The sequence below is a fragment of the Pontibacillus sp. ALD_SL1 genome (assembly GCF_017355605.1).
Genome location: NZ_CP062975.1, coordinates 1 through 444,700, shown reverse-complemented (window position 1 = coordinate 444,700; position 444,700 = coordinate 1). Strand labels below are relative to the sequence as shown.

Sequence of the window (444,700 nt, the reverse complement as noted above, 5' to 3'; positions counted from 1 at the left end):
TTTGCTTCCTTCACTTTGTTCATAAATCCGTCGCTGATTCCGACTGAAATGTTTGCGCCGCTCAAGTATCCCTTTTTTGTTTTTCTCGTTATGAACTTTGAAACCTCGCTGTTGTCGTCGTTACATACGAGCATTAAAGCGCCGCGTCTTGATCCCCCTTGGATGATCAGGTGAACAATAAATGAAAAAATCTCAGCAAACTCAACATTATCAATTGTTTTTTGTTGCAACAGACTTGCAATCAAAACAAATAACTCCATCCAGCTTACCGCTCCGCTTGAACGTCCATTCACCCCTTTAACGATGGCATTGCGGTGACGAACCTTTGAAAAATCCAGAAGCACGTAGTCAACAGACTCATCATATGCTTTCTCAACCATTTCAACCATGCTGTCAAACAGTTCTTCCACACTGTCTCCCACAATAATACGGGCAGCGCGCTTAGAATCCTCAATTTGATCCGCAAGCGTAACAGATTCAAATTTACCAAGCCCCTCTCGGTCTTTCAGCTCGCCGTGGTCACGATGATCGGATGGGAGGTGAAATTGGAAAAAGCCCTTTGTTCTGCCAGATCCATCCGTGGTTAAGATGTCACTGATATTGATTCCCACACCGCCTCCACGACGCATAATATTCCCTTCATAACGCGCCACTTCGAGAACTTCCAGGAATTGTTTCACTGGGGAGCGCTTCGCCCTTGGACTCTTGATTACATAGCAATTGTAAGCCGTTAAATTCGCTTTTTCACCCGTCAAATATTCCTGGCCTAACATCAATTGAATACGCCCTCCCAGGGAATACCGATACCCATCAAACAACCATCGGAATTCATTTTCCCAGTAAGCCTTTAGCTCGTCTGTTTTTTCAACGCTGGATCCCCCTTTTGCCCAGCGTGTCCAGAAGTGATGCGGTTTGGTCTCCAGTGGTTTTTGGAGCAGTTCCTTCCGAACGTTATGGAATTCACCTAACCGATCGCGAACCCGATAACTGTCCTCTCCCAAAATACCATCAATGGTTCCGACCTTTTTCGTTCCCATAACTTCATCCGTAATCACAACGACCGTATCTCCAACACGGAAATCATCGTAAGTTTGAACAGCATACCGATCAAGCGCAATCAACTCATCTAATTGTCCGTCCTTTGAAAATTCCATCTTCTCATAGTGAAAAGGCACTAACGTTTTACTCATATCTCCCATCCCCCCTGTTTTGTAAAGTCATTATAAAAACATTCAGCCGACAAAAGAATATGTAAATTCAGTATCATACGTTCCCCTCCCCTTTTTTCCAATAATAGCGCGGATTCCGAGAGATATATTTTTTTTGAAGCGTTTTTTCTCCTGTCCCGCTTCTCTATCTGACGGGGGGCAAGCGGATAGGAAACCCTGCGTATTGATTAACCAATCTTTCGTTGACATTTTTCCGCCAAAAGGATATACATAGTAGGTCAAAGGAGGGGTTGTATGCACTTATTAAATTGTTTAAGAATCGGAGGGCTGTTTGTGGCATGTCTTTTTATCATCTCTGCTTGTCAGCCAAAATCGGATCCTCCATTAAAAGAAGAGCCAATTGAATCAACAGAAGAGGAAAAGGAGGTTCCGCTGAGTGAAATGAAAGATTTCGAATCAGTTGAAAGTCTTATAGAGGCGATCCCTTACGGAGACTCTGTCGTAATCCCGAAAGAGCTTCCTGTATTCGTGAGCGACACCATTCCCGTATACACATCAGACGGCGAGATCGAACAAGCTCAAATTCTTTATATTGACGAAGCAAATCAACACTCCCTCTCTCTTCACATTTCCCCCACTCCGCTTCTAAGCACAGAGGGGTTCGAACAAGTCTCTCTAAAAGCATCCTACACAGGGTATTATGAGAGCGATATTCACAACTCCCTTGTTACGTGGAATATAAATGGAATTCACTATACTCTGTTTTACAGCTTCAATGATGAGTCCGATGCCACACCTCTTACACGATCGGAACTCTTAGATTTTGTGAACAGTTTTTAAACAAAAAAACCCATCCCCATTTTTCAGGGGACGGGTTTTTTAGCCGCCAGTATTCCTGGTCATTCCAGATTAATGAACGCTCTTTAATTGCATAATAGGTATCCAGTTTTCATCTGCTATCACAGCCATTTGAACCAGTCCGTATTCTCTGTGATAGTAGTATCGAACATCTCCACTGCTCCCTCTTTCCACGACAATCACATGTTGCAACTTTCCAATTGGAACTTCGATAGATGCATTTACATCAACAACGGTATAAAGAATGCGAGCCTTTTCCCAAGTCTGACCGACTGTAAGAGGGTAGGAAAGAACCATCTCTTTATCCTGAAACGTATCCATTGTTCTATCGTCTGTGATAACCTCACTGCTGCTCGAGAAATAAAGTCCATCCTCTTCTGAGATCAAAAACTCCGTGCCTCCCTCGCTTACAGACTGCGCTACTCCTTGTTTTACATACAAAAATTCTTTTGTTGTTTCATCCCCCTGATAATCCACATACGTATAAGCGGTAGATTGAGCAGGTATGAAATCATATTGATCTGCCTCATTTTGAACACCCGAGTCCGCATCGGCCTCCGATTGTTTTATTTCAGTCGCCACAACAGTTTTATAAGTAAACACTTCGTCACCCTCTGGCACTTTAACGAGTGTTTCTACTTCAATGTCATATTTTCCAGTCTCCCATTTCGCCATATCCAGTTTTACCTCTAAGGAATGTTCCCCCTTATCCGTAAGATGAATAGATTCCTTTGAATAAACCTGTTGCATGATGGTGTTTCCTCCGCTTTTCACCCATACATTCTGGGTTACAGCCAAATGAAGGTCCATTTTGCTTGCCACCAGGCTTTTTATGGTTCCGATGGTTTCACCATGTTCAAACTCCACTTCCACCCAAATATCGCTTTTCTGAATAGGGGTTTCTTCCTCCTCTGGAACAGCCTTGACGGATGTCTGTACGCCCTTTTCTGGAGCATCTTTCACAGTCAACACTTTTTGTTCCGAACACCCGACAGACAACAAAAGTAAACCTACTATTACCCCTAACGTTTTCATCATTCTCACCCTCTATCACCTCATCCCATGATTAAGGACGGAACAAAAAAAACCTTTATTGTTGTCTGTATTATTGACTTATGCGCTCAATTCTCTATCATTTTAAAAATCAGGGGGGGATGCCATGCGCACGTTTTATAAATTCGAAGAGATCTACTCTTTCCTGAGTAAAACATTCATATACCGCTACGCTGAATACAACCAAGCTGGTTTTTGCTATTACACGGCAATCGAATGTGTTCCGTTTTTGGGGTTTGACGACCATGAAAAACCTACCCACCTCTTCCTGCGAGACGGACGGACGTTTGAACTTAAAGCGTTGCTCAGAGAAGACGCAAGCTTTTTATACGGGGAACATACCAAGGAACACGACAACCAAACCCTGACTGTCTATTATTCAGACGGATATTCAACCGTGTTTAATTACAGAAAGCTTTTTAACACAACTTGACTTTTTTTTCTTTTAAGATTATAAAAACGCAGACGACAAGCAGGGAGGCGAACCTTTATGGACCAGAAGAACAAATGGGGAAGAAAATGGAGAATAAAACTAGAAAAAATAAAGAATGGCGTCTTTATTGATGTAACAACGGAACAATTAAAAAAAGACGTAGAATTCATTTTATACAACCTTCCTAAATCTTATATCAAGGGAATTGAAATTATCGAGAAATTATACGACGTGGAATCCGAGACGCATCAGATCATCGTAAAACAAACTATGAACGCTATTGATATCAAAAGACAGATCGGTCGTTTTGTGTTCAGAGAAGGAAGGTGGGATGAGCAGGAAGCCATCTCAACAAAACTTTTAGCAGAACAAATGATTGATGAACAAAAATTTTATGATATTTACAATGTTTCGAACTACCTGGAATTCTACGAGATCGTTAATGCTGATGTGTTCGCTGTAAGTTTTGGGAACGAGACGATGTCTGTTGAAGAAATCGGAATCGCTATAAACAGTCTTTACATAAAAGAATACACGGATAAGTCTCATGCCAAAAAATACAACGTGAGCACCTTTGTGGAAGACTTGTTTGCGGAAAATAAATGATTTTCCGCTTTTTTTTATTTGCATTCACTGTGCATCAGGCAAGTCGGAAACATCCATTAAAAGAATAATACTCCAAAAATCTTTACATTTACCTTCTTTCCGAGTATCTATGCTTCATGAAAGTGAGGGATGCATATGAGAATACATATAACGAACAACAGAGAGCCCCTACTAAACCTGGTAGAGGTTTATACAAGACAGCTTCTTGTCGGTAAGAAAGTTCATATTATTATTAACGGAAGTCAGATCGACGGAATTGTTTCATCCGTAGAGCTATTTGAGGATAAAGAGCGAATCAGCCTGAAGGCGAAAACAAACGAAAACGAAATTGCCATTCCACTAACGGACGACACCAAAATCACATTTGGGAAAGAAGAACTGATTATATTCGAAACCAAAAACCATTCAACTGTGATTGAATTGTTACAATAAGTTTTCACCCTTCCTTTATGGAAGGGTTTTTTTAATCCCCTGCCAATACATATAAGAACAATGGAGGGGGTGCCATTATGAAAAGCAGCTTAAAACTCTTATTATCATCGTTTCTGTCGACATCTTTGCTATTCTCCACGGTATCAGCGGAAGATATAGGGAAATTACAGTCCGATATTGAAGCTAAAGAATCGACAATAAACTCTTTAGAGGAAAAGAAAAAAGCAGCCGAAGCTGAGATTCAAGCAATAGAAAAAGAAATCAACAGACTGACTACTCTCATCAAAGGGTTAGACGCAGATATAGCCAAAACCACAAATGAAATACAAGCATTGAAGGTTAAAATCGAAGAGTTAGAAAAGCAGATAAAATCCAAAAAAGAAGAATTGGAACAAAAGAAAAAAATACTGGCTGAAAACGTAAAGGTCTTGTATTCCAAAGGAGATGTATCTTTTATGGAATACTTGTTTCGATCTGACAGCGTGTGGGACTTTTTGGATCGTTTTGAAACGATCAAAGACATCGCGAAAGCCAATCGGGAACTCTATGATGAAGTGAAAAGAATAGCTGATGAATTAGAAGCACAAAAAGAAGAACTCAAAAAGAAAAAACTTGAACAAGAGAAAAAACAACAATCCTTACTTGATATGAAAAAGGAACAGGAAGGACACAAAAAAGAACAACTCTCCCTTCTCAAGAAAGCCGAAGCGAACAGAAGCTCCATAGTGAAAGAAATAGAGAGTGAGAAAAATGCCATTCAATATATTCATAATCAAATCAGTGCAATCATCAAAAAACGGGAAGAAGAACGTCGCAAGAGAGAGCAACAAAATATACCGTCCACGGACCTTGTAGGTTCAGGTCAGATGATGATTCCTGTACCAAAAGGGAGCTACTACATCTCATCTGGATTCGGGATGCGCACTCACCCTATTACAGGTGTACAAGCAGGTCATAACGGAGTGGATTTCGCAGCGAGTTTTAACACACCCATTCTCGCAGCTGACAGCGGGACGGTGATATATGCTGGTCCAGCCAGGGGGTACGGGAACTGGGTTGTAATCGACCACAACACAGGATACTTTTCGATATATGGCCACATGTTCTCGAATCAGATCTATGTTTCTGTTGGACAAAACGTAACAAAGGGACAAAAAATCGCAGCCATCGGTACGGCTGGGACGAGCACAGGGTATCATCTCCATTTCGCAGTGAGCAAACTCCCGTTTAACCAAAACTTCGTGAACCCTATGACGCTGTTTTAGTGTATTCCACCTATTATTGCGGACATGATTGCGACGGAATTGAATCAATCAAACAGTACATAAATGATGCAATCCTGTTTGCATACAAAAACCTCGATTGGTTAAGATCGAGGTTTTTTCATTACAGTCTATTATCGAAAATTTGATACTCCATGTCTGATAGAATATAAGCGATAAAATCAACGGTAGAAGGGTTATCGAACTTCATTTTTATGCCTTTCAATTGATCATAATAATCGATTTTCTGTTCTATCGAATTGCTCCGCAGTCGCTCTAAATTCGTTTTTACTAACGCATCCAACTTATCACTTACACTTACCAGGTATCCTTCGTAATCCGAACTTTTCGCATTTACCATATACTCGTGAAATTCCCCCCTCAACTCCTGAGGGAGCCAGTGGACCATTTTCTCAGAGATATACTTCTCGTATCGCTCAAATGCTGCTTTTCTTTCTGGTGTAGAGTGCTTAACGGGGCCGAGCACATCTCCAGTAATGCCCTCAACCAAATCATGTCCAAGCATTTTGGCAGCCACCTGGAATACATCTACATCTATTCCGTATACCTCTTTCTCTAAATACGCGTTATAAATGGCGATTGAAGTGGATCTGATACCGTGAATGGCATCGTCGTCATGAATCATATTAAACTTTCCTTTCCACCGCCTGACCGTGTCCATGTTCATCACATTCATTAAAAACTGATAGCATTCCGTTTTTTCTTCTACTTGTCGCACAAGCCACCGTACGCTTTCAAATTCGCTGTTTAACAATTCCTCTTTCAATCTCTTGTACGTCCGAAGGAAGTAGGTGGCATGATGATGATCCTGTTGAAACTGATTCATCCGTTCTTCGAATGCCTTTTCTGCCTTGCTTGCAACATCTTCTGGAAGATACTCCTTGATAATGTCCATATACGCTTCCATTACGCCGACAGAACTATATAAATTCTCTCTGTGGCAGTACATATAGGAATCAAACGTATCTATGGCATCAATCAATCGCCCTTCAGTCGTATCATCTTCGGCAGATACGACAAAGTCTCGGAATATGGCTTGCAGACTTTCTGGCAAATAGGAAACTATCTCCTCTGCTGATTCTGTTTCAAGATCTTTAATGATATCTGCCACTTCAGGGTCTTTCTTAGTATTGTAATTAATCGGACCCGTCTTCGTCTTCTTAATGTCATGAAAGACTGCTCGGCATACTGCTTTAGTCGCATCAATTTCCTCCCCAAACATTTTGTTCTCAAGCAAGGAGGCTATTAATGTGTATACCGCAACTCGAAATGAGTGGCTTGCGACATTATCCTCGATTTTAGAAGGGAACTCGTCCCACCTAGGGTGATTTTGTAATTCGATAACTGTGTTAATAAATTTCCCATTCCTCATCGCCCTTCCCCCGTTTCCACATTTTTCTTATTGTAGCATGAAAGAAAAGAAAGATTCCCTTTTCTTGTGTTTTCCCTCAATTTCCTTACGTTAGAGCCTGAGGTGATGAACATGATAATAGAGCCACGTTATCTCCACATTTTAAACAAGCTTCAAACAGCTGGCCCCTCTTTTATTGTTGGGGGATACCTTCGGGACAAGTTAGCTGGATTAAAACCGAATGACGTTGACTTTGCTACGTGTGCATCTATGGAAGCGATCAAAACCCTTTTCCCTAGTTTTCACGGAACTGAAGAAGGGCTTCGCTTTGGTGTAGGTCGAATTCGCCACAATAATGAAACATATGAAATCTCATTCTATGACAACCTCTCAGCCTTTGAGTCTTCTATGTTCACCAGAGACCTTACCCTGAACAGCCTGTATCATGATGGGGAGCACCTCTATGACCCCTGTCAAGGCGCGGAAGATATAAAAGAAAACACCTTACGTGCTCATCCTTTAAGTTTTGAACTATACCCTGAGAAACCCCAGCAATTTCTTCGGGTCATTCGGTTACAAGGTGTATTAGGATTCTCTCTAGACCCTTCTCTTCAAGAATTCCTTCAAGAACATACGCATTTGTTCTACCTCAATACAACGAACCGAATGGTATCAGAGGGATACAATATATTGCTCTCCTCTTATCCGTTAGCTTCGCTGCAATCCTTATCTTCCTTTTCCCTCATCCCCTCGCTCCCTCCTACCCCCGAATTCTTTCCGATTCGGCCAAAAGCCATGAAAATGGAGATTACACTTGGCGTACTGGCATCTATGTTAGGTGAGGAAGCCGTATTGTCTTTCTTACGCCTTTTCCAGCTGTCGAATAAATATGAGGAAAAATTATTTAGCTATCTCCCATATCTCAATGAAAAGAGCATTCCAGAAAAAAGTCACCTCATAAACGAAATGATGCTTATCCATAAAACCCTTTATCAAAACGAACCCGACCGCTTCAAAAAGTATCTTCGAGCCTACAAAAAAAGCTGATCATATCAGCTTTTAGAAACTCAATAGAGACAAAATATTATAGTTCAGAGCATCCCGTTGTTGAATCATTTGCAAATTGGATTGCTCCAATATTTGGAATTTTGTGAACTCAGACATCGCTTTGGCCAGGTCCGCATCCTCTATCCTTGAACGGGACTCCTGAAGAGCAATATTCTGCTGAACGAGTGCATCTTTTCTGTAACTGAGTGCATTTACTTTTCCGCCGTAATACGACCGCGCATCCAGCAACGTTTCAACTGAAGCTTCGATTTGCACCTGAGCTGTCTGTCCTCCTGCGGTCGTCGAGACATCAATCCCTGTTAAGTTAACACCCTCAGCACCTCCGTCTGTCACATCTTTACCAGAAAAGGTAAAACTCCCGCTTCCAGTCTGCATTGTCACAACGGTAGTATTATCAAGAAAATTACTCCCATTAAACGAAAAAGTGGAAATACTATCATCATAAACCGCTTTTAAATCATCGATCTGTTGTTGAATATTCGTGCGGTCTGCCGCTGATAACGTATCGTTCTGAGCCTGTATGGTTAGGTCTTTCATTTCGTTTAACACATCAATCGCCCCGCTTAATGCTCCATCAATGGTCATTAGGGCTGATGTGGTTTGGTCAATGCTTCGGATACCTCCCTGGTTTCCTGCGATCTGACTGCCAAACCGTACCGCAACGGACATTCCTGCCGCATCATCACGTGCGCTGTTAATCCGCTTCCCTGTTGATAATTGCCGCGTGTACATGTCCATCTGATTTCGGTACTGATCGATCTTGTATGAATAAAAGGAATTTCCAAATAAGTTCATGTATACCCCTCCCTTGATTGAGAGGAATATACTCTATTTTTCGAGTTAATCAAGCACTTTTTTAGTAGTAACGAGAAATCAAGTTTCCAGATGGTTGTTGGATAAGGTATGATTCCGTCTTTTGATCCATCGAACTAGCATACTGAAGCATCACATCCGTGAGCTTCCTATTTCCGTCATAAAGGAGGCGTGTTAAATCCGTTAAATTCTCGTTCACTTTAAGAAATTCTCCTTCATCGAACAAGGTCATGCTTTCATTGTTTGTGAGAATCCCTTTTCTTTCGAGGTCCATTTGGTAGGATGACACAAACGTTTCTACGGGTTGAATGGCGCGCGTACTAATGACATCGTTATACGTTTGTTTCACTTGGATCGTTTGATTATAAGCCTGAATCATCTCCTGAAGCCTCTCGTAAAGTCCTATTGCTTCTGCATTGGAATCTGATCCTGAACGTTCCACTTCAAACACGCCCCCCTCGACAAGGTCATTGAACCGAATACTCACCCCGTCATGCCATACGCGATTGGAACGGGCGGCATACAGATCGCCATTATAGGTGTACGCTGCCTCCTGCCCATGCTGAAGAACGTTTTCAAACGCCCCGTTTTCATCGAGTAAGCCGAGTTCTTGACCAATGACCCCTCCAATTGTGTTGGTGATATCCGTTTCCCCCAATCCATTTAACGAAACTCTCACGTTCCCGTCTACCATTATAGTGTTCAAAGAGGATGTGTATGAGACACCGTCGATTTCGTAGGTCGCTTCTTTGTACCCGCCATCTTTGATGGAGTTCAAACGAATATTATCTATATCAATGTGGGCGTTTGTAGCTGGGGTCCGTCCTTCAAAAACGACATCACCCCTTGTTGAGACCGCATCATACCAATGAGTTACCTCAAAATCCACGGAATAAGGCTTTAAAAATCCCCCGCCACTTATATTTAACAAAAAGGTTCCCTCTTCCGTTTCCTCCAGCATGAAGTTCTGCTTCTCGTTCCTGAAAGAATAAGAAAAGCTTTCCTGTTTGACTACGCCATCGACACTCTTTTCAAATGTAATAGTATCTCCTAGCCCGTCAAGGTTTACTTTGGTATATCCTCTTGCATCTTGTGCCAATATGACTTCTAAAGATCCCTCTGTAATTTTTCCTTGGAATGACAAACCCCTTCTGTCTCCTCCATTAATGGCCTCGTGACTGTCCAACAAACCATTCCGAAGAGATCCGAATACAGAAAACGTTGCATCGTCATCTGAAGTTAGCACGTTTGACATTTCCCAGCTATCATCATGACGACCGTTGTAAAAGGTTTCAGTAAGGATCGTTTCTCTTGATTCTTGTTGCTCTCCTGCCAAATTGAGCACGTTTAGGTGGTAATGAAAAGCTTCGTTCCTAAACACTCTTTCAATAGAAGCCACCCCTTCATTGGTAGAAGAGTATCCACCGCCGCCAAAATCTTCTAAAACAATAGAACTTTCCACACCAAGCAGCGTGCTTTCTAACCGAAAAGCACCTTCCTCGTACAACGCCCTTACATTTGTAGAAGCGGTTCCACTATTAATCAAATTCACAATGGCTTCGATGTCCATTTCCCTCGTAACAGAAAACGTCGTTCCGTTGATTTTGAAATCCCCTTCTAAACCAAGTGCCACCCCTTCTTGGAATGCATTCACACTTTGCACGTTCATCGCTTCAGCTAGCGCCATCACATCAAACGTATAGGTTCCTGGATTCGCCTTTGAAGAAGCACTAACATCAAAATCGCCACTAAGAACCGTTGCGTTTAAACCCCCACCTCTTTCATTTCTTGTTACATCCGCTAATCCAGAAGACAATAACTCTCTTTGAACCTGGAACGTTTTGTCATATAAAGCCACAGCAGACTCCTTCAATGATTGCTTGGCCTTTGCCCACCTCATCAATTGGCTGGGATCTATCCTTTCTGCCTCCCCTCCTTTTGCTACAACAGAACGTTTCGAACCAAGAAGCGAATACATGTTTTGGTTCGTTTCTTTTTGATACAAATATATTGGTCTATTCTGTATTGGGTTGAACACAGAATCACCCCCCTCGACTTTCTGTATACCGCCTAAATGTCCAAAGTCAACGAGTTTTTTTCCAAAAAAAAGCATCAATGATGCTTCAAAAAGACGCCACTCAGCACTCCCTATCATCATTTTCGGAGGGATGCTCACTGAAACTCTTCTTCAAGATCTACATGACGCTCTTTTTTTTCTTCCTTCAACCGTTGAAGCAAATATTCCAATCGCTCATCCACGTCATATTGCTCGATCCCTTTTTGATCAGATTCATTTCCTGAATATTTGTATGGTTCGTATTGGCTTAATTCAATTGTCTCATCTGTAAAGCTATCTGTTGCATCGGCAGAGTCGCCACCTTCATTCTTTTCATCTAACAGTCTACTTGTATAAAAAACCTCTCTTCTATGTTTGGGCATAACGGGCTCTGGTTCCGATTCTGGCACCAGGTCTTCCGTGACTTCCTCGTATTGTTCAAACGAACCGTGCTCGTCACCCTCGTTAACCTCCAAAGGAAAGGTTTTGTCATCATCCTTTCGCTCCACGTCTTCCTGCTCTGATATTTCTTCCTTCCTCTCAACAGTTCGGCGTCCTTTGGATACAAACCCCACAAATAAGAAACCCAAGGCATTTAGCGCGAGCGCCCCTATAATGACATATCCTAACGGTTCCATAAGAATCCCCCCCCTGTAATTAGCTTTCTACAAGCATGACCCCTTTCATTTTTTTACAATTGTAAAGTTAATAACACAGTACGAACTGAAAAGCAACATCTTTACAAGGATTCATTTGGCTTTCTTTCAATAAATACAAATGAAGGAAGGTGATGAACTTGACAAAACAAATTCCGCTTACCCAAGAACAATACAATAAATTAGTTGAGCGCTTGGATCACATCCAAAAGGTATTAAAACCCGAAAACATCCAGGATATCCAAAACGCCAGAGAACTGGGGGATTTATCAGAGAATGCGGAGTACGATGATGCGAAAGAACAGCAAGGAAAACTGAACCAAGAGGAAACGATGATCAAAGCTAAGTTAGAAAACGCTACGATTATTCAGAAAAAAGACAGAAAAGATACGATTGACGTCGGACATACCGTTACCTTAAAATCTCGTGAAAACGATGAGATCAAACATTTCACACTTTTAGGCCAATGGGACACGGAACCAACAACCACATCTGTCGAATCCCCAATGGGGAAAGCCATGTTAGATAAAAAAGTAGGGGACGAAATCATCGTGGACGCTCCTTTTGGAGAAACAACATACACCATCCTATCCATCGATTGAACTACCCCCACCTAAACGCTTCGCGTTTTGAGGAGAGGGATTCTTAGGCAAAAGCACCCCCTGGTGCTTAGTTACTAAGCTACCCCCGTCGTGCCGACGGTTGATTCCTTTAGAAGGCGCAGGCCTTCTTTTTGTACGTTCTTGCTGGCATTAATATCCCGATCATGGGTCGCTCCGCAATGCTTACATGTCCACTCCCGTACGTTTAGCCCTTTCACTTCAGGATTTTGAACCCCACAGGAAGAGCAGAGCTGGCTTGACGGGAAATGTGCTGGCACTGGAACAAAGGCACGTCCGTGCCACTCTGCTTTGTATTTTAATTTAGCTACGAATGAACCCCAGCTCGCATCACTAATGCTTTTAGCCAGTTTCTTGTTTTGAGTCATGTTCTGGACTTTTAAGCTCTCGACAGCGATCCCTTGGTTTTCGAGAATCAGCCGAGTGCTTAGCTTGTTTTCAAAATCGAGTCTTCTGTTCGTGATTTTCTCATGGATACGAGCGATGGCTCGCTTGTTTTTAAGATAGTTTCTGCTTCCTTTTTCTTTTCGTTCCAGGGCACGCTGGAGAAACGCTAAACGCTTCTCATGTTGGCGTAAAAACCTTGGATTCCCCACTTTCTCGCCATTCGACAGAATGACAAAATGATTCAACCCTAAATCTAATCCGATCATGTCGTTTGAAACGGGACGAGTCAGAAGGGATTGATTGATTTCACAACAGATCGACACATAGTACTTTCCTGTTGCACTTCGTCTGACCGTCGCGTTTAAAATACGCCCTTCAATCTCACGGGACTTTGAAAAACGCGTCGCCTGAAGGGCGATCGAATCCACCTCTTTAAGCCATGAATACTGTTTTTTTAAGAGGGGAAGGGTTTTAATCGTGTCTGTTTTTGATCGAAACTTCCCCGTGGTTTTACGGTTTTCAATCTGGAGGTCCAACACATGATTATACACAAAGCGAACACAACCGAACGTTTTGTGGAACAACGCCTGTTGGGTTTGATTTGGGTATAGACGGAATTTGTACGCTTTATGGTTTAGCGATGGTTTCATGCCATGACCTCCTCATTCTTATTATAGGAAGAAAAGATCAAAATATACCAGACCCCAGCCATTCATCTCCCCCTTAAATGTTGATTTTGAAGAGGGAGTCTTCTGGCCAAAGATGATAAAAAAGTAACGCTTCTTGTTCAGGAAGCGTTACTTTTCTTCTTTTATATGAACCTTAATCACAATTTCCGCAATCTTGTTTGTTACATCAAGCCGAACGCACTCTTGATGAAATTGACGAACCTGATCAGAATCAATAAAGCGGGGTGTCGATATGAAACATTTTATATCCTCCTGATCGTATACCTTCATTACCCAGGCTGCCAGCTCGTTCCCGAATTCCAAAAGAGCGGACTGAGACAAATCGCCCCACTCTTCATCGTCTTCCCATCCCTTATCTTTCAAAACATGCTGTGCTAACTTGATCGCTTCCCTCTTGCTAACACCAATCAACACCAACCCTTTTATTGCCCCTTGAACACCAATACCGATCACAACTTCTTTATTAATGGCTAACGTCTTCTCAAGCTTTTTGTGCGTTCGTTCTATCTCCATTTTAAAATACTCGTTTGATACATATTGAGCGGCCTCTAAAATCGGCTCTAAGTATCGTTCTTTCATACTCTAACGACCCCCCTTTATTTAGGCGTACCGTTCCATCTATTCAAGTATTGATATAAACACAATCGTTTCTAATGTCAATTTAATTCCCTTTTTTTCTACGCGCTTCATATGTAAGATAAAACAACAGCGGGATGACTAATCCAGCCCACGTCACCCACTCCCGATTCTCTTTTTCGTATATGACTTGTTCCGAGATCGCAAGGGGCAACACCTGAATAAACTCACCGTCATTATAAACAAGCGCTTCTCCGATCACGTCACCTTCACCCAAATCTTTGCCTTTCGGATAACGAAGTTCGATTTCCGTATGGATGGACGCCTTTTCCTCTTTCCTGAGCGTCAAAACGAGGTCTTCGGTAGAGTGTAATTCGACCGTTTTCCCATAAACCTCTTCCTTCCCCAATACATCCCCTTTTTGAATCACTTTTTTTTCCTTTAAAAGCGAGAAACCGTATTGAGCCATTGTGTTTACATCTTGATACTCCTGATCTCTGCTTGTTTTTAGTACGACCGTAACGATTTGGTTATGCCCTTTTTGAAAAATCTCAAGTAACGTATTTTGTGCCATAGATGTATATCCCGTCTTCCCAGCAAGAGCGTCAGGCTGATCCATCACCTTGTGAATAGCGTAAATGGGGATGGTTTGCTTACTTGTGTGGACTGTATATTCAGTCGTGCCCATGGCTTGGATGACAGAGGGGTAGTTCAATGCTTCTTTCCCTAATAAAGCCAAATCATAAGCCGTGGTGTAATGATCCTCATGGTGAAGCCCATTCGGGGTAACGAAATGACTATTCGTCATTCCGATTTCCTGAGCTTTTTGATTCATGAGATCCGAAAATGATTCTTCACTTCCCGCAATATGCTCAGCAATTACCGTCGCAACATCATTGGCACTTTTAATTAATAAGGCATGCATGGCATCTCTTTTTGTCAACACTTCCCCTGGCTCAAGAACAAGGCAACTGCATTCTTGTATACTCGCATACTCACTAACAACAAGATCTTCATCCGCCTTCACGTATTCATCAAGCAGAATGGCGGTTAAAACTTTCGTAACAGAAGCTGGATAACTCTTTTCGTGAGCCTTCTTGTCATAGAGCACATCTCCAGATTTCACTTCTAACGCTACCCCTCGAACCCCATAGATCCCTGGGAGAGAATAGGCGTAAGAAGGCACTAGCATCAAGACAAGAATGGTTAAGATGCTTATAGCCACTCTTCTCATAATTAACCTCCACCTTTATGTTCTATATCCCCCTTATTTCCATAACACCCTCTTTTTCCTGCTTAAATCTTGAAGAACCTCCACTTCTTTGATAGGAGAAGAGAAGGAAGGTGATCGATAATGGGAAATGTAGTGAATTTAAGAGAACGTTTAAAACAAAAATCTCTCCACGAATCAATCTTTCCATTTATAGAAAATATTAATGGGACCTACCACCTTATTGAGGAAGAAGACGAACTCGTCGTGGTCATTCGGAGTCTTTCTATTGTTTTCGTATTTATGAGCTTTTCCGATCTGGGTACCCTTACTTCAAAGTCCCCTATCACAAAATGCTTGGAGAAAAATTCAAGCTTCCCACGTTATTCGAAAGGGGAATGGGTCGTGGATACGCTATTTCAACTGGAAGAGAGGTTTGCTGACTATCTGTTGGAACAAGCAGAAAACGAAAGGAACAAAATCCCGTTTTTAATTCAGGAGATTTCCAAACAAAAATAGGACCCAAATTCGGGTCCTATTATGGCTTATGATTTAATTCAAAGCCCAGGCTTTCCATCTTTGCCACAACTTCTTCTACTGATTTTCTGCCCATTTGCGGAATGTGATACAAATCTTCAACGGTGTATTCCAATATTTTTCGGACCGTTTGAATCTTAGCTTTCTTCAAACAGTTATAGGATCGCTGTGATAGTTCCAAATCTTCGATAGGTGCATCGAGCACAAGATTCTCTTCTTCTTGCTTTTCTTTAAACACCTTCGTTTTCTCAACCATATCCTTAATATCATTAAACATAGTAAAGTGTTCGATATTAATTTTTGCCGCTAATTGCACAGCATCTTTTGCTGTGATTGATCCATCCGTTGTAATATGCATAATTAACCGTTCGTGATCCACGGAATGCCCCATTCGCACCTCTTCTGTTTCGTACCCGACCTGAATAACTGGAGAATAAAGAGCATCAATTTCGATAATATCAGGTCGATTCTGAAATAACGTCTGGTGATCTGCATATACAGTCCCTCTGCCTTTGTTGACATATGCTTCAAACGAAACCTCTTGGTCTCCTGTCAAACTAATCAACGGTTGATCGGGGTTTGTTACTTCTATGCCGCTTGGCACTTCCAAATCCCTGGCATAATAGTGACCCGCTTTTTTCTTGTTAAAACGCACGGTTTGCATGTCATCATGAACATTCTTAAATCGCACCTCTTTCAGGCGCAGCACTAATCCCAATGCATCAGTAGAGGCTCCTTTAATGACATCTAACGTATGCGATACCCCATCAATTTTAACCCCAATTACAGAGCTTCCAAGAATGGATGAATACAGGATTCTTCTTAAGGAGTTTCCAATTGTCACACCAAACCCTTTAGCGACAGGTTCAATCTCCACCCGAACAGGGCAAAAGGGCTTCTCTTCTTCATTACAATATACAGACGGTTTCTCGAAATCCAAATTCATAATACTTCCCCCTTGATTGTTTCCTTCTTTACTGTTTAAAAAAAAAGAAAAACCTCCTCGTTTTACATACGAGGAGATTTTTCTATTTCATATTTTGGGAGTGATAAATACCAGTTCCCGCTGGTATAACCTTACCAGCTATAAGCGACTCTTTTAATCCAATTAGATAATCCTTTTTCCCTTCAATAGCAGCCACTGTTAACGCTTTTGATGTTTCTTGGAAAGATGCAGCTGACAAGAATGATTCAGAAGACATCGATGCTTCGCTTATACCTTGTATCTTTGGCAAAAAGGCGATTGGTTCTTGTTTATTCTTTTCTAATTCCTGATTCATACGCATAACGTTTCGGAGGCTCATCAGTTTTCCGATCGCAACTTTCGCATCTCCTGGATTTGTAACGATAACCCGTTTACACATTTGGCGAACGATGCATTCGATATGCTTGTCCCCTATGTCTACCCCTTGGCTCTTATAGACCAGTTGTATCTCCCTGATCAGATACTCCTGGACCGCATCCATCCCTTTTAACTTCAATAATTCGTGAGGATTGACTGGTGCCAATGTTAAAGCCTGGCCAATTTCCACCCGCTCTCCGTCAGACACAATGACTTTTTTGCCAAAAGGAATTCGAAACACCTTAGCCTCTTCGCCATTGTCGGGATAAATCAGCACTTCTTTTAATCGTCCTTTTTCTTTGATCTCTGCAACCCCGCTTACATCGGATAATATCGCTTTTTTAGACTTTTGTGGATTGCTGTCTTCCAATTTTCGCGCCTCAAAAATCTCTTCAACACGAGGCAACCCCTGGGTAATGTCGTCTCCTGCCACCCCGCCAGAATGGAATGTTCTCATTGTAAGCTGTGTACCAGGTTCTCCGATGGATTGAGCCGCGACAATTCCCACTGCCTCACCAATCTCAACGACATCTCGAGTGGCGTAATTCATCCCGTAACACGAAGCGCAAACCCCCTGTTCAGCTTCACAGGAAAGCACATTTCGAATCGGGATCTCTTCATGATGAGAAGCCAGTTCACGCGCCAAATCACTTGTAATGAGTGTTCCTTTTTCCGCTATAACGGTCCCGTTTGATTCGTGCATCGTTTTAGCCAGATGGCGTCCCGTGATCCGCTCTTCAAGCGTCATCACGTCACCAATTTTAGTGATCAATTTATAAAGCTCTGTACCACAGTCTTCTTCGGTCACTACAACATCCTGCGCAACATCGACCATCCGCCTTGTCAGATACCCTGAATCTGCTACTCGGAGCGACGTATCCGCCAGCCCTTTACGAGCCCCGTGAGTACTGATGAAGAACTCGAACACCGTTAAGCCTTCTGTGAAATTTGCTTTGATCGGTTTTTCAATCGTCTTTCCGTCAGGGTTTGCCATTAGCCCACGCATTCCAGCTAACTGGCGGTACTGCCCAGCATTTCCCCTTGCTCCCGAATCAAGCATCATACAAATCGGATTAAACGGATCTTCATAGAGCGACTTAACGGACTCTTCGGCCACTTTTTCGCTTGTCTTCGTCCACAGGCTGATAACCGCTTCATATCGTTCTTCATCAGTGATTTGCCCTATTCCATAATAGTATTCTACCGCTTTTATTTTTTCTTCCGTTTGATCAATCATAAGAGGTTTTGAGTCTGGTATTTTGATATCAAACAAAGAGATGGTCAACCCGCCAATTGTGGCGTATTTAAACCCTATATCTTTCATACCATCTAACATCACGATGGTTTCGTCGTGGGTGGCATAATCAAATACATGTCCTATAATTTTTTTCAGCAGGCCTTTCTTTAAAGGTTTAGCTGAAAAGGCGGTCACATACCCTTGTGCTTCTCCGATGGAATCAAACACACGATCAGGCTCTGTTCCGACATTCTCCCCGTTAATATAAGGAATATGTAACGGCATAATGCCATTTAATAAGATTTTCCCTACGGTCGTAACGATATAGTTCCCCTTTTTGAATTTAGGGTCATCGCTAATAAATAAGATGATTTTAGAATGAAGTTCAATTTCTTTCTCTTCGTACGCACGAATCGCTTTGAACTGGGAACCGTAAACCATCCCTTCCCCTCGGCCCCCATCTTTTTCGACTGACAAGTACGCACACCCGAGAACCATATCTTGAGAAGGTGTTACGGCGCTCTCGCCGTTTTGAGGATGCAACAGGTTCTCTGGCGCCAAAAGCAACACGCGGGCTTCTACTTGAGCCTCAATGGACATCGGAACATGGACAGCCATTTGATCGCCATCAAAGTCCGCATTGTATCCGTCGCACACGAGGGGATGAAGTGTAATGGCTTCCCCTTCAATGATCACCACTTCAAAAGCCCTTATAGAAAGTTTATGTAAGGTTGGAGCGCGGTTCAAAAGGACTGGATGATGTTTGACCACATCTTCTAATACATCCCATATTACATCTTCTTTTCTCCTGATCATCCGAGTGGCTTGTTCTGGTTTTTCAACATGTTCTCTACGGATAAGTTCATGAATGACAAAAGGCTTAAATAATTCAATGGCCATTTGCCTCGGCAAACCACACTGATTTAAGCGAAGAGTAGGACCAACCGTAATAACAGATCGTCCCGAAAAATCAACACGCTTCCCTAACAAGTTTTGGCGGAAAAGCCCCTGTTTCCCCTCGAGCGTTTCGGAAAGGGATTTCAATACACGATTTCCAGGTCCCTTGTAGGAATGTTGACCACGTCGGTGATTCGCAATAAGGGAGTCTACCCCTTCTTGAAGAAGCCGCTTCTCATTTTTAATGATGACATCTGGTGCACCGCCGTCAATGAGCTTTTTGAGACGTATGTTTCGATTAATGATCCTTCTGTAAAAATCATTGAGATCGCTCGTCGCAAACCGACCTCCATCAAGCAGAACCATCGGTCGCATATCGGGAGGGATGACAGGAAGATAATCCATAATCATCCATTCGGGTTTGTTTCCTGAATGAAGAAAACTATCCACAACTTTAAGTCTCTTAATCAGCTTTCTTCTTTTTAAAGTTTTGGTTTGATCGATTTCTTCTTTTAAAGATTGTTGGAGCTTTTCTAAATCCAACTCTTCCAGCAATTCTTTAATGACTTCCGCCCCGATTCCGACCTTAAATTGGCCGTGATGCTCTTTCAACGCCTCTGTATATTCACGCCCGTTCAAAAGTTGCAATCGTTCAAGAGGGGTGTCGCCAGGGTCTACAACCATATATGTTTTACAATAAATAACGCTGTCCAATTCCTTGGGCTGAATATCAAGGAGGGAAGCTATATAATTATTAGTTGTTTTAGGGAAATACCAAAAATGTGCGACAGGGGCAGCCAAATCAATATGCCCCATACGCTCACGTCGTACCATAGAACTTTGAATTTCTACCCCGCAATTTTCGCACACAATACCTTTGTGATTCTTCTTATCATATTTCCCGCAATACTGAGCGCACATATAGTCCTTTGAAGGGCCAAATATCCTTTCACAAAACAACCCATCTTTTTCTGGCCGATGTGTTTTATAGTTGATCGTTTCAGGTTTTGTAACTTCTCCATAAGACCATTTCAAAACAGTCTCAGGAGAAGCTATCCTTATATGAACATGATCCAACTCATTTAAAGAACTCATATGATCCCCCCTATCTATCCTTCCTTTTATGTTTGGAATACAACACTGAATTCCCTTCCTTATCGACAGCATCGAAATCCATACCTAACCCGCGTATATATTGACCGAGAGCTTTAAAGGATTCCGTTGCGCTTGGTTCTGGGAACTCCATGCCCTTAACAATAGATTTGTACATTCGTGCCCGTCCCATCAGATCATCGGACTTCAATGTAAGCAATTCACGAAGGGTATAAGCGGCTCCGTGTGCTTTCAAGGCCCACACTTCCATTTCCCCAAAGCGTTGCCCACCCATTTGCGCTTTTCCACCTAACGGTTGTTTCGTGACCAGGCTGTAAGGCCCCGTGCTTCTGGCATGAAGCTTATCCTTTACCTGATGATGAAGCTTCAAAACATACATAACGCCAACAGTCACTGGGTTTTCAAATGGTTCCCCTGTTCTTCCGTCATACAGGGTTACTTTTCCGCTTTCAGGAATTCCTGCTACCTTTAACTGATCTTGAATTTCTCCAATAGAAGGGCCATCAAATACAGGAACCTGGAACTTTAAGCCTTGCTTTTTAGCAGCAAACCCGAGATGGGTCTCCATGATTTGGCCAATATTCATTCGAGAAGGAACGCCAAGTGGATTCAGCACCAGATCAACAGGGGTTCCATCTGCCATATGAGGCATATCCTCCTCTTTAAGAATACGGGAGATAACCCCCTTATTCCCATGGCGCCCCGCAATTTTATCCCCTTCTCGTATCTTTCTGATTTCCGCTACGAAAACCGTTATTTGTTCGTTAACACCACTAGGTAAATCAGAGTCATCTTTGGTGTTTCGAACAACATCAAAAACGATCCCCTCTTTGTCATGCCCCATACGCAGCGAGTTGTCTTTCACATCGTTCGAACTTTCCTTGAACACCGCTTCTAACAATTTTTCCTCAGCTGACGCTTCGCGGCGAGACTTTGGTGTAACCTTCCCAACCAATACATCGTTTTCGTGAACCTTCGAACCCACTCGTATAATGCCTTCTTCGTCAAGATTTTTTAAATGCTTCTCATTTGTATAAGGAACATCTCTTGTAATCTCTTCTGGACCGTTTTTAGTATCCCGTACATCAATAGGGTATTCCTTTATTGATATCGACGTGTAAACATCTTTTTTAACAAGACGTTCATTAATGAGCACCGCGTCCTCGTAGTTGTACCCTTCCCAAGGCATAAAGGCTACAAGCATATTCTTCCCAATAGCCAACTCCCCGTCATTGGTTGAAGAGCTATCCGCCAAGACGTCTCCTTTTTTTACCTTTTGGCCAGGAACAACCAATACCCTGTGATTAAAACACGTGTCGTTATTTGTTCGAACGAATTTTCTTATTTTATATGTAACCTTTCCTTTATTCTTATATTGAACAACCAGCGCATGGTCGTTCACCGTTTCCACAACCCCGTCTTCTTCCGCCTCGTAACTTGATAATGTATCAAGAGCTATGCGCGATTCTACACCCGTACCGATAAGCGGTTCTTCAGGATTTAAAACAGGGAGAGCCTGACGTTGCATGTTCGCACCCATTACGGTTCGGTTAGCATCATCGTTTTCTAAAAACGGAATGAGCGCCGCACCAACACCTACTAATTGACGCGGAGATACATCAACATAATCCACCTGTTCAGGAGGAACCAACAAATAGTCTCCGCAGGATCGAACTGTAACAGGATTTTGAAGAAAAACCCCATTTTCATCAACAGAGGAAGCCTGCGCAATGTAGTATTTATCCTCATCATCTGCGGTGAAATAAACGATTTCATCCGTTGCGACCCCTTTTTCTTGATTGACCTGTCTGTATGGCGTTTCAATGATGCCGTACTCGTTTACTTTCGCATAGGAAGCAAGAGCCCCGATCAGCCCAACTCCAAATCCTTCTGGTGTTTCAATCGGACAAATCTTTCCGTAGTGAGAATAATGAACATCCCGAACATCGATGCTAGCCCGTTCTTTCGTTAATCCTCTGGGGCCAAGAGCAGAGGTTCTTCTTTTATTAGATAATTCAGCTAATGGATTGGCTTGATCCACAAATTGGGACAACTGGCTGCTTCCCAGAAACTCTCTCATGGCTGCTACAAGCGGACGCGTGTGGATAAGTTTTTGAGGGGTAATGGCTTCTTTGGAGGAATCAATGGAGTTTTGACTTGTGTTCATTCGTTCGCGTATGATTTTTTCAATACGTTTAATGCCAACCTGAAATTGAGCTTCGAGCAACTCCCCGACTAAACGAAGCCTTCGGTTAGAGAGGTGGTCAATGTTGTCAACTTCCCCGATACCGTTATCCATCTGGATCAAGTAATTTAATATGGCTACAATATCATCCAGTATCAGGTGCCGTTCTTCAGGAGAACCGTTTCCGATGATTTTTACTTTTTCCCCTTTTTTGTCAGTAACATAAAGGTCCGCCCCTTTAAGGGCTTCTAAGTGTTCTTTTTTGATGATTGTGCCAGCTTTCAGGTTACCAACGTCTTCGGCTAATTCTTTACGAAGGACCCTTGATTTTATATCCAATTTCTTATTCAAATTAAATCGACCCGCAAGCCCCATGTCATACCGTTTCTGATCAAAAAACATTGTGTCAATATAAGACTTTGCGCGTTCATAAACAGGAGGGTCGTTTGGTTTCACCCCTTTATAAAATTGAATCAGGGCATCTTCCTCATCAACCGCATTTTCTTTTTCGAGGGTATTTTGTATAAATTCATTGTGATTAAAAAGCTCCAAAATGTCGTCATTCGAACCAAAACCAAGCGCTTTTAACAGGAGGGTAACGGGCACTTTTTTTCCCTTATCCACACTCACGTTCACAACCCGCTTCGCATCAACATCGAATGTAGCCCATAAACCGCGGTCTGGCATTAGTTTTGCTTTATAATTGTAAAGAGCCTTTGCATTCATCTCTTTGCTGAAATAGACACCAGGTGATCGCGTTAACTGAGGCACAACAACATACTCAACGCCGTTGAATATAAACGACCCCACATCCGTCATATGCGGTTGTTCACCGAGAAATACCTCTGATTCTGTTACATGATCTACATCTTTATGGACCAACCGAAAAGTAGCTTTTAGAGGTGCGCTGTAAGTGCGTTTTTTTCTCTTAGCCTCTTCAACACTAATCGAAGGCTCTCCAAAGTGACTGGAGACATACTGAAGTTCATACGTTCCGTAATGATCCTCAACAGGGAAGAAATTTTTCATGACATCATGAACTCTCTTAGATTTGAACTCCTCGAAGGAAGCCAGTTGATTTTCAATTAAATTTGGCATTTCAATTGCATCTTTTACCTTACCAAAGTTAACACGTTTCATGCCCTCACCTCTTTTAGATATTGCAAATAGACGAAAACAAAAGCTTAAAGGCCTCCCTTTAAGCTTTATTGGTCTGCTGCATCGTTTTTCGTTCTTATTCCATCCAGGATTCATTATTGCCAGGCACCTATTTGCGAACCCTTTCTCACTCTATAACGTAAATATAACAAAAGGACTCTCAATCCTTCTTTTCTATCCTCTTTTTTTGTTGTATCCGTCAAGGTACAACGAAACAAGCGGCCTTCTTTTAACATATTGGTGTATAAGATCCCCTATTTCGCTGTATAGCGTATTTTTCAATGCATTCATATCTTCCGCATCACGCGATAATCGTTCGATCATTTTGCCTGCTTCTTTTTGCAATGAAGCATGATCATAATCGGCAACAATTCCAAAAAGACGAAGGTTCACCCATACTTTCATGTTTTTGTTCTGATAATCGAACTTTGCATTGATTACAGCCATACCATGAAGAGCCATTCGATGCCGATCTCTCATAATGGACTTTTTGACATCTCCCATGCCTGAATCATCCACCATAACATTTCCAGCTTTCACTTTAGCCTTACAAGAGGCCCCTTCTTCTGTGATTTCAATAACACTGCCATTCTCACATATAAAGATGTTCTCATCCTTAATCCCGACCTGCTTGGCTAATTCTTTATGCTGGATAAGCATTTTATATTCACCGTGAACGGGGATAAAGTACTTCGGACGCATGATACTAAGCATGAGTTGTTGTTCTTTCTCATGTCCGTGTCCTGATGTATGGATGTGCGACCCCTGTATAACGCCGACACCCTTCTTCAATAAACCATTGACCAAAGTTCCTACTTGTTTTTCATTCCCAACTATGACCGAAGAGGAGAAAACGACAGTATCTCCTTCTGTTAATTCAACGAATCTGTGTTTGCCGTTTGCCATCTTAGCCAAACCAGCTAAAGACTCCCCTTGAGCCCCTGTTGTAATCACCATCAATTCCTTACCATCGTAACGATCCATCTCTTTTTGAGGAATCAGAATATCCTGAAAGTCTTCAAAATATCCAAGTTTGCTTGCTATTTTAATGTTTTCTTCCATGCTTTTACCAAACACAACCACTTTTTTTCCGAGTTTCTTAGCTACATGAAACAAAGAAGGGATCCGATGCAAACTTGAAGCGAACGTGGCTACGATAACGCGCCCCTCACACGCCCCTATTTCTCGTTCCAGGTTTCTTCTTACTTCATCTTCAGAAATCGACATTCCCTTTTTGATCGTATTGGTACTATCGGACAACAAAGCTACAACACCATTCCCTGCTATCTCTCCCAATCGTTTGAAATCTATGTATTGTCCATTAGTAGGTGTTAAATCAAATTTAAAATCCCCTGTATGAACCACTAAGCCGAGGGGTGTTTCAATTACAACGCCAACAGAATCAGGTATACTGTGATGCGTCCTGAAAAAACTAATGGTACATTGATCCTCTTCTAGTCGATCATCTTCTTTGATTACGTGAATTCGTTCTTTATGACGCTTTAGTTTTTTTTCAATCAGTTTAGCTGTGAGATTCGTTGCAAAAACAGGCGCATCGATCTCATCAAGTAAATACGGAAGCCCTCCAATATGGTCTTCATGAGCGTGAGTAATAACGATTTTTCTGATCTTTTCCTTGTTTCTCCTTACATAATCGAAATCTGGAATAACAACATTAACCCCGTACATATCTTCATCAGGAAAGGCAATCCCTGCGTCGATAATGAACCACTCGTCATCATATTGGACGATCGTCATGTTTTTTCCGATTTCCTCTAGTCCACCTAGTGGCACTATGTTTATTCTGTTTGACATGTTATGTTTTGGCACCTTTGCACGTGCCTTCCCCCTTCCTAACTAACCGCAAATCTTATATGATTCTATTTAGTTTTTTTTAAATGAATCCTTTTCCGTATCGCGAGATGGGGCTCCCCTTATTCGGTTCTAGATAAAACCGAGGAAGCCAGTTGTATTCATTCTGAGCTGTTTCATAAGTCTTTCAGCGTATTTATGACATTAATATTGGTTTCAACCAATTCTTTTTCATTTGGGCAATGCTCTAATAGAGCGCTTAATATACGAATGGCTTCGTCATGACGACCTTGCTTTAATAGTGTTTTTGATAAATAGTAGTATGCAACAGCATAAGTAGGTTGAATGGAGATCGTTTGTTGAAACAGATCATGAGCTTCATTGTAATGGTGTTGATTGAGATGAATGCACCCCTTTTCAAATAAGGAATCATAATGATCGGAATCCATACCCAATATATGATCAAAGCATGCGAGGGCTTGATTTTGGGTCGCGGGTTCCAAAGCTTTGATTTTCCCCAAGTAAAACAAACTATTAAGATGGTTTGGGTTGTTCTCCCGATTCGTTTCGAAAACAGAAGCTGCCTCTTCATACCTCTTCAATTGGTAGAGGGCCATCCCGTAAATGTGTGTGTAATCAGCATGAACAGGCTCACGCTGATAAGCGCTCTTGAGATAAGGGAGCGATTCTTTTGCTTGATTGTTCATAAAATAAGTAACCCCTATATAAAACCTGTATTCGTTATTATCAGGATGAAACCGAAGCGCCTCAGTGAAATAAAATCTCGCTTTTTCAAAATTATTGCTTGCTGTTACCGATTGGATGCCGCTTAAATAAAATTGCCTTCCGCGGCGCTTGTAATAGTCCTCAGAATGCAGATGAATAATGTCTCCCATATGCCCCCCTCCTTAATGAGACAGGAACATAGCAAAGCTTTTGGGATTTGTAAAGAAAACACAAAAAAAACTCGGAATTAACCGAGTTTAACAAGATCAATAGGCCGAATATCTGGTTTGCCTATTTCTATAAAATATTGCTTGATAATGTAATATGCCCCTTGTGAAGTTAATGGTTTTCTGTGTTGATTTAAAAATATGTAATCTGTAATCCCCTCTTGTTCGATATGCTTCACCATATCTCTTTTCGTACATTCGCTTAATGGGTAAGCTTTATTATCCAAGTATATGATCCCTTGTTTCGGCTCGAAATGATCCAATCGAATCCGAATCATGTCATTAAGTCGAATGCGTTCATACGTAAGCATCGAAAACATAACTCGGTCGCGAGAATTTCTGAGCCTTTGACGAATCTCATCCAATTCCTGTTCGCTGACAGTCACTTCTCTTTTAGTTGTTTTGGGTTGCTTAATGTTGTCCATGGGATTGTGTATCATAACGCCTTCGTTTCTCAAATGTTTGAAAAACGAACGTATTGAGCTGCTAGTCTTAGCGACAGAATGCGAGGAATACCCTTTTGATTTACACAGATCAAGGAATCGCTGGACATGAACTTCTTTGACTTCGGCCAATAATATGCCCTCTTCTCTTAGAAAACTCAATAATTTATCGGCTTCTTTGGTGTAAAATCTGATCGTCGCACCGTTTTTTTGCTCACGTTTCAACCATTCTGCAAACGTTTGGATCATGTCATTCTCTCCTTATTTGTAAACTGATACTGATACAGATGATATAAAGCACCATGGGAATATAAACAAATTGGAATGTGTTCCATATTAGCGATAACAACAAAATGACCCCTTGACCCGCAATAAAGACTGCCCATACACCAATCGGTCTGTCCCTTCGCACAAACATAGAAAATACGGTCATATTTAAAATGACAAATAAAGCATCCGCAATCATACCAGATGTAACAAGAGGCAAGGTCGCATAGACACCAATAGGCGTGAGGGCGTATATCAAATACGATTCCGCGAGAGATACGCTTCCCTCATGTTTGAAAAGACCCTTCCATCTGTGATAAAAATACATTCCGAAGAACAACAGGAAAACCCAAGTCGTTTCAAACCAAACCGTTCCTTTCGCGATCTCCATAAACAAAACAGCAAAAAGGGTCACCTTATATCCAAAAGCATATCGTTCATTATCCTCCTGCGTTCCTTTCAAATAAACCCATCCATGTAAGACGGACAACAAGAATACCGCATACAAGGAGTGTGAAGCAGCGAAGAAATAAACCAACACGATAACGAAATAAGGAATCAGGAACAGAGAATGTCTCATACCCTCCCCCTCCTGTCTTTTAAAAACTCCAGACTTCGATCGTAGAGATCAGGAAGTTTAACAGGGTGATGTTCAAGCATCCATGGCAACGCTTGAAGAACGGGGTGCTCCAATATACATTCATAACCAGAGAAATGGATAAATCCTTCTCCTAATATTGTTGGCGATTCTTTCTGAGCCCCTCTTCCCCGTTTTGAGTCATTAATGTAAACCATTTTGATATGGTCGAAACCTACAACGTCATCCAATTCCTTAATGAAAGCCGCTGTTTCCTTCTCATCAAAAAATGAATGTCCATATGCATAAGCCCTCCCTAAATCAAGCGCCCCTTTTACCCTTGGGTTCCATGAAACAAGCCTACTCCATTCTTCCAAATCCGCTGCCAATTCGGTTCCCGCTCCAGCCGCATTTCTAATCAGGACATTCCCCTCAAAATCACTTTTCCCAAGCGCCTCTTCAATATGCATCCTTATGTTTTGGATCGCTTCATCCCGCTCCAGCGTTTTAGAATGACCAGCATTTAGGACGTAATAATCACAACCGAGACGCTGGCAGAACGCCAACTCTTCGATTAAACATTCAACCTGCGACCACTGCTCCCCTTGCTTATTCTTCCGCTCTTTCTGCGCTAAATTGTGGGAAAGAGGGGCGTGAACAATAGCGGGATAAATGGAGTTTGTAAGGGATTTAAACATGTTGACGTTTTTGTCTGACAGCTCATGAAGCGGATAAGGATTTCCTTCGCCGTCGATCCCCCGTTTACTTCGTGCATAAACTTGAAACGCATTCCCCCTTGAAACGCGGATTCTGGTTTCTAATTTTTTTAAGTTTCCTGAGTAAGGCAACTGAAAACCAATTCTCATCCTTCCCCCTCCTCTGCTTAAATGTTTGAGGATACTACACGAATTTGGAACACGTGTCAAAAAAGCGCCCCACAAGATTCAGAGAAGAGGGATGACAGCATAAAAAAAGAAGGGAAGTCCCTTCTCACTCTTTTTCCTCTACTTCTTCCCACTCAACAACCTGATTTTTTCCTCTCTCTTTAGCCAGATAGAGGGCCCTGTCAGCCTTCTTGGATAAAACATTCCAGTCAGTTCCGTCCTTACCGAAATGAGCCATGCCAATGGACAAGCCGATTCTGTCATAACCAGTCGGAACCAAGTTAACGTTTTTCCGAATCCTTTCCGCTGCCACCGCAGGGTCTTTGGAGTTATATAAAATAACACCAAATTCTTCCCCGCCCAGGCGCCCCACAATATCAACTTTTCCTGGTTTACGAACAGAATTCGAGATCGTTTCTGCGACAATTTTTAATACCTGATCCCCCACGTGATGACCGTGCCGATCGTTAAACAGCTTAAAATCATCGACATCAAGGATTAAAAGAGTAAACGCATCACCCCGCATAGCTTTTTCTGCATATAATTGAAACTGTTCGATAAAATGTCTTCTTAACGGGACGCCTGTTAGAAAATCATAATTTGCCAAATACTTGTTTTTTTGGGCAAGCTTAACATGACTGAGACGTTTATGAGCTTGCTGAGCATAGGTAGCCAGGATTTCAAGATCAATGTCTGTGAAAGGAGCGATCATCAGCTGCCCATCCTTGAATACGCTGGCCCGTTTTCCGTAAACCCTGAGCACTCCCCATACATCTCGGTTTCGCTCTTTATCGTCATCATATATCCCAACTTGTAAGCGTTCATTTCCAAATGGGCTTTCGTTCAAATCCTGTTGCGTAAGCGTACGAGGAGCTGTATATCTCTCTTCTTTTCCTACTTGCTTAAAGACTTCAAATCCATCTCCTTTTGGCAAATACAAAACTGCCAAATCAGCTTGAAAGAAATCCCTGGCCGAATGAACGATTTGCTCAATAATAATCTCTTTATCATCCGCTTCGTTTAACTCTCTGATTTTATTAAACATATCTGCCACGATGTTCAACTCTTCATTTAAGCCTGTCACCTGTTTTTTGGATTCCTGAATGGCATTCTTAGCCTGAAATAATTCCGTTTCCAAATGTTCTATGTAGTAAAACTTAGCGTGAAGGGTGAACAAAACGACTTCCAACCCAGCATAAGCCATAAAAGCATGAAATAGGGTGAGGTTGTATTGGAATGCTATATAAGCAGTAACGAGAAATCCATAAAGAATAAGATCGAACTTGTTAGCCATAGATGCAATAATGACACCGAACGGAATTAACAATAGGAAATAAAGCAAAATAACTGGATTCATTTGCATGAAAATGAAAATAAGGATCGTTTCCAAAAAGGCAGCAAACTTATTTCGTTTGAATACTGAAAACAAACATCCGTAAAGGACAAAGCTTGAGTAAAGCATGAGGTGTTCCTTTTCATAATTGAACGAAACGGCCTCTATATGCTCTTTAATCACCACCGCAATTATGAGAAAACGGTATATAGATGTGAAGTAGTTCAGCGCTTTCCCCATCTTATCCCCCCCTCAATCTGGTATACCTTGATATTCCGTTTATTGAAAGATTTCATATTGTTTTTTTATCAGCATAAATTGTAATGGGGGTGCAGTTTATGCTGATTGCGTTATATCAAGGTTCGTTAATATCCATTCACTCTCATAAAGCGGAAACGTTGAAAAAACTCTCCAAAGAGAGATGTCTCCTATGCCCAGATTGCAAAGGGGAACTACTTTACCGCCACGGCCATACGATTCAAAGTCATTTCAGTCACGTCAGAAAGGAGTGCAGTTCTCCTTTTAGCGAACCAGAAAGCATTGAACATGACACTGGCAAACAACACTTATACGAATGGCTTTCAGAAACAAACAATCTGACGCGTGTCGAACTGGAATATCACATCTCAAAGACCAACCAAAGGGCAGATATATTTCTACCCTCTCAAAAACATGCCGTGGAATTTCAATGTTCACCTATACAAGGGGATACATGGAAAAAAAGGCGCGCATTGTACCATGAAGCTGATGTTGAGAGCTTTTGGGTTTTAGGGTACTCCATGCATACTTACGCCAACCCGAAACATCAACGGGCGCACAAATTAAACAACTTAGAAAGGGCTGTCTTAGAGGTCGAGGGGAAAATCATTTATTACGACACGCTGACAAAACAATTTGTCGTTCTGATCGTAGAAGAAAGTTTGAAGCGGTTTGTGATAGGAACAGAATATTTTTTTTCTCCCAAAGAATGCACTTTTAAAAACGGTTCCTTTTCTTCGAAATATGACTTTTTTATTGCTATGCAAAACAGGCGCAGGGATTATACCTTACAAAAAACCACACAAGCCAAAGAAACGACGAAGTTCATTAATGAGACAAGAGGAAACAAACCAAAAGAAAAAGTGTTGGCAACACCAAAGCAGATCAATTACCTGAAAGGGCTGCTTGTAAAAAACGGCAAACAAATCCCTTATAAACTGGGAGGACTCACCAAAAAAGAAGCCACCATTATCATTCGTTCGCTAGAAAACGAAACAAAAAAAACTAAGATATAAATGTATATCTTAGTTTTTATTGTTTTTGTAACAGTTGCTTCGTTGACGTAACACTTCCTAACACACCAATTAACAGAGACAAGCCAGCCAGTAAGTATACTAAAGTTTCTGTCACAGTTCCTAGTTCTATTAATTGAATATAAGGGATGAAATCTCCTAATAGCTTAACTGCGTATTCATAAGCGAAAACAAAGAAGTAATACGACAACACACTCGCAACCCCTGTAATGATGAGCGCCTCCAATACAAACGGAAAACGGACGGTAAACATTCCTGAACCAGTCAATTTCTTAATTGAAATTTCACCCTTCCGCTGCGTAATGTTCATTTTAATAACGCTGCCCACAATATATAAAGCCAGCAGGGTGAATGCAGCCGTAAAATAGTATCCGATTTGGCTTAACACTTTCGTTCCAGTTAACATTTTCTCTACATACCCTTCGCCGTATTGGACCGTTTCAGCAACGCCAAGACCCTCCACGTAATTCGCAAACACAGCCACCTCTTCAGGATTATGAAGTCGTATGATAAATCGGGCTGGAAATGGATTGGTATCAAGTACATCAAGCACGCTTGCGTCTTCTCCCATTTGATCCCTAACCTTATTGTAAGCCTCGTCTTTACTTACGTACGTTACACTTTTCACTTTCGAATTAGCCTCTAACTCCTTTTGGATTTTCGCATGTTCCCCGTCAGAAATATCTGTCAGTAAATCAACCCGAATCTCCACTTTTTCTCCAAGCTCTTTAGAAAAATGACTGGCATTCTCTCCAGCGACATAGGAAGACAGAAAAAATATCATGCATACAGAAGAAATCATAATGGCCGAAACATTCCACCCTAAGTTCCGAAAGAAACCTATGAACGCTTCTTTTACCCACAATCGCATTAACCAAATGAGTGTCATTGAGTTCCCTCCTGCCCCGATCCCATTACGCTCTTTTGCAATAAGGAAGTTATATCGATTTTTTTGTTTTTGACATCCTCCACAATATAATCCGAAACCTTTCCGTCACTTACCCAGAGGATTCGTTTTCTTTCCTCGTTCAGTATGTTCACATTGTGTGTTGTCATTAAAATCGTAGCCCCTTCTTGATTTAACTCATTTAAATAATGCATCACAATTTTTTCGTTCTCAGCATCCAAATTCCCCGTCGGTTCGTCACATAAGATGATCTCTGGTTTATTCACGATAGCCCGAGCTATGGCTACTCTTTGTTTCTCACCGCCTGATAATTCACTCGGATATTGTTTTGCTTTATCCAATATCCCGAGACGATCCAAAGCTTCTTCGGTTTGTTTCCGAATGCGGAAAGGGCTCATCCCAAGAGATTCCAACACATAAGCGACATTTTCGTAGGCTGTTTTATTCTTCAAAAGCGTTGCTTCAAAGTCCTGAAACACCACTCCTAACATGCGTCTTAACTTTTTTGTTCTGATTTTTCTAATGTTTCGGTTATACACAATGATATTTCCGCTGTTTGGCTTTTCTTCTTTATAAAGCATTTTCAAAAGTGTGCTTTTCCCTGCTCCTGATGGACCCGCAAGCAGAACGAATTCTCCTTTCGATACCGAAAAACTAGCGCTTTTTATAGGTATTTTGCGATTGTAGATTTTTTGAACAGCTTGATATTCGATCATTTTATTCACCTCGCCCTTTTATTAACGTTATCGCCGCTAAACCCTTGTTTCGATTGACAAGAATCAGCACAAATTATGAGGAATCTTTGTTTTCGGAAAAAGACTGCATAGGCATTCAAGATCTTACATTCTTTTTTTATAAGGGCAGACGAAAAACGCTTATACTTAAGGTGGAGAATAGATCTGGTGGAATAATAACGGAAGAGGTGGGACACTATGAGTTTCTCTGAGCACCCTAGCATTAGGAAAATAACCTCTCAATTGAATTGGGGTGAGGTTAAGCATCATATGAATGAACATCTTCAAGATATATGCACAGCGGAAGATCATAACAAAAAAGCCTTATACTTGAGTAATTTGTTGGGGTTCCCTTTAATCGGAAACGGCAAATTCCGATTTGTCATTGAGGTAGACGGGGCTGCTGCGAAACTCCCGTTATATAGTGCGGGTTACAGAGACAACATTGAAGAAAGAGATTTTTGGGGAGGCCTTCCTGGATCATTAAAACCCCATTTCGCTCCAATTCTCGGGTTTGATAATGGGATTCTTTTGTTCAAAAAAGCCGCTCATGTAAGCGAGCGAGATTTCCACCAGGTTTACAAACAGAAAAGGATAACACTCATAAAGAAAATACAAGAAGTGACGGGCTTTATAATGGAGGATTTGGAAAGTCATGTGCAATGGGGGGAGCTTAAAGGAAAACTTGTCATCCTTGATTTCTCCGAATGGACAGTCTAACAAAGACGCGGTTCTGTTAATCCAAAAAACCAAAAAACAACCCTTAACAGTAAGTAGTTCGGTTCAGAGGTAGAAAAATGAAAATAGCAAGGCTTTTAACATGCGAATTCACACTTGAATTCGCATGTTTCTTTCTATTGATATAACAAGGATTACTGTGGTTTGGTGATTAAAATAACAAAGGTTTTAGCATAGGAATTAGCAACTGGACAACAGCTATTGTCCACAAGTTAAAATGATGCTAAAACCATGGTCAAAACCGAAGTTATTTAGTATAGTTAATTGTAAGATTTTGTAGGATCGAAAGGCTTAATGATTAACTACATATGCAGACTTTGTGAAACATTGTACTTAAACTAACGGGGCAGGTTTGTTTAACAAGCGGTAGTTTATAGGGAGGGATTTGTGTGAGTAAATGGTGGGGACTGTGGTGGATTTGCATACCTATTTTTACCGTGTCCTATATTTATTCGATGGTTATATCAAGTAAAATCGCTTATTTACCGCAATCAGAATGCAAACCAAAGTTTATTTTTACACCTCAAGATGTTCAGTATTGTAGTGATATTTATGCGATTGATGTATTTTTAATTGCCTTAAAGACTAACCCAATTATTTATATCTCAATATTGACTGGAATTTATATGATGGGATTTTTGGTTTTTGTTTTAGTCAATAAAATACGGAGAAGGAAATTATCGAACTAACGGGTGCTTTAGTTGAAGAGCAAGTCAATAAAACATTAAAAACGCAGAGGGACATGAACCTCTGCGTTTTCTTGTGCGATTTTGCTGTCCAAAGTTATGCGATTTACCTTGTTATTTCGCTTGTGAATTGGTGTTTTCTACTTCACAACTGAACTACTTACCTTAACAGGTTGCTTTTTTCATATAGTTAACCGACATCGACAAGCGCTTGTTTCATCTCGCTTATCGCCTCTTGGAAAGAACCGTAGTGTGCCTGAATCGCAAAATGCATGGCAGGGTCCTTATCTTTTATAGATAAATCTGATAATTGTTTATCTTGGATCTTCGCTTCAGCCATCTGCTGGAACAAGTAAGTGATGACTTGTTCTTTCGTGATTTGATTAGCTTGAACAATGTATTGAACGTCTTTTTCATCCTCAATGTAAGAAAGCTTCATCATCATGCTTAAAAGGTCATCATTGATTTTTTGAGGCTTTTCATTAGAAGGTGCAGGCTTTTGTTCGCGACCACCTGAAGAAATGAGGTCTGGGTCTATGGTTGGCATTCCGAACAGTGCATCGTATCTTTCGATGGCTGTTTTATAGTCGCCAAACTCTCTCATCATTCGTTTATACAAATCTGGCTCTTCTTGAGAGAAGGAACGAACGGTAGTTCCTGATAAAAAAGAGGCGTGCATTTCATATAACACACGATCTGGATTCCATTTTTCCACAATATCCAAAACATCCTGAAGGGATTTAAACGCTTTTAAAACCCTTTTCTTAAATTCTTCAGGTTGTACATTTTTCTTCCTCAAAGCTTCTTCCCCGTGTTTTTCATAGCGCTGTTTCAGTATCATATAGATCATAAACTTTTCGCGTTCTCTTCGTTTTTTCTTTGTAATCTGATTATTCCGAAGCACTTTACTCCAACTCGAATAATATGTTGTGGCTTCTTTATAAAAATCACTGTACGCCTCAGCAACATGATCCTCATCTAAGTTCCCATCGTAAACAAAGATTTCTTTAAGTTTTTCGTTGATTGCTGCTTTCTTCGTCATTACGCTTCTCTCCTTCTTTTTCAATAAGGTCACTATGAGTACTAGTGACATTGAAAATTAAGCCAATCCCAACCATTAATACGACAAGTGAGGTTCCGCCATAACTTATAAAGGGCAACGGCATTCCCGTAACAGGCATAATTCCACCGACAACGAACAAATTGATCATAAATTGATAAAAAACCAAAAAAACAATTCCAGACACTAATGTCAATTCAAATATATTTTTCCCTTTAGAAGCAATAATTAACCCTGCTAATAAGAAAAGAATAAATAATATGATCACTACTAGCGTTCCAAACAAAAAACCCATTTCTTCGCCAATAATAGCGATGATAAAATCGGTGTGGTTTTCAGGTATATAACCAAATTTTTGCCTACTCATACCAAGCCCGAGACCGAACCACTCTCCAGATCCTAGTGCGTACCAGCTTTGAATAATCTGATACCCAGAGCCTAGCTCATCTTTAAAGGGATCAGTAAAACTCATTATTCGCCTTACTCGAAAAGGTTCTATAATGATTCCTATTATACCAAAAAGAATTCCGCTTGTCGCCATAATAAGTAAAAACCTTTTTTTAACACCGCCAATAAACAACATTGTTATGGAAATTAATCCAATTAACATCGCTGCGCTTAAATGTTTTTGCATTAAGACAATCAAAAGATAAAAACCTATGTAACCCAAAATAGGTATGATCCCTTGTTTTGGATCCCTGAATTGATTGAGAGTTCCTTTTTTTCTAGCTTCATCAATTAAATGGGCGAGCGTGAAGACAACGGTAATTTTCGCAATTTCAGAGGGCTGAAACGAAATCCCGAACAAGTTTACCCACCGAGAAGCGTCGTTTACGGTCATTTGAAAGGCTGGAATGTAGGTTAAAAATAACAAAACGATGGTGATTCCGTTTAGCACCCACACGATTTTTCGAGCTATCGAATACTTAATTTTGGCGATCATAATCATGACAAAAAAACCAACAAGGGCAAACAGCACATGTTTAGAAAGAAACGCATTTAAGGTTCCTGTTGTTCTTAATGAGAGCGCTGAACTCGCGCTATAATTCATCGAGATTCCGTATCCAATTAATCCGAGTATAATAAAAAGCATCGGGATATCAAACTTGAGCTTTTGCATTCTGCTCCCCTCCTACTAATCAGCGTCACACCTGATTACAACAAAAAAGCCCCTTTCGGAGCTCTTTCGTTAAGATATAGCTTCTTCCACATTGTGAAGAATGGTTTTGAGTTCTTCTTTCAGTTGAGCAGATGTTACATTTAATTGATTAACATCTGTTTGCTTTTCATTATAAAACCGCTTAGCCTCTGCAATAAGCTCATCCGCTGCATTCTTCGCATTTAATATAATCTGTTTGGCTTCTTTTTCAGCTTCTTGGATCGTCTCTTCTTTCGATTGTTCAGCTAGAATAACCATCTTTTCATATGATCGTTTTAACGTTTCCACTTGCTTTAATTCCGCCACCAGTTCTGCCTGTTTTTCGCTTTGTTCAGGAGGAGCCATTTGAGGAACTACCTCCTGAGTTGTTCTCCCCTTCAGAGATTCCAGTTCATTTTCAAGCATTTCCACTTCTCTGCTCACAATTCTCAAGAAATTTTTCACATCTTCAGGGTCGTATCCTACCTTCCCGTATCCCATGACATTCGCTTTGACTTTCACAAAGGACTCTTTGTTCATAATTTTCTTGCTAAGCTTTTGCATCATTAATCCCTCTCCCCCTGAATGTAATCTTACTTCCCGATCCCACGACTTCTTAGAAACATAGGAATATCAATCAAATCATCATTTAGGGTTTCGAGTTCTTTGGCCCTTGGCTCCGATACCTCTTTTGATGGTTTGGTTTCTCGTTTTAAAATCGTCTCTGATTGAGGGTCATTCAGTTGGCTGATAACGTCTTCATCAAACCCTGTTGCAATGATCGTTACCTGAACACGACCTTCCCATTCTTCATCTTCCATAACTGCTGTTCCAACGATCATGTTAGCAGTTGGGGATACTGTACTTTTGACAAGAGAACTTGCCGCATCGAGATCTTCGTATGTAAAATCAGGACCTCCTGTCACATTCAAGATGACACCATTAGCCCCGTCTATCCCATAACCAAGCATTGGGTTATGCATAGCTTCTAACGTCGCTTTCTCAGCGCGATCACTACCACCTTGAGCGGTTCCGATTCCCATTAGGGCCGAACCCTTAGACGATTGCATGATGGTTTTAACATCAGCAAAGTCTAAATTCACATAACCGTGTTGCATAATGACTTCAACAATACCGACCACAGCATTAAACAAAACGTTATCCACTTCCTGGAACGCTTGTCTAAATAATGGTTGCTTGTCCTGTTGTTTTAAATATTCACTCAACCGATTGTTCGGAATCGTAATCAATGTATCTACTTGATCAAGCAACTCTTTACGACCTTTTTTAGCTAATTCTGCTCGGTGATCCCCTTCCCAGCCAAACGGCATGGTGACGACACCAACTGTCAGAATTCCCATCTCTCTTGCCAATTGCGCGATAACAGGAGCGGCACCCGTACCTGAACCTCCACCCATACCAGCTGCAATGAAGACCATATCTGTTTCGTCACCAATGGCTTTTCTGATCAAATCTTCACTTTCTTCAGCTGCCTTGCGTCCTTTTTCAGGATTAGCACCCGCTCCAAGTCCGCCAGTAACCTTTTCGCCTAGTTGAAGACGATTTTCCGCTTTAACTCGAGAGAGACCCAAAGCTTGATGATCTGTATTCATAGCCAAAAATTCTACATTGTTCACTGAGCGTTCAATCATAGTATTGATGGCATTATTACCACCACCACCGACACCAATCACTTTAATCCGTGCGTTTTGAATTCCATTTTCCATTTCTTTGACCCCCTAAGTGTCTTTGTCTACCTATGTATTTACAAAAAAACCATCATATCCTAGTTGCTCTTTTTATTTTTCTCAACAATACTTGCTAGGGGAAAAGAAGAATTCCTTCTTTTTTTTTGCGTTTTTTCACGGAATCAAAAAGTGTGATGTTTAAGGCTTTTTTCTCTAAAGAAAGCGCGAAATTGTTCTGGTTCTGAAATACGCGTAAAACCATCGGATGTCGCGACCGATATCGTACCCGTTTCTTCCGAAACCACAATGACGGTCACGCCGTATGCTTCAGCATTTTCAATAGCCACAAGATGGCGTGTTCCCAAATGACCGAATCCTTCCCTTTTACGCCCGCTTAAAGGTAACTTGCAACCTGCGTAAGCGATGCGGTCATGATGAATTAAGACGGCCCCGTCATGAAGAGCGGTAAGCGGATAAAAGATCGTCTCCAGCAAGTCACTCGTGCATAAAGCGTCAACAGAAGTCATATTTTCAGATTGATACGCCAATGTTTTGTCATGATCCAATACAATAAGCGCCCCTATTCTTCTTTTGGACAAACCGAAAACACACGTTTCAATTTCCGTTATGACTTCAACCTCTTCACGGAACCGCATCTTAGTGATGCCGCCCAGTTTTTTCAACGTCATGCGAAGTTCTGGGTGAAAGATCACGACCAACCCGACGATTAACATCTCTGTTGACGTTTGCAAAATAGCAGCCGTCTTACTTAAACCTGCTAACGAAGCGAGGAAAGAAATGACAAAGATAATGACGATACCGATTGTAATTCTGAGAGCTTCAGTCCTTCTCATCAGGCGAAACAACAATAGAATGGCAACGCCAATTAATCCATAATCTATCAGATCCACTATATTCACGTTTGCCCCCCCTTTCTTATACATCTTATGTGATCCCGTCCCGAATGCTTTTTTTAAAGAAAAAAAAGCAAGCCCGTTTGCTCGGCTTACTTCAGAAATTCCTTTTTTACCGTTTTAGCATCGGTATTTAAAACATAATAAGCGGCATATTTCCCTTTCTTTCCCTTCATGTCATCAATCAGATCCGTTTGCCCTGTTTGTATGATTTTTTCAACCTGTTTAACGTTTAACTTTTTGCTGTCGTTTTTCCATAGAGTAAAACTACACTTTTTCTTTTCCTTCCATGCCGTGCAACCAAAAGCTTTTGCGTTCTCCTCTACTCCTCTTCCGCAAAACGGGCAAGAAATCTTAGGAAGAGGAGCCGCCTTTGGTTTCGATTGATCGAATACAGGAATCATTCTGACCTGGTCTATGTCAAATTTTATCTTGGCATCATAGTTCGTTTTTTTAGCCTGGCTTTTTAACCCCTTAACCACGGACTTTGTTTCCCCATTTGTAAGAATTTCTTTCATCTGATTTTTAGTTAGCTTTTTCCCGAGCGTTCGTTGATAGAGTCGGAAGCAAGGCTCTTCCTTTTTATGATTCTTACAAATGTAATATTCCATTCCTTTGTAGATCACCATTTGAATCGGTGATTGACACTTAGGACAGGCATACTCCGTTTGTTTGGCATCACTGGGAGATTCAAAGGAAACGGTCATCGTAGTGGATTTTAAGTAGTCAATATTTCTTTGAATATAAGCTTTTAAGTCCTTTTCAAATGCTTTCCTGTCTCCTTTGCCTTCTTCAATAAAACTGAGCCTTTGCTCCCATTCTGCTGTTATAATCGGCGACTTTAGTTCATCAGGAGCAACGGTGATAAACTGCACGGCATGTTTTGTGGCTACAATGTTTTTCCCAACCTCCTTCGCATACCCGCGCATTTTAATTTTTTTCAAGGTTTCGGTTCGTGTGGCATCCGTCCCAAGCCCCGCCCCTTTTCCGTCCTGTGCTTCACTCAGGGCCTTTTTCATTTCCTTATCTTCAAGGAATTTTTTAGGGTTAATCATGACTTCAACAAGCGACCCTTCTGTATAGTGCTTCGGGGGTTGTGTTTCCTTCGACAAGACCTTCGCTTCTGTTACGGGGTTCTTTTCATGCAATTCGATTGGGGGGAGTGTCGTTTCTTTATCCTTCCCGTTTTCATCCTCCTGGGAAGCCTCTGCCCCGTACACTTCTTTCCAACCTGGTTTCACAAGAATATTCCCATTCGTCTTAAATGTTTCTCCTTCCACATCTGTTACAATGGACGTCTTTTCATAAATCGCATCAGGATAAAATACACAAAGAAACCGCTTCACAATGAAATCATAAACTTTCTTGATGTCTTCCCCTTTTACATGCACACCCTTTACTTTTTCGTCTTCAAAGGCTTCAAGATTCGCCTTTTTCTCAGTCGGTACAATAGCATGGTGATCACCGACTTCCTTGTTGTTTACAAAACTTTTTTTAGTTTTTATACCATCATCTATAACGGTTTGAGCAAATGGGGCATAAGGACCGTGGTTAACAGCCTGAACGGAGTCTTCTAGAAGGAATTCATCTGTGAGGTATTGTGAACTGGTACGAGGATAGGTCGTGAGTTTGTATTTTTCATAAAGAACCTGGGCAATGGCATCTGTTTTTTCAGTAGAAAATCCAAGTTTGCTGTTCAGTTCTTTTTGAAGCAGACCCAAACTGTATAGCGGAGGATGCTGTTTCGGTTTTTTGGTGACGTCCTTTTTAACTACAACCCCAACTTTCCCTTCCACTTTAGAACGTACGGATTCCGCTTCTTCTTTGTTTTTAAAACGAGTGTTGCTTGGTTTTTCCTTGAACCATTGTCCTTTATACTTATCTCCGAAAGTGGCTTGAAGTTCGAAGTAAGCTTCAGGCACGAAATTTTCAATTTCTAAAAGGCGTTGAACAAGGATTGATATAACGGGTGTTTGAACACGGCCTACATGCAAACTCACCTTCCCTTCAGATACTTCCCTTGCTTTAATAGAGTAAGCTCTTGTTAAAATCAAACCAAGTGACCAATCGGCGAATTGTCTCGCGTAGGCAGCTTCTGCTCTTGGCTTATAGAATTCTGGTCCTCTGAGATCGTTCATGGCTTTTAAAATCGCTTTTTTATTTAAATCATTGACCCATAATCGTTTGACTGGTTTTTTGCATCCAACATAATCATACACTGTTGAAAAGATCAATTCCCCTTCGCGCCCCGCATCACATGCGTTGATAACGGTGTCCACATCAGCTCGTTTCAGCAACGTTTTGACAGCGCTGAATTGTTCCTTTGTTTTTGGATTTACAGCATATTCTAATGTATCGCCAGGAGGATAAAACGGAATGGCATCCCAATCCCACCCTTTGCGGGGATGCTTTGCAATCTCAGGGTACTCATCTGGCATCTTAGCCGTTAATAGATGACCAATTCCCCACGTTACAATATAGGTGTCATTTTCCCAATAAGAACGCCCTTTTTTAAACCGACCTGTTCCCGCTTCTATCGCTGAAGCAATCGCTTTACCCATATCGGGCTTTTCACTATAAATCAATATTTTTCCCACGAGTCATCACCCTCTCTCTTTTAAGTTTACTCATTATAGCATATGCTCCTTTCATCTTTATTTTTCCTCCATCAAAAAACATACAAGACGGACCCATCTTGTATGGAGGTGTTCCATTCTTTCAGCTTCATCACTTTGACTATACTCATCAGGAAAAGAGACGACCAACCCCGAGTACAAACGAAATACCAATGACTAATAAAGAGGAAACCCCGACCGTGATTACGCTCCTGGCTAGCGACTTCCCATCCTGAATTTCCATGAACCCTATGATGCCAGTTACGAAAGTAACCAGCCCTCCCGCGAGCACAACAGTGAACGGGTGGACAGAAAACAGATCATCCAAGAAGTGAAACATCTTCGCGGATCCCACAAATACGGCCAAAAGAACAAAAATTAGCGCGAGATAAAATGATAAAAGATTCATACACTTCCTCCTCTCCCCTCTCGCAAAACGCGTCCATGAGGACGCGCGAAACCATTTTAATAGGAAGCGTTTATCCGCAAAATACGAAGTCCTTGGTGCTGAGATAAATCGATTAATTCGATTCGCTCCCCTGTTTTTTCACACACCGTTTCCACAAGGGGGAGCATCTTCTTCCCCTCTCTTACTTTGACAACAACGGCGTGATGACCGTTATTTAATTCCACCTTTGTTCCAACTGGATAAGGCATGAAACGATCGAGAAAAAAGGCGATGTAAGATTCTCCGAACATTTTATTTTTTTCCCCTTCTATAATCTGCACAATATCATAAGGGGCGTATATCCCGCGGTACGGTCGATAACTGGACAGGGCGTTATAAACATCAGCAATGAATATCAACTGAGCCAGCTCGGATATTTCCTCTTTCTCCAATTTGGCTGGGTACCCTGAGCCGTCCCAATTTTCATGGGTTTCGACAACAAATTTCAACTCATGCTTCGAAAACCCCAGTCCTTTTAACATGTTGTAAGAAAGAATGGGATGTTTTTTCAATTGTTCAAACTCATCACCATTCAGTTTCCCGTCCTTATTAAAAATATTATCAAGCTTGATCCGTCCGATATCATGAAGCAAAGCCAGGAGAACAAGGTCACTCAAATGTTCATCCACTTGATAATGGACGTGCAGTAAAGACGCCACAACCATACTTACATTAATACAATGGGCATAGGAATACGAATCAATGGTGCGGAGCTTATTGATATACTTTTGCAATTTCTTCTTTTTTAATATCTTTCGGGATATGTTTTCATACAACTTGTCTCCAAAGGCTTCATCCCATAAGGAACATTTTTTGTAAGCTGATTCCAATATATTGAGAGACGTATTCAAGTCATTTTCTTTAGTTCCGTATCGATCGTTTTCTTCCAAAATCAACACAAACTCCAACTGATGGAAGCGAAGCGTATCGCGTTCCCTCTTATGAATAACAGCTCCTTTTGGGAGCGCTAATAAACCATCGTTTCGGTAAATATTTTGTCCCAACCTCATGCCGAGCGATATGGAATCCAAAGGCACCACTTTCATATTAACCCCTCCTCCCATTTTCCCTAATTTACTTTAGTGTTTTTGTTTGTCAAGCAAAGCTTCACACTCTCTTCGTGCATCCTGACCAATGAAGCTGTTTGTATAAACGTTGCATCATCGGTCAAAACTAGATACAAAAGGAGAAGATTCTATGCCTCTTTGGAGACAAAAAAAGATCCCCCTATCATCTGGGGCGATTCATTTATACGCAAAACAATTAAACATCCATCCATTTGTCATCCAATATCTATCACAAGAAGGGTACACAACCATGTCTTCCATGTATCATCACTTATATCCTTCAACAAACACATTTCACGATCCATTCTTGCTTCAAGACATGAAAAAAAGTGTTTTCAGGATATTAAAAGCCATAAAAAACAAAGAAACTATCCTCATCTTCGGAGATTATGATGTAGACGGGATCACTTCCACATCCTTGATGGTAAAAGCATTGCGCCATTTCGGGGCAGACCCTTACTATAAAATCCCTTTAAGAGAAGAAGGATACGGCATCAGTGCAGCATCGATTGAACGGATTAAAGAAGAATGGAACCCATCTCTTATAATCACGGTGGACAACGGGAGTTCATCCCATGAAGCGATGAAACGTGCAAAAGATTACGGCATAGACGTGATCGTTACGGACCACCACGAAATCCTCGAAGGAAACCCTGATGCTTATTCCTTCATTAATCCAAAAAGGAAGGACAACAGCTATCCACACGACCATCTCTCAGGCGTGGGTGTTGCTTTTAAGCTGGTTCAGGCTATGTATGAAACACTAGGACTCCACTGGAAACATCATATGGGACGTTATATAGAATTGGTAGCTGTTGGGACTGTTGCCGACTTAGTTCCCCTTTTAGACGAAAACCGAACGCTTGTGCAATTAGGTTTAGAGCGATTAAACAAAAAGCCATCCTTGTTTTTTAGTGCGTTGATGAAGAGGATACAAACTCATCACGTAACAAGCACCGTGTTAGCATTCAATATTGCACCAATACTGAATTCATCGGGCCGAATCAGTGATCCAAATGAATGTGTAAGCCTTATCACGTCTAGTGAATTAAAATTAGAAGCCATCGACCATTTGCTTCAGCTCAACAAAATCAGAAAAGAGATGACAAAGGAACAAACAGAGCTCGCTATTCGCATAATCGATGAACAACAACTTCTCCATTACGACGTGTTACTTGTGCAAGGGGATTTCCATGATGGAATTATCGGGATTATCGCCTCCCGAATCGCAGAGAAATATTCAAAGCCAGCTATAATTATGGATCGAAACGGAAAGGCCTCATGCAGATCCATTCCAAATTCAGATGTGTCCATAATAGAGATCATAGAGAGCGGAAAAGACTGGCTTACGAAATACGGAGGACACCCAGCAGCTGCTGGTTTGTCTGTCTCGCCAGAACATGTAAATGCATTCCGAGAAGTCGTCCAATCTTATCAGATACCAAAGCATATCATGGAAGGCGTAGTTGAGTATCATCATGTCCTTCCTGTTCAAGAACTTTGTTCTGACCTGTTAGATGATCTGGTATTATTAGAGCCATTTGGCATGAACAACCCTGCTCCTCTTTTCTTAACCTCCGAGGTTAAGCTGAACGGGGTTGAGCGCTTTGGAAAAAACGAAGAATTTATGAAATGTTCCCTTGGGACTCACCGAGCCCTTTGTTTTCGCCCGCCAGAAACAATCTCGAATACGGCCGATTGCCTCTATAAATTAAACGGAAACAATGAGCTTCTTTTAGAGTTCATTCGCCCAGCTTCAAAAAAAGCACTTGCTGACGTCATTTGAGAGACCCTTCAGTAAGTGCTTTTGTCTTTATATTTCATTAACCTTACGAGCGCAACTGCTGCAAACATACTTGGTTTTGATTTTTAATAACCCTTTTTGACTATCACATATGATGCATGAATCCCATTGTTTTGTAAGGATAATGGAACCATCTCTCACTGAAATGATGAGACTGTCCTGCTTTTCTATCCCCAGGCTTTCGCGAATTTCAGCAGGGATTAAAACCCTGCCTAAATCATCAATCTTCTTCCCGATCCCAATTTTTTTCATCCTTTCTCCTCCTTAAACCATGCTATTAACCCTTTATACCATTCATCCATATATATATTCATTTTTCGCTCAGGCGCGAGAGCCTCTTCTTCCATCTTATAAGGTTTCTCTTCGATGACCTGTATGGGGGTTTCGTTTGTTTTGACCATCCCCAATCGCTCTCTTGCTGTTTCTTCTATGTATTGATTTGTTTGAATTTTTTCTATATCTTGCTTCAATATTTCATTCGTGTTTCTGAGTTCGACCAATTCTTCATTTAACTGAGAATTTTGATATCGGAGCTGGATAAATGAAAGAGTCTGATATACAAAAAAATAGATAAATAAACACACGAGTACGATAGCTATAAACACTTTAATGGTGTTGCTATCTTTTAATCGCTTCCACTTCGATATCGTTTCTTCCTTGTTCGTTTCCATGTTCAAAACCTCGCTTAATAATAGTTTTATAGGTTCAATAACGTCTGTCGCCATCGGGTTTCACCATGAGAAACCTCTACAATGTCTTTTTGGAGCTTTTATGTAAATCCTCTAAAAAAAGTTCAACACCTTAATGGTATTGAACTTTTCGTACGCGAACACATGTCTTATCTTTTATTAGTTGATTTAATTTATCGAGAAACACTGTATTTACGGTAACTTCGTATTCAACCCGACCTTCTGGAAACGAAAATACGAGTATTTCATGTCCATTATGCTGCTTAATTAAAGAAATCAGTCTTTTGGTCCACTGTTTTTTTTCATCCACCCCCATCTCAGAAACATAGGCAGGCAAGTTCACCCAAACTTTGGAAGGCTCGTTGGCTAAATGAATGTCTGAGATTACGTTATTTCCATGGTTGCTTTTTTTGAAGTACACCATCCCGTTATTTCCTTTCAAGTGTTGATGGCGTCCCCAACTAGAAGAAAAAATAACAAACTTTTTCGGTTGATTCCCTACCAATACTTTCAGATGTGCCATCTTGTTCTTCCGTTTATCGACGGTTTCTTCAAGGGATAACAGGTATCCATAATCCCAATCATTTCCTGGCTTGTTAGATTCTAAATACAAACGGTGTGATTCCATGGACGGGGCGGACAAAGCGACACCCGTCAACGCCGTTTCCATGTTTATCTTTTCTTCAACCGAGAAATCCTCATCATCCATATACTCCTGGTCCAAGAAACCTGGGATATCAGAGAATACATACTGTTGTTCAAAGACCACATTACCCTGATTGATATTTTTGTATTGGTCCAGTTGATTTTTTCGGGATCCGAAGCAATCAAAAGCCCCTACTTTAATGAGAGCCTTAATCGCACCGTCATTAACTCCTTTGGTAAGAGAACTGTGTTTCATTCGGTGCACGAAATCTTGAAGTGAGGAATAGGGCCCGTTATTTTCGCGTTCGGATACAACCTGGGATGCTGCTTTCTCGCCAACATTTTTTACAAAAGCAAGACCAAATGATAGCGAAGAAGAACTCATCTTTTCGAACATCACAGTCGAGCGATTAATATTTGGCCTTGCTACATCAAGACCCATTCGTTTGGCTTCATATATATAGAGAGAAGCCTTATCCACTTCCTCTGAATGAAGAGAAATGAGATGTGCCATGTAGCTGGCTGGATAATGGGTCTTTAAATAAGCACATTCATACCCCAATAACCCATAAGCGGTCGCGTGTGGCATGTTGTACCCATAATTACCAAATTTTTTAATCAATTCGAAAATTTTTCGGGAAACATCTTCAGGCCTGCCATTTTTTACTGATCGGGATACAAAGGCCTTCTCCTGAAGATTCATCTCTCTTTGGTTTTTCTTAGATATGATTCTTCTTAACACATCTGCTTCTCCAAGCGCATAGCCCGCCCAGACTTGCACGATTTTCATGATCTGTTCCTGGTATACAATCGTTCCGTATGTTGGAGCGAGGATCGGATAAATCTCTTGTTCTCTTTCAAGTCCTTCCATCGTTCGATTATTGTTTTGCTTATTTTTTATATAAAGAGGGATTTGTTCTGCACTACCAGGGCGATACAACGCTATAAGAGGAAACAACTCTTCGACTGTTGACGGAGCTAAATCTCGAGAGATTTCCTGCATAGGTTTTGAATCCATTTGGAAAACGCCAACGGTATGTCCTTCTTTATATAATTGAAAGGTCGATGGATCATCTAGCGGTATTTCCTTTACACCTTCTTCTGCCTTTGTTCCTTCGATTATATCCAACACAACCAGAGCAAGAAAATCAATTTTAGGATAGCCTAAATTTTCAATTTGACTTCGGTTATTGGCCATTTGAATCCCGTACATCCCCTGCTCAATATTGTCCTCCTTAATAGGATAAAGGGGCAACTGCTCAGTTAAACGCTGTTTGGAAATAATCAAGCCTGCCGCGTGAGTCGAGCGGTTTTTGGGAAGCGTTTGTATGATGCACCCCACTTTAACTAAATCGCTCAGTCGCTCGTCCTTTTCTAACAAACGGGGCCACACATGAGCGTGCTTAACGTCTTCGATTCGTTTGATCCCTAACTGCTTGACGGTTTTTGAGAGTTCTTTTAAAACATTCGCCTCTATCCCGAGGACCTCTCCCGCATCTCGAACCGTTTGAATAACCCCGAAATTATTAAATGTGCATATTTTGGCAACATGGTCTTTCCCATATCGATCAATGGCATACTGAAATACTTCGAAACGCCTCTGTTGGCTAACGTCCAAATCAATGTCTGGATCATCTTTTCGTTCTAAATTTTGAAATCTTTCAAATAAAAGACCATAGTGAAGTGGATCTAAATCGTTGACGCCAAGGCACCTGAGCAGAAGGGAAGAAGGAGACGAGCCTCTTCCTTTCGCGGATGGGATGTTGTGTTGCTTGATATAGTTCATAAAGTCCGCAACGATTAACGCATAATCTGTGGATTTTTTATAAATCATGACACCAATTTCGTAACGCAATCGATCAATGGCTTCCTTGTTGTTGCTGCCGTAGATTCTGTACATATTTTTCCAAGCGGTTTCGCACATATAGCTGATGCGCCTAACTTCCTCCTTATCATGGGGCAACGAATACCCATCAACAGGTGTAAACATCTTCTTTAGGTTTGAGTGTGTTTGGTAGTCTGAAGGAATAGGGAAAGCAGGCAATTTGCTCCCGAAATGTTCTGTTCCGTCCACCAAATTTACCTCACACATATCTGCAATGATGCCAGCATTTTCAATAGCCTCTGGAATACGTGCGAATTGCTCGGACATTTCTTCGGGTGTTTTGAGGTGAGAACCGTTTAAAAGGTCCGCATTTTGTTTTGTCTTTATGGCAGCAAGAATGCGTTGGGCTTCCTTTTCTTCTTTTTCTACATAATGAACATCATTATGCGCAACGAGTCTAATGCCGAGTTCGTTTTTCATATCGGCTAAAAATGTGTTCATTTCTTTTTGATAAGCGTGACCATGATCACTGATACCAAAATACAAATGAGGGCTTTTATCTCTGCTCAAATGGATGATTGCCTGTTGGGCTTCTTTCTTTTGCCCTTTTTCAAAAAATGAATCCATCAGCACAATCGTCACAACATCTTCACTCTGCCAAAAATCTTTTTCTTGTAACACACCTTGAGATTGAGCGTCCGTACTTCTTCGAATAATGGTTTTGTATCCTGAGTCATTTTTGGCGAGCTGAACAACATCGAACTCCCACTCATCCTGGAAACGGAAAACAGAGCCAATAATAGGTTTGATGCCGTTTTTCGTGGCTTCTACATAAAAATCATACATCCCATACATCGTCGTTTCATCCGTCATTGCAACAGCCTTCATACCCATTTGCTTGACGCTCTTCATCAATTGAGGAATCCGAACCGTACTATTAAAATTAAAGGCGGTTTTTACATTTAAATGCACAAATGATGAGGTCATCGTGATGGCCCCTTTCTTTTTTCCTTATTTTAGCACATTTTTCCCCTTATCTTAGAAGATGTTCAAAAAGGTGGAATCCTACGAAATAAGAGATTATAAGAATTGCATTTTCCGATTCTTATAATCTCTTTCCACTTACATACTCTGCCCTTTCATTCCGTTACGATGTTCAGCTATGTACAAATCAGCATGCTTATTAACTGCGTATTTTGTTGTCTCGTATTTCTCCGTTAGTATGCGGAGTGAACTCAGAAGATGTTCATAGTTGGAAATCTGTTTTTCAAGATCTAAAATTTCGGTGGCCTTAGATTGAGTTCGAACAAATGCAAAGTCATCTAATACACTCTGGGTTGGTTTTTCAGGGCGATTCGCCTTAATGAAATCATTGATGAAAGGTTGAGATAATTTCTTTTTCCCCGAGCTCAGCTCTCCTTTTAATTCTTCCAGTTGTTCAAGATATAGTTTGTTTTTTTGATTATATTTTTTCAAAAGTTCCATACGGGTATTACTCATAGCGGTTTCTCGCTCTATTTTTTTACGCTTAATGGTATGTTTAAGATCACTGATCTTCTTTTCAACCTCTAAACCGCGTTGAGATAAATAATAGACCTGACTTGGAATTTCACCCAATCTTTTTTTTATCTCTTCTATTTCAGGATTCACTTCAATTTCAGGCTCCAATTCAGTCAGAGCTCGTTTTATTTCTTCAATATTAAATGTCTCTTCCATGTCATTCCCCCCTTAACGTACTTAAGATATAGCATAAAAAGGCACGAAAGACTATCAAACATAACCCAGAGTACCCCTTCAAAATCTTTGATTTAGTGGGGGTGAATGGGTCTTTTTTATTCCCAGTCTTAATATTTTGCTTCATTTGAACATATACTAGATGTATAGGGAGGTGAAAATATGATTTACGAAACTCAACAGATTTGGATTAAGAAAGGCCATGAATTGTACGGCTATTGCCAGTCTTCCTGCCAAAACGCGAAAAACATGTACAATACAACCAATTTTTATATACGGCAGGTATTCACGGCTTTTAAAAGCGAAAAACCGTTACAGCCTCTTCAAGAGGAGGTTTTAAACGAGATCAAAACGAACCTTGATGGGATGAATGAGAATCAGCTCCTTGCGTACAAACGAAAGCTAGAAAAAGAGAATAAGAAACCAAAAGAGGAACGCAAAGAGATTAAAGCGAATCTGTTCCAGCTGCCGTCAAAAGAAAAACCGTTTCTTTCGTACGGCTTTTTAGATGCCCTGTTTAAGCGTACAGGTCAGGCTGATTATCGTTCCCTTCCCACCCAATCCAGTCAGTGGATCATGAAGAGTGCCTTCGAGGACTGGAAAAGTTTCTTTAAGTCCCTTCGGGACTATAAAAAACATCCTCATAAATATAAAGGCAGGCCCAATATCCCAGGCTACTCCAAAGCCAGTCAAAAAGAACTCCTCCTAACCAATCAGGATTGTACAATCAAACAGGATAAATATCTGAAATTCCCAAAAACCAAAACCAAGCTCAACATCGGGAAACTCGGTAATAGCGGGAAGAAGCTGAAACAAGTTCGCATCATCCTGAAATACAATCACTACGTCATTGAGGTTGTATTTCAGGGAGAGGAAAAAGATCTTTTAGAGGACAATGGACGGTATATGGGGATTGATTTAGGCGTAAACAACCTTGCAACCATCATTACAAACACAGGGATGACCCCTGTTTTGTATAAGGGCAAGCGCGTAAAAAGTGATAATCACTTCTACAATAAAAAACGTGCTCACTACGTGGGGATTCTTCGGCATGGACAAAACGAGAAAAGTGGCGCGTTTTCATCCGCGCGTTTAGAACGACTCCACCGTAAGCGTTTTTTAAAACTGAAGGATCAGTTTCATAAGGTGAGCCATGGAATCATCAGGATCGCCTTAGAGGAAAACGTAAACACGATCGTCATCGGGAAAAACCTTGGATGGAAGCAAAGCGTCAAAACAGGCAAAAGAAACAACCAAGCGTTTTGTCACATTCCCCATGCCCTGCTCATTAACATGATCCGTTACAAGGCGGAACGCCTGGGAATTACCGTTAAATGTACAGAGGAAAGTTATACGTCCAAAGCGAGCTTCCTGGACGGGGATGACCTCCCTCTGTATAAAGAAGGAGAAACTCATGTGTTTGGCGGGAAACGAGTCAAGCGAGGGTTGTACCGTACGAAAAACGGCATTCTGTTGAATGCCGATGTAAATGGAGCCTGTAATATCTTAAGAAAAGTAGTTCCAGATGCCTTTAAAGGGCTGGACGGAATAGAGGGGTTGTTTGTGTCAACCCCACGGGTGTTAAGCGTCCGTTAGGACGATACATCTGAAACCCTTTCAAAATGCATAGCATTTAGTGGGGGAGTATTCATATGATAAACCTCAACCAAAGCCTCTCCCTATCTCACATTCATCGGGTTTACACGAACACCGTGAACCTCTCGGCCAAAGCTTTTCGCTTGTCTGCCTAAAATGTACTATTGTTTTGTTGACAATAAAAACGCTCCCCTTTAGGGTATAGGCGAGGTGATGCCACATGGGTAAGCACGTTATTTTTAGATTGAATAAAGAAGTGTACGCAATCCACGCTAAAGACGTTCTTCGCATCGAAAGCGATAAAAAAGTAAGACCTATCCCGAACACTCCGCCAGAATTCAAAGGGGTGATCACCGTAGAAGAAGATACGGTGGAACTTTTTGACCTTAGAATCAAATTCAACATCTCGTCTAATCAAGATAAAGACATCCCCTATATTATTGTGTGTCGAGAACCCAAGAAGGGAACCGCTATCGGTTTTGTCGTAGACAGTGTGGAAGAGGTGCGCGATATCCCAGATGACGTAGAATTAAGCACCATTTCGGACACAATTTCAGGGACGTCCACCGAATACATCCATGGCATCTATCGGCCATCCAGAGACCAGGGTGATGATAACGGAAACTCCATATCGAAAAACGAAGATGAACTTATCATCATTCTTAACTTAGAAAAACTGCTCCCACAACGAGCTGAATAAAAGGAGGTGTTTAAATGGACAAGGATATGATTGTTCAAATTTTCCTAGAAGAAATCTTTGAGAATCTCCATGACTTCTCGGACATTCTGCTTCAATTAGAACAGGATCCAACCAATGTAGAACACATCCAAAGTTTGTTTCGCTGTGTCCACACTATGAAAGGATCCTCCTCCACCACATACAATATGATCATCGACCAATCACCAGAGGATCCTTCTCTCCCCACTTTACATGATATGAGTGATTTGACTCATAACTTAGAGAACCTGATATCTGATGCCCGAGATGAAAAGATCTCATTGCATAAATATCACATTGACCTATTTTTTGAATGCGAATACACGCTAGGCCAACTGGCAAAACTCATAAGAGGCGACCATGATGATTTGGTTTCAACGGATCCTCTTTTACAAAAACTTTCTAACTCACAACTAGCTAAAACTCCCGCTTCCTCACCCTCGAAAGATCCTACTCCGCTCGAATCCTTCCTTATTACAATGGAAGAATCCGACTTTAAACATGCTTACTTATCGCTCCTATACAGGGAACTTGAGGATCAATACAACGTAATAAGCATGAAACCAACTTACGAGGAAATTATAAATGGAGAAAATTTCGCGCATGCCATTGTCTCAATAGGTGAGGTTGAAAACGTAGATGACATGGTAGCTTTCATTTCTTCAAGGGACAATGTCCTTCGCGTGGAACATAAGCCTAATGAAAAAGGCGCTGATACTCAAACGGAGATCAAAGAGGAGCCAAGTGTTTCAACAAATTCAACAATCAAAGTTGCTGTTTCTAGAATCGATGATGTTCTAAAACATGTCTCAAATATCGTGATATTAAAAAACAAATTATTGAACAGCGTATCTGATTCTGATGACACAACCTCTAAACTCATCCGCGATGCCGCACATGAAATTTCTCAAACAGTCGAGTATTTAAAAGATAGTGTAATGAGCATAAGAATGACAAAGTTAGACCACCTATTTGGACGATTCCCTTCCGATGTAAGAAGAACGGCTAACGAATTGAACAAAAAAATTGCATTTACTTATGACGGAGGCGAAACAGAAATTGATAAATCCTTGTTAGACGAACTGGGCAATCCCTTAACCCATCTTATTCGAAATTCGGTTAGCCATGGCATAGAAGACAGGGAGACTCGACTGGCAAACGGTAAAAGCGAAACAGGTAACATAACGTTATCGGCCCGCCACGAACAAAATCGGGTCATGATTACAGTTAAAGATGACGGAGGAGGGATCGACTTAGAAGCTGTCACCCAAAAGGCCATAAAGAACGGTGTAATCACAGCAGATGAAGCTTCTAAAATGTCTGCAAAAGAACAAACTGAACTCATCTTCCATCAGGGCGTTTCCACTGCTAAAAATGTAACGGGCATTTCTGGAAGAGGTGTTGGAATGGATGCTGTGCGTACAGCAATAGAGGAAATGAATGGCCACTTAGAAATTAACACCAAAAAAGGAGAGGGGACAAAAATCGTCATTGTCCTTCCTTTAACACTCGCTATCGTCAAAGCACTTCTCGTTCGGCTAGACAACGAAATTTATGCGATTCCGTCCTCTCAAATTGATTTGAATATAGAAATTCATTCTGAGGAAATTAAATACGTGGCAAACAAAGAAGTCGTTGTGCAAAAAGAACGGGAGATGCCGATCGTTAGACTGCGAAACTTTTTTAACCTCCCGCCCGATCCCATTGATGAAAAGAAGATGAAACTCGTTATAGTAAGATCAGGGAATCGATCAGTAGCTGTAAAAGTAGATGAATTTATGCATTATGAAGACATCGTAGTCAAACATATCGGCGAAACGTTTGGTCACATCCCTGGGATAAGCGGCTGTAACCTCCTTGGAACAGGAGATATTAGCTTGATTATAGATGTTAATGGAATTCTCACCCAAACGGAAAAACGAGGGTAACAGCCCCCCCTCGTTTTTTTCTGTCGATACCGATCAATTCCCTAATTTATTTGCTTCCATCTCCAAAATCTCCTGCGCTATGGTGAGCGTTTTTGAGCTCGCATTCACTTGTTTTTGGGTCTGTAATAACGCAACCATTTCAGAAGAAACATTCACATTACTGGTCTCTATAAACCCTTGTTTCAGCTCTCCTGTAAACGGTTGAATGATGGCAACCTCTTGGTTTTCTTGAATGCTTTCCACCATCTCAATAGATCCGAAGATCCTTTGTAACGTCGGATTCTCTGGGAGAGACCTTTTCACTTCTTCGAGGGATTGAAACTGATTCAATATCTTCTCGTACGTTAGAACGGAATACTCCCCGTTAGTCCCCCGCTGAAGCAATCCACTGTGCTCTTTGTCTACACTCACGACAGATATCTTCCCTACACGCTCATTGCTTGCTACATCCACGATGGTTCCATCCGCGGAAACACTAAAATTTAAACCCGTAGAAACCTTAATGGGAACTCCATCTTCCCCAAGAAGAAGACTCCCGCCACCATTTGTCAAATTCCCTTGTTCATCTCTGACAAAATGGCCATTCCGCGAAAGATAAACGTCATCCCCTCTTTTCATCTGAAAAAACGATATGTAAGTCCCTCCACTTTTGTCCAGTAACGCAACATCCCATATGGCTTCCGATAACAAAATATTCCCCGTATCGTAGTTCGTATGAATATCATCCATATAGACCTGATTTTGATAACCCCCGATATTCTTTACACCTTGACTGTCAATACGCATCACATCCGTTTCCTGAAAAACCTTAAAAGTAGATTGCTGTGCTTTGAACCCATTTGTCTCGGCATTGGCGATATTATTACTGTGAACATTCAATTTCTGCATATGGGAAATCATCCCCATTGCACCCGTATATAAACCGCTCATCGTATCCCTCCTTCAAAATGGACGATCGGATGACTTTTGATATAAACAAACCACTTATCCCCTGTTGCTTTCCAACAGTTGATGGCGGAGCTTAAACATGGTTGTCGTGTGAATTTGCGATATCCGTCCCTCGGTTAAATCTAATATTCTGCCTATTTCTTTTAGAGTCAACTCTTCATAATAGTAAAGAGAAATGATTAACCTTTCTTTTTCTGGAAGCTCGTCGATTGCTTTCGCTAACAGGTTGTTTCGTTCACTTTGTTTCAAAAGTTCTTCTGGTGTAGCAGTCTCTCGATCGGTAATCACCTCCATAGCAGGCAGATTCTCCTCCATCCCAACCATCTTATCAAGGGACAACGGAACCGTCATAGCGATCGTTGCCTGCCATTTTTCATATTCTTGAACACCTAACCCCAGAGCCTCAGCCAATTCTTGATTCGTGGGGTGCCTGCCTAGCAATTGTTCTAGCTCGTGCGTGACTCGATCGATTTTTTTTCGTTTAGCCAATGAACTTCTCGAGTTTCCGTTAAGCTTAGCGTTATAACGAAACTGGTCCATAATTTCTCCCATAATGCGTTTGTAGGCATAACTTTCGAATTTATGACCACTCGTCGGATCAAAGATTTCAATTGCTTTTATAAGCCCCCACAACCCGCATTGTTTAACATCTTCTCGGTCCATCCCTTGCGGAATCACCATAACTCTCCCTACCAAATAATTCACAAAATCCATGTAGTGTTCGATTAAAACGTTTCTAAGTTTGACGGTTCTAGTCTTAAGGTAATTGCTCCACAAAGCATCCAATTCTTCTGTGTTGGTTTTTTTAATCGACACCCAACTCCCCCCCTTCTGCTACCCTTTCAATCCAACAACCTCTTCACTTTCATTGAGAATGGTTCGCGTATTTTTTTTCGGGCACTAAGCGGATTTTTCTCAGAAGGAACTAGATTTAAATCACCTTGTTCCAATTTGCCAAATCCAATTGAATTTATGGAGTAGTTGTATTCTTTTAACACCTTATCCTGTAATTTAGAAAACACTTCCTCGTAAACAGATTGATTGGAGGTATCAATAAAAACAGTAACAGCAACGTCTATTTTTAAATTATTAAATACATGTAGCATATTTAGCACATCATTAATGGATTGCCTGGTTGGTTTTATAACCACGATTAAGTCGTCCGCCACTTTCGCGAAGTTTATGGTTTTAGAATTTAAACCCCTGCCTGCAAAATAAAATAAATGGGAGTATGTTTGTTCAATATGATTTACAAAAGAAGCGATAGAATTAACCGCTTCTCCCTTCTTTCGGTATTGAGCCATACCACTTATATCAGACGCGAGATGGTCATAGGGTTGATGATTGTCTTCCGCACTATTTTTTACGAAGGTCCCATCAGCAATATCTTTCAATAAGTGTTCACCCACACCTTCTTCTTCTCCCCAAACAAACACTTTACTCCCACTTTCCCTGCCATATAAATACGCAATGGAAGTTAAACACAACAACCCATATGCTTCGTCAGAAGCTGCCAATACACCGATCGCTCTGGCGCTCGATGACTTAGTCTTACTCATTAATGTTCGTAGAGACGATGCTTGATCCAAAATCATCCACCCCATTCAAAATTTTTCTCGCTACCCCGTCCTGCGACGCTTTGAAAATGTCATTTGGAACATTTTGACCATTCGTTACATAGGAAATTGGAATATCGTTCCCGTGAACGGCATTGAGCATTGACCCATGTTGAAGCGTTTCATCAAGCTTCGTGAAAAACAGACTAGAGAGAGGGATGTGTTGGAAGTTGTTTAATATTTTTTCTATATCTCGATTTTTTTGCGTAGAGGACAACACAAGACCGATGTGATCAGGGTCGGTTGCATCTAAATATTCCTGCAAATCATATATTGATTGGGTGTCCATGGGGCTCCTGCCCACCGTATCAATTAAAACACGATCCAAATTATATTCTTCGATCATTTTCAGTGTCACTTCTTTCAATTCTTCAGGCTCCCGAACGGAACGGAAAGGTGCTTCCAATATCTCAGCATAAATTCTTAACTGATCAACGGCAGCGATCCGATATACATCCGTTGTAATGAGACCAACCTTCTCTTCTTTTGTTTGAAAATACCCTGCCAACTTTGCGATCGTTGTGGTTTTCCCGACCCCCGTCGGACCAATTAAAGCAATGATGTTCGAGCGCAGCAAATCTCCCTCATCTGTTACCTTCACTTTGCTGGCGATGGACTTCAGGACCTCTTTTTCCACATCCTGATGAGATGACATCTGACTTTCAGAGAGCCGCATTCGACTCTCTGAAATGATCTTTTTGGCCAATGTTTCGTTAACGTCGCTATGTATAAGTTTTTCATAGTATTCTTTCAACACTCTTTCGTGTTCTTCACCCAGGTAAGAGGCTGTTTTTTGTTGTCCAACTTGGATCGTTTTCATCGTTTCAAGCATATTGTTCATGGTCTGCTCAATATTTTTAACCTGAACATAATCTTCTTTCCCATCCCTAGACTGATAATCTTGTTGGTTTAACAAGTCGAGCAACTTTTGCTTTTTTGAGGCCTTTTCAAACGGTTCTTCTATAATTTTTACCTTCACCTGATGTTCTTTCATCCATATCCACGGTTTCTTTCGAACTTCTTTTTCTTCAATTAAAGTGAAGTTGTCTCCGAAATCCTTCTTGATGTCTTCCATTAAAACATTAAACTTTCTCCCTCTGTATTCCTTTATCATTTCCACCCCGCCCTTCCTTTTTCTTTAATCCGCTTTGGCTTGGACCATTCCTCTTCGTTTCACCTCATAACTAGGAGCCAATGCCAGCTCTTCACTGGACAATGCGTGTATTTGAAATTTGTAACGTTGAAGCATTCTGGATAAAGCAAACCGTGCTCTTGAATCACTCACAAGAAGCACAGGATTAAAGCTGGCTCGCTGAACCCTCTGCACTTGATCAATAACCGCTTCAATCAGATTTTTTTCCTCCTGTAACCCCAGCTTGAATTGATACCCTTCATGGTTGGTGAACATCTGCATGGTCTGTTCCAGGCTTGGATCTAATAAAATGATGTTAAGATGTTCATCTTCTCCTTTGGCCTTTTCACAGAGGTAGCTCGCCATTTTTTGACGAACGTAAATGCTAATTTCATCAACCAAATGAAAGCTGTTAGGGTCTTTTGTGATAGCACTCGACTGATCATAGGCATCTATAATACTTTCTAAAATAAGCGGGAGATCACGTATCGAAATGGTTTCCCGAAGCATATTTTTCACAACCCCCTGCACCACGGACAACTTGATCTCATTCTTTTCTATTTCTTTCTTTAAAACAGGGTGTTTGGACGTAACCTGTTCAACTAAATCCTGTATTTCTTGTCTTGTCATCAGTTCGCTCAAATGCGCTTGAATAACCTCTTTTAAATGGTGCGTCATAATTTGAGTCGCATCATAAACCATATACCCATTGTCCTTAGCCTGATCCGCCTGATGTTCTTGAATCCAAAGCGCGTCTTCGCCGAAAATAGGGTCTTTTGTAGGTTCACCGCTGATTTTTTCAATGACATATGGTAGTTCTATGGCCAACAAACGATCTTTCTTAAACTCCCCTTCTGCAACCACGGTTTCCTTAATGCGTATTCGGTAATGAGTCATAGGGATCGATACATTATCAATAATATGTACTTTCGGAATCTTAACACCTAATTCTTTGGCTATACTGGCCCTCATTCGGATAACCTTATCCCCTATACTTGCTCCTACGATCGGCACAAGAGAAACGCCGAATTCTAGTCGAATCGGTTCGACACCTGTTTCCACTTCAATCCGATTCTCTTCTTGCTTTTGCATTTCTTCCTGCTCTTCAAGGTTTAACTTCTGTTCCTTTTCCTGTTCTTGCTTCATTTTTTTACTCCGCGCATAGCCTATATAAATAAATATAATACCGAATATAAAGAACGGAAGGATCGGCATACTTGTAAAGACGCCAAGGAAAAGAAGCATCCCACCTACGACATACATCACAAGAGGCGTTCGGGTTAATTCCTTAAAGATACTTTCTGTTACATTTTCTTTTTCCCCGCTATACACTCTTGTCATGACAATAGCAGAAGCTACGGCCAAAACGAGCGAAGCCAATTGATTTAATATCCCGTCTCCAATCGTTAATAGCGTATATCGATAAGCTGCATCAGCAACGGGCATTCCCTCTACCGCAACTCCAACAATAAAGCCGAAGATGATATTCACAAGAAACAAGACAATTCCAGCAATAACATCTCCTTTAATAAACTTAGCTGCACCATCCATATTCCCATAAAAATCCACTTCCATATCCAGCTTTTGTCTTCTTTCCTTCGCTTCTTCTGTGGTAATGGCTCCATTGTTCACATCATTATCAATAGACAATTGTTTAAAAGGCAATCCATCAAGCGTAAATCGCGCATTGACTTCAGAAGCCCTTGAGGCACCATTTGCTACAATGAATTGCACCACAATTAAAACAATGAAAACCACAAAACCTACCCATATGCTAGAACCGACAATAAGTCCGCCAGCCGCTTCTATAACAGCACCTGGTTCACCGTCTGTTAATATTTTTCTTGTGGTAGATACATTAAGAGCGATTCTGAATATAGCAGCCAATAAAAGAATGGTGGGAAACGATTTTAATTCGTGCCACTCTTGAATGGTGGTTCCAGTCATGAACACCGTGACGGCTAATGCAAGGGAAAAAACAACGGCTAAGTTAATAATGGCAGGAGGAAGGGGAACGATAATCGCTACGAGGAAGGAAATCATAATCATTAAAGATAAGGGGGCTTTTGCATTACCAGTCAATTGAGAAAGAAACGGTTTCACATCATCACCTCTTTATTCGTTTAAATCAATCCTTTTCGATATCATTAAACTTTGAATAATCTCTGCAATGGCTTCCCAGAGATCTTCAGGAATTTCTTCTTCTTCTACAACCCTGTTGTATAACTCCCTTGCAAGGATCGGGTTTTCAACAACAGGTATCTCATGCGTTTTAGCAATCTCTTTCATAAAAATAGCCAAATGATCAATCCCTTTCACCAACACCCTTGGATTTCCTTCATTTGGTTTATATCGAACGGCCACTGCGTAGTGGGTGGGGTTTGTGGCAATAAATGTACTGTCGGGTATTTTTTTGACCACTTCTGTTTTCAAAACCTGAACCATTTCATCTCGCTGCTTCTGTTTGACTTGAGGATTTCCATTTTGCTCTTTATTGTCTCGTTTTACATCTTGCAATTTCATTTTCAAATCTTCTTCGTGTTCCCAGCGCTGATACACGTAATCAATAATCCCAATGACTAAAAGCGCACATAAAACTTTAATCAGAATGCTTTGAAAAACCCCCCACAGCACCACGATGGATTGTTCCCAAGGAATGACCATGGAATTAGTGATAGAACTTACTTCACCTCTAAAAACGAAATAAACCACATACCCCAAAACCAGTAAAATCAAAAACGATTTAGCAATATTCACAAGCGACTTTCGGCTGAACATATTTTGAAAATACTTCTTGGGGTTCAGGTTTTTTAAATCAGGAACAACCTTCTTCCACGCCCATAAAAAACGAACTTGGATGACATAATTGACAACCATAAATCCTAAACCTAATAAACAGATGGGAATGATAATTTTAAGGACTTCGATCCCGAGAATTTTAAGATATCCAAGGGGGTCCATTTCAAGTATCATCAATTCAAAAGCATATTCCATAAACTGTTTAATTTCCTCGACAAACCAACCCCCAAAAGCCAGCAAGAACAAAGAGAAGGAAAACAGAGAAAAAAACATCTCCAATTCTTTGCTTTTCGCAATATTCCCCTTTTCCCTGGCCTCTTTCCTCCTTTGGGGGGTGGCCCTTTCTGTACGCCCGTCCTTAGCCATAGTCCCCTCCTATTTTTTGAGAAGCAATTCAATCGCATCATAATGAAAAGCTCGTAATTCGTCAGTCATCCCTGCAAAAAGCTCCCCTAACAGAGGAACGCTCAAAAACAGGAAACAAAGTCCAACTGCTATTTTGATAGCAAACATATTCATGAGTATATTCATTTGAGGAGCCATCCTTCCTATGATTAAAATCATAAAATTCACGATGAACATGCTTGCCATTAAAGGAATGGCAATTTGAATCGCCATCGACAACGAGTACCCAAATACTTCTACAATAAGCGAAAACCACAAATCTTTATCTCCTACAACATCCATGTTCAAGAAATCAAAGGAATACATGACGGTATACATCAAAGCTTGAAATCCCCCGAGCGCCAAAAAGACGATCATAAAAAGGATGGAAAACAAGTTGGATACGACTGTTATGCGAGCCCCTCCGCTTGGGTCAAGCAACGATGACTGTGAAAACCCCATGTCCAGGTCAATGATCCCCCCTGCCATTTGCGCACCCGAAAAAACAAGTTCCGTAATATAGGCGAGCAAAAGCCCGATCATGATTTGCATCATAATCATCGCTGCAAAAGGAATAATCCCGCTTACGTCCACATCCTCCATGTTGCGAGCTGCGTACACGGATAACGCAACACTGATCACCAATTTCGCCATATTCGGAACCGTCCTCCCCTTAAGGAAAGGCGTCATAAAGACGAACGTCGTTATCCTTGACATTGCCAACAAGAGATTCATTACAAATGGAATTTCTATCATTTACATCATCCCTGGAATGGAAATTAAAAAATCTTGTATAAGCACTACGGTTTTTTCTAACATCCATGAGCCAAGCCAATAAATTACACCGAACAGAACAAGCATTTTAGGGAAAAAAGATAATGTTTGCTCCTGTATTTGCATGACGGCCTGCACGACCCCGACAACAATGGCCACAAATAAACTAGCCACAAGCGGAAGCGCAATAATTTGCAACCCATTCAAAACCATATAACGAAACATTTCTATAACAGAACTTACATCCACCGAGACTCACCCCTCTTCTCCTCACATAACCTTCTATTGCTGTGTTTTAGCAAAAGCCCTTCGCATAAGAAAAAACGCCCTTATGGACGCTATACGGTGATCGAGTGGAATAACACTTCTATGATTTTGTTGAATCCCCCTATAAAGACAAAAACTAATAATTTAAGAGGAAGGCTGACCATTTGAGGAGGTAACATAAACATCCCCATGAACATCAAAATGGACCCGACTAAAATATCTATAAAAGCGAAAGCTCCATAAATCATGAGTCCAGTGAAAAAACCTTTCGATATTTGAGAAACAGTGTAAGCAGGAATAGCCGTCCATATCGAGACATCTTCTATTTTTTCAGGTTCTTCCTCATTCCCCATCCAAATAAATGCTTTTAAATCATCTGTATATGTATTTTTAACCATAAACCGTTTGATCGTTCCTTCTGATGTTGTAATCGCTTCTTTTAACGTTATTTCTTCATTCTCATAAGGGACATACGCTTCTGTTTTTATTTCATCCAAAACAGGCATCATAATAAATATGGTTAAGAACAAAGCAAAGCCTGTTAATACAGGATTAGGGGGCAGGGTCATGGTTCCGAGAGCTTGGCGTGTCAAGCTGAGCACGATAATAATATGAGTAAAACATGTGAACATAATAAGAATAGAAGGGGATATGGCAAGGACAGTCATAAGAATAAAAATTTTGATTGGTTCTGAGTAATCTTCACTTCCGAGGTTCATTTGAAGGTCTATTCCAGTAGTGGCGTGAATCGTAGAGGGGAGTAGCATACACATGAACAAGAGCGGTAAAAACGCTTTTCTGATCATCCGCGCGCCACCTTCTTTTTAAGCCGTTGTACAAACGTTGAAGACAGTGGAGACGAACCATCTTTTTGCAACAGCTTATGAAAATCATCTTCAATTGGCAAGATCTCTTTCTGACGGAGTCCTATCATCTGACCATTATTGGTACTCATAACGATATATTCGCTACCAATTTTTAATAACATGACTTCATCTTTCATTCCAATCTGCACTCCATCTATAACCTGAATCATTCGATTAGAGCTCAATCTCCTAAATTGCTTGTTTTTCAATTTTTTCATCAAAAGATAGGTTCCGAGTGTGAAAACACCGAGAACAAGGAAGATTTGCAACATATTTACCAGATATTCCATTCGAGTTCCCCCTATAATAATTTTTTACGCAAGCGTTGCAATCGCTCTTTCGGAGGAAGAACTTCAGATATAATCACACCGAAATGCTCTTCATTCACAACCACCTTCCCTTTAGCGATTAACACCCCTCCTGCAAGAACATCAACGGGTTCCCCAGCTAATTTATCAAGAGGGATAACATCCTTTTCTTTCAGATTTGTTATTTCTTCAATGTAGAGTTCAACAGAGCCAAACAAAACACGTATTTCAACAGGCAGGTCATAGAGCAGTTCCAAAGAAGCAGCGTCCCCTCTTTCTTGGGTCTCTTCGAACTCTTGAAACTCTACCTCCTGCACCTCCACCCCTTCTTCACCTGTTCCGAACACCTGTTGCAAATCTTCATCTTCTATCCAGTCTTTACTCAACTTCAACATCCCCCTTTTTAGCAAATTCTACGATTCTGACACCTTTCCATATCCCAGATTTGCCAGGTCTGCAACTAAATTTTGGCTTATTATCAATGGTTGCAACTAACGGCTTGTTTATTTTTTGCGACAGCTCAATATAGTCATCAACTTCAATTTTCATAAGATCACGCACCGTCATAGCGCTTTTACCCAATTCAATTTCTAGCTCTCTTTTTACCATTTTGATATGGTCTTCTATGTACAATCTGTCATTGGAATCTTGATTATCGACCGTAAACTCTCGGATATTATCAGTGGTGAACTCATGTATAATTGGTTCTATTGATTGATGAGGGATACACAAACGAATAACCGATTCCTTCACGACTCTTTCGCCATCGCGTTCATGCTCCAAATCAAACGACAAAATCGCGAGCATATCTGAATCTCTGGTTACCCTAAGCAAATGCTGTGGGTCCGTTTCAATTTTTTCAATCTGAAACTGAAACGTAATGACTTGTTTGAAGGCTTCTGTTAATTGTTCTAAAACGATCTTTTTTACCCAACCTTCCATTATCCGCATCTCTGGAGGAGACAAAGCTCGTCGCTTGTCCTCAAATTTCAAACTATCCCCACCTCCCAAATAATTGGTTTGAATAGCCAAAACGAGGTCTAAATCAAATTCCAAAATAACGGCACCGAGCCCTTCTACCCCCAGTTCTGTGATGCAAAAAGCAAAGTAGTTTTCGACAAGCTCCTTCACATATTCAGATGCAAAAGGGACTTGCTCTACCGCTCCTTTGCTTTTTAACTTAAATTCAACATTAGTCCGCAGGGAAGCGGACAAGAACTGAGACAACCCTCTCGCAAAGTTCGATGAAATACTTCTAAGACTGTTAAGATGGTCTCTGTTAAACATATCGGGTCGGTTGAAATCATATTGTTCGTAACTACCTAAACCACTGTCTTTTTGAGCCATTTCACTCAGCTTTTCTTCGCCGCCTTTGAATATAGCATCAATTTGTTTTTGGGATAATTCATCAGCCACTTTTATCACCAGCCTGGTTTATTATTTGAAGCAATTGTTTACCTTCTCCAAAACGATCTGAGCGTTAAATGGTTTGACGATGAAATCTTTAGCGCCCATCTTTGCCGACAAAACAACCTTATCCTGCATGTTTAAAGCTGTGCACATAACGACTTTCGCATTACGGTCAAACTCCATGATTTTCTTTAAGGCCGTAATCCCGTCCATTTCAGGCATCGTGATGTCCATCAAGACGAGGTCGATTTTCTTGTTTTCATCCCCAAAAAACTCCTTATACGTTTGAACGCCTTTGACCCCGTTGTCCACTTGGGCTACAACCTCGTATCCGCCTTTTTTTAAAATCTCTTTTAACACTTTCCGCATGAAAAACGCATCATCTACCACCATAATGTTTTTAGTCATAAAAACCCCCCCTTTTTTTACCGATTACGTTCTGTTATTTGGACATACATGAACCCATCTTTTCGAAGAATAACGCCTTTCCCGAAAGGCGAACGGTTCAACGTAATAGGGATCACGCCCGCTTTATTATCTAAGGTGATACTAGCCCCTTTTTCTAGTGACAGAACATCCTCGATTGTTTTGATGCACCTTCCCGTTTCAAATTCCATCTTCATCGTAACGCCTCTTAAAGCCTTTGGATTGATTTCACTCATAGGTGGTGATCCTCCTTTATTTTGTTAACCATATAGTGTGCCTGTTCACTGTTTAGAAGTTTGACCACCTTTAACTTAAATGCATTCTCTATCCTTACTTCGAACCAAACTGATACCAGTTTTTCATCGTTTGGGAATACATCCAATCGGTGTAATTCATCGTATGTCGTTGGCACTTTGACTTTTATGGACTGGTGAAACATTTCACCCATCACACTCGACATGTGGCCAACCATTATATTAAAGACTTCAGCTAATACATTCTCAGCATAAGCGTTCCATCCTTCAATCTCCTCACCTAACTTTTCCTTTACAATAATCTTTGAGAGTTCTAAAGCTTCTTCTTTATGCATCAACAAAAGATTGGAGCCTTCCATCCCGTTATCATAATCGATTTTGGCGTAAACGACAGTGGACGGAAACCTCTTTTTCAATTCCTCAAATGTCATAATCTTTGTATCTGGCACCGATATGTTCACCATTTTATGGACGAAGTTACTTAATGAAGAGGCAGCTCCTCCTACGCTAATATTTCCAATTTCTCCAATGATACCTAAATCCATTTGAGACAAGTTCATATTCGTTCACCCCCCTTTGCTGTTCTTGTTTTCGTACTCAATGATTCTCTCCCGAACTTGCTCTGGGGTTTCTGAGACCATATAACATTTCCCGCTTGTCAACATAATGACAGTATCCTCGCGGCATTCAATCCGTTCGATTAACCGATGATTCAAATAAAACCTTTCGTTTGTCATTTTCTTCGAGAGAAGAATCATATACACCCCTCCATTTAAGCGGATATATGCCTACGCATAGTACTAAAAACAGGACGTTTGTCAAAAGATAGTCTCTTTATTTTTCTTCTATTTCTGCAAGAACCCTTTCTAACAAAAAAAGAGAAGCTGATCGCTCCTCTACCGAATAAGATTAATCACAGTGGACAAAATTTCTTCCCCGATTGTAATGACTTTCGAATTCCCCTGAAATAACTTTTGGATGGTAACCATTTCAGTGAACTCATCAGCAATATCTACATTGGATGATTCTAACGCCTGCGCTTTCACTTGACCTCGAGGTCCTGTTGACGGAAGACCAACATCAGCTATACCTGAATTGGGCGTAGGCAAGAAAGAACCGTCACCAACACGTGTTAGGCCAGATTGATTGGAGAATGTTGCTGTTGCGACTTGTGCGATCGTTTTAATGGATCCATCCGAATAATACCCGTCAACCTTCCCTCCATCTGTAATGGTGAAATTGGTCAGCGTGGAAGCTGGCATTCCATCTGTATCCGTTACACTGATGCCATTGTCCGCTGCAAGCCCTGTGAACGAAAGCATATCCACATCAATATTAACCAACTGCCCCGTTGAATCAGGGGTGTAACTGACAAGCGGCCCACCTGAAGCGCCTGAACCTGTGATGGATTGAACCTGACCTAGAGCATCAAATGTAATATCCCCCACTTCTCCGATTGTGAAAGAGGCTGCACTAGGCGCATTCCCGCTTGCATATTGAATGCTGAACCACGAATTCGTTCCATCTCCAAGTGTTACTGGTTGGTCTACATCCGTTATGGTTTGGGTAAAAACGGTAGAACCACCAGGATCCACGACAGATATATCCACCATACCAGGAGTGGCGCTCGGATTAGCCTGCAACTGGTAGTCACCTTTTTGAAGCATGGAAGCAACCGCTTCAGAAGATCGGAAGACCGCAGCCGTGATGCTGGCGGAAGGTTTGAATTGGTCCGTTGGAACAGCTGTATATCGGAACGTGTTTCCAGACGTTTTAATGAAGTTGAAGTCTATGTCATGCCTCACACCCAGCCGATCCCAAGTTGCCGCTTGAAGACCGTACATTTGTCCCTGAGGCATTTCCATATCAAGATTCCCTTTCAGATTCATAAATGTAGATTCTTTTGGCTGGCTGATTTGTCCCAATGCCAACTGAATCGGTTCAAGTGTCGCACCTGTATTGATATCTCCTGTTAAAGGATCCATATTCCACCCTAAAACATACTTTCCTGTCTTCGACGTTAATTGGTTTTCCTTAGAAATTTGGAAGTTACCTGCTTTGGTATATAATCGATCCCTCGCATTGTTGTCCCCCAAAATAAAGAAGCCATCTCCTTGTATAGCCATATCGGTTTTATTTCCAGTGTATGTAATATTCCCGTTCGAAAAATCATTTTCAATGGCTGTTACCTGCACACCATTTCCTATATCGATAGGATTTGTCCCTGCTAGATTTTGCCCAGGCGCGCTAGGTGACTTTAATTGTTGAAAAAACACTTCACCAAATTGAGTCCGCTGTTGCTTAAACCCAACTGTATTGGAGTTAGCAATATCATTTGATATGGTAGACAACGCTTTCTGTGCGGCACCCATCCCAGACGTTCCATTATACATCGCTCTTAACATTCATATCCCCCCTTGATAGAGACACTTCTTTGATTTGCCCTAATTGAACCGTGTCATTTTCAAGCAAAAATTCAATCAGGTTCTCTGCGTCATTTTTTCTGACCCCTTGCACCACACCTACAATAGGGTTTTCATTATTTCCATCGAATGCAGTTATCGTTTTTCCGATGAATGCGGAACCCTGCTGTAACTGATTCCCTGTAACGGATTCCTGAAGGGCCTCTACGCTCTTAGACATTTTCGTTACTTGTTCCATGAAACCTAATTGCGCAATCTGACTCATCATTTCATCATTCTTCATCGGATTCAGAGGATCTTGATGCTTCAATCCTTCCATAAAGAGTTTCAGAAAATCATCTTTCCCTAAGTTAAATGAATTATCTTGTGACGATTCGGTCTTTAATTGTTGGTTTAATGGAGTTACACTAGAAATCTCCATGTTCTTCGCCTCCCAGAGATAATAAAAATTCCTTAAAATCATGTTCAGCACCGTTCGTCTGATTATTCTTCAAGGTATTGTGTTGTTCCTTTCTTTTTTCTTGCCGTTCTTCGTGATCACGTTTTTCTTCCACTCGGAACTGAAAGTCAATATTACGTTCGCGCATTTCATCCCGAACTTGTTCCATCGCTCGTTCAACTTGCCCTTTCGCTGATTCTTCCGTCACTTTAATGTGAGCTTGCACAACATCACCTGTTTTTTCAACTACAACCTGAACAGAGCCCAAATGATTCGGATTTAAAGAAAGGGATATTTTCTTCGGTCCTATGAATTTATAATCTGCATACACCTTTACAGTCTCAGCAACGGAGGCTTTTAATTCTCCAATCGTCGCTCCCCCTTTTTCTTCTGATCCCCCAATCAAGGAAGGAGTCGATTTATCCGCCATGAGGAACGGGGGTAGAACAGCATCTGCACCACTCTCTGAATGAGTTGCTAATGTAGTATGATCTTTTGAAAACAGAACTCCTGTTGTGGGTTTTAAAGGCGAAGGAGCGGGGGGTACTGGATTTGCATTTGTCGTTAAGTGACCGATCTCTTTTTCTACATTTCTTAAAAACTGCACTTGCTTCACGAAATCATGTGTGTCGACCATTTTTTGATTCATATGGATAAGTTGTGTGGCCCCTTCTTTTCTTCCGCCATCAGGTACAGGAACAGGAACAGGCTGTTGTTGATTTGTTGTTTCTTGTCTTATGCTCTTTGTGAGCAAATCGCCTATATTTCGGGGAGCATAATAAACCGCTACACCCTCGCTCTCTGCATTCTTATCAAGGTTCGAGATGCCTGTCTTCTCTTGAGTCACTTCAGATATGACCTCTTCCTTCCTTGTAAAAGAATGGAGGTTTGTTTCATGTGAAACATTGTCAGTTTTCTTCTTTATTTGAGGAAAGCTGTCCTTTTGTAATGTTTCATGTGAAACATTGTCGTCCATCCCTTCCGTTGGTCGTGTTCCAAAAGGGACAGCCGCCTCCACCACTTTCCGAAGCACACTCAACTGTTCATTTTCTTGGTTAGGATCAGCAGAGAGGACAGCCTTCCATTTGTTCAGCACTTCTTCAGGAACAAGGACCAGGCTCCCCACCTCCTCTTGCAGCATATACAGAGGCTCACCTTTTGTTTCTTCCAAAAAGAATGAAACGGCTTCCTTTCCCTGGATTTTCATGAACGGGATAGCTTCTTCAGATAGTTTCGTTTCCATTTCTCCTTGCGGAAGTGCACCCGCCCTGGATTGCCATGCATTTTCTGGCAACCTTAACGATAATGGCGCTTTATTTACTGCCGTTTTTCCTGCTGAGGCCGCTTCCTCTTTAATCCCTGACAACGAAAACACGCTTTCACTTTGCTTTTCTGTGTTCAAACCTTTCAAACCGCTGCCCCCAAGGGCAACCATTGAATATAAATCCATTACCGACAGACTTATCATCACATCCCCTCCTTTTTTCGAAGAAAGGCTATTTCATTGTTGGTTCGTTCTTCCTCCTTCTCCACTTCTCTCTCTACCTCTCTTTTCCTTTTCTTATCCAATTCTAATAAACGCTCTCGTTTATTACAGAGCTGCCTGTGTTGTGTGTTCAGTTTCAATAGGTCGTTTCGACATTGCTCGATTTCATGAATAATTCTTGTTTTTTCTTCACTCCCCACAAAACTTCGAAAAAAAGAAGAAGGCATCGTTTCTCCTTCTTCCCAAGACTGGAGCAACCCCGCCTTTCGTTCCTCCTCATCATGAATGACTTTTTCTCCCTTCGTTATGCGATTGAATAAATCAGCTCGTTTCCGTTCCACTTCTTCGATATCCTCGTTCACCATCCGAATAGGTACGTTTAGCTTGCTTTTGTATTTCTTCATTTCAACACCTCTTCCAATTGCTCTAACGAATCTTTGAAAGCATACGTTTCCGTTACATCCTGTTGTAGAAACTTACTTAATTTCGGGTACAAAAGATAAGCCATATCTAATTCCTGATTTCTTCCCTGCTGATAAGCACCAAACATAAAACTATCCTCATTTTGTTTATATAACGCGTAGTATTTACGGAACACACGGTTCATCGCCCAATGCTTTTCATCTGAGACGTCTTCCATTACACGGCTGATGGAATCGAGTACATTGATGGCTGGGAAATGATTGTGAGCAGCGAGTTTTCGGTCTAACACGATATGCCCATCTAATATCCCTCTTGCTGTATCAGGGATAACTCCTTCGAAATCATCTCCTTCAACTAACACCGTGAAAATGCCAGTAATCACACCACGATCGCTCGTTCCCGCTCTCTCCAGAAGTCTTTGCATGGCAGGTTCCATCGAAGGGGTTTTCCCTCCGAGCGGCATCTCCCCTCTCGCAATATCCACTTCTCGTTTAGCCATAGCAAAGCGGGATATGGAATCCATCATAAACAAAACATTTTGTCCTTGATCACGAAAATACTCAGCAATCGACATGGCCAGCTGTGAAGCGCGTATGTGCATCAAAGCTCCTTCGTCTGAGGTGGATACGACTAAAATGCTTCTTTTCATGCCTTCTTCACCTAGGTTCTTTTCGATAAATTCTCTCACTTCTCGGCCCCTTTCTCCGATTAAAGCAATTACATTGATATCGGAAGCGGCATTTCGTGCAATCATGCTCAGCAAAGTTGTTTTACCGACCCCTGTTCCTGCGAATATTCCTATCCGTTGCCCTTCCCCCATGGTTAATGTCGCATCGATCGCTTTCACTCCTGTTTCGAACGGGGTTTGTATGCGTCTTCTGTGAAGAGCATTCGGGATTGCACCATATAACGACAATTCCACTTTTTCTTCGTAAGGAATGTCGTAGTCTCCTTCTAGCGACTCCCCGAATCCGTTAATCACTTTTCCTACGAATGCAGAAGGATGCTTCATTCTTAACCCGCGCTCCTTTTTGACGACCCGATCACCAACTTCTATACTTCGGGTAAAAGAATAAGGAGTCATGGTAATGAGGTTGCTTGAGACCGAAATCACCTCACACAAGCTTTTTCCCTTCCCAACTTCTACAACATCACCGACACGGGATCGGGGCCCTTTTGAGCAAATTGTCGTTCCATTGTTTGAGATTACTTCTCCAAAAGACAAAAAAGGAGCTCTTCCATGTCCAGTATACTTGGATAAATCAAACACGAAGACCCTCTCCTTTTATGTACATTTTTAATTGTTCCAACCGCGAGGTTAACGTTCCGTCCAGATATTCACTTTCTGTTTCAACAACAAAGTCACACTGATTAAGTGAAAGATCGGCATAGAACCTAAAACCTCCCGATTCTTTCTCTTTCACTCGTTCATATACGTCTGGATGCACCCGAATGGAAACAGATGCAGAATCATTCGGCATCTCTTTCACCATTTTTCGGAGTGATTTCAGCACAACATCCCGCTCTGTTTCTACTTCTTCCAACAAAAGCCTCAACAAATCGAATACAAGTGTGACGATCGAATCCTCTTGCTCTTTTAAATACGCTTCTTTCAGCGATTCGGTTTCCTCGTATAAATTTTTCTTGTAAAGATTAGCCTGTTCAAGTATTTTTTGAGCCTTATTGAAATCTGCCTCGTATTCAGACCGTAGCTCTTCTTTGGCCTTATCAATCGCTTCTCTTGTTATTTGCTCTTGATAAGAAGTGAACCATTCTTGCTTTTTTATATCTAACTCTTTCATCGCTTCATTATACGCATTCTCAATCTGTTTCTTGTTTTGGTCGACATAATGTTCTATCGTTTCTCTTTTATATTCCTCTTCATTGGCGATGACAGAATCATTCGCTATAATCCTGTTCGGCGATATTCTCACCTTACCCTTGGGGATATGATTATAAGATGACATCATCAGCCCCCCTTGGAATAACGAAATTCGGGTCGTTTTGTTCTAAATCCTTAACAATATTTGCGATCTTTTGCTGCGCTTCTTCTGAATCCTGCTGCCGTATACGAAGTCCTTCTGACACATCGTCTACAACTCGTTTTCTCGCATTCGGCATCGCCTGATAGAAACGCTCTTGCAGTTCGACTGGCGCTGATTTCAGAGCGGTTGCAATAATTTCATCACTAGGGATTTTCTCAATGACTTTTTGCATCGCTAACATATCGAGCACCACCAGGTCTTCAAACAGGAACATGTTGTCCTTGATCTCCTGAGTGAGTTTTGGATTAATCTTTTCCAGCCGTTCGAACAACTTTTTCTCCGTCGATCGGTTAATATTGTTTAAGATGTTGGTCAGCTTTTTAATGCCACCCTCTGATTTTTTCGTGTCATCGACAGTAAATGAGTTCATCCTCTCTCGGATATACTCATCAACCTCTTTCACCGCATCGGGATTGGCTTGCCCCATCTGCGCTAAAGAGATTACGATGTCATCTTGCTTTTTATCAGGCAATCGTTGCATCAACTCAGCTGCTTTGGGCGGTTTCATATACGACATGATCAGGGAAATCATTTGAGGATCTTCATTTTGGAGAAATGTTGCCAGCGGACCCACATCCCCAACTCTTAGCAGATGCTCAAAGAAATGATGTTGACCATCATATAATCTTGCCATGTAGTCATTGTAATCTTGTTCCGACATGTTCCCCTCTAACATTTTCAGTGCCTCTTCAACACCACCTGGCACAACGCCGTACGTGTTGCCTTTGATAAAACGTATGTATTCCAAAAGAATCTGTTCAATGATGTCAGCCCCAAATGGCGGCAGGTCTGTCACTTCTTTTACCATAATGGCCGTTTCTTCATCTGTAAGGAACCCAACAATCTTCTGGCGAACAGGAACAGGCAAAAAGGCGAGCAAGAGGGCAGCTCTGGTCCGCCCCTCGATCTCTTTTAAAAGCTCATTTTCCAACGCAATCACTCCTCGAATATTTGTTTTTTAATAAACTCGGCTGTGCGTTGAGGGTTATCCTCTGCAATTTCTTTTGCCTTTTCAGCCAGTTGGGTTTGTTCCTCGCTAAAATCTTCAACTTCGTACATACGTCCCTTTTGCTTGTTCACGAAATTCGGAACTTCATGTAAAAGAGCTTCCTCTTCGGAATCCGTTCGAGCAGACTCTTCTTGAATAGCCCCCTTTTCTTTTTTGGTTGAAGGAGAACTCTCAGTTGTTTTATGACGCGGGATCATAAACAGACTCATGAGAACAACCATCAGAATTCCTAATCCGCCAAGAACAGACCACTTCACGATCCTTTGCTGATCTTCATTAGAACGCTCAGACCCTTCATAAGCATCCTGTTCCACATTATTGTCAGGAGCTTCCGCGTATTCCTGGACGGATATTAATACGTTTCCGTTGATCATTTCATCCTCTTCTACAACAATACCAGCTGCAAGTGCGATAATGTTTTCCCACTCATCAATATAAGCATCCAAATCTTCTATGTATCGTTTGTCCACTTCATCTTTACTGATGGTTACGCTAACATTCATATTGATCAGTTCTGGGTGCTCTTTTATGGTGGACATGGTTTTTTCTACTTCGAAATTTTCAATGATTTCTTCTTTCGTATGGGTCGATAAACTCACTTTCGTTTCCTCATTCATTTCGTAATCTGGAACCGTACCATTTGATTCGACACCTGGTTCTTGAAGCGGCTCCCCTTCGCTCGTTTCGCTGTTATCATTTAAGCTTCGTTTACTAACAAGAACACTATCACCATACTCCTCTATATTGCGGACGATCTCATCGAACTTAATCTTCGGTCGCACATTAATGGTATAGTTCCCTTCCTCAAAAACCCGAGACAACGTTGGCCTTAAATCCTGTATAATTTGCTCCTTCACCGCGTTCTCAATTTCAAGTTGCTTGTTATAGGCGGCTGAAGACGATAGCTCCGTTCCAGACTGACTCAATGTGACCATGGTGCGTTTGTCCATGATCTCCACATCATCCGCACTTAAATTTTGAACAGCACCTGCCACGAAAATCTGCAATGAACGAATTTGTTCAGGGGACAATTGAACCCCCCTTTTTAACTGTATGCTAACACTGGCCGACCCCGCCTTTTCTTCTTCGAAGAAATGCTCTTTTTCTGTAAAATCAAGCTGAACATAGGCTTTTTCGATAGAATCGAATCCCTGGACGAGACCTCTTGTGATTTCCCCGATGATGGCTTGTTTATTTTTGTTTTCTTTATCATATTTCGTGGCCCCGAGCGTTCCGCCATCTAATATCTCAAACCCTGGACCTCCTGAATAAGGCAACCCTTGTTGAGCTAGTTTCATTTTGACGTCGCTGACATAGAGATTATCGACCAAAATAGTAGACCCATCATTTTGAACTTGAAACGGGATGTTCATCTTTGCTATTTCATTTTGGATCTCAAGAGATTCTTCCGCAGTCAGGTTAGGAAACAAGACTTCATAGGTGTCAGGCTTCATTTGGTAGACTCCAAATCCGATTACGCTCACGAACAGAGCAACAAGCAAGATTTGTTGCCAAATGGCTAATCTTTTCCATATTTGCATGACGCTTGTCATCATTTAACACATCCCATTATATTTGCATGTTAATTATTTGTTTGTAACCATCTAAAACATTGGTACGGATTGAATCATACAAACGAAACTGTTGTTCCACCTTCTCAACAGCAATTAAAGCGTTGTGATAATTGTCTATATCGCCCTCTATCACACTCTTCATAATCTCTTTAGAAGCAGTATCCTTTTCATTTAATTGGTCGATGGGTTTTAAGAGGGAAGCGAAACTATCTGAGGAACCGTCTTTGCCAAAAGAAGTTGTCGGAGGCGACATGACATTGGGGTTAAATTGGATGTTCATTTGATCCTCTCCTTTTTTTAATTTTGTCCGATGGTACTTGTTTTCTCGATCACTTTTTTCTCAGCATTTAAAGCCGTTACACTGGCTTGATATCCTTTCTGAGACTGCATAAGGTTTGTGATTTCAGCTGTTAAATCAATGGCTGGCATATTTACATACCCTTCTTTGTTGGCGTCAGGGTGATTTGGATTAAATACCGTTTTAACACTGTCGTTTACGGTAATTTTTTTGACCTGAACCCCGTCTAACACATCCTTAAAAAGGACGGTCTGCCTTTTGTAAGGCCCCCCATTCTCCGTTCTTGTTGTGTTCATATTGGTTATGTTGTTCGTAATGGTCTCCATCCACATTTTATTACCCGTTAAGGATGAACCGATATTCGACAAAAGATCTCCCATATGCTCCCCCCCTATTTACCTATCGCGATTTTATTCAACATAAATTCCTTATTTATCGCTTGTATTGTTTGATTAAAGCGTGTGTTGTTCTTAATCATCTCTATCATTTCAATACTTAAATCAACATTGTTCCCGTCGGGTCTTGCTATCCCTTTTGTCTCTTCATACACACCACTGCCGCCCTGCATGTCCATATCGATCTGAATATGCTGATCATTGGAGGTAATCATGGGGAACGTTCGTTCAAAACTCTTTTCGTCCAACCGCTTTGTTTTGTAGTCAGGCGTGTTGTAATTCCCTATATTGTCTGATATTAAAGATCGGTTTTTGGCTGCAAAATTCATGTTTGTTTCAATAAAATTTATATACTCACCAAACATAGAAAATCCTAGTTTCAGCTCACCTGAAACTAGTCTCCCCCCCTTCTTATCTGTATTTTGTTTTCTATCTATACTCTTTTATTCCAACCTTGCGACTCCTCTCTTTAATAAAAAAAAACCACCTGGTACGTGGTTATCTCAAAATTGATTGTACGTCTGATGAAGATGCTTTTTACTGTGAATGTGGTCGAGATCCTCTCCAATATGTCGTTGCTTTTGGTTGAGGAGTTGCATGAGGGCTCGATCCTTTTCCATACAAAACGCCATTTGGTCCCGATTTTCTTCCAGCCATTTCTTCCTCTTTTCAAGCAGACATTGAAACTGTTGTGTATCTTCATCTTTTATAGCTGTTAACAAAGCTTCATAATAGGATTCAACGCGTTTATTGTCCACGACGCTTTACCTCCCGATAAGCCTCGAGCAGATTTGAAATCGTTAGAATGGCAATGTCTAATTTTTCAAGGTTTCCATTATGGACAGCCTCTTCAATACAAAGAGCAGCCGTTAAGTAGTCCTGTTCCATGCTTTGGATCACATCTTTAACACTCGCTGGAAGGGCTTCGTCCTTGTTTAACTGCATGGACAGTTCGTTAACAATCCGATATGCCTTGTCCAAGGCGTTCAAAACACTCTCTTTGTGATCTTCACTATGAAAATCTTTTTGAGCCTTTTTCATAAACAACAGGCAACGTTCATAAAGAAGAATGGTGAGGCTGTCAGGATCACTTGTCACAAACTCATTCTGGTCAAACCGTTTCCAATTACTCATTTACTGATCCCCCTCCATTCCCCCTAATGCTGCTTCCATGTAATCCATTTGTGATTGGAGACTCGTCATCATCATTTCAAATTTTGCATATTTCTCAATTAATTTTTCCTTTCGTAATTCAAATTGCTCCGCGTTCCTAAATAATGTATCGTTTATATCTTCTATGCTCTTCCCGATCCCATCGATCTTTCCATCAATCAAACCCCCTGCTTTCGTGACTTCATTCATCTTGCTGTACAAAATCTGTCCAATCCCGTTTTCTCCCCCGAAAAGCTTAAGAAGTTCATCGGGATTTTCACTTAATTTTTCCTGAAGAATCGCTTCATCCAAAACGAGTGTGCCGTCATTTACATTTCCGTTTGTTTGTACCCCTCCCTGAAATAAATAATACGATGAATCCGTGGGTCTCATGAGCCTTGAACTTAATTCCATTTGTAGCGTGTTGAGAAGAGACTCCCCTTGAAGCACAGCTCCTTCTCCTGTGTAGGTGTTTAATTGCATGATGGCTTTATTGTAGGCTTCAACAAAAGCGCTAACCTTTTCTTGAATGGTTTCATTGTTTCGCTCTATCGTCAGATATACAGGGGTTTCCGTTATTTCTTTCAGGGTAATGGTTACGCCCGTCATCGGATTTGAAACGGTGTTGTTGGAAGAATCGATCGAGATTCCGTCTATGGTTAATGATGCATTTTGCGCTTTTCTGATCTCATTTTTCACAGCGCCAGTTGAATCCAAGAACCCCAGATCTGTTAAGATTCCCTCTGGATCGTTCAAAACGACGGCCCCTTCTTCTCCTGAAGCTTCAGATGTAAACACCATCGTCCCTCCTATCACAACAGCTTTGGCCCCGAAACTGTTATCGTTAATAAGACTGGCAAGATCATTCAGACTCATCGTGTCATCCACCACAACGTCATTCCCATTTATCTGGAACACACCAGCTACCCCCATGGGAATTGAGGAATCTCCCAGGCTGTCGCTCGATATTTTATGACGCTGCGCCAATTGATGCACCTGTATCTCATATCGCCCTTCAATGGATTCACTAGTAGCGGAGACAGCCAAAACCTCCTCGTCAGATGAAACAGCTTTCCGATCAATCGATGACAAGGATTTTAGATTTTCCAAGGATTCCGTTAACGATGTTAACCCCTTTTTTACCTCTCCCCAGACTTTCTTTTCTTGCTCATATATACTCTTTTGGTTGTTGTAAGGCACATCTTTCATTTGCAACATCTGCAACTCAGCTTCTAACAGACTCTTTGTGTCTACTCCACCTGAACTTCCCATCCCCCACAATTGAAGACGGTCACCAAAATAGGACATTTGTGTATTGCCAAACAATTCGCTCATGCTACTCCCCCCCTTACACGAAGCAAATCACTTACATGAAATTCAATATGCTAAGCTGATTCATACGTTGGCTGGACATGATAACCGCTTGATACATTTGTTGAGTTTGACTGTGTTCCATGACGATCTTAGTGAAATCAACTTCTTCGATTGTTGCCTTCTTTTCCTCTAGTTGAAGTTGCTCGAATTGGAAAGCTCCTCGTATCGATTCAAGACTCTGCATTCGGACGCCAGCCTCAGCCTGCTTATTTCCGACTTCATCCAGAGCCGCATCAACACTTGCCAGAGCCGTGCTAATCGTCGCCGCACTCCCTGATTGCACTTGATCTCTCAGGTCAATAAGTGCATCGAACGCCATTTGAAACGCGTCGTCCCCAGTAAAACTTGTCTTTGTGCTTTGGTAAGCGCTTGTCTGAATTTCAGGAACATTCCCGTTTCCTTGATAGGTTGCTGTGATCCCGTCATAGGCATAAGAAGGAGATTGAGTTACCTCTCCGCTAAAAATGTACTTCCCTAAATATTTCTGATTCGCAAGGTTCACCAGTTGTTGTATGCCTTGCTCAATGGTTTTAGCAACCGTGTTCCGATCGCTTGCACTATACGTTCCATTTGAAGCGCGAAGCCCTTCTTCCTTTAGGGATTGGATAAGATTAATGGCCTGACCTAAGGTCTGTTCAACCTTTGAAACGATCGTATCAGCATCATCGATATTTTTTATGTACTGACCAATCCTGCCCATAGACTCCTGCACCAACATAGCCTGATTGGCTCTTATCGGATCATCGCTGATTGTTTTATACTGTTTCCCCGTAGCGATTTGAATTTGTTCATTTACAGCCTTTTGTTGCAACTGATTCATGTAATATTTATTTGCCTGAAACTGATTAAACGTCGTAATACGCATCGTTATCCCCCCTTGTTTAAATCATTCTCATCAGAGCATCAAGAGACTCTTTGATGATACTGATGGCCTTCGCATTAGCCTGATAATATTGTTGGAACATCATAAGATTTGTCATTTCCTCGTCCGTGTTAACACCCTGAACCGCTTCTTTTTGTTCATTCACATTCAACAAAATAGCTTCATGCACTTTTTCATTATCTTTAGCGATATGCAAATCGGATGCCATTTGAATACTAAACCCGTCATAAAACGCAACAGGTGATGTTGTTCCTCCGTTCAAAGTCGGGGACGTTCGAAGCGAAGCAATTTGTCTGGCGATATCATTATTCCCTTCTGCACCAGCGACGGAAGAGGTGGCCACTTTTTCAGGCGCTTGTTTTAACACAGTATTGACGGCAATGCTTCCTGCGTTACCTCCGAGAAAGAACGGTTCCCCTGTCGTATTGTCGAGCCCGTAACCTGTTGCGTGAATGCCGTTTACGTTTGCGATTACGTCTCCGACAAGCAGGTTCAACGTATCATTGTACTGTGGAAGGGAACGATTTCGGAAATCAAGATCAGCAGCCAGAGAACCCCCTTCAACTCTAGCTGTTACGCTACCTGTGTGCAGTACAATCTCCCCGTCATTCATCTCCATCATTTCCAAACGATTCCCTCTTGTGCCAGACACGAGCAGCGCTTCACCGAAACGAACATTCACAATTCCTTTCCCTTCGGCACTCTGCTCAACAACAACACCTCCATAAACAGATAACTCGTTTATATACCGATCCCGTTCATCCATTAAAGCGTTGGCGTTCCCGCCCCCAGTTTTCCCAATCCGATCATTGACGTTCGCTATCTTGTCTACTAATTCGTTGATTTTGTTTCTCTTCACTTCAATAGTTTGATCCACTTCACTCCTCATTTGAGACATTTTCTCCTGAATGGAATTAAATTTCTCGGCTAATCGTTCTGCTTGTCCCACTAACGAAAGACGGTAGGAATGCTGCTCAGGATATTTGGCTAATTCTTCATACGCATAGTAAAACTGAGAGAGTAATGCTGAAACGGACCCTTCTTTTGTCTCTGAGAAGACACTCTCAAGGTTCGACAGATGCTGACGCATGGAACTGAAATAATCTGTCTGACCCATTTCATGACGGGACTGTTGAAGCATTAGTTCATCAACTAAACGGACAACTTCCTTGGTCACAACTCCTGATCCGATTTGACCATCGATTGTTGCTCCTGAATTTGTGGTATTCGGAGCCAGCTCTAACCGCTCCCGCGCATAGCCATCCGTGTTGGCATTTGCGATATTGTTTTGCGCCACATTGATTCCTCGCCTGGCTGCCAATAAGCCTGATTGTGATATATCAAAGCTAAACCCCATAAAAACCCCTCCTTAATATTTGTGATTGAATAAGCTGACCTGCCCTTCCTGTTGTTGAGCAACCTTTTGAAAGGCCTCTAATTTAATGCGTTCTGTTGTGGCATACCCTTCCATTAGACGTTCGCATTGTGTTGTTATATTTTTTAACTCACGATCAAAATGAATGGCGCGTCGCTGACACGCCATAAATAGTTCCCTTTCCCCGAGGTCCTCTGTATTTTCATAATCCGAAAGAGAATGATTGCCTAACATGGTTTTCATGGTTTTTATAGCCTGTTCGAGATCATACATGAGCAGTTGCTCTTCTTTTTGTAAAGCAGACCACCTTTTCCAGTCCTTTCGTTGGAGACTCCCGTACTTCTCCTTTTGAGCAAGGTAAAGGGATTCCGTTCTATCTACAACTTCTTTAAATTGGTTCATTACATCCATCATCCACGACCTGCCTTTAATTTTGATACAATATCCATTCCTTTAACCTCATAGGTTCCGTCTGTTATTTCCTGCTGCAAGCGTTTGATTTTTTGAATGTTTAGGTTTTCTAAACGGTCAGCCTTCTTCTGCAACTCATAGAGTTCACTTGTTTCTACCTTCAAGCTCACGTCTTCCGCATTTTCTTTCAAAGGGCGCACGTCCGCCCCGACCTTTGAATGTTGAACATCTCTCTTATACAAACTACCAAAACCACTCGCGTCAATCCTCATAGGATAACCTCCTTGGTTATTAGTTACTAGTCGGCTTATTTGGCGAAATCTTTAAGCATCTTTACACTTCTTTACCTTACTTTACGTTACATATACAAATTGACGAGAAGCCCCTGTATTTCCCCGATCTCTTTTAAAGCATTTAAATGTCCTTCATTTGTCTCCAATAATTCTTCTGCAAGATCATTCACTTTCCGATCAATCTCTCGTATAATCACTAATTTCTTTCCATCATTCATCCGAAATTCCCCTGCCTGAAGGTTTTCCTTCACATAATGACGCAGAAACTGCTGAACGGCTGCCCTGTACTCCCTTAAGTTTTCAAGGTTTAAATCAAAATCAAGCTGTTTCCTTAACACTTCCACGCTTCGAACCATTTCCTCCATCTTTCCTTCTAATACATGGGCTGGTTCAGGCTTAGACTGTTTTTGCAAGATGTTGGTGAAAAGGTTTTCCTGGGTCTGTGCACCCTTATTGGTAAAGGGTTGTTCAGGCACTCCGCTTTGACGAATCCCTTCGATTTTCATTGCTTCACCCCTTTTTAAGTGGTTCCATCCTTCAACATTTCGTTGTTTAAAGGGGGATCCCTCATTCTTATCCCATTTTCTCCTCCTGTTTTTGAAACAAAAAAAACTACGGTTAACCCGTAGTTACAATCCCTTCACATAGTCAGCAAGCCTCGAAAAGAATGATACGATCGCTGCCCACACCTTTTCTAAACTTCCTTTCACATCATCCATTGTAATATCAAACAGTCCTCCTAATTGATCCTTCCAATAACCAAGATCCCACATCCCCCTTGCTTCTAAATAGTCTTTAAACAAGAAAACGTCTGAAAGACTATGTACCCTAAGGGTGTAAAGAATCATGACCACACAAAAAACGTACTGGAGGATCGGAGTGTGACGAGCAGAGAGCATGACAAGGCCGTAGGTGACAATTGTAATGATGATAAGTATCAGATAATAATCTTTCTTCATTTCAAATGATATGTAAGATGACAAAAACTCGTAGGTCAAAACCAGCTCCCAAAATCGGTAGACAAAAAAGAAAAATACAATCCAAAGTATCCGAGGCGTAATCACGATCGCCATAATGCTGATGGCCAAAAACAACCCAATCTCCAGTAAAAACATACGATCCCCCCTCTATTTTCAAGCATTCTACCATAGAATAGATAAGGGGGAAGTTTTTTTGTAACAAATGATGAAATGAACGGAAACTGGTGTAGTATTGTATAAACCTTTAGGAGGTGGACACATGAGTAAGATTACAAAGAAAGGCTGGATCTTTTTTGGCTTGTTGATTGCTCTGAGTCTGTTACTGCTGCTTATTCCCCTGTTTAAAAATCAAGAGAGCAAATCTTCAGACCCTGATACAAAAGAAACAATTTCGGAAAATCATGACCATCCAGATAGCGCCCAGGATCCATTTAGCGACGGAACGAAAGCTTCTTACACCACGGAATCGGTCACTTTTGAAAAACCAGAAGTAGAAGCGTTGTTTACGGTTCCAGGAACAGCACCTGTTCTGATTGATTCTACGGACCGTTACCTGCTTTTCAAATCATTCGGAGGCTATCTCTACTACTACGATTTAGAAAAACAGGAAGGGAAGAAAATAGCGGAATATGTAAATGCTGCCTCTATATCAGATAATGAGACCTACATCGTTTATACGGTTCGGGTTGAGACGGCCGAAGAAGAATCCGTCCATTTTTTCAACCTGAACGACTTCTTTGATCACAGCGTGCTCGATATTGCTTCAAGATCGCTTCCTGTATCAGGCATTGTTTATCACGAGGGGGGAGTCTTTTATACCCATGGTTACCGCGAGGAGACCTCAGATTCCACTCAGTATAAAATTGTCCCAAAAAAAAGGGATGAATACCTCCCAGAAGAGCAATCGTATGCCTACTTTGATACAAGCGGCGCGTTCGATATTCACGACAACCGTTTGCTTGTTGTGTCACCAGAAACAAGCACGATCAGTCAAATCCAAATCGGTGCAAAAAATTTAATCCCTTACAAAGACATCGATCAATCTATCTCATCTCCTGTTTCCCTGGAATTTAATAAAAAGGGTGACTGGTTCATTCACGACCGTGCTTCTGATACATCTGCATTGTATGTGAACAATGAACGGGCAGATGGGTACACCACTATTACAGATGTTCATTGGCTGACAGACACTCTCTTACTCGTTTCGCAAGAAGGGATATTAACCATTTACAACACGGAAACAAAAAAGAGTTCCGTGCTTCGTTCAGATGTACACGAATTCGAAGTAAATAACAAGGCGATTTACTATGTGAACCCTTCTCAACAAGCGGAAAAAATGGTTTGGGAAAAGTAAAAAACACCTGGAAACAGGTGTTTTTTAGTTGTTCTGAGCGGGTGTATCACTTTCAAAAGGCAGATCATCAGCTGATTCCAATATTTCTAAATATTCATCATATCCACTCCATTCCGTAACAGGAACACCCTTTGGAGGCATAGGAAGGAACGTTGTAGGCTTGAGGGCGCCACGACAGTCTGAACCTACCAGAGTAGCACAAAATTCAAAGTGCAAATGAGCACCATCACTATCCCCTGTATTCCCAAGGAACCCAAGTGCTTCTCCCTGGTAAACGGAGTCACCCGTATTTACCAATCGGGTCGTCATATGAGCGTAACTTGTGTACATCGATTCGCCAGTGTCCGTTTCATGCCTCAAAAACACAAGGTTCCCATATGAACTGTTGTCTTCCGATACAACCACAAGCCCATCTTTCATAGCTCGTATTGGTGTTTTTCCTTCTATTCCAGTTACATCAGTGCCTTCATGTAGTTTCGAAACCCCGTTTCGGGTTCTCATTCCGTATGTGGATGTGATCTGCCAATTGTAGTCATTTGGATCAATTGAGTACAAGAACCCATCAATTTGAGGCGTATTGATCGGGATTGAATAATCCTCTGTTCCAAGCATTTCATCAATGTAGTATTTGATCAGACTCATGTAATTGTCATCGACTTCTTCATCCACCGTTACCCCTTCCTCTATAAGAGAAAATTGTTCATACTCATACAATATTCCTCCAACCCCAGTTAAATCCGCTTCCCCGTCTCTTAAATCATGAAAGGTGGTGACCTTAAACTTATCTGGATTTACAGACACAGCTTTTTCTTCAACAATATCCGATCGAGACGAGGTGCAATCAGGTTTAGCTCTCTCTTGTTCAACGACATCGATTCGGTACCCTTTGTGGTGTCCAGGTTGCAATGGATTCCCTTTTTCATCTTTTATAACCGTGGATATAATCTCTGTATAAGGTGTCTCCAGATCAACACTTCTTTTTTTCTTTACTTGTTCGATCACTTCGTTCCCATTATCATCCAATGTAATACGATCCTCATAATAGATCTCTTTCCCAACGCATTTCCATTTGGTGATTTCTCTGTCATGCTTTTGAGTCAGTGTTCCATTGTAATAATTGTGCTTATTCATCTTTTTATTCGAAAAATCTGAGGAAGTTAATAAATGATAATCATTTACTTTTTTACAAGGATTGTCTCCCCAAACCGCTACCCACCCTGCCGTGTACCAATTTCTTCCACCCGTATTATCACCAATTAAATAACAGGCCAACACTTGCATTCTTGCTTCCATGATCCAATCTTCCACTTCCCATTCTTTAAAATCTTCTTCAGATTTCCAGAATGTCACAATATGTTTCGTTTTGCTTAAGAATCCTGAAACCCCGAACATATAATCTTCTCGCAACTCTTTTGCGAGCTTCCATGTTTTCCCTATCTTTGTATCTTTGTATTCTTCCTCTAATTCCTTCACATAGATGTCTTCTTTATCCTCATTCTTTACCGTGAAATCCATTCCTAAAGCGGCGTAATAATCCGTTTGTAACATCGCCATAATATGAACTTCAGCCATATCATACCCTTCACCTGCCAACCCATAACCATCAGGAGCGGTACCTGGGTCTGTAACGCGAATTCCCGCAATAAATTGAACAGAAGTATAATTTGACAAAGATGTTTTACTGATTGTTCCAGGCGATCCTCCATGCAGGTGAACAAATTCTCCTCCCCCGACATAAATGCCTATATGACTGATGTATTGTGGTCCTTTGGGAGAGTTCCAGATGTGCCCTCTATACGCACCCGACGGACCGAACACAACCAAGTCCCCAGGAAGCAAGTCACTTTTGTTCCAAATCGGAGCTCCATCCGTCGCCTGCGTTGCAGCCGTCCATTTAATATTGATATCAGCGTACTGTTTAAACACATAAGCTGTAAATGCGGAGCAGTCTCCTTGACGCTGAGTTATAATCGTATGTGCATCCCCGTTTGTCGGACGACCCGCTCCCATCTGATAGGTAATCGGGTTGCTTACACCTAAATCGTTGCTATAACTCTTCCACATTTCCATCGCCCCTAACGCAATGGCGTCTCCCTTAGTTTGCGCCGTGTCTTCTACATTTCCTTCGTCTTTTCCTTCCTCATCAGATTCGTTATCCTTACCGTCTTGTTCGTTTTCAGCAGGCTCTTCTTCCGTATCTTCGTCCCCTTGATCTTCAGCCTCAGTGACCACCATTTTATTACAAAAATCATGAACCGTATTTCTCCTTGTTTTATACTCTGATAAAGCGGTCATGGTTAACGTTCTTGCGTGCAAAACCTCGAGCGTCACTTCACCGCTGATGGAATTCAAAATGGTTTTTGTTGATGCTGGACTTTGGTGGACAATATCTGAGTAATAGCACAACGCTTTATCCTGTTGAATCCCTGCCGCTCGCCCATTTTTTATGTAACTTTGAACATCTTGCTTCATTTGCAGTTCCTGCATTCGTATGCCTACTTCGGTAGCGATTACACGCTCGACAGCATTGACCTCATAACTTTCCAACGCTCTGTTTTTCCAGTAATCCCAGCCCGTATGATTTTCGATGTCATTGGCTAACGGTGTCCCCTTTGGAATATACTGATAAAACGTCAATTCATCCTCTTGCCAAATCATGTAAAGCATTTTTGCGGCACGATCTGCGGTCATTTGATATTTCCCGATCGTCATACCTGCAACTTTCCCGCCAATATCGGATCCATGCACCAACCCATAATCTTTTCCACTCTCCACTTGAGAGATCACATTAGCAATCTCACCCGCCAAAGTTCCGTCAGACGCCAGAACAAAGGCATTTCCGCTGCCTACCATACCAGGAAATATCATCGTGTAATCTTCTCCTGGTATCGTTACATCTTCATTAATGCGCTCTCGTGCATTCTTGATTTTATCTGCCATATCCATAATTTCTTTGTTTGTAATAGAGCTTGCGATTACGTTATAATATTCCTCTTCTCCATCATCGCAAAAACTCCCAAGTGGCCCCCAACATAAAAAAGTACTCCATATGGCTATGGGACCAGCTACAACAATCATCAAATATAGCGGAACAAACAAAGCAATCATGAACTTCCCTATTTTAGATTTCAAAAAAGCCAGAAGCACTTTTTTCAATAAGGCACCTAATAAAGGCATACTCACCACCTCACAATTTTCCAAATTATAACAGCGGGCATCTTAAAGTCCATAAAAAAAGACCAGAACCTTATGGGTATCTGGTCTTACAGCTCACCGTTTTCAATCATCGCTTTCAATTCCTCGAACTGAGCAATATCATTTGGATCTGTGCTGCATATAATATGTTCAAACTCATGACTTACCACCTGAACAGCCGTATGATTATCCCCTGCGAATATAAGAGCTTCTCCTCGGTCTGCTGTTGTGAGCATTCCAATTTCATTACCTGATAATCCAAGCATCTCCCCTACATACTTCACATCATTCGAGTGTTGTTGAAGAAGAATCTGCATGGAGGTGTTCCCGACAATCCCCTCTCCACCGTTCTCGAAGAAGTCCCTTGCCTGCTGGCTTAAAATGCTAAGGCCACAGTTAAATTTTCGGGCAGTCTTCGCAACTCGGATTACATAGGAAGCACTTTGCTCGTTCTGCATGAGCATCCAGGCTTCATCGACCACAAGCAAGCGTCGCCTGTTGTCGCCACTTTTTACCTTATTCCATATAAATTCGAGCACGATAAACATGGAAAGGTCAGAGAGTTCTCTTTCCATATCTTTAATATCGAAGACCAGGAAGTTCGAATCTGTGTTCACGTTCGTTTCTCCGTTGAACAAACTAAGAAATCCGTTTATGTAAGGGTGCAGCTCTTCACAGATTTCAACACCGATTTCATCCTTACGCAACTTTTTATCAAGGTCTGTGAGCGTTGGCATTCGTTTCTTCTTACCAGAAAGGGTGAACCGCTCCCCGTCTACAAACTCATCGGTTTTTAAGCTGGTTTTGTCTCTTGTGATATTATAATCCGCATAGGTTTCTTCCAGTGCGTGTAACACAACTTTCCTTTCTTTTGCATTAAACTCTCGCCCAATCATAACTTCTAAAATGGCATATACATCCAGGATTTTTTGAGTTAGAAAGTTTTGCCCATTCTCTTCTTCACCGACAAACTGAAGATCAAGCGGATTGATCCGATGTGGTGAGTTCGATGATAGTTTAATATTCTGACCACCAATCGCATCTGCAATTCTTCCATATTCTCCCTGGGGGTCCAAGATAAGTATGTCTGTCCCGAGGGCCATGCTTCGTATGGCTTCAAGTTTGACAAAATAACTTTTCCCGCTTCCGCTTGTCCCAAGGGTGAGAGAATTGTAGTTTTTGAGTTTAAAACGATCAAACAGAACAAGTGATTGATTAATCATATTCAATCCATACAGGATTGGTGTTCCGTCTGTATCCGTTAACTCGGCCGAAACGATCGGAAAGCAGGTGGCCAAAGAAGATGTATCAAAATTCCTGCGGTAACGAAGACGATCATCCGATACAGGCAAAACCGAATGAAACCCCTGTGTTTGCTGATACATGGCGTGACGAGTTGTCATACCGATCCCGCCACAAAGGGTCTCGATCTCATCCGTTAATGAATCAAGCTCATCTTCTGATTTTCCAGCAATACTGATATAAATCGTTTGGTAATACAGCTTCTCCATTCCCTTTTGGATGGAGTCCCTTAATGTCATCGCATCCTCCAAAGCTGTTTCGATCGCAACATCAGAAAGCTTCCCGCGTTCCTGATCCATTCGTTGAGTGGATATGTATTGACCGATTTTCCGATTCAGGGTCTTAATAACACGTGTTGTCGGAAGGGGCTCTATGTGGGAAGAGATATCAATGTTAGCTGTATAAGAGTACAGCCGATTGAGCCAGCCGATATGAACGGTTCTCGGATACCCTGTCACAATTAACGTCCTGAGAAAACGATTTCCAACTTTAATGTGGTTCACATCATTTTCAATCGCATCTGGTGCAATCAAATCACTTACTCGCAGTTGCCCGCGATCTAAAATATCTCGTTTCCGCGTATCAAACTCATGGCTTCCTCCCTCATTGACTTTTGATAAATCAAATTTCATTGTTCACCCCTCCCTTTGCACGTTGACCGCTTTTAACACGTATAGTGGTGTAATCTTCTAGCTTTTTATTTTTGAATGATTGGATGACAGATCGGTCTTTGTTGTAAGACGTATAAAACAACTCCAGTACTTCTTGGTCGTTTAAAATAACAGGATTTATTTGAAACCTTCGGAACGCTCGTTCAATCATGGTACCTCTTAAGAACAGCTGTTTTTTCGCTCGTTCAAACCGTTTCTCTTCATCGTAGACACTGTTTGACTGAGCCGTTTCTTTTTTTCCTTTTTTGTTCTTTTCTTTGGCATATGTACGGTTCGCCATCTCTTTTTCCTCATCATAGGGAATGACTAGGTAAAACTTCTTGGTTAAAACAGAACGCTCACGAATCAGGTCAACCAGAAATTCAGAGTAGTATTCCAACTGTTTTTCAAGCAACGGATTTTTGGCATTCGATTTATGGGTGTCCAACGTGTCCAGGTACTCAGACACGTCCACCACTCGGGACTGTTGCAAATACTGAAAAGGAAATTCGATAGCATTCAACACCTGTCGATACCTTTCCAGGATCCCCTCTTTTTCTTCGGGTTCCATTAGATCAATATTCAATGAAGGCAATTCTACAATAAGACGGTACCCGCCATTTTTGAGCTTCACCACACCACTTCTGATGTAATCAATGGCCAGGTGATCCTGAGTTGTTGGAATAAGCTGATTGGGACTTGTCGAATCATGATCCCGCCCTTTCCACCATTTATATGCTATGAAACCTGCTCCCCCAACGATGGCGAGCAGAATTCCGATTAAGATATCACTCATCTCCCTCCTCCTCCTCCTCATCGATTAAAATTTGGATGTCTCCTGTCTCATCATCTAGCATGTTTTCTTTTCGATAGACTAATAATCTCGGTGTTGCAATAAACATCAAATAAACCAGACCAAATTCATAAATTGGAATGTTATATTTCTTTTTATACATTAAATAAGCACATCCAGCAGCAATGAATACATCCAACACCAATGCCAATATAATGTTCATGCCGCTTGCAAGGAGGAGCATCCCGATCAGGGTGCCCGCTCCTAAAATAGCAGCTTGAGACATTGTGAAATTTCCAATTCGGTCTTGCTGGTTCATTTCTTGCGGAACCGTATACTCATACATGTTTTTCACCCCTCTTTTTTAAGTGCTTACGCTATTTCTGGCGGTCGTTTGTTGATTTTCTTTTTGTGTCGTTCAATCGATTTCTTAACAGCCACGTCTTGTTGTTCCTGAGACATTTGTTTAGGTTTTTCTTGTGGCTTGTAGCCTTCTTTCTTCGCATTTTGGTCGACCTTTTCATTGATCGCCTGTTGCCTCATGTCTGATCGGCCCTCAAATTCTCCTGTTACTCTCGATTTCGGCAACCCTCTTTCAGAGAATGTTGGCGTTTGCATATTTTGTCGTTGTTTCTTGCGGAGCAAATGCGATTGCTTTTTATTTTTATAGGCAACGGTACGCTGACTTGGCGTATAATTTGTGTTTCCAAAATGCTTGTTCTCAAGGCCTTTGGAACGAGTTTGATTGTCCTCTTTCCGCTGTTCTGATGCTTCTTGTTTTTTGTTTTGTCGATTTGTATTCCCGCCCTGTTTGTGAAGCTGGTCGTATACAGGCCCGTCCTGGTTTACTCGTTCTCGGTTGTTGAGGAAGTCCTGGATGTTTGTATGTTGCATCGGACCTTCGTCTCCTCCGCCACTAGACGCGCCGCCTCCTGGCGGGTCTGGAGGACCACTAGGCCCGCCCCCTCCACCTGGTGGTGGTCCATCAGGCGGACCGCCAGACCCAGATTTATTGCGATTTTTCAGCTCATCATTGGACTCAAGGTTCGGCCCGACGAACTTATTGAGCTCTCGTTCCTGATTTCGTCCTGAAGCTTCTGCAAATTTATTATTGGTAGCAGCGTCTCCTCTTGCTTTTTGCCTCATGGAGGTAGACGTGGCCTTCCCTTTTGTGTGGTAAGAGACGAATGTATCCAACTTGTGCTGACCTTGTTTGCTGTACTCTGCTTTGCGCGCCTCTCCCTTCGCTTTACGGGCAGCGTTCATTTCTTTTGCCGTGTTCTTCGCATGTCTCATTGCATGAACTTGTGGAGACTTACTTCCGACTTTTCGAACTCCTCCGCCGACTTTTTGACCGATTTTAGCACCAATTTGATTGGCACCTTTACCTCCCATCTCCTTACCTCTCATGCCAGCATAAGTTGCTTTTCCAGAGTTTGTTGCTTGGCCACCTACAAATTTCGCATTTTTACCCAATTGCTTAACCGCACCGCCTGCGTCACCCGCGTTAATCCCGCCGATAAACTCTTTGCTCACATCAGCTGCTGATGCGAGGAAATATATACAGGCGTAAACGAGCACAATCTGGCCCAGCCAACCAAGATCCACCATCTCGGCAAATGGTTTCATGTTTACAAGGATATACGAAACCATCACCGTTCCGAGCACCATGAACAATTGAGAGAAGATTTCACCAACCATATTTCTTACCCATTTAACAGCCATACTTGCGGTTTGCGGAAGTGCCATAAAAACAACAATGATTGGGCCAATAATAGAATAGAAGAATATGCGCAGCAATCGCATATACCACCACATGATAATTTTTAATAGTGGTGCAATAGAGAAGTACAGCATCGCAATAACAATCACTAACATAAGCAAGTTCTTGAGGAAATCTTCTCCTGTCAAGGCCGTTGCAAAGTCATGGATCGCTTTAGCGAACGTACTAGATGCGCTGCCATTACTACCGTCAAAGGTCATCGTGATATTATTTAAGTTATGTACAATGATGTTGTTGATATTGAGTACATCCTGGATCAGATACGGGAGATAATACACAAACATGAGGGAGAAAAAGACCCGAATCCCAAATGAAACAGGATTTAAATTTTGGTACCCTGTTGTATACATCACGCCATAAAATACAATAAGACCAATCGCAACAACATACGCCAGGCTTTGCATAATGGACGTCAGCTTCATCACAACAGCGTTATTTGTCAGGTTCAGCGGTTTGGTGATATTTGTGATCTGAGATACGACACTGAAATTCGCACTTTTATTTCCGTATGAAGCACACTCTGTTGAAAATAATATATCAGCGATCAATTTGATCGGAGCAGCAATGATGCTTGTCACAATTCCGAGCACTTTCCCCGATAACGATTTGCCTGCTTCCTCACTTGGTTTGGCATCCTCAATAATTTTCGGCCCATTATCACTGATCGTACAAGCGTTCTCTTCGATAAATGTTTTAGTCAAAAGCCCTTCATAAGCAATAATAGCCGAACCTTCTGGAATGCCTTGTGGGATGTTCGTCCCTTTTTGACCCACCGCATTTAATACTTCCTGACTGACCGATCTATCATCATCTCCATTTACATTAATGGCATCCTCTACGTTTCTGGCCATAGCCAAAGAAGGTGCCATGATGGGAATGAGAAGTACAATCAATAAAAGAATATGTAAACCTTTTTGAATCCTTTTCACATCATCCACCTCCTTATAAAATAAACCCTGATGACGTTGTAACGATGTTCAGGATGATAAATGCGGAACTTGCAACCAGAATTCCGATACCAGCCTGCATAATCTTTGTCTTGGCCTCTTCTATCTGATCGCTGTTTCCTCTTGAAAAGATGTAATTATACCCCGCCATGACAATCCTTAATGTTGCAAAAGCCGTCGTTGTCACAATGATCATTTTCAGGAAATAAAGTACATATTGCTTGATGTTATTGATTTTTTCGTTCGAGTTGTCTTCTGTTACAGGGAACTTACATTTCACAACAACATCCCCGCCGTTATAGTCGGATACCCAGGGAAACTGACCAATCGGACATGTTTTCGCTTCTACCTCACCCTCTCCACCGTAAGCGATGAAAAAGGTGGAGGCCAAAGCGATGACAGCTACAATGAGAAGCCGTTTCACTTTATTCATATCCTCCACCCCCTTGTCATTACATGCCACCTGCTGCATTTAAGAAGAGTTGCATGATTGTGAACGCGGCCATAACGATGAACAATCCAACGCCTGCATGCCACATTTGTGTCTTTGCTTCTTCTGATTTCTTTGGATCACCCTGTGACGTTATGTACTTAAATCCGCTATAAATAATCATACCTACGGCAAATACAATGACTAAGGTAGAAATAATTTTCACGAAACGCAGGATTTTCCCAGATAAACTGTCAGCGGCTGCCGTACATTCTGTAATGACCGTATCGGTTGCTGCTGTTTTCTCTCCTTCATCCCAGGATCCATTACCATTTCCGTCTGTTACCCATTCTCCTGTATTTTCATTTACTACGGCCGTACATGCAGCAGATACATTTGTTGCTGTTAAACTGAATACACTTACCATAAGGGCCAACGCCATGATAACCATCATAAATTTTTGCATTACATAGTTCATATGTAATCAACCTCCTTTTAAATTCTCCCAGATTTTACCACACGAATGCTAATGTCAATCAAAAATGTTTCGTTTTTTACTCGTCCCCTCTTTCTTTTTCTAAGGACTTGATCTCTTTTTGTAGTTCGTTCAATTCCAGTTTGGCGTTCAAGTCCTCTGGGAACTCTCGTAAATGCTCTTCAAAAATACTCCGTTTTTCATACAAATCGTTAAGCGCCTCTTCTATTTCTTTCAGCTCTTTCGGGCTCACAATCCGCTCATTCGCAGATTGGAGTGCAAATAAGTAAAAACCAAGAAACAAAACGGCGGCAGCAAAGTATCCAAAACCGATAAAGAACCCCATCAGAAACAATCCAACAAAAACGACGATCCCTATATAAACGGGCAACGTATGAATTTTTTCCTGATTGGAACGAACCCACTCTTTCACTGTTTTCATTGGCAACACCTCACGGGGCAATATATAGGCGGAATAGAAGTTGTCAACTTTGGGTGGTGTTTTTTTTATAAAAAAAACACAGGTCACGAGGACTTGTGTTTAACGGGTTAGCTTTATAATGATTTCTTTTATTTTTCGTTTTAATTTCTTCGGGACAGGATTCCTGAAGAAATTTTCGTTATTTCGCTTTTCTTCTATTTCTTTTTGCTGTTTCGGATTTTCTTTTCTTTCTTTTCTTGTTATTGGTTTCTTGGTCGTGTTCTTTTCTTGTTTCTTTCCTTCCTTTACTTCTGGTTGTGAAGCTGTTTTTGATTCCTCTTTAGGTTCTTCTGATTTCTGTTTGGACTCTCTTATTTTTTTGGCAACTTCCGTGACTGGATTTACATAGCCTTTTAAATGGCTGTAATCCCTTTTCGGTCGGCGTTTCTCTTCCTCTTTTTCAGGCACAGTTTCCGTTCGTTCGGAATTGCCCACATCTTGTTGTCGTTTTTCGAATTCAAAGCGATCAACAAAGGCATTTAACGCATACGTGATAGCCCCGCATGCGACAATGAACCAAATGTATTCCCAGACAAACGTATAAGCAACAGGTGAGAAAATGGCGATTAAACGATCTCCATCTTCAATACGTGACGTTCCCATGGCTCCCCAAAAGCTTACGGCCCAAAAACCGAACAGAACTCCCGTTAATGGATAAGTATTTGCAGTCTTCCACTGACGCACCCCGAAAAACAAACCGAGAGCCAAAAGAACGGAAAACGATAACCCAGCTGTCGGTTGCAACAGCACGTACAGGGCAAGAGCATAAGCGAGTGGAGCCTTTGTTCGACTGTCGTCTCCCTTATCTATGAGAACACAGGTAGACAAAATGGCATAAACAATCCCCCAAACGATCATTTGTTGCGAGAAATCTCCATATTTAACCCATGCAGGCAAAGCTAACAGGAATATCCCACCCGTTAACAATACATGCCAAACATCAACTAAGAGGATCAACAATCTTCTGTTTTCAAAAACTTTTTCCATCTCAATCGCTCCTTTAATGTGTAGTGTGTTCGCACGCATTATACTTGAATTTTCGGAGTGTCCAGCAAAAACATTCCGTTTCTTTCTTCTTCCCCTTTAAAAAAACCGTTCTAAAAGATTGAACATTCATGAATTTTGCTTACATTGTGTGAGCGAGGTGATTATTATGGATATTGTACTAGCAACAGGAGTGCCAGAACTTGATGAGGCGATAGAGGAACGGGTAAGCGGAGCCAACTTTGTCGGGTCGGCTCTATATAAGGAAGCGGTTGTTGATGTGGTCAGCCGCAGGAAACCCAATGTCCTCATTTTGTCCGAACTGTTAGACGGTGTAACACCAATGAGGGAATTAATCTTAAAAATCAGAACCCGTCATCCTGAAGTGAGGATTATATATGTGCTAAAGGATGAGAACCCGAGAGAAAAGGCGTTTTTATACCAATGGATGATCTTCGACGTATTCACGGGCTCATTCAGTGTGCCTGAATTGAAAGAATGTCTCCAAAACCCGAAAGGATTTGAGGATGTTCATTTAGAAATGGAACAGTTAAAAAAGTACCAAAAAGAAATTCCATCTTCGTCGGATGAGTCCATTGACACAATGGGCATAAAGGGAGATGGCTACGAAGCACTTTCTTCACCTGAAGCTGCAACAGATTCATTCTATCAGCAAATCGTTTCCTTTTGGTCTGTCTTAGATCAGTCTGGAAAAACATTCTCCATCACGAATACAGCCCTTGCATTAGCAGGGCGCAAAGAGCTCAAAATTTTGCTGCTTGATTTTAATATCATGAACGCAAACGTCAATCTATATTTTGACTTTATTGATCCAGACCGTAATCTTGGAGCCATTATAGAAGATGTTGAAGGAGGAAAAGAGCTGACACCTGAAACATTTGAAGATTATATTATCACCCACCCGACTTACGACAACCTGAATATCCTGCCTGGATGTATATTAAAAATGAAAAAACGGGATGATGATTTCCTCATACCCCTGTTTGACCAACTGATCACCCTCGCCGAACAAAGCAACTACTCAACGATCCTTATAGACACAGGAAGCGGATTAACAGACCTTAATACATTTATTTTGAAACGTTCTACGAAAATATTTTTACATATTTCTGAAAACCCAGGAACCTTAAATGCTCTTTACCGATTTTTCGATACAGAAGTAGGACCGTTTGTTGAGAAGAAAATCGACCCGAGTAAAATCCTCCCTATCGTTACGCAATCAAAGGAGGAATCACGAGCGAGTTTCAAACGAGGCGTCGAAACCTTATTAGAAAGAGGCGTTGGATCCATACATGAACACTTCGAAGAAGCTCTGCCTAGTGTCTACAAGGGTACCCCTCTGCTGTCCAAAAAACCAGCCGAACACATTTACGAAACGTTCATTATCATGTCTAACCTGGTCCATAAAAACATCTTTACCAATCCCATTCGTCCAGGAAACAAAAACAAACCTAAAAAAGACAACCGTAATCAAAAAGGGTACCGCAATCCTCTTTCTCACCTATTAAAAGAGAAAAAATAACAACAGCAACGCCTGTTGTTATTTTTTTGTCGCAAATTGAGAGCCTCCGCTATTGAAGGTGCCTGATCAACTCATGCATTTGAAGCAATTCCTTCATAAGATAAGAATCCTCTTCACCCCGAGCCCGTACGTTATAAATCACCATATTTAAGGTTTTAAGGCGTGTCTGTTCAATCAACCAATCCCGTCCCGATAACGAAACACCCTGAATAACAAGTCCCTGTTCCAATGAGCTTAAATCAATTCCGTAAACAGAGTCGAAAACATCTGTCAGGGACTTATGTAAAAAGGCATCTGGATTTAACACTCTTACTCCTTCCGACGGAACAACACCACATACATAACGAGGAGCACTAACAGGGGGTTCGTCGATGCATTCTTCATCCACGCTGATCACATCAAGAACGGCTTCTGTTAAAAACCCATATTTTACCCCCTCCCGCTCCACGATCACCACTCTTGAATGTACAGTTGGTTCATGTGTTCTGTCCGAGAGAATGCGATTAGGATCAATAACAGGAATGGATCCTGCTCCCCAGCTGATCACATGCAATTCCTCTCGTTTTGTTTGCACCATCGTATCAAGTTCGACCACTTCTAAAATGTCACAGGCTCGCAAAGCGCAATGTTCGTGATTGATTTGTAAGACCATATACGTCGCTTTCATTTCTACGCCTCCCTTTATTTCATCAGATTCCTCACACTGGTACCCCTTCTTTCTTTTAGCGATCACGTCCCCTCCTCCTTCTTTTCTTATTGCATCCGTTACTGATAAAGGATTGACGCATTTACTGATGCAATGAAGGTTCAGTGATAGAAGCAATAAAGAAAAAACACGAGAAGATCTCGTGTTTTATAAGTCACATTTCAATTGGGCCTGACAGTTTGAGCAAGAATTACACCCTCCCCGTTTTTCGATCACACCTTCCAAACAGGTCGGACATGTTTGTCCCACTTCAGTCCCCACATTCTTTTCTTTTGGTTGTTGATTTTCTTTTGGTCCCCCGTCTTCCTTTGTTAAGGTGAGCACCTGAGCTTCTCGGCTTCCATCTACATAAACCGTACCGCCCTTTGCTCCTCCTTCGTACAAACGTTCATACACTTTTTGTACATCCTGAACGGTATACCCTTTAGGCGCGTTTACAGTTTTAGATAAACTGGAGTCCACCCACCTCTGAATGACACACTGCGTGTCAGCATGTTCCTCAGCCGATAATTCCATCGCTGAAACAAACCAATGAGGCAATTTGTTTCGGTCCACCTCAGGATGCTTCGCCAAATACTCGTCCACGATAGGTGCGTTGACTTCGATAAACTTCCCTAAGCGGCCGCTTCTGAAATAACTGAAGCTAAAGTACGGCTCAAGACCTGTGGATACGTTCATCATTGTTCCTGTCGATCCTGTTGGTGCCACTGTTAGTAAATGAGAGTTGCGGATTCCGTGCTCCAGAATTTGTCCGCGGATTGAGGCAGGCATTTTTTTCATAAAGCCTGTTTCGGTAAAACGTCTGCGGAGTTCCACTGTTTGTTCTTTTGTCTCGCCGACCAGGAATCCAAAACTCCCCCGCTCTTTGGCAAGATCTACGGAAGCCTGATAAGCCGTCGTGGCGATTCGTTCAAACACCTGATCGACGAGCTGGTTTCCTTCTTCTGATCCGTATCGTATTTCATTGTAAATCAGCATGTCGTGAAGCCCCATGACACCAAGCCCGATCCGTCGCTCTCCTAGAGCTTGTTTTTTGTTCTCCTCAAGGAAGTACGGGGTCGAGTCAATGACATTATCCTGCATCCTAACGCCGATTTTCACGACTTTCTCCAGCAATTTCCAATTAATCTTTTTATGCTTTTTATCAACGACGGCACATAAATTTACCGCTGCCAAATTACATACACTGTATGGTGCTAAAGGTTGTTCCGCCTATTGTTAACCACAAGGGCTTTTTATCCCCTGCTTCTGGAGGTTGCCCCCATTCCCTTTTGCATGCACCTTGCTTCAGGGTACGGCTGGTTACTTCCAGCCCAGTTCAGCATAGCTTTTCGCTGTTATTTTATAAGACCGTTGCGCGAGCGTCGCAGCCTCGTGGATGGGTTATATTCTGCCTTTGCAGGTTCACCATCTATGCGTTGCCCCTGACATCCGTTTTACGGAATGCCTTCGGTTCGGATTACCTCTGTAAGGCTCCCCGCTTTATTCTGCGATGTTTAACGTGAGGCAAACTCCTTACCACACGGATTGGTCGCAACGACCTTATGCCCGTAAGCACTGGCATTCGTCATATCATTGGCATTGTCGATATAGAAAATGCCTGGTTCCGCGCTATATGTGGCACATGTGTTAATTAAATTCCACAACTCTTTAGCGGGAAGTGTCTGATATGTTTTAATACCGTACCCCATTCGCTCCCATTCGCGCACGTCGCCAACTTCAGACCACATTTCGTTGTAATCTTTCATCTCTTGTTTTGAATAGTTTTCGATATCAGGAAAACGCAAATGAAAGTCCTCGTCGTTTTTTACAGCATCCATAAAATCGTTTGTAATCGTTACGCTGATATTGGCTCCAGACAGAAATTCCTTGTTGATGACATCGTAGGTGCCCCCGTCCTCCAGAATTTGTTCTGAAGACCGAACCTGTTCCTCATCGAATCGACCATTCAAAGCCACGATTTGTTCGTGCATCCTCTTCTCGCTGTCCGTGAGGGGATTGAAGGTAAGTTTTCGTTGGATGTGCTCTTTGATAAATTCATTTTTGATGGTTCGGAGCAAATAACGCAAAATATCTGGATTTTGCATCTTGGAAACGATAAATTCTACAATATCTGGTGCCCAATCCGCCATCATAAGCATTTGGGCCCCTCTCCTTGATCCTCCCTGCTCAACAAGGTGAGTGAGCGTGGCAATATCATTTAACCAGGAGACAGAACCACTTGACCTTCCATTTACACCTCTTGCTCTGGCATGCTTCGGTCGGAGTGTTGAACCGTTTGTTCCGACACCCCCGCCTCGGCTCATGATCTCCATCACCATTTTACGGTGATCGCTGATACCTTCTCTTGAATCTTTAATAAAAGGCATAACGTAGCAATTGAAATACGTTACCTGCGTTCCAGAACCTGCTCCGTATAAGACGCGACCAGCTGGTACGAAGGCATTGGAAGCTAGAGCCTCGTAAAACAGACGTTCATCTTCTTTTCGTTTAGCCTCATTTTGCTCTGGCTCTGCCAATCCCCTTGCTACACGATGACAGATTTGTTCATAGTAGATTTCTAATGGTTTCTCAAAATCATTCATCCCTCTTTCGATAATCCCTTTCTCTGCCTCTTCATCTTTTAAAGGACCTCTGAATTCCTCTTCTACTAGAATCATAGCCTTATTTCTGGCTCTGTCGATTTGAAGAATTTTACCGAGCCCCTTTGAAGGATACTTTTCATCATCTTTGACGGTAACCACAACAAAATCCCCGTCTTTTAGCGTCATTTTCATAGAATCTTTAAAACTGTAACGGTCAAGCATAACCAAACGGGATATTCCCTCTCTTGTTTGGTGCATGTCCGCTGTGATCGGATGAACCTGAGGAAATCTTTTGATGTCGTCATTCAGACGAAATAAGTTAACGTTCATGGAGTTTGCAATCTGAAGCATGTTGAGTCCTCCTTAGAGTGGTTTTGTGTTTTCCAGATTATAGCAAACAAATGAACAAGCTTGAGTAAATTCCCTCTTTTTTTCTCTATTCTTCTTCAAGTCTCTGCTCCTGCACTTTCCTCCCCTATAACATTGACTTTCCTTTTTGCTGACCTATAATCTCACCACGAAAAAAAAGAGGTGAAGCCTATGGATTTATATGTCCTGATACCGTTAGGGGTCCTTGTCCTGACGATTATCAGTTATGTTATTTGGTACATCTACATGATGAGCCAAATGCGAGAATACAGCCAGGACGCTGTATTGTTAGAAGTCATTCTAGAAAAAGATACCGAAACCAATCATTTAAGCGTTGAACAAATGTGGTCCAGTTTTTACAGCGGGCTCTATATTCCCTGGCACAAGCGTCCGTTTAAACCACAACCTCATATCACATTTGAGATTAAATCAGAGCATACTGCATCGGACGCCAAAAAAGAAATCACGTTTAACTTCTGGGTGCCAGCTCAATACGAATCTCTCATTAAACAACGCATATTAGGCCTTTACTCAAAAGCTCAGATCAGGTCTCTCGATCCTCATACAGAAGATTACATACCAGGGCCAGAAGATCAGCTTCGAGTCATCGAAACAGCAGAACTCGGATTACGGGATGATAGCGCATTTGCCATCAAACTGTTTAAAGATTTCGAAGCCGATCCCCTTTCTTCCATCACATCAGCCATGACCCAACAAGATAATAAAGAAATTGCTGTCATTCAAATGGTTATGCGCCCCATAGCTCCTTCGTGGCTTCGTAAAGCCGAACGCACGTTGATCAAATATGAGAAAAGCGGACGCAAACCAGGGAAAGTTCCAGAATGGCTGAATTTCGTTTCCTTCTTCTTTATTGGGATCTTCAAAATTCTCCAAGGGATCCTTGATACCATGTTTGGCTCCAAAGTACCTGAATCAAAGCTTGATGTTTCAAACTCGAGCCTTGATAAAAACAAACAAAAAGAAATGCTTGAGAAAGTAACCCGTAACCCTTTTGCTTTTCAGGTTCGCATCCTTGTCGGTTCTCCTCTTGGAAGCGAAGTCGCAAAAGAAAAGGTGCGTAACATCATCGCTTCATTCAAGGAACTGGATGGACCAAACAACGGGTTTGAGAAAGAATTCATTCTTAATAAGAAAAAAACCTACCACCGTATGAAACATCGCCACTTCAGCATCACCAATCACGATGATGTGTTAACAGCTGTTGAGTTAGCTGGTTTCGCCCACCTTCCGAATAAAACAAACACGACGCCAGGCCTTAAGAAAATCCAAAGTAAACGAACCGAGGTACCGCCTGATATGGCAGAAGAAAACGCATTTGCCTACGCCATGGACATGCACGGGAACGAACGCCGTGTTGGGCTTGATCTAAATGGTAGAATGCGCCATGTCTATGTATCAGGTATGACAGGGGTTGGTAAATAAATAGATTTGCCGTCTTTGATGGAAACATCAAAGAGCACGAGTGGGGAAAATCGGTGAACCCTGAGACGGGAATACCGAGAGGGCTTCCATCAGAAGTCTTTGTAACGCGTAGAGGTTGAGCGCTAAGAGAGCAAAAATACCTCCAAGAGTCTCCGCTGCCTAAGTCTAGTTACTAGATAGGGCAAAAATGTACGCTGAACTTATTCAAATACAAGAATAAGATCTATCAGATAAAAAACTGATAGGATAACAGATTGAAATCTACCCTGTTAGAAAACATGATCGCCAATGATATTAACACAGGTAAAGGTGTGGTCGTGGTGGATCCTCACGGGGAATTGGTAGACGAAATACTAGAGAAGATAGAGGTTGATAGAGAAGATATTTTTGTGCTAGATCCTGCCGATATTCTGAACCCCTTCGGGATGAATTTGCTGGAATTATCTTCCAATGACCCGATCCAGAAAGAGATGGAAAAGATCCTCGTTGTGGATGCCTATATCACAGCCATGAAGCGTGTATTTGGCGAGGGTGCTATCGGACCGAATACGGATGATATCTTCCGAATGGGATGTTCTGCCATCCTTGACACACCAGAAGGCGGAGGCCTTCTTGAACTCCTGTTGATCCTCGTAAATGAACCGTACCGTCACCGCGTTATCCAACACATTAAAGATCCTGTTGTTCGAAACTACTGGGAAGTTGTATTCCCAACCCTTGCTGGGCAAGGGAAATTCCTTGTGCAAAACCTAAGTATGACACGTTATGAAGGGAAAAGCTTCATCCGTTATCGAGCGTTAAGTTCTTAGTGGAAAAGTCATAGCTCGGTAATGAGAACTGTTTTTCGGAGTGATTAAATGAGAGGGTAACGCCTCGAAGGATCACAGCACTAGCGACATGCGCTTTCTTGCTATGAGAGAAAGGGTGTGAAGTTCGCGATGTGTTTCTATAACCTGCCTATGGTGAGGATCGTGTATGCGGGACGAACCATTGACAGACCTATCGTTAGCACAGGCGCATCTATGCGTTTCTTGTGAGGGAGCAGTACGGTGTTAGGTTAGGAACCTCCTTCGTTCCTTACAGGGGAGCGAGTTCACAAGCGGTAGATAAATGGCACCTAAGGGCAGAAGCGAGAGATACGAAAAACGGAACGTGTGACCCCTTGACGATGGAGAGCATAGCCCTCGTTGACATCGTTTGCTGGTGACAGCAATTTATCAAGGGTTCGGTAGAGTCATAGTACCTGGGAACTGTCTAACCAACAGGGAGGGAAGGACTCAAGTCATAAGCGTAGTCTTATGATGGAACGCCGTGTGCGGTGAAAGTCGCACGCACGGTGTGGGGCGGGGGAAAACACATGTTACCTATCGCCACATGCTCCACTAAACAAAATCCGTCGTTTTATTGCAAACGGCCTGGTTTCAAACATTATCTGTCAGAAAAAATCAACGTTAAATATCGCCGACACCATCAACAATGGCGGTGTCATACTGGCACGGTTCAGCCGTGGTGACATGGGATTTGAGAACTCAGCACTACTTGGAACCATGCTGATCTCAAAAATCCAAATCGCGGCCATGCAACGCGTTAACATACCGCAAGACCAACGAGTTCCGACGTTCTTATACGTCGATGAGTTAAAGGTAGCTCCTTTACGTGGTGACACGTATCGAAAAACTCCTCTAATTCAGGGAAACTCTCAAATCCTTTGAGACAATCCTGAGCCAAGCCTGAGCAATCAGGAAGGTGCAACGACTAGAGCGAAAGCTCGTAGGCTGCAAGCGTAGCCGAAACGGGGAGCATCTCGGAAACGAGATGAAGATATAGTCTTTTCTGTCTGGCGACAGGCAGCAGTTCATAAGCGAACGCGTATATGGCAAATAGCTCCATATATGGAAAACTTGTCCAAAACTTCGTTGGTGATGAAGGGGGAGCCCGCTCCTTCGCTGAAATTTTATCGGAAGCGCGAAAATATCGACTTGGGTTACCGTTAGCCCCTTATCGTGGCGACATGATAAGCAAACGTCTTAAATTGCTGGAAACCCGTAAAACATGTTGTACCACAGCGGGAGTTGAAAAACTGAACGCGACGGTTTGAAAAACAATGTGATAAACAGGTAACAATCTGTTGAATCGGCAATCAGCAGCGAAACCTCTAAGTCTTTTAGATAAGAGGGACGTTCAACGACTATAATAGGCGGTACTCGGTTGCGAGTACATGGTATAGTCTGACCTTGTATGAGAATACAAGAGTGAGGAATCCCCTCACCCTTCGCTATTACAGTGAAGTGTAACAAACGTGTAATTATCGCGCACCAGTTCTTGGATCAATTGAAACAAACAGGAAGTAACTTCCTTATGTCGGCCATTCTCAATAACTGTGGTACGACGATTACCTTCCGTATGGGAACAACGGACTCCAAATTCTATGAGGACGTCTACTATGACAAAGATACGGATAAAGGATACAAAGCGAACGATATATCAAACCTGGGTCGAGGGGAAGTTGTGATGCGGGTTATGACAAAATCAGGGATACAGTCTCAACCGATTATCGCCAGAACCTTCATGCCTCTTCAATCAAGCGGAAATTCAAATGCCGAACTGATTCGCAATCGCTCCCGTTCTTTGATCGGTGTGCCTCGAGATATGGTGAGAAAATCGATAGAAGATCGGATGAAAGACGACCACATGACGGATGCTCAGAATTAAGAGGGATCTCCCCTCTTTTTTCTTTTTTTAAAGGAGAGGCACGGGGATAAGGTGTACTGTATAAAAGAAAAATACAGCTTTTGAGGAGGGTTTACTATGTATCATATGCAACCAACGAGTCGAGTGGAGCGTGAAGATATCGGGCTCATCGATTCAACATACAACTTCAAAGACCTTAAAGAACTATCGTTAAATATCATAACCATACCAGGTGGTTCTGCGAGCATCAAAGCATCCAAACAAGAACGCCTGATTATTGGTCGTAAGGGCCTTGGTGTTGCAATTATTGATGGAAAGTATCATCAGTTGCGAGAGGATGTCGTCCTAGAAGTTCGAAGAGGAACCGATGTTACGTTTACGGAAGATTCACAGGTAGAATTTTATCTGGTTGAATCACGCTAACAAGAGAAAACGTTCTGTTTTCTCTTTTTTAAAGGGAAACAGTGCTTTTGAGATAATGTAAGAAAAGATCTTAATAAAAGGAGGTCTTTTGATTGAAAGAGTACAAAAAAGTTCCTTTATTCTCCTACTACCAGGATGAAAAACTTCCTATGGCCGAACTGATCGCACTCGCAAAAGAAGAAGATCAGACTGCGATACGCGTTATCATTGATCAATACGAAGGGTTTGTTCATGCAACCATTAACCACCGAAACTACTTTCTAAAAGGCGGAGAACCTGAAGATTTAGTTCAGGAGGGTTTGTACGCGATTTATAAAGCGATTAAAGATTTTAAAGAGAGCATGATGAATAAACGCGTAAAACCGTCAAAAGAAACGGAACGCCCTTGCATGATCTGTTCAGAAATCTTCAGTGAAGAAGACCACACCGTCCAGACGTGCAGTCAGGATTGCGAGGAGGAACTCGCACTTATCCGAGTGCAAAAAGGTTTTGAGTCTTTCATCAAACTCTGCATTAACCGAAACCTGATATCAGCAATCAAATATAGCACCAGGAAGAAAAACATCCCATTAAACGAAGGAATCCCCCTTGATCGCCCCCTCCCTGAAAACGATAATATGACTTTCTCCGATATTTTTGGCGGTAAAAAAGAAGTGTTGTATGGCATGCCGTTTGACTTTCTGACACCTGAAGAGCAATTGCTGTTAGAAGAAAAAGAAGAAAGCAGAAAAGAAAAGCTCCTCCCGAAGCTCAGCCCCGTTGAACGGGAGATTTTTGCCTTACATACAGAAGATAAATCCTACAAAGAAATCCAGGAAACACTAGGAATTGAAAAAGCCAAAAGAGTCGATAACGCCCTTCAACGCGTTAAGCGAAAAATGGAAATGATAAAATTGCAAGAAAATATGTTCTACAAAGAGTATTAAGCGCTGAAAATTCTTCCACTCCTGACATATACTATATATAAGGAGTGGTAAAACATGAAAACACACATAAAAGAAATTTGGAATGTGTTCAAACCCCTCCGTCACGAGAAACAGATGCTGTTCTCTATGGAATCAGACGGACTTCATCCCTACCCTATATCAAAAAACGAAGATAAAATAAGCGGGACGCTCGACCGCCAAGCCCTTATCAGAGCAACCTCAGAAATGAGATCCTCTAAAGTAATGGTGGTTCACAATCACCCTTATCATCAACCCGATCCCAGCATGCAGGATCGGATTCAGGCAACTTATATCAGTTCGTTGTTGAATCTGTTAGGTGTTGAAGTTTATGATTACGGCATTGTTTCTCCGTACGGATTCTTTTCATTCGCATCAAATGACATCCTTCCCCCTCAACACGTTCAAACCGTCGCCGAAGCCAAACCCTTAACAGAGCAATGGCCCACCTTTGTGTACGGGGAAGATGTTTTAGAACATGGTTCGTTTCTTGGACAAAAAGTAAAAGAATGTACAGAGGTGATTTACACTCCGTCCGCCGCCTATATCGGTCAACCGCTCAGCACGTCGTTTCTTGCAGAGCGCCACAAGGATTTCAGCAGAAAATGTTTGCTCTTCATAGGTGATAATCATTGCGAGAACCGTTATTCATTGCTCTCTTCTCTAATCGAACCGATTGAAACCTACCGCATTTCTGATCAACAATGTCTGGCTCTTAAAAAGTAGCGGAAAAGCCGCTACTTTTTTGCGTGGGGAAAAAGGGTTTTCTCTTAATCCATTCAAAGTACGGTTATAAAAGGATAAACAAAGCGAGGGAAAATCATGTCCAAAACAAAAACAGAACAGGTGCTCGAAAAAATGAAAGCTTCCTTAGACGCTGAAAGAAGTTTCGGTATGTATATTAAAGCAAAACGTTTTAAAGAACTCCTGATGGAATTAGAGACGGAATTCAAGTCCGATTTTAAAGATTTGGCCGACGTTTACGAACTGAGAGATCAGATCGTCAAAGAACGAGATCGCATCTTGAGGGAAGCCGAAGAGGAAGCAGAACTCATTCGCTCTCGTGCTGAAAATGCCGTTCAGGAAGCGGATATTGCCAAAGAAGCCGAGCGCTATGCGCATGATATTGTCATTGAGGCAGAAAAAGAAGTTGCGGAAAAACAAGAAGAAGTGGATGCATACAGCAAAAATGTGATCGTAAGAACGCATCGTTATCTGGATCAGATGCTTGATACCATCAACAAAGAATTCGGAGAGTATCAGGATAAACTCCACGAGAACCGCGAAACCCTTCGTAAAAATCTGGTTGAAGAAATAAGGGAAGAAGCCACGAATCAAGCATAGCGAAGCGCTATGCTTGATTTTATTAAACAAAAAAAGGAAAACAGTTGCTATATCCCCACCTCCCCCCTATAATATTTGAAATTTTAAGGGAGGTGTACACATATGGATTACACAAAACACTTGTTAAACAAAGAAGGCGTAACGCTCAAGAAATATGAAGTGTTCTCGAAAATCTTTGAAATGCTAAGCAACCAGCAATCCATACATAATATTTGTTCGAAAGCATTCAGCACGATTAAACCATTAGAAGGGGACGTTGTCTTAGTTCAAGCTCTAGGGAACCGCTCATTTGACATGGTGGCCTACTTCGGAAATGAAGCGGAACTTGAAACAAAAGTACGCGAGCAAACACAACTCTATAAACAGCTTCGAAAAGAAGATAAACCCCTTTTTGGAAATCCTGAGGAGGACGGATATTTTCTTGCTTTGCCGATTACATCCAAGGATCGCTTCCTTGGCACACTTATTATTTATGAAGAACAAACGATCACATGCTGGGAAGAAATTTACACGCTTCTCCACCTGATGAGCTTTGTGTTTAAGTATTATCTGATGGCTGAAGAAAACAAAAACCACGTCATCCAGGACAGTCTTACAGGGTTGTTTAATTACCGTCATTTTCAGGATCAGCTTCAGCTGGAACTTGAGAAATCCGTTCGGTATTATGTTCCGCTCACCCTTGTTGTCATTGACATCCAGGATTTTCATATGATTAACGAAAAACTCGGATTCGAAGTTGGCGACCGCGTGTTGCAGGATGTGGCTAAAATTATTTCAAAAAGCAGTCGTAAAATTGACATGCCATCCCGTATCAAAGGGGACACATTCGCCATTCTGTTAAGCAACACACCCGAAAAAGGAGCATATGTCCTGTTAAGACGTTTACTCCTTTCCTTCACAAGGCTTCGCTTCCAGGCCAATAAGAAAGAATTTAAAGTGAAAATCAAATCGAGCGTAACCCCGTTTGACGTTCAATTGAACGGAAATGAATTCCTTGAGAAGGGAATCGACTCCCTGAAAGTCCAAACGCTTGATGATATAGAGGATGTATTCAAAAAATAAAGGATGCCTGGTGGCATCCTTTTAATTCGTGTCAGTCGTTTTCGACTTATTCAATTTAAACTCTTGTTCTAACGCTTTGTGCTCCACGTACTTATCAAGACCCTTTCCATACACCATACGATGAACGCGGTATTTTAACCACATTCTTACTAATTGTATCCCTATCGCCACTAGCAATAACGCTAATACAAAAAATTGTACCAATTGTATTGTTTCAACCTGACTCATATTAGAACACCCCTATCTGTTTTATACACTTTATATATATGAAGCAGAAAAAGGGGATATGACAAATCCTCAGGGTCCAGCAGAAATCATCCATGTCAACGTGCTCGTATACTCAGAAGGTGATCCTTTAACGGTTACATGATACCCGCCCCCTGGTGATCATGCATATTCAATCAAGAGGTTACCAAGCGAAACGGTCATTGAGATACTCTCTTGTGGCACATATCTGTTACAGATACATTGCACCTGGATTCCATAAACCCTCCTCCTTTCTCTCACAAAAGCCCCTATAAATCTTGCATTTTCCCGTCCTTAGGATATGCTACGGGTTCTAAAAGGAGGGGAATCTATGAACATCGGAGCACGTACATTTAAAACAGGGATCGCCGTAGGATTGGCTGTATTCATCGTCCACATGCTCGGACTTCCGTATCCCGCATATGCAGGAGTGGCTGCGTTTTTAGCCGTTCAGCCTACCGTCTATCGTTCTTATAAAACGCTTCTCGAACAATTCCTGTTAAACTTGCTCGGCGCTTCCATCGCTCTCATCGCGCTCCTCCTTTTTGGATACAATGCGCTAACCGTCGGAGTTGTGGTTATGCTTCTCATTGCCGTGAACCTGCGCCTTGGCGTTTCTAATATGGGGATATCCGTTCTGACGGCCATCATTGTGTTAGAAATTCAGCATGAAGAACTCCTTCTGTTTACAGGGGAACGGGTGGCCCTCATTATGATCGGAATCCTCTCTTCTCTTGTGATCAACACGCTTCTCTTCCCGCCCCGTTATGAAAAACGATTGTTTCAGCATCTGAAAACAACGAGCGATCACCTCTCTCTCTTACTCCGAACCGAAACCTATCACACCTTAACCCATGCTTCTTACAAAAAAGCTGTAAAAACTGCTTCTGAAAATATAGAGGAAGCCGAAACCCTGCTTGAATTGTACGGTGATGAATTCCTTCACAAACGGAAATACACGAGAGCTTTCCTTAAAAAACAAATCACACTTCTTCGTTTTCTCGCGCTTGTTAAAAGCGAATTAGAACTTGTTAAGACCCTTGAAACCTTCCGATCTAGCATTCACCAACTAACCGACGAGGAGAAACGGTGTCTCCAGCAATCGCTGTACAGCTTAACTTCACTAGATGAACAATTATTCCTGTGTTATGAGGGGGACATCCCGCCTTCATCCCTTGAGGCACTTGAGAAAGAAGGGGAAGAAGCGCACAAAGTGATTAGAACACTGTTGTTAGATAAAGAAAAGGATGCTTATATTCTTCTCTACGCGTCTCTCGCCCATTTAGGAAAACATCTCAGGAAAACGAAAGGGGCTCTTTCTTCCTTACATCGCTCCACATGAAAAACCGCACAAGAGATATTCTTGTGCGGTTTATCTTATTTTGTTTTCTTGTAATAAAGTGTTTTGAAGAAATTATTTGTCATCGTCTCCGTATGGTTCATAATCGTTTTGACCGCCACGAACTGCCCTTCCTGTATGCGATCGAAGTTGCTGAGTCGTATGAGACACATCCCCCTTGGCTTCATCGAGAGCCATTTAACGAGGTCAACGTCCAAACGATTCGGATCGCGTCCACCCGCTGACACAATTTTAGACTTAGCCGTTTCACTTGAGAGCTGAAAAACAACCCGTATCGGCATGTTATCAAAAATAAGGGGCGGAAGGGTTTCAGGACTCTGGCAAACATAACCAATAAAGAGGTTGTAATTTCGGGCCTCTCTACTCATGGTTTCAAAAATAGTTTCATTGATGTTTAACGGTTCATTGCCCGTCGGTTCCTGAAGCACAGCCTGCGCTTCCTCGAAGATCAGGTAGGTCGGCTTTTTTAACTTCTCATCCCGAGCGGCGCAGTATTCAAAAATTCCAGCAGCTAATCCGTTAATGACAAATGGTCGGATTTCCTTTGGAATCTCAGCCCCCTCTATAAGGTGAACGAAGTCTCCTCGAACCAAATCCTCAATCGGCATGAACGGTCCCTTACACATCGTCATGAAAGCGGGATGTTCTTCGTCCATCCACTCCTCCATTCGTTCAATAAGAGAACCAAAACTTTGTTGTTCATTACTCGGCATAAACCGCATCTGATTACGAATCTGAGCGGAAATGGAACGATCCCCTCGGTCGCCAGCATGCTGAGACATACGACTCAGGAACAATACCGCAATTTCTTCAATAAAATGCTTCATCGTCGGTTCATAGTTCCCCTCGCGCGCTTTTTCTTTCGTCAGTTTCATGACCTTCGTAATAATGCGAAGCGATCGGTCCCCAAGCCCCATCGAGAAACACAGAAGTTCTGCAAACACAGAGTTCCACTTGTAATCACTCACCCCCTGAGGCGTTCGGACAAGATTCACATGAAGGGGCATGAGGTTCGGATCAAACGAGTTAAATCGAAACTTTTTCGGATTTTTTACCTGGTTGATTAATGCTCTGTGGTTTTTCGTCCAATCCATGAGAAGAAAATTCATATCGAACTTGTTGTGAAGCTCTGAGATAAACCGCTGGGTGAAAACCGTTTTACCTGTTCCTGTTCCACCAAATATGCCAATATGCCCTCGTAACTGGTCCTTTGTGAGTGTGAAATTGTGTTTCCCTTGCAGGTTCAGGTTTCGGTCCCATTGTTTTCCAAGAATAGCCCCCTCTTGCATCTTACCAACATAGGCCATGGTAGGCGGTATGGGATCAAACGAAGAGATATACCCGTGCAAGTTATCCTGCGGCAGATTAAAGGCTGTTGCTTCAAAAGGTGTCACATACGTGGAGAACCGATAGCGTTCTGGAACAACATTTCGTCCGTCAAGGGCTTTTGGTTTGACCAGCCCCTTCACATAACGCTTCATCAGTCGTTCCTCTTCTTTTGACTTGAACGTGCATATGCGAATCGGAAGAGGTGCTTCTTTGTCCATATACGCCTGTTTAATCAGCTCTTCTGCGGCTAGCTTTGCTTCTTCATCTTCTGTCAGCACCATCATACGGCAATCAAACATTCCGTCTCGAAGGGAAGACTGATACCGTACTTCATTGATTTTTAAGATTTCTGCCAAAAAGGCTTGATAGTGGTCCTTAATCTGACGGGAAATCCCAGCCCCGTCTCCCATATTGACCCCGCCAGCTGCGCTTTGATTGTTGCCTTGAGACTGGCTCTCTCCGACCGCCTGAGAGGTAGTCGTTCCTTGAGCGGAAGATTGAGACGTTGTAACGCCTGTGGCATTGCTCTCAGATCGGCCTTCAGAATTCGTTTCCGTCATCCCTTGTGAGATGGAATTGCTTTGGCCTTCTGCGATGGACTGACCTTCTGTGTTTCCTTCTGTCCAGTTCCACGTATCCTGAACAATAAGACTGGCACCTACATTTCCTCCGTTCCCTTCGGATTTAGAGGAAGAATCGGTATTCGTTAAAGACGTTCCCTGGCTCGTTTGCTGACTCATGCCTTCTGAATTCATTTCACTCGTTCCGACGGTTCTCGTTTGGGACTCTCCTTGAGAGACGGTCTCTGTTTCGCTTGCTCCGATCGTGTCTACTTCGCTTTGGCCGAACATTTCACCAAATCCGTATCCAAATAAAAGCGGGAAGCTAAAGTTTTCATTCTCACTCTCTCCCATTTGAGAGGAAGAATCCGCTTTACCGAGTTCGTTTTGAAGAAGGGAAATCCCGCGTCTGATTTCTTCTTTCGGCAGCGGATCAAATACCGTTAAAAAGAGGAATCCATATCCCTCAATTTGACCGTTGACGGTTTTCGCCGTCATCCCCTTCAAAAGAATCTCACTTACCTGTCGCCCGATTTTAGGAGCGTTCGAGTAATTCGTTCCAACTCTTGATCCAAGAGACGAATCCGCTTTAGGAATTCCGCGCGCCATCGTCATATGCTCATAGTATATGCTGTCAATCACCCAGGACTCGTCGTAGGTTAACGGCACGATCTCAATATTGTTGTAAGCCGACCGAAATTGAGTCTCAAGAACGTTGACGCTTCTGCGCCCTTCTTTTACCATCTGTTCCCGCTTGTTCAGGGGTCCCTCCTGCAAAATCCCATATCCTATGATGATGTTCTCTCCTGGTTTATACGCATACAACACGACAAGAGAACTTCCGTCCCGTCGGAAATCATTTAATATGTTTTTAAAAGCTTCCTCATTACTCGTTTTATCTCGCACTTCATTCGAAACACTCGCAACACGAAACAAATGAAGCGTGCGAATCCATTCTCTACGGTTTTGTTTATGTTTAAAAAGAATGTAATCAAGCGTTCCATTCTTTTTGTATACGGGTTCAATTTCCTGATTTTCAATATGGTCTAAATCACCACTTACAATCGTTTTCTTATGTGTTGTTCCCTTATCCACGACCCGAAACGGGTTGCTGAATTTTTTAAGCATATCAATCACCCTCCTTCTATCACTATATGCTGAAGAAAGGAAAAGATGACCGCTCAACCCCTGTCCCCATAAGGTTTTTCATTGAATCCATTATGCGTATGGCACGGATTACATCATGGAAGCATTGCCGACTCCTTTACCGATTCAATCATTGCATCAATAAACCCCCGAGGGATTCCACTCGGGGGTTTTGATTTTTTATTCAAAAAACTGCCGAACCAAATTTCTCGGATCTCTTGTTTCCACAGCTTTGACTTTATTGAACAACGTTTTCACATAGTTAAACGGAATCATAAAGGCACTCATGCAATAGAGCATAATCATAATGGATAACATCAGCGGATGAAGACTTGCTGAACCAACGAGTGAGGATGTGACGTTGACAAGAAAATAAGCCAGAACCTGAAACAACCCAAGTACAGAAATATATTTCATGAGATGGACTTGAGCATCTCGCAGAATCCGATGACGTCTCGATGGCAAATAGAAACTGAGTAAAGATGAAAACAGACACATAATCGTGACCCCGAACTCGATAATCACCCGAGACACGTGCCCGAATGTCTCTCCGAGCAAAGCCCCCATCCCCCCGTGAACGAGAGTTTGTAACAAGGCAAATAACATCACAAGCTGCAAGACTAAAATCAACACGCGTTTAAAATGTTTCATATATTCTCCCCTATTCTTTGTGATAAACTTCTTCAAAAATACGCAAAACACCAAGGCCGATAACAGAAGAAAAGGCAATCACGGTTAACATTTCATCCCTCCTATAACGTATCTAAGTCATCTAATCCACTTACTTTTAAATCATCGAGCGTTGTGAAACTGAATGAAATGTGTTTCTTTCGTTCTTTCGCTTTTTTCAAGAGCCAGGACGTGAAGTTGGTGTTTCCTTTATCCTTATGTTGTTTGGAATCAAACAGTAAATAGATCTGATCGGTCTTGCCCATAATCTTGTCAAAATCCGTGTAATCCGCTATATCATAATCGATATAACTGAGCGGGACTTTCTGATCTCCAGACCACACATAAGCGTCGATATTTTTTTGATCAGCAGGCGTCGGTTTATACCCCTTCTCTTCTAGAAGCATCCAGTACTTTGCTTTTGGTTGTTCCACTTTCTGTTGAAACGCTTTCTCGCTGTCTGAATTTTGGGCGGCAGGTTGGGATGCAGGTGCCCCATTTTGGGCCTGTTCCTTAAGTTTTTGTTCTTTTAACGTCTTAAACAAATCGAGGATTTCATCTCTTGAGAATTGCGAGAGGAATATATCTTTCAATTCCTGCGGAGAAAGCGAATGGAGCATTTTTTTATGAGCCACGACCCGTGTGCCTTTTTGAGAAGCAGGTGCTTTTACGTCACGGGGGTTCTTTTTTAATTCCCTGAGCGCCTGATCCGTTTCCTCAAGCGCCCTCTTTAGTTTTTGAATCTCCGCTACATAATCGTTTTCGCTCGGCATAAAGCAACTTTCTATCCAACGTATGGCGCCTGCCAACTTTTCGATGTTTTCAAAGTTCTCCTGATAGTCGGAATCATCAGGATGAACCTCAAACTGGCATACGATGGGTTCTGTAACCTCCGTATGAAGAAGCACGCATTTCCTGATTTTCTCCTGCAAAATAGAGCGAACTTCTTTTACTTCGTCATTTAATCCCAAAATCTGTTCGCTCATTTGGTCTCTGACACGTCGCAATTGCCTGTTTTCAAACACGATATCCTCAACGGATTTCCCTTTGTAATATTCAAGGGACATGTCTTTAGGTTTTTCTTGCTTCGGTTGCGCTGGTTTTTCAGATGACTTGTCGTTTTTGCGACTCTTCTTTGGTGGTACGGTTTCCTTAATGTTTTCCTGTTTTGTTTCCAGCTGAGGTGTATCAATCACTTTTTGTGACGTTTGTTTTTGTTTATACGAGAACGCTCGCGTCTTAGCTGGTTGATTCACAATAACTACCTCCCCACCATCTCTTTAATGCCGATAACGATGTTAGGCGTCACGATGTCCTTCCGTCGTTTCCTGGTCATCATCTTGCCATCCACAATGACCGTTGATCCCTTCTTCAGCCCCCCTTGAATCTTAGCTTTGTCAGTGGCGACAAGAGTAATGAAATCGGCGAGGTTTTCATTGGGTTTAACCTCTTTTGTCGGATACAAGCGATCGACGGCTACCACAAACCCTTCTTCACTATCTGTTGGTTCTGAGACGAGATTCCCGATCAATTTCACGTCGTTAATGCCGTATTGAAGGGCTTCGTTTTTGAGTTTTTTCGAAACAAATTCTATCGTATTCGTTTTTAAGGTTGTGAAAATCTTCTCCATGATAATTTCGTCATTCTCATCCCGTTGAATCTTTCCGTATTCATCCCGAAGCGGTATATGTTTGTAACGAACCTCGCCTTGAACCAGGACGAGATCCCCTTTTTTCATATGTTCTTCGCACTGTTCGACTTCATCGACGCCCCATACGGCTACTGGCAAACGATAGGTTCGTTTATCTTCTTCGTCGAAATATTCTATTAAGAAATTCAGCACCGCGTTTGGTTTGATGCCGTCCGTTTGATGTTTGCCGATAATTTTTGGTTCCAACTTTTCATTTACAACTTTCCCAAGCAATGTTGCGCTATTAAAACGTGCCATTATATCCTCATCCTTTCTGTTTTCGGAGCTCCATGCCCCTCACGCTCTATCCTATTCACGAGAAGTTAAATTGATTCCAAAATAATCCTTATTCCCGCTAAAAAAAGAAACATGAGACGATTCTCATGTTTCTTTGTTGTTTTTTGTCTTTCTGCTTACAAGCAAAATGATGACAATCCCAAGAAGTATACTTATAAGCAGGCGTTCAAAATGAAACGCTTTTCCCGTTTCACTTTCTAATGCCTTGGAGGTGTGACTTCGTTTTCGAAACTGGAGTCACGAAAGGAAGAAGGTGACGAAAGGGATAAATAACGAGCAGGATTGGGGTTTGTTTCCTGGTAATGGCTTGGGAGGGTGTGGAAATCGTGAAAAAACGTCTTTTATCATACTCCTGAACATACGTTATGAATGGAGGTGTTTTTATGTTAAATTTCGGTTTTATTGGATTCGGTCAAGTAGGAGGCATTTTTGCAGATAACGCTAAAAGCCTAGGGTACAAAGCCCTTGCATTTAATACCGCGAAAGTGGATTTGCAGGGATTATCAGAATTAGACAGCGAAGAAAAAACACACCTGGCAGGTTTTGAAGGGGCAGGCAAAGACCGCGGTATCGGAGAAGAAGCGTTTTTAGAGCATCAGGATCTGATCAGGGGCGGAATCGAAGAACAGTTTAAACATGCGCACGTGTTGTTTCCTGTATTTGCAATAGGCGGCGGAACAGGAAGCGGCATGGCAGGAAACGTTGTTCGAATGCTGACGGATACATTTCAAACGAAAGTCGTTTCCCCCATTTTATTCCTTCCTGACGAAGAAGAAAGCCTTCGCGCTAAGATGAATGCACTGGAAGCCTTTACGGATATCAGCTCAATTGAAGAAATCGGAACGACATTTATGATTGATAATCAACAAGTGATGAATTTATACGAATCCCACCCCTTGCATGAGAAATACGAGCGATCACGAATCGACTTTTTAACAGGCCTGCACGCATTTAATCAAACAACAGACAAAAAAAGCCCTATCTCGAATCTGGATTCAATGGATTTGTTAACGGTGTTATCGGAACGAGGGCAAGGCATGATCACAGAAGCACCATTATCCAAAGAAGAAGCTAAAGATCCTGAACAACTTGCTAAACGGATGAATCACGCTTCCTCATTCGGCATTCACGCCAAAAACAACCTTCAACATATATCAAAAAGCGCCACCCTGTACAACATCCCAACAGCCTGGACCGCATCACTAAAACCAGAAGCCTACCTTCATAATTTGGGGCTTCCTCTTGAAACCTTTACAGGGATCTATGAATCAGAACGCTCTGACATCGCTGCTTTGTTTACAGGATTACCTTTCCCAAGCTCAATCTTAAAACGCTACGAAGAAACCATCAAAGAGAATGAGAAACAAGTGATCAGCAGTTTAAATCACGTCCGTTCCCAAACGTATGACGCCAAGCAAAACTGGACAAAAGACTTAAAACGAAAAAGACGGATTAAAATGTAAAGCACCGCACATAGCGGTGCTTTTTTTATGGGTAAAAAGTAGATTGTTTAGACGGGAATTGCTAAAGTCTCAAAAAAAGGAGCGATGCTTATGTCTGTTTTTTCCTACAACCTTATCCCCCTTTTCATCCTTTGCCCTTCCCTATTTCTTCTGTTCCGACTCGCCATTGTAAGGGTGAGCTACCACAGAGGAAAGGGGTACGTAGCCTTAGCTCTTTCGGGATTTTCAGGTTTCTTCTTAACCTTCATTCTGGCTGCTTATCCCCCTTATTATCCTTCGTACGGACTGCTTCCTTACGTATTTTTCTGCATGTTCGTTGCAGGGTGGATGGGGTGCCTGAAAAACCGAGTGAATCCTTTGTCACCTGGCGTTACCTGGAATGATCCGCCAACCGTTTCCTCCTCATCATTCCCCTTGCCTGTGGATCAGCCCTCCCTCGACGCATCCAAAAAAGCAATTAATCGAAAACTCGTTCATCTTCCATCTCCTTATCGGTATCTAAAGGAGATCACGCTGCTGCACGGGGATCGAAAAAGCACGCATGACTTTATCGTAATCGGTCCAACGGGCGTATTTCATGTGTATCCCTGCAACTGGACGGGAACCGTTTCGTTTACATCCACAAGTGTTCAGCGAACAGCCGCAACCAAGAATGACACCAAAAACTACGCCACTACCACAGAATTTGACAACCATTTCCTAAAACGAATATTGAAACAAGAAGGATTTGGTGACATTGAAGTAACACCTGTGATTTGCATGACCCACGAGGACGTGAAGTTAAAAGGATTCCCAAGCTCCTACGAAGCCGTACACGTTGAACAAGTTCAGCGCTTTATACAAAGCGCCAATAAGAAAAAATACTCATTAGAAGAGATAGAAGATATCGAGCGGATATTTATGAATCGAAGTTACTAAAAAAACTCCCCAAGGGGAGTTTTTTTATGCAGATTGTTGATCATCTGTCCATGTTTTCACTAAATCGTCAGGGTTTTTGCTTAGAACAAAAGCCTTTGTGACGCGAACGTAGTTCACGTTTTTGTTAGACGGCAGTTCAAACCGAAGATCCATGAGTAAATCCTCAGCAATTCCATGCAGGCCTCTGGCGCCTGTATTTCGCTCCATGGCCAAATTAGCAATTTCTTCAAGCGCATCTTCATCGAATGCAATGCGTTTGCCATCTAATGAGAAACGTTTTTCATACTGCTTCACAAGCGCGTTCGTTGGCTCTGTTAAAATACGAACCAATGCGTTTTTATCGAGTTTTTCAAGAGGCGCTATAACAGGAAGACGCCCAAGGAGTTCTGGAATAATACCGTATTTAAGCATATCTTCTGTTTGGATAAAGGTTAACAATTCCTCGTCCTCAGCCCCATCTTTCTCCTCATCTGACGCAAAACCAATGACATGTTCACCCAAGCGTCGTTTAATAATGTCATCAATCCCATCAAACGCTCCGCCGCAGATAAACAAAATGTTGCGCGTGTCGATCTGTATGTGTTCTTGGTGTGGGTGCTTCCGTCCGCCTTGCGGAGGAACATTAGCAACGGTTCCCTCAATAATCTTAAGAAGAGCCTGCTGAACCCCTTCACCTGATACATCTCGTGTGATGGAGGCGTTTTCGCCTTTTCGTGCTATTTTATCAATCTCATCAACATAAATAATCCCTTTTTGAGCTTTCTCAATATCAAAATCGGCCGCCTGGATCAACTTCAATAAAATGTTTTCGACATCCTCACCCACATAACCTGCTTCCGTTAATGTGGTAGCATCCGCAATAGCAAACGGCACATGAAGCACTTCTGCTAACGTCTGAGCCAGCAGGGTTTTCCCTGAACCCGTAGGACCAGGTAATAAAACATTGGCTTTTTGCAATTTCACACCTGAATCCATATGAGATCGAATTTCTTTATAGTGCTCGTATACCGCCACGCATAAAGCTTTTTTAGCTAAGTCTTGACCGATAACATGTTCATCCAAGATTTTTTTGATTTCTAAAGGTTTCGGAACATCTTCAAACGTCTCATCCTGTTTAGGATTCATGATGAGGTCTTCTTCCTTAATTTCATAACACAAATCAATGCATTCGTCACAAATATAAACGCCAGGTCCTGCAACTAATTTCAACACTTCATGCTGTTTTTTTCCACAAAAACTACACTGCAAGATTTTTTCTTGGTTATTCGTCATATAGACTCCCCTTTTCTTTTACCATTTTCGATATCGTTTTTTGGTTTCTTTGATATGAAGGTCTTTCCAAGACTTAATTCGATTGTTATATTCTATTTGGATTTCATCCAGTCCATCCATAAGTGTTTGAATTTCTTTTATAAATTCATTTTTTGTTACAGAACGATACATTCGTTTGTTTGTTTTCATACTGCCACCCCTTTTACGTATTTAGAGGCAGCGAGAGCGTTTCCTTTTGGTGAAGAACAACTGCTTGAAGCCCCTCACCAAAATCAAAGCGGGTATAATACGGTTGGTAGACAAAAAGATCCACTTTAGCATTCACCCCATTGGCGTAAGTGAAAACATCTTTTATAAGGCCGTAATACCAATCGATGGAACATTCACTAGTCCCATCGCTTTTCATAGGAACAGACCTTTCCAGAATCACATCGCCTTGTTTCATTAGCGCTAGACTCTCTTTTTTCGTGTTCATTCGAACAGTAAAGAGATTGTGGTTCTCATATCCATTGTTTAACTTTCGGTGACACATAAGGAAAAATTTAACTAACTCTTTCCCTTTTATAGTTATAGCTATTGTTGGCACTTTATCACTATTCAATACTTCGATGATAGGCGGGATCTCAATTCCTTTTTTAGGCTTTAAGATCACCGTGTTTTCTTGTTGAAACAAGAGGATATCGCCGTTTTCTTTCTGGTCATATCCTGTGATTTCCTCCGCGTTTTGAAAATCGTTGATCGAATAGTGATAAGCATGTTCGTTGTGTTGATCCCATTTCACCGCAAACAATCTCATGGGGTCGCTTTTCCATAAATATCCGTGCGAAGAGGTCACATAATTTGCTGCATCGTCTTTTGTTACATTAGGGCTCTGCACCATTTGAACAAACGTATCGAACGAATTTTTGAGCTCCATTTATAAGACCCCTTTCATTTTTTCCTTATTATAACACATAAAAATTTGAAAATTAGGAAAAATAAAAAACGCGTTGATCGCGTTTTTTTATGGCTGTATTTAATCGAACCAAATTAAGAGGTTTTGCCCTTCTTTATAAAGACCAGATGGGACACTTTGCTCAACGACCCGTCCGTTTCCCTTCATCATGACTTCTAAAGGGAGATCTGAAATGAAGGCCTCAACATCTTCTCTTTTCATCCCATAAAGATCAGGAATATACACATTTCCTTCTTCATTTAATGGCCTCGTTTCAAAGTCGATTATAAGGTGGTGATTGACATACGTATATCTCTGATCGACTACCACTGTCTGAGATGAAACCCCATTAATCGTAACGGAAGGATAATGCTTTAAAATCACAGCCTCACCTTCAGTGCTCAGTTTGCCTATTACATTTGGAATCTCAGCTTTCACTTTCACATCTTCTTCATTCTTTACAGAAAGGTATCGAAGCGTTTCTTCCATTACATCTTTATAAATAGGTCCTGCCGACAAACTGCCAAACTCCACTCCTTGAGGTTGATCAACTACGATAAGCATGGCTACTTGAGGATCTTCATAAGGAGCAAATCCGATAAAGGAACCAACAATTTCACCTTTTTTATAGGCCCCGTTTTCCTCCACCCAGGCTGATCCCGTTTTTCCTCCCATTTCTATTCCCTCAATCTGGGCATCTACCCCTGACCCTATCTCCATATTCGTTTTTAAATAAGATCTAATGGTATCAGACGTTTCTTTTGAATAGCGTTCTTCAAGCGTGGGCTCATCATTTTGATACAACACATTACCAAACTGATCTTTTACATGGGAAACAAGCCTCGGGTCTATGTCTCTTCCTCCGTTAATCACTTCACTAAAAGCTGTGAGAAGTTGAAGAGGTGTCATTTGAATGCCTTGGCCAAACGAAATGGTTGCTTTTTGGACCGCATTAATGGGTGCTTCTCTTGGGAACATACCCGTTGGTTCGCCTGGAAGCGGAATTCCTGTTTTCTCCCCAAAACCCGCTTTTTCCAGACGGTCTATGACCGTTTCATCATCCATCTGTTGAATGATATTGATCATGCCAACGTTCGAGGAATGAACGATGATGTCCTCAAGTCCCACAACACCCCAACCCATTTTGTTCCAATCATACAACAGACTTCCCTTTACATTTTTATAGCCTGGGTCATCCCATTGATCCTCCGTACTGATTGCCCCTTCGTCCAATGCCATTGCCATGATGATAGGCTTAATGGTACTCCCAGGCTCATAGGCGTAGCTTGATGGCTGGCGGTTCCACAATTCAGGGGAGGCGCTGTTGTAGTCATTTGGGTTAAAGCCTGGGACACTTGCCATAGCCAATATGTCTCCGTTTTTAGGGTCCATGATGATGCCATGAATCCCGACAGGGCTCATATCTTCCATCCCCTGCATCATCCTCTTTTCGAGCACATATTGAAGATAGCTATCCAGGGTCAAATGAACATTTTGACCATTGATCGGATTTGAGGCGGTTTCAAGGCCAACGGGTATGATGTTTCCAACTGGGTCTGTTTCCGCTATGGTATACCCTGGTATCCCAGCTAAATAGTTATTCATACTGACCTCTAAACCAGCACCAGGCTGGTAAGCATGGTTAACAAAACCAAGCACACCAGAAGCTAACGTCTGGTTTGGGTAGTACCGTTTCGGGGTTTTGATAAATCCGATCCCCCCTACATCCTCTTCTTTTATCTTATCAACGACATGCGGTTCCACACGTTTTTGTATACTCATCCATTTTTCATCAGACTGCGCTTTCCGTAACATCTCATCATAAGAAAGATCTAAATGAAGCGCCAAAACTTCAGCCACACGTTCCTGATGCTCTTTCGATGTGATGAGGTTTGGATAGATATCAATGTTATAAGCCATTAAACTCATAGCGAGTTCCTGCCCGTTTCGATCTACGATTTTTCCTCGTTCAGCTCTTTTCTCAATTTCTCTTACTCGGTTCTCGACAACCTCTTTTTGATAGTCACTGGCCTTCCATATCTGTATATAAGCGTAACGTCCTCCAATGACAAACAAAGAGAGGACCAACATTATCCAAAATAAAACGACCATCCGCTTCTTCGATTGATTCACAAGAGGCACCTCCATTCTTAGTTGTATAGAGGTTTTATAACAAAAAACCTTTCTTGACATCCGTTTTTTTCTAAAGTTCTTCATCATTGGTTTCGTTAATAAAAACGGTTACGAAGAAAAGTAGGTGATGAGGATGACAAAGCGCGTAAGAGGAAAAAAAAGAAGCAAAGCCGTGGAAGACAAGCGAAAGCGTCTGTTAAGCGAATTATTGAATAAATGGGTGTACGTCAAGAGCAACTACGGCGATGAGGAAAATTACATCTTTTTGTACCACCGTTTAGTTGAACCTGGGAAGACCTCAAAAATCGAACAGCTCCTGCTGAGTCATGATGAAATTCAGGACGGCGTGTATCTGATAACAGATTACACCATCAATATGGTTTATGATCACAACCACAAGAAAGAGATTGTGGAATTGAAACCCAAAAAATTTGATAAAAAAATCGGGTTTGATGCGGATGAATTTCTCGTTAAAAACTTTGATGAATTAAAACAAAAATTGATCGGTGCCAAATATTTGACAGAAGAAGAATTCCTTTTATATTGCCAAAGCGAGAAAAAGTTACCTGGACTTAACGAAATCTTTTTAAACTTTGACGATTTCAGCTAAGACAAGAAGGAGGGAGAAATATGAAAGAAATTGAGTACAAGAGAGATGAGAATTTTGTGGATATTACAGGAACAATCCAAAACCTGCCTGATTATTGCAAGTACATACCGAGACCACTTATTGCATTCGATCTGGTATCCTACCGCAAGCGAAAGTCAGAAGAGGACGAATGGAAGACGGACGAGAATCGTATTGTATTGTTCGATGAAGAAACGTTCCACGAAGAATACGAAAACGGGGACCGCATTCGCGTAAAAGGGGAACTGCAAAGTCGCAATTACACGAGAGACAATCATGAAGTTGAAAACCTGATTGTGATGGCAGTACAGAACTATATTGAAATCAGAGAAGAGGTTCCAGCCCTTAAGCAACCCACAGGACGGAAACGCCAGCCCATTGATTGGAGTAAACTGCTAGACATCGGATTTATCCCATCGGTACCTGAGGACTCTATGTACAAAGAAGACGGACGAAAAGAAAAAACTCAGGAATCCCCTTACGTATATCGGGTGGACGCAAACGGAGATGTCTTCAAAGAAACCGAACACGTAGCCTATGAAGTTATAGCCAAGAGTATTGAGCGTTTAGATGAAGAAAAAGACCCCCTATACGGAGACAGAAACAAAGTGGTTCTATGCGGGAAAGTTATGAGATCTCCTTACTACGATTACCTTGGACAAGAGAATAAAGTGGCATTTTTAAGCTTCAACTTAAAGACAAAAAGTTCCTTTTTTGAAGATCGCGTATTCTATAATAACATCATTGCTTGGGGAGACTTAGCGGTCACATCGTTTGAATCGATGGCGAAGCATGACATTGTACGAGTATCTGGTCGTCTTCAGAGCCGTGAGTATAACAAAACTGTCACAAAACGCTGGGTAACGGAACACAACAACAAAAAGAAAAAGAAAATCGACTTAACGCTTATGACACGAGAAGTTTCTGCTTCTAAAATTGAAAAATGCATCATTCACAAAAAATAAATGCAGGGCATAAACCTTGCATTTGTTTTTTTGTTTTACTAATTTCAGAAAAATGAATGTTTTTTTCGTTATGTAACAAAATTATAGATATCATAGACGAAATTTTTAGGAGGCGTTTTATGAAATTGATCTCAATTGATTCCTACGTGTTTCGAAGTAAAACGGATGTGCGATTCTATGACACGTTGAAAAGTAAAAAAGAACAGGGCTTCATTCACTCCTTTTTCATCGAACAATGCAAAGAAGAAGGCAAAACTCACTTAAAACCTCTATCCTACACCATTGATAACTACACATTTACATCTAAAGCCGATGTTGATTATTATTTATCGCTTCAACAACACAAACAAAACGGCATCATCCACTCATTCGAATTGTGCATTCATCAAAAAGACCTTAAATACAGATCCAAAAAAGTAATTATCAACGACCAGCTCTTCGATTCCAGAGAGGAAGCAAATTATTATCTCTACCTGTTGAGTCAAAGAGATGAGCAGGAGATTCTAGATATTAAGTTCCAGCCCAGTTTTGAGCTTCAGCCTGCATTCAAGAAAAATGGTAAGAATTTTCAAAAGATACAGTACGTTGCGGATTTTGAAGTTACATTCAAAAACGGAAAAATTGAATACGTAGATGTAAAAGGAATGATGACACCTGACTTCCTATTAAAACGAAAATTATTTGAATACAAATACCCTGACAAAGAATTAAAATTAGTCAAATACGTGCAAAAATACGGTGGTTGGATAACATTAGAACAATGGAAGAAAAAGAAAGGCCAATCGAAAAAGAAGGAGGGATAAGAATGGCTGATATTTTTAGGTTAATTACAGGATCGTCGAATATGGAGCGCAGTAAAAAACAACCTGACAAAGAAGCTCCTTCATCCAAAAGACTTGATCTTGATAATTTCATTATCGGAGAAGAGGAGAAGCGGTTTCAAGAGAAAACCAAACGTACGTCTGTTGAAGATTTGTTTGAACAGGAAATCGGTGTTGAAAAGGAAACAAAGGATTACACGAAAGATATCGAAAAATTAAACTTCATTGAACTTGATAAACTTAATGAGAAAAAACAAAATCGTAAGCTGAAAAATGAGTACCTCAATCTTATAGATAAAATAGAAGAAATTTCAAAAGAGTTCCAAAGCCTTTCTCAGAATTCATCCAAAATTTCCATATCCAACGAAAGATTAAAAAAAGAGAATCATACCTTGAAAGAACTGGTTCGCCTTGTATCTACTCTTCTTCCTTCGGGGACGGATTTAAAACGCCGCCTGGATACGACGTCTTGGAACGTAAATGACATATCAGAAGACTTACTTGATCATATAAAGAAACTGGTGGATCGGGGACAAAATATGGATGACATAATCGCCTCAGAAGTCCAAACCATACAAGAAGAAAACAAAGCGTTAAAAAGAAAACTTGTGTCCATGGAATCAAAAACGGCTGAACAAACCCTGTCAAATTCGCCCCCTTCTGAAACACCTGCCTCTGAAGAAATTCCCGCAGAGGAAACGTCTGTTTCTCCTGCTCCGTCCAAGGAACCAATCATTGAAAAAAATTCCCATAAAGAACTCCATGAACCAGATGAGGACAAAGAAGAACCAGTGGAGATTGAAACACACCTTCTGCTGGATATGGAGCGTCACATTGAAACCATGCCAGAAGAACGTCAGTACGTTATAGAAGTTATAGGAAAGACTGGAATATCACGAAACCAGGAGCTCAAAAATTATTTAGCGGAAGATGACAAAGGGAAACAATACTTCCAAAAAGGGAATAAGTTCAGTCTTAGCGATCTGAGCGCTGTGACAAAAGGTTTGAAGGACAGCGGGTATTTATTTAGCGAAAAGATTGATCTAGGCTCAAAGGGAGGATTCAACTTTCAGTTGTTTGAATTAAGCGACACAGGCAAAGCCATATACAGCATTCTTACAAAAAAGAATCCTGTTGTTCCAGAAAAGAAACGGGTAAAAGAACAGCATACCACCTATGAACATGGTTATTTAATATATGATTCAGCCCGTGCTTTTGAAGAAATGGGATACAAAGTGTATACAGAACGAGATGATCTTCGCTTTGATTTACCAGGCGGAAGACGGAAGGATTTTGATCTTATTGTTGAACAGGATGGCATCAAGCAATACATAGAAGTGGAACGAGGCACTCATACAGATGAAGGATTTTTTGAGGCCATGGATAAAATTTATGACGTTATGCAAAATCTTTATCCTGGAGAGCCTGCTACATTTTACTTCATATCTCCAAACCGAGACCTCTTGTTCACCAAAACCAAAAGACAGTTTTATTTGTGGATCAACAAAAGATTCCAAAAGGTTACCAATGCAAAAGGGAAGATCATAGCCAATTTCTCAACATTTGCGAATATAAAAGATGCTTCTAAGAGCGGGAACAATTTGAAAAAAACGCTTTGGGAAGAACAAAAGATATAACCACGAGAGGGAGCTCCCCTCTCTTTTTTTTGCACAAAAAAAGAATCCGTTTTTCCTTGACCTTTTTACCATTTCCTCCTACATTCTTTCCGCAAAGGTGAGGTGGTTGTATGCAAAAGAAAATTCGTATTCAAAAACTTATGATTATGGTGTTATCCATTGTCATTTCTGTATTATTAGTAGGCCTTTTAACAGGACGTAATGATAAAGTTCCCGTTGTCGTGGTGGCAACGAACGAAATTGATCCGAATATCCCGTTAGAAAAACAAGGCGAACATTTAAAAATGGAATCCATTCTAAAAGAAGATTATGAACGTTTCGGAAACACACTGGTAACAGACGTCAACGAACTTATGGGAGCAAAACTTCTGTATCACTTGCCAGCAGGTTCTCCGATCCCGCGTGCTGCTTTAACAAAAACCAAAACATCAGGTGAATTCGCTTCAGAAACAGCGAAATATCACACGGTGTTTAAACTGGTTGATGCTGTTTCATCTCTACCACCTGGATTACAGGCAGGCGACTTTATTGATATCAACTTAACCATCAACCCAGAATTTACAGGCGACGATGAAAGCATCATTTCAGGGCCTTTACTTCGTAACGTTCGTATTCAGGGCGTTGATCAGGGCACGGTATATCTGCTTGTTTCACAAAAAGAGTTTACGGAATTATCTCTAGCCCGAGACATTGGAACATTTATTCTTCAACTTCCAGGCCAAAAAGATGTGAATACGTGCGATGTTGAAATGGCTAATATCCAACAGGAACGTAACGATGAAATCAGCAAAATCAATGAAGACCAGACGCTTGATGAAGAACAAAGAAATACGCAGTTAGCAGAGATGAATGCCATTTATGACTTCCGTCTGAAAACATTGCAATGTTTTGATGAGGGAGATAAGCCTGAAACCATCACTTCAGATGAATTAATAAACAAAGTCCTTGGCAACCAATCCAACAACGAGGACGGATTCTCTTCTGATGAAACATTTGATGTTAATGATTTTATGACAGAAGATGAAACTCTTAATGAGGAGAGTGATCAAAATGAAGAGGAATAAGATCAAATTGTATGCGGTTGATAAAGAAGGTTCTACGATAGATCGTTTATCGGAATTATTCTACAACAACCCCCAATTAGGCATAAAACTGATCGGGAGTTCCCACAATTTCAATCAATGCTACAACGATCTTTCCAGAGCGAAAGAAGCCGATGTTTTTCTGATTTCCGCCTTCCTCCCAGACAAAATGGGTATTGAATTAATCGGACCCATCAAAAAAGTGAACCCAGAAGCTAAAATCATCATTATGCTAAATTCAAAAACGAACAATCTAGCAGAAGAAGCGCTCAAAAAAGGAGCTGACGAACACCTTTCAAAGCCTTATAAAGCCAAAGAATTGTTAGATACCATTTACGAATTAACGGGCTTCAATCCCGAAGAAGCAAAGGGAGAAGCGGAGGAGTCAAGCGAAAACCAAAACCGAAAAAAGTTCAAAATTGAACCAAAAATGGAACCACGAGCTCAACATGAAGAACCAGATTATGAAGCAGAAGAAGAAGAAGAAGAGGCGGAACCGATCGAAGAAATCGATCGTTCCCCTTTGCCAGATAAGAAGAGTAAAAAAGAACGAAAGCAGGCTAAATCCTATTCATCCAACGAACGCTCGTTATTGGATATGTATGCCAAAGGAACGTCCCTGCACACCGAAATCTATGACGACAATGAGTTCAAAGGCACAAAACCAAACATTGTAGCCGTCTTCTCTTCACCTACAAGCGCGGGGAAAACGACTCTTGCGGTTAATGCAGCAGTGACGATTCGAAAACACAGCGAATACAAACCCAAAGTATGTATAGTCGACTTTAACCTCTTGTTCCCTTCCATTCTTCACAAGTTTCATCAAGACGACCTAATTTTTTGTAAACGAAATGTTTTCGATATCTGTGAAGACCCGAATAACATTGACGAAACACTAATTAAACAAGCCCTCATCACACACGAGCCATCAGGCGTTCAAATCCTTCACACCCCTTCTGACATTATTCGGGACATGAGTCGCGTGAATCCCGACACCATAAAGCGACTCGTAACCCATTTAAGAGAAATGTTTGACCTCATTATTATTGATACGTCTTCCAATATACGAGAAGACTGGTCAAGTTTTCCGCTTACCATCGCAGACAAAGGATTCGTTGTTTTAGAACCTGACCTCTCAAACCTGCTCCATACCCATAAGTTCATCTCCATGATGCGCGTATTTGAAAACAATCTAACCGAAAAAATCACGAGCAAATTTCAATACATTTTGAATAAAGAAAGCCAAAAAGTAGATATTCATCCCGACACCATAAAGCGAACAATTTTCAACACAAACATTCGTCTTACGATTCCAGAAGACCCAAAAGTCACGAATTTATCCAATAACGGTCAGTTACCCGTGGAGGATAACGGCCCTTCTGCAAGACCGATGAAAGAGCTGGCTCGACTTGTTTATCCGTTTGATCGAGAACTATATCTTTCCAAAAACAAGAAGAAAGAAAAGAACATTTTGACTTCTTTCTTCAAAAAAGATCAATAAAAGGAGGTGGACGGCATGTCTAAATACTTTGACAAGATGGCAAGTAAACATGGAGAAGAAAAAATACAAGCTGAACGAAACGCAGAAATCGAGGAGCTAAGAGCCCGCATTTCAACGGAATTAGCTGAAAAAACGAAAAATAAGAACCTCTTCGGAACCAAAGATGAAAAAACCGTTGAACAAGTAAAAGAATGGATTACAAATATTCTGGATGATTCAGGCACAAACCTCCCTTTATATATGAGACAAGAGCTTCTGGATAAAGTCCTTTTGGAAATTACCAGCTTAGGTAAAATTCACCCCTTAATCATGGACGATGAGGTCTCAGAGGTTATGGTGAATGCTCCTGAAGAAGTTTGGGTAGAAAAAAAGGGGAAACTTATACTGACAGACATCAAATTTGACGATGAAGAAGAGGTTATTACGCTAGCCCGTAAAATCGTTGGACACATTGGGCGTCGAATCGATAACTCCAACCCGATCGTGGACGCCAGGCTCCCTGATGGCTCTCGAGTTCACATTGTGATTCCGCCTATATCTATGAAAGGAACAACCATCACCATCCGTAAATTCTTCCAGGAAAAACTGGGGATTGACGATCTGGTGAATTTCGGCACAGTCGACGAAACCATTGCCACTTTTCTTGAGTCTGCTGTTAAGGCCCGAAGCAACATTGTCGTTTCTGGAGGAACTGGGTCTGGAAAAACCACAACTTTGAATATCATGAGTAACTTTGTACCTGATGACGAACGTATTATTACCATTGAAGACAGTGCTGAATTACAGCTGAGCAATGACCATGTCGTAAAATTGGAATCCCGCCCAGCCAATGCGGAAGGAACAGGAGAAATTACGATACAGGATTTAATCAAAGCGAGTCTTAGAATGCGACCTGAACGCGTCATTGTTGGTGAGGTTCGGGACGGGTCCGCTCTTGATTTGTTGCAAGCGATGAACACAGGACATGACGGAAGCATGGGAACCACCCACTCGAACAGTCCGAAAGAATGTGTATCCCGTATTGCTACTCTTGTTCTCTATGCAGGGTATAAAATCCCTGACCAGGCGATTAAAGAACAAATCGCAGGAGCTGTTGACTTAATTGTTCAAATCAGTCGCTTAAAAGACGGATCACGTAAAATCACCCACATATCTGAGGTGGTAGAATACATACCTGAAACAGAACAGGTTCGAACAGAACCCATCTTTATCTGGAAACTTGATCGTGTTAACGAAGATGGAAAATTAGAAGGGCATTTTGAATACACGGGCTACCGACCAACCAATAATCTGTTGAGCAAATTTGAAAAATACAGCCGTAACTTTGATTCCCTCACCAAAGGGAGTGAAGCCTAATGGATGCGTTGATAGCTAGAATTGGAGACGGTTTCTCTCAACACCCGTTCTCCTTCATTTACCTTGTGGTCTGCATTACCGTATTAGCTCTTCTCACCTATGATTTGCGTCTGTTTAAAACCAATCAGGTCACAAGACAGGTGACAGCAAGGATAGGAAAAGGAGACAAGGATAATAAATTTTCCATTATCGACCTTGTTTCTCTCCTGTTTTCCAAACAGGAAGAAAAAATCAAAACACAGCTGTTAAAAGCAAATATTCTGCTGGAACCAAAAGAATACCTTAGTTTTATGAGCATAGGGGCGATAGTGGGAAGTCTTATTGGGTTTTTACTATACCCGATACCAGGTTTATGGAGTTCTCTCTTCTTTTGGATTCCTGTGGATTCTGTAAGCCTTGCTCTTGGTCGATTTTTAGCAGCAGGGGTTCTCGGATTCCTCGGGACCCTGGCGCCGAAGTTGATTGTCATGGTCAAAATTCAAAAACGTTACAAGCTTCTGCAAGACCAAATTCAAGACGCCCTATTAAACATTGCGGATGCACTTAAATCAGGCCACATTATCCAAAAAGCCATTCAAATCGTCGGAAAAGATATGCCTTACCCAATAGGCGAAGAGTTTTCCAAAACACACAACGAGATGGACGCAGGGAAAAGTTTCAAAAAAGCAATGAAAGAATTGAAGCGTCGAATTGATATCAAAGACTTTACGATGGCAATCAATGCGATGGAAATTCAGTACGAGGTAGGAGGGAAGCTCGAACCCCTGCTTCGCAACATGTCAAAGATTATCCAACAGCGCCAAGAGCTGAAGAAAGAAATTGATAAAACCATTGCAAACAGCAAGATGGTGGGAATTATTTTACTGTCAGCTCCTATTTTCTTCGCTATTACATTTACGTTATTAAATAAAGAACAATATGCCGTCATGATCACTACACTTGTCGGTCAAATTCTGCTCGTAGTCGCTGCTCTCAGTTACATCGCAGCAGCCGCACTCATCATTTGGATTATTCGGGGTGTGTCAAAAGATATATAAAGGAGGGGAGAAGGTATGTTTGAATTAAGCTTTTACGCCTGGTTTGTCGTTCTCGTACTGAGCATTTTCTTATTTTTGGTCTTTTCCATGCTGTTTACATCACGGGCGGCGATTATTGATAAACGAATTGAAAGCATGAACATCTTCTCTTCGGGTTCAGATGAAGAAAAGATCATGCAGACGTCTTTATGGAACCGATTATATGTCATGGCGGAGGCCTATGCAGTTCGTGTTTTGACGAAACATATGACAAGGGGGAAACTCGCGCCTTTAGAGCTGAAATTGCTCCAGGCTAAAATGGATATCTCCCCTCTTCAGCATTGGGCAAAAAAGATCATTTATACGCTGGGGTTAGCTGCACTCGGACTCTTATTAGGAGGAGTGATGGGGAAAACCATGCTTCTTATAATCGTTGGAGCCGTTGCGGGGTTTACGCTGCCTGATTCAGAAATCAACAATAAAATAAAAAAACGCCAATTGATCATGAAGAGCGAGCTTCCTGATTTTCTGGATCTTCTTTCGGCCACGGCACCAAGCGCCAAAAACTTAGAAGATGGTATAGCGAAAGTGTGCGAGCGATCGGACGGGGTAATTACGGACGAATTTACCATCACTCTTGAGGAAATTAATGCAGGTTCCAAAACAAGAGATGCGCTCAAAAAAATGTCGAAACGTTGTGGTCTGAACGAAATCGACACACTCGTTTCCCAAATCAATCAGGCACAGGATTTTGGAACGGGCGTTGAGAAAACCTTAATTGTACAAGCTGAAAAGATGAGAACGTTAAAAAAACAGCTTGCTGAAATCAAGGCCCGAAAAGCAAGTGTGCTGCTCTTATTGCCGAGTATGTTTCTGCTTATTACCTGTTTGATTATGATTGTCGGACCGAGTGTTGTTGCTCTTGTCGATGCAGGTTCCATGTTTTAGAGGCCAAAAGGCCTCTTTTTTTTTGGGTAAACCCGAAACCCCTTGATAGCCAAGGGTTTTGGGGTTGCCAAAAAAAGGTAAATTCTGCTTGCAATCTCTCTTTTTTTATATATATTACTAAGGATTTAAACAAAGGAGGGATTACATATGAAAAACCTATTAACGAAATTCATGCAAGAAGAGCGCGGAGATGTCGTTCAGTACATCATCGTTTTAGCGGTTATCGCGATTATCCTGGCGTTTGCATTCCCAACGATTAAAGACAAAATGTCTGATGCAACAGCTGCTACGGAAACCAACATGAACGAAGCATTTGGCGGCATGGGTGGAACATCTACTGGCGCGAGTACTCCATAAGCTATCACTTGAGGAGGGATATCCATGGAATTGTACGTGTTATATGGTATCCTCACCTTCATCACCGTTTGGGATCTCAGGACCTTCCGAATCCCAAACGGTTTTGTAATAGGTGCGGGTTTAACAGGTTTGCTGACCTCTTTTTTCCTAAACAGTTGGAGCGGGTTAGCGTCTGGGTTGTTGAATCTTTCGATTGCACTGGTGGCATTTGTGATTATTTGGATGGGCTTGGAACTGGTGAATATGCCCGCCATCGGGGCAGGGGATATCAAATTGCTGGCGGCCATCTCATCATTCTCCACGCTATTTAACACCACTGATATTTTTTCCATAGCTTTCATTTCGGTGTTAATAGGGGCACTCTTGTTTCTCATCATTCTTCTTTTTCGGAATCCGAGTAGCATTAAAGCCATGTTTGATCGCCTCATTCATCTGTTCATTTATGCCATACCGAATGAACCAATGCCTGAAAACCAGCAACAAAAACTAGCATTCAGCATACCGATCTTTTTATCTGTTCTTTATCATCTTCATCTGTAAACGTAAGGAGGTGGGACAATGAAGAAGAAAAAAGGAAGTATTATCGTAGAATTATTGGCGGCCCTCCCTGTACTCTTTTTAGTCGCGTGGAGCGCCATGCAAATCATTTTCTACTCTAATGCCATGAGCACCATGCACGGGGCGACGATGGAAGGAGCCCGTACATTATCATCGGAGTTAAGAGGGTATGAAGGCCCTATGCCCACCTCTGGTGTACAACATGATGAGCTGAAAACGAAACTATTAAATAAAATGGCAAATACGACTCAGTTCAGTAATCTGATTCTGCTTTTTCATGACGAGGAGAAACCGTTATCGCCTGAAGTCATATTTGAGGACCAGGGCAAATGCGATACTGCGATGAACAACAATAATAACCACCGAGTCATATGTGCCTACACGGTTATGTCAACGGTTCCAGGAACAGGGGTAGATCAGGAACAAATTGTGGTCAAAGCGAAAGCACGTTTCTGGGTGATTGGCAATTTTATACCAGGATTAAAAGAAACCATGTTTGCTGATGGTATGGGCGTTAGCCAAAAAGAGCTTTCAGGTCGTTACCAGTACTACAAGTAAAAGGAGGGGATGTCATGGCCAAAAAAATGTCTAAAAAAAAGGGAGCCATTTCCGTTTGGGTACTAGCTCTTATTCTTATGTTCCTGTCGTTTTTCGCCCTGTCTTTAAATATGACAACCTCCTGGGAAATGTATCATCGTGCTAATGAAGCAGCGGAGGAAGCCGCTCGAGTCCGTTCGCAAGCCGTGGATACCTATTTAAAAGAAGCCACGGGAATCGTTGAAATCTTCCATACAGGCGGACTCGGATACAACGACAATGTAAACCATTTCTCTCATCTCGGGATAGCAGGGCACACAGACCCTAAACTCCCTTCCCAGTACGCTTCCACCTACGTTGAAGCGAACAAAGCAGCGAAACATGCCGCGATCGATATGTTAACCAGTGGCCTTGGAAGCACTCAACAAGGAAACGACATTCTCTCCACCATAGATGAGGGGAATGTATGCATACTTATCTTCCCGCTTCCTGATAAAGTGTCAGAGGAACGAACCCTTTCTTGCCAAACATCGCTTGGAACGGTTACGGCTGAAAACGTGCGAATATCATCCGTTGAGGACAACACCAAGACGGTTTATACAGATTCAAACGGAAACGATCAGGAAGTCAAAGTTGTAAATGCCGTATTTGTAGGAGTTGCTTTTGAACACAGTCACTTCCTGGAATCCTTTATGGTGAAAATGGGATCCACCGCAAAAACGACCAAAAGCGTCTGGGCGATTGCTTACCCTCAAATCGACGACTGCTTCGGGGCCCATTGCTAAAAAGCGCGATGTTTTGCGCTTTTTTAGTTATTGAAAACTCCTGGAAACTGCCCTACAATACGTACACCTATGGTACGGGAGGGATCGGTCATTGTTCGAGAACAGGATTTTGAGCGAATATGAAAAAACCAAATTAACCGACGGGGAACGTGAGGTCGTTGCCACATACGAACGGGTAACAGGGCTCTCGTTTATGCGGCATGATGTTCTTATACTAAAGAAGTTAATCAAGACTGCGACACCCAAACAAATTACAGCCACCATTTATCGCATGCACAAACTATATCCGCAAAATTTCACTTCGTTTTTTTATGTAAAACAGCCCGTCGAGAATATGTTTAAGAATCGAAGAGGTGGTAAATCCAATGCAAAAAAAGCCAAATGATCTGATAACCGAACTTTTTGATTCCATAAGAAATGGAACGTTCCACTACGAAAAAACAGAAGACGATTTCAATCAAGCGTTCGAACAGTCCAAATGTCCGTATGATTTATGCGATGGATCTGGATACACGGTCTCTGACAATAAATCCGTTGATTGTCGCTGTTTTAAGGAAAAAGTGCTGCAAAAGAAACTGGAAAACGCAAACATCCCAACAGACTTTTGGAAGGCAAACTGGAAACAATTAGAGGAATTGGACCATCTGGAGCAACCCATCACTCTGACCTACCTTAAACCAAAACCTGTACAGGGGAAACGAAAAGTAGATAAACGACATAAAAAAGGAAATGAACCCCCTGAAACCCCTCAGCAATTTATTGATCGCACCTATGATGCAAAAAAACGGGACAGCTTAGTCGATTTCGCTAAAGGTTTCTCAAAACATGCTCTCTTAAAACTTAATGAAAAGCCCCGAACCGATTCTTTCAATCTTTTATTGCTCGGGGACCCAGGTAAAGGAAAAACGTTAATGGCTTCCCTGATTGCCACGGATTTTCTTCAACAGGACAAAAGTGTCTACTTCATTCGTATTAAGACATTCATAGACGAGGCCTACGAGCAAAAAGCCCATTTCCGATCGATCGTCCGAAAAAAAGACTTATTGATTATTGATGAGCTTTTCCAGGAATACCACACGGATACAGGGTGGGCTTTAACCCAGATTCAAGACGTGATTAAGGAACGCCAGGAATTAAAATTACCGACCATTGTTACAACCAATGCATTCCCAAACGAGTTAAGTGAACTATACGAAGGATCTCTTATGAGTACGTTTCACGGAGAATACATTATAGGAGCCATGGAAGGAGAAGTCGACGTCAGAATCTATTTTGGCCGTCAGAAACAAGAAAGGGTGGACTTTCTGCAATGACAATGATGGTAACGCTTGAGAAACGGGAATCGCTGGTTTTATCTTCCATACTATTTGATAAAGAATGTTGTGAACGAGCTTCGCGCAATGGTCTCAATCTTCATGTGTTTCATGACCCTGTCCTACGCAAAGTGGCCAGTGCTTTCAACGGTGTGACAGAAGACGGAACCTTTCCAACCAAAACGCTTCTGCTTGATCAACTGTGCGGATCAGACAAAGAGAAACGGCATAAATGGAGCAAGTTTTTCCAGGAGCTTAAGAAAGAAACACCTCCTGAACCTCTGGAAGCTCTGGAAAAGCACCTCGATGTCCTGCGAGATGGATTTTCTGTCCGTCAATACGAATCCATTGCAACCACCGTATTAAATAAGGTCAAATCGTATGATCCCTATGATCCAAAACGAACCAAAACAGATATCCAACACTACATAGAGAATGCTTTCTTTGAACTCGAGGAAATTTCCCCGACAACAGATAAAAACGCTTCTCTAAAAGACGGAATACGGTTAGCCATTCAAAACATGAAAGAAAAACTCGAAACCATTAACAACGAGAGTGTTAGTTTAGGATATGACGATCTGGATGCCGCGTTAGACGGAGGCATTAAAAAGGGTACCTTTGCTATTGCCGCGGCGAGACCTGGCATGGGAAAAACAATTTGGATGTTAAATATTTCCATTGAAGCCGCTAAAAAAGGGTCAAAAGTGTTGTTTGTTTCCATTGAAATGAGCCTCCTGCAATGCTTCCAGCGTCTGTTATCAAAAGTATCAGGGGTGTCGGGCAAACGAATTCAACAACCGAAAGAAATGAGTCGGGAGGAATGGAGCGCTCTTGAAAAGGCTGCCACGTCGATTGCCGAGACTAAGGAGGACCGTTTATGGATCGAAGAACGAACCGAAATCACGGTCCCTCAGCTTGAACGTCTGATTCGACATTACAAGAAAAAACATAATATAGATGCGGTGTTTGTGGATTATGCGCAAATCATGCTCACAAAAGAAGGAAATGAACCCTCAGAAGAAAAGGACTACTCTCAAATATCAGGAGGACTCAGAAGAGCGGCTAAAAATCAATATGTAGCGATCGTGGTCGGAAGTCAATTAAGCCGAGATGTCGAAAAAAGGCAGGATCATCGTCCCATCATGGCGGACATTCGCAACTCTGGAGCCTTCGAACAGGACGCTGCTTATGTTTTTGGATTGTATCGGGATGAACATTACAACAAAGAAACGACCGAAAAACCAGGGATCCTTGAGATCATTTTCTTGAAAAACCGCTTTGGTACAAATGGCATTACACTTGAACACCGATACGATCTTGACAAACAAACCATTTATACACAATCCGATAAAATGGTCGCCTAATGGTATAAAAGCTTTTCTCACTATCTACTATAATACGGTAGATAGTTTTTTAATAAGAGAGGTGAATAATATGGAAGGCATTACGATGACTGTAAGAGAATCATTGGTACAGGTAACCTATGATGGCAGGTTCCTTGTTGTCGATTTTCCTTTTGATCAAAAACTTGTCAATACGATCAAAAGTGTTAAGGGATCCGTATGGAACAAGCGGATATCAAAAAAGTGGACCGTGCCAAAGGGAAGCCATAAGCAACTGGCGCAAGCGTTCCAAAGTGACATTCGTTGGAAAACAAAAGAAGAAATAAACAAAAGCGCCTCGACTCTAAAATTCGATGAGGAAACCCTTGAGGACGTCTTGAGTCGGGTTCCATCCCCTATTGAAACTCCTTTTTTAAAACTGGAACCCTTTGAATTCCAAAAACTTATGATTGGGTGGGGCGCCACACCCAAAGGAAAGAAAACAAAGATTTACGGAGGGTTATTGGCTGATTTAATGGGACTTGGAAAGACCCTTCAAGCTATTGGGCTGGCAGGATACCTGAAATACTCGCCTCCTGAGGAGCTCGATCCGATCAAACGTGTTCTCATCATTTGCCCAGCATCGTTGAAGATCCAATGGGGAGAAGAAATCGAAAAGTTCACAGACGAGTCGTACATGATCATTGATGGAGGAAACGCCACAACAAAAAAGAAAGCGTTTGAAAAGCGCATGGAACAATATAAACGCGTACAAGAAGAGGAAATTTTCTTCACAATTGTCAATTACGAGCTTTTGAGAGAAAAAGAACGGCTAGGGAAAGAGAAAGTGAGGAAAGGGTACAAGGTTGAAAATAAAATTGTTTTTGGTGATTATATTGATTTGAACGCGGTTCTTGATAATGAGTATGACATGATTATCATAGATGAAGCACACCGTATGAAGAATCCAAAATCAGAAACGACTAAAGTGATACAGAAAATTCAACACCCTTCTGTCCGCCTATTAATGACAGGAACTCCTATTGATAAAGATTTGCCAAACATTTTCCCTCTACTCGATTATTTGTCACCTGATATCCTGGCTGATTCCTCCCTGTCGTTTGAAGAACGAAAAAACATGTTTGAGGACCAATTCCTCGTCATGGGATGGAACTCGTTTGCCCTTAAAAATTCAGGTGGGAAACTAAATCCTGAATTTCTTGAGCCCGTAGATGTCAAGAACCTGGCTTTGTTAAACAAAAAAATCAGTCCATTCAAATTACGACGTCTCACAGAAGACGTAAGTGATGAAATGCCTGAGGCAATAGGGGCGAACAAACCGATTATAGTTGGCTGGGATCAGGATCAAGAGGCCATATACAAATTCTTTCTGACCAAATTCAAAGAAACGATGGAGATGCTCCATGAAGCGAAAACAGAGGAAGAAGCAGAAAGAGCGAAGGCTGAAAAACATGCGATGCTCCTGTATATGGCAGAAGCATGCGACACACCTGAACTCATCTTCCATTCCTTAAGCCCGCTCCCATTCAGAAAGTTGAGAGAGATGAAAAAGTACAGAACTCTGGCTGATGTTTTGTGGTCTATTACGAAAGAACTTCGAAAACTGACGGAGATTCAAAAACAGCACCGTGATACCCATGGAAAAAATGACCCAATCGTAGATCATCGTATCCAGGAACTTCATAGTGAGCGTCACCAAACATTAGCATCCTTGACGTTTTCCTCACCGAAATTGGAACGGATCAAAGACATCGTAAACAATGTGGTTGTCGAAAACGGAGAAAAGATTGTGATCTTCACCTTTTATGAACGAATGGCCCAAATACTGCACCGTGAACTCGACAAACATTTGAATACGCACAAGAACGGAAAACGAAAAAAAGAAACGACGGGCATTAAATTATATACTGGAAAAACAGATAAAGGGTGCGCGTGGAAAACGAAACTTCAGGAGGAAAAGAAAGACGCAAGAAACCTTTCCTGTCTGGATTGTCCGTTAAAGACTTCCTGTAACAGCCAGACGAAGAGCGCCTGGCACTTTCAAAATGATCCTGAAACCAAGGTGATTATTGCGAACGACGCCGCTAATTACGGTGTAAACCTTCACAAAGGGTCGCACTTAATTAATGTTGATCTGCCGCATTCTTATTCTGTTTTCGTTCAGCGAAATGGACGCATCAGACGCTTGGGATCAGAACATAAGCTCGTCACCATTCACAACATCCTGACGCAGAACAGTCTTGAAGTCGCGAAGTTTCAAACCCTGTTCAAACAAAAGGACATTCAGGATACAATCGTTGAAAATAGCGACGAACAGCAAAAGTTTTTGGAAGACGCATTGGAACAGTTTGTCATACATGAAAAGACCCCTCTCTAAGAGGGGTCTTTGTCCTTTGGTTGATCAAGATATCCTATGACATCTAACAGTTCAAGTAAGTGCGGGTCTTCTTCCTGGACTTTGATGGTGTTCATCGCCCTGTAACCCATCCTATCACTCCTTCCTCCCGTAATCTGACAGTACTTCGCACTGGTGTTATCATAAACATATACCCACTCCAAATAAATTGCAAACCTTTTCATCATAAAGAAAAAGATTCGTTTCTTGTACCCAGGAAAACATTGTCGAGCATTTATGGGACTAGGTCTCTGTAACTACTGGAGCTGCCGAAAAAAAAGGACCCATCGTGGGCCCTTTTTTGATTATATTAAATTATTCCATAAATAGCCAGCTATTCCGATGATACTCCCCATCAAAATGATTTGTTCCAAAAAGCTGCCTGTTGTGTATATAGGAATACGTATGCGTTTTTTTGAGGATTTCCAGAAGAACCAAAGCAAGGGAACCCCTGTTTTAGAAAATAAATCTCCTATGATATGCCCTGTTACGCCTAATGCCAGTCCCCACAAAAACGCATGACCCTCTATAAGCGCCCAAATGAGAAAAGCAGCCATCATCAAGAAACTGTGTGTAATCCCCCGATGTTTAAAAATTTTCTTAATCATATGCGGGATAATCGGCACGCGTTGCCCGATATACGATTTAGGTTCATCAATGTCTGGCAAAAGCGCTCCAAGCATAACACCACTGTATAACAAAAGCGTATGATCTCCTCCAAGAACGTCAACCAATGCCAAACTTCCGAGCACAGACGTGGCCACATGCGTCTTAGCTAACATACGTTCCCCTCCTTTTTTCCCAGTTTAACACAGGATTTGTTCTATACACCAAACTAGCTCATAAACTAATAGGGATTGAAACCCTAAAAAAGAGAGGAAGTTATAAGATGTTTAAAGTAGAAAACATTGGCAGTGATCGCATTCGTTTTACGTCAGCCAGTCCGTCTGTTGTGGAGGTTATGCTTGTCGACGGGAAAATGTTTGTGCACAGTGAACCAATTAAAGCCAAAGCACAAGCTCCAGTTTCGCCACAGGCACAACCTGCCACAAAGGACGAAAAAGTTAGTTAACCTGCTTTTATAGCAGGTTTTTCTATGCTGATAACACGAAAAAAGGTCGGGATATTATGAAAGCACTAGACATTGCTAAAACGATTCAGATGTATTACGACGAACGAAAAGACAGGAAAGAAAAAGAAGAGATTATTCGCTCGGTCATTCGCGACAAAGCTGAGGAAGCATCCATCGATTCTCGCGTAATCGGAGGAATGAAACTTCGTTTTTATCGTCATGTAGACTGGACGTGGGACGAATCAAAAGTTAATGAGGAGGCTATGGATATGGGCGTCCTTCATTTGGTGAAATCTGTTGACTCCCATTCATCCAAACGTTTTGTGTTGGATCCATTCAAGAAACCAGTCACCCTTTATCCAAAACCGTATTCGAAGTCGTCCTCATCAAAGGAAGAGGAAGAAAGAAAGTCACAAGAGAAAGAAGACTTTCTTAAATCTTTACAAAACGAGACGCTTGAGAACCTTGTCAGAATGTTTCAAGAGAATCACACAGAGAAGAAACGTCTTGATGAGGAGTATGAAACACACAAAAAAGCTCTAGCTCAAGCGATGAGAGAAGAAGGGGAACAAGTTGTCCAATGCTCCGATACCTTTTATTTTAAAATGACGAAAGAACCAGCTGATTATCGGTATAGTGATATGCTTCACGGAAACGTACTGAAAAAATTCGTGTTCGTGTATCGAGAGAATCAAGATCAACTTCTGGAGGGCTTGGATTACAACACCAAAAAGCCATTTCGCTTCAAAGAAGAGGATCAGTTCGATGGACACACCCTTCGGTACCGCAACGGGTTATTGACCCTGGACAACGTACCACTTGTAATCGAACCGATTAAAGACGTAAAAGGTGTCTTTTCTAGAGCCGATAAAAAAGCGTTTCAGGAGCAAGTGTTTTTAGTAGCTTCTGGGCAGGTGCCCGTAAATGGGGTATTGTTTTTACAGTCTTTACCTACGTCCACCAGCAAAATGGAAAAACTTATCGAAAAAGAATACTTCGAACCAAACGTTCTTAAGAAATGGAGACACATTCAGAAGGAAGAAGATCTGTCCATTCGCTTTGAAATCGTGGATGAGAAGGTGAGCAACGAAAGGCACGCCATGTTTGCATCGAAACAACAGCGCCTTTCAAAACAATACCGACTCAAAAAAGAGCGTCAAAAAACGTATTTGAGAAAAAGTTTATGAGTTATCACAGTCAGGCCTAGGGGCCTGGCTTTTTGTTTTCCGCAATGAGTAGAGGGTTTTCCATCCTTTTCTTCAATAGCTTTAGAGAGTTTATATTAAGAAGAGGTGAAAAAAGGTGAAGAAAATTACGATACTAACCCTGCTCATTGCACTATGCTTAACTTCTCCTGTTTATGCAAAAACGGAGCCCCCGACCATTCAATCAAAAGCTGCCATTCTGATGAACGCAAATAACGGAAAAATCCTTTACAGTCATAAGGAAAATGATGTTTTCGACGCTGCCAGCCTAACCAAAATCATGTCTCTACATTTGGGGTTTGATGCGATTTCAAAAGGCGATATGAAAGAAGATGAACTCATAACAGCCAGCCGCAAGGCAAACAACACAGGCGGCAGCAAGATGTGGATAGAAGCGGGTCAGACTTACCCTGCCATTGAAATCCTAAAAGGAATCACCATCGTTTCAGGGAACGACGCGTCGGTTGCTCTTGCTGAACATATGAGCGGGAGCACGGAAGCCTTTGTTACAGAGATGAACCAAAAAGCTAAGGAACTAGGGATGGATCAAACGAACTTCATTACCCCTCACGGTCTCGGAGAAGACAAAACAACAGCTTCTGATTTATCCAAATTGGCATACAGTTATATCAGCCACCACTCCGATCGTTTAGCCATTCACAGTGAAGCTCAATACAGCACGAAAGATCGGCTAGTAGGCGAAATTGTTCAATACAACCAAAACCCTCTTATTATTAACAAATATGAAGGGGCCGATGGTTTAAAAACGGGATTCATTAACGGGCTGTTCAATTTTGTTGGAACCGCAAAACGAGACGGACTTCGTTTAATCGTGGTGACCCTTGGGGCAGAAAACGCTTCAGCGCGATACCAGGATGCAACCCGTTTACTGAATTACGGTTTCAATCAATATGAAACGGTTTCATTCGGAACACAGGGAGACCCCGTGGTCGATCTTACCGTATACAAGGCCAAAGACAGCTTAGCTACAAATGTTGTGCTTGAAAGTGATCTTAGCTTGGTTGCTCATGTGGATGACGTGGACCAAATCGAAGTAACAGACGATGTTCCTGACTTTATTACAGCTCCAAGAGAGATTGGAGAAGTGATTGGTAAACGAATCGTGAAGCTGGGGGATGAAACCTACACAGCTAACATAGTTATGACAGAAAATCTTGAAAAAGCAGGGTTCTGGAGATCTATATTTGATACGGTCTCCATGGTATTTGCGAAAATCCTTTCTTTCATTTTCGGGTAAATAAAAAAAATGGTGAAGCTTACGAGCTCCATCATTTTTTATCGAATACATAAACGAAGGAAATCTAAAGTTTCTCACATATGTTTAGAAGAGGAGGTGCATGAGAATGCGCAAATTGGATAGGTGGACCAATATCTTTCTTATCCTAATGGCTTTATTTATTGGACTGGCCCTATGGAACTTTTTCCAACCTGAAAAAGAGAAGGGGGAATCATTCACGGTCAAAACGATGACGGATAAACCATTCGTTTTAACGGAACAACCGCTGGTTGGAAACAAAGATGCAAAGATCCGTTTTGTTGAATTCGGGGACTACAATTGCTCTCATTGTCAGCGATGGGATGAAGAAATCTTCCCCATCCTGGAAGAGAAGTATATCGATTCAGGTCTCGCGTCTTTCCGTTTCGTTCACTTTCCAGTTGTAAATGCCACGACCACATCGTTTTATGCGGCCATGGCTTCCGAATGGGTGTGGGAAAACCACAGGGATCAATACTGGGAATTCCATCACGACTTGTATCAGGCGGCCAAAGGGTTTCGCACACTCAGTTTCGACTACCTCGCCACACAAGCTTCAGATCTAACGGGCGAGGCGAAAGAAGCCATTTTGCCAAAACTTAAAGATGAAAAATATATGGATAACGTGCTGGCGGATAAGCAGTACGCCATCGAAAACGGGATCGCCGCCACACCTACATTAATGATTAACGGAAAAGTGATTGAAAATGCATTTGATTTAGAAGAGATCGATCGCGTGATTAAGGAGAGTACACAAAGTGAATAGGTTAGGAATTGCAGCTTTTATTGCTCTGACAGCCATGATAGGGAGTCTTTATTTCAGCATAATTAAAGGATACACACCTTGTACATTTTGCTGGGTTCAGCGTATTTTAATGTACCCTCTTCCCTGGTTACTCGGAGCGGCTTTCTTCTTTAAAGACAAAGAGATCGTTCGTTATGTGATCCCGATGTCGATACTGGGTTTTCTCATCTCTGCCTTTCACTATACCCAACAAAAGTTTCTGTTGTTCGGAGAAAGCTGTCAGTCTCTTGTTCCGTGCAGTACGATCTACATTGATTGGCTCGGGTTTATCACCATCCCGTTTTTATCGATGACGGCATTCCTGCTTATTCTTGCTACACTCCTGATTGGCAAATCTTCAACAGACTGAATCAATTATTGATGCTGTATATGAGTCAATGTAAGATTCAATAAAGCACCATTCAAAGACGCAATCATGGACTCAAAAAGCCTCGTCATCTGACGAGGCTTTTTCTTATATGGCAACAGGAAGTTTAATAGCAGGATGAGGATCGTAACCTTGCAGGGAAATATCCTCTGGTCCGAAATCTATGACGCGCTTAATCTCTTTGTTTAAGACCAGTGTCGGAAGTTCTCTTGGTTCTCGTTCCAGCTGAGGTTGCAAAAGATCCAGATGGTTGTTGTACACATGAGCATCCCCGAACGTGTGAATGAACTTTCCGACCTCTAATTCACACTCATGCGCGACGAGGTGGGTCAAGAGGGCGTAGGAAGCAATGTTAAAGGCAACACCAAGCCCCCAGTCCGCTGATCGCTGATACATTTTACAACTCAGTTCATTGTTCGCCACATAGAATTGGAAAAAGGAATGACAAGGCGGAAGGGCCTGCTTATGAACTTCTCCAGGATTGAACGTAACGACAAGCAAACGACGGCTGTCTGGATTGTTTTTAATCTGATCAATAACATCCAAAAGTTGGTCGATCCGAAATCCATCCGACGTTTTCCAGCTTCTCCACTGCTCTCCGTAAACACTTCCAAGTTCGCCCCAAACCGATGCGAACAGGGCATCTTCTTTTATGCGTTTGGAGAAACGTTTCATCTCTTTTTCAACATCTTCGAAAAAGAGAGAATCTGTCAGACGACGCGACTTCCAATTCTCGCGAGGTAACACACCATCATATTCAGGAGACTCAAACCATTTCTCGAACGCCCATTCATCCCATATATGAACATTTCGGTCAACGAGATATTTAATATTGGTATCTCCTGATATAAACCAAAGCAATTCCGTTTTAATAAGACGAAATGGTACCTTTTTGGTGGTTATAAGAGGGAACCCTTGTTTCAAATCAAACACCATTTGAGGTTCTCCGAACAAGCTGATCGTACCTGTCCCTGTGCGGTCCCCCTTTTGAGTTCCTTCTTCTTGAATTCGTTTCAACCAATCCAAATACTGTACATCTACATGTTGTACCATAACGATCCCTCCTGTTTGTTTTTCACAGTATAACACCTTTTTTAATGTATACCGTCACATATTCGTTTTTTGATGCATACGATAAAGAAGAAAGGGCGTGCAGGAATGAAATTTATTAACGAAAATGGAACACTGACCTTAAAAAAAGAGAGACCCGCTCTTCAGCCGAAGCGGGTCGCGAAGACAGGGGTGATCCTGTTCACCATAGCTTTATTCTGGGCTAGTCTTGGAATGTTTGGGATGGAACAGCTTGTTTTCTGGGGATTTGAAGCACTTGAACATATCGGGTTAGGCCCTTATTTTGAACCTCTGTTTAAAACTGTCGGTCATGTTGTTTCGGTGTAAGGGCGTTCACCCGAACCCCTAACAATCGGTAAATATGCTCTTCTAACAAGCGGGGATCTCCGCTTGTTATATACATATCCTCCCGCTTTTCAGGCTGATATAAAAGAGGCGGGAGCTGCCCTACCATTTCTTTGGCTGGATCAATCAAATCCACATGACACCCAAGTACGCGTTGAATAACAGGAGCAATGATAGGGAAATGCGTACACCCAAGAACCAATGCCTGTATGGGGGAAGTTTGAAGAGGATAAAGGGCTCTTGATACCTCATCATACAAAACCTCCTCGGGTGCACATTCCTCAATGGCTTTCACAAACGTAGGGCAGGCAAGAGGATACATCCTTTTAGAAGGATGAAGCAACGAACGATGGACACCCGTATCGATCGTTTTTGTGGTTGCAATGACCCCGATTTGATCATAGAAACCTTCATTCAAACTCTTCATAACAGGATGCAATATACTGATAACGGGGAATGGACACTTTTCTTTAAGTTCATCGATTAAAAAGGATGCCACGGTGTTACAGGCTACAACGAGCACCTTTATAGGCTCTTCGCTGATCACACGGAGCATTTCTGATACCCGTTCTCTGATCATGGATTCTTCCTGATCTCCGTATGGGCAATACGCCTGGTCCCCAAAGTAAAGAGTGGGATAATGCGGAAATCTTCGTTTAATCTCTTTTAGTACCGTAAGCCCCCCAACGCCTGAATCTATCACACCGATATAGGTCATGTTATTTCCTTCCTTTACGAACGTTTATCTTATATTTGCAGAAAAGAAAAGGAATCTCCTACATGGAATCCAATCTATATAAGATAAAGGAGGGAAGTTATGAAACTTTTTTTTCGCACTTTGTTGGTGCTTGTTATGAGCATAACCTTTTTCACATCTCCTGCTGATGCCGCGGATGAGAATACGTACCTTAACAACAACGGTTCGTTTACCGTTGTATATCCAACAGGAAACAAGTCTACATTAGCCACGACCCCTTCTGCACTCATGAAAATCGGTGAGGAGTATATCAGACGAACAAAAGGCAGGAACCATCACTATTACCGTTTAGTTGAGGGGAAAGACCCTGTTTATGCCTTTACATATGATGTGCCGTATACAATTATAAATTTAAATCAGCCTTCTTCTCTGTCAGGAAATGACATCGACATTAATATCCTGCTTAAGTCGAGCAGCAGTCCCTTATATAGTTGGGGTCACTCCTTCAAAAAGGCAGAGGAAGAATACGGGATAAACGCTTTATACCTTATGTCCCACGCAGCGCTTGAAACAGGGTGGGGGAAATCGGATATTGCTACTGATAAAAACAACTTATTTGGCTTTAAAGCCTATGACTGGGATCCTTATAACAACGCCGCCCCTTTCGCGAACTTCGAGGATTCGATCCTATATGTTGCGAAATATGTAAAAGAGAACTATCTGACAGAAGGAGGCATCTATTATCACGGTCCTCATTTGAAAGGAATGAATACAAGGTATGCCACAGACCCCTTATGGTCAGATAAAATTGCAAGCATTATGAATCGTTTTATTCCTTGGGATTGTACAGACTGCTTCTACACAAAATCAGATGGGTTGTACGTCAAAAAAATGGCGGGAGAACAAAAAATCTCATCGGAAAAGCCTTGGCACTTCTTTGATGGGGTAATGTACCAAAGAATCGGAGATGTGTTCGTGGAGCAGGAAACAAATCGGTTCGCAGCAATGGTAGAAGAACCGTTCTCATCTCTTACATCAGACGAAAACCTCTATCAGAACGCAACCACATCGGACCTTGTGTTTAAAGCCGTTCCAAAAGATACGTCACCGTCTGTTTATAAAGAAGCAGACGTTTCCTCAGAAGAAATCACCACACTCGAACCTGGAACCGTTTTTGTCGTACGTGAAGAAACCGATACGATGATGAAACTCATGCTTCAGGATAAAACCTATGGCTGGATTAAAAAGAGTGACACTTATTAAAAAAGACGTACCCAAATGGGTGCGTCTTTTATGATTTTACATATCGTTGATTGGATACGTCTAACCCGACCGATATATTCCACGCTTTTTGGAGCATTGGAATTTTTTCGGGAGGGGAATACTGGTGAAAGCAGGTCACTTTTTTCTTGCTTACTCTCTTAATTTGCTCAAGGGAGCAATTTGACTTTCTCAATAAACCACCATCCCCCGCATCATAGATAACGTGAGTGGGCAGTTTTCGTTTCATTTTTGATGTGACAATCGCGACAATGAAACTGTCGCTATATTCTTTTAAGACAACAGCTGGGCGTCTGCCACCTTGCTCACTCCCAACAAAATCTCCTCCGAGGTCCACATTGACGAGCTGTGCTTGTTGGAATGAAAATTCTCGGCGTAAAGCTTCGTCAACGAGCTCCGTCTCTTCCTCCGTAATACGTCCGATCGTTTTCAGGACTCGTTCCTTTGCGATCGTTCGGATCCGTCCCAGATGCAGGAATCCTTCTTGAAGTTTTACAATCCCTTCCTCATCATCTTTTACGAGGTCTGCCACAATGATCGTTGGAGAGTTGCGATTGCCGATATCATTTTGGACAATAAGCCCTTTTCGGTTTTCCTCTCCCCATGAATAGTCAACGAGGTCCCCTCTCTTTAAATAACGCAACGTCTGCTGGTGAAGCTGGTCTGCACATTCATCTTTAAGTTCTCCGATGATGGTTTTGACCTCTCCTTTTTCTGGTTTCATCGATAGGACCATTCCTGTATCATCAGTAAGTATTATTGCTGTGTCTGCTTCTTTGTGATGGTGTTCTGTCGTAATCGTTAATACAGGATAAAATAAACATGCTCCTAACGAAACGCCATGTTTCTCGTGTCCTCCAGAAACCGTGTACACGACAACACTTCCTTTATTAAGCATGATGATTGCTCCCTTCCTAACTTTTGAGACAGTCTATCATGAGTTTTGGGAAATCCATCAAAAAAGGCTAAAAACCTAAGCTAACCTCAAGCCCCCTTTGGACTTTGGTGAAAACCGCGGGATTCTTGAGAGTGGAAATAGGTTTTTGTTTATGAAATGCACACTTAGGCAACGATTGAAGCTGCTCCATAAGCACCACGGTATCATGAGATAATCCCGTATCTCTTTTGGGAATCGGTACATGAACGGGCAAGCTGCTCTTTATTTTGGTGGATAAACAAGCAACGACCACTTCTTCTTCATCTACCCTTATGACCAAAACAGGTCTCCGCCCATTCTGTTCACGGCCAACGACATTAGAAAAACAATAGAAGTAAATTTCGCCAATATTCATTAGACATCACCTACTGTATGTATACACACAGGCAAACGTCGGCATACCATTTTTGTCGTTTTCATAGCAAAGAGCCAAGGGAAATCCCTTGGCTCTTTGCTTATCTCACATAAACAGCATTGTCACGAATGCCGACATGCATTTCTTTTGGTTGTTCATCCTGCTCAATCATCTTATCAGCAATCAGATCTTTTACCGCATCGATTTCCCTTCGCAACGTTCTGGCCCCATATTCTGGATCGTGCCCCTTTTGGGCGATGTACTCAATGAATTTTTTAGAGAACTTTAGTAAAACGCCACTTTCTCTTCCAAGCTCTGATAAATCTTCAAGCATTTTTTCGGCAATGTCGATCATAATAGGCTCCGATAATTTATTGAACATTAAAATGCCGTCGAGTCGGTTTAAGAATTCAGGTCGAAACATTTCCTTCAACTTTTTATGGATCTGTTCTTCCAGGTTTCGCTCCTGTTCATCCTGACCAGCAAATCCTAAGCTCTGCTTTGAGTTCGCATACAATTCACTGCCTGCATTGCTTGTTAAAAGAAAAATCGCGTTTCGACCAGACACTTTTCGCCCCTTTGCATCCGTGATATGTCCGTCTTCAAACAAATGCAGCAATAAATTGAATACATCAGGATGCGCTTTTTCAGCTTCGTCTAATAAAACAAGCGAATACGGTTTTCGTCGAAGTGCTTTCGTGAGTTCTCCTTCTTCATCATGACCAATGTACCCTGGAGGGGAACCGATCAGGCGACTCACACTGTGTTTTTCCATAAATTCAGACATATCGATTCGAATCATGTGTTCATCAGATCCGTAAACAAGGGAGGCTAACTGTTTGGCAAGTTCTGTTTTTCCAACGCCTGTCGGACCAACCGACAAAAATACACCAACGGGACGCTTGGGATCTTTTAATCCAACTTTATTCCTGCGGATCGCCTTCGAAATGGATTCAACGGCGCCATCCTGCCCTTTAACATGCACTTTTAAATCGTCTTCAAGTGTCTTTAGTTTCACTTTCTCTTCTGCATTCAACTTCGAAACAGGAATGCCTGTCCACTCTCCTACAATAAAAGCCACATCTTCCCGACCAACGGATGCTTCTTGAGGCCTCTTGTTTCCATCATTTTGAGCTGCTTCGTCAAGGTCTTTTTGTAAGGATTCACCCTCGGCGACCAGCTGTTTAGCGAGACTGAAATCCTGCTCTAAATAAGCTTTCATTTTTTCTTGTTTAAGGTCTCGGGTTTTCTTTTCCATTTGTAAAACATTTTCTGATTTGCTGGTTAATTGCAGTTTTTTATTCGCACATGCCTCATCCATAAGATCAATGGCTTTATCAGGAAGAAAACGATCCGCTACATACTTTACTGCCATTTCAACAGCTGTCTCAACAGCTTCATCCTTAATGACAACACCGTGATGGGCTTCGTAATACTTTCTGACTCCCTGAAGAATCTCAACAGCTTCCTCCTGAGAGGGCTCTTCCACCAGCACACGTTGAAACCTTCTTTCTAAAGCGGGATCTTTCTCAATATACTTACGATATTCATCGAGTGTGGTTGCACCTAACATCTGAATTTTTCCTCGTGATAGGGAAGGCTTCAAAATATTCGATGCATCAACGGCTCCCTCTGCTCCACCTGCACCTACAATCGTATGAATCTCGTCAACGAAGAGGATAATGTTCCCAGCTTCTTCTACTTCCTCGACAATCTTTTTCATACGGTCTTCAAATTCACCACGATACTTTGTTCCTGCGACAAGAGCTCCCATACTTAACGTATAAATCTCTTTATCTAACAGACCATCTGGAACGGACTTCTCTACGATTCGTTGGGCAAGACCTTCTACAATAGCGGTTTTCCCAACCCCTGGTTCCCCCACCAATACAGGATTGTTTTTCCCCCGACGGCTTAAAACGCGGATGGTTTTTTCAATTTCTTGCTGACGACCCACAACAGGATCCAATTCACTACGCATAGCCTGTTCGGTCATATTTTTCCCGTGCGCATCCAAATTTGGTGTGTTTTTTCCTCTTCGTGCAGGCAAAGCAGGTAGCTGTTCCTCTTGCTGACCCTGGTGACCCTCTTCTGTGGAGTCAAAGCTGTCAATCACCTCACGAATAAATTTCACACCCAATTCATCGACAGGAGGCAACTTGCCTTTTTTGACTTGTTCTTTATAACAACGCCAGCAAATTGATAGGTTTTCTTCGTTTTCAAGTGAAAGATTTAACACAACAAACCTTGAATCACATTTGTGACAATATTTAAGTGGTTCCATGGATGTAACCCCCATTTCTTTTTATAAGGACGTGATAGCAATGGCAACAGTCGGGATCTCTTTGGCAACAACACTCCTCATTTATGTACTATATGATTTAGTGGAAAAAAGGGTAATTCCTATTCCTGTCCCACTACTTTGTTTTTTCACCCTCTACGTAGGGCTTGTGAGCGTGCTGCTAGACCCGATTTCACACCCCTTGATTTGGCTAGCATTTTGCTTCCTTCTTTATAGCGTGCTGGATGATCTTGTCACCCAAACGCTGTATAGCGAAGGGTTGGTTATCGCGGCATTTCTTTTCTTCTTGATAGGACAAAAGGTGGATTCCTTATTATTTGCTTGCCTCTTTTTTGCCGTTTTCCTTGTTTTCGTTAAATGGTTAGAGAAAAACACAGAGGAAACCCTTATCGGGGAAGGGGATCTTTATGCGTTTTTAGCTTTAATGATATGGCTTGATCCTTCTCAATATGGTGCGTTTTTCTTATGTAGCCTGTTGCTGGTTTATCCTGTTGCCACATGGGTCTATGTCAAAGGCGGGATCAGTCACATTGGGTTTGTTCCTTATATCGTGATGGGGGCGTGTCTGGTAGGTGAAGGGGAAATGATTCTTACGCTATGGCCGTATTTGTTTGGTGTAACAAGCTTATCAATGGTGATCTTTCTGTTTTTTGCCATCAGAAAAGCGCGGAAGAAAAGGAAGGGGTAATCCTGAGCCTTAAGGGGTACTCTGGGTTATGCTTGATAGAATTTTCCGATCAAAAAAAGCTGACTCTCGTCAGCGACTTACTCACTCTTTTTTATCATTTTTTTCCGAGTGTAACGTCTTTCGTTCAATACCGTATGGTTCAACCAAACCATTAACCCCTTCTAAAGCAGCCGTCATTCGTTGTGCATCTTGTTGTTTGTATGTCTCGACTAACACATCCACACTCTTTTGTTGCTCTCGATACAGCAAGGGAAGAAAATGCTTTTGTTGTTCCATCCGTTCATCAATGAGAGATAAGTATATTTTTTTCAGTTCAACCATGTCATAAGGGGCAGAGGTGTTTTTTAATTGATCATACAGTTGTTGCTGCATGGCGAGGATGCGTTTGACCTCATCCGCTTTCACAACAAATTCTTCAGTCGACGACAAATGTTCAAAAAGCCCTTGATCTAATTGTTCTGAAGCTTCCACTAGAGGGGCACTTTCTTCAAGATACTGCTCGATGGCCTCTTGTTTAGAGGGAACAAATGGCACATCACAGGCTGTTAAAAACACCAGAAAGAAAACGATTCCGAGTCTAAGCATGCATTCCCCCTCCTTTTTTTGTCTTATAAGGATTTTCCTTTCATTGTCAAAGGAAGGAAGTTTTTATATTTTTTTGCCATCCCTGAAAAGGACTTTTCTTTTAAGTTCCCAATTAAACTAGCGAACATAAAATTACATAACCTTTGGAGGGAAACAAAAATGGCAACTTTAAAAGTAAAAAACGACACAAAAGTAAACAAATTAGCGGGTTCTATCGCTGAGTATCTTCGCGCAGGTGAACCTGTTGAACTTCATGCCATCGGAGCAGGGTCTGTGAACCAGGCTGTTAAAGGACTGGCAACAGCGCGAGGCTATGTAGCTTCAAACGGCATTGATTTTGTTGTTGTTCCTGCATTCATGGATATCAAAATCGATGATGAAGACCGTACAGCTATGCGTTTAATCGTAAAATACTAATCCCACAAATAAAGCAAGCCCAAGTATCTGGGCTTGCTTTTTTTATTCTTCAAGTTCTGAAGCATGTTGATCAACGTCAAGCGGGCTTTCGTTCAAAGCTTCTTCAACAGCTATTTCTTCTTTGTGTGTTTTAAACTCTCTTGATAACTGCTTCATGGCAAATGATAAAACAGGGTGTTCCTCATCATCCATGATTTGTTTTGCTGTATCGAGATCTTCGTACTCGAATAAAATATCGCGTAATTTAACATGAGGGTAACTATCATGCGATTCAGGCAGGGCGAGATAAGGGAGCATGCCTTGAATCATTTTTTTGTATTTCATTTCTTTTTCTTTAAAGCGTAAAACCCATTCTCGTTCCTTTTCCTTATAAGATTCAATAATTCGTTGGGTAGCTACATTCTTAAATTCCTCTGCTTCTTCTTCTGAGAAGACATCAATCAAATTCACATACCTGCTGCGAAGAAACGCTTTGTTAATGCCTCGGATAAGCGCTTGGTTTTGTTTGTATTTCCCTGAAGCATAAGCGATATTTGTGTTGATATCGTCCGCTTCGCCACCAGCAAATGATTTTTCCCCGTCAGGAAATTCGATTGTGACAAGATACGCATACCCTTTGTTGTTGTCCTGTCCGCGGGGGCGGTCCTCAAGTTTTGGTTCCAACAGTTCTCCGCCCATCCAGTGAAGCAATTTCAATATGCCGCGATGGTTGATCATGGGAAGACCTGAATCCTCATAGAACCCTATATATTTTTTAACATCCCCAAGCACCGCTTCAACCGTTGACGTGTCTGTTACACGGAAGGCTCCATCTTTCCCTTTTTCACCCTGTCGGACTTCGTGCTCTAATAACACCTGGACCTCTTCTTGCTCATAAAGATCGAATGTCATTTTTTTATTCTCCTTTTGGTGTCCAACTTAAAATTTATGATAAACAGAACAAACGATAATCTCGTTAGTTAAAGGAATGTACTTTCCTTTATTAAATGTATTACAGAAGGAGGGGGAATATGTATATTAATGAGTTAAAGCAAACGTTAAGAAGCTTCATTAAACCCCATCGTGATAGACTCATCCCAAGTGATAAGCGCTTTTCCACCATGATCACGGGAGGGAGTGGAATTGGTAAGACTCAAAATGTACTTGAAGTGGCGAGTGAATTGGATATGATCTGCATCATTGTTCACGTGGCGCAATTAGAACCTGCTGATTTAGTTGGTATCCCAGTGCCATATGAAATCCGCCCTGGTGTTACGGTTCAGCGCTATGTGCTGCCAGGGTATTTGCCACATCCTCTTGTAAACGAAAAGGGAGAAAACGTGGTGAAACGGTTCGATGATGGAATCGAACGGGAATTGATTGATTGCGATTCCTTAGGGTCCAAAATTCGCAATCGCGTTTTGCTGGAACAAAAACACGGGAAAGAGTGGTCAAAACAAGTAAAAGGGGCCGTTCTTTTTCTGGATGAAATTAACCGAGCCAAAGGAGACGACACAAAAGAAGCTATATTTGAGCTGCCAGGCGATTACGCGCTGCACGAATACGAAGTTCCATCCTCCTGTGTCATCATCGCTGCCCAAAACCCTCCAACTAGCGAGTACAATGTAAACGATATGGACCAAGAAAAGGCATGGATGGACCGATTTATCCATCTGACAGCAGAAGCCCGTTACGATGATGCGCTCTCATATTTTCAAGACAGGGAAGCTCATCCTTCTATCCTTTCTTTTATCAAAGCCGACCAAAAAGCCTTGTTTGTTCCAGAGGAATCGTATGAATTACCTATTACGCGAACCCCGAGAAGCTGGGAACGGGTGAACACGCTATTGCAATTTGTAGAGTTACCAAAAGAAGATGCCATCAAAAGAGAAGTTTTCATCGGGATCCTCGGAAAAGAATATGGGCATTCGTTTACCAATCACCTGTCTAAATCCTTAACCACTGTCCCTTCAGCGAAAGAGATCCTCACAAATTACGAAAGCCACCGCCCCTTCGTCAATGAAACCACTTCCGACAGAAGAAACGACATTTTAAACCTGATGGGAGATGCCCTCATTGAACAACTTACCTCTGCGGAGGAAACGAATTCGATCTTCTACCGATATGCAGAAGAAGAGGATGTTGATGAAACGGGAGAACGCCCCGTATTCATCGGAGACCCCCTTCTTAGAGAAGACCGATTACATAACCTGTACGCATTTCTGATTGACCTTCCAAAGGCCATTCGTATGTCAAAATTTCAACAGTTAATTCGACTCCCTCATGTCTACACCCTCCTGAATGAAAAAGATGATCTATTCTTGAAACTTCTGGAGGATAACGGAGGCCACTCCTATGAACGATAACAGGGTGCACGAACTGATTCAGGATGATTTCCTGTCCCTTTTATTTCACCAACCTTTTTTCGGCCACCTCGTCACAGGTACGCTTCCTGTCATCAATTCAGACGTAGACGTAACAGGCGTAAGCCTTGTAAACGGGACGATCACACTCCATGTCAACAAGGAAACCTATCCGAAAATCCCTAAACCAACCCGCCTTTATTATCTCGTACATGAGCTTCTTCATATTATCCTGTGCCACCATCTTCCTCAGCCAGGAAAAGATCCCGCCCTATGGAATATCGCGACAGACCTAGCCGTGAACCAACTGATCGGAAAAGAAAAAGGGGTGATCGAACCCATATCTGCTACGTTTTCGGTTGAGACGTTTCAGGACCAGGGAATCCCGATGAAAGAAAACGAAACAGCTGAAATCTACTATGATATCCTAAAAGACCATTTCAAAAAGGATTCCCCTGACATGGAGCAACCCGAAAACCATCCTTCTCACACCCCTTGGAAAGAATCTACCTCATATTCTGAAAAAATAGGAAAAGAGGTGATCGAGGACCTCATTGATCAGGCTTATCATAAAAGCGAGGGGGCTGCCCCTGCTTACATTAAAGAGGCTGTTCAACAAAAAAAGGATGCTGTTGTGGATTGGCGGCACACCCTCCGACATTTTGCTTCCAACAAACGAAGCATCCATAAACGTTCTACATGGAAACGAAGAAACCGACGACTTGGGGACGGGGTGATGGGCAAAAGAAAAACGAAGGAACGCTCCGTCGTTGTTGCCATTGATACCTCTTTATCCATAACTGCTGAATGGCTTGATGCCTTCTGGGCAGAAATCTGCGCCATTTATAACGATGTTCACCATGTGGTCATTCTGGAATGTGACACAGAAGTTCATCGCATTTATCCTTATTCCAAAAGAACCCGTCCTGATGTTATGGGGAGGGGGGGAACAAATTTTACGCCAATATTTGAAACCATTGGTAAAAGCAAGCACCCTCTTTTACGAACAAAACCTGATGCCCTCATCATCCTGACGGACGGATACGGGCCCGCTCCCGATTCGTGCAGCATCCCGACCCTTTGGTGCCTTACCCCTGACGGACGAATCCCTTTTTCGTCCTCTTCAAGGAATCCGATACGATGGGGAAAAGTGGTTCGAATGATGTGAATCCCGTCTTCTGGCCAAAAAAGCATAAAAGGAACAGACTTCTGTTCCTTTTTTAATGGTTTTTGAACCCAAAGTCATCAAAAACTTCTAACCGAACCTTGCCTTTGACGTCAGATAGCGGGAATGGTCCGAAATTTCGGCTATCCGAACTGTAATTTCTGTTATCTCCGAGAACAAACACATGATCTTTAGGAACCGTGATCCTTCCGTAGTCCGTTATCATGTCTTCTTTGATATAAGGTTCCTCAACCCTTTCATCATTACGGAATAAAGAGCCGTCTTTTATTTCTATGATGTCTCCCTCAAGCCCTACAACACGCTTTATGATCTCTGTTCCATCTTCAATGGGCAGGATCACAACGTCCTTGTATTCCAAATCATGAATCCCCCATTTAACAGCCGCTACAAAGTCCCGATTCTGATACGAAGGTTCCATGGATTGCCCGCTAACCACATAAAATTGAAATAAAAACATTTTCAATAAAAAGGCAAGCAATAGGGCAGTAAGTATCGTGATCACCCAGTCGCGCAGTTCTTTCATACTCCCCCTCCTTTTTGATGTATTGATAGAAGAACAGGAAAAAACCTTCCTTTTTCTTTTCCGATTGGGTGCCTTTTGGTAATGTCCTGAAAAAGGAGGTGTCTCTTCATGGATATCGAATCTTGTTTAAAAAGAATGATCCAACAAGAATCGATAAAAGAAAAACAGTATATCCTTCTTTCTCTTTCCAAACACTCCAACCAACTCACACCTGTATCAGAAAACGATCGGGATGTTACCCCGTTAATCGTTCTATCAGGAGGAAATATTGTTCTTTATTACAATGACGAAGACATAGAAGATTACAGCCGATTTATATCCGACTACGAAAGCATCCTGATTGTCCTGCAACTTATTTTTAAAGAAGGGAAAGATCTTTTCCTTTACATCAATCAGGATGATCTTATGACACCCGCCGAGTTGTTTCAGCACATAGAAACCGCCATCCAAAACAATGATTATGATTCTTTTATGGAGTTTACGAACCAATTGAAAAAAAAGAGGTGACCTCATGAAAATTGCCGTCATTGGCCCGCACGATCTAACAGAGCTTGATCGTCATGAAATTCGTGAAAATATCGGTGATGCCTTTGAAAAAGGAAATGAAATTCACGTATTAGCGTATCGTTCTATCGAGAATGAAGTGTTTAAATACGTGTTGGAACGTGATTTAGAAGACGGGGAAAACTTCGCTCCTCGTTTGCATGTCTACACGCTTAAAGACCTGGAACGCCTTCACCCCAAACTAAAAGACCCCATCGATGTTCTGATGGAAAACGGGGCAAAACACACCTCATTTGGAATGAATGAGGCAATCGTAACGAGGAGCCCCTACACCATGGCCTGGAAGTCGATTATGGAAACGTGCGACTCTGTCATTAGTTTTTTCGATGCCAGCAACGAGGAAACGATCGGGAAACTTACCATTCCAATCGATGTGGCTAAATCGTTAGGGAAAAGAGGCGCTCTTTATCCTCTTCCTCGTATGGACGAATCCATGTTTTTGAAAGACGTGGACGAAAAGGTTCGAATCGTAGAATAAAAAACCTGCATAGAGCAGGTTTTTTATATTATTTGAAATAATTCACAATCCCGTCTCGAATCTCATCTGCAAACTGTTGTTGTACCGAAGGGTTTTTTAATTTATTTAACTCAACTGCATTCGACATGTATCCAAGTTCCACCAGAACAGAAGGCATGCTGTTTTTTCGGTTGACGTAATAATGCGTGCTGCCATCAAGACCGCGCGGACTTGATCCGACCACCGTCTTTAATTCATTCCAAATGCTTGTGGCGAGCTTTTGACTGCCAACGGGATCCCCGTTAACAGACCCTTCCTTGCAGTATTCTTCACTAAGATCACAAGGGAACTGATTATAGAAGAGCTCTGAACCATCTTGTAATGGGCTGCTATACCAATTGCTATGTACACTGACAAATATGTCTGCTCCGTATTCTGTCGCGACGTCCACGCGACACTGAAGTTCATCCTGTAAATCTCCAGCACCAGGATCACAGGATGTGTCCGCTGAACGCGTCATTACAACTGTGGCACCAAGATTTTTGAGATTCGTTTGTAGCATTTTCGAAACCGCCAGATTGATCGTTTTTTCTTTGGTCGCACCGTCTGACCCTATGGCGCCAGAATCCATTCCTCCATGACCTGGATCCACGACGATGACCTTACCAGAAAGAGCCAGATCGGTCTCAGGTTTTTCAGGAAGAGCTTCTTCTCCCACAATTAATACTTGTCCAGGGACGATGTGATTATTAACAATGCCGTTCCAGCTTACTAAATCAGCTTGCTGAATTCCAAAACGCTTGCTGATGGAATAAACGGTATCCCCTTTTTCAACCGTGTAAGTGGTTCCATTTTCAGGAGCGGGTGTTGGAGTAGGAGTAGGAGTTGGTTTTGGGGGAGGGGTTGGCTCTGGCTCGGGTTGTTTAATGGAGATGGTTTTCGTTTTGCTGTCATATTTAATAGACGAATCAAGGGACTGGCTCACAAAACGAATCGGCACAAATGTTCTTCCGCTCACTAGCGTCGCAGCTGTATCCATCTTTTCTGTTTTCCCGTTAATTTTCATGTATCGGCTGCCAAGCGTTAAGATAACGGAAGACGATCCATTCGTAATGGTAACCTGTTTTTTGGCACTTTCCCATTTTACTTTATAACCAAGCTCTTCAGATACGAAGCGTACAGGAACCATGGTGCGGTTGTCTTGATTTATGTAAGGTTTTTGATCAGGGAATTTTACCTTATCTCCGTCTACCACTACGGTCAGCAAACTCCCTGCCGTCGCCACTCCAGTTATGAACATGATGGTTACAAGGAAAATAAAAAATGATTTTTTCATAGACTAACCTCCTATTTTTGCATTTTAGGTTAAAGGCTTTTTCAGCCTTTTCCATAAACTATTTTTACGCAAAAAAAACCGCATACCTTTGTTTTAATTTTGTTTTTGCTACAATATGAAGGAGGTTATATCATGGGTTTACGTATTGTAAAAAAAATCTTTTATTTTATATTCACCTCTTCCTGGTCCCTTGTTCGAATGGGGATATTAGCGGGGATTACCGTTGCTTATCTTATCTTAAACATGAATCAATTCACGGACCCCGACAAAGGAACGATGAATCTCGTCATTACCGTCTCCATCCTCGTCTTTTTACCGACGTTCATTCCGCTTTTGCTGGAGCTTTTTTTAAGAGACTTGAAAAAACAAGCTAAAAAAATGCCAAAACGAACCACGTACATCGATTAACACAACGATTTCGTCTAAGAAGGAGGACTTATCATGACGGCAGCCCCAATCTGCGAGATCTGTAAGGACCGAGAAAGTCAAAAACGAGCGCTTGTACTCATTCAGTCACAACACCAGTTGAAAAATGTTTGCGAAACCTGCCACTTCCTGATTAGTCGGAACAAAACCACGGCCCTTAATGGGCTATTCAATCTTTTAGAAAATCGAAGCCAAGGTTCTGAAGAGACCCCGTATATACGCCAGAGACAAAGAAGGCCAGAGAACCACGTATCTTTTCTTGATAAGTACTGTGTGGATTTGACAAAACTCGCCAGGCAGGGGGAGATCGACCCTGTAATCGGACGGGAGAAAGAGATGAATCGACTGATCCAGGTGTTAAATTTACGAAAGAAAAACAATCCCATTTTGATCGGTGAACCAGGTGTTGGAAAAACGGCAATTGCAGAAGGACTCGCTCTAAAAATAGCTGACGGTACGGCTCCCGAAAAACTCTTACATAAAAAAGTTCTTTCCCTCGATATCACATCGGTGACGGCAGGTACCAAGTATCGGGGGATGTTTGAAGAACGCCTTAAAAAGATCATTGCAGCTGTGGAGAGAGAAAAAAACATTCTTTTGTTTTTGGATGAAGCCCATCTCATCATGGGTGCGGGGCGTTCCATGGAAAACAACATGAATGCTGCCAATATTTTAAAACCCTATTTAAGCAGAGGGTCGCTTCAGATCATAGGGGCGACAACGCTTGAAGAATACAGGGAAATGGAAAAGGACGCAGCGATCGAACGCAGATTCCAACCTATTAAGGTGGAGGAACTCTCTGCTGAAGAGACCTTTGATCTCCTAAAAGAGCTCTGTTCGACATACGAACGCTACCACGGGGTTCATTTTCCAGAAGAGACCCTCAGACATGCGGTCAGCTTAGCAGATCGGTATATGCCAACGCGTCATATGCCTGACAAAGCCATTGGGTTAATAGATGAAGCGGGCTCTCGGTTAAACCTATGTCACAACATTGAAATTCAGCAGGAGACCGATCGCATGGAAAAACTGCAAAAGGATTTGGAAATAGCTTCTCGAAACGGGAATGAACCAGAAGCTTCCGTCCTTACCGAGGAATGGGTAAAGATCGAGGAACAGGTTCTTACCAACCAGAAGTTGTACACCGTAACGAAGGAAGATGTAGAAGAAATTATAGAGGAAATGACCAATATTCCGATCTCAGAGGTCACAAGACATGAAGGGAACCTGTTATTAGGGCTTGAGAAACGTCTGAACGAGGTCGTCATCGGACAGACAGAAGCGACAAAAGCCGTTTCAAAAGCGGTTCTTCGTAACCGAGTGAACGTGACCCAGCGTGAAAAGCCCCTATCTCTGTTATTCACAGGACCGACAGGGGTCGGAAAGACGGAACTAGCCAAACAATTGGCACGGGAACTGTTCGGGGACGAGCGATTGATGATGCGAATCGATATGTCAGAATATATGGAAGCTCATTCAGTTTCTAAATTGATTGGCTCCCCTCCTGGATATGTGGGGCATGAAAACGCTGGGCTTTTATCAGAGCATGTACGACGAAATCCTTATTCCGTTATCTTGATGGACGAATTGGAAAAAGCGCACAGGGATATTTTCAATCTCTTCCTTCAGGTGATGAGTGACGGTCGTTTAACGGACAGCAGAGGTAAAACAGTGGATTTTAAACACAGCATTCTGATTATGACTTCTAATATAGGGGCTTCAGAAACAAGAAATATCGATGTGTTTTCCATAGAAGGGGACAACCGATTTCATGAAGCAGCAAAAAAACATTTATCCCCTGAGTTTTACAATCGCATTGATGCAGTGATCCCGTTCAATTCTCTTCAAAAGGAAGATCTGAAAGAATTGACGGACTTGCTTCTCAAACCCTTGCAAGCTGGTCTTTCCTCAAGGGGAATCTCACTCTCCGTTACAGAAGAGGGCAAGAAGGTGCTAATGGAGAAGGGATACGACCCCACATACGGAGCTCGGCCTATGAAGCGGGTCATTGACACGCTTGTTGAGGATCCCATCGTGATCGAAATCCTTAACAACCCGTCGCTTGAACAAATTGTGATCGGAGCAGCGGACGGGGGATTGGAAATCCGTTCAACATAAACGCCTGCTCAGGCGTTTTTATTTTGTACAAGAAAAGGGGGAATTCTCTTGAAACGGTATCAGGAATTGATTCAAAAACTGAATCGCTATAATGAGGCTTATTATACCTTGGATGAATCGCTCGTGACGGACGAAGAGTACGATCGGCTCTATGACGAATTAGTAGCCATAGAACAAAAAAACCCTGCGATTATCTCTCCTGAATCGCCAACCCAGCGTATTGGAGGCGACGTACTACAAGTGTTCAGAAAGAAAGAACATACCGTACCGCTTCAGTCACTTGATAAAGAGCATACCATTGAAGGCATGAATCTATTTTTTGACAAAGTTCAACAAGCAACAGGCGGTCTTAGTTCCTTTACCGTTGAGCCGAAATATGACGGCATCGCGATTGTCCTCCGCTATGAGGATGGATTTTTTGCAGAGGGACGGACACGAGGGAAGGACGGCTTAACAGGAGAAGTGGTGACAGAACAGCTGAAAACCATTAAAAGCATCCCTCGAACCGTCCCTCACAGGGGAACGTTTGAAGCAAAAGGTGAAGTTGTCATGCCTAAAGCATCGTTCCATGCGCTCAATGCTTCTCTTTTGGAACAGTATGAAAAAGCGCGGGAGAAACTGGTCGATCCATCTCCTTCCGACTTGGAAAAACTCCGAAAAAAATATATCCTGAGCAATCCCAGAAACGGAGCAGCAGGCGCCATTCGAAACCTTGATCCTGCCATAACAGCAAAAAGAAAGTTGGATTGCATCGTGTATGATCTCCTATACAGTGAATCCCTTGATTTTACTTCCCAGACGGAAATGCACACCTTCCTTCGAAACAACCACTTTCATTCCAATCCATCAGCCATTGTGGTCCATACAAAAGAAGAACTCCAAAAAGCATTAGCTTCCATACACGCCTCTCGCTCTACGTTTGAGTGGGACATAGACGGAGCGGTAGTAAAATTAAATGAAACAAAACCAAGAGAAGTGCTAGGCAATACCGTTAAATTCCCCAAGTGGGCTATGGCCTACAAATTTGAAGCGACGGAAAAAACAACCACCCTGCTCGACGTAACGTTAGGGGTAGGTCGTACAGGGAAAATAACTCCCGTTGCTGTCCTGAAACCTGTATCATTTGAGGGCACAGAAGTGAGCCGAGCCACACTTAATCATTTCCAGGATATCGAACGAAAGGGCCTTACTATTGGGACAGACGTATTCATCCGTCGTTCAGGAGACGTGATTCCAGAAATTCTGCGTGCCGTTCCTGGCAAAAAAGGAAAACCGATCCAGACTCCATCCCATTGCCCAGCGTGTGGTTCGCTCCTTATTCGAAAAACACTTCAAAAAAGAGGTACCAACATACATGGTGCGCATCTTTATTGCCCCAATGAAGATGGTTGTCCCGCGCAATCCATCAGATCTATCGTTCACTTTGCATCGAAAGAGGGGATGGATATCACAGGGCTCAGCGAAAAGACGATTGATCGTTTGTTCCAATCCAACCTGATTTCTTCCATTCCTGACTTATACAGACTCACAATGGATGACCTCCTTTCTGTCGAAGGGTTCAAAAAGCAAAAGGCAGATAACCTTCTTTCAGCCATCCGATCATCTAAACATGTCTCCCTGCATGTGTTTTTGTACAGTTTAGGCATTCCGCATATAGGCAAAAAAAGAGCCACTCTATTAGCAGAAGCTCTTGGGTCTGTTGAAGCGTTCAAAAACGCGCATGTAAATGATTTTTTACCTGTTCAGGATGTTAACGATACGGTAGCGGAATCCTTATACGAATACTTCCAATCCCCTCACAACATCAACCTTATCGATACCCTTCTCTCGCTCGGCGTTACACCCGTACATAAAGCAGCTCAAAACGGGGGCAAATTTTACGGGAAAACCTTTGTCCTGACTGGAACGATGAAACAAAAGCGAACAACCATCAAGGCCTATATTGAAGAACACGGAGGACGTGTTTCTGGGAACGTTTCAAGTAATACAAGTGTTCTTGTTGCAGGCGAGAACGCAGGAAGTAAGTTAATAAAAGCCAGATCACTCCGTATCCCAGTCTGGTCAGAGGAGGATTTGTGGAAGTCTTAACGTCAGCATCAAGCCTTCTCCCCTCCCACCCTAATCCCTCCATTGTATGAATGTATTACCAGAGTATCTTTTATAAAAGAAACCATACTAGGAATAACAACAGATAAACAATCTGTTGCCAACAAAACCAAGGAGGGAACAAACGTATGGCAAAATCAAATGAATTAGTAGTACCAGGAGTACAACAAGCATTGGACCAAATGAAGACAGAGATTGCTCAGGAATTTGGGGTTACTCTTGGTGGCGATTCAACAGCCCGCCAGAATGGTAGCGTAGGTGGCGAAATTACGAAGCGTCTCATCCAACAAGCACAATCCCAATATAAATAAATCGCTTAATCACAACCGCATATAAATGGATCAGAAGGGGCTGAACGCCCCTTCTTTATGTTTTTCTTCCGTAATTTTCAAGGCTTGCTCCTCTGGCTGTGTTTCCTGTGTCTAACGCTCGCTGCAACTCTGTTAAATACATAATCGGCTTGACGACCATTGGACAACGCCCGAGCTGGGACAGGTGAAGGTTTCCTGCACGAATAAGAATATCAATCTTTCCATCCAGCAGTTCCTCGTGCTTCTCCCGACTAACGTAAGGAATATAATCTTCCTTCATTTGCTCTAATACGGATGTCACAACCTCTGTTTGCTGAACGGTGGAACACAGAAAATAACCCTCACATTTTTCCTGCTCCTTCTCAAAAACAGCCCGAAACGGAAAAGCGAATCGAACAGCGATTCCTGCCATTTCAGCTTCTTTTAGCGCCTCCAGAACCCCTCGTTTATCTTCTTGGATGAATACTAAATCGTCCAGCCCTTTTCGCATTGCGTTCCGAAACAGACTAGAAGGGGATTCGATCCCTCCTTTGGCAAAACATGAATGAAGAAAATGCATAGTCGCTCTCCTTTGCGTTCATTTTTCATCATTATAGTTTATGAATCATCTTTAGAGAAGGAGCTTTCCGTTCTTACTCTAATAGTATGAACATAGGCCGCACGCGAAAAAAGGAGAGTGACCCATGGAAACCTTGGAACGACTGCAACAATTAAAAGTGCCATCTATGCCGTTTTATTTAACAGAAGGCACATACGAAACACCTGCCCGCAAGTCCTATATAGGAGGTCGCCCGTTTATCCCAGAATATACACGCCCTCCTATTTGCCATACGTGCAAAGAACCTCTTCATTTTGTCGTTCAGTATCACATCCCAAATGATTCGGGAAATCATGATATCTGCTCCTTCTTTTATTGCTTAAACTGCTACCCGACAAAAGGGAACAAGGGGTTTCGTTTTTTGCGATTCCGAAATGTTGACAACATAAATCCCCAAGAAGGGCTCCCGTTAAATGAACCCTTGTGCGTTCATGGTCACATGCATTTTGATTTAGTGTGGTCTCTGCCGCACTGGAGGGTTCTGTGTCATGCTTACCCGTCCGTTGCCGAAAAAGCGTACGAGGAGTTCGGAAGTGAATGCCAATTCCGTTATAATCTGATGAGAGAAGAAATAGCGGAACTTTGGGAATTTGACGCCTTTTCCTTCTTTGGCGGATACCCTCAATTTTCTAAACGGCCAATCATCCCGTTGTGTGATTGTTGCCAAAAGCACATGAAACTTGTGATGCAGCTGGATTCACATGAGGACCTTGGCCTTATATGGAAGAACATGGAGTGTCTTTATCTGTTCGAATGTCGAAATGGGAACGATAACCATAAGATTATCATCTCTTAACGTGAAAAAAGGCACACATACCTGTGTGTCTTTTATGATTCTGGGGTTACGGACTCTGTGCCAACCGTCTTCCAGGTGTCACCTGCGTATTGCTTCATATGTAACGTGTAAGGCTTCAGGTTTTCGGGAAAAAGGTTCATGGGATCATGGGTCTCTTTTTCAACAATTTGCAGAGCCCCACTCTCTTTATTCTTTTCTATCCCGAAGAAGGGGTGAGTGGTGGTGTAGTGTTTTTTCATTTCACCGTTTTCTTCTATTTCCATAACGACGCCGTGTAATGGCTCTCCGACAGAAAGATCCCCTTCTTTTTCGTAGTACAAAATAAACGTTTTGCCATTTATAACAAAGAACGGACTTCCCTCAAGCAAAACCAAATGCAGAAGGTAATCGCCAGATACAAGAGATTGATAATGAAACGGTTCTGAGCCTGGTTTCACCCAGACAAGCTGGTCACCTCTGTAATGTTCATTATACGTTTTATTTCCACTCTGATTTACCGTTAGGACGTAGTCTTCGTATCGGTAACGATCCATCGCAAAACCTAACCGTTCCTCATCGTACTGACGCTGGGTTTCCTGTGAAAACCCTTCTGCCTGTTCCTCTCTTATTTCTCCCACAACACCAATCTCGATTTCAGTATCAAGTTTTTCCTCAGGGCGCAGAAAAAAGAACAAGAAGACTACTCCAAAGCAGAAGCCAAGAATGACATAAGCCATGTATCTTCTCATAAAGATCAACTCCTTTTAAAGGACTATAATAGGAGGGGAGGGGTTTGTCTACTAATTCCCTGAAAAACCCCTTTTGTCTTCGTGAGCCTATAAAAGCCATAACGAGTCATTCTCGTTATGGCTTTTTCAATGTATCCGAATACCACTTCCACAGCTCTTCATCCATAAAACTTTGTTCCCATATAGCTGTGCCTGCGAGGTTGTGTTGTTTGACGAGTGCAATTCTTTTTTCTAATGAACGTTGATTTTCAATCCATATCGTGTAGGTGCGACCGTCTTTTGTGACCGTTGCCACATCCTGACCTGTATCGTTGTCGAAGCGGACAGCGGCCTTGTTTTCTTTTATCCAATTCTCAGCTGCTTTCATGCTGAGCGCTTTTGAAGAGACCGTATCACCTGTTTCTTCCCATAGTCTTGTATAAGTGGGGACGCCTAACACGACCTTTTCAGAAGGAACGAGTTCAAGGATGCTTTTTAACCCATTTTCGACCCAGGGCAAAGAAGCGACAGAACCTGCTTTTGGACTTGCGGCCCAGTGCTCGTCATACGCCATAATCATCATGTAATCGACAATTTCCCCAATACGTTCCCGATCCAGGAAACGCGACCAGTTTTCACTGCCAGACAGAAACGTAGCGTCGATCGACACGGTTAATCCTGCCTCATGAAACACAGGGGTCAGTTCTTCTATAAAGCGAACCAGGTTTTCTTCGTCTTCCAAGTTGACGTTTTCAAAATCGATATTAAGCCCGTCTATCTCGTATTTCTCAGCATACACAATCAGCTGTTGAATGACACTCGTTCTTTTGTCGAAATCCGATAAGACTTCATGGGTAATAGACGGGTTTTGGAAATCACTTTTAAACGTAGGCCACACGAGCATGCCATGTTCATGAGCCCATCTGCTATACGCTATCCTCGCCTTCGAATAGACAGACCCTCCTGTATCATAAAGGCCAAACCAGGTAGGAGAAATGACGTTTATCCCTCCCATATCGGGCATTTTGTTGAGATCAGGCTGTGCTCCATAGATCGCGTCCCATACCATATGAATCGGTTCCCCCATAGGTGTTTTTGGGACATAAGGAGAGTCGGCCCCCTGTTCACGTTCTGCATACTGAATAAACGCCTCTTCTTTTGACAAGAACCCTCTTTGCCCTTTTGAATTCATGACGTAGTAATAAGAACGGTCAAAATCATTTAAAAGCGTCACCGTATCCTCGTTATGAGTGGTTTTGATAATAGGGGATTTGTGAGAAGGTTCCTGTCGAATCACAGCATCTGGAGCACCCATGAAGATCCTTTCCGTTTGAGGACGCCACAGAATGACCACATCTTCTTCATCTATATGAGAAAGGTCATATCCGTAATAATCTCTAAGAACAGCAAGGGGCACCATCCATTCCCCGTTTTTTTCAAAAACCTGAAGGGAGACGTGGATCGGTTTTTGTCGAACATAATCATTCAACTTTCCCTCTCGCAGAGTTAGGAGCCGATTCCCTAGCGGCAAGACGAGCATTTCTTTTTCTTCCTCTATGTACATCCTTGCCTCTAGGTTTCTCATCCATTCAAACGGCACGTATAAGTCGTCCTGTTCAAAAAACGTGACAGGCGCTTCCTCTCCGTCTAACAGGATGGTGCCTGCTGGATAGCTGACTTTTACTACCGTTTTGTTGGAAGTCCCTTTAATAAGCTCCACTCCGACATAAACGTTCAAGCACAAAAATAGAAATATATATAAAGACTGCAAAATGCGATTTATATCCATAAAATCCCCCTTTTTCCGTAATTGCTAAAGAAAAATAGATTTCCCCTTGTAATTTCTTGCTATTTTATTTCTTTCTGTATAGTGAAACGGAAAAGGGGAGGGATACCTATGTCAGTAGATGGTTTTTTATTTGATGCAGGAAGAAAAATGAGGCACGAGGAATGGAAAGGCAGTTTTGAAGACTATTTGAACATGGCGATTAAAAACCCAACTATCACTCAGCTGTCCACTGAACGCATATACAATATGATTCTCTCGCACGGTACAAAAGAGCGGGAAGACGGGAGCATTGAATACGGATTTTTTAAGAATCGCATATTCGGCTCAACCAAACAAATCGATCAGCTCATGATGTATTTAAAAGCGGCGAGCATGGGACTTGATATTAAAAAGAGGGTTGTTTTATTGCTGGGACCTCCTGGAGGGGGGAAGAGTATGATCCTTGGTATGATCAAAAAAGGGCTGGCTTCTTATTCTCGCACACAAGAAGGAGCGGTCTATGCCATTGATAGCTGCCCGATTAACGAAGACCCTATGCACCTCATACCAGAAGGAAGAAGAGGAGAACTTCGAAGTCGGTACGGGATACGGATTGAAGGAAAACTTTGTCCGTGGTGTCAGTTTCGTTTTGAAAACGAATGGAATTTAAATTTGAACAATGTGCCTGTCAGACGCATTTACCTATCCGAAGAAAATCGGATTGGAATAGGAACATTCGCCCCAGCCGAACGGAACGATATGGATGAACTATATGGATCAGCTGATTTAAGTAAGCTCGAACAATACGGAAACGCTGGAGATGTTAGAGCCTATGATTTTAACGGCGAGCTGCACACAGCCAATCGAGGCTTAATGGAATTTATCGAGGTATTAAAGGCAAAACCTGAATTTCTTCACATCCTGCTCACATTAGCTGAAGAACAAATGTTCAAAACGCCACGTTTCCCCCTCCAATACGTTGACGAACTTCTCATTGCTCACACCAATGAAGGAGAATTCCTCCGATTTATTGGAAACCGAGAGAACGAAGCCATCATTGATCGGTTTCACATTATCAAAATGCCCTACAACATGCGAGAGGAAGATGAAGAACAAATCTATCACTCCGCCCTTAAATCCAAACTCAAGGTCGATAATATGAAGATTCATCCAGGTGGTTTACGGTTAGCCAGTGAATTCGTGATCCGAACCCGCCAACATGAGAATGAACTTCGTGTGGGGATGGGAGGCATATCTCCTCGTTTCATCCTGAATACCATTGCTCTTGCCTTTGTCTCCGTTAACAAACCTCTTATTACACCGAAGGACTTTTATACCGTTTTATGTCAACAGATCCATCACTACCCGATCCTGACATCCGAAAAACGAGACGAATACATGAACTATCTTCGAGATATCGGAACCAAAATTCATGAATACGAAGAAATAAACGTTCAACCACTCTCTAAGTCCAGAAACTCCAATCACACTGCCACCCGCTCTAGCATGTTTGATGATCTCATTCTCGGTGATTAATCCAACTCTTGGCTACTGGGGGCGGTGAAGGAGGAGGAGCGAGAGTCCTGCCCCTGCCAAAAAGGACAGGGAAGGCCTTGTCTGAAAAAATACAGGCACTGGGGTATGGAGCCGCAGTGTGTCGCTTCGTATCGTGGTGCCGTACTGCCGATTCTCATCGGGGACGAGTCACCCAGGTCCAGCTTTACTGACCACCCCACCACAGGGTTACACCACGATCTGCCTAGCTTTCGCTACTGGCACGGGATATGTTAAAAGAGCGCAGGGAACTCCTTCGCTCTTTTTCACTCTGGGAAAAAGAAACGCCCCACAACGGGCTACACATCGAACGGCTAAATCTCGACGCCGAGGCAGACGGAACTCTAGGATTATTTTACGTCTTTTTTTGTTCTCTATTTGATTGATGTCGTTTCGCACACGTTTTTTATGTAAAGCACAAAAAAACTTGATCGCGTTTGTTCGACCAAGTCAAAAAAAGGGACAGTTATCCCCAATTTGAGCGAACGATGCGAAGAAAAGATGATTGGTGTCATCTCTTGTGATTTATTATAATCATATCGACAGATTCCTGTCCACACAAAATATAAAAAAATATAATTTCAACAAAGAAGGGATTGCTATGTTGCTTTATAATATATATAATAGATTTACAAACTTAATAGCATAACGATGCGAAAACCCCCTCTGCCAACTCAGGCAGAGGGGGTTTTTTAGCAGTATGAACAAAACGAATGAAGCAGCTTATGGCTGTATGCCAGAATGTTTTGGTGGAGAGGATCATCATTCGAAATGGTTTGGGACGAAAAATCATCGAATACAGCCGTAATACGGACATGAGGCTGTCCCTCTTCTGGAAACAACAGCACGCTGGTATAGGCGACTTCACCAACTGTTTCCTGTTTTTCGTGAAAAATAAAACAAAGTTCTCGAATCACGACCTCTTTGCCTTGTAAAACAGGTCTATACGAATAAAAACCAGGAATCTTTTTAGCGGCTGCCAAAGTTGATTGCATATTCATAAACGCTCACTCCTTTTTGTACCTTTTCAACAAAAAAAGCGAATCCCTTAATTGGACTCGCCTAATCGTTCGATTTCGATGCCGTAGGTTTTGAAATACATTTCGGATTGTTCATCAGGATAGCCATATACATAAAAAATTTTCGCAATTCCAGCTCCGAGAATGGCCTTAGCACACTGCTGGCAAGGATACGTCGTGGAATAAAGAACGGTGCCTGATGTTGACGTTCCATCTTTTAAGCATTGATTAATGGCGTTATGTTCCGCATGAAAAGCGTGGCAAGGATAGGCATCCACATATTCCCCGCTCTGAATGATCCCTTCCTGCCTTGCTTTGAATCGGGGGCAGCCCCCGTCGATACAATGTTTAGCTCCAGATGGATACCCATTATAACCTGTTGCAATCAACCGATGGTCTTTCACAATAACAGCGCCCACTCGTCTCGACCCGCAGGTTGACCGAAGGGATGCAATAAAAGCTTTTGCCATGAAATAATCATCCCAGTTATCCCGAACCCCAGTTGGGATGCTTTCTGTTAACTCGATGACTTTTTGTAAAATCGTCACGGTTCCCTCATCTCCATTTCTTGTTCTTCATAATCAAAGCCGTTCGCTTGGGGAAGATGTACACCTAAAACCCCTCTGTCCTGTGGAAGTTTGGTTCGTATACATCTATTATAATTAGAAAAAATGTTATAAATAGTTTTTTTATATTTAAAACAAAATATTATTCGCTATAATATGTAAAACATGAAAGATTTAGGGGGCTGGAAGATGTATAAGACGTGCAGGAAACTGATGACGGACCACCATTATCGCGGATGGCGTTTGGAGGAAGATGATCAAGAGGGGTTATATCTTTCGAAATTTGACGACAATTTAAATGATGATGAGTACCGCTTCTATCTATCAAAAAACGGGGACTTGATTTATATAAGGACCATGGAAAAAATCAAAAGCTACGACAAAATCCTAACCATTCCAAAGGACAATCCCTATTTTAAAAAAGCCCAATCCATATGCGAATTGTTTAGCCATCAGAAGGTCATCAGGACTATGTAAAAAACCCAAAAGGAACCATCCTTTTGAGTTTTTTTGTTACTGTATGTTAACCTTCATCGAAGGATTAGACGTGGGTGGCTTTTTACTCAACTCTTTTTTCAGACCTTCCATTTCCTGCTGTATTCGCCCAATGAGCTCATCTTGTGAGAGTTTTGACGCCTCTTTCATAAAGGATCGGATTTGCTTAAAATCACTAGCATCCAATTCTTTCGAGATATTATCGGTAAAAGCGTAAAAATCTTTTGGGTCTAGCCCCGTTTTTCGTTTCATCTGTCTGGATGACATTCCTCTTTGTTGTTGTTTCATTCTCTTCACCCTTTCTTACTACCATCCTATGAAAGGGCGCCTTGTCCTGATGCAAAGAAAAACCAAAAAGTTTGATGGACATGATGAAGAGGGTGGTACTATATACCAAAGAGAGGTGGTACCGATGATCAATCGAATTATTTTAGAAGGGAGGCTGGGAGCTGATCCAGAGCGGAGAGAAACGCATACGGGAAAGGTTGTTGCCACGTTCCCGTTACCGCTATTTAATCCATACCAAAAGAACAATGCTTCAGCGGAATGGACCCAGTGTGAAGTGTGGAACCAACCAGCTGAGTTCATTTGCCGAAACGGAGAGAAAGGAAGTCTTGTTTCTGTTGAAGGACGGCTTCGTAATCAAAAGTATGAGGACAAAGAAGGCAGAACAAGATACCGCACATACATAAGTGTCGACCGATTAACCCTGCTCAATAAACCAAAATCACAACCCAAGCCCGCGGGAGAAGAAAAAGAAATGAAACAGAGAACGGAATCCGTTTTACATAAAGAAAACAAGACGAAAGAGCCGAGTGACGATCAGAACATGGATAGCCTTTTTAAGGATTTCGAAAAAATGATTCAAAGCTAAAAAACGACCTATGACGGGTCGTTTTTTAGCTTTTTCAAAAGGTCTCTGACCAACTCGTACGATCCTTTGTGAAGAGCCAGAGAGAGCTCGTGTTCCATTTGTTCCGAAACCCTTTTTTGCTGTATGACACTCACAACTTCCTTGTGTAACGATAGGAAAGAGTTATAATTTTCTTCAATGATTTCGGATAATTGTTCTGTCTTCTCAATGAGTTCAATTGGGTTACCGTGCAGGTCTTCATCCCGTTCATCTATTATTCCTTTCAGTTTATTCACATCAAACACAATATCCATGGGGTAGAAGTTGGTGCCTTCTAAAAACATTTCCATTTCCTTATATAATTCTCTTCCTCTTTCAATGGTTTCTTGCCGCTCTGTTTCCAGCCTTTCAAAACGTTCCCTGAACCGCTTCCGCTCTTTAAACAGTTCATCGTACCCTTCAAGATAAGAGTCTTTTCGCTCGAAAACTTCGTCGACATACCTGTCAATGATCTGATTGTGCTCGTCTGCTTCTTTTTTGGTTCTTCCCTTATAAGGGTGGTCGTTTACTTTCAGTTTAAGCAAAATGACAACAGCCTCCCGAACAGGATTCTTCTTTCGACCAAATGCCATTATAAAATCTCCCCATTTGTGAGCGCGTCAATCTCTTTCAGCATGAATCCTATAAATTCCCGATCGATCTGTTTTAGGTTCGTAAAGAAAAATTTAGCTTCTTTCTTTGATTTAAAAACTTTAAAACGTTCATCTTCTCTGCCGATATTGAAACCAAAAACAATATACGACCCTGCCTTCCCTAAATCCATAATGGATTCACCAACCCTGAACCGCTTTAAACGCGTATAGGTTATTTGATCAGGCAACGGATAGCCTAGCTCCTCCTGAAATGTAAACAAAGCCTGTCTCAACATCTCCATCCGATCTCCTCCTCAGCCATTCTTCCTTTAATTTTTCGCCGCAAGGCCTTCAACTCCTAGAATGTTTTGCTACAATACGCAAAAGTAAAGGGGTTTGATTATGAGCACAAGATGGTTCGGCCCAGAAGTAAACGACAATTCAGCAGAAGCGCTTTCAAAGACGCTTTCGATCCCTCCCTCCATAGCTCAGGTCTTTTTATCAATGGGAATCAGCAATAAAGAAGACATCCAGTCGTTTGTAAAACCGCCACTAAATGGACTCCACAACCCGTTTTTAATGCTTGATATGAAGAAAGGGGTTGAAAGAATCAGTGAGGCTATAAGGGGCGGCGAGCGGATTTTAATATATGGAGACTATGACTGCGACGGCGTAACAACGGTATCGGTTTTTAAAAAAGCATTCAATGTCCTGGGTGTAAAGGTCGATGTGTTTGTTCCCAACCGTTTTAAAGAGGGGTACGGACCCAACGTAAACAAGTTAAAAACGTGCATGGGAGACTATGATTTGATTATCACAGGAGACACAGGAATTCGTTCCTTTGAAGCAGCCAACCTTTTAAAAGACACGCCCTGCGATTTTATCGTGACAGACCATCACGAACCTATGGAGGGGAAGCTCGCCACGCTATTCCAAGACTTTTTAAAGAAGTCTAGTGTCGACAAGGAAATGTTTGAAGCATATATGCTGGAACAAAAAATCGAAGTCATGCAATCCGAGCACTTTCTTCCTTCGAATGGAATCATTGAGATCAGGGGAGATGAATACATTGTCCTTCCTGATGCCTACGCAGTTATTGATCCTAAGCGCCTGCGCGACCCGTACCCGTTTAAGTCACTTGCGGGGGTTGGGGTGGCCTTTAAAGTGATGCAGGCTGTATTCATAAAAGAAAACCAGGATGTAAAACCTTTGTTCCGATTATTGGATTACGTTGCCGCTGGAACCATCGCTGACTTGGCTAACCAAATCGAACAAGGAGAAAACGGAATGGACCTTGAAAATCGAATCCTTTGTAAATACGGGATTCAGTTGATGAATAAAGACCCAGAGGTTTGGGTGAAAACCCTTTCGACTATTTCTGGGATTGAGGGTGGTGGCGTTGACTCTACGGCGATCGGATTTCGCATAGGACCGATGCTTAATGCACCAGGGAGATTGGAAGACCCGACTCTGGCTGTTCAATTTTTGTTAGAAGAAGACCCTGAACAATCAAAAACGTTAGCTTCAAAGCTTAAATCAATCAATGAAAAACGTAAATCCCAAACGAAAAACGGGTATGAAATGATGCAGTCCATTCTGGAAGAAGCCCCTCCTTCCTGGTGTGACTTCGGAATAGTAGCTGTTGCACCAGAAGAAAACGTGTACCACATTGGAGTGGCAGGACTTGTGGCGAGTAAAATTCAGCAACACTATTACCGTCCGACTATTGCATTATCTCCTGTTATGAAAGAAGGGAAAGTCATTTTGAAAGGGTCCGCCCGCTCTATTCCTGGTGTTCATATTTTGCATTGTCTCGATGAAGTGAAAAAAGAAATCGGTCTCTATGAATACGGAGGGCACGAACAGGCGGCAGGGCTTTCTCTTGAACCTGAACGAGTAGAGGATTTTAGGAGAGCATTCCGAAAAGCTGTTCAAGCCTATCCGAAAGAGGTTTTCACGCCACTAATAAGGTATCAATCTCTTATGGAATTTAAAGAAGCGGACGAATGGCTTATGAAACTTCTCAGTAAACTCGAACCCTTCGGAGAAGGGAATCGAAAACCATTGTTTCGGTCAAATCGGGTCATCATTCGGCACGTGAAAGAAATCATGGGAGGAAGAGGGTGTATTCTAACCTTATGCCAGGGAAATGTTACGTTAAAAGGCATCACGTTTACTGAAGGAGAGCGAATTCTGAAAGCCTATCATCGTACAAAAAAACATCGTGAGAGTTGTGAGGTGGATCTCCTTTACACACCAGAGTACAACGAATTCAGAGGGGTAAAAAATATCCAACTCCTTGTGGAAGACATGAAATTCATGTGACATCCTCACGGGATTGAAAATACCCGTGCTTCCCTGTGGAAGTTCGGTGGTGACTTGCTCGGAATGAGTCACGTCTCGCGACGTTCCAGTTGTTCCATTTCTGACCATTCTTCAATACAGACACCATAGGTAGAGTCACAACTACCCTCCTGTTCAGGGTTATACCTAACAGGCAAACTTGCTATCAAACGTTGTCTATCTCTTATTGAGAGCTAGACAACTACACCGCAAGAGACGTGCTACTGGCAATATTACGACTTGCATTCAAATCAGCATGGCAAGTGTAGTTGCATTTTTTGCACTTAAACTTATTTTTTTTTCGATTTTTCTTTTCGACATGCCCACAGTTAAAACACGTTTGTGATGTGTGCCTTGGGTCCACATACACCACTTGAACGCCACATTTTACCGCTCGTTCTTCAATAAACTGCTGAAGCTGATAAAATGCCCAGGAATGGATGGTTTTATCGGATTTTTTCATGCTACGGCAAGTCTTTCGGATGTTATACAGGTTTTCCATTTTGATTACAGGGCGTTCAAAACCCATTGCAAACCCAACAATGTTTTTAGCCAACTTGCGGTTGTAATCTTCCATCCAACGGTTTTCTTTTCGCCCTAGACGCTTAATGGCACGCAGTGCTTTACGCTTTCCAAGCGATCGTCTAAGGGAACGAAAATGTCTTCGGGTGTAACCAACCTCTTTGCCACTAAAAAACTGTCGTTTTTTGCTGTTTAATTCAGAAACCACGGCTAAATGACGTAGGCCTAAATCGACGCCTATATACGATTTTGGTAACACGGAATAGGTTTTGATTTTGGATGATAGTTCGATAGGGATGGCAACAAACCAACTTTTGTTTTTTCTCAACAATTGAATGGTGCCTCGGAATTCTCGATTTACATCCACACGTACATCTTTTAGCGTTGTTTTCCCTGTCTTTTTGCTCTTTACTTTTTTCTTTTGTTTCATCCTTTTCGGTTCAAAATACGGGAAATATGTTCTCGTTATCGCATTCTCTTCAATAGGAACGTACTTTTTCTTTTGATCCACCACAAAACCAATGTACCAGCGTCCATTCTTTTGTTTTGTATCCCAGTTTTGATTGTTAATGGAAATGGGCAGTTTGCTTTTGAACTGGGGCACTGAACCTGCCAAACTTGTTTTAAAATCAGAAACCGCCTTTTTGGCTCTCCTTATCGCTTCGTTCACAATAGCGGACTTCAAATCGGCAGGTACATTGGACGAAGATAGGGTTTCCCCTTTTAACAATCTAGGGATGCACTCATTCACACAAGAAGCATACTTTTGTTGTGCGTATAACCATTCTTTGTGTTTTTTGGTTGTTGGATTTTTAATCTTTATCAAATGGGTAACCGTTGCCATGGTCTCACCTCCTATTCCTATTATATGCATAAATTAGGGAGATATAAGGTCTCCGATTCATCTCGTCATTAAAATAACGAGCGATCTCGGTTTGAAACGTAAATGTACATATTTCGGCATCAGGAATAAAAAACCTTCTAAAAACATTTGCCATATTTTACCATTAACTGTATGGTCGGTGTAGGAGGTGTGAGCGTATGAGCGAAGTCTATAACGAATGTACGTGTTGTTACGGGGCTTTATCCTCTGAAGAAATGCAGATGAATAAGGAACACGAACTGTACTATTATCCAATCTGTGAAGAATGTCTCCTCCGTTCTGTTGATCGTTTCTTCCAAATCGCAACCGAAATGTAGAGGCTTATATAGCCTCTTTTTTTGTGCTTTATATTGACAGACCCTTCTCTTATCGTGTAGCAAAGCGAAGAAGAGGAGGGGATCCAGTTGAGCATCCGAAACGAATTAACAGCCCAGGCATTAATAGATTTGCACGTTCATCAAAAAAAGACTTTAGCTGAAATTGGTTCGATGTTCGCCATCTCAAGACAACGTGTCCATCAATTAAAAAAGGAATATGAAAAAACACACGGACCTATAAATAGACGCTGTGTACCTGACGCAAGAACATTGAAGAAATACATAGACAAGGGATTTTCTAATGAAAAAATCTCGCAAGAAATTGGCGTTTCCCCGTCTTGCGTTTATCGACACATTCAAAAATATCAACAAGAGTACCAAAAGGGAGTACAGCCCCATTCTCTTAAACGGAAAAAAGCAGAGGAGATTTTGCCGCCTTCACTGCTGCGTCACTTATATGAAACCAAACACCACACCGACAGGGAAATTGGAGAACTATACAATCTTTCTCCCTCACTTGTAAACAACCTGAGGTTCAAGTACGGGATCACAACGAACAATAAAAAATCGCTACGCACCTTGCCGATGCGCCTTCCTAAAGAACGTTTCCTGCTTCTTATGCGTTCGTTCTCCTTGAACGTCATTGCCTCTAAGTACGGGTGCAGCGTAGCTTCCTTAATTCAATTAAAAAAACAATACAACATCCCATTAAGATCCTCGGGCAAAAGAACACAAAAAAATCCATAACTAGTATGGATTTTTTGGTTTATTTCACTTTGTTTTTAGGATCAATACTTATAACATTATGTATACGATGCTCAGGTTCAATATCCAAACCACAGCACAAACCATAAACAAAATGAATGATTTTGAGTTTTAATTCACCATCAAGATGGTTCACATCCAAAAGAACAATTTTCCCGTTTTTCACATCTTCTCCGATGTTTTCAACGCTCTGAAAATTGGTCGGTTTGTACATACGAAGTCGAGGGTTTTTATTAATCACACCATCATTTTCAGCCATTTTCTCTTTTTTTGGCAAAACCCCTTTGGCAGGCAGAGACACTGAAACATCTTTCGATTGGGTCACTCCATGTTCTGTATCTTTCTCAGAATGCACAGGACGGTCTTCTTCTTTGAATGAACCCAAAAACTTTTTAACATCTTTCAACTGATCTTTAAGCACTTTCGCTTCCCCCTTAAAAATAGGCTATTTTATTGATTTTCAGAACGGGAATGGTAGTATGCGAGCGAGGTGATGAAATATGAGGATCGATGAGACCTTTATCCCTGGTCGTTGGATTGACAATGTGGACGCCAATGATTTTGTGAACTTAAACAAAAAACCCTTTTCGGAACAACCGCTTTTTTTAGTCCACAACCGCACATCTTCGCTGGATGACAAGAGCCAAGACCTAAGAAACGCCATTATGAAAGAGCCTAGCATCACAACAGAATTCGCTTCTTTGAGTTCTTTCTCCCCGTTTTGGCTTTCTCCTTTTAAAAAGGAAGATATTCCTTCTCACATTCCGATTGGGTATAGCGAAAATCTTACGGACATGAAAGCAATCTATCACTTCAGTAAAACGACCCCAAGGGATTCAAGCCGCAAAACAACCTATGATATGTTTCAAGAAATCGCAACGAGCGAACTGAAAAAAATGTTTAAAATGGGCCTTTTCGTCGGATCCCCCTCTTTGTTTTCTCCTTCTTATGTCCATCCTGATGTACGGACCATTGCTTTGTATGGAACAAAAGCGTTAATCAAAGAGAAAAAATGGCGGTTAAAAGTTCTTGAAAAACACCTCCAAACTCATGAATGGATGGAACAACGTCTGTCCATATATAAAGAAATCGAACAGTTAAAGGCGTTTGAAAAAGAGGCAAAGAAAAAAGGGATTGAGGTGGCGTCACCTGCACAGGGGGCGAAAGGAGTGATGGAGGCCATCATGGCCACCATCGGATATTGTTATGCAGAAAACCCTTCCATTCCGTTTTCGTTATCGAGAATCCTCCCTTTTGTGGACATCTTTCTGGAACATGATTTGTCTGAGGGTCTGCTTAACGAAGAGGACGCGCAGTGTCTCATTGATGATTTCTACTTGAGTCTTCAGTGTCTTCGTTTTTCATTAACTCCAGGATTTCGGAATGAAACGGAGATGTACCCATTCGTTTGCGGGGAAACGATTGGAGGAAGTGAGGTAACGAAAACAGAGTACCGATTCTTAAATGCGCTACATAAATACCCTTCATTCCCATTCAATACAAGGGTCATTTGGGGAGAATCAACGCCACGCGCTTTCATCGAGTGGGTGTCGCGTATTTTTGAAGCAGGGGTGCCATTTACGATCGTAGACGAGGAATCCTGCCCAAAGAACGCGAGCATCCATTACGCAGGCATGCCACATGTTCCAGGTAGAGATTATTTATATGATGCGGGATCGTGTGACCTCGAAAAAATCTTTTTCCTGTCTTTGAACGGGGGAAGAGATGTTGATACAGGAACAGGGATTGCACCTATTACCCAGCCGCTCCGATCTCATGAACCCGACTATGAAGAGGTCCTACGGAAACTGAAAGAAATGATCGGTTATATCTTGAATGCGTATGCTCAAAAAATGAATGCCGTTATGTATCTGAACGAGGTCTATCAGCAGTTTCCTCTTCGTCTATCCCTAATGGATCACATTCCTCATTACATCATTCAGTTTGGTTTCCACCATTTGAAACGGGTGAACGGTTACTTATTGGCACTCCAGGAAGGCAAGGCTTCCTTCCTTTTAGATGACAGAGGCATGATTACAGGCATCGAATCCGAATCTTCTCCCTTTACAGAAACCCCTATACTCCCAGACCTTATAGAAGAAGAATTAGAGCGACTGCCCTTGTATAAAAAGGGGAAGCCCATCGTTCGTTTTTATACGGATGAGCCGCAATCCAACCACGACGTGAAAGAGGCTCTCTCACACAAACTTCTTCCAAAGTCCATGCGGTCTCACGGTCATCATGCCAACATTCTGCTTACGGACGATTCCTTATCTGCCGTTATCCCTGAGCTTTTTAATGCGGGGTACAACGAAATTCATGTTTCAAAAGAAGAGAGTCGCCGAATCAAGAACGGAATTCAAACCTTTCTTTCCTTTTAGCTCCCTTTTGTGAAAACTCACTTATAATAAGACAAAGCCATAAGAGAGGAGCTGATGATATGAGCCAAACGTTTACGTGGGATACTGTAAAAGATGAAATTAATCGAGTACAAGATGTGGCTGTGTTAATCGAAGACATGTTTGAACGTGATCTGATTCATGAGGACGCCCTTAAAAACCCTTATCTTCGGGGCGGGGAAATTGATTTTAATTTGAAAACAAACAAGCGTTATACCGCTCTTATTTGTCCGTTTCATTCGACGAAAGAAATGGATTCGACTCAAGTTTACCATGAAAGCAATCTCTTTCGCTGTCGTTCTGGTGAGTGTCCATTGCACGGGAAGAAATATGGAGCGATCGACATATTTATGATGCTTCGCTACAACGTGGACCCGAGTCTGTTATACGATAGCGGCAACGAATACGTGGATGCCGTGCATGAACTATGTAAATTGAATAACATTTCATTCATCTATGGGGATCGTGAGTTAACCGACGAAGAAAAACATGAGCGACGTATCGCTGAAATTCGCCATGAAGTCGGTATGATTTACCACCGAGCTTTCTTTAAAGACAACCCGTTCTCAAAAGCAGCCAGAGAATATTATTACAAACGTGGGTTTTCAGAAGAAGATGCAAAACGGGATTTAATAGGGTTTGCAGGGGGAAAGTACGGAACCCGATTTATCTACAACATCATGAAAAAAGACGGGTATACCGATCAGGAGTTACTCGACGCAGGTGTTGTCAAATACAAGTATGAGAATAAAGAACAAACGGACAAACTGTGCGATCAATTTCACGGCGGGAAAAACGGCGGACGCATTATTCTTCCGTACACGTATCGTGGAAAAATCCATCAGCTGTGCGGCAGGGCAACCTATCCAGCCAAAGTCAAATATTTGAAGTTGGCAGGCGGTGTATTTCGTCCGATGAACTTCGAGGAAGCGGTTAAACAACACACCATTCTCATCCCTGAAGGGGAATTTGATCACAAAGCTATGCTTTCACTGGGGATCACCAATTCCATGCCAGGTGGCGGAACAGGCGGAATCGAAGAACGAACCGTTAAAATCATGGCAGGAAAAAGAGAAATGTCAGAAGGAAAAGTATGTAACACCATCATACTCGCTTTTGACCCAGATGGAGCAGGCCTCGATGGAATGATCATGCTTGGTGATTTATTTGAACGGTACGGTTTTGACGTGCGTGTCATGTTCCTGCGTGACGGAGATCCGAATGACTACCTCATCAAATACGGGGAAAAGGCCCGTGAGTTCATTCTGGAAGCGAAAGATAAAGCCATCAGTTACGGAACGTTTAAAGCAAAAAGGGGACTTGAAAAGATCAAACCCAAAACCCTTGCAGACGTAAAGGGAGCTTTGATGGCGTATCGGTCTGAGCTTCAGGAAATGTCAAACGCAGAGCTTTTGGCAGTCGGACTCGAGATGGCGGAGGAGGTATTCAAAGCCTTCCCAGAAACAGACCGAAAACAGTTTTCGGAATGGTTATTAAATGCCTGGGGAGCGATAGAAACCTCGTTTGTTGAAATGTTTGGGTTCGAACGGTCTCTTGATCGTACGTGGCTTCTCCTCACAACCGATGAACGTCGCTATGAAGCTATTCTCTCCAACGGTCATTCCAACACGGTTTATACGAACTCCGTCTCCCATTTTATTGACGCGCTGTGTAAACATAATCGTACGGCTGAAATTCCAATCACGAATATTGCCTATGATAACGCCCTTTCCGAGAAGGATATCCGCTTATTGAAACGTGAACTGAGCGGGTTCAAATTCCAATGCTTCACAGGTGATTCTGTCGAAAAAATCAAGGGAGCAAGCAAATACGAATTCATTTCAATGTTCCAACGAGTCGATGATTCAGATCAAAAAGTCATGTAGCGCTAACCATAAAGGTAGCGCTTTTTTTATAGACGAGTGTGAACATGTGCTATGATCTTAGAGATGAGGAGGTGGGACGACCATGATTCGATTTTGCGAAAAGGAAGACGGCCGCATTGTCCCGTTTGATAAACGGAAAATTTTAAATGCCATTAACGCTTCATTTTCAGCATCAGATGAAGGGAATCGCTTCCTGGCCAGTGAAATGACGGAATCTGTCATTGAAATACTAATCCGTTCCTTTCCGTATGAAGACATCCCTTCTGTCGGAGAGATTGAAGATATCATTGAAGAAGCTTTAATGGACTACAATTTCAGGCGAACGGCCAAACACTATATATTGCTTCGCAAGGAAAAAGAAAACGCTTCGTGACAAACAGGAGAGATCCTGTTTTTTTTGGATACAGGTATATGAGAACGCATTCGATAATACGATACAGGGTGAAAAGAATGGAAAAGAGAGGAGGAGAATTATGAATCCATTAGAAGAAGCGAAAGCCCTTCTTATTGAGGTATGCGAAGGCATTGCGAAACGATCGGGGACGACCATGACGGAAGAAGAAAAAAAGAAAATTGGAACCTCCATCGACTGTATCGTGGAATATCATAATCTTATGAGCGATCCCCCTGTTAATGTGGAAAAGGAGTTACTATCGTTAATGGATGAACGCCGTTACGGTTAGAAAAAAGAAACCGAGTCAGAGAAACTCGGTTTCTTTTCTTATTTGAGTATATAAGCTAGCTTGATCTGTGCGTCTCCTGGTTTCAAAGCGGAATCTATTCCAATATGGATGGCAGGAGAAGTCCAGTTTGCCAGTAAATCGCCAAGTTTTGGAACGGATGGCTGATACTCAACGACAGATTCATTTTCCCCTTCGCCCAATTGTTTGGCCTCTTCGATCGTTTCATCCAGGGTTTTAAAACCATCAATTAAGCCGTTTTCTTTGGCTTGTATGCCTGTATAAATACGGCCATCAGCCAATTCCCTTACTTCTTCTTCTTTCATATTTCTTCCTTTAGCAATCACATCAACAAACCCATCATAGCTTTCTGTTACCATCGTTTGAAAAACGGAGACTTCTTCTTCTGTTAAATCACGAAGGGCGTTGCCGATGTCTTTTAATTCACCGCTTTTAATGACCGTTTCCCTGTATCCGATCTTTTCAGCGAGTTCACTGTAATCGGGGACGGACATAATAACGCCAAGAGACCCTGTTATCGTGTAAGGATTGGCATAGATCCGATCAGCGGGAGCGGATATGTAATAGCCTCCAGAAGCAGCTGTTTCCCCCATTGAAACGAGGACGGGCTTCCCTTCATATTTGATTTCGAGGATTTTTTGATACAATTCGTTAGAAGCCACAACAGATCCTCCAGGGCTGTTCACTCGAACGACCACAGCGTGAACCGACGGGTCATCTTTCGCTTGATCAAGCTGAGACAAGAGATCATCTGTTCCGAGACCAGGCTGAAAAAAGCCCCCTTGGGAATCCTCTCCGATGACACCTTCTGCATAAATAACCGCCACTTTTCCGTCATCTCCCTCCTGAATGACCTTTTCATGCCAGGTATCTACTGCATTAGGTTTCATTCCGTCATCTTTCCCTGTAACGATGAAAATGAAAAGAGAGACTCCAATTAATAACGGTGGAGTTAGAACCACCAAAGATAGCGTAAACAACATATAAGATAAGGGGTGGGCCCTTTTTGAATTTCCTTCCTGACTCATGACATCACCTCAACTACTCATTCCCTTATCTCCTTAAAACCCCTCTAATCAAACAAATTTTCTGATCCCACTTTATGATGATAATCCAATGAATGGCAAATTTTTATACAATGAGCGTTTGTATAACCGTTTTTCATGTACAATAAGAAAAACAAGAAGGGTGATTCGATGTTTACCTTTAAAAAAGCGGATGGTCCGCTTACTGGAACACGTGAACATGTTGTCCATGAAACCGTGTGGTTAGTTGAAAAGCTTGTGATTTTGTTAGTCGGGAATCGGGTTTCTTTTCCATCGGTTGAACGCATCCTTTCCGAATTCACGAAACACGAAACATGTGATCATTTTATCCGTTCCCTTGAAACGTCCCTTATGAAGGACAACATCCCCTCTTTAAATCAATCCATCATTCTGAGCGAGATGAAGCATCACCTGAAGTACGATTACAGATGGTCGTTTAAAGCATTTACCACCTATGACATTACAATCAATGATTTATTGAACAAAGATAGTTTGGAAGATGCAATTTAAAAAAAGGAGAAGACTTTAGTCTTCTCCTTTTTCGATCAATGAATCATAAAGATTGCTGGAGCGCAACACGTCCATTATAGTGCTGTGCACGTCTTCGATCGTTCCATCAGCAGGCACGATGGCGTAAGGATAAGGGCAATAGGTCTTGTAGTAGGTGAGATAGCCTTCCCTTGCTTTTTCATGAAACGAAAGAGACTCAAGGTCTAATCGATCCCTTTTTTCCGTTCTCGCTTCCAGTCGTTTTTGAGCAACAGAAGTGGGCACATCGAGGAAGAGTTCAAGGTCAGGAAAAGCTCCGTCTAAGGTGGGCTCATTCACAGACCAGACCCAATCAGCGCCCATTCCGCGCGAACCCGCCTGATACGCCATCGAACAAGCAACACTACGATCTCCTAAAATAATCCTGCCGTCTCTTCGGGCTTTTTGAACAACGTTTTTATTGGATTCGTTTCGGCTTGCTGCATATAGGTACACCTCGGCTGCTCCGTTTAATCCATTACGCCTGATTTCGTTATAAGCATGGGTGAGATACGTGTGTGTCAGCGTGTGAAGGGGGGACTCAAAAAGAATGTGAAAACATTCTTCTCGGTCTTCTTCCCTGTGAGTGGTGGAGAGAAGAATATCCCGTATGATTTCCGCCTCTTTTGTTCCGCCTGGCTCCCGTACGGAAACGTATTCCCCCACCAGAGAAGCAACCCGCTCCTTTTGAACGCCTTTTCCACTCCCGTCTCCCCCGTTAAATAGGATGAAAGGTTTTTTATGCATAATTCCCCCTCCTTTTTGACCTTTTTCATAGTTTAGCACAAATATGAGAATACACATTCACAATCATCACTATACTAACTAATGGAGGTGGTCTCTTGGGAAAAGAAAACAACATTATTGCACTTGAGGGTGGCAAAAAGAAACTTGAATTGTCACAGGATACAGATAACGCTTCCCTTACGATTGACGGCGAAACCTTTGAACTCGATTCCTTTGTTTTATCAGGCCAGAACAAAGATGGAAAGCGTGTGATCTTTAGTTGGCAAGTCTCCCTTGATGAGATGGTAGTGTACGCAAAGGCCCTGGAGGTCGTAGTAAACGAACGGATGAAAGAAGCGCTTGGTGAATAAAAGGGCATGGTAAGACTTCCGTTTCGGTAGAGAAACATACGCAATAGCAATCCAATCAGCAGACCAAATCCTATGCGATTTGGTCTCTTTTTTTGCCTGCTGATTGTGAAAAACCGAGAGGTTAATTGTAATTTTATGTTAAATTGAATACAGAGGCTGTGCAAGCACGTACTCAAATTCGCAGGACGTGTTTATTCCATAACCAGTACCGAAAAGAGGTGTGCGATGAGAAAAGTTTGGCTTCCTTTATTATCATCATTTGGGGTAATGGCTTTGTTGTATGGAATCGGGAATATGTTTCATGTATCTCTGCTTAGGTTTTCATTTGTACTAAACAAACCGTCGGATAATGGGTTCTTTTTTGAAGCGGATGTTGCCCTGATTCCTATTGTAATCGGTTTAATCGTTGGATTTGTTGTGGAACGAAAGGTAAAAGGCAAAAGTAAATAAAGAAACCGAACGCGCGCTGGAACATGAGTAAACCTGCTGCAATGCATAAAGGAGGAAGCATATGCGGAATAACAGAAAAAAAGGAATCTTTGCTGGATCCCTTCTGTGCTCGTTAGTAATGGTCCTTGCAGCCTGTGAGGACGGAACAGCCCAAAAGAGCGACCCCCCACGAAATGATGAGGAACATACGATTTCAGTACAAAACGAAACCGATGCCGACACGTCTGGCGAGCGACAATCCGAAAAGGCTCTTAATGAATATTCAGAGGTGGAATCACCATCAGAAGAAACCGACTCAGAACGTACAAAAGACATGTATGCAGAAAAAATCGAGAATACCCGAGCGGAAACAAATGCGTTACAACCAACAGATTCATCAACCTACGCCCTAAAGAAAACGGAAAACGACAGATGGTAATTGTGGGACGACCTGTTGAATGAAGTATATCGTGCTCTTGAGGAACAATTGCCATCTGAAGAAATGGAGATCTTAAGAGAAAAGCAGCAAAACTGGATTACAACCCGAGATAACCGTGCACTCCAAGCCTCAAAAAAATACAAAGGGGGAACCCAGGAACAGTTGGAATATGTTAGCGTTTTGGCTAACGTTACAGAAGAAAGGTGCATCGAGTTAGTGCAAGATTATATGAATTAAACTTTTATGTTCTTAATCCAATAAAAACCTAAGCTTCTGTTTGAGCTTAGGTTTTTATCTTTCCCCTCTAGTTCTCTTTCTTATAAATCTGATCGAGAGAAACGGTTACCTTTGTTTCCTTACCGAACATGATGATGGAAACCGTCGCCTCCTTTTTGTTCGAATGAAGGTTCAAGATCGTTCCTGTTTGCTTTTGAAAAGCGGAAGAAGAATCAATGATGGTTACCCTATCCCCTTCTTCAAATCCTTCCGATTCATCTCCGAACGGCTCTCCGATCATCTTGAAAATCACTTTCATTTCCTCATCCTGAATCGGCGTTGGCCCCTCCATATCTCCTTGAATATGACGCACTCCGTCGATTTTAACAGCATGATACGTGTCATCATTTAATATCATTTCAACAAATATGTACTGAGTATATTCGGGCAGAATTTTTTCTTTTACTTTTCGTTTTGGTGTAATGCTATCCCGTTCTTGTTGAAGCAGCATTCGCTCTTCTTCGGAGGATACCTCTTTCATTCTTTGTTCCAGAGCATCAATACGTTGCTGCTCCTTTTTTGTATACGTTTCTTTGACTTCTTTCACAGCAGGTAAAATCACCCGAAAAATTTGATCTTTAAATCGTTCATTCTGAGAGATGCGCACCAGTCGATCTCGTATGGCTTTTTCACGCATCGTCGTAACAATGAGGCAATACCAGGCTTTTACCTGTTCCCGTCCTCTGTCATCATACTTTTTTTCCTCACTCATGGCAGGAACCCCCTTTTATTTCCCTTTATTGTTCATAAAGTTTTATCAGAGTTCAATAGAAAAAATAAGTTTTTTTATGATATCGCCATAAATAGCGATGAAAGCAGGTTTTTTATCCAACTTAAACAATTATGACAAAGAGGTCGTTTTTTGTTTAAAAACACGAAAAACCTATTGTTTTCAAATAAATAATTGATTGTTGAGTGATTTGTTTCTACAATTAGCCGAAGGAGATGAGGGGTTTGAGTCAACAGTATAACGATGAACAAATTCAAATATTAGAAGGTCTTGAAGCTGTCCGAAAACGCCCAGGCATGTATATCGGATCAACGTCTGTCAGAGGTCTGCATCATTTAGTCTGGGAGATTGTAGATAACTCAATCGATGAACACTTAGCCCACCGATGTTCGACCATTTCGGTCACCATTCATAAGGATCATTCTGTGACGGTTGAAGACGACGGGAGCGGAATTCCAGTGGGCACCAATAAAAAAATGAACATCTCCACCCTTGAAGTCGTTCTGACGGTTCTTCATGCAGGAGGTAAATTCAACCAGGAGGGGTCTGCCTACAAAACATCAGGAGGACTGCACGGTGTGGGATCTTCTGTTGTGAACGCTTTATCAGAACAGCTTGTGGCGACCGTATGGCGAGACGGGAACATGTATCAGATGTCATTTTCAAGAGGCAAAAAAACAGAAGAGCTTCATGTTGTTGGCAAGGCACCTGATGGAAAAACGGGGACCAAAATCTGGTTCAAACCTGATGAGGACATCTTTACAGAAACGACGGAATATGACTATGAAACCATTTATAAACGTCTGAGAGAAAGCGCGTTTCTTAATAAAGGATTGGTTCTTGTATTAACAGACGAGAGAACCCTTGATGATCGGACAAATCTTCCAAAGCAGGATGTTTTACAGTTTGATCGAGGCATTGAGCAATATGTCGAATATGTAAACCAAAACAGAAAACCTCTTCATGAAACCGTTTTTTACGCAAAAGACATGGTGGACGGGGTGGAAGCGGAAATCGCCTTTCAATATCACGACGGGGACAAAGAGGGCATCTTCAGTTTTGCGAACAACATTAAGACCCATGAAGGCGGAACACATACAACAGGATTTAAACATGCGCTGACAACGTCTTTGAAAGATTACATAACCAATTACAATCTTATAAAAGGAAAAGAGTATCCAAACGGAGATGACAGCCGAATCGGTTTAACAGCCATTATTTCCGTAAAGGTAGAAGACCCTCAATTTGAAGGACAGACAAAAACAAAACTAGGGAACTCCGAAGTGAATGGCATCGTCCGTGATATCACAGCCCGTCACCTTACGGCCTTCCTGGAGCGAAATCCAACCATAGCTGGAGCGATCACTTCAAAAGTAATTCAATCGTTTGAAATCCGAAAAGCAATGGCGAAACAGCGGGCGTTGGAAGAAAAGAAAAGACGGAACAAGTCCTCAACTCACTCGGTTCCTGAAAAATTAGCTGATTGTGAATCCAAGGATAAAAACCTCATTGAGTTGTATCTCGTCGAAGGAGATTCCGCTGGTGGAAGCGCGAAGCAGGGAAGAGATCGTAAATTCCAGGCTGTTTTACCGCTTCGCGGGAAGGTTTTAAACACAGAACGAGCAAGTTTTGAAGATATGCTGAGCAATGCGGAGATCGAAGCCATCAAAAACACCATCGGCACAAACATGGGGGATGACTTTGATTATGAGAAACGAAAATACAGTCGCATTGTCATCATGACGGATGCGGATGTTGATGGAGCTCATATTCGGATCTTACTCCTTACCTTTTTCTACCGCTATATGCGCCCTCTTATTGAAGGAGGTCATATCTACATTGCAATGCCTCCGCTTTTTAAAATTAGCCAGGGAAGAAGCATGAGATATGCGTATACGGACCGAGAGAAAGAAGGGATTTTAAACGAACTGGCCCCGTCTCCAAAACCTTCTATTCAGCGTTACAAAGGGCTCGGAGAAATGAATCCCGAACAGCTTTGGGAAACAACGCTTGATCCTGAATACCGAACGATGATTCAAGTCACAATTGAAGACGCACTTGAGGCAGACCGCATTGTAAGTGACCTCATGGGCAAACAGGTTCAGGTTCGGAAAGAATTCATCGTCGAACACGGACACCAGGCTATGAATATCGATTTTTAGGAGGAACAGTCTATGTCGTTTATTAATGAAAAGGTTGACTATCAAGACATGCCGCTTATTTTTAAAGACGCTTTCTTGGACTATGCCATGAGCGTTATTGTTTCGCGCGCTTTACCTGATGTCAGAGATGGTCTGAAGCCCGTTCATCGGCGAATCCTGTATGCGATGCACGATTTAGGGATGCACAGTCATAAGCCTCATAAGAAATCCGCCCGTATTGTGGGTGAAGTCATTGGTAAATACCATCCTCACGGGGACTCTGCTGTTTATGATTCCATGGTTCGTTTAACGCAGGACTTCAATATGAACGTTCCTTTAATTAACGGTCACGGAAACTTCGGCTCTATCGATGGAGACGCTGCTGCTGCTATGCGGTACACGGAAGCTCGTTTGGAAAAGATCTCGAACGAATTGCTTCGCGATTTGCACAAAGACACGGTCGATTACGAGGATAATTATGATGGGTCAGAACGAGAACCTCACGTGCTGCCGTCCGTATTCCCAAATCTGCTCGTGAACGGAGGGGAGGGGATTGCGGTTGGAATGGCGTCCAAAATCCCTCCTCATAATTTGAAAGAAGTCGTAGAAGCCGTCATTGCTCAAATGGAAAACCCTGTGATTACAGCAGAAGAATTGATGACGATTATGCCTGGCCCTGATTTCCCTCATCCTTGCGTTGTGATGGGGAAGAGTGGCATAAAAGAAGCTTTTAACACAGGTCGTGGTGTCTTTAAGATTCGAGGGATTGTCGATGTTGTTTCCACTAAAAAGAAAAATCAGATTATCATCCGCTCCGTCCCTTATCAGGTTAACCCTGAAATGCTCGTGAAACGGATCTATGAATTACAGGGCGAATGGGATCACTACGTTAAGGAACGCGCCAAAAAGAAGAAGGTCGAACGAAACGGCCTTATTGACTTTGTTGAAACGAACGGTATATCAAATCAGGCTGATCGGAACAACCCTGTCCACATCATTATTACGTTAAAAAAAGAGGCTGACCCTGATCTTGTACTAAACTACCTTTATAAAAAAACAGATCTTGAAAAAAGCTTTGGATATAACATGGTGGCGTTGGTTCCTGAGAAGGGAAAGGACACCATATCGCGGGTTCCGAGTCAGCTTTCCCTGAAAGAAATCATTGCCCATTATATTGATCACCAGGTTGAAGTGTTAACAAGAAGTCTTCAGTTTGACCTGAAAAAACAAGAAGAAAAAATGCATTTACTATCTGGTTTCATCAAAGCACTAGATGACATCGATGAAACCGTAAGGATCATTCGGGAATCTACCAATAAACCAGAGGCGATGCTTGGGCTCATGAATCATCTCCATATTGATGAAATTCAGGCAGAAAACATTTTGGATCGAAAACTTCAAACGCTTGCGAACTTTGAACAGGATAAATTACGTCTTGAACATGAAGAACGGGGCAAAGAGATTATTCTCATAAAAGAAAAGTTAGAAAATCCGTCTCTCATCCATGAAGATATAAAAGAAACCCTTAAAAGCATCTCTTCCCAGTACGGAAAACCTCGCCAAACCACACTAACCGATGACATTGAATCATTTGATGACGAGGATTTGATCACAAATGATGACGTGGTGGTCACCATTACCCATGACGGGCTCATTAAACGAACATTAGAGTCAACCTATCGTACCCAGCGTCGCAAAGGCATCGGAGTAAGTGGTATGAAGCTCCTTGAAGATGATTTTATTCGACATTTACACGTCGCCAAAAACAAAGATACCCTCCTTTTCTTTACCAACCAAGGGAAGGTTTACAAAAAGAAAGTGTACGAAATAAGCGAATCCACCTCTAATAATCGGGGCACAAACGTAGAACTCCTCCTTGATCTAGAGCATGATGAGCGAATTCAAGCTATTTTAGCTATCCGAGAGTTTTCGAGCAGCCAGAAGATTCTTTTTGTTACGAAAAACGGACATGTCAAGAAAACCCCGCTTTCTGCATTCGGAAACATCCGTCAGAATGGAATTATTTCCATTCGCATGAAACCACAGGACAGTCTGATTGGCGTGTGCTTAACAAGTGATGACCGTAACATAACGCTTGTGACCCGAAAAGCCATCTCCATCACGTTCGAAGGATCTTCAATTCGTCCGATGAGCCGAACGGCCGCAGGACTAAGGGGCATACGTTTAAATGAAGGGGATACGGTTGTAAGTTTTGCGGTCCACGAAGAAGAAGCGGACCTGTTTGTTGCAACCAATCAAGGCTTCGGAAAACGAACTCCTCTTGGTGAGTTCCGCGTACAAAAGCGGGCAGGAAAAGGGGTTCGAATTGCCAAGCTGAATGATAAAAACGGGGAAGTCATCGGAACTTTAACCGTTCAGGAAGAAGATACGGTGATGCTTATGACCAAAAATGGCACCCTTATGAAAATGAAAGCCGAAGAGCTTTCGCAATTTGGCCGCGTGGCCCAAGGGACGAAAATCATAAATTTAAGAGACGGGGACGAACTAAGCGTCATTGCCCGTATTCCTGATGAGGAAGAAAGAGAATCATAACAACACTAACGCCTTCGTGGAGGGCGTTTTTTCTTTCGAAATAAAAAGTATGCCGAAAAACGTGACCCCATCATTTTTCTTATGCTAAAACCATATAGTAAATGGAGAAGGCAAGGAGGTTGATACCATGTTTAAAAAAATCGTGAGGAATTACAAGAAAACGTTCTATCCTGTAAAGGGGAATATTAACAAAAAGGGCGAGAAAATTTACCACATTCCAAACGGTCGTTTCTATGAGACGGTCCAGCCTGTTGACTACTTTCGTTCAGAAAAATCAGCTGAAGAAGCTGGGTATCGGAAGTCGCGCAATTAAAAACCGCGGAAAAAACGTGGTTTTTAAATGGAAAGATTGTATAAACAAAAACAACCTCTTTTGCTACAATGTGTAGAGTTTATAAAAATGAATAACGGAAGGGTGATGAGTATGGCCACACCAAGTATTCATAGTATGGCTGTTTTCGGTAAAGAAATCGTTTTAAAGCATACCAAAAAAGGCGTTCCTTTTGTAAATGTTCCGATCTTTTTTAATATGTACGTACCGATTGTTGAACAAACTTCTCTTGATTTATATGCCACTTTTTGGGGGGATAAAGCACTTTGGATTGCAGAGGAAGCGAAAAAAGACACCAAAAACAATGCCCTGACAGGCGGGAAAGGGATGAAGAAATTTTTAATCGGATATCCCTACACAGAAGAATACAACAACAAGAAATACAACAAATTCTATGTTGTCGAGGCGCTGCATGAAGAGGTCCCTGTCTTCCACGGAAGAGGGATGATCGGCGAACCTGTTTCTTTGAAACTCCAGAAGACCGCAAAAGGTCAAATTCCGACGGCGGAATTTAGCGTTTCGTTTAAAGGGGTATACCCGCTCGATATCGGATCTCAAACCGTCGAATCGACCGTGACGATTTGGGGGGATAAAGCAGAATGGCTGAGTGAACAAGCGGACAAAAACAATGAGGGCAAAGGGATGGAAATGGAATTCATCTGCTACTGTTATACGGACGGAAATGGGCATACAAAGTTGGTCGTGGCGGATGTACAATATGCAAATGTATCAAAAAGCTCCTCAACTTCCAACCGAACGACGGGTACAGGACAAAAGAAACCATCCGCTTCCTATAAACCAACGACACCTGCCAAAACGAAAGAAACGGTACCACCTGAAACCCCCTCTTTTCTTGACAACGAAGATGACGAGTATCCTGACATCGATGTTGAGGATCTTTCTTTCCAAGATTTGCTCGATGAAGCGGAGAAAAAAATGGATAACGGAATCTCGTGAACAGGGTCTTGGAACCCTGTTTTTTTTATGAGGACTTTATCTTTTCTTTTGAAATAGGGAAGGTGAGGTGTTGAGCATGAAACGATGGTTTACATATAAATGGTTCCTGGCTCTTGTGGTTTTGGCAGGATGGCTTCACTATCAGGTCTTTTTTACCTGGGAAGAGGCTGAACCCCTCCACGAGGAAACATCAGACGTTCTGAACGAAAGAGACGTGATCACCGTTATTATTGAGCAAAAACAGTATGGCGGGAAAAACTCGGGTTTTGACTCATTAAAAGAAAACTTAGAAACATGGAGCTTTGATCGAGAAAACAAGGTTTTGGATGTTAAATTTGAGGGCTGGCTTCCGAATGAACGCACGAAAGTGCTCGTCGTGTATGATCGTCGAATCGGGAATCTGCAACGATTCAATGATGTGCTTCCCATTGCCACATTTCCTTATCAGTATTTTATAGGCGACGACCCGTTAATTGCCGTGTATGAAGCGGACGGCTCTGGAACGGTTCGGCTTATTTACAACGGGAGACGCATCGAATTGAAGAATGGAGATTCATACTCCGATTGGTCTTTTGAAGGGTTCCAGGTAACGCATACCTCCATTGTCAATTATGGCCCCCTGCCAAAATCGAATATCGTTTTGCGAAAAGAATAGCCGCCTGGTTATTCTTTTTTTTAGTCCTTTCAGTACAATAAGAAAACTGCGAAAGGAGACCTTAATCGACATGCATACCGATCCTCATTCTTTCCAAACCGCCCTGACGGGCGTTCAATATATGCTTCGTGATCAGCGGAAACAAGAAACCCGATCATTCGCTTTCACACCATTTAAAGCATCCAATCACCCCTGTCGTCTCGCTGCTGTTGACGGAAGCAATCATGATCGAAAGGGCATGAACTTCCTGTTCTCATCTCTTCGTTCTGGATACCTTCTCTATGAAAAGGGAAATCTCGTTGAACACTCCATCGACCCCATTGTTGTGGAGTTTTTAGCTCATAATGATGATCCTGTCATCGGATACGGGGCGCGGCACAGCACATACTTTACAACCGTTACAGGGTCCGCTCCATCAAGAACACTCCAATTCGACAAAATTTCAGATCACATACGAACACTCCTCGAATGGCAAAAGATCGCTCATTTAGTGGATAAACTTGACCGCGGAGATCTTATTATTTTTGACGGCTCTTTAATTTCTGGGGAAATCTCAACGAATCATGATTTTTTTGAGAGCCTCGCCAAAAACGCAAAATCAAAAGGCATTTCCCTTATCGGCCTATCCAAAGATACGGGGCTTTCCATCGGGTCAGCTCCGATCCTTCCTGTGCTGCAAAAAGCAAGAAAGGTGCAGCACCCGAATCAGAACTGGTATACCTACATTGAAGAGCACGATACGTATTTTGTTCAATTCTCCAAAAATAAAGAACTCTTGTTTCGGGTGGATGTCGTAAAACCAGACGACATTGCCTTTGAAACCGTGATCTCATGGGTGGGATCTTATTGCTTTGACCCTCCTACATTTGGATACCCCTACCCCATGCAACATATCCATGACGCGGTTCGCATCTCGAAAACCGATTTCGATCTGTGCTTTAGACAGTTTAAAAAAGGGTGTCTTGAAAATGGGTTTACACAAGAGTCGTTTGAAATGTTGTTTTCTCGGTACCACGATCAACTCGATAAACTATCTTTTGGGAGATGATATTTTTGGAGATTCATGGATATATACATGGACGAAATCTCGGCGAAATTGTTTTTTCTTATGACTCTCTTCAGCCAGACGGAAGTCCGACAGACATTGAATTGGGTCAATTGTTAATGGTTCCTGACCAATCAGGGATGGGGGAATTTTTAGTACGGGTAACGGATATTGAGTTTGGGCAAACGGTTTGGGCTGAGGAAGTGGCCAGAAACCTGAAAGACCTGCGCTATCTAAACGTGAAAGACGAACACGAACATCCGACAGAGGTCTATCAGTCCGATCAAAAGAACCAATTGCTTTATCATGCCTTGTGTGAACCTTTAGGATACATATCTCCTGATCAGCACTTTCTTTCTGTTAAACGCCCACCTTCGTACTTCAGTCCTGTCAGGAAAATCAGTGCGGAGGATTTTGAAGGAGATTTCGGGGAAAAAGTCGGAGACCTCCCGCTTGGAAACTTACGAAGTGCCTCTTCTGAGATGAATGTTCGCGCTGGGTTGTTCAAAAAACTCCTCCCGTACCATGTTGGTCTTTTTGCTAAAACAGGAGGCGGAAAATCCAATGCCATGAAAGTCCTTCTCCGATCCATCATGGCGACAAGAGGGGAAGCAGGTGCGCTTATTTTTGATCCGCACGGCGAATACATACAAGATTTAAACCGTCATCCTCTTGCGAAAGAAACGCTCGTTTCGTTTGCGCAGGAAGCCAGAAACACAGCGAGGAAAATTCGTCTCTCTTACGAGGATATCTCCATTGAAGCCCTTTTGAATGTTCGGGACCAGCTGCACTGGAGTGACGCGCAGGAACGCCTGCTCCGTGAAGCTTCTTATGATCACGGGAGAGGCTGGCTTCAGGTGTTGACGGATACACCCGTTTCTGAGGAAGAGCGCAAAGGAGATCCGACGGACTTGTCCTTTCTTGAGGGGGACGGGGATGAGAAGACGCTTCAGCAATTATTTCCAGACTACAAAGATGACACGTTAAAAGCCACCCGTTCTAAGCTTCGGCAAGTGCTCGATGCCCCCTATATCGTACGAGACCGATCTGTCAGCAATGTGGAAGAGATTCTCACTCTCCTTGAACAGGGGAAAACGGTCCTTGTCGATATGGCGAGCTTAGTTGGTCTCCATGAGTTGCTGCTATCAACCGTTCTGGCAACGAAAGTCATGGGAAAACGGCGATTGGCGTATTCGAAAAATCGGGAACAGCTTATGCGGGAAGCGCCGTCTGTGTCCATCGTCATGGAAGAAGCTCAGCGCGTTCTCGGTAAACACACCAATCAGTCAAGCGTGTTCGCTCAGATTTGCAACGAAGGCCGCAAATTTAAGGTGGGCCTCATAGCCATTACCCAACAACCTAAACTGATGAACGAAATTCTGATGAGTCAATTCAATTCGCTCATCATCCTGGCGATAACGGATGAGGCGGATTTTAAAGTGCTTAACAGCATTGCTCAAAAACCGATTCACAAACTAAGCAGAGAAATCGGAGCCCTTATGCCAGGGCAGGCCATTATTACGAGTTCAGACGCTCCGTTTGCCGTACCTTTGAAAATTGATTTTTATGAGGATGTCATCAAACGAGATCAAAAGGAATACGAAGGAGACAGAAAAGCACCAGGGATCGATCGCTTCAAAGGATTTACATAACAAAACCACAGGCGATGGCCTGTGGTTTTGAAACGATTCCAGTGAAGTATGGCTACGCTTTTTTTACTTTAGGAGGGTTAGTAAGAAGTACAGAAGAGGTCTTTGCTGTGAACTTATGAAGATCCTGAACGATAATGAACGAACGTTTATTCATATAACATCATCCCTTCTTGTGGTGTTTACTTCATTGTATGTGGCAGGACGAACGGGTATACCGTATTTGTCAAAACTATTTTTTAATCATTTATCAACATGTTCAAATCGGATTTGCATATATTGGAATGATATAATGAAAACAAGAGATTTCCATGAAAGGAGCATGATAATGAAGAACGTTTTTCGATTTATTCACACAGGAGATTGGCATTTAGGGTATTCGGGAAATGCAAGCCGTTATAACGAATACGCTCCGCTTCGTATCGATAAAGAGGTTGATGGAATTAATATTCGTCAGCACGATATCGATCAAGCCATGAAACAAGTGATGGATCTGGCGATTGAACACGAGGTGGATGCAGTGTTAAATGCAGGAGACAGTTGGGACTTTTGGAAAGCAAACCCTTATGTATACAATCAGCATGCTAAAGAAGTCACTCGGCTCACCTCGCACGGCATTGATTATGTTGAAGTTGTAGGCAATCATGACTTGCCGAAGCAGATTGGGAAAGGGTGTCATCTGGAGTCGCTGGGGCTTCACCCTCGTGTATACACGTCTTACAGGGGATCTTATGAAGTTATCCGACTAGAAGAGCATAACGTAAGTATTCACTGTGCACCTTCTACCTTTTATCAGGAACACCTTGATGAAATGCTCCAACAGATCAGGAAAGAAGACGGGAAAATTAATATAGGTATGGGGCATTTCGGCGTAACATCGATTAGCCACTACGCTGAAAATGCGATCAATTCGCTTGTCGTAGATCTTGATTCCGTTATCAGGTGCGATATGAACTATTTTGCGTTAGGTGATTACCATGTTCCAACAGATTTTGGGCACAACATTTGTTACTCAGGACCGATCGAACGTCTTGGTTTTGGGGATGTGTCGATGAATCCTCAAGTCTGGCTTGTTGAAATCAACAAAGATACGCACGAGGTTCAGAAAAAAGCATTGCCTCTTAGGGTTCGTCCGATGTTTGACTTACCTGTTTTAAACGCGGAACACAAAAGCATAGAGGACATCAATCAAGAAATCGAAACCATTTTAACATCCAGGGATCTGACAGACGCGATTGTGCGGTTCCGCATTTCCAAACTACCGACCCATTTGAAGCATCTGATTGACGCTGATAAAATAGCTCGTCAGACAGAGAATGCCCTTCATTTTAAATTGGAATTAAAAGACAAAGTGAATCGAACCAAAGACTCCTATACGGCTGAGGATGTTCAGTTCGAAGGTGTTGTTGTAGGCTTTAAAACGTTTATGAAAACCGTTGAAGATGATGGTTCTTTTGACAAAGAAGATGTGTATAAGGAAGGAATCGAAGGATTGGAGGAAGCTCTCGATGCGCTTAATTAAAATGACCCTTCATAATTTCAGGCAATACAAACACCAGGAAATTTTGTTCCCTCCAGAAGGTCTGTTCGGAGTGATTGGAAAGAATGGGGCTGGGAAATCAACGCTTTTAAATGCAGTCGGATGGTGTTTATACGGGAAAATTAAAGGTGTTGTGAAGGACGATATCCCGAATACACCGACAGGTAAAAAAGAGCATACCTTTGTGGAGCTGTATTTTGAATACCAGGGAGAATTTTACGTTATTAAGCGGGACAATAAAAGGAGCGCCCGCCACTGTTATCTCTACAAAGGAAATGGCCACCCATTTGCAACAGGAACATCGAATCTGACGCAATATGTGGAAGAGAACCTTCTGAAAATGGATCATAATGCCTTTTGTAGTTGTTATTACGCGGAACAGGATGACTTTGATAACCTGGTCAAATTAAGCCCTGCTAAACGTGTTCAGACCGTATCCAAACTTTTGCAAATTGAAGCGATTGATGATGCAGCGGAAGCCAAACGAAAAAAATACCGCAAAATCAAGGATGAAACGGAAACGACGCGTGAAAAAATGAAAAAACAAGAGGCGTTGATGGAAGAAGAAAAACGCCTCAGAACGGTTCTTCGTGAATCGAAAGAGGCTCACGGAAAAGCCGTAAAAGAACACGAAAAAACAAAGGAACAGTACGAAACGCTTCTTGCTGAACAAAAGAAAAAAGACGAGGATTACGAAACGTACAGGGGATTAAAAACCATTCTTGAAACCACAGCACGTTCGATGGATACGATTGAAGAGCGCTCCCTTGTTCCCAACCAATCCCGACTCAAAAAACTTCAGGAAGCAAAAGAACGTTACGAGGAACTGAAAGGATGCAAGACACAATATGAAACCCTCCTTGAAGAAAAAGAGAAAATGGCCGACGCGAAGGCGTCTTTTTCGGAGAAAGAGCGTTTAGAGCGGGAGAAGGCGGAACTAGACAAGGAAAAAGAAAAGTTTTTGCAGGACAGCAAAGATCTGAAGGAAAAGATGAAACCTCTTCAACCCATCGAAAGCATATTGGTACAAGAGGAACGCAAGTTGAAAGAAGCTGAAACCACCTACCGCACCCTTTTGAATGAACATCAGGAACTTTCCTTTCACAAAAAAAACCTCGAAGAGAAAAAGAAAACAGCAGACGACGACCTTAAAAAGTTTAAAGACTTAGGGGAAGAAGCACCTTGTCCGATTTGTGAGCGTCCGCTTGGTACACACTACCATCAAAAAATAGACGATACAGAAATGGCCCAAAAGACAGTAGAACAGGATCAAAAAACCCTCGAAGAAAAGATGAACCACCTCATACAAAAAGGAAAAGAAGCGCGCAGCTTGTTTGAAAACCAGGAAAAAAAGGTGAAGAAACTGCAAGAGGCTCTACCTCTGAAACACAAGATGGAAGAACGGAGCCACCATTTAGAGCAATCCCTGGCGGCTGTAAACCTAAAGCAAAAACAAACAGAAGAAAAAACCAAGATGATCGGGCATGTGGAATTCAACGAAGAACGCTACCAGACGCTCATTCAAAAGATCACAAATGCTCAATCCCTTTACAACGAATTTATTCGCATCGAAAGCTCGATTGAGGACATCCCATCTCTTGTGGATAGCATTCAAAAGGATGAAGACGAAATGAAGCGGCTTCGGCAAGTGTTTGCTGTGAAAAACAAGGAAAAGGATGAACTGGCGTTTGACGAAGCAGGATACAAAACGTTGAAAACGTCTGTTCAAGAAGCGCAAGACGCATCCGCTGATACCAAAGATAGAGCCACACGTCTCACGTATGAAATCAAACAAACGGAACGAGATCTTCAACATGTGAACGAAAAGCTTAGTGAAATCTATAAGCTCAAGGAATCGCTCGTTCATCAGGAAAAGAAAATGACTACACTCTTAAAGTTAGACGAAATCTACAAACAATATAAAGCTGACATTCTCCGTAAGCTGTCTCCTGTTCTGTCTGAAATGATGAGTGCGGACATGGAAACAATGACACAGGGAAAATACGATCAGGTAGAGCTGGATGACAATTACGAAATCTCCATGTATCGAATGGGAGAAAAGAAGTCACTCCCGTTTTTCTCGGGTGGTGAGAAGAAACTGGCCGCCCTCTGTCAGCGCATTGCCATATCAAACCTTTTAGCCAGCCAAAAGGGGCAGAAAACGTTTGATATACTCGCTATGGATGAGGTGTTCGGATCCATGGATGAGGACCGTCAGGACAATGTCGTGGCTATGTTACGGAGCTTGAATCACAAGTTTAAACAAATTCTCGTCATCACTCACAGTTCTTATTTGAAAGAGTCTTTTGATCATGTCCTTCATATTCAGCAGGATGCCAAGGGGAATTCCGTTACGTCATGGCTGACTCCGTGGGACACAGCGGAATCAGAAGCCCTTTTAGAACACTTTGATGGATACGAACAACGAGACGAAGAAGCTTCATAAACCACAAAAAAGAGTCCCCAGGGCTCTTTTTTGTGGTTTCCTTTTTTTGAGAACCCTCTTATAATGTGGAGGAACTTATAAGGAATTACTGCGCTTATTGTGAATGAGGATAATGATAAGCCAATAAACAAGAGGGGGGAAGGTGCTTTCTCAAGAAGGACGCACCATACATATATGAGGTCAGAACAAGTCATTATTAACGGAGGCGTTCCGTTAAAGGGGAAGATTAGTATACAGGGGTCTAAAAACGCTTCTCTTCCTATTTTAGCTTCAACCGCGTTGTTTGAAGGGGAAGTTGTTCTTCACAACGTGCCTGATTTAGTGGACATTCGCGCGATGTTATCGATATTAGAATACCTCGGCGCGCGTTATACATTTGAAAAAGGGTGTGTGCGTCTCGATTGTAAAGGGATCCAAAACAAAGAAGTACCAGAAGAATATACGAACCGTTTACGAGCCAGTTCATTGTTATTAGGTCCATTACTGGGTCGATACAAAGAATGTCAGGTAGGTATGCCAGGTGGCTGTAAGATCGGGGTTCGCCCTCTTGATATCCATTTTAGCGGATTCAAGAAGCTCGGGGCTTTGGTTGACGGAGTAGAGAGCGGACTTGTTCACATCCGAGCGCAGGATCTTAAGGGAGAATTCACGCTCGATATGCCTTCAGTTGGTGCAACAGAAAATCTGATCATGGCTGCCGTTTTCGGAACAGAACGAGTGGTGCTTCGCAACTACGCAAAAGAACCAGAAGTCATGGACTTGATTCACTTTCTTCAATCTGGCGGTGCGAAAATTTCTTTTGAAGAAGATCACGGCGATCTTGTGATAGAAGGGGTCAAAACCCTTCACGGAACGACGTATCAGGTACAACCCGACCGCATCGAAGCAGGAACATACTGTTGTGCGGCTCTTGCGACGAAGGGGGATGTTACCCTTGCTGGTGTGAATCCGAAATCCTTATCAAGTCTCCTTGAGAAACTTCGTACAATGGGAGGAGGGGTAGACACGGGGGACGACTGGATTCGTGTGTATTACAGAGGGGACTTTATAGGAACCACGGTTAAAACAGCCGTGTATCCTGGATTTCCGACAGACCTGCAACCGCAAATCGGCGTACTGATGACACAGGCCAAAAGTGCGTCTCATTTAACGGAAGATGTATTTGACCATCGATTCCGTTACATTGACGAGCTTCTTCGCCTTAACGGAGAAGCGAAAGTGGAAGGAAGGACGGCTTACATTGAACCAAGCCACCTGTCAGGATGTCGCGTGGAAGGATACGACTTAAGGGGAACGGCATCTATGATTATGGCGGGACTCTGTTCAAGCGGTGTTACCCATGTATCAGGCCTGCGCCACCTTTACAGAGGATATGAAGCCTTCATCGAAAAACTTCAGCACCTTGGTGCAGATATTGCCTATCTATAAGATCCGAGAACCCATTGGGCTCTCGGATCTTTTTCAGTTCGTTTTATGGGAGAAATGAATGGTCAAGTTCTTTGATAAAATCTGACTCACACCCATATTGATAAGATTCCCTGCCGCCCAAAAAGCAAGAGACGAGACGCCTGCGATCCCGTAGTTAAGAGCCGAAATGAGGGCAAGAAGCAAAACCAATCCCGTTCCATAGCAGACAGACCGTGTAAAATCCCCGCTCTTTTTATCCTTATGCACCAAAAGGATTCCTGCAAAAAAGGGAGCCAATAGCAAAAACCCTCCTGCAAACAACATCCCTGCCACTCCTAGAAACTGTTCCAAATTGTCCACCTCCCCTTCTTTTTTTTTCAGACAAAAGGCTTTTCTCCTGCTGGAGAGAACGATAAAAAGAAAAGAGGAGGTGTTCTCATGATTGAATTGATAACAGGGTGTATGTATTCTGGGAAAACGGAACGATTCATTGAACGTGTGCATGAATTAAAGGGCGAAGGCAAACACATCCTTCAATTTAAACCTGTTCAGGATGATCGCTATGATAAGAATGACATCGTCTCTCACGACGGCAGAAGGATCAAGGGACTTGCGGTTGACGGGCCTGATGAATTAATGGAAATAGTGGAAGGAGAAGAACCAGATTGTGTTGCCATTGATGAAGTGCAATTCTTTGGCTGGGATTTCGTTCGAGTCGTGGAAACACTCGCTAATCAGGGGGTGCACGTTCTTTTGGCAGGCCTTGATCAGGATTTTACAGGGCGCTCATTTGGCATTATGCCTGACCTTATGGCCCAATCTGATGTCATGATTAAATTAAACGCAACCTGTGCACGATGCGGGGATCCAGCTTCTAAAAGCCAGCGACTTGTATATGGACGCCCAGCTGCCATCTATGATCCGATTGTTATTGTAAAAGAAGGCGTCACGTATGAGCCCCGTTGTCGGAAGCACCATGAGCTTGTTTCCTGAAAAAAACCTGAGGAAACAGGCTTTTTCATGCGGCGACGTTTTCTTCAAATAGAGCCGAAAACGTATCGACAAGATCTGGGTCAAACGACTTCCCTTTCTCCGACTGAATATAGGAAATAGCTTCCTTCTTTGGCCATGGACGTTTATAAGATCTTTCGGACAAAAGCGCATCATACACGTCCATAATCGATACCACCCTTGCTTCAAACGGAATTTCTTCGCCCGCCAGACCATTCGGATATCCAGAACCGTCCCATTTCTCATGGTGATAGAGAACGATGTTTTTAACAATTCGTTCTTCCTGCGGACGCAACCTCATCCATCCAGCTTCTTTCAACTGATCAAGTATATACAATCCTGTCATGGGGTGCGTTTTCATAATGATGCGTTCCATCTCTGTAAGAGGTCCTTTTTTGGAGAACAAGGAAAGAGGAACAGCGAGTTTTCCGATATCATGTAACGCGGATGCCGTTGAAATCAACTCCATTTCTCGTTTGGACACAACCAATTGGAAACGTTTATTATGGCAGGCAAGAAGACATTTGATGTGAGCTTCTATGCGTGTAACATGCTCTTTCGTTTCCCGATCCTGTAAAAGGCCCATTAACGTCTGAGTCACGTTTTTCACGCGAACACCTCCTTTATCTTTATTATTTTACCCTTTTTTATATTGTTCAGGGTATATAAAATGTCTTATTTTGCAAAACTAATAATAAAATAAAAGAGTAAGGAGGAGCTCTTATGTTAAATGATCGCCAAAAAGAAGCAGTGGCTCATAAAGACGGCCCTATGCTGATTTTAGCAGGAGCAGGAAGCGGGAAAACCAAAACGTTAACCCACCGCATGGAACACTTGCTTCAACAGGGAATTGACCCCTCCACCATTTTAGCTGTAACGTTTACGCAAAAAGCAGCAGAAGAAATGAGGGAAAGGGTCACGGCAACCGTTGGAGAAGAAGCAAGCGAAAAGCTGTGGGTGATGACGTTCCACGCATTATGTACACGTATCCTGAGGGAAGATATTTCTTTGTTGCCTCCTTTTACCGACCAATTTAATGTGCTTGAGACCCAGGACGCCAGAAAAGTCATGAAAGCCACGATCGAATCTCTCGGGCACGATCCAAAGTCGGTTACTCCGAGCGGGATGGGGTATTACGTATCCCTCTTAAAGAACGAGATGGTAGACCTTGAAACTTTCCAAAATTTCGAGCCTTCAAACGCCTATATTAACTGGCCCAAAACCCGTGAGATCATCCATCAAAAAATCCCCCCAGAAAAGAGAATCCTTATAGCAGATGTCTATAAAGCATATCAGGAAGAATTGGAGCGAAGGGATGCTGTTGATTTTGATGATTTGCTTATGCACACACTTCGTGCATTGCTTGAGAATCCTGAAACCCTGAGAAAGTGGCAGGAACGGTTTCTCTACGTCATGATTGATGAATACCAGGACACGAATCAGGTGCAGTACACGCTCACGAAATTATTGGCCTTGCCGCAAAACAACCTCGTGGTCGTCGGTGATGATGCTCAATCGATTTACGCATTCAGGGGAAGTGATATTCGGAACATCCTGCACTTTGATGATGATTTTCCAGAAGCGAAAGTGGTTAAATTAGAAGAAAACTACCGATGCGCTCCTGCTATCTTAAAAGCGGCCAATGAAGTCATTTCCCTTAATACCTCCCAACGTCCCAAACGTTTGTTTACAAGCAAAGAGGGCGGAGATTTATTAGGATATTATCATGCCCACAATGAACGGGATGAGGCCCGTTTTATCGTGCATGAAATCCAGAGAGAACTTGAAAAAGGGCGGTCGTACCGAGATTTTGCTATTTTATTCAGGACCAATCAGCAAGCTGAGGCCGTTACCACTGCTTTTATGAAAATGAGCCTTCCATTTCGGCTCGCTAATGCCGTCCCTCTTTTGGAACGAAATGAATTTAAAGATTTTCATTCGTATTTAAAACTGCTCCAAAACCCTGATCAATGGGGGAGCGTTTGTAAAATGTGCAACAAACCCAACCGCTTCATTCGAAACGAAACCTTAGAGACGATCTACATTCGTTCCTTACAACAGGAAAAACCGTGGTATGACGTTCTGGACCTTGAGAATGCGGAAGAACGGGTGTTGAAAAGTTGGGGAGACATTTTCTTATCCAAACAGAGCCGTATCGGAAAAGTTCCTCTGACTGTCATCATGGGGGAAGTGCTTCTTGATACAGGCTACCTTCAGGAGCTCTTTGACGGAATGGATGAGGGAGGAGAGGAATCCTATGTTTATGTATGTGAGTGCCTGAACCTCATTTTTTTACTGGAGACACGCAGTGAGAACCATCTTTATCCGAAAGAGATGCTTCACCATCTCAGAAGACGGGAATTACTCGAAGAAAAGCTCGATGAAAACGCCATTCAGGTTATGACGATTCACGCTGCGAAGGGGCTTGAATTTCCCGTTGTTTTTATCATTGGCTTAGAGGAAGGAATCTTTCCTCACTTAAAATCTTCAGAGGGAGATCCGTTAGAGGAAGAGAGACGTTTGTTTTACGTAGCTGTAACAAGAGCGAAGGAAAAGCTTCACTTATCTCACGTTTCCAAACGAACGGTTTGGGGACGGACAGAGGAAACAGAGCCAAGCCGATTCCTTAGCGAATTTTCAAGAGAACTAATCGACGGATCGTCTGTTTATATATAAAAAACTCAAGAGAGAAATCTCTTGAGTTTTTTTAGCTTATGAGCAAATCTTTAAGCGATGTGTAACGAGGCGGGACACTCTCAAGACGGACGGCTGATTCTAACGCGTCGCGCTGATAGATCATCCACAGGGTATCTTTTGTTCTTGTTATGGCGGTGTAGAGAAGGTTTTTTTGCAACATGTTGCTGTAACTATTGACGGTTGGAATAATAACGTACTTGTATTCCGATCCTTGGGATCGGTGGACGGTCACGGCATAGGCTAAATACAGCTTCCTGAAATCGTTTTTACTGTACCGTATAGGTTCTTCTTTGCCTTGGAAAAGAACGCTGATTTCGTATTCATGACAGCTTGTGACGATGCCCATGTCACCGTTGTACACATTTTTAGGTTTATCGTTTTGTGTTTGAATGACTTTATCCCCTTTTTTCAAGAGGAATGAACCAACACGAACTCCTTTTTCATCAGGATTTAAGGCTCGTTGCAGTCTGGCATTCAACCGATCAATTCCAACATCCCCGCCATACATAGGGACAAGAAGCTGGACATCATATAAATCTTCCTTCTTGTAAAGCTCAATGGCTCTTTCTAACGTGCGTTCGAACGCTTCTTCTTCTGTTTCTACTTCCACGTAATGAAGCTGTTCGTGCGGGAGAAAATCTGGTGCCTTTCCTTTATTCACGTTGTAAGCAAGTGAAATAATAGGAGACCCTGCTGCCTGACGGAAGATATCGGTCAGCTTTGTTACAGGGACCTGATCTGATTCAATTAAATCTTTCAGAATTTGACCAGGTCCAACAGAAGGAAGCTGGTCTACGTCTCCGACGAAAATAATCTTCATATCTGAAGGCGTGGCTTTCAAGAGAGCGAGAAGCAAAGGAGCATCAATCATAGATGATTCGTCGATTACGAGAACGGAACCCTCAATTGGATTTTCTTCATTTCGGTGAAAGATGGAACCGTTGTATTCTAAAATGCTGTGGCAGGTCGCCGCAGGAAGCCCTGTCGATTCATTGGCTCTCTTGGCGGCACGACCCGTCGGAGCAACCATGACAATGTCGTGTTCTGAGCCCAACAAATCCGTGATGCATTTACACACGGTGGTTTTCCCCACCCCTGGGCCTCCCGTTACAATACAAAACGATTGGGAAAGGGCCATCAAGACCGCTTTCTTTTGATTCGGAGCCAAAGAGAAACCTTGTTCCTGTTCCCACTTTTCAACACGCGAAATGTCCCCCTGAACCTCATCCTTATGGGCTGAAATGCGTTCTCGTATCTTATTGGCTATGGTCGTTTCTGTTTCGTAGTGTTCTTTTAAATAATAACGGTCATCCAGCTTTACAATTTGATCACGGGCTGAAAGGTGCTCAATGGAGAGGCCCGCTCGTTCTAGCTTTTTCTTGATTTCCTTTTGCGGCAAGAAGTAATGACCTTGCCCGTTGGCTTTTTTCAAGTAATGAATGGTCAGATAATACGCTTTTGAAGGAAGGTGAACAGGCAGAAGCAAATGGGTGATCAATCCCTCCACCTGCTCCAACGTAAGTTCTTTGAATTGAAGGAGCTGGTAGGCGTCCCTGTATAATCCGTCCCAATCGCGTTTAAACGTCTTCTCAATTTCTGCCAGTGTCTGATGACGGACCCCTTGTTGCTGAAGGAAATTGAGTAGTTTCCTGATTCGGACTAACTTTTTTAGATTTTTTTCAATGGAGTCGTTTCCTTTATTGTCTGTTAACAACTCAATGATTTCTTGATCCTCATGATGGTACGAGAGCTTAAGCCATTTGGCATACCAAAAATCTGTGTTGATTTCTCGGTAATAATGAGCAGAGAATACTTCTCCCCACTTAGGGGTTCTTGTATAGTCTCCGAACACATACAGTTCGTCTCCGACATAAATATCCTCAAAATCTCCCTGAATCATCCCTTCTTCTTCTTTTTCTGTGTCCCATGCTTTCAGCATAGATGCGCCTTTGTACACTTGTATTGCCCTTATTTTTTTCCTCTTCTTCTTTTGCAAGATGGTCACCTCTAGAAATTTTTTCTGCATTTAAAGGATTGTTCACTATAATATATAAATATACAACCGAAGAAGATTTATGAATTTCAGAGAGGAAACCTATTGAAATCCGCTTCTTCAGTGCTATACTTTACACGTATAGGATTTTCTATAATTTGGAGGGATAACCCATGAACAAAACAGATTTAATTCAAGCAGTATCAGAAAAAGCAGAATTATCAAAAAAAGACGCAGGTCTTGCCGTAGATGCTGTATTCGAAAGCATCACAAATAGCCTTAAAGACGGTGACAAAGTTCAATTAATCGGTTTCGGAAACTTTGAAGTTCGTGAGCGCTCTGCTCGTAAAGGACGTAACCCGCAAACGGGCAAAGAAATCGAAATCGCTGCATCTAAAGTTCCTGCTTTCAAACCAGGAAAAGCTCTAAAAGACTCTGTTAAGTAAGGGTTCCTCACAGACAGGATTCTTTATAAGAGCAGAAAGAAAAAACGTCCCCCTATGGGACGTTTTTTTTGTAGGGTTTCCTTCTGTTTTTCGTAACAGTACGAAAAGGAGGGAGTCGTTATGTTTGCAGCCCTGAACATTATTGCAAGAGGGATCATTCTCAACTTGTTTTTAAATATGCTGGCATTGTATGGACTGATTCACTACAATTTCAGCATGCACTACCAATCCTTTACGATTCTTTTGCTTATTCTGATGATGGTAGTCGCTTTTTTCTCGGGGTACTTTTCCAAGAAGCAAGGGAGCAACCCTAAATTAAACGGAGCTTTTATCGGGATAGGGAGCATTTATATGATTCTTTTGTTTTTGTATCAATCAAGAGACATGGATATAGCCACTAATCTCTACCTGGTCGTTCTGTGGATCCTGATCGGGTTTTTCTCAGGCTGGATCGGGAGCACGGTTCCAAATAAAAAAGCATAGCCCCTCTGTTCCTGCACCCCTCCTTTTGCTACACTGTGAGAAAGTTAAAGGGCAGGGGTAGAATATCATGACAGACGGGAAAAGACAGTCATTAGAGCAGGCGTTAAAAGCCATCGAAAAACAATTTGGGAAAGGATCGGTTATGAAGCTCGGAGAAGCCCAGCAGGTCATGAACGTATCGTCGCTGAGATCAGGGTCCCTGAGCTTAGATATCGCCTTAGGAATTGGTGGGTATCCAAAGGGGAGGATCATCGAAGTATTTGGTCCAGAATCTTCTGGTAAAACAACCGTGACCCTTCATGCGATTGCCTCCGCGCAAAAACACGGGGGGACAGCCGCATTCATTGATGCAGAGCACAGTTTGGATCCCGTGTATGCAAAAGCACTTGGAGTGGATACAGACAACCTTCTTGTATCCCAGCCGAGTACTGGAGAAGAAGCTCTTGAAATCGCGGAAGCCCTTGTACGGAGCGGAGCTGTTGATATCATTGTCATAGATTCCGTTGCTGCCCTTGTGCCAAGAGCGGAAATCGAGGGGGAAATGGGGGATGCTCACGTCGGCCTTCAAGCCCGCCTCATGAGTCAGGCCCTTCGGAAATTAGGAGGGATTATAAGCAAGTCGAAAACGACCGCTATTTTTGTGAATCAGGTCCGAGAGAAAATAGGTGTGATGTTTGGGAATCCTGAGGTAACAACTGGAGGAAGAGCGCTCAAGTTTTATAGCAGTGTACGGCTTGAAGTCAGGCGCGGGGAAGCCATCAAGAATGGAAGCGAAACGATTGGAAACCGCGCTAAAATCAAAATTGTCAAAAACAAAGTGGCTCCTCCTTTTAAGGTAGCGGAAGTGGACATCATGTACGGGAAAGGGATTTCGTATGAGGGAGAGCTGATTGATCTTGGCTCTGGGGGGAACGGTCTCGTTCATGATAATGGAGAACCGATTATAGAAAAGGCAGGTTCCTGGTATTCTTATGGGGGAGAACGACTCGGCCATGGGCGCGAAAATGCGAAAATTATGTTGAAAGAAAACACGGAGATAGCCTGTGATATAGAAAAACATATTCGGGACGCTCACGATCGTTTGACGGGAAGAGATTCTTTCCAGAAAAGAACAAACTAACCCTTGCATCACTTCCAAAAGTTGTGGTATAGTAAGACTATCATCTCGACAACGTTCGACACTTCCAATTATTCCCCCCGTACGATAAGGGAAGTGTCAGTATGATAGGAGGGTTATTCATGAAGAAAGAACGTTCCAAACCTGATACGCCATCAAACCCGATGCACTTTTTTGCGAACAAAGAAGCATTGACTGTATTTATCAGTGAAGAAGATCCTCTTGATGAATTCAAACCACAAAAACGAGAAATCCAGTGGAACGAAATGACTAGGTCCTGTTCCGCATGTGGCAAGGCCTTTACCGCTCAACATCCAGCGATCATGTATTGCGAAGAGCACCGTACTCAAGAAGAAATTTAAACAAAATATGCTAAAAAGGTCTATGGACATAGGCCTTTTTCTTGTACTTTTTCTCAAATTGTTCCTTTTTTGGCAAATTTCTCTTGTAAACGGTGTCAATTTTCACGTATAATAACCTCAGGAACTAATTGGGGGGATTACGACATGGAAGTTACGTTGATGAGCATTCTTCGTTCAAAAGAATGGGATGATAACCGTCTTCTTCAATTGAAGCGAGAACTATTGGAGTATAAGAGACAAGGGAAACTTTTTTTTACGGAAAATTTGCTTCACCTGCCAGAAAATCAGCCATTTCAACTCTACTACTACCAAATTCCTAACCACGCCACGGAAGTGAATGCATTCCCAGTACCGATCAATCAATTCAAACACTTTCATACCCTTACACACTCTCACCTCCACTCTTATAAATACCTCAAAGAGTTTTATGAATCGTACTATGACGACGCGTTTGATCAACATGCTTTCAATGAATACGATCTTCGTCCTTACATAGGCGATCAGTATGTTTGGTATTATAAGCACATTGGGTAACAAAGTTTGATCTGCTTTTCCTTGCCCTCTCTCTAATTTATGATAAACTCCCATAAATCAGGGGGTGTGACCGATGGATTTGCAAAATTTTTTAACGCAATTAAGCCAGGCTCATGAGGATAGCGATCGCACTGAAAAAACACAGAAAACGATCGAGCAACAATTGTTGAAGGAGGAAGGGCCACTCGTGCGTCGTTTCGCCGAACATTTGTTCCCGTTAGAAAAAACCATCACCGTCCACGGGGAAGACGCTGTGTTGATTTACGTATTTGATTCTAACGGAAAAACCATGATAAGCCCAGAGGTTTTCCTGTGTGAGAACGGGAATATTGTGTATGAAGTATACGATGAAGAAGGATACCGAAGGTTTCGTCCAACAGCTGACATACAAGAAAACTACGTGACCATCCCATTAGAAGAATTTTTGATGTATTGTCCTTTTTATGAAATCATAGCTTTTTTCCATGATCGTATTGATATCTTGTATAAGAATGCCGAGAGTTGGATCGAACGGAACGATAAGAGGAAACGTTGTATAGAAAAAATGCGAGAAATCCTATAAACGAGAAGCGAAAACACCATAATGTTTTCGCTTCTCGTTTTTTTTATTCTCAACCAGCCTCTACTTTTTCCAAAAAGCCCCTTCTATAATGAAAGAAATGTAAGGAGGGGTTCATATGAATGACCTTGACACCAATGAGGGCACTTTGATTCAGTCTATAAAAGGGGGAACGGATGAAGAACGGATGGACGTTTACCGTTCGTTTCGCGTTTTTCCATACGAAAACCCGCCCCGCACTGAAGAGGGAAACCCTAAAAGTGCTTATGGGGACACGTTCTTCGCCGATCTTTCTTCCCTGTCAGATGAAACCCTTTTGGCTTTATTTCATCACACCAATTGGGCGGCGCCGATCTACTGGTACCGTAAACGTCACCTGGGGAAACCACTTCCCATTCACGAGGACGACCTTTTCCCCCTGGTTCAAATGCTTTCTCCTAAAGCAACAAGAGCCTGGATCGACAGGAATATGAGCAAAAAAGCGCCCAAAGATGAAGCCCTTGTATTATTGGCGCAGCAAGGTGATGAGCATGCCCTTGAACTTCTTTGTGAGAGGTATGATAAGCACGTTAAAGAAACCATCCGCCGATTAAAGCGAAAAGGACTCTATTTTAGAGGCTGTGACAGTGATGATTTGATACAAGAAGGCGTCATTGGCTTATTTAAAGCAAAAGATGATTATAAAATTCAACGAAAGACGCGCTTTAAAGATTTTTCGAAATTCGTGATTGAAAAACATATCGGCACGCTCATAGGGAAGTCGACGAACCGAAAAAACGAGTCGTTAAACACCTCCCTTTCGTTTCATTCTCCTATCGGGAGTGACTCGGAAGTCACATTTGAACAAATGATGCAAAGCAAAAGCCGATCAACAGAAGACCTTGTCACGATTGGAGAAACGCATGACGATATGTTTGAAATCCTGACCAAACTCGAACAGAAAGTTCTCGACTACTATGTGGATGGGTATACATACGAGCAGATCGGATACATTTTGCTCCAACAAAACGAAGAAGAAGAGATCAATATTGGCACCCTTCCGATTCAGCGACTTGATTTTGATTCGTATATGACGGTAAAAGAAGACCCCTCCTTGTTGGAACGTTTTCTCTCTCATGCTGATGCAACGGAAGAAGAGTTCAGTTCGTTTCAGCTTCTGCTCGATAAAAAGCGGAAGGCCGTTGATAATACAATCCAACGCTTCAGGCACAAAGGGGACGTATACCTTGCGCAGCAGCTGGCGCAAGAAGATGGAGTTCCTTTTGATCAAGCCCTCGCCGTGGTTAAAAAATGGCGTAAGATGCGTCGGATTAAGGAACGGTAACCATGTCCTCAGGACGGCAGCACGAGAGAATAAACAAGGGGTTCCTATTTGTTGTCATCACCCTTTCCTTTCTCCTTTCTCTGTTCATTCATTACGGCACAGAGGGAGCAATCCTCGCAGGCTGTTTCATGTTCGGGTACGGGGCAGGGACCTATTACCTGTCTCCAGACCTTGATGTGAGAAGCCGTCCCTATAAACGATGGGGTCCTTTTCGTTTTATATGGATACCGTATCAAACCATGTTCACGCATCGTTCCTTCTGGACCCATGGCATTCTCCTGGGGGACCTGATCCGTTTTCTTTATCTATTGTTATGGCTATTCCCATTATGGGGGATGTTGGGGTTCCCGCTTCCAACCTCTTATAAAAGGGAAATCCTCGTGTTTTTTTCTGGAACCTCTCTCGCTTCTGTTGTTCACATCCTCACCGATCACAGTTCTTCATTCCTGAAGAAAAGGAAAAAACGGAGAAAATGAAACCCCAAATCGCACATTTTAATCTGTGCGTTTTTGAATGAAAAGGTAAGCGGCATGAAATTAACGAAGGTTTTTGGGAATTAATGTTAAAATATAAGGGTATATACGGTTCGGACCACACGAACAGAACAGGGGGTGGGACATGAATAAGAAATGGTTGTTCATCATAAGTGTTGTCATCATCTTTTTTGCTCTTAAGCATTTTCTTGATTATGGAGAAAAGGACTTAAACCGTGTCATCGGTTATGATCTATCCAAATTTGAGTCTTTGGTAGTCAACAAAACGACAGAGCAGTTTGAATGGAGAACGGATCAAACGGCACATGCAGAAACGTTACAGGAATTTCTGAGCAGCTACCGCGTCAAGAGAATGAAAGATTATGAGTGGGATAGTGATGTTTCAAAAGAAAAAGGGTTCACTCTTTCGATCACCTTAACAGACAAAGCGGTTCCCATAACCGCCGACATTTTCGAAAAGCGCATCCTTTTTTACAATGAAGGGAAGTATTATCAAGTCCTGAATTACCCAATCGATGTAGAGTGGGTCTACACGTATGTGACGGAACAAAAGCAAGAGAAAGAGTAACGCTTTTCTATAAACAAAAAACAGTTGTTACGGAAAGGGAGGGGTACCATTGCGTTCCATTAAATTGATGATAGTCGGTATAGCGTTCATGCTTGTCGCCCTCTATATCCCGCACGAACCTGCTTTTAGAACGGCTGGTTCGGAGCTTTATCTGCTCATTTTAGGGTTTGTTCTTGTGATCATTGGCTTTTTCATCAACTCAAAACCCAAGTGAAAAGATTCACCAGTTGCACGCCATTTATCGCTACTCGAAGGAGGTTTGATACTCTAAAACGGTTGTAGGGGGAGTTTTTGTGAACAAATGGTGGGGATTGTGGTGGATTTGTATACCTCTGTTCTTCCTGTCCTACGGGTATTCCATCTCCATCGCAAGTAAAATTGCTTATTTACCTCAATCAGAATGCAAGCCAAAATTTATTTTCACGCCTCAAGATGTCCAGTATTGTAGCGATATATATGCAATTGATGTGGTTTTAATTGCCTTAAAGACAAACCCGATTATGTATATCTCAGTATTGACGGGGCTTTATTTAACGGGATTCATCGTTTATGTTTCCATGAGAAACATACGAAAAAGGAAGTCTTCGAACGGAAGGGTGCGCTAGCTGTATCATTCTGATTCGTTCCCCATTTGTTAACGGGTTCAGAACACTAGAGACACAGCAACAAAAACAAGAGGTCCAATTCTTATGTGAATTGGACCTCTTTGGTTTGGGTTCCTGAATAGTATTTGAAGATGTTATGTAGTCAGACAGGCTTCAATGTCATCGCCATTAATGGTTTCCTTTTCCATAAGCGCTTCCGTGATCTTTTCTAACGCCTCTTTTTGCTCAGTCAAAATGGTTGTCGCTCGGTTTATCGATGCTTGAAACAGGTCCCTGCGCAAGGTTTCTTCCTCTCTTCTTGAAAACGGCAATTGAAAGCCGTTATGTTTCATCCCAATCTTGACCATATGGTCGAGGTAGCGTTTAGCGGTTTCCACATCTCCGCCAACCCCGATAGAATGCTCACCGTAAATCATTTGTTCTGCGAGACCACCAGCCAGACATACCGCTATTTCATCGATCATTTCTGCTGTGGTTTTTAGATCCATGTCTTTTGGTATGGGAGCCATGAACCCGAGCGCTTCTCCCCTTGGAATAATCGTCGTTTTTCGGACAGACTTTGGTTTTGTTATGATTTGAACCAGGGCGTGTCCTGCTTCGTGATAAGCGACACGTTTTTTAATCTTTTCATCGTGTATCTTGCGATTGGCCGTTCCAAGCGCGGCTGTATCAAGGGCATGGTGAATATCTTCCATATCAATCGTCCCTTTACCTGATAACAGCGCCTTTTTGGCAGCGTTATTAAACAGGTTTTCGATGTCAGCACCTGTAAATCCTGTCGTGCTCTGGGCGATAACCCCCAAATTCTTTTTCACGTCCCCGTGGAGTTTTTTGTTCCTTGAATGGATATGAATGATTTCTGTACGCCCCTGTAAATCTGGAAGTCCGATTAATAACTTCGAATCAAAACGTCCAGGACGCAAAATAGCGGGATCAAGCATATCAATACGGTTGGTGGCCGCAATGAGGTAGACGTCTTCGTTGTTATCTACCCCGTCCAGTTGAGCAAGGAGCTCATTCAGCGTAGCTTCCCGTTCATCATTTCTGTTTCCGCCTTCGCTTCGTTTTGAAGCAATAGAATCAATCTCATCGATAAAGATGAGAGCTGGAGCGTTTTTTCTCGCCTCTTTAAACAATTCTCTCACCCGTTTCGCTCCCACTCCGACAAACATTTCCACAAAACTTGAACCACTCATCGGATAAAACTGAGCCCCGAGAGAATTTGCCATCGCCTTGGCTAACAGGGTTTTTCCTGTTCCAGGCGGTCCATATAACAAAACGCCTTTTGTGGCTCGAATGCCCAGGGCTTTGGCTTCTTCCTTTCGCTTCATAATTTCAATCATCTGCAAGATTTCTCCCTTCGTTTCAAGGCCTAATCCACCCACCTCTTTCATGGTGGTCGCGGGGATAGAGGATTGAACAATACTTTTTTTCACCATATCCTGAGGCCCTCCGATCCCTTTTTTCTGAGCTCTGATCATAAGAATAACCAGCACGATAAGAAAAACGGGGAGAGCGAATTTAAATACCGTTTCCAGGAAATTGACGTCTCGAACGTAAGTATAAGAAAGAGGGAACTCTTCCAGTTTTTCAGCAAGAACATCTGAATGAGGAGGAAGGGTTGTCTTGTAGGTCGTTTCTCCTCCGAGTAAATAAGCCGTCCCTTTTTCGTAATGAAGGATCTCTCGTCCTTCTTTTCCTTCAGAAAGCGTCATTTTCTCTAAAAATGCATGAAGGCTGATCGTTTCGGTTCCATTCGGATTCGGAGTCGTCATTGAACCAAAGATGCCCACCAGAATAATAGCCAAAAAGCTGTACAGTAAAACCCTTTTCCCTTTATTCAACTCGCATCACCTTCTCTTTGAAAACATTCATTAGTTTACCGTTTTTTTGCAGGGGGTCAAGTTATCACTACCTTTCCTTAATTTTGTTGTTTCCCTTGTGCCTCTAAAAAAGAAAGGATGGTTTTGGATGAAAAAAGATCATGTTATTGAAGTCATTCCGCACGTTTTTTTATCCCCATCAGACAGGGGGTTTTATCGTAAATACCTTCATTACCGTCCACATGACACGTCTATGATGATTCAGTACGCACGTGTATTACAAGATAACGGAAACATGAAAGAAGCGGAAATGTGGCTTCAAAAAGCAGCGGAACGCGGATCCACAAAAGCCTTATCCGCTCTTTCGAACCTGCGCGCCCTCTCTCGTCCTTCCCCGCAGCCCTCTTACAGGAAACGGAGCATAGGATTGGTGGTATTCCTGCTGGCCCTCTTTCTTTTTATAGGCGTCCTCATCGGAACACACTTCCATTCATCCTGGTATAGGACCTCCCACCAGACTCTGTCAGCCTATGAGGATCCGACCGTTACGGACGAGGAGTTAACAGTCGTATCCAATGCCCTTATGAGGTATCATCAACAGAACGGCCGCTACCCGTATCAGTTGAACGATTTGGTTTCCCCCTTTCCTTATAACTATTTATCCCACACCCCTGAATCTCTTTACTACACATCCTCAGGAGGAAGTTATACCCTCACTGCTGATAATCGAATGATTACAGAAGAGGACATGAAACCTCTGTCCATCTATGTATCAACAGAAAGTCGGCTTCTTTATGTTCGAAAAGGGAAAACCATTCTGGCGTCCTATCCTGTTTCAGTGCCGCGAAGTGGAACACCGATCCCTTTCCAGGAAACCATTGTTACGAAACGGGTCGCATTCCCAAATGGAGGGGAGGGGGTTCTTGGAACAAGAGGATTTGAACTGGAGGAAAATATCGCTATTCATGGCACTGATTCACCCTCATCCATAGGAAGTGCCGTTACAGGAGGCTGCATTCGTCTTTCTAACGCTGATATCGAGAACGTATTCCCTTACATTTCGATCGGGACTCCTGTAACAATAGGGGAGGAACCTCTTACCTCTGAACCTTTACATGGGAGTGGGCTCCCTCCTCTTTCCACGCCTTTTACAGATCATGACCGAACCGAGGAAGTTTTCGCGTGGAGAGAATAAACGAAAAAAATGACCCTACGAAAGAGCCATTTTCTGATTAAGCGATTTGTGAAAGTCAGCGAGAGAGGTTTTCTCGTCATAAGTATCCAGCTGGTTAAGCATTTCCTGAAGCAAAAGGACGGATTTATCATTCCCTTCGCACGTATGAACCTCTTCAATCTTTTCTTTAAACCGATCGATACGCTTCACCCTGATCACCTCCGATAGTTGTTATTAGTGTAATACAGAAAGAGTCTCTCAAAATAAAAAATCCTCCTTTTTATCGAGGAGGATTTTTTATTTGCTTTAGATACTTTTTAATTTTCCTGGCTTTTTTACTCAATACGATAAGTGGTTTCATGGTTTACTTTATTCATTATCCAATATTTTATGACGGAGATGTTCCAGGGGATTGAATCGTTTTGAGCGCAAAATACGAATGGTTTTTTCTGATTTGCGAATATCAATGTACTGAATAGGCGGGGTATTCGGAACCCTTCCGTCACAGCCCACCACAAAGGAACGTCTTTTACGGCTGTTTGGGAAAATGGTGATCTCTGCATCATTGCTGAAAAGGATGGGGTGATGAAGAGAGAGGTATTCTTTTGAATACATAGGAGCAATGGCGGTCATTTGCATGAAACCGTCTACTCCGAGTGCAATGGCGCCCCCAGCACTCATATTATAGGCCGTGGAACCGAGCGCTGACGAGAGGACGACCCCGTCTCCGTAAATTTCCCCGATGTCTTCATTATTCATTTGAATGCGTAAATGCATAGAAGTTACAGCCGTTTTGCTGAGAGCTTTTACAACCACATCATTGATAATATAATCCGTTACCACACCCTCGTCTGTTACCATATCCACTTCGTAAATCGGATACTCCTGAATCCAGTAATCTCCCTTTTTTAGCATCGTGATAAATTGATCAATGTCCTCCATCTTGAATTCAGAGAAAAAACCAAGGTTCCCCGCGTTAAATCCTACGAATATAGGATTCTCATCCATTCGTTTCCTCGCGGCAGATAAAAAGGTTCCGTCTCCTCCGATGACAATTAAGAGATCTCCGTTTCGAGACGTATAAAACCCACTTTTTTTCAAACGTTCTGCCATATACTCCCGTTTACTGGGATTATCTTTTATGTAACTGTTGTAGATACTAATTTTTCTCACGTGATCCACACTCCTCTATCTACCTATTTTTACGGATCATGCCGTTCCCCTTTATTTTATTTTTGGGAAGGAGAACGTTTTTTTTAGTCTAAATGAATTCGAAGATAACGAAGGAAAGGAGGGGGAACATATGGACAAGCGTCAGGTTCCTTTTGAAGATCTTATAAACGAAATCAGGACGGTCAGTTCAGAATTTCAATCCCATGAGGACAATCCAGAATTGTTACTGCTGACAGAAGAGGAAGGGGAAAAGATGATCCGTTCCATTCTGAGGGTTACGAATGAATTTTTAGGGCAATTTGATTTTAAACCAACCACAGAAGAAGCGGCCCTCGATGGTCTGTCAGATGACGAAGAGGAAACATTCGATGAATATGCTATGTATGATGATTTGGATTAATAAAACCGACATTGTCGGTTTTATTTTGTGTAGGCGGATGCGATCCAGCCTGTGAGCGTTCCGTATTTCACTTTGATCCACTCGTGTTTTGTTCCCTGTTTCGCCTCTTCAAGAATCAGTACCTTGTTTCCGCGTTTTAATGTACCCACGATTTTTTGATCCAGCGACGGTCCGCTTCTCACGTTAAGAGAATCAACCGATACGGTGACATAGGATTTTTTGGCTGCTGGCTCCTCTTTTGGCTCTTCTTTCGGTTCTTCTTTAGGCTCCTCTTTTGGCTCTTCTATTACCTCTTCCTTAGGTTCTTTCTCAGGCTCCTCTTTCGGTTCTTCTTTGTTTTCTCCCATTAAATCAAGAAACGTTTTCTGAGTTTCTTCCACGTTCGCCATGCGTTTCTGGATATCCTCGATCTGTCCTTTGAAATTGTCCACTTCATCCGCTTTTTCTTTTACCTCTTTAAGGGTTTCTTTCAGGACCTCATTATCTTGTTGATACTGCTGGCGTGTTATGGCGTTTTTTTCCTGATCCCCTTTTCCTGTAACAATGTACAGAGAAATGAACAAAGAAGCAAATGAAACAACCAGTGTGATCAGAATCAATCCCAATGAATGTTTTTTCAATTTTCCCACCTCGCTCTTCAATTCTTTGTACACCCTATTGTTTTTTCGATTTTTGTAAAGGATTTGAATCTTTTTTTACAGAAGACTTAAGGGAAATTGCTAAGGGGGTTAGAAAGGCATGCCAAAATTTGGCGAGATTACGACGGGTAAAGTCATAAAAATTTACAACAATGCCGCACTGATCAAGCTGGACGATGGTTCAATAGGAAAGGTCCACATTAAAGAAGTAGCCCAGGAATTCGTTAAAAATATCAATGACTATCTACAACTTCAGCAAAGTGTCCGTGTCAAGGTCATCGGGAAAAGGGACGGGAAAATCCAACTTTCCATTAAAAAAGCGGACCCATCGATCATTTTTAACAACCAGGTTGAGAAATTCATGAAAGAAAGCGGACGCAGACAGGCGGAACTTCAAAAGAATAAGGACCGCAAACGTAATGGCGGCAAACGAAAAAAAGATCCAAACCAAAAATAAAGAGAGCATCAGGGTGCCTCTTTGGCCCGATCCTCTTTTTTCATCGTCGTTAGCGAAGGATACCTCTTCCAAATCTCTGATTTGGTGGGGGTAGTTGACTAGGAGGTGGTGGAATGAGAAAGCGTACATTCTTTTTATTATTCGCTCTTTTCTTTCTGGCAGCCTGTGAGGATGAGAAGGCACATACATTTTGGTCAGATGCCACAATTGAAGCGACAGAACGGCTAGACGACGCTCACATCCCTTACGAAATAAGGGGAGAGGAAATATGGATTCCTGAAGAAGAAGCCGAAAGAGCCGTCCTTTGTTGTTCATAAGAAAGACCCAGGATCAGGGTCTTTTTACATTGAAACTTCCCCTTTTTTCGTCCGAAAAGGATACAAAAGATAGGACCGATCCCTCAGCAACCCAACAACTAACCCGATCCCCCCGAATCCGACAATATAAAGAAACCAATCGGGTTTCCACTCAACAGCCAACCCTGCAAGGGGAAGCCACCAGGCGGCTTTTGAGAGGAGAATGAAAAAGGGACCCTGAAACGACCCATTCACCGAACAATAAATGCCTGACTGACGAAACGCTCTCGGAATAAATAATAAAAATACAACAATCAACCCCGTTGACCACATGTTCATTCCTCCTTTTCTTTCTTTTTTTGAAAGATTGCCTTTTTCCCTTTCTCGGACTACAATAAAGCACCACATGAAGTAAGGGGGGGGTATCGTGATCCTATATTTTCTTATTGGTTTTACCCATAGCGGCAAAACCTTTTATCGGGAACAACAATCCTGTACACCTTCTGTTGACACATCCTCCCTGCTGAGCGGGATTCACAGGGGAAAGGGAGCACCTGTCCTTGATGGGACCATCTTGTTATCCCTGCTAGAAAATGTACTGGAGGCATTCGATAACGAGGAAGCTCTTCTTTTGGAGGGGCCTTTTTTAACGAGAGAAAACCGCGTCACGTTTACGGATTACATGAAAAAACGCGGCCATTCTGTTCATTATATCTGGATAGACCCCCCGATATCTCTCATCCTCTCTCGCATGAAAGACAGGGACGCAGGACTTAAATTGAAGCAGGAGGTACCTCTGTTTGATTTCCCTACAATGGAAGAAGGAGCAGAGCGCATCCATTATATGATTTAACAAATAAAACCCGTTCTTGCATTGTCTGTCGGTCTGTACATTTCTATAATAAGTGTACAAATTTGAAATTGTAGGAGGAAACGTTATGAATATGCAACCATCAAGCTTTATCATTCCGACGGTCATTGAACAAACGAATCGAGGGGAACGAGCTTACGACATCTATTCCCGCTTGCTCAAAGACCGCATTATTATGTTAGGAAGCGCCATTGATGACAACGTTGCGAATGCCATTGTGGCTCAGATGCTTTTCCTTCAGGCGGAAGATCCTGATAAGGACATTTCGTTATACATCAATTCGCCAGGAGGGAGCATCACAGCAGGTATGGCGATTTACGATACCATGCAGTTTATCAAACCCGATGTCAAAACGATCTGCATCGGCATGGCAGCTTCTATGGGAGCTTTTCTCCTGTCTTGCGGCGCTAAGGACAAGCGTTACGCCCTTCCAAACGCAGAGGTTATGATTCATCAGCCACTCGGGGGAACGCAAGGACAGTCAAAAGATATTGAAATCCACGCCAAACGAATCGTCGGCATGCGGGACACGCTTGAGCGCATCATGGCCGAGAACAGTGGTCAGGATCTTGAGCAAATGCATAAGGACTGTGATCGTGATTACTTCATGACGGCACAGGAAGCAGCAGACTACGGAACGAAGGGTCTGATTGACCACGTTCTGACCCCGCAAAAACAATCCTAACAAAAGAAAAGGTTGCCTAGGGCAACCTTTTTTGGTTTTAAAAGTTGTTCGCAACAGGATCATTTCCGTATATATGATTTGCTGCGTCTTCTTTTTTCTCGTCATGGTTTTGTTTTTCTGTATCAGACTGATTCAGTTTATTTATTTCCGTCAACACTTTCTTTTTGCGATCAGCCAATCGTATTTCAGTTTGGTTGATCTTTTCTAATTTCCTTTGAAGGTGAGCTTTTTTTGCTTCATCTTCTTTTTTCTTTTTCTCCTTCTGAACAAAAGAGAAATCCTCCCAAAGTCCAGAAATGTCTTGCGCTAGGATGATGTCATCTTTAATCATTTTCAATTGTTTACGTATTAATTTTGTTCCTTGTTTGTATAATTCCTTGTAAAACATCTCATATGCAGATTCTCGTGCGGGAATATTGAACTCTTGTTCGCCGATTGGATCGAACAAGATATCGCGAATGTGTTTCTCTTCTCCCAATGCTCCCTCTTCCACAATACTCTTGGCCAGTTCATGAGCTGTTTTTTTGTACATCACGTCTTTAATCATCGTGACATCCCTCCATATACTGTTTTGGTTTTTCAGATGTCATTATAATGTTTTTTTATATTTTGTGTATCTTTTTCTTCAGAAAGTCATAGGATAGCATCAAGAAGAAAAAACAAGGGGGAAACAACATCATGAAAAACGTGGAGAAAACATTAACCCAAAAAGGCTTTGCACTGTTAAGTGAGAAGGAACAATTCCTGTATTACCAAAAGGAAAAGGATACCGAACAAATATGTATCGTTTATGATAAAAAACAAAAAACCATCCGCTCGATGGACACTTATACCTTAGAAGGCGGCAACATGAACATCATTAGCCACAAACCAAGTCAATTCCAGGACGTATTGAGAACGAGTTAACCAGATCCGATTACGGATCTGGTTTTTTTCTATTTCAGGGCGGACCATGCAGCATGAACGTCAGGAAGAGAGCGCACACGTTGTTTTAAAGGACACGTCCCTGTCAGGGTGAACCATTAGGGGAGGTGATGTCTATGTTTACGGTGCTCCTGATGGGAGAGCGTTCGGATATGCTCCAGTACATAAAAGAACAAAGGAAAACGGGAGAATTCGCTTCCTATCCCTCTTTTGAAGAAGCCATTCATTCGTTATCAGTTTTTTTTCTCCAAACCCTTTGTACAGAGATTTTAAAAGAGATATTAGGGCCAGAATACAGGGAGGAGAAAAGGGATGAGTACACGTTATATATTCCTTCATCTTCATCGGAAAAGTCATTTGAAATGATACTCGCACATGTTCAGTCCTCTCTTCAAAGAGAATCTTCCCTCCATATGGATGGTTTTTTTACATTTCGGCTCAAAAATGCGAGACGAATGATTCGTGAAGCCATTCAGGAAGGACTCCATCCATCCATTTGTGAAAAGGAAACACACGCCTCGATTCAATCTGTCAAAGAATCCGTTACGACGAATCCGAAAAGGGAAGAAGTGGTTTTCTTGCGTGTTCAGAGGGAAAAAATCTCCTTATTCAGCAAAGAGCATGTGTATCTTTCTGAATCCCCTGAACAGGAGGATGTGGTACTCGGTCACCTCATCTTGCTTTCCCCGAAACGCGTTCATGTGATCGGAGATCCTGCCTGTATAAGCGAAGAATCAAGGCACATCCTCTCCCAGATCTGGGAAGACAATATTACATTTTTTGCTCACAAATCATGAGGAATACTTTAATCCCCCTGAACGTAATGCGTTCACGCAGGGATTCTTTTTTAAAGGAAAGCCCCTTCACTCGCTTAACTCTTTTAATGATCTAGATCATTTAAAAGAGGTGATGCGCTATCGATAAAACGTCGATATTTGGTTTAATTATAGGGTTTGGTGCTTTAATTGGAGGGTTGATGTTAAAGGGGTCAGATCCGAGTGTTCTCATCAACCCTGCCGCTCTCGTTATTATTATGGTAGGTACAGCGGCCTCCCTGTGTATCGCATTCCCAGGTTCTGAAATCAAGAAGTTTCCAACGCTTTTAAAGATTGCATTCACAGAAGAAAAGCGCATTCCAGAGCGAGAACTGCTTCCTGTCTTCGTAGAATGGGCCAGCATTATCAGACGGGACGGGATTAAAGGGATCGAAGAACAAATGGACACCATTCAGCACCCTTTTTTGAAAAAAGGGGTAGACCTCATTATGGAAGGAAAGGATTCTCAGGAACTCAAAAAAATCCTGGAAGAAGATTTAGAAGCAACAGAAGAGCGTCATCATGGGTTTGCTTCCATATTTACCCAAGCAGGCACGTATGCTCCGACTCTCGGAGTGCTTGGCGCGGTCATGGGATTAATTGGTGCATTAGGTCACTTGGATGATATTGAAAAGCTCGGCTACTCCATTGCCGCTGCGTTTGTGGCGACCCTTTACGGTATTTTTACGGGGTATGTGCTCTGGCATCCGATGGCCAACAAATTGAAACGAAAATCTCAAACGGAAATTGGGACGGGGTATTTTATCATAAAGGGGTTAACGTCTCTTCTTGAAGACGGATCACCTCTCATCGTAGAGCAAAAACTAAAACCACTCCTGCCGTCGAAAGAGAGAGATTCTCTTCAGGCCAAACCGACTGAGGCAGAGGAGGGGTAAGAATGGGGCGTAAAAAAAGGCACGAGGAACACGTTGATGAATCCTGGCTGATCCCTTACGCGGACGTTTTGACACTTCTCCTTGCCCTGTTCATTGTCTTGTTTGCCTCGAGTAACGTGAACGAAGGAAAGTATAAAGAGATGGCCGCAGCCCTTAACAATGTGCTGGCTGGAGGCGATAATGTCCTTCAATACACCGCAACGGTTCCAACAGAAGGTAGAAACGATTGGGTCATTCCTGATGATGCGGATAATGCGGATCAGATGCAGGAAGAGCTGAACGCTTTAAAAGCTGTACAGGAACGATTAGATGATTTCATTGAAGAAAAGGGACTGGAATTTAGTTTAGATACGGATCTGACGAAAAAAGGTCTTATGATCACCATTTTAGATGAAGCCTTGTTTGAATCAGGAAGCGCCGTTGTAAAACCGAACGCGAGGGAACTTGCAGAAGACATATCAGAACTTCTTGTATCGGATCCACCGAGGGAAATTCAGGTATCAGGTCACACGGACAACCGACCGATCTCGACGTTTCAGTACCGTTCCAATTGGGATTTAAGTGCGATGCGAGCGATCAACTTCATGCGCATACTGGAAAAGAACACAAACCTTTCCCCTCAGCAATTTTCAGCCTCAGGATACGGCGAATATCATCCAGTAGATACCAACAGCACAAAAGAAGGGCGTCAGAAAAACCGACGCGTAGAAGTATTGATCCTACCCACGATTTCTCTTGATGCGGCCGTCGTTCAATAAAAGCCCCGAATGGGGTTTTTTTGTGAGGGAAGAGAAAAGGTCCCGCATTTCTTGCAAACCCATCCCTTTTTCATATAGTGGTTCGGATTAGGAGGGATACGTATGAAAAAAGGACTGATCATCGGGATTGTCGTGGCCCTGTTGCTTGGGGGTGGAGGTTTTTTTGCCTGGAAAACGTTTCTGGCTCCGAAAGAAGAAAAAGAAGTGGAAAAAGAAGAAGAAGTTTTAAGCCCAGAGGAAATTAAGAAGCTGAAGGTGGACCTCCCGCCTGTTGTAACCTTCCTCGATGAAGAAGACAGCCATAACGCTAACGTTGCGGTTACGGTTCAGTTATCGGATGAAGAAACAAAGAAGGAATTTGAAGTGAAAGCCTCAGCGATGAAAAGTTTGCTGATCTCTGTGTTAAACAGTTCAAAGCTTGAAGATTTGCGTCACGCGAAAGGGAAAGAAGAGCTTGAACAGAAACTTCTTGAAAAAATGAACAAAAAGCTCGATCATGGTGAAATCAAGCATCTGTATATTACGGATTACCGAGTCCTATAAATAAAACCCTCCTGAATCAGGAGGGTTTTCTATTAAATGTTTAAATCAAATAAACTTTTCTTTTGCTTCGGTGTTTCTGAACTATCGTTCGTGGAAGGGCTGTCACCAAAGAGGGACTTTTTCTCCTCTTTTTCTTCTTCTTTTGGTGCTTTGAAGGAAGAAAGTTTGGCGAACACACTGTCTTCTTCTTCTGTTGCTTCTTTTTGCAGACGTTCCAAACGGTCGTTTTCCTCTAAAAGCTCCTCTACACGACTCGGCAGACCAAGACCTGCAACCATGCCGTAGAAATGCATCTGCTGGGCTTTGTTGTCGATGTAATACGATACAGGTTTTTCCTGAGCACGAGGTACAAGCTCTTCCATCATATTTTCAAGCTGACTGTGGAAGGAAAGCTGATACATACGCTGGGCTGTTTTGTTATTGGCTAACACACTAAGGGCCGCGCGTTTTCCGTTTCCGATGTTGTATCCTGATGAGAGAACACCGTCGTTTAAACTGTCACGGATATCATTCAAGTAACTCAGTTCATTTCCAAGGTCCACTTGAGACGGTTCAAGCATCGCACGGGAAATATGAACAACACCTGGCGTTTTAATCATGTTTTCAAACTCTGATGAGTCAAAGTGATTCTCCCCGTACGGAGAAAAGCTTGACGTGACCGTATTTAACTCATGTAGCGTCTGAGCGATGTAACGGTTCGCATATGATGCGTATTCTTTCATGGAGATGTTCGGGTTCTGTTCCATGCATTCATTATATAACTTGTTGTTATCGACGATAATAATAGATCCAAGCGCTCCCATAGCACCAGCAATTTCCTGCAAACGAGACAACGCATTCTGGAAGACTTTTGATCCTTCACCGTTACGAGGCAGGACAAGGATCAGGCCGAAACGACCTTCATACCCATTTTGATACAGGGCGTCGATCGCCTGAAGAACACTTCCTGTTCCTGTTCCGCCACCAAGACCGCAAACGACCCACAGGAAATCACGATTTTGCAGATGGCGTTCGACATGCTCAATGAAGGTTTGCTTATGTTCAACGAAAGCTTTCTCACCTATGTTAATATCGCGCCCTGCGCCTTTTTCATACCCTTTTAGAGGAAGAGGGACGATTTGATTATTCTGGTAATCTAGCTTCTCGAAATCTTGTGTATTGGTATTTACGAGTAAACCAGAGTAAGGATAGTAATTATTCGTCACACCCGTTCGAATGCTTGCGCACTCTGCTGCAATGGCACATCCGCCCATGCCTAAACCAATGAAGCCAAATTTCATGGATAGGGTTAAGTCACTTCGTTCTGTTAAACTAGGATTCTTAGGAATTTGCAATTGTCTCATAGGTTCCACTCCTTTAGGTTTGATTGTGCAGTTCTTTTTCCTGAATATACTGGAGCAACTCTCGGCCAAACTTCGATAGACGAAACACACGAACGCGCCCAATTTCTTCAACATTAACCAGTCCAGCCCCCTCAAGCTTTGCGGCATACACATCTAATACGTGCCGTGATCCGATGAGTGGTTGTTCTGGATTTTCAGGCGTTTCGATTCCTTGCTCCACCGCTTTCTCATACAATTTATTCGCATAATCCATGAGTTGCATCTTACTCGGGGAGCGATCGAAATTATGCTCGTACTTCGCCAGTCCAAGCAACATGTAGCGATTATCGTTTAATCGGTCCGCGAGGAGTTTCATGATATCATCTCGTTCCATGACTGCCTCCTTTACTGATGCAATAATGGGTTCGCTATTGCATCCTTTATTGGTGCAATACCATTACACCACACGGGAAAACATTCCGTCAAATGATAAATGTACCAAAAAGAGTGCTTATTCGACGAAAGAAGGGGGCATTTCGAACGATTCCGCCTTTTTCATTCCAGAAAAAAAGACCCTAAACAAGGTCCTTGTTCTTCGTCGATCCACTGTCCATAATACCCGTATCCAACACTCATAAGAACACCATCCTCTTCTTCTGGCATGACTCCGAACCAGGGAGCCGTAGCTCTTGTTTCTCCGTCTTCTGTTTTGATAGAGATTTTTTCTCGCGTGTAGTTGGCTTCTTCCGAGTGGTCCTGTTACCTTATGTGCTACCCCTGTATGATAATCAATGGTCCGCGTTCGGTTTTCCATAGTCCATCCCCCTTTCTGGTTTCCATTTTTTCCATCGTACCACGTTGTGGTAAAAATTGGAGTTTAGTCGATGGTGTCTATTTTTTTAGCCAAATTTTGGATCCTTCCGCTATAATGGGAGAAAACCACGAAGAAAGAAGGGGTCTTATGCACACGATTTTTCTCTTAGCTGAATCGAAGGAACGGAAATCCGTCCCTATGCCTGCTTATGCATTTTATGTTGGGCGGAGGAGCACTTGGACGAATAAGGCGCTTGAATACCTGCGGGAAAAAGGAGCAGCAAAAGAATCGATCTTTTTCCTGTCCCCTGTTCAGGAAGCGCTTTTCCGTTATGATGAACCCGTGGACCCCTATCCTGTCCCCGAAAAGGCCCCAAACGGGGCGAAACTGAACACGTTTGCAGCACGGGTTATAAATGAGCTTATCAGGATGAGGGAGGAGGATGAACTCTTCGTCGAACTTCATGTGAACAAATCTCTGTCTGCTGCTCTTTGCCCTTTATTAAAGAAAGAAGGAATCTCGTACCGTATCATCGGCGAAGGCAAACGGCTCGGTGAGAAACTGGAGCACTACGATGAATTAATCGCCGAAGAGAAAACGAAAAAGAAGTACCGCGACCTTCGTGAGGGAAAATTTCTGTTTTTGAAGGACACCTCTTTTGAGACCTACGAGGAAGCTGAAACGCTTGTCACTCAATACGAAACGAAAGCTTCTCTCATAGGGATCACCGAAGAGCTGGGAGAAGTGAAGCATCTCTTAAAGAAACGGTACCAGCGTGAAAAAGATGCCCGAAAAGCAAAGAGGGAAGCAGAAGACGCGATCAATGAAGAGGGGCATGATGACCTTCTGCGATTTATCGAAAGCAAGCGAACGATCGCTTCCCTGTTTCAGGACACGGAGGAAGTACAAGAGATGAAGCGCCGTTTCCCGAAAGCCTTAAAAAAATACACGCGCTACCTCATCAAAGAGAACTATGTCATCCAAACGGAAAACAAGATCCACGAAGCAATGATGCGCCTTCAGATTTCGTTGTTAAAGGCAGGGTGAATCAAAAATACCAACATATGGAGGGTCTGTTATGGGGAATATTGTTGAAACGATATCGTTAGAATGCGGGTGTCAGCGTTGTGGGAAGATGTGGGAAAGTCACGAAGAGATGGTCAAAGACCAACATGTTGAGTGTGATTTCGATTACGATCAGATGATCTACTTTCATCGTTGCAAAAAAGACGAATAGTGAAGGGTGACACAAAACAGAAAAATAATGCATTAGATTTCATGAAAAGGTATAATAAACTGATAAAAAAACGCCATAAACATGTTGCGTCATATTTGAGGAGAGAATAAAATGATATCTAACTCGGAATTGTGGAAACTAGCAGAAGTGAATCGAATTAACAGAGGCGATGTTTTCATTGATCAAGATGGGAATGAGATGATTTTTACAGGAAAGGCATTCCAAGTATATTTCACAGAGAAAGATGAGAGGTATGACTATGTAGGGATGTGCATCGGTGACGAATGGAAATTTTCTCATAATGACATGGCAGAACTTGAAAAGCAAACGAAAGAAAGACGTTAAACGTAACGTTGTGCATTTTTAAACATAACGACTAGACAGTTGTTATGTTTTTTTATTGTTTCCCTTATGTCATTCTTGGAGATCTTAGTTTTTTCTGCTTTAAAAGGACGTTTTTTGGCTCGCAAACCCACAATTTCCCTATATAATAAAGGGGAAACAATCGAAAATAAAGGTGGGATAAGGATGTACAACCAATACCCTTTTCTCATAAGAATCTTTCCTTATTAAAGGTGTGAAAGGAGCCTGTGAGTCCATTGAGGCCGCTCCTCTGCTGATCTCCCGTCATCGGGAAAAGTAGCCGCAAGAAGGAAACGAAAGATTCCTGCCTATTCCGTTATCGGACTCTGATACGGAACTGAGGGATTCTTATGAGAGAGAATACCATTTATAACTGTGATTGTGTAACGGGCATGCAGCAACATATTGAGGATGAAAGCATTGATTTAACGGTGACGTCACCGCCCTACGATGACTTGCGTACCTATGATGGATACTCCTTCGATTTCGAGGGGGTTGCAAGCGAACTCTACCGCATCACAAAACCTGGTGGCATTGTCGTGTGGGTGGTCGGAGACCAGACGCACAAGGGTTCGGAATCAGGAACCTCGTTCAGACAGGCGCTCCATTTTAAAGACATCGGGTTTCGTCTTCATGACACGATGATTTATGAGAAAGACAGCATCTCTTTCCCTGACAAAACACGGTACTATCAGGTTTTTGAGTACATGTTCATTCTGTCAAAAGGGAAACCGAAAACGTTTAACCCGATACGGGACCGTAAAAACAAATGGTACAACGGAAAGAAGCATATTAAAGGCTCGTATCGAACGGCTGAAGGGGAGAAAAAACGTCACAACAAACAAAACCTTCTTCAGGAATACGGGGTTCGTTTCAACATCTGGCGCATCCCGACAGGATGCGGGAAATCCTCGAAAGATCCATTTGGTTCCAAACATCCTGCCATTTTCCCAGAACGTCTGGCGGAGGATCACATCCTCTCCTGGTCCAATGAAGGCGACATCGTCTTTGATCCGTTTATGGGAAGTGGAACAGTCGCTAAAATGGCGAAACAGAATAACCGACAATATTGCGGATTCGAGATTTCAAAAACGTATCACGAAATCTGTCAGGATCGGCTGCACACACTCCTGTAAAAAAAGCTCTCCCTAAGGAGAGCTTTTTATTGTTGGGACGCTTTCTTCATTTCAACCTCTTCATAAATCTCACCAGCTTCTTCTGGGGATATGCCGTATCGTTCTGCCGCCATTTTGGCAAGTAACGGGTCGTGGATGTCAGGATCATATCCTCCATCTTCCTCAATCAGGGTTTCATAACCGAATCGCATGTACTCGTATACGCTTGCTTTATCCACCCCTGATTCCGTAACACCGTAATCGGTTTCCTCTTCCTCTTCTTCTAAATGAACCCTGTACATGGGCTCTTCATCTGCGTATATATAATCCGTAATCATATCGGTATCCGACCATAACGCTCCATACGTATGTTGATCGGTAGACACGTTCATTTGCACAATCTCGCATATAGGGCCTCCGCACTCCATTTTGGGCCCCTCCTGATCCAAGCGCAAACCTGCCTTTGTGATGAGGTCGTATTGGCGTCGAGGCTCCAGGGTATCAAATTCCTCTTTCACATCAAGGTTCAGGGTAATATCGTAGAACACATACTTCTCGAAGGGAATGGCCTCCAGTTCCGCACGAACTCCAAGGACGTAAGGAGAAAGATCCGTATCATCAATAAGCCCTTCGATCGTGTCGTTCAGCACCGCCTCATCCAGTTCTTCCTTTTCACTGCACCCTACCATGATAAAGATCAACAACCCCAACAAGATTCCGATTCTCACCATCATCATCCCTTTTTTGTTTGATAATTCCATTATAATCCTGAAATGAGAAAAAGGGATGGATATGTAGAATTTGTCGAGCGTGTTATTGCTGATTTCTATAATAAAAGCCGCAAGCTGCGGCTTTTATTAGGTATTTATGAAGCTTTTCTTTTGTACTCCTGCTCGATCTCTTCAGCCAATTGTTGCAACTTTCTCATTAACGCTTCATCGTCTCGCAAAAGATATGGGGAAAGTCTGAATTGATACAGAACGTTCGATTGAAAAAGAAGTGTCAGAACCTGTTCGCCGTCGTGGGAAAACACGCCTTCTCTTTCGTTGTTTCTTATTTTTTCATCATCGTACTCCACACCAAATTGCGTATGCAGGAATTCATTCGCAAACTCTTCCACAGCATCAGCAGCTGCCCAAAATACAATTTCTTTCATCAGTTCTTGCTGTTCTTCTGGATAGTCATCCAATCCTTCAAAAAAGGAAGCAACGTTTTCTTGTTTTTCATCCACCGCTGAAGGGAGGGGAGTTTCTTTTAAACGTGCTTTAAAAAACGTTTCGATGTCATTTACAAACGAATTCATAACTTCTTCCGTTACATAAATCATATTTCTGTCTCCTTTACTCATGGAATTCTTTCTACTCCCATTGTAGGTCATAAAGAAGAGATATGCCTTTTTTTTAACCCTTTTTTGGATTAGGGATTCGTAAGTTTTTGGTGTAAGCTTTCGTTCCCATCAGGGTTTAACACCAGCACATCCATCTTTCGGGGTCCGAATAACCGTTCGTTCTTCTGATAAACGAACTCCATTTTTTCACCCCACTCCACAGAAGATAAGGGGACTTCAACGGTTCTTCTGTTGCCCTCCTCATCCTTGAACGTGACCTCAATCTTCTTATCCTCAACGAGACGTTTAGAATAGACCGTGTCCGAATAGAGGCGTTCAGACCCAGCGTAAGAGGCTCCATCGACCACGAATGCACCTATGATCCCCATTACCCCGATCACACCGACTCCAAATAAAATGCTAGCCCCTCGTTTTTGTTCACTGACATAGAAGGAAGAACCCATCAGTCCTCCAAATACCGTTAACCCAATCCCTGCTAGTAACCACAGCAATCCAATTCCCATAGGAACACCTCTTCTTATAAGATTTTCCTTATTGTAAGAGACAATGAATGGAAAAAGGAGAGGGGATAAAGAAAAACCATCACGACTGTGATGGTTAACGCGTGTTATCCGTTTCTTCGAATTGTTGAATGTCTCCTTCGTATACCTGTTCTTTTGTCCCGTATGGAAAAAGAGTGCTACTTCGTGTTTCCTGTAAATCCTTGTATGCAGCCCGAGGTAATTTCTTTAATTAATCAATAAGGACTTGATCATCTGATTCTGCATAAGCCACTTCTATTTGATCTCCATCCATGCCATTCCCCTCATTTGTAACGATATGAAGTAAATCTTGATCAGATGTTTGCATAAGCATTTCTTTTAATAGCTCTTCTACTCCAAACTCTTTTGTTTGAGCTTCTTCCAAGTCTTTCTTTGAAACATTTAGCTTTATTGTTCCATGGAGTGCGAAGGTAACGTTAATTTTTTTTTAAACTCTCCATAACTATCTTCCTCTCTTCTTGTTATTTGTTTATTTCGCTTCTTGCTTTTTCAACCAGGAGGGAGGAAAGATTCTCCTCGTTTAATGCTTCTTGAATCTGATCCGTCATGTCGTTGAAATGAAAACGTAGTTTTTTGAGCCAATCTGTTGGGGTGGCCCCTGCCACATCCACCAGGAGTCGACGCTGGGCGTTTATTTCTTCTCGTAACAGGATCAATTTCGCGTGCTTTCTTTTTCCACTCACCGTTTTCAAGGCATCCGTCAAACGCCTCGTGTTTTCCTTTATAACAAGCATCCTGATTCCTCCCGTTATGGTTAGTGTAAAGTGGTTTATCCTGTTGCTGCTTCTATTATAGCAGGCTGGTTGGGTTCTCTACGGAAAAGTTCTTGCTTTTTCTGGCGAATGGTTTATGATCTTTCCAATCTAAGAAAAGGGAGCTGATCCCATGAACGAATTTTTGGAAATTTTCCAAACGCTGATGGAATTTATGACGGATGTGCCGTATTCCGATGCCCCTGAGTCGGTTGATCCTGGTTTATACAAAGGGAACCCCTCTGTTGAAGAAGTCGAAATCATTCGGTCAGAAGGGATACGAATCAACATCCGTTAGCTCTCCTATGAAAAAAATCGCTCATCACTGAGCGATTTTTCGATTGTTATAGTCTTGGTTATTTTTTGATGGCAACGTTTTGGGTTTTTTGGTGGGGGGCTGAAAGATTTTGTGTTCATTCTTCTTCTGATTGGAGATTTGGAAAGAAGTAAATTTGCTGAATTTTTGAAGTTCATCGCGGAGGGAATCGTTGGATCCTTTGTATTCATAGTGATTGATTCTTTTCAGCAAATGACGCTTGGTTTTAATGGCTCGGCGTCGTTGGCGAAGTTCTCGGTAATAGGAGATCGCGTAATAGGTTGTGACGGCGTTACAGGGCTGTTCGCACAAGTGTTGCTCCACCCATGCGAGTTCCTCATTGGTGTCGTAAAACTGATGTTTGCATGCGTCTAGTTCCCCTTGAATGTCTTCATACAGATTCTGTACCGTCGTGTCCATTTCAAGAAGGAGCGTGCTCATTTTCTCTTGGAACGTTTGGAACGTTTCGACGCAGGAAAACTCCTCCGATGAAATAGACTTTTCTTTTGTTTCTTTCATCACCCTTTTTTTTCCTTTATACAACACAGCATACCAGTCTTTCACTCTTCTGATATCGGAAATCAGGTCAAATGCAGGACATCCCTTTATGGAAGATACCAATTCTTTTGCGAGGGAACAGGATTCAGATATCGTAGAAAACTCCGATTGCTCAATATCGTGAATCACTTTCATATACTGTTTCCACTCTTCGCTCTCTCGGAGATCAGCTGAGATCCCGACGAGCTCCCGATAAACCTTGTGAGCTTCCCCTTTCTCCTTACCTGAAAGGGTTCCGTTTTCAATACGTTCATTCCATTCTCGTAACACTTCCACCTTAGCTGTGGTGTCAAAATAGGCCTGTATTCCATTATTCATGAATTCGTCCTCCTCGTTGAAGGTCTCTGATGCCCTGCTATTATAGCGTGGATTTGAACCCAGGTTATTAAACTATTGCTATTTTTATAGTAGAATAGAGATAAAGAAAAACCATCACAAATGTGATGGTTACAGGGTTAATTCGGTCTTTTCAAATTGTTGAACGTCTTTTTTATAGATGTCTTTCTCGGTGCCCTGCGGGAAGAAAAGAGCTACTTCGTGCTTCCCATAAATCCCTGTATAAAGACCAAGATAAACAGGGGCTGTTACACGTTCTGACAGGTCGGACGAAACCTTTTCCAAATGATCGCCAACCTCGACTTCATCCATAGCTTGCCATTCCTTTGAGTACCCGTCTTTCGTTTCCTTCCAGGTATCCGTGTCAACATGATCCACTTCATCTAAAACAAGCATGCCATACGTTTCTCCGAAACGAACGAGGTATTGGAGCAATCCTGTGTCCATCACAAGATTGTCATACCAATCATGCACATTAGATGGGATCGGGGCATGCCCTGTTTCCTCTCCCATTGAATTCAAGAGATACGTGAATCGGTTTGGGTGCAGTTTGTGAACGAGTGCTTCCATCATCATCTTCCTCTCCAGTTGTTTCATATAGTGTAGCAGGTTTAAGGGGAAGAAAGGTAAAAGATGAATCTATTTTTGGTGCACCTTATCTCTCCTGCACCAATCACACGCATCATTCTTTTCATCCGTTTCTTCCATGCTGAGCTCCTTTTAACTTTTCATGAATGGCAGCCATTTTGGCCTCGTCACCAGCCTTCTTTGGGTGATAATACTGCCGATTTGATAACGTTTCGGGTAAGTAATCTTGTCTGACCCAGCCTCCAAACGATCCTACTTGGCTGTCATGTGGATATCGATACCCTTCTCCGTGACCGAGTTTTTTGGCACTTGCGTAATGAGCATCCCTTAAGTGCATCGGGATTTCCCCAACATTTCCATTCTCCACATCAGCGAGCGCGTGATCAAGCGCCACGTAAGAGGAATTGGATTTTGGTGCGAGGCAAAGGGAGACGACCGCATTCGCTAAAGGAATCCGAGCTTCTGGAAACCCGAGCTCACGAACAGAATCACAGGCGTGGCACACAAAACTCACGGTTTCTTTTGAGGCAATACCGATATCCTCAAATGCAATGACTTTGAGTCGACGGATGATACTCGTGTCATCTCCCGCTTGAATCAGTCGGGCCAAATAATGAAGACTCGCATCCACATCACTTCCCCGAATCGACTTCTGGAAGGCGGATAACACATTGTAATGACCGTCTCCGTCCCTGTCATGAGAAAACCCTTTTCCTTTTAAAAACTCATGGATCGTTTTTTCCTGGATCTCTCCGTCAACGGAAGCAAATGATGCGGCTTCTAACACATTTAAGGAAGAACGTACATCTCCGTTCGTTCCTGATGCGATTTTGGATAATACCTCATCACTGATTTTCAGATCCATTTCTCCGACCCCCTTTTCACGATCCGTCAAAGCGCGTTTTAAGGCCTCTGTTACATCAATCTCTGTCAGCCGTTTCAGTTGTTTGATCATCGAACAACGGGACCTGATGGCTGGTACAACACTATGATACGGGTTTTCTGTGGTCATCGCGATTAAGGTGATCAGGCCACTTTCTAAATGAGGAAGAAGGGCATCCTGCTGCACCTTTGTGAATCGGTGAACTTCATCAACAGCAAGGATAAAGGGGCCTTCTGTTTTTTCTGCTTCTTTAACGGCTCTTTCAATATCTTTTTTTCCTGTTGTGGTGGCATTCAACAAAACAAATGGGGCATCGATGGTACCTGCAATGGCGCTGGCGATGCTTGTTTTGCCAATGCCAGGTTCTCCGTACAGAAGGAGGGACGGAACATGACCTTTTGAAATCATATGATAAAGGGCCGTTCCCTTTCCAATGATATGAGACTGACCAATAAGATGATCAATATGGGTGGGGCGCATGCGATACGCGAGAGGTTGTGGCATGGGAATCATTCCTTTTTTCGTTTCCTTATCGTACTCCTTCCCGCGGAGGAAGAGAAGAGGTTTTCGAGAAAGGCAGAGGTGAAGGAGGGATGAACCATTGAAGAAGGTAGTGATATGGGCTGTAAGTGCTTTTGTTTTGGGAATGGGAATCGGATATATCGGGTCTGTTATCCTGTTTTCATGAAAAAAAGGCCCCCTTCCTGAGAGAAGGAGGCCTCAAATATAGAATGACAAACATGATGACTACATGGTACCGTTCTTAGTGAATAATGTCAAAAAAAGCCTCCCCAGGCGCATATAAGGGGAGACCTCTTTTCGTTCTTGCCAAGCCTGTCCATATAAGGCATTGATCAATAGAACAAGGGAAACATGTACGTCTAGTTTATCGGATGGTTGGGGTTCTTGTCAATAAGGATTCCAAATATAGGAACATTTTTTGATTGTGAAACCTGGCATCATATTCAATCAACCCTCTACATAAAGTATCGTATACCAAAAAGAGAGGGGTTTATCATATGGAACAAATGGTCAGCTGTTTTATCAAACATCCGAAGAGTCACATGAATGAAGAACGATTCAAACCATTTTTCGAGGAAATGGAGAACAGAGGGATGCATTTCATGCGCACCAAAAAGGTATCGGTCCCTCACATGATTGAAGGGGGTCACGCGGAATTTGTAATCGCTTCAAACGCACCCTTATCGGATCAGGGGCTGTCGGAGGCGGTCCTGCATTTTTCGACGGAACATTTCCTTAACGGAGAAAAAACAATTGAACTGTAAAGAGAGGCGAAACGCCTCTCTTTATTGCTGTTTGCAAAAAACAAGTCTGTCTTTTACGGGATCGGTGGACATGGTCCATCATTTTGAACGAACAGAACGAAAGGATGTTAGAATACAGATAGTAGAAAAGGCCTTAGTATCGACGGAAAGGAAAGATGGATGTGAAAACAGTGAATCGCTTATTTCATATCAGTCACGTTGAATGCAAAGAAAACGAACAAACGAACGAGAAAGGTGAAAAGGTGTTCACACCAGTTGTTCCGAAAAGCATCTTAAAGGAGGAGAATCGTACGATTCCTAGAATCTGCGTAGCCCCTCATATAGAAGGTTGTTTGAATGGGATCCCAGAAGATGCCGTCCACTATTTGATCGACCAGCGAATGAAATTCATCCCTTACCTTATGTATGTCTACTCCTTCCACGGGGTCAACGAATCATCCGTCATAAGCAACGGGGAAATCATTGAAAAGGGGTATGTGCCAGATGCTGATGTGTCGGGTGAATGCTGGCTAACGGAGGAAGCGGTCGGTGCGCAGGAGCTCATCCGTATCACGGGCTTTGAAATGGAAGAGAGAGCATTCCAAAAAGAACTCATCCGAAAGGTGTACTACGAAAAACCTGTTGAAGACTATGACAGAAGATACGATTGCTGGTTTCATAGGGGAGAAGGGGTAGAAGAAGTAAAAGCGTGTGTGAAATCCATCCGAGGCAAACTTCTGAAGGAATATACGGATGGCGAACACCATTACCTTTCTTTCAAGATTCCGAAACATGAGGATATTTCACCGTTATGGTTTTCGTATCATAAACTGGCGTTGAAGTGGTATGACGACCTGGATAGAGATACCATTGCTTATGAAGGGTACCGCGACGAGTTTGAGACCTTATTTCCTCACTCTCCTTTGTATACCTTTCACGAAGAAGAAACAGAAGGAACGACGCGATATGTTGACGTAGAAAATGTGAATGGATCGCTATGAAAGGCACAATGACTTCCAGCAAATGATCCAAAAAAGAGGAAAAAATGTCGCATAACGAAAGGGTGCTTTTATGTTATTTGTTGGAACAAGGAAAGTTGAAGACGATCAGGGTTTTTATTATGCTTCTTTTGGTTGGGGCGGTCAGTGCGAAACAAGAACACCTGTATTTAAAACAGAAGAAGAACTTGATGAATATGTCAGAAACAATTACGGAGACGCCAAAAACATTTAAAAGTAGCAGGTCAAAAACCACAAAGTCCTTCGCAGCTTTGTGGTTTTTTGTTTCTTTCACCTATTATGGAAAGACCTCAAAAACAGATAAATGATAAGGGTGTTCCCTGGCGAATAGGTATGCAAAGGAGGGATGAACATGGATGAAAAAAAATACAGTGTTATGCTGCACCTATCTCAGATGATAGGCCTTGTGATTCCTATGCCGTTGATCACGCTTGTCGCACCTCTTGTGCTTTGGCTGGTGAAAAAAGAAGAGTCTTCGATGATCAATGACCACGGGCGGGAAGCCGTGAACTTTCAGCTGAGTCTGCTGATATACGGAATAGCCTTTATGGTATTCACCATCGTCACATTGGGTGTTGGAATGGTCACAGGGTTTATCTTATTGCCAGCCTACTATATTGTAACGATCTTGTTTCCGATACTGGCAGCTGTAAAAGCCAGCGAAGGAAAGGATTACAAGTATCCGCTGACGATTCCGCTCATACCAAACCGAACTTAGGTTTGACTGTGAAACTGCATTTTCAACCCTTTCATGAATGGAATACCCACACTTATTTTTACACGAAAAAGACCTTCCTCGGCACAAGAGGAAGGTCTTTTTCAAGGGATCCTTTGCGGTGAGTGCGCGTAGAGACCCTTTGTGAAGTATTTCCATTTTTTAATGGTATCGAAGCAGACGAGAAAAGTAAAGCCGAACAAACAAAGGATATATAAATCCGTCCTTTCTGCCTATTACTCATACGCTTAACTGCCCCACTAAATCAAGATTTGGAAGAGGTCTCCTTCACTACGGCACTTCTTATATCCTCTCTCGAGATTCAATAACCCCTTCTGAAGAAAAAACATCCGCCCTCCCTGTTTTTGGAGTAAACTAATAGAAATAGAATAATGGAGGACAAAACATGAAAAAATGGATACTCACAGGATTTTTGTTGATGGCAGGTGTGGCAGGGTGCGAGGAAACAGAAAGAAGAGAAAAGTGGACCGATGTAAAGGAGCGGTACTTCGAAGAAATGAAGGAACAGCTTAATGAGACGAAAATCAGTTCCTACATTGATTCAGACATCATTCTCGAGGGGGCGGAAGCCAATACACAGAAGCATAACACCTATATTGATCTTACTTTATACGCGAATCTGAACGAAAAATTTAAGGCGTTATCCGACGAGCAAAAATATGAACTGTTTGAAGAACTATACCGCTCCGACTATGATTGGGAAGATCCGAATTGTGGCACGGGGAACAGTTGTGAAGTAGACAAGATCCATTTTAGTAACGGCAAGAATGATTACGAAGTGGATGGCCTGAACTTTGCGAACATTTCCGTTGATAAGGATGGGGATTTCTTTAAACCAAAGTCAGACCCTGTTGTCGTAACAAGTACAGGTACTGATGAATGGGCGGTCTATGAGTATATGAAAACCCAGTATGACCTCTTAACAGATTACGGAGCTAACTATGTACCTGAGAAACACGATCCGCTGGTTGCCCGTATGGCTGCTGAAAAGTTTGGAATCACGGCAGACGAAGCAGGTGACATCTATATCCGAAAAGAAATGGGACAATAGCAAAAAGAGCCGAATGTTCGGCTCTTTTTTGTTAGATACGGCCTATTTTGCTTTCTAATGACCTCATAACAAGCCTTGCGTCCTTGTGTACTGGGATGCCGTGAGCGTCACGGTATAACCAATGGATGATGTTCTTCACGCTTTCTCTTGAAGATCGTCGGATCCCATAAGTTTGTTCTTTCCCCCAACTACCAGGGTTATAGGTGGCACTGTACATGGTTTCGCCTGTTTGATTCAGGATGATTTCTTTTAGGTGTTGCAAAAAAACCTGGTTCCCGAAGAAAACCAAAACGATCTTATGATAGCGCGTCCCCTTTTGGACGCTTGAACTTTCAAAACACGAACCTTTCCCTTCAAAGTAACCCAAAGCGAAGCTCGAATAGAATTCATCTGGGATTGGAGGCACTTTTTCTACGTCATATTTATCGGACCGCAACCCCTGTTTTAGTAAATCTTCGTACATTTTTTTGTTGAGCACGCGAAGTTTTGCTGATACAGAACCATTTTCATAATCTCGGTATTCAATGGGTTTATAGCTTCCGATGACACCTTGGAATCGCTCTAACAAGGGAAGATCCTTTTTAGAAAGGTGCAGGGTACACTCATACCCTCCGACGGCTTTGGAGACAAACCCTGTGCTGAACCAAACCCCTAACCAATACGCTTTCTCTGGAGAATCGATTTCTTGAAAGTAATCGGGTTGTTCTAATTCGTATCGCTGAGAGGTTTCTGTATAGGTTCTCATACTTGTTTTGTCTTTGATATGCTTGTGAACGGTTTGGGGGTATGTTCCATACCAATCTCCTATTTCTTTAAGAGAATGACCGTTTTCGTATAATTCGATCCACTGGGGAACGTACTTTTTCAGTTTAGAAGTGGGCCCTTTTCTCGCTAGTTCGACCCCTTCTTGCTTTAAGTATTTCGTGACCGTTCCTGTTGTGGTTTCGTACGTTTTGGCGATGGAGGAAGAGGACCACCCTTCATTGTAAAGCCGAACCCATTCCTTCGCGTAATGAGCAAATTTTTGTTTCATCCGAGGGGCGACAACTCCATTTAGTACGCGTTGGACCGTCGTATAATGAATGTCTTCGTTTTTGGCGATCTCTGTAAACGACTGGCCTGAATGATACAGCTCTTTCCACTCTTGTTGTTTATGCAAATAGTGTGACTCTCGTTTGTTACGTGACATGTTGAAACTCCTTGGTTCGTTGATTGAAGTTATATCGTACCACAACGTGATTGGGATGCAAACGTAGCCATTTATATGATTAGAGTTCTCCGTCCATTATGTCCTGCTACGAAAAAGGTGTGATACGATATGGTTAGATAATGAGACTTTAGATATTGGAGGAGATCACGATGCGCGTTGTCACAAAACGAGTTGGCGAACCACTGAAACAAGGAGATGTTTCCTTGACGATTGAGAATATGCAAAAAATGGTTGGAGGGTACATCGAGCAAATGTACCTGCCTCACGGAATTTTGGCTTTTTACAATGAGGACGCGAAACTGTTGAAGAATGGGTCGGGCCCGAATTTTGTCATTCGGGCGAAGGGCAAACCTACGCAGACGACGGAAGGCGACGTGTTCTTTTGTGCCTTTGATGATGATGGAAACAACAGGGGCTTATCCGTTGAGCAGATGAAATGGCTGAACGATTCCTTTGAGCTTGTTGGAAACATCGAGTGCGAGGAAAAAAGGAGATATCCTCTCTACGCGTTAACGTTGGATTGATAAAGGAATAAATCATAAAACATCATAAAAAGCAACTGATCGGATATCAGTTGCTTTTTCCTTTGCGGCGAACCATGTATGTTGTTCAGTCTTTGAATGGGTGAACAATGCATTCTTATTTTCCCTAATAAATCCTGAACTATAATAGTGAAAAGTATTGAAAATAGACCGAAACGTTTCGGTGATGAAAGGAACATGATAATGAATAAAAATATGGAACAATTAATTCAAAAGATTGAAGAATTAGGATGGTCCGTAAACAAAGAAGGGGACCATGAATATTTGCTAGGTAAATTCAGCCCAGCAGGCCAAGACTTCAGCATATCCGTCGAAGGGGAGGATGCAGAAGAGTTAGTAGATAGCATCCGTGAGGCTTATGAGAATTTTGATGTATCTTATGAGACGTATCTTTGGTTGGATCATACGGGACACGGGAAGAACGGGGCACCTTATCATATGAAAGATCTATTAGAAGACATGGAAACTTGCGAGGCAATGATACAAGAGTTGCATAACCAATTAACGACAGAGAACGTATAAAAAAAACACACAAAGAACGAAATGTTCTTTGTGTGTTTTTTTCTGTTCGTTGTCTACCTAAGCGTCTCCGCCACAGACGATGGTAAACGAGTCGCCTTCTCTTTCTAGTAAAGCTTTTCCGTAGGATAGTTCAAAGTCATGCCCGAGATAATGATTTAGAGATTCCTGAGCTTGCTTCAGATTCAGTGTGCCTTCTAATTCCTCGATTTCATCCCCGTTCTCGATGTAGACATGAGAAAAATACTTCCCCTCATGAGGGATCAGAAACCCACTGACTCCCGTTCCGTCTTCATGTTCCACGCATCTGGAATCATCAAAAAAGAGAATGTGCTCGCCCTTTAGTTTACGGCGGATGTCCATCTTGTTCGTAATCGGTTTGGTAGCGCACCCACATGGCATTTCGCTAATCATAATCCTCACTCCTGTTCGCTTGGTTATACGACTAGTGTACGCCAAAAATATGGAAAATATCCGCTAAAAAGGGAAAAGGTGTGATTCACTCCTATGTTCTTTATGGTTTTTTCAATGAAGAGGAAGAGGATCGGATCCTTTGGTGAAAATGGGGTGTTTTTACGGGATGAATCGCGAAAGATAATGTAATGTAAGGTAATGTAACGTAAAGAGTTTTGCCATAAGAAAAGCAAGGGATGACACCCTCGCTTTTTATTAACATTTTGTCTTAGAAATTAGTATGTTCTAACAGGTAAAATCAGTTGGAGTATTTGATCATTTTCATTTGGACGGATTAAGAATGGTCGCATGGCTCCAGTAAACTGAATATGAACTTTTTCACAATCCACTACTTTTAGTGCATCCATCATATACTTGGCACTAAAGGAAATCTTCAAGTCTTCTCCTTCTAACGATTCAGCTGTTACTTCTTCTACAACATTACCAACCTCAGGAGAATTACTTGTAATTTCCACTCGATTATTTTCTTTTGTTGTAAGTTTAACAACACTATTACGATTTTCCTTAGCTAGTAATGAAGCACGGTCAATTGATTGAAGCAGCTCTTTGGTATCAATGTAAACCGTTGTTTTTACTTCATCTGGAATTAAACGAGATGTTTCAGGATAATTGCCATCTAATAAGCGTGAAAGGAAATATAGGTGCTTAGTACGGAATAGAATTTGATTTTCTGTGACACTAATCTCTATGGTTTCTTGAGAATCATCAAGAATTTTATTCAGTTCTGTCAAACTCTTTCCAGGTATAACAACATTCTCAAATGATAACGGCTGAACATTTCCACCCATTGGTATCTTTCTTGATGCAAGACGATGGCTATCTGTTGCAATAAAGTAAAGGTCATCATTTTCTACCTTTATGTTAACGCCTGTCAAGATAGGGCGCGTTTCTGAGGCTGACACTGCAAAAACAGTTTGTCGAATTAAGTCTTTTAATAAATCAACAGGGACTTCAAAACTTTGGTTGGTTTGAATTTGCGGTAGATGTGGGTACTCTTCTGCGTCCTGACCATTTAAGTGAAACTCAGCACTACCAGAACGAATGGTTACGTTAACGTGATCATCAACCTCAATTTCGACAGTTTGTTGAGGTAATTTCTTTACGATATCTGGGAAATACTTAGCTTGTAAAACAATACTTCCAGGTTCAATGTTTTCAACAAGTACAACACCATCTTCCTCTGCTGGGATGAACGACTCAATGGTTATATCAGAGTCACTTCCAGTTAGTTTTACTCCATATTCTGTTGCTTCAACTTTCATTCCTGTAAGAATAGGAATTGTCGTTCTGGACGAAATAGCTTTCATAACATCTTGGACGCTATTCATTAATTGATCGCGTTGAATTGTAAATCTCATGAATTATACCCTCCTAGAGAAACCATTTTAAGGTTTTTGGATTTTTGAAAGTCTTGTTCGAGCGTGTTCTTAGTCGTGGCATACCTGTTTTTTCACCTAGAGCATTTGTCAAAAAAATCATTTCCTGTTCATTTAAGTTTATAACAATCATATATTTCATCCCTCTCATCATTTGTTTTCAACCTTATTTTATCGTGTTTTCCCCTCAACTGAAAAAAAGAACAAAGTTTTTGGGAGCACCTCCAATGAAAAAAGAGAGGAATCCCTCTCTTTTTTGGTTTTAAGCTGTCTTGGTCATCTTTTGAAGTAATTTAGAGGCAGTCGTTTCAATTTCCAAACGGCGATCATGTTCGTAGTTTTTGGCGACATCCGTAAGCGACTGAACGACGTAGAACAAGGATCCGTCGTTCTCGTGACGATACGCATCTTTCACCGCTTCCGTCATTTTTTTCGAATATTTCTCTTTCTTAGCCAATCGATCAATGACCTCATATGGATCATCCACCATGATCTGTTTTGATTTCTCGAGCACATCAATCGTATGATCTCCAATCTCGATGGCGTCTCTCATAGCGGCTGCGACCTGCTCTTCCATGGAATCATGATCGATATACGCGTGACGCTTTGCGAATATCGTTTTATCCTGGTTCGGTGCCATGCCCATCAACCCGTTTGAACAGATCAGGCGATACACGAGCGGGATAATCCGAATCGATGACTTCCCGACCTCTGAGTTCATAACATGAATGCCTACTTTGTGTTCGTCATCTTTCCCGTCAGGGGTTTTCCCGATGGAAGTCGATAAATCGTTAAACACCACGCGTAAATGGAAATTATCCCCGTCATGGTGCCACCCCTCGATGTCATAATCGTTGCTGGCACGATTCAGATATTCGTTCACCAGATGAAGCACTTCATGGTTATCGTATTTTGTGTATTTCTCGCTGAGTATGCTTCGAATAACAGTTTCATCTCCTTCTTTGCGCAGACGAAACAGTCTTTGGTTCTCCTCATCCATCCTGTCCATCCAGTGGTTCACATTGTGCTGGCGAAGGCTGGCTGGACAGTCCTGGTAGTAACGGTACGGAACGCCAACCAGGTTACATAATTGACTGCTCGCCCAATCGGTCAAGTCGTAAACGTCACCCTGAACTACGGCTCTTCCGTCTTCTCTTAAACGAAGGGTTGAAAAATCCAGGAGTTCATCGTGTTTGTTCTCTGCTTCTTTCTCCATTTGTTTTAGTAAGAATTCCAGGCGATTTTCCATTCTCATCTTCCTCTCTTGTTTTGGCTGTACCCCTATTGTATCTAGGAATCCCTGAATCTTGAGAAAAAAGGGAGAGAAAATGGATACCTGATCTCTCTCATACCCTTCCTGCTAAAGCGGAGCGGATCCGCTTTTTAGAAAAGGAATGGGAGCCCTTAGGGCAGAAGATCCGCTCCTTATCCTGGAGGTGACGGGTTGCAGGGGAATCCGTTTTTACGGGGAAATGAACAGTATCATCTAGGAAAGAGGATAAGTCTGAGGAGGGATGGAGATGAAACGGACAGAAGAAGCAAGGAGATTTGCTGAAAAGGCGCACAGAGGTCAGGTACGAAAGGTGAACGGGGAACCGATGTTCACACACCCTGCTGAAGTAGCAACCATCCTGCAAGAAGCGGGATTCAGCGAGGATGTCGTCATCGCGGGATACTTGCATGACACGGTTGAAGACACGGAGGTAACGTTCGATGAGATACGAACCCGCTTTGGTGAACGGGTGGTGCAGCTTGTGAAAGCCAATACGGAAGATAAAACCCTCTCATGGGAAGAGCGGAAGTCGGAGACGATGAAAAAAATCAAAGGGGCGCCTATGGATGAGAAAGCCCTTATCGTAGCGGATAAACTTAGCAATTTAAGAGATCTGAAGAAGAATGAAGATGAGACGGGAAGTGAATTATGGACCCAGTTTAAGCGCGGGAAACATCAGCAGGAATGGTATTTCAGAGGGATCGCTGAAGGGATGTTCTGTAACCTGGACGGGGAAACTTTTCCACACTTCTTTTTCACCTATGAGAATCTGGTGGAGGACACGTTTCGCTTTTAGGTTTTTGTCTGGATTCGATGGAAATCCGAACAACGATGGAAATAAAGTTACGTAATGTAAAGAAACCTAAGTCAAATCGACTTAGGTTTCTCCTTTGTTTTTTCCGCTTCTTCGTAGATTCTATAAACGTTGGCGGCCAATCTGACGGGGGCATGGGACGGGTCAATTTGTTTTCCCTCGAAGTCAAAGGTCTGCTCCTCTTCATTTCTCTTATACAGCTGGGTATCCCAGTGTTCACAGGTCTCTTCCAGTAGTCGTATAAAGGGAAATAACCTCGTGCGTTGAAAAAGGAACAAAAACCTTTAACGGGTAGGGGGGAAATCGCTCTGGTGAAACACCCCAGGGAAAGCTGCCTGAATCGCTTTCCACATGGATCGGTCGAACACCGTAACGACCACACGGTACATGTGATGATGTTTCAGGGTACGAACGCGCCAGTTTCGCTTCAGCTGTTCGTGATCCCAGCCCATTTCCTCCACAAATTCCCGAATCGATGCTGCTCCGTCACACTCCCGCCACTGCGTTAAAGGAATCGATTTTAATTCCCACGGGCGGAACCGATCGGCGTAAACGGTCTGGATGGCTCTCATGGTATCCCCGTTCCAACCCCACTTTAAGAGCCCTGTGAAACCGTTGTCGTAGAAGATGTTTTTATTGAACCGATTTTTAACATCTTCCTCATTCCATAGGAGATGCTCCTCGATCAGCCACCGTGTAGCCTCTATACAGTTGGCTTCATTTTTCCAGAATGATTTCGGAACCCGCTTCAGCTCCCACGGATGAAGATCTGGATAGGCGTCCTTCATCAGACGCTCGAAATCGTCCCCGTACACGTATCGGAGAAGCCCGCTCAATTTATGGTCCCGAAGGAAACTTGTACTCGCGTTAGCTTTAATGGCTTCCCTGTCCCACCCGTAGTGATCTTCAAACAGATAGCGCACGAGGATGATCGCTGTTTTCGTTCCGCCTTCTTCTTTCCAGAACCCCCTCGGGAATCGGTTTCGTTTCCCTTTTAGCACCTCGTCATACAGAGAAGTGATGCTTTCTTTCGTAGCCGTAAACATAGCGTTTTCCCCTTTTCTTTTTAGTATAGCGTTCTTCCGATGTGTAATCAAGTGACGTTTCGGTCATAGATAGGAGAGGGTCTGTTTTCAACGAGATCTTGGATTATGGGAAGAGATGGTTCTGTTTTTTCCTCTATTTTTCACACCGATTCTCCAACCAATTACATTCACCCCGAAAACAGCGTGTCCACCCCTTGTTTTGGCAGGGATCCTTCAGCGGAATGGAATCCGTTTTTCATATCCTCTTCCTATTCTTCATACGGTAATAGTACCCGCTAAAGGAGGAGGCTTATGAAACGAGAGAAACGAGAGCGAAGAATGTTACTTATGATGGGGACGATCCCAATTGTGTCCACCACCCATATTGCAAGTCTCTTTGAAGATACAAAACATCCGAATAAACGAGCCAGCGAAGGTCTGAGGCGGCTTGAAAGGGAAGGTCTTGTGGAGGGGAAGGACCGAGAGCTTGGCAAAACGAAAGTGTGGCGTTTATCTCCAAAAGGAAAAAAGATGCTCGGCGTATCTTTTCCGACCCTTCGTCTGACATCCCGAACAGTGGATCATGTCCTTGCGGTAGCGGATGTGTATACGGTTTTATCCCAGTCCCATGATCTTCATGATTTCATGTTCGAGCCCCGCTCTTCTTTCACGGATAAGAAGGGGAAAAAACGAAATTATTGCCCTGATGCTTTCTTCGTGTGGAAGGGGAACCCTTATTTTCTTGAGGTTCAGCGCACAAAAATGAGCCGAACGTACTGGAGTAAAAAGTGGTCAACGGTTAACCTTTTCGTAGAGGGAGGGCACATGAGGGCCTCTCTTTTCCGTGAATACGATAGGATTCCTGTTTTGACGTTAAGCCAGCAGCAGGAGGAAACCATTACGTTTGGAGCAACGGTTCCTGTTCTTTGTTATTCGTCCATCCATGACTTTATGCTTGAGACATCGCAGCATCCTGTAACAACGAAAAAACCATGACGTGTGTGTCATGGTTTATTTGCTGTACAGGGTCCCTTCATACTCTACGTCTCGGGAAAATGCCATATATAACAGGACAACAAGAATAAATGGTGTAAACCATAGCACGGTTACCCATGCGCTTAATCCGTACGCTTTGTGGAACAGGACGAGCCACTTGATCATAAAGTATACATTCACAAACGGAACCATCAACCAGAGTACGTGCCAGCCAGATTTCCCGATAATGTTTAACATCGGTGTGTAATTCACAACGGGAATAAAACACAGCCAGGGTTGTGGATGCTCTGATTTCTTAATAATGAGAAACATCGCAATCATCGATAATAGGATAAGACCGATATAAAGAAACAGAAATATTCCGAGCTGGGCAAAAGAAAACGTTTCAGATCCAGCTTCTATATACATAAACATCACTCCTTTTTACATGCTTACACCAAAAGGAGTGATGTTCCTTTTAACGAAAAAAAACAAGCGTCAGGAGACGCTTGCCTAGAGAGTGTTTTATCTGGTTAAATTTAGTATATACCAACCCATTCCAGGAGTGCAAGCTTTTTTTATAATTGAATACGAATGGTGCTGGCCTGGAATAGCTCCTCTCGGAGCTCTTTTACAGTTTCCTCCTGTTCCTGTAAGGCTTTCGCGAGTCTCCTGTTCTCTACGATCCAATATTCTTTCGGGTACGCCAACTGTTCTTTTAACTGCTTGTTTTCTTCTTTCAGGCGCTCCAGTTCTTGAAGCGGAGACAAGCTGTCCTCTTTAAAATAATCACTGATAAAGGTTTCCACGTCTTCTTTTTTGAACCGATATCCCCTTTTCCTCGTCAGGATCTTGCCCTGTAACCGACCTTCCCGAACAAATCGAAGAACCACCTGTTTGCTCTCTGTGATTCCAGCCTTCTTCAATTCCACAACGACTTCATCGGTTGTCATCACCGTTCATCCCTCCTTTTCTTATTCTATGAATTTTTTTAAAGATTATTGTTCTTTTTTCATTTGAGGGCCATATAGTATAGTAAGTAACATCTTGAGAGGCACATCATAAGCAGGAAGGACGATTATAATGAAAGAGCAGAATATGATAAGCATGATTCTTGAGACAACAGAGAATGGAATCGTGGCATTACCGCATCTGTTGGATGCTGTGGAAGAAGATAACTATGCCCTGTTATTCACAATGTTAGACGCATTGGTGGACCAGGGAGAACTTCAATTTGATCTTATTGGGGATGATGAGGATCAACCTTACCTCCCTTCTTATAAGAAAGTCGGATAACCTAAAACGATCCTTGTTTTGGGTTTTTTCCCGTTTATTGAACACCTCGTACCTATCGCTGATACAATGGGGAAAAGTACAGAGGGAGTGGTCGCTTGTGAAAGGACGGACGATGGAGATCGCAGGCCAGAAGGTTCACCTTCAGATCGACGATCGCGGTTCTTTTCGGGTGAATGTCGGGAATCGGACATTCGGGTATCAGTGGAATAAGCGAGGAGAAGCATTCAGGGCATTTCTTCGGGACATCTTTTTGAACGACCCCGTCTATTTGTATGAAAAAACCCATGATCAGAGCTTATCCAACAGAGTGGATGTTGAGAAAACCATCCGAAACATGAAACGAGAGATTATCCGTTTTCGAAAAATCGGAGGCCTTTATTCATGCCCGCGGGAGATCTCCCCGACGGAAGCTCGGTTTCTGTGGGATGACCTTGAACTGATGGAGAAAACGACCGACATGTGCTCAGCAGAAGACTTTGAATTCTTTTACTATCATGAATTAAACGAAGAGGAACGAAGAAAAGTGTTTGACGATGAATCATTTTTCTCGGGTTCCATTGTTGTGTACAGGCAAGATGAAGAAGCAAGGTGGTTTTGCGAGGAGGCAGCTCCTGAACTGGCGCGGCTCCCTTGGGACGTTGAAAATGGGAAGGGGACAAGACGATGAAAGAACGCAGGTTTACAGCAAAAGACGGAAACGTATTGGTGATCAAAAACCGAAAGTCAGCCGTGATATTGGAACACGGGAGCCTGGAATCGGATTCTGATTGGAGATTCACCTTCTCATTCTCCGAGGAAGCATTCGATGAAGTTAAACGGGCCATACAAGAAGCGGCGGAGGAATCCTGGTCTGGACTCACACGGAAAGATGCGACGGACCTCGGGACTGATTACTATGAGTACTACGATCGAAAATATGATAACAACGGCTATCTTTCCTTAGAAGAAAACGCACTAGAATTGGAGAGACCCACAACCGAAAGCAATAAATTGTATCAATTCAACAAAAGAAGAATGGAATCGTTTTTATATGATCTCGAAACAGTAAAAGCCTGATCCCATCAGGCTTTTTTCTTGAACAAAAAGATTAATATCCATACAATTATCAAAAAAGGAGGGATCGCATGTCCTCACCCGAATGCGGTATGTGTTCAACGAAACAAGAACCCCTTTATCCCTTTTATGCCTGGGATGACCTCGAACAGGAACACCGTAAAACCTTTTGTGAAGAGCATATAAAAGATGCAAAAGCATTCGATCGAAAGCAAAGAGAAGCGTTCCTTCAACTGTACAGGAGCCCTCGCATGTATGAACACCTTAATAAAGAGGATCGAGAATTGTTTCAGGCTCTGCAAAATCCCAACAGGAATTCCTGACCCTTTGACGGAATAGGTGATGGAGGAGGTGGGGGTGTTGTTTGATTTCAAAAGACGAAAGAAAATCTTAGAACTAATGGAACGACTGAACAAGGACATGCATGAGCGTTACATGGAATATGTGAAAGAGGGTCAATGCCGAAGAGAAATCAGGGAAACGGTTGAATCTCTCGAGCCGAGAGAAAGCATGGCGCTTTTTGAAGAACTTCTTCAAGAGGAAGAGGGACCCTTAATGGTCCATCACCTCTTATATTGTTTGCCAGAAGACAAAAGGGAATCCTTTCTGAAGGAACGATCCCTGGAAAACTTTCAATCTCGCCCGCCCGAAACGGATGGTCCGTCCCTTGATGCTATACTGGATAAAATAAGAGCCCACAGAAAACCGTAACCCTCTCCTGAAAAAAAGGATCGCTCATCGTTTTTTTTTCAAAATAGTAAGAACACGCTTAGGCTGACAAAGGGGGAATAAAATGGGGGCAGGATACATATTCTCAATCGCTCCGTTAGAAGAAGCGACCCACTGGCTTGCTAAGGGTTCTTTTGACGAAACAAGAGGGGTTACACCCTATCAGTTTTACCGCCTGAATTGGGACTGTTATGAGAAGGAATATTTTATCATGAACGATGAGGGGACGAATGCCATTCCGTTTCTGTTTCATCGGGGCGATTTTGTAACCCTTGATCGGATTTCGGATCCCCAAAAAGAAAAGGAAAGAGCCCTGATCCGAGACTCCCTGAACGGGGGAGATGAGCTCTTGTCCTTCTTAAAACGAAAGCACAAAAAATAGAAGCCAAGCAGGCTTCTATTTTTGTTTTTCAAGTCGTGTTCGATAATACTTATTTTCCTCTGCCATCTTGATGCCGCCCTTGTACAGATGACGTGCGATGACACGTCGCGTTTCTTTAGCCGCTTCAAAGTAGCCTGAATCTTTTACAAGAGCCACGACCGTATATTCATATCCGTGATGGTTCTCGTTAAGGGACGTCATGCCGTACAATTGAAAAGGTTCAACCTCGTTATCGGATACATCCCTCAACAAGAGGTGGGACAACTGTTTGTTAAGGTCATCACAGGCGCTTTCCAAAGATTCAATCACTTCATCTGGATCCTGATAAAAACTTGTTGTTACTCCTTCAATGACGCGCATTTTATCCATATTGTAGTTTTGTATTTCTTTAATCGATCCGTTTGAGATGCTTAAAAGCTTTCCGCTCCATTCACGGATTTTCAGGACGCGAAAGCCAATCTCTTCAACGGTCCCCGTGTAGGCTCCGTTTATTTTGACGAAATCGCCTTTATGGAGCTGTTTCTCATAGAGGAAAAACAAGCCTGACAACAAATCCTTAATAACGCTCTGCGCCCCGAAACCAAGCACGATCCCAATCACACCAGCCCCAGCCAGCAGTTTTGAGAAATCTTCTATGTAAAGAGAGAGCCCGTAAAACAAAAGCCCTGAGAAGGCAGAGAACTTCATTAAGCTGTCGACCATGCTTTCGATCGTTTTTTCTTTTCGTTCTTCAAAAATATGGGTTCGTTTAAAAAACCGTTTGACTCCTCCGATCGTGATCTTCACCACAAGGAAAGCCAGGAGAGAAGCTACGAACAGTTTGAAAAGATTCGTTTCAGAAAAGACCCCGTAGGCGTCCCTCAGAAAAGAGATTGTGTCACTCATCTTCATCACCTCGTCTTAAACCGTTCGCCTCCTGCCGACCTTTTCCTCTAAACCCCTTCGACGTCGCATCGTTTTACATAGGGAATGACTTTTACTTTCACATAAACATCTGTAATGTATCGTTCTTCATCAATAAACCCCACCACTTCAAGAAGATGATCCTCCTCGACCTCGAGGTCTTTCACCCGAACCTGATCAAGAGAAATGGACTCTGATTTAATGTTTTTCAAAACTTTCGTGACATCCGCTTCTTTGTCGAGCGTCAGGACCAGTGTGATTTTACGTTCGCGCAATTTCTTCGGTCCCACACGTTTCAGAAGCCACGGGAGTACCTTCGTGCTTACCATAAGGGTGACAACGGCAACCGCTGCTTCTTCCATGAATCCAGCCCCAACCGCAATACCGATCCCAGCACTGCCCCATACAAATGCCGCTGTTGTAAGCCCTTCGACAACATCGTTCTGTTTTCTGAGGATCGCTCCTGCTCCGAGGAACCCGATGCCGCTCACGATATAACTCGGGAGACGCCCTGGGTCCATGGGCCGCGAATAGGCTTCTGCGTACAGAAAGCTTGCCTCAAACGAGACGATCGTTAACATGCAGCTTATGATGGAAACGGTCACCATGGTTTTCACACCCAGGCTTTTCCCTTTTACTTCTCGATCAATGGCTGGTCCCAGTGAAAGGACGGTCGCCATCAGTATTTTGAATACAACCTCTGACATGTTATCCTCTCCCCACCAGAAAAAAGCGAGTTTCCTCGCTTTTTATCTTCTTATCATTTTGTTATTGGCTTCATATTCCTCTTGAATCCTTTCGTAATCTGGCTCTGTGATACCTGTGATCATGGCGCTTTTTTGAGGGGTGTATATTTCCCACAGATACCCTTTTGCTTCATAAATGTTTCGGAATGGCTTCTCCGTTACCGTTACTTGCCCATCAAAAGCGTGAAACAGGTTGATGAAGGTTTCTTTTTCGAATAAAGCTTTATGAAGTTCTCCGTGTTCCCATGTAACAGGAAAGCGCAAAACAGGATACTCTTCATCCCTTGGGTCCACAACAAGTTCGTCGCCGTCTCTTGTGATGAGGAGATCAGGGCAATCTTTTGTGTACGGCTTGGTTTCTTTTTTGACAAGATCGGCATCAATCGTAAACGCATACCCGTCCTGTTCTTTTTGCAGTTTCCTCAAAGATTGATACGGAACCTTATCCCGTTTTTTTAACCTGTAATAGATCCCTTTGTCTTTCAGAATCACATAATCCCTGTCAATTCCGATTGTGGCGGAAAGCGTAAGAGATGTTGATAATATCCCCACGACATCTTTATGGATATGGGTCCCCTGAAACGGGAATTCTTCGACAAGCCGAACCACAAGCATGTGCTGAGGTTCTACGATCATGCCTTTTTCATTCGTTACTTTCAGGTACGATACATGCGGATTCGGGTGCTTTTTAAGCATGCGGGAGGCATCTTTTAACAGGGATAAAAACAGCCCTGGATCCTTCAGGGGTGCCGTGTCGGCATGATAACCGATCGTTGGTTCATCTCTGAATTCAACAGGAGTCGTTTTCCCCTTGTATACTCCTGTCTCACACATTAAAGCGTGTTTACCTAGCGAAAAACCGAACGTGTCTTGCTCTTCTTCCTCGCCCTTTTTCTCGGCCCACTTATAAAGCGTGCGAGGATCAGCAGTAATGTGAAAAGGGTCTGAGCCGTTGACGGGCAAGTTCGTCGACAGGGTGCATGTACTCTCGTCATTTTGGATTTCAAGATGAAGGACACCATCGGAGGTTACCTCGAGAACCATCATCCCTTTTTTCGTCGCTCTTTTGAAAACCGCCAACACTTTTTTAAGCTCCGAACGGTCAACGTTGATCATCCTATCTACCTCTTTTAAATGTTTTTTTTAGTATAGCACAATTGATGGGAATAGGGATTAATGTTTACTAAACGCTTCTCTCCCGTTCGAATGTTTTCTATAATACAAAAAACAAGAGCAATGGGGAGGACATCGTTATGCCAATCGTGGAGTATGTTCCATTCGGAGAACGGGGATATCAGTCTATTTTCCACTATAAAACAGATGAAGAGTATGTGCATTACTGCGATGCGGATTGTTACCACTGGATGAAAGCCAAAGGGTGGAGCGAGGGAGAATGGGAAAAGATCCAATGGAATAAATTTAATAAAACCTATTTTCATCATCGGGAACCGAAAATAACGCATGATGCTTACTGTCGTGATGCGGACTCGTTTTGTTTTTCAGACGGAGAAATCCCTTATGCCATCCTCATCTATGATTACATCAAAAAGGGGCTGATGCACCCATCCGTCCCTCATGAATTGGCTGAACGTCTGCGTGTGGCTTTTCCGAAAAATGTGTTTGATGCGTTGAAAAAACATGTTCTGGACCATGAAAGCGGGGAGCTTGTTGAGAATGTGTTTACGCATATCGAAACGTTAAAACAACACGAGGATTCTTTAGAGGAGCTTCTTAAGGATACGAAGGCGTGCCCTTATACGATTTTCTACCAGGAGGACGAAACAGGCGGATACACAGATGGGATCTTTACGATCGAGTTCAGCGAACGGCCTCACAAATACACGATCCACCTTCTGGCCAAGGAAGAAAATACAGGATACTGCCAGTGTCAGGAAGGGGATGAGGGGTACAGCGCTCATAAAAAATGTTCAGGAACCTCTTGTGACTGGATTCGTCCTTCCTTCGTCCTTTTAAAGACACGAGAAGTGGCCTCAGGTTCGTTTATCGGCAATCAGCAGGATTTATGGGACAGGCAATTAGAATGGGAACCTGTTCTTCGTTCGTATTATGAGGAAAAAAAGAAAGAGCGCGTCCGTTCGCTTGAAAACCAGCTCCAACGCATACAACGAGAAATCAGCCTCTTAGAGGAAGGGTAAGTGGGAATGGTTCGTTTCAAACGGGCTCCTTTCAGGTGGATTCTGTTCATGTATGTGTTGGCTACTCTTTTGTTTTCGGGTCTTTATATGATTCCTGCGATGAACGGGGGGTCTCTTGCATTTGAAGATGCCGTATTCCTGTCAGCCAGCGCTATAAGTGTGACGGGGCTCTCCCCGATATCCGTCGCGGAGGCTCTGACACCCTATGGTCACTGGATCCTGTTAGCTCAGATTCAAATCGGAGGAATGGGGATTATGGTGCTTCTCGGGCTGATGCTTCTTATGTTTAAAGATAACGTATCCCTATCCTCCCAGACCCTGATGAGCTTTGATCAGAACGCCCGAGGATTCAGTCGGACGAAAAGGCTGATTGGGTTTATCTTTGGTTTTACGCTTGTGGCGGAGGGAGTCGGCTTTTTGATGTTTTTTCTGTTAAAAGGGGGGGATGAGGATACGCTGTCCCTTCTGTTTCATGCGACATCAAGTTTTACCAACGCGGGCTTTGATTTATTCGGAACCAGTTTAATGGAATTCGAGTCGGAACCAACCATGCTTTTGGTGACGTCCGTTTTGATTCTGCTTGGTTCTCTGGGATTTCCTGTCCTTTTGGAACTGATATTTAACTGGGGGAAAAAACGGAGCCTGTTTTTTAAGGTAACGATCACGGTTCATGGTTCCTTACTCATCGCTTCGTTCCTGTTCTTCCTTCTCTCTGGAGCATCAACAGCATTCAAATCCTTAAGTGTAACGGATACCTTCATGAACGCCTGGTTCCTTTCCGTCACATCAAGGAGTGGGGGGCTTTCGACGTTCGACCTTTCCCTGGCTCCGCCAGGCATGATTTTGCTTCTTTTTGTGCTGATGTTTATCGGAGGGAGCCCGTCGAGCTGCGGGGGAGGCATTCGAACCACAACGTTTGCCGTTGTCGCCGCTAAAAGCATATCCATTTTAAGGGGACATGAATCCCCTGTTTTGTTCAGAAAATCACTGCACGATGAGGACGTGAACAAATCGTTCCTTGTGGTGTTCGTGTATTTTGGGCTTTTTTTCGTAAGTTCCCTGGTTCTTCTCGAGGTAAACGACCTGCCTCTTGTGCCCCTTTTATTTGAAGTTATGAGTGCTGTGACCACAACAGGTTTATCAATGGGAGCGACAGAGCACATAGACACGTTCTCGAAACTATGGATTTCGGGGTTGATGATCATCGGCCGTGTGGGGATTGTAGCGCTGATGTACTCATTCATCAAGCCGAAAAAGACCAAGACAAAATACGTAAAAGAATATATTGTAGTAGGATAGGTGATCGGAATGGGAAAAAAATTTTTAGTCATTGGCGTGGGCCGATTTGGCCGTAGTGTCATTCGGGAACTTCACAGCATGAACCATGATGTTGTCGCTGTTGATGTGACGCCCTCTCTGTTGGAGGAGATCGATCCTTACACCAACCACACCATGATTGGTGACGCAACGGATGACGCCTTATTGGCTGAACTGAATGTTCTGAATTATGACGGGGTCGTGGTCTCGATTGGAGACAACACGCTCGGGGCCATTTTAATTGTGAAGAAATTAAAAAAGCTCGGATGTAAACGCATCCTGTCAAAAGCAAACAGTGAAACCATAGGCGAGATCCTCGGAGAAGTGGGGGCTCATAATGTTGTGTATCCTGAAGCTGAAACAGGCGTGCGCGTTGCTCGGAAACTGGCCAATCCAGGTCTTCTTGAAGTCATCGAACTGGCCCCTCATTTTGTGGGAATTGAGATGCAGGTACCTGAAGATTTTGTGGGGAAAACGCTCTCTGAACTCCAATTCAGACGCAAGTATCGGGCGACGGTTGTGATGGTGGCAAAACCTGGCGGGAAACCGAACGTCTCCCCGAATCCAGATGATACCCTGGAGGAGGGGGATCTGATTTTCGTTGTGGGGGATACGGATGATCTTGAACGATTGAAGCGAAAGGTGTGAGGACGTGATATATAGAGCTAAAAACGAAATCACACCTCTCATCATGGCGGTTGTGATCACCCTGACGACCATATCGTTCCCTATTGTGTGGGGGACGTTTCTTTATGCGAGAATCGCGTTTATTCTGGTAATGATCGTGGCATTGGGGACACGGTATGAGATCCGTTTGGAAAGGGATACCTTATCGTATTCCATTCTTTTTGTTACGTTTCCATACTATACCAAACGCGTGACCCGTGGTGAAATCCTGTGCCTGACGAGGAAACGGGTCGGTTGGAAAGAGGAGGGGACTAAGATCACCTTGCGAAAAGGAATCGGAATCCGTGTTTACGGTTTCAGACCCCATTCGATTCACGAAGACCTCGCTCGTTTCCACAAAGAACCAAAAGAGTAGGCTTTCTTTTTCTTTACAACGCCCTCTTTTTCTTATAAAGAAAAGGAAAGGGAGGGGGTTTTGTGAACAAATTATATCGCCTGAACATCCGACTGGTAAACGGGGATCGTGTGGAAGTGTTAGTGGAAGAGGGAGAATTAAGGGTGCTCTTGACCAAAATAAGAGGACCATTCATAACCTTTGTGGCTACCCATAATCCAGACTTTAATTCCTTTTCCTTGTCGGAATCTCAGATCATTCGAATTGATTATGAGTTATCCGAGGTAACGCCCTTTCACCAGGGACTTGTGTACCAAATCTTTGAATAAAAAAGCAGAACCTCATGCTGGTTCTGTTTTTTTAATTTGCTTCTGTTAAAGTGTAGTGTTGACGTTTGAACTATCAGAGCAAGCGTTCTGTATGTGATGGTGGAAGGGAATTTATTTCCAAGTGTCGAAACCTATGATACCCTTAGATTATCTGCTGTTACTGTATGAAAGTTATTTCTTTATTCAAGAATCTGAACATATTCTTTAAAGAGGAAAAAATTACGAGGAGTGTCTTGATGGGATTTTATTATTTATTCTTACTCGTTATCGGAATTGCACTAATTTTAATTGGAGCACTTAAAAAGGATGTGCCTCGTTCAGTTAAAATAGTAATTTTTCTGTTTGTAATTGGTATTGGGTTTATAGTACTGTCGTTATCATTATTACTGCTTCCTGGCAGCTCTGACGTTATTGCTGAACTGTTGAAATGGGATGAATAAGTTTCAATTTTGCTGAAAGTCCTATAAAAAAAACAGAACTCCCAAATTGGCGGAAGTTCTGTTTTTTATATAAATAGTGACATCAAACTTTAACAGAGCCTTTATTTTAATTGAATTGGTTTTTCCTTGTTTCTTTTTTCTTCACTTTTATGTCCCAATATAGCTGAAGCATTCGGTTTCCAGTAATCAGGGGAACCAGGGCGCATCGAGTATCCGTATTCCCGAGCCATCTTCAGCACTTTTTGGAGATCCATTTCATTCACAACCACCCCTCCTAACCCCTACAAGTGTAACAGAACAAATCGTGTTCCCGAAAAGAAAAGGAAGGAGGCAATCAGAAGGCCGCGAAGCGAGGCTATGTAAAGTAAAGTAATATAAAGTAACGTAATGTAAAGAGCCACATAACCTTATTTTTTCAGTTTTTATGAGGATATGAAAAGGTCGTAGGCTTCTGTTACATCCTCTGCGTCTCCGTACTGTTTGATTTCCCCTTTATGTAACCACAGGGCTTTCTCACAAAACTGTTTGACCTGAGGGATGCTGTGACTCACAAAAAAGATGGTTTTGCCTCTTCCTTTAAACTGTTCCATCGTTTTATGGCATTTGTTCGCGAACCGTTTATCCCCTACCGAAAGGGCCTCATCAATAATCAGGATATCTGGATCAACTTTCATCGAAATAGCGAAACCGAGCCGCGATTTCATGCCACTTGAATAGGATTTAACAGGCTGGTCAATAAAGGATCCGAGCTCTGAGAACTCGATAATGTCTGTTTCCATATCCCTGACTTCTTTTTTAGAAAACCCAAGCATAAGGCACTTTAATTCAATGTTCTCACGCCCCGTCAGGTTCCCTTTCAGGCCCGAAGCCACAGCAACAAGCGCTGTTTCGCCTTCCACGTTCACCTCACCAGACGTTTCAGGAACGACGCCTGCGATAATGTTTAAAAGCGTTGATTTCCCTGACCCGTTTGTGCCGATGATGCCGATGCTGTCCCCTTTTCTTGCCTGAAAGGAAACACCTTTTAAGGCATGAAACGACTCCCCGACATCTATGGGGAGGAAAAGGTCCATGAATCGTTCTTTTCCGTTCTTATAGAGTTTATAGGTTTTTTTCACATTTTGAAGATCCACAATCGTTTCCATAGGTTTCCCCCTTTAGACGTAATCGATGAAATGGCGTCTGAATTTCATGTGAATGCTTGCTCCGATTCCGAATAAAAGAACCGTTAATCCCCAGAAATAGAGCGTGTATTCATAAGCCTCAACTAGGTACCAGCCTGTTCCGAACAAAGCCGATCGGTATCCTTCAATAAGGTAATAAAGAGGATTAAGACGTGCGACGAATCCAATCCACCCTCCTAAGTTCCCGATTTCCCAAAGGATAGGGGACAGGTATAACACCATGCGGAGAACAGCATTCAAAAACATATGCACGTCCCGAAGCATCGTCGAGAGGGTGGACATGATGAGCGAAAGAGAAAACAAAAACAGGAGCAATGCAGGAACAAAGTACAGGAGCTGAAGGTAATAGAGATTCGGATAGTAGCCACCCAAAAGAAAAAGCAGAACCGTAATGCCGAGTATGATGAGGTGAACGTAAAAGTAGGAGAAGATCACATAGCTCGGGATAATGCTCATTGGAAACTTCATTTTGGACAGCATCTTAATACGGGAATAAACAGAATTGGACCCCTCAATGGTTGATTTGTAGAAGAAAATCCACAGAATAAAACCCGACAGCATCCAGTATACAAAGGGAACCGTCTCGCCGTTTGGAAGAACCATCGTTGAATGTTGCCGCACATTTTGAAAAACAAACCAGTAGATGAGCATCTGGATGAGAGGGTTGATGATTTCCCATGAGGAACCGAGCATGTTGTTACGGTTTTTGTTTTTGATTTCATAGATGGACAATCGCCTTGTCATATGAAAGTGAGCGACCTGTTCTTTGATCACATGGAAAAAGGCTGGCATGACGCACCTCCTTTACGAATTTTTGGCTAGCATAGCTTCAACAACCCGTTCTGTTGCTGTCCCGTCCTCCCAAACAGAGAATGTGTCCCGAAACGTTTGAGGGACCTCGTATTGGTCAAGGTGATCCAGTGCTTTTAATACGTCTTCTGTATGTTTAAACAGGGGACCTGGAGCCTCCTCTTCAAAGGGGAAATAAAACCCTCGGAGCGTATCTCGGTAATGATCAAGATCTGGAACGAAAAACAAAATAGGCCGATTGAGCAGAGCGTAGTCAAAGAAGACAGAAGAATAATCGGTCAAGAGAACATCGGCTACGAGATAAAGGTCTTTGATGTCTTCATAGGAAGACAGGTCCTTAACGAAGCCCTCCAACCCCCTCAGGTCGATGCTGTCTGCCACAAGATAGTGAGCCCGAAGCAACAAAACCGTATTCTCCCCGCATGCCTCTTTCATCTTTTGAAGGTTGAGGGTACTTGAGAATTTGTATCTCCCCTGACTGAAGTACTCATTGTCACGCCACGTCGGAGCGTACAGCAGGACACGTTTATTTGGATCAATGCCGAGCTTTTCTTTAATCTCTAAGATATCCCGTTCTGTATTTCGGTGGATCAAATCGTCATTCCTCGGATAACCTGTTTCGAGCATAGCTCCGTTAAATCCGAACGCTCGTTTAAAAATGGAAGAAGAATAAGGATTCGGGGAAATGAGATAATCCCACTTTGATGATTCTTTTAGGAAATTTTGTTTGTATTTCTCTGTGGTGGTCCCTGGCATATGAACCTCATCGATATCGATCCCGAGTTTCTTTAATGGGGTACCGTGCCACGTTTGAAGGTAGACCGTTCGCTCATCTTTCGGGAACCATAACGGGAACCGCGAATTGGTGACCCAGTATTTGGCTCGGGGCATAAGGAAAAGCCACTTGAGGCTGAATCGCTTTGCGTAAGGAACACCTTTCTCCTTAAACACTTCCTGGAATCGCCGATCTGCGCTCCACACCAGTTTGTAATTGGAGTGATTCTTTTTCATATATTCATAGATGGCACGAGGGCTGTCGCTGTATTGGCGACCGTTAAAACTTTCAAACATGACGAGTTTTTGTTTAGGTAGCCTTTGAAGCATTGAAAAGCCTTTTTTAAACACTGTTTGCACCATATTTGCGCTTCTTATTCGAACTCCTATTTTACGCATCACCTTTGCTCAACTCCTGTTTAAAGCATCATAAGATGCAATGTTCTTTCATGTGTTCCACCACGCGGTCAGTGTTATGGTTATCTCTAAACGTGTTGATTTGCTCGTACTTTTCCTTATATTCATTTTCCAACACAAACTCGCTTTTGATGGCTTGCTTGGTAGTATCTACGAGTTCTTTAAGTGATATAGAGACGGGACCAGGAGCATTTGCTTCGTTAACGGGCGGGGTTGCCCCGTATTTATCGATTAAATAAGATTTGTCTTCCCAGTAAAAAATAGGATAAGCCCCGCGATAGATACTGTCGTAAATGGCAGACGAAAAATCAGTGATAAAAACTTTGCCGATCTTTAATGCTTCCGAGGGGTTTACTGCCAACAAATCTCTATATTCTGTTAGTTCTTCATAGATGTATTCAGCGAACTTATTGTGCGAGACGACAACAAGTCGGTCTTTTAAACCCGCTTTTTCGAACGCCCGAATCACTTTTACAAGAGATTTAAAATATGTCGTTTGTTCCATTTCTCCGTTATAAATCATGCCTTCTTCCCAATAGCGGTAAGTAGGCATATATACAATCTTGTCAGCATCTTTATTCATTTTTGCATAATCAAGCGTAGGAAGGCCTGTAAACCACAGATCTTTGTCGGTGTAGCCCATTTTATGAAACTCTTTTGCTTCAAGTCTTGAACTGACAACATTTTTATGGATGTTATACGCTTCGTAATTTTTATAAAAGATTTTCCCCAACGGATTTTCAACAGGTTTTGCAAACATGATCCCATGCTGAAGAAAGATGAGTGGAACCTCTTTTATTTTTTTAGTAATCGAATTGATGTAAATCCGATCGTTTATAACGTGATTGGAAAGATCGCTGCTTACAAAATAGTCAGCAATAAACAAATAGAAATAATGACGAAAACTAAAGCGCTCGATAATGTCTCTTTTGTATTTCTTTTTTAGTTCAGAGTATCTTGATGCATGTCGATCTAAAATAAAGAAATTTTTTGAGTTTTTGTACTTTTTTTCCTTTACTTTTTCGAACACGCGGATCCCTGATTCGTCAGCTTTTGATGCTTGTTTCTCAAAAAACAGATTAACCTTTTTTGTTTTATTCTTGTACAAGATGCGGGACATGTAGTGCGCTAGTTTAATTTTAATATGGCTGTTGATCGAGTACATCTCGCAATTTGGTACAACAGAGTAAGTGGCTTGATTATAAATATTAGAACGAAGAGCAATCACTTTCTTTCCAACTCGTTTTAAACGAAATACAAACGAAGGTTTTGACCTTCTTCCGAATGAAAATTTATGAATGGGCCCTTTCTTGTTTCCGATAAACAACGGGTAATGAACGTGTGTTCCAAGATCAAGCGCTTGGGCATTGATTTTAAAATAACCCAATTGTTTGAACCCTTTTATTCTTTTAAACGGTCTGACGAACGTAGAAACTTGATGGTTCTCGTTCAAGGTGTAAAGGTGGTCATACTCACCGAATGCTTTATAAGCATGATGAACCATACGTCCGATTATGTAGATGGATCGATTAGTCTTGAAAGGAAAAAGGAGTGATTTGAATTGAAGCGCTCGTTTTGGATTTTTCTTTACAATGCAAAGCCCTTTTAGCGTCATGAAAATGTAATAGCGGTCCCCGTTAATTTCATAAACCCCGATTTTATGGCGAAACGCCTCAAGAACATTATTTTTGTATTTGAAAATATGATAGGGTTTCTGAGCATGCACCTTTCGTATGTTTATTCGGTTGGTTTTGCCGCTTTTTTTATCCAATATTTCGATACGATTTCGCCCGACAGATTCCACGTCGTAATAGGGAAGTCGTTGGATTCTCTCCACCACCATTTTGGTTAGATGAAGCATTTGTTGTTTCTTGTCATAAGAAACAACAAAATGAAAATCACCCCAATGCATTTTGGCAAGAATGACATGTTTTCCAGAGAGGGAAGGGTGCAGCTGCACAGGGATTGTTTCTTCCTTGTGTTGATAGGAATAAAAATCATCAATAGTTTTTATCGATTTGCCTTTAAGGGAAAAAATGAAGCCGCCAAAACTATTCCTTTCTATGATGGCGTCTTGATCGTAATGGGTGATTTTTGGGCTGAAATCGTCATAGTGACCATTTTTCATTGATTTTTCTTCCAAACAGGCATACAGCCTGTTTGAGAACACATAAAAATACAAATGTTGATTTTTATGCACCCCGCTGTAAAGAACTTGGTTTCTATCGTGTACTTCGCATATTGGGATGTACGGGTTCTTCTCCAGTTCGCCCCACTCAACGCTAAAACTTTGTTTATAATCAGGGAAATAAAACACCATCCCTGATTGGTCATCATTTATCATCTCAATTTTGGCTCTGTTATGAAACCGCACGTGCAACACTCCTAATCACCATTTTTCTTAAACATTTTCGTTCACTTACTCTTTAAATCCGTTTTAATTTTAGTGGTCGAGATTCCTTCGGTCCGTGGCAAATAAACGACGTGGCAATAAGGCTTTAAAAAGTCAAATTTACCCTTCCAGTCATCCCCCATCACAAACGTGTCCACATTGTGATGCTGAACATCGATCACCTTTTGATCCCAATTCTCTTCTTTAATCACTTCATCCACATATCGGACTGCCTCTAAAACGTGCTTTCGTTCCTCGTATGTATAATAAGACGTTTTACCCTTCTGGGCATTGAACTCATCGGATGACAATCCAACAATGACATAGTTTCCGTACTCCTTTGCCCGACGCAATAAGTTGATGTGTCCTGGGTGAAGCATATCGAATGTTCCATAAGTCAGCACTTTTTTCATAAGTTGCACCTCCGTCTATACCTCTATTGAAAAGAAAGCGCAGAAACCATCTTTCTAAAATAGAAAAAGAAGGGGTGGGGGAGGAAAAAGCCAATTATTAAGCAATACAATTCAGACTATCAAAAAAAGGCGGTCGCGCATCGTGTGGAGAGAAATAGCTGTAACACTCTATTTATATAGTTTTTCGTTCATTTTTCGGGTTTGCAAAAGCTTCCCTCAACGAACCAAAACGATATTTGTTGTTTATTTTGGCTATAACGTCAAACACCTTTTGGACGAGTGGCCGCAAGGGATCTCCGAGCACTCTGTTGTGGTAACGGGGAAACATACGAAAGCTTCATTCGAGAACAAACGGGGGAGAACCATCATCCCCTTGAAAGGGTTCAGGATCGACAGGTGGATTCGTTTTATATACCACCTGGCTACGTCGAAAACGGTCGTGGTGGACAATTACTATGCGTTTTTACAAGTCACGCCATTTAAGAAGAATGTTCGCTGCATTCAGCTATGGCACGCAGCAGGAGCTGTCAAACAGTTTGGGCTGGAGGATCATTCGCTAGGGAACAGAAGCGAACGTGCAATAAAGCGCTTTCGTGATGTATACAACCGAATGGACTATGTAGCTGTTGGTTCCGAACATATGGGTGACATCTTCTCGAAGAGTTTTGGTATCCCCCCGTCACGCATGCTTCACATTGGGGTTCCTCGGACGGACTTCTTTCATCAAGAGGAGAAACACGGAGAGATTATCGAAGAGGTGAACCAGAAGTACCCTGAATTAAAAGGGAAAAAGGTGATCCTGTACGCGCCGACATTCCGAGATCATGAGCAGCATAAAAAAACCCCATATCCGCTTGATTTAGAGAGGATGAAAGACGTTTTGGGTGATGAATATGTCTTGCTGTTGAAGTGTCACCCAATCGTGACGTATCATATCGATCACAAATTATCCGATTTTGTGATTTCCGCTAATGCGTACAGGGATATTAATCATTTGTTACTGGTGACTGATGTGTTAATCACAGACTATTCGTCGATCCCGTTTGAGTTTTCGTTCCTGAAACGTCCTATGATTTTTTACCCTTATGACCTGGAATCTTATGAAAAAGAACGAGGGATCCAGGAAGATTATGAGGCGCTGGTGCCAGGTCCTGTGGCGCATTCAACAGAAGACATTATAAAAATGGTTCAGACGAAAACATACAACGAAGAAGAAATGGAGAAATTCCATAAGAAATGGAACCGATTCTCTGATGGAAGATCAAGCAAGCGTCTTGTGAACTTCATTTTCTCAGAGCAACATGAGGAGTAAGAGGGTTTGCCAGACGCTTAGAAACGTGTTATTCTTCACCTATTCCACTTTTAGTTCCTCCGCTGCCGTTAAAGCAGAGTTGCTAGAGCAGGAGGCAGAGAACTCTTTCCTTGCTACCGTTTTGCGAGGCTGGAGTTCCAATAAAAAAGACTAGAACACTTCTGTTCTAGTCTTTTTATGGTTTTAGAAAAACACGTGTCTGATCGCTTCAATATCCTTCAGGCATCCGAGTTTGCGCAGGGTATCAATAACTGTGTTCGAGATCCCTGATCGCTTTCGCAAATCTTCTGTTCCTCGGAACACGCCTTCACGTGATGTATTGTAGAGTTTCCATGCAGCAGGCGTATTTCCGTTTTTGCTGTCCATTCCAACACCAGGGAGGGAAGCGAATGGAGGAATAATCGTATCCCCGTCAATCGTCCATTCAACAGCGTGCGAACCATACATACGAATATTGCCGAATTTGATGCCTCTTACTTTGGCCTCGTGGACCCGTTTTAAATATTTAATTTTTCCTTCTTCATTCGATGTGGTTTGTTTCTTGCTCTTCTTATCGTCCACTTCCTGTTGAAGTTCCCTTATGCGGGCGCGCATCTGATCCGTTGGTAAACTCACTTCCTGGATATCCGCATCAGCCTGACGCGCCGTCAGATCTGCCGCGTAGAAGTGAATCGGATGATACACCTTGAAATAAGCGATCCGCATCGCTGATAAGACATAAGCAGCCGCATGAGCTTTCGGGAACATATACTTAATCTTCTTACAGGATTCGATAAACCAGTCAGGCGTTCCGTGTTCCTTCATGAGGGGCTCCCATGACTCATCGGTCAGCCCTTTCCCTTTACGAACCCTCTCCATGATGGTGAAGGCGAGCTGCGGGTCGATACCAAGTTGGATCAGTCGGACCATGATGGTGTCACGGGTATCAATGACATCTTTCAGGGTGCAGATGCCTTCCCGTACATACTCCTGCGCATTATTCAGCCATACATCCGTCCCGTGGGACAGTCCTGAAATTTTAACCAGTTCAGCGAATGTTTTCGGCTGCGTGTCTTTGATCATTTCCATCACAAACTTTGTTCCAAACTCAGGGACTCCGAGTGTTCCTGTTTCTGCTTCAATCGCCTCTATCGGAACACCCAATGCTTTCTCGGGATCGGTGAATAACTTCAGAACGAGCTCATCATTCGGAGGCACATCCTTTGGTGCGATACCCGTTAAATCCTGAAGCAACCGAAGCATATCAGGGTCGTCATGACCGAGAATATCAAGTTTAAGGATATTATCGTGAATGGAATGGAAGTCATAATGTGTCGTGCGGAACGGACTGTTTTTATCGTTAGCAGGAAATTGCGAGCCCCCAAAATCGTCCATATCTTTGTCAGCTGGAACAACAAGCATCCCGCCTGGATGCTGACCTGTTGTGATTTTGGCACCCTTAATCCGTCCTCCGACGCGCGTTTGTTCCGCTCGGCTCCATTTCATACTGCTTAACTTTTTCTTGAACTCGCTTATCCTTTCCTCGACTAGCGATTTGGATTCTCCAGACGCGGTTTTCAGTTGTTTCGTCAGGTCACTGATTTCCTTTTGGTAGTGTTCCTGATGTTCTTTCATATATTTAAAAACAAACAGTTCTCCTTTTTTATCGGCCACCGTGCCAATCGTCCCTGCCCGAAACACTTTATCACGTCCGAACAGTTCCCCTGTATAATCATGGGCTCGTGGCTGATATCCTCCAGCGAAGTTCAGATCAATATCTGGAATCTTATCGCCTTTAAAGCCAAGAAACGTTTCAAACGGAATGTCCTGCCCTTCTCGTTTAAGCCCTTCAGCCCCGCAGCACGGACACGTTCCTGGCGTATGACTCTTGGCAATCTCTCTTGTTTTGTCTTCCCCGAGAGACTGGACGAATCTAGTAAAGAAGTGTTTCCTGGCATCACTCGCGAAACGCTCTTCCTGGAACAACTCCCTCATATCTGAGGGTAAATCGTACCCAGACTGCATGTCTTCGTGATCGAAAAACACGCTCCATCGGCAGCTTCGGCAGTTGTAATGAGGTTTTAACGGGTTTACTTCCGTAATCCCGACAAACGTGGCCACAAGAGATGAACCAATCGACCCCCGACTTCCTACAATATAGCCATCTTCTAATGACTTTTTAACGAGGTCTCTTGAGATGGTGTAGATGACCGCAAATCCGTTGCCGATAATGGATTTCAATTCTTTGTCGAGTCGTTTCTGAATGTTTTCTGGTATGGGATCCCCGTACCAGGCTCGCGCGGTATTGAGCGTTTCATTCTCCAGTTCCTCATTTACCCCAGGGATGTCTGGGGTGAACAACTCGTCAGGTAGGGGAGAAAACATGGAACACTGATCGGCGATGTGTTTTGGATTGTTTACAATATACGCGCGCTTCTCTTCGTCGGACAAATACGGGAAGCTCTCCATCATCTCATCCGTTGTTCTGAAGTGATGAGACCCGCTTAACGCATCCATATGCCCCGTTCTCATGTGATGAGCTCCTGTTGAATGGTAGTAGGCAAGAACCTGCTGCGGGAGACGATCCTCTTCATCAAGATAATGAGTATAACCTGTCGCGACGATTGGTTTCATCAGTCTTTTCGCTGATAGGATAATGGTCTTCCAGGATCGGTCGATTGACTCCATGCTACCCGCTTTGTTGCTTTTAACAAGATGCTCAGCGAGGGCGGATGGATTGATTTCAATATAGTCATAAAACGCCGCTTCTTCTTCAACGAGGTGTGAGGGTTTATTCATAGCGATGTCGAACAGACGTCCGTTGTAAGAACCTGACCCGATCAGAAGTCCCTCGCGATACCTGTTTATAATACGTTTTGGTAACAGAGGGGTACGCCCGAGAAAATCATCGTGTGCCAGGGAAACAAGGTGTTGCAGGTTTTTGAGCCCCGTTTCGTTTTGAACAAGAATGGTGCACTCATCCGCGAAGAAGGATTGGTAATAGTCCTCGTCCATGAAGTGCGTGTTAATGGCTTCTAACGTCGTGACATCCATCGTTAACAGCTGGATGATCATGCGCGCGAAGACGTGCCCTGTGGCTTCAGCATCCTGATCCGCTCGGTGGTGCTTCTCGAGCGGGACGCCGTATTCCTTTGCCAGATCCTTTAATCCATGACGTTTCATATGCACATTGTGGTTTCTTGAAATGATAAGGGTATCGGCGACGATCATAGGAGGAGATTCCCTCTCACATCGCCTGTAAGCCGATTCGAGCATGTCGTTATCAAAGGCGATGATGTTTTGCCCGACCAATACGGTTCCGCTGTGAAAACGATGGAACCCTTCGATGGCTTCTTCGAGAGAAACACCGCTGTCGCTTTGCTCCTGGGTAATCGACGTCAGTTCTGTGATAAACGGTGTGATCGGTTTAGGCGAACGGATAAACGTCTGAAATCGATCGATGGCTTTGTGGGCGGAAAGGGTTTTGGTTGCCTTTTCATCTTCCACCGCTTTACGGGCTTCCGTTAATTTGAGGATTTTTTGCTTTTTAGGAAACCCGAAACACGTTGGGCAAACCCCTTTTTTCAGAAATGCCTGCGGTGACAGGTCCCCGTTTAACTTTTCCTTGTGCTTCAGAATACGCGGATCTATTTCAATGTCCATCGCATCAAGGTTAGTGAATCCTTTAAGCGGCTGACTCCATCCGCATTCGTGGCAGGAAACCTCACCTGTCGGCGCAAATTTCGTGGCCCCGATCTCAATCAGGTGATCATCCTCTGTTGATAAACCCGTTGACTCGACGTCATAGGACGTAAAGGTAACCTCTGAAAGCGGTGTGGAATCTGCGTTTAAGACAAGCGGAATCTCGTCATCGACCATATTAACCGTCATGCCGTAGATCAGCTTCATCTCTTCCTCTTTGGCTTTTCGGTACGCTTCAGGAAACCCTTGAATCGCAGAATGATCCGTAATCGCAACCGCTTCGTGCCCATAGGCTTTGGCGCGGTCAATCAAATCACCTGCTTTCATTGAGGACAATTGCATTGAATATTGCCCAATCGTGGATAGTTCAACTCGTTTCTCGGAGGCTTCGTCTTTTTTCTCCTCTTTTGTTGAGGGGACTTCCATCATGTTCTTGACCGTTAGCACAAATTCATCCCATTTATAGGAGTCTCTTTCCAAGTCTCCTTCGATTCTGACACGCATGCCTTCTGTCAGCTTCACGGTTCGTGGTGTGAAAAACTTATAGTACGTAGAGTGTGTGCCGTCGTAAATGGATCCTTCATACAAACGATTCCCGTTCTTGAAGGGCCCTCGTTCTGATACATCAAATAGTTCTCCTTCTAAAACAACGCCGTAATGCTCTTCGTTGCTTTTGATTAAATCGATAATGGGGACAGGTTTCTCATGGATCTTCCCCCCTAAAATCACGTTTTTCATGTTCATATTCCTCTCTTAACTAGTGTTTTCGGTTTATATGTTTAGTTGCTTTGTTCTTGTATTTTAGCATATAAAACTGACAGTTTTATCTTTTTTCATGTTTAGAACAAATTTGTCATGCAATAAAAAAAGGGATGGATACAAAAATCCCTCTCGCTTCCCGTCATTTTTTTCTTCTGATTGCATCCATACGAATCAGGCATTTCATGAGTCGCCTTCTTTCTTCCTCCTGAAGAGCCTGGAACTGAAACGCACATTCTCCGTTAACGGAACGAACAGGCACCGCTTGAAAGCGAAACGCCTCCTTCTCGATCTGAAACAAAAGGGTGACGGGCCCGCGGTAATGAAGCGACGTTTGAAGAAGAACCCCTCCTCCGCTGATATCCTTCATTCTGGCTGTTGTTGCATGTCCATCTGAAAGGATTTCAACATCGACAAAGGGCAGGCGCAACCGAAAGAACGATCGGTTATTCATGGGGCAATCCCTCCTTTTTTGTAGTGTAGAGGAGGGGAGGTATTGGGGGAAGAAAATTGACTATTTTTTTTGCCTCCCTATAATAAGGAGACTTGAGGGAGAGGTGAGATCTATGAAAGAGGAAATCCAGAAGTCGTTGGTGTACCTTGATTTTAAAAAGAATGTTTTCAAATTTTTCTCCGTATCCGTTTTAAAAGTGCATTACAATCACGTTCAGGTTATTCTCCGTGAAGGATTTCTTGGGAACAACAACAAGGGCCGTGAAACGGTTAAGCGATTTGAGGGCGATCGGCGTATCTATAAAGAAGCGTACAAATATGCATGGCGGAAAATTTATGAGAAAGAAAATGAGGGATACATCAGTCGGGAACGGGCCGAAAAAGGGCATGAAACGGCTAAACAAGAAAAGACGGAACGAAAAAAGCCCCCGAAGCGAAAGAAACCAGCGTGCAGCCAGTGTAAGAAAACGATGCCGCAAGATCGGTACGACCAGATCAACGAGTGGGGAAGGGGAGAAGGAGGCTGGGATGAAACGAAAGACCTGAAAGGAAAAGTTCTTTGCATCGATTGCCAGATTGAAAAGGATGTCTTCCGAAAACGACTGAACGGAAAGCCTCCTATGAAACCAAAGAAGAATAAAGGGGGCCAGGATAATGAAGAATCATAGACTCGTCCTGTTTGTTTCTTGATTTGTGGAAATAGGTTTTCAGATCCTGCCCATCCCCCTATCCTCACTATCACGATTATGCAATTGATAAAAAAAACGCCTAGGAAACGTTCATGCTCCTGGCGTTTTTTCACTCCATTTCGCCTTCCCAAAACGTGCTCATTTTTCGTTTGACCTTTGATCGGCAGCGCGGGCAATGAAGATGATCATCATCTGAGTGGTTTGGCTCGTGACAGGAATAACATACGTATCCCTCCATTTTTTCCAGCGAAAACAGCCCATCCATCCCGTCTGTATACGCTACATCTCCGTCTAACCCACACGATTCGCAAGAAGCTTTTTCATGTAACGGTTCATCAGCCTGAATCGGAACCCGACCACCGCAACCTTTGCACTGAAGCGCGTAGGCTGTGCTCATTTTATATGAGGAAATGTCATGACAAGAAGAGCATTGACAAGCCACCCATCCATCCCCCTCGACCGCAGTCTGTTTCCAGGAACAAGATCCGCTTTCGCAAAAAAACAAGTTCGTATATTTCATCACTCTCCCCCCTCCCCCTCCCTTTTCTTGACATTACGAAGCGTCCCTTTAATATGAATCGGATAAAGGAGGCGATCGTGTGAAAAAGGTCTGGGTAGTAGCTGCCATTGTAACAGCAGCTGTTGGGTTTTGGTATTGGTCCTCTCATCAGGTGGCAGAGGAGAAAGTTCCACAAGAAGAAATGACGCCCATCACAGAGGTGGCAAAAGATGGATTGGAACCGATTACGATCTCGGTCATAGGGGAGGAGAAGGGATTTCAATCAGACGGTGAGGTTTCGGTGGACGTGGCATCATGGGAAGATGACATCTCTACCCGTTTTATTCTCATTCCGTTTCATGAGCCTTATACAAAAGAGAGGGAAAAGAAAGTTCAACAGTGGATTTCACAGCAAAAAATCGTTTTGTTCTACGGGGAAGAAGTGGACCCTTATGAAGCAGGGGAACGATTTGATGAAGACATAACCGTTTACACGGTAGAAGGAAATGTATCGGTCTCGTATATGCTGTATGGATACGGGTATTCAGAGACATACAAAAAGAAAATCCCCCTATTTCTAGGGGGCGAGACGTCAAACATCTATAAAACTATCCAAAATTTTGTTTACGAGAATCAACACGTATAAGATGGATTTCTTTTTTAGCGATTTTATCGTCATACAGGCGCTTATCTCGGATTAGTTCTTTGTTATGTTGGTAAACTTTTCGTGCGTTGTAGACATACTTGGCTGTTTCTCTTTCCCACGTAATCGGAACAGGTCGATCGTTTTCATGGACATATCCTTTGATCACGATTTCATCACCTCTACTATTACCCTATGCAGGGACACGCGCTCATATGAAAAAAACGCGAAGGGAATCCTTGCGTTTTTTCTATGGGCGGATAAAGGTTGAAGCGTTCCTTAGAGGGGGAGCTCATCTTTGGTGCTGTCGATATATCGAAACCAGTCTGGTCTTTTTGCTTCTTTTTCGATTGTGATATGGCTCTCCAACATTTGAAGGGCTTCCTGCTTACGTCCAAAGAAATGAAGCATTTGTTTATATTCGACAAAAAGAGGGACGTGTTCTTCCTTGAAAAGATAAGAACCAAGCGGCGTACGCGGGAATAGGATGAGTCGTTTTTCTTCCATATCTCTTGCGTAACCTGAAACAACAGCAGGAGTTTCCTCGATGATTCCTGCCATATCTTTTGGTTTTAACATACGCATCCCCCCTTTTTATGATTTCATTTTAGCATGAAGGGAACCCCGTCGGTGAAAAAGAACCTGATTCCTCTAAAACATTGCCAAAACCTTTCTTGACTTTAAGCGGTAATCGAATATCTTTATAAAAATGCGCAGGGGAACGCTCAGAAAAAAGGGAGGGGGACGATGTGAAAAAAAGAACTCGTTTATGGTTTTTCGTAATGATACCCATTTTATTTTATGCTTTTTTGCTAACTCCGAAACAGGCAGGAGCGGCTTCTGATGTAACATGGTACGGGAGTTGTTCTGTTCCTGACAGCAATTATAGATATGGCTACGGGAACGCTACGAAAACGTCTTGGCAGCCTTACTTTGGGTACAGCACAAAAAGTGGAAAGGAGCCAACCGAAATCGTCTATTCATTCCGCTACCACGACTATTACTACTCATCTGGGAAAAAACATGAGGCCGACGACATTAACAGAAAAATAACAAACAATGACACCATCCTCTATGATTCGAGCTACTGGGGAACTTCAAAATCAAAGAACTACTGGTCTATGTATGCGATAGTAGACATGACCCGCAACGTATATTTATCACAAACAAGATACTATTACGGTGAAGTAGAAGAGATTCTCCCTTATGCCAAAAGTGGTTCATTTAAATTAAAAAGTGATTATGTAGCCATCGCGATACATGGAGCGAGAGAAGTGAACAAACATCCCGATTTAGAAGTAGGGGATAAAGTCAGGGTGGAAATAACGGAAGAGGGCGGAGCAACGGTAACAGAGCCGTGTGATAAAAATCTTCAAACTTCATCCATATCTGCCGACAAAGGGACTGTATCGCACAGGGTGAAGTATTATTCTTCTGGTGTTTCGAGCAGTTATCAGACCCATTACACCTACTTTGTTAACGATGTTAATGTCCGCGTCACAGACTCTAAAACGAAGCAAGGGGAACCCCTTCCAGAATTCAGCTGCGTGAAAACATACGGAAACGGAGCAACAAGAGACTGTACTTCGAGCTTATCCCTATCCAAAGACTCAGGAGGAAAGACCACGCGCGAGGTATGTTACACCTATAAAGAGAACGGATACAGCGATGAAGCATGCACCACGCGTGTCTATGTGAAGAGTGTGGAAATATCAGGACCTTCCACTTCCTATACGGGAGAACGCAACACGTATACGTGCAGGGCTACGTTTTACGACGATTCATCTTTAAACATAACGAATAAAACAGATCCGAGCACGGGCAAAAATGACATTTGGTCTTCTTCTCCATACAATTATATTGGAGAAGACTGGGCTAAAAAGGGTTACAGATCCCCTGACGGCGTGAAGCATACATCTGGTGGTGCGAATGTTTTCTATCCAGTGGACCCTGACTCCAGAACCTATACCATCACGTGCCAGTATTACCCTGGTTCCTATAAACAATATGAAAACAAGTGGTTAAAGGACGGTTCGGGGACAGTGAAAAAAGATACCTTATCCGTTCAGCATGTAGGGATCAAATCTCTTCAACTCACCACAAATGGTGGTTTCCTGTCAACGGGTAATCAATACACCAATAAAACGGTTTCATTAAATTCGAACGATGTTTGGAGTTCTGTGGATTTTATCACAGGGAACTGGTATGACTTTAAAGCTACCGCTACCTTTGATGATGATACCGTTAAAAATGTGACGACGGCTCCTGAAGTATACTGGGAGCAATCGGGAGAGTACCCTGTTCAAAAATCGTATCATACGAACATGCCTGAATCTGGACTTGATCACCGAATTCCAGAAGATGGGTACAATAACATAACGGTCCGATATTTCCACGACAATATTCCTTACGGAACACCTGATTACGGGCAGACGAAACGAACAGGAACCCTTTGGGCTCATCAGTTAGCGGATATTGAGATCCGAAATGAAAACGGAAAGGCGCCAAAAACGGTCGTCAAAACGGATGAACAGGTCCAATACTCCGCCTATGTTGTGTGGTCAGATAACGGAAAAAATCCTTTTGGAAGAAACGCCAAAGAGGATTGGACAAATGTTGTAAACTGGGGAGGAGAGTTCAGTCTTGGTAAAGGACTCTTTGAATTCAAACGAGCTGGTCATAACGAAAAAGCAACCGTCACAGCCAGCTTCCAGGATACAGCGGAAATCCTCAGAGACAGCGGATACTCACACTGGGATGAGCTTTATCATCAAATTGAAGTCACCATTGATGATTGTTCATCGGTGGACCATTTAGCATCAGGATGTCCGATCCCTGCTGATTATTGGCGTACAAACCCATCTGTCGGTTTCTCGATAACCTATCCGTCTAAATCAACCATCACGATGCCGAACCACAACTGGCTTCCGCCAGCTGATGTTTTTGGATATGCATCCTGGTCGAACGACAACAATCCATATTATTTCGAAAAACAATTCTCTGTATCAGGCATGAGCACAGGCGTTGGAAACAAATAATAAAAACTGAGAGCGTCATCTCTCAGTTTTTTTCTGAACCTATTCAAGTATGAAAAGAGGGGTTTATACGTTTTTAGCTTCTTCTACAAGCTGCTGGTAAGCGTTTAACAGTTCGTCGTAGCTGCTTCTGAAAATGCGGGCCAGGGTTTCCTCTTTGCTGTTTCGGATGATCAGTTCTGCGCCATGCCGCATCTGATAGGCTTCGATTCGCTGCTCTTCCTGAGGTTGGCTTTTGAATAAAAGGGTTCTTTGACTCCCTTTCTTTTCAATGAGCGCCATTTTTTCTTTTTCCATAAGTTTAGGCTGGTCCAATGAGAGAATACCATTTTCTCCTTTTTCTTCCCATACGGTGATCCATCGTTGTTCGCCCTCATTCTCAACTTCGTACAGGTAATAATCTTTAGCATCACTCTCTGTTCTGACGCTGATATCTTCCTCCACGTATTCCACAATAAACGATCGCAGCACCCTCCATTGTTTATTTTGTACGGTAAACGAAGATCCGCTCAGAAAAGGATGAGCGCCAAAAGGTGTTTGGAATCGTTCTTCAAAATAGGGGAGGGTCCCGTTCAATTCCTGTTGTTTTCGATTTCTGGCCGAAGTTGGCGGGACTCCTCCTTCTGTGTAAAATCCGACCAACCATTCACTTTCGACGTGAGGGACAACCGTATTCACCTCCCCGCAATGATCACAGGAAATGTTTTGAGGGGATAAAGGTCTGTTTACCCTGTCTCCTTCCAGCGAAAAGGTGTTTTCTTCCTCCCCCTCCCCGTACTCGAGCAAAAATCTTGTAGTTCGTGTACACGTCTTACAAGGGGTATCTCCAATGACGTAATCCATATGTGTTCCTCCTTTAACGTTCCATTTTGTACGCTACTATTCCAAAAAAAGAAAGAGAAACCCTTGTGGGCGTCATCCTCTTCGTTTAAGAAGATTCACGCTGATACCTAACCGATAAGCAGTGATCCATTCCCTCGCGTTTTGCGCCAGCATCCCTGTGGTGGAGGGGTTTAAACCTTTGTAAATTAGTTCTTGTTTGATAGCCTTATGTAAAGGGAGGGTATTCAATGAAACTCCTACAATCTTGTGTTTGTTACAAAAGAGATCCACAACTTCTTTTGGAAGCGGTGAATAAACAATGACCCCCATTCCGTGCTCGTGCAGTTCATAAAGCCATTTTTCTTGTTCTAAAGCATACAAAGGCCTGAGAGGAACGAGTAAAAATTTGTACTCGCGTTCCTTGCACCACGCTCCGTTTACATTTTTCAGAGATACGCACTCCCCCCATTTCCTCAACGATCCCACCTCCCCTTTTTCACGTAGTATAGCAATACTTACCATAGAAAAAGAGGGATGACTTCTCCTGAAACAACTCATAATGGGAATAAGGAGGCGATACACCATGAAAGAAACCATCAAAGCGGTACAAAAAAACTCTGAAGGAGACATTACAGCTGTTCAGACGGCGAGCGGTCGTGAGTTATCGATTGAGGAGGCCATCGCCGAAACAGAAAGCGGAAATCTAAAAGGGGTGAATACGGGAGGGACCAGAAATGGGCACAAGACTCTTCGCTCCAACCCTGATGATACAACAGAAAACAATTTAGACCATTTGCCAACGTTTTAACAAAAAGCGAGCCTGTCGGGCTCGCTTTTTGTCGTATTCTCTGAAGGGGGGGACAAAATGATTGTATATAGCATGATAGGCGTTTCGGTATTCCTGATAGGGGTGGGGTTGTGGCATGGATTCTTCAGTACTGACGAAAACGACGAATAGGTCTCCTTTCTTCCCTTTTATCCTGAATATGTGATAAGAGTTGGGAAAGAGGAGGCGATGTGATGTGAATAAATGGGGACAGTGTATGATTTTCGCTTTGGTTGGCCTGGTTATACCGTTACTTCCTGTTTTGTTCTTTTTCCCTGTTGTTGTATTTGCTCTCCCGATCGTTTTGGTCGTTGGCGTGGTCGTGGCCCTGATCATAGGTTTGACAAAGAAGAAATGGCTGGGAGCGCTAGGGTTTTTGGTAGGCTGGACAGGAGGGACGTTTCTTTCATCGACGTTAGCGAAGGATACCCCTTCCAAATCTTGATTTGGTGGGGGAGGAATTCGTTTTTTTAATCTCTTTAAGAAAATAATTAAAAGGGATGTATACCCACCTTTTCACTAGCATATATTAAGAGTATCCAATAGTGAAAAGGAGATCAGAAGATGAGTGAGTTGACGTTAACCGCCAAAATTAAAATCAATCCAACAGATGAAGAGAAAGAAAAGCTAATTTCGACCGTTCGCGCCATCAAAAAAGGCTTAAATTATACGTCTGAGGTGGTTTATCAAACAGGTGAACTCGTTCAGGCTAAACTTCACGAGAAAACCTACCTTCCTCTAAGAAAAGACTACGGATTAAAATCTCAAATGGCACAAAGCGTGATGAAAACCGTCATATCAAAGTATAAATCGATGCAATCGAACGGGATCAAAGACACAAGAGCCGTTTTTAAAAAGTCTGAATACGATCTCGTTTGGAATCGGGACTACTCGCTTGTAAAAGGGTTGTTCTCTTTGAATACCCTCTATGGAAGGATTAAAGTTTCCGCCAAAACGGACGGGATGGAGCGCTTTTTCGACGGATCCTGGTCGTTTGGAACGGCTAAACTCGTCTTTAAAAAGAACAAATTTTATCTGCACATTCCCATGACAACAGAAATCCAAGACGTGGATGAAACCGCCATTCGTAATGTGGTGGGTGTTGATCTCGGTTTAAATTTCCTGGCAGTTACCTTTGACTCCAAGGACAAAACCCTGTTCTTTAGCGGGAAAGCCATCAAAAATAAACGCGGTCACTACAAGAAACTACGCCAAAACCTCCAGAAGAGGCAAACGCCCTCTTCCAGACGAAGATTAAAACAGATTGGCTCACGAGAAAACCGTTGGATCACAGATACGAATCACTGTGTATCAAAGGCACTCGTGGCTAACGCTGGAGAAGGCAGCTTAATCGTTTTAGAGGATTTAGACGGCGTTCGTAACGCCACGGAAAACGTGCGTAAAAAGGATCGCTATGTCAGCGTATCCTGGTCCTACGCGCAGCTTCGTACCATGATCGAATACAAAGCAAAACAGCAGAACGCTAAAATGATCCTGGTGGATCCGAAATATACAAGTCAGCAATGCCCAAAATGCGGTCATACCGAAAAAGGGAATCGAGATAAAAAGCGACACCTTTTCCAGTGCAAAACCTGTGAATACCGATCAAATGACGACCGTATCGGAGCCATGAATCTTCGGGCTAAGGGAATACAGTACCTTTCTGAAGTATCGGTTTAGCATGTCTGAACCGATAGGGGTGTTGTCAACCACCCTATTGTAACGCTACGTTCCAAATAGGAACGATAAAAGGTGGGAGCGAAAGCGTCCGTACCACTGAGCAGTTACAAGCCCCTTCCAAATCTCTGATTTGGTGGGGGTAGTTGACTCCACTGGTTCTTGAGCAAAATTGAAAAAGCATTCCAGGTATTTCAATAAACATTCCCCTTCCGTGAATGCGACCCGCAGGGGTCTCGGCTTTAGAAGGGGAATACAAATAAGGGAAAACGCAGTTTATAACGTGAAATCCTGAGGCAATTCCCCACGTTCTTTCATGATCTGGATCAATTCGTGCTTGCTATATTTGATCTTTAATCTTATGGGCCCAAAAACGACTGGCTTCTTATGGGGATTCAATTGGCGATCATACGCTTCCAAAAAGTCGTTGCGCAGGGATTCGATATGGGTTAGATACTGGTTTCGCCTGTTCTCGCTCCAAAGTTGCTTCTCTTCTACATCTTCAATGATGACGCCATCCAAGTTGATGGTATAGTGATAACTCCCTCTTTCTTCTTTGAATCTAGCATCCAAAATGACGGCAGGTGTATCGTGAAGCTTCCATAACTGGTTGTGGCTCGTTCGGTTATCGTAATAACAACGGTCTCCTTTTTTGAAACGTTCCGTCGGATGTTCTACATAGTGAGGAACGCGGCAAAGGGAAGGGGAACGGGGGATTGATTCTTTTGTTCTAACGTCCAGATTATTGGAAGTGTCTTTAAGGCGGGTCTCTATTTTTTGGATGACTTCATCGAATTCTCTCTCCAGATCTTTCTTAGATACGCGTATCGTTACCGTATCGTTCTCCCATTCGTCTAGTGTGCTTTCCCAGTTTTCGGGCGACTCGTTTGAAAATCCATAAACGTGCCCCTGATAACCGATCACAGTTACGTCGAAAGATTCTTCGCAGCAGTCACACGTGATGGCATCGTGTTCCAAAATTTCATACGCTTCAGGTGTGTTCGTAACCCAATCCCCCTGGTGGTAGCGGTTCATAAGCCTTTCGTAAGATTTTGATTGGACTTCTGTTTTTATATAAGAATCACAAAACGGGCACACGACCCATCCGATAAACGTATCAAACATTCCCATTGTCGTTCCTCCTGTTTCCACATTTTGAACGTAGTGTAGCTTCAAACGAAGCAGAAAACAAGAAAAACATGGAAGGCGGCATAAAAAACGCATCAAAAAAATCGGTTTTTCTGGCACCCTTCTAAAAAAAACCTTTAAGAAATACGAATAAATTTGAAGAAAAAGGAGCAAAACCTCCAGACGCTCCGTTCGAAAATCACGGCATTTACCATGTTTTCCCTTCTAAAACAAGAAAAAACAGTCAACCATGGGAATGATTACTCCTATCTTTTGCTGGACACAGTCCCCTACACTTTGGGACGTAAACACGAAAGGAGTGAATGAGGATGACAAACACCTATCCTGATGATGAAACAATACTAAGAGAATACGCCATTTCCATGATTCGAGGCGCGAAGAAAAACCAGGCAAGACGGCATGTAGCTCTGAAATACAACCAGCCCTCTGATACGGTGAAATTCCGTTTCGAAAGTCTGTTAGAAAGCGATCGGCACCAAATGACCTATTCGTATCTTATAAGCGAGAAAGGGGAAGGACCCGATGTGAACGATATTCTGTTTCTGATTATGAAGGATAAGATTATCGGCACTGGAGTGAAGCCAAAAGCCATGTTGGAAGAAATGGCAGAGGAACTATCGGTTACGGAACCGTACATTAGGAGAATTTGGAATCAGCTTTCAGAGGAGCATCCGTACAACGGACTTCCATATCAAATGATGATTTTCCACGAAGACTGTACGTTGGACATGATAGGAGAAGATTTAAGGCGGAAAATCGAAAACCGTCCTTCCGAATGATGTGCGCGTAACCGCATTTTGCGATCTTTGGCGAATTGTGGCATAATAAAAGGAACAGTTGAAGCAGGGTGGTAGTGGCATCCCCTACATGAAAGGGGGTGATCCCTATGGTTACGTTCGAAGCGTTGCAAACAATTATTCTTTTTGGAACACTTGTCGCAACCGTAATAGGCGTCGCACTATCAAATAGCAAAAAAAAGTAACCCCACCCTGCGCATGAGAAACGACGGGTGAGGTTCTTTTTATGACCGAGCCACTGCTTTCTTGCAGAAACTGTTGTGGCATTCGTGTTAGCAGCACGGATGCCTTTTTCTGTCTTTAGTATATACTATATGAAAACTGAACGCAAATATGATTGGTACATAAAGGAGAAAAAAGCACACAGTGTGTGCTTTTACTATTTCACTCGTCCTCTTCTTCGAATCCTGCTTGTAGTGTTTCGTGAAGCTCATCCCCGTCATAATCATCGATAATGCCGTTCGCCTGAAGGAATAAGAGAATATCTTCGAACATGCCTTTTGCTTTTTCTAATTCATGCTGTGAAGCAATGTCCCCATCACGAACTGCGTCCAGACAATCTTCCACATCTCTTTTTGTGTTTTCAAAACGGCAGTAACTCATGTTAGCCATCGGAATTCCTCCTCTGGATCTCGTTTTTCTTATTATAGGCGGAGGATAAAACAATCTGTCGAAAAAAAGAAAAAACTTTTAAGAGAACCATCTTCTTTTTCGGAAACCCTCATGCTATATTACAGACAGCAGTTGTAGTTCGGAAGAAAACAGAGAGTGAACGAAAATTGCAAGTCTAGGAATGGAAAGATTCGAGGAGGAATTTTTATGTTAAACGGTACAGTAAAATGGTTTAATGCAACAAAAGGTTTTGGCTTTATTGAGCAAGAAGGCGGCGAGGATGTGTTCGTTCACTACTCTGCAATTCAAGATGAAGGCTTCAAAACACTAGATGAGGGCCAGGCGGTTACGTTTGAAATCGTTGAAGGCGATCGTGGTCCTCAGGCAGCGAACGTAACAAAGGCGTAATATGCAAAGTTGGCAGCTCCCTTTCCTGGGAGCTTTTTTTGTGCATTCATATCGTGACGCCCCTTTCATAAAATAGGCAGTAGCACAAAAAGAAAGGACTATGATAATGAACACAAAACAACTCGTTCAAAAAATGAAAGAAGCAAACATCACACTGAAAGACCTAGAACAGACGTACAAGGAAACGATTACCCCTTACCAGTGGACGCCTCTCACATTCCCTTCTTACAACGTTGTCGTAGGTGTGGGTGGAGAAGAACAGGAAATGAAATCGTTTCGGGAACGCTTCAAAGACACGTTGGGCGCTGATATGAGCGATTCTGTGACGTTTTCAGATATTTTCGAATACGAAGCCTACATCGAAAATGTAAACGAATCCACGTGGACGCCGAGTGAATTTCAGGAAACCGATGATCTCCGTCGGATCTGGTACCGAGAGAGGGCTGTTGAAATGAGGATCATCTCAGAAGCAAAAGCGCGCTGCACGACTTGTGAAGACTCTTACACAGCTAAAACGTTTCAATTTTTCCTGCGGATCGAAAGCGAATTGCAGCCCCTTTGTCTCGGGTGTCTGAAAGGGCTGGAATCTCCTCTTTATACAAGGCTGCTGCGCGATCGTTCGTTGCTTCAGGGTTTTTACCTTCTGTTGAAAGGGAAGGAATCTTTATCTTTCACTGTGAACGGAAGCTCGTATAAGGAAAAGGGTGGTCTTTACTGGAAAGACGAGGAAATGATTACCCCTTTTGAAATATATGAAGCTATCGCCGTCTATATCGACAATGAGAAAAATAAAGAGCAAAAAGGGGCCTGAAAAAGGTGGGAGCGCGGTTGCTCCCACCTTTATTTATTCTGATTTGATTTCCACTTCATCATGTGGCGTTTTGTACGTTACATATGTTCCAGCAATCAGATCGTGGATCGATCGTTTATCCTCGCGAACACCAACCATAATGGCGCTTGTCAGCAACAACATCAGGCTTCCTGCTGCTCCGATCACTACGGCGAAGAAAAATTTAAGTGCCAGATCTTCCTCCAGCATAACAGAAGGATTCATGGAGAATAAACTCCCCCCGATCATGCCAGCCCCAACCACGATCCCGATTAAGACAGGCAATCCGTAAACCAGCCCCCCGACGACATTCCGTAAAAGCATCGTGATAATGGTGACGTTTTCTCCTGTTTTCTGAACAATACGGATACCTAAAATCCGCTTCCCGATCACATACCCCTTCCAAAAAACAGGCAAGAGCAGCGCATACAAAAAACTAATCACATCCGTAATATTTCCTCCCCATGTATACGTCGGGTCGTTTTCCACTTTAACGGGATCGAGCCCCCCATATAAAATCACCGATAGAATCATCAACGGGACACCGAGAATGAGACCATCCAATATATTTGCGGCTAAACGCGGCCAAAACCCAACAGCTTCTCTTTCTTCCACATGTATCACTCCCTTTTTTTTCATTCGTTTCCATTTACCCATTCCATAAAAAGGGCATAAATCATTTTTTTCTCGTTTTCGACACGCAACAAGAAGGAGAAACCATGCTACAATACGGAAACGTTTGCGACGGAGGGATCCTTTTGAACTACTTACATAAGGTGATTGACGAACTGAAGAATAAATTTCCCCAATATGAAGAGCGAAACGAACAACGACAGATGTGGGAAACCGTATATAAAAGCATGAAAGAAGGAAAGAAAGTAGCGGTGCATGCCCCGACAGGAACAGGGAAGTCGCTAGGGTATGTGATTCCGTTTATTGCTGTAAAATTGGAAGACCCTGACTTCACGATCACCATTTCCACCTTCACGCTGAATTTGCAGGACCAGTTTGTAAAAGATCTGGAGCTTGGAATCGATCTATTTAAACGCATCGATGAACGGGAAGGAAAAGGGAGGACAGTCCCTCGTTATACTGTCTTGAAAGGGGTAAACAACTTCTTTTGCGCCAAGCGATTCGGGGAGAATGAACCTCTCTTTAAAGAATCAAAACGAAAAGCAGTAGAAAAACGACTAGAAGGGAACAGGGAGTGGACAAGACAAGGGTTGGGTGTTCCATTTAGCGCTTCAGAGTGGGAACTTGCGAAGGTGGAGGGATGTACGAAACGAGAATGCCCTTTCCACAGAGCGTGTTCCTATTTCTCCTCTTATAATGGGCTACATGATAAAGATGTCGTCATTTTGAATCATTCGTTGTTTCTGAGGCGTTTCTATTTTGTTGACCCCTGGAGCAAGCAGAACTACTTTGTGTTTGACGAAGCTCACAAATTAGAGGGCGTATTGATGAGTACCTACACATTTGAACTTGCGACAGGAAAGATCAAAGACTGGCTTGAGCACGGGGCATCGCTTTCCAAGAAATACGGGAGCGAGGAAACCCTCATCGATAAATGGAAGACCTACTTTTTGGAAGATGACCGCTTTCTCCTTTTTGCCAGACTTGAAGAAGCACTCCATGAACGGATGAGGGACAAGACGGCCCTGTTGAAAGATCTGAGGATTCCGCTGCATGAAGCGGAGGATATCCTGAAAGGGCTTATGAGCTGGCATTCTCATATGATTCGCACGTACCTCAATACGGTAGAAACGGACGAACAGAAAAACAATGATGCGTATAAAGAAGAACGAAAAGGCTGGTACTCTAAGCTTATGGATCTAAAAGAGTTTATTGCCCTCACCCATCAGGCGAACCCAAAAGGTGTTTTGTGGGCAGAGAGGCGGGGGGAATCGGTGTTTCTGAAAGTGAGCCCGTCTTCCCTTTCTTCTATCCCGACTCCGTTTACAAAAGGGTGTCTGCTAACGTCAGGGACCCTGGCTGAGGAGGGAACCATCGACGCTTATGCTTCGCGGCTTCGAGTCTCGCTTGATGACGAGGTCGTGCTGCCGTCTCCGTTCCCGCTAAAAAGCCAGACTATGGTCCATCTGGCAGAAGATGTGGATCCGAAGCGGAGCGACTATGAACAAAAGCTCGAATCCTATATATTGGAGATTCTTGGTGCGGGAGAACTGAAAAGTTTTGTCCTGTTTACGAACGAAAGCCTTATGAAACGAATGCAGGGATTGTTGAGCGATCGGATACGCAGACTGCCGAACGCAAAAGACAAGGATGTGGAAATCTGGATTCAACAAAAAACCAATCACCGCGATGTGATGAGGAGTTTTGAGGACCCTGGTGTTCGTTCCGTCTTATTTGGAACACTTGGTTATTTTGAAGGGATTGATCTGAAGGGGGAAAGTTTATCGCAAGTCATCTTAACCCGCTTGCCTTTTTCCGTCCCCACTCATCCCATACAGCAACTCTTAAATAAAGAACACCCGTACTCAAGCTGGGAGGCGCTGGTCCGTTATGAACAGGCTTTTGGCCGATTAATCAGAACGAGCAGGGATTACGGAACGTTCCATATCCTTGATAATCGGGTTCGTTATATGACATCTTTTCTAAACGTGTTTTTGGAAAACGGCATAAAAATAACGTCCGATATGGACGACATTAAAGGGTTTTATGAGGATCAACGGGAGCAGAGATAATCTGCTCTTTTTTGTGCTGGTATACCGATATAACGAGGGCGTTAGAGCCGTTTTATGAAAGGTGAGAGAGGTGGTGACGGTCGTGGTACGTATTTAATAAATCATAGGTAAAGTGGTTATAATCGAGGTCTTTCATATCAACGGAGAAATGGGGATCGATGAGTCCGTCTCGTTTTAATTCATCAGTTGATTGATATAGTTTGGGGACGGAACGATTAAAATCAACAATCATTAAACAACACCGCTCATAGTAGTGGTGTGGTTCATTCTTCTTTTTGCGATGATTGATCGAGTTAAAAAAACTGATGTATCGTTCAAGAGGGGTTCTTTTATGGTGAAAAGACACCTGAAACTGCTTCATCGCTTCTGGATCATATTCATGCGTCGGGATCAAATATACTTCGCCCATTACAAGCGACTCGAGCCTTCTGTGAAGATTTAAACTCTCGGCTACCGTTCTCTCTAGGAGCGTGTCCATATTTTTTGATAAAGAGCTCATTTGACTTCTGATATTGATGGAAAGCATTTTCTCACTAAGAACTTTGCCGAAAACATCCGTTTTATCGAGATGGGCCATCGGACCCCAGGTGATTTTTTCAGGACACGGTTTCAATGGCGGGATGATGACAACATCCTGCCTCTTTTGTTTAAACTCCCCCGTTAGTGTAATCTCTCTTTTTGTTTCCTTGTATCCAGGCGTTATGTAGGAGGAAGGAATCCCCTGGCGCATGAAATCGTGCTTAACGGCATCATGGATTAAATGAATCAAACGTTCAGAACAAATGAGAGCACGTTTGGCCTCTAACCCATTTTTTTTCTTTTTGCCATTGAAGGCGCCAGACGTAATCGCATGTTCCATTTCAAACTTAAACTGTTTTAATGCTTCGTGTATATTCATGGCGCCTCCGATCTGTTAATAAATAAATTTTATATATTTTAATCATCTAAAAGTGAAGGGTAAATAGATAAAATATATAAAAATATAAAATTAACAAAAAGAGGGATGCTATGAAACGAAATATTGTACTATCAGGTCTTATTCTTGGGTTATTTTTCAGTTCGCTTGAACAAACAATTGTAGGAACGGCGATGCCGACTATTATTGGAGAATTAAACGGTTTTGAAGTGTTTGCATGGGTGACAACAGCGTATATGATTGCCTCGACTACCGTTACGCCGATTGTTGGGAAATTAGCCGATCAATACGGGAGAAGATCCCTGTATATGGCGGGGATGATTCTTTTCGTCGCCTCATCGGCTCTCTGTGGGACATCGGATTCGATGGAGGAACTGATTCTGTACAGGGCTATGCAAGGCGTGGGTGGCGGGATGCTGATGCCTCTTTCTCAAACGATCGTAGGGGACTTGTTCAGCCCGAAAGAACGGGCGAAATGGCAGGGCGTATTTGGAGCGGTATTTGGGATAAGTTCTGTCATCGGTCCGTTGATTGGCGGGTTTTTGGTTGATGCGATAAGCTGGCATTCTATTTTTTGGATCAATATCCCATTTGGACTTTTATCAGCCTTTTTAATATGGAACGGGTATAAACATGAAGCCATAGCCCCTGCCCATAAACCAGCGATTGACTATCTTGGGATTGTGACGTTATCCTCTGGGGTTATAGGTCTTCTTGTTGCGCTTACTTTTGAGGATTGGATGTGGCTGTTGCCGAGTGCAGGCAGTTTCCTTTTATTGTTCTTGGTTGAACGAAAAGCGAAGGAACCGATTTTAGATTTTTCTCTTTTTAAAAACCGCGTCTACACGGTCGCGAATGGGCTCGGGTTTATGCTTGGCCTTGGAATGTTCGGGGCGATCCTTTTTGTTCCGATGCTTATGCAGGCGATTTATGGTGTTTCGGCTACGAAGGCAGGTTCAACCATGACGCCGATGATGATCTCTCTGATCCTGGCAAGCATTCTTGGAGGGCGTTTGCTGCTCCTCCTTTCATACAGAGCGGTCCTTGTAACGGGAATGGTTTTGATCGCGGCTGGGTTTTTCCTGATGACCACAATTCATACAGATACAACCTCTGAAGCCATCTACGGAATTATGATCCTGCTCGGTTTCGGAATGGGGATGGTTATGCCGACTCTTACCATCGTTCTTCAAAATGAATTTCCTCCTGAAGTGCTAGGAGCTGTGACCTCATCTTCCATGTTTTTTCGTCAGATTGGCGGGACTGTGGGCATTACGCTTCTCAACGCCAGGATGAACCAGGCTCTCACGTACCAACTTCCAGCGTTCCATCCAGACGATATTTTCCACTCCCTCTTGCATGCCCCTACCTCCTTTTTGAGGGAGTGCTGGCTTGAGGCTTATACATCTGTGTTCCTGATGGGGTCGATATTTATCTGCGTGGGTTGTTTTATGAGCTTAACGATAGGAAAAGGTCGCATCCATCCATAAAACACAATAAAGCCGAACCTCAGTGGCTCGGCTTTATTTCAGGGATTCGAGGTAAGTTTGCAATTCGTCAAAAGACGTGATTTTATGGCTCTTGTGGTAGGTGAATTGGGGGTCTTTCCCGATGCTTGTAAAACGAACCGTGTCTTTAATGGTAACGGACGCTTTTCCTTTTGAATGGGTAAGAATAACATCATAAAGGATCGTGTGGGTCAAAAGGTTTCCGTTTTTGTCAGATGTAAAGTACATGGAAGCCTCTTTAAACACGAGGTGCCCATATTGAGAGAGTGCCGTTTTAAACAGGAATTCAAGGGACAGGGGTACAGAAGTGACCCCTGCTTTTTTATGAGCCCCGTTTGCGCGCTCATCATAGGTGAGTGGGGCGTATGTATAATCTGTTGCTTTCGTTTCTTCCAGATTAAAAGGGGTAAGGATGCGTTCAGTAGGGATAGAATTTCCAGGCGGATGGAGTTCAACCCATGTTTTCGAGCCGAATTCTCCAAAACTCCTGTATGGTTCTTTGAACTTCCTGAAGTTGTCGCTGTTGTAGGTATATAAAACAACACCTGTGTTCTTATCATAAAACAGATGGTTTTTCGTTTGGGGGTTGTATGCGTTTTGCGTATAATGGATCATTTCAACCCACCCTTTCTTCTGGTCCTCCATCACATCCCAAGTCCTCAGTCCGCTATTGATATCCTTTATAAACGTTGCCCGCTCCACATCACTCATGCGATCTTCAATCATATCGTCCACTTTCGCAGTCAACGTCCTCTTATAACGGGATTTTTCGATAGACGTGTAGGTGTTATAAAGGGTATCAAATTCTTCTTTTGCTCCGTCATGATCGATTTCCGCAGAAACGGGCTGGTCTGTGGACGTTTTTCCAGAACCCGTCGACTGGTAGTCATCATTAACCCACTGCGCACTTTCTGGTTCAGAGCATCCCGCCAGAAAAAGAACGCCCGTTACAGTGATCGGTAAAAGCCACTTTTTCATCTTCCGTCACCCCCGTATCCCCGTAATATGAAGAAAAACAGATAGAAGTCAAGAAAAAAGGGCGATAGGTTGTTTAAAGGGTTCCTCCTTTTTTCCGTGAATGGGTAAAAGAAAAATAAGGGAGGGATTTAAATGTTTCGTGCCATAGCGACTGTTTGCCGCGCATTTATATATTTCGCCATGCACCCGTTACATCTTCTTATAATGGACGCAAAAACATATGAGGAAGAACTGACAGATCGGCTGAAACCAAAACGCGAATTTACCGTACCTGCTTTTCTGTTTCATTTTTTTTCCTATGGATTGGTCCTGGGGATGATCGGACTCATTGTGATCACCGTCCAAACCTGTTAGGGAATGAATGGGGTTTAAACATCCATTCGAAAACGATTGACAACCCTCCATATTCCTCTATAACGATCACAACAATCCTTAGGAGGAATGACTATGGAAATGACACTTTCTTGTAACTTTGATCAGCTGGTAGACACGTTGTTTGAAGTGGATCACTTCGACACATTCAGGTTGGACATGGACCCTCATGACAACCCTGTTATCCGTATCACCATGAATAAAAAGAAGTACATGGTGATTGAAAACGGTTCAGGATCTGGCTGGTCACTGTTTCAAAACGATGAGCATGTGACAAACGGGTGTTATGTGGAAGAGCTTCTTCTTATATTAAAAGGGATGTTTTACGCCACTCGCTATTAAGCTCCTAGATTGTTAAACATACGAAATTATGAAGCTTTTTAAAGTTCCCTCACTCTGATGCGGAACTTTTTTTCATAGCAGGATTTATCCATCCGCTTTCTAAATGGAGATTCAAAGGGGAGGGATGGGGATGATCCTGAACACAGAGGAATTAGAAGAAACAGGGTTTTATGACTGAGGAAAGAAACAGCCTTCAGGCTGTTTCTTTTTGCTTTAGAGGATGAAGGGAGGAGGCGGTGGTGTGAAACGATTATTTGGAATAGGAGATGCAGGAATGATCCTATTTCTGTTGGTGAACCCTGATGTGTTACTGGCTCTAACAGCAATCGGGTGTTTTATTACAGGGATCAATCTTGTTCGATTCAGACTAAACAAGAAGCGGCTGAACGATTGTTATGTGTACTCCTATTGGCGGAAGGGTGAAGCGATTGAAATCCATTACAATCCCGTATGGTTCTTTCATTGGTACAGAGGGGAAACGGTACTAGGGTTTCGTCATGGAGCGGTTCAGGAATTGGAAGAAAGGTACCCTGATAAACGAATCCTTGGACGAACCATGACCTTAAACCGACTGAACGAAGACTCCTTCTGCACACGTATAGGCACGCTTGCTCCCTGGCGACGTTTGACTGCCCTTGTTCCATCGCTGATTGTCACAACGAGCAATCTGTGCAACCTATTCTCGTTTTCTCTCACTCGAAAACTCTTCCTGATCCTGTTTCAAAATCCTTTTGTGCTGTATCAATACAAATCGGAACCTGAAACCATTCACGATCCCACTCGTAGAAAAAGGAAGAATAAAGAGAAGGAATAACTGAATGTATGATAGGGTCACAAAAACAGGAGGTGATTGGATGATTTTCGTGTATCTGTTTGGGGGATTGCTTCTTCTTCACCGAGCGAAACACAACCACAATGATTTCCAGGATTTTCAATAGAAAGAGCAGAGAGGCCAAACGCCTCCCTGCTCTTTATGCTGAATAATAGAAAACGGGTTCATGCAAGGAAAGCGCCTGTTCGAGAAACGCTTTTACATCGTTTAATTCTTCCAGGCATCGTTCCTTATGAAACGGGACCGTTTCTTCAATCGGAGGACCGATAAGCTTTCGCAAAAAGCTTACGAGGACCATTCGTTTTGTAGAAAGCGAAGAAACGTTCGTTTTTTTTACTTCTTCTATCATTTCCTCTAAACGTTGAATAGCTTCTATAATATCCCTTTCGCTGACCATTTTCACACGATCCTGATTTTCTTTGATTTCGATGACGTGCGCAAGCCCTTTCCCGATACTCGCAAGAAGAACATTGTCCAATGCATCTTCTTTGTACGAGCTCCTGAGACCTGCAATCATGCGATTATTTTTCCCCTCGACTAGTCGGATATCAATACCCAATAAGAACACTCCTATCTTGTGAGTTGACCCTATACCGTATGAGTCGAGAGAATTGTCCTATGACAAAATGGCATAAGAAAAAAGCAAAGGGGCCCTTAACGGGTTCGGTTTTGGAGCACAAACAATAGAATAACACACCAAATAGAGGTCCAATTCGCATAGGAATTGGACCTCTTGTTTTTCCTGATATTAAAGGGTTTTTGCTATATTCGCACGCAGATTCGCACTATATTTCGCAATACAATTCGCAGGAGTCTGCTAGCCAACAGACTCCTGTGAATTGGGGTGCTAAAACGTATGCGAATTGGTTATACTAATCTTAGTGCGAAATTAATAGGAGCGGTGATAAATGAAGTTTATTAAACCGAAGAACTTAAACTCAGAAAACGTTGATTGGTTGATATCTGAACGGGCTAGGGCAGTCGTGAAAAGTTATGCTGAGTACACGGAACATACCGAAAGCGAAATTGTGAATGAATTCCTCCTAAATATCCTGGAGGATGAAGATTTTATTGAGTGGATTGATAGCAAACGAAACAATCGCAGACTCATTCAACAGCTTGATATAGAAGATAGGGTTGTGGCGAAGTAAATGGCAACCTTCAAACGTCTCGCTACCAAAGAAGATAACGTAATGAACATTCTTTCTCCTCTTACCATTGCTGAAATTGAAAACCGAAACAGAGATTATCAACGACTGACTCCCAAGCAATTTGGTACAAGGCATAGTGAGTTATTGTATCAGCCTATTCGATTTAGGTTACATGGAATCGAACACCAAATTCAATACAACCATTGCGGGAATCCATATTGCTTATGGCACGGAACATCTCAAGTGAAGTTCGAGACCAAAAGAAAATCCAGCCGATATCGTTTAACAGGATCAGGGACAGAAAAATCCATTAAATGCAATGATGCTCCCACTGGATATAAAGGCGGGGCTGTACTAGGATGTTATACCAACACTCTATCCAACTGGTCAATAGCAGAAGAAATTGAACGATTAGTTCGTATCAATTCTGTTCGAGAGCAAGAGCCACATTATACCTTCCATAAAGAGGACTGCGCCGTTTATGGGACCACACCTTCTCATAACCCGAAAGAATTCTATAAAAGAGGTACCAGCAAAGCGAAATCAAAACGCTATCAATGTAAAACATGTAAGAAATTCACAAACGTCCTGCCCAAAGGGAGGCAAGCTATCACTTATCACCAACAAAGGAGCGACATATTGCCCTTGTTTATGAGGTTGTTATTAAGCAGAGTTCCGATCACAAGAACTTGCGAGATCTTAGAGATAGGGAGAGGCACCTACTATGACAAGCTGGAATTTCTCTATCGCAGATGCTTGGAATTCTTAGAAAGACACGAAACAAAGCAACTTCAAAAGAAGGTGTTTACGGAGGCGTGGATTAATACTGATAAGATGACCTACTTTCTTAACAACGTTCGTCAAAAAGGTATGGGCGGAAGTCATTATAGTGATGTAGAAGAAAGTCAATTTCCTACAAATGTGGTAGTATCATCTGACGTTCATAGTCGGTATGTTTTCCGTTCGGATGTAGCTTATGATTGGACGATATCACTTGGAGACGTAGCGTTAGACACAGTGTTACAAAAAGAGGACCATCTCAATGAATTTGCGAAAAAGAACGCTCGATTCCCAAGGTATTCTCACTTTCCGCAGCCACCGACAACCAATGATACCCAGGATGATGCACAATTTCGTGCTGAGATGTCCAGGTTTGACCGTAGATCTCAATACATGGACGGACTCCAAGTAGGGGCTACTTACACCACCATCGCTCATCTGTGGCTCATCAAACAGCTTGTAAATGCTCAAGAATGGCGATTCGTTACAGATGATGACTCATCTATCGCAACGTCGATAAACCGTGTCTTCGCAAAAGAGATAAAACAATCGGATGCCCATCATTTTCTCTGCCAAGCAGATAAAACAAAAACAAGAAAGCAAGCTCGTGAAGAATTTGTTGAGGCTAGATTGGATTTGCTGGATTGGGGGAGCAAACGAGACTACGATACAAACTCTTTGAAGAAACTTGCGTTTTTACAACTAGAAGAATTGTTTCAACACCACTGTTTTCATAAAGAGGTAACGACATTGACGGGCACACATTTTGAATTCGCTGATAATCCTATTCAACATCCGCTAGCCACCATAGATAAAGGTAGACGCTGGGTTGACTGCAAGACAAATCTTTCTGCTTTGGAACCAAAAGAAATTGCCAACATGATAATGAACGTCAATGATAACGCCACCAACACTTTTATACAGCAGATACGCAGACGTCTATCTATTCTTGAAAGACCGCTCACGACAGCACGTGGTGATGGCAAGAGCTATATTTACTCCAATTTTAATCCCAAGTACGCTCAAATGGCGATGACGATCCTAAGGACCTATTACAACTTCTGTTTCAAAACTCGCGTAGGAAAGGATTTATTAACGCCTGCTCAGCGTCTTGGTATTGCTCAAAAGCAATATACGATAAACAACATAATATATATGCAGTAGGCACAAAAAAAGACCGAATGATTGCTCAATCGGTCTTTTTGGCTTAGGTACTATCTTATTCAACTAAAGCACCCGTTTGTTTAAGAACCTTATTTATCAACTAAACCTTTAATATAATCATAATCAATGGCATTATCTTCTGACTTATAGAAAAATCCATTGTATCTAATCGTATTACTTGAATTGATTGTTAACTCTTTAATTCCTTTTCCTTCATCATCAAAAATAGTTGTTCTAAAACTATAACCCACAACCCCAAAAGAAGGTTTACCCTTTTGAAATGTTACATCGCTCAAATTAGTAATGATGTAGTTAATATGTTTTTTATCGTTTATTACGCTTTCATTTCCAGTATTCCCATCGAAGATAGTAATTTTAGAAACCTTAGTTGGCTCTAAACTTACAACTTTATGAGGTACATAAGTTAATGCGAAAATCAAAATTAGTATGACTGGAACTCCTATTGCAAACCATTTAATCCATTTTCTTTTATTCATAATATCCCCCATATTTCTGTTTGTTATTTCTTTATTTTTTAATATACCTTGTTCAACAATCCTGCCTCGTTAGTTTAAGTACATTCCTTCACAAACTTACGTTTCGTATATTCATTTTAACATAAAATCCCATAAACCTTCATCAAAATCATAAATCATCTCGCAAAAACGCACAGATAACAAATATCTGTGCGTTTTCGGGTGTGAATTGAGTTACGATTGTCTTGCTATTTAAGGTGTGAAAACGACTGTGAATTTAACTTTTGTACTCCAAAACCGAACCCGTTAAGGGGCCCTTTGCTTTTTTATATCCAACGTCTATAATTCTCCTTTTGTTTGCATGCGGTAATTCCATACAGGTTCCATCGATTTTCCGTTACCTTTATGCTCAAAGATGACGCAATCATCATGATCAGGATCAAACCCATCATCAAAGCTATGGGTCCCTGCCTCGACAGCTTCTTCAATCGTCTCATAAGGTGTAACATCTTCACCCATCTTGGTTAACGTAACCATCACAAAATTCATAAGAAACACCCTCTCTTGATATTTTGACTAGTATAGCACGAGAGTTAAGGAGGTTGAGAAAAAAAGGGTCTTCCTTTTGCTGTGCCTGTTGCACCTTTTCAAGCTTCTCTGAAAGGGGAATGCATCGAGAAGGGCAACAAATGACAGCATGCCTTCTCGGATGGCTGTGTGAACAGCGCTGGCCCAATCGACCTGACTTGTTCCTTTTTTGCAAATCCCGTTATAATAAGAAAAAAGATCGTTAGGAGGAAGAGGATGAATTCGACAATGAAACGAGTCTTGCGATACAATAACCTCGCCTTTCTTGTGGCGGGGACGGGATTTGCGTCCATAACAGGCTACGCTTACGTGATTGCAGAAGGGGTAGGGCGGTACCCTGTTCTCCAGAATCTGTTCACCTTCATGGTTGTGTTTGGGTTTGGTATTTTCTTGCGCTACACAAACCCTAGCAGTAACGATCGTACGGGCATGGGGAAAGATATTCTGTGGAACGGAATTGTTATTTTGCCGATTGTGTTCTCGGGGTACATGTTTTTTTCGGAATGGACCTTTGTTTCATTCGGTTCCTGCGATAGGTTCTTTGGTTTCAATGCGTTTTTTCTCTTGTTAGCTCTCCTTCAGCACCTGGTCTGGATTCCTATCGCGAAAAAGGATGCGCGATAAGAAGACGCAAAAGGCAAGGTTTCTAGAAACGAATGTATGAAAAATACAAATAATTCAGAATATTTGTTTTCTTATTCCCAAGAACCGTTTATAATACGCGAAACGAAGAAGGGAATGAGGAAGATGACGAAAGGACCATTGATTTTGAATGATCACAAAAAGGTGTACCAACTCCTTAAAGATCTGGACGCACGGGAATACATCGACCCTCTTCACCTGAACTCCTGTGACATTGAAACGTTTTGTGAGAAAATGAAGCTCGATATGTCAAACCGCGAGAAGCACGAAACCATCGAACGCAAAAAGAATCCTCCTCTTATGGCGGCTTATTTTTATTACTACCTCTATTACTACAAAAAACTTCCCACTCAAAAAGAATTTAAAACCCACTACCGCCGATGCAACTCCACCTGGATATACCACCACATTGGAAAAGTCTACTACAAGGCATTTGAGGCCCGTTTAGATCGTTTTTACGCAAGCATTATGAGAGATCTTCATTTTTATCATCTTGCCAAAGAAGAAGGAGACTTCGAGATCGCGTTCACGCTACAACAGGACATTGAAGAAAAAATCGATCTGTTGGTGACCTTTAAAGGACAAAAATGCGGGATTCAGCTCCGCGTTGGTACAGAAGACTCTGCCAATTATGCAGCCATGAAAGATGTTCATATCAAAAAAGAAACCCCGCTGGTTGATTTCCCCTTGAATTTGAGAAAAGCTCTTGTTATTCCAACAGAAAAGGATTCCTTCTTCTTTTACGGGAAGAGCGACATCCAGCATCTTAAGAAAAAAATAGCCACGTAACGGAGCTTCCTGCTCCGTTTTTTTGTTCCAACGACTCATAGCCCCGCCCCTATTTGCATATACATAAAGGATAAATGATTATGGACTGGGGATGAGAATATGTTTAATGACAACCGAGACTTTTACCCGACGCCTGAACATTTGATCCAGGCTATGGTAAAGAAGATCAATTTCAAGCGTATTCGAAGCGTTTTAGAGCCGAGTGCTGGGAAAGGGGATTTAGCGAAAAGGATTCTTGAAGACATGAAAGGGGCATCTAACAATAAGGATCGGGATGTGGATCTTGATGTTATTGAAAAGGACCAAACCTTGCAACACATCTTGAAAGGAGAGGGGTATCGGCTGGTGCACGATGATTTTCTGACACTTAACACCTTCAAAAAATATGACGCAATTATAATGAATCCTCCGTTTTCTAGTGGTGACAAACATTTATTGAAAGCCCTAGAGATGCAACAATCAGGAGGTGAAATCCTTTGCCTGTTAAACGCTGAAACCCTTAAGAATCCGTATAGCAACACCCGAAAAGATGTACTTCAAAAATTAGAACAGTATGATGCCGTAATTGACTTTATCGAAGAGGGGTTCAAAAGTGCTGAACGAACGGCCGATGTAGACGTGGCTCTTGTTTATATCAACATCCCGAAAAAGGAGCAAACGAGTCTGATCACGGAACGGTTGAAAAAGGCGGAACCAAAAGATAAAAAGGGGCAGGAGGATAGGAATGATGTGATCCCCGCTGACTTTATTGAAGGAATTGTGCAACAGTACAATTATGAGGTGAGGGCAGGGTTAAAATTGATAGAAGAATACAACGCCTTAAAGCCTCTCATGGCAGCCAGTTTCCATGATGACTATCGCAAGGCCCCTGTTTTGAAGATGGAACTCGAATACAAAGATGAAGAACATAGTACGCTTGAGAATGCGTATATTAAACAAATTCGCCTAAAATACTGGAAAGCTTTATTTAACAGTGACCAATTTATGGGGTTATTCACAAGCAATTTAAAGCGAAAGTATATGGAGGAAGTGGAGAAATTAAAAGATTATGATTTCTCCTACTTCAACATTTATACGATCCGCATCGAGCTTAGCAAAGAAATGATCAAAGGCGTGGAAGAGACGATCCTGAACCTGTTCGACGAGTTCAGCCACAGACACCATTACAGCGAGACGTGCAGCAATATCCATCTCTATAATGGATGGAAAACAAACAAAGCCTACAAAATTAACAGAAAAGTGATTATCCCCTTATCGGCGTTTGATGACTTTTGGGGAACGTTTAATCTGACGGGGTACAAAGTGACGGATAAATTAAAAGACATAGAGAAGGTTTTCAATTATCTCGACGGCGGCCTAACAGAAGAGCTGGATATGGAAGAGGCATTGAAAAGAGCTCAAGATCAACAGGAAACAAAAAAGATCGACCTGAAATATTTTTCCGTCACGTTTTATAAAAAGGGGACGTGTCACATTGAGTTCAAAAATAAAGAATTGCTCCATAAGTTCAACCTGTTCGGTTCAGAACGTAAAGGATGGCTGCCGCCATGTTATGGGAAAAAGAATTACGACACCATGACGAAAGAGGAACAAGAGGTGGTTCAGAGTTTCGAGGGAGAAACGTCTTATCAAAATGTCATGAAGCATCAATCCTATTATTTCGTGGAAAGAGAAGAATTGTTAAAGATCACGTCTTGAACCATTCGCAAAAAAAAGAACGGAGCAAAAGCTCCGTTCTTTTTTCCTTTATGACAATTTTCGTTGATCCTCTCGCCATGATTCATCAAATATGTACGCTAGTGGCATGTATGCAACAGAGGGTGTTCCATTATGATGGAAGGCCAAAATAATCGTCCCGTCCAATACATCCAATACGTGAACATGCTCCGCGCACGGGTGGGAACGTTTCACATATTCCGTCATAAGTGGGAAAAAACGGGCCTCGACGCGGCGTTTTTTATCATAGAGGGATTGAATGGTTTCTTGGGCCAAGTTCATGGGACCATTCCTTTCGTAGGGTGTTTGTGGATAATTATACCATCTTCGTTCTGTCATGGCGACAAGATTTGAAGTGTTTCCGCAATATTCGCCTCAATTTTTATGATATCGTCTTCCCTGTCGAAAGGAGTGGGTCCTTTTGATACGATTATGGTCGGGTTCTTTTTATTTCGATACCGAACGAGATCAGCGAACGGGTAAACGTTAAGACTTGTGCCGAGAACAAGGAGGAGATCAGCGCCCCATACAGTTTCTCTTGCTTCACTCATAAAGGAACGGGTCCCGACATGGTCCCCGTAAAGCACAATATCTGGTTTGTAATAGCGTTTCGTTGTACTTTTCGAGCAGTCACACATGTAATAGCGGGGATCCTGATCCATTATATCGAACAATGTCTTCATCTCAACCTTTTTTCCGCACTTCGGATTGGTGCATGTAGCGGTTTTAAGATTCCCGTGAAACTCGGTAACGTGCTGGCTGCCCGCTACCCTGTGAAGGCCATCTATATTTTGAGTGAAAATGGTCATTTCTTTCCCCTTGTCTTCCCACTCTTTAAGTAAAAAGTGCCCTCGATTCGGAGCGGGCGTTTGGCACCAAAATTTTTCATGCAGGAATCGGTACAGAAGATCTGGTTTTTGGAAAAACGTCTCTCTTGAAAGGATGGATTCAGGGTTTTCCCTATACATCCCATCTGAAGATCGGAAATCAGGAATCCCGCTATCGGTGCTCATGCCAGCTCCCGTTAAGACGACGATGGATGTTGCCTCTTGACATAACGCTCTTGCTTTCATTCTCTCACCTCTTTATATCGTACTCCCTTTTTCTATTTTATAAGGCAAAACCCAGAAAAGAGAAAGGTTTTCTCTTATAACTCGTCGTTTTGCCATTCTTTTTCGCTATAATAAAGAAAATCAGAAGAGGGATGTGGTCAGGTGAATCTCAGAACACCTCATGATATTATAAAAGAATTCAATATCACAGAAACGAAACTTAAATTGCTGATCGAAAACGGAATGCCTCATTTAAAGATCGGAAAACAACTTCGGTTTGTAAGAGAAGAAGTGGAGCGCTTTCTTTTCCCCCGTCATACAAAACAGAGAGGGCTTGAACGTTCTTTTAAAGACGAAAAGGGCCGAACGATACGGGACTATGTATCGAAAATATCCATACAATCCTTTCTGGGAATCGGGGAAAGTACGTTGTATCGGTTGTGTGAACAGGGGCTTCCTTACGTCAAAATCGGAAGAAAACGGTTCTTTCATCGAGAGGATGTGTTGGACTATTTGCGGTCTCCGATAGGCAAGAGGAGAAAGAAACTTTCTTACCCTAACCAGAACAAAACCTCCTGTGATCAATCGACAGGTAACGTGATTATAACGGCCGACGGGTCTCACGACGAAAAAAGACAGGTGTTTGGAACAGGGGTAGTGGTCACAAAAGATAGATGCAAGAAGACCTACTCCTACTCGTATCCTGCGCCCGACCACAATAAGATCGCTTCAGAATACTACGCGATACGGGATGCACTCCTGATCGCCAAAGAATACAGAGGAAAACCGATTACGATAGGGACAGATCAGACGGATTTTATAAGGAGTATGGCAGACAACACCTTCCCTCAGTTCAAATGGATGAAAACGGAGCCTTATGTTCATCTCATGAATCAAATCAAACAACTGGCGGCGTCTTTTGGCGATTCTCTCCATTTTGTGTATGCAAACCAACCCCTCTTCAAGGGAGCCTACCGAGAAGCCCATAAAAAAAGCCGAACCTATCAGAAAAAAAAGAAAAAAAGCCCATCACGCCCTCTCCCGTCTCACGATACTCGGATTGAAATCGGCTACGCTCACCACTCGTACGGGTCGTTTTATTACCATGTTAAAAAAGACGGCGTCGCACATGTTGCGAAAACGCAATGTTCAACGATTCTTCAGGGAGCGCTTCATCTGGCTAAAAGGTACGCGTCCTCCATTGAAGGGAAACTTTCGGTTCACATTGACCGATTGCCATCGTTTGAAAAAGATGTAGAAATGCTACGAACAGGGCGCGAAGGGGGACCGTACGAAATGGTGCTGAATACCCTTCATCATTTAAAGAAAACCTCATCCTTTACGATGGATGACAGGTTCGAAGAATCGGCAACAGCAATTGGCATTGCCTAGAAAGGATGATTCCATGAAGTTTACGGACGCGTATAAAATCGCATGTGCCCATGAACCGTCTTTACAGCAGCAATGGAAACCAAAACTGGGAGACCATTTTATACTGAATGCAAGTTACTGCGAGTGCTCGGAGGAGTCGCCCTGTGACGATTGTTTGCTGATGTGCAATGTCTACACAATCTGCGGACATCACTACGAGAAGGTGTATTTGTTTAACCCTATGCTGTGTAATCGGGACGGGGGAGGTGAGTTGAACAGCACGAAAGCGAGCCTTTTGATTCCCCTGCGCCAACAAAACCCGAGACTGTGTTCGTTTGCCGATATGAGCCGTGCGGTTTACCAGGAAGATACGATATGGCTCCCAAGACTCAATGATTACCTCAGGATGACGGAAGGGAACCATTCATGGACAGACTTTTGTGAATACAGCTTACGCAACTCCACTGAGAACACACCTGAAGAAGCGGCTTTAAACTGGTGGAGACAGATAAAATAAACAAAAACCGCGAATGTAGTCGAAATTGCAGGGTAAACTGCATGTAAATTTGCATCACCAATACTATGTTTTAGAGGACTTTTGACATTAATATGGTAAAGCGAATCAGGAAACGTTATTCAACTAACAGGGCAGGTTAGTGCAAGTAAAACGAACAAAACAAAAAAAGTTTGGTTAACGTAAAAGAGATTACGGTTAAGGGGAAATATATTGATAGTATTGTAAGCAGTAGTTTCTTTACCCATTGGGGAAAAACAATTGGGAAGTATGATTCGAACGAGAGAGCAACTGAAATTCTTAATCAAATATACACGAAGATTCAGGAAGGAAATAATAGTCCTATAACTTATAAAATGCCTGAAAAATAAATTTTATCCTAAAGTAACGGGTGTTTTAGTAGAAGGAGCCGCTATAAAAAACACTTGGGTAATTATCACCCAAGCGTTTTTGTTTGCTATTTTTATTCTTTGTGGTGGTAAAAGTGGGTTTTTTGTGTGTCATTTCACATGTTGATTTAGATTTTCTCCGCAGTATATGAATTACTTAATGGCCCTTTACTTTTCTTCTTCCAGTACGACAAACCCAAATGGCGGAATGTGGAAGGAAATACCGTCATAATGGACTTCACCGAACACATTTTTTGTCCGCTTTTCTGGACTTGCAACCACTCGGTGGTGATCCGTTGGATTAATAATAATCGTTTTGCTTCCCTCTATATAAAGAAGCCCGCCGTTTTCATAGATCCTTTCGCCCTGACCGTACAAGGGGCCGTTATAAGCACGAAATCGGATGAGAGCGGTCATCCAATCGCGCATTTCTCGATCTTGTTTCTCTTCGGCCCAGATCATGCCTTTGCGGCACCCTGGATCATTGTACCCGTGCATCCCGATTTCATCTCCGTAATACACGCAAGGAGAACCTGTGTAGGTCAGGAGTAAAAAGTAGGCCAATTTAACACGCCGTTTATCATGATGGAGTCGGGTTAAGACGCGCTCTGTGTCATGACTTCCAAGCATGTTGAAGGAAACGGCGTGGACTGGATCAGGATAACTGAATCGCAGTTTATGGAGCCGCTGAATAAATGATTCTCCGTCCGTTGCCGAACCCGCCAGATCCAATACAAGGTTCGTAAACGGGTAATTCATCACGGCGTCAAATTGATCGCCCCGAAGCCACGGCATGCTGTTGTGCCAGATCTCTCCCAGTATGTAGGCATCAGGCTTTGCTCCTTTCACAACCCTTCTGAAATCACGCCAGAAAGCATGATCCACTTCATTGGCAACATCAAGACGCCAGCCGTCAATATCACACGTTTCAATCCAGTAACGGGCGACCTCAAGTAAGTAATCCCGAACCTCAGGATTTGATGTTCTGAGCTTTGGCATCATGCCTGTAAAAGCGAAGGTGTCGTAATTAGGCGGGTCTGTGACAACGCTTTCATCCTGGATGTAAAACCAGTCGTAATAGAGGGAAGCTTTTCCGTTTTTTAAAACATCCTGGAATGGAGGAAAATAATAGCCAGAGTGGTTGAACACGGCATCGAGCATGATGCGCATTCCTCGTTTATGTGCTTCTTGGACAAGCGTTCTCAAGGTTTCTGTATCCCCGAAATGAGGGTCAATTTTTTTATAATCCGTTGTATCGTATTTATGATTGGATGCGGCCTCAAAAATCGGACAAAAATAAAGCCCTGTGATCCCAAGTTCTTTCAAGTAATCGAGTTTCTGAATCACACCCTCTAGATCTCCGCCCATAAAATGATCTGGTGTTGGCTCTGAGTCCCATGGTACTACCCCGTCTGGTGACAGATCGGGATTTCCGTTATAGAATCGTTCTGGGAAAATTTGATACCAGACGGTGTTCTTGACCCAGCGGGGAGGGGTGAACACATCAGCTTCATTGATAAAAGGAAACTTAAACGGATCCCTCATGTGATGCTCTTCAAGGAAAACGCCTCCTTCTGTAAAGTAAACGGATTTTTCATATCCTTTTACTTCAAAGTGGTACTCAAGCCTGCGGAATGGGGGAGACACGTCGGCCTGCCAGTAATCGAGCCACTCATCAGAGCCGATTTTTGTCATGGAGATCGGCACTGACACCCAGCCTCCTTCCTCCCAAGTGAACGGATCTTTAGCATGAATCAGAACCGTTTCCACATCGCCCTTTTTGCTTTGAAAACGAAGATGAACCGTTTCAGTTGTAAGGGGATAGGCATAATGATTTTTAGGCTGATGATAGAGACTTGTCACTTCCATAAAACCTCTCCTTTCTGCAACAATATAGTCTTCCTATTTCAAGTTTTTTCAATGAATCCTGTGGTCATAAAAAAGAGACCGCATTATGCGCCCTCTTTCACAGGAATCTCATTGATTTCAAACATTCGAAGAACGTATTGTTTTAATACCCTCATGCATTCTGTGAACGATCCCCTGTGCTCATACTGAATGACCTCTTCCTGATCTCCGTGACGAAGACCATCTTCAGGGTATAGACGATTTTTAATTACGAGAATGCATCGTTTCTTATCTTTTCGCAAGTCGTAACAAAATGTGATATCGCTTCGGTTGACGGTAGGTCCGTTAAATACAAGGCTTTTCTCATAGTGGAAGTGTAACCCCTTGTATAGGTTCGGGTACGTGCACCGTTCTTCATTGTGTCCTCTGCTGTAATGACGAGGCGGATTCACAAGCTCAACCAAACGGTGGTTCCATTCGTCCCGATAGTAGTCTTCGTCCGTTCTTTGTCCGCGGATTTCTTTGAAGAACCCTTTGATATGGGTTTCATTGTAATACACGCCATCTTCCAGAAACCCTCGTTTTCCTTCCTTATGCTGTTTAAAAGCTTCGATGTTTTCGATCAGCGAAAGGATATCTGTGTCGCTTTTATATGAAACATAGTAAGCCATAGAGTCGCGCAGGTTGTAATTATTACTATTTACATTCCACCTGCTGTCATTGGTGACCACGACTTGAAATTCATCGTGCCATTCTCGGTACACTTTCACAAAAAGGCGATCAGAAAGTTTCAGATATCCTTTCGGTCGGTTAAGGCTGAAATGAAAGCCCTTTTCCTCGATCCCATACCCGTTGTTGCGGAGCAGAACAGGTATTTGGAGATAATGACGATAAATATCACGCGTAAAGCTCTCGTTTGATTCGTAGTGCAAAAAGGAGAGAAAGTCCTCACGACATCTTTCTCCTGTGTTGCGGCAACCAAGGTCACAGTAAAACTCCAATTCTTCACCTGTCTCGCCGTTACGCAATCGCCGAACCGCATAAATCCCTTCTGGTATCTCATAATCAGCGATATGTTCAATGTCAAATAACCAATTATTATAAGAACATTGGTACACTTCCAGAATGGGATCACAATCATGTTCATCCCACTCAAGCGTCTTCGTATAAGATGTCACGTGAAAATTGTAACGGTTGATGAGTGTATACAGCTCTTTTGACATATGTTCTGTGTGGTAGTCCCCTTTAACGGTGGCAGCAGTATTTGTTTTTTTCTTATGATTGTCTCCCTTTTTTTCAGCGCGATCGTTGATACGCTTGACTTCAACTGCTTTTTGGAAAATAGGTTCCAACTCTCTCATTCTGTCGCCTCCTTAATCGTTCTTTCCATAGTATAGATGCCCCTTCAGGAGATAGAGAAGAGATAAATACGAGAAAATGTAAGGAAAAGTTTTGACAAGAGGGTAACTTTTTATATAGTAAGAGCACACGGAGGTGTTAAAGATGAATTTTAAGAGAATCACTTCAGGAGTACTGGCATTGGGTTTGATGTTTGGACTTTCATCAACAAGTTTTGCTGCTACGACAGATACAACGGACGCACAGGTATCGATTCAGGCAGGAAACCTTGAGATTGTTTCTCCAAACGCAAACGTTGATTTTGGAACCATTTCAGTAGACGGAACCACTCAGACTGTCAATCTGTCACTAGGGACATTGGTGGCACGGGATTACCGCGGGACAGGAGAAGGGTGGCATATTAACATGCAGGCAACCCCATTCACCCAAACGGGCGGATTAGGATTAACCTTACCAACCAACACATTTAAATTGAACGGCATCAGCTCTATTGTACAAACAGACGGATCATCGGGTCTCCCTGTTGTTTCAGGTGCGGCTCCTTGGACCATTGACTCGGGCGCTGTTGAAATCGTGACAGCGGCTGTGAATGACGGCCTTGGTTCATTTGATATTGATTTCCCAGTAAATGCTTTAAGTTTAGATGTGGATACAGCTGGTAACGTTGTAGACCCAGGTGAAACTCCTACGGTGTTCAACTCTACCATCACCTGGACGATTGTCACAGGCCCGTAGGACCAAAAAAAACTCACAGTCTTTCGTGGGTTTTTTTCATTTTTGTCCTAATAGGGGTAACGAGGTGATAAAAGGTGAAAAAATGGATTGGTATATTTCTATTCTTATTGTGCATTCCTAAGTTCGTTCATGCTGAAGAGCAACCTTCATTCAGCGCCATCCCTGTTCTGACGGAGGATCAAAAAAAGGGCGTTTCAGGTTATTTTTCTTTGCGTGCTGAACACGGGGAAACAATGGATTTGACTGTTGAGCTCCGAAACAACACTAACGCCCCCATCGTGATTAAAATGGACGGAACGAACGGACTGACCACGAAAAACGGAGGAATTCAGTACACCGTTGAAGACGAAACAGAATTTACGGGATTCTGGGATGATCGTTATAAGATGAAAGAAAGAATTAAAATTCAAAAAGAGATCACGTTGGGAGTGAACGAAACGAAAAAAATCCCTGTTACCGTGACGGTTCCTGAAGAAGGAGACGGAACGTTTGTCGGAGGGCTTTTGTTCCGACCTCAATTCGAAGAAGAAAAAGCGTCAGTGGAGGAAGGGGATGTTCGGTTTGAAATTGAGAGCACGTTTGCGTATGCCATGGCGATTGTACTCCATGTGAATGATCAGGAACCGAACGTAAAAGCAGAAGATGCCTATACCTCTTATGCAGGGAAAGACATGAATCTTCTCATCAACTGGAAAAACCTATCCCCGACTATTTCGCGTATAACAAATGTTCAATACAACGTCATGGACGATAAGGATTCCGTGGTTTTTGAAACAAATGTGAAGCAAATCAAAATGGCTCCTTCTACATGGATTCAGTACCCTCTTTTTTGGAATGGTGACGTAAAAGCAGGTGAATACCAGCTGCATCTTACCTACGAGTTGGAGGGGGAATCGCATGAACGAAAGATTCCTTTCACAATAGGGGAGAAAAAGGTTAATCAGTACATAGAAGACAACCAGAATCGAACGGATCCCGTGGTCGTCAAAAACAAAACCCCGTTTGGGATATGGGTGATTCTTTTCGTTTTGCTTGCAGCGCTGGTATGGATTCTATACAAAAACAAGAAAAAAACGAAGCAATAAAAACCACCAATCATCGGTGGTTTTCTTCTTATTTACGGTCATAATCTGCTTTGACTTCGCCCCATTTTTCTGTTTCCCATTTTAATATAGAACCTTTGTAGTCATGGGTTTTGAGCCACTCCGTTGCCCGCTCGATGTCGCTCCAAAGGGTTTCAGTGTCCTCGTTTCGCTCCAGATTGGTTTTGACACCCTTTTTCTTCACCCAGCTGATGGCGGTTTTGGAGTCTGTATAAATCGGCAGGAGATCACCGCTTTGATGAAGGTAGCTCATGGCTTCAACCAGAGCGAGAAACTCCCCAATGTTATTGGTTCCAACAGGATAGGGGCCGCCTTCAAACAATACGTTTCCTGAATCTGTTTCGACACCCCGATACTCCATCACACCTGGATTTCCGCTGCAAGCGGCATCAACGGACACACTCCTCTCAATAAAGTCTTCAGGACCAACAGGGCTTTCATTATGATAAGCTTGTTCCGCTTGTTGGAGCGTCGGGAAAGATTTGAACTCTGCTCCTTTGTATCCTTTTGTCTGTTCCTGACATTCATTCCATGTGAAATAAATGCCTGGAGTTTTGCCTTTCCACACCACATAAAATTTTGTTTTAGCCATATGGATCCCCTTTTTGTTATGTTTTCCTTATTATAGTCAACATAGAGAGAATAGGGCATAGACTAGTAGAAAAAAGGGGTTCGTTCTATGATTTGGATCCTTGCTTGGATAGGAATACGCATATTGTATGAAGTCTTGCAAAAAAGGTTTTTAACGTACGGGGAAAACATGGCTTCTAACCACAATATGAGAATCAAAGGCTCTAAGGTGATGGGTTGGGTGCAGAAGAATTCAAAAGGCGTTTTACCTACTTTTGAAATAGAGGGCACGCATCGATATTACGGTGCTTATGATCCTCACAGGAACACGCTTATTTTTAGCCGTGATGTATGGCATGAAGAGGACCCTTACCGAACCTGGATTGTGCTTCACGAGTGGGGCCACTTCCTTCAACACAGAGATGCTCCTTTTCTCAAGACATGGGTTACCATCGCCCATAACAGTTTTGTAGGCATAAGAGTGTTATGCATTCTCTTCCTATTCGCTCACGTTTTCACAGGGTTCGATAGCTTCATGTGGATAGGATTCGGATATGGGGTTATGGTCTTTCTTTCTCTTTTATATGTCTTCTTACCAGAAATCAATGCGAACAAAAGAGCCATCTATCTCATAAACGATTACGGAATGTTAGACGAGGAAGAAAGGAAAAGAGTGAAAAGACTATCGCACCTCCATACCATCCATTACCTGGTGGATTGCTTTCGGTTTGGACGCGTGTGAAAAAGCAACAGGCTAAACAGCTTGTTGCTTTTTGAATTTTATTTATCTTGTGTGGTTGAAGCAATTTCTCTCATGGTATCCATCGAAAATTCGATTTTCGATGCAAACCCGTCGATCGTTCTAATATCTTCCATTTCAACATGAACAACACTGCTGCTGCTCATAATGTAAGAGAATGAGATTCCGAGTAACGTTTGGCTGTTCACGTTTTGGAACTTTTTCTCTTCCCCGTCTTCTTTATAAACTCGAATGGTACCAATAGAAGTGAAATGTTCTGGGTTCAAGTAGTAGCTGATAGCGGGAGTAGTGGGCGTGGGGGATAAAGAAGTCTTTCGATGTATAGGTTTCCCTCCTTTAAACAATGGCAAGATGCGGTTCTCAAAGAATTGGATAAGGGTTTCAAGGGAAACCGTAAACGTTGCCATTACTCCAATTCCTCCAGCAATTCCTACAAACGGGGGTACGGGCAACAATAAAACCAAGGGTACAACAATCAACAAACTTATGACGAATTTAGTCAAGTAAATCCCTCCTCTAGTATTTTGCGTTCAGTAGTCAAAACCAGCATGCGGATCAACCTTTCTTTCTGTTATTTGTGTTTGGTGCGCATGAACCTCCCCAGATTCATGTTCGGAGGGATTATATACGAAAACCTATGAATATCTATAAAAAAAGGGTTTTTTCTTACATGCCACGTTTTATTTGTTTCTTCAGGGAGCCCTCCCTCCATGATTCCGACAAAAAAAACAACGGAAAATTCCGTTGCTTTTTGTTCGTTTGGATGACGCATTCCTTTAGGTAGACAAGCGGGAATCCTCGGTATTTCAATGCCGAGATGAAAGCGACCATATGTTGGGGTTGGTTTCTTTTTTCGACGTTATAAAAATAGCTTTTTCCACATATACTATATGTATGAAATAAGGAGGGTAAGCATGGCCACCAAAACGAAGTCTGTTTTTTTATATGGAACCCCAACGAAGGTTAAAGGGGGGCATTTCCAAGAAACCCAAAAAGCTTTCACATCGCTTGTCAACTTCTTTATAAGCGAGATGGTTCAGGATGAAGCCTACACCCTTGATCTCCTGAACAATAACCCTAAGTCTCCTCGATTCAGAGGGCTTGAAAAAGCGAAACGACATACCCACACCCTTGGTTCGGGATATGGGCAAAACGCCATAGATTACGCCGTTAAAGAACTTCATAATCATCTTATTCGCATCAAAAACAAACTGTATGGGTATGTCGTTCGTCACGAAGAACACCTTAAACCTTACCTTCAGTCCATCGGACTGTTCCATGCGTGTATTCGGGATGAGGATGAAATGGAAACCCTTCAAAAGCTCCTCCAATACGAACAGGATAAGAAAAAACCTCAAGAGGAAACCCTTCAATTCTATCAAGATCTGCTTAAAGCCCTATTAGGATTCTCGGAGGAGGAACGACGCCAGCACCGAGAAGACGTCCGTATGTTGTATAGGGAAAAACTCGAAAACTGGAAGGTTCCTTTCATTAAAAAGGCAACCGTACAACTGGACACACGAGTCTGTTCGCTCGAAAAATCAGAGGATACTTGTAGTGATTATGTCCTCCGAGTGAAGTTGCTGGGGAGTTCAAAATGGATTGAGATGCCCGTAAAGGGCAGCCGTACAGGGGTAAGACGTTTGGATCAATATAAAATGGGTTCTCCCTCTTTTTCGCTTCAGAATGGAAAACTGAAAGTTACCGTACCGTTTAAAAAGAAAACGAGAGTCTATAAAACGAAAAACGTGATCGGTCTGGATGCAGGGATAACCGATTTATTATATTCGTCAGAGGGCAATCCATACGGGAGTTTCCAAGGGATGGACCATTTTTATAATGAAAAGGTGCAGCCGAAGCTTCACATGCGTTCTAACCTTCGAAATAAAATGAGATCCTATCAAAAAGAGCTACACAGGGACGGGGTTACAGAAGAACGTAAAGCTGTCTTACGTGAGAAAATCCATCGCATGGCTTCCATGTTACACGGGCAGAAAAAGGTATCCAAATGCCGACGTGTCTATGCTCATGAGGTCAACCGAAGGCTAAACGAAGCTGTAAACGGAGTGATGGGAGCCGTTCAAAACCGTAAGGTGTTGGTGGCGATGGAATCGCTTGACCTGACAGAATTTGATCGCGGGAAAACGAACAACAGACGAGACTCCTCCTGGATCAGAGGAAAACTAATCGGGAAACTGCAAGAAAAACTTGATTGGAAGGGAATCGCTTTTAAAGAAGTCGACCCTGCTTATACGTCTAAAGCGTGTCCTGTTTGTCATCATATTGACGATTGTAATCGAAACGGAAAGGCGTTTGAATGTACCGTGTGCTCTCATACGTCCGATGCCGATTACAATGCTAGCGTTAATATCGCCCTGCGGGCTCAAGACGCGGAACTAGAAAAAATTACTGAGGATTATGCCTACGACAAGAAAAAACGCCATGATCGGATCAAGGCGTTGAACCGAAAACGGCATAAGGCTTATATACAGAAGTTATCGGCTTAAGCTGGTAACCACATGAACCTCTTATCCTTATTATTAAGAAGACAATCTTCGAGACACCCGTAAGGGTCAATCCGAAGGTGCTACCCTTTGTTTCTCGGTTGAATGCGTTGCTTCTATACGGACGGTTCGATTGAAAAAACAGGGGATGCTCGGTATTTCAAATGCCGAGAGGTTCACGAATCATCGTTTTCTTCCAGAAATAATTGGTGGCAGACAGGGTCGCAAAAGGATCACCCTGTTGTTTTTCGCTCATCACAATAAACACACATAACCTCATCATCTGGTCTCAGATCCAAAAATGAAGAGGCGCGCTGAATTAATTCGTTTCGATTCATCGAGGGGGAACATCTCATTTGAAAAAGCAAAAGCTTTTCACGTTGATGCTCGTGAATCGCTTTATATAGCCATAGGTAGAGTTTCATCTTTCTGAATTCCTTTCTCTTTTTATCACTTTGAACTACCCCCACCTAAACGCTTCGCGTTTTGAGGATAGGGATTCTTAGGCAAAAGCACCTTCTGGTGCTTAGTTACTAAGCTATCCTCGTCGTCCCGACGGTTGGTTCCGTAAGAAGGCGCAGGCCTTCTTTTTGTACGTTCTTGCTGGCATTGATATCCCGATCATGGGTCGCTCCGCAATGCTTACATGTCCACTCCCGTACGTTTAGCCCTTTCACTTCAGGTTTTTGAACCCCACAGGAAGAGCAGAGCTGGCTTGACGGGAAATGTGCTGGCACTGGAACAAAGGCACGTCCGTGCCACTCTGCTTTGTATTTTAATTTAGCTACGAATGAACCCCAGCTAGCATCACTAATGCTTTTAGCCAGTTTCTTGTTTGGGGTCATGTTCTGGACTTTTAAACTCTCGACAGCAATCCCTTGGTTTTCGAGAATCAGCCGAGTGCTTAGCTTGTTTTCAAAATCGAGTCTTCTGTTCGTGATTTTCTCATGGATACGAGCGATCGCTCGTTTGTTTTTAAGATAGTTTCTGCTTCCTTTTTCTTTTCGTGCCAGGGCACGCTGGAGAAACGCTAAACGTTTCTCATGTTGGCGTAAAAACCTTGGATTCCCCACTTTCTCGCCATTCGACAAAATGATTCAACCCTAAATCTAATCCGATCATGTCGTTTGAAACAAGGCGAGTCAGAAGGGATTGATTGATTTCACAGCAAATCGACACATAGTACTTTCCTGTTGCAATTCGTCTGACCGTTGCGTTTAAAATACGTCCTTCGATCTCGCGGGACTTTGAAAAACGCATCCAGCCTGCCTTCGGCAGATGAATACGATTGCCTTCCAATTTAATGTTGTTGTTCACCATTTTGGTGGTGTAACTCGCCACAGGATTTTTCTTCGATTTAAAAACAGGGTGCGTTTTCAAATCTTTCTCTTCTGGCGTGTAGCCGTACTTGCGCTGCTTTCTAAGGGCAGACTTACGCGTTTCAGATTTCTTCCTATCCTTAAATCGTTCAAACCCTTCGGATTGGTCTTCAAGTGTCGCCTGAAGGGCGATCGAGTCCACCTCTTTAAGCCATGAATACCGTTTCTTCAAGAAAGGGAGGGTTTTAATCGTTTCTGTTTTCGATCGAAATTTCCCCGTGGTTTTACGGTTCTCAATTTGGAGGTCTAACACGTGGTTATACACAAAGCGAACACAACCGAACGTTTTGTGGAACAACGTCTGTTGGGCTTGATTTGGGTATAGACGGAATTTGTACGCTTTATGGTTTAGCGATGGTTCCATGTCGTGACCTCCTTGTTCTTATTATAGGAGGAAAACATCAAAATATTCCAGCCCCCAGCCATTCATCTCCCCCTTAAATGTTGATTTTGAAGAGGGAGTCTTCTGGCCAGAAATGATAAAAAAACGAGGATGTCTCCTCGTTTTAAGTGGTACCGCTTCCACCTTCCCGTACTCGATTGGTCTGAATTTCATTTTCTGCGACGAGATAAGGGTGTGCTGACAGGGAAACAAGCGTCGTCCCAGGGATCACTCGAATATCATCGTCGGTTGTATTGACGAGTGCGAGGAACAGATTTCCTTCATTTTTGGAGTTATTGTAATAATCACAATCCACAACCCCAACCTGATTGGCAAGCATCAAGAAAGGGCGAACATGAATATGCGGAATAACTTTTAACCAGGTCCCTTCTTCCACCTTGCCCTTTAAACCTGTTGGGATTACTTTTTGTTCCTTAGGTCCGAAAGTGATCTCTTCATCAATGACGTAATAAAAGCCATCCTGCCCAGACTCCTCGACGTGCCCTTTGACGCTTGAGGATTTTTCTTTCTCTGTATCACTGACTTCTTCTATGAGGAGTGGTGCCCTGTTCGTTTCGTGATCCCCGATCACCATTTGAATGAAGTGTTCTCCTTTAGGGATATGTAAATGTTCATCGCGTACATTATGCAGATGGAGGACGAAAGGCTCGTAGGATTTTTTGGTGATCCCAGGCACTCTTATGTCCCCGTCTTCTGAAAGACGGAGCCCTTTTTTGATTCCATAAGAACTTCGAACAAAAAACGAGACGGTTTGATTCTCTTCTCCCCCTTCAATGGAGAAAGGAAGCGTGATCGTTGTGAACGACCCTGGTTTAACATGGACATCCTCCCACGCGAAAATATCAAACCCTGCACTCCCGATTGTTGAACGTCTTGGCATGTCGCCTTTTTGGGTTTTGATTCTGGCCCCGTTTATTTTTTTCATCCTATCACCCCTAAGTAGATTACCATATCGTACAAAACATCCGATCAAAAAAGCACCCTTTTAGCGGGTGCTTTTGTTCTTTGTGGTATAGGAATCGGTATAGTCCTCTAATTCCTTTGAAAGAGCTGACAACGCATTGATGTGCGCATTGAAATGTTCTAATTCTTCCGCAGTTTTGTGAACGGTCTCCTGAATAATGCCTGATTGTTTGGTATGATTCTCAACGAAAAGGGTAGCTTCGTTTAACTCAAGGCTCGCTTGCTCGACCCCTTCGCCGACATGAGACGTACCTGTCAGAATTTCAGTCATTTGTTCGACGGCCTGTTTGATATAGTGGCTAATATCATCACTGCGCTCTTTCATGTGGACAAAAGATGTTTTGGTTTCGTGAACACGGACCCGTTCGCGCTTCATGATTTCGGTTATCCCTTCGCTTTTCTCTGAGAGAGAGCTGATAATGGTTTCGATATCAAGGGCAGATTCAGAAGACTGGTTAGCGAGGTGTTTAATTTCATTGGCCACAACGGCAAACCCCTTCCCCTGATCCCCTGCACGGGCTGCCTCTATGCTTGCGTTAAGAGAGAGGAGGTTCGTGCGTTCCGATATGTTCTGAATCATATGAACAATGGAAGTGATGGTTTTCATTTGTTCGTTAAACGACACCATTAATGTTTCAACATCCTGGAAACGGTCATCCAGGTGTACGATAGAGGTTTCCGTTTCTTCTGTGTATATGCTCTGTTTCCTGATGGTTTCATCGATCTTTTCCGTATGTTCCATCACCTGGCGCGTTGAGGAGGTAACCTCTTCTGTCTGACTGTTCAAATCATGCATGAACATGTTCAGCGTTTGGATGTTGGACAGAACACGAGTAGCTTCCTCCTCGTTTTTTTTAGCGGTCGTTCGAACCGTTTCATTTGCCTGATGAAGCGAGTCCATCTGGTGAATTTGTTTGCTGCACGTTGCGTTAATGATTTCCGCATGTTCCTGCATGCGTTTCATGTGATCTTCTAAAAGATGCGTGGTCCGATTCAGAGTTCCGCTCACAGCCTTTAAATAACCTGTTTCTGCCTCATCCACCCGAACCGTCAAATCTTTTCTCCCGATAGAAGAAAGGGCTTCGAGGATGTGTTCAGAAGGACGGATAAAACGCTTATAATTGACATAAGAAACCATAACCCCCACCAATCCTCCAAGCATTCCTATAAAAAAGCTGCCCGTGATATAGGTGGATAAACCTGCTCCTGGAACGAGGAAACGAGTAATTAAAGGAGCGGCTAAAAAGAAAACGACAAGAAAGGCCGAAACAAACGTCCTCAACATGTATTGCCCTAATGTAATCAAACCCTGCACCCCCTTCCGCTTCTTGTTTACTTCAACCGTGGAAAAAAGTCAATTTTTTCATGCGTTTAGGAAAAAAGATAAGGTATGATGATTGGGATTACAACACCAACATCGAGGGAGCGATTCATATGACATCATTGTTTGAACAGCTTTGGAACGGGAAAAACGCTGAAGAGTTGGAGAGTCTTATGGAAACAGGTTTCTTTAAGGAGAGGAACAACTGGAAACCACTTGGGGGAACAAAGGAGAATTTATCGATTGTATCCGCCCAAACGACAAACAGCGTTCGTGCGATAAATGAGAAAGTCATGAACGCGGTCGACGCCCTGCTTGAACGAAAGTGCATAGAACATGGATTAGACCCGAAGTCACAAGATGCACCTACATCGCTGAAAGAAGCCCTGAAACGATTTTATAATGTAGATATGAACGAAGATATGGACGGAACGCTGCTTTCGCAGTTAGCTGAAGACATTCAAATCATTGCTGAAGGAGACGAAGGCTATCCGAACCTGACCGTTTTCGATAACGGGATCGGCCAACCGCTTAATAAATTTAAAGAAACGTTTTTATCCCTCATGGCAGGAAACAAAAGTGCCACCAAATTTACGCAAGGCGTCTTCAACATGGGATCAAGCGCCGTCTTAAACTTCCTTGAAGGCGGGCGTTACCAGATTATTGCGAGTAAGTCTCCTTTTGAAGCGGGTACAAAAGCCGCCTGGAGCATTATTCGTCGTCATGAATTAACAAAAGAGGAAGCGAAAAACCACCGCAACACGTGGTTTGAATATTTCACCCTGAACGGAAATATTCCGACCTTTGATACAAAAGACACAGTGATCCCGCTAAAAAAAGGGGTGTTCAGGGAAGGCACGCTTGTCAAAATGTTTAGTTATGGATTAGAAAAAGGCCTCTCAGGAGACGTAACCAAGTCCCTTAAAACGGAAATGGATGCCCTTTTATTTCAGGCACCGTTACCTGTGACGCTTACAGAAACGCGTTTCACTAAAAAGAAACATCGTCATGAGAGAGTCGTAGGGAATCAAGCGGTGATCCGACAACATATGGAGGATGTTGAGCTTCGCCTTCCGTTTACCCTCCAGGTAGCACCGTTTGGAGATGTTCCTGTTGAGGTTTATGTGTTTCAGGACACTGTTCCGCGCAAAACCTATATTGGAAACCGAAGTGTTTTGTTTACCCTGAATGGGCAGACGCAAGGAGACCTTCCGCGCAGCTTCATTTCGCAGGAAATCGGGTATAAGATGCTTCGTGATTCGATGCTTGTTCACGTGAACTGTTCTGACCTCCCTTATACAGAAGACATTTTCTCTTCTTCGAGAGGAAATGTGCGAGAGTCCGTTCATTTTATCCGTCTTCTCGACACTTTAAAAAAAGAACTTGCCGAGGACCCAACGCTTCAGAAATTGGAGAAAGAAAGACGAAGCAAGTTAGGCGGGAAAACGGATGGAACGACCAAAGACCTTCTCCGTAAAGTGATGGGGAATATCCGCATGAACAAGGAGCTGACCAGAGCTCTTCGGGAAGCGGGTTTATCGCTTGAGATGAACGGTTCATCCTCGCCTGCTCAACCGTCTCCTCTTTTGAAAAAGCAACAAGCCGTCACGTATCTGAAGGAGGGGGACACCTTCTCGAAAGGGATGCCTCTCGGAGGTCGAACGGTTTTGGATATAGAGGTAAGCGACCCGTTGCGGATTACTGAAGATCATGGTGACGTTCACGTTCGCCTCCTGGAATACCGCCCTTCCCGATCCGCTCGTTTCGATGCGGATGAAAAAAAGGAGAAGGGAATACCATCACCAAAAGCGGAAGATCTCTTCGATATCAAAAAAGAACGAAAGGGTTCCATTGCTCGAATCAGCCTCGGAGCGAAAGAAGTCCTGAATACAGAAGATGAAATTCTGCTCGGCGTAGAACTGGATCGGAACAACAGTACCCATCTTTCCCTTATTGAGGTGAAAATGACACCACCAAAGAAAAAAAGCACCCCGAAACGTCAGCCAAAACTGAACCTTCCTGACATTATTCGTGTGACACGAAATCCAGAACACGGCGACAGCACGTGGAAAAATTATCACTGGGACGAAAGGGACATTGCGAAACTTGTGCCAGGGGAAGGAAAAGGATTGTCTCATATTGCCATTAACCTCGATGCGGATACACTCCAACAAAAACTTCACCGAAACATGAGCAAAGAGCAGGTCGAATCCTTAAAAAATCAATTTATTATGAATGTGTATACCCACAGTCTATTCCTGTATTACCAGCTTTTATTAGAAGATGAATCGAAAGAACATGAAACAACCGTAGCCAATATGATGAAGTCGCATTATGGAAGCTTTATTACCAATTACAATTCAAGCCAATTCTTAGCTTAACGCACCAAACAAAAGACCGCCCATTAGATGGCGGTCTTTTTACTGTACCCATGTTGAAGTTGGCGGAGCACTTTCTTTTCAATTCTTGAAACATAGGATTGAGAAATATTCATCTCTTGGGCTACTTCGCACTGGAGCATTGGTTTTCTTCCAATCCCGTATCGTTTTTCGATGATGGTACGTTCACGAGAGGGGAGAGTCTGAAGAAGGGAATAGAGGATTCTGATATCATTCTCTCTCATGATGTCTTGTTCAACGAGGTCATCGTCGGTTCCGATGGTATCCATTAAACTCATTTCGTTGCCTTCGCTGTCACGGGTGACGGTTTCTTCCAGGTAACTGTCATCCTTTCGGTTCTTATGTTTACGGAAACTCATCAGAATTTCGTTTTGAATACACTTCGAGGCGTAGGTGGCGAATTTTATGTTCCGTTCCGTATCAAACGTGTCAACTGCTTTGATCAAACCGAATGTTCCGATTGAAATCAACTCTTCCAATACATCATAGTCTTTCGTAAACTTGTGGGCAAGGTAAGCGACAAGTCGTAAGTTATGCTGAATCAGCGTGTTTTTTGCTTCAGCGCACCCATTGTTGCAAGCTTCCAGGCAAATCATTTCCTCCTCTTTCGACAGTTGCGGGGGATATTGAACAGCATTCATCGGTATCTCCTCCTATAATATACATATATGAAGAGGGCTCGCCCTATGTTCAAAACTTTTCAGAAGTTGTATGGAAGGGTGGTGCAATCCGATTTTTTACAGGGTTTTCTGTCTTTTTTGATAAATACGGTTTACAATACCACGAAGAAGAGAAGGAGGGGGTCTTATGTTGAGCAGTCGCACGCGTCACCTGGAAGGAGAGCTTGCCACGCTTCAATATCATGAATCTTTGAAAGCGTTTGACCTTGTCATCGAGGAGATGTGCAAGGAAAAAGGGTTTGTTCGTCACAACGATACCCATTACTATCACCATCTTGTCGATGTCGCACAGCATTTGCTTAATCATGGAATACGCGATCAGGATATTATCACAGCTGCCCTCCTTCATGACCTTGTTGAAGACGTGGAGGGGTACACGGTTGAGTGGATCGCCGAGCATTTCAATGAAAATGTGGCACGTATGGTCGCTCTTGTGACGAAACCAAGGGATTTTGACAAAACCAATCCCGCTCATTTTCAAGAGTACCTCGGTCCCATCTACGATGAGGTTGGCCCTTGCCTGATCAAAACGAGTGATCAGACGCATAATTTTTTCACCTTGCTGAACGCAACGGATGAGAAAAAACTGCGAAAAGTCCATGAGATGGAAACGTACTACATCCCATTCTTTAAAAACTGTCGGGAACGATACCGACGCCATAAAAACATTTTCTTTGAAGCGAAAACAAAAATCGAATACCACCTCGTTCAAATCCGCTATCAGTTGGAGGAAAAAGAGGCGCTTCTTCGGGAGATCCAAAAACTTCGGGAGCAAATACAAAAATCAGACAATCAGTAGGTAAGCCTTTTCTGATTGTCTGATAAGCGAACCCGTCTGCTCGCTCGCATTCTTTATATTCTTAGAAACGAACCATTTTTATAAAGGAGGAGGTCATACATGGATCTGTTTTTATTTATCACCCTGATGGTGGGTATGACGTTTATATTCTTGTATTGTGTAATGAGTTTTGACTTGAAAGTAAAAAGCATAAAATTGGAAGAAAAAAAGTTGGATATAAGAAATCAGGAGTTGAATACTGAAAAAACCACGGAACAGAAATGATAAAAGCAATTTCCGCGAAAACCAAAAAAAACAAACACCTTCTTAAGGCGTTTGTTTTTTCAGGATTTAAAAATGTCGTTGAATTCCCGTTCTTTCCGTCTGTCTTCCCTTCGCATCCTCTCAACCCTTGTGTAATAGCCTTCGTAACGGATCCCGTGACCTTTCAGGAAGTTTGTGAATCGTTCCTCTACGTGTCTTCGCTCATCCTCTGTGAGTTTCCGACCGATCTGTTCCTCTTCCTGTTTCATCAGATTATGCAGATCCTGATCCTTTTGAAGCTCTCCAGTCATGTCTGTTCTGCCTCGCCTTGAGTCTCGCTTGCGGTACCGCCTCTTTAATCGTTTTTCCTCGTCCGCCCGCTTCACCCCCTCTTTGTAGGAGGGAGAATGGACATACCACGCGAACCACAAAATAAGAGAGATCAGAAAGGCGCCAGCCAGAATCGGCGAAATGTCAAGAAGCCAGCCGAAGATGCCAAACACCGTCCAAAGGATCACAATAAATAAACATCCGATCATTTCTTTCGCCCCTTTTTTGGGATATCTTTTCTTCTTATCAATGGTATCATAAGGAAGTCCTCCCACAAGAAGTTTTTGTATCATAACGGAAGTGAGAGGGGGAAGGAGTATTCAAAATGCCATCACTAAGTAAAGCTATGTGTTTTATACTGAGGCATCATCCAGAGAAATTTGGAATTGTGCTCGATGAGAAAGGATACTGCCTCATCTCGGATGTAGCCCTTGCGTTTCAAAGCCAGGAAGCATATCGCGATGTGACCGAAAGGGATATTGAAAGAGAGGTACGGGAATGTCCGAAACAACGGTTTGAAATTCATGGGAATCAGATTCGCTGTCGGTATGGGCATTCCGCTTTAGCTGTTTCATATAGCCTGGAAGAACCGCCCGTTATCCTGCTCCACGGAACGCATGAAGGCGCAATCTCTTCGATTCGAAAAGAGGGGCTTCACCCGATGGGGCGTCAGTATGTTCACTTGTCTGAAGATCTTCACTTCGCATCCATGGCTGGGAAACGACGAGGAAAGCTCGTTCTCCTTGAAGTCGAAGCCTTGAAAGCATTCCAGGAAGGGATCTCTTTTTACAGGGCGGGAGAGGGTGTTTGGCTATCGGCCTCAATCCCTCCGTCTTTCATGAAGTTCAAAGAATAAATCGAAACGGTCATTCTCATGCTATACTATTGAAAATTTACAGAGCAGGGGATGAGTGATATGGCCAATATCGAAACGTTAAAAGAAAGAGTTGCCAAAGCGGAAGAGAAGGTTGAAAAGAAAAAAAGAACGATTGAACGCCACAAGAAGCAGCTCTGTAAGAAACAGGAAAAACTCATTAGAAAAGGAATCGATTTGGAACGCCTGGAAGACTATAAATGGGATGAAAATGGAGCAGGGAGTATTCACTACGGGGATATTTGTGATGTTGAGCGAAAGGCATCTGATATCAAAGGAGCAGAGAGGAAACTCAGTGAAGCTATGAACATCCTGAAGAACTGGCAGGAGAAACTTCAGAAAGAAGAAAGCCAGGAAACCTTTGTATCTCAACAGGCTCCAGAAGTCATCGTCACCTTTTTAGCTCAATGGAAAGAACTGGCCCACAAGTGGCACATCAACCGCTATGAAAACTATCAGGAATACAAGAAGCAATTGGACGAAGAAGCAGAAGAAGCCGAGCGACAGTATAACAAGGAGAACGGAATCTCGTATGGAAATTGGCACAACCACAAAAGGGAAACCTATTTGAAAGAATTGGGCCTGGACTGGAGAACGGTAAAGCGAAAAAAAGCGCATTTTGCTGGAGGGACCGTGCAAAAGATGGATCAATTTTATAGCGAAAAGGAACGCTTAAAGTATCTTGAAGGGGTTCTTGAGGAAGAACGAAGAGCAAAGCTTTTGGACCTCATCCATCGGATTCAGCACGTAACGGGAACCATTCTCGATGCTTCTGAATTATCCATCAGCGAGGCAGGAAATTTGAACGGGATCATCATAGGGGAAAAGGCAAAGGCAAAAGTTGAAACCATCGGTGCGGGAGGGTATAACATTCAAGTCTTTCATTTCAGGACATTGGTTCATAATATAAAGGAACGATCCTGATCGTTCCTTTTTTCTTAATATTTGATCAATTTGTGATACACTAGGTACAATCAAAAAGAAGGAGTTGTTCAAGATGGGGAAATCAAAAGCGAAAAAATGGCGGGAGAAACGGGTTCGGGAAGGCTTATATAATCCTGAACAGTCCAGAGGGAGCTGGAATGGTGTTCACCCTGTGACGAAGAAAACGAAGACGAAACAGGAGAAATGGAGCAAACTAGAGAACAAGCATAAAAAGCATCGTCCTCATGAGAATCATGAAGATGATGCTTTTTCTTGTGGGAATACAATCTCAACGCCGTGTTGTTCTACGAAATCATAAAACGATTTCTCGAACGATTGGAAATTCTTGTTCCCTGTATGGAGACGTACCTTTGCTTCTTCAACAGCCTTCTCATCCTCCTCGAGAGCTCCTTTAAGATACAGGAGGAATACATTGTATTGCTGGTCTACTGCTGTTTGATACAATTTATGAAGGGATTTGATCTCTTCATTTTTCCCAACGTATTCCAAAACATCCCCGTGGAACCCGTCGTATTCAGGAATAATGACATTTTCTAAAGCCCCGATCGCTTTATCCCTTGAATCGTTATAGAGGACCACTTCCTGATACCGCATCATAATATTCTGCTGTCGTTCGTTAAAAGACACAAGATCAGCCGCATAGTTTTTCGCCATCCTCTTCATTTCTTTGTCATCGGATTCTGTTTGCGATACTTCGTAGCCCAAATAACAAAGACAGATAAAAGCAAATAACCAAATCCATGATTTCATCGTTCTACCACCCCCGTCTTTTGTATCTTTCGCCCTTACAGCAAAAAAACCTATTTTTCTGGTTGACGCTTTTCTTTCCTTCCCTATAATAGATGAAACCACCTGAAAGGGGCATACAACATGAAAAACATTGAAGCGGCTTTACGCGAGGTTTTTAACGGATTCGAAGTGGAGGTAACCCCTCATTACTTTGAAGCAGTATCATCTGATGTTGCGATTAGCGGGTTTAAATGTGGAAGAGAGGCCATCTCTGTGTTCTTTGATACGTATGTATCGGATCACAAAGAAAAACGTGTTCATCACGAAATGAAAACTCTTTTACTTAGACTGGCATCTCAGTTAGAAGGAACTTGCGTAAAAACCCTCGAGGTGTACGACAATCGCAATCGAACAGAATGCTCGATGGTGTTGTCGACCGATACAGTTTATAAAGCTGTACGGAAAAAACAAAGAAAAGAAAAGGTAAAAGGACTACTCGTTAGATTGCCTATTTAGGCAATCTTTTTTTCGTAAGAAGGGACTCCCTCGTTTTTTCGGAATGGGGGAGGTGGAGGTGTTTACCTATGAAAAAAAGATTAATAGGTTTAAGTGTCGCAGCAAGTCTTGCGCTCGTGTTGGGTGCGTGTCAGGAAAAAGAAAAAGAAACCGTAACAGATGAACCAGATGTGACAGTGGATTCTGAGGAAGAAACGGTCAAGGAAGAAGAGGCGAGTTCTTTCGTATCGTTCCAACTTGACCCTGTTCTGTCTGAAGAACTGGATGCTTCTCTTTACCACATTTCAGAGATGAGAGGATATGGCATTGTCAAACAGGATGAAGAAGGCTCTTATATTTACATCGGATCTGGCGTAAAAGAAACAGGCGGTCATACATTAGAGGTGGAAAAAGCCGAGTTGAATGATGGGCATATGACCATCACGGTAAGTGAAATCGAACCTGGTGAGGACGAAGTGGTAACCGAAGCCCTGACCTATCCGCATCACATGGTATTTGTAGAGGACGAGTTTGAGAGCCTTGAAGTCGTTAGTGTGGACGGAGAAGCATTTGAAGACATCAACCGCGAAGAAAGCGAAGCAGAGTAATGCGACCATGATGCATGCTGTATTGATGCCATAACAGCATCAATGAAACGGACCTTGAGAATTAAGGGTTCGTTTTTTATGAGAACGCGGAATTCCGTGCTACGATAAAGTGAATAAAAACAAGGTCTTAGAAAAACGTAGTAGCAACTCCGAACACTTAAATAAGAAAAGAGGGTGCACTTATGATTACAAACAAATGGATAGGTCCCGAACTGAATATGGCTGGAAGCTATGAGGGTGTAGAGGGCTGTCGCGGACTTATGAGACGTTTAGACAAGAGGAAAGAACCTCTGTATTATTTTGCCTCGGAAGACAGCAGAATGGCTTACTGGTTGACGGATAGAGATAAAATAACAGAACTTGAAAAAAGAGTGAAAACGGGAGAAGGAGAAGAGATCCTTCACTATGTTCACCTCCTGATTGCGGAAACGTTTGGGATTAAGGACATCGTGTTTCTCATGAACGAAAGAGAGAATGCCGCCTACGAAAAAGGTGTCAGAGACGGGGAAGAACGTGTGAGATATGGGATACGAAACCTATTAGAAGTCTGATAAGGAACCGCAGTTACTCTGAACAATCGTAAGAACACTAAAAACAAAAACGACCCTGGCTGAAGGGGTCGTTTTTTTAGTATCGTCCATGCTTTTGGTGATTGTGGCACGCATACTCTTATCATCATCCGATTCAACTGTAAAAGTTGACGCTTTGGTGTGAAACATCATGGTAAAACAACTCAATTACTATATCTTATGTTGGGTGAGGAGGTTTAGAAGATGTCCTATAAAAAAAGAAAGCTTCAAAAGAAGCTTTCTAGTCCTGTTCTGTTTCTTATTTATACTTAGTAGCAACTCCGAACGATCCTAAAGATGAAAAACCAAACCCTTCTTGAGAAACAATGCTTTGTTTCAATTTTTCAAAATAGTTCTCTACACGCGTTTTGAAAAGAGCATCATTTGGATAGTAGATTTCATCAAGCTGTTCTGGCAGGATCTCGGAAGAAATCCCCTTATCCCCATAATAAAGTTCAAAGCTTCTTGCGAAGATCTCCGTAGGCTGAAGGTAGTAATTTCGGTTGTACTTCGTCGTACCGTTCCAACGTTTTCTTCGTTCATCGTCTTTAGGCAGAGCTTCAATCGATTCTTCCACCATGGCTTGATACTGATTTTTAATGGCTTCGAATGACGGATGCTCCGAAAGCGGGAACGAGGTTCCAGAACGGTAATCAAGCATATGAGCAAACTCGTGGACGAAAGAATGGGTGTGGTTGACGTCGACGACTAAATTGTCATTCCACGGGAACCAGATTCCCTCTGCTCGGTGTCGGCCTAGCTTTTTAATACGGAACGTAATTCCTTCTGGTACAGGCCATGAGAACGTTTTGATGAACAAATCGGCCGCTTCTTCAAAACGATCAAGCTGTTCCTCCTTCACATCATCGTCATACTCCACAAATAGGAAGTGGGACAGGAGTGGTGTTTCTTCCATGCGTTTCTCCGTCTGTTTCGTCCTGTTCTTCTTTGTTTCATTGGCTCTTGCATGTTTCTCAGCATGCTCTCGGTCAATTCCTTCTTTGATCAAATGCTGAAGCCAGGACGGGACGACGGTGTGTACCATAAACTTTTGAAAGAACAGGGACTCATCCTCGGCGTAAAAGTAAGGCTTAAACTTGTTAAGGTATTCGGATACCGTTTGTTCTTCCTTGTACATCCCGTGTTTTTCGTAAACAGCCTTTAAATCCGTGCTGAATTCGGGATCTTCGGGGAAAGGAAGTGCATCATACGAAAGGTAAAAGCGTTTCGCAAACAGGAATTGAACATAATCCGTACTCTCTACGATGAACGATTTATATTCCTTGTTGACGATAATGTCAGCGAGGATTCCGTTAAAATCGACTACAAGAACAGGATCATACGTATTTCCAATTTTCAGGTTCCCTTTGTGGTATTTCGTCTTGATATCATCTCCCAACAAGGTATACCCTTCTTTTGTTATCCCGCCTAACGTATACGTGATCCCTATGGGTCCGTTTTCTTCTTCCTTCTTGTTGCTTGCTTCTGTGAGAAGACGTCTTAAATAATCGCGATACACATCGTCTTTGCAGTTGGTGAAAAACGTCATCCCTGCTTCTTCTTCTGCGAACGTCATGCGTTCTTCGAATGACAGTTCTTTCAGGTGCCGCTTAATCCGCTGTTTGGCATTCGTTCTGAATCGTTTTAACAGTTCCACCCCGTTTTCTTTCTCATGAAGAGGTACGGTAATCTTCATATCCGTCAGCAACGTATGCATTAGAATCATCCTTTCTAGCATTCTTTTGTTTATTGTAGCAAGAAAGAAGAAGGGGAGTAGAAAACAATTCCATTTTTCACCCCTTCAAAAAAAGAATCCGTCGCGTATAATACAGTAAACGAAAAGAGAGGTTCCCTTATGTCTATACCGTTGCTGGCCAGTGTTCACGGATTTAATGAAACGTTTATTCAAATTTTATTGCTCCTGGCAGTTGGAGTAGCCATCACGCTTTTGGCTCATCGATTCAAACAGCCCTATTCCATCGCGCTTGTTCTGATGGGGCTCCTGTTTGGTCTCGTTGAACTCCCTGTACTTGAGGAGGCCGAACAATTCATCACCCGCTCCGAAGTGTTCCAGGTCATGATTATTTCGATCTTTTTACCGACACTTCTCGGGGAAGCCACTTTAAATATCCCCTACGCCATGATCAAAAAATATCATAAACCAATCCTCGTCCTCTCGTTTGGCGGGACGTTCCTTTCCTTTATTCTGATTGGATGGGGGAGCTACACCTTTCTTTCTCTCCCGCTTGTTGTGTCGTTTACATTTGCAGCGCTGATGTGCCCGACTGATCCGATCAGCGTGCTTTCCATTTTCAAAACGCTTGGCGTCCCAAAAAAACTGACGATGATTATTGAAGGAGAGAGTCTATTCAATGACGGGATTGCGGTCGTGTTATTTTCTATCTCCTCTGTTTATCTGTTGACCTATATTGATATGGGGTGGGCAGGGCTTGGCGCTGGAACGGTTCTTTTCCTTCAGTTTGTCCTTGGAGGTTTGGCTGTCGGAGGGATTCTCGGCATCTTGAGTTCATTGCTTCTGAAGACGATTGATAATTACCCACTTGAAATCACCATCTCCTTGCTTTTATTCTTTGGCAGTTTCTTTATAGCCGAACTCATGCATGTGAGCGGTGTCATTGCGGTTGTGGTAGCAGGACTGATTTTTGGAAACTACGGGTCATCAATCGGGATGAGCCCTGTCACAAAACTCAACATCAAAAACTTTTGGGATGTCATCGCCTTTATCGCGAACTCTCTCATTTTTCTGATGGTAGGCCTTGAAATCAACCACATTTCTTTCGGGGATAAGTGGGGACTCGTGCTGATGGCGATCGTCATTGTCATTCTGAGCCGAAGCATAGCCCTTTATGCCAGCACGCTATTTATAAAGACCATCACTCTTCGGGAAAAACACCTCCTGAACTGGGGAGGGCTGAAAGGCAGCCTCTCCATAGCCCTTGCCCTTAGTTTACCTCCAACTTTTGAGGCGCGCGAAGATGTTTTAATGCTGACATTCAGCGTCGTTTTATTCTCGTTATTGGTTCAAGGGATTACATTGAAGCCCCTTATATCAATGCTTGGAATCCTGCCAAAGGATGAAGGGATCGACCAATACGAGGACACCGTAGCCCGCATTCATCGGATACGGGTATCCTTGAAGGACTGGGAGAACATGAAAGAGGACAATTTCATCACAGAAGAAGAGTACAGGGAACTTTCTACTAAAGCGACCATTCATTTAAAAGAGTTGCGAAACGATCTGGCCTCTCTCTATGAGCAGCATCCTCACATCAAACAGGAACAACTTCGGGACGCTGAGCGGGATGCCCTGTATACGCAGTACCAGAACATTGAAGCCTTATTAAAACGCGAGATCATTTCAGAATCCGTGGCCAATAAACAAAAACGTGAAATTTTAGAGGAAATTGAGCGAAACTAACGGAAACATTTCCCTTTTCTCTGCATAGACTACATATAAGAAGATGATAAGGGGAGAGGGATATTATGTTTAAATTAGTGAGCCTGATTGTAGCAGGCGTTGGTTTTGTTGTCGTGGAAGGGTTCAAACTTGCAGGGGAGTTTCAACAGGCAGCAGGTGGAATGAATCTTGAGGACGCCAAAGTGGTGGTGGACATGATACAGGATCAGTATTTGGTACTGGATGTGAATCAGGATTATCTCGTGTTTCAGGAAATGACGAACGGGACGTATGAACTTGTGGAAGAATTTGATACGCGGGTTGAAGTCGTCCGTTATATCAACGACATAAAAGTCACCATGAGGGGGCATTAATCCCTTACAGGAGGGAAAAGCGTGAAACATACTTTTAATGAAGCGTATGAAATCGGGATATGTGACGTATGCGGACTGGTAGAGGGATCGCTTACGACGGATTGTCCAGGAGAACCTTCCTACAAACAAGCGGATGAGGTTTACGAAAGGAAGCTCGATTACAGATCTGAAGAGGGCTGGGTGTCAAAATTCAGTCCGCACCGCCAGAGGGTACTCTACACGGCGGCGTGGGATTATCATAATAACAGAAGCCCCTATGGCTCTAAGGAAGAACTGATGATCCATCTTGGCGCTACGAAAGAAGAGTACAACACGGTAAAGAAACAGATACTGAAAGATCGGCACTTCACGTAAAAAACCCCCAAAATATGTAACGGGTTCGGTTTTGGAGTACAAAAAGCGAATTCACAGATGTTTTTGCACCATAAATAGCAGAACAATCGAAACTAAATTCACACCCGAAAACACACAGATAATTGTTATCTGTGTGTTTTTTATTGAGAATCCATTAGCATGATTTCAATGGAGGGTTTTGGGATTTAATGTTAAAATAATTGTAGACTTTGTGAAGCATTGTACTTAAACTAACGGGGCAGGTTTGTTAAATACCATTTAGAGGTGAAGAAAATGAATGAATTGCTTATAGTCTCAATTTTTGTGTTTATTTTGTTGACTATTAAACAACTGAGAGTTCTAAAAAACAAAGAAGTTCCACGAAGCAACCGAAGAATTGCTTCGTCATTGTATATCTTTTCGATAATAGCCCTAGTAGGTGTAAACATTTATTTTTCATGAATCTCTTATTAAAGTAAAGGGTGCGATTGTTCAATAATGGACGACCGCTTTTTACTAACGGGTGCAATAACAGGTTCGATTAAGCAAAGATGAGTTAAAAACTTAGTGGAAATTGAGATTGTGGGTGCTTTTTAATATTAAATATCTAAATTTTCTGTTAAGATACAGTGGATTTTGAAACCCAAAAAAGGGAGGAGTATATTGTGAACGTAGAAATAACGAGATTTAGGGTTAAAGAGGGCAAGTCAGAACGAGTGGATGAATGGTTAAAGTTTTTGAACGATAATATGAAAGATGTTCTCGTTACGTTAGAGGGTGAAAAAATGTATGTTGAAACCATCTTTAGAGAGCATTTGAACGGAGAAGAGTTTTTATACTGGCATTCAGTACAAGGTGAAGGCGGACAAGAAGTAGAGCAATCGGATCATTGGATAGATAAAAAGCATTTAGAGTTCTGGGATGAATGTATAGACGAAACTTTTAAGCCAATTGACTTGAAGACAGAAGTAGTTATGATCCCTCAAAAAGTAAGAAACAGCATGCACTAAGAGAAAATTAATCTGGACTTCTATTAAGAGGTCTCTTTTTGTGGAAACCTTGGTAACGCTCTAGTTTTGGAGATAATATTGTTATTCAACTAACGGGTGCTTTAGTTTAATAAGAAAATACCTGAATCAAAAGGACCGAATAAGTAATCGGTCCTTTTTTGTTCTTACTGCATATAGGCTTTGTTGCTCGTTGGATTTGGTTTTTAACGTTATTGATCTTCTTATTAAGCCAAAATACGTTAACTAATTCGTATACGTTTCAACACACGAATTCGCAGGAGTCTGCTAGCCAACAGACTCCTGCGAATTGCATTGCGAAATAGTGTGAGAATCCGTATGTGAATGTAGTGAAATCCCTTTAATATCAGGAAAAACAAGAGGTCCAATTCATATGCGAATTGGACCTCTATTTGGGGTGTTATTCTATTGTTTGTACTCCAAAACCGAACCCGTTACAAAATATGGGGGTTTTTTATTGTTTAAAGAAACGATTTGCAGATTCTGTCTTCGGCTTCCAAAAGCGAATGATAGCGGTATGAGGTATCGATATGACGGTTGTAGGGCTGGTCAACAAGCAAACATTCCATACCAAGCGCCCTGTGGGCCAGAAACGTTTGGGGCTTATCATCAATGAGGACATCTCCGCGGATGCGATGCTTCTCAGAACAGAAGATGATTTTTTTCTGATCGATCATCGGGAAATACTCCTCAAGCCAGGCCCGTTTATCATCAGCTGGGTTCGACGTGACATCCTCACGGGGTTAAAACCCCATGCATCCTGCAAGGATCTAAGGAAGTCTCTTACTCCTTCGGAATAAAGCAGTATTTTTCTGCTTTACCGTTGTCTGTTTCCAACCCGAATTCAACGTAGAGACCACAGGCCGTGTCACGCGGCCCTCCCAGCTCGGATTATACCGTCTGGGCACCTAGTCTATCACCAGTAAACTGGCTACACCGCTAGGCTCGTGCGATATTATGACTTGCGTTTAAATCGGCATGTGAGGTGTACCCACAAGAACGACAACAAAACCGATCTCTCGATCGGTTTTTCTTTTCGGCGTGACCACAAACCGAACACGTCTGACTCGTTTTGTACGGGTCGATATCCGTTACGGTTATGCCGTACTTCGAGGCGCATTCCCTAATAAACTGTTTAAGTTGATAAAATGCCCAGGAGTGGATGGTGCGATCACTTCGTTTGGTCGACTTGCACGTTTTTCGTATGTCATCTAATTTCTCAAGTTTGATAATGGGGTTTTCAAACTGAAGGGAAAACAGCACAATATCACGGGCTAATTGACGGTTATAGTTCGTCATCCAACGTTTTTCTTTTTGACCTACGCGTTTAACGGCACGCAGTGCCTTCTTTTTGCTTAACGAACGGCGTAGGGAACGAAAATGACGTCGTTTAAACCCAACTTCTTTCCCGCTGAAAAACTGTCGTTTTCCACTGGTTGGTTCGGAAACAACAGCCAAATGACGAAGACCTACATCGACACCAATCGGTGTCTGTTGATCCCTGCTCATTCCATCAATTGGAGAGGCCATTTCAATCGGGATCGCTACATACCATTTCTTTCCCTTTCGGAATAGCTGCAAGGTCTTTCGGATGTCTTTATATTCTTTTGTTAAAAAAGGGAAATAGGTCCGTACGGTTTCATTCTCGATCACAGGAAGCTGGAGTTTACCAAGGCCTGAGGTGAAACCAAGATACCATCTGCCTTTTTTCTCGACGGTATTCCAGTTTTGATTGTTTATAGAGATTGGAAGAGAAGATTTAAACCGAGGCACTCGTTTAGCCAGCCCCTGCTTAACGTCTGACAGGGCTTTTTTAGCCCGTCGGATGCTTTCGTTTTTAATCGCACTTTTAAGTGGACCAGGCACGTCTTTAGAGGACAATTTGTTCCCTTTTTGAAGTTCCCCAACGGACCAGTTTATGGCTTTGGAGTATTCCTTTTGATCCTTTAAAAAGGCTATATGCTTTCGTCTTGTTAGCTTTTTTAACTGGACGGTATAGGTTACAGTAGACATGAATTTCACCTCCTGTTCCTATTTTATGCAGAAACCAACAAAAATAACAGGCAAAATTCCCGATTCATCTCGGCTTTAAAAAACCAAGCTTTCTCGGTTGTGAACGTAAATGACGGATCTCTTTCTCTCTCGCAATGGGAATGCCCTCTTGGGGAATCGCTGACAATGACAATATCAAATTCTTTTTCGATGAGTCTCTTGATCACGTCCTGTGCATGCGGATTCGGCTTGACATAACGGAATAACCCTGGCGTTTTTAAGTGGTCATACACTTTGCTTCCGCATTCGGGTTTGACAACAAGAGATGTATTCCATTCCGTCATATTATCTGTGGTCAACGTATCCTCGTAGATTTCGTTGTAAACAGCGATCCAATCCTTTCCGAATAGGGCAAGAACATCATCCATATCAAATTTCAAAGTAGCTTTATAGGTTGTCTGGTGCAAGGTGTTCATACGTTTTAAAAATTCCTGATCAGCACGTTTCATGATTTTTCTCCTTTCATCCTTTCACGCGAATGCAGAATCGCTGGTGACGATACACTCTTGCGTGAATGAAGGTTATTCAACGCTCATTAATTCAAAAACATGACGATCTCTTAACATACTCACAGAGCACCATGCATGTTTTTGTGTCCTCGTATTGAATGCCAGATACTTTCCTTCTTCTTTATGAATGTAGATCACATCATCTTTTTTATCCACGTTCGTATCTCTTACCATTTTGCCGACTAGACGATTAAATGTTCTCGGAATTACATTGTTTTTCATACATGAACCCTCCTGAAAAAAGTTTCGATTCCATTGATCCGAAAAAAGCAAGGATTATGTCGGTAGCGAGTACTTTCGTGATGAGCGAATGTTCTTTTTCTTATTATAAAAGGCTTCCTGAGAATGTGTGCCCTTTTATCCGTTTTATTGGAGAAGCTTTATGAAAAATGCCCACAAAAAAAGCCCCCCCATGTCAGGGGGAGCTTTCGTTTTTGCCCCCAGCAGGGGGCTTGTGATTAAGCGGGCTCAGATTCTGCGTCGTTTTCCATTTGGAATTCTTCAACAGCTCTCATCGCTTCCTCGGCAGCTACGTCACTCTCTTCAACCGAAACCGTTTCAGCTTCTTGGGTAACTTCCTGCTGAACGTCTTCTTGCGGAGCTGCTGTAACACCTTCTGGAGCCTCAAGATTGATGCGTGACACGTCAAATCCCATCGTAACGAGGTCTTTTAATTGCTGCTCCTCATCGCGGTAGAAATGCGTGTTGTCAATCAGACTCTTGTCAAACGTCTTTCCTTCAGATGCATCCCAATGTTTTTTCTGTTCTTCACTGAGTTCATCCAACAGAACACGTTCAAGGCCGTACGTTGTGTTCGCTTCGACTCCTGTTTTCGTGATTTCGAACGCGTTACGGTCAATCTTGTCTTCGTGTTTCTCAAACCCTAGAATCAACTGTTTTGCGAATTTTTCAGCAAGATCAATAATGACTGGCTGACCATCTTTCAGGTTAATAAAACCGAATTTTACGCGGTTTTTCGCTTCAAAACGGTTGGATTCCTTTCTAACGCGTTTATAATTCTCCTTGGCTTCTTCTGACTGGTCATCGAAGTTTTTGATTTTGGGGTCAAGGTGACTGACCGCTTCATCAATTAAGACTTTTGCAGCCTTGTCATACAGATCCTCTTTTTCCCCTTTCTCCTGGTGGCATGTGTGTGGTGGTATTTTGGTTGTGTGGTCACTGTGAGCTCTGTAAGGGAAAGCCGTGTTGCTGGCGTCCAATACGCGAACGACGATTGATTCTCCGTCATCCAGATACTTGGTTACGTTTGGTCCGCCTCCCTTACTTCCTTGTTCTAATTTTTTAAGCACTGATCCGAATCCTGATGATTTGTTCGTCATGATTATATTCCTCCTAAGTCTTTTGGTAAATGTGTTATACGTTATCATCTTATGTAGTTCTTTCCTCAATATGCCCTTAATCCCACATTTTGTTCTATACTGAATACAGTAGAACGGAAAAGGGTTTTTGTATTTTTGTTCTCTTTCTTCATATAGATGAAGGAAAGAGACTGAAAGGATGATGATAATGGAAGAACGTTCACCATGCGGTTCAGGAGGATGCATCACATGCCCGTTTTCTCTGAATGAGGAGGCAGAAATCGTGCAAAATTACGGATGCCTGCCCACAGGACATGACATCGTTCAGTTGAAGAAACGAACAGGGCATAACTGGTCATGCCACGGAGATGAGACAAAAGTGTGTGGCGGGCTCGCCTCCCACTTGAAAGACTACCACCCTGAATTGTCCATACACGAAGGGAAACTGATCTCGTATGACCTGTGGTACAAGGAAGGGGAAGAAGAAGCGATCCGAAAGGCGAAATAGAGAGAAGGTGGTCAGTGTAATTCAATCCTTTAGGCAGACAAACGGGAATCCTCGGGACTGAGAGGTTGGCTTGATCAATCCCGAAACCACAGTCCGAAAAATGAGCGAGGGGAAATGGAGGTTGGTGTTGATGGAAAAAGAGATCATGAACTTAGCCAGGGAATATTATATCGATAACGGTTATCACTATTCAGGAGCCTGTCCTTTTCACTTGATACAGAATAAATTAAACATCGATATTTACGAATTAAGAAACATCGTAAACCAATTGCAAAGTAAAGGTTTGGCAACTGAAATTTGTGTTGATGCCTTTTGGCTTGTTTTGTCAAAGAAGGAAAGAAAGAAATTAATCCTAGAACATACGGCATCAAAATTAATCAATAAATGGTGTCAGCATCCTCACCAGTTGCCAAGAATGATACAATCTTGGTCAGAAAAAGAGATTAAAACGGTATTTTCTTTAAAACCCTCATATTTAGATTGAAAGAACCATTAAAAGGAATGCAAGAGTCATTTACGATACAGACGTGGATAATATGCAATTCACAAAAACCTCGTGCCTTCAGGCAAGGGGTTTTTTTGTATAGATACACGAAGGAGAGGAGAATATAAGGATGGAGGTGTGTCTTGATGAAAGCAACAGGTGTGGTTCGAAGAATTGATGATTTAGGACGGGTCGTGATCCCGAAAGAAATCCGACGCTCCTATCGGATTAAAGAAGGAGATTCCCTTGAAATTTTCACGAATAAAGGGGAAGTGGTGCTGAAAAAATATGCGCCGATCGTCGAAATCGAAGCGTACGCGCAAGGGGTGACCGATTCCCTGTACGATGTGTTTCATAATACGGTTCTTGTAACGGATGAGCGTGACGTGGTGGCGGTTTCAGGAGATTCGAAGAAAGCGTGGACCTCAAAAAAAGCCGATGAACTCTTATCCTGGATCGAAAACTGGGACGAGGAATCGGTTGAACAATCAGGCGAAAACGCCCATTTGTCCATCCCGATTCATGACAGCGAAAAGCGAATCGGCAATCTTATTTTGCTTCCGTCCACTCATAAACTGAACGATGAAATGCTTCAGAATGCCCGCATGCAGGTGAAATTTCTCGAACGGTTATTTGCGGATTAATCGACTCATCAATACAAAAAGGGAACCGATAAACGGTCCCCTTTTCTTTGTTTGGGCTTAAAAAGCCAGGATATAAACGATGGTTTGAATCATGAGGGATTTCCTCTGATCAAGATTTTTTTAATGAAAGCAATCCTGCTGAGACTCTAAAAGCTAGTTTTCCATAGTATCAGGAAATGAACAAACCCTATGTCAACTACCCCCACCAAATCAGAGATTTGGAAGGGGCTTGTAACTGCTCAGTGGTACGGACGCTGACGCTCCCACCTTTTATCGTTCCAAATTCAAACGTAGCGTTACAATAGGGTGGCTGACAACACCCCTATCAGTTTAGACATGCTAAACCGATACTTCAGAAAGGTACTGTATTCCCTTAGCCCGAAGATTCATGGCTCCAATACGGTCGTCATTTGATCGGTATTCACAGGTTTTGCACTGGAAAAGGTGTCGCTTTTTATCTCGATTCCCTTTTTCGGTATGACCGCATTTTGGGCATTGCTGACTTGTGTATTTCGGATCCACCAGGATCATTTTAGCGTTCTGCTGTTTTGCTTTGTAGTCAATCATGGCACGAAGCTGCGCATATGCCCAGGATACGCTGACATAGCGATCTTTTTTACGTACGTTTTCCGTGGCGTTACGAACGCCGTCTAAATCCTCCAAAACGATTAAACTGCCTTCTCCAGCGTGAGCTACGAGTGCCTTTGATACACAGTGGTTCATATCTGTGATCCAACGGTTTTCTCGTGAGCCAATTCGTTTTAATCTTCGTCTAGAGGAAGGGGTTTGCCTCTTCTGGAGGTTTTGACGTAGTTTCTTGTAGTGACCGCGTTTATTTTTGATGGTTTTCCCGCTAAAGAACAGAGTTTTGTCCTTGGAGTCAAAGGTAACTGCTAGGAAATTTAAACCAAGGTCAACCCCCACCACATTACGAATGGCGGTTTCATCCACGTCTGGAATTTCTGTTGTCATGGGAATGTGCAGATAAAATTTGTTCTTTTTAAAGACGAGTTTAGCCGTTCCAAACGACCACGATCCGTCGAAAAAACGTTCCATCCCGTCGGTTTTGGCAGAAACTTTAATCCTTCCATAGAGGGTGTTCAAAGAGAACAATCCTTTTACAAGCGAGTAGTCCCGATTCCAAACGAGATCGTATTCAGGCTTTTTAAAAACGGCCTTCGTGTCTTTAATCCCATTCGATTGCATCGATTTATACTTTGATATGACGGTTTTCATCACGCTTTGTGCCATTTGAGATTTTAATCCGTAGTCTTTTCTTAGAGGAAGATAGGTTTTCTCATGCAGCTTAGCCTGAACGAGTTCGCCTGTTTGATAAACCACCCCAGACGTATAATTTAATCCTTTTTTGATGGCACGTACGGTTGAGATTAGCTTTCCTTTCTCTTCATCTGTTGGATTGATTTTAATTTTGGAGGTTAATGTCAACTCACTCATCATCTGGCCTCCTTTTTCACTATTGGATACTTTTAGTATATGCTAGTGAAAAAGAGGGTATACATTTATTTAACTAATTTCTTGAAGAGATTAAAAAAGCGAATTCCTCCCCAACTAAATGCTTCGCATTTTAAAGGGGTCTCCTTCGCTAACGTCGATGAAAAGAAAAACGCGCTCCATAAGGAGTGCGTTTTAAGACGTTATTTCAGTGCAACCGTCCCACTTTCGAAATGGAGGGTGTAGCCTGAGTCTTTGTATTCGATACCCTTTAGGGCTTCCCCTTTCTGGAGAAGTTCCTGAATCCCTGTGATGATTTCCTGCGGCTTAACCGTTCGGTTATAGTGGTAGAGATCGTAATAAAGTCCATTTTCTGTTTCTTCCTGATACACTTTCAGAAGTTCAACCAAGGCGTCCGTTTCAACGAAGTCCCAATCCAGTCCCTCTACTTCATAGAGGCCGTGAGCATGTTTGTCGTAACGTAAACACCCGTGTTCCCCCTGATACGTGAAATAGAGTTCCCATTCTCCGTCATAGCAGTTGTCATCCCGATCGGTCCATTCGATCTCTTCAAAATGGATGTCTGAGTCGGTTTCTCCGTACGCTTTACATACGTTTGTCCAAATTGCCTGAATCTTTTCTTTTGTTCGGTACGTCATATCAACCATCTCCTGTCCTTGATTTCTTTGATTATACCGCGGAAAGGTTGCGATGGTTACAAAAGAGGGAATTTGTTGAAAAAACCAGAAGAAGCTTACGCTCTTCTGGTCACCTGTCAGTGTTGGTAGGAATCCCGAAACGTCATCCCCACGGTGCAGTCTTTTAATTCCGCCAGTTGAAGGATATGATGGAATCTTGCTTCTGTTTCGTTTTTTAGTCTTGGCAGGGCTTCTTGATCGACAATCTCGTTCCACGTCACTTCATAGTGAAAATATTCTCCCACGTTGCGTTTGACGGGCACAAACATCATGTCCATCCCGACCATCGGTGCACAGGATAGTGTAAACACGTGAAGGAGGAGGGATTGAAGCAGTTTTTCCTCTCGTTTCGACAAGGCTTCTTCTCCGCTGATGCGCATCACGCCAACCGTTTTCTTCATCGCCATGCCCCCTCGGTGTACGTATTGGCTGCATCCCACATTAAGTATTGCGTGACGCCCTGTTCTTTTGCAGCTTGAATCTGTGCTTTGATTTGTTGTGGTCCGTAATGGATGGAACCAGGAACCCATGTAGCCGTGAAATCCTGATACCACGGCCTGATCACGGCGGTTTCATATCCGTTATTCTCCATCCCTGCTTGTTTTTCTAACGCATCTTTCATAGCCTGCTGAATGACGTTATACGGCTGACTGTCAGGGTATTGAATCCCATAAGACCCAACGCCGTAATGACTCGGATACGTCATTGGGGAAATGACATCCACGACGTTTGAAATTTTTTCCCACGTCTGTCCAATGCCCATATCATCCTCGACGCTCGTCACAAGCCCAAACACATCAGCGGACAGCAGAACCCCGTATGGAGCAAGCTCTTCTTTCGCCTCCATCAGGAAGTTTTTAATGGCATCGTCTCTTTTAACCTCATTCGGATTATCGAAACGGATTGCATTTCGCTGGGTTTCGCTGAGGGCAGGGAAGCGGACATAATCAAATTGAATTTCATCGAACCCGAGTTTGGCCGCTTCTTTCGCGATTTCGATCGGATAACGCCAATAGTCTTCTTTATACGGATCGACCCACGCCACCCCGCTTTTGTCTTTCCATACGCCGCCATCTGAAGCGCGCTTCATCGCCCAGTCAGGGTTTTTAAGTGCAATGTAAGGGTCTTTGAAGGTCACAATACGGGCGATGGTGTAAATGTTTCGTTCCTTCAATTCGTTCATTTTGCTTTTTATGTCCCGAATAAAGGTTCGTTCGTCAGATCCGTATTCATTCACAAGTTCTACGTCCGAATCATAGGTGAGAAATCCGTCATCCTCTTTTACGTCAATAACAAGCGCGTTCAGTTCCGTTTCATCGAGAAGTTCTAAAACCTGTTGGAAACGGCTCTCCAGTTCAACCGAATGTCCCGATAAGTAGAGTCCTTTCACATCAACAGGTTCAACCGTTCTCGCGACAAATTCATCACGGGAAACTTCTTTCCACGTGTCCACCTTGAACGTTCCCTCTTCCGTCACAAGGCGAGCTTCGAACCGATACGGGTTTTGTTTATCACGAAACCTCACTAGATAGCGCCCTTCCTCATCCGTTGGGATGATCTCATAATCTTCTACGACCCGACCCTTCCATAGGAGTTGTCCGTCCTCAAGTCCGCCCCACTCGTGGAAGAAAGATGAGGTAATGCGAGTGTAGGCCTCCTCGGGTTGGTTGTTTTGTAATCCTTCCAGGAAAACGTGCAACACTTCTTCCTCACCAAGATCCGTTTCGCTGGTTTTTTCTGACAGATAAATGTCTCCAACCTCTTCCCACAGATCTTTTTCGATTTCTTCCTGAGTGACCTCTTTCGGTTTTTCCTCTGTTTCCTTCTTTTCTTCACACCCTGTGAGTATTAAACCTGTGGCGAGCACGGAGAAGAACCATTGTATTCCTTTCATACGTGTACCTCTTTTCTTGTTTTCCTCATTGTAGAAGGGAAAAGGGGGAGGGACTACCCGTAAAGAGAATATTGGAACTTTTTTCCGAATGCTTTTTCCCCTCATGGTACGATATTAAAAAGCAAGAAGAGAGGGGCTTGATCACATGCGAGGCCGATTAGAACAAAAGCTAGATGAGGTCGGAATGTTCATTCCGACGGAGGAAAAAGCCTTACGGGACGAATTTGAAAAACTGGCTATAAAAATCAGGGAACACAACCGAAACAATCCGAGGGCTACGATCCCGATTGGGAATATCAGGAGAAAAACGTATTCTGCCTTTGATCCCAATCAGTACGATGTCGTAAGTTACGATCTCGTGGATGAGGAAGGGGATGTATGGGACTCAAGAACGGAGTATATAAAAGAAAAGTTGAAAGAAGTTTCCTACACAGTGAAAGGAAGGGATAGGGGAGATGGCTTTGATATTCTCGATCAACATGGGGACTTGTACATGACCGACTTCTCTACAAGAGAGGAAGCGGAAAAGGCCGTACCCACTCTGTTAGAAGAAGCGGAAAAGGAACTGGAAACAGAAGCGCAATTCCTCAATAAGCGCTATCACGAAATCGCGAACACCAATTGCTTCCAGTACCATGGATATGTGAACCGAGCGTTAGCTCATCGCCTTGGCCTTGGTGTTCTCCTGACAAGGGAGGACGAAGAGTACCTGTTCTTCCGAGGTGGTGGTATGGACCTTACGTCAAAACTCATCGCGTATCAGGCCATCGAATTTGGTTTCGTGGAAGAAAGGGCTGCGGATCGTCTTTCGAGTCCGATTGATCGGGATTATGTGATCAGCACAATGGGCGGGAGCATCATTTATGAAGAGGTGATGAAGACCCTTGGCATTACGATCAACACTCAGCAAGAAACAGCTTAACAAAAAAAGGGTGGTCCTATGACCACTCTTTTACGTATGCAACAGCTCTAATTTAAAGTCCTGATTCGGATTCAGATTCAGGATCAGCATGCCTTTTTTCTTCGCTTCTGTGACCGTGTTGTAGGTGCCGCCCCGATCGCTTCCGTTGTAACAGGATACCAGCATGTCGGATTCGTCGAGCATATGCACATTTCGCATCATCATTTTCCGATTATCATGCTTTCCGATGGATTCAGGGGCCATGCCTTTTGGTTGATAGGCAGGTAGCGTATCTACATACACCAGCGTATCGGCCGCTTCTTTCATCCATTCATAGCGTTTGATGGTCGCCTCCAGGTCATCAATCAGTTTCTGACTCCACTTTTCCCGTTTGGCTCGCTCTAACGTTGTTTCCCAGGAACTCGAAAATTCCTCGTAAGGAATGCTTAGATGATTTTGGATATGAGGGTGTTTTTCTTTTAGTTTATGCACCGCCATAAAGGCGATGGTGTCTAATCCTTGAGCGCCTCCAGAACGAAAGTCTGCAATTCCTTTTTCTTCTGTTAGTTTGAAGCACACGTTATACACCCGTTTATACAAAAATCGGGCCCGTTCATTATCGATGGAGTGTTCACCAAACAACTCTTTTGGCCTGTGCCCAGTAAAACATACCCGTTTCATGTTTTCACCTCTCTTTCGTGTATTCGGAGTCACGCTGCCCTTCTGTGTTCATCCGCTCTCTTTGCCTGATCGTGATGCCATCTAGTATTCTTCTGAGCGTGTAGGCGGATCTTCGTGTCCCTTCTGCTGAAAAAGAGATCAGATAAATGGTATACACATCTTCAATAACCATCATGGTCTCGTCATCAATACGGCTCGTATCGATGGAGGAACAGTGATGATCTGGATATTTTTTCACAAACGTGTGGATCGCGTCTTCTAATTCTTCTCGCCTTCCTTTCTCCATTACACGTTCATCCTTTCTTGTTTTTATCATTATAGTACAAGTGGGACGGATGAGGAGAATCCATTCGGTATTCGTATAATAAAACGCATGTAACATATGTTTACCATAAGGGAGCGTGAGAAGAGTGAAAACGATAGAATCCGATTTTGTGGTAAAAGGGAGAAAACACGGCAACGACTACTATATCATGAGGAACGAAGACGAAACCTATAATGTGTATCAGGTGTATTGTGAAACGAATATGGACTGTGATGCAGGTGTGATCAAAAAGATATTGCCCTCTTTGAAACACGTAGATGACGAAGAAATTCGCGTGCGCATCAAAGGGGAAAAATACCCCGCGTTCCTGATGCTGTATCGGCAAAGCGGAATAGGGATGAATGGATTCCGAATGACTCTGGATCGAGAGTGGATTCTTGTCAACGAGGACTATCCACACACGGTTAATCACGAAGAATAAATATGACTAAACGGGCTCTTTTTGAACTACCCCCACCTAAACGCTTCGCGTTTTGAGGAGAGGGATTCTTAGGCAAAAGCACCCCCTGGTGCTTAGTTACTAAGCTACCCCCGTCGTCCTGACGGTTGATTCCGTAAGAAGGCGCAGGCCTTCTTTTTGTACGTTCTTGCTGGCATTGATATCCCGATCATGGGTCGCTCCGCAATGCTTACATGTCCACTCCCGTACGTGTAGTTCTTTCATTTCAGGGTTTTGGACGCCACAGGAAGAGCAAAGCTGGCTTGACGGGAAATGTGCTGGCACTGGAACAAAGGCACGTCCGTGCCACTCTGCTTTGTATTTTAATTTAGCCACGAATGAACTCCAGCTTGCATCACTAATGCTTTTGGCTAGTTTCTTGTTTTGAGTCATATTTTGGACTTTTAAGCTCTCGACAGCGATCCCTTGGTTTTCGAGGATCAGACGAGTGCTTAGCTTGTTTTCAAAATCGAGTCTTCTGTTCGTTATTTTCTCATGCAGGCGAGCGATGGCTCGCTTGTTTTTAAGATAGTTTCTGCTTCCTTTTTCTTTTCGTGCCAGGGCACGCTGGAGAAACGCTAAACGCTTCTCATGTTGGCGTAAAAACCTTGGATTCCCCACTTTCTCTCCATTCGACAGAATGGCAAAATGGTTTAACCCTAAATCTAATCCGATCATGTCGTTTGAAACAGGGCGAGTCAGAGGGGATTGATTTAGTTCGCAGCAGATCGACACATAGTATTTCCCTGTTGCACTTCGTCTGACCGTTGCGTTTAAAATACGCCCTTCGATCTCGCGGGACTTTGAAAAACGCATCCACCCTGCCTTCGGCAGATGAATACGATTGTGTTCGATTTTGATGTTGTTGTTTACCATTTTGGTGGTGTAACTGGCAGCAGGATTCTTTTTTGATTTAAAAACAGGATGCGTTTTCAAGTCTTTCTCTTCTGGTGTGTAGCCGTACTTGCGCTGCTTTCTAAGGGCAGACTTACGCATTTCAGATTTCTTCCTATCCTTAAATCGTTCAAACCCTTCGAATTGGTCTTCAAGCGTCGCCTGAAGGGCGATCGAATCCACCTCTTTAAGCCATGAATACTGTTTCTTTAAGAGGGGAAGGGTTTTAATTGTGTCTGTTTTCGATCGAAACTTCCCCGCGGTTTTACGGTTCTCGATTTGGAGGTCTAACACATGATTATACACAAAGCGAACACAACCGAACGTTTTGTGGAACAACGCCTGTTGGGTTTGATTTGGGTATAGACGGAATTTATACGCTTTATGGTTTAGCGATGGTTTCATGTCATGACCTCCTTATTCTTATTATAGGAAGAAAACATCAAAATATACCAAACCCCAGCCATTCATCTCCCCTTTACATCCTCTGGATTTTGAAGAGGGAGTCTTCTGGCCAGAAATGATAAAAGGGGTCCGATTTCTCTTTTTGTTGAAATACGATAGGATAAAAGAAAATAAATTCAGCGTGAGGAGACGTGTCATGAACAGATTCCAACCATTCGAAACAAAACATCATCGTGAAGGCAAAAGAAGAGGTCTGATCATAGGGAAGATCGAAAGCACGAAAGCCAATATTGTAACGTTGCTAGCCGTCAGAACAACCAAAAGCGAATCCGTCATCCAATCAGAACTCGAACAGGAACTGGAAACGATCAACGAGAACAACTACAACCTGGCATTCAGAGCGCTTGTTGAGAAAGACATGAGCACCATTGTTGAAGCGAAAGACATTCTCCGAAACTTTCTGAATGAAGAGCTTTGGCAGCTGGGAGAACAGGAAGCACAAAGGGATATCGACCAGGGGAATACAGAAACATTCCATTCAACGGAATCTTTGTTCCGTGATCTCCACGATGAATAGTATGCTGTCAATACCTCTCCTTTGAAAAAACAGCACTTCTATTTTCATCGGGACTCTGTTTTCTTGTTATACTGGGGAAAACGAACAGATAGGATGATGAGGATGGAACTGATCAAAGGAAATGTAAAGGTAAGTTTTGTGAATATCGGGGAAGGCATCAGCGGAGATTATGACCCGAAAAATCCGAATGACGTGAATCTGCTTCGGTTTGATGTGGAAGTACTCCAAGACGGAGACTGGGAACCAGTTTCGGATGCGAGCTATTGTACAGCAGGCGTGACAGCCGATGCAACAGAAGAACAAATTCAGGAAAAACTTCAGGAGTTGATGGATGCTTATTATGAACCGCTTCATTCGTATCCTGAAACATCGGTCAAAAAAATCGGAGAAAAAATGAGCTACCTTACGATCTAACAGCCCCTTTAGGGCTGTTTTTTCTTCTTTTGATTCTCCGATACGGAGGGTGTGGTCCAGCATTCAGCGCGTTATAATAAAAGAAAATTGAAAGAGAGGATGAAAAACAGTGTGTTTTTATGAAAAAATCAAGTCACTACGAATCGAAAAAGGATGGACTCAAGAGGAACTCGCTAGGAGAATACATGTTTCGCCGAAGACGTTAAGCAGTTACGAAAGAGGATACAGGGCGTTAGATGATCATACCATCTCGTTATTAGCAGATCTTTTTGACCTCGAGATGCAGCCAAAAGACAAAAAAGGAAGCTCACACGCAACCGTTTGGTTCAGTGATATCGTCAAAAATCCTGAACTACGCTTGGATGGTAAATATTATATCAACAAGCAACCTGTTACGCTACGAACGGAGATCCCGCAAGGGTTAAACCGATTGCTGGAGCAGGAAGCGGACGATGCAGGGAAAACGGTAAGCGAAATCCTTCAATCCATTCTGGAATCTCATTATGACACAAATGAAGACAAGGCGTTTCAATGACATTAACCATAAAAGAAACGCACACCCTATCCATTCTTCGCGAAAACTTCTTGCCTTCTCTAAGACGAGAATTGAAGATCGGGAAAAGATACCGTGCGGTAACGGCACAGTACGGATTTAACATGTGCAGACACGTTTCGGTTTTTGGGGTTCACCTGTTAAGAGAATGGCTTCCAGACTATAAGTGGGAAGCATGGGAGGCGACATGGACCTGTCGGCTATCGCATCTGGATGAAACACGGAAAGCGAAATTTGATCATTCCTGGATCTACGGAGAAAAAGACGGGAAAGGGCTTTTTATAGACCTTACGTTCAGTGATGCAGAAATGGATTCTCCGATCCGAAATGAAGATGTTTTGCGAGATTTTCAACCCGTTCAACAAGTGGAAGCCAACACATTTCCTCATGGCGTAGCGGATTTCTATGAGGTGCGTGTTTTGGAGAAAAGACAGTTAGATCCAGAAGCCCTCATGGATACGAAAGAAATATACACAGGCAAAAAAGGTCGGAGACTTTTCGACGATATTCTACGTAACGCTAACCTGTCTACGGAATAAACACAGCCCCCGTGGCTGTTTTTTTATTGCGTTCAAGCCCTTTCTTTAGAGGAATCTCTTTCCCGTAGGAGTACCTTTAAGAGAAGGGGGGATGATGTTATGCGTTTAAAAATCCATGTCCTGATTGGCATTTTGGTGCTTCACATGGGGGTTGTGTATGGTTGTGCATTTGTAGGACATCTTCTGTTTGAGACGTATCTGTTTGAAGGAGGGCTCTCAGACACTCGGTATGCGGTGATCGGCGGGTTATCTGCCCTTCCATTTCTTTATTACGTTTTATCCAAAGAGCCGAACATCGGCGGGGCGATACTTGGGACGCTTTTGTATGCGGGTGTGATGATTCCATGTTTAATCGCCCTTGTTCATAAGTTTCCAGAACCTGCTGAAAACCTTTACCAGGCCCTGTTTATCATGGTTCCTTTATTTAGCGTTCTCATGACAACCGTTACCCATCACGGGTCCAAAAAAACGAGTTAATCTCGTTTTTTTTGATGGAACAGAGGAAAGAGTCGTTTCTTGGAAAGAGCATAGGAAAAATGAAACAGCAAAAACAACTGCATGGCACCGCTTACGTGCTGATAGATGAAAAATCCAATGACGGCGATGAGGAAAAAAAGCAGGATCCTTTTCTTGGATACAATGGACACGAATGATAGGATACCAAGCACAAGAGGCATGTAGTCTGGCATGTGAACGACCGTGACCTCATTCAAAGACGCCAGTATCATGATAAATAGAACCGTAGGAGCAACAAGAGCCCCGATCAGAATGTAAGGGCGTCCTTTTTCTTCCTGAACGACACGCTCTGAATCTTCCCGAACCTTTTGCAATAGGGCGGGTTCGGCCTTTTCCTGAAGTTCGAATGCCTGAAGCAACCGAATCTTTATAGGCAGTGAGCTTTCTATATGGAGGGACTCTTTTAAACGATCCACTCTCTCCATGATTCGTTTGCGCTTGATTCGTTCTTTCCTTGAGACAATGGAAAGGAGTTGTTTGGCCCCGAGATACAATCCATACACCACCAAAATCCCTCCAACTATTCCTGTTAAAGGGGCAAGAAACGATAATAAACCTGTAATTGGATTCACAGCAATCCCTCCCTTAACGATTGTTCATCCTGAACTTGTTGTTTCCTACAAAAAAAGGAGGAAGAGACATGTCACAAACGGTTTGGCTGTTATCGAATACAAACCTTTTTTCTGTTTTATCCCTGAAAGCTTTTCAACCCCTGACCCCCATCCTCCCGCTTAGTCTTCGGTATGAGAATGAACATATGTCTGAAGGGATGTTTTTCGTTCAGCAAATCCAGGAGTATTTTATGGATCAGTACATGATGCGTGGGATGGCTGTTGCTCCTTATGATTTTTCATTCAATGAAAGAATGGTCGGGCGCATGAATGAGCGGTTTACAGAAAGCCCTCCCCGACTCCTGTTCATGGAATGCCGAACACTGCGTGAAGGGGAATGGTCGCTCATTCGGTTGTTTCATTCCTGGGGCATTCCGATGCTCCTCTATGTTCCTGCTGAAATGTATACAGAACAGTTACCCGTTGAACTGATGAAGTTAGGAGTAAAGGAGATCGTTACAGCAATGGATCTTCATGCGTTTTCCGAACTGGCTAAACGGCACATTTCACCCGACACTTAAAGGCCATTCCTTTAAGTGTTTTCGTTTTTTGGAAAGATTCCAGAAACGTTTGTTGTATGTATAGGAGAGGCGAAAGAAAAGGAGGGGACTTTATGTTTTGCGACAAAGACTCTATGTTAGAAATGTTTGAGTTAAGTTCCTCAAAAAAACAATGGGCTCGCGTATTGATTTCAAGCGAATTATTCGGAGACCCAGGACGCATCACAACCTCCCAGGTAAGAGACATGAATAAATGGTGGCTTCATGCCGTTCGGGACCTTTTATCGGAGGAGGATGCTGCTTATGTGGTCAATCAGGGGAATATTTTTGCGCTGATTCACACGAAAAACATCGAAGCGTTTAAACGTCACCTGGCTTACGTTCTTATCAAAAATAAAGATGACTCATGCGGCGTGAAAAGCTCTTTAGAGGACTTGAGCTTCGATGAAACGGCCTTTTTATTACAGATTAGTTAGGAGGGCAAGTATGAATATATTGATTACGAGCGGCAGTACGAGAGAAATGATCGATCCTTCGCATTACATGAGCGGCCTTTTTGGAGGATCGATAGGCGCATTACTTGGAGAAGAATGTAGCATGAAATCGGAAGTGGAACAAATCTTTTTTGTTCACAGCAGAGACGCGCGCTACCCTTTTGAAAGCACCTCTATGGACGACTCCCCCTTTTCGATGGACCACTGGAAGGAAAAGGTGACCCTCTATCCTGCTGACACCATCGAAGACCTCGAGCATCAAATTACCTCCATTTTAGAAAACCATGTGGTCGATGTCGTTGTTCACCTCATGTCGATACACAATTACGGGAAATCAAACCTTCATTTTATCGATAATGCCCAGGATGCAGAGGATTTCATCCATTACATTTCTGGAATCTATGGCATTGATATCAATATTCTCCCTGCACACCGTCCAATCTACAAGGAAATGGAAAGTGGATTCAACCATTTATTTATTGAACAGACGCCAACCCCTAAACTTATGGATCTCTTCCGAGAACACCCTTCATCTCCTATGATTATCAGTTCAAAAATGAATGTTTCAAAAAATCCTCAAGATGTGTTGAAAAAAGCGAAGCGGTCCCTGGCTAAAAACAACACAGATTTTGTCATAGCTCTTGACCATTACGCGTATCAGGAAAACTATAATGAAATCGTTCATCTCGTCCATCCAGGAGATGAGATCGAGACGTTTGATCGGTATGAAAAAGCTTCAAAGCGCGTTGTTTCGTTGATAAAAGAACGTTTTTCCGACAGAAGAAAAGAAACTGACGTATAATGCCAAAAAAAGGAGGTGCGGTGTATGGAACTGTGGGGTTTTGTCCAAGAAAACACGCTTGTTTCGGTCATTCTTGCTGTTATTTTTATTATCTTTGTGGTGGGGATTCTGAAAAGCATGTTAAAACTGGCGTTTATCGCCGTTATTATTGGTTCTGTTTTAGTTCTGGTCTTTGATTTTTCACCATCGGATGTTCGGCAAATGGGCGAACAGGGCGTTACACAAGCAAAGGCGTGGGTAGAAGAACACATTATGCCTGTGGCAGAAGAAGAACTGAAGGGAGCAGACGTCCAACATGACGGAGAACAATACACCATCAAGACCAAAAGCCTTAAACTCGTCTGGAACAAAGGGGAAGACGTAGCTGAGGTTACGTATAAAGGGGAAACCCACACCATTGATGTATCAGGCATGAAAACGATGTTACAAGAAACGGTCGAGCAAGCGAAGTAATTCGCTTGCTTTTTTCTGTTCCCTCTAAGAGGGCTTTTCTTCTTTTTTTGAAAAAGCAAAAAAGAAGAGGAGGAAGAGTGCGATGAAAACCGTTTTGTTATGTGGGTACTACGGATTTGGTAATGCAGGCGACGATGCCATTCTCCTTAGTCTGATCCAACAATTGCAAGAAGAGGGGTATACCCCTATTGTCCTGAGCGCAAAGCCCGCCATAAGTAAACAACTGTACGGGGTAGATTGTTATCATCGGTTCTCGCCACTCGCCGTTCATCAGGCTTTTAAGCGCTGCGACCGCCTGATTATGGGGGGCGGGACCCTGCTCCAGAGTGTGACAAGTTCCCGAAGTTTGCTCTATTATCTGTCCATTATGAGGCTCTCTTTCTTATACAGAAAACCTGTTTCGTTTATCGCCCAAGGAGGGGGGCCCTTTATGAATCATCGTTATGACCGCATGATCCGAGATACGCTGAACCGATGTGAGGAAATCTCTGTTCGGGACGAAACATCGCTCAAGCTTTACCGTTCCCTTGGCGTGACGCGACCCATCAGGTTAACGGAAGACCCCGTTCTTCATCTGAAGCTGACAGAACCACATCCTTACCCAAAACTACATTTTGATCATCCTCGTCCTCTGATTGGTATATCCGTTCGTTCGTGGGTGAATGATGCGATGTTGATAAAAGAAATGAAAGAAGCGTGCCTCCATTGGATTGACAGAGGGTTTAATATCGTGTTTATTCCCTTTCATCATCCACATGACGTACATATATCGAATGGGATTGCTTCAGAGCTTCCTGCTGGTTGCGTGCATGTCATTGAGGGAGAGCTTCCTGTTTTGTCGATTTTGACGCTGGTGGGAGATGTGGATGTATTGGTGGGGATGAGGCTTCACTCGTTAATTTTTGCTGCCAACCAATCGACCCCGTATGTCGGGGTATCCTATGACCCTAAAATTGATGCCTTTCTCGAGAGACATAACGAACATGCGGCCTGTTCTGCTGCCCACCCACAAGCCGAGAAATTAATACAGGCTGTGGAGAGGAAGGTGACGCATGGTTAAATTGTTGGGAATGAAGTTTACGAAAAAAACAACAGAGGAATGCGCATCGATGATTTGTGAATGGATGGAGGAAAACCAAAAAACAAAGCACATTATCACAGCTAATCCTGAAATGGTGATGAGGGCGAGAAGAGAGGCGGAGTTTAAGTCGATTGTCGCTGAAGCAGACCTTGTCACTCCTGACGGGATAGGGGTTGTCATTGCTTCCAGAATCAGAAAGGAACCACTCCGCGAACGAGTGGCGGGCATTGACCTTATTGAAACCCTTTTAACACTTCGGGAAACGAGAAAAATGGAAACACGCGTCTATTTACTTGGAGCAAAAGAACCTGTCACGGAAAAAGCGGCGGCAGCTCTTAAAGAACGCTACTCATATGTCAGGTTAGTTGGCAGCCACCATGGATTTTTTGGTGCTAACGAGGAACGAGGGATTGTGGAGGATATTGCAACCGCTTCGCCTCATTTACTTCTTGTGGCACTTGGTTCCCCGAAGCAGGAAGCGTTTATTTCTGCATACAAAAAAGAATGGCAACCGCTTGTGGCGATTGGGTGCGGCGGTACCCTTGATGTGCTTGCTGGAGAAGTGAAGCGGGCCCCTTTATGGGTACAGCGTATGGGGTGCGAGTGGTTATTTCGGTTAGGACAAAACCCATCGAGGTGGAGAAGGCAGCTTGATCTGTTTCGGTTCCTGTTCCTGGTTGTTACAAGGAGGCATTCATCATGATGACGACCTATATTCTCAGTCTTCTTTTAAGTTTTCTCTTAACGGTTTTATTTACGCCAATCGTTAAAACCATGGCCCTTCGATTTAATGTGATCGACCAGCCGAACGAGCGGAAAGTACACGGTTCACCTATTCCTCTAATGGGGGGAGTGGCCATTTACATGTCTTTTGTTCTGTCTTACGGGATTGTGGTATGGTTTACGGACATTGTGGCGACAAACGTAGGGTATGCCGTGATTATGGGAGGGGGCCTTCTTGTGTTTATCGGCATCATCGATGATCGGTTCGGCTTGAAACCGCGAACCAAGTTGATTGTTCAGGCCGCGGCTTCTCTCGTTGCAATGTATTTCGGGCTTCGGATTCAGCATCTATCCATTCCATTCCTATGGGAAGAACCGATTTATTTAGGATGGATCGGGGTGCCGATTACGTTATTTTGGATCATAGGCCTCACGAATGCTGTTAATCTGATTGATGGGCTGGACGGGTTATCGTCTGGTGTGTGTGGTATAGCGGGGGTTGCGTTATTTTTCTTTTCCCTGTCTGTTGGAAACAGCCTTGTTGCTTCTATGATGCTGCTGTTTATAGGAGCGATTTTCGGGTTCCTCGTTTTTAATTTTCACCCAGCCAGTATTTTTATGGGGGATTCGGGTTCCTTGTTTCTTGGTTATGCGCTTGCTGTTATCACTTTGCTCGAATTGAAACAAGCGACGCTCCTGGCATTTGTTATTCCGATTTTTATGTTGTCTGTTCCTGTTACAGATACACTTTATGCGATTGTGCGCCGAAAAATAAACAAGCAGCCGCTTGCTTCTCCTGATAAGAACCACCTGCACCACCGCTTGCTGGAAAAGGGACATTCTCATCGGCGAACGGTTCTCATCATTTATGCCATTAGCGCTTTGTTTGCTTCTTTATCCGTCCTGATTCTTCATGTTTCCTTCTTGACGGGGCTCCTTCTTGTAGGGTTTTATCTGTTGTTTTTTGAAATCTTCGCTGAAGTCAATGGCATGCTAGATGAACGGCACCGACCGCTTTCTGCGCTGATGAACCGACTTTTTAAATGGAGAAAGGGGGATCAATGATGAAACAACGCTGGATTCGCCTGTTGATTGTCGTTTTGGTCCTTTCATTTTTCGGTAGCCTGCCTGCTGTTGTAATCAAAGAGAGGGCTTTGAAGGAATCAGATACGGTTGGGTTTTCCATAGATGCACGAAGCGCCTGGAAGGAAAATGCATCCTTTCTTTTAAAAGAAGCCAAAGAAAGAGGTGTCACGTATGTCGGCATCCCTCCTAATACCCTCCGTTTGATGAAGGACACGGGGGAGGTGGAGGTGACAGAAGCGGGAGGAGCATTTCGGATTACCCCGACGCTCCCTGCTGAAAAAGATGAACTGGATCGTATTATTCGAATTCGTTTTGGAGATCAATCCCGTGAAGTGGGGGATAGCTTGGAAATATCAGTACCGTGGCCAGAAGCAAAAGATGAACCGCTCCATTATACAGATCATCAAATTGAAGCCTTCAAACAGTATAACCTTCCTCTTATGATAAGAATTCACGAGGCATGGCCTCACGAAAAGGAAGCTTTAGAGATGCTTGGAGAGGCAAAGGAAAAAGGGCTTCCTGTTGCTTTCCTTTCGTTTGACGGGGACGTGCCAGGGGTTCCTTCCCTTGTTTTTTTAGAAAAAGCAGGCCTGCCTGTTTCCTTGCGGGAGGACATGTTTGGGACCGATCCCCAACGAGGGGTTAAAACGTACGGCTTAGAAAACCCCGCAATGGTTACAAGAGCCTATCATATTGCGAACAGGATTCTAGGTAAATACTGGGACTCTCCTGATATTTTGGCAGGGCGCATCGCTTTAGCCACCTCAGACCGAACGCTCCGTCTGGTGACGCTTGAAGTGCCCAAAAACACAACGCCAACAAGCGAAGAATACTGGGGGGCTCTCACGTTATTTCAGGAGGCTGTGAAAAAAGAAGGGTTTGAGATAGGAGAACCTGAACCGCTCCGTTCATCACATTCCCTTTGGCGATCCCTGAGTATTGGGAGCGCCTATGTGTTCGCTCTTTCGATCCTGGGGATAATCGGATTTTTTATTCGCCCTGTTCTGTCCCCTGTGTTTTTGGGAGCTGGAGCTTTGTTTTTGTTTATGGTTCACAGCACGGGATGGTCATTAGGTGAGGCCTTATTCCCTCTTTTGTTCGCTGTTCTCATTCCTGTGATGGTAGTTCATGTGGTTTATGAGCGAGCCTCTCGCCAACATCCATTCCTTTTGTTTCTTTCTGTGAGCCTGTTCACGATTCTCTCTGCCACGGTGTTGTACAGCATGCACAGTGATATGGTTTATGCCCTTTATTTGAAGCAGTTCCGAGGTGTGCTGGCCATGCATGCCATCCCTGTACTGGCTTCTTTTATGTATGTGGCATGGCGACAAAGAGAAGGATTAAAAACCCTGACGTGGGCTTCGTTTAAGTGGTACCACGGTTTCCTTGTTCTTCTTGTTATGACAGCGGGAGCTTATTACTTAATGCGGACAGGTAATAACGGCTTTGTTTTAGATATTGAACGAGACATCAGAGCGTACTTGGAAGAAACCCTTCCTGCACGTCCACGGACAAAAGAGTTCCTGATTGGCCACCCTTTGTTGATCCTGGTTTTGTGCTTCTGGCGACAATCACGGTTGATGAAATGGCTCCTCCCGATTGCGATTATTGGCCAGGTTTCGATGGTCAATACCATGACCCATTTTCATACGCCGTATGAAATCTCCCTCCTTCGTTCCTTACTTGGGCTTGCGTTTGGGGTTCTTTTAGGAATAATGGCATGGGTTGTGGTGAAAGGATTTTTGGTTCTCGTTCGTTCGAAAAAGGAAAAGGATTCCAAAACATGCTCATAAAAAAAGGGGAGTAAACCTTGCTTCCCTTCTTGTTTTTTCTACAATAAAGGTGTTTTCTGCTCCATGTATGAGGGAGAGGGAATGTGAGGAGGGGTAATAATGACACGAGAAGAACTGCTTGGAAAACTTGATTCCGCTTTTGTTCAGGCACAGCAAGATCTGTCCCTCCATCGGGATGCGGATGAAGTGAAAAAATGTGTATCCCTGTTGCAACAGCATGTATCAGAAATACTAAAACGCCACGGACAAATGTAGTCCGTGGCTATTCTTGTTTAACGGTATACGACATTGTGTGTTCCCTGAGTGATTCGAACATTTCCCTTACTCCTTGATTCTCATGCTTATACGCATCGATACTTGATAAAATGTCTTCAATATGATGATGAAGCATCTTGTACACGTCTGCTGTTTCGTCCATTTCCTCCAGATGCCTGTCGGCTTCTTCTTTTGTTTCCGATAGTTGCTGATCCATCCTTCCGATGTCGCGCAATACGTGTTTGTTACGTGTGGTAACGGCATCAAAATAACTGGAAAGTTCGTTCATTTCCTTGTTTAACATTTGATAAACATGGGCTCCTTCCTTTGTTTTTTGTTTTTCCAAGGAAAGAGACTGTTGCACAGCATTCGCTTCTTTCTCAATTTCTTCTGCCATCTCGTGAATGGATGACGCGGCTTGAGTGGACTGCTCCGCCAATTGCCTGACTTCATCTGCCACGACGGCGAACCCTTTCCCCTGCTCTCCTGCTCGTTCGGCTTCAATTCTTGCATTTAAGGACAACAAATTGGTTTTTGACGAAATCGATTGGATCTCTTCGAGTGCCCCTGTGATAAGGGAGACCCTGGATTGAAATCGAGAAAACTTTTCTTGTAACGCATCAAACTGGGTTTCCATTTCTTTCATGTACTGCTCCACTTTTGCTGCTGCTTGTTGGTTATCCCCCATTTTGCTTTCGAGCCCTTCTGTATCTCGTATGGTTTCCTCGGCGAATTTCCCGAGGACAGAAGACTGTTCTGATAATCCTTTAAGGGAACGGGTAAAGGCTTGGAGGGTTTCGATGGTGATATGGAGACGTTGTTCGTTTTGAGACATAAGAGATTCGATGGTCGTCCCACTCGTCTCGATAACAAAAAACCGTTCTTTGTGGCTTAATAGAATCCCGTCCAATTCATCTGTCAGAGCTATAAGGTTTCGGAGATGCACGTTGTTTTCATGAATCATATGGTTTACGTGATGAGCAAGAGGTTCCATGTATCCTAATTTCTCGATGGAGATTTCATCAGACAGATCTTTTCTTGCAACTTTCCTGATATGTTCAATGACCGTGTTGGAAGGTCTGATGAATCTTGAGTACCCAACGAGATAAGCGAATACGAGCGTGATACTAACCGCCAGAATCAAACCAGTGATTCCGACCCCGATCCATTCGGAGGGGCGGGGTTGATCGTAGAAAGAAAAAGACAAAAGCGCTCCAGCTGTAAACCCAGCAGGGGAGACGAGAAGACCAGATCGGAACAGATACTTTTGTAAGGAGATAAGAGATTGGTTTTCGTTCATAGGATCACCTCTTCCCTCTGTATACCTTGTTGAGGGAGGGTTTTACAATGTTTTTTCTTTGTTTTTTTTCGGGTGACAGGACACATTGCCAATGCACCGAATAGTTCAAAAAGGGAGGAATCCTTATGAAAAAAAGAACCTTTATGATCATGGTCGGGATGTTGCTGCTTCCTAAAGCGGGGGACGGGTTTATAGAACCTTGTGAGAAAAAAGAGGTGCCTCATGAAATCCATGCTCTTTCCATTGAACGCTGCGGGAAATACACTACGCTGTATTACAATGACACGATGTTTTTGGATCGTTGGGTAGCAAAAGAAGCGGTTCAGATTTACTCAACAACAGAAGGCGGGTTTTGGTATTACACCCACCCGAACGAAAAACGTCTCATGTTCGGAAACCCGTATGAGACCATCACGTTTCCAAAAGGAGCCACTAATTTTGTGGTTCATCGTAATGATGAAATTAGCTACGAGCTAAGCGGAGAAACCTATTTCTACAATGATTGGACAAAAGAAACAAAACATAAAGCAACCCCCTGATTAAGGGTTGCTTTTGTACGGCCGAAACACTTCTCTGAAAGCATCCTCAGTAAACCCATCAGGGGGCTGGAGCCCTTTATAGATATATTCTGTCTCATTGATCCCGATGATAAGGAGAGGATCATGAGGACGTGCTTCAAAACAAAGGGTGAGCGTTTCGATCTTATAGACGTCTTTCGGACAAGAGAACGTGAATCGCTGTTTCAGATGCCCCCCTTTTTCCTTTGTGCACCGCCCGTAGCCAGTGGAAGGGGAGAATCGCAACGCCTTTACCACTTCCAGCGTTTTCATATACAAAGGATGAAACACGTCGACTTCATCCCGATCGGAACAGTTCTTTCCGTTTGGGATATGGACGATGGTCTCAATCGCCATTTTTTGTTCTTCCGTTGTCATAGGAGCGTGGAGAGGGACGGGAAACGAAAACGGAATCGTTCGATGTTCTCCCTCATGCACGATATCGATGACATCAATTTTATGACTTTCGATGGTTTCGCAGAGATAATGGGTCTCGGAATCAGGGTCATCTCGGTAATATTCCACAATGAGCTTGAGTTCGATTGTCGTAACAGGCTGGTCTGCTTTTCCGCCTGTGAGTTTAATCACACCTTTTGCCTCTTTTCCTGGTTGGATCGTTTCCTGATTCAGGACTGCATCCACTGTTGCTCCGCCTATTCCGATGGAGGATAACCACTTTTCGAACATGTCCTTCGCCTCCTTTTCCTCTTTTCTTCTTTCAAAAGCCCTTTATTCCTTATCTTTATTCCTGCGTGTGATGTGAAATGCCAGTAATGCTGAAAACGCAAGGGTCCACTGTGCAACCAGGAACGGGACGTGTGCAACCTGCTTCATCATGCAGCATTCCCTGTACCATACACCTGACTCATACACCATCATGAGCCCCTCCTGTTCATACGAGAATCCGAGCCAGAAGGACACACCCACATTCAGCAGGATGAAAACGAGAAATTTCCCCATACATCTCCCTCCTTTTCTCTTTACCTTTGTGAAAAAGAGGTGAAAATGCAAGGAACACGAGCGTTTTCTTTTCTCATGTTCACTGGGAAACCTCATATACTAGAGTTACGACAGACTCAAAGAGAGGGATAGTTATGAGAACAAAAAGACATCGCGCCATATTGCAAGCAGCAGGTTATCAGAAGCGGGGAGAGGAATATGTGAAAGCTGTATCCTGTGCAACTTGCTGGGGTACAGGATACAAACAAAGGGTAATAAATCGCGAATACTGCCAAAAGTGCGAAGGAACAGGAACGATACAACATGTGACGACGATCCTCTTTGAAAAATTGATTGCCGACATGGAAGAGCTTGATGAAACTCTGTATGCCACATGCAGGATGTGCGGAGGAATGGGCTTTACGCTTGATCATTCTGGAGATCCAGATGATTGTGCTAAGTGCGATTCTTCGGGTTTTCGCGGGGGAAATGTCGCAGCGTTGACTGTCGGGGATTATGTTCGTCAGTACATGAGAACCTACGCTAGAACATCGTAAACATGGCAGTACGAAAGACCCTCATAGCAGGGTCTTTCTTATTTAGTGAAGAATCGTCATAACAAGAGCCATCATCTTTCGCGGAGATTATACATAAACTAGAGATACGATAATCAAGAGAGGGGCATGAGCATGAAGACGACCAGACACCGAGCCATATTACAAGCAGCAGGGTATCATAAGCGGGGAGAGGAATACGTAAAATCAATCCCTTGTTTCACTTGCAGAGGAAAAGGAAATGTGAGCGGGTTCCTGGCAGAGGGTTCTTATCCTCATGTGAACACGTGGTATGACGTTGGAAGATGTCCTGATTGCAAGGGTACAGGAACCTTTAAGGATGTGACGACCGTTTCACTGGAAAAAGCGTTTACCCATCATCCGAAAATAGATGAGAGTCTGTTCCAACCCTGTGCGTGGTGCAGCGGAAGCGGAACGGAGCGCGCCCATATCAGTGACACGGGCTACGATTGCCCTGATTGCGAAGGGACGGGAATGGCGGGGGGGCGACACGCCGAAGCCCTCTTCGATCAACAAATCGACAACATGTATCGAAAATACGCCAGGAGTTCCTAGCAAAAAGCTTCCCAAACACGGGAGGCTTTTCTTATGGATGCGATCATTGATTCTGTTATGGCATCAGTGAAGTCGGCATGAGGGGGTCTTGGTTCCTTGATAAGGATTCGTTTCGTTTTTCGGCAAAGAAGAGGAAAAGGAGTGATGTGACATGCAAAAGCATATGAAAAGAATAACCATGGGTCTTGCTTCCCTGATTCCTTACTTCCTCATAACCTCCATGGTCATGATGATGGACGAATTCATGCCGATGCCTTACATCATTGGACCTCTACTGGCTCTTGTAACGGTATACGGGACAGGTTTTGTGGTTGAACGGGTCACGGCATACAGAAAAGAAGCGGAAAAAGGAGGGGCATAATCATGGAAGTATGGATTGTTTATGAAGGGGACCCTTATGACACCCGTAATTTCGTCAGACAGGTATTCACGAGCGAAGAAGATGGAAAAACCTATATGGAATCTATTTTAAAGCTGGAAGGGAAGCACTTGTGGATGGATTCCCGTCCGCTTATTTCTTACGGGGATAAGGATCCTGATGTGGTCGTTCAGCACTACATTCATGTGGCCGATTATAAATACGGGAAAATGCCAATTGTAACGCTTGAGACGAGGGAACGCATGAGAGAAGATGTTCCTGGCAACATGAGCGTGTTTGCTGGAAAAGGAAGCATACATGTGTGGATGGCTTTTCCTGAAAAGAAAGAATTGAACGAGGAGAAAGCGTTTCGTCTGTTCGATGAAATACGGGAGGAGTTAACATCTGAGGATTTGAATAACATCGATACCAACCATTCACGACAAGCCTTATTTAAGCGGTTTGAAACGAAACTTCACCAACTTTTTAAATCATAAGAGCCCTCATATGAGGGCTCTTATTGCTCGTTACGCTTCGTTCTTATGCTCTTCCCATAATCGTTTCAGGTTCCTGAGCTCTCCCTGAAGCAGTTTCTCGGAAGCGCCCAGTTCCATCAATTTTTCTAATCGCTCGATACTTTTCGTGATCCGTTCCTCATTCTTCTATGTTTCCACCCCCTCATCCTTATTGGGGTCTCAGAATAAGATTTCTTTCAAGTATTATTAAAGTTTTTTGAGAATAGAAGGCGGGAGGCGCTGCAAAACGCAACCCGTTTCTCGCAAACTGTTTCGCTTTGCAGCGACAACAAAAAAAGTGCTCATGAAAGGGAGTGAAAACCATTGTTATATGCATTGAAAAACGTTTTTTATAGAGTGAAGTTTTTCTTGGAAATGTTGGGAGAAAACAAAAGCATTAATTGACTAGTATTGGGGGCATGTGCTGGATTCCTGGCTTTATCATGGGTAGGAGCTATTTATATGATTTATTGCCTTTTGTATAACCAAGAACCATTTTTCTCTCCGTTGATTGGGATAAGCTAACCTCGACTTTCGCTATCATGTCTTTTCTTCTCTTCTGGAACAGAGATGTTACCAAACGGAACGGGCAATAGTGAAATCAGGATCCATTTTGCTCTTTTTCCGAATGGATCGCTGATGTGGGCCACAAACGCTTTATCTGCTTCTGTCCTGAGGACGACAAACCGACTTCCTCCAAGCAGAAGGCAATCCCCTTTTTTAATCATATTCCCACCTCTTTTTTTGTATAGTGTATCATGACTTTCTCTTGAACGCTTTCCTTCTGCCAGATTATATTCAGGGAAGAAGAGAGAGTGTGATACAATAAATGGAATACAGAGGACAGAGGTGGGAATATGATAGCTGTTGGGATGACGTACATGATCATGGGGGTCCCTTATTTTTTGGTGGATGCACTTTCTTTGAATGTGAACGAAGTGTGGAAAAAGATTAATCTCACGTTATGGAAATGTGGCGTGATGACGCTTGCTTTTGGAATTATGAACTGGGTATTTCCGAATCCCTTCTGGTATATCGGCTTGGTTGTATCAGTTGGCTGGCTCTCGTTCACGGCACTCGAAGTGGCCAACAGGTTAATGAGTGACCCTGAAAACCTCTAGACCAGCAAAGAGCGCTCTTTCCTTGCCTTTTTTGACGGTTTTCCATAGTCTCTGAGCGCACCAGAAGGAGGAGAGGGTCGTGCGCGCAGTTATTCAGAAGGTCAAAGAGAGAGGATACAGTGTATTTCGTTCTCATTCTGGAATCATTGTGGTGGATCCCAATCGGAAAAGACGTTATCTTACTGAAAAAGAATTTTCACAATGGGCTCAAAGCGTCCTGTCAGAATGGAAACGAAAATAAAGGAGACAAAACCATGTTGCGGATACATGGTTTTTTTGTGCGGAAAAGGACATTTCCAAGAAAATCAGAAAATACTAATAGAGTAATGTTAAGAATTTGTAAATCTTTCAAAAGCGGAGGAGGGGGATCGTGGAAGCGAAAGAATTTAAAGAGTCTGATGATTTTCGATGGGCTTCCTTCTCTGTAAAGTTGAGGGAAGAGGTCATACGAATGGTTGATGAGAGGCGAATCAAAACCACGAACGAATTGGAATCGTTTTGCGAACGACGAATTCAGTCATTCATGGGCAAGGACCAATCAGAAGCCATTCTGTATGTGTACAAATGGACGATCATACACGGCTTAATTAGAAGTTTGGAACGGAAGAACCACCGTCTTCATACGGTGCACTAAGCGCGACAAAAAAAGGGGGGGAGTATTTATGAAATGGGTATATCGACTGCTTCTTGGTTTCGGGGTATTGGTGTTAGCTGCTTGTTCAGGAACAAGCGATAACGAACATAAAGAGCCAAACGAAACAAAGGAAGAAAATGTTACGGAAGCAGTAGCGGCTTCACTTCAAAAGAACGGGTCCACTGTCACCTACACGCTCAGCAATCATACGGATAAAGACATCACGTTACCATTCTCTTCTTCACAGCGGTATGATTATGCGATCGAGAAAGACGGAGAGACTTTGTTCACACTAGGCAGCGTCTCCACTTATGTGAGGGAAGAGGGAGAGGAAAGATTGATGGGAACGGAACCCCTTTCCTATACATTTGATATTCGGGAAGCGGATCTTGAATCTGGTGTGTATCATCTGCGTGTTTGGATGACGACGTCAGATGGTCCGAAGTATGAAAACGGCATGAACTTTGAAATCGAGTAGCCTCAGGGGCTGCTTTTTTTGTCATCTTTGGCCAGAAGACCCCCTCTTCAAATTCCTAAGAAATTAAGAGGGGGGGGATGAATGGCTGAGGATAGTTCAATTTATCTCTCTAATTGATGGACAAAAACGGGATCATCGTTATAATCCTAGAAAAATAAGAAACTAGGAGTGTTATTATGTTCAGACCTGTGATGACGAAGAAAGACCATCAATTATTTAATGCGATTTGGGACTCCGTTGCAAGAGAGAGCCGATTCAAAACGACAGAAGCAACAGGCAACGAACAACGTTTTCTGTTACTTGATGAATCTGGAAGAGAATTGGGTACGGCTGAATTTGCTCGTTACACCCCATATGGACACAGTTTACTACGCGGATACAAATCATATGATGAACATCCAAAGCTTCGTTCTCTGAAAGGAAATGTCTTTGAAATCGCAAAGCTTGGCATTCAAAAAGGCATGCGAAATAAAGGCTATTTCAAACACATGATGGTACTTATGAATCACCTGGCTACGACTCAAAAGGTCGATTATTTTGTCGCTGTGGTAGATTCGAAACTAGTCCGCATGGTTGAACGCGTTGGAATTAAAATGGATGTTTTTGATGAATTAATCGAAACGGATCATTTTACCTTGTATCCAGTCATTCTGAACGTAAGAAAATTGCGCAAGAATCCATTTATAAGATTTGTGCTATACAGACTAAACAAAAGGACAATTGAAACCGCTAAGAAGGCATAACGATTTATGCTTTCTTTTTTTATGCGTTAAAAGGTTGCTTGGTGATCGCGTCTTGTGTAATGTGCGCTTAAAAGGAGGGTGGTGTTTTATGCAAGTCGATAACATCATTCATCGGAGAAACCGCCTATTAGTATTTTGGATCGGGTGGGGCGGATTTCTTTTAGATTTATTGTTCAACCTTCTCTTTAAAAATGATGCCAGTCGCATTTATATGATTGTATGTTTTGGGTTATTGACACTTATACCACTTTCTATCATGGTGTACAGGGAAATTTATGTTCGGCTGACGATGTATCTTGGGACGATTGCGCTAGTCATCATCCTTTCTGTCATCAACCTCACGTATGATCAATCAGGGCAGATGGCACTGTTTAACTGTCTTCTTTTAATGATGATTCCTGCTTTATCCACATTGTACTCTGACATCAAAAACATCTATTTAGCGACAATCACCTCTATGCTTTCATTTATTTACCTTATATATACCAATACATCTTCTGCATTTCCACAAGCTTCCCTTTTCATGATCCCTGCTTACGCTACTCCCTTCATCCTTATGGGGATCGCCTTCATTGTTCAAGCGGATTACAACCATAAGTTAATAAACGCGTCAAAAGAAAACGAACAAAATGCCAAACTAGAAAAAGAAAAAGCGGAGTTTGCCTACAAGAACATTAAAGCGAATGCAGATATATTGCATGAATTTAGTGAGAATTTAAAACACAAGGTGTTTCAGACCAACGAGAATTCACAAGAACTTTCCTCTCAGCTGGAACAGATCCGTTCTGCTTTGAAAATTCAAAACCAGGCCCTGAATGAAAATACGAAAAATGTCGAGGGGATCACAAGAGACATGATCACCCTAAAAGAGGCCTCTTATGAGATGAAAGGATCAACGGAAGGGTCGGCTGGTGAGATTCAGGATGCTCGCGAAAAAATCGAACATCACTTAACGATTATGAAAAAAATGCACCAATTTATGAAAGAAAATACGTCCATGACCCAGGAACTGGAACGGGATTCGGAACAAATTGGGACCATCATTGAAACGATCGATCGGGTATCAGAACAAACGAACCTGCTTGCGTTAAATGCTTCGATTGAAGCAGCACGCGCAGGAGAACACGGTAAAGGGTTTGCAGTCGTAGCGAATGAAATCCGCAAACTGGCAGAAGAAACCGCTCACTCAACGGGTCAGATAGCTGCTATTTTGCATAATTTGAAACAAAAAGCAGGCGCGACCAATAAAGGCATGAACCATACCCGCATCCAGCTTGAATCCTCAGAAAATACATTAGAACAAGTTCAGCAGGCTTTCCGATCCATTTGGGAAAACAACGAGAATATCAAAAAGAAGACCTCGGATGTGGATGACAGAATCGTGAACGTTACGTATTCAAGCGAAGAGATTTCAACATCCTTCCAGGAAATCGATACGCTTTCAAACGAAAACGAGGAAAGTATATCTGCTCTTTATGAAATTCTGAAGGAAGTATTAGATCTGTTCCACGTTGTAGCAAGTGAATTTGATGAACTGCAAGAACAGAGCGAAAACATTCACAAAGGAAACTAGAAATCGTTTCCTTTTTTTTCATAACTCTAATAAGACCTCATGGTATGATGAAAAAAAGGATTCCTGAGAGGATGATCATAAGATGAACAAAGAACTAACGAGCACCGTTCAAAAAGAAATGGAAGAAGCTTCTGTCCATATTGGTCAGGACGTGTATGTGGAAACTACGCATTATTATGATAAGGCATTTGGAACAAGGCCCCTGTTTGAAGTGCAGTTAAACAAAGTAAAAGATGTGGTATTCACACAAAACAACGCGCGCTACCTTTGGCAATACCACTTGGAAAATGGGCGAGACCGTGATGGTTACGGGTCACTTGGCTGTGCGTATACACGCGGTTGGGATAAAACGTTCCCGCAAATGGAAGACGTGATACGTCGCGTAGCTGACATAATCGATAAAGCCTTCGTTTCACACAACATCAGCGAGACGCGGAAAGAACTGGAGTTGCATCAAGAATACCTCGCCGTCGAATTCACAAGTCACGACAGCGGATTCTCCATTGGCGTCATCTCCGTGGACAATTATAGTGTTCAGAAGGGATTCGTGTTCAACCGTTCGTTCCCAATCAATCATGTATACGGCAGCGAAGAACGGGAGCAACTGTTACGGGATATCCAAAACTATGTTTCTGAAAAACTCGGGACACCGATCCTTAAAACAGTCCCCCCTCAACAGGTCATGACCGTGTTATATGAAGATGGTACGACAGATGCTTTTCCTGTGAAAACAAAACAAGACGCACTGAGAATCAGAGAGAGCCTCCCGTCAAGTGCGCGATCCTTCCTCTTAGATACAGAAAAAGAAGAAATCAAGACATGGTAACCCACCAAAAAGTTCGGCTTTGTGCCGAGCTTTTTTTGTTTGAGGAAACGGGGGATTTATGAGGAATTAAGGAGGTATACAGAAACACAAGGGAGGGGTTTTCTTGGAACGACCACCTGCTGAAGACATGGAAAAAGCCCTAGGGATAAACAGGACAAAACCGATCATCACCACAGAAACCGAAGAGGGAAGCGATGCCTTACAAGCATGGTACGAAGAAGAACTGTGGGAGCGGTATCGATTACTTGAAAAAGAGAAGTAGAAAGCCAAAATAAGGTTTCATCTATTCCTATTTCTTGGTATTCTAGAAGGAGCATTCAGGAAATGAGGGATAGGATGAAACAGAACATCACGATTGGAGAATTGATACAGAATAAACGCGAAGAACAGGGGAAAACCGTATTAGAAGTGGCCAAAGCCATCGGAGCCCCTAAAAGCGTTCTCCTTCAAATTGAGAACCACGCAAGGCCTCCTAAAATAAAGTACGTCCTGGAAATGGCTAAGTTTTTAAATCTGACAGATGAGGAAGAGGAAGAGTGGCTTGAGCTTCGTCAAACAACCATTCGTCCGCCAGTGAAACACAAAAACACAGCGGAAACCCCATCAACAGAAGAAACTCAACAAACACCGACAAACATTGAAAGAGACCAAGAGGAACAGGGTCATGAAAACAAGACAGAAGAAACGTTTTTAACAGTCGATCCAACGGATAATAAAACAGAGCCAAAACCTCAAGCGGACTGGAACGTTGTCTCGTTTCAACGTGAACAAAAAAGGAGCCCATCCGATGAACCTGAAAGAAAAAATGAGGATCTAACTCGAGAGGAAACGAGAGAAGCGAATAACATATATGAAACAAAAGAGGCGAAATCGCATCAGGAAACAGAATCCCAAAATCGTGGCACCACTCCGTTGTCAACTGTGACAGAAGGGGTAGCATCCAATCAGTTTTCTGTTGAACTTTATCCTGGGTATAAATCAGAAATTGTTATTGAAACCGTGCGAAACCAGAACGAGGATCCTAAAAAAGGCTTGCTGACAGAAGAGTTGATCAAAACGTCGACAGAAGAGCACATTAAAAGCGAAATGACGGTACCGCAACAGGAGCTGATTGATCGGGTTAAAGGGAAACTGTTGGATCAGATCAACGATTTAGATGAGTACAAAGAGAAGTTGCAATCGAAAGGGGTTCAGTGATTCATCCTCGCTGTACTCTAATGGAAATAAAAAAGACATGGGAATGATCCCATGTCTTTTTCGTGCAAAAGGGGCTATTCGATTGCGAACTCATATTACCATTTTTGAGGAAATAAAACAATATTAGGCTAATTTTGCACATCGTTTTAACGCGTTCTCCGTAGAGATCAGTATGCTCTGAAGTCCCCCATTAAAGGTTTCATAAAAAGGGATCCCTTCTTTTTTGCACCTTGAAACGGTGTACTTCGATGCATCATGACTGCTTTCGAGATTCGCGAGCAAGACCACATCCGCCTGACTAATCCAGGAACGAAGCGTCTGCTTTGGTTCATCCCCTGAAGCAACCTGGACAGAAGCTTCGGTTTCTTTGAACAGTTCACAAAAATCTGTTCGTCTGCTTGCTGCTCCCACAATAAGAACGTTTTTGTTTTTAAACAGGGAAAAGTTAATCGTTGGATACTTTTCGAATATCGGTGTTTTTTCTTTCGTTTCCTTTTTCTTATCTGCTTCGAGCCTTCTGTTTTCAATCGTTGGTTCCATCTCTTCCGTGTCTATATCATATTTGTAAATCACGCGGATGGTCTGGTCAGGTGCGTTATCATAATAAGCCACATCCACAATATCTCCTTTTTGGAGCTGCAACCTCGAAACATCGTGCTCTCTGAGAACAAACGTATGAAACACCTCGTTCATTCTCAGCAAACCTGTTTGTTTGCTCTCATCAATGACAAGCCGCCCAGCCTCTTCTTTAACGGGACACTGATTGTACTGGACACGACCCTGATGGAATTCGTTTCCTCGTTCGGCGATTTTAAATTTGTAACTGATCTGATCCTTATACGGGTAACGGTCAACGATCTCAACCGTGTCACCGTGCTGTACATCCATGTGGCGCACCATCCGTTCAGGGATCATGTACCCTCCGTCTAAATCTTCAAGAATACCGCCATTCAACTTTCTATCAAATCGATACCGTGTTCCGATCTCGCCTGAAACGTTTTCTTTTTCCTCTTCAATCGGTTCAACAGGCGTTTCTTCCTGCTCGGTTTCCTTCTCCTCGGAAACCTGTGGCACACCCTCATTTACGAAAGAATCTTCAGGTAGATTTGTAAGCGCTTTTAAGAAATCGAAATATCTTCTGACTTGATCCTCGCACGCTTCGAAATTATCTTTATCCATCCTTTCGACAATACGTTTCATGTCATTTTTTGCTTTTTCCCATATCATATGCCTTCCTCCTTATAATGCTTCCAATATTTATTTATATTATCTCATATTATTCAGAATAGTGCCAATATATGTTAGCTCACCATAGGTCGAAGGACTCCCTGTGAGAAATGTTAAGGATTTTGTTTTCGTAAGAAGAACGTTTTTTGCGTATAATAGGAGAAAAAGAAGAGAGGAGCATCATGCTATTGAACCCACTAGAGTCATACAAAGAAATGACAATCCTGTTTGATATCGAACGATTAAGGATTGGTGACCTCTTGCTCCTCAAGAATAAAAAGACAGGCGAATTGAGAAAAGGAACGCTTTCTTTTCTGTCCCGAACACTTCTATCTATCCTGTTTCTCCGTGAAAGAAAAGAGGATTACGGGAGAGACAGTAATCGTGATGAATGGGACATAGAGCCTGCTTCTGGTGAAGAGTGGGAGTGGCATCTTGTCGCAGATGATTTGACATTGTCACCTGTTCACGATCTAGTGATCCATGAACCTTACTTTTCACTTCCGAAAGGTTCCCTTTTGCTGGTTGAAGGAGAACATGGCGAACAGCCGATATTCCTGAATAATGTTTGCGAGGAAGACGTTCGGATCACCATCCTGCATAAAAATGGAAGCATGGAAGAGCAAGTGATACCGATTGCAGAAGCGTTGGAATGGAATGGGAACGTTATAACAGAAGGAGGAGGAAATGCATGAACGAAGTCACGTATAACGGAATAAGTTACACCGCACACATCGTAAGACACCAGGAACGATTGGTTTGTATGTTAAAACCTGTTAAGGAAGGAAAAACACTGATGACGTCGCTGCAACGGGCTGTTAAGGAAGGATTTTTGCCACCTGAAGCAGCTGAATATGCGTTTGCAGATCGATTCCAATAAACGTAAACCTGAGACAAATGTCTCGGGTTTTTTTATGGTTGATAGCTAGTTTGATTGAGCTGTTTGTGTCTAAATTTTTCTCACGTCTCAAAAACCAAGAATACTTATCTTATTGAGATATTTTATGAAATAACCCATGAGTACCGATAATATAGGTTATGTTAACTAGAGTTTTTTGAAAGGTGTTCTGATCAAAAAAAATGATCGTTCCAATACCCCTTTTCGTGTGACAGAAAAAACTTTTGTTCGACGTCTTCTCCCTCAGCCAGGAGATCACTCATTGACGGAAGCAAGTCCTATCCTTTATTCTTGATGTAGAACAAATTTTAATGCGCAATCGGGGTACATTGCGCATCCCGCATGGGGGACCTCCCTTCTTTCTGGGATGAAAAGATACCATGATCTATCCGTTGGAGATCCCCTTCCCGACCGTACCCGAGTGACCTTCGTTTATTCGAAGGTCTTTTTTTATGTTTTTGACGGAACACGGTCATTCTCGCTTATAATAGGAGTCACCACACATTTCGAGAGGAGTTTGATTATGGGTAAATTTTCTTTGGGGCAGGTCGTCATGACAGCGGCTCTTGCTCATCATTTAGAGGAAAAGGAACGCGGTGAAGAAGCCCTCCTCCCTTTCCTGAAACGGCATCACAGCGGAGATTGGGGAGATCTAACTCCAGACGACAGAGAACAAAATGAAGAAGCGCTTCGGCACGGGGATCGTCTCCTGTCTTCCTATGATTTTGAAGGGGAAACGATTTGGATCATCACTGAGCACGACCGATCGGTGACCACCATGCTGTTCCCGAGCGATTATTAGAAAAACACCACTCAGTTGAGTGGTGTTTTCTTATTTATGAGACAGGGGGAATCATTCATCAAACATATCTGGCTTCCGTGAACCAATATAATCGATTAACCGAAGAAGAATCCAATGATAATCCCGCTTCCTTCCTTCCCCATAATAGATTCGTTCCAATTCGAAAAACTCAAACGGTGTCATTGATGAATAATCAATGGAAAATTCTTCGATCCCATCCAAAAAGACAGCCGCTTTTAAAGGCTCATCCCTTCCTTTCGTCTTGTGAACATCATCTCCGAAGACGAGATCCACTCGAATCGAATACTGTGTCCCTTCGTATATTCCGCTTGCCTCTCTGTTGTACCCTTCAACTTTAATGGTAACGTTATGTAATCCACCCAACGCTTCTTTATGCTTTGCGACAAATTCCTCTGTCACGCTCATCAAATACGGTTTCATATCTTCATACATGTAAGCAGGAAGCGCAATGACTTTCGGGTATCGGGTTCGTGGCATAGGTATCCATCCTCCTTAAAATTTTTCCTCAACATACCACATGAGAAAAGCTCAGGATGATCCCAAGCTTTTCGTGTGTTCTTATTCGCCGACCATCCCATCCCCATCTCGATCGTCCATATATTTATAAAGCCAATGATCCTTCGTTATAGGCATCGTGAATCCTGCCTCTTTCGCTTCCTTAATTGTCACCTGACCATTTCCGTTTGTATCCACACTTGTAACGTCTCCTTCTTCGTTTGAACCCGTCGATTCCGAAGACTTATCCTCTGTTAAACCGAGTGATTCGTTGACTTCATCAGGGTTCACATTTTCGAACGTATCCGTGATTTCGTTCCCTTTAATCGTGTACGTATATTGGTATTTCGAAGGAATTTGGGTCTTGGTATCGGGATAGGTGATAATCGCTTCAAAATCCGTGGCTCCGCCTGCTTTTCGAATGCTGTCTTCCATATAGGCTTGGTCGCCGTGTCGGTTGAGCGTACTCTCCTGAGGCGTAATATTATAAGCATTGGACACCCCGCCGAGAGAATCAGCGATCACATGCCCCTCATCCAATACATCACTTTCCACTCCAGGAACCTTTGCCTCATCAGAGAAATATCGCCCAGACGATAATACGGGTTCATTTTGGTCATCTTGCAGAACGATCTGATCGGCTACGACACGCACGAGCTGCCCGTGTTCGTTTGTAAACGCCCAATATTCACGGTCTCCGAATCCGACGTCCACGACCACATTTGCCTCGCGATGACCAGACAAATCGCCGCCATCAACGGTAATCTTTTTGTATCCTGAAAACCTCTCCTCATTCCCTTGTTCGTTTTCCTCTTCTTCCTTTTCGGTTTCCGTTTCTTCTTTTTCAGTTTCATCCTCAACCGCTGTGACCGTTTCCTCATTTTCCGTGGTTTCTTCTGAGCTTTCGGTCGCTGTTTCTTGTTCTTCAGATGCTTCGGGTTTATCGCTACTCGTATCGTCCACATCGGTACAGCCAACAACAAAGACCGCTGTTAAGAGTAAAATTAGATGATTCATTTTCTTTTTCATGTCAAATCTCCCCCGCCATAGTTTCAATCATGCTTCCTTTAGTTTACTACACTTTCATGGTGAAATGGTTCTAAATGATTTCAAACCCGCCATCCTTTTCAGCTATTAAACTGATAGCCGTTTATTTCGTTTTCTTGCTTCTTCTGTCCGTCCAGTATTGAGCCATTTTTTGACTTCGGCAGAACGGACACCAATGGCCGTTCGCTATACTTGATGCTCGTGGTTCCCACTCATGCCCTTCACGGCAACGTACTTTAATCGGATAGGCGCATCCTCGGACAGATGTGGATAACAAGGTCCCGCCCCGTTCTTCCACGACCCGTTTCATGTTCTCGGTTGTATACCGTTCCCCTCTGGAGCAGTGGGGGGGCACCAGGTACCATTTTTTATGGCATTCAGGGTCGTTTGCCAGCGATGGCCCTTTTCGCATTCCCACAAGAGTTTTTGGGAGTACCCATTACGGTAGGTATGGGATAAACACTTCCCGCCCCGTTTTGCCGCCCATTCATGCCTATCCCTTTCGGAACAACGTTGGCACCCAGGACACCAATGCCCTTTCTGGATGTCGTTATACGTCGCCTTCCAGATATGTCCGCGTTGGCATTTCCATTCCAGTTTCGTTTGAGAAGAAACGTAGATTCTGGATAAGCATTCCCCGCCATGTTCCTTTGCCAAAGCGTTCGCGTCCTCTATGGTTTTTCTCCGCCTTCCCCCTGTTCGGCACGTCGGGCACCAGGAACCTCTTTTGACGCTGTAAAAAAAAGTCGCCCATTCATGACCCTGACGGCATCGGAAATAAAGCTTTTCGGTTGATCCGTGATAATCGTTCGACAGGCACTCTCCGCCATTCTGTCGAGCGAGATCCTCAGCTTCTTTAAGAACCTTCGCTCCTTTATTTTTTTTGGAGCATTCCTTGCAACGGAACGAAGCTGCCATGTAAGAATACGTATCCTCCCATATATGTCCGTATGGGCATCTCCACTCCAGTTTTTGAGTCGACGTGACACGCCCTTCGCTCAAACACACGGCCCCGTTTTTCTTCGCCAATGCTCTAGCCTTATCGATTGTTTTCACCCGTTATCTGCTCCCATTCTTTCGCCTTTTCCATAATGTAGCATATTCCCGTCACCGCTTCTACAAAGACTTTGGCCAGGCTGGAAAACATAAGAAAGGCCACTCAAGTGAGTGGCCTTTCTCTTCTTATTCTTCATCAAATAAACTTGCTTGCCCTTGTTTCTTAAATGTCTCATAGTCCATCGCCTCGACATCTTCTTCTTTAGGAGGGATGGTGCCATTATCTTTACGGTAAAAGGCGGTTTGAAGCTGAAGTTCTTCTCCTTTTTCCTTTGTTTCCGTTAAAAAGGCGGTCCCGAACTGATGACGCAGGCGCAAACTGTACACCACAGGGAAGTGTTTATAAATACCTTCTTCCTTGTGAGCCGTCAGACAGATGAACTGGACATCGTTTCGCTCGGCAATCTCAAAAATCGGTTTTAAAATATGACCTGATGACGCTTTACCAAACGGATTGTCGGCGAGGATTGTTTTCCACGCTTCGCTGTTTTCCTGATAACTCTGGCGGATGTGGTTAATGAGAATGATAAACATGACCATGTATACGGAGTATTTTTCTCCTCCTGACCAGCTTGAAACATCTCCCCATCGTTCCGTTAAGACGCGGTCGCTTGTGTTTTCGTCTTTTTTCGGCTTAATGACTTTTACTTGAACCTCAGAAATCGGACTCAGTACGTTGAGAAGATTGACGGTTCGGAAATGATTGCTGATTTGCTCTCGAATTTCATCTTCTGTGTATCCTTTCTCCTCCTGGAGTACATCCATTTCGTGTATTTTTCGCTCGATGTAGTCATTCATTCGTCCCATGACTTCATCATGTTCCCACTCCCGCCATTTGATATCAATCATACGGGCCTGTCTTCCTCGTGACGTGATGGAAGATTGCTTCGGAATGGACATGATGTTTGAATAGACAACTTTTGCACGACTTAAACAGGAATCCGCAAGCGTTTCTTTGTTTCGCTGAAGCTCATGAAGCTCAAGCTCCAGATGTTCTTTCTTCGCTTGAAGCGTTTCAAAAATCCGCTGAAATTCTCCGTCAATATAGGTGTAAGAAGCCATATAATCGGTTGAGATCATGCCGCTAATCTGGTTAACCACCGCATGATATTGAAAATTCTCCTGCTGAAGCTGCTTTTGGAACGTGCGGAGCGCACCTGCTGTTTCTTTTAAGTGAGCGGAGAACTCTTTGATCGCGTTTCTGGCATTTTCCTCTCTCGCTCGCATGCCTTTTGTAATGGAGGCAGAGAGAGCCCTGTGGGAATCATCTGGGAGAGCCTCCTCTACTCCGCTCAGCCATTCTTCATTCAACCTTACAGGTTGCGCGAGGATGTGTTCAACCGTGTCCATTCCTTTCTTTTCTTCCTCGATCCGCTTTTGGAGCGCGGTGATTCGATCCCACGCATAATCCCGTTCGTTTTTATACGTTTCCTTTTCTTGTTCATGAAAATCAGGATCGTAATGAAGGAACGGTTCCTCGTACCCGATCGTTTTGATGGTGTGTCGAAGGGTGCTGTCATACGTTTTTTCCTCCAGTTGGAGTTCATGCTGGAGTTTTGTTTTCGTCTCTTGCTCCTGTTCAAACTCTTTTCGTTTCACGTTGTACATGACACGGGAATCCTTCATCTCTTTTTCTGTTACAGGCACGCGGTTCTCCCGCACCCATTCTCTTGATAAACCTGTTTCCTCAATGGAGGCAATCAAGGGTTCCTGACGACTTTGCTCCGACCGAATGACACGTAAATACGAATCGCGGTCCCCTTGCTTTTGATTGAGGCGACTCTCAAGCGCCCCGACGCGCCTTTTCTGTTCCGTGTAATCCCGCTTTTCTTCTGACCCTTTCACTTCTTCCAGTTGGAACGTCTTGAAGTCTTCTTCATGCATGCGTATAGCGTGGGCGAGGGTTGCCTTGTTCTGATAGGCGTTTTCACGGTTTTGTCTCACATTCGTTTTCTTTTCTTCTTGTTGCTGGATTGTACGCTCCAAAACAGGAATACGCTCTTCTGTTTCATTCCGCTCCTCTCGCTTGGCGGAAACCACTTCCTCGTAAGGGATGTAAGCCAACACGGCACTTTCTTTGTTTCTCTCCTGTTCTAACAGAGGCTCAAGGCGTGCTATGGTCTCGTTGTAATGCTGTTGCTCCGATGTCCACAATACCTCAATATCATGTAACCGTTTTTCGAAGCGGTTATCTCGTTCTTTCTTTTTCTCCTCTTCACGCTTCTTCAGCTCATGGATGTGGTGATCCCGTTCTTGTTCCAAACGGTTTTTCTCCTCTTCATAAAGGGTTTTAAACTCTTCGTTCTTAGTATGAAGGGACGTTTCGAATCGCTCTTCCTGACGCTTATATTGATCATGGCGGCGCGTTTTTTGTTCGTTTAAGCGCTCAAGCTCTTCCTCGTGTTCCTGGTCATACCGATCACGTGCACGGTTGATGCGCTCTTCTTTCTCTCGATGGGCCTTTTCTTTCTCTTCTTGCCATTCGCGCGTAAGCTTCTTCAACGAATCTTCCAAATTGAGAATATAGGACGTTGTTTCCTTGAGAGAAGCTTCTAAAGATTGAATTTTTTTGTCTGCCTTCTCATGCAAACGTTCTGATTCCTTGACGACAGAATGAGGGTAACGCTCGAAAAAGGACCCGAGATCGTGAATCAACGACCGCTTTTTGTCTTCCTCTTGTTTCCTATCGTTAAAGGCTTCCCGTAAAACCTTCACTTGTTCTTTCGTTTCTTCTTTAAAGGCTTGGAGTGCTTCCTCAGACGTGAACACATCCATTGAAGACGGGTGATAAATCATAAGCCCCTCTGTTTCGGGTGATTCTTCAGACAAGAACAATATAGGGGTCGTTTCGACCCACTCCCCGAGATCAGACAGGGCGGTTTGAATCGAATCGTACTCTTCTTCTTGTATTAACAAGGCATGAACAAGGTATCGGTTTGCTTCCTCAGGGTGATCCATTGTGCGAAGCCTTTCCATCCCGAGTGTTACTTGAAACCCTTTTTGCTTCAGGTGCTCCTGAACCATAACCAGTTCTTCATGAGCAGGCAGGTGTCCCTCCTGTTCGATCGTTCGAACCGTTTTCTCTTTTGGATAGAGTTCGCGGGATAGGCGTTGTTGCTCTTTGCTCGCCTTTTCAGCCATCCATTCCGCTTCCTCAATAAGAGTGTGGCCACCTTCGTAAAGATCCTCACAAGCATACGTTTCTTCAAACTTCTTCTTTTCTTCTTTTTGTTCCCCGAGGAAAATGGAGTGACGTTGGTGTTCTTTTTGGCTTTCTGCCAAAGCATCCGTATCGTTTCGGTGCCTTTCTTTTGCGTCCCTTATATTCGTGGTGTGCTGATCCGTGCGGAACTGAACATCTTCTTCGAGACGTTTTAAACCATCGTTCAGCTGAGTTTGGGCGCGTTCCATCTCTTTGTCTCGAATTTCTTTTCGCTCTTCCACGATCTCTTGGCTTTTTCGTTCCATTTCCTCTAATGCCGTATCACGTTCCGTGGCAGCTTCCCCAATGAGGCGATTCGTTTCCTTTTTCAGGCGATCGAGTTCCTCCTGATAGCCGAGGAACGCTTCGCTGAGTTGTTGATCCGCTTCTTCCTCAATCCTCTTTTGTTCGGCGTTAAAGGCTTCTCGCGCCTCATTTTCTTCTTTATTGTGCGCTTGGTTTACTTTTTCACGATTGTTGTAATAAGAATCCTTCTGGTTGTTAAAACGTTTTTTCGTTTCCTCTAAGTCCTGTTCTGTCTTTACAATCTGTTCCCTGATCTTTTCAAGAAGAACGGCGGGCTGGTCGATAATCATTTCTTCTGTAACGCGCAGTGCTTCCTGATACAGCTTCATCCGTTCCTCGAAGAAGATGTTCACGTTTTTTTGGCGTTCCTTCATAGAACGAAGCTCATCCTGTGCGTTTTCTTTTGCTTCTTCCGCTTCTTTCTCTGCCTCATCAAACTGTTGGATTTTGTCGTGGATTTCTTTTTCCTGATGTCGGTTCGTTCTGTCTTGTTCTTCCCAGGCTGTTTTTAAGACTCTTTTGGACTCAGCATATTCCTTTTGAAGCTCTGGCTCTTGTTGGTCGAGGAGTTCGATTTTTTCCTGGTATTCTCTAATGGTTTGCTCTGTTTCTTGCACCCCTGCATCGTAATAAAAAGCGGTTGCCCTATTACGACGAGAAAGGGTGTCCTCTTTCTCCTTTTCTTTCTCTAGAATGCGCTCTTGTGCTGAAGCGATATCTTCTCGCAGGCGATCCATGGTTCCCTTTGAAAGAAAAAGATCATGACTTTTAAATTTCCAATCAAGTTCTGTGGCTTTCCCTCGTTCTTCTGTGATTCGTTCCTCGTAATCCCTTACAAGATCTTCTTTTTCCCTGTAAATCACACCGAGAGAGACTCTTCCCTGTTCATATGAACGCACATCCCTTTTGGCTTTAGACCGCTTCTCTTCCGCTTCTTCGGCCTGCTTGAGGATTCGTTCTGATTTGTCTTTGAATAACTCCAGATTCTCAATCGATTTTCGAATGCGGGGGATATTGGCTATGCGCTCACGGTACCGCATAAAATTCGTCGTCAGCTGATCTCGTTTCTCCTCTGTTTTATACATAGCTTGTTCCACTTGCGGAACAAGGATTTTTTCAATCAGTTTTTGGTCTGTATCGGCCTTTTTGAAATAGGCCTCCGCGTCTCCTTCATCTCCGTTGATGCTGACGATGCGCTCCCATTCTTCTTGCAAAATATTGTATTGGCGCAGCTTTTTACGATGTTTTTCCTTTGATTCCGTTGACCGATCAAACCATTCTGTCCGATAGATGGCAGGATCAAGATTCCCGATATGTTTTCGAATGGCACTCCAGCTAGCCGAACGCCCCTCTTTCACAAGCGGAAGGTCATGCAGTATGGAGGTTTGGGATTCAAACACATACATATGATAGGTATCGATGACTTGTTGGGAGGATCGGTTCACGGAAAAGAAGAACCCCGTATAGATATACCGCTGTTCATCCCTCCACTCCAACACGATATGACCCCTGTCGCTGTATTTGATGGTATCTTTGAAATAGCGCTCACCAATGCGCTGGTTTGGCAGGATGGGCTGCGTTAACAGTTGAATGGTGGCCGTTTTTCCGCCACCGTTTTCTAGAATTTTTATCGTGTTATAGCCCATGTATTCATAGGTCAGGTCATCGATTTTATAAGGATTCGACTGAGACCCATACACAATCCCAGCGAGTCTGGCTCGGTTTAATTTTGGCATTACTGGTCCTCCTCGTCTTGTTGAAAGTCACTCCTGGCTTCATCGAGGGAATAGCGCATGAGTCGCATAATTTTCCCCTTTCGTTCGGAGTTGAAATAATAGTTGTCAATAATGTCTCGCATTTTTTCTGTGATGATAAACTGCGTCTCGTTCACATACATCAAAAGCCCCTCATCCTTAAGGAAATCTGTGACCCTGTGAATAAACGCAATACGGGTTTTCGTTCGTTTGTAAGCTTCTGTTTCTTTATAAGCCTGAAGACGATCCCAGGCCTGTGCGGCACCAAGGAGATCTAACTCATGTTCATCCCCGACTTCCTCAATGAATTCCTTATTTTCCTCTAAGACATATTGAAGGCGTGACGTCATTTTTTCCTCAATACCCTCAAGCGTTAAAAACTGACGATCCAGTCCGCTCAAACTGTTGTCCTCACTGTTATAGAATTCAGCGAGTATGGCCTGCATGATCAGCTGCGCCAGGTGAACGTAGCGGTTCGGTGTTGTTTTATCAAGCCCGAACACTTCCTTTAACTCGTCTTTTGTATAAGCAAGGAACGGGTTGTTCAAGGTTCTTGACATATAAAGCCGTGAGTCCGTCCGATGAATGAGAACCTCTGCCTGTTTCTCCATGCTGTTCAGCGCGTCCCGCACTTCTTTTGTGTCAAAGTCAGACAGCATCTCGGTATCATCGGTGGACCGAAATTTATAAAGTGTGTCATAAATTTTGAACGCCCGCTCGTACGCATTAAATTCTTCCATTTCGATCTCTCCTTTTGATTTTAAAATTGGAAAGGGTAAATCCGTTTTGAAGGGTGATGGTTCCTTCCCCTTCTTCCACGACGAATCCGCCCAGTTGCCCGAACACGTCTTTGTCTGCTGTCTTCATAATTGCTTTTGGGATCTCATCGACCATGGTCGAAATGGCTTCGTGTGAACGGACGAGTTCCGTTTCTCCGAGCTGGTGGAAATAAATCACAAGCGGCAGGAAAGAATCTGCTCCTACGATATCTTCTTCATCGAGCTCCCCTGTATGGATGATCTCTTCCATCGTGACCTCTTCTTTTTGGGTAAGGGGCATGAGCAAGGTTTCAAGATACGCTGCATACCGATCAATTCGAATGACGCTCCTTTCCTCATCGATTCTGTCAAGGTAGTCCGCCCATTCCGTATCAAGTTCGCCAAATTGGTTCCCGTCTTCATCTTGTTTACGTTTCTTGCGGACGGCTTGAGGCTCGAAGATCTCACCAGGGTGAAAGCGTTTCGGGTGTTTGAAATCAAACAAGGGATCGAGAATCGAGATCAACGTGTCGGTATCGATTTCTTCACTTGTTGAAGGGTGGAACAATTCTTTTTCCAAATTGAACCGAACACCGAAGGATTCCATGACGAGGCTTTCCAGCGCGTTTGACATATACGTCTGGAGGTCGAGCTTATCTCCGAACAAGGCTTCATGATCCCGTATAATCCCTTCAAGACCCCGCTTCATTTTTCCAATCATCAGCTGAACAGTCTCAGCCTTCTCCCCGAGTTCTTCTTCCTCTTTGTGTTTCCTTGTGTCCTCGATGAAGTCAAGCATATCTGAAAACACTTCCTGCTTGCGTTCGAACCGCTCGTTAATGCGTTCGATCCGTTTTTCAATCTCGCCACTTTGAAAGGTTTTTAACGTGTTTTTTTGAATCGTTTTTTTCAAGCGGATAATTTCCTGACGTTCATTGTATACATCAACAAGCATCTCTTTTAGTTCTTGAAGAGCCCCTTCAAACACGCCTTTTTCCACCTGCTGACGGAAAAACAGGGCGCGGATACTTGTGCGGAGTTCCCCGTACAGTTCTTTGGTTTTATACAGCATGTCAATGCACTCATCGGAGAGCTTAAAATAAACGCTGCCCTTTACTTTGAACTCATCTATGAGAACGAGGTGGAACTCAAAAACCTCACCTCGTTTCTTTTCGTTGTTCCAGATTTTTTCTTTGTGCGGTGCCCCGTTATTCATGAGGTGAGCAAACAGGATGTGTTTCGTTAACTCACTCAGAACGTCTTCCGAATACACGACCTCGAATTGTTCTTCAATATAATCACGGAGGAATTCCCGTATCGCTTCTTCTGTACATTCTTTCGTGTTCTGATACATGTGTTCAAGTATGAACAATAAGACTGCTATACCTAAGTGGCGCATCGGTAAATCGTACTTTTCTGTCTTTTGAAGCGTATGAAGAGGGGTGTCTAATACCATGTTTTTCTCCCGCTCTGTCAGGTTTCCAATGCGGGATGCCTGTTTATCCATCGCGCTTCACCAGCCTTTTCATGATGCCGTAATGCACGTATTCCTGCGGGAGGAGATTTCCCTCGTCAAGCACATTTCTGATGACTGTTGCTCTCTCTTTTGTGAAATACACAAGGAACGGAGCAAGAGATGGACGATCGTCCGTTTCAGGTTCTGTTGCCTGATCGGAAAACCGATCGACCAGCGTATTGTAAAAGGGGAGATAGGGTTTTAAGGTGCCTTTGTGCCCTCTCGCTGTTCGTTCCCATATGGCTACACCTTCTCGATCAATGTCTCCAAAATAGTACAAATCCAGATCGTAATAAGAGAGTTCTTCTATATGCTGAAGATAGTTAATGGTGGATTCTATTCGCTTTCCTCCGCCATAAATAATCAACTGGAACGGAAGGGCCCCCTCGTCCCAAAGGCGCTTGATGCTTGCATACGTATCACTGTTTTCGATGATGATTCCCTTCAATGGAGAGGGAACGGCTTTTGGAATGCCAAGTTTATAGGAGAAGGGTTCTGGTGTATGAATCATGCGTAAGTCCTCTTTCTCTAGCCCGATGCGGTTTAAAAAGGCGGAGTGTTTCTTGAGCCACTTTTCATCTCCGAACAGCATGGCCGAACGCTCATTCACCTGTAACCACTCGTAATCTTCGGCTGGATATTCATCTGAAAGGAATAGACTAATTTTTTCGATGAATGGCCAATCTTTGTGCAGTTCCTCTTCTCTTCCCCTGTAATAGGATAAATCGATGGAATCATGGACTGTGACGTCGCCAGGATTCATGAATGGTTTTGCCTCTTCCTTTTGAGCCCGATTCCAATACTGGTTGTATAGAGGGGGGTAGAGTCCGTTGAAATCCGTTGTTTTCTTTCCTCCTACTCCGATTAAAATCTCTTCTTCCGTTAGTTCGTTGATGGTCTCTGCAAAGGCATCGTAGTCCATGTATGCTTCTTTGTGGTGTCGGATCATGTATTCTTCAAGTTGACTGATGTTGACTTTTTTTCGTTTATGATCTTGTAAAAATGAGAGTATGATTGTTTTCATGGTTTACCTCCTAGCCACTTTTTAACTTCATCCATATCGGAAGGCTGAGGCTCATAAACAGGGAAGGCCTCAACCACACGATTGCCCGTCGCCTCCACCCACTTTTTGAAAAGAGGATAGGCGAAATACGATACAGAACTTCTGCTCTCGACGATAACGGTCACCCCGTTCATGGACTGGAGTGTGTCACCGAGTTCGTTGATCCCCTCCCGATCAAGAGTGAGAGGATCTGCGATATCCCGTACGACGCTTTGTATGATGTATCCATTTTGATACGCCCAGGAAGAAAGGCTGGTGAGCTGTCGTTCAAACTCGTCGTACTCCTGCTTCGTGTAGGAAGGTGAGGTCCTGAGATAGAGCACAGCATAGCGAGTTCCTCTCTCTCGGTCTCGTTCGCCTCGCAACAGACCGTATATGTAGTCTTTTTCAAACCGCCTGTGCCCTTTTGGGGTTCGGACGCAGTCCATTTTCCCTTCATCCACCCAATAGCGGATCGTTTGGGATTCAACTCCAAACAGAGCAGCGACCTGACCGATTTTGAGATATTCCGACATGTTTCCACCTCCGTCTACAAATCATGTCGTAAACCAATATATCAAAATTATCCCCTGAGTTAAATTGAAATATTTTAGATTTTTGAGATTTGAGGGCTCAACTTTTTGGGGAATCAGTTAAAATAAGGGAAAAAGAGGTGGGCTTATGAAAGAGGATGAGATTCGGATTACGAAAAAGGAAGCTGAAATCGTGCTCGATTGGTTGCGCGTTGTTAACTATGAACACGGAGAAGAGCTCATGACAGTTTCTGAAATGGAATTAAAGAAAAAGTTAATGCGTATAAGGGATCGGAAAACGTAGAGTTCAAATGTAAAAAAAGGATGTTTTTCGCCCCTTTTTCCCAAAACGTTTATAATAAATAAACAAAACGAAAGGTTGATGATGTTGATCCCAGTCTTTGCAGAAGTGAATAAGGGTCAGGTTTACACTTACACGAAAGAAAAAGGAAAGAAGAAACCATCCACATTCCACGCTTATCTTTCCTATCAAAAAGCGTTAGCGGATAAGTATTATGAAAGGATTGTCGATCTCACTCGCGGTAATGGTTCTGCTTCCATCGTCTGGATCAAAAAGCAGTTTCCATTAGGGTATCACGGGGCTGCTTATGCGGTGGACCGAATGAGAGAAGAAGGTATACTCGGAAATCACGACCGCGAACTTGGTCACAGCCGTGTGATTGTTTAGAATTCCATTAAAAGAAAGGGTGGTACGATGTATACACAACTCAATTTTTTCAAACCACGTAACTTTGGGGATGTCAAATTGCTTCAGGAAACGGTTCAGGGGTATGAGGATATTTGGGATAAAGATCTGGATGAACTCTTAGACACCTATAACGATTTGATGAGGCTCAGCGAGTTGTTTCAGGACGAATCCTATAAAAGACGAGCAGAACACATTTTGACGTATTTAAAAGCATAGCTCAGGCTATGCTTTTTCTTGTGTTGAAATGAAGGGGCAACGCGATCACCCTATAAAGCCCAGAAAAAAAGACTGCTTAGAGGCAGTCCTTTTGTTTTGCACTATGTTATTCGTCTTCATCTTGGTAATGCAATTTTTCACGATCATCCTCTATAAGCAGGACATACGAATCCGAAAACGAATCGTTCAGGTATTCAAGCGTACTTTCGGCATCCTCGTCATCATAAAAGACAAGCATTTCTTCTTCATTTTTCGTGTGTTTGACCTCGCCGTTCTCCTCTTCTTTCAACCAGGTATCCTGGTCAATATTTTTGATATAAGCCTGGTAAACCTCCATGCTTTCTTTTGCCTCATTGTATTCTTTAAGCCCCATTATGATCTCCTCCTGATTTATCGTAATTTTTTATTCATATGGTGACAATCGTATAGCCTTCTTCCTTGCATACCATTTCCGCGTTATGGAAAGCCGCATCTTCTGATGGTCCATACACCCGCTCGAGCACCTCTGTTTCCAACAGTCGATCCATCAGATCATCTTCATGTTCCAGAGCTGCCAATTGTTCATTACAAGGATAAATGCCAACTCCGTATCTCTTTTCTCCAGCGATGCGATCCATATCATCTTGGACCAGGATGACGTTCATGCTCATCTTCCTCTCTGTATTCATCACTACCAGTATATACGAACACGAAACAGAGGAGCGAAATTTCTCCCCTTTATTTGTTTTCAGCATGCTGAACAAACTTTTTTTTCCTTCAAAAAGAAAAGGCCGTGTTACACGGCCTTTTCTACGGTAATGCGATACCCTTCGATTTTCTTTTCCTCTATATAGAGACTCTCGCCGTGCTTACCAGTGACCTTTAAGACACGGTCTTCTACCTTTACCTTCCAATCAAACGGGTACAAACCAATTTGTTCGAGCGTTTCCTCTTCTTTTTGCACTAATGCCCATGCAGTTTCGAGATCAGGTGCAACAATTACGAAATTTCCATTATAACCACCATAGCCACCATGGCACTCTACTTCATAAAGTCTCATTTTATCAGGCTCCCGTCTGTTAAAATGTTCCTGCCTTAATATCTCCTCCTATCCTATGAAGGGAAGAAGCGGTATATGACGGGTTCACCATGCTATGCTTTTTCCTCTCGTTTCTTTCGTTTATATGTTTCCCATTCTTTTTTGTAATCCTTGTTCAAAGACAGACGCAGCTTTTCGATAAACCGATCGGTTTCCGCCAGTTGATCCCTCACGCGTTCCCGAAACGCTCGTTCCCTCTCTTTTTCATGTTGAGCCCGAACCACCCGTCTCATTCGTTATCTTTCTGCGGGGAGACGAAGATTTGAAGCCCGTGCTTTTCTCCGTAGTCCCACATTTTCACCCAAGGGTACGTCCCTTCTGGTAAGGTGAATGTCGCCAGGTCATTGTGTCGGATGGTTTCATGATCACATGTGGTTCCGTGTGAAAACGTGGCAGGGTGAATCGATACCACCCGCCCTGTGTCATTCAGGTATTGAAATTTCATATGCGTTCTCCTCCTCTTTTAAACCTATTGCAAAACGCCCTCACGCTCATATTCCTCTAACAGGGTTTTCACAATTCGTTTACGGTTGTCGATTCCTTTCATCGTTCTCGATTGATACATTTTCGTCTGATACACATCGACAATAGTATCCCCCTGAAGAACAATTCTCAAATGTCCAAACGGATAAATGGATCGATCCCCTTCCCTGTGCATCGGTTTTCCGATCAGGACAAGTTTCGTTTTTAAGTTTATCAAACTTTCTTCATGTGTTTCATATCGCTTTCCTCTTACCCTTTCTCTGTACAGGGCGGTTACGGATTCACTTGCTGTGACGGATAAGAAGGGTTTGATTTTGGGCCACCAATCTTCCGCTATTCGTTTAATGTGCCCAGGGTTACCCTCGTGACAGACCCAATGAGCCACATTATGGCCTCCCTTTATCTGAAGGGACTCCAGGTTGTTACAGCTGAGCCATTCAGATACTAGTGGTTGTTGCTCTATGTACGTTGTAACGGAACGGTTATCATAAAAGACTTTCCCTCCCGTAAGCCCCCATCGCTCAAGAACCCCAAGGAGCCAGAGGAAACTTTCAACCTCCGCCTGATTGACATCCTCCTGATCACTTTTTCTCCATCCGTGAAGAACCGTTTCTCCCCAATAGATGGCATACCCGATGACGGTTTCTTTTTTTCGTGATGCATCACAATACGCTTCAAACAACATTCTCTCTCCTTTATCGTTTCATAGATGGGAACCGAAGGACAATGTGCTCACCAACCTTGCACAAATACCCATGGAACCGCTCCCCGTTACGGCCGATAAAACGCGTAATTAGCGGCGTTTCCCCGTATAGGATCAATTCCCTGCGTTCTCTTTCTGTTAAAGTGGTTCCATATACCTCTTTTTTCATAATAAAGCAATTTTTACAAATATAATACCCTGCTTCTTCTCTGACAAACGAACCACATCGAGGACACTTCATGCTTATCTCTCCTTTTCCCACTAGTTCCATGCCATCAATCATTACAATAATAGGAAAAATGTCCTTTCACCCCTTAGGACTTTACTCTTTTCCATATAAAGGTAGTAGAAAAGAAGGTGTTGTCGTGTCGACCCATATTCCTTTATCCATTAAGGCTCCTGTCGCCTATAACGAACCCCTTTCCCCCTATACATTCACAAGAACAGGGGGACACGCTGATGTTTTTGTTTCACCAAGGTCATACGAAGAAGCCAGAGAAGCGATCAGGGTTGCTTGCTCCATGGGGATGCCCTTTTTTGTTCTTGGAAACGGATCCAACCTGATTGTTCGGGACAGCGGGATTCGGGGGATGGTCCTCTATGCGGGAAATCTGAATAAACTAGAGCGAGACGGGAGTTTCATCACAGCGGGGTCTGGAACCAGGCTGATTGATGTTTCCCGTTTTGCTCTCGAGAATCACCTGACAGGACTTGAGTTTGCCTGTGGAATCCCTGGAACAATAGGAGGAGCTGTCTATATGAATGCGGGAGCTTACGGGGGCGAGGTGAAAGACGTACTAGACTCTGTGACTGTAATAACAAGAGGCGGTGAAATAAAAACCCTGAGCGGTTTAGGTCTCGGGCTTTCCTATCGGAGCAGTATTATTGAGAAAGAAGGATACACAGTGCTAGAAGCGAGATTTCGCCTCAGAGATGGTGATCCTGAAAGGATTCAATCCAGAATGGAGGATTTAACTCTGAAACGGGAGACGAAACAGCCTCTTGAATACCCATCATGCGGAAGTGTGTTCAAACGGCCCCCAGGCTACTATGCAGGGAAACTGATACAGGATAGCGGGTTGAGCGGCTATCAGATTGGCGGTGTTCGGGTATCAGAGAAACACGCTGGGTTCATGGTGAACGTAGGCGGAGGAACAGCGAGTGACTACATCGCTCTCATTCAGCATGTTCAAGAAACAGTTTATCAGCAATTCAGGGTTCGACTCGAACGAGAAGTTCGTATTATAGGAGAATAAGAAAAACGCTCTTAGCTAAGAGCGTTTTGTTTTTGGTGATACGTGTCGATAATTCTTTTTGCTTCCTGGTGTCCTGGGCTATCTTTCGGGACAGGTTTTGAACCAATGAGTATTCTTTTGCCAGTCTCGTCAGTATCATAAACGTGAACTTCTAGCACATCCTCATTTTCTGGTTCTTCGGGTTGTGCATTCATTTCAAACATCAAATCACCAACAATGAGGCAAGGAAGCCCCCACATTTATGTGTGGGGAGGAATTGCCACAAGGGGGAGATTTTAAATCTAACTCGTCATAAGACGGTAACGTGAGCGTATGCTCATCTCTCCTCGCACATGTTAAGAAGGGTTGAAAACAATATAGACACTGCTCGCTACACCCCTAGCTGGCTGTTTAATCTATATTCCATAGAGCCTGGAACTGGAGAAGCATTCCAGGGTATGCACCTTCTTAACGGAGTTCGCTTTAGCATTTCTGCATAAAGGAACTAATGCTGGTCAACTCAGAGCTTATAAAGAATTATACTACCCCCCGCTTTTAAGCGTGGGGTAGTTGACCATCCCCATTGATCTCATGCAGGGTTACGCGCTGGTGCGCCTTGAATGTGATTGAAATTTCGTAATCCTCGTAATGTTTCATATCTTTTCCCTCCCTATTCCTATTCCACGATTTCAAAATGCGCTCCTTCTGTAAGGAGAGTGCATCCCGCTTCGTCTGTAATGCATCCTGATAACACGGTGCGCTTCCCAATATAGGACTCGGGAAGATCTTTTTGCCAGCCGTTCTCTTTAATGGAACGTTTCCATACGCCTTTGTAATCGTTTGGAATACGGTCCCATTTTTCTTTTGTGACTAGAATCATAACATCATTCCTCTCTTGTTTTTACCTATTATAGCTTGAAACGCTTCTCCATCTGAAAAAAAAGCGGGCGTTTCCCTCTTCACTGTTTTCCAAATGAGAATGAGGGCATGCTACACTTTATCTACGACTTCAAAAAAGAGAGGATGATTCTTTGAATAAAGAGGTGGCGGTTCATTGCAAAACCCTTTACGGCATTACCCGAACGGCCTTGACGATGAGTGATGAACAGGAATACGCGCTCGTTCAACATTTGCTCCAAAAAGGCGGAAAAGAAAACCTGGCATCTCTTACTGCTTCAGACAGAAGGAAACTCCTGTATGGATGGGCGACTCAGCTTATACAAAAGGAGCGGGAAGCGTTTGACACAGAATGCCTCGTTCCTTTTGCCAGGAGGAGCGTGGAGACGTTTCTTGATGCGCTGGCGGAATCCCTTAACGCGTCGGGGATCCAAACCTGTGATGCAATCTTAAAGAGACTAGCAACGGTTGATGCTGCATGGGAACGCGTATCCCATGTTCTCGGGGTTCGCCAATCGCAAAAACAGGGATAATTTAATCAACAGAGAAGAAAAGTATCCTATAATAAAAGGAGACATAGAAAGCCAGAGAGGAAGATGCCCTGATGACAAGAGATCAAAAGACGTACCGAGTCCGAGCGACTTGGACCATGACGAGAGACATCGACATAGAAGCTGATACGGCTAAGGAAGCTCGTGAATTGGCGCATCAATGGAACGAGAGTCTGAAAGATGCTCCTGAAGGGGACTATGTGTTAAATAGTTTTGAAGCAGACGTGTTAGATAAAGAGTAGAAGCGAGTCCAAAAAAACGGAAAGGATGATGAACATGTATGTAAATCAACGAGATTTTGTATTCCAGCAAATTCAAGCGTACGCGGAGGAACAGGGGATCAATCTGTCCGATGAGCAAATTGAAAATGCGACAAACGGCGTGGACTACTGGTTAACGACAACGATTCCTGAATCCATTTCTGATGCTATTTCATATGCCAAAGAAGAATAAATACAACAAAAAAGATGAGAGCTCAAGCTCTCATCTTTTTATTGGAAACCGTGCAACTCGCGATGGAATTGTAGATACGGCATGTGTTCTTCTTCAATCGGGACCATATCGGTTTCCCGAACATCAAGCATTCGGTATTCGTCTTCTGTTAAAGCGTCGGACAGAAGGATGGTGCCATCATCCGAAAATGAAATCATCCCCTGATCAAACAACACATCATAATGAGGAAGAAGGAGGAGGCCGTTGTACACATCGAGCCTCTCCCTGTTGTTCGCGTGTTTCCATGGCTTAATATGAGAAGCGCGAAGGAGAAACGGCTTAGGGAAAGCACTGATCGCGCACCCGTTCCAGTAATCAATAAGTTTTTTTCGGAACAGCCCTTGCCCCAGTCGGCTGGCGGTAATCCGTTCCTTTTCTGTTTCTTTGTCCTCTTCTTTGTGTGCTTCTGTTTCCAGTATCCAAAAGTGACGCTTATGTTTTTGAGGAGAAACGCCCAAGCTCTTTAAATGATCTCGATACCATTGTTCCCCCTGTTCGTTTTCTTCATAATATCCCCCCAGCACCTTGGAAATACGGCGATTGGTGTCGCGGCCGTCTGCGTGTTGGTGGTTTTTATGACGATCCAGCGTATTTTCCTTATATCCAATGATGCGACTTGGCCCGAAAAGGAGGTCTTCTCCGTTTTTCCAGATCAGAATGGTGCGAGCTCTTTTCAGATAATCTGCATATTCCTCTGCCTGTTCTGGATCTTCGGCGCTCATCTGGAAGGCAATCATGTTTTCTTTAAGTTGTTCGATCGATTGAATGAGATGCATAGGGTTCACCTTCCTTATGTAAATTCCAGTCATTGTAACATGAGGAATAAACTTCCGTCCACCTCTCTGTCTATCCCCTTGCCCTCTTTTCTCTTTCTTCTGTGCGCGCGCAAGAATGTTCCTATAAAGTTGAAAAAAGCCGAGCAAAGAAACGCTGCGACTGGTTTTTATAGGATAACGATAAAGGAGAGATAGAAGTACGGTGTAAGAACTAAAGCACTGAAACAGATGAGAGCAATCCGATTGTGATAACGGATGTCTGAAGACGATAACCTTGGTAGGACAAAGAATAATGCGAAATTTGGAAGATTGACAAACCCCATGTAAAGGAGGACATCAAAAACATACCCTAAAGACCCGCTGTCTTCGTTAATGACTCCCATAAACATCCCGAACAATTCGGCTATATACAGGGGAATGGCACACAGATTGACGAGCGTGTAAATCAAATAAACTTTTTTTGAACTCATGAAAACACCTCCACTCCTCCATCTTAGTCATATTTGCGAAAAAGGCATGTTTTTCATAAAAAAGCCTCGAGGGTTACTCCCCGAAGCTTTCAATCACCCTTACGAGCGGCACTTTTACATACCCCGTCGGCACATGAGCCTGAAGTGGCTGAACCACTCCTGCTTCCATTAATACTTTAAGCATACCTTCGTTTCCTCCGTAATTTTTAATGGCGGTCACGTCACTCACATCTCCGTCAAGATAGCAGCTAAAATCAACTTCGGGCACATTGACCGTAGCGGTTGCGACTGGGATCGAATCCTCCGCATCGATCAATCGGATCGCTTTGCGTCCGTTTTGATAGGTCCCGTGTTCCACATAACATGTGTATCCTGCAAACTTTACTCTCGTCATCAAAATCCTCCTTATAAGGTGAATACGATCACTTCGGAGGTAAAGGCACAAAAGGCGCCCCCTTCCCCTCGTTCCTTTATAAAAACGGGTTCCCCGTCTTTTTCCTGAATCATGGTCATGAAACTAGAATCAGGGTGATAGGCATAATACACCCCGTAGCGCTTGTGATCTCCTAGATTTTTGTGTTGGAGGTGTTCTTCTAATAAATCGAGCAACCCTTTTTTGGTGAACATCCGATAGCTATTTTCCCCGACGAGGGATCGAACTTTTTCTTCCTGTGGTCCAACCCCTGTCACTTTATACTGATAAAGAATTTTCATATCCCGATTTTCCCCTTTTTTCTAAGTATAGCAGGAAATGGGTATAAAGGTAGAGGCGTTTCAAAAGACGCTTTCCTTTTCTCTCATTGGATTGAAAGGAATGTTGCAAGACATACTACCCTTCTGCCAATTCAACTTTTACATGCAGCTCTTTTGAAAGGCTGCGTTTTTTCTCCATCTCTAATTGCTGGGACGGAATGCGTTTGATCCACACGCGTTTCCTGCGCTGATACCCGTTCTCCTTTAGCCATACTCTGTGCTCGCTTCTGTCCTCTGCGACAAGGTTCCAAAAAATGTCCCAATCGAAACCCGTTGATTCCTTCATTTTGACAAAGCTTAAATCAATGTGGTCGGAAAGCCATTCTTGCTCCTTCAAGACGGCTTCTCCGTGAAAGTTCTTTTCCCACGTTTTCTCCATATAGGTGTACCCGCGTTTTTTGAGAAGATCGCGAATGGGGTATCCATTAGTCACGCGAATGACATACGTATCATGGTCTGCAACGGTCAAATCAGGTTTCCCGACGTGCCGTTCCAGCATTTTGATATCACTTGCCCCACCCATTTCTCTCAATTCCTCATAATCAATCCAACCTTTATGGATCGCCTTTTGCAGAAGTACGAAAAACACTTCATAAAACCGCTTTGAGTGATCCGTTTTTCCATCCATGGAATAGTGACAATGGTGAGCGAGTTCATGTATGGCTGTGCCAAGCGTGAATGTTTTCCCGAGTGAGAGATTAAAGATACGAATTTCTCGATTACTTGGATCGTAGTCTCCGTGAAAACTTTTGCGCTCTTCCTTATGAAGGGTAATGTAAAAAGGTTTGATGGTTTCATTCGGGAATGCCTCTTGAGCGAGTCCTTTCAGTGCTTTGTGAAAGCGGTAGGATAATACTTTCAAGAAAACCCACCTCCTTCCTACACCTTATGAAAGACGAGATTGGCGTATGACCCTGGGAGAAATTATGAAAAAGAATTAGTTGAAAGTCTCCCGTTCTGTGGTAGTGTTCACAAAATGAGGTGGTGCACATGGAAGGGAGTATAACGGCAGTTCGGAACAAAATGATTGTCAAATGGTTCTTTGGAGCCGTTCTATTGTCAACAATGGCTCAGGTCATTTCGGGACGACCTCCAGAAGCGATCGCTGCCTTTGGGGGTGGGGGGGTTGCGATTTCTTTGTTGGTTCTGTTCTTGTCCTACAAAAACATCCTCGTAGAGGAGACCAAGTACATTCTCGCAACAGGCGGAATGCTTGTTTGTGTCATGCTTCTTCTGTTCAGCCCTTCCCTTATAGCTGTGTTGATCGTTTATTTCGTTCAGGCGGTGAATACAATTTATGCCGACTATAAGCTGATTCTTTACACGATGGTAATCGGTCTTTTGCTGAACGTTTATGCGTTTCTCCAATTGAAAACAGAGGTATTTCCTGGCTCTGGTGTGAAACACATCACAATTTATAGTGCCTTGCTTATTTTAACGTCCGTTGTGTTAGCGGTTCAGGCCCACTTTAATAAAAAGGTTCAAACCTCCCTCACTCTTCAGGAACAAGAGAGCCGAAAAGAGCGAGACATTTCAAGAAAACGACTAGGGGATATGAAAGAGGCGGTAACACTCACAGGAGAAACCGACCGAGAACTGGACAAGGTCATTAGGGTAGCCTCTGATCACTCGGAATCCATCACGCTTTCCTTGGAGGATATCTCACAAGGAGCACGGTACCAGGCTGAGCGGATGGAGGAAATTTTGAGTTCCACGTATGCTATGGATCATAACATCAACGAGGTTGCGGAACATTCGGCCTCCATGGAGGGACAAACGAAAGAATCCATGCAGCTCACAGAAAATGGACTCGAGCGGCTACTTTCCCTCAAAGGAGAAATGGAAAATGTGACGGGGATGTTTCGATCCTCTCAATCGCTAACGGAGGAACTTCAGCTGAATATGAAAGACATTGAGGCTTTGGTACGGGAGATAGATGACATATCGGGGCAAACGAACCTTCTTGCTCTAAATGCTTCGATTGAAGCAGCGCGGGCAGGGGAACACGGGAGAGGGTTTGCGGTTGTGGCAGAAGAGGTCAGGAAGTTGGCTGACAGCTCAACCCTTTCCGCTCAAAAAATAGCAGGCATTCTGTATCAGATCAAAGAAAAATCGATTGACCTCACCACGCAAATGGAATCCAATCAGGGGGCAATTGAAAAAAGTCAGGCTGCTTTCCGTGAAATGGAGACGACCTTCCATACCCTTCAGTCCCATATCGAAGAGGTTTTAAACGTTTCTTCCGACGTTAAAGGAAAAAACGCTTCTCTTAAAATCCTCTCGGAGCAAATCTCAGAAGAAATTAACTCCATCTCTAATATCGTTGAGGAAACGACGTCCTCGATAGAACAGAGCCTCGGGAATGTGGAAAATCAAAACCGTAACATGGAAACCATCGCCCGTTTGTTTCGGGAATTGCGGGAAAATCTCCAATCCCTGCAACAACCATAAGAGAGGGGGGTTCTCCCTCTTTTTATCTGATGTATAATGAGAAAAAGAAACGGAGGTACGAGAAATGGATGAAACGATTAAGGAACTGTTGAACCGAGAACCGAGCCGTTGGGGCAACTTACCAAAAAGTGTGTTCGAGCGTGACATCCTTCTGCTTCAGGAAACGGTTACGAAACTTACGGAAGAAGCATCGCTCTTGATGGCGAAACTTTTGTTCGCTTATCAGAATAAAGATGAAGATTTCCCCCGCGCTTTTGAAGTGGAGGCCGTTCGTTCAGCTGTTTCTCACTTGGAAAAGCATTATAAAGGAGAGATGTTCTCCCCCTCTAGTTTCCGAAAGATGTTGGCTGAAATGGAGGAGAAAACAGAATGAATGAGTACGAGATGAGTCGAGAGGAAATGGAACAAGCCATGCGTGAATTTGCTGAAAAAAGAGGCCTTGTTCTGCATGATGTGCACTTTGATACCGAGTTTCGCGAGGTGTCGTCTGGAACGGGAGGAAGTCGGTTGAAGTCGGTTGTTACAGGCGCTACGGTGGTGGCAACAAAGAAGGAATAGCTTGCATCTCATATAAAAACCCATCTGATTCCAGATGGGTTTTTCAGTATAATGAAGCAATGCAAGAGCATCGCTATTTCCAATTCCTTTTGGTGAAAAACACTTCTGAAAAATCAACCCACGCCCAAAAGACGTTGATGGCTGGAACAAAAGCTTCGACGGTATCTCGTTTCCTCCAGGAACGAACGTTGAACGTTTCTGTATGGCCGCTGTTTCGGATCGCATACCGCTTCATCACAACAGAAAGTGGAATGGAACACAGATACATCAGCAAAAGAACCATGTTTACCGCCTCCTTAATCTTTTATGTCTAGTTTACCAAAAAACTTGCCACACTGTTTCCCTCTCTTTCCCTCATCCTGTACAATAACGTATCAAATGATAAGGAGATGCGTATGAAAGATATTCTTTTGATTCTGGTGCTGCAACTGCTTCACGTACCCACGTTCACTCTTCGGACGGTCATGTTGGTAAAAGGGAAGTCTTTGGCGGCCGCTTCCTTAGGTTTTTTAGAAGCACTGATTTATGTATTCGGGTTATCCATTGTTTTCAGCGGCGAACAAAACGCTGTCACGATGCTTGTCTACGCCGTCGGTTTTGCGGCAGGTCTTTTCCTTGGGACCCTGATCGAACGAAAGCTTGCGATCGGCTACACCACGTTTCAGGTGATTACAAAAACGAAAAATATGGACCTTGTCGAGGGTTTGCGAAAAGAAGGATACGGCGTAACCTTATATGAAGGAGAAGGAATCGACAGCAAGCGCTACAAGCTTGATATCCTCACAAAACGAAACCAGGAAAAGGATTTGTTTCAAAAAATCGAATCCTACGAACCATCTGCCTTTATCGTGGTGTATGAACCAAAAGCCTTTAAAGGCGGTTTCTGGTTAAAATCGATGAAGCGGAGACGAAAAAAAGCCCAAACCTCATGACCTTCTGTATATACTATAAGAAAAAAGGAAGAGAGGCATGACTGTGAAGCTTCTTGACAGGTACAACGAAAGAAAAAAGCGGTTGAGCGAAACGATCCTCAGATTTGGCTACCACTATCCTAGCATTTTGACGGTTTTGATTTTTGTAGGGCTTATTCTTTGTATGGTGTCGGTAGGGTTCTTTGGAGAATGGTTAGAGGGAATTGGAAAAAGGAACGGCAGGTGAAACGATCCCGTATAAGGGTCGTTTTTCTCTTTTTAAAAGATCTTTTTTCCCCCTTCTTTCTGTTCCTTTCTTCAGCTACATTACGCATACAATATGTGAAATGGAGTGATCCTTTATGATCGTTGAATTAATGTTTGCGGTTACCTTGCTCCTGTTATTTGGGCCCTCGTTTTACTGGGCGTTCTCTAACGGGAAAAAGAACAAAAAGATACGGGAATCCTTGAAAAGCAAAATGAACGGGTCTTCTCTCACCCCGCTGTTGCTGCCGATCCTTGATAGTGATGGTTCATCATGGGAGAAACGAGACAACGGGTTTCATGCATCACTACGGGGAGTGGAATGGGTGTATATGCCATGGTATAAGAAGTTGTGTTTATTCGAAGAGGGAGAATCAATAGTTACCATCAGTTGCAGAAAAGAGGGTTCCGAAGCGGTGGTAAAAGCGGATCGGTTGGATTTGTCCCCTCTCCCGCACGCTTTTCTCTTGGCGATTTTCAACCACATCGAAGAGGTCCTGGGGGAGAAAGAACGTTTGGAAGAGGAGCGGAAAAAAGTAGAGCAACAAACAGAAAAAAAGGAAATACTCGAAAAGTTCAGACGGTTCGCCCAAGCGTTTCCAAATGTTACAACAGCCACCCCCTTCGGATTCACAATGCATGACGAAAAAGGTCTGACGGCCGTGATTGTAACAAGGAACAACGAGCCCTTATTTGAATCGTTTATAGCTAACGGAACAGTCGGCTCGCAGTGGCATGACATCGAATTTCAGGAGGCTTGTTCAGAATTTGAGGAAAAAGTTCGTATGTACTTGCAAAACATACACAAAAAAAGCGAAAAGAATGTGAACGTTGTTTAAGCTTCCCTCGTTCTATTTCACTCGCGCGTTCAATAAGTTGTGAACGCTTGCAACAAACAGTTCATTCCGATATGATAGAATAGAATGGGAATCAACCATTCTATTGATAATCAAATACTGAGCAGATTTCGGCGAAATGGGCTGCAAGGTGCACTTCCCTCGCTCGGAACTGCTCTTTTATCTGATAAAACAATCATTCTGTTCGACCATTCGGACAAGACTCCCTTGCTGAGGTGATGCTTACGTGTTGTGTAACGATTGTCAAAAAACCTTAAATGAACAGGATGGCATGCTTGATATCGAGGATATGTGCGACGCGTGTCGTCTGGAAACCTTGCTCAGATCGCAAGGAGAAAGCTTACCTATATAAGGGTGAGCTTTTTTGTTTACCAGTTTTTAACAAAAACGAGGCAAATAATTGCCTGAAGCCTCCCCTCCTTTTACACTCATGGTAAAGGAGGTGGAAGCATGAACCTGACCACAGAAGAACTAATCGACATCCTCCAGACCTATCACAATGCATCCGTTCAGGGATTTGGGTCGTATAACCCATCTTTTGAAGCATCGGAAACCCTTCAGCATAAAATACGAGACGAGTTAGCCCGAAGAGGGATTACGAAAACGTGCTCCCTTTGCCACCAATACCTCTACCCCAACGTAACCCACCCTACATACGATGACCACGCGTTTTGCTTCGGTCGCTGCAAAGAAGTGTGGATCTCATTCTCCCAGTCAAAAAAAGAAGAATAATCACAGCCCCCATTCGATATAGTGCTATCATAGAAAAAAACGAAAGGGGTTTTTCGATGTACACAGTAACCATTGAATACCAAAACGGAATTCGAAAATCAGAGAAAGTTCCGTCTCACAGGGATGCCACTCGATTAGAAATTAGTCTGCGCCGCGAAGCCTTTAAAAACGGAACACCTTACAAAACAACAAGCATCCGCTCCTGGTAATCCTTATTGTGTTTGAAGCTCATGAGTGAAGGAGAAAGGATGATACGAATGAAAACCGATGAACAAAAACGAAAAGAGATTGGAACGTTCTTATTGAATGAGAAAGGCTACTCCAAAAGAGATGTGATTCGAGATCTGCTGAATGAGTTTCAATTGTTAAAAGGATACGAACCTGATGAGATTGCACTCATGTGGGATGATGAACACCTCACCGATTTAGAAACGTTCACGGAGGCGTTTTACGACAGCGTCATCAGAGTCGTTTTAAATGTCATGGAAAGTTTCGAGGAACCAGCAAATAAACCATAACCCTTTTACACACACAAAAAGCAACCTCTTATGAGGCTGCTTTTTTACGTTATACCGCTTGTTTTCGTCTGCGACGGCGTCTTCGTTTTTGCTCGTATCGTTCCATTCCTAATAGTTTTTTGCCTTCATCCGTCAGATATAGCGTTCCGTTTTTAAAGGCATCTGAAAATCCGTCCACACCCACCATTTGTTCAAAGCGTTCTTTTTTCGTAAACTTCTCCGCTGAAACCTCGATGTGAATACTCTTCATATGTTGTTTCCTCCTCATAGGTTATGTTCTACTCTTATTCTATGCGGGGTGGTTTGATTTAGTACCCGTTTTTTTCTTTAACTTCTTTTCGACGTGTCTTAACCATCGGTAACGGCTTCCCATCAGTTGGAACAGTATGCCCGTTTTCATACTTGCGACGACATAAACAGTCATCACGCTTCCGCCAAGGATAAGAATGCGGATCAGGTTCATTACGATCGTTTCCTGATCCCCTGTGATAAAAGTAAACAAAGCCATGAGCAAAAATCCAACCACCGTTGACAGGAATCCGACTACCATAATGGTTCCGCTCTGGAACACGATTTTACGGAAGGGGTACTGAGCCTGTTTCCGCAACCACCACAGATGAAGCCCGATCGAAACGAGGAAGCCGATATTTGTGGTCAGAATCGTCCCTACCGCCTCAAACGTCATAACGAAATACGGGTTCAAGAGGAGTTTTAAGAAGACCCCGATCAAAAGAGCGAGAATGGCGAATTTTTCACGATTCAATCCTTGAAGCATGCTTGCGGTCACAATATAAAAACTGTACAGGATCATACTTGGAGCATACCACATCATGATTCGCCCGCCCGCCTCCTGGTTCTCAAGTCCAAACATAATTCCGAAAAGATCGTCTGCCCCCGTCATAAACAGGAACGTGGTGGGTACCAGCACAAAGAGGAGAACCTGGAACGTTTTTGTCATATGGTGATGAACGATCCCTTTCTCTCCAGCCGTGTGTGCTTTCGTGATGGCAGGGAGAAGGGCAAGTCCGAACGCCGTGGAGAGTCCGACAGGGATCAGGATCAGCTTTTGCGCGAGTGCAATAAGGGAGTTTACGGTTTCCGCTTCGAGTTGAGAGTAACCTGCTTCCATTAATGGTTTATTAACCGTGAACGTTTCGATGAGCTGATAGAGCGGAAGGGCAAGTCCGATGATGACAAATGGGAGGGCTGTGGTGATCATCTCCCCCATCAGTTCTCTTTTCGAACGAGCGGTATGAACCATCTCATGGGGTTCAGGATACGGATCGAGACGTTTTTTCCACGCCTTTAAATACCACAACAATACAAGTAATCCAGCGAGAGCCCCGACGGTCGCTGCAAATGTGGCCATTCCGACGGCTTTCGTTAACTCTCCTCCATCCGTCTCAAGAATGAAAAAGGTAGCAGCCAAAATAAATGTAACGCGAACAAGTTGTTCAAGTGTTTGCGATACAGCTGTTGGAATCATAGCTCCGTGTCCCTGGAAGTACCCTCTGATGACGGCCATCAGGGGAACAAGGATAAGGGCGAATGAAATCATACGGATGACGTAAATGATATCCCCCTTTGTGTTTCCTGTCACACTCCCCTCATCAATCAATAACGGCGCAACAGAGGGGGCAAGGGAATAAAGAGCGAGGCACGAAACCCCTCCTGATAGAAGGGCGAATACAACCGCCATTTTAAACAGACGTTTGGCCGTTTTGTATTCCTTTAATTCGTTGTACTTTGATACGAACTTCGATATGGCAAGCGGGACACCAAGAGTCGCCATACTTAACATGATGGTGTACGGTTTGTAGGCGTATTCAAACAGAATGTACCCTTTTGTACCGATAAGAGCGATAAACGGAATGATATAAAGAAACCCGAGAAGCTTTGACAGGTACTGGGAGGCCGTTAAGATGGCGGTTCCTTTTAATAGATTGTTCATGCCTCCCGCATCCTCTCCACAATCATCCGATTAATGGTCTCGATGGTCAGGATGCCGTACTCAAGACTCGGGTTGTTTTCTGTATAAAACGACAAAACATAAGGATTCTCCCCTTTCACAATGCCTGTTGTGCTCACGCACCAGTCGTTCCAATCTTTCCTTTTCCACCCGTTTTTCAGATAGACCTGATCCCATTCATTCCCTGCTGTTATGCCCCATCTTTGCTCCTTTCTTCCCTGTTTCATATGACGAAGAAGGTCGATGTTTTCTTTTTCATAATAAAGAGACCGCAAACATTCTGTCATTTCTCCTGGTGTTGTGACAGATTGTTCCCATCTCCCCCCATCTCCTGCATCCATGCGATAGAGGTTGAGGGAATTAAAAAAACCGTTCATGGTTTCTTTCCCCCCGATGGTTTTCCATACAGAAGAGGCGGCTTCGTGGTCACTGTCCCGCATCATGTGTTTCACGTGTTCCTCTTCCACTTTTGTTCCTGATGTTAACAGATAATAAGCGATTGGAACCATAACCGTTTCGTTCATCCCAAAAACATGATCCCCGTTATAAGCGTACATTTTATTACGTCCTAAATCATACACGCATACCCCGATGGCGGAAGTGCGTTTCTTTAAAAAAGCGCCAAAAGGATCGCCGAGAAATCGGCTGAATCCCTCATTTTTTTGAACGTGCTGATGATCTTTCCATAACGTTTGGAGGTTGGCCCACCCGCCTGCTCCTTTTGAGAGCAGGGTTTTGATCTGTTGGTTGATTTCGTCCATGTCTCCTGTTCCTCCTCCTTCGTTTTCTTCTTTATACAATGATTCTGATGGGATTCCTAGGAAGGAATCCCATCTTTTTTTGTTTATAAGAGTAGGAGATCACCTGAAGGAGGAAGATGCATGTTGTATTTTTTTGGCGTGATGGCAGGGAAGCTTGCTGGAACGGCCTCTCAAATAATCGGAATGAACGGAACAAGCCTTCCAGGCAAAGTGGGGCGTTTGTTTGACGGAGCGATGCTTCAAAAGCTGGCACGGCAGGTGGATGACATTGTGATCGTGACAGGTACGAACGGCAAAACCACCACAGCGAACCTGTTATCTCATATGGTTTCCTATGGGCAACGCCGTTACCTTAACAACGGGGCTGGATCCAATTTAATCACAGGGATCACATCTTCTTTTATTCATGAATCGGATCTGCGGGGACGCATTAAAGATAAGGATATTGCAATCCTTGAAGTAGACGAAGCCACAATGGAGCGCGTTTTAGCCTACGTCACCCCGAGCGTCATCGTGGTGACCAATTTCTTCAGAGACCAGCTTGATCGGTATGGTCAGATTGAGAACATTGTTGATAAAGTGAAAACCTCCATTGCTCCTCACAAAACAAAACTCATCCTGAATGCAGACGACCCGTTTGCTATGCGGTTGTCTACCCTCGATTGCGACATTTCCTACTTTGGATTACAGAAAAACAGTTACACGTTTCCCTCTCAGACGATGACGGATTCAAAGTTTTGCCTTTGTGGTCACCCATTTTCCTATGATTATGTTCACTATGGTCAGCTTGGATATTACCACTGCGAGAACTGCGGGTTCAAGCGCCCGACTCCACAATGGGAAGCCACGCGCGTGACCGATACGCCAACGGCCTCTGTAACGGTGAACGGGAAAACCTATCATTCCTCCTTAAAGGGTGCTTACAATGCTTACAACATTCTGGCTGCGATCGCGGTTGGAGAAACGATCTCTCTTTCTAGAACGAGCATGAAAAAGGGATTAAAAAGCTATACGGCTGAAAATGGACGGATGCAGCAATTTTTCCTTTACAACAGCCCGTTAACGTTAAACCTTGCCAAAAACCCGCAAGGCGTAAACAGCACGCTGTCGGATTTCCTTCAGTCAAAAGAGGATAAACAAATGGTCTTCTTTTTGAATGATCTTGATGCGGATGGGAAAGATCCTTCCTGGATTTGGGACGCGGATTACGAACATGTCAACCGAAGTGATGTGAAGCGGGTCATTTGTTCTGGCATCAGAGCTTATGACATGGCCATTCGGATTCTCTATGCGGGTGTGCCGAAAGAACGAATCCTCGTCCTCCCTTCCTACCAGGAGGCGATCGATGAAATGGCTCGGGTTTCCTTGGAGACGTATATTCTCAGCAATTACACCCCTCTTGAAGAGGTGAGGAAGTTGTTGCTTAACCATGAAGACATTAACACAGATAACAGGGAGTGGGTCTGATGAGGTATAGTCTTGATTTGCTGCATTTTTTTCCTGACCAATTAAACCTATACGGAGACGGCGGGAATATCACGATCGCCAAGAAGCGTTGCGAATGGCGCGGGATACAGTTTCGCCTCCACCAGGTAGAACGGGCGAGTGATGCGGATTTATCGAATGCGGACCTCTTCTTCATCGGAGGTGCGAGTGACCGTGAACAGGCACTCGTCACAGATGAGCTCCAAAAAATCCGTAGTGATTTTAAGGCGGCGATTGAAGACGGGGTGGGCGGACTGACAGTGTGCGGTGGGTATCAGTTCCTCGGTTCTTACTACCAGCTTTACAACGGAGAGAAACTCGAAGGATTAAATCTTCTTGATTTTCATACGGTTTCCCGTGTGCCTGATGCGACGAATGTGAAAAAACGACTGATCGGGGACCTTCATGTCGTCAACCCTCTCTTCGGCCGTATGATCGGATATGAGAATCACGGAGGCGAGACGTTTCATGATTATGACGTGCTCGGCGATGTGGTAAAGGGATACGGAAACAACAAACGAGACAAAAAAGAGGGCCTTCACTATAAAAATCTGATCGGAACCTATATGCATGGCCCTCTGTTTAGTAAGAACCCGCGTATATGCGATCATCTCATCCTGAAAGCGATGGAACGAAAGTACGGCGTCACAAGCCTTGAACCTCTCGATGATACGTTTTCGAAAGAAGCGAGCAAACGGTTGTGGAGTCGCTGCATTTCCTGACCCCTTCATTTCGACGAAGGGGTTTTTTATGTTTTTTCACCTCCTTTTTCCTACATTAGGTATGATGGAGAGGATAAAACCAGAAAGGATCGCGATTGCACATATATCTTAAGAGAGGGAGATGGATCGAATGACTATCACTTATGAAGGGTTGAAACGAAAACAAGAAAAGGAAATGAATGATTTCCCCATGGTGTTCGCTTTCAGCAAACAACAGTTTGAAGAGGGAATGAAAAAACTGGGGTTGTCTCCAGAGGACGCGGACCAGGTCGCATCTTTTGGATATAACGGGTTTATGCGAAAATCAGATAAGGAATCGTTCTCTGAACTTCTCCGTCGGCACGACATGGAAATGAAAGAAGCGATGGATGAAGACTCGACAGGTGAAGGGTTTATCTTCGAAATGTTTGATTATGAACTATGGAACCATGAGTACGGTTACACGGGCGAGTTAGGTAGACAAGCGGGAATCCTCGGTATTTCAATGCCGAGATGAAAGCGACCATATGTTGGGGTTGATTTCTTTTTTCGACGTGATAAAAACAGCTTTTTCCACATATACTATATGTATGAAATAAGGAGGGTAAGCATGGCCACCAAGACGAAGTCGGTTTTTTTATACGGAAATCCAACGAAGGTTAAAGGGGAGCGTTTCCAAGAGACCCAAAAAGCTTTTACCGCGCTTGTAAACTTCTTTATAAACGAGATGATTCAGGATGAAACCTACACACTTGATCTCCTGAATAACAACCCTAAGTCTCCTCGAGTCAGAGGGCTTGAGAAAGCGAAACGGCATACCCATCCCCTTGGTTCTGCGTACGGACAAAACGCCATAGATTACGCTGTTAAAGAACTTCATAATCATCTAATTCACATCAAAAACAAACTATACGGGTACGTCGTTCGTCACGAAGAACACCTTAAACCCTACCTTCAGTCCATCGGACTGTTCCATGCGTGCATACGGGATGAGGATGAATTGGAAACCCTTCAAAAGCTCATTCAAAACGAACGGGATAAGAAAAAACCTAAAGAGGAAACCCTTCAATTCTATCAAGATCTGCTTAAAACCTTACTAAGTTTCTCGGAGGAGGAACGACGCCAGCACCGAGAAGACGTTCGGATGCTGTATCGGGAAAAACTCGAAAACTGGAAACTTCCTTTTGTTAAAAAGGCAACCGTACAACTGGACACGCGAGTCTGTTCGCTCGAAAAATCAGAGGATACTACTAGTGATTATGTCCTCCAAGTGAAGTTGCTGGGGAGTTCAAAATGGATCGAAATGCCCGTAACGGGCAGCCGTAGAGGGGTAAGACGATTGGACCAGTATAAAACGGGCTCTCCCTCGTTTTCCCTTCGGAATGGAAAACTAAAGGTAACCGTACCGTTTAAAAAGAAAACGAGAACCTATAAACCAAAAACCGTGATCGGTCTGGATGCAGGAATAACCGATTTATTGTATTCCTCAGAAGGAGAACAATACGGTAGTTTCAAAGGGATGGACCATTTTTATAATGAAAAGGTGCAGCCGAAGCTTCACATGCGTTCTAACCTTCGAAATAAAATGCGATCCTACCAAAAAGAGCTGCACAGGGATGGGGTTACAGAAGAACGTGAAACTGTCTTACGTGAGAAAATCCATCACATGGCTTCCATGCTAAACGGGCAGAAAAAGGTGTCCAAATGCCGACGCGTCTATGCCCATGAGGTGAATCGCAGGCTAAACAAGGCTGTAAACGGAGTGATGAAAACCGTTCAAAACCGAAAGGTTTTGGTGGCGATGGAATCGCTTGACCTGACAGAATTCGATCGAGGGAAAACAAGCAACAGACGAGACTCCTCCTGGATCAGAGGAAAACTAATCGGGAAACTGCAAGAAAAACTCGATTGGAAGGGAATCGCTTTTAAAGAAGTCGACCCTGCTTATACGTCTAAAGCGTGTCCTGTTTGTCATCATATTGACGATCGTAATCGAAACGGAAAGATGTTTGAATGTACCGTGTGCTTTCATACGTCTGATGCGGATTACAATGCCAGCGTCAATATCGCCCTTCGGGCTCTAGACGTGGAACTAGAAAAGATTACACAGGACTATGCCTATCAAAAGAAAAAACGCCATGATCGAATCAAGGCGTTGTATCGAAAACGGCATAAGATTTATTTACAGAAGTTATCGGCTTAATTGCTGGTAACCATATGAACCTCTTATCCTGATAGATCAGGAGACAATCTTCGAGATACCCGTAAGGGTCAATCCGAAGGTGCTACCCTTTGTTTCTCGGTTGAATGCGTTGCTTCTGTACGGACGGTTCGATTGAAAAAACAGGGGATGCTCGGTATTTCAAATGCCGAGAGGTTCACCTATGATCGAAATGGCCATAGAAGATAACCCTCTTTTTGAAGTCGACGATTATGAAATGAAGCAAGAAGCGTGGTCGATCTATACGTACTACACGATGAAACACTTTAAGGAAAAGTACCCTCATGATGAGATTCGCTTCATGATGGGGGCGGATCTTCTCGGGGATATCGGGAAAGGGGAGTGGAAATACGGGGATGAACTCGTAGCAGAAAAGAGGGAGTCTTCTGGCCAAAAATGATAAAAAACCCGCTGATCAGCGGGTTTTTCTGGTTAAAAGGGAAGCTCGTCTTCTGTGATTCCTTCAGCATAATACGCTTCTGCTTCTTCCATGTCGATGTGGGCTTGATCGATTTCCTCTCGCATCAATCTCATGTTTTCTTCTTTTTCTTGAGGTGTTAATTCTCTCTTAGGTGGTTTTTCCCATTCCTCTTCTCCAAGCGTGGCATAGTGTTCAATCACACCTTCTCCTTCCTGGAAAGAGGAAAGATCGACTTTATAATCTTCATCAAAAGCTTGTTTCAGTTCAGGGTACGAGGTCTTTAATTCGACACAAACGGTATCAAACGTGTCCTGGTAAACCGAGGTACAAAACCCCGCCTCCACCGTACGATCAAGCAGTGTATCAACCATATGGGAAACGTTTTGAAGGTGTCTGATTTTGTGACTCCAGCCGTTCAGATTTCCTTCTAAATACCACTCTGCCATCAATAATTTCTTCATTGTTTCCGCCGCATTGTGTTGCGTAATGATGAATTCCACCCCATCCTCTCCCATTCTTCGTTTATAGTGGACTAGATACTCTTATGATACATCTCTCTGATAGAAATAGAGGAAATAGACGTCTGTTTTTTTCCGAACAACATAGGAGGAGATTGAAAAAAAGAGATGCCAGAAGTCATCTCTTTTTTAACGTTTATTTAATTTAGCCAATAGTCTCAGGATTTCTAAATACAACCAGATCAGGGTGACCATCAGGCCAAATGCCCCGTACCATTCCATGTATTTAGGTGCATCCGCTTCCGCACCTCTTTCTATAAAATCAAAATCCAACACGAGGTTCAACGAAGCCACGATCACGATAGCGAGACTGATCAGAATCCCGATTGGGGACGCATCGTGTAAGAACGGAATTTGGAATCCAATCAACGAACCAACAAACGAGAGGAGGTAAACGATGAAAATGCCACCTGTGGCTGCCATAACCCCTAACCTGAAGTTTTGGGTAACTCGAATCCATCCTGACTTGTACACAATTAATAGACTAAATAAAACGGCAAAGGTGATCAACACAGCCTGTATGACAATTCCTCCGTATTGGCTGTTGTAGCTTGCGGATACCCCTCCTATAAACAGCCCTTCCAGCAAAGCGTATAGAGGTGCTGATAGTGGAGAAGCCGATGGTTTAAAGATCGTAACGAGAGCCACGATCAATCCTCCTATCGCTCCTATCAGCATGACAGGGTAAGCACTTGTCGGATTCACGGAAAACAGATTCCAGGAAATCATGCTCGTAAGAAATACAAGCAGGGCCAGAACCATCGTTTTATTCACGGTTCCCTGAAGCGTCATGCCGCCTTCTTTTCCATACTTTTTCATAAATACTTCATTTTTTAAAGCTGGGTTTCCAGATCGCATCCCATCACTCCCTCTTTTTTAAATAGTTTATTCGAAAAAATCGTCTTCCTTTGAAAATGATCGGTCTTTTTGGCATCATTTTGTCCGTTTAGTATGAACAAGAAACAATCGAAATAGAACAGGATCAATCGTATTTCACAAGCGCTTCTTTGAAATTCCGTATCCCGCCTTTTGGTTTGTCCACGTCTCCCTTGTATCGCGGGATCAGGTGACAATGGGCGTGGAATACAGATTGTCCAGCCTCCTCCCCGCAATTCCATCCGATGTTGAACCCGTCTGCCTGGAACCGTTCTGCAATATAGGCTCGGCATTCATGCAGCAATTCGAGAATGGCGAGGACCTCATCCTGCGACAGCTCAAAATAATGCTCTCGGTGTGCTTTTGGCACAATCAACACGTGGCCTTGATTTACAGGAAATTCATCGTAAAAGGCTTTTGCGTACTCGTTTTGGAAAATCACTTTTTCGGTATCTTTCTCACAAAATATGCACGTCATCAGATTCCCTCCTCTTGGCAGATGATTCGTTCTTTCCCTGCCGTTCCCCTTATTCTTTATTATATATGGAAACGCATCTCTTTCGTTGCTGAAAAACTTCTAATTTTTTATACTTCCTCCCGAATGTTCGTCTATCAAACATAACCTAGAGTACCCTTCCTGATGATTATGTCATAAAGGGACCTGTTGGGGCCATGTATCGTTGCCTCGGAAATGCCGTTCCTCGAGAACTGTCCTCTGCATTATGCGAACAAGTTGCTATGCTGGAATTTTCTCAGGCCGAAGCTATCTATTAACCCCAAAACTCACGAGAACTCTCGTGAGTTTTTTCATCAGAATGAGAGGTAGGAAGATCAGGAAAGAAGAGAAAAAGAGGTTTATATAAGGCTAAAATAGGGGGATACCACATGGGTGAAAGCAGGCGTTATTGGGTTCTTTCGCTACTGTTTACGTTGCTGTTTTTATGCGGGATAGGGGTCGTTGAGAAATTAGAAGGAAGTAAAATCAAAACAAGCGAGCATCTCGAGTTTGGCATCGGCCATCTGATGGTTGGCTCAATGATCAGTTTTGTTATTTTTGCCGCACTATTGCTTCCGCTATCCCTTATACTGCGAACCCTTCTCAGCAAACTCCTTATTTATACAGGGATCGGGTTCCTCATCGGGAAATGGTTTTTCCACTTCTGGTACTACGATCCTTTCGTGAAATCGTACGGACTCGAAGAAGGGACGTCAATCATCGTTTTTATGGGTGTCGGGACCGTTTATGCGTATCTTGAACACTATGTATCTGCTTATCTAAAATCTTCGCAAACGAGAGAATCGGAGGATGCACATGAACGAAAAGAAGAGTGACCTTTTTGCTAGATACCGATACGACGAAGAAACAAAGGAGCTCCAGATCGAATTCCATTCTGGGTATCATGTCTACCGTTACCATGATATCCCAAAAGATGTCGTGGAGTCTTTTTTGCGGGAAGGCAGTCATGGAGCGTTTTTCAATAAGAAAATCCGCAATCGGTACACTTGTGAAAAAGTGGGTGTCAAAGAAGAGTACGAGAGGAATCCACATTATGCCTTCCTGAAATAAGCTGGGGCCTTAGAAAAAACGGCCTTTTTTTCCTTTCTGTTAAGATATGGCCTATACTAGAAGGGAAGAAAACAGAGAGGGGTTTGCGATATGAAATTCACGGATCATTACAGAGTAGGAGAATTCAGAAATGATGTGGTTAAGGTTACAAAAGAGGGGCTCCGCGACATAAAAGGCGGCAGAAAAATCGAAACGTACGAGGACATTGTGAACAACTTAGAGGATGAAAACGTCTATGAGGAGTTCAAATGGGCGCTTTGTAACGTCGCTGAGATTCTGATTAACGCGTTTGTGGAGTGGAAAGGCATTGTTGCCAGCGACTACGCCGAAGCCCCGATCAGCGAGAGTGCATTCGATTATAGGGACGGGGTTGTTCACGTGGTGGGAAAGGTTCACTTTCGAAACAATGAAATCGACGGGATCGAAGAACCATCTTTCCACGCGGAATATGAATTGAAGTTAGATGAATTTCATAACGATGCTGTCATCGAGAATCTGATCGAACAGGTTGGAGTAAATCTTGAAGAGCAAACAACAGCGATGGCATCTTAAAGAAGAAAAGGAATGATAAAAGTTCTGTCCCAGCGGGCGGAACTTTTTTCTGTTCTCCCCATTCTAATCAACGCCTGGAGATGGCACAACAGAGGGGTTCCCCATTGATGCAATGATGGATGCTATGAAAGCATCAGTCACGTTTCACTAATGGATTCCATAATGATCTTCATTCCTTTTCTTCTTACCGTGTATAGTCCTCCCCTTATCGTTTTGCTATATTACGAATACGGAAAGAGGAAGGAGAGATTCGATGAAAGAATGCAATAAATGCGGAAAAATGAGTTACCGAGTCCAGGATGGGGACTACAATCAGTTTCACAGCATCAGGGTTACCCACGGGTATCCGAGCGATTATGACGGGGAGAAGTGGTCATTTGTGTTGTGCGAGGATTGCATCGTATCGTTTACAGAAACGTTTAGAGCAAAACCTGATGTAGACGAGTACCTATAAGAAAAAGTGAAGCGAGTTCATTCGCTTCACTTTTTCTTTGGTTGGAATTTCGGGTTCTTCGTGACTTCTTGTTCGATGTCACGTTTCAGTTGATCCAGTTCTTCTTCTGAGAGAGGAACCGATGAATCAGGTTTGATTCCGTGTGCTTCCAGCTGTTCCCCTTTTGCAGAGTGGAATCTGCACCAACACAATTTATGCATTTGGATGTGAGCGCCAGAAAATACAATCTCTGTGATCCCTGTAACCAAAAATCCCTCACGTCTGCCCATAAAGCTCATGTGAACTTTATTGAATCGCTTGTGGTGAAGATGGATGCTTTCAAGATGAATCATGAGTGTCCCCCGTTCCACCCGTGGCGGATCAAACGGGTAAGTTTTTGCGAAAAGTTCACTTGTATAGACGTACGCTTCTTTCCAACCGCCCGTAAATTCACGAACGACTTCCCCATTCTCCCACAAGAAAACAGGCTTTGGTTTTGCTGCCCCGCCGCCTTTTTTTCCTTGTATATCAAGACCAAGGTGACGGGTCATAAATTTCGTCGCATTACGGTAGTTTTTAAACACATCTTTCATCCTGAAAGAAGGGGTATTCTCGTTAAAGGCCAGGAATTCATCCATCGTATCTAAAAGCATCGGACTGATCTCTTCTTTATCGTAGAGGTAGTCTACCATTTTATATATGCCGTCTCGGTTTTGGATCGCAAACCGATAGGAAACGCTGATGATCCCCTGTTCTTCCCGTTCTTTTCGATGAATGATCGAGGAACACGACACACCGAGATCATCGCTCAGGTGCTGATGGATTCTTTCCATATCATCGCAACTGCCGCTATATGCAATGCGGTGTCTTGTTTTCCCTTGCTCATCGTAAGAGAAAAACGTTCCTTTTGTTTCAAGATAGCCTCGCAGGAAGTCGGGGTTCAGATCCGCTCCCTGAAAGAGAGATGTTTCATCCACGTATCGAATAACCTCTTTGTCTCTTGATTCAATAATGGCGAGCGGGGACCAGTCTCCCGTCTCCCGTTCATAAGCTATATAAGGAATACTGTGTTTTTGAAGCGCGTCCTCCACAAAACCTGCGAGAATCAGGTGAGTGGAACTGAAATATAGAATAGGGGTTCCTTCTTTATAGGATAGATGTCCGTCTCCATACAGGAGTCCTCTGATGTAATCGGAAAACATAACGCTTACCTCCTTGCTTTTCTAGTATACCCCAAAGGTCAACCACAAGAAAAAAGCAGCCGCAGGGGCTGCTTAAGATCGGTCATACTGTTCGTATATGGCTTCTGCGATGACTTTCGGTAACTGATCATCATGGCATAATTCTTTCATCACATCACCCATCTTTCGTTCCGCCTGTGGTCCGTCAATGTCAGCGAATTGGCTGTCGTTCTCAAATTCTTCTTTAAATTTCATTTTTAAGATTTCATATTCTGGAGTCTCTGTTTTCACGCTGTACAAATCGAGCAGAAATTCAGAAAGGTTTTCTTCCTGTTTATCTTGCCATTCTCCATTTGCACGATCAAAGGTCATATCAACCATCGCAAATAACGCATTTTTCACAATACCGCTTAATGTTTCTTTCATCCAAATTCTTCCTCTCTTTTTATAAATTTTGCAACGTTCGGTCCGCCTGTTTCACCAGAAGCAAACGGGTCTTAAACGGGAGTTTTTCCAAACGGTACGGATCATCCGCTTCATAGAAACATTCATCGCACCCTGAATCAACAGTGTCCATAAAGAACGACTCGAGGGCTTCCTCTTTTGTGCGGAGGAATTCTTCAACTTTCCCTTTTTCTTCATCATTTATCGCGCCCGACAAATAAGAATCTCCGCAATGGGGGCATTCCACGTGGTGGCGTCGTTCCGCAATCCCTTTTTCCAACAGGAAGGTTTCGAGTGCTGCCTGTTTTTCAGGATTATGTGATTCTTTCAATTTCAGGTGGATCCCATGAATATAGTGGCGATTCGGTCTGAGGTCACCAAGGAATCGATCCATTTCAACCTGTTGTTCTTCCGTCAGAAACGACGCTTCTTTTAATTCAGGGTAGCGATGCACCCCGAGAAGTTCTGGGAATTCTTCGAGTTTCATTTCTTTCGCTGCTTCCCCGATCTCGTAAGCGAGACTCCTGATCTCCACATTGTAAATCTCTTGTTGCAAAGCCTCAAGTTCTTTCCTTGAGTACATTTTTTTCAACTCGTTCACATCCACTGTTTCAAGGGTATCCCGCAAGGTTTCGTAAGCATTCAATATGACCTGTTTATCCACCGTGATTCTCCTCTCTGGTGTTGTTTCCCTTAGTATAGCAAGAAAAGAGAACAGGGGGCGAAAAAGCCACCTTGAGATCAAACGATGGGCTTGCTATTAAAAAAACGATGAAGGGTTATACCCTTCATCGTTTCACTTTTTTTGATCCAGTTTCTTTTGGTACAGCGGGTGATGTTTCACTTTTTCGAACGCTTCTTCTACCGAAATGGATTTGGAGTATTCGTTTCGCAGAATCCCTTCGTTTGGATAATATTCAGTATTTCGGCTATAAAAATCCATCTCTTCCTCTGAATAAAATTCCACGGCTCCGATATACCAGCCCGCTGCCGATTGAAGGCGGACGTTCGGCACGACCACCTCATCTGCTGAGACATCGTTTCGGTCGTATTGGCTCCAGCTTTCGCTCCATCTGCTTCTGAGACTCATCGATATCATTTCCCTCTCTTTTGTTTCTCTTATTATAAACGAGCGAGCAGAAGAAAAGGAAAAAACGGACGCTAGGTCCGTTTTTTCACATATTCGATATAGGCCTCTGTCGGTCGGAAGAAATGGGACAGGTCCGATTCGCAAAAGGAACGAAATAGTGGACAATTAGGACAACGCCACGAATCGCAAGGGAAAGGGAGAGGTGTTTCTTCTGAAATCGGTACAGATCTCTCAAACAATGCGCTGCAATCAGGACACGTGTAGGAGACTGCACAGACAAAAGAACCATCTTCACATAAGCTGCGCAGATATCGAACGGTGTCCCCTTCTTCCAGCAGAGAGTCTGTCCATTGATACGGGTTTCGTTTAGTTTCTGCGTTCACAGCTTCCGTCAACGAGCGGGGGAATATGCGCGTCCCCCCAGAGGCCACCACGTAATCCAGCAACATCTTCAGCACATCCCGATGATAAAAATGCATATCGTGCTCCTTTCGATCTGTTTGCTTATTGTAGCAAATACAGGAAGCGCGAACACCCCAAAGAAATGGTTATTCCCTTTTTTTGTTTTTTTGTTTTCGGAAAAGATACAGATGAACGAAACCACTCAGAAAAAGAAACGTTGCCAGTGCGTATACCCAGAGCGGCGTTTCCTTTACAGCTGTTACCGCTTCTTTTTGAACCGTTTCCAAAACTTCCTCCAACCCCACAGGATTGCCTTCATAGGAAATATCAGTTGCTTGGCTGAACATGATATCGTCTTTTGTTAAAGTTTCTAATGCTACTTGGTATGTATCGTTTGGCGGATGCGATTCTTCCCAGGGAAACTGAACCCAGACAGCTGTGTGGGGAGCCATCATGAATTTTTCGAGATGATGGGTTTTTCCTTCAAAACCAATCGACAACGTTTTATATTTTTGGATAACGGAATGTTCATTTGCAAGAAGAAATCGGACATAAGGGGCTGTCCGCGTTTCAAAGTCAAACGCAACCGCCTGAACAGAAGGGGGAGAAAAGGATGAGGCTGTTTCTTCGCCGATTCGAAACACAACAGCAATGTTTTCCCTGTAACGATTGTTGAAAACAACCGCCATTTCTCCGTCCTGTTCATCAATTTGTGACTCCGCATCACTGTTTGTGTTTATAATAATCCCGTCCATGTATGTTCCATCCTCCACATCTGAAGGAATATGAAAGGATACAGAGGCTTTTTTCCTTTCAAACGGTTTTAAGGTTATTTTCTCGGGTAACGTAAACCACTCAAATGCAGAGGTTCTGTTGCCAAGAAGCGAACTGTCCTCATAACCTGGTTCATCAGATATAAACATTTTACCAGAAGGAAGGGTGAACGCTTTTCCTTTCAGCAATTGCAAGGTGATCTCTTCCTTGTTGGGGTTTCTCAGAATGAGTTCTGCCTTGAACTGTTCTCCTTTTTTTGTTTTGAAATCAAAGTAGGAGTAAACATGGGCATCCTGCTGCTCTGGAAATGTCAATTCCACCTGAGCGGGCTGGGTATCAGAGGCAAAAGCCAAAGCAGGAAAGAACCAAACCAGTAATGCGAGCAATACATGAACAGTTTTCATCACTACCGCCTCCTTTCTTCAACTATACGGCCTGACATGGGAAAACCCTCATAAATGAGGGTTTTATTTTTTACCAAAATGGAACGTTGTTTAACGTCCATGTTAAAGTCGACTGATAAGGTGTGGGTACGCCAGGGTAGTTAACGCTGTCAACAATCTTAAAGCTCGGATTCACGCTCAGCTGAAGGGCATTTACAGGGTAACTGATGTCCCATGACCCAAGACCATGATCCACTTCGGCTTCAGCAACAAAGATGGGTCCCTGATCAACCGCATAAGGTCCGCCTGTTTGAAGCCAAGGTGTGTCCGCAGTTGACGCAGGCCCTACTGGGGAAACAGCCTGAGGATCAGCAATGGTCAGATTGCCTGTCGGGATGGTATACCCAGCACCGCCCACTTCAGTTAACTGACTTGCTTCTACAAATAATGACCATCCATCACCTGTTCCGCGTGCATCGTTAACACGTATTGTCGGAATGTTTCCGAAACCATCTGACCATGCACCTGGAGTTAAAGTGATGTCTGAGATGGTCGTATCTGAAGGGATAACGACACTAAATTCTCCTTCAGAAACCGAACCAGAAGCAGAACTCGTGTCGGTTGCCGCCTGAACCGTTTGAATGCTGCACATAAGCAATAAAGATGATAAAAAGGCCACAGTTTTTTTCATTTTCTTCATGGAAATCGCCTCCTTTAAGAAAGTTATAACCAAAAAATAGAGTTTGGCCAAAAAAAAGACAAAAAATTTCTGTTAAAGGGCCAGAGAGACAGCATTGTAAAAGCCCGTCCGCATTGGACAGGCTCATGATTTTAAAAAATGTCAGCTTCATCCCAGGCAGAAGGATCATCGAACATGTCCCAATGCGTTGAGTCAGAGCGGAGGCGCCCGAGATAGTCATGAACCGTTTCTTTTGTTGCTTCACCTAATACTTCACAACAAGAATAACTGCCGTCGACTACGATGATCCTTGTTCCCGCGTCATCCTCGTACACGCAGGTTCCAGCCAGGATCAAACTCTCTTCGGCTTCAGGGAAAATGTCCACTAGTTTTTCTTTCCGCATGAAGGAAAGCACCTCTAATGTTTCTTTCTCCAACAGGTGTCCTTTTTCTCCCAGTCTGCTGATCAAGGCTTCTTCGGACAACGCCTTTTTGGTTAGGGGTACAGATGAACCAGTAACTTTTCCCGCATAAGATTCACTTACGACAATGTCCATTGCTACTTCTTTTTCCTCACCCCTTCTCAAGTAACCACCCCCGTAATATTCTACATGAGGCAGAAGCTCACTCACGAAAGCATCGTCTTCAGGAGTGTAGTCCTCCAAATCGATCACACGGAGGGCTTCTTCTTTTTCGTACCCTTTTGTATACAACGCAGATGCCGATTCCGAAACAACAACAAGATACCGCCCCTCATTGTTGCAACACACCTGAATAAAAGTCTTTCTCATTTCATAATCAAAGAGTTTTTCAATTGGATGGTCCATGTGATCCTCTCCCTTTATGGTGGTGTAGTTCGCTTTTATTATAAAACGAGAAAGGAAAGGGTGATGAAAAGAGGGAATTTGTTTCATAAAACGGGATCAACAGTCTCAAAAAAGGGAGGGAATCGTCTTTCTCACAGAAAAAATGGTGCTATGATAAGGAAAACAGATATCAGAAAGGAAGATGAACATGATGATCACCTGGTATTACAACCGTTACGGACAAGTCCTGCTGTGGAAAGGGATGATGGATGTTCAGTCCAAACGAAAGGTTGCCGACAGGATTTTGGACACGGCTCGTGAAAAAGAGTTCTTCTTCAAAGATATTGGGAAGGATCAGGATGTATTGGTGCTGGGCGAGTCTGGAGTTTGCAAGAATCCTGGCTATTTCCAAAAAACCGACGTGAGTGCGTAACGAAACAAAAACCCCTTCTCTTCTTTGAGAAAGGGTTTTTCACAGATAAAAGGTCCATTTGAACCAGAACCATGTGACGACCATTTTGGACCACATGGAAAAGAAAAGCAGAATCGTCATAAGAATCAGGATCCCTTTCAAAACATCTTCCACAGGTTTCGCTCCTTCACGAGTAGCGTATGCCATGAGAGGGGGAGAGGTGACAAAAAAAAGCAGATGAAGGTGTCATCTGCTTTTTGATGTTTATGATCTTTGTTTTTGTATGGCTTTTTGCAATCCGCGGGATAGCTTCTCGTTTTCTTTCACATTTTTCGAGGATAAGCCAAGTGCCTGAAGGGTCGGTTGTGAACCTCTCGGCATTTGAAATACCGAGCATCCCCTGTTTTTTCAATCGAACCGTCCGTATAGAAGCAACGCATTCAACCGAGAAACAAAGGGTAGCACCTTCGGATTGACCCTTACGGGTATCTCGAAGATTGTCTCCTGATCTATCAGGATAAGAGGTTCATATGGTTACCAGCAATTAAGCCGATAACTTCTGTAAATAAATCTTATGCCGTTTTCGATACAACGCCTTGATTCGATCATGGCGTTTTTTCTTTTGATAGGCATAGTCCTGTGTAATCTTTTCTAGTTCCACGTCTAGAGCCCGAAGGGCGATATTGACGCTGGCATTGTAATCCGCATCAGACGTATGAAAGCACACGGTACATTCAAACATCTTTCCGTTTCGATTACGATCGTCAATATGATGACAAACAGGACACGCTTTAGACGTATAAGCAGGGTCGACTTCTTTAAAAGCGATTCCCTTCCAATCGAGTTTTTCTTGCAGTTTCCCGATTAGTTTTCCTCTGATCCAGGAGGAGTCTCGTCTGTTGCTTGTTTTCCCTCGATCGAATTCTGTCAGGTCAAGCGATTCCATCGCCACCAAAACCTTTCGGTTTTGAACGGTTTTCATCACTCCGTTTACAGCCTTGTTTAGCCTGCGATTCACCTCATGGGCATAGACGCGTCGGCATTTGGACACCTTTTTCTGCCCGTTTAGCATGGAAGCCATGTGATGGATTTTCTCACGTAAGACAGTTTCACGTTCTTCTGTAACCCCATCCCTGTGCAGCTCTTTTTGGTAGGATCGCATTTTATTTCGAAGGTTAGAACGCATGTGAAGCTTCGGCTGCACCTTTTCATTATAAAAATGGTCCATCCCTTTGAAACTACCGTATTGTTCTCCTTCTGAGGAATACAATAAATCGGTTATTCCTGCATCCAGACCGATCACGGTTTTTGGTTTATAGGTTCTCGTTTTCTTTTTAAACGGTACGGTTACCTTTAGTTTTCCATTCCGAAGGGAAAACGAGGGAGAGCCCGTTTTATACTGGTCCAATCGTCTTACCCCTCTACGGCTGCCCGTTACGGGCATTTCGATCCATTTTGAACTCCCCAGCAACTTCACTTGGAGGACATAATCGCTACAAGTTTGTTCTGATTTTTCAAGAGAGCATACTCGTGTGTCCATCTGTACGGTTGCCTTTTTAATAAAAGGAATCTTCCAGTTTTCGAGTTTTTCCCGATACAGCATACGAACGTCTTCTCGGTGCTGGCGTCGTTCCTCCTCCGAGAAACTTAGTAAGGTTTTAAGCAGATCTTTATAGAATTGAAGGGTTTCCTCTTTAGGCTTTTTCTTATCCTGTTCGTATCCCATAAGGGTTCGAAGGGTTTCGATTCCATCCTCATCCCGTATGCACGCATGGAACAGTCCGATGGACTGAAGGTAGGGTTTAAGGTGTTCTTCTTTGTGAACGACGTACCCGTACAGTTTGTTTTTGATGCGAATAAGATGGTTATGAAGTTCTTTAACGGCGTAATCTATGGCGTTTTGCCCATATCCCGAACCGAGGGGGTGGGTATGTCGTTTCGCTTTTTCAAGCGCTCTGACTCGAGGAGACTTAGGGTTGTTATTCAGGAGATCAAGCGTGCAGGTTTCATCCTGAACCATCTCGTTTATAAAGAAATTCACAAGCGCGGTAAAAGCTTTTTGGGTCTCCCCGAAATACCCCTGTTTAACCTTCGTGGGATTTCCGTATAAAAAGACCGACTTCGTCTTGGTGGCCATGCTTACCCTCCTTTCTTTTGTTTATCAATATACTGTTTAATGGTTTCTTCAGAGATGGAACCAACGGTTTCCAGGTAAAAACTACGGTTCCACAGTTGTCCTTTCCATAGCTTTTCTTTTAGTTCGGGGTACTCCATAAACAATTTTCTTCCCGATATCCCCTTCAGCATTTTAACCATATAGGAAGGGGCAACCTTAGGATGGGCGCTCACAAAAAGGTGAACATGGTCCTGTTCACCGACTTCTACCTTTTGGACGATAAAATCTTTTTCGTTCGCCACAGCCTGGAAAATCTCTTTCAGGCGTGTTTCTATGCGATTGTCCAGTACCTTTCTCCTGTATTTAACCGACCAAACCAGATGATAATTGACGTTATAAACACATGTTCTTGCGTGGGTTAATGTTTTCATACACATAGTCTATGCAGAAGAGTTACTACTTATACCGATATAAACAAAAAAATCACAACACATGGTCGCTTTCATCTCGGCTATAAAAAACCGAGGATTCCCGCTTGTCTACCTAAACGGTGATAGTCTTCCGTCTGAAGTTGTTTATCCCTTCGCTTGCCTGAACAGGGCAAAAAGATGACGCGGTCTAACTTCGCCCGATGCGCAACAGAGCTGGCTGTGAATAAATGAGCGTTTGTAATCGGATCAAAGCTGCTGCCGTAGATGCCGATTTTCACCATCACTCTCCCTCCTTTTGATACGAAACAGGCTGAAGCCTCGGATTCGGTCGGTACACACGCCCCTCTTTTGCTTCATCTTTCCCGTTCAACAACACATTGTCCCCCGTAAATCCGATATCGACTTTTAAAAGACTGCTTCCGACACCATACACATCAACTGGCGCGTCTTCTTCCTCAAACATTTTGATCTTATCTTTCGTGAATCCGCCTGATACAACAATCTGAACCTCCTGAAACCCTTCCGCATCAAGGGCCTCACGCAATGCTTTAATCAGCGTTACATTCACACCTCTTGGGTCAAATCGACCTAATACATCCTGATGTTTGAAGAAATACTGATCGACCATCGTCTTGGACGTATCAACGCGCACCCCTTTCAAGTCGCCTCCTAGAGCCCTTGCTACCTTAAGAGAGTCGCCAATGACATCGTTGTTGTAGTCGACAAGTGCAATAAGATCATCATCTGGAAACGTTTCTCTATACGCAAGCGATGCTTCAACAAGGTCGCCTCCGAACAGCTGAATAAGCGCATGCGGCATCGTACCTAGCCCTTCTTCTCCCCACCATTCATTCATCGCATGCGTGGCTTGTGCTTTCATGCCCCCGATATAAGCGGCATACCCGTCGCCAGCCTGATTGGAGAAGTGATCATCCCGATCGCCCATGAAAATGACGCGCTTTTCTCCTGCTGCCTTTACTACGTCATGCACATGGGTCGCCACACTCGTACGTCTCCCTAATATCCCGTCGATAATCCCTTCAAGGGATCCGAATGTGTGATGAGGCCCTGTGATCGTTAAGACGGTTTCAAATGGCTCGATCGGATCCCCGTCTTCTAACGCGGTAATCTCTAAGTTTTCAGGATTTTTAGCAAACGTATGGAGGATAGCGATCGCTTCATCAATTCCGCAAAGGATGGCATGTTTCTTTTGGAAGAATTGCATGGTTACAATCTGATCTTTTTTGTACTTTTCTGCGATTTCTCGCGTTTTTAAGAAATAAACAGCGGAGTACCATCCGTCTCCGACCCGTGTATCAAACTTAAAGGTTTCATTACTGAGCCGCTTAATTTCGCCGTTTAGTTTTCGGTCGATTTCTTTTCTCATTGAGACCCCTCCTTTTTTCCTCGGACAACCTCTGACCCGAGACACGTTTTAAAATGGTTTAAGGCAACATGATGCGTATTTTCATCAAAACTCGCTACGGCATCCTCGTGTATCGCAATACGGAACCCTTTGTTGTAGGCATCAACAGCCGTATGCATGATACAGATATCTGTGCACACTCCAACAAGATGAAGCTCTTCAATCCCGCGCTCCCGTAACAGGAGTTCTAATGGTGTCCCAGCGAAGGCGCTGTATCGGGTTTTGTCGAGGTATACGTGGACACCTTCCTGAAACGTTCGGCCAACTTCTCCGTATAACTCCCTGCCCCATGTGTTATATATATTGTGTGGCGGGAAAAGGCTTGTTTCTGGGTGATAGGAGTCATTCTTCTTGTGTCCGTCCACCGCCTGAACCACAAGATCCCCGTTTTTCGTGAATGTCGTAACGAGCTTGGTGATAGCCGTTTCAATATCCCGACCCGCCACCCCGCAAGATAAAGCTCCATCCTCGTGGATAAAATCATTACTATAATCAATCACAATTAACGCTTTTTTCATAACAACCCCTCCTTTTAATAGTTGGCAGAATAAATCGAAACAAATGGTTCATAATCGGTGAACCGATACAGTCTGGCTGGCACTTTCGAGTGACGGTTACTTTTTTTTGGTTCCCCATCTTCTAAAATAGGTTCGATAAAAGGCAAGTTCGGCATCTTACGGAAGAAATTCGAATCCAGATGAACAAACGCATTATCTGTGACAGCTTTCAGCACGCCTTGTAATTCCGATAGTACAAATTCCTCTGGCAAAAAGACTTTCGCTCTTGTTGTCAGCATCAAATCTTTCTTAATGTACCAGAGGGCATCCTTGATAATGGTATGGTGATCAAAGGCAAGATCCAGTTTTAACGCTTCCTTAACAGTGAATAAACGCACATCGTCAGCATCATCGGACGCCTTGCGTTCTTTTAAAGAGGTTTCTGGAACAATCGCGTAATGGGCGTTCGAAAGGACCCAGCCCCTTTTGTCCCTTCCTGGCTCATCATACGTATCAAAGTGTTTAAGGGACCCTTCCTGAATCCCTGTTTCTTCTGACAACTCACGAACAGCCGCCTGAAGGGCATTCTCGTCAGGCCTGACAAATCCGCCTGGCAGTGCCCATTTCCCGCCTTCCACGTTGGCATTTCCTTCCGCATCCACCTCGGCCCGACGGATAAGCATCAACATCAGCGTATGCTCGGGTGGTTTGTAACGCTCCTTTTTATCAGAAAGGATGGTGAATAGAGCGATATCGCTTGTATACCCGTCTGGTGTCACGTAATCCCCGCTGTTGTAATGGGCGAGTGTTTCCTGTTCTGTTTGGTGGCATTTCATATTGACCCCTCCTTTTAATTATTAATTGTCATATTGTTAATTATAGTATATCCTAGTTTTCCGAAAAAAAGAACAGAAACCCCTCTTTTTTTAAAACTTTTAAAACAGATCGCAAAAAAGAAGGCAAATAATGGCTTTTTCACCAAAAACGTCAGTACAATAGAGAAAAACGTCTTTTAAAAATGGAAAATGAGGTGAACCGTATGCTTTACTTCAAGAAAATCGATCAAGGCCATAAGGAATGGGTTGTCTGTCTCCATGCGGTTTGCACGGGCCACTTTATCTTTCAGGATCAGGTGGACGCCTTGCTGCAAGATTTCAATGTGCTTCTGATTGACCTCCCTGGACATTTTCAATCCTCTCATATTCCCGCAGACCCAACTCGCCCATATGAACATGCGGCGGATGAAGTCATTGGTGTTTTGGATCATTTGGAGATTCGTCAGGCTCACTTTGTAGGGATATCGCTTGGGACCGTCGTCATTCATCAACTTATGAAAAACCATGCCCATCGTTTCCGTCGGGTTGTATTAGGTGGCGCAGTCACTCGATTTACAAAACGGGCGAAACGGGTGAAGCGGATGGCCTTCTCATTTCTGCCTGTTGCCCCCTATCGGTTTATGTTTCGGCGATTGATGGTTTATATGATGCCAAACGAGAACCATGCTCCCAGTAATCACATCATTGAGAAATACGGGAGTTCTATGGGACGCGTTAATTTTCTGAGCTGGATGAAGGCGATCAATCGAATGGAACACGTTTTCATCGCGTATCCACTAGGTGAACCAACGGTACCGAGGCTTTTTCTGTCTGGAGATGAAGACCATACCATTGTGCCCGCCTTAAAAGAAGACCTGGAACGAGAAAACATAAAGCTTGAATACATCAGAGGATGCGGACATATGTGCAACATGGAAAGGCCAAAGGAATTCAACCAAAAGATGATGGAGTTTTTAAGAAATGAAGCCTCTTGACGAGGCTTTTTTAACGTCAAATAATTGCTTCATTGCGTCGTTGTGTGTAGTCTTCCTGAAAAAAAGGAGGGCTCATTATGGAAGATGCTCTGGTCCAGAAGCAAAAAACAGCCTTCTGGGTGTGCGTGATCATAGCGGTTTGTGACCTTGTGGTTTGTCTGGTACTGAGGACATTTTTGTGGTTTACCCTTGGTCTGATCCTTCCCATCCTCCTGGCTGCCCTCATCAGTTTCATCTCTTATCGAACCAAAACGTTTCTTCGCGTTACCCCGTACATGAGTTCTTCCCTTTTATTTCTCGCGGCTTACTTCTCCATCAACTGGGCACAGGGGCATCCTGAACGATTCCAGTATTTGATGGAAGGCCAGGACTACAATTTTCAAGTGATCAGCTTTTTATCGACCTTCTGCCTGTTCATTGTCCTCAGTTACACGAGCATCTATGAGGATTGGAAAGTCATCGGATTTGGGATTCTCGTTGGAATCATGGAAATGGTGCTTTTTTTCCTCCTCTATCCCGAACAGGGTTTCTTTGGTTATGACATTCGCATTGTGGTCATTTGGTCGTGGATTTACAGCCTCGTTGGCGCAGCTCTTTGGTTCAAAGTATGGCAGGTTCAGGAGTCTAAAACGAAACTCGAGAGAGGGAAACAAGAAGCAACATCCAATCACCTAAAAGCGGAAACAGCCCTTCAAGCGGTTCACTCAAACGGAGAAGCTCTGAACCGATTCAGCTCCAACCTCCATCAGCATGTAGCTGAAACGGATGAGGAAAACAGAGATCTCCTGCTCTTTTATGACGAAATGGCAGGTCGTTTCCGAACCCAGCAACATCATATTCAATCCCTGGAAGGCGCTGTGGAGTCGATGACGGAACAAATCGATCAGCTGAGAGGGTCCTCTTCCACCATGAAAGAGGTAAGTGAAGCATCCTCTGAGTCTGTCAGGGAAGGCAGAAGATTCTCAGCAGAGTTAAGTGAACAAATGGAAACTCTCACTTCTCACTTCTCAGACAGTCTTGATTTTTCAGAATTACTCCTCAGTGATACGGATTCCATCAAAGAAGCGACAAGCATGATTGAGACCTTATCGCGTCAGACAAACCTCCTTGCGTTAAACGCATCGATTGAGGCCGCGAAAGCGGGTGAACACGGGCGGGGATTTTCTGTTATCGCAGAAGAAATCAGACGCTTATCGGAACTGAGTAATCTCTCTACCCGTCAGATTGAAGAGGTTCTGTCACTGATTAACAAACGAACGCTTGAAACATCCGAAAGCATAAAAGCCTACCGCGAAACCATAGCCGACAGTGAAACGCATCGTCACGAGGTGCAGGGCGCGTTTCAAAGAGTCGAGGAGACAAGCCGAAAGTCTGTGAGGGAGGTTGAACACGTCTACACCCTCATCCTCTCTCTTGCTTCTTCTGTTCAAAACATGACAGAAGACATCGGGGCCTTAACATTATCTTCCGAGAACAACGGAGAAGATATCGAAGTCATGAACGAGAAACTCCAGCGGGTCCGCTTTAAAATTCAACACATAACCTCAGATTTCGAAACGCTGACAAGACAGGTCGAGTCTCTTCAGGGATGATTCTTGGTCCTAAATAATAGATGTTGTAAAAAGACTGGGAGTACCGCCAGCCTGTCTGTTAAAATTACAATATAATTCCATTATTGTGAGTAAGGGGGGATGCAGTTGAAACCCATTTCCATTGATCACGGGGCCTATCAGATCATGAAAGAAAAGGATGTGGTAACGGTATGGCGAAACGGAGTTATTTGTTCCTATGAAACGGACAAACTTGTTTTGTGTCTCGTTGAAGAAATCGAGCGTTGCCAAAAAGAAACGTGCGATAAATAATGAAAAAAGCCTATCCCTGATAGGCTTTTTGGTTGTTTACTTTCTTATTGCGCTACATACTCATCTTCCTGATACACAAAATTCGGCTCATTCATAAACCGCTGGTAAATCTTCTGCCCTGATTCAAAACTGAGTGTCGACCAGCTGTTCAGTTCTAATCGTTTCGTAGTCAGGCTAACCGAAAAGTCTCGTGTATGCCATGAACCCTCTGCGTTGTTGTAGGTGAAGATTTGGATCTCTCCAGACGGCATACGTTTGATCGCGCCTGGCATGGCGTATAGATCACCCCCGTCTTCTCCCCTGATTTCAACGACTTCTCCGTTCTGGACCACGTATAGCCCGATACTTGCAAAATTGGAACTCTCAACTTGTGAGGTCACAAGTAAATCAGGATTTCCTCGGATCACGTAAACGTTTTTTTGGCTCTCGTTTAACATGAGGTTCCCAAGTGATATAGATGGAGTGATCGGCCCTTCCCCGTACCGCCCAACCGCTGTTTGGTATTCCCCTTCATGAAGGGTGTCCCCTGCCTGAGCTCCCGCCCACGAAGTCTCAGCGGTTCGGGTATTTTCGTTCGTCGAGTAGATATGAAGCGTATACGTTCCGTCTGTCCCCTGGATATCCGTTTGATAACGCACGGTTTTGTCAGACAGGGAGAACCCGTTTCCTGCTGTTTCTTCTTCTTTTTGAACCGCTTCGTTCTCCGATGCGGTTTCATTTTCCGTTTGGGATTGAGAGGATTCTGTGGTTGAGGCTACGTCTTCTTCCTCCACGCTGTTTCGTGAGGGGATAAACATCGGAGCGGGTGAATCCTTTAAGCGATGCTCTGCCACCATTCTAAGGTCATGAGCCCCTCCTTTATCCTTGTAGGCGGGCAAATCGTACAGCTCTTTGTAAGCTTTTTCGTGAACTCTTTTCATTTCTTTCTTCGATATATCGTTCGTATAGTATTGTTGAGTGGCCCATGTGATTTCATTAATGTGATAATATCGATCGAGTTTTTCATCTGTCGTCGTTTCGTTTGTTGGAATGCACCCATCGCACCCCACTCTTATAACGCCATCGTTCCATTCTGCAAGATCAACTTCTTCTGTGATTTGACCTTTATTAACTCCGTCCCATTGTATCTTTGCTTGAAATTTGTAGGAATCTCCTGCGTCTCGAAAACCGAGAGAACTTTCTATTTTCCTCAAGTCCGATACATCTACCGTGATATCTTCTGGAGATTCAATTAACGTTGTTGCTGCCATGGCGATCGTCAAATCCTCAGCCGCTGTTCGAAGGTGTATTTCATGTTTGATAAACAGGATGACGAACAAGATAGGAATTGCGATCAGGAGGGGGGATAACCACCATCCTTTTTTTCTGTTCCGAAACCTTTGAAAAAATGATTTTCGACGCTTATGTCTCGTGTTCATCCTCGTCTCCATAAAAAGAGCACACGTCCTTTCGTTATCCTCATTGTCTGGTTCCATCGTACCATGGATATAGCCCTTTATGTTGTATAAATTTACCTATCCGCACCTGTGACTCGTTCATAAACGACCCATTCCTGCATATAGTAGACGAACAACCGTATAGGAAGGAAGATGATAATGGGCATCTGCAACAGAGGAACCCTGCACGTAATCGGACCACCCCAGAACATTCTGCATTTTTTGAGAGAGGGATTCAGTAATATTTCAGCTGAAGACTATGTGTATCATAAGGAACAAGACGCATATGAATTAGTAAAACAAGGAGATTTAGCAGGCATGAGCCTCATGTGGACAGAAAACGGGTCTCCTGGTGAGGTTAACCTCGAAAACTACCAGCCACGGCACAACATACCAGCTCTCGTTTACAAAAGAGGAAGCCACCTTTTGCGGGTAGAGTTAGAAGGAAGAGGACATCTTGACCACAATGATTTCTCTCCCCTTGTAGACATGAGCGAAACATTTGGACTCAGTATACACCTCGATTTTCATGATGAAGATGGACAATTTATGACGATGGAGGCCGATAACGGGAAAACTTTGTTCCGTCATGATTGGATTGGATGTTGGGATGATGATTGCAAAGGGAGCTGTTCGAAATGCAAACGAGTACCTGCAAAAATCGGTTTTCGTTCTATTTCGTAAAAAAACCAGACCATAATGGTCTGTTTTTTTTGTTTCTTTCTTATGTATGATGCGATCTCCATCATCCGCTCGGATGAGCCCCCGCTAATCGCTGGGCAATTTGAAGGAGTACTCTGGGTTATGTTTGATAGATTGACCAATAAAGCCTTGATTCATTTCTTCATAAACGACCCTCCCCTGCATATAGTAGAGATATCACAAAAGAGGAAGGAAGAACATAATGGGCATCAGCAATGGAGGTACACTGCAATTAATCGGACCACCCCAGAATATCCTGCATTTTTTGAGAGAGGGTTTTACGAACATTACACGTGAAGATTATGTGTACCACAAGGAAGAAGACACGTACGAGTTACTGAAGCAGGCAGACTTAGCCTGCATGAAGTTCATGTGGACGAAGGAAGGGTCTCACGGAGAAACGAAACTTGAGAACTACCAGCCACGCCACGATCGGCCTGCTCTTATTTATAAAAAAGGAAGCCGTGTGTTGCATGTGAACGTAGAGGGAAGAGGGCATCTTCAAGATCATGATTTTTCTCAGCTTGTGCGCATGACCGAAACCTTCGGTCTCAGCATGAGAGCGGATTTTTATGACGAGGAAATGAGTTATGTGACAATGGAAGCAGACAGCGGGAAAGCCTTGCTCCTCCACGAATCAAGAGGATGCTGGGACAGTGATTGCAAAGGAAACTGCCCGAAATGCAAACGGGAATCAGCAGATGCCGATCTCGGATTCTTTCGTTCCATATCGTAAAACTGAAAAACAACCAGACCCTATGGACTGGTTGTTTTTTTCTTATGTACATTTCTGTCTCAATCTCCCTCATCCACTTTTAGGATTTTGAAGTGTTCCAGGCACTCTCCGCTTCGGATGAGTCGTTTCAACGTATCCGTCAAGAACTCGGTTGAAAAGGAGGGAGCATAATGCGGATCGCGAAGAGTCTTCTGCCACTCTCCTATGTATTCCTCGGCGTAACGCGGAGCATCATGCCAAAATTGGTTGATATTATGGATCATCCACTTGTTTTCATAGATGTTTCGATCTTCTTCCCCTTCCATCCCCCTCCATCCATCGGGGACTTCCCAATAGAACCGTTTCATCAGTGTGGCGTTCAACCCCATCGACTGTATATCATTTTTGAAATCAGGATCATCGATATGTTCACGAACGTAGGAATCAAACGCTTCTTCTTGTGAATCTGCTTGTACAACCTCCCAATTGTCACCATTAGTTACAACGGCATACAGTTTTACCATATTAACCCTACCCCCGCTCCTATTGTACGAATAAAGATCAGAAAATTCAAACAACAAATTAGATCTGAGGTCGGATTCGATAAAAAAGACGCCCCTGGAAAGGGCGTCTTTTGGATCATGCTGATTCCTATTAATCGAACCCGTGTAATTCCTGAATCGTTTTCGTTTCATCAATAGGGACAATCTTGAAATCCTCATAAAAATTATCCATCTTGGCCAGTCTTTTATAGGTGTCGACGAGAAATTCGGTTGTGTACAGAGGGGTATAATTTTCATCCCTTTTGCTCTTCTCCCATTCTTCGATGTACTCCTCCGCAAAACGAGGTCGGTCACTCCAGAATGCACGGATGTTTTTACGAATCCAGCTGTCTTCATAACGTTGGCGTTCCTCTTCACTAAATTGGGAGAGTCTGTCTGGCACCACTTTATAATCATCAAACATGCTTCCTTTCTCATCATGGAAGAACTTTTCCATCAAACTGGCATTCACCGCCATCGATTCCACTTCTTCGAGAAAAAAAGGATCATTGATATTCTCGCGGGCATACAAATCAAATGCTTCCTCTTCGGATTGTGCTCGAACGATCGTGATGTTATGGTCAGGCACAATCACAGCGTACAATGTTTTCATTCTTATTCCTCCTGTCTTTCCTTCGGTATCTTTTCAGTTTTCTTGTAAAAGTTGATAGGAAAGGGATTCGTCAATCGGAACCACCTTCACCTCACCGAAAAAAAGCCCCTTTTCGACGAGCCGTTTAAACGTATCAATGAGAAACGCATCGGAGTAGGAAGGCTGATACGTTTCATCTCTTAAAGATTTGTGCCATTCATTCATGTATTCATGTGCATACTGGATTTCATCTCCCCAAAAAGCGCGGGCGTTTCGTTCCACCCAGTTATTGATATAGGTTTTCCGCTCCTCTTCTCTCATCCCTGAAATCCGCTCAGAAGCCTCTCCGATATCATCCAGGAAATGGCCGTGCTCATCTTTGAAGAAATGTTCCATCAGACTCATGTTTACGGCCATGGACTCCACCTCTTCCCGAAACAGGGGATCATCGATGTTGTTACGGGCATACACATCAAGCGCATTTTTTTCATGTTTCGCTCGAACCGTGGCTATTTTTTCTGCTCCCTCGATCACAACAAATAACGGCATCTTCTCCTCACTCCTCCATCGTTCCTTTTTCCAACTCTATTATATGGTTATTTTGTATAATTTTTCAATTATTTTGTCAATTCGTGAGGTCTTTTGTCGTGATTCGATTTGAACTCGGCGAAAAAAAGTGGCCGCTTTTTTACCCCTGCCTGTGATACCCTACTATAATAAAGAGGAATAAAAAGACAGGAACATTAAAGGAGGAAACAAGATGGGAATCAAATTAGCGATTATTCACGTGGATGATGAAAAACTGGGTGGCATTGCAGAAGAGTTCCAGGCAGATGCCAGTCAGCAATTTGAAAATGAAATGGAATGGGCAAAAGATAGCGGCATCGAGTTGGGAGACTACTACTCCATTCCGAGTGAATTAGAAGACTATCATCCTGTTGAAGTCGTCTGGATCCTGAAACAGGTTCGCGACACGCTTCAGCATTTAAAAGAAGACGGAAAGATTGAGAAGGTTACCCCTGAGCTTGAAATCGAGCTCATTAAAGATCTCTATGAAAACCATGAAACTATCGACCAGGACATTGATTTCCGAGTATGCGATTACCTTGGAATTGAATCATAAGAGAACGATTATTCCTAGAACGAAGCCCCTGCTTCGTTCTTTCTTTACCACAAAAATGATTGAGGAGGCTGGATGATGATCACATGGAACTACAACCGACTGGGTCATATTGAGATTTGGGAAGGGGAAGTTAATCCGACGACTGTGGAACGAGATGCCGACCTTTATTTCCAAGTTGACGCTGAAGTGGAATCATTTTTGGAGCACATTGGCCAAGACATGAATACTCCCCCACTAAATGCTATGCATTTTGAAGGGGTTTCAGATGTATCGTCCTAACGGACGCTTAACACCCGTGGAGTTGACACAAACAACCCCTCTATTCCGTCCAGCCCGTTAAAGGCATCTGGAACTACTTTTCTTAGGATATTACAGGCTCCGTTTACATCGGCATTCAACAGAATGCCGTTTTTCGTACGGTACAACCCTCGTTTGACTCGTTTCCCGCTAAACACATGGGTTTCTCCTTCTTTATATAGAGGAAGATCATCCCCGTCTAAAAAACTTGCTTTGGACGTATAGCTTTCCTCTGCGAGTTTAACGGTAATTCCAAGGCGTTCCGCCTTGTAACGGATCATGTTAATAAGCAGGGTATGGGGGATATGACAAAACGCTTGGTTGTTTCTTTTGCCAGTTTTGACGCTTTGCTTCCATCCAAGGTTTTTCCCGATGACAATCGTGTTTACGTCTTCTTCTAAGGCGATCCTGATAATTCCATGGCTCACCTTATGAAACTGATCCTTTAGTTTTAAAAAGCGCTTACGGTGAAGTCGTTCTAAACGCGCGGATGAAAACAAACCTGTTTTTTCGTTTTGTCCATGCCGAAGAATCCCCACGTAGTGAGCACGTTTTTTATTGTAGTAGTGATTATCGCTTTTTGCACACTTGCCCTTATACAAAACAGGGGTCATCCCTGTGTTTGTAATGATGGTTGCAAGGTTGTTTACGCCTAAATCAATCCCCATATACCGCCCATTGTCCTCTAAAAGATCTGTTTCCTCTCCCTGAAATACAACCTCGATTACGTAGTGATTGTATTTCGGAATAATGCGAACTTGTTTCAGTTTCTTCCCGCTATGACCGAGTTTCCCAATATTGAGCTTGGTTTTGGTTTTTGGGAATTTTAAATACCTATCCTGTTTGATTGTACAGTCCTGATTGGTTAGGAGGAGCTCTTTTTGACTGGCTTTGGAGTAGCTTGGAATATTGGGCCTGCCTTTATATTTATGAGGAAGTTTTTTATAGTCCCGAAGGGACTTGAAGAAATTTTTCCAGTCCTCGAAGGCACTCTTCATGATCCACTGACTGGATTGGGTGGGAAGGGAACGATAATCAGCCTGAACCCTGTATTTAAACAGAGCATCTAAAAAGCCGTACGAAAGAAACGGCTTCTCTTTTGTTGGCAATTGGAACAGATTCGCTTTAATCTCTTTGCGTTCCTCTTTTGGTTTCTTATTCTCTTTTTCTAGCTTTCGTTTGTACGCAAGGAGCTGATTCTCATTCATCCCGTCAAGATTGGTTCTGATCTCGTTTAAGACTTCTTCTTGAAGGGGCTGTAACGGTTTTTCGCTTTGAAGAGCGGTAAATACCTGCCGTATATAGAAGTTGGTTGTATTGTACATGTTTTTTGCGTTTTGGCAGGAAGACTGGCAATAGCCGTACATCTTATGGCCTTTCTTAATCCAAATCTGTTGAGTTTCGTAAGTCATATTTTCCACCTCCCTATACATCTAGTATATGTTCAAATGAAGCAAAACATTAAGGCGGGGAATAAAAAAGACCCATTCACCCCCCACTAAATCAAAGATTTTGAAGGGGTACTCTGGGTTATGTTTGATAGAAGCGATTCGGATCAACGACTGGGATACGCATAAGGATCCAGGCTACTTTGACGAGGAGTGGAAATAAAAGAAGAGAGGACGATGACGATGAGGGAGCCTGAGTTCAATGGTTCCGCCTACACGGCGTGCCGAGGTAAAGAGAGCTTATACTGCCATCCGATGAACCTTTCGGGCCCAGTTATAGAAAAGAGCGTCCGAGATATCGAAGCAGCTCTTCTCTCCTCCTCCCTGATCACATTCCGCGGTACAGACACGTACGAAACGATCTATGATCTTTCTGAAGAAGAACTATTCCACAAACTGCTGGAACGAAAAAACGAATACCGAGAAATCTTGTTTCAGGACCTTCAAACCACGCGTCGAGGCTTGTTCAAAGCACTCCGTCCCTACTCCACACCGTATCCGACCCTTGATGGAAAAAATGGAGGGGGAGCCTTCAAACGTTTCATCCATCTGGTGTTAGAGGAACTATTGGAAGAAGAATTGGTCGTCACCCATCCAACGGATGATCGGTTTTACCGAAGTCTGAATAAAACGGAAATGAAGAAAAAACGCTTAACGTTAGCGTAAGGAAACAAAAAAAGCCGCTCGAGCGGCTTTTTTCTATTTCCACGGCTTTCTTGTCCAGATGAAGAGAGCCCCTCCCCCGAACAGAAGAAGCAGCCCTCCTGTCACCACCATGGCAACAGGGAATGAACCTTCCTCTTCATGCACTTTCGCTTCTTGTCCCTTGTCTGATTTCTTTTGATCTGTTAGTCCCTCATCCTCTGTTGCCTGTTCCGCATCAGATCCCTCATCCCTGTTGTCCACCCTCTTTTCTTCCGATCTTTCCGCTTCCGCGTCCTGAACGATACCCTGTTCTCTCTTCACCATTCCTGTTTCATTTCTTGTTTCGATGGGGTTGCCCTCTGGAACAACAGACCCATCATGGGATGACGCAGGCGCTTTTAGTGTTCTGTCCTCGTGTCCGAAACGCGTTAACACGCTCCCCTCTCTGTCATAAAGGGTAAAGGCGTACGCGTAGACGTGATCTGGTTTCACCTCCCTATCCTCATAGGTGAACGAATCCCCTTTGTGAACAACGTTTCCCTCTCTTACGACCTCCATCATATGCGCCCCTGGGTAGCGGGTAACATCTACACCAAATGAAAGGCTGTCATGCGTTTTGACGACTGAAAAGGGCACCTCTTCTCTGATTTTGGTAGTGTAGGAAAACAACAGGGGCTCAGAGTGATTGTCCTTCTTATCCACCGTTTTGATCGCATAGTCTACCGTAACTCCATGGCCAGGAGAGGTCTCTTCGTACGTTGTTGCCTGCCCTGATAACAAAAGCGACTCTCCGCGGTAAAGCTCTACACGATCGAAATCTTCTTCAGTCGGATTGGACCATGTGATACGGAGCTTCCCTTCTTTTTCGGTGAAATGAATGTTTTCAGGGTAAGAGGGTGGGGTGATGTCCTCTACGGCAATCATCGCCTGTTCTGGAACCGATTGGTACCGAAGGGCATTTTGACGAAACACCTGATAAATGTAATTTCCTTCTTCCTTTATATCCCGATCATAATAGGAAAACCCATCCACCGTCGCCACCCGATTTCCGTCTCGGTACACAAGCGTTTCATAATCTTCCCCATCATCTGACCACTGAACCAGGACACCCCCCTCTTTCTGGGTAATTTCAACACCCGTAACAGGAGGGACATTTTCAGCTTGAGGGGGTTTGGACTGCTGGGTTTTCAGGATAGGGTATCCTTCCTCTTCGTCCATGGTCCAGACGTCAGAAAAATCAAATCCAGCAAACGAAGACGCATTTTTCGAATCCTCGTCGGATAGCGGAACCCCATATGGAGAACTTTCAACCCCTGATGTATCCTTATTCCAATAAACGCCCGTTAATGTGGACAGTCCAGGGCCTGTGTTCATGTGACCGACAGCTCCGCCTACTTTGCCTGTTGCGGTAACACGTCCCATGCTGTATACATGGATAAGCTCTGTTCTCTGAATTTTCCCAAAAGCTCCTCCCACGTTGCTTCCAGCTTGGACGGAAACATTGGCGTACACATCCCTGATTGCATTACTCCCTTCCCCCCAGCTGGTGTACCCCGCTACGCCTCCCACACTTGATTGTGTGGGATCGCCGATGACCGTTCCTGTTACGAAAACGTTCGAAACACCTCCTATAAATGAGGCATACCCCCACAAGGCTCCGACAGCTCCGTATCCTTTTACATAGGCATTCTCGAGCGCCAGATTTTGTATTTTCCCACCACTCCTTACAGAACGGAAAAGCCCAACATGAGCTTCATCACCTCTGTTTATATACAGGTTCCGAATGCTGTACCCGTTTCCGTCAAGCGTTCCCGTAAAATCGGCTATCGGTTCAAAACCTGCATACGTCCCGTCACCGTTATAATTCCAAAGCCTTGTTTCTGCTGCCTCGATGTCATTCCCTAACACGTAATGACCATCTGGATTCATTTTAATGTCCTGAAGTTCCTGAAGCGTCGTGATCACCGTAGAGGGTTCTGCGTAAACCGTCCCGATCCCTCCCAAAGTGATGAATACTCCGCTTATGAATGCCAGTACGTATTTCAATTCGATCCCCTCCCTCTCTAGAGGATTCCTGCTTATTTGTACTGTTCCTTTTATAAAAGGAAGGTGTCCTTTCTGCATGTAAAAAACCACTCAGGTGAGTGGTTTTTTTCATTTATTTGCTTATATAACCTGATACTTGAAACCTCAAAACCAAATACTCCTGAAAGGCCTCTGTAAGCTCTTGTGCTTTTACACCCACCTTTTCTGCGGTTTCTTGATTACCCTAGAGGCGCACTTCAATGATATACGTAAAGGGTTCGATGCCGTCGATCTCAATGGAATTGCTCCTTCTCTTCTTTTTCCCGTTCTCCCTACATATCGTATATCATAAGGAAAAACAAAAAAAGAAGACAGGGATGTGGTAAAAGTGCTCGTTCAATTCCGTAAGCAAAACATTCTAAATAGCTCTGCTATGTATCCTTCAGATTTTTTGGAGCTGGTAGAAAAATATGAAGATCACACCTTCGAAACATGGAAAGATCCATTTGGGTGTTACGAAATCGAAGTGGAAGGGCGTACGCTGGCCTTAAGCAATGAAGAAGTCAAAGTGGTAGAACCCTAACATTCCAACAGAAAGGAAGATTCTAATGTCAGAAGTTGTTCACCATGCGATCCTGGTGAGCGTTGATGATCTCCCAAACGGCGATGTATTATGGAAAGTTCACAAGAAGGCTCAATCCTTATTCGACACGCTAGTATCCGAAGTGGTTCATTCCAACATGAATCATGTGGATTCGTTTTTTATAGCGCCAGATGGCAGCTATGACGGACGAGAGATGTCGAACCGATTCGACGAGAAGCGGGATGAATTTATATCGTACCTGGAATCATTCGCCTCAAATAACGGGTCCAGCCCCGTTCAATACGCCGAAATCCGTTATGATGAGATGCAACGAACGAACCTTATCCGAAGCAATCAAGAGATTGTTGTGGAGAGGTAATCCATGGCGTATCGAGTGATTTTGAAGGATGAGACGCACGATATTTATCTTTATCTCACTGTCTCAGCCGACACCTTGCAGGAAGCGATTGATATTGGCGTGAATGAACATGGGAGCCCTCTCCCGCTCGTTCTTTATGATGCAGAGCGAATCGAAAAAGGCATTTTGTCAAAAGAATGGTATGAAAAAGAAACAAAAAGAGAACCTTAACTCTCAAAAAAACGCACAGACATTTGTTCTGTGCGTTTTGAACGTTCTTTTATTTTTCGTTCTCGTGTTTATTTTGTTCTTTATTCCTATTGAATCGGGGTAAACCTCACACTCGTCCCTAATCGCATGGAATCTCCGCTTACCGCTTTAAACACAAAGGAGGATTCGCCGTGATCGATGCCAAGCGTAATTCCTGCTTCTCGTTCATACACGTCAGAGCCAATAAACATATTTCCCGAACCGCTTACGGGTTCTGCTTTATATCGTCCAGGGGGCAAATCCTTCCCCATATCATAATGACCAGCTCCCAGGACAATCGGCTTGCCTTTTGCTTCAACAATTCGTGTTTTGATCTTTTCCAACTCACTTGTCTTCGTTTCGAGACGCTCCTCAAGCGAACGAAGTTCTTCCTTGGCGTCTTTTTTTTGGCTGACCATGTTGTTTTTATTGGTTTCTAACTCACGCAGCGCTTCAAATTTCGCTTCCGCGTCATCCCATGCCTCTTCCTTTTCTTTAAGGTCCTTTTCGATTGTTGTGAGCTCTTCTTTTTTATCCTCTAAATCACTCAAACGGGAACGCAAGGTTTCATATGTAAGAACGTCTCCATCCGCTTATACTTGGAGAGTGGACCTTCCTATGTATCCTCCCAGCAATAAAGCCGCGATAAGTCCTGCCGTTAAAATAGCAGGCTTCACGCCTTTTCGGTTTTTCCATTTCTCTGATAGCAACACATCATTCTCCTTTCTATTGTCATGTCGCCCATTATACGCAGATTTTTCCTTCTCGTACACACCCCCTGCTGTTGCTAGAGAAGTTTTTTCATAAAGGGGCACCCCCATCGACTATACTGGTAGTAAGAGAAAAGCTAGGAAGATACTAGTTAGAAGAAAGGGATGAGATCATGAGCACGTTTATGATTGAAGATGGCAAATACGAAGTGACAAACGACAACGGCATCGTTTCAGTGAAGCGATACGGCGAGGATTGGGGCTACGAAGCCGATAAGTTCACGCTTTGCTTGATCCAGGAGATCGAGCGCTTACGTGATTTCTGCCATCAATTAGCGGGAGAAGAAAGTCTGCACCAGGGCGGGATATATGAAACGGAAATGACTCGTTTATTAAAAGAGAACAGGGAACTAAAATCTATGGTAGGTGAGGTGAAGAGACGAGTTTCCTTCCACAAAGATGACGTTGGAAACACCCTTTTTGAAGAACTCCAACACATCATGGAAGAAAACACCCCTAAGGAGGGCGCATAATGAAACCGTATAGAGTCGTCGATGTTTTCGGCCTCACACCAGAGGCGCTGGAAGATCGCTTGAATGATCTCACAGAACAGGGATACGCCCGTGTATTCGAGAGCAATTTGAATTGGTACCAGGGAGAAGGCGAATCGGGGGTCATTGCGTTTCAATACAAAAAAGGAGATGAAACACATGAGTAGTGTAAGCCGTGATATGATCGAGGGATATGAAAGCTTGGCCCGTATGATTCAACACTTCGTGTGGGAAGGGAAACCACATAAAAGCGAACGAAAAGAACACACGTTGGAAGAATACGATGATTTGCTTGAAAGCATTCGCCTTCAATGCTGGGATAATTACAACGAGGGCGCTTACGATAAAGGCTGGACCACCAAGAAAGACGAAGAATCCCAGTACAAATAATCGGGAGGAACACATATGGAAACGATGGAAGAATGGATTCAGGAGCAGATCGATGAAGGGTATATGAGAGCGGGAGACTTGGAACCCATCAAGTGCCAATGGTGCGAGAGTTCGGATCTTGAAGATCGAAACCATGGCTATGAAAACCTAGGAATCGTGAGCAAGGAAAAATGGTGCAACGCTTGTGAGAAACGGGTAAACACCTGGTCTTACGGGAGCTGGGATTTGTAAAAACGACATGCTGACAGATGCTTTCGCTTTTTATGATGAAAAACCCCCACTTTCAATAATTTCCTTTTATAATGACAAGGATATGACAAGAATACGAGAGGATGAGTAGTATGAAACCATTACGAAAAGAAGGTTTACAAGTCAAAGTTTCAGGTCCTGTTGTTTGGGGAGATGATGAGTACCGCGTGGCATCTGAGGGAAAAATTGTAGATTGGGGGACAGGAACACAGGCCCTCGTCAATCTTGAACAAGTCGGTCCTGATTTCGGTGTTACCACTTTTGTTGACAAAGATATTATAACGCCACTATAAAACCACATGATCATGTGGTTTTTTCTTTTAGTAAGTCTTCCTTATACCAGTGCAGACCAGAATACGAGAAAATAAGCGACCAACGTGCCGATGAAAAAGATCGATGACCATATCCTGAGTGCACAACCAGGAGAAGGAGCGGGCACATTCCAACTATCTTTTCCTTCTTCCTCTTTTTCAGAGCCCCCCTTTTTTTTACTGATACAATAAGAAAAAAGGACAGGAGCTGAGTGTATGGAAATCGTTGTGACCAAAAAAGAAAAGTTCAGACGGGTGGCAAGCGGGTTGTTCCATCTCTTAAGGACCATGAATTATTTTGATTTCCAAACGAAAGCGCTGGATGATTTTCTGACACCCCAGCAAGGAAAAACGCGCGATGAACTATGGGACGTCTATATGAACGGATTGATGCCGCGACACCCCAACAATGAAGCCTATGATCCCCTGACCCGTAAAGCGCTTCACCTTATTGCAAACGTGGTAGAGGAAAACATTCCTCCAGAACATCGCCAACACGGGAGTGGAGAACCGTTTTCGTTGGAACGGTTTACAGAAGGCTTGGATGCGAAAGAAACCGAAGATTGGAAAAACGGAAGCCCCTTCGCCTGCATCCTTTCGGAGGGTCTGTCCGTAAAACGAATAGCCCTTGAAACGAATGAAAACGGAGACTGGCAGAATCATATATGGGGGTCTGTTCGTACCTTTGGCGCGAAGGAAAGGTTCGAACTCCCCGCTTCTCATATGGGAGAAGGGTTGTATCTTATAGAAGAGACGGGAGAACGATTCGATGTTCATAATGTGAGGTATGAAATGGAACTGTCCTTCCTCTCAAAAGACGAAAACCATTCCCTCTTTTCTTTCTTGATTCCAGAAGAAACGAAATCTGAAGATGAATGGGACTCTTACGACGATCACGACGAATGTTCGATATGCCGTGGTGGCGGATGTCCGAAGTGTGATCACTCTGGATTTTACGGCTTTCGGGTAGTGGACTAGACGAAACATATGCAGTAAAAACAACAAAAGCCCCGCTTATTAGCGAGGCTTTTTCTTATCCGACGACAAACCCTGTCGTATCTTCTTTGGCTTTTCCTTTTGCGTACAAGGAGACAATCGTTCCTTCTGGCTCGATAAAACGAACATCACTGTCATCACCTGACACGACCTTCATCCCCATAAACGTGTCGGGAATTTTGTCCCGATGTCTGAATACGACAGCCATTCTCATCCCTTCCTTCACCGCTCGTTTCACCTGATGCTGATACGTTTCGATGCCGCTGTACGAAAAGGTCAAATCATAATTCTTGGGCACCCTTCGCCCCGCCATTTTCGTATAATCGTAGAATTGGATTTGCGGGAATACGTCGAACAAGTGAGGATATTCCCCGCTTCTGACCCCTGCTTTTTTCGCCGTTTCTTCTGTCACCGTTATAGGTTTGTTTTCCCATAACAGATCGCTCGTTCCGTTCAGGCGAACGGCTGGAATCAGGTCTTTTTTTTAGCTATTCGGACGAGGAATGCTATATTTTTCACGAGCTCGTTCAAAAAGCCCTGTTCGTCCTCATATAACCATAGTGTGCGCTTCACACGAGCTCGTTGAACCCGATCGAATGAGCCGAATCCTGCTGTATTGAGACATGCTTTCTCGCATCCTGCCCGTTTCGCCATGGGACATACATTCATAACCCCGCTCATATCAGACGGAGCGAGATATAATACTCCTGTGAACCTCTCCCCCTAAATGCTACGCACTTAGAGGGAGCTTCGATTATCCTTAAATACGGTGTGAACCTCTCGGCATTCGAAATACCGAGCATCCCCTGTTTTTTCAATGGAACCGTCCGTACAGAAGCGACGCGTCCCAACCGAGGAACAAGGTGTATGCACCTTCGGATTGACCCTTACGGGTGTCTCGAAGATTGTCTCCTGATCAATCAGGATAAGAGGTTCATATGGTTACCAGCTTTAAGCTGATAACTTCTGTATATAAGCCTTATGCCGTTTTCGGTACAACGCCTTGATTCGATCATGGCGTTTTTTCTTTTGATAGGCATAGTCTTTCGAGATGGTTTCCAATTCTTCATCTAGAGCCCGAAGGGCGATATTGACGCTGGCATTGTAATCCGCATCAGACGTATGAAAGCACACGGTACATTCAAACGTCTTCCCGTTTCGGTTACAATCGTCAATATGATGACAAACAGGACATGCTTTAGACGTATAAGCAGGATCGACTTCTTTAAAAGCGATTCCCTTCCAATCGAGCTTTTCTTGCAGCTTCCCAATTAGTTTTCCTCTGATCCAGGAGGAGTCTCGTCTGTTGCTTGTTTTCCCTCGGTCAAATTCTGTCAGGTCAAGCGATTCCATCGCCACCAGCACCTTGCGGTTTTGAATCGTCCCCATCACTCCGTTTACAGCTTCGTTTAGCCTTCGGTTCACCTCATGAGCATAGACGCGTCGGCATTTCGATACCTTTTTCTGTCCGTGTAACATGGAAGCCATGTGATGGATTTTCTCACGTAAGACAGCTTTACGTTCTTCTGTAACCCCGTCCCTGTGCAGCTCTTTTTGATAGGATCGCATTTTGTTTCGGAGGTTAGAACGCATATGGAGCTTCGGCTGCACTTTTTCATTATAAAAATGGTCCATCCCTTTGAAACTACCGTATTGTTCTCCTTCTGAGGAATACAATAAATCGGTTATTCCTGCATCCAGACCGATCACGTTTTTCGTTTTATAGGTTCTCGTTTTCTTTTTAAACGGTACGGTTACCTTTAGTTTTCCGTTCCGAAGGAAAAACGAGGGAGAGCACATTTTATACTGGTCTAATCGCCTTAAACCACGTCGGCTGCCCGTTACGGGCATCTTAATCCACTTCGAGCTCCCTAGCAACTTGACGCGGAGGACATAATCACTACAAGTATCCTCTGATTTTTCGAGCGAGCATACTCGCGTGTCCAGTTGTACGGTGGCCTTTTTAACAAAAGGAAGTTTCCAGTTTTCGAGTTTTTCCCGATACAGCATACGAACGTCTTCTCGGTGCTGACGTCGTTCCTCCGCCGAGAAACTTAGTAAGGTTTTGTACAGATCTTGATAGAATTGAAGGGTTTCCTCTTGAAGGTTTTTCTTATCCTGTTCGTTTTGAATGAGCTTTTGAAGGGTTTCCATTTCATCCTCATCCCGTATGCACGCATGGAACAGTCCGATGGACTGAAGGTAGGGTTTAAGGCGTTCTTCTTTGTGAACGACATACCCATAAAGTTTGTTTTTGATGCGTATAAGATGGTTATGAAGTTCTTTAACAGCGTAATCTATGGCGTTTTGTCCGTACGCTGAACCGAGGGGGTGAGTATGTCGTTTCGCTTTTTCAAACCCTTTGATCCGTGAGGACTTCTTATTGTTATTCAGGAGATCAAGCGTGTAGGTTTCATCCTGAACCATCTCGTTTATAAAGAAGTTGACAAGCGCGGTAAAAGCTTTTTGGGTTTCCCGAAAACACTCCCCTTTAACCTTCGTTGGGTTTCCATATAAAAAAACCGACTTCGTTTTGGTGGCCATGCTTACCCTCCTTTCTTTCATACATATAGTATATGTGGAAAAAGCCATTTTTATAACGTCGAAAAAAGAAACCAACCCCAACACATGGTCGCTTTCATCTCGGCATTGAAATACCGAGGATTCCCGCTTGTCTACCTAAACCAAAGATTTAGAGGGAGCTTGCGTCGCCTCAAAGATATGGTCAAAAAACCGAGCTTTTCTCCCTTGTATCCTTTTGGACTATCCTCTCCGATGCTTAACAGATACATGTGACCACTCCTATTCCGTGCTATACCTTATGAAGGGCGTAGGAGTGATATGAAGATGAGATCCAAAAAAGGTGAGTCCTTATGGACTCACCTTTACGGTTCGCTTCGTGATCATGGTTTGCCCCATGCCCGTTTTGCCAAAAATTCCAATATGTTCAGGTTGTGACGGTTTAGGGTTGTACGTGTAAGAACGGATTTCTTTCTCGCCTGACATAAGACGTTCGCGGGCTGTTGAGGTTTTCGCGGGAATACCCTGGTGTACCCAATCCCATACGATCACGTTCTTAGAGGCTTCTTCCAAAAGAGAGCGTCGAACCATTTCCATGCTATGTTGAGTCATCAAATCTATCTTCCCCTTTCTCTACACTATATGCGCACCTCTTTTATAGTATGTAATTGGGGTTTCATTGAGTGAAAAAGGTTGGCTTTCCTCTCCCCACTCCCTCATTTCGTGCTAATCTAGGACAAATATAAGGAAGATGGAAAGGATGATCGTCTATGAAAAACCGTATTTCAGAACAGAAACCGATGCGAACGTTAGAGGAACTTGAACACCATGCTGGTGCACCCCTGCCAAAAGGAACCTGGAACCTTTTCTCAAGTGTCGGGGAAGAAGATTCTGCGCTTTATCCTCACGAAACATGGATGATTCGACAGGCGCAATCCTTGTCAGATGAAGGTCAACATGTTCTCTATATTGCTGGGGAGCAATCTGTATCCGATTATCTTTTAGAACTTCAGGGCACTCTGAACCTCGACGCCTTCTCCATTGTTGAGCGAGACGTGCTTACTCCAGCAGAATTCGAGGGTCGTATCTTTGGTCATTATGAGAAATTTGGAGGGTTCCCCTCTTACGTTTTGATCGAAAACCTAGACCTTTTGGAGGATGATTACAAGACCATGGGGCGGTCTCCTGAAACGTTTGAGAGGATCATTGATGCCTTTTCTTTCGAAATGAAAGAATACGACAACCTGACGTTTCTTATAGGATCCCCTTACCCTGACAACTACAAAAACGTCAAAGATCCCGAAGCCTACCGTTCGTTTTATAAACGCTACGGAAACGGAGCTAAACAATTCTGCAACGGATTCCGAATTACAGAAAATGAAGATATTGTTCCAGTAATATAACAAAAAAACTCACGCCATTTGCGTGAGTTTTTGTATCAAACACTGAATACGGCTCTCATGAACCTTTCGTTTCTAGCGCTTTCTTTTGCAAATAAGGAACCAGGAACCCGCAAAGGATCGCCAGTGCCATGATCACAGCGAAACCAACCCCCTCCATCGCCCCCATCGTCATCGCAATAAGGAGCAGAAGGACACGCGATGTAACCGTCACAACCTCTCTCCAGGAGAACAAATGTACTCTTTCTTCAAAGGTTGCCCTGTGCAGAATTTGGAATTGCTGCGAGACATAAATCGTGTTGAAGTAATACATGCCGATTGTCGTCAGGATGTTTGCGAGGATCAGGAAGAACGTGCTCCCCAGAAAAACAAAACTGTATCCCAGGGTGATGACGGTAATTCCAAAATAGAGCCAGGCAATGTCGCTTACACGCTTCATTTTCTTGTAGACTTTGATGGAAAGAATCGTGAGAATGACGTATAGCGTATTTAAAAGCGCAACCCATACTTCGTGCTGGGTCACCGTAAAGGTAAACACAATCAGGAAAAGGGATTGAAACTGGCGAAAAAACCCTCCCGCTACATACGAAACCCCTAGCCATGTCAAAGAAGGAGAACGGAAGGCTTCTCCTATTTTCATAGGTTGATAAGGTTTTTGACTCATGGAAAAGTAGGGGATAAACAGGATTGTGATCGCCAAAATGGAACTGCATAGCACCATAAAGAAGAAGGAAGAATGAAATCCCCACACGTAAATGAAGAGACCCGAAAGAATCGGTGCAAGAAGATTAACTGACTGGGCAATAACCGCTGCTGCTGAGAAAAAAGCATGAAACGTTTCTTCTTCCCCGAACTGAACGAGCGTTATATTTTTCGCGCTGTAATAAAACCCTTGAAACAACCCCAATGCCCCGCCAACCAGCAAGATGTGAGTGATTTGAGGCAACCCCTCCCCGAAAGGCAATAGCAAAAAGGCTACGGCTGAACAACATGCGCCCAACAACATGACACCCCTGTTGTTCCAGAGGTAAAGAAGCCTTGTCCCCCATAGGTATGACAACCCCCACAAACCTAACGTGATCGCGTTTAGCAGGGCTATATCAAATAGGGCCCCGTCCTTCATCCAAACATACAGGTTCACAAAGATCGAAGCATAGATTGCGATAAACCGATGAGCCACTGTATTCACAAGCAGCATTTTGATTTCTTTTGATAGTTTCACAGAATCCTCACCTCTTTATGGATTTGAAGGATATACGAGGGTTTCCTTCAATTCATAACAGTAGACTTCTGTCAGGGGAGAGATCATTATGAAAAAACATACAAGTTTAGAGATATGCACCCGTCTGAGCTACACCCTGCTTTTTATCGCTTTCATCCTTTTGATTATCGGGTTTATAAAAGAAGGACTATCTTTTAGCCTATATGCAGGCATCGGGTTTGGTGTGATGCTTGGGGGGATGTTGGTCTTTGGCATCGGGCTCGTATTCGCGTTAACGGACGGGGGAAAGGAAAAAGGCGACTGATCAGTCGCCTTTTTGCAATCATTCATTTATTTTCCTGGAAGGGTCTTTCAAGCCCCAGCCCCTGTTTGAGCAGCCTGATCATTCTTTTTCGCTCGGGGTTTCTGATTGTGTCTTTGTAAGCATCCATATTGAATAAGTCGATCCCTTATTATTCGGCTGGGTTCCCGTCCTCTGTGAATCGTTCCTGGCAGGAAAGACAGTGCCATAGTCTTTTATATCCGTAAGCTTTCACTTTCTTGCCTCGTTTCAGGCGTCCCTTACAGCTCGGGCACACGTTCTGGAGAACCGCGTAGCGGCGCCGTTTGATTTCTCCATGCTCGTCCTTTCGCCTGTTTCTCTCTTTCTTTTCCTCAGGGGATAAGGTCATCTCTCGTACAAAAAGGCCGCTTAACAGTTCCGTCATGTCTCCTTGGATAGGTTGATTCGTCACGATTTGTGTTTTGTTCAAAAGACTCTCCACACCTTTCACGTTTTTTCTATTGTACAGGGATTCTCCTCCCATTCACGAAAAAAAGAACCAATCCTGATAAGGAGTGGCTCCGATACGTTAGATCAGGCGTATTTGGCAAACAATCGTTTGAAATCTTGTTCGGCTTCCTCTTCAAGGAATCGTTGCATCTTGTAGCGGAATGTCTCTGGGTACTGTTTCATATATTCACTCTCAGGCAGCAGGAACGAATCAGGAATATGATCCTTCTCATCTGTTGGAACAAAAGAGAGGCATCCATTAAACTCCCCTACATCGAATAATACCTCAGCTACCCCTTCAATGGCACCACTCAGCGTATACTCGATAACACCTGCACCATTTTCATACCACGTATGGTGGGGATCTTCCCGAAGCATCGCTGTTACCATTCCTCTTTCTGTTTCGATTCTGGACCGTTTCCCAAGCGGGATTCGTTCTTCTGCCCAGTCTACATATTCGTTTAACTCCAGTACCTCCAATTGAGAAAGCCCCATTGAGTTTCGGATCTTCCTCATCGCGTTTTCACTGCTATCCGCTTCAGTAATGGCAATAAGCCGTTTGTCTTCACCGTACAAAACGGCATGAAAGTGTGATTGAGGACCCGTTTCTTCAGTTGACTCAGGAAACACGCGCTCTCTCCATCCCTTATGTTCGCTCAGGGTAAGGAGTCGCGTTTGCTGGCTGTCTAATCCATCCTGAAAGCTAACCGCCGCTTCATACGCTCCTTGCGTAATCGCTTTTAATTCCATTGTGCGTTCATCGATAATCGCATACCAAAACATAAGATCATCCCTCTCTTTAATAGTTTTCGATCGTTTCAACCGTCTGGCCACCCTCAACATGTTCAATAACTGTGTAGTAACAGCCATGATTCAGATTAATGTGAACCCCACGTTCAACCCGTTCTGCTCTTCGTAAGCTCTCTGTGAGTTCAAATGGTTCTCGGTAGTTTTCGTCATCCAGTTTTTTTACCACAACGCGATAACCGTTTTCCATAACTTTTCTCCTTTCAGATGCCTGTTTTTTCGATAGGAGTCAGGTCTCTTATCATTTTCCTCTCGCTATGACGTGTTCTTGTCATTTTATTGTATCACCCTGATTCCCGCGTCGTTCAAAAAAAACCTTTAATCCTTGTAATGCTTCTTAGCTCGGGATCCCCTGTACTACTGGCTCAATTGTCCCTAACTATCCTACTCATTCGAAACGAAAGATATCACCTATTCGTTTCCTCGCATTTTTCCGCTATACTGAAGTCCATTGGAATAAAAAAGGGGGGAATAGTATGGTGTTTTTTGGGGTTTTATCTGTTGCAATCTTGACTGTAATCCTTGTAATGGAAATTGTAACCGACATCCGATATGAACCCACCCTGTTGAAAAAACGAAAGGTCCTCAAAGGGGACCAGACGTATACAGCGAAGGTCACGTTTCAAAGAAGCGACGATGCCTTTTTGGTCAGACTTCATCTTTACACAGGGATTTTTCGTGAACCCACACGTTTCCGACACTATGAGTACAAACGCTCCGAATTACCCGAGAATCCTGACTATGTTGCCCTGATCGCTCAATCGATTGAAAAATGGGAGTATGAAGAAGAAAGAGAAGGAATAAGGAAGAAAGAAACCCAAAGAAGATGGCAGAACCAGAAAAGATCCCTTCCTCTGTTTAAAAAACAAGGAAAAAAGGTGAATCAAACATGGGATGGCACCATTTCAAATAAAAATAGGAAGAGAGGAGACCTCTGATGAAACGATTTTGCGAACATTGCCTTCCGATTCAAAGAACGATCGGAGAGGAACGGTTTTCTGACGTTTCCCTTGATTGGTTTATGGATCTTTTTCATATTCATCACCCTTTTCTCGTGTGTTATGAGACGGATGGGAACGGGGTAAGTGAAGGGGGACAATCCTTTTACTGTAAGAAGTGCCACGCGTTTTTCACAGGTCACTACGACATCTGGAGTGATGATGACGTGATCACACTCTCGGTGACAAGAGAGGGGTTGATTGATCGTGAAGCTCTTGCACGCTTCCTTGTTTTATCGGAAACTCGGGAGGAGTTGAAAGAACAGTTAGATAAGCAGCCTGGTCCTCTCCCGCTATACATCAAGACCGATACGTATGCTCCCTATACATTCAGTGATGGGGAACGGTACCATCTGCTTGATTTACACAGGGAACACGGACTCAATCATAAGACGTATTCCTCCTACCCGCACATTCATCTTTCGGTCGAAGAAGCGGTTCACGGTTGGGGGCGGAATGATGCCTACGCGAAAAAAGCGCACCTCCTCTCGTTCGATGGAGATCCGAAAAAAGTTAGAATCGACGTTCTTCCTGGTCCTTATGGAGAAGCGGAGCTTTCCGTATCTTATCATGAACGGGTTTTTCCAATCTCTTTACGCCATGTGGACGTGTTAACAGGAGAAGAAACCCCACTAGATGAAGTGAATATGGAGCGTCTGAAGGAACGGGATGAAGAAGGGTTTTTGAAGGAATTGCGATCCCTGCAAGAAAGAACGGATCCTCCTCCGATACTGAATATGTCGGAAGAAGCGTTTGAACAAGCGTTACTAGATCGCCTGAAAGAATTAGAACGCGTGATAAAGTGCGATCCGTGAGGATTGTTTGCTCGATTTTAATTTCTTTCATAAAAAAAGAGCCTTGTGGGAGGCTCTTTTTCTAATCGATTCATTGTTTTCTTTTATCTCGCGATGGTCTCACCAACGTGACAGGCTCCTTTAAAGACCCATTCCCCGTCTTCTTTAGCGAGTGTTGCGTAGGTTGATTTCCCTTCGTCTGAAAAGGAATACGGTTCACCAAGCTGAATCAATTTCCCTGTATCCCTGGCAGGTGGCAAACAATCTACAAAATAATCCGCCATCGCCTGATCTACCGTGTCCCCAACTTCCAAATACTCCATCAGTCCGCCTCGCCAGTTTTCAAGTGTTTTCATCATCCATCTCTCCTTTAGTAGGTTGGTATGCCTCTTTTGTTCCGTTTCCACCAATATTGGAATACGACACTGTTTCTCAGCCATGATTCCTTGCTGCCTCTCATCCAGAGAATGGCCCGTTCGGTTTCATAGGCGACTTCTCCAGTGATTTCGACCACAAGAAAACAGGTACTTGGTTTTTCGCTTTCCTTGAAATAGTCATGAACGAGAGTCACATCTCCTCCCCATCTTTTGGCGTGGGTTTTGAGTTTATCGTACGCCTTTAGAGCGGATTCGTGTGTATTGACCTTCCATCCTGGTGTACCGTGAATGGCAAAACGGTTATGATGAGGCAACACGCGTACTTTCGTGTGGATGATTTCCATAATTGGTTTTGGGAACGTCTGCATCTGACAGATGCGTTTCATGATTCCACTTTCTCCGTCAGGAAAGACCCATCCACGTTCATTTTGTTCAAATTTCGTATCCAGCCTTCAATCTTTTTTAATCGCTTTTGGAGTTCCAACAGCGTTTCAGAATCCTCTTCACCGTCCACAATCAAACGCAGGATTTGCTGCTTTTCCTCCTGCCATCGGTTGTAATGCTCGAGTGCTGACCAGAACGGAATCGTTAGGTTTTCGTTCATATGATCACCCTTTCTGATTTCTTCCCTCCTCATTATAGAGCGAAACGGAGGATTCGGGGCAAAAAGTTCCAGAAAGATTGAGGAAGAAAGCGGGAAGAGTCGAATCTTTAATCTGAAAGGAGGGATGAACGTGAAGATGAAGAAAAAATGGGTTTCATTAACCCTTGCCGCCATGCTTTTGATCGGAGGAGGTTCGGTGTATGCGAAAACCCAATGGGGTGTAGGGCTCTCATCGTTAATGGAACGAATAACCGATCTGTTCAAAGAAGAAACCACAAACGATATGGCCAAAAAAGAGACAGAAACCATAAACAGTATGGAAATGATGGTGGATGAGAATGTGGATGGGGCTGTTGATGATCTGCTTCAGTTCAAAGAACAGACGATTTTGAACGCAGGAGAGGAAGTAGACCAGTATGCAGCCGCGTTAGAAAGTGAGGTTTTAAACGGCATTACGTATTATAAAGATGACATTAAGCGCGAGATTACAGCAATCACAGAAGAGGAAACCGAAAAAATGAAAGAGAATTTACGAAACCGATTAGAGAAAAAACTGGAAGCTAAGCTGAAGACGACGTTTGATCTTGGCGGCGAATAACCCCTTTACAGAAGAGGGGTTTTTCATTGGGAGAAAGGGAACGCGCATACTTGCCTCCTAGTAAGTAGCAACTCCGAACGTAAAAAAAACCGCAAAATGCGGTTTAATCATACAAGTCAGACTAAGCACTTCGCATTAATCCTATTAAAAACTCTTTTCTTACAATCTTTTTCTGGTCCCCTGCTTCTCTGTCACAAATCATGTAATACTCATCCCCGAACATAATTTGAAACCCTTCGCCTTCAAGTTTTAAACGAAAGGATTCGCATACGAGCCCCCTGATGCTTTCAGAGTTTGCGAAAAACCCGACCAGAACCGCCTGTTCAACAGGCGAAACGTTTGCTTCCCTCTCTATGACCCCTCCCCCATTCACGGTGATCACCTCCCCCAACCTATTATGTCACCGCTTTTTGAGAGACGGGATAAAAAATCATTCTTTTTCTTCCCCTTCTTTCTTCTCTCGCTTCTTTTTCTTCCTCTCTTTTACGATTCGAACCGCAGACGGATGCAGCGCGTCAAAGAATTTTTGTGTCTGCTCCTTATTCAACACGATTTTCATGAGATCCCCCCTTTTTCCTAACAGTTTTCCCCTGCGATCAGGATTCAATGCTACACTAGGGGTATTAACGAGGAGAAAGGATGATCACGTATGTCGTACGCTACGGATTATGGGTATACCCCGAGAGAGGTTCAGGTATTTGAATTCACGGGACGGGAGTTTGCCGATTTATTACAGAAATTTGTGAACGAGAAAACGGGCCACAACGTGAGTCTTACAGTCGGGTGCTACGAAGAGGATTATGATGTGCATGTGGCAATACTAGATGAAGACGAATTAGATGATGATGTGTATGAAGCCATCAGAGGTTTAGGGCTTCATCCTGAGGAAGAATTCGTGAATCGGGACATCCTGTTAGAAAAAATTTTTGGTAGTGTTTACGCTTCTGTTGAACGATTACCAGGAGAAACGTATATCGTAACCGTACCACTGGGAAAATAAAGCAACCAAAAGCGAACCCCTAAGGGATTCGCTTTTTTCTTTTCCTATAAACGAAAAACCCCCCGCTCTTAGAGAGCGTGGGGGTTCTGTTGGTGTGTCGGCACCACATACCAATCCCAACAATAACAATAACGAACCTTGAAGCAACCCCTAACAGTTCCTTCTTCTAGAGTATATCGCAAGAAATGGGAAGAAATCAACGGGTTTGCCTCTTTCGGGAAAACGATTCTTTTCATTCCTTTCCCCCTTTCTTCTGCTACAATAGGTGCAAGAAAAAAAGAGGAGGCGTCCCCATGTTTCAAAGACCACTAAAAGGTATCCACTACGGAGAATTAACCGTTATTTCAAGCGGATCCATGTTTGCTGGGAAAACAGAAGGCATCTTAAAACATATCGATTCCATCTCGATCGAGGAAAAGAATCGGGTGGCCACGTTAGAAAAAAGAGGTGAACCTGCTATCGAGCGCACGATCGGTGTGTTTAAACACGGCATTGACGACCGATATGATAAAGAAGCGATCACGAGTCATAGCGGACGTTCCTATCCCGCCACTCCAACAGACTCTGTCATCCGAATACAACACGAAGTAGCAAGACACGATTACCGTGTGATCGTGATTGACGAAGCTCAGTTTTTCAGCGATAAGGATAAGAATGGAAAATGGAAGATCATTGAAGCCGTAACGAAGTTTTTAAGTGAAAACCGATACGTGATCCTGGGCGGATTAAGCAAAGACTTCCGCGGGGAAGCCTTTGGGCCCATGGGAGATCTGATGGCGGTTGCAGATGAAGTGCATCATTTAAAGGGAATTTGTGCCGTTTGCGGTTCTCCTTCCACCATGACCCAGCGCCTCTTAGACGGAAAACCTGCTTATTATGAAGATCCGATTATCCTCGTTGGCGCGAGTGACGCGTATGAGCCACGTTGTCGGACATGTCACAGGATTGAACATCGGAGCGCGGAAAAAGAAAACCAACAATCGATAAAAAACATCATATAACGACGAAAAGAGCGGACATTTGTTCGCTTTTTTTACGTTCCCATCTCCATCTAGGTCCATTGTTCTATAAATTTTTCGTAAATAATGGTTACGCAACCATGTATTAGATATTTTTTGTTATAATAGACGGGAACGAAGGGCAAAGGGGACGAAAACATGAATAGCATTACATCCGTAACACATCCAATTGAATATGTGACCATGGACGGAGTTGAAATCCGTCTGATCAATTCAGGAGACGGAACAGAAGTCATCCACCATCGTATTGAAAAAGGCGCAAGATGGGCGATGCAACCAGCAGAAGGCGTAACCGCACTTGAAAGTGTCTATGTATTGGAAGGCGAACTTGGGCTTTCCACCTCAACAGAATCAAGGACGCTCACTCCGCACCAATCGTTTGCTGCTCACCCTGTTGAGGAAGCGTGTGTGTTTTTGGCGCATGAGGACAGCGAATTTTTATACATTACCTCACAGCCTGTTTTTCAGTATTATTCTGATGAGGTACAAAAAAAGGTGAAACTGGCGATTGAAGTAGCCGAGAAAGACGGGTATACGGCCGATCATTGCAAGCGGATTATGAAAATCTGCATGATGATGGGCGAACATCAGGAGCTTTCCCCTGACGATATGTGTACTCTTAATTTTGCGAGTTTTCTTCATGACATCGGCAAAATCCACATTCCAGAAGAAGTTCTCCAAAAACCAGGCAAACTGACCGAGGAGGAATGGGCACTCATGAAGAAACACCCAACGTTCGGCCGTGAGATGCTCGAAACGGTACCAAGTCCTCACCTGAAACGGGCGGCTTCTATTGTGGAACAGCATCACGAACGCTTTGACGGGAAAGGCTACCCTAACGGTTTGGACGGGTCGCGTCTCTCCCCGCTCTCTTCTATTGTCAGTGTGGCCGATGCGTATGATGCCATGACTACGGACCGTCCTTACCGAAAGGCGATGAGTCCAGAGGCAGCGCTCCAGGAAATCCAAAAGCACAAGGGGACCATGTTTCATCCTGACGTAGTAAAAGATTTTATTGCATTATTTCCCGAAATCTGTAAAATAAACTAAGAGAGGAGTTGGAAAATGATGAAAAAACTAATCGTATCCCTTTTAACGGTTTTAATGCTGACGCTTGGTTTCTCTGCAAACGCAGCTTTGGCTGATGGCGAAGAAACAGCGCCTTCGAACGATGTGGAAACTCAAAACGTACCTGTAACACTTTTCAACTAGGACCTACATAATTCGGTCAACCACACCACTATAAAACGCAGAGGGGGTTTCATTCTCCCCTCTGCGTTTTTG

512 protein-coding genes and 6 pseudogenes (1 of these 518 cut by a window edge) are annotated in these 444,700 nt (G+C 43.0%); 264 read left to right on the top strand and 254 right to left on the bottom strand.

The window, feature by feature from the left end; translation table 11 throughout:
- Positions 1–1,190, bottom strand: the start of a protein-coding gene (locus IMZ31_RS21365) for a TSCPD domain-containing protein (protein ID WP_207531562.1). Its footprint begins 1,696 nt before the window's first position; only the first 1,190 of its 2,886 coding nucleotides appear in the window; the start codon lies at positions 1,188–1,190; the stop codon falls past the left edge of the window.
- A gap of 273 nt (positions 1,191–1,463) precedes the next feature.
- On the opposite strand from IMZ31_RS21365, the gene IMZ31_RS21360 reads away from it, so the two are divergent.
- The gene (locus tag IMZ31_RS21360) at positions 1,464–2,009 is read left to right on the top strand and encodes a hypothetical protein (protein WP_207531561.1); all 546 of its coding nucleotides are present in this window, start codon (positions 1,464–1,466) and stop codon (positions 2,007–2,009) included.
- Between the two features lie 69 nt (positions 2,010–2,078).
- Here IMZ31_RS21360 and IMZ31_RS21355 read toward each other — a convergent pair whose 3' ends face one another.
- Positions 2,079–3,065 (bottom strand): hypothetical protein, encoded by a 987-nt coding sequence (locus IMZ31_RS21355; protein WP_207531560.1) that lies wholly within the window; start codon positions 3,063–3,065, stop codon positions 2,079–2,081.
- Between the two features lie 121 nt (positions 3,066–3,186).
- Between IMZ31_RS21355 and IMZ31_RS21350 the strand changes: the two genes are divergently transcribed.
- The 4 genes from IMZ31_RS21350 to IMZ31_RS21335 all read left to right on the top strand — a co-directional run bounded on the left by IMZ31_RS21350 (position 3,187) and on the right by IMZ31_RS21335 (position 5,816).
- Positions 3,187–3,513 carry a hypothetical protein gene (locus tag IMZ31_RS21350; protein WP_207531559.1) on the top strand — a complete coding sequence of 109 codons (327 nt, stop codon included), beginning with the start codon at positions 3,187–3,189 and terminating at the stop codon, positions 3,511–3,513.
- A 57-nt stretch (positions 3,514–3,570) separates the two neighbouring features.
- Positions 3,571–4,119 (top strand): hypothetical protein, encoded by a 549-nt coding sequence (locus IMZ31_RS21345; RefSeq protein WP_207531558.1) that lies wholly within the window; start codon positions 3,571–3,573, stop codon positions 4,117–4,119.
- 135 nt (positions 4,120–4,254) lie between these two features.
- On the top strand, positions 4,255–4,551 hold the full coding sequence (locus IMZ31_RS21340; protein WP_207531557.1) for a hypothetical protein: 297 nt from the start codon (positions 4,255–4,257) through the stop codon (positions 4,549–4,551).
- Positions 4,552–4,628: 77 nt separating this feature from the next.
- Positions 4,629–5,816: a murein hydrolase activator EnvC family protein gene (locus tag IMZ31_RS21335; protein ID WP_207531556.1), complete on the top strand. Its 1,188-nt coding sequence runs from the start codon at positions 4,629–4,631 to the stop codon at positions 5,814–5,816.
- 121 nt (positions 5,817–5,937) lie between these two features.
- Here the strand turns inward: IMZ31_RS21335 and IMZ31_RS21330 are convergent, their stop codons facing one another.
- Positions 5,938–7,206 (bottom strand): YfbR-like 5'-deoxynucleotidase, encoded by a 1,269-nt coding sequence (locus tag IMZ31_RS21330; RefSeq protein WP_207531555.1) that lies wholly within the window; start codon positions 7,204–7,206, stop codon positions 5,938–5,940.
- Between the two features lie 105 nt (positions 7,207–7,311).
- Here IMZ31_RS21330 and IMZ31_RS21325 point away from each other — a divergent pair, with 105 nt between their 5' ends.
- Positions 7,312–8,232 carry a tRNA nucleotidyltransferase/poly(A) polymerase family protein gene (locus tag IMZ31_RS21325; RefSeq protein ID WP_207531554.1) on the top strand — a complete coding sequence of 307 codons (921 nt, stop codon included), beginning with the start codon at positions 7,312–7,314 and terminating at the stop codon, positions 8,230–8,232.
- A gap of 12 nt (positions 8,233–8,244) precedes the next feature.
- Here IMZ31_RS21325 and IMZ31_RS21320 read toward each other — a convergent pair whose 3' ends face one another.
- From IMZ31_RS21320 to IMZ31_RS21310, 3 genes are all read right to left on the bottom strand, one after another.
- On the bottom strand, positions 8,245–9,048 hold the full coding sequence (locus IMZ31_RS21320; protein ID WP_207531553.1) for a flagellin: 804 nt from the start codon (positions 9,046–9,048) through the stop codon (positions 8,245–8,247).
- Between the two features lie 61 nt (positions 9,049–9,109).
- Positions 9,110–11,104 carry a hypothetical protein gene (locus IMZ31_RS21315; protein WP_207531552.1) on the bottom strand — a complete coding sequence of 665 codons (1,995 nt, stop codon included), beginning with the start codon at positions 11,102–11,104 and terminating at the stop codon, positions 9,110–9,112.
- 134 nt (positions 11,105–11,238) lie between these two features.
- Positions 11,239–11,760, bottom strand: a complete 522-nt coding sequence (locus IMZ31_RS21310; RefSeq protein ID WP_207531551.1) for a hypothetical protein — start codon at positions 11,758–11,760, stop codon at positions 11,239–11,241.
- 158 nt (positions 11,761–11,918) lie between these two features.
- Between IMZ31_RS21310 and greA the strand changes: the two genes are divergently transcribed.
- Complete coding sequence (greA, locus tag IMZ31_RS21305) at positions 11,919–12,380, top strand: transcription elongation factor GreA (RefSeq protein WP_207531550.1); 462 nt, start codon at positions 11,919–11,921, stop codon at positions 12,378–12,380.
- A gap of 74 nt (positions 12,381–12,454) precedes the next feature.
- Here the strand turns inward: greA and IMZ31_RS21300 are convergent, their stop codons facing one another.
- The 3 genes from IMZ31_RS21300 to IMZ31_RS21290 all read right to left on the bottom strand — a co-directional run bounded on the left by IMZ31_RS21300 (position 12,455) and on the right by IMZ31_RS21290 (position 15,284).
- Positions 12,455–13,435, bottom strand: coding sequence for an RNA-guided endonuclease TnpB family protein (locus tag IMZ31_RS21300; protein WP_207531549.1), 981 nt, complete (start codon positions 13,433–13,435; stop codon positions 12,455–12,457).
- A gap of 147 nt (positions 13,436–13,582) precedes the next feature.
- The gene (locus IMZ31_RS21295) at positions 13,583–14,053 is read right to left on the bottom strand and encodes a hypothetical protein (RefSeq protein WP_207531548.1); all 471 of its coding nucleotides are present in this window, start codon (positions 14,051–14,053) and stop codon (positions 13,583–13,585) included.
- An 82-nt stretch (positions 14,054–14,135) separates the two neighbouring features.
- Entirely contained in the window at positions 14,136–15,284 is a 1,149-nt protein-coding gene (locus IMZ31_RS21290) for a D-alanyl-D-alanine carboxypeptidase family protein (RefSeq protein WP_207531547.1), read from the bottom strand.
- Positions 15,285–15,404: 120 nt separating this feature from the next.
- Here IMZ31_RS21290 and IMZ31_RS21285 point away from each other — a divergent pair, with 120 nt between their 5' ends.
- Positions 15,405–15,779 (top strand): hypothetical protein, encoded by a 375-nt coding sequence (locus IMZ31_RS21285; protein WP_207531546.1) that lies wholly within the window; start codon positions 15,405–15,407, stop codon positions 15,777–15,779.
- Between the two features lie 19 nt (positions 15,780–15,798).
- On the opposite strand, the gene IMZ31_RS21280 is transcribed toward IMZ31_RS21285, so the two are convergent.
- From IMZ31_RS21280 to IMZ31_RS21240, 9 genes are all read right to left on the bottom strand, one after another.
- On the bottom strand, positions 15,799–16,743 hold the full coding sequence (locus IMZ31_RS21280; protein WP_207531545.1) for a DNA-directed RNA polymerase subunit alpha: 945 nt from the start codon (positions 16,741–16,743) through the stop codon (positions 15,799–15,801).
- Positions 16,744–16,825: 82 nt separating this feature from the next.
- Positions 16,826–20,368, bottom strand: coding sequence for a DNA-directed RNA polymerase subunit beta' (gene rpoC / locus IMZ31_RS21275; RefSeq protein WP_207531544.1), 3,543 nt, complete (start codon positions 20,366–20,368; stop codon positions 16,826–16,828).
- A 10-nt stretch (positions 20,369–20,378) separates the two neighbouring features.
- Complete coding sequence (locus tag IMZ31_RS21270) at positions 20,379–23,711, bottom strand: DNA-directed RNA polymerase subunit beta (RefSeq protein WP_207531543.1); 3,333 nt, start codon at positions 23,709–23,711, stop codon at positions 20,379–20,381.
- Between the two features lie 192 nt (positions 23,712–23,903).
- Complete coding sequence (locus IMZ31_RS21265; protein ID WP_207531542.1) at positions 23,904–25,544, bottom strand: ribonuclease J; 1,641 nt, start codon at positions 25,542–25,544, stop codon at positions 23,904–23,906.
- A 173-nt stretch (positions 25,545–25,717) separates the two neighbouring features.
- Positions 25,718–26,437 (bottom strand): tetratricopeptide repeat protein, encoded by a 720-nt coding sequence (locus tag IMZ31_RS21260; protein WP_207531541.1) that lies wholly within the window; start codon positions 26,435–26,437, stop codon positions 25,718–25,720.
- Positions 26,438–26,514: 77 nt separating this feature from the next.
- Complete coding sequence (locus tag IMZ31_RS21255; RefSeq protein ID WP_207531540.1) at positions 26,515–27,186, bottom strand: tyrosine-type recombinase/integrase; 672 nt, start codon at positions 27,184–27,186, stop codon at positions 26,515–26,517.
- 1 nt (position 27,187) lies between these two features.
- The gene (locus IMZ31_RS21250) at positions 27,188–27,784 is read right to left on the bottom strand and encodes a hypothetical protein (RefSeq protein WP_207531539.1); all 597 of its coding nucleotides are present in this window, start codon (positions 27,782–27,784) and stop codon (positions 27,188–27,190) included.
- Positions 27,781–28,647, bottom strand: coding sequence for a TIM barrel protein (locus IMZ31_RS21245; RefSeq protein WP_207531538.1), 867 nt, complete (start codon positions 28,645–28,647; stop codon positions 27,781–27,783). The genes IMZ31_RS21250 and IMZ31_RS21245 overlap by 4 nt, the downstream gene beginning before the upstream one ends.
- A gap of 124 nt (positions 28,648–28,771) precedes the next feature.
- Positions 28,772–30,238 carry a sensor domain-containing diguanylate cyclase gene (locus tag IMZ31_RS21240; protein ID WP_207531537.1) on the bottom strand — a complete coding sequence of 489 codons (1,467 nt, stop codon included), beginning with the start codon at positions 30,236–30,238 and terminating at the stop codon, positions 28,772–28,774.
- 98 nt (positions 30,239–30,336) lie between these two features.
- Here IMZ31_RS21240 and IMZ31_RS21235 point away from each other — a divergent pair, with 98 nt between their 5' ends.
- Positions 30,337–31,272, top strand: a complete 936-nt coding sequence (locus IMZ31_RS21235) for a competence protein CoiA (RefSeq protein ID WP_207531536.1) — start codon at positions 30,337–30,339, stop codon at positions 31,270–31,272.
- Positions 31,273–31,288: 16 nt separating this feature from the next.
- Here IMZ31_RS21235 and IMZ31_RS21230 read toward each other — a convergent pair whose 3' ends face one another.
- Together IMZ31_RS21230 and IMZ31_RS21225 are read right to left on the bottom strand one after the other, a co-directional pair.
- The gene (locus IMZ31_RS21230) at positions 31,289–32,179 is read right to left on the bottom strand and encodes a permease-like cell division protein FtsX (protein ID WP_207531535.1); all 891 of its coding nucleotides are present in this window, start codon (positions 32,177–32,179) and stop codon (positions 31,289–31,291) included.
- Positions 32,176–32,913: a cell division ATP-binding protein FtsE gene (locus IMZ31_RS21225; RefSeq protein ID WP_207531534.1), complete on the bottom strand. Its 738-nt coding sequence runs from the start codon at positions 32,911–32,913 to the stop codon at positions 32,176–32,178. Before IMZ31_RS21225 ends, IMZ31_RS21230 begins: the two co-directional genes overlap by 4 nt.
- A 216-nt stretch (positions 32,914–33,129) precedes the next feature.
- Between IMZ31_RS21225 and IMZ31_RS21220 the strand changes: the two genes are divergently transcribed.
- Together IMZ31_RS21220 and IMZ31_RS21215 are read left to right on the top strand one after the other, a co-directional pair.
- The gene (locus IMZ31_RS21220) at positions 33,130–33,651 is read left to right on the top strand and encodes a hypothetical protein (RefSeq protein WP_207531533.1); all 522 of its coding nucleotides are present in this window, start codon (positions 33,130–33,132) and stop codon (positions 33,649–33,651) included.
- Between the two features lie 407 nt (positions 33,652–34,058).
- Positions 34,059–34,358: a DUF4306 domain-containing protein gene (locus IMZ31_RS21215; RefSeq protein ID WP_207531532.1), complete on the top strand. Its 300-nt coding sequence runs from the start codon at positions 34,059–34,061 to the stop codon at positions 34,356–34,358.
- A 187-nt stretch (positions 34,359–34,545) separates the two neighbouring features.
- On the opposite strand, the gene IMZ31_RS21210 is transcribed toward IMZ31_RS21215, so the two are convergent.
- From IMZ31_RS21210 to IMZ31_RS21175, 8 genes are all read right to left on the bottom strand, one after another.
- A complete protein-coding gene (locus tag IMZ31_RS21210; RefSeq protein ID WP_207531531.1) occupies positions 34,546–35,397 on the bottom strand; it encodes a hypothetical protein in 852 nt (283 codons plus the stop codon).
- Positions 35,363–36,535, bottom strand: coding sequence for an FtsW/RodA/SpoVE family cell cycle protein (locus IMZ31_RS21205; RefSeq protein ID WP_207531530.1), 1,173 nt, complete (start codon positions 36,533–36,535; stop codon positions 35,363–35,365). The genes IMZ31_RS21210 and IMZ31_RS21205 overlap by 35 nt, the downstream gene beginning before the upstream one ends.
- Before the next feature lie 69 nt (positions 36,536–36,604).
- On the bottom strand, positions 36,605–37,120 hold the full coding sequence (locus tag IMZ31_RS21200) for a DivIVA domain-containing protein (protein WP_207531529.1): 516 nt from the start codon (positions 37,118–37,120) through the stop codon (positions 36,605–36,607).
- Between the two features lie 26 nt (positions 37,121–37,146).
- A complete protein-coding gene (gene ftsZ / locus IMZ31_RS21195) occupies positions 37,147–38,280 on the bottom strand; it encodes a cell division protein FtsZ (RefSeq protein WP_207531528.1) in 1,134 nt (377 codons plus the stop codon).
- A gap of 143 nt (positions 38,281–38,423) precedes the next feature.
- Complete coding sequence (locus IMZ31_RS21190) at positions 38,424–39,161, bottom strand: diadenylate cyclase (RefSeq protein ID WP_207531527.1); 738 nt, start codon at positions 39,159–39,161, stop codon at positions 38,424–38,426.
- Between the two features lie 86 nt (positions 39,162–39,247).
- The gene (locus IMZ31_RS21185; protein WP_207531526.1) at positions 39,248–41,752 is read right to left on the bottom strand and encodes a type IA DNA topoisomerase; all 2,505 of its coding nucleotides are present in this window, start codon (positions 41,750–41,752) and stop codon (positions 39,248–39,250) included.
- A gap of 148 nt (positions 41,753–41,900) precedes the next feature.
- A complete protein-coding gene (locus IMZ31_RS21180) occupies positions 41,901–42,179 on the bottom strand; it encodes a hypothetical protein (protein WP_207531525.1) in 279 nt (92 codons plus the stop codon).
- Between the two features lie 56 nt (positions 42,180–42,235).
- Complete coding sequence (locus IMZ31_RS21175; RefSeq protein ID WP_207531524.1) at positions 42,236–43,264, bottom strand: HD-GYP domain-containing protein; 1,029 nt, start codon at positions 43,262–43,264, stop codon at positions 42,236–42,238.
- Positions 43,265–43,415: 151 nt separating this feature from the next.
- On the opposite strand from IMZ31_RS21175, the gene recJ reads away from it, so the two are divergent.
- Positions 43,416–45,071: a single-stranded-DNA-specific exonuclease RecJ gene (recJ, locus tag IMZ31_RS21170; RefSeq protein ID WP_207531523.1), complete on the top strand. Its 1,656-nt coding sequence runs from the start codon at positions 43,416–43,418 to the stop codon at positions 45,069–45,071.
- 27 nt (positions 45,072–45,098) lie between these two features.
- Here the strand turns inward: recJ and IMZ31_RS21165 are convergent, their stop codons facing one another.
- The 4 genes from IMZ31_RS21165 to IMZ31_RS21150 all read right to left on the bottom strand — a co-directional run bounded on the left by IMZ31_RS21165 (position 45,099) and on the right by IMZ31_RS21150 (position 49,964).
- On the bottom strand, positions 45,099–45,341 hold the full coding sequence (locus IMZ31_RS21165; RefSeq protein WP_207531522.1) for an AbrB/MazE/SpoVT family DNA-binding domain-containing protein: 243 nt from the start codon (positions 45,339–45,341) through the stop codon (positions 45,099–45,101).
- Positions 45,338–45,760 carry an FtsB family cell division protein gene (locus tag IMZ31_RS21160; protein WP_207531521.1) on the bottom strand — a complete coding sequence of 141 codons (423 nt, stop codon included), beginning with the start codon at positions 45,758–45,760 and terminating at the stop codon, positions 45,338–45,340. The genes IMZ31_RS21165 and IMZ31_RS21160 overlap by 4 nt, the downstream gene beginning before the upstream one ends.
- Before the next feature lie 130 nt (positions 45,761–45,890).
- Complete coding sequence (dnaE, locus tag IMZ31_RS21155; protein ID WP_207531520.1) at positions 45,891–49,235, bottom strand: DNA polymerase III subunit alpha; 3,345 nt, start codon at positions 49,233–49,235, stop codon at positions 45,891–45,893.
- 135 nt (positions 49,236–49,370) lie between these two features.
- Positions 49,371–49,964, bottom strand: coding sequence for a hypothetical protein (locus tag IMZ31_RS21150; protein WP_207531519.1), 594 nt, complete (start codon positions 49,962–49,964; stop codon positions 49,371–49,373).
- Between the two features lie 180 nt (positions 49,965–50,144).
- Between IMZ31_RS21150 and IMZ31_RS21145 the strand changes: the two genes are divergently transcribed.
- The 3 genes from IMZ31_RS21145 to IMZ31_RS21135 all read left to right on the top strand — a co-directional run bounded on the left by IMZ31_RS21145 (position 50,145) and on the right by IMZ31_RS21135 (position 54,224).
- On the top strand, positions 50,145–51,578 hold the full coding sequence (locus IMZ31_RS21145; RefSeq protein WP_207531518.1) for an RNA-guided endonuclease InsQ/TnpB family protein: 1,434 nt from the start codon (positions 50,145–50,147) through the stop codon (positions 51,576–51,578).
- 220 nt (positions 51,579–51,798) lie between these two features.
- Positions 51,799–52,278 carry a chemotaxis protein CheW gene (locus IMZ31_RS21140; RefSeq protein WP_207531517.1) on the top strand — a complete coding sequence of 160 codons (480 nt, stop codon included), beginning with the start codon at positions 51,799–51,801 and terminating at the stop codon, positions 52,276–52,278.
- 14 nt (positions 52,279–52,292) lie between these two features.
- Positions 52,293–54,224 (top strand): chemotaxis protein CheA, encoded by a 1,932-nt coding sequence (locus tag IMZ31_RS21135; protein WP_207531516.1) that lies wholly within the window; start codon positions 52,293–52,295, stop codon positions 54,222–54,224.
- Positions 54,225–54,257: 33 nt separating this feature from the next.
- Here the strand turns inward: IMZ31_RS21135 and IMZ31_RS21130 are convergent, their stop codons facing one another.
- From IMZ31_RS21130 to IMZ31_RS20955, 36 genes are all read right to left on the bottom strand, one after another.
- Positions 54,258–55,154 (bottom strand): flagellar hook-basal body protein, encoded by an 897-nt coding sequence (locus IMZ31_RS21130; protein WP_207531515.1) that lies wholly within the window; start codon positions 55,152–55,154, stop codon positions 54,258–54,260.
- A gap of 54 nt (positions 55,155–55,208) precedes the next feature.
- A complete protein-coding gene (locus tag IMZ31_RS21125) occupies positions 55,209–55,988 on the bottom strand; it encodes a sigma-70 family RNA polymerase sigma factor (RefSeq protein WP_207531514.1) in 780 nt (259 codons plus the stop codon).
- 26 nt (positions 55,989–56,014) lie between these two features.
- A complete protein-coding gene (locus IMZ31_RS21120) occupies positions 56,015–56,761 on the bottom strand; it encodes a hypothetical protein (RefSeq protein ID WP_207531513.1) in 747 nt (248 codons plus the stop codon).
- Positions 56,724–57,902, bottom strand: a complete 1,179-nt coding sequence (flhF, locus tag IMZ31_RS21115) for a flagellar biosynthesis GTPase FlhF (protein WP_242705761.1) — start codon at positions 57,900–57,902, stop codon at positions 56,724–56,726. The genes IMZ31_RS21120 and flhF overlap by 38 nt, the downstream gene beginning before the upstream one ends.
- 24 nt (positions 57,903–57,926) lie before the next feature.
- Positions 57,927–60,023, bottom strand: coding sequence for a flagellar biosynthesis protein FlhA (locus IMZ31_RS21110; RefSeq protein WP_207531511.1), 2,097 nt, complete (start codon positions 60,021–60,023; stop codon positions 57,927–57,929).
- A gap of 12 nt (positions 60,024–60,035) precedes the next feature.
- Complete coding sequence (locus IMZ31_RS21105) at positions 60,036–61,085, bottom strand: EscU/YscU/HrcU family type III secretion system export apparatus switch protein (protein ID WP_207531510.1); 1,050 nt, start codon at positions 61,083–61,085, stop codon at positions 60,036–60,038.
- Positions 61,086–61,094: 9 nt separating this feature from the next.
- The gene (locus tag IMZ31_RS21100) at positions 61,095–61,838 is read right to left on the bottom strand and encodes a flagellar biosynthetic protein FliR (RefSeq protein ID WP_256438043.1); all 744 of its coding nucleotides are present in this window, start codon (positions 61,836–61,838) and stop codon (positions 61,095–61,097) included.
- Between the two features lie 21 nt (positions 61,839–61,859).
- Positions 61,860–62,126 (bottom strand): flagellar biosynthetic protein FliQ, encoded by a 267-nt coding sequence (locus IMZ31_RS21095; protein ID WP_207531508.1) that lies wholly within the window; start codon positions 62,124–62,126, stop codon positions 61,860–61,862.
- An 89-nt stretch (positions 62,127–62,215) separates the two neighbouring features.
- Entirely contained in the window at positions 62,216–62,950 is a 735-nt protein-coding gene (locus IMZ31_RS21090; RefSeq protein ID WP_207531507.1) for a flagellar type III secretion system pore protein FliP, read from the bottom strand.
- A complete protein-coding gene (locus tag IMZ31_RS21085; protein ID WP_207531506.1) occupies positions 62,947–63,300 on the bottom strand; it encodes a flagellar biosynthetic protein FliO in 354 nt (117 codons plus the stop codon). Before IMZ31_RS21085 ends, IMZ31_RS21090 begins: the two co-directional genes overlap by 4 nt.
- A gap of 11 nt (positions 63,301–63,311) precedes the next feature.
- Positions 63,312–63,704, bottom strand: coding sequence for a FliM/FliN family flagellar motor switch protein (locus IMZ31_RS21080; RefSeq protein ID WP_207531505.1), 393 nt, complete (start codon positions 63,702–63,704; stop codon positions 63,312–63,314).
- The gene (gene fliM, locus IMZ31_RS21075; protein ID WP_207531504.1) at positions 63,697–64,734 is read right to left on the bottom strand and encodes a flagellar motor switch protein FliM; all 1,038 of its coding nucleotides are present in this window, start codon (positions 64,732–64,734) and stop codon (positions 63,697–63,699) included. The genes IMZ31_RS21080 and fliM overlap by 8 nt, the downstream gene beginning before the upstream one ends.
- Before the next feature lie 21 nt (positions 64,735–64,755).
- Positions 64,756–65,136 (bottom strand): response regulator, encoded by a 381-nt coding sequence (locus IMZ31_RS21070; RefSeq protein ID WP_207531503.1) that lies wholly within the window; start codon positions 65,134–65,136, stop codon positions 64,756–64,758.
- A 17-nt stretch (positions 65,137–65,153) separates the two neighbouring features.
- A complete protein-coding gene (locus IMZ31_RS21065) occupies positions 65,154–65,390 on the bottom strand; it encodes a FliM/FliN family flagellar motor switch protein (RefSeq protein WP_207531502.1) in 237 nt (78 codons plus the stop codon).
- Complete coding sequence (locus IMZ31_RS21060) at positions 65,387–65,968, bottom strand: chemotaxis protein CheC (RefSeq protein WP_207531501.1); 582 nt, start codon at positions 65,966–65,968, stop codon at positions 65,387–65,389. The genes IMZ31_RS21065 and IMZ31_RS21060 overlap by 4 nt, the downstream gene beginning before the upstream one ends.
- Before the next feature lie 6 nt (positions 65,969–65,974).
- The gene (locus IMZ31_RS21055) at positions 65,975–66,166 is read right to left on the bottom strand and encodes a flagellar FlbD family protein (RefSeq protein ID WP_207531500.1); all 192 of its coding nucleotides are present in this window, start codon (positions 66,164–66,166) and stop codon (positions 65,975–65,977) included.
- 138 nt (positions 66,167–66,304) lie between these two features.
- Complete coding sequence (locus IMZ31_RS21050; RefSeq protein ID WP_207531499.1) at positions 66,305–67,813, bottom strand: flagellar hook protein FlgE; 1,509 nt, start codon at positions 67,811–67,813, stop codon at positions 66,305–66,307.
- A complete protein-coding gene (locus tag IMZ31_RS21045; RefSeq protein WP_207531498.1) occupies positions 67,794–68,252 on the bottom strand; it encodes a flagellar hook assembly protein FlgD in 459 nt (152 codons plus the stop codon). The genes IMZ31_RS21050 and IMZ31_RS21045 overlap by 20 nt, the downstream gene beginning before the upstream one ends.
- Entirely contained in the window at positions 68,239–69,738 is a 1,500-nt protein-coding gene (locus IMZ31_RS21040) for a flagellar hook-length control protein FliK (protein WP_207531497.1), read from the bottom strand. The genes IMZ31_RS21045 and IMZ31_RS21040 overlap by 14 nt, the downstream gene beginning before the upstream one ends.
- Positions 69,738–70,160, bottom strand: a complete 423-nt coding sequence (locus IMZ31_RS21035) for a hypothetical protein (RefSeq protein WP_207531496.1) — start codon at positions 70,158–70,160, stop codon at positions 69,738–69,740. Before IMZ31_RS21035 ends, IMZ31_RS21040 begins: the two co-directional genes overlap by 1 nt.
- On the bottom strand, positions 70,157–71,449 hold the full coding sequence (locus IMZ31_RS21030) for a FliI/YscN family ATPase (protein WP_207531495.1): 1,293 nt from the start codon (positions 71,447–71,449) through the stop codon (positions 70,157–70,159). Before IMZ31_RS21030 ends, IMZ31_RS21035 begins: the two co-directional genes overlap by 4 nt.
- On the bottom strand, positions 71,442–72,146 hold the full coding sequence (locus IMZ31_RS21025) for a FliH/SctL family protein (protein WP_207531494.1): 705 nt from the start codon (positions 72,144–72,146) through the stop codon (positions 71,442–71,444). Before IMZ31_RS21025 ends, IMZ31_RS21030 begins: the two co-directional genes overlap by 8 nt.
- Entirely contained in the window at positions 72,133–73,155 is a 1,023-nt protein-coding gene (locus IMZ31_RS21020) for a flagellar motor switch protein FliG (protein ID WP_207531493.1), read from the bottom strand. Before IMZ31_RS21020 ends, IMZ31_RS21025 begins: the two co-directional genes overlap by 14 nt.
- 5 nt (positions 73,156–73,160) lie before the next feature.
- Positions 73,161–74,789, bottom strand: coding sequence for a flagellar basal-body MS-ring/collar protein FliF (fliF, locus tag IMZ31_RS21015; RefSeq protein WP_207531492.1), 1,629 nt, complete (start codon positions 74,787–74,789; stop codon positions 73,161–73,163).
- A gap of 13 nt (positions 74,790–74,802) precedes the next feature.
- Positions 74,803–75,087 (bottom strand): flagellar hook-basal body complex protein FliE, encoded by a 285-nt coding sequence (locus IMZ31_RS21010; protein ID WP_207531491.1) that lies wholly within the window; start codon positions 75,085–75,087, stop codon positions 74,803–74,805.
- A gap of 17 nt (positions 75,088–75,104) precedes the next feature.
- Entirely contained in the window at positions 75,105–75,485 is a 381-nt protein-coding gene (locus tag IMZ31_RS21005) for a flagellar basal body rod C-terminal domain-containing protein (RefSeq protein WP_207531490.1), read from the bottom strand.
- An 11-nt stretch (positions 75,486–75,496) separates the two neighbouring features.
- Positions 75,497–75,865, bottom strand: a complete 369-nt coding sequence (gene flgB / locus IMZ31_RS21000; protein WP_207531489.1) for a flagellar basal body rod protein FlgB — start codon at positions 75,863–75,865, stop codon at positions 75,497–75,499.
- Between the two features lie 138 nt (positions 75,866–76,003).
- A complete protein-coding gene (locus IMZ31_RS20995; RefSeq protein ID WP_207531488.1) occupies positions 76,004–76,258 on the bottom strand; it encodes a hypothetical protein in 255 nt (84 codons plus the stop codon).
- The gene (locus tag IMZ31_RS20990) at positions 76,248–76,634 is read right to left on the bottom strand and encodes a flagellar protein FliS (protein WP_207531487.1); all 387 of its coding nucleotides are present in this window, start codon (positions 76,632–76,634) and stop codon (positions 76,248–76,250) included. The genes IMZ31_RS20995 and IMZ31_RS20990 overlap by 11 nt, the downstream gene beginning before the upstream one ends.
- The gene (fliD, locus tag IMZ31_RS20985) at positions 76,635–77,987 is read right to left on the bottom strand and encodes a flagellar filament capping protein FliD (RefSeq protein ID WP_207531486.1); all 1,353 of its coding nucleotides are present in this window, start codon (positions 77,985–77,987) and stop codon (positions 76,635–76,637) included. It lies immediately after the preceding gene.
- A gap of 31 nt (positions 77,988–78,018) precedes the next feature.
- Complete coding sequence (flgL, locus tag IMZ31_RS20980) at positions 78,019–78,891, bottom strand: flagellar hook-associated protein FlgL (protein WP_207531485.1); 873 nt, start codon at positions 78,889–78,891, stop codon at positions 78,019–78,021.
- Positions 78,892–78,907: 16 nt separating this feature from the next.
- Positions 78,908–80,266: a flagellar hook-associated protein FlgK gene (gene flgK, locus IMZ31_RS20975; RefSeq protein WP_207531484.1), complete on the bottom strand. Its 1,359-nt coding sequence runs from the start codon at positions 80,264–80,266 to the stop codon at positions 78,908–78,910.
- Between the two features lie 12 nt (positions 80,267–80,278).
- Positions 80,279–80,686 (bottom strand): hypothetical protein, encoded by a 408-nt coding sequence (locus IMZ31_RS20970; protein WP_207531483.1) that lies wholly within the window; start codon positions 80,684–80,686, stop codon positions 80,279–80,281.
- Positions 80,687–80,694: 8 nt separating this feature from the next.
- Positions 80,695–80,967: a flagellar biosynthesis anti-sigma factor FlgM gene (locus IMZ31_RS20965; protein ID WP_207531482.1), complete on the bottom strand. Its 273-nt coding sequence runs from the start codon at positions 80,965–80,967 to the stop codon at positions 80,695–80,697.
- Positions 80,968–81,053: 86 nt separating this feature from the next.
- The gene (locus IMZ31_RS20960; RefSeq protein ID WP_207531481.1) at positions 81,054–81,494 is read right to left on the bottom strand and encodes a YaaR family protein; all 441 of its coding nucleotides are present in this window, start codon (positions 81,492–81,494) and stop codon (positions 81,054–81,056) included.
- 123 nt (positions 81,495–81,617) lie between these two features.
- A complete protein-coding gene (locus tag IMZ31_RS20955) occupies positions 81,618–82,103 on the bottom strand; it encodes a hypothetical protein (RefSeq protein ID WP_207531480.1) in 486 nt (161 codons plus the stop codon).
- Between the two features lie 124 nt (positions 82,104–82,227).
- Between IMZ31_RS20955 and IMZ31_RS20950 the strand changes: the two genes are divergently transcribed.
- Positions 82,228–83,322, top strand: coding sequence for a hypothetical protein (locus tag IMZ31_RS20950; protein WP_207531479.1), 1,095 nt, complete (start codon positions 82,228–82,230; stop codon positions 83,320–83,322).
- A 24-nt stretch (positions 83,323–83,346) separates the two neighbouring features.
- Here the strand turns inward: IMZ31_RS20950 and IMZ31_RS20945 are convergent, their stop codons facing one another.
- From IMZ31_RS20945 to IMZ31_RS20905, 9 genes are all read right to left on the bottom strand, one after another.
- Positions 83,347–86,499, bottom strand: a complete 3,153-nt coding sequence (locus IMZ31_RS20945) for a peptidoglycan DD-metalloendopeptidase family protein (protein WP_207531478.1) — start codon at positions 86,497–86,499, stop codon at positions 83,347–83,349.
- A gap of 86 nt (positions 86,500–86,585) precedes the next feature.
- Positions 86,586–88,451, bottom strand: coding sequence for a VirB4-like conjugal transfer ATPase, CD1110 family (locus tag IMZ31_RS20940; RefSeq protein WP_207531477.1), 1,866 nt, complete (start codon positions 88,449–88,451; stop codon positions 86,586–86,588).
- The gene (locus IMZ31_RS20935) at positions 88,441–89,265 is read right to left on the bottom strand and encodes a TraC-like domain-containing protein (RefSeq protein WP_207531476.1); all 825 of its coding nucleotides are present in this window, start codon (positions 89,263–89,265) and stop codon (positions 88,441–88,443) included. The genes IMZ31_RS20940 and IMZ31_RS20935 overlap by 11 nt, the downstream gene beginning before the upstream one ends.
- Complete coding sequence (locus tag IMZ31_RS20930) at positions 89,258–89,608, bottom strand: hypothetical protein (protein ID WP_207531475.1); 351 nt, start codon at positions 89,606–89,608, stop codon at positions 89,258–89,260. Before IMZ31_RS20930 ends, IMZ31_RS20935 begins: the two co-directional genes overlap by 8 nt.
- A gap of 26 nt (positions 89,609–89,634) precedes the next feature.
- Positions 89,635–91,974, bottom strand: a complete 2,340-nt coding sequence (locus IMZ31_RS20925; RefSeq protein WP_207531474.1) for a TrbL/VirB6 family protein — start codon at positions 91,972–91,974, stop codon at positions 89,635–89,637.
- Between the two features lie 13 nt (positions 91,975–91,987).
- Entirely contained in the window at positions 91,988–92,425 is a 438-nt protein-coding gene (locus tag IMZ31_RS20920) for a hypothetical protein (RefSeq protein ID WP_207531473.1), read from the bottom strand.
- Between the two features lie 19 nt (positions 92,426–92,444).
- Positions 92,445–92,900, bottom strand: a complete 456-nt coding sequence (locus tag IMZ31_RS20915) for an Mbov_0395 family pilin-like conjugal transfer protein (RefSeq protein WP_207531472.1) — start codon at positions 92,898–92,900, stop codon at positions 92,445–92,447.
- A gap of 76 nt (positions 92,901–92,976) precedes the next feature.
- The gene (locus IMZ31_RS20910; protein WP_207531471.1) at positions 92,977–93,339 is read right to left on the bottom strand and encodes a hypothetical protein; all 363 of its coding nucleotides are present in this window, start codon (positions 93,337–93,339) and stop codon (positions 92,977–92,979) included.
- 99 nt (positions 93,340–93,438) lie between these two features.
- On the bottom strand, positions 93,439–94,365 hold the full coding sequence (locus IMZ31_RS20905; protein WP_207531470.1) for a hypothetical protein: 927 nt from the start codon (positions 94,363–94,365) through the stop codon (positions 93,439–93,441).
- 166 nt (positions 94,366–94,531) lie between these two features.
- Between IMZ31_RS20905 and IMZ31_RS20900 the strand changes: the two genes are divergently transcribed.
- Positions 94,532–95,905: a CpaE/TadZ family protein gene (locus tag IMZ31_RS20900; RefSeq protein ID WP_207531469.1), complete on the top strand. Its 1,374-nt coding sequence runs from the start codon at positions 94,532–94,534 to the stop codon at positions 95,903–95,905.
- Positions 95,906–95,954: 49 nt separating this feature from the next.
- On the opposite strand, the gene IMZ31_RS20895 is transcribed toward IMZ31_RS20900, so the two are convergent.
- The 3 genes and pseudogenes from IMZ31_RS20895 to IMZ31_RS20885 form a co-directional block, all read right to left on the bottom strand.
- Positions 95,955–96,638, bottom strand: coding sequence for a chemotaxis protein CheW (locus IMZ31_RS20895; RefSeq protein WP_207531468.1), 684 nt, complete (start codon positions 96,636–96,638; stop codon positions 95,955–95,957).
- 120 nt (positions 96,639–96,758) lie between these two features.
- A pseudogene (locus IMZ31_RS20890) lies at positions 96,759–97,820 on the bottom strand (ribonucleotide-diphosphate reductase subunit alpha); the annotation flags it as partial.
- Positions 97,821–98,128: 308 nt separating this feature from the next.
- Positions 98,129–99,547 (bottom strand): annotated as a pseudogene (locus IMZ31_RS20885) (ribonucleotide reductase N-terminal alpha domain-containing protein); the annotation flags it as partial.
- A gap of 189 nt (positions 99,548–99,736) precedes the next feature.
- Here IMZ31_RS20885 and IMZ31_RS20880 point away from each other — a divergent pair.
- The 8 genes from IMZ31_RS20880 (at position 99,737) to IMZ31_RS20845 (ending at position 107,472) form a co-directional block, all read left to right on the top strand.
- Complete coding sequence (locus IMZ31_RS20880; protein ID WP_207531466.1) at positions 99,737–101,008, top strand: DUF8128 domain-containing protein; 1,272 nt, start codon at positions 99,737–99,739, stop codon at positions 101,006–101,008.
- A 254-nt stretch (positions 101,009–101,262) separates the two neighbouring features.
- Entirely contained in the window at positions 101,263–101,817 is a 555-nt protein-coding gene (locus IMZ31_RS20875; protein WP_207531465.1) for a type IV secretory system conjugative DNA transfer family protein, read from the top strand.
- A gap of 1,549 nt (positions 101,818–103,366) precedes the next feature.
- A complete protein-coding gene (locus IMZ31_RS20870; protein ID WP_207531464.1) occupies positions 103,367–103,720 on the top strand; it encodes a hypothetical protein in 354 nt (117 codons plus the stop codon).
- Between the two features lie 96 nt (positions 103,721–103,816).
- The gene (locus IMZ31_RS20865; RefSeq protein WP_207531463.1) at positions 103,817–104,122 is read left to right on the top strand and encodes a hypothetical protein; all 306 of its coding nucleotides are present in this window, start codon (positions 103,817–103,819) and stop codon (positions 104,120–104,122) included.
- Between the two features lie 92 nt (positions 104,123–104,214).
- Positions 104,215–105,048, top strand: coding sequence for a sigma factor-like helix-turn-helix DNA-binding protein (locus IMZ31_RS20860; protein ID WP_207531462.1), 834 nt, complete (start codon positions 104,215–104,217; stop codon positions 105,046–105,048).
- Between the two features lie 54 nt (positions 105,049–105,102).
- Positions 105,103–105,792 (top strand): JAB domain-containing protein, encoded by a 690-nt coding sequence (locus IMZ31_RS20855; protein ID WP_207531461.1) that lies wholly within the window; start codon positions 105,103–105,105, stop codon positions 105,790–105,792.
- A gap of 96 nt (positions 105,793–105,888) precedes the next feature.
- Entirely contained in the window at positions 105,889–106,410 is a 522-nt protein-coding gene (locus tag IMZ31_RS20850; RefSeq protein WP_207531460.1) for a hypothetical protein, read from the top strand.
- Positions 106,411–106,512: 102 nt separating this feature from the next.
- Positions 106,513–107,472 (top strand): GGDEF domain-containing protein, encoded by a 960-nt coding sequence (locus IMZ31_RS20845; RefSeq protein WP_207531459.1) that lies wholly within the window; start codon positions 106,513–106,515, stop codon positions 107,470–107,472.
- Between the two features lie 21 nt (positions 107,473–107,493).
- On the opposite strand, the gene IMZ31_RS20840 is transcribed toward IMZ31_RS20845, so the two are convergent.
- Positions 107,494–107,700, bottom strand: coding sequence for a hypothetical protein (locus IMZ31_RS20840; RefSeq protein ID WP_207531458.1), 207 nt, complete (start codon positions 107,698–107,700; stop codon positions 107,494–107,496).
- A gap of 349 nt (positions 107,701–108,049) precedes the next feature.
- Here IMZ31_RS20840 and IMZ31_RS20835 point away from each other — a divergent pair, with 349 nt between their 5' ends.
- A complete protein-coding gene (locus tag IMZ31_RS20835) occupies positions 108,050–109,060 on the top strand; it encodes an FUSC family protein (protein WP_207531457.1) in 1,011 nt (336 codons plus the stop codon).
- A gap of 35 nt (positions 109,061–109,095) precedes the next feature.
- Here the strand turns inward: IMZ31_RS20835 and IMZ31_RS20830 are convergent, their stop codons facing one another.
- The 4 genes from IMZ31_RS20830 to IMZ31_RS20815 all read right to left on the bottom strand — a co-directional run bounded on the left by IMZ31_RS20830 (position 109,096) and on the right by IMZ31_RS20815 (position 114,730).
- Entirely contained in the window at positions 109,096–112,095 is a 3,000-nt protein-coding gene (locus tag IMZ31_RS20830) for a helicase HerA domain-containing protein (protein WP_207531456.1), read from the bottom strand.
- Positions 112,096–112,293: 198 nt separating this feature from the next.
- Entirely contained in the window at positions 112,294–112,764 is a 471-nt protein-coding gene (locus tag IMZ31_RS20825; RefSeq protein ID WP_207531455.1) for a hypothetical protein, read from the bottom strand.
- Between the two features lie 101 nt (positions 112,765–112,865).
- Positions 112,866–114,038 (bottom strand): hypothetical protein, encoded by a 1,173-nt coding sequence (locus IMZ31_RS20820; RefSeq protein ID WP_207531454.1) that lies wholly within the window; start codon positions 114,036–114,038, stop codon positions 112,866–112,868.
- A gap of 5 nt (positions 114,039–114,043) precedes the next feature.
- A complete protein-coding gene (locus tag IMZ31_RS20815; RefSeq protein ID WP_207531453.1) occupies positions 114,044–114,730 on the bottom strand; it encodes a single-stranded DNA-binding protein in 687 nt (228 codons plus the stop codon).
- A 422-nt stretch (positions 114,731–115,152) separates the two neighbouring features.
- Between IMZ31_RS20815 and IMZ31_RS20810 the strand changes: the two genes are divergently transcribed.
- Together IMZ31_RS20810 and IMZ31_RS20805 are read left to right on the top strand one after the other, a co-directional pair.
- Positions 115,153–116,232, top strand: a complete 1,080-nt coding sequence (locus tag IMZ31_RS20810) for a tubulin-like doman-containing protein (protein ID WP_207531452.1) — start codon at positions 115,153–115,155, stop codon at positions 116,230–116,232.
- 90 nt (positions 116,233–116,322) lie between these two features.
- Positions 116,323–117,150 (top strand): nuclease-related domain-containing protein, encoded by an 828-nt coding sequence (locus IMZ31_RS20805; protein ID WP_207531451.1) that lies wholly within the window; start codon positions 116,323–116,325, stop codon positions 117,148–117,150.
- A 24-nt stretch (positions 117,151–117,174) separates the two neighbouring features.
- On the opposite strand, the gene clpX is transcribed toward IMZ31_RS20805, so the two are convergent.
- From clpX to IMZ31_RS20785, 4 genes are all read right to left on the bottom strand, one after another.
- On the bottom strand, positions 117,175–118,422 hold the full coding sequence (gene clpX, locus IMZ31_RS20800) for an ATP-dependent protease ATP-binding subunit ClpX (protein ID WP_207531450.1): 1,248 nt from the start codon (positions 118,420–118,422) through the stop codon (positions 117,175–117,177).
- Between the two features lie 18 nt (positions 118,423–118,440).
- Positions 118,441–118,611, bottom strand: a complete 171-nt coding sequence (locus tag IMZ31_RS20795) for a hypothetical protein (RefSeq protein ID WP_207531449.1) — start codon at positions 118,609–118,611, stop codon at positions 118,441–118,443.
- Positions 118,612–118,624: 13 nt separating this feature from the next.
- Positions 118,625–119,338 carry a hypothetical protein gene (locus IMZ31_RS20790; RefSeq protein WP_207531448.1) on the bottom strand — a complete coding sequence of 238 codons (714 nt, stop codon included), beginning with the start codon at positions 119,336–119,338 and terminating at the stop codon, positions 118,625–118,627.
- A gap of 99 nt (positions 119,339–119,437) precedes the next feature.
- Positions 119,438–121,489 (bottom strand): penicillin-binding transpeptidase domain-containing protein, encoded by a 2,052-nt coding sequence (locus IMZ31_RS20785; RefSeq protein WP_207531447.1) that lies wholly within the window; start codon positions 121,487–121,489, stop codon positions 119,438–119,440.
- A gap of 133 nt (positions 121,490–121,622) precedes the next feature.
- Between IMZ31_RS20785 and IMZ31_RS20780 the strand changes: the two genes are divergently transcribed.
- From IMZ31_RS20780 to IMZ31_RS20700, 17 genes are all read left to right on the top strand, one after another.
- Positions 121,623–122,099, top strand: coding sequence for a hypothetical protein (locus IMZ31_RS20780; RefSeq protein WP_207531446.1), 477 nt, complete (start codon positions 121,623–121,625; stop codon positions 122,097–122,099).
- A gap of 20 nt (positions 122,100–122,119) precedes the next feature.
- Positions 122,120–123,082 (top strand): single-stranded DNA-binding protein, encoded by a 963-nt coding sequence (locus IMZ31_RS20775; protein WP_207531445.1) that lies wholly within the window; start codon positions 122,120–122,122, stop codon positions 123,080–123,082.
- 119 nt (positions 123,083–123,201) lie between these two features.
- A complete protein-coding gene (locus IMZ31_RS20770; RefSeq protein ID WP_207531444.1) occupies positions 123,202–123,885 on the top strand; it encodes a DUF1064 domain-containing protein in 684 nt (227 codons plus the stop codon).
- Between the two features lie 2 nt (positions 123,886–123,887).
- A complete protein-coding gene (locus IMZ31_RS20765; RefSeq protein ID WP_207531443.1) occupies positions 123,888–125,540 on the top strand; it encodes a hypothetical protein in 1,653 nt (550 codons plus the stop codon).
- A gap of 110 nt (positions 125,541–125,650) precedes the next feature.
- The gene (locus tag IMZ31_RS20760; RefSeq protein ID WP_207531442.1) at positions 125,651–126,604 is read left to right on the top strand and encodes a CpaB family protein; all 954 of its coding nucleotides are present in this window, start codon (positions 125,651–125,653) and stop codon (positions 126,602–126,604) included.
- Positions 126,591–128,123 (top strand): response regulator, encoded by a 1,533-nt coding sequence (locus IMZ31_RS20755; protein WP_207531441.1) that lies wholly within the window; start codon positions 126,591–126,593, stop codon positions 128,121–128,123. The genes IMZ31_RS20760 and IMZ31_RS20755 overlap by 14 nt, the downstream gene beginning before the upstream one ends.
- Positions 128,124–128,138: 15 nt before the next feature.
- Positions 128,139–129,479: a TadA family conjugal transfer-associated ATPase gene (locus tag IMZ31_RS20750; RefSeq protein WP_207531440.1), complete on the top strand. Its 1,341-nt coding sequence runs from the start codon at positions 128,139–128,141 to the stop codon at positions 129,477–129,479.
- Positions 129,479–130,516 carry a type II secretion system F family protein gene (locus IMZ31_RS20745; protein WP_207531439.1) on the top strand — a complete coding sequence of 346 codons (1,038 nt, stop codon included), beginning with the start codon at positions 129,479–129,481 and terminating at the stop codon, positions 130,514–130,516. The genes IMZ31_RS20750 and IMZ31_RS20745 overlap by 1 nt, the downstream gene beginning before the upstream one ends.
- A 15-nt stretch (positions 130,517–130,531) precedes the next feature.
- Entirely contained in the window at positions 130,532–131,443 is a 912-nt protein-coding gene (locus IMZ31_RS20740; protein WP_207531438.1) for a type II secretion system F family protein, read from the top strand.
- 147 nt (positions 131,444–131,590) lie between these two features.
- On the top strand, positions 131,591–131,800 hold the full coding sequence (locus IMZ31_RS20735; RefSeq protein WP_207531437.1) for a hypothetical protein: 210 nt from the start codon (positions 131,591–131,593) through the stop codon (positions 131,798–131,800).
- A 24-nt stretch (positions 131,801–131,824) separates the two neighbouring features.
- Positions 131,825–132,340 (top strand): prepilin peptidase, encoded by a 516-nt coding sequence (locus IMZ31_RS20730; protein ID WP_207531436.1) that lies wholly within the window; start codon positions 131,825–131,827, stop codon positions 132,338–132,340.
- An 18-nt stretch (positions 132,341–132,358) separates the two neighbouring features.
- Positions 132,359–132,916 carry a TadE family protein gene (locus IMZ31_RS20725; RefSeq protein ID WP_207531435.1) on the top strand — a complete coding sequence of 186 codons (558 nt, stop codon included), beginning with the start codon at positions 132,359–132,361 and terminating at the stop codon, positions 132,914–132,916.
- 14 nt (positions 132,917–132,930) lie between these two features.
- Positions 132,931–133,680, top strand: a complete 750-nt coding sequence (locus IMZ31_RS20720; RefSeq protein ID WP_207531434.1) for a hypothetical protein — start codon at positions 132,931–132,933, stop codon at positions 133,678–133,680.
- Positions 133,681–133,771: 91 nt separating this feature from the next.
- On the top strand, positions 133,772–134,065 hold the full coding sequence (locus IMZ31_RS20715; RefSeq protein WP_207531433.1) for a hypothetical protein: 294 nt from the start codon (positions 133,772–133,774) through the stop codon (positions 134,063–134,065).
- The gene (locus IMZ31_RS20710; protein WP_207531432.1) at positions 134,046–134,993 is read left to right on the top strand and encodes an ATP-binding protein; all 948 of its coding nucleotides are present in this window, start codon (positions 134,046–134,048) and stop codon (positions 134,991–134,993) included. The genes IMZ31_RS20715 and IMZ31_RS20710 overlap by 20 nt, the downstream gene beginning before the upstream one ends.
- Positions 134,990–136,357, top strand: a complete 1,368-nt coding sequence (locus tag IMZ31_RS20705) for a replicative DNA helicase (protein WP_207531431.1) — start codon at positions 134,990–134,992, stop codon at positions 136,355–136,357. Before IMZ31_RS20710 ends, IMZ31_RS20705 begins: the two co-directional genes overlap by 4 nt.
- A 70-nt stretch (positions 136,358–136,427) precedes the next feature.
- On the top strand, positions 136,428–138,713 hold the full coding sequence (locus IMZ31_RS20700) for a DEAD/DEAH box helicase (RefSeq protein ID WP_207531430.1): 2,286 nt from the start codon (positions 136,428–136,430) through the stop codon (positions 138,711–138,713).
- 323 nt (positions 138,714–139,036) lie between these two features.
- Here IMZ31_RS20700 and IMZ31_RS20695 read toward each other — a convergent pair whose 3' ends face one another.
- Positions 139,037–139,513, bottom strand: a complete 477-nt coding sequence (locus IMZ31_RS20695) for a metal-dependent hydrolase (protein ID WP_207531429.1) — start codon at positions 139,511–139,513, stop codon at positions 139,037–139,039.
- A 107-nt stretch (positions 139,514–139,620) separates the two neighbouring features.
- On the opposite strand from IMZ31_RS20695, the gene IMZ31_RS20690 reads away from it, so the two are divergent.
- The 5 genes from IMZ31_RS20690 to IMZ31_RS20670 all read left to right on the top strand — a co-directional run bounded on the left by IMZ31_RS20690 (position 139,621) and on the right by IMZ31_RS20670 (position 143,438).
- Positions 139,621–139,803: a hypothetical protein gene (locus IMZ31_RS20690; RefSeq protein WP_207531428.1), complete on the top strand. Its 183-nt coding sequence runs from the start codon at positions 139,621–139,623 to the stop codon at positions 139,801–139,803.
- 56 nt (positions 139,804–139,859) lie between these two features.
- On the top strand, positions 139,860–140,990 hold the full coding sequence (locus IMZ31_RS20685; protein WP_207531427.1) for a hypothetical protein: 1,131 nt from the start codon (positions 139,860–139,862) through the stop codon (positions 140,988–140,990).
- Between the two features lie 115 nt (positions 140,991–141,105).
- Positions 141,106–142,266, top strand: coding sequence for a D-alanyl-D-alanine carboxypeptidase family protein (locus IMZ31_RS20680; protein WP_207531426.1), 1,161 nt, complete (start codon positions 141,106–141,108; stop codon positions 142,264–142,266).
- A 106-nt stretch (positions 142,267–142,372) separates the two neighbouring features.
- Complete coding sequence (locus tag IMZ31_RS20675; protein WP_207531425.1) at positions 142,373–143,050, top strand: DsbA family protein; 678 nt, start codon at positions 142,373–142,375, stop codon at positions 143,048–143,050.
- Positions 143,043–143,438, top strand: coding sequence for a disulfide oxidoreductase (locus IMZ31_RS20670; protein ID WP_207531424.1), 396 nt, complete (start codon positions 143,043–143,045; stop codon positions 143,436–143,438). Before IMZ31_RS20675 ends, IMZ31_RS20670 begins: the two co-directional genes overlap by 8 nt.
- 105 nt (positions 143,439–143,543) lie before the next feature.
- Here IMZ31_RS20670 and IMZ31_RS20665 read toward each other — a convergent pair whose 3' ends face one another.
- Positions 143,544–144,509 carry a thymidylate synthase gene (locus IMZ31_RS20665; RefSeq protein WP_207531423.1) on the bottom strand — a complete coding sequence of 322 codons (966 nt, stop codon included), beginning with the start codon at positions 144,507–144,509 and terminating at the stop codon, positions 143,544–143,546.
- A gap of 105 nt (positions 144,510–144,614) precedes the next feature.
- On the opposite strand from IMZ31_RS20665, the gene IMZ31_RS20660 reads away from it, so the two are divergent.
- Positions 144,615–144,854, top strand: coding sequence for a hypothetical protein (locus tag IMZ31_RS20660; RefSeq protein WP_207531422.1), 240 nt, complete (start codon positions 144,615–144,617; stop codon positions 144,852–144,854).
- Here IMZ31_RS20660 and murI read toward each other — a convergent pair.
- Positions 144,823–145,590 carry a glutamate racemase gene (gene murI / locus IMZ31_RS20655; protein ID WP_207531421.1) on the bottom strand — a complete coding sequence of 256 codons (768 nt, stop codon included), beginning with the start codon at positions 145,588–145,590 and terminating at the stop codon, positions 144,823–144,825. The genes IMZ31_RS20660 and murI overlap by 32 nt on opposite strands.
- A gap of 99 nt (positions 145,591–145,689) precedes the next feature.
- Between murI and IMZ31_RS20650 the strand changes: the two genes are divergently transcribed.
- On the top strand, positions 145,690–146,832 hold the full coding sequence (locus IMZ31_RS20650) for an N-acetylglucosaminidase (RefSeq protein WP_207531420.1): 1,143 nt from the start codon (positions 145,690–145,692) through the stop codon (positions 146,830–146,832).
- A gap of 28 nt (positions 146,833–146,860) precedes the next feature.
- On the opposite strand, the gene IMZ31_RS24525 is transcribed toward IMZ31_RS20650, so the two are convergent.
- The 3 genes from IMZ31_RS24525 to IMZ31_RS20635 all read right to left on the bottom strand — a co-directional run bounded on the left by IMZ31_RS24525 (position 146,861) and on the right by IMZ31_RS20635 (position 150,426).
- On the bottom strand, positions 146,861–147,748 hold the full coding sequence (locus IMZ31_RS24525) for a type II toxin-antitoxin system PemK/MazF family toxin (protein WP_242705757.1): 888 nt from the start codon (positions 147,746–147,748) through the stop codon (positions 146,861–146,863).
- A gap of 67 nt (positions 147,749–147,815) precedes the next feature.
- Positions 147,816–148,142 carry a type II toxin-antitoxin system PemK/MazF family toxin gene (locus IMZ31_RS20640; RefSeq protein ID WP_207531419.1) on the bottom strand — a complete coding sequence of 109 codons (327 nt, stop codon included), beginning with the start codon at positions 148,140–148,142 and terminating at the stop codon, positions 147,816–147,818.
- 100 nt (positions 148,143–148,242) lie between these two features.
- Positions 148,243–150,426 carry an ATP-dependent Clp protease ATP-binding subunit gene (locus IMZ31_RS20635; RefSeq protein ID WP_207531418.1) on the bottom strand — a complete coding sequence of 728 codons (2,184 nt, stop codon included), beginning with the start codon at positions 150,424–150,426 and terminating at the stop codon, positions 148,243–148,245.
- A 40-nt stretch (positions 150,427–150,466) separates the two neighbouring features.
- Here IMZ31_RS20635 and IMZ31_RS20630 point away from each other — a divergent pair, with 40 nt between their 5' ends.
- Positions 150,467–151,132 carry a hypothetical protein gene (locus tag IMZ31_RS20630; protein WP_207531417.1) on the top strand — a complete coding sequence of 222 codons (666 nt, stop codon included), beginning with the start codon at positions 150,467–150,469 and terminating at the stop codon, positions 151,130–151,132.
- Positions 151,133–151,213: 81 nt separating this feature from the next.
- Here the strand turns inward: IMZ31_RS20630 and IMZ31_RS20625 are convergent, their stop codons facing one another.
- Entirely contained in the window at positions 151,214–151,717 is a 504-nt protein-coding gene (locus tag IMZ31_RS20625) for a hypothetical protein (protein WP_207531416.1), read from the bottom strand.
- Between the two features lie 159 nt (positions 151,718–151,876).
- Here IMZ31_RS20625 and IMZ31_RS20620 point away from each other — a divergent pair, with 159 nt between their 5' ends.
- Positions 151,877–152,134, top strand: coding sequence for a stage V sporulation protein S (locus IMZ31_RS20620; protein ID WP_207531415.1), 258 nt, complete (start codon positions 151,877–151,879; stop codon positions 152,132–152,134).
- A gap of 42 nt (positions 152,135–152,176) precedes the next feature.
- Here IMZ31_RS20620 and IMZ31_RS20615 read toward each other — a convergent pair whose 3' ends face one another.
- Positions 152,177–153,025 carry a hypothetical protein gene (locus IMZ31_RS20615; RefSeq protein WP_207531414.1) on the bottom strand — a complete coding sequence of 283 codons (849 nt, stop codon included), beginning with the start codon at positions 153,023–153,025 and terminating at the stop codon, positions 152,177–152,179.
- A 119-nt stretch (positions 153,026–153,144) separates the two neighbouring features.
- On the opposite strand from IMZ31_RS20615, the gene IMZ31_RS20610 reads away from it, so the two are divergent.
- Both IMZ31_RS20610 and IMZ31_RS20605 read left to right on the top strand, forming a co-directional pair.
- Positions 153,145–154,479, top strand: a complete 1,335-nt coding sequence (locus IMZ31_RS20610; protein ID WP_207531413.1) for a hypothetical protein — start codon at positions 153,145–153,147, stop codon at positions 154,477–154,479.
- A complete protein-coding gene (locus tag IMZ31_RS20605) occupies positions 154,469–155,644 on the top strand; it encodes a vWA domain-containing protein (protein WP_207531412.1) in 1,176 nt (391 codons plus the stop codon). Before IMZ31_RS20610 ends, IMZ31_RS20605 begins: the two co-directional genes overlap by 11 nt.
- A gap of 52 nt (positions 155,645–155,696) precedes the next feature.
- Here IMZ31_RS20605 and lepB read toward each other — a convergent pair whose 3' ends face one another.
- Complete coding sequence (gene lepB / locus IMZ31_RS20600) at positions 155,697–156,185, bottom strand: signal peptidase I (protein WP_207531411.1); 489 nt, start codon at positions 156,183–156,185, stop codon at positions 155,697–155,699.
- Positions 156,186–156,293: 108 nt separating this feature from the next.
- On the opposite strand from lepB, the gene IMZ31_RS20595 reads away from it, so the two are divergent.
- A complete protein-coding gene (locus IMZ31_RS20595) occupies positions 156,294–156,692 on the top strand; it encodes a hypothetical protein (RefSeq protein ID WP_207531410.1) in 399 nt (132 codons plus the stop codon).
- A 4-nt stretch (positions 156,693–156,696) separates the two neighbouring features.
- Entirely contained in the window at positions 156,697–157,227 is a 531-nt protein-coding gene (locus IMZ31_RS20590) for a hypothetical protein (RefSeq protein ID WP_207531409.1), read from the top strand.
- 28 nt (positions 157,228–157,255) lie between these two features.
- Here IMZ31_RS20590 and IMZ31_RS20585 read toward each other — a convergent pair whose 3' ends face one another.
- Positions 157,256–158,542, bottom strand: a complete 1,287-nt coding sequence (locus IMZ31_RS20585) for an N-acetylmuramoyl-L-alanine amidase (RefSeq protein WP_207531408.1) — start codon at positions 158,540–158,542, stop codon at positions 157,256–157,258.
- 132 nt (positions 158,543–158,674) lie between these two features.
- Here IMZ31_RS20585 and IMZ31_RS20580 point away from each other — a divergent pair, with 132 nt between their 5' ends.
- The 4 genes from IMZ31_RS20580 to IMZ31_RS20565 all read left to right on the top strand — a co-directional run bounded on the left by IMZ31_RS20580 (position 158,675) and on the right by IMZ31_RS20565 (position 163,503).
- Positions 158,675–158,950 carry a hypothetical protein gene (locus tag IMZ31_RS20580; RefSeq protein WP_207531407.1) on the top strand — a complete coding sequence of 92 codons (276 nt, stop codon included), beginning with the start codon at positions 158,675–158,677 and terminating at the stop codon, positions 158,948–158,950.
- 33 nt (positions 158,951–158,983) lie between these two features.
- Positions 158,984–161,086, top strand: coding sequence for an ATP-dependent Clp protease ATP-binding subunit (locus tag IMZ31_RS20575; protein WP_207531406.1), 2,103 nt, complete (start codon positions 158,984–158,986; stop codon positions 161,084–161,086).
- 48 nt (positions 161,087–161,134) lie between these two features.
- A complete protein-coding gene (gene ligA / locus IMZ31_RS20570; RefSeq protein WP_207531405.1) occupies positions 161,135–163,174 on the top strand; it encodes an NAD-dependent DNA ligase LigA in 2,040 nt (679 codons plus the stop codon).
- Positions 163,175–163,320: 146 nt separating this feature from the next.
- Positions 163,321–163,503 (top strand): alpha/beta-type small acid-soluble spore protein, encoded by a 183-nt coding sequence (locus tag IMZ31_RS20565; protein ID WP_207531404.1) that lies wholly within the window; start codon positions 163,321–163,323, stop codon positions 163,501–163,503.
- 55 nt (positions 163,504–163,558) lie between these two features.
- Here the strand turns inward: IMZ31_RS20565 and IMZ31_RS20560 are convergent, their stop codons facing one another.
- Positions 163,559–164,062 carry a hypothetical protein gene (locus IMZ31_RS20560; RefSeq protein ID WP_207531403.1) on the bottom strand — a complete coding sequence of 168 codons (504 nt, stop codon included), beginning with the start codon at positions 164,060–164,062 and terminating at the stop codon, positions 163,559–163,561.
- A gap of 124 nt (positions 164,063–164,186) precedes the next feature.
- On the opposite strand from IMZ31_RS20560, the gene IMZ31_RS20555 reads away from it, so the two are divergent.
- Entirely contained in the window at positions 164,187–164,897 is a 711-nt protein-coding gene (locus IMZ31_RS20555) for a DUF1963 domain-containing protein (protein ID WP_207531402.1), read from the top strand.
- A gap of 32 nt (positions 164,898–164,929) precedes the next feature.
- Here IMZ31_RS20555 and IMZ31_RS20550 read toward each other — a convergent pair whose 3' ends face one another.
- Both IMZ31_RS20550 and IMZ31_RS20545 read right to left on the bottom strand, forming a co-directional pair.
- A complete protein-coding gene (locus IMZ31_RS20550) occupies positions 164,930–165,625 on the bottom strand; it encodes a hypothetical protein (protein ID WP_207531401.1) in 696 nt (231 codons plus the stop codon).
- Between the two features lie 115 nt (positions 165,626–165,740).
- Entirely contained in the window at positions 165,741–167,393 is a 1,653-nt protein-coding gene (locus IMZ31_RS20545; RefSeq protein ID WP_207531400.1) for a glycosyl hydrolase family 18 protein, read from the bottom strand.
- Between the two features lie 108 nt (positions 167,394–167,501).
- Here IMZ31_RS20545 and IMZ31_RS20540 point away from each other — a divergent pair, with 108 nt between their 5' ends.
- Complete coding sequence (locus IMZ31_RS20540) at positions 167,502–168,908, top strand: hypothetical protein (protein WP_207531399.1); 1,407 nt, start codon at positions 167,502–167,504, stop codon at positions 168,906–168,908.
- A 710-nt stretch (positions 168,909–169,618) separates the two neighbouring features.
- Here IMZ31_RS20540 and IMZ31_RS20535 read toward each other — a convergent pair.
- Together IMZ31_RS20535 and IMZ31_RS20530 are read right to left on the bottom strand one after the other, a co-directional pair.
- Positions 169,619–169,927 (bottom strand): hypothetical protein, encoded by a 309-nt coding sequence (locus IMZ31_RS20535; protein ID WP_207531398.1) that lies wholly within the window; start codon positions 169,925–169,927, stop codon positions 169,619–169,621.
- Between the two features lie 47 nt (positions 169,928–169,974).
- Positions 169,975–170,493, bottom strand: a complete 519-nt coding sequence (locus tag IMZ31_RS20530) for a deoxycytidylate deaminase (protein ID WP_242705756.1) — start codon at positions 170,491–170,493, stop codon at positions 169,975–169,977.
- A 207-nt stretch (positions 170,494–170,700) separates the two neighbouring features.
- Here IMZ31_RS20530 and IMZ31_RS20525 point away from each other — a divergent pair, with 207 nt between their 5' ends.
- Positions 170,701–170,988, top strand: a complete 288-nt coding sequence (locus tag IMZ31_RS20525) for a hypothetical protein (RefSeq protein ID WP_207531397.1) — start codon at positions 170,701–170,703, stop codon at positions 170,986–170,988.
- 36 nt (positions 170,989–171,024) lie between these two features.
- Here the strand turns inward: IMZ31_RS20525 and IMZ31_RS20520 are convergent, their stop codons facing one another.
- Entirely contained in the window at positions 171,025–171,294 is a 270-nt protein-coding gene (locus IMZ31_RS20520; RefSeq protein WP_207531396.1) for a hypothetical protein, read from the bottom strand.
- A 124-nt stretch (positions 171,295–171,418) separates the two neighbouring features.
- Here IMZ31_RS20520 and IMZ31_RS20515 point away from each other — a divergent pair, with 124 nt between their 5' ends.
- A complete protein-coding gene (locus IMZ31_RS20515) occupies positions 171,419–171,880 on the top strand; it encodes a single-stranded DNA-binding protein (protein ID WP_207531395.1) in 462 nt (153 codons plus the stop codon).
- A gap of 8 nt (positions 171,881–171,888) precedes the next feature.
- On the opposite strand, the gene IMZ31_RS20510 is transcribed toward IMZ31_RS20515, so the two are convergent.
- Positions 171,889–172,491, bottom strand: a complete 603-nt coding sequence (locus IMZ31_RS20510; RefSeq protein WP_207531394.1) for a hypothetical protein — start codon at positions 172,489–172,491, stop codon at positions 171,889–171,891.
- Positions 172,491–172,793 (bottom strand): DUF3964 family protein, encoded by a 303-nt coding sequence (locus IMZ31_RS20505; RefSeq protein WP_207531393.1) that lies wholly within the window; start codon positions 172,791–172,793, stop codon positions 172,491–172,493. The genes IMZ31_RS20510 and IMZ31_RS20505 overlap by 1 nt, the downstream gene beginning before the upstream one ends.
- Positions 172,794–172,893: 100 nt before the next feature.
- On the opposite strand from IMZ31_RS20505, the gene IMZ31_RS20500 reads away from it, so the two are divergent.
- Entirely contained in the window at positions 172,894–174,816 is a 1,923-nt protein-coding gene (locus IMZ31_RS20500; RefSeq protein ID WP_207531392.1) for a single-stranded-DNA-specific exonuclease RecJ, read from the top strand.
- Here IMZ31_RS20500 and IMZ31_RS20495 read toward each other — a convergent pair.
- Positions 174,809–174,955, bottom strand: a complete 147-nt coding sequence (locus IMZ31_RS20495; protein WP_207531391.1) for a hypothetical protein — start codon at positions 174,953–174,955, stop codon at positions 174,809–174,811. The two genes, IMZ31_RS20500 and IMZ31_RS20495, sit on opposite strands and share 8 nt — an antisense overlap.
- A gap of 81 nt (positions 174,956–175,036) precedes the next feature.
- The gene (locus IMZ31_RS20490) at positions 175,037–176,200 is read right to left on the bottom strand and encodes an RNA-guided endonuclease InsQ/TnpB family protein (RefSeq protein ID WP_207531390.1); all 1,164 of its coding nucleotides are present in this window, start codon (positions 176,198–176,200) and stop codon (positions 175,037–175,039) included.
- 197 nt (positions 176,201–176,397) lie between these two features.
- Between IMZ31_RS20490 and IMZ31_RS20485 the strand changes: the two genes are divergently transcribed.
- Together IMZ31_RS20485 and IMZ31_RS20480 are read left to right on the top strand one after the other, a co-directional pair.
- Positions 176,398–176,556 (top strand): hypothetical protein, encoded by a 159-nt coding sequence (locus IMZ31_RS20485; RefSeq protein ID WP_207531389.1) that lies wholly within the window; start codon positions 176,398–176,400, stop codon positions 176,554–176,556.
- An 87-nt stretch (positions 176,557–176,643) separates the two neighbouring features.
- A complete protein-coding gene (locus IMZ31_RS20480; protein WP_207531388.1) occupies positions 176,644–177,303 on the top strand; it encodes a helix-turn-helix domain-containing protein in 660 nt (219 codons plus the stop codon).
- A 19-nt stretch (positions 177,304–177,322) separates the two neighbouring features.
- Here the strand turns inward: IMZ31_RS20480 and IMZ31_RS20475 are convergent, their stop codons facing one another.
- Positions 177,323–177,742, bottom strand: coding sequence for a cell division protein SepF (locus IMZ31_RS20475; protein WP_207531387.1), 420 nt, complete (start codon positions 177,740–177,742; stop codon positions 177,323–177,325).
- 79 nt (positions 177,743–177,821) lie between these two features.
- Between IMZ31_RS20475 and IMZ31_RS20470 the strand changes: the two genes are divergently transcribed.
- From IMZ31_RS20470 to IMZ31_RS20455, 4 genes are all read left to right on the top strand, one after another.
- Complete coding sequence (locus tag IMZ31_RS20470) at positions 177,822–179,702, top strand: pyruvate formate lyase family protein (RefSeq protein WP_207531386.1); 1,881 nt, start codon at positions 177,822–177,824, stop codon at positions 179,700–179,702.
- A 59-nt stretch (positions 179,703–179,761) separates the two neighbouring features.
- Positions 179,762–181,606 (top strand): toprim domain-containing protein, encoded by a 1,845-nt coding sequence (locus IMZ31_RS20465; RefSeq protein WP_207531385.1) that lies wholly within the window; start codon positions 179,762–179,764, stop codon positions 181,604–181,606.
- Between the two features lie 82 nt (positions 181,607–181,688).
- The gene (locus IMZ31_RS20460; protein ID WP_207531384.1) at positions 181,689–181,979 is read left to right on the top strand and encodes an ATP cone domain-containing protein; all 291 of its coding nucleotides are present in this window, start codon (positions 181,689–181,691) and stop codon (positions 181,977–181,979) included.
- Between the two features lie 100 nt (positions 181,980–182,079).
- The gene (locus IMZ31_RS20455; RefSeq protein ID WP_207531383.1) at positions 182,080–182,289 is read left to right on the top strand and encodes a hypothetical protein; all 210 of its coding nucleotides are present in this window, start codon (positions 182,080–182,082) and stop codon (positions 182,287–182,289) included.
- A gap of 38 nt (positions 182,290–182,327) precedes the next feature.
- On the opposite strand, the gene sppA is transcribed toward IMZ31_RS20455, so the two are convergent.
- Positions 182,328–183,335 (bottom strand): signal peptide peptidase SppA, encoded by a 1,008-nt coding sequence (gene sppA / locus IMZ31_RS20450; protein WP_207531382.1) that lies wholly within the window; start codon positions 183,333–183,335, stop codon positions 182,328–182,330.
- Positions 183,336–183,503: 168 nt separating this feature from the next.
- On the opposite strand from sppA, the gene IMZ31_RS20445 reads away from it, so the two are divergent.
- Positions 183,504–183,863, top strand: a complete 360-nt coding sequence (locus tag IMZ31_RS20445; protein ID WP_207531381.1) for a hypothetical protein — start codon at positions 183,504–183,506, stop codon at positions 183,861–183,863.
- 15 nt (positions 183,864–183,878) lie between these two features.
- On the opposite strand, the gene tmk is transcribed toward IMZ31_RS20445, so the two are convergent.
- On the bottom strand, positions 183,879–184,628 hold the full coding sequence (gene tmk, locus IMZ31_RS20440; RefSeq protein ID WP_207531380.1) for a dTMP kinase: 750 nt from the start codon (positions 184,626–184,628) through the stop codon (positions 183,879–183,881).
- Between the two features lie 95 nt (positions 184,629–184,723).
- Between tmk and IMZ31_RS20435 the strand changes: the two genes are divergently transcribed.
- The 4 genes from IMZ31_RS20435 (at position 184,724) to IMZ31_RS24515 (ending at position 186,083) form a co-directional block, all read left to right on the top strand.
- Complete coding sequence (locus IMZ31_RS20435; RefSeq protein WP_207531379.1) at positions 184,724–184,978, top strand: DUF3931 domain-containing protein; 255 nt, start codon at positions 184,724–184,726, stop codon at positions 184,976–184,978.
- 225 nt (positions 184,979–185,203) lie between these two features.
- On the top strand, positions 185,204–185,428 hold the full coding sequence (locus tag IMZ31_RS20430; RefSeq protein ID WP_207531378.1) for a hypothetical protein: 225 nt from the start codon (positions 185,204–185,206) through the stop codon (positions 185,426–185,428).
- 61 nt (positions 185,429–185,489) lie between these two features.
- Positions 185,490–185,846 carry a hypothetical protein gene (locus tag IMZ31_RS24520; protein WP_242705755.1) on the top strand — a complete coding sequence of 119 codons (357 nt, stop codon included), beginning with the start codon at positions 185,490–185,492 and terminating at the stop codon, positions 185,844–185,846.
- A 15-nt stretch (positions 185,847–185,861) separates the two neighbouring features.
- Positions 185,862–186,083: a lysozyme inhibitor LprI family protein gene (locus tag IMZ31_RS24515; RefSeq protein WP_242705754.1), complete on the top strand. Its 222-nt coding sequence runs from the start codon at positions 185,862–185,864 to the stop codon at positions 186,081–186,083.
- Positions 186,084–186,150: 67 nt separating this feature from the next.
- Here the strand turns inward: IMZ31_RS24515 and IMZ31_RS20420 are convergent, their stop codons facing one another.
- Complete coding sequence (locus IMZ31_RS20420) at positions 186,151–186,834, bottom strand: transcription termination/antitermination protein NusG (protein WP_207531377.1); 684 nt, start codon at positions 186,832–186,834, stop codon at positions 186,151–186,153.
- A 233-nt stretch (positions 186,835–187,067) separates the two neighbouring features.
- Here IMZ31_RS20420 and IMZ31_RS20415 point away from each other — a divergent pair, with 233 nt between their 5' ends.
- From IMZ31_RS20415 to murA, 10 genes are all read left to right on the top strand, one after another.
- Positions 187,068–189,014, top strand: coding sequence for a DNA gyrase/topoisomerase IV subunit B (locus IMZ31_RS20415; RefSeq protein WP_207531376.1), 1,947 nt, complete (start codon positions 187,068–187,070; stop codon positions 189,012–189,014).
- A gap of 12 nt (positions 189,015–189,026) precedes the next feature.
- Complete coding sequence (gene gyrA, locus IMZ31_RS20410; protein WP_207531375.1) at positions 189,027–191,546, top strand: DNA gyrase subunit A; 2,520 nt, start codon at positions 189,027–189,029, stop codon at positions 191,544–191,546.
- A gap of 127 nt (positions 191,547–191,673) precedes the next feature.
- On the top strand, positions 191,674–191,859 hold the full coding sequence (locus IMZ31_RS20405) for a sunset domain-containing protein (RefSeq protein ID WP_207531374.1): 186 nt from the start codon (positions 191,674–191,676) through the stop codon (positions 191,857–191,859).
- Between the two features lie 27 nt (positions 191,860–191,886).
- The gene (locus IMZ31_RS20400; protein WP_207531373.1) at positions 191,887–192,834 is read left to right on the top strand and encodes a hypothetical protein; all 948 of its coding nucleotides are present in this window, start codon (positions 191,887–191,889) and stop codon (positions 192,832–192,834) included.
- 76 nt (positions 192,835–192,910) lie between these two features.
- On the top strand, positions 192,911–193,489 hold the full coding sequence (locus IMZ31_RS20395) for a hypothetical protein (RefSeq protein ID WP_207531372.1): 579 nt from the start codon (positions 192,911–192,913) through the stop codon (positions 193,487–193,489).
- Between the two features lie 70 nt (positions 193,490–193,559).
- On the top strand, positions 193,560–194,537 hold the full coding sequence (locus IMZ31_RS20390) for a DNA double-strand break repair nuclease NurA (RefSeq protein ID WP_207531371.1): 978 nt from the start codon (positions 193,560–193,562) through the stop codon (positions 194,535–194,537).
- 5 nt (positions 194,538–194,542) lie between these two features.
- Positions 194,543–196,186, top strand: coding sequence for an ATP-binding protein (locus IMZ31_RS20385; protein ID WP_207531370.1), 1,644 nt, complete (start codon positions 194,543–194,545; stop codon positions 196,184–196,186).
- Positions 196,187–196,511: 325 nt separating this feature from the next.
- Positions 196,512–197,705: a metallophosphoesterase family protein gene (locus IMZ31_RS20380; protein ID WP_207531369.1), complete on the top strand. Its 1,194-nt coding sequence runs from the start codon at positions 196,512–196,514 to the stop codon at positions 197,703–197,705.
- Positions 197,692–200,169, top strand: a complete 2,478-nt coding sequence (locus IMZ31_RS20375) for an AAA family ATPase (protein ID WP_207531368.1) — start codon at positions 197,692–197,694, stop codon at positions 200,167–200,169. Before IMZ31_RS20380 ends, IMZ31_RS20375 begins: the two co-directional genes overlap by 14 nt.
- A gap of 174 nt (positions 200,170–200,343) precedes the next feature.
- Positions 200,344–201,597, top strand: a complete 1,254-nt coding sequence (gene murA / locus IMZ31_RS20370) for a UDP-N-acetylglucosamine 1-carboxyvinyltransferase (RefSeq protein ID WP_207531367.1) — start codon at positions 200,344–200,346, stop codon at positions 201,595–201,597.
- A gap of 33 nt (positions 201,598–201,630) precedes the next feature.
- Here the strand turns inward: murA and IMZ31_RS20365 are convergent, their stop codons facing one another.
- Complete coding sequence (locus IMZ31_RS20365) at positions 201,631–201,927, bottom strand: hypothetical protein (protein ID WP_207531366.1); 297 nt, start codon at positions 201,925–201,927, stop codon at positions 201,631–201,633.
- Positions 201,928–202,014: 87 nt separating this feature from the next.
- Between IMZ31_RS20365 and IMZ31_RS20360 the strand changes: the two genes are divergently transcribed.
- Positions 202,015–202,569 (top strand): thymidine kinase, encoded by a 555-nt coding sequence (locus IMZ31_RS20360; protein WP_207531365.1) that lies wholly within the window; start codon positions 202,015–202,017, stop codon positions 202,567–202,569.
- A gap of 25 nt (positions 202,570–202,594) precedes the next feature.
- Here IMZ31_RS20360 and IMZ31_RS20355 read toward each other — a convergent pair whose 3' ends face one another.
- A complete protein-coding gene (locus IMZ31_RS20355) occupies positions 202,595–203,197 on the bottom strand; it encodes an HD-GYP domain-containing protein (RefSeq protein ID WP_207531364.1) in 603 nt (200 codons plus the stop codon).
- Positions 203,198–203,310: 113 nt separating this feature from the next.
- Here IMZ31_RS20355 and IMZ31_RS20350 point away from each other — a divergent pair, with 113 nt between their 5' ends.
- The gene (locus tag IMZ31_RS20350) at positions 203,311–205,263 is read left to right on the top strand and encodes an ATP-dependent helicase (RefSeq protein ID WP_207531363.1); all 1,953 of its coding nucleotides are present in this window, start codon (positions 203,311–203,313) and stop codon (positions 205,261–205,263) included.
- A 31-nt stretch (positions 205,264–205,294) separates the two neighbouring features.
- On the opposite strand, the gene IMZ31_RS20345 is transcribed toward IMZ31_RS20350, so the two are convergent.
- Positions 205,295–207,280, bottom strand: coding sequence for an SF1B family DNA helicase RecD2 (locus tag IMZ31_RS20345; protein ID WP_207531362.1), 1,986 nt, complete (start codon positions 207,278–207,280; stop codon positions 205,295–205,297).
- Between the two features lie 170 nt (positions 207,281–207,450).
- Here IMZ31_RS20345 and IMZ31_RS20340 point away from each other — a divergent pair, with 170 nt between their 5' ends.
- The 10 genes from IMZ31_RS20340 (at position 207,451) to IMZ31_RS20295 (ending at position 213,769) form a co-directional block, all read left to right on the top strand.
- Entirely contained in the window at positions 207,451–207,723 is a 273-nt protein-coding gene (locus IMZ31_RS20340; RefSeq protein ID WP_207531361.1) for an HU family DNA-binding protein, read from the top strand.
- A gap of 120 nt (positions 207,724–207,843) precedes the next feature.
- On the top strand, positions 207,844–208,206 hold the full coding sequence (locus IMZ31_RS20335) for a DUF3792 family protein (RefSeq protein ID WP_207531360.1): 363 nt from the start codon (positions 207,844–207,846) through the stop codon (positions 208,204–208,206).
- Positions 208,207–208,273: 67 nt separating this feature from the next.
- Positions 208,274–209,326, top strand: a complete 1,053-nt coding sequence (gene recA / locus IMZ31_RS20330; protein WP_207531359.1) for a recombinase RecA — start codon at positions 208,274–208,276, stop codon at positions 209,324–209,326.
- Positions 209,327–209,445: 119 nt separating this feature from the next.
- Positions 209,446–209,685 carry a hypothetical protein gene (locus IMZ31_RS20325; RefSeq protein WP_207531358.1) on the top strand — a complete coding sequence of 80 codons (240 nt, stop codon included), beginning with the start codon at positions 209,446–209,448 and terminating at the stop codon, positions 209,683–209,685.
- A 144-nt stretch (positions 209,686–209,829) separates the two neighbouring features.
- A complete protein-coding gene (locus IMZ31_RS20320; protein ID WP_207531357.1) occupies positions 209,830–210,219 on the top strand; it encodes a hypothetical protein in 390 nt (129 codons plus the stop codon).
- A gap of 73 nt (positions 210,220–210,292) precedes the next feature.
- Positions 210,293–210,781: a hypothetical protein gene (locus IMZ31_RS20315; protein WP_207531356.1), complete on the top strand. Its 489-nt coding sequence runs from the start codon at positions 210,293–210,295 to the stop codon at positions 210,779–210,781.
- A 115-nt stretch (positions 210,782–210,896) separates the two neighbouring features.
- On the top strand, positions 210,897–212,102 hold the full coding sequence (locus tag IMZ31_RS20310) for a sigma factor (RefSeq protein WP_207531355.1): 1,206 nt from the start codon (positions 210,897–210,899) through the stop codon (positions 212,100–212,102).
- A 2-nt stretch (positions 212,103–212,104) separates the two neighbouring features.
- Complete coding sequence (locus IMZ31_RS24795) at positions 212,105–212,578, top strand: metal-binding protein (RefSeq protein ID WP_207531354.1); 474 nt, start codon at positions 212,105–212,107, stop codon at positions 212,576–212,578.
- 142 nt (positions 212,579–212,720) lie between these two features.
- Complete coding sequence (locus IMZ31_RS20300) at positions 212,721–213,164, top strand: hypothetical protein (RefSeq protein WP_207531353.1); 444 nt, start codon at positions 212,721–212,723, stop codon at positions 213,162–213,164.
- A 293-nt stretch (positions 213,165–213,457) separates the two neighbouring features.
- Positions 213,458–213,769 (top strand): DUF4306 domain-containing protein, encoded by a 312-nt coding sequence (locus IMZ31_RS20295; RefSeq protein ID WP_207531352.1) that lies wholly within the window; start codon positions 213,458–213,460, stop codon positions 213,767–213,769.
- Between the two features lie 134 nt (positions 213,770–213,903).
- Here IMZ31_RS20295 and IMZ31_RS20290 read toward each other — a convergent pair whose 3' ends face one another.
- Entirely contained in the window at positions 213,904–215,613 is a 1,710-nt protein-coding gene (locus tag IMZ31_RS20290; RefSeq protein WP_207531351.1) for an AAA family ATPase, read from the bottom strand.
- Positions 215,614–215,740: 127 nt separating this feature from the next.
- Here IMZ31_RS20290 and IMZ31_RS20285 point away from each other — a divergent pair, with 127 nt between their 5' ends.
- Positions 215,741–216,787 (top strand): L,D-transpeptidase, encoded by a 1,047-nt coding sequence (locus IMZ31_RS20285; protein WP_207531350.1) that lies wholly within the window; start codon positions 215,741–215,743, stop codon positions 216,785–216,787.
- 15 nt (positions 216,788–216,802) lie between these two features.
- On the opposite strand, the gene IMZ31_RS20280 is transcribed toward IMZ31_RS20285, so the two are convergent.
- Complete coding sequence (locus IMZ31_RS20280) at positions 216,803–216,976, bottom strand: hypothetical protein (protein ID WP_207531349.1); 174 nt, start codon at positions 216,974–216,976, stop codon at positions 216,803–216,805.
- 159 nt (positions 216,977–217,135) lie between these two features.
- Positions 217,136–217,939: an NAD(+)/NADH kinase gene (locus IMZ31_RS20275; RefSeq protein WP_207531348.1), complete on the bottom strand. Its 804-nt coding sequence runs from the start codon at positions 217,937–217,939 to the stop codon at positions 217,136–217,138.
- A 130-nt stretch (positions 217,940–218,069) separates the two neighbouring features.
- Between IMZ31_RS20275 and IMZ31_RS20270 the strand changes: the two genes are divergently transcribed.
- The gene (locus IMZ31_RS20270) at positions 218,070–218,339 is read left to right on the top strand and encodes a hypothetical protein (protein WP_207531347.1); all 270 of its coding nucleotides are present in this window, start codon (positions 218,070–218,072) and stop codon (positions 218,337–218,339) included.
- A 20-nt stretch (positions 218,340–218,359) separates the two neighbouring features.
- On the opposite strand, the gene IMZ31_RS20265 is transcribed toward IMZ31_RS20270, so the two are convergent.
- The gene (locus IMZ31_RS20265; RefSeq protein WP_207531346.1) at positions 218,360–218,959 is read right to left on the bottom strand and encodes an SH3 domain-containing protein; all 600 of its coding nucleotides are present in this window, start codon (positions 218,957–218,959) and stop codon (positions 218,360–218,362) included.
- Between the two features lie 118 nt (positions 218,960–219,077).
- On the opposite strand from IMZ31_RS20265, the gene IMZ31_RS20260 reads away from it, so the two are divergent.
- Together IMZ31_RS20260 and IMZ31_RS20255 are read left to right on the top strand one after the other, a co-directional pair.
- A complete protein-coding gene (locus tag IMZ31_RS20260; RefSeq protein ID WP_207531345.1) occupies positions 219,078–219,434 on the top strand; it encodes a S1 RNA-binding domain-containing protein in 357 nt (118 codons plus the stop codon).
- Between the two features lie 113 nt (positions 219,435–219,547).
- Positions 219,548–219,751, top strand: a complete 204-nt coding sequence (locus IMZ31_RS20255; RefSeq protein ID WP_207531344.1) for a hypothetical protein — start codon at positions 219,548–219,550, stop codon at positions 219,749–219,751.
- A gap of 24 nt (positions 219,752–219,775) precedes the next feature.
- Here the strand turns inward: IMZ31_RS20255 and IMZ31_RS20250 are convergent, their stop codons facing one another.
- Positions 219,776–220,063, bottom strand: coding sequence for a hypothetical protein (locus IMZ31_RS20250; RefSeq protein WP_207531343.1), 288 nt, complete (start codon positions 220,061–220,063; stop codon positions 219,776–219,778).
- 94 nt (positions 220,064–220,157) lie between these two features.
- Here IMZ31_RS20250 and IMZ31_RS20245 point away from each other — a divergent pair, with 94 nt between their 5' ends.
- A complete protein-coding gene (locus tag IMZ31_RS20245) occupies positions 220,158–220,583 on the top strand; it encodes a hypothetical protein (RefSeq protein WP_207531342.1) in 426 nt (141 codons plus the stop codon).
- An 85-nt stretch (positions 220,584–220,668) separates the two neighbouring features.
- Positions 220,669–221,286: an ATP-dependent Clp endopeptidase proteolytic subunit ClpP gene (gene clpP / locus IMZ31_RS20240; protein ID WP_305849415.1), complete on the top strand. Its 618-nt coding sequence runs from the start codon at positions 220,669–220,671 to the stop codon at positions 221,284–221,286.
- 37 nt (positions 221,287–221,323) lie between these two features.
- Here the strand turns inward: clpP and IMZ31_RS20235 are convergent, their stop codons facing one another.
- Positions 221,324–221,833: a hypothetical protein gene (locus IMZ31_RS20235; protein WP_207531341.1), complete on the bottom strand. Its 510-nt coding sequence runs from the start codon at positions 221,831–221,833 to the stop codon at positions 221,324–221,326.
- Positions 221,834–221,964: 131 nt separating this feature from the next.
- Here IMZ31_RS20235 and IMZ31_RS20230 point away from each other — a divergent pair, with 131 nt between their 5' ends.
- The 5 genes from IMZ31_RS20230 to fliL all read left to right on the top strand — a co-directional run bounded on the left by IMZ31_RS20230 (position 221,965) and on the right by fliL (position 225,222).
- Positions 221,965–222,192 (top strand): hypothetical protein, encoded by a 228-nt coding sequence (locus tag IMZ31_RS20230; protein ID WP_207531340.1) that lies wholly within the window; start codon positions 221,965–221,967, stop codon positions 222,190–222,192.
- Between the two features lie 134 nt (positions 222,193–222,326).
- Complete coding sequence (gene ytxC / locus IMZ31_RS20225) at positions 222,327–223,007, top strand: sporulation protein YtxC (RefSeq protein WP_207531339.1); 681 nt, start codon at positions 222,327–222,329, stop codon at positions 223,005–223,007.
- Between the two features lie 119 nt (positions 223,008–223,126).
- Complete coding sequence (gene motA / locus IMZ31_RS20220) at positions 223,127–223,921, top strand: flagellar motor stator protein MotA (RefSeq protein WP_207531570.1); 795 nt, start codon at positions 223,127–223,129, stop codon at positions 223,919–223,921.
- Positions 223,922–223,923: 2 nt separating this feature from the next.
- Positions 223,924–224,679, top strand: coding sequence for a flagellar motor protein MotB (gene motB / locus IMZ31_RS20215; RefSeq protein ID WP_207531338.1), 756 nt, complete (start codon positions 223,924–223,926; stop codon positions 224,677–224,679).
- 102 nt (positions 224,680–224,781) lie between these two features.
- On the top strand, positions 224,782–225,222 hold the full coding sequence (gene fliL / locus IMZ31_RS20210; RefSeq protein ID WP_207531337.1) for a flagellar basal body-associated FliL family protein: 441 nt from the start codon (positions 224,782–224,784) through the stop codon (positions 225,220–225,222).
- 32 nt (positions 225,223–225,254) lie between these two features.
- Here fliL and IMZ31_RS20205 read toward each other — a convergent pair whose 3' ends face one another.
- Entirely contained in the window at positions 225,255–226,565 is a 1,311-nt protein-coding gene (locus tag IMZ31_RS20205) for an FtsZ/tubulin family protein (RefSeq protein ID WP_207531336.1), read from the bottom strand.
- Positions 226,566–226,578: 13 nt separating this feature from the next.
- On the bottom strand, positions 226,579–226,938 hold the full coding sequence (locus IMZ31_RS20200; protein ID WP_207531335.1) for a hypothetical protein: 360 nt from the start codon (positions 226,936–226,938) through the stop codon (positions 226,579–226,581).
- Positions 226,939–227,505: 567 nt separating this feature from the next.
- Between IMZ31_RS20200 and IMZ31_RS20195 the strand changes: the two genes are divergently transcribed.
- The 4 genes from IMZ31_RS20195 to IMZ31_RS20180 all read left to right on the top strand — a co-directional run bounded on the left by IMZ31_RS20195 (position 227,506) and on the right by IMZ31_RS20180 (position 230,094).
- Positions 227,506–228,405, top strand: coding sequence for a DUF6884 domain-containing protein (locus IMZ31_RS20195; protein ID WP_207531334.1), 900 nt, complete (start codon positions 227,506–227,508; stop codon positions 228,403–228,405).
- Between the two features lie 31 nt (positions 228,406–228,436).
- Positions 228,437–228,595 carry a hypothetical protein gene (locus tag IMZ31_RS20190; protein WP_207531333.1) on the top strand — a complete coding sequence of 53 codons (159 nt, stop codon included), beginning with the start codon at positions 228,437–228,439 and terminating at the stop codon, positions 228,593–228,595.
- A 111-nt stretch (positions 228,596–228,706) separates the two neighbouring features.
- On the top strand, positions 228,707–228,940 hold the full coding sequence (locus IMZ31_RS20185; protein ID WP_207531332.1) for a hypothetical protein: 234 nt from the start codon (positions 228,707–228,709) through the stop codon (positions 228,938–228,940).
- Between the two features lie 368 nt (positions 228,941–229,308).
- Positions 229,309–230,094 carry a DNA-methyltransferase gene (locus tag IMZ31_RS20180; protein ID WP_207531331.1) on the top strand — a complete coding sequence of 262 codons (786 nt, stop codon included), beginning with the start codon at positions 229,309–229,311 and terminating at the stop codon, positions 230,092–230,094.
- Positions 230,095–230,120: 26 nt separating this feature from the next.
- Here the strand turns inward: IMZ31_RS20180 and IMZ31_RS20175 are convergent, their stop codons facing one another.
- The 5 genes from IMZ31_RS20175 to IMZ31_RS20155 form a co-directional block, all read right to left on the bottom strand.
- A complete protein-coding gene (locus IMZ31_RS20175; RefSeq protein ID WP_207531330.1) occupies positions 230,121–230,834 on the bottom strand; it encodes a hypothetical protein in 714 nt (237 codons plus the stop codon).
- 104 nt (positions 230,835–230,938) lie between these two features.
- Positions 230,939–231,400, bottom strand: a complete 462-nt coding sequence (locus IMZ31_RS20170; protein WP_207531329.1) for a hypothetical protein — start codon at positions 231,398–231,400, stop codon at positions 230,939–230,941.
- An 89-nt stretch (positions 231,401–231,489) separates the two neighbouring features.
- Positions 231,490–231,924 (bottom strand): hypothetical protein, encoded by a 435-nt coding sequence (locus IMZ31_RS20165; protein ID WP_207531328.1) that lies wholly within the window; start codon positions 231,922–231,924, stop codon positions 231,490–231,492.
- 229 nt (positions 231,925–232,153) lie between these two features.
- Positions 232,154–232,327 carry a hypothetical protein gene (locus tag IMZ31_RS20160; protein ID WP_207531327.1) on the bottom strand — a complete coding sequence of 58 codons (174 nt, stop codon included), beginning with the start codon at positions 232,325–232,327 and terminating at the stop codon, positions 232,154–232,156.
- A gap of 97 nt (positions 232,328–232,424) precedes the next feature.
- A complete protein-coding gene (locus tag IMZ31_RS20155; RefSeq protein ID WP_207531326.1) occupies positions 232,425–232,697 on the bottom strand; it encodes a hypothetical protein in 273 nt (90 codons plus the stop codon).
- Positions 232,698–232,848: 151 nt separating this feature from the next.
- Between IMZ31_RS20155 and IMZ31_RS20150 the strand changes: the two genes are divergently transcribed.
- Entirely contained in the window at positions 232,849–233,013 is a 165-nt protein-coding gene (locus IMZ31_RS20150) for a hypothetical protein (RefSeq protein ID WP_207531325.1), read from the top strand.
- Between the two features lie 24 nt (positions 233,014–233,037).
- On the opposite strand, the gene IMZ31_RS20145 is transcribed toward IMZ31_RS20150, so the two are convergent.
- From IMZ31_RS20145 to IMZ31_RS20135, 3 genes are all read right to left on the bottom strand, one after another.
- On the bottom strand, positions 233,038–233,907 hold the full coding sequence (locus tag IMZ31_RS20145; RefSeq protein ID WP_207531324.1) for a hypothetical protein: 870 nt from the start codon (positions 233,905–233,907) through the stop codon (positions 233,038–233,040).
- Positions 233,908–234,036: 129 nt separating this feature from the next.
- The gene (locus tag IMZ31_RS20140; RefSeq protein ID WP_207531323.1) at positions 234,037–234,498 is read right to left on the bottom strand and encodes a hypothetical protein; all 462 of its coding nucleotides are present in this window, start codon (positions 234,496–234,498) and stop codon (positions 234,037–234,039) included.
- A gap of 118 nt (positions 234,499–234,616) precedes the next feature.
- On the bottom strand, positions 234,617–235,909 hold the full coding sequence (locus IMZ31_RS20135; protein WP_207531322.1) for a replication-associated recombination protein A: 1,293 nt from the start codon (positions 235,907–235,909) through the stop codon (positions 234,617–234,619).
- A 506-nt stretch (positions 235,910–236,415) separates the two neighbouring features.
- Between IMZ31_RS20135 and IMZ31_RS20130 the strand changes: the two genes are divergently transcribed.
- From IMZ31_RS20130 to IMZ31_RS20110, 5 genes are all read left to right on the top strand, one after another.
- A complete protein-coding gene (locus tag IMZ31_RS20130; protein ID WP_207531321.1) occupies positions 236,416–236,682 on the top strand; it encodes a hypothetical protein in 267 nt (88 codons plus the stop codon).
- A 161-nt stretch (positions 236,683–236,843) separates the two neighbouring features.
- The gene (locus tag IMZ31_RS20125; protein ID WP_207531320.1) at positions 236,844–237,662 is read left to right on the top strand and encodes a hypothetical protein; all 819 of its coding nucleotides are present in this window, start codon (positions 236,844–236,846) and stop codon (positions 237,660–237,662) included.
- 70 nt (positions 237,663–237,732) lie between these two features.
- The gene (locus IMZ31_RS20120; RefSeq protein ID WP_207531319.1) at positions 237,733–237,894 is read left to right on the top strand and encodes a hypothetical protein; all 162 of its coding nucleotides are present in this window, start codon (positions 237,733–237,735) and stop codon (positions 237,892–237,894) included.
- A gap of 138 nt (positions 237,895–238,032) precedes the next feature.
- On the top strand, positions 238,033–238,398 hold the full coding sequence (locus IMZ31_RS20115) for a DUF4870 domain-containing protein (protein ID WP_207531318.1): 366 nt from the start codon (positions 238,033–238,035) through the stop codon (positions 238,396–238,398).
- 403 nt (positions 238,399–238,801) lie between these two features.
- Positions 238,802–239,467: a hypothetical protein gene (locus IMZ31_RS20110; protein ID WP_207531317.1), complete on the top strand. Its 666-nt coding sequence runs from the start codon at positions 238,802–238,804 to the stop codon at positions 239,465–239,467.
- Positions 239,468–239,498: 31 nt separating this feature from the next.
- Here the strand turns inward: IMZ31_RS20110 and IMZ31_RS20105 are convergent, their stop codons facing one another.
- Positions 239,499–240,656, bottom strand: a complete 1,158-nt coding sequence (locus tag IMZ31_RS20105; protein WP_207531316.1) for a hypothetical protein — start codon at positions 240,654–240,656, stop codon at positions 239,499–239,501.
- Positions 240,657–240,826: 170 nt separating this feature from the next.
- Between IMZ31_RS20105 and IMZ31_RS20100 the strand changes: the two genes are divergently transcribed.
- Together IMZ31_RS20100 and IMZ31_RS20095 are read left to right on the top strand one after the other, a co-directional pair.
- The gene (locus IMZ31_RS20100) at positions 240,827–241,201 is read left to right on the top strand and encodes a DUF3846 domain-containing protein (RefSeq protein ID WP_207531315.1); all 375 of its coding nucleotides are present in this window, start codon (positions 240,827–240,829) and stop codon (positions 241,199–241,201) included.
- A 201-nt stretch (positions 241,202–241,402) separates the two neighbouring features.
- Complete coding sequence (locus tag IMZ31_RS20095) at positions 241,403–241,741, top strand: hypothetical protein (RefSeq protein ID WP_242705753.1); 339 nt, start codon at positions 241,403–241,405, stop codon at positions 241,739–241,741.
- 57 nt (positions 241,742–241,798) lie between these two features.
- Here the strand turns inward: IMZ31_RS20095 and IMZ31_RS20090 are convergent, their stop codons facing one another.
- From IMZ31_RS20090 to IMZ31_RS20080, 3 genes are all read right to left on the bottom strand, one after another.
- Positions 241,799–242,152 carry a hypothetical protein gene (locus IMZ31_RS20090; RefSeq protein ID WP_207531314.1) on the bottom strand — a complete coding sequence of 118 codons (354 nt, stop codon included), beginning with the start codon at positions 242,150–242,152 and terminating at the stop codon, positions 241,799–241,801.
- 275 nt (positions 242,153–242,427) lie between these two features.
- Complete coding sequence (dnaN, locus tag IMZ31_RS20085; RefSeq protein WP_207531313.1) at positions 242,428–243,570, bottom strand: DNA polymerase III subunit beta; 1,143 nt, start codon at positions 243,568–243,570, stop codon at positions 242,428–242,430.
- A gap of 280 nt (positions 243,571–243,850) precedes the next feature.
- On the bottom strand, positions 243,851–244,837 hold the full coding sequence (locus IMZ31_RS20080; protein ID WP_207531312.1) for a DUF932 domain-containing protein: 987 nt from the start codon (positions 244,835–244,837) through the stop codon (positions 243,851–243,853).
- A 271-nt stretch (positions 244,838–245,108) separates the two neighbouring features.
- Here IMZ31_RS20080 and IMZ31_RS20075 point away from each other — a divergent pair, with 271 nt between their 5' ends.
- Positions 245,109–245,657 carry an HD domain-containing protein gene (locus IMZ31_RS20075; protein ID WP_207531311.1) on the top strand — a complete coding sequence of 183 codons (549 nt, stop codon included), beginning with the start codon at positions 245,109–245,111 and terminating at the stop codon, positions 245,655–245,657.
- Between the two features lie 302 nt (positions 245,658–245,959).
- Here IMZ31_RS20075 and IMZ31_RS20070 read toward each other — a convergent pair whose 3' ends face one another.
- Entirely contained in the window at positions 245,960–246,721 is a 762-nt protein-coding gene (locus IMZ31_RS20070; RefSeq protein WP_207531310.1) for a DUF4046 domain-containing protein, read from the bottom strand.
- A gap of 291 nt (positions 246,722–247,012) precedes the next feature.
- Between IMZ31_RS20070 and IMZ31_RS20065 the strand changes: the two genes are divergently transcribed.
- Positions 247,013–247,696, top strand: coding sequence for a replication-relaxation family protein (locus IMZ31_RS20065; protein ID WP_207531309.1), 684 nt, complete (start codon positions 247,013–247,015; stop codon positions 247,694–247,696).
- A gap of 15 nt (positions 247,697–247,711) precedes the next feature.
- On the opposite strand, the gene IMZ31_RS20060 is transcribed toward IMZ31_RS20065, so the two are convergent.
- Both IMZ31_RS20060 and IMZ31_RS20055 read right to left on the bottom strand, forming a co-directional pair.
- Complete coding sequence (locus IMZ31_RS20060) at positions 247,712–248,104, bottom strand: DUF5684 domain-containing protein (protein WP_207531308.1); 393 nt, start codon at positions 248,102–248,104, stop codon at positions 247,712–247,714.
- A gap of 149 nt (positions 248,105–248,253) precedes the next feature.
- Positions 248,254–248,631 (bottom strand): hypothetical protein, encoded by a 378-nt coding sequence (locus IMZ31_RS20055; protein ID WP_207531307.1) that lies wholly within the window; start codon positions 248,629–248,631, stop codon positions 248,254–248,256.
- A gap of 127 nt (positions 248,632–248,758) precedes the next feature.
- On the opposite strand from IMZ31_RS20055, the gene IMZ31_RS20050 reads away from it, so the two are divergent.
- From IMZ31_RS20050 to IMZ31_RS20025, 6 genes are all read left to right on the top strand, one after another.
- A complete protein-coding gene (locus tag IMZ31_RS20050) occupies positions 248,759–248,971 on the top strand; it encodes a hypothetical protein (protein ID WP_207531306.1) in 213 nt (70 codons plus the stop codon).
- A gap of 97 nt (positions 248,972–249,068) precedes the next feature.
- On the top strand, positions 249,069–249,638 hold the full coding sequence (locus IMZ31_RS20045; protein WP_207531305.1) for a phiTE_072 family protein: 570 nt from the start codon (positions 249,069–249,071) through the stop codon (positions 249,636–249,638).
- Positions 249,635–250,027 carry a hypothetical protein gene (locus IMZ31_RS20040; RefSeq protein WP_207531304.1) on the top strand — a complete coding sequence of 131 codons (393 nt, stop codon included), beginning with the start codon at positions 249,635–249,637 and terminating at the stop codon, positions 250,025–250,027. Before IMZ31_RS20045 ends, IMZ31_RS20040 begins: the two co-directional genes overlap by 4 nt.
- 68 nt (positions 250,028–250,095) lie before the next feature.
- A complete protein-coding gene (locus tag IMZ31_RS20035; RefSeq protein ID WP_207531303.1) occupies positions 250,096–250,347 on the top strand; it encodes a hypothetical protein in 252 nt (83 codons plus the stop codon).
- A gap of 37 nt (positions 250,348–250,384) precedes the next feature.
- Positions 250,385–250,735: a hypothetical protein gene (locus IMZ31_RS20030; protein WP_207531302.1), complete on the top strand. Its 351-nt coding sequence runs from the start codon at positions 250,385–250,387 to the stop codon at positions 250,733–250,735.
- A gap of 82 nt (positions 250,736–250,817) precedes the next feature.
- The gene (locus IMZ31_RS20025; RefSeq protein ID WP_207531301.1) at positions 250,818–251,135 is read left to right on the top strand and encodes a hypothetical protein; all 318 of its coding nucleotides are present in this window, start codon (positions 250,818–250,820) and stop codon (positions 251,133–251,135) included.
- Positions 251,136–251,150: 15 nt separating this feature from the next.
- Here IMZ31_RS20025 and IMZ31_RS20020 read toward each other — a convergent pair whose 3' ends face one another.
- From IMZ31_RS20020 to IMZ31_RS20010, 3 genes are read right to left on the bottom strand one after another with little or no spacing between them, the layout of a single operon-like run.
- Entirely contained in the window at positions 251,151–252,020 is an 870-nt protein-coding gene (locus tag IMZ31_RS20020; RefSeq protein ID WP_207531300.1) for a mechanosensitive ion channel family protein, read from the bottom strand.
- Positions 252,021–252,067: 47 nt separating this feature from the next.
- Positions 252,068–252,745 (bottom strand): MgtC/SapB family protein, encoded by a 678-nt coding sequence (locus tag IMZ31_RS20015; protein ID WP_207531299.1) that lies wholly within the window; start codon positions 252,743–252,745, stop codon positions 252,068–252,070.
- Positions 252,746–252,787: 42 nt separating this feature from the next.
- On the bottom strand, positions 252,788–253,900 hold the full coding sequence (locus tag IMZ31_RS20010) for a hypothetical protein (protein ID WP_207531298.1): 1,113 nt from the start codon (positions 253,898–253,900) through the stop codon (positions 252,788–252,790).
- A gap of 137 nt (positions 253,901–254,037) precedes the next feature.
- Between IMZ31_RS20010 and IMZ31_RS20005 the strand changes: the two genes are divergently transcribed.
- From IMZ31_RS20005 to IMZ31_RS19980, 6 genes are all read left to right on the top strand, one after another.
- The gene (locus tag IMZ31_RS20005; protein ID WP_207531297.1) at positions 254,038–254,940 is read left to right on the top strand and encodes a hypothetical protein; all 903 of its coding nucleotides are present in this window, start codon (positions 254,038–254,040) and stop codon (positions 254,938–254,940) included.
- Positions 254,941–254,988: 48 nt separating this feature from the next.
- A complete protein-coding gene (locus IMZ31_RS20000) occupies positions 254,989–256,239 on the top strand; it encodes a TrkH family potassium uptake protein (protein ID WP_207531296.1) in 1,251 nt (416 codons plus the stop codon).
- A gap of 9 nt (positions 256,240–256,248) precedes the next feature.
- A complete protein-coding gene (locus IMZ31_RS19995; RefSeq protein WP_207531295.1) occupies positions 256,249–256,905 on the top strand; it encodes a potassium channel family protein in 657 nt (218 codons plus the stop codon).
- Positions 256,906–256,909: 4 nt separating this feature from the next.
- Positions 256,910–257,299, top strand: a complete 390-nt coding sequence (locus IMZ31_RS19990) for a hypothetical protein (RefSeq protein ID WP_207531294.1) — start codon at positions 256,910–256,912, stop codon at positions 257,297–257,299.
- 62 nt (positions 257,300–257,361) lie between these two features.
- Positions 257,362–257,607, top strand: coding sequence for a hypothetical protein (locus IMZ31_RS19985; protein ID WP_207531293.1), 246 nt, complete (start codon positions 257,362–257,364; stop codon positions 257,605–257,607).
- 236 nt (positions 257,608–257,843) lie between these two features.
- A complete protein-coding gene (locus tag IMZ31_RS19980) occupies positions 257,844–258,047 on the top strand; it encodes a hypothetical protein (protein WP_207531292.1) in 204 nt (67 codons plus the stop codon).
- A 101-nt stretch (positions 258,048–258,148) separates the two neighbouring features.
- On the opposite strand, the gene IMZ31_RS19975 is transcribed toward IMZ31_RS19980, so the two are convergent.
- The 6 genes from IMZ31_RS19975 to tagD all read right to left on the bottom strand — a co-directional run bounded on the left by IMZ31_RS19975 (position 258,149) and on the right by tagD (position 264,037).
- Positions 258,149–258,310: a hypothetical protein gene (locus tag IMZ31_RS19975; RefSeq protein ID WP_207531291.1), complete on the bottom strand. Its 162-nt coding sequence runs from the start codon at positions 258,308–258,310 to the stop codon at positions 258,149–258,151.
- A 159-nt stretch (positions 258,311–258,469) separates the two neighbouring features.
- A complete protein-coding gene (locus IMZ31_RS19970) occupies positions 258,470–259,192 on the bottom strand; it encodes an ABC transporter ATP-binding protein (protein ID WP_207531290.1) in 723 nt (240 codons plus the stop codon).
- Between the two features lie 12 nt (positions 259,193–259,204).
- Positions 259,205–260,023, bottom strand: a complete 819-nt coding sequence (locus IMZ31_RS19965) for an ABC transporter permease (RefSeq protein ID WP_207531289.1) — start codon at positions 260,021–260,023, stop codon at positions 259,205–259,207.
- Between the two features lie 12 nt (positions 260,024–260,035).
- Positions 260,036–261,214, bottom strand: a complete 1,179-nt coding sequence (locus IMZ31_RS19960; protein ID WP_207531568.1) for a CDP-glycerol glycerophosphotransferase family protein — start codon at positions 261,212–261,214, stop codon at positions 260,036–260,038.
- A gap of 28 nt (positions 261,215–261,242) precedes the next feature.
- Positions 261,243–263,606, bottom strand: coding sequence for a CDP-glycerol glycerophosphotransferase family protein (locus tag IMZ31_RS19955; protein WP_207531288.1), 2,364 nt, complete (start codon positions 263,604–263,606; stop codon positions 261,243–261,245).
- Positions 263,607–263,647: 41 nt separating this feature from the next.
- A complete protein-coding gene (gene tagD / locus IMZ31_RS19950) occupies positions 263,648–264,037 on the bottom strand; it encodes a glycerol-3-phosphate cytidylyltransferase (RefSeq protein WP_207531287.1) in 390 nt (129 codons plus the stop codon).
- A gap of 142 nt (positions 264,038–264,179) precedes the next feature.
- On the opposite strand from tagD, the gene IMZ31_RS19945 reads away from it, so the two are divergent.
- Complete coding sequence (locus IMZ31_RS19945; RefSeq protein WP_207531286.1) at positions 264,180–265,349, top strand: CDP-glycerol glycerophosphotransferase family protein; 1,170 nt, start codon at positions 264,180–264,182, stop codon at positions 265,347–265,349.
- A gap of 846 nt (positions 265,350–266,195) precedes the next feature.
- Here the strand turns inward: IMZ31_RS19945 and IMZ31_RS19940 are convergent.
- Positions 266,196–269,369 (bottom strand): annotated as a pseudogene (locus tag IMZ31_RS19940) (exonuclease domain-containing protein); the annotation flags it as partial.
- Positions 269,370–269,931: 562 nt separating this feature from the next.
- Entirely contained in the window at positions 269,932–270,243 is a 312-nt protein-coding gene (locus tag IMZ31_RS19935; protein WP_207531284.1) for a PilZ domain-containing protein, read from the bottom strand.
- A 112-nt stretch (positions 270,244–270,355) separates the two neighbouring features.
- Here IMZ31_RS19935 and IMZ31_RS19930 point away from each other — a divergent pair, with 112 nt between their 5' ends.
- On the top strand, positions 270,356–270,910 hold the full coding sequence (locus tag IMZ31_RS19930) for a hypothetical protein (protein WP_207531283.1): 555 nt from the start codon (positions 270,356–270,358) through the stop codon (positions 270,908–270,910).
- 130 nt (positions 270,911–271,040) lie between these two features.
- On the opposite strand, the gene IMZ31_RS19925 is transcribed toward IMZ31_RS19930, so the two are convergent.
- Positions 271,041–271,451, bottom strand: coding sequence for a hypothetical protein (locus IMZ31_RS19925; RefSeq protein WP_207531282.1), 411 nt, complete (start codon positions 271,449–271,451; stop codon positions 271,041–271,043).
- 79 nt (positions 271,452–271,530) lie between these two features.
- Here IMZ31_RS19925 and IMZ31_RS19920 point away from each other — a divergent pair, with 79 nt between their 5' ends.
- Entirely contained in the window at positions 271,531–272,076 is a 546-nt protein-coding gene (locus IMZ31_RS19920) for a hypothetical protein (RefSeq protein ID WP_207531281.1), read from the top strand.
- On the opposite strand, the gene IMZ31_RS19915 is transcribed toward IMZ31_RS19920, so the two are convergent.
- Together IMZ31_RS19915 and IMZ31_RS19910 are read right to left on the bottom strand one after the other, a co-directional pair.
- A complete protein-coding gene (locus IMZ31_RS19915) occupies positions 272,039–272,242 on the bottom strand; it encodes a hypothetical protein (protein WP_207531280.1) in 204 nt (67 codons plus the stop codon). The genes IMZ31_RS19920 and IMZ31_RS19915 overlap by 38 nt on opposite strands.
- 110 nt (positions 272,243–272,352) lie before the next feature.
- Positions 272,353–272,652 carry a hypothetical protein gene (locus IMZ31_RS19910; protein WP_207531279.1) on the bottom strand — a complete coding sequence of 100 codons (300 nt, stop codon included), beginning with the start codon at positions 272,650–272,652 and terminating at the stop codon, positions 272,353–272,355.
- A gap of 170 nt (positions 272,653–272,822) precedes the next feature.
- Between IMZ31_RS19910 and IMZ31_RS19905 the strand changes: the two genes are divergently transcribed.
- The gene (locus tag IMZ31_RS19905) at positions 272,823–275,111 is read left to right on the top strand and encodes a hypothetical protein (protein ID WP_207531278.1); all 2,289 of its coding nucleotides are present in this window, start codon (positions 272,823–272,825) and stop codon (positions 275,109–275,111) included.
- A gap of 63 nt (positions 275,112–275,174) precedes the next feature.
- Here the strand turns inward: IMZ31_RS19905 and IMZ31_RS19900 are convergent, their stop codons facing one another.
- Positions 275,175–275,951: a hypothetical protein gene (locus IMZ31_RS19900; RefSeq protein WP_207531277.1), complete on the bottom strand. Its 777-nt coding sequence runs from the start codon at positions 275,949–275,951 to the stop codon at positions 275,175–275,177.
- 72 nt (positions 275,952–276,023) lie between these two features.
- Positions 276,024–276,407 carry a hypothetical protein gene (locus IMZ31_RS19895; protein ID WP_207531276.1) on the bottom strand — a complete coding sequence of 128 codons (384 nt, stop codon included), beginning with the start codon at positions 276,405–276,407 and terminating at the stop codon, positions 276,024–276,026.
- Between the two features lie 106 nt (positions 276,408–276,513).
- On the opposite strand from IMZ31_RS19895, the gene IMZ31_RS19890 reads away from it, so the two are divergent.
- The 3 genes from IMZ31_RS19890 (at position 276,514) to IMZ31_RS19880 (ending at position 278,436) form a co-directional block, all read left to right on the top strand.
- Positions 276,514–276,738: a DUF3892 domain-containing protein gene (locus IMZ31_RS19890; RefSeq protein WP_207531275.1), complete on the top strand. Its 225-nt coding sequence runs from the start codon at positions 276,514–276,516 to the stop codon at positions 276,736–276,738.
- Positions 276,739–276,952: 214 nt separating this feature from the next.
- Entirely contained in the window at positions 276,953–277,201 is a 249-nt protein-coding gene (locus IMZ31_RS19885) for a hypothetical protein (RefSeq protein WP_207531274.1), read from the top strand.
- 119 nt (positions 277,202–277,320) lie between these two features.
- Positions 277,321–278,436, top strand: coding sequence for an RNA-guided endonuclease InsQ/TnpB family protein (locus IMZ31_RS19880; protein WP_207531273.1), 1,116 nt, complete (start codon positions 277,321–277,323; stop codon positions 278,434–278,436).
- Between the two features lie 273 nt (positions 278,437–278,709).
- Here IMZ31_RS19880 and IMZ31_RS19875 read toward each other — a convergent pair whose 3' ends face one another.
- Positions 278,710–279,564 carry a hypothetical protein gene (locus tag IMZ31_RS19875; protein ID WP_207531272.1) on the bottom strand — a complete coding sequence of 285 codons (855 nt, stop codon included), beginning with the start codon at positions 279,562–279,564 and terminating at the stop codon, positions 278,710–278,712.
- A gap of 326 nt (positions 279,565–279,890) precedes the next feature.
- Here IMZ31_RS19875 and IMZ31_RS19870 point away from each other — a divergent pair, with 326 nt between their 5' ends.
- Together IMZ31_RS19870 and IMZ31_RS24510 are read left to right on the top strand one after the other, a co-directional pair.
- Entirely contained in the window at positions 279,891–280,361 is a 471-nt protein-coding gene (locus tag IMZ31_RS19870; RefSeq protein ID WP_207531271.1) for a hypothetical protein, read from the top strand.
- A gap of 107 nt (positions 280,362–280,468) precedes the next feature.
- Entirely contained in the window at positions 280,469–280,564 is a 96-nt protein-coding gene (locus IMZ31_RS24510) for a putative holin-like toxin (protein ID WP_242705752.1), read from the top strand.
- Between the two features lie 199 nt (positions 280,565–280,763).
- Here the strand turns inward: IMZ31_RS24510 and IMZ31_RS19865 are convergent, their stop codons facing one another.
- Positions 280,764–280,991, bottom strand: a complete 228-nt coding sequence (locus IMZ31_RS19865; RefSeq protein ID WP_207531270.1) for a hypothetical protein — start codon at positions 280,989–280,991, stop codon at positions 280,764–280,766.
- A 207-nt stretch (positions 280,992–281,198) separates the two neighbouring features.
- On the opposite strand from IMZ31_RS19865, the gene IMZ31_RS19860 reads away from it, so the two are divergent.
- Positions 281,199–281,399, top strand: a complete 201-nt coding sequence (locus IMZ31_RS19860) for a cold-shock protein (RefSeq protein ID WP_207531269.1) — start codon at positions 281,199–281,201, stop codon at positions 281,397–281,399.
- Between the two features lie 106 nt (positions 281,400–281,505).
- Positions 281,506–282,210, top strand: coding sequence for a hypothetical protein (locus IMZ31_RS19855; protein ID WP_207531268.1), 705 nt, complete (start codon positions 281,506–281,508; stop codon positions 282,208–282,210).
- A gap of 33 nt (positions 282,211–282,243) precedes the next feature.
- Here IMZ31_RS19855 and IMZ31_RS19850 read toward each other — a convergent pair whose 3' ends face one another.
- Positions 282,244–282,843, bottom strand: coding sequence for an RDD family protein (locus tag IMZ31_RS19850; RefSeq protein WP_242705751.1), 600 nt, complete (start codon positions 282,841–282,843; stop codon positions 282,244–282,246).
- A gap of 104 nt (positions 282,844–282,947) precedes the next feature.
- Between IMZ31_RS19850 and IMZ31_RS19845 the strand changes: the two genes are divergently transcribed.
- A complete protein-coding gene (locus tag IMZ31_RS19845; protein ID WP_207531266.1) occupies positions 282,948–284,933 on the top strand; it encodes an ATP-dependent DNA helicase in 1,986 nt (661 codons plus the stop codon).
- A gap of 52 nt (positions 284,934–284,985) precedes the next feature.
- On the opposite strand, the gene IMZ31_RS19840 is transcribed toward IMZ31_RS19845, so the two are convergent.
- Entirely contained in the window at positions 284,986–285,831 is an 846-nt protein-coding gene (locus IMZ31_RS19840; RefSeq protein ID WP_207531265.1) for a hypothetical protein, read from the bottom strand.
- 110 nt (positions 285,832–285,941) lie between these two features.
- On the opposite strand from IMZ31_RS19840, the gene IMZ31_RS19835 reads away from it, so the two are divergent.
- On the top strand, positions 285,942–287,339 hold the full coding sequence (locus tag IMZ31_RS19835; protein ID WP_207531264.1) for an MDR family MFS transporter: 1,398 nt from the start codon (positions 285,942–285,944) through the stop codon (positions 287,337–287,339).
- A 33-nt stretch (positions 287,340–287,372) separates the two neighbouring features.
- Here the strand turns inward: IMZ31_RS19835 and IMZ31_RS19830 are convergent, their stop codons facing one another.
- The gene (locus IMZ31_RS19830) at positions 287,373–288,335 is read right to left on the bottom strand and encodes a hypothetical protein (protein ID WP_207531263.1); all 963 of its coding nucleotides are present in this window, start codon (positions 288,333–288,335) and stop codon (positions 287,373–287,375) included.
- A 132-nt stretch (positions 288,336–288,467) separates the two neighbouring features.
- Between IMZ31_RS19830 and IMZ31_RS19825 the strand changes: the two genes are divergently transcribed.
- From IMZ31_RS19825 to IMZ31_RS19815, 3 genes are all read left to right on the top strand, one after another.
- Positions 288,468–288,689, top strand: coding sequence for a hypothetical protein (locus IMZ31_RS19825; RefSeq protein ID WP_207531262.1), 222 nt, complete (start codon positions 288,468–288,470; stop codon positions 288,687–288,689).
- 93 nt (positions 288,690–288,782) lie between these two features.
- Entirely contained in the window at positions 288,783–289,049 is a 267-nt protein-coding gene (locus IMZ31_RS19820; protein ID WP_207531261.1) for a hypothetical protein, read from the top strand.
- Positions 289,050–289,290: 241 nt separating this feature from the next.
- On the top strand, positions 289,291–289,863 hold the full coding sequence (locus tag IMZ31_RS19815) for a hypothetical protein (protein ID WP_207531260.1): 573 nt from the start codon (positions 289,291–289,293) through the stop codon (positions 289,861–289,863).
- 157 nt (positions 289,864–290,020) lie between these two features.
- Here the strand turns inward: IMZ31_RS19815 and IMZ31_RS19810 are convergent, their stop codons facing one another.
- Entirely contained in the window at positions 290,021–290,440 is a 420-nt protein-coding gene (locus tag IMZ31_RS19810; RefSeq protein WP_207531259.1) for a hypothetical protein, read from the bottom strand.
- 349 nt (positions 290,441–290,789) lie between these two features.
- On the opposite strand from IMZ31_RS19810, the gene IMZ31_RS19805 reads away from it, so the two are divergent.
- Positions 290,790–291,032: a hypothetical protein gene (locus IMZ31_RS19805; RefSeq protein WP_207529941.1), complete on the top strand. Its 243-nt coding sequence runs from the start codon at positions 290,790–290,792 to the stop codon at positions 291,030–291,032.
- Positions 291,033–292,976 (top strand): insertion element protein, encoded by a 1,944-nt coding sequence (locus IMZ31_RS19800; RefSeq protein ID WP_207529940.1) that lies wholly within the window; start codon positions 291,033–291,035, stop codon positions 292,974–292,976.
- 89 nt (positions 292,977–293,065) lie between these two features.
- Here the strand turns inward: IMZ31_RS19800 and IMZ31_RS19795 are convergent, their stop codons facing one another.
- Both IMZ31_RS19795 and IMZ31_RS19790 read right to left on the bottom strand, forming a co-directional pair.
- Positions 293,066–293,473, bottom strand: coding sequence for a hypothetical protein (locus tag IMZ31_RS19795; RefSeq protein ID WP_207531258.1), 408 nt, complete (start codon positions 293,471–293,473; stop codon positions 293,066–293,068).
- A 318-nt stretch (positions 293,474–293,791) separates the two neighbouring features.
- Positions 293,792–294,001 carry a hypothetical protein gene (locus tag IMZ31_RS19790; protein WP_207531257.1) on the bottom strand — a complete coding sequence of 70 codons (210 nt, stop codon included), beginning with the start codon at positions 293,999–294,001 and terminating at the stop codon, positions 293,792–293,794.
- 255 nt (positions 294,002–294,256) lie between these two features.
- Between IMZ31_RS19790 and IMZ31_RS19785 the strand changes: the two genes are divergently transcribed.
- From IMZ31_RS19785 to IMZ31_RS19775, 3 genes are all read left to right on the top strand, one after another.
- On the top strand, positions 294,257–294,664 hold the full coding sequence (locus IMZ31_RS19785; RefSeq protein ID WP_207531256.1) for a hypothetical protein: 408 nt from the start codon (positions 294,257–294,259) through the stop codon (positions 294,662–294,664).
- A 123-nt stretch (positions 294,665–294,787) separates the two neighbouring features.
- Positions 294,788–295,471 carry a hypothetical protein gene (locus tag IMZ31_RS19780; RefSeq protein WP_207531255.1) on the top strand — a complete coding sequence of 228 codons (684 nt, stop codon included), beginning with the start codon at positions 294,788–294,790 and terminating at the stop codon, positions 295,469–295,471.
- Between the two features lie 99 nt (positions 295,472–295,570).
- Entirely contained in the window at positions 295,571–297,169 is a 1,599-nt protein-coding gene (locus IMZ31_RS19775; RefSeq protein WP_207531254.1) for a class I SAM-dependent methyltransferase, read from the top strand.
- A gap of 48 nt (positions 297,170–297,217) precedes the next feature.
- Here IMZ31_RS19775 and IMZ31_RS19770 read toward each other — a convergent pair whose 3' ends face one another.
- On the bottom strand, positions 297,218–297,469 hold the full coding sequence (locus tag IMZ31_RS19770) for a hypothetical protein (RefSeq protein ID WP_207531253.1): 252 nt from the start codon (positions 297,467–297,469) through the stop codon (positions 297,218–297,220).
- 53 nt (positions 297,470–297,522) lie between these two features.
- A complete protein-coding gene (locus IMZ31_RS19765; protein WP_207531252.1) occupies positions 297,523–298,260 on the bottom strand; it encodes an SIR2 family NAD-dependent protein deacylase in 738 nt (245 codons plus the stop codon).
- Between the two features lie 141 nt (positions 298,261–298,401).
- On the opposite strand from IMZ31_RS19765, the gene IMZ31_RS19760 reads away from it, so the two are divergent.
- Together IMZ31_RS19760 and IMZ31_RS19755 are read left to right on the top strand one after the other, a co-directional pair.
- Positions 298,402–299,631: a helix-turn-helix domain-containing protein gene (locus tag IMZ31_RS19760; RefSeq protein ID WP_207531251.1), complete on the top strand. Its 1,230-nt coding sequence runs from the start codon at positions 298,402–298,404 to the stop codon at positions 299,629–299,631.
- 250 nt (positions 299,632–299,881) lie between these two features.
- Positions 299,882–300,127: a hypothetical protein gene (locus IMZ31_RS19755; RefSeq protein ID WP_207531250.1), complete on the top strand. Its 246-nt coding sequence runs from the start codon at positions 299,882–299,884 to the stop codon at positions 300,125–300,127.
- A gap of 554 nt (positions 300,128–300,681) precedes the next feature.
- On the opposite strand, the gene IMZ31_RS19750 is transcribed toward IMZ31_RS19755, so the two are convergent.
- The gene (locus tag IMZ31_RS19750) at positions 300,682–302,382 is read right to left on the bottom strand and encodes a glycoside hydrolase family 13 protein (protein WP_207531249.1); all 1,701 of its coding nucleotides are present in this window, start codon (positions 302,380–302,382) and stop codon (positions 300,682–300,684) included.
- A gap of 83 nt (positions 302,383–302,465) precedes the next feature.
- The gene (locus tag IMZ31_RS19745; protein ID WP_207531248.1) at positions 302,466–303,722 is read right to left on the bottom strand and encodes a hypothetical protein; all 1,257 of its coding nucleotides are present in this window, start codon (positions 303,720–303,722) and stop codon (positions 302,466–302,468) included.
- Between the two features lie 142 nt (positions 303,723–303,864).
- On the opposite strand from IMZ31_RS19745, the gene IMZ31_RS19740 reads away from it, so the two are divergent.
- Together IMZ31_RS19740 and IMZ31_RS19735 are read left to right on the top strand one after the other, a co-directional pair.
- Positions 303,865–304,455, top strand: coding sequence for a WxL domain-containing protein (locus IMZ31_RS19740; protein ID WP_207531247.1), 591 nt, complete (start codon positions 303,865–303,867; stop codon positions 304,453–304,455).
- Between the two features lie 74 nt (positions 304,456–304,529).
- On the top strand, positions 304,530–305,540 hold the full coding sequence (locus IMZ31_RS19735; protein WP_207531246.1) for a WxL protein peptidoglycan domain-containing protein: 1,011 nt from the start codon (positions 304,530–304,532) through the stop codon (positions 305,538–305,540).
- A 28-nt stretch (positions 305,541–305,568) separates the two neighbouring features.
- Here IMZ31_RS19735 and IMZ31_RS19730 read toward each other — a convergent pair whose 3' ends face one another.
- The gene (locus tag IMZ31_RS19730; protein WP_207531245.1) at positions 305,569–306,150 is read right to left on the bottom strand and encodes a ribonuclease H1 domain-containing protein; all 582 of its coding nucleotides are present in this window, start codon (positions 306,148–306,150) and stop codon (positions 305,569–305,571) included.
- Positions 306,151–306,237: 87 nt separating this feature from the next.
- On the opposite strand from IMZ31_RS19730, the gene IMZ31_RS19725 reads away from it, so the two are divergent.
- Complete coding sequence (locus IMZ31_RS19725; protein ID WP_207531244.1) at positions 306,238–306,870, top strand: zinc metallopeptidase; 633 nt, start codon at positions 306,238–306,240, stop codon at positions 306,868–306,870.
- Between the two features lie 38 nt (positions 306,871–306,908).
- On the opposite strand, the gene IMZ31_RS19720 is transcribed toward IMZ31_RS19725, so the two are convergent.
- The gene (locus IMZ31_RS19720) at positions 306,909–307,391 is read right to left on the bottom strand and encodes a hypothetical protein (RefSeq protein ID WP_207531243.1); all 483 of its coding nucleotides are present in this window, start codon (positions 307,389–307,391) and stop codon (positions 306,909–306,911) included.
- 411 nt (positions 307,392–307,802) lie between these two features.
- On the opposite strand from IMZ31_RS19720, the gene IMZ31_RS19715 reads away from it, so the two are divergent.
- Positions 307,803–309,395, top strand: coding sequence for an RNA-guided endonuclease TnpB family protein (locus tag IMZ31_RS19715; protein WP_207531242.1), 1,593 nt, complete (start codon positions 307,803–307,805; stop codon positions 309,393–309,395).
- Between the two features lie 530 nt (positions 309,396–309,925).
- Here IMZ31_RS19715 and tnpB (IMZ31_RS19710) read toward each other — a convergent pair.
- From tnpB (IMZ31_RS19710) to IMZ31_RS19700, 3 genes and pseudogenes are all read right to left on the bottom strand, one after another.
- Positions 309,926–311,135, bottom strand: a pseudogene (gene tnpB / locus IMZ31_RS19710) (IS200/IS605 family element RNA-guided endonuclease TnpB).
- Positions 311,136–311,277: 142 nt separating this feature from the next.
- Positions 311,278–312,099, bottom strand: a complete 822-nt coding sequence (locus IMZ31_RS19705; RefSeq protein WP_207531241.1) for a dCTP deaminase/dUTPase family protein — start codon at positions 312,097–312,099, stop codon at positions 311,278–311,280.
- Positions 312,100–312,159: 60 nt separating this feature from the next.
- A complete protein-coding gene (locus tag IMZ31_RS19700) occupies positions 312,160–313,443 on the bottom strand; it encodes a methyl-accepting chemotaxis protein (protein ID WP_207531240.1) in 1,284 nt (427 codons plus the stop codon).
- A 128-nt stretch (positions 313,444–313,571) separates the two neighbouring features.
- Between IMZ31_RS19700 and IMZ31_RS19695 the strand changes: the two genes are divergently transcribed.
- Positions 313,572–315,839: an ATP-binding protein gene (locus IMZ31_RS19695; RefSeq protein WP_207531239.1), complete on the top strand. Its 2,268-nt coding sequence runs from the start codon at positions 313,572–313,574 to the stop codon at positions 315,837–315,839.
- A 23-nt stretch (positions 315,840–315,862) separates the two neighbouring features.
- On the opposite strand, the gene IMZ31_RS19690 is transcribed toward IMZ31_RS19695, so the two are convergent.
- Complete coding sequence (locus IMZ31_RS19690) at positions 315,863–316,498, bottom strand: sigma-70 family RNA polymerase sigma factor (RefSeq protein ID WP_207531238.1); 636 nt, start codon at positions 316,496–316,498, stop codon at positions 315,863–315,865.
- Positions 316,499–316,664: 166 nt separating this feature from the next.
- On the opposite strand from IMZ31_RS19690, the gene IMZ31_RS19685 reads away from it, so the two are divergent.
- Both IMZ31_RS19685 and IMZ31_RS19680 read left to right on the top strand, forming a co-directional pair.
- Complete coding sequence (locus IMZ31_RS19685) at positions 316,665–317,336, top strand: HD domain-containing protein (RefSeq protein ID WP_207531237.1); 672 nt, start codon at positions 316,665–316,667, stop codon at positions 317,334–317,336.
- A 99-nt stretch (positions 317,337–317,435) separates the two neighbouring features.
- Entirely contained in the window at positions 317,436–317,600 is a 165-nt protein-coding gene (locus IMZ31_RS19680; protein WP_207531236.1) for a hypothetical protein, read from the top strand.
- A gap of 59 nt (positions 317,601–317,659) precedes the next feature.
- Here the strand turns inward: IMZ31_RS19680 and IMZ31_RS19675 are convergent, their stop codons facing one another.
- A complete protein-coding gene (locus tag IMZ31_RS19675) occupies positions 317,660–318,118 on the bottom strand; it encodes a hypothetical protein (protein ID WP_207531235.1) in 459 nt (152 codons plus the stop codon).
- Positions 318,119–318,234: 116 nt separating this feature from the next.
- Here IMZ31_RS19675 and IMZ31_RS19670 point away from each other — a divergent pair, with 116 nt between their 5' ends.
- The 3 genes from IMZ31_RS19670 (at position 318,235) to IMZ31_RS19660 (ending at position 320,026) form a co-directional block, all read left to right on the top strand.
- Entirely contained in the window at positions 318,235–318,765 is a 531-nt protein-coding gene (locus tag IMZ31_RS19670; RefSeq protein WP_207531234.1) for an RNA 2'-phosphotransferase, read from the top strand.
- Positions 318,766–318,825: 60 nt separating this feature from the next.
- A complete protein-coding gene (locus IMZ31_RS19665) occupies positions 318,826–319,707 on the top strand; it encodes a hypothetical protein (protein WP_207531233.1) in 882 nt (293 codons plus the stop codon).
- A 73-nt stretch (positions 319,708–319,780) separates the two neighbouring features.
- Positions 319,781–320,026, top strand: coding sequence for a hypothetical protein (locus IMZ31_RS19660; protein ID WP_207531232.1), 246 nt, complete (start codon positions 319,781–319,783; stop codon positions 320,024–320,026).
- On the opposite strand, the gene IMZ31_RS19655 is transcribed toward IMZ31_RS19660, so the two are convergent.
- Positions 319,960–320,478: a hypothetical protein gene (locus tag IMZ31_RS19655; RefSeq protein WP_207531231.1), complete on the bottom strand. Its 519-nt coding sequence runs from the start codon at positions 320,476–320,478 to the stop codon at positions 319,960–319,962. The two genes, IMZ31_RS19660 and IMZ31_RS19655, sit on opposite strands and share 67 nt — an antisense overlap.
- Positions 320,479–320,598: 120 nt before the next feature.
- Here IMZ31_RS19655 and IMZ31_RS19650 point away from each other — a divergent pair, with 120 nt between their 5' ends.
- From IMZ31_RS19650 to IMZ31_RS19640, 3 genes are all read left to right on the top strand, one after another.
- Complete coding sequence (locus tag IMZ31_RS19650) at positions 320,599–320,973, top strand: hypothetical protein (protein WP_207531230.1); 375 nt, start codon at positions 320,599–320,601, stop codon at positions 320,971–320,973.
- 68 nt (positions 320,974–321,041) lie between these two features.
- Positions 321,042–321,560 carry a protease complex subunit PrcB family protein gene (locus IMZ31_RS19645; RefSeq protein ID WP_207531229.1) on the top strand — a complete coding sequence of 173 codons (519 nt, stop codon included), beginning with the start codon at positions 321,042–321,044 and terminating at the stop codon, positions 321,558–321,560.
- A gap of 182 nt (positions 321,561–321,742) precedes the next feature.
- On the top strand, positions 321,743–322,111 hold the full coding sequence (locus tag IMZ31_RS19640; RefSeq protein ID WP_207531228.1) for a hypothetical protein: 369 nt from the start codon (positions 321,743–321,745) through the stop codon (positions 322,109–322,111).
- A gap of 277 nt (positions 322,112–322,388) precedes the next feature.
- Here IMZ31_RS19640 and IMZ31_RS19635 read toward each other — a convergent pair whose 3' ends face one another.
- The gene (locus IMZ31_RS19635; protein ID WP_207531227.1) at positions 322,389–323,846 is read right to left on the bottom strand and encodes a hypothetical protein; all 1,458 of its coding nucleotides are present in this window, start codon (positions 323,844–323,846) and stop codon (positions 322,389–322,391) included.
- A gap of 138 nt (positions 323,847–323,984) precedes the next feature.
- Between IMZ31_RS19635 and IMZ31_RS19630 the strand changes: the two genes are divergently transcribed.
- The 4 genes from IMZ31_RS19630 (at position 323,985) to IMZ31_RS19615 (ending at position 327,264) form a co-directional block, all read left to right on the top strand.
- Positions 323,985–325,568 carry a cation:proton antiporter gene (locus IMZ31_RS19630; RefSeq protein ID WP_207531226.1) on the top strand — a complete coding sequence of 528 codons (1,584 nt, stop codon included), beginning with the start codon at positions 323,985–323,987 and terminating at the stop codon, positions 325,566–325,568.
- 65 nt (positions 325,569–325,633) lie between these two features.
- Positions 325,634–325,921, top strand: a complete 288-nt coding sequence (locus IMZ31_RS19625) for a hypothetical protein (RefSeq protein WP_207531225.1) — start codon at positions 325,634–325,636, stop codon at positions 325,919–325,921.
- A gap of 21 nt (positions 325,922–325,942) precedes the next feature.
- Positions 325,943–326,275, top strand: coding sequence for a hypothetical protein (locus IMZ31_RS19620; protein ID WP_207531224.1), 333 nt, complete (start codon positions 325,943–325,945; stop codon positions 326,273–326,275).
- A 644-nt stretch (positions 326,276–326,919) separates the two neighbouring features.
- A complete protein-coding gene (locus tag IMZ31_RS19615; RefSeq protein ID WP_207531223.1) occupies positions 326,920–327,264 on the top strand; it encodes a DUF6176 family protein in 345 nt (114 codons plus the stop codon).
- Positions 327,265–327,743: 479 nt separating this feature from the next.
- Here the strand turns inward: IMZ31_RS19615 and IMZ31_RS19610 are convergent.
- The 5 genes and pseudogenes from IMZ31_RS19610 to IMZ31_RS19590 form a co-directional block, all read right to left on the bottom strand.
- A pseudogene (locus IMZ31_RS19610) lies at positions 327,744–327,986 on the bottom strand (5'(3')-deoxyribonucleotidase); the annotation flags it as partial.
- Between the two features lie 235 nt (positions 327,987–328,221).
- Positions 328,222–329,295 carry an RNA-guided endonuclease TnpB family protein gene (locus IMZ31_RS19605; RefSeq protein WP_207531221.1) on the bottom strand — a complete coding sequence of 358 codons (1,074 nt, stop codon included), beginning with the start codon at positions 329,293–329,295 and terminating at the stop codon, positions 328,222–328,224.
- Positions 329,296–329,318: 23 nt separating this feature from the next.
- Entirely contained in the window at positions 329,319–329,783 is a 465-nt protein-coding gene (locus tag IMZ31_RS19600; protein WP_207531220.1) for a 5' nucleotidase, NT5C type, read from the bottom strand.
- Positions 329,784–329,855: 72 nt separating this feature from the next.
- On the bottom strand, positions 329,856–330,065 hold the full coding sequence (locus IMZ31_RS19595; protein WP_207531219.1) for a hypothetical protein: 210 nt from the start codon (positions 330,063–330,065) through the stop codon (positions 329,856–329,858).
- A 236-nt stretch (positions 330,066–330,301) separates the two neighbouring features.
- On the bottom strand, positions 330,302–331,183 hold the full coding sequence (locus IMZ31_RS19590) for a hypothetical protein (protein ID WP_207531218.1): 882 nt from the start codon (positions 331,181–331,183) through the stop codon (positions 330,302–330,304).
- A 187-nt stretch (positions 331,184–331,370) separates the two neighbouring features.
- On the opposite strand from IMZ31_RS19590, the gene IMZ31_RS19585 reads away from it, so the two are divergent.
- From IMZ31_RS19585 to IMZ31_RS19575, 3 genes are all read left to right on the top strand, one after another.
- Positions 331,371–331,670: a hypothetical protein gene (locus IMZ31_RS19585; RefSeq protein ID WP_242705750.1), complete on the top strand. Its 300-nt coding sequence runs from the start codon at positions 331,371–331,373 to the stop codon at positions 331,668–331,670.
- A gap of 130 nt (positions 331,671–331,800) precedes the next feature.
- On the top strand, positions 331,801–332,154 hold the full coding sequence (locus IMZ31_RS19580) for a hypothetical protein (RefSeq protein ID WP_207531216.1): 354 nt from the start codon (positions 331,801–331,803) through the stop codon (positions 332,152–332,154).
- Between the two features lie 146 nt (positions 332,155–332,300).
- On the top strand, positions 332,301–332,798 hold the full coding sequence (locus IMZ31_RS19575) for an AbrB/MazE/SpoVT family DNA-binding domain-containing protein (protein WP_207531215.1): 498 nt from the start codon (positions 332,301–332,303) through the stop codon (positions 332,796–332,798).
- Positions 332,799–333,137: 339 nt separating this feature from the next.
- On the opposite strand, the gene IMZ31_RS19570 is transcribed toward IMZ31_RS19575, so the two are convergent.
- The 4 genes from IMZ31_RS19570 to IMZ31_RS19555 all read right to left on the bottom strand — a co-directional run bounded on the left by IMZ31_RS19570 (position 333,138) and on the right by IMZ31_RS19555 (position 336,842).
- A complete protein-coding gene (locus IMZ31_RS19570; RefSeq protein WP_242705749.1) occupies positions 333,138–334,253 on the bottom strand; it encodes an RNA-guided endonuclease TnpB family protein in 1,116 nt (371 codons plus the stop codon).
- A gap of 200 nt (positions 334,254–334,453) precedes the next feature.
- Positions 334,454–334,909, bottom strand: coding sequence for a hypothetical protein (locus IMZ31_RS19565; protein WP_207531213.1), 456 nt, complete (start codon positions 334,907–334,909; stop codon positions 334,454–334,456).
- A gap of 116 nt (positions 334,910–335,025) precedes the next feature.
- The gene (locus tag IMZ31_RS19560; protein WP_207531212.1) at positions 335,026–335,349 is read right to left on the bottom strand and encodes a hypothetical protein; all 324 of its coding nucleotides are present in this window, start codon (positions 335,347–335,349) and stop codon (positions 335,026–335,028) included.
- Entirely contained in the window at positions 335,346–336,842 is a 1,497-nt protein-coding gene (locus IMZ31_RS19555; protein ID WP_207531211.1) for a putative glycoside hydrolase, read from the bottom strand. The genes IMZ31_RS19560 and IMZ31_RS19555 overlap by 4 nt, the downstream gene beginning before the upstream one ends.
- 145 nt (positions 336,843–336,987) lie before the next feature.
- Between IMZ31_RS19555 and IMZ31_RS19550 the strand changes: the two genes are divergently transcribed.
- Complete coding sequence (locus IMZ31_RS19550) at positions 336,988–337,764, top strand: hypothetical protein (protein WP_207531210.1); 777 nt, start codon at positions 336,988–336,990, stop codon at positions 337,762–337,764.
- 30 nt (positions 337,765–337,794) lie between these two features.
- Here the strand turns inward: IMZ31_RS19550 and IMZ31_RS19545 are convergent, their stop codons facing one another.
- Both IMZ31_RS19545 and IMZ31_RS19540 read right to left on the bottom strand, forming a co-directional pair.
- A complete protein-coding gene (locus IMZ31_RS19545; protein WP_207531209.1) occupies positions 337,795–338,424 on the bottom strand; it encodes an SLOG family protein in 630 nt (209 codons plus the stop codon).
- 4 nt (positions 338,425–338,428) lie between these two features.
- Entirely contained in the window at positions 338,429–338,710 is a 282-nt protein-coding gene (locus tag IMZ31_RS19540; protein ID WP_207531208.1) for a hypothetical protein, read from the bottom strand.
- Between the two features lie 124 nt (positions 338,711–338,834).
- Between IMZ31_RS19540 and IMZ31_RS19535 the strand changes: the two genes are divergently transcribed.
- On the top strand, positions 338,835–339,170 hold the full coding sequence (locus tag IMZ31_RS19535; RefSeq protein WP_207531207.1) for a hypothetical protein: 336 nt from the start codon (positions 338,835–338,837) through the stop codon (positions 339,168–339,170).
- A 99-nt stretch (positions 339,171–339,269) separates the two neighbouring features.
- Here the strand turns inward: IMZ31_RS19535 and tnpB (IMZ31_RS19530) are convergent, their stop codons facing one another.
- Positions 339,270–340,487 carry an IS200/IS605 family element RNA-guided endonuclease TnpB gene (gene tnpB / locus IMZ31_RS19530; protein ID WP_207531206.1) on the bottom strand — a complete coding sequence of 406 codons (1,218 nt, stop codon included), beginning with the start codon at positions 340,485–340,487 and terminating at the stop codon, positions 339,270–339,272.
- Positions 340,488–340,683: 196 nt separating this feature from the next.
- Here tnpB (IMZ31_RS19530) and IMZ31_RS19525 point away from each other — a divergent pair, with 196 nt between their 5' ends.
- From IMZ31_RS19525 to IMZ31_RS19505, 5 genes are all read left to right on the top strand, one after another.
- Entirely contained in the window at positions 340,684–341,064 is a 381-nt protein-coding gene (locus IMZ31_RS19525; RefSeq protein WP_207531205.1) for a hypothetical protein, read from the top strand.
- A 102-nt stretch (positions 341,065–341,166) separates the two neighbouring features.
- Positions 341,167–341,478: a hypothetical protein gene (locus tag IMZ31_RS19520; RefSeq protein WP_207531204.1), complete on the top strand. Its 312-nt coding sequence runs from the start codon at positions 341,167–341,169 to the stop codon at positions 341,476–341,478.
- A 109-nt stretch (positions 341,479–341,587) separates the two neighbouring features.
- A complete protein-coding gene (locus tag IMZ31_RS19515) occupies positions 341,588–342,013 on the top strand; it encodes a helix-turn-helix domain-containing protein (RefSeq protein ID WP_207531203.1) in 426 nt (141 codons plus the stop codon).
- Entirely contained in the window at positions 342,010–342,570 is a 561-nt protein-coding gene (locus IMZ31_RS19510; protein WP_207531202.1) for a hypothetical protein, read from the top strand. Before IMZ31_RS19515 ends, IMZ31_RS19510 begins: the two co-directional genes overlap by 4 nt.
- A 99-nt stretch (positions 342,571–342,669) precedes the next feature.
- Positions 342,670–343,047 (top strand): hypothetical protein, encoded by a 378-nt coding sequence (locus IMZ31_RS19505; RefSeq protein ID WP_207531201.1) that lies wholly within the window; start codon positions 342,670–342,672, stop codon positions 343,045–343,047.
- Here IMZ31_RS19505 and IMZ31_RS19500 read toward each other — a convergent pair.
- The gene (locus tag IMZ31_RS19500; RefSeq protein WP_207531200.1) at positions 343,044–343,658 is read right to left on the bottom strand and encodes a hypothetical protein; all 615 of its coding nucleotides are present in this window, start codon (positions 343,656–343,658) and stop codon (positions 343,044–343,046) included. The two genes, IMZ31_RS19505 and IMZ31_RS19500, sit on opposite strands and share 4 nt — an antisense overlap.
- A 68-nt stretch (positions 343,659–343,726) precedes the next feature.
- Between IMZ31_RS19500 and IMZ31_RS19495 the strand changes: the two genes are divergently transcribed.
- The 9 genes from IMZ31_RS19495 to IMZ31_RS19455 all read left to right on the top strand — a co-directional run bounded on the left by IMZ31_RS19495 (position 343,727) and on the right by IMZ31_RS19455 (position 350,884).
- On the top strand, positions 343,727–344,218 hold the full coding sequence (locus IMZ31_RS19495; RefSeq protein WP_207531199.1) for a hypothetical protein: 492 nt from the start codon (positions 343,727–343,729) through the stop codon (positions 344,216–344,218).
- 92 nt (positions 344,219–344,310) lie between these two features.
- A complete protein-coding gene (locus tag IMZ31_RS19490; protein WP_207531198.1) occupies positions 344,311–344,673 on the top strand; it encodes a hypothetical protein in 363 nt (120 codons plus the stop codon).
- A gap of 10 nt (positions 344,674–344,683) precedes the next feature.
- On the top strand, positions 344,684–345,493 hold the full coding sequence (locus IMZ31_RS19485; RefSeq protein WP_207531197.1) for a hypothetical protein: 810 nt from the start codon (positions 344,684–344,686) through the stop codon (positions 345,491–345,493).
- 24 nt (positions 345,494–345,517) lie between these two features.
- A complete protein-coding gene (locus tag IMZ31_RS19480) occupies positions 345,518–345,946 on the top strand; it encodes a hypothetical protein (RefSeq protein WP_207531196.1) in 429 nt (142 codons plus the stop codon).
- An 82-nt stretch (positions 345,947–346,028) separates the two neighbouring features.
- The gene (gene csaB / locus IMZ31_RS19475) at positions 346,029–347,006 is read left to right on the top strand and encodes a polysaccharide pyruvyl transferase CsaB (RefSeq protein ID WP_207531195.1); all 978 of its coding nucleotides are present in this window, start codon (positions 346,029–346,031) and stop codon (positions 347,004–347,006) included.
- On the top strand, positions 346,999–347,730 hold the full coding sequence (locus tag IMZ31_RS19470) for a WecB/TagA/CpsF family glycosyltransferase (protein WP_207531194.1): 732 nt from the start codon (positions 346,999–347,001) through the stop codon (positions 347,728–347,730). The genes csaB and IMZ31_RS19470 overlap by 8 nt, the downstream gene beginning before the upstream one ends.
- Positions 347,727–348,815, top strand: coding sequence for a glycosyltransferase family 4 protein (locus IMZ31_RS19465; RefSeq protein ID WP_207531193.1), 1,089 nt, complete (start codon positions 347,727–347,729; stop codon positions 348,813–348,815). Before IMZ31_RS19470 ends, IMZ31_RS19465 begins: the two co-directional genes overlap by 4 nt.
- Positions 348,815–350,629, top strand: a complete 1,815-nt coding sequence (locus IMZ31_RS19460) for a DUF5693 family protein (RefSeq protein WP_207531192.1) — start codon at positions 348,815–348,817, stop codon at positions 350,627–350,629. Before IMZ31_RS19465 ends, IMZ31_RS19460 begins: the two co-directional genes overlap by 1 nt.
- A 99-nt stretch (positions 350,630–350,728) precedes the next feature.
- Positions 350,729–350,884, top strand: a complete 156-nt coding sequence (locus IMZ31_RS19455) for a hypothetical protein (RefSeq protein ID WP_207531191.1) — start codon at positions 350,729–350,731, stop codon at positions 350,882–350,884.
- Positions 350,885–350,891: 7 nt separating this feature from the next.
- Here the strand turns inward: IMZ31_RS19455 and IMZ31_RS24790 are convergent, their stop codons facing one another.
- Positions 350,892–351,521, bottom strand: a complete 630-nt coding sequence (locus tag IMZ31_RS24790) for a methyl-accepting chemotaxis protein (protein WP_242705758.1) — start codon at positions 351,519–351,521, stop codon at positions 350,892–350,894.
- Positions 351,522–352,309: 788 nt separating this feature from the next.
- On the opposite strand from IMZ31_RS24790, the gene IMZ31_RS19445 reads away from it, so the two are divergent.
- On the top strand, positions 352,310–352,723 hold the full coding sequence (locus IMZ31_RS19445; protein WP_207531189.1) for a hypothetical protein: 414 nt from the start codon (positions 352,310–352,312) through the stop codon (positions 352,721–352,723).
- Here IMZ31_RS19445 and IMZ31_RS19440 read toward each other — a convergent pair whose 3' ends face one another.
- Together IMZ31_RS19440 and IMZ31_RS19435 are read right to left on the bottom strand one after the other, a co-directional pair.
- Positions 352,724–353,428: a sporulation protein gene (locus IMZ31_RS19440; protein ID WP_207531188.1), complete on the bottom strand. Its 705-nt coding sequence runs from the start codon at positions 353,426–353,428 to the stop codon at positions 352,724–352,726.
- Between the two features lie 42 nt (positions 353,429–353,470).
- Positions 353,471–353,701: a hypothetical protein gene (locus tag IMZ31_RS19435; RefSeq protein WP_207531187.1), complete on the bottom strand. Its 231-nt coding sequence runs from the start codon at positions 353,699–353,701 to the stop codon at positions 353,471–353,473.
- 134 nt (positions 353,702–353,835) lie between these two features.
- Here IMZ31_RS19435 and IMZ31_RS19430 point away from each other — a divergent pair, with 134 nt between their 5' ends.
- From IMZ31_RS19430 to IMZ31_RS19415, 4 genes are all read left to right on the top strand, one after another.
- A complete protein-coding gene (locus IMZ31_RS19430) occupies positions 353,836–354,237 on the top strand; it encodes a hypothetical protein (RefSeq protein WP_207531186.1) in 402 nt (133 codons plus the stop codon).
- 132 nt (positions 354,238–354,369) lie between these two features.
- Positions 354,370–354,810 carry a hypothetical protein gene (locus tag IMZ31_RS19425; protein WP_207531185.1) on the top strand — a complete coding sequence of 147 codons (441 nt, stop codon included), beginning with the start codon at positions 354,370–354,372 and terminating at the stop codon, positions 354,808–354,810.
- Positions 354,811–354,961: 151 nt separating this feature from the next.
- Complete coding sequence (locus IMZ31_RS19420; RefSeq protein WP_207531184.1) at positions 354,962–355,171, top strand: hypothetical protein; 210 nt, start codon at positions 354,962–354,964, stop codon at positions 355,169–355,171.
- 2 nt (positions 355,172–355,173) lie between these two features.
- Positions 355,174–355,665 (top strand): hypothetical protein, encoded by a 492-nt coding sequence (locus IMZ31_RS19415; protein ID WP_207531183.1) that lies wholly within the window; start codon positions 355,174–355,176, stop codon positions 355,663–355,665.
- A 539-nt stretch (positions 355,666–356,204) separates the two neighbouring features.
- Here IMZ31_RS19415 and IMZ31_RS19410 read toward each other — a convergent pair.
- Positions 356,205–356,411 (bottom strand): hypothetical protein, encoded by a 207-nt coding sequence (locus IMZ31_RS19410; protein WP_207531182.1) that lies wholly within the window; start codon positions 356,409–356,411, stop codon positions 356,205–356,207.
- A gap of 129 nt (positions 356,412–356,540) precedes the next feature.
- Here IMZ31_RS19410 and IMZ31_RS19405 point away from each other — a divergent pair, with 129 nt between their 5' ends.
- The 9 genes from IMZ31_RS19405 (at position 356,541) to IMZ31_RS19365 (ending at position 362,255) form a co-directional block, all read left to right on the top strand.
- Positions 356,541–356,804, top strand: a complete 264-nt coding sequence (locus IMZ31_RS19405) for a hypothetical protein (protein ID WP_207531181.1) — start codon at positions 356,541–356,543, stop codon at positions 356,802–356,804.
- A 79-nt stretch (positions 356,805–356,883) separates the two neighbouring features.
- A complete protein-coding gene (locus tag IMZ31_RS19400) occupies positions 356,884–357,045 on the top strand; it encodes a hypothetical protein (protein ID WP_207531180.1) in 162 nt (53 codons plus the stop codon).
- Positions 357,046–357,174: 129 nt separating this feature from the next.
- The gene (locus IMZ31_RS19395; RefSeq protein ID WP_207531179.1) at positions 357,175–357,438 is read left to right on the top strand and encodes a hypothetical protein; all 264 of its coding nucleotides are present in this window, start codon (positions 357,175–357,177) and stop codon (positions 357,436–357,438) included.
- Positions 357,439–357,466: 28 nt separating this feature from the next.
- Positions 357,467–357,916, top strand: coding sequence for a BsuPI-related putative proteinase inhibitor (locus IMZ31_RS19390; RefSeq protein ID WP_207531178.1), 450 nt, complete (start codon positions 357,467–357,469; stop codon positions 357,914–357,916).
- A 176-nt stretch (positions 357,917–358,092) separates the two neighbouring features.
- Positions 358,093–358,659 carry a hypothetical protein gene (locus tag IMZ31_RS19385; protein ID WP_207531177.1) on the top strand — a complete coding sequence of 189 codons (567 nt, stop codon included), beginning with the start codon at positions 358,093–358,095 and terminating at the stop codon, positions 358,657–358,659.
- An 88-nt stretch (positions 358,660–358,747) separates the two neighbouring features.
- On the top strand, positions 358,748–360,232 hold the full coding sequence (locus tag IMZ31_RS19380; RefSeq protein ID WP_207531176.1) for a methyl-accepting chemotaxis protein: 1,485 nt from the start codon (positions 358,748–358,750) through the stop codon (positions 360,230–360,232).
- Between the two features lie 82 nt (positions 360,233–360,314).
- Positions 360,315–361,058, top strand: coding sequence for a hypothetical protein (locus tag IMZ31_RS19375; RefSeq protein ID WP_207531175.1), 744 nt, complete (start codon positions 360,315–360,317; stop codon positions 361,056–361,058).
- 103 nt (positions 361,059–361,161) lie between these two features.
- Positions 361,162–361,320: a hypothetical protein gene (locus tag IMZ31_RS19370; protein WP_207531174.1), complete on the top strand. Its 159-nt coding sequence runs from the start codon at positions 361,162–361,164 to the stop codon at positions 361,318–361,320.
- Between the two features lie 74 nt (positions 361,321–361,394).
- Positions 361,395–362,255: a helix-turn-helix domain-containing protein gene (locus tag IMZ31_RS19365; RefSeq protein WP_207531173.1), complete on the top strand. Its 861-nt coding sequence runs from the start codon at positions 361,395–361,397 to the stop codon at positions 362,253–362,255.
- A 123-nt stretch (positions 362,256–362,378) separates the two neighbouring features.
- On the opposite strand, the gene IMZ31_RS19360 is transcribed toward IMZ31_RS19365, so the two are convergent.
- Entirely contained in the window at positions 362,379–363,482 is a 1,104-nt protein-coding gene (locus tag IMZ31_RS19360) for a hypothetical protein (RefSeq protein WP_207531172.1), read from the bottom strand.
- A 182-nt stretch (positions 363,483–363,664) separates the two neighbouring features.
- On the opposite strand from IMZ31_RS19360, the gene IMZ31_RS19355 reads away from it, so the two are divergent.
- The 3 genes from IMZ31_RS19355 to IMZ31_RS19345 all read left to right on the top strand — a co-directional run bounded on the left by IMZ31_RS19355 (position 363,665) and on the right by IMZ31_RS19345 (position 365,182).
- Complete coding sequence (locus IMZ31_RS19355; protein WP_207531171.1) at positions 363,665–364,177, top strand: hypothetical protein; 513 nt, start codon at positions 363,665–363,667, stop codon at positions 364,175–364,177.
- Complete coding sequence (locus IMZ31_RS19350) at positions 364,174–364,362, top strand: hypothetical protein (RefSeq protein ID WP_207531170.1); 189 nt, start codon at positions 364,174–364,176, stop codon at positions 364,360–364,362. Before IMZ31_RS19355 ends, IMZ31_RS19350 begins: the two co-directional genes overlap by 4 nt.
- 541 nt (positions 364,363–364,903) lie before the next feature.
- Positions 364,904–365,182 (top strand): hypothetical protein, encoded by a 279-nt coding sequence (locus tag IMZ31_RS19345; protein ID WP_207531169.1) that lies wholly within the window; start codon positions 364,904–364,906, stop codon positions 365,180–365,182.
- A gap of 51 nt (positions 365,183–365,233) precedes the next feature.
- Here the strand turns inward: IMZ31_RS19345 and IMZ31_RS19340 are convergent, their stop codons facing one another.
- The 7 genes from IMZ31_RS19340 to IMZ31_RS19305 form a co-directional block, all read right to left on the bottom strand.
- Complete coding sequence (locus tag IMZ31_RS19340; protein WP_207531168.1) at positions 365,234–365,680, bottom strand: hypothetical protein; 447 nt, start codon at positions 365,678–365,680, stop codon at positions 365,234–365,236.
- An 81-nt stretch (positions 365,681–365,761) separates the two neighbouring features.
- Positions 365,762–366,727, bottom strand: coding sequence for a DNA/RNA non-specific endonuclease (locus IMZ31_RS19335; protein ID WP_207531167.1), 966 nt, complete (start codon positions 366,725–366,727; stop codon positions 365,762–365,764).
- A 1,200-nt stretch (positions 366,728–367,927) separates the two neighbouring features.
- Complete coding sequence (locus IMZ31_RS19325) at positions 367,928–373,045, bottom strand: coiled-coil domain-containing protein (RefSeq protein WP_207531165.1); 5,118 nt, start codon at positions 373,043–373,045, stop codon at positions 367,928–367,930.
- Positions 373,045–373,803 (bottom strand): DUF6063 family protein, encoded by a 759-nt coding sequence (locus IMZ31_RS19320; RefSeq protein WP_207531164.1) that lies wholly within the window; start codon positions 373,801–373,803, stop codon positions 373,045–373,047. Before IMZ31_RS19320 ends, IMZ31_RS19325 begins: the two co-directional genes overlap by 1 nt.
- Positions 373,790–375,328 carry a hypothetical protein gene (locus tag IMZ31_RS19315; RefSeq protein ID WP_207531163.1) on the bottom strand — a complete coding sequence of 513 codons (1,539 nt, stop codon included), beginning with the start codon at positions 375,326–375,328 and terminating at the stop codon, positions 373,790–373,792. Before IMZ31_RS19315 ends, IMZ31_RS19320 begins: the two co-directional genes overlap by 14 nt.
- A complete protein-coding gene (locus tag IMZ31_RS19310; protein WP_207531162.1) occupies positions 375,321–376,361 on the bottom strand; it encodes a Wadjet anti-phage system protein JetD domain-containing protein in 1,041 nt (346 codons plus the stop codon). The genes IMZ31_RS19315 and IMZ31_RS19310 overlap by 8 nt, the downstream gene beginning before the upstream one ends.
- Positions 376,358–376,915 (bottom strand): MerR family DNA-binding transcriptional regulator, encoded by a 558-nt coding sequence (locus IMZ31_RS19305; RefSeq protein WP_207531161.1) that lies wholly within the window; start codon positions 376,913–376,915, stop codon positions 376,358–376,360. The genes IMZ31_RS19310 and IMZ31_RS19305 overlap by 4 nt, the downstream gene beginning before the upstream one ends.
- A gap of 145 nt (positions 376,916–377,060) precedes the next feature.
- On the opposite strand from IMZ31_RS19305, the gene IMZ31_RS19300 reads away from it, so the two are divergent.
- The 3 genes from IMZ31_RS19300 to IMZ31_RS19290 all read left to right on the top strand — a co-directional run bounded on the left by IMZ31_RS19300 (position 377,061) and on the right by IMZ31_RS19290 (position 377,837).
- Positions 377,061–377,216 carry a hypothetical protein gene (locus IMZ31_RS19300; RefSeq protein ID WP_207531160.1) on the top strand — a complete coding sequence of 52 codons (156 nt, stop codon included), beginning with the start codon at positions 377,061–377,063 and terminating at the stop codon, positions 377,214–377,216.
- An 81-nt stretch (positions 377,217–377,297) separates the two neighbouring features.
- Positions 377,298–377,600: a DNA translocase FtsK gene (locus IMZ31_RS19295; RefSeq protein WP_207531159.1), complete on the top strand. Its 303-nt coding sequence runs from the start codon at positions 377,298–377,300 to the stop codon at positions 377,598–377,600.
- A 27-nt stretch (positions 377,601–377,627) separates the two neighbouring features.
- The gene (locus IMZ31_RS19290; RefSeq protein WP_207531158.1) at positions 377,628–377,837 is read left to right on the top strand and encodes a hypothetical protein; all 210 of its coding nucleotides are present in this window, start codon (positions 377,628–377,630) and stop codon (positions 377,835–377,837) included.
- 106 nt (positions 377,838–377,943) lie between these two features.
- Here the strand turns inward: IMZ31_RS19290 and IMZ31_RS19285 are convergent, their stop codons facing one another.
- The 7 genes from IMZ31_RS19285 to IMZ31_RS19255 all read right to left on the bottom strand — a co-directional run bounded on the left by IMZ31_RS19285 (position 377,944) and on the right by IMZ31_RS19255 (position 380,342).
- A complete protein-coding gene (locus tag IMZ31_RS19285) occupies positions 377,944–378,210 on the bottom strand; it encodes a hypothetical protein (protein WP_207531157.1) in 267 nt (88 codons plus the stop codon).
- 34 nt (positions 378,211–378,244) lie between these two features.
- Positions 378,245–378,481, bottom strand: coding sequence for a hypothetical protein (locus IMZ31_RS19280; RefSeq protein WP_207531156.1), 237 nt, complete (start codon positions 378,479–378,481; stop codon positions 378,245–378,247).
- Between the two features lie 131 nt (positions 378,482–378,612).
- A complete protein-coding gene (locus tag IMZ31_RS19275) occupies positions 378,613–378,876 on the bottom strand; it encodes a hypothetical protein (protein ID WP_207531155.1) in 264 nt (87 codons plus the stop codon).
- A 92-nt stretch (positions 378,877–378,968) separates the two neighbouring features.
- The gene (locus IMZ31_RS19270) at positions 378,969–379,148 is read right to left on the bottom strand and encodes a hypothetical protein (RefSeq protein ID WP_207531154.1); all 180 of its coding nucleotides are present in this window, start codon (positions 379,146–379,148) and stop codon (positions 378,969–378,971) included.
- Complete coding sequence (locus IMZ31_RS19265; protein ID WP_207531153.1) at positions 379,145–379,360, bottom strand: ferritin family protein; 216 nt, start codon at positions 379,358–379,360, stop codon at positions 379,145–379,147. Before IMZ31_RS19265 ends, IMZ31_RS19270 begins: the two co-directional genes overlap by 4 nt.
- A 24-nt stretch (positions 379,361–379,384) precedes the next feature.
- Positions 379,385–380,080 (bottom strand): hypothetical protein, encoded by a 696-nt coding sequence (locus IMZ31_RS19260; protein WP_207531152.1) that lies wholly within the window; start codon positions 380,078–380,080, stop codon positions 379,385–379,387.
- Between the two features lie 13 nt (positions 380,081–380,093).
- Positions 380,094–380,342 carry a topoisomerase C-terminal repeat-containing protein gene (locus IMZ31_RS19255; RefSeq protein WP_207531151.1) on the bottom strand — a complete coding sequence of 83 codons (249 nt, stop codon included), beginning with the start codon at positions 380,340–380,342 and terminating at the stop codon, positions 380,094–380,096.
- Between the two features lie 124 nt (positions 380,343–380,466).
- On the opposite strand from IMZ31_RS19255, the gene murB reads away from it, so the two are divergent.
- The gene (gene murB, locus IMZ31_RS19250) at positions 380,467–381,357 is read left to right on the top strand and encodes a UDP-N-acetylmuramate dehydrogenase (protein ID WP_242705748.1); all 891 of its coding nucleotides are present in this window, start codon (positions 380,467–380,469) and stop codon (positions 381,355–381,357) included.
- An 11-nt stretch (positions 381,358–381,368) separates the two neighbouring features.
- Here murB and IMZ31_RS19245 read toward each other — a convergent pair whose 3' ends face one another.
- Both IMZ31_RS19245 and IMZ31_RS19240 read right to left on the bottom strand, forming a co-directional pair.
- Positions 381,369–381,560 carry a hypothetical protein gene (locus tag IMZ31_RS19245; protein WP_207531150.1) on the bottom strand — a complete coding sequence of 64 codons (192 nt, stop codon included), beginning with the start codon at positions 381,558–381,560 and terminating at the stop codon, positions 381,369–381,371.
- Between the two features lie 452 nt (positions 381,561–382,012).
- On the bottom strand, positions 382,013–382,216 hold the full coding sequence (locus IMZ31_RS19240; protein WP_207531149.1) for a hypothetical protein: 204 nt from the start codon (positions 382,214–382,216) through the stop codon (positions 382,013–382,015).
- Positions 382,217–382,367: 151 nt separating this feature from the next.
- Between IMZ31_RS19240 and IMZ31_RS19235 the strand changes: the two genes are divergently transcribed.
- The 3 genes from IMZ31_RS19235 (at position 382,368) to IMZ31_RS19225 (ending at position 383,237) form a co-directional block, all read left to right on the top strand.
- Positions 382,368–382,766 (top strand): hypothetical protein, encoded by a 399-nt coding sequence (locus IMZ31_RS19235; RefSeq protein WP_207531148.1) that lies wholly within the window; start codon positions 382,368–382,370, stop codon positions 382,764–382,766.
- A 71-nt stretch (positions 382,767–382,837) separates the two neighbouring features.
- Complete coding sequence (locus tag IMZ31_RS19230) at positions 382,838–383,026, top strand: hypothetical protein (RefSeq protein WP_207531147.1); 189 nt, start codon at positions 382,838–382,840, stop codon at positions 383,024–383,026.
- 34 nt (positions 383,027–383,060) lie between these two features.
- Positions 383,061–383,237, top strand: coding sequence for a hypothetical protein (locus IMZ31_RS19225; RefSeq protein WP_207531146.1), 177 nt, complete (start codon positions 383,061–383,063; stop codon positions 383,235–383,237).
- Positions 383,238–383,275: 38 nt separating this feature from the next.
- Here the strand turns inward: IMZ31_RS19225 and IMZ31_RS19220 are convergent, their stop codons facing one another.
- The 5 genes from IMZ31_RS19220 to IMZ31_RS19200 form a co-directional block, all read right to left on the bottom strand.
- Entirely contained in the window at positions 383,276–384,052 is a 777-nt protein-coding gene (locus tag IMZ31_RS19220; RefSeq protein WP_207531145.1) for an HNH endonuclease, read from the bottom strand.
- A gap of 167 nt (positions 384,053–384,219) precedes the next feature.
- The gene (locus IMZ31_RS19215) at positions 384,220–384,522 is read right to left on the bottom strand and encodes a hypothetical protein (protein ID WP_207531144.1); all 303 of its coding nucleotides are present in this window, start codon (positions 384,520–384,522) and stop codon (positions 384,220–384,222) included.
- A gap of 73 nt (positions 384,523–384,595) precedes the next feature.
- A complete protein-coding gene (locus tag IMZ31_RS19210) occupies positions 384,596–384,916 on the bottom strand; it encodes a hypothetical protein (protein ID WP_207531143.1) in 321 nt (106 codons plus the stop codon).
- 11 nt (positions 384,917–384,927) lie between these two features.
- Complete coding sequence (locus IMZ31_RS19205) at positions 384,928–385,236, bottom strand: hypothetical protein (RefSeq protein ID WP_207531142.1); 309 nt, start codon at positions 385,234–385,236, stop codon at positions 384,928–384,930.
- 115 nt (positions 385,237–385,351) lie between these two features.
- Complete coding sequence (locus IMZ31_RS19200; RefSeq protein WP_207531141.1) at positions 385,352–386,137, bottom strand: hypothetical protein; 786 nt, start codon at positions 386,135–386,137, stop codon at positions 385,352–385,354.
- A 128-nt stretch (positions 386,138–386,265) separates the two neighbouring features.
- Here IMZ31_RS19200 and IMZ31_RS19195 point away from each other — a divergent pair, with 128 nt between their 5' ends.
- From IMZ31_RS19195 to IMZ31_RS19185, 3 genes are all read left to right on the top strand, one after another.
- Positions 386,266–387,726: a methyl-accepting chemotaxis protein gene (locus IMZ31_RS19195; protein WP_207531140.1), complete on the top strand. Its 1,461-nt coding sequence runs from the start codon at positions 386,266–386,268 to the stop codon at positions 387,724–387,726.
- 64 nt (positions 387,727–387,790) lie between these two features.
- Complete coding sequence (locus IMZ31_RS19190; RefSeq protein ID WP_207531139.1) at positions 387,791–388,099, top strand: hypothetical protein; 309 nt, start codon at positions 387,791–387,793, stop codon at positions 388,097–388,099.
- Positions 388,096–388,284 carry a hypothetical protein gene (locus IMZ31_RS19185; protein WP_207531138.1) on the top strand — a complete coding sequence of 63 codons (189 nt, stop codon included), beginning with the start codon at positions 388,096–388,098 and terminating at the stop codon, positions 388,282–388,284. The genes IMZ31_RS19190 and IMZ31_RS19185 overlap by 4 nt, the downstream gene beginning before the upstream one ends.
- Before the next feature lie 73 nt (positions 388,285–388,357).
- Here IMZ31_RS19185 and IMZ31_RS19180 read toward each other — a convergent pair whose 3' ends face one another.
- Positions 388,358–388,567 carry a hypothetical protein gene (locus IMZ31_RS19180; protein WP_207531137.1) on the bottom strand — a complete coding sequence of 70 codons (210 nt, stop codon included), beginning with the start codon at positions 388,565–388,567 and terminating at the stop codon, positions 388,358–388,360.
- Between the two features lie 112 nt (positions 388,568–388,679).
- Between IMZ31_RS19180 and IMZ31_RS19175 the strand changes: the two genes are divergently transcribed.
- The 5 genes from IMZ31_RS19175 (at position 388,680) to IMZ31_RS19155 (ending at position 391,566) form a co-directional block, all read left to right on the top strand.
- The gene (locus IMZ31_RS19175) at positions 388,680–389,216 is read left to right on the top strand and encodes a DUF2179 domain-containing protein (protein WP_207531136.1); all 537 of its coding nucleotides are present in this window, start codon (positions 388,680–388,682) and stop codon (positions 389,214–389,216) included.
- Positions 389,217–389,557: 341 nt separating this feature from the next.
- Positions 389,558–390,298 (top strand): hypothetical protein, encoded by a 741-nt coding sequence (locus tag IMZ31_RS19170; protein ID WP_207531135.1) that lies wholly within the window; start codon positions 389,558–389,560, stop codon positions 390,296–390,298.
- A gap of 468 nt (positions 390,299–390,766) precedes the next feature.
- A complete protein-coding gene (locus IMZ31_RS19165) occupies positions 390,767–391,048 on the top strand; it encodes a hypothetical protein (protein ID WP_207531134.1) in 282 nt (93 codons plus the stop codon).
- 56 nt (positions 391,049–391,104) lie between these two features.
- Positions 391,105–391,257 (top strand): hypothetical protein, encoded by a 153-nt coding sequence (locus tag IMZ31_RS19160; protein ID WP_207531133.1) that lies wholly within the window; start codon positions 391,105–391,107, stop codon positions 391,255–391,257.
- Between the two features lie 48 nt (positions 391,258–391,305).
- Positions 391,306–391,566 carry a hypothetical protein gene (locus IMZ31_RS19155; protein ID WP_207531132.1) on the top strand — a complete coding sequence of 87 codons (261 nt, stop codon included), beginning with the start codon at positions 391,306–391,308 and terminating at the stop codon, positions 391,564–391,566.
- Between the two features lie 49 nt (positions 391,567–391,615).
- Here the strand turns inward: IMZ31_RS19155 and IMZ31_RS19150 are convergent, their stop codons facing one another.
- From IMZ31_RS19150 to IMZ31_RS19140, 3 genes are read right to left on the bottom strand one after another with little or no spacing between them, the layout of a single operon-like run.
- On the bottom strand, positions 391,616–391,816 hold the full coding sequence (locus IMZ31_RS19150; protein WP_207531131.1) for a hypothetical protein: 201 nt from the start codon (positions 391,814–391,816) through the stop codon (positions 391,616–391,618).
- A gap of 39 nt (positions 391,817–391,855) precedes the next feature.
- Positions 391,856–393,517: a putative polysaccharide biosynthesis protein gene (locus IMZ31_RS19145; protein ID WP_207531130.1), complete on the bottom strand. Its 1,662-nt coding sequence runs from the start codon at positions 393,515–393,517 to the stop codon at positions 391,856–391,858.
- The gene (locus tag IMZ31_RS19140; protein WP_207531129.1) at positions 393,514–394,296 is read right to left on the bottom strand and encodes a serine hydrolase; all 783 of its coding nucleotides are present in this window, start codon (positions 394,294–394,296) and stop codon (positions 393,514–393,516) included. The genes IMZ31_RS19145 and IMZ31_RS19140 overlap by 4 nt, the downstream gene beginning before the upstream one ends.
- Before the next feature lie 120 nt (positions 394,297–394,416).
- Here IMZ31_RS19140 and IMZ31_RS19135 point away from each other — a divergent pair, with 120 nt between their 5' ends.
- From IMZ31_RS19135 to IMZ31_RS19115, 5 genes are all read left to right on the top strand, one after another.
- Complete coding sequence (locus tag IMZ31_RS19135; protein ID WP_207531128.1) at positions 394,417–395,763, top strand: MurT ligase domain-containing protein; 1,347 nt, start codon at positions 394,417–394,419, stop codon at positions 395,761–395,763.
- Positions 395,763–396,503 carry a type 1 glutamine amidotransferase gene (locus IMZ31_RS19130; protein ID WP_207531127.1) on the top strand — a complete coding sequence of 247 codons (741 nt, stop codon included), beginning with the start codon at positions 395,763–395,765 and terminating at the stop codon, positions 396,501–396,503. Before IMZ31_RS19135 ends, IMZ31_RS19130 begins: the two co-directional genes overlap by 1 nt.
- Positions 396,504–396,633: 130 nt before the next feature.
- A complete protein-coding gene (locus IMZ31_RS19125) occupies positions 396,634–396,999 on the top strand; it encodes a DUF7659 family protein (RefSeq protein ID WP_207531126.1) in 366 nt (121 codons plus the stop codon).
- A gap of 93 nt (positions 397,000–397,092) precedes the next feature.
- Positions 397,093–398,685, top strand: a complete 1,593-nt coding sequence (locus tag IMZ31_RS19120; protein WP_207531125.1) for an RNA-guided endonuclease InsQ/TnpB family protein — start codon at positions 397,093–397,095, stop codon at positions 398,683–398,685.
- 181 nt (positions 398,686–398,866) lie between these two features.
- A complete protein-coding gene (locus tag IMZ31_RS19115; protein WP_242705747.1) occupies positions 398,867–399,103 on the top strand; it encodes a nicotinate-nicotinamide nucleotide adenylyltransferase in 237 nt (78 codons plus the stop codon).
- 32 nt (positions 399,104–399,135) lie between these two features.
- Here IMZ31_RS19115 and IMZ31_RS19110 read toward each other — a convergent pair whose 3' ends face one another.
- The 3 genes from IMZ31_RS19110 to IMZ31_RS19100 all read right to left on the bottom strand — a co-directional run bounded on the left by IMZ31_RS19110 (position 399,136) and on the right by IMZ31_RS19100 (position 400,996).
- A complete protein-coding gene (locus IMZ31_RS19110; RefSeq protein WP_207531123.1) occupies positions 399,136–399,624 on the bottom strand; it encodes a hypothetical protein in 489 nt (162 codons plus the stop codon).
- A gap of 147 nt (positions 399,625–399,771) precedes the next feature.
- On the bottom strand, positions 399,772–400,500 hold the full coding sequence (locus IMZ31_RS19105; RefSeq protein WP_207531122.1) for a Bax inhibitor-1/YccA family protein: 729 nt from the start codon (positions 400,498–400,500) through the stop codon (positions 399,772–399,774).
- 124 nt (positions 400,501–400,624) lie between these two features.
- Positions 400,625–400,996, bottom strand: coding sequence for an HIT family protein (locus IMZ31_RS19100; protein ID WP_207531121.1), 372 nt, complete (start codon positions 400,994–400,996; stop codon positions 400,625–400,627).
- A gap of 407 nt (positions 400,997–401,403) precedes the next feature.
- On the opposite strand from IMZ31_RS19100, the gene IMZ31_RS19095 reads away from it, so the two are divergent.
- The 4 genes from IMZ31_RS19095 to IMZ31_RS19080 all read left to right on the top strand — a co-directional run bounded on the left by IMZ31_RS19095 (position 401,404) and on the right by IMZ31_RS19080 (position 403,091).
- Positions 401,404–401,850, top strand: coding sequence for a hypothetical protein (locus IMZ31_RS19095; RefSeq protein ID WP_207531120.1), 447 nt, complete (start codon positions 401,404–401,406; stop codon positions 401,848–401,850).
- On the top strand, positions 401,831–402,085 hold the full coding sequence (locus IMZ31_RS19090; protein ID WP_207531119.1) for a KTSC domain-containing protein: 255 nt from the start codon (positions 401,831–401,833) through the stop codon (positions 402,083–402,085). The genes IMZ31_RS19095 and IMZ31_RS19090 overlap by 20 nt, the downstream gene beginning before the upstream one ends.
- Positions 402,086–402,175: 90 nt before the next feature.
- Positions 402,176–402,637: a hypothetical protein gene (locus tag IMZ31_RS19085; protein WP_207531118.1), complete on the top strand. Its 462-nt coding sequence runs from the start codon at positions 402,176–402,178 to the stop codon at positions 402,635–402,637.
- A 253-nt stretch (positions 402,638–402,890) separates the two neighbouring features.
- On the top strand, positions 402,891–403,091 hold the full coding sequence (locus IMZ31_RS19080) for a hypothetical protein (protein ID WP_207531117.1): 201 nt from the start codon (positions 402,891–402,893) through the stop codon (positions 403,089–403,091).
- A gap of 26 nt (positions 403,092–403,117) precedes the next feature.
- On the opposite strand, the gene IMZ31_RS19075 is transcribed toward IMZ31_RS19080, so the two are convergent.
- The 7 genes from IMZ31_RS19075 to IMZ31_RS19045 form a co-directional block, all read right to left on the bottom strand.
- Positions 403,118–404,272, bottom strand: coding sequence for a hypothetical protein (locus tag IMZ31_RS19075; protein WP_207531116.1), 1,155 nt, complete (start codon positions 404,270–404,272; stop codon positions 403,118–403,120).
- Positions 404,273–404,344: 72 nt separating this feature from the next.
- Entirely contained in the window at positions 404,345–404,677 is a 333-nt protein-coding gene (locus IMZ31_RS19070; RefSeq protein WP_207531115.1) for a hypothetical protein, read from the bottom strand.
- Between the two features lie 19 nt (positions 404,678–404,696).
- The gene (locus IMZ31_RS19065; protein WP_207531114.1) at positions 404,697–405,359 is read right to left on the bottom strand and encodes a hypothetical protein; all 663 of its coding nucleotides are present in this window, start codon (positions 405,357–405,359) and stop codon (positions 404,697–404,699) included.
- A gap of 132 nt (positions 405,360–405,491) precedes the next feature.
- A complete protein-coding gene (locus IMZ31_RS19060) occupies positions 405,492–405,794 on the bottom strand; it encodes a hypothetical protein (protein ID WP_207531113.1) in 303 nt (100 codons plus the stop codon).
- A gap of 539 nt (positions 405,795–406,333) precedes the next feature.
- Positions 406,334–407,365 (bottom strand): WxL protein peptidoglycan domain-containing protein, encoded by a 1,032-nt coding sequence (locus tag IMZ31_RS19055; RefSeq protein WP_207531112.1) that lies wholly within the window; start codon positions 407,363–407,365, stop codon positions 406,334–406,336.
- Between the two features lie 70 nt (positions 407,366–407,435).
- The gene (locus IMZ31_RS19050) at positions 407,436–408,044 is read right to left on the bottom strand and encodes a WxL domain-containing protein (protein ID WP_207531111.1); all 609 of its coding nucleotides are present in this window, start codon (positions 408,042–408,044) and stop codon (positions 407,436–407,438) included.
- Between the two features lie 131 nt (positions 408,045–408,175).
- Positions 408,176–408,850, bottom strand: coding sequence for a hypothetical protein (locus IMZ31_RS19045; protein WP_207531110.1), 675 nt, complete (start codon positions 408,848–408,850; stop codon positions 408,176–408,178).
- Positions 408,851–409,037: 187 nt separating this feature from the next.
- Between IMZ31_RS19045 and IMZ31_RS19040 the strand changes: the two genes are divergently transcribed.
- On the top strand, positions 409,038–409,262 hold the full coding sequence (locus IMZ31_RS19040) for a hypothetical protein (protein WP_207531109.1): 225 nt from the start codon (positions 409,038–409,040) through the stop codon (positions 409,260–409,262).
- A 523-nt stretch (positions 409,263–409,785) separates the two neighbouring features.
- On the opposite strand, the gene IMZ31_RS19035 is transcribed toward IMZ31_RS19040, so the two are convergent.
- The 6 genes and pseudogenes from IMZ31_RS19035 to IMZ31_RS19010 form a co-directional block, all read right to left on the bottom strand.
- Positions 409,786–411,378, bottom strand: coding sequence for an RNA-guided endonuclease InsQ/TnpB family protein (locus IMZ31_RS19035; RefSeq protein WP_207531108.1), 1,593 nt, complete (start codon positions 411,376–411,378; stop codon positions 409,786–409,788).
- 2 nt (positions 411,379–411,380) lie between these two features.
- Positions 411,381–411,788 (bottom strand): IS200/IS605 family transposase, encoded by a 408-nt coding sequence (gene tnpA, locus IMZ31_RS19030; protein WP_371825518.1) that lies wholly within the window; start codon positions 411,786–411,788, stop codon positions 411,381–411,383.
- A gap of 113 nt (positions 411,789–411,901) precedes the next feature.
- Positions 411,902–412,069: pseudogene (locus IMZ31_RS19025) on the bottom strand (nicotinate (nicotinamide) nucleotide adenylyltransferase); the annotation flags it as partial.
- Positions 412,069–413,175 (bottom strand): nicotinate phosphoribosyltransferase, encoded by a 1,107-nt coding sequence (locus IMZ31_RS19020; protein WP_207531105.1) that lies wholly within the window; start codon positions 413,173–413,175, stop codon positions 412,069–412,071. The gene IMZ31_RS19020 and the pseudogene IMZ31_RS19025, both read right to left, overlap by 1 nt.
- Positions 413,172–413,732, bottom strand: coding sequence for a cysteine hydrolase family protein (locus tag IMZ31_RS19015; protein WP_207531104.1), 561 nt, complete (start codon positions 413,730–413,732; stop codon positions 413,172–413,174). The genes IMZ31_RS19020 and IMZ31_RS19015 overlap by 4 nt, the downstream gene beginning before the upstream one ends.
- 14 nt (positions 413,733–413,746) lie before the next feature.
- Positions 413,747–414,547, bottom strand: a complete 801-nt coding sequence (locus tag IMZ31_RS19010) for an NUDIX hydrolase (RefSeq protein WP_207531103.1) — start codon at positions 414,545–414,547, stop codon at positions 413,747–413,749.
- 203 nt (positions 414,548–414,750) lie between these two features.
- On the opposite strand from IMZ31_RS19010, the gene IMZ31_RS19005 reads away from it, so the two are divergent.
- The 3 genes from IMZ31_RS19005 to IMZ31_RS18995 all read left to right on the top strand — a co-directional run bounded on the left by IMZ31_RS19005 (position 414,751) and on the right by IMZ31_RS18995 (position 417,383).
- On the top strand, positions 414,751–415,521 hold the full coding sequence (locus IMZ31_RS19005; RefSeq protein WP_207531102.1) for an alpha/beta fold hydrolase: 771 nt from the start codon (positions 414,751–414,753) through the stop codon (positions 415,519–415,521).
- Positions 415,522–415,598: 77 nt separating this feature from the next.
- Positions 415,599–417,113, top strand: coding sequence for a methyl-accepting chemotaxis protein (locus IMZ31_RS19000; protein ID WP_207531101.1), 1,515 nt, complete (start codon positions 415,599–415,601; stop codon positions 417,111–417,113).
- 105 nt (positions 417,114–417,218) lie between these two features.
- Entirely contained in the window at positions 417,219–417,383 is a 165-nt protein-coding gene (locus tag IMZ31_RS18995; RefSeq protein WP_207531100.1) for a hypothetical protein, read from the top strand.
- Between the two features lie 44 nt (positions 417,384–417,427).
- On the opposite strand, the gene IMZ31_RS18990 is transcribed toward IMZ31_RS18995, so the two are convergent.
- Positions 417,428–418,801 carry a hypothetical protein gene (locus IMZ31_RS18990; protein WP_207531099.1) on the bottom strand — a complete coding sequence of 458 codons (1,374 nt, stop codon included), beginning with the start codon at positions 418,799–418,801 and terminating at the stop codon, positions 417,428–417,430.
- A gap of 177 nt (positions 418,802–418,978) precedes the next feature.
- Here IMZ31_RS18990 and IMZ31_RS18985 point away from each other — a divergent pair, with 177 nt between their 5' ends.
- The gene (locus IMZ31_RS18985; RefSeq protein WP_207531098.1) at positions 418,979–419,503 is read left to right on the top strand and encodes a hypothetical protein; all 525 of its coding nucleotides are present in this window, start codon (positions 418,979–418,981) and stop codon (positions 419,501–419,503) included.
- Positions 419,504–419,723: 220 nt separating this feature from the next.
- Positions 419,724–420,257, top strand: a complete 534-nt coding sequence (locus tag IMZ31_RS18980) for a hypothetical protein (RefSeq protein WP_207531097.1) — start codon at positions 419,724–419,726, stop codon at positions 420,255–420,257.
- 59 nt (positions 420,258–420,316) lie between these two features.
- Here the strand turns inward: IMZ31_RS18980 and IMZ31_RS18975 are convergent, their stop codons facing one another.
- The 3 genes from IMZ31_RS18975 to IMZ31_RS18965 all read right to left on the bottom strand — a co-directional run bounded on the left by IMZ31_RS18975 (position 420,317) and on the right by IMZ31_RS18965 (position 421,919).
- Entirely contained in the window at positions 420,317–420,760 is a 444-nt protein-coding gene (locus IMZ31_RS18975; protein WP_207531096.1) for a hypothetical protein, read from the bottom strand.
- A gap of 130 nt (positions 420,761–420,890) precedes the next feature.
- Positions 420,891–421,391 (bottom strand): hypothetical protein, encoded by a 501-nt coding sequence (locus IMZ31_RS18970; RefSeq protein WP_207531095.1) that lies wholly within the window; start codon positions 421,389–421,391, stop codon positions 420,891–420,893.
- 33 nt (positions 421,392–421,424) lie between these two features.
- The gene (locus IMZ31_RS18965) at positions 421,425–421,919 is read right to left on the bottom strand and encodes a hypothetical protein (protein ID WP_207531094.1); all 495 of its coding nucleotides are present in this window, start codon (positions 421,917–421,919) and stop codon (positions 421,425–421,427) included.
- Between the two features lie 211 nt (positions 421,920–422,130).
- Here IMZ31_RS18965 and IMZ31_RS18960 point away from each other — a divergent pair, with 211 nt between their 5' ends.
- Both IMZ31_RS18960 and IMZ31_RS18955 read left to right on the top strand, forming a co-directional pair.
- Positions 422,131–422,493 carry a hypothetical protein gene (locus IMZ31_RS18960; protein ID WP_207531093.1) on the top strand — a complete coding sequence of 121 codons (363 nt, stop codon included), beginning with the start codon at positions 422,131–422,133 and terminating at the stop codon, positions 422,491–422,493.
- A 75-nt stretch (positions 422,494–422,568) separates the two neighbouring features.
- Positions 422,569–422,772 (top strand): hypothetical protein, encoded by a 204-nt coding sequence (locus tag IMZ31_RS18955; protein ID WP_207531092.1) that lies wholly within the window; start codon positions 422,569–422,571, stop codon positions 422,770–422,772.
- Here IMZ31_RS18955 and IMZ31_RS18950 read toward each other — a convergent pair.
- Positions 422,769–424,202, bottom strand: coding sequence for an RNA-guided endonuclease InsQ/TnpB family protein (locus IMZ31_RS18950; RefSeq protein WP_207531091.1), 1,434 nt, complete (start codon positions 424,200–424,202; stop codon positions 422,769–422,771). The genes IMZ31_RS18955 and IMZ31_RS18950 overlap by 4 nt on opposite strands.
- A gap of 213 nt (positions 424,203–424,415) precedes the next feature.
- Between IMZ31_RS18950 and IMZ31_RS18945 the strand changes: the two genes are divergently transcribed.
- Entirely contained in the window at positions 424,416–424,904 is a 489-nt protein-coding gene (locus IMZ31_RS18945) for a hypothetical protein (protein WP_207531090.1), read from the top strand.
- A gap of 33 nt (positions 424,905–424,937) precedes the next feature.
- On the opposite strand, the gene IMZ31_RS18940 is transcribed toward IMZ31_RS18945, so the two are convergent.
- Complete coding sequence (locus IMZ31_RS18940) at positions 424,938–426,929, bottom strand: ZmpA/ZmpB/ZmpC family metallo-endopeptidase-related protein (RefSeq protein ID WP_207531089.1); 1,992 nt, start codon at positions 426,927–426,929, stop codon at positions 424,938–424,940.
- 358 nt (positions 426,930–427,287) lie between these two features.
- Here IMZ31_RS18940 and IMZ31_RS18935 point away from each other — a divergent pair, with 358 nt between their 5' ends.
- From IMZ31_RS18935 to IMZ31_RS18925, 3 genes are read left to right on the top strand one after another with little or no spacing between them, the layout of a single operon-like run.
- The gene (locus tag IMZ31_RS18935) at positions 427,288–427,491 is read left to right on the top strand and encodes a hypothetical protein (protein WP_207531088.1); all 204 of its coding nucleotides are present in this window, start codon (positions 427,288–427,290) and stop codon (positions 427,489–427,491) included.
- Positions 427,492–427,516: 25 nt separating this feature from the next.
- Complete coding sequence (locus tag IMZ31_RS18930; RefSeq protein WP_207531087.1) at positions 427,517–427,870, top strand: hypothetical protein; 354 nt, start codon at positions 427,517–427,519, stop codon at positions 427,868–427,870.
- 3 nt (positions 427,871–427,873) lie between these two features.
- Positions 427,874–428,080, top strand: coding sequence for a hypothetical protein (locus IMZ31_RS18925; protein ID WP_207531086.1), 207 nt, complete (start codon positions 427,874–427,876; stop codon positions 428,078–428,080).
- 86 nt (positions 428,081–428,166) lie between these two features.
- Here IMZ31_RS18925 and IMZ31_RS18920 read toward each other — a convergent pair whose 3' ends face one another.
- Positions 428,167–428,649 carry a hypothetical protein gene (locus tag IMZ31_RS18920; RefSeq protein WP_207531085.1) on the bottom strand — a complete coding sequence of 161 codons (483 nt, stop codon included), beginning with the start codon at positions 428,647–428,649 and terminating at the stop codon, positions 428,167–428,169.
- 332 nt (positions 428,650–428,981) lie between these two features.
- Between IMZ31_RS18920 and IMZ31_RS18915 the strand changes: the two genes are divergently transcribed.
- The 6 genes from IMZ31_RS18915 to IMZ31_RS18890 all read left to right on the top strand — a co-directional run bounded on the left by IMZ31_RS18915 (position 428,982) and on the right by IMZ31_RS18890 (position 431,287).
- Positions 428,982–429,341, top strand: coding sequence for a hypothetical protein (locus IMZ31_RS18915; protein WP_207531084.1), 360 nt, complete (start codon positions 428,982–428,984; stop codon positions 429,339–429,341).
- On the top strand, positions 429,341–429,526 hold the full coding sequence (locus IMZ31_RS18910; protein WP_207531083.1) for a hypothetical protein: 186 nt from the start codon (positions 429,341–429,343) through the stop codon (positions 429,524–429,526). Before IMZ31_RS18915 ends, IMZ31_RS18910 begins: the two co-directional genes overlap by 1 nt.
- The gene (locus tag IMZ31_RS18905; RefSeq protein WP_207531081.1) at positions 429,519–429,749 is read left to right on the top strand and encodes a hypothetical protein; all 231 of its coding nucleotides are present in this window, start codon (positions 429,519–429,521) and stop codon (positions 429,747–429,749) included. The genes IMZ31_RS18910 and IMZ31_RS18905 overlap by 8 nt, the downstream gene beginning before the upstream one ends.
- A 15-nt stretch (positions 429,750–429,764) precedes the next feature.
- Complete coding sequence (locus IMZ31_RS18900; protein WP_207531079.1) at positions 429,765–429,980, top strand: hypothetical protein; 216 nt, start codon at positions 429,765–429,767, stop codon at positions 429,978–429,980.
- Between the two features lie 110 nt (positions 429,981–430,090).
- Complete coding sequence (locus IMZ31_RS18895) at positions 430,091–430,291, top strand: hypothetical protein (RefSeq protein WP_207531078.1); 201 nt, start codon at positions 430,091–430,093, stop codon at positions 430,289–430,291.
- Positions 430,292–430,525: 234 nt separating this feature from the next.
- Complete coding sequence (locus IMZ31_RS18890; protein ID WP_207531077.1) at positions 430,526–431,287, top strand: hypothetical protein; 762 nt, start codon at positions 430,526–430,528, stop codon at positions 431,285–431,287.
- A gap of 55 nt (positions 431,288–431,342) precedes the next feature.
- Here the strand turns inward: IMZ31_RS18890 and IMZ31_RS18885 are convergent, their stop codons facing one another.
- The 3 genes from IMZ31_RS18885 to IMZ31_RS18875 all read right to left on the bottom strand — a co-directional run bounded on the left by IMZ31_RS18885 (position 431,343) and on the right by IMZ31_RS18875 (position 434,440).
- Positions 431,343–431,717, bottom strand: coding sequence for a GP88 family protein (locus IMZ31_RS18885; RefSeq protein ID WP_207531075.1), 375 nt, complete (start codon positions 431,715–431,717; stop codon positions 431,343–431,345).
- A 539-nt stretch (positions 431,718–432,256) separates the two neighbouring features.
- A complete protein-coding gene (locus IMZ31_RS18880; protein WP_207531074.1) occupies positions 432,257–433,849 on the bottom strand; it encodes an RNA-guided endonuclease TnpB family protein in 1,593 nt (530 codons plus the stop codon).
- A gap of 327 nt (positions 433,850–434,176) precedes the next feature.
- On the bottom strand, positions 434,177–434,440 hold the full coding sequence (locus IMZ31_RS18875) for a hypothetical protein (protein WP_207531072.1): 264 nt from the start codon (positions 434,438–434,440) through the stop codon (positions 434,177–434,179).
- 155 nt (positions 434,441–434,595) lie between these two features.
- On the opposite strand from IMZ31_RS18875, the gene IMZ31_RS18870 reads away from it, so the two are divergent.
- Positions 434,596–435,228, top strand: coding sequence for a hypothetical protein (locus tag IMZ31_RS18870; RefSeq protein ID WP_207531071.1), 633 nt, complete (start codon positions 434,596–434,598; stop codon positions 435,226–435,228).
- A gap of 55 nt (positions 435,229–435,283) precedes the next feature.
- On the opposite strand, the gene IMZ31_RS18865 is transcribed toward IMZ31_RS18870, so the two are convergent.
- Positions 435,284–436,447, bottom strand: coding sequence for an MFS transporter (locus IMZ31_RS18865; protein WP_207531070.1), 1,164 nt, complete (start codon positions 436,445–436,447; stop codon positions 435,284–435,286).
- 88 nt (positions 436,448–436,535) lie between these two features.
- On the opposite strand from IMZ31_RS18865, the gene IMZ31_RS18860 reads away from it, so the two are divergent.
- On the top strand, positions 436,536–436,751 hold the full coding sequence (locus tag IMZ31_RS18860; RefSeq protein WP_207531069.1) for a hypothetical protein: 216 nt from the start codon (positions 436,536–436,538) through the stop codon (positions 436,749–436,751).
- A gap of 148 nt (positions 436,752–436,899) precedes the next feature.
- Here the strand turns inward: IMZ31_RS18860 and IMZ31_RS18855 are convergent, their stop codons facing one another.
- From IMZ31_RS18855 to IMZ31_RS18845, 3 genes are all read right to left on the bottom strand, one after another.
- On the bottom strand, positions 436,900–437,199 hold the full coding sequence (locus IMZ31_RS18855) for a hypothetical protein (protein ID WP_207531068.1): 300 nt from the start codon (positions 437,197–437,199) through the stop codon (positions 436,900–436,902).
- A gap of 104 nt (positions 437,200–437,303) precedes the next feature.
- Entirely contained in the window at positions 437,304–438,041 is a 738-nt protein-coding gene (locus IMZ31_RS18850; protein ID WP_207531067.1) for a hypothetical protein, read from the bottom strand.
- Positions 438,019–438,216, bottom strand: coding sequence for a hypothetical protein (locus tag IMZ31_RS18845; protein ID WP_207531066.1), 198 nt, complete (start codon positions 438,214–438,216; stop codon positions 438,019–438,021). The genes IMZ31_RS18850 and IMZ31_RS18845 overlap by 23 nt, the downstream gene beginning before the upstream one ends.
- Before the next feature lie 286 nt (positions 438,217–438,502).
- Here IMZ31_RS18845 and IMZ31_RS18840 point away from each other — a divergent pair, with 286 nt between their 5' ends.
- Positions 438,503–438,964, top strand: a complete 462-nt coding sequence (locus IMZ31_RS18840) for a hypothetical protein (protein WP_207531065.1) — start codon at positions 438,503–438,505, stop codon at positions 438,962–438,964.
- Positions 438,964–439,839, top strand: coding sequence for a hypothetical protein (locus IMZ31_RS18835; protein ID WP_207531064.1), 876 nt, complete (start codon positions 438,964–438,966; stop codon positions 439,837–439,839). The genes IMZ31_RS18840 and IMZ31_RS18835 overlap by 1 nt, the downstream gene beginning before the upstream one ends.
- A gap of 83 nt (positions 439,840–439,922) precedes the next feature.
- Here the strand turns inward: IMZ31_RS18835 and IMZ31_RS18830 are convergent, their stop codons facing one another.
- The 3 genes from IMZ31_RS18830 to IMZ31_RS18820 are packed head-to-tail and all read right to left on the bottom strand — an operon-like array spanning position 439,923 to position 440,799.
- Entirely contained in the window at positions 439,923–440,174 is a 252-nt protein-coding gene (locus IMZ31_RS18830) for a hypothetical protein (protein WP_207531063.1), read from the bottom strand.
- 14 nt (positions 440,175–440,188) lie between these two features.
- Positions 440,189–440,581 (bottom strand): hypothetical protein, encoded by a 393-nt coding sequence (locus IMZ31_RS18825; protein WP_207531061.1) that lies wholly within the window; start codon positions 440,579–440,581, stop codon positions 440,189–440,191.
- On the bottom strand, positions 440,578–440,799 hold the full coding sequence (locus IMZ31_RS18820) for a hypothetical protein (RefSeq protein WP_207531060.1): 222 nt from the start codon (positions 440,797–440,799) through the stop codon (positions 440,578–440,580). Before IMZ31_RS18820 ends, IMZ31_RS18825 begins: the two co-directional genes overlap by 4 nt.
- A 130-nt stretch (positions 440,800–440,929) precedes the next feature.
- Between IMZ31_RS18820 and IMZ31_RS18815 the strand changes: the two genes are divergently transcribed.
- On the top strand, positions 440,930–441,397 hold the full coding sequence (locus IMZ31_RS18815; protein ID WP_207531059.1) for a hypothetical protein: 468 nt from the start codon (positions 440,930–440,932) through the stop codon (positions 441,395–441,397).
- Between the two features lie 121 nt (positions 441,398–441,518).
- On the opposite strand, the gene IMZ31_RS18810 is transcribed toward IMZ31_RS18815, so the two are convergent.
- Both IMZ31_RS18810 and IMZ31_RS24680 read right to left on the bottom strand, forming a co-directional pair.
- Positions 441,519–441,770 carry a hypothetical protein gene (locus tag IMZ31_RS18810; RefSeq protein WP_207531057.1) on the bottom strand — a complete coding sequence of 84 codons (252 nt, stop codon included), beginning with the start codon at positions 441,768–441,770 and terminating at the stop codon, positions 441,519–441,521.
- A 57-nt stretch (positions 441,771–441,827) separates the two neighbouring features.
- On the bottom strand, positions 441,828–441,956 hold the full coding sequence (locus tag IMZ31_RS24680; RefSeq protein ID WP_256438040.1) for a hypothetical protein: 129 nt from the start codon (positions 441,954–441,956) through the stop codon (positions 441,828–441,830).
- A gap of 90 nt (positions 441,957–442,046) precedes the next feature.
- Here IMZ31_RS24680 and IMZ31_RS18805 point away from each other — a divergent pair, with 90 nt between their 5' ends.
- From IMZ31_RS18805 to IMZ31_RS18790, 4 genes are all read left to right on the top strand, one after another.
- Complete coding sequence (locus IMZ31_RS18805) at positions 442,047–442,397, top strand: hypothetical protein (RefSeq protein ID WP_207531056.1); 351 nt, start codon at positions 442,047–442,049, stop codon at positions 442,395–442,397.
- 293 nt (positions 442,398–442,690) lie between these two features.
- Positions 442,691–443,398 (top strand): thymidine kinase, encoded by a 708-nt coding sequence (locus IMZ31_RS18800; RefSeq protein WP_207531054.1) that lies wholly within the window; start codon positions 442,691–442,693, stop codon positions 443,396–443,398.
- A 156-nt stretch (positions 443,399–443,554) separates the two neighbouring features.
- Positions 443,555–444,466: an HD-GYP domain-containing protein gene (locus IMZ31_RS18795; protein ID WP_207531053.1), complete on the top strand. Its 912-nt coding sequence runs from the start codon at positions 443,555–443,557 to the stop codon at positions 444,464–444,466.
- A gap of 15 nt (positions 444,467–444,481) precedes the next feature.
- On the top strand, positions 444,482–444,628 hold the full coding sequence (locus IMZ31_RS18790; RefSeq protein WP_207531051.1) for a hypothetical protein: 147 nt from the start codon (positions 444,482–444,484) through the stop codon (positions 444,626–444,628).
- Positions 444,629–444,700 lie beyond the last annotated feature (72 nt).

Excerpts from the sequence above, each read along its gene's own strand:
- IMZ31_RS19085 (WP_207531118.1), top strand. The coding sequence starts at position 402,176 with ATGAAATTCACGGATCATTACAGAGTAGGAGAATTCAGAAATGATGTG.
- IMZ31_RS20395 (WP_207531372.1), top strand. The coding sequence starts at position 192,911 with ATGAAACGATGGTTTACATATAAATGGTTCCTGGCTCTTGTGGTTTTG.
- IMZ31_RS19480 (WP_207531196.1), top strand. The coding sequence starts at position 345,518 with ATGGAACTGTGGGGTTTTGTCCAAGAAAACACGCTTGTTTCGGTCATT.
- IMZ31_RS20755 (WP_207531441.1), top strand. The coding sequence starts at position 126,591 with ATGAAGAGGAATAAGATCAAATTGTATGCGGTTGATAAAGAAGGTTCT.
- IMZ31_RS19380 (WP_207531176.1), top strand. The coding sequence starts at position 358,748 with ATGCAAGTCGATAACATCATTCATCGGAGAAACCGCCTATTAGTATTT.
- IMZ31_RS19010 (WP_207531103.1), bottom strand. The coding sequence starts at position 414,547 with ATGAAATGCCACCAAACAGAACAGGAAACACTCGCCCATTACAACAGC.
- IMZ31_RS18805 (WP_207531056.1), top strand. The coding sequence starts at position 442,047 with ATGTCGTACGCTACGGATTATGGGTATACCCCGAGAGAGGTTCAGGTA.
- IMZ31_RS20685 (WP_207531427.1), top strand. The coding sequence starts at position 139,860 with ATGAAAGCACTAGACATTGCTAAAACGATTCAGATGTATTACGACGAA.
- IMZ31_RS20185 (WP_207531332.1), top strand. The coding sequence starts at position 228,707 with ATGATATCTAACTCGGAATTGTGGAAACTAGCAGAAGTGAATCGAATT.
- IMZ31_RS19650 (WP_207531230.1), top strand. The coding sequence starts at position 320,599 with ATGAAAAACATTGAAGCGGCTTTACGCGAGGTTTTTAACGGATTCGAA.
- dnaN (WP_207531313.1), bottom strand. The coding sequence starts at position 243,570 with ATGAGATTTACAATTCAACGCGATCAATTAATGAATAGCGTCCAAGAT.
- IMZ31_RS19130 (WP_207531127.1), top strand. The coding sequence starts at position 395,763 with ATGAGGTATAGTCTTGATTTGCTGCATTTTTTTCCTGACCAATTAAAC.
- IMZ31_RS20155 (WP_207531326.1), bottom strand. The coding sequence starts at position 232,697 with ATGCTTGTTATAAAGGAAAACACGAGGCGTTTGACGGATGCCTTGAAA.
- IMZ31_RS20540 (WP_207531399.1), top strand. The coding sequence starts at position 167,502 with ATGTCAGTAGATGGTTTTTTATTTGATGCAGGAAGAAAAATGAGGCAC.
- tmk (WP_207531380.1), bottom strand. The coding sequence starts at position 184,628 with ATGCATAAAAAACCTTTCATCCTATTTAACGGGGGAGACGGGAGTGGA.
- IMZ31_RS19640 (WP_207531228.1), top strand. The coding sequence starts at position 321,743 with ATGATTACAAACAAATGGATAGGTCCCGAACTGAATATGGCTGGAAGC.
- IMZ31_RS20135 (WP_207531322.1), bottom strand. The coding sequence starts at position 235,909 with ATGATTCCCATGCCACAACCTCTCGCGTATCGCATGCGCCCCACCCAT.
- IMZ31_RS19830 (WP_207531263.1), bottom strand. The coding sequence starts at position 288,335 with ATGAAAAAGTGGCTTTTACCGATCACTGTAACGGGCGTTCTTTTTCTG.
- IMZ31_RS20780 (WP_207531446.1), top strand. The coding sequence starts at position 121,623 with ATGACAAAGCGCGTAAGAGGAAAAAAAAGAAGCAAAGCCGTGGAAGAC.
- IMZ31_RS21060 (WP_207531501.1), bottom strand. The coding sequence starts at position 65,968 with ATGAACTTGTCTCAAATGGATTTAGGTATCATTGGAGAAATTGGAAAT.
- IMZ31_RS19125 (WP_207531126.1), top strand. The coding sequence starts at position 396,634 with ATGACTATCACTTATGAAGGGTTGAAACGAAAACAAGAAAAGGAAATG.
- IMZ31_RS24790 (WP_242705758.1), bottom strand. The coding sequence starts at position 351,521 with ATGGAAACCCAGTTTGATGCGTTACAAGAAAAGTTTTCTCGATTTCAA.
- IMZ31_RS21130 (WP_207531515.1), bottom strand. The coding sequence starts at position 55,154 with ATGAGCGGTTTATATACGGGTGCAATGGGGATGATTTCCCATATGCAG.
- IMZ31_RS19205 (WP_207531142.1), bottom strand. The coding sequence starts at position 385,236 with ATGAAAATTCTTTATCAGTATAAAGTGACAGGGGTTGGACCACAGGAA.
- IMZ31_RS19350 (WP_207531170.1), top strand. The coding sequence starts at position 364,174 with ATGAACGAAGTCACGTATAACGGAATAAGTTACACCGCACACATCGTA.
- IMZ31_RS19680 (WP_207531236.1), top strand. The coding sequence starts at position 317,436 with ATGGATCTGTTTTTATTTATCACCCTGATGGTGGGTATGACGTTTATA.
- csaB (WP_207531195.1), top strand. The coding sequence starts at position 346,029 with ATGAAAACCGTTTTGTTATGTGGGTACTACGGATTTGGTAATGCAGGC.
- IMZ31_RS20850 (WP_207531460.1), top strand. The coding sequence starts at position 105,889 with ATGTCCAAAACAAAAACAGAACAGGTGCTCGAAAAAATGAAAGCTTCC.
- IMZ31_RS18970 (WP_207531095.1), bottom strand. The coding sequence starts at position 421,391 with ATGAAAACATTGTACGCTGTGATTGTGCCTGACCATAACATCACGATC.
- IMZ31_RS20035 (WP_207531303.1), top strand. The coding sequence starts at position 250,096 with ATGTCCTCACCCGAATGCGGTATGTGTTCAACGAAACAAGAACCCCTT.
- IMZ31_RS20810 (WP_207531452.1), top strand. The coding sequence starts at position 115,153 with ATGTTAAATTTCGGTTTTATTGGATTCGGTCAAGTAGGAGGCATTTTT.
- IMZ31_RS21175 (WP_207531524.1), bottom strand. The coding sequence starts at position 43,264 with ATGAAAGTGGTGCCTTTGGATTCCATATCGCTCGGCATGAGGTTGGGA.
- IMZ31_RS19210 (WP_207531143.1), bottom strand. The coding sequence starts at position 384,916 with ATGACGAGAGTAAAGTTTGCAGGATACACATGTTATGTGGAACACGGG.
- IMZ31_RS19060 (WP_207531113.1), bottom strand. The coding sequence starts at position 405,794 with ATGATATCGATGAGTCTCAGAAGCAGATGGAGCGAAAGCTGGAGCCAA.
- IMZ31_RS20465 (WP_207531385.1), top strand. The coding sequence starts at position 179,762 with ATGAGCCAAACGTTTACGTGGGATACTGTAAAAGATGAAATTAATCGA.
- IMZ31_RS20250 (WP_207531343.1), bottom strand. The coding sequence starts at position 220,063 with ATGTGGTCAACGGGGTTGATTGTTGTATTTTTATTATTTATTCCGAGA.
- IMZ31_RS20760 (WP_207531442.1), top strand. The coding sequence starts at position 125,651 with ATGCAAAAGAAAATTCGTATTCAAAAACTTATGATTATGGTGTTATCC.
- IMZ31_RS20545 (WP_207531400.1), bottom strand. The coding sequence starts at position 167,393 with ATGGATATAAATCGCATTTTGCAGTCTTTATATATATTTCTATTTTTG.
- IMZ31_RS20730 (WP_207531436.1), top strand. The coding sequence starts at position 131,825 with ATGGAATTGTACGTGTTATATGGTATCCTCACCTTCATCACCGTTTGG.
- IMZ31_RS19825 (WP_207531262.1), top strand. The coding sequence starts at position 288,468 with ATGTTTCGTGCCATAGCGACTGTTTGCCGCGCATTTATATATTTCGCC.
- IMZ31_RS19575 (WP_207531215.1), top strand. The coding sequence starts at position 332,301 with ATGAAAGCAACAGGTGTGGTTCGAAGAATTGATGATTTAGGACGGGTC.
- IMZ31_RS20050 (WP_207531306.1), top strand. The coding sequence starts at position 248,759 with ATGAAAGAGCAGAATATGATAAGCATGATTCTTGAGACAACAGAGAAT.
- IMZ31_RS18870 (WP_207531071.1), top strand. The coding sequence starts at position 434,596 with ATGAAAAACCGTATTTCAGAACAGAAACCGATGCGAACGTTAGAGGAA.
- IMZ31_RS19435 (WP_207531187.1), bottom strand. The coding sequence starts at position 353,701 with ATGGGGAAATTTCTCGTTTTCATCCTGCTGAATGTGGGTGTGTCCTTC.
- IMZ31_RS20970 (WP_207531483.1), bottom strand. The coding sequence starts at position 80,686 with ATGAACCAATTTAAAGAAGTTGTAGATAGAACGGAATCCCTTTACCTT.
- IMZ31_RS19280 (WP_207531156.1), bottom strand. The coding sequence starts at position 378,481 with ATGAACGTCATCCTGGTCCAAGATGATATGGATCGCATCGCTGGAGAA.
- IMZ31_RS19135 (WP_207531128.1), top strand. The coding sequence starts at position 394,417 with ATGTTGTATTTTTTTGGCGTGATGGCAGGGAAGCTTGCTGGAACGGCC.
- IMZ31_RS20700 (WP_207531430.1), top strand. The coding sequence starts at position 136,428 with ATGGAAGGCATTACGATGACTGTAAGAGAATCATTGGTACAGGTAACC.
- IMZ31_RS19020 (WP_207531105.1), bottom strand. The coding sequence starts at position 413,175 with ATGAGAAAAGAAATCGACCGAAAACTAAACGGCGAAATTAAGCGGCTC.
- IMZ31_RS19510 (WP_207531202.1), top strand. The coding sequence starts at position 342,010 with ATGACATTAACCATAAAAGAAACGCACACCCTATCCATTCTTCGCGAA.
- IMZ31_RS21035 (WP_207531496.1), bottom strand. The coding sequence starts at position 70,160 with ATGAAGAAATACAAAAGCAAGCTAAACGTACCTATTCGGATGGTGAAC.
- IMZ31_RS19310 (WP_207531162.1), bottom strand. The coding sequence starts at position 376,361 with ATGAAAACAATCATACTCTCATTTTTACAAGATCATAAACGAAAAAAA.
- IMZ31_RS20145 (WP_207531324.1), bottom strand. The coding sequence starts at position 233,907 with ATGAATAATGGAATACAGGCCTATTTTGACACCACAGCTAAGGTGGAA.
- IMZ31_RS21345 (WP_207531558.1), top strand. The coding sequence starts at position 3,571 with ATGGACCAGAAGAACAAATGGGGAAGAAAATGGAGAATAAAACTAGAA.
- IMZ31_RS20350 (WP_207531363.1), top strand. The coding sequence starts at position 203,311 with ATGTTAAATGATCGCCAAAAAGAAGCAGTGGCTCATAAAGACGGCCCT.
- IMZ31_RS19190 (WP_207531139.1), top strand. The coding sequence starts at position 387,791 with ATGGATGAAACGATTAAGGAACTGTTGAACCGAGAACCGAGCCGTTGG.
- IMZ31_RS19285 (WP_207531157.1), bottom strand. The coding sequence starts at position 378,210 with ATGGGGCTTAAAGAATACAATGAGGCAAAAGAAAGCATGGAGGTTTAC.
- IMZ31_RS20910 (WP_207531471.1), bottom strand. The coding sequence starts at position 93,339 with ATGAAAACAGTGAAAGAGTGGGTTCGTTCCAATCAGGAAAAAATTCAT.
- IMZ31_RS20625 (WP_207531416.1), bottom strand. The coding sequence starts at position 151,717 with ATGCTTAGACTCGGAATCGTTTTCTTTCTGGTGTTTTTAACAGCCTGT.
- IMZ31_RS20630 (WP_207531417.1), top strand. The coding sequence starts at position 150,467 with ATGGCAACAGTCGGGATCTCTTTGGCAACAACACTCCTCATTTATGTA.
- IMZ31_RS19230 (WP_207531147.1), top strand. The coding sequence starts at position 382,838 with ATGACAAGAGATCAAAAGACGTACCGAGTCCGAGCGACTTGGACCATG.
- IMZ31_RS19595 (WP_207531219.1), bottom strand. The coding sequence starts at position 330,065 with ATGAAAAACAATGTAATTCCGAGAACATTTAATCGTCTAGTCGGCAAA.
- IMZ31_RS20770 (WP_207531444.1), top strand. The coding sequence starts at position 123,202 with ATGAAATTGATCTCAATTGATTCCTACGTGTTTCGAAGTAAAACGGAT.
- IMZ31_RS18900 (WP_207531079.1), top strand. The coding sequence starts at position 429,765 with ATGGAAACGATGGAAGAATGGATTCAGGAGCAGATCGATGAAGGGTAT.
- IMZ31_RS19520 (WP_207531204.1), top strand. The coding sequence starts at position 341,167 with ATGGAACTGATCAAAGGAAATGTAAAGGTAAGTTTTGTGAATATCGGG.
- IMZ31_RS20140 (WP_207531323.1), bottom strand. The coding sequence starts at position 234,498 with ATGATGGAAGCACTCGTTCACAAACTGCACCCAAACCGATTCACGTAT.
- clpX (WP_207531450.1), bottom strand. The coding sequence starts at position 118,422 with ATGACGAATAACCAAGAAAAAATCTTGCAGTGTAGTTTTTGTGGAAAA.
- rpoC (WP_207531544.1), bottom strand. The coding sequence starts at position 20,368 with ATGAGTTCTTTAAATGAGTTGGATCATGTTCATATAAGGATAGCTTCT.
- IMZ31_RS19345 (WP_207531169.1), top strand. The coding sequence starts at position 364,904 with ATGGGTAAATTTTCTTTGGGGCAGGTCGTCATGACAGCGGCTCTTGCT.
- IMZ31_RS19255 (WP_207531151.1), bottom strand. The coding sequence starts at position 380,342 with ATGAAGTGTCCTCGATGTGGTTCGTTTGTCAGAGAAGAAGCAGGGTAT.
- IMZ31_RS20380 (WP_207531369.1), top strand. The coding sequence starts at position 196,512 with ATGAAGAACGTTTTTCGATTTATTCACACAGGAGATTGGCATTTAGGG.
- IMZ31_RS19960 (WP_207531568.1), bottom strand. The coding sequence starts at position 261,214 with ATGCGTAAAATAGGAGTTCGAATAAGAAGCGCAAATATGGTGCAAACA.
- IMZ31_RS20040 (WP_207531304.1), top strand. The coding sequence starts at position 249,635 with ATGAAAGAACGCAGGTTTACAGCAAAAGACGGAAACGTATTGGTGATC.
- IMZ31_RS19665 (WP_207531233.1), top strand. The coding sequence starts at position 318,826 with ATGGCCAATATCGAAACGTTAAAAGAAAGAGTTGCCAAAGCGGAAGAG.
- IMZ31_RS21335 (WP_207531556.1), top strand. The coding sequence starts at position 4,629 with ATGAAAAGCAGCTTAAAACTCTTATTATCATCGTTTCTGTCGACATCT.
- IMZ31_RS20535 (WP_207531398.1), bottom strand. The coding sequence starts at position 169,927 with ATGAATATGCAATCAACTTTGGCAGCCGCTAAAAAGATTCCTGGTTTT.
- recA (WP_207531359.1), top strand. The coding sequence starts at position 208,274 with ATGACAGACGGGAAAAGACAGTCATTAGAGCAGGCGTTAAAAGCCATC.
- IMZ31_RS19925 (WP_207531282.1), bottom strand. The coding sequence starts at position 271,451 with ATGAAATATACGAACTTGTTTTTTTGCGAAAGCGGATCTTGTTCCTGG.
- IMZ31_RS19195 (WP_207531140.1), top strand. The coding sequence starts at position 386,266 with ATGGAAGGGAGTATAACGGCAGTTCGGAACAAAATGATTGTCAAATGG.
- IMZ31_RS20825 (WP_207531455.1), bottom strand. The coding sequence starts at position 112,764 with ATGAAACATTTTAAACGCGTGTTGATTTTAGTCTTGCAGCTTGTGATG.
- IMZ31_RS20695 (WP_207531429.1), bottom strand. The coding sequence starts at position 139,513 with ATGTTAGCTAAGACGCATGTGGCCACGTCTGTGCTCGGAAGTTTGGCA.
- IMZ31_RS19075 (WP_207531116.1), bottom strand. The coding sequence starts at position 404,272 with ATGTTTTCCGATTACATCAGAGGACTCCTGTATGGAGACGGACATCTA.
- IMZ31_RS19910 (WP_207531279.1), bottom strand. The coding sequence starts at position 272,652 with ATGTTAAAACCAAAAGATATGGCAGGAATCATCGAGGAAACTCCTGCT.
- IMZ31_RS20130 (WP_207531321.1), top strand. The coding sequence starts at position 236,416 with ATGGAACAAATGGTCAGCTGTTTTATCAAACATCCGAAGAGTCACATG.
- IMZ31_RS21085 (WP_207531506.1), bottom strand. The coding sequence starts at position 63,300 with ATGGAATATCTGGTAAATATGTTGCAAATCTTCCTTGTTCTCGGTGTT.
- IMZ31_RS19565 (WP_207531213.1), bottom strand. The coding sequence starts at position 334,909 with ATGACGTACCGAACAAAAGAAAAGATTCAGGCAATTTGGACAAACGTA.
- IMZ31_RS19800 (WP_207529940.1), top strand. The coding sequence starts at position 291,033 with ATGGCAACCTTCAAACGTCTCGCTACCAAAGAAGATAACGTAATGAAC.
- IMZ31_RS19305 (WP_207531161.1), bottom strand. The coding sequence starts at position 376,915 with ATGTCGGAATATCTCAAAATCGGTCAGGTCGCTGCTCTGTTTGGAGTT.
- IMZ31_RS19315 (WP_207531163.1), bottom strand. The coding sequence starts at position 375,328 with ATGGATAAACAGGCATCCCGCATTGGAAACCTGACAGAGCGGGAGAAA.
- IMZ31_RS18915 (WP_207531084.1), top strand. The coding sequence starts at position 428,982 with ATGAGCACGTTTATGATTGAAGATGGCAAATACGAAGTGACAAACGAC.
- IMZ31_RS24510 (WP_242705752.1), top strand. The coding sequence starts at position 280,469 with ATGGTTACGTTCGAAGCGTTGCAAACAATTATTCTTTTTGGAACACTT.
- IMZ31_RS20775 (WP_207531445.1), top strand. The coding sequence starts at position 122,120 with ATGAAAGAAATTGAGTACAAGAGAGATGAGAATTTTGTGGATATTACA.
- recJ (WP_207531523.1), top strand. The coding sequence starts at position 43,416 with ATGCCTCTTTGGAGACAAAAAAAGATCCCCCTATCATCTGGGGCGATT.
- IMZ31_RS20550 (WP_207531401.1), bottom strand. The coding sequence starts at position 165,625 with ATGAGAAGATACATGGCTTATGTCATTCTTGGCTTCTGCTTTGGAGTA.
- IMZ31_RS20880 (WP_207531466.1), top strand. The coding sequence starts at position 99,737 with ATGGATTTATATGTCCTGATACCGTTAGGGGTCCTTGTCCTGACGATT.
- IMZ31_RS21160 (WP_207531521.1), bottom strand. The coding sequence starts at position 45,760 with ATGGAAACGAACAAGGAAGAAACGATATCGAAGTGGAAGCGATTAAAA.
- IMZ31_RS21235 (WP_207531536.1), top strand. The coding sequence starts at position 30,337 with ATGCTGATTGCGTTATATCAAGGTTCGTTAATATCCATTCACTCTCAT.
- IMZ31_RS20485 (WP_207531389.1), top strand. The coding sequence starts at position 176,398 with ATGAGCGAAGTCTATAACGAATGTACGTGTTGTTACGGGGCTTTATCC.
- IMZ31_RS20020 (WP_207531300.1), bottom strand. The coding sequence starts at position 252,020 with ATGAGTGACACAATCTCTTTTCTGAGGGACGCCTACGGGGTCTTTTCT.
- IMZ31_RS21330 (WP_207531555.1), bottom strand. The coding sequence starts at position 7,206 with ATGAGGAATGGGAAATTTATTAACACAGTTATCGAATTACAAAATCAC.
- IMZ31_RS19445 (WP_207531189.1), top strand. The coding sequence starts at position 352,310 with ATGAAAAAAAGAACCTTTATGATCATGGTCGGGATGTTGCTGCTTCCT.
- IMZ31_RS20945 (WP_207531478.1), bottom strand. The coding sequence starts at position 86,499 with ATGCCTTTATTAGGTGCCTTATTGAAAAAAGTGCTTCTGGCTTTTTTG.
- IMZ31_RS20460 (WP_207531384.1), top strand. The coding sequence starts at position 181,689 with ATGATTCGATTTTGCGAAAAGGAAGACGGCCGCATTGTCCCGTTTGAT.
- IMZ31_RS21310 (WP_207531551.1), bottom strand. The coding sequence starts at position 11,760 with ATGGAACCGTTAGGATATGTCATTATAGGGGCGCTCGCGCTAAATGCC.
- IMZ31_RS20960 (WP_207531481.1), bottom strand. The coding sequence starts at position 81,494 with ATGAAAATCGAAGGGATTCGTCAAAGCGGAGTGCCTGAACAACCCTTT.
- IMZ31_RS19750 (WP_207531249.1), bottom strand. The coding sequence starts at position 302,382 with ATGGAAGTGACAAGTCTCTATCATCAGCCTAAAAATCATTATGCCTAT.
- IMZ31_RS19690 (WP_207531238.1), bottom strand. The coding sequence starts at position 316,498 with ATGAATGCTGTTCAATATCCCCCGCAACTGTCGAAAGAGGAGGAAATG.
- IMZ31_RS20830 (WP_207531456.1), bottom strand. The coding sequence starts at position 112,095 with ATGCTTAAAAAATTCAGCAACCCGTTTCGGGTCGTGGATAAGGGAACA.
- IMZ31_RS19740 (WP_207531247.1), top strand. The coding sequence starts at position 303,865 with ATGAATTTTAAGAGAATCACTTCAGGAGTACTGGCATTGGGTTTGATG.
- IMZ31_RS19675 (WP_207531235.1), bottom strand. The coding sequence starts at position 318,118 with ATGATCGGATGTTTATTTATTGTGATCCTTTGGACGGTGTTTGGCATC.
- IMZ31_RS18830 (WP_207531063.1), bottom strand. The coding sequence starts at position 440,174 with ATGAAAACACTTGAAAACTGGCGAGGCGGACTGATGGAGTATTTGGAA.
- IMZ31_RS20445 (WP_207531381.1), top strand. The coding sequence starts at position 183,504 with ATGTTTACCTTTAAAAAAGCGGATGGTCCGCTTACTGGAACACGTGAA.
- IMZ31_RS19155 (WP_207531132.1), top strand. The coding sequence starts at position 391,306 with ATGAAAACCGATGAACAAAAACGAAAAGAGATTGGAACGTTCTTATTG.
- IMZ31_RS20390 (WP_207531371.1), top strand. The coding sequence starts at position 193,560 with ATGCATACCGATCCTCATTCTTTCCAAACCGCCCTGACGGGCGTTCAA.
- IMZ31_RS20555 (WP_207531402.1), top strand. The coding sequence starts at position 164,187 with ATGGAAACCTTGGAACGACTGCAACAATTAAAAGTGCCATCTATGCCG.
- IMZ31_RS19320 (WP_207531164.1), bottom strand. The coding sequence starts at position 373,803 with ATGGAAGAATTTAATGCGTACGAGCGGGCGTTCAAAATTTATGACACA.
- tagD (WP_207531287.1), bottom strand. The coding sequence starts at position 264,037 with ATGAAAAAAGTGCTGACTTATGGAACATTCGATATGCTTCACCCAGGA.
- IMZ31_RS21010 (WP_207531491.1), bottom strand. The coding sequence starts at position 75,087 with ATGAACATCCAATTTAACCCCAATGTCATGTCGCCTCCGACAACTTCT.
- IMZ31_RS19290 (WP_207531158.1), top strand. The coding sequence starts at position 377,628 with ATGTATACACAACTCAATTTTTTCAAACCACGTAACTTTGGGGATGTC.
- IMZ31_RS19410 (WP_207531182.1), bottom strand. The coding sequence starts at position 356,411 with ATGATTAAAAAAGGGGATTGCCTTCTGCTTGGAGGAAGTCGGTTTGTC.
- IMZ31_RS19655 (WP_207531231.1), bottom strand. The coding sequence starts at position 320,478 with ATGAAATCATGGATTTGGTTATTTGCTTTTATCTGTCTTTGTTATTTG.
- IMZ31_RS19860 (WP_207531269.1), top strand. The coding sequence starts at position 281,199 with ATGTTAAACGGTACAGTAAAATGGTTTAATGCAACAAAAGGTTTTGGC.
- IMZ31_RS20565 (WP_207531404.1), top strand. The coding sequence starts at position 163,321 with ATGGCAAAATCAAATGAATTAGTAGTACCAGGAGTACAACAAGCATTG.
- IMZ31_RS20285 (WP_207531350.1), top strand. The coding sequence starts at position 215,741 with ATGAAAAAAGATCATGTTATTGAAGTCATTCCGCACGTTTTTTTATCC.
- IMZ31_RS19175 (WP_207531136.1), top strand. The coding sequence starts at position 388,680 with ATGAAAGATATTCTTTTGATTCTGGTGCTGCAACTGCTTCACGTACCC.
- IMZ31_RS19415 (WP_207531183.1), top strand. The coding sequence starts at position 355,174 with ATGGAAGTATGGATTGTTTATGAAGGGGACCCTTATGACACCCGTAAT.
- IMZ31_RS19160 (WP_207531133.1), top strand. The coding sequence starts at position 391,105 with ATGTACACAGTAACCATTGAATACCAAAACGGAATTCGAAAATCAGAG.
- IMZ31_RS21295 (WP_207531548.1), bottom strand. The coding sequence starts at position 14,053 with ATGAAAGAACGATACTTAGAGCCGATTTTAGAGGCCGCTCAATATGTA.
- IMZ31_RS21200 (WP_207531529.1), bottom strand. The coding sequence starts at position 37,120 with ATGATGCAAAAGCTTAGCAAGAAAATTATGAACAAAGAGTCCTTTGTG.
- IMZ31_RS19790 (WP_207531257.1), bottom strand. The coding sequence starts at position 294,001 with ATGAATTTTGTGATGGTTACGTTAACCAAGATGGGTGAAGATGTTACA.
- IMZ31_RS19835 (WP_207531264.1), top strand. The coding sequence starts at position 285,942 with ATGAAACGAAATATTGTACTATCAGGTCTTATTCTTGGGTTATTTTTC.
- IMZ31_RS19140 (WP_207531129.1), bottom strand. The coding sequence starts at position 394,296 with ATGGACGAAATCAACCAACAGATCAAAACCCTGCTCTCAAAAGGAGCA.
- IMZ31_RS19365 (WP_207531173.1), top strand. The coding sequence starts at position 361,395 with ATGAAACAGAACATCACGATTGGAGAATTGATACAGAATAAACGCGAA.
- IMZ31_RS19695 (WP_207531239.1), top strand. The coding sequence starts at position 313,572 with ATGACATCATTGTTTGAACAGCTTTGGAACGGGAAAAACGCTGAAGAG.
- IMZ31_RS20965 (WP_207531482.1), bottom strand. The coding sequence starts at position 80,967 with ATGAGGATTGACGCGAGTGGTTTTGGTAGTTTGTATAAGAGAGATGTT.
- IMZ31_RS19965 (WP_207531289.1), bottom strand. The coding sequence starts at position 260,023 with ATGCCAGCCTTTTTCCATGTGATCAAAGAACAGGTCGCTCACTTTCAT.
- IMZ31_RS19820 (WP_207531261.1), top strand. The coding sequence starts at position 288,783 with ATGGAAATGACACTTTCTTGTAACTTTGATCAGCTGGTAGACACGTTG.
- IMZ31_RS19605 (WP_207531221.1), bottom strand. The coding sequence starts at position 329,295 with ATGTCTACTGTAACCTATACCGTCCAGTTAAAAAAGCTAACAAGACGA.
- IMZ31_RS20415 (WP_207531376.1), top strand. The coding sequence starts at position 187,068 with ATGAGGGGTTTGAGTCAACAGTATAACGATGAACAAATTCAAATATTA.
- IMZ31_RS20560 (WP_207531403.1), bottom strand. The coding sequence starts at position 164,062 with ATGCATTTTCTTCATTCATGTTTTGCCAAAGGAGGGATCGAATCCCCT.
- IMZ31_RS19590 (WP_207531218.1), bottom strand. The coding sequence starts at position 331,183 with ATGACGAACAAATCATCAGGATTCGGATCAGTGCTTAAAAAATTAGAA.
- IMZ31_RS19635 (WP_207531227.1), bottom strand. The coding sequence starts at position 323,846 with ATGCATACGTTGCTGACGGATATGAAGATTACCGTACCTCTTCATGAG.
- IMZ31_RS19600 (WP_207531220.1), bottom strand. The coding sequence starts at position 329,783 with ATGAAACGTGCTGATCAGGAATTTTTAAAACGTATGAACACCTTGCAC.
- IMZ31_RS21265 (WP_207531542.1), bottom strand. The coding sequence starts at position 25,544 with ATGTCAAACAGAATAAACATAGTGCCACTAGGTGGACTAGAGGAAATC.
- IMZ31_RS19580 (WP_207531216.1), top strand. The coding sequence starts at position 331,801 with ATGGAAAAAGAGATCATGAACTTAGCCAGGGAATATTATATCGATAAC.
- IMZ31_RS21230 (WP_207531535.1), bottom strand. The coding sequence starts at position 32,179 with ATGACACTCATTTGGTTAATGCGATTGTGGGTAAAAGAAGCGTTCATA.
- IMZ31_RS20070 (WP_207531310.1), bottom strand. The coding sequence starts at position 246,721 with ATGTTTACGGCTACGAAAGAAAGCATCACTTCTCTGTATGACGAGGTG.
- IMZ31_RS24795 (WP_207531354.1), top strand. The coding sequence starts at position 212,105 with ATGTCCTCAGGACGGCAGCACGAGAGAATAAACAAGGGGTTCCTATTT.
- IMZ31_RS18795 (WP_207531053.1), top strand. The coding sequence starts at position 443,555 with ATGAATAGCATTACATCCGTAACACATCCAATTGAATATGTGACCATG.
- IMZ31_RS20855 (WP_207531461.1), top strand. The coding sequence starts at position 105,103 with ATGAAAACACACATAAAAGAAATTTGGAATGTGTTCAAACCCCTCCGT.
- IMZ31_RS20195 (WP_207531334.1), top strand. The coding sequence starts at position 227,506 with ATGCACACGATTTTTCTCTTAGCTGAATCGAAGGAACGGAAATCCGTC.
- IMZ31_RS20300 (WP_207531353.1), top strand. The coding sequence starts at position 212,721 with ATGAATAAGAAATGGTTGTTCATCATAAGTGTTGTCATCATCTTTTTT.
- IMZ31_RS21325 (WP_207531554.1), top strand. The coding sequence starts at position 7,312 with ATGAACATGATAATAGAGCCACGTTATCTCCACATTTTAAACAAGCTT.
- IMZ31_RS20150 (WP_207531325.1), top strand. The coding sequence starts at position 232,849 with ATGAACGAATTTTTGGAAATTTTCCAAACGCTGATGGAATTTATGACG.
- IMZ31_RS19625 (WP_207531225.1), top strand. The coding sequence starts at position 325,634 with ATGTTTAAATTAGTGAGCCTGATTGTAGCAGGCGTTGGTTTTGTTGTC.
- IMZ31_RS19570 (WP_242705749.1), bottom strand. The coding sequence starts at position 334,253 with ATGAGTGAGTTGACATTAACCTCCAAAATTAAAATCAATCCAACAGAT.
- IMZ31_RS19120 (WP_207531125.1), top strand. The coding sequence starts at position 397,093 with ATGGCCACCAAGACGAAGTCGGTTTTTTTATACGGAAATCCAACGAAG.
- IMZ31_RS21150 (WP_207531519.1), bottom strand. The coding sequence starts at position 49,964 with ATGGAAGAGACATTTAATATTGAAGAAATAAAACGAGCTCTGACTGAA.
- IMZ31_RS19420 (WP_207531184.1), top strand. The coding sequence starts at position 354,962 with ATGCAAAAGCATATGAAAAGAATAACCATGGGTCTTGCTTCCCTGATT.
- IMZ31_RS20120 (WP_207531319.1), top strand. The coding sequence starts at position 237,733 with ATGTTATTTGTTGGAACAAGGAAAGTTGAAGACGATCAGGGTTTTTAT.
- IMZ31_RS21320 (WP_207531553.1), bottom strand. The coding sequence starts at position 9,048 with ATGAACTTATTTGGAAATTCCTTTTATTCATACAAGATCGATCAGTAC.
- flgB (WP_207531489.1), bottom strand. The coding sequence starts at position 75,865 with ATGTTTGGTGAGTATATAAATTTTATTGAAACAAACATGAATTTTGCA.
- IMZ31_RS19560 (WP_207531212.1), bottom strand. The coding sequence starts at position 335,349 with ATGAAGAAAACGGTTGGCGTGATGCGCATCAGCGGAGAAGAAGCCTTG.
- IMZ31_RS18930 (WP_207531087.1), top strand. The coding sequence starts at position 427,517 with ATGTCAGAAGTTGTTCACCATGCGATCCTGGTGAGCGTTGATGATCTC.
- IMZ31_RS20015 (WP_207531299.1), bottom strand. The coding sequence starts at position 252,745 with ATGTCAGAGGTTGTATTCAAAATACTGATGGCGACCGTCCTTTCACTG.
- IMZ31_RS18975 (WP_207531096.1), bottom strand. The coding sequence starts at position 420,760 with ATGGTAAAACTGTATGCCGTTGTAACTAATGGTGACAATTGGGAGGTT.
- IMZ31_RS20000 (WP_207531296.1), top strand. The coding sequence starts at position 254,989 with ATGTATGTGTTGGCTACTCTTTTGTTTTCGGGTCTTTATATGATTCCT.
- IMZ31_RS19880 (WP_207531273.1), top strand. The coding sequence starts at position 277,321 with ATGAGTGAGTTGACGTTAACCGCCAAAATTAAAATCAATCCAACAGAT.
- IMZ31_RS20075 (WP_207531311.1), top strand. The coding sequence starts at position 245,109 with ATGAAACGGACAGAAGAAGCAAGGAGATTTGCTGAAAAGGCGCACAGA.
- IMZ31_RS19070 (WP_207531115.1), bottom strand. The coding sequence starts at position 404,677 with ATGAAAGAAACATTAAGCGGTATTGTGAAAAATGCGTTATTTGCGATG.
- IMZ31_RS19540 (WP_207531208.1), bottom strand. The coding sequence starts at position 338,710 with ATGGAGAAAGGAAGGCGAGAAGAATTAGAAGACGCGATCCACACGTTT.
- IMZ31_RS21005 (WP_207531490.1), bottom strand. The coding sequence starts at position 75,485 with ATGGGAGATCTTTTGTCGAATATCGGTTCATCCTTAACGGGTAATAAA.
- IMZ31_RS21180 (WP_207531525.1), bottom strand. The coding sequence starts at position 42,179 with ATGAATCTTTTATCATTTTATCTCGCGCTAATTTTTGTTCTTTTGGCC.
- IMZ31_RS20190 (WP_207531333.1), top strand. The coding sequence starts at position 228,437 with ATGGGGAATATTGTTGAAACGATATCGTTAGAATGCGGGTGTCAGCGT.
- IMZ31_RS20180 (WP_207531331.1), top strand. The coding sequence starts at position 229,309 with ATGAGAGAGAATACCATTTATAACTGTGATTGTGTAACGGGCATGCAG.
- IMZ31_RS20840 (WP_207531458.1), bottom strand. The coding sequence starts at position 107,700 with ATGAGTCAGGTTGAAACAATACAATTGGTACAATTTTTTGTATTAGCG.
- IMZ31_RS20865 (WP_207531463.1), top strand. The coding sequence starts at position 103,817 with ATGTATCATATGCAACCAACGAGTCGAGTGGAGCGTGAAGATATCGGG.
- IMZ31_RS19095 (WP_207531120.1), top strand. The coding sequence starts at position 401,404 with ATGGGTGAAAGCAGGCGTTATTGGGTTCTTTCGCTACTGTTTACGTTG.
- IMZ31_RS21360 (WP_207531561.1), top strand. The coding sequence starts at position 1,464 with ATGCACTTATTAAATTGTTTAAGAATCGGAGGGCTGTTTGTGGCATGT.
- IMZ31_RS20870 (WP_207531464.1), top strand. The coding sequence starts at position 103,367 with ATGTCGGCCATTCTCAATAACTGTGGTACGACGATTACCTTCCGTATG.
- IMZ31_RS19465 (WP_207531193.1), top strand. The coding sequence starts at position 347,727 with ATGATGACGACCTATATTCTCAGTCTTCTTTTAAGTTTTCTCTTAACG.
- IMZ31_RS20505 (WP_207531393.1), bottom strand. The coding sequence starts at position 172,793 with ATGGAGATGTTGAGACAGGCTTTGTTTACATTTCAGGAGGAGCTAGGC.
- IMZ31_RS19585 (WP_242705750.1), top strand. The coding sequence starts at position 331,371 with ATGGAAGAACGTTCACCATGCGGTTCAGGAGGATGCATCACATGCCCG.
- IMZ31_RS18895 (WP_207531078.1), top strand. The coding sequence starts at position 430,091 with ATGAAACCATTACGAAAAGAAGGTTTACAAGTCAAAGTTTCAGGTCCT.
- IMZ31_RS21025 (WP_207531494.1), bottom strand. The coding sequence starts at position 72,146 with ATGTCATCTTATAATCATATCCCCAAGGGTAAGGTGAGAATATCGCCG.
- IMZ31_RS19295 (WP_207531159.1), top strand. The coding sequence starts at position 377,298 with ATGTTGATCCCAGTCTTTGCAGAAGTGAATAAGGGTCAGGTTTACACT.
- IMZ31_RS20170 (WP_207531329.1), bottom strand. The coding sequence starts at position 231,400 with ATGATTTATGTAACGGAAGAAGTTATGAATTCGTTTGTAAATGACATC.
- IMZ31_RS19265 (WP_207531153.1), bottom strand. The coding sequence starts at position 379,360 with ATGAAATTTCAATACCTGAATGACACAGGGCGGGTGGTATCGATTCAC.
- IMZ31_RS21240 (WP_207531537.1), bottom strand. The coding sequence starts at position 30,238 with ATGGGGAAAGCGCTGAACTACTTCACATCTATATACCGTTTTCTCATA.
- IMZ31_RS20950 (WP_207531479.1), top strand. The coding sequence starts at position 82,228 with ATGAGTAAGATTACAAAGAAAGGCTGGATCTTTTTTGGCTTGTTGATT.
- IMZ31_RS20935 (WP_207531476.1), bottom strand. The coding sequence starts at position 89,265 with ATGAGTGATATCTTAATCGGAATTCTGCTCGCCATCGTTGGGGGAGCA.
- IMZ31_RS19245 (WP_207531150.1), bottom strand. The coding sequence starts at position 381,560 with ATGTTTGAAATGAATGCACAACCCGAAGAACCAGAAAATGAGGATGTG.
- IMZ31_RS19360 (WP_207531172.1), bottom strand. The coding sequence starts at position 363,482 with ATGATATGGGAAAAAGCAAAAAATGACATGAAACGTATTGTCGAAAGG.
- IMZ31_RS19145 (WP_207531130.1), bottom strand. The coding sequence starts at position 393,517 with ATGAACAATCTATTAAAAGGAACCGCCATCTTAACGGCCTCCCAGTAC.
- flgK (WP_207531484.1), bottom strand. The coding sequence starts at position 80,266 with ATGGGGTTTAGCTTTGATATATCACAATCAGGCTTATTGGCAGCCAGG.
- IMZ31_RS20105 (WP_207531316.1), bottom strand. The coding sequence starts at position 240,656 with ATGTCACGTAACAAACGAGAGTCACACTATTTGCATAAACAACAAGAG.
- IMZ31_RS19225 (WP_207531146.1), top strand. The coding sequence starts at position 383,061 with ATGTATGTAAATCAACGAGATTTTGTATTCCAGCAAATTCAAGCGTAC.
- IMZ31_RS20610 (WP_207531413.1), top strand. The coding sequence starts at position 153,145 with ATGTATATTAATGAGTTAAAGCAAACGTTAAGAAGCTTCATTAAACCC.
- IMZ31_RS21210 (WP_207531531.1), bottom strand. The coding sequence starts at position 35,397 with ATGACGAAGAAAGCAGCAATCAACGAAAAACTTAAAGAAATCTTTGTT.
- IMZ31_RS20205 (WP_207531336.1), bottom strand. The coding sequence starts at position 226,565 with ATGAGACAATTGCAAATTCCTAAGAATCCTAGTTTAACAGAACGAAGT.
- IMZ31_RS19485 (WP_207531197.1), top strand. The coding sequence starts at position 344,684 with ATGAATATATTGATTACGAGCGGCAGTACGAGAGAAATGATCGATCCT.
- IMZ31_RS20990 (WP_207531487.1), bottom strand. The coding sequence starts at position 76,634 with ATGAGTAATTGGAAACGGTTTGACCAGAATGAGTTTGTGACAAGTGAT.
- IMZ31_RS20795 (WP_207531449.1), bottom strand. The coding sequence starts at position 118,611 with ATGAAAACAAACAAACGAATGTATCGTTCTGTAACAAAAAATGAATTT.
- IMZ31_RS20025 (WP_207531301.1), top strand. The coding sequence starts at position 250,818 with ATGGGGGCAGGATACATATTCTCAATCGCTCCGTTAGAAGAAGCGACC.
- IMZ31_RS20175 (WP_207531330.1), bottom strand. The coding sequence starts at position 230,834 with ATGGAATTATCAAACAAAAAAGGGATGATGATGGTGAGAATCGGAATC.
- IMZ31_RS19930 (WP_207531283.1), top strand. The coding sequence starts at position 270,356 with ATGAAAGAGGAAATCCAGAAGTCGTTGGTGTACCTTGATTTTAAAAAG.
- IMZ31_RS19015 (WP_207531104.1), bottom strand. The coding sequence starts at position 413,732 with ATGAAAAAAGCGTTAATTGTGATTGATTATAGTAATGATTTTATCCAC.
- murI (WP_207531421.1), bottom strand. The coding sequence starts at position 145,590 with ATGACCTATATCGGTGTGATAGATTCAGGCGTTGGGGGGCTTACGGTA.
- IMZ31_RS19275 (WP_207531155.1), bottom strand. The coding sequence starts at position 378,876 with ATGAGACTTTATGAAGTAGAGTGCCATGGTGGCTATGGTGGTTATAAT.
- IMZ31_RS19865 (WP_207531270.1), bottom strand. The coding sequence starts at position 280,991 with ATGGCTAACATGAGTTACTGCCGTTTTGAAAACACAAAAAGAGATGTG.
- IMZ31_RS19935 (WP_207531284.1), bottom strand. The coding sequence starts at position 270,243 with ATGAATAACCGATCGTTCTTTCGGTTGCGCCTGCCCTTTGTCGATGTT.
- tnpA (WP_371825518.1), bottom strand. The coding sequence starts at position 411,788 with ATGAAAACATTAACCCACGCAAGAACATGTGTTTATAACGTCAATTAT.
- IMZ31_RS19550 (WP_207531210.1), top strand. The coding sequence starts at position 336,988 with ATGCGAGGCCGATTAGAACAAAAGCTAGATGAGGTCGGAATGTTCATT.
- IMZ31_RS20955 (WP_207531480.1), bottom strand. The coding sequence starts at position 82,103 with ATGTTTTTACTGGAGATTGGGTTGTTTTTGGCCATCAGCATTATGGCG.
- IMZ31_RS20510 (WP_207531394.1), bottom strand. The coding sequence starts at position 172,491 with ATGGCATTTGGTCGAAAGAAGAATCCTGTTCGGGAGGCTGTTGTCATT.
- IMZ31_RS21220 (WP_207531533.1), top strand. The coding sequence starts at position 33,130 with ATGAGTTTCTCTGAGCACCCTAGCATTAGGAAAATAACCTCTCAATTG.
- IMZ31_RS20930 (WP_207531475.1), bottom strand. The coding sequence starts at position 89,608 with ATGTATGAGTATACGGTTCCGCAAGAAATGAACCAGCAAGACCGAATT.
- IMZ31_RS19840 (WP_207531265.1), bottom strand. The coding sequence starts at position 285,831 with ATGAATATACACGAAGCATTAAAACAGTTTAAGTTTGAAATGGAACAT.
- IMZ31_RS20490 (WP_207531390.1), bottom strand. The coding sequence starts at position 176,200 with ATGGCAACGGTTACCCATTTGATAAAGATTAAAAATCCAACAACCAAA.
- fliF (WP_207531492.1), bottom strand. The coding sequence starts at position 74,789 with ATGATGACAAGCGTCATGCAAATATGGAAAAGATTAGCCATTTGGCAA.
- IMZ31_RS20165 (WP_207531328.1), bottom strand. The coding sequence starts at position 231,924 with ATGGGAATTGGATTGCTGTGGTTACTAGCAGGGATTGGGTTAACGGTA.
- IMZ31_RS20005 (WP_207531297.1), top strand. The coding sequence starts at position 254,038 with ATGCCAATCGTGGAGTATGTTCCATTCGGAGAACGGGGATATCAGTCT.
- IMZ31_RS20525 (WP_207531397.1), top strand. The coding sequence starts at position 170,701 with ATGTATAAGACGTGCAGGAAACTGATGACGGACCACCATTATCGCGGA.
- IMZ31_RS19495 (WP_207531199.1), top strand. The coding sequence starts at position 343,727 with ATGTCACAAACGGTTTGGCTGTTATCGAATACAAACCTTTTTTCTGTT.
- IMZ31_RS21225 (WP_207531534.1), bottom strand. The coding sequence starts at position 32,913 with ATGATCGAATATCAAGCTGTTCAAAAAATCTACAATCGCAAAATACCT.
- IMZ31_RS20420 (WP_207531377.1), bottom strand. The coding sequence starts at position 186,834 with ATGAGTGAGGAAAAAAAGTATGATGACAGAGGACGGGAACAGGTAAAA.
- IMZ31_RS20720 (WP_207531434.1), top strand. The coding sequence starts at position 132,931 with ATGGCCAAAAAAATGTCTAAAAAAAAGGGAGCCATTTCCGTTTGGGTA.
- IMZ31_RS20835 (WP_207531457.1), top strand. The coding sequence starts at position 108,050 with ATGAACATCGGAGCACGTACATTTAAAACAGGGATCGCCGTAGGATTG.
- fliL (WP_207531337.1), top strand. The coding sequence starts at position 224,782 with ATGAAAAAAGGACTGATCATCGGGATTGTCGTGGCCCTGTTGCTTGGG.
- IMZ31_RS20470 (WP_207531386.1), top strand. The coding sequence starts at position 177,822 with ATGAGGATCGATGAGACCTTTATCCCTGGTCGTTGGATTGACAATGTG.
- IMZ31_RS20620 (WP_207531415.1), top strand. The coding sequence starts at position 151,877 with ATGGCAACTTTAAAAGTAAAAAACGACACAAAAGTAAACAAATTAGCG.
- IMZ31_RS19995 (WP_207531295.1), top strand. The coding sequence starts at position 256,249 with ATGGGAAAAAAATTTTTAGTCATTGGCGTGGGCCGATTTGGCCGTAGT.
- IMZ31_RS21280 (WP_207531545.1), bottom strand. The coding sequence starts at position 16,743 with ATGAATTTGGATTTCGAGAAACCGTCTGTATATTGTAATGAAGAAGAG.
- IMZ31_RS19090 (WP_207531119.1), top strand. The coding sequence starts at position 401,831 with ATGAACGAAAAGAAGAGTGACCTTTTTGCTAGATACCGATACGACGAA.
- IMZ31_RS21270 (WP_207531543.1), bottom strand. The coding sequence starts at position 23,711 with ATGAAACGTGTTAACTTTGGTAAGGTAAAAGATGCAATTGAAATGCCA.
- IMZ31_RS19100 (WP_207531121.1), bottom strand. The coding sequence starts at position 400,996 with ATGACGTGCATATTTTGTGAGAAAGATACCGAAAAAGTGATTTTCCAA.
- IMZ31_RS19770 (WP_207531253.1), bottom strand. The coding sequence starts at position 297,469 with ATGAACTTGGCCCAAGAAACCATTCAATCCCTCTATGATAAAAAACGC.
- IMZ31_RS19725 (WP_207531244.1), top strand. The coding sequence starts at position 306,238 with ATGATTTGGATCCTTGCTTGGATAGGAATACGCATATTGTATGAAGTC.
- IMZ31_RS18790 (WP_207531051.1), top strand. The coding sequence starts at position 444,482 with ATGATGAAAAAACTAATCGTATCCCTTTTAACGGTTTTAATGCTGACG.
- IMZ31_RS21050 (WP_207531499.1), bottom strand. The coding sequence starts at position 67,813 with ATGTTAAGAGCGATGTATAATGGAACGTCTGGGATGGGTGCCGCACAG.
- IMZ31_RS19180 (WP_207531137.1), bottom strand. The coding sequence starts at position 388,567 with ATGGTTCTTTTGCTGATGTATCTGTGTTCCATTCCACTTTCTGTTGTG.
- IMZ31_RS19875 (WP_207531272.1), bottom strand. The coding sequence starts at position 279,564 with ATGGGAATGTTTGATACGTTTATCGGATGGGTCGTGTGCCCGTTTTGT.
- IMZ31_RS19425 (WP_207531185.1), top strand. The coding sequence starts at position 354,370 with ATGAAGACGACCAGACACCGAGCCATATTACAAGCAGCAGGGTATCAT.
- IMZ31_RS18910 (WP_207531083.1), top strand. The coding sequence starts at position 429,341 with ATGAAACCGTATAGAGTCGTCGATGTTTTCGGCCTCACACCAGAGGCG.
- IMZ31_RS20515 (WP_207531395.1), top strand. The coding sequence starts at position 171,419 with ATGATCAATCGAATTATTTTAGAAGGGAGGCTGGGAGCTGATCCAGAG.
- IMZ31_RS18955 (WP_207531092.1), top strand. The coding sequence starts at position 422,569 with ATGATCACATGGAACTACAACCGACTGGGTCATATTGAGATTTGGGAA.
- IMZ31_RS18905 (WP_207531081.1), top strand. The coding sequence starts at position 429,519 with ATGAGTAGTGTAAGCCGTGATATGATCGAGGGATATGAAAGCTTGGCC.
- IMZ31_RS19900 (WP_207531277.1), bottom strand. The coding sequence starts at position 275,951 with ATGGATTACGTCATTGGAGATACCCCTTGTAAGACGTGTACACGAACT.
- fliD (WP_207531486.1), bottom strand. The coding sequence starts at position 77,987 with ATGAGCGAATTGTTTGGCAATACACAAATGTCCTATTTTGGTGACCGT.
- ytxC (WP_207531339.1), top strand. The coding sequence starts at position 222,327 with ATGTTTACGGTGCTCCTGATGGGAGAGCGTTCGGATATGCTCCAGTAC.
- IMZ31_RS19685 (WP_207531237.1), top strand. The coding sequence starts at position 316,665 with ATGTTGAGCAGTCGCACGCGTCACCTGGAAGGAGAGCTTGCCACGCTT.
- IMZ31_RS19405 (WP_207531181.1), top strand. The coding sequence starts at position 356,541 with ATGATAGCTGTTGGGATGACGTACATGATCATGGGGGTCCCTTATTTT.
- IMZ31_RS20255 (WP_207531344.1), top strand. The coding sequence starts at position 219,548 with ATGAGAAAGCGTACATTCTTTTTATTATTCGCTCTTTTCTTTCTGGCA.
- IMZ31_RS20405 (WP_207531374.1), top strand. The coding sequence starts at position 191,674 with ATGTTTAAAAAAATCGTGAGGAATTACAAGAAAACGTTCTATCCTGTA.
- IMZ31_RS20310 (WP_207531355.1), top strand. The coding sequence starts at position 210,897 with ATGAATGACCTTGACACCAATGAGGGCACTTTGATTCAGTCTATAAAA.
- IMZ31_RS20745 (WP_207531439.1), top strand. The coding sequence starts at position 129,479 with ATGGATGCGTTGATAGCTAGAATTGGAGACGGTTTCTCTCAACACCCG.
- IMZ31_RS19150 (WP_207531131.1), bottom strand. The coding sequence starts at position 391,816 with ATGAAGAGTATTCACATCGAGGTTTCAGCGGAGAAGTTTACGAAAAAA.
- murA (WP_207531367.1), top strand. The coding sequence starts at position 200,344 with ATGAGGTCAGAACAAGTCATTATTAACGGAGGCGTTCCGTTAAAGGGG.
- IMZ31_RS20095 (WP_242705753.1), top strand. The coding sequence starts at position 241,403 with ATGAATAAAAATATGGAACAATTAATTCAAAAGATTGAAGAATTAGGA.
- IMZ31_RS19430 (WP_207531186.1), top strand. The coding sequence starts at position 353,836 with ATGAGAACAAAAAGACATCGCGCCATATTGCAAGCAGCAGGTTATCAG.
- IMZ31_RS20805 (WP_207531451.1), top strand. The coding sequence starts at position 116,323 with ATGTCTGTTTTTTCCTACAACCTTATCCCCCTTTTCATCCTTTGCCCT.
- IMZ31_RS21340 (WP_207531557.1), top strand. The coding sequence starts at position 4,255 with ATGAGAATACATATAACGAACAACAGAGAGCCCCTACTAAACCTGGTA.
- gyrA (WP_207531375.1), top strand. The coding sequence starts at position 189,027 with ATGTCGTTTATTAATGAAAAGGTTGACTATCAAGACATGCCGCTTATT.
- IMZ31_RS19730 (WP_207531245.1), bottom strand. The coding sequence starts at position 306,150 with ATGGCTAAAACAAAATTTTATGTGGTGTGGAAAGGCAAAACTCCAGGC.
- IMZ31_RS19980 (WP_207531292.1), top strand. The coding sequence starts at position 257,844 with ATGGGATTTTATTATTTATTCTTACTCGTTATCGGAATTGCACTAATT.
- IMZ31_RS20230 (WP_207531340.1), top strand. The coding sequence starts at position 221,965 with ATGAAAAACGTGGAGAAAACATTAACCCAAAAAGGCTTTGCACTGTTA.
- IMZ31_RS19715 (WP_207531242.1), top strand. The coding sequence starts at position 307,803 with ATGGCCACCAAAACGAAGTCTGTTTTTTTATATGGAACCCCAACGAAG.
- IMZ31_RS20080 (WP_207531312.1), bottom strand. The coding sequence starts at position 244,837 with ATGGAAAATCGCCTGGAATTCTTACTAAAACAAATGGAGAAAGAAGCA.
- IMZ31_RS18965 (WP_207531094.1), bottom strand. The coding sequence starts at position 421,919 with ATGCCGTTATTTGTTGTGATCGAGGGAGCAGAAAAAATAGCCACGGTT.
- IMZ31_RS21205 (WP_207531530.1), bottom strand. The coding sequence starts at position 36,535 with ATGCAAAAGCTCAAGTTTGATATCCCGATGCTTTTTATTATACTCGGA.
- IMZ31_RS19340 (WP_207531168.1), bottom strand. The coding sequence starts at position 365,680 with ATGCCACGAACCCGATACCCGAAAGTCATTGCGCTTCCTGCTTACATG.
- IMZ31_RS20690 (WP_207531428.1), top strand. The coding sequence starts at position 139,621 with ATGTTTAAAGTAGAAAACATTGGCAGTGATCGCATTCGTTTTACGTCA.
- IMZ31_RS18845 (WP_207531066.1), bottom strand. The coding sequence starts at position 438,216 with ATGGAAAACGGTTATCGCGTTGTGGTAAAAAAACTGGATGACGAAAAC.
- IMZ31_RS20725 (WP_207531435.1), top strand. The coding sequence starts at position 132,359 with ATGAAGAAGAAAAAAGGAAGTATTATCGTAGAATTATTGGCGGCCCTC.
- IMZ31_RS19115 (WP_242705747.1), top strand. The coding sequence starts at position 398,867 with ATGATCGAAATGGCCATAGAAGATAACCCTCTTTTTGAAGTCGACGAT.
- IMZ31_RS21100 (WP_256438043.1), bottom strand. The coding sequence starts at position 61,838 with ATGAATCTCTTGTTGGCAATGTCAAGGATAACGACGTTCGTCTTTATG.
- IMZ31_RS19440 (WP_207531188.1), bottom strand. The coding sequence starts at position 353,428 with ATGTTCGAAAAGTGGTTATCCTCCATCGGAATAGGCGGAGCAACAGTG.
- IMZ31_RS20845 (WP_207531459.1), top strand. The coding sequence starts at position 106,513 with ATGGATTACACAAAACACTTGTTAAACAAAGAAGGCGTAACGCTCAAG.
- IMZ31_RS18890 (WP_207531077.1), top strand. The coding sequence starts at position 430,526 with ATGGAAATCGTTGTGACCAAAAAAGAAAAGTTCAGACGGGTGGCAAGC.
- IMZ31_RS20375 (WP_207531368.1), top strand. The coding sequence starts at position 197,692 with ATGCGCTTAATTAAAATGACCCTTCATAATTTCAGGCAATACAAACAC.
- IMZ31_RS20640 (WP_207531419.1), bottom strand. The coding sequence starts at position 148,142 with ATGAATATTGGCGAAATTTACTTCTATTGTTTTTCTAATGTCGTTGGC.
- IMZ31_RS21300 (WP_207531549.1), bottom strand. The coding sequence starts at position 13,435 with ATGAAACCATCGCTAAACCATAAAGCGTACAAATTCCGTCTATACCCA.
- lepB (WP_207531411.1), bottom strand. The coding sequence starts at position 156,185 with ATGAAAGAACTGCGCGACTGGGTGATCACGATACTTACTGCCCTATTG.
- IMZ31_RS18820 (WP_207531060.1), bottom strand. The coding sequence starts at position 440,799 with ATGAACGAAAACCTAACGATTCCGTTCTGGTCAGCACTCGAGCATTAC.
- IMZ31_RS19220 (WP_207531145.1), bottom strand. The coding sequence starts at position 384,052 with ATGCATCTCATTCAATCGATCGAACAACTTAAAGAAAACATGATTGCC.
- IMZ31_RS19545 (WP_207531209.1), bottom strand. The coding sequence starts at position 338,424 with ATGAAACGGGTATGTTTTACTGGGCACAGGCCAAAAGAGTTGTTTGGT.
- IMZ31_RS20660 (WP_207531422.1), top strand. The coding sequence starts at position 144,615 with ATGAAATTTATTAACGAAAATGGAACACTGACCTTAAAAAAAGAGAGA.
- IMZ31_RS19355 (WP_207531171.1), top strand. The coding sequence starts at position 363,665 with ATGCTATTGAACCCACTAGAGTCATACAAAGAAATGACAATCCTGTTT.
- IMZ31_RS19890 (WP_207531275.1), top strand. The coding sequence starts at position 276,514 with ATGAAAGAAACCATCAAAGCGGTACAAAAAAACTCTGAAGGAGACATT.
- IMZ31_RS18880 (WP_207531074.1), bottom strand. The coding sequence starts at position 433,849 with ATGGCCACCAAAACGAAGTCGGTTTTTTTATATGGAAACCCAACGAAG.
- IMZ31_RS19470 (WP_207531194.1), top strand. The coding sequence starts at position 346,999 with ATGGTTAAATTGTTGGGAATGAAGTTTACGAAAAAAACAACAGAGGAA.
- flhF (WP_242705761.1), bottom strand. The coding sequence starts at position 57,902 with ATGATAAAGGAATACAGAGGGAGAAAGTTTAATGTTTTAATGGAAGAC.
- IMZ31_RS19385 (WP_207531177.1), top strand. The coding sequence starts at position 358,093 with ATGTTCAGACCTGTGATGACGAAGAAAGACCATCAATTATTTAATGCG.
- IMZ31_RS19630 (WP_207531226.1), top strand. The coding sequence starts at position 323,985 with ATGTCTATACCGTTGCTGGCCAGTGTTCACGGATTTAATGAAACGTTT.
- IMZ31_RS20090 (WP_207531314.1), bottom strand. The coding sequence starts at position 242,152 with ATGATTAGCGAAATGCCATGTGGGTGCGCTACCAAACCGATTACGAAC.
- IMZ31_RS21290 (WP_207531547.1), bottom strand. The coding sequence starts at position 15,284 with ATGAGAAGAGTGGCTATAAGCATCTTAACCATTCTTGTCTTGATGCTA.
- IMZ31_RS20580 (WP_207531407.1), top strand. The coding sequence starts at position 158,675 with ATGGGTTTACGTATTGTAAAAAAAATCTTTTATTTTATATTCACCTCT.
- ftsZ (WP_207531528.1), bottom strand. The coding sequence starts at position 38,280 with ATGGAAAATGGAATTCAAAACGCACGGATTAAAGTGATTGGTGTCGGT.
- IMZ31_RS19780 (WP_207531255.1), top strand. The coding sequence starts at position 294,788 with ATGACGAAAGGACCATTGATTTTGAATGATCACAAAAAGGTGTACCAA.
- IMZ31_RS20325 (WP_207531358.1), top strand. The coding sequence starts at position 209,446 with ATGAAGAAAGAACGTTCCAAACCTGATACGCCATCAAACCCGATGCAC.
- IMZ31_RS18925 (WP_207531086.1), top strand. The coding sequence starts at position 427,874 with ATGGCGTATCGAGTGATTTTGAAGGATGAGACGCACGATATTTATCTT.
- IMZ31_RS20575 (WP_207531406.1), top strand. The coding sequence starts at position 158,984 with ATGACGGCAGCCCCAATCTGCGAGATCTGTAAGGACCGAGAAAGTCAA.
- IMZ31_RS18825 (WP_207531061.1), bottom strand. The coding sequence starts at position 440,581 with ATGAAACGCATCTGTCAGATGCAGACGTTCCCAAAACCAATTATGGAA.
- IMZ31_RS20635 (WP_207531418.1), bottom strand. The coding sequence starts at position 150,426 with ATGGAACCACTTAAATATTGTCACAAATGTGATTCAAGGTTTGTTGTG.
- IMZ31_RS21355 (WP_207531560.1), bottom strand. The coding sequence starts at position 3,065 with ATGATGAAAACGTTAGGGGTAATAGTAGGTTTACTTTTGTTGTCTGTC.
- IMZ31_RS19300 (WP_207531160.1), top strand. The coding sequence starts at position 377,061 with ATGAAAGAGGATGAGATTCGGATTACGAAAAAGGAAGCTGAAATCGTG.
- IMZ31_RS20360 (WP_207531365.1), top strand. The coding sequence starts at position 202,015 with ATGATTGAATTGATAACAGGGTGTATGTATTCTGGGAAAACGGAACGA.
- IMZ31_RS19105 (WP_207531122.1), bottom strand. The coding sequence starts at position 400,500 with ATGCGATCTGGAAACCCAGCTTTAAAAAATGAAGTATTTATGAAAAAG.
- IMZ31_RS19270 (WP_207531154.1), bottom strand. The coding sequence starts at position 379,148 with ATGAGACGGGTGGTTCGGGCTCAACATGAAAAAGAGAGGGAACGAGCG.
- IMZ31_RS18835 (WP_207531064.1), top strand. The coding sequence starts at position 438,964 with ATGAAACGATTTTGCGAACATTGCCTTCCGATTCAAAGAACGATCGGA.
- IMZ31_RS19745 (WP_207531248.1), bottom strand. The coding sequence starts at position 303,722 with ATGAGAGAGTTGGAACCTATTTTCCAAAAAGCAGTTGAAGTCAAGCGT.
- IMZ31_RS19055 (WP_207531112.1), bottom strand. The coding sequence starts at position 407,365 with ATGAAAACTGTTCATGTATTGCTCGCATTACTGGTTTGGTTCTTTCCT.
- IMZ31_RS20520 (WP_207531396.1), bottom strand. The coding sequence starts at position 171,294 with ATGAAACAACAACAAAGAGGAATGTCATCCAGACAGATGAAACGAAAA.
- IMZ31_RS20750 (WP_207531440.1), top strand. The coding sequence starts at position 128,139 with ATGTCTAAATACTTTGACAAGATGGCAAGTAAACATGGAGAAGAAAAA.
- dnaE (WP_207531520.1), bottom strand. The coding sequence starts at position 49,235 with ATGACCTCATCATTTGTGCATTTAAATGTAAAAACCGCCTTTAATTTT.
- IMZ31_RS20400 (WP_207531373.1), top strand. The coding sequence starts at position 191,887 with ATGGAAAGATTGTATAAACAAAAACAACCTCTTTTGCTACAATGTGTA.
- IMZ31_RS20940 (WP_207531477.1), bottom strand. The coding sequence starts at position 88,451 with ATGAAATTTGATTTATCAAAAGTCAATGAGGGAGGAAGCCATGAGTTT.
- IMZ31_RS21090 (WP_207531507.1), bottom strand. The coding sequence starts at position 62,950 with ATGATCAGAAAAGCGTTTTTACCGCTCTTGTTCATGTGTATGCTACTC.
- IMZ31_RS20010 (WP_207531298.1), bottom strand. The coding sequence starts at position 253,900 with ATGATCAACGTTGACCGTTCGGAGCTTAAAAAAGTGTTGGCGGTTTTC.
- IMZ31_RS19870 (WP_207531271.1), top strand. The coding sequence starts at position 279,891 with ATGACAAACACCTATCCTGATGATGAAACAATACTAAGAGAATACGCC.
- IMZ31_RS21105 (WP_207531510.1), bottom strand. The coding sequence starts at position 61,085 with ATGGCTAAGGACGGGCGTACAGAAAGGGCCACCCCCCAAAGGAGGAAA.
- IMZ31_RS24525 (WP_242705757.1), bottom strand. The coding sequence starts at position 147,748 with ATGCTTAATAAAGGAAGTGTTGTCGTGTACACGGTTTCTGGAGGACAC.
- IMZ31_RS19045 (WP_207531110.1), bottom strand. The coding sequence starts at position 408,850 with ATGGACCATCCAATTGAAAAACTCTTTGATTATGAAATGAGAAAGACT.
- IMZ31_RS19855 (WP_207531268.1), top strand. The coding sequence starts at position 281,506 with ATGAACACAAAACAACTCGTTCAAAAAATGAAAGAAGCAAACATCACA.
- IMZ31_RS19805 (WP_207529941.1), top strand. The coding sequence starts at position 290,790 with ATGAAGTTTATTAAACCGAAGAACTTAAACTCAGAAAACGTTGATTGG.
- IMZ31_RS19670 (WP_207531234.1), top strand. The coding sequence starts at position 318,235 with ATGCCATCACTAAGTAAAGCTATGTGTTTTATACTGAGGCATCATCCA.
- IMZ31_RS19215 (WP_207531144.1), bottom strand. The coding sequence starts at position 384,522 with ATGAGTTCAAAAAAAGTTTATTTGATTTACACGCTCGTCAATCTGTGT.
- flgL (WP_207531485.1), bottom strand. The coding sequence starts at position 78,891 with ATGCGTATTACGACGTTTAATCAGTTTCAGGCAAATAAATATTACATG.
- IMZ31_RS20675 (WP_207531425.1), top strand. The coding sequence starts at position 142,373 with ATGCGCAAATTGGATAGGTGGACCAATATCTTTCTTATCCTAATGGCT.
- IMZ31_RS21165 (WP_207531522.1), bottom strand. The coding sequence starts at position 45,341 with ATGAAAAAAATTGGGATCGGGAAGAAGATTGATGATTTAGGCAGGGTT.
- IMZ31_RS19325 (WP_207531165.1), bottom strand. The coding sequence starts at position 373,045 with ATGCCAAAATTAAACCGAGCCAGACTCGCTGGGATTGTGTATGGGTCT.
- IMZ31_RS19050 (WP_207531111.1), bottom strand. The coding sequence starts at position 408,044 with ATGAAGAAAATGAAAAAAACTGTGGCCTTTTTATCATCTTTATTGCTT.
- IMZ31_RS19185 (WP_207531138.1), top strand. The coding sequence starts at position 388,096 with ATGAATGAGTACGAGATGAGTCGAGAGGAAATGGAACAAGCCATGCGT.
- IMZ31_RS21250 (WP_207531539.1), bottom strand. The coding sequence starts at position 27,784 with ATGAGACATTCTCTGTTCCTGATTCCTTATTTCGTTATCGTGTTGGTT.
- IMZ31_RS19555 (WP_207531211.1), bottom strand. The coding sequence starts at position 336,842 with ATGAAAGGAATACAATGGTTCTTCTCCGTGCTCGCCACAGGTTTAATA.
- IMZ31_RS20710 (WP_207531432.1), top strand. The coding sequence starts at position 134,046 with ATGCAAAAAAAGCCAAATGATCTGATAACCGAACTTTTTGATTCCATA.
- IMZ31_RS21135 (WP_207531516.1), top strand. The coding sequence starts at position 52,293 with ATGGACAAGGATATGATTGTTCAAATTTTCCTAGAAGAAATCTTTGAG.
- IMZ31_RS21145 (WP_207531518.1), top strand. The coding sequence starts at position 50,145 with ATGATTTACGAAACTCAACAGATTTGGATTAAGAAAGGCCATGAATTG.
- IMZ31_RS21045 (WP_207531498.1), bottom strand. The coding sequence starts at position 68,252 with ATGGAGATTTCTAGTGTAACTCCATTAAACCAACAATTAAAGACCGAA.
- IMZ31_RS20110 (WP_207531317.1), top strand. The coding sequence starts at position 238,802 with ATGAAAAAATGGATACTCACAGGATTTTTGTTGATGGCAGGTGTGGCA.
- IMZ31_RS20915 (WP_207531472.1), bottom strand. The coding sequence starts at position 92,900 with ATGAACTATGTAATGCAAAAATTTATGATGGTTATCATGGCGTTGGCC.
- IMZ31_RS18800 (WP_207531054.1), top strand. The coding sequence starts at position 442,691 with ATGTTTCAAAGACCACTAAAAGGTATCCACTACGGAGAATTAACCGTT.
- tnpB (WP_207531206.1), bottom strand. The coding sequence starts at position 340,487 with ATGAAACCATCGCTAAACCATAAAGCGTATAAATTCCGTCTATACCCA.
- IMZ31_RS18985 (WP_207531098.1), top strand. The coding sequence starts at position 418,979 with ATGGGCATCTGCAACAGAGGAACCCTGCACGTAATCGGACCACCCCAG.
- IMZ31_RS20595 (WP_207531410.1), top strand. The coding sequence starts at position 156,294 with ATGGATATCGAATCTTGTTTAAAAAGAATGATCCAACAAGAATCGATA.
- IMZ31_RS19005 (WP_207531102.1), top strand. The coding sequence starts at position 414,751 with ATGCTTTACTTCAAGAAAATCGATCAAGGCCATAAGGAATGGGTTGTC.
- IMZ31_RS19040 (WP_207531109.1), top strand. The coding sequence starts at position 409,038 with ATGATGATCACCTGGTATTACAACCGTTACGGACAAGTCCTGCTGTGG.
- IMZ31_RS21245 (WP_207531538.1), bottom strand. The coding sequence starts at position 28,647 with ATGAGAATTGGTTTTCAGTTGCCTTACTCAGGAAACTTAAAAAAATTA.
- IMZ31_RS19970 (WP_207531290.1), bottom strand. The coding sequence starts at position 259,192 with ATGGAAACGATTGTGGATCTTCAAAATGTGAAAAAAACCTATAAACTC.
- IMZ31_RS19505 (WP_207531201.1), top strand. The coding sequence starts at position 342,670 with ATGCGTTTAAAAATCCATGTCCTGATTGGCATTTTGGTGCTTCACATG.
- IMZ31_RS20320 (WP_207531357.1), top strand. The coding sequence starts at position 209,830 with ATGGAAGTTACGTTGATGAGCATTCTTCGTTCAAAAGAATGGGATGAT.
- IMZ31_RS20500 (WP_207531392.1), top strand. The coding sequence starts at position 172,894 with ATGAGCACAAGATGGTTCGGCCCAGAAGTAAACGACAATTCAGCAGAA.
- IMZ31_RS24520 (WP_242705755.1), top strand. The coding sequence starts at position 185,490 with ATGCGGAATAACAGAAAAAAAGGAATCTTTGCTGGATCCCTTCTGTGC.
- IMZ31_RS20790 (WP_207531448.1), bottom strand. The coding sequence starts at position 119,338 with ATGGAGCTCAAAAATTCGTTCGATACGTTTGTTCAAATGGTGCAGAGC.
- IMZ31_RS19660 (WP_207531232.1), top strand. The coding sequence starts at position 319,781 with ATGGGGAAATCAAAAGCGAAAAAATGGCGGGAGAAACGGGTTCGGGAA.
- IMZ31_RS19845 (WP_207531266.1), top strand. The coding sequence starts at position 282,948 with ATGCTACAATACGGAAACGTTTGCGACGGAGGGATCCTTTTGAACTAC.
- IMZ31_RS21040 (WP_207531497.1), bottom strand. The coding sequence starts at position 69,738 with ATGATAAGTCTGTCGGTAATGGATTTATATTCAATGGTTGCCCTTGGG.
- IMZ31_RS20115 (WP_207531318.1), top strand. The coding sequence starts at position 238,033 with ATGGATGAAAAAAAATACAGTGTTATGCTGCACCTATCTCAGATGATA.
- IMZ31_RS21260 (WP_207531541.1), bottom strand. The coding sequence starts at position 26,437 with ATGGGAGACATTATTCATCTGCATTCTGAGGACTATTACAAGCGCCGC.
- IMZ31_RS19645 (WP_207531229.1), top strand. The coding sequence starts at position 321,042 with ATGAAAAAAAGATTAATAGGTTTAAGTGTCGCAGCAAGTCTTGCGCTC.
- IMZ31_RS20270 (WP_207531347.1), top strand. The coding sequence starts at position 218,070 with ATGGACAAGCGTCAGGTTCCTTTTGAAGATCTTATAAACGAAATCAGG.
- IMZ31_RS21065 (WP_207531502.1), bottom strand. The coding sequence starts at position 65,390 with ATGAGTGAAATCAATCCAAAGGCTTTAAGAGGCGTTACGATGAAGATG.
- IMZ31_RS18945 (WP_207531090.1), top strand. The coding sequence starts at position 424,416 with ATGACGATGAGGGAGCCTGAGTTCAATGGTTCCGCCTACACGGCGTGC.
- IMZ31_RS19785 (WP_207531256.1), top strand. The coding sequence starts at position 294,257 with ATGAATTCGACAATGAAACGAGTCTTGCGATACAATAACCTCGCCTTT.
- IMZ31_RS20900 (WP_207531469.1), top strand. The coding sequence starts at position 94,532 with ATGGATATTGTACTAGCAACAGGAGTGCCAGAACTTGATGAGGCGATA.
- IMZ31_RS19525 (WP_207531205.1), top strand. The coding sequence starts at position 340,684 with ATGAACAGATTCCAACCATTCGAAACAAAACATCATCGTGAAGGCAAA.
- IMZ31_RS20665 (WP_207531423.1), bottom strand. The coding sequence starts at position 144,509 with ATGGTACAACATGTAGATGTACAGTATTTGGATTGGTTGAAACGAATT.
- IMZ31_RS19375 (WP_207531175.1), top strand. The coding sequence starts at position 360,315 with ATGAACAAAGAACTAACGAGCACCGTTCAAAAAGAAATGGAAGAAGCT.
- IMZ31_RS20260 (WP_207531345.1), top strand. The coding sequence starts at position 219,078 with ATGCCAAAATTTGGCGAGATTACGACGGGTAAAGTCATAAAAATTTAC.
- IMZ31_RS21070 (WP_207531503.1), bottom strand. The coding sequence starts at position 65,136 with ATGACTAAAAACATTATGGTGGTAGATGATGCGTTTTTCATGCGGAAA.
- IMZ31_RS20905 (WP_207531470.1), bottom strand. The coding sequence starts at position 94,365 with ATGGAAAAAGTTTTTGAAAACAGAAGATTGTTGATCCTCTTAGTTGAT.
- IMZ31_RS20100 (WP_207531315.1), top strand. The coding sequence starts at position 240,827 with ATGCGCGTTGTCACAAAACGAGTTGGCGAACCACTGAAACAAGGAGAT.
- IMZ31_RS19000 (WP_207531101.1), top strand. The coding sequence starts at position 415,599 with ATGGAAGATGCTCTGGTCCAGAAGCAAAAAACAGCCTTCTGGGTGTGC.
- IMZ31_RS20705 (WP_207531431.1), top strand. The coding sequence starts at position 134,990 with ATGACAATGATGGTAACGCTTGAGAAACGGGAATCGCTGGTTTTATCT.
- IMZ31_RS18960 (WP_207531093.1), top strand. The coding sequence starts at position 422,131 with ATGGGAATCAAATTAGCGATTATTCACGTGGATGATGAAAAACTGGGT.
- IMZ31_RS20455 (WP_207531383.1), top strand. The coding sequence starts at position 182,080 with ATGAATCCATTAGAAGAAGCGAAAGCCCTTCTTATTGAGGTATGCGAA.
- IMZ31_RS21255 (WP_207531540.1), bottom strand. The coding sequence starts at position 27,186 with ATGATCCAAACGTTTGCAGAATGGTTGAAACGTGAGCAAAAAAACGGT.
- IMZ31_RS19035 (WP_207531108.1), bottom strand. The coding sequence starts at position 411,378 with ATGGCCACCAAGACGAAGTCGGTCTTTTTATACGGAAATCCCACGAAG.
- IMZ31_RS19490 (WP_207531198.1), top strand. The coding sequence starts at position 344,311 with ATGTTTTGCGACAAAGACTCTATGTTAGAAATGTTTGAGTTAAGTTCC.
- IMZ31_RS21285 (WP_207531546.1), top strand. The coding sequence starts at position 15,405 with ATGGGAAATGTAGTGAATTTAAGAGAACGTTTAAAACAAAAATCTCTC.
- IMZ31_RS20060 (WP_207531308.1), bottom strand. The coding sequence starts at position 248,104 with ATGTATATAGAAGCTGGATCTGAAACGTTTTCTTTTGCCCAGCTCGGA.
- IMZ31_RS20340 (WP_207531361.1), top strand. The coding sequence starts at position 207,451 with ATGAACAAAACAGATTTAATTCAAGCAGTATCAGAAAAAGCAGAATTA.
- IMZ31_RS20585 (WP_207531408.1), bottom strand. The coding sequence starts at position 158,542 with ATGAAAAAATCATTTTTTATTTTCCTTGTAACCATCATGTTCATAACT.
- IMZ31_RS19765 (WP_207531252.1), bottom strand. The coding sequence starts at position 298,260 with ATGAAAGCAAGAGCGTTATGTCAAGAGGCAACATCCATCGTCGTCTTA.
- IMZ31_RS20590 (WP_207531409.1), top strand. The coding sequence starts at position 156,697 with ATGAAAATTGCCGTCATTGGCCCGCACGATCTAACAGAGCTTGATCGT.
- clpP (WP_305849415.1), top strand. The coding sequence starts at position 220,669 with ATGAATATGCAACCATCAAGCTTTATCATTCCGACGGTCATTGAACAA.
- IMZ31_RS18840 (WP_207531065.1), top strand. The coding sequence starts at position 438,503 with ATGGTGTTTTTTGGGGTTTTATCTGTTGCAATCTTGACTGTAATCCTT.
- IMZ31_RS20200 (WP_207531335.1), bottom strand. The coding sequence starts at position 226,938 with ATGGAACGAGATGATATCATGAAACTCCTCGCGGACCGATTAAACGAT.
- sppA (WP_207531382.1), bottom strand. The coding sequence starts at position 183,335 with ATGAGTCAGGAAGGAAATTCAAAAAGGGCCCACCCCTTATCTTATATG.
- IMZ31_RS19705 (WP_207531241.1), bottom strand. The coding sequence starts at position 312,099 with ATGAAAAAAATAAACGGGGCCAGAATCAAAACCCAAAAAGGCGACATG.
- IMZ31_RS19455 (WP_207531191.1), top strand. The coding sequence starts at position 350,729 with ATGACACGAGAAGAACTGCTTGGAAAACTTGATTCCGCTTTTGTTCAG.
- IMZ31_RS19335 (WP_207531167.1), bottom strand. The coding sequence starts at position 366,727 with ATGAAAAAGAAAATGAATCATCTAATTTTACTCTTAACAGCGGTCTTT.
- IMZ31_RS20235 (WP_207531341.1), bottom strand. The coding sequence starts at position 221,833 with ATGATTAAAGACGTGATGTACAAAAAAACAGCTCATGAACTGGCCAAG.
- IMZ31_RS19795 (WP_207531258.1), bottom strand. The coding sequence starts at position 293,473 with ATGAATAAAAGAAAATGGATTAAATGGTTTGCAATAGGAGTTCCAGTC.
- IMZ31_RS20430 (WP_207531378.1), top strand. The coding sequence starts at position 185,204 with ATGAGAAAAGTTTGGCTTCCTTTATTATCATCATTTGGGGTAATGGCT.
- IMZ31_RS19165 (WP_207531134.1), top strand. The coding sequence starts at position 390,767 with ATGAACCTGACCACAGAAGAACTAATCGACATCCTCCAGACCTATCAC.
- IMZ31_RS20615 (WP_207531414.1), bottom strand. The coding sequence starts at position 153,025 with ATGACATTCGATCTTTATGAGCAAGAAGAGGTCCAGGTGTTATTAGAG.
- IMZ31_RS19775 (WP_207531254.1), top strand. The coding sequence starts at position 295,571 with ATGTTTAATGACAACCGAGACTTTTACCCGACGCCTGAACATTTGATC.
- IMZ31_RS20735 (WP_207531437.1), top strand. The coding sequence starts at position 131,591 with ATGAAAAACCTATTAACGAAATTCATGCAAGAAGAGCGCGGAGATGTC.
- IMZ31_RS19170 (WP_207531135.1), top strand. The coding sequence starts at position 389,558 with ATGATCGTTGAATTAATGTTTGCGGTTACCTTGCTCCTGTTATTTGGG.
- IMZ31_RS19460 (WP_207531192.1), top strand. The coding sequence starts at position 348,815 with ATGAAACAACGCTGGATTCGCCTGTTGATTGTCGTTTTGGTCCTTTCA.
- IMZ31_RS19390 (WP_207531178.1), top strand. The coding sequence starts at position 357,467 with ATGAAATGGGTATATCGACTGCTTCTTGGTTTCGGGGTATTGGTGTTA.
- IMZ31_RS20650 (WP_207531420.1), top strand. The coding sequence starts at position 145,690 with ATGAAACTTTTTTTTCGCACTTTGTTGGTGCTTGTTATGAGCATAACC.
- IMZ31_RS20335 (WP_207531360.1), top strand. The coding sequence starts at position 207,844 with ATGTTTGCAGCCCTGAACATTATTGCAAGAGGGATCATTCTCAACTTG.
- IMZ31_RS18860 (WP_207531069.1), top strand. The coding sequence starts at position 436,536 with ATGAAAAAACATACAAGTTTAGAGATATGCACCCGTCTGAGCTACACC.
- IMZ31_RS18950 (WP_207531091.1), bottom strand. The coding sequence starts at position 424,202 with ATGACTTACGAAACTCAACAGATTTGGATTAAGAAAGGCCATAAGATG.
- IMZ31_RS18980 (WP_207531097.1), top strand. The coding sequence starts at position 419,724 with ATGGGCATCAGCAATGGAGGTACACTGCAATTAATCGGACCACCCCAG.
- motB (WP_207531338.1), top strand. The coding sequence starts at position 223,924 with ATGGGGCGTAAAAAAAGGCACGAGGAACACGTTGATGAATCCTGGCTG.
- IMZ31_RS21140 (WP_207531517.1), top strand. The coding sequence starts at position 51,799 with ATGGGTAAGCACGTTATTTTTAGATTGAATAAAGAAGTGTACGCAATC.
- IMZ31_RS20740 (WP_207531438.1), top strand. The coding sequence starts at position 130,532 with ATGTTTGAATTAAGCTTTTACGCCTGGTTTGTCGTTCTCGTACTGAGC.
- IMZ31_RS18990 (WP_207531099.1), bottom strand. The coding sequence starts at position 418,801 with ATGAACACGAGACATAAGCGTCGAAAATCATTTTTTCAAAGGTTTCGG.
- IMZ31_RS20065 (WP_207531309.1), top strand. The coding sequence starts at position 247,013 with ATGAAACGAGAGAAACGAGAGCGAAGAATGTTACTTATGATGGGGACG.
- IMZ31_RS24680 (WP_256438040.1), bottom strand. The coding sequence starts at position 441,956 with ATGAAAATCGTGTTGAATAAGGAGCAGACACAAAAATTCTTTGACGCG.
- IMZ31_RS21350 (WP_207531559.1), top strand. The coding sequence starts at position 3,187 with ATGCGCACGTTTTATAAATTCGAAGAGATCTACTCTTTCCTGAGTAAA.
- IMZ31_RS20605 (WP_207531412.1), top strand. The coding sequence starts at position 154,469 with ATGAACGATAACAGGGTGCACGAACTGATTCAGGATGATTTCCTGTCC.
- IMZ31_RS21055 (WP_207531500.1), bottom strand. The coding sequence starts at position 66,166 with ATGATTCTTCTCTCGAAGAAAATGACAAACGAAAGGTTTTATTTGAAT.
- IMZ31_RS20765 (WP_207531443.1), top strand. The coding sequence starts at position 123,888 with ATGGCTGATATTTTTAGGTTAATTACAGGATCGTCGAATATGGAGCGC.
- IMZ31_RS20815 (WP_207531453.1), bottom strand. The coding sequence starts at position 114,730 with ATGGCACGTTTTAATAGCGCAACATTGCTTGGGAAAGTTGTAAATGAA.
- IMZ31_RS19240 (WP_207531149.1), bottom strand. The coding sequence starts at position 382,216 with ATGATTCTAGTCACAAAAGAAAAATGGGACCGTATTCCAAACGATTAC.
- IMZ31_RS20920 (WP_207531473.1), bottom strand. The coding sequence starts at position 92,425 with ATGAATAAAGTGAAACGGCTTCTCATTGTAGCTGTCATCGCTTTGGCC.
- IMZ31_RS20315 (WP_207531356.1), top strand. The coding sequence starts at position 210,293 with ATGGATTTGCAAAATTTTTTAACGCAATTAAGCCAGGCTCATGAGGAT.
- IMZ31_RS19080 (WP_207531117.1), top strand. The coding sequence starts at position 402,891 with ATGAAAGAATGCAATAAATGCGGAAAAATGAGTTACCGAGTCCAGGAT.